The sequence below is a fragment of the Methylobacterium sp. FW102-HT35C08 genome (assembly GCF_058790235.1).
This window is the reverse complement of the sequence record NZ_JBYTCL010000002.1, coordinates 1-452,615: the sequence shown is the minus strand read 5'-3', so window position 1 is coordinate 452,615 and position 452,615 is coordinate 1. Positions and strand designations below refer to the sequence as shown.

422 protein-coding genes, 6 tRNA genes and 8 pseudogenes (1 of these 436 running past the window's edge) are annotated in these 452,615 nt (G+C 69.0%); 212 read left to right on the top strand and 224 right to left on the bottom strand.

The features are described 5' to 3' along the window. The 6 genes from AC3WSN_RS02285 to AC3WSN_RS02260 all read left to right on the top strand — a co-directional run. Positions 1-564: the 3' portion of an acetolactate synthase large subunit gene (locus AC3WSN_RS02285; RefSeq protein ID WP_091786109.1), read on the top strand. Its footprint begins 1,089 nt before the window's first position; only the last 564 of its 1,653 coding nucleotides appear in the window; the start codon falls outside the window, past its left edge; its stop codon occupies positions 562-564. Between the two features lie 43 nt (positions 565-607). Next, entirely contained in the window at positions 608-1,783 is a 1,176-nt protein-coding gene (locus AC3WSN_RS02280; RefSeq protein WP_492536064.1) for an iron-containing alcohol dehydrogenase, read from the top strand. Positions 1,784-1,934: 151 nt separating this feature from the next. Beyond that, on the top strand, positions 1,935-2,765 hold the full coding sequence (locus tag AC3WSN_RS02275) for a poly(R)-hydroxyalkanoic acid synthase subunit PhaE (RefSeq protein ID WP_492536062.1): 831 nt from the start codon (positions 1,935-1,937) through the stop codon (positions 2,763-2,765). Continuing rightward, positions 2,758-3,888 carry a class III poly(R)-hydroxyalkanoic acid synthase subunit PhaC gene (gene phaC / locus AC3WSN_RS02270; protein WP_492536061.1) on the top strand — a complete coding sequence of 377 codons (1,131 nt, stop codon included), beginning with the start codon at positions 2,758-2,760 and terminating at the stop codon, positions 3,886-3,888. The genes AC3WSN_RS02275 and phaC overlap by 8 nt, the downstream gene beginning before the upstream one ends. Positions 3,889-3,912: 24 nt before the next feature. Beyond that, the gene (locus AC3WSN_RS02265; RefSeq protein ID WP_492536059.1) at positions 3,913-5,925 is read left to right on the top strand and encodes an acyl CoA:acetate/3-ketoacid CoA transferase; all 2,013 of its coding nucleotides are present in this window, start codon (positions 3,913-3,915) and stop codon (positions 5,923-5,925) included. Continuing rightward, entirely contained in the window at positions 5,918-7,390 is a 1,473-nt protein-coding gene (locus tag AC3WSN_RS02260) for an NAD-dependent succinate-semialdehyde dehydrogenase (RefSeq protein WP_492536057.1), read from the top strand. Before AC3WSN_RS02265 ends, AC3WSN_RS02260 begins: the two co-directional genes overlap by 8 nt. 238 nt (positions 7,391-7,628) lie before the next feature. On the opposite strand, the gene AC3WSN_RS02255 is transcribed toward AC3WSN_RS02260, so the two are convergent. The 6 genes from AC3WSN_RS02255 to AC3WSN_RS02230 form a co-directional block, all read right to left on the bottom strand. After that, the gene (locus AC3WSN_RS02255; RefSeq protein ID WP_192711476.1) at positions 7,629-7,907 is read right to left on the bottom strand and encodes a hypothetical protein; all 279 of its coding nucleotides are present in this window, start codon (positions 7,905-7,907) and stop codon (positions 7,629-7,631) included. Between the two features lie 61 nt (positions 7,908-7,968). Beyond that, positions 7,969-8,895 carry an efflux RND transporter periplasmic adaptor subunit gene (locus AC3WSN_RS02250; RefSeq protein WP_492536055.1) on the bottom strand — a complete coding sequence of 309 codons (927 nt, stop codon included), beginning with the start codon at positions 8,893-8,895 and terminating at the stop codon, positions 7,969-7,971. Then, complete coding sequence (locus AC3WSN_RS02245; RefSeq protein ID WP_010683917.1) at positions 8,892-9,101, bottom strand: DUF1656 domain-containing protein; 210 nt, start codon at positions 9,099-9,101, stop codon at positions 8,892-8,894. The genes AC3WSN_RS02250 and AC3WSN_RS02245 overlap by 4 nt, the downstream gene beginning before the upstream one ends. Next, the gene (locus AC3WSN_RS02240) at positions 9,098-11,155 is read right to left on the bottom strand and encodes an FUSC family protein (RefSeq protein WP_492536053.1); all 2,058 of its coding nucleotides are present in this window, start codon (positions 11,153-11,155) and stop codon (positions 9,098-9,100) included. The genes AC3WSN_RS02245 and AC3WSN_RS02240 overlap by 4 nt, the downstream gene beginning before the upstream one ends. Then, the gene (locus AC3WSN_RS02235; protein WP_492536051.1) at positions 11,152-11,637 is read right to left on the bottom strand and encodes a MarR family winged helix-turn-helix transcriptional regulator; all 486 of its coding nucleotides are present in this window, start codon (positions 11,635-11,637) and stop codon (positions 11,152-11,154) included. The genes AC3WSN_RS02240 and AC3WSN_RS02235 overlap by 4 nt, the downstream gene beginning before the upstream one ends. 435 nt (positions 11,638-12,072) lie before the next feature. Continuing rightward, positions 12,073-12,732, bottom strand: a complete 660-nt coding sequence (locus AC3WSN_RS02230; protein ID WP_192711472.1) for a response regulator — start codon at positions 12,730-12,732, stop codon at positions 12,073-12,075. A 276-nt stretch (positions 12,733-13,008) separates the two neighbouring features. Between AC3WSN_RS02230 and AC3WSN_RS02225 the strand changes: the two are divergent. The 3 genes and pseudogenes from AC3WSN_RS02225 to AC3WSN_RS02215 form a co-directional block, all read left to right on the top strand. Further along, a pseudogene (locus AC3WSN_RS02225) lies at positions 13,009-13,493 on the top strand (4Fe-4S binding protein); the annotation flags it as partial. Continuing rightward, positions 13,490-14,495, top strand: a pseudogene (locus AC3WSN_RS02220) (FAD:protein FMN transferase). The pseudogenes AC3WSN_RS02225 and AC3WSN_RS02220, both read left to right, overlap by 4 nt. 299 nt (positions 14,496-14,794) lie before the next feature. Beyond that, entirely contained in the window at positions 14,795-15,583 is a 789-nt protein-coding gene (locus tag AC3WSN_RS02215; protein WP_492536049.1) for an SDR family NAD(P)-dependent oxidoreductase, read from the top strand. A 36-nt stretch (positions 15,584-15,619) separates the two neighbouring features. Here the strand turns inward: AC3WSN_RS02215 and AC3WSN_RS02210 are convergent, their stop codons facing one another. Beyond that, positions 15,620-17,218, bottom strand: a complete 1,599-nt coding sequence (locus AC3WSN_RS02210; RefSeq protein ID WP_492536047.1) for an ABC transporter substrate-binding protein — start codon at positions 17,216-17,218, stop codon at positions 15,620-15,622. 191 nt (positions 17,219-17,409) lie between these two features. On the opposite strand from AC3WSN_RS02210, the gene AC3WSN_RS02205 reads away from it, so the two are divergent. Then, the gene (locus AC3WSN_RS02205) at positions 17,410-18,540 is read left to right on the top strand and encodes a serine hydrolase domain-containing protein (protein ID WP_492536045.1); all 1,131 of its coding nucleotides are present in this window, start codon (positions 17,410-17,412) and stop codon (positions 18,538-18,540) included. Here the strand turns inward: AC3WSN_RS02205 and AC3WSN_RS02200 are convergent. The 4 genes from AC3WSN_RS02200 to rpoN all read right to left on the bottom strand — a co-directional run bounded on the left by AC3WSN_RS02200 (position 18,537) and on the right by rpoN (position 24,896). Continuing rightward, complete coding sequence (locus AC3WSN_RS02200; RefSeq protein WP_492536043.1) at positions 18,537-19,694, bottom strand: M20 family metallopeptidase; 1,158 nt, start codon at positions 19,692-19,694, stop codon at positions 18,537-18,539. The two genes, AC3WSN_RS02205 and AC3WSN_RS02200, sit on opposite strands and share 4 nt — an antisense overlap. A gap of 169 nt (positions 19,695-19,863) precedes the next feature. Beyond that, entirely contained in the window at positions 19,864-21,690 is a 1,827-nt protein-coding gene (gene glmS / locus AC3WSN_RS02195) for a glutamine--fructose-6-phosphate transaminase (isomerizing) (protein ID WP_492536041.1), read from the bottom strand. A 155-nt stretch (positions 21,691-21,845) separates the two neighbouring features. Beyond that, on the bottom strand, positions 21,846-23,225 hold the full coding sequence (glmU, locus tag AC3WSN_RS02190; protein WP_492536039.1) for a bifunctional UDP-N-acetylglucosamine diphosphorylase/glucosamine-1-phosphate N-acetyltransferase GlmU: 1,380 nt from the start codon (positions 23,223-23,225) through the stop codon (positions 21,846-21,848). Positions 23,226-23,321: 96 nt separating this feature from the next. After that, the gene (gene rpoN, locus AC3WSN_RS02185; protein ID WP_492536037.1) at positions 23,322-24,896 is read right to left on the bottom strand and encodes an RNA polymerase factor sigma-54; all 1,575 of its coding nucleotides are present in this window, start codon (positions 24,894-24,896) and stop codon (positions 23,322-23,324) included. A 425-nt stretch (positions 24,897-25,321) separates the two neighbouring features. On the opposite strand from rpoN, the gene AC3WSN_RS02180 reads away from it, so the two are divergent. Then, positions 25,322-26,041, top strand: a complete 720-nt coding sequence (locus tag AC3WSN_RS02180) for a Crp/Fnr family transcriptional regulator (RefSeq protein WP_492536035.1) — start codon at positions 25,322-25,324, stop codon at positions 26,039-26,041. On the opposite strand, the gene AC3WSN_RS02175 is transcribed toward AC3WSN_RS02180, so the two are convergent. Next, positions 26,023-26,190 (bottom strand): DUF6894 family protein, encoded by a 168-nt coding sequence (locus tag AC3WSN_RS02175; RefSeq protein WP_238198180.1) that lies wholly within the window; start codon positions 26,188-26,190, stop codon positions 26,023-26,025. The genes AC3WSN_RS02180 and AC3WSN_RS02175 overlap by 19 nt on opposite strands. Before the next feature lie 536 nt (positions 26,191-26,726). On the opposite strand from AC3WSN_RS02175, the gene AC3WSN_RS02170 reads away from it, so the two are divergent. Continuing rightward, positions 26,727-26,996, top strand: coding sequence for a DUF6894 family protein (locus AC3WSN_RS02170; protein WP_192707397.1), 270 nt, complete (start codon positions 26,727-26,729; stop codon positions 26,994-26,996). A gap of 9 nt (positions 26,997-27,005) precedes the next feature. On the opposite strand, the gene AC3WSN_RS02165 is transcribed toward AC3WSN_RS02170, so the two are convergent. From AC3WSN_RS02165 to AC3WSN_RS02150, 4 genes are all read right to left on the bottom strand, one after another. Further along, entirely contained in the window at positions 27,006-27,386 is a 381-nt protein-coding gene (locus tag AC3WSN_RS02165) for a hypothetical protein (RefSeq protein ID WP_492536033.1), read from the bottom strand. A 4-nt stretch (positions 27,387-27,390) separates the two neighbouring features. Next, positions 27,391-27,636 (bottom strand): hypothetical protein, encoded by a 246-nt coding sequence (locus AC3WSN_RS02160; RefSeq protein ID WP_192707291.1) that lies wholly within the window; start codon positions 27,634-27,636, stop codon positions 27,391-27,393. A gap of 97 nt (positions 27,637-27,733) precedes the next feature. Further along, positions 27,734-29,323 (bottom strand): OpgD/OpgG family glucan biosynthesis protein, encoded by a 1,590-nt coding sequence (locus tag AC3WSN_RS02155; RefSeq protein WP_492536031.1) that lies wholly within the window; start codon positions 29,321-29,323, stop codon positions 27,734-27,736. Positions 29,324-29,413: 90 nt separating this feature from the next. Next, positions 29,414-30,079 (bottom strand): SCO family protein, encoded by a 666-nt coding sequence (locus tag AC3WSN_RS02150; RefSeq protein WP_238198190.1) that lies wholly within the window; start codon positions 30,077-30,079, stop codon positions 29,414-29,416. A gap of 260 nt (positions 30,080-30,339) precedes the next feature. Here AC3WSN_RS02150 and AC3WSN_RS02145 point away from each other — a divergent pair, with 260 nt between their 5' ends. Then, the gene (locus AC3WSN_RS02145; protein WP_492536029.1) at positions 30,340-31,242 is read left to right on the top strand and encodes an MBL fold metallo-hydrolase; all 903 of its coding nucleotides are present in this window, start codon (positions 30,340-30,342) and stop codon (positions 31,240-31,242) included. A 181-nt stretch (positions 31,243-31,423) separates the two neighbouring features. Here the strand turns inward: AC3WSN_RS02145 and AC3WSN_RS02140 are convergent, their stop codons facing one another. Both AC3WSN_RS02140 and AC3WSN_RS02135 read right to left on the bottom strand, forming a co-directional pair. Continuing rightward, on the bottom strand, positions 31,424-33,004 hold the full coding sequence (locus AC3WSN_RS02140) for a putative bifunctional diguanylate cyclase/phosphodiesterase (protein WP_492536027.1): 1,581 nt from the start codon (positions 33,002-33,004) through the stop codon (positions 31,424-31,426). A 189-nt stretch (positions 33,005-33,193) separates the two neighbouring features. Further along, on the bottom strand, positions 33,194-33,466 hold the full coding sequence (locus AC3WSN_RS02135) for a hypothetical protein (protein WP_373622879.1): 273 nt from the start codon (positions 33,464-33,466) through the stop codon (positions 33,194-33,196). Between the two features lie 398 nt (positions 33,467-33,864). On the opposite strand from AC3WSN_RS02135, the gene AC3WSN_RS02130 reads away from it, so the two are divergent. Further along, on the top strand, positions 33,865-34,326 hold the full coding sequence (locus AC3WSN_RS02130; protein WP_492536026.1) for a cupredoxin domain-containing protein: 462 nt from the start codon (positions 33,865-33,867) through the stop codon (positions 34,324-34,326). Positions 34,327-34,336: 10 nt separating this feature from the next. Here AC3WSN_RS02130 and AC3WSN_RS02125 read toward each other — a convergent pair whose 3' ends face one another. The 11 genes from AC3WSN_RS02125 to AC3WSN_RS02075 all read right to left on the bottom strand — a co-directional run bounded on the left by AC3WSN_RS02125 (position 34,337) and on the right by AC3WSN_RS02075 (position 48,785). Continuing rightward, positions 34,337-35,314, bottom strand: a complete 978-nt coding sequence (locus AC3WSN_RS02125) for an NAD(P)/FAD-dependent oxidoreductase (protein WP_492536024.1) — start codon at positions 35,312-35,314, stop codon at positions 34,337-34,339. A gap of 126 nt (positions 35,315-35,440) precedes the next feature. Next, the gene (locus tag AC3WSN_RS02120; protein ID WP_492536023.1) at positions 35,441-35,980 is read right to left on the bottom strand and encodes an inorganic diphosphatase; all 540 of its coding nucleotides are present in this window, start codon (positions 35,978-35,980) and stop codon (positions 35,441-35,443) included. 100 nt (positions 35,981-36,080) lie between these two features. Beyond that, positions 36,081-37,331 (bottom strand): O-antigen ligase family protein, encoded by a 1,251-nt coding sequence (locus tag AC3WSN_RS02115; RefSeq protein WP_492536021.1) that lies wholly within the window; start codon positions 37,329-37,331, stop codon positions 36,081-36,083. Between the two features lie 145 nt (positions 37,332-37,476). Then, on the bottom strand, positions 37,477-39,000 hold the full coding sequence (locus AC3WSN_RS02110) for a lipopolysaccharide biosynthesis protein (RefSeq protein ID WP_492536019.1): 1,524 nt from the start codon (positions 38,998-39,000) through the stop codon (positions 37,477-37,479). Next, complete coding sequence (locus AC3WSN_RS02105; RefSeq protein WP_492536017.1) at positions 38,997-40,334, bottom strand: glycosyltransferase family 4 protein; 1,338 nt, start codon at positions 40,332-40,334, stop codon at positions 38,997-38,999. Before AC3WSN_RS02105 ends, AC3WSN_RS02110 begins: the two co-directional genes overlap by 4 nt. Beyond that, on the bottom strand, positions 40,331-41,581 hold the full coding sequence (locus AC3WSN_RS02100; protein ID WP_492536015.1) for a glycosyltransferase family 4 protein: 1,251 nt from the start codon (positions 41,579-41,581) through the stop codon (positions 40,331-40,333). The genes AC3WSN_RS02105 and AC3WSN_RS02100 overlap by 4 nt, the downstream gene beginning before the upstream one ends. Continuing rightward, positions 41,562-42,698, bottom strand: a complete 1,137-nt coding sequence (locus tag AC3WSN_RS02095) for a glycosyltransferase family 4 protein (protein WP_492536013.1) — start codon at positions 42,696-42,698, stop codon at positions 41,562-41,564. Before AC3WSN_RS02095 ends, AC3WSN_RS02100 begins: the two co-directional genes overlap by 20 nt. Positions 42,699-42,742: 44 nt before the next feature. Continuing rightward, positions 42,743-43,969: a glycosyltransferase gene (locus tag AC3WSN_RS02090; RefSeq protein ID WP_492536011.1), complete on the bottom strand. Its 1,227-nt coding sequence runs from the start codon at positions 43,967-43,969 to the stop codon at positions 42,743-42,745. After that, positions 43,966-46,167 carry a GumC family protein gene (locus AC3WSN_RS02085; RefSeq protein WP_492536009.1) on the bottom strand — a complete coding sequence of 734 codons (2,202 nt, stop codon included), beginning with the start codon at positions 46,165-46,167 and terminating at the stop codon, positions 43,966-43,968. Before AC3WSN_RS02085 ends, AC3WSN_RS02090 begins: the two co-directional genes overlap by 4 nt. Before the next feature lie 11 nt (positions 46,168-46,178). Then, the gene (locus tag AC3WSN_RS02080) at positions 46,179-47,348 is read right to left on the bottom strand and encodes a glycosyltransferase (protein WP_492536008.1); all 1,170 of its coding nucleotides are present in this window, start codon (positions 47,346-47,348) and stop codon (positions 46,179-46,181) included. 336 nt (positions 47,349-47,684) lie between these two features. Then, entirely contained in the window at positions 47,685-48,785 is a 1,101-nt protein-coding gene (locus tag AC3WSN_RS02075; protein WP_492536006.1) for an acyltransferase family protein, read from the bottom strand. Between the two features lie 385 nt (positions 48,786-49,170). Between AC3WSN_RS02075 and AC3WSN_RS02070 the strand changes: the two genes are divergently transcribed. The 8 genes from AC3WSN_RS02070 to AC3WSN_RS02035 all read left to right on the top strand — a co-directional run bounded on the left by AC3WSN_RS02070 (position 49,171) and on the right by AC3WSN_RS02035 (position 59,554). Next, positions 49,171-49,425 carry an acyl carrier protein gene (locus tag AC3WSN_RS02070; RefSeq protein WP_192707274.1) on the top strand — a complete coding sequence of 85 codons (255 nt, stop codon included), beginning with the start codon at positions 49,171-49,173 and terminating at the stop codon, positions 49,423-49,425. After that, positions 49,422-50,585 carry an acyl-CoA dehydrogenase family protein gene (locus AC3WSN_RS02065; RefSeq protein ID WP_492536005.1) on the top strand — a complete coding sequence of 388 codons (1,164 nt, stop codon included), beginning with the start codon at positions 49,422-49,424 and terminating at the stop codon, positions 50,583-50,585. Before AC3WSN_RS02070 ends, AC3WSN_RS02065 begins: the two co-directional genes overlap by 4 nt. Continuing rightward, on the top strand, positions 50,585-51,541 hold the full coding sequence (locus tag AC3WSN_RS02060) for an amino acid--[acyl-carrier-protein] ligase (protein WP_492536003.1): 957 nt from the start codon (positions 50,585-50,587) through the stop codon (positions 51,539-51,541). The genes AC3WSN_RS02065 and AC3WSN_RS02060 overlap by 1 nt, the downstream gene beginning before the upstream one ends. Before the next feature lie 4 nt (positions 51,542-51,545). Beyond that, positions 51,546-52,517, top strand: coding sequence for a DUF1839 family protein (locus tag AC3WSN_RS02055; protein ID WP_492536002.1), 972 nt, complete (start codon positions 51,546-51,548; stop codon positions 52,515-52,517). Positions 52,518-52,525: 8 nt separating this feature from the next. Next, positions 52,526-54,961 carry a glycosyl hydrolase 2 galactose-binding domain-containing protein gene (locus AC3WSN_RS02050; protein ID WP_492536000.1) on the top strand — a complete coding sequence of 812 codons (2,436 nt, stop codon included), beginning with the start codon at positions 52,526-52,528 and terminating at the stop codon, positions 54,959-54,961. Then, positions 54,951-56,744, top strand: a complete 1,794-nt coding sequence (locus AC3WSN_RS02045) for an alpha/beta fold hydrolase (RefSeq protein ID WP_492535998.1) — start codon at positions 54,951-54,953, stop codon at positions 56,742-56,744. The genes AC3WSN_RS02050 and AC3WSN_RS02045 overlap by 11 nt, the downstream gene beginning before the upstream one ends. A 68-nt stretch (positions 56,745-56,812) precedes the next feature. Beyond that, positions 56,813-57,637 carry an alpha/beta hydrolase gene (locus tag AC3WSN_RS02040; protein WP_492535996.1) on the top strand — a complete coding sequence of 275 codons (825 nt, stop codon included), beginning with the start codon at positions 56,813-56,815 and terminating at the stop codon, positions 57,635-57,637. 81 nt (positions 57,638-57,718) lie between these two features. Beyond that, positions 57,719-59,554 (top strand): hypothetical protein, encoded by a 1,836-nt coding sequence (locus AC3WSN_RS02035; RefSeq protein WP_492535994.1) that lies wholly within the window; start codon positions 57,719-57,721, stop codon positions 59,552-59,554. Between the two features lie 165 nt (positions 59,555-59,719). Here AC3WSN_RS02035 and AC3WSN_RS02030 read toward each other — a convergent pair whose 3' ends face one another. Beyond that, entirely contained in the window at positions 59,720-59,857 is a 138-nt protein-coding gene (locus tag AC3WSN_RS02030) for a hypothetical protein (RefSeq protein WP_192707267.1), read from the bottom strand. A gap of 427 nt (positions 59,858-60,284) precedes the next feature. Further along, positions 60,285-60,362 (bottom strand) — tRNA-Pro (locus AC3WSN_RS02025). A gap of 140 nt (positions 60,363-60,502) precedes the next feature. Between AC3WSN_RS02025 and AC3WSN_RS02020 the strand changes: the two genes are divergently transcribed. The 8 genes from AC3WSN_RS02020 (at position 60,503) to AC3WSN_RS01985 (ending at position 70,118) form a co-directional block, all read left to right on the top strand. After that, positions 60,503-61,792: a glycosyltransferase family 4 protein gene (locus AC3WSN_RS02020; protein WP_492535992.1), complete on the top strand. Its 1,290-nt coding sequence runs from the start codon at positions 60,503-60,505 to the stop codon at positions 61,790-61,792. A gap of 111 nt (positions 61,793-61,903) precedes the next feature. Next, positions 61,904-62,224 (top strand): rhodanese-like domain-containing protein, encoded by a 321-nt coding sequence (locus AC3WSN_RS02015; RefSeq protein WP_492535990.1) that lies wholly within the window; start codon positions 61,904-61,906, stop codon positions 62,222-62,224. 145 nt (positions 62,225-62,369) lie between these two features. Further along, entirely contained in the window at positions 62,370-63,524 is a 1,155-nt protein-coding gene (locus AC3WSN_RS02010; protein WP_492535989.1) for an efflux RND transporter periplasmic adaptor subunit, read from the top strand. Positions 63,525-63,631: 107 nt separating this feature from the next. Further along, positions 63,632-66,829, top strand: a complete 3,198-nt coding sequence (locus AC3WSN_RS02005; protein ID WP_192707189.1) for an efflux RND transporter permease subunit — start codon at positions 63,632-63,634, stop codon at positions 66,827-66,829. A gap of 96 nt (positions 66,830-66,925) precedes the next feature. Then, positions 66,926-67,444, top strand: coding sequence for a hypothetical protein (locus tag AC3WSN_RS02000; protein ID WP_492535986.1), 519 nt, complete (start codon positions 66,926-66,928; stop codon positions 67,442-67,444). Between the two features lie 74 nt (positions 67,445-67,518). After that, entirely contained in the window at positions 67,519-68,298 is a 780-nt protein-coding gene (locus AC3WSN_RS01995) for a lysophospholipid acyltransferase family protein (RefSeq protein WP_492535984.1), read from the top strand. Between the two features lie 125 nt (positions 68,299-68,423). After that, on the top strand, positions 68,424-68,870 hold the full coding sequence (locus AC3WSN_RS01990) for a hypothetical protein (RefSeq protein ID WP_192707186.1): 447 nt from the start codon (positions 68,424-68,426) through the stop codon (positions 68,868-68,870). Between the two features lie 141 nt (positions 68,871-69,011). After that, entirely contained in the window at positions 69,012-70,118 is a 1,107-nt protein-coding gene (locus tag AC3WSN_RS01985; RefSeq protein WP_492535982.1) for a DUF2125 domain-containing protein, read from the top strand. Positions 70,119-70,236: 118 nt separating this feature from the next. On the opposite strand, the gene AC3WSN_RS01980 is transcribed toward AC3WSN_RS01985, so the two are convergent. Further along, the gene (locus AC3WSN_RS01980) at positions 70,237-70,617 is read right to left on the bottom strand and encodes a nuclear transport factor 2 family protein (protein ID WP_492535980.1); all 381 of its coding nucleotides are present in this window, start codon (positions 70,615-70,617) and stop codon (positions 70,237-70,239) included. Positions 70,618-70,789: 172 nt separating this feature from the next. Between AC3WSN_RS01980 and AC3WSN_RS01975 the strand changes: the two genes are divergently transcribed. Continuing rightward, positions 70,790-71,452 carry a phosphoribosylanthranilate isomerase gene (locus tag AC3WSN_RS01975; RefSeq protein WP_492535978.1) on the top strand — a complete coding sequence of 221 codons (663 nt, stop codon included), beginning with the start codon at positions 70,790-70,792 and terminating at the stop codon, positions 71,450-71,452. Positions 71,453-71,522: 70 nt separating this feature from the next. Here AC3WSN_RS01975 and AC3WSN_RS01970 read toward each other — a convergent pair whose 3' ends face one another. From AC3WSN_RS01970 to rpsA, 4 genes are all read right to left on the bottom strand, one after another. Then, entirely contained in the window at positions 71,523-71,891 is a 369-nt protein-coding gene (locus tag AC3WSN_RS01970) for a LapA family protein (protein WP_192707183.1), read from the bottom strand. A gap of 18 nt (positions 71,892-71,909) precedes the next feature. Next, the gene (locus AC3WSN_RS01965; protein ID WP_091785957.1) at positions 71,910-72,221 is read right to left on the bottom strand and encodes an integration host factor subunit beta; all 312 of its coding nucleotides are present in this window, start codon (positions 72,219-72,221) and stop codon (positions 71,910-71,912) included. 50 nt (positions 72,222-72,271) lie between these two features. Next, positions 72,272-73,234, bottom strand: coding sequence for a signal peptide peptidase SppA (sppA, locus tag AC3WSN_RS01960; protein WP_192707182.1), 963 nt, complete (start codon positions 73,232-73,234; stop codon positions 72,272-72,274). Positions 73,235-73,576: 342 nt separating this feature from the next. Continuing rightward, complete coding sequence (gene rpsA, locus AC3WSN_RS01955; protein ID WP_492535975.1) at positions 73,577-75,289, bottom strand: 30S ribosomal protein S1; 1,713 nt, start codon at positions 75,287-75,289, stop codon at positions 73,577-73,579. 614 nt (positions 75,290-75,903) lie between these two features. Between rpsA and AC3WSN_RS01950 the strand changes: the two genes are divergently transcribed. Continuing rightward, positions 75,904-76,641, top strand: coding sequence for a Crp/Fnr family transcriptional regulator (locus AC3WSN_RS01950; RefSeq protein ID WP_492535973.1), 738 nt, complete (start codon positions 75,904-75,906; stop codon positions 76,639-76,641). 16 nt (positions 76,642-76,657) lie between these two features. Here the strand turns inward: AC3WSN_RS01950 and AC3WSN_RS01945 are convergent, their stop codons facing one another. After that, positions 76,658-77,506 (bottom strand): transglutaminase-like domain-containing protein, encoded by an 849-nt coding sequence (locus AC3WSN_RS01945; protein ID WP_492535972.1) that lies wholly within the window; start codon positions 77,504-77,506, stop codon positions 76,658-76,660. 321 nt (positions 77,507-77,827) lie between these two features. Here AC3WSN_RS01945 and serA point away from each other — a divergent pair, with 321 nt between their 5' ends. Then, a complete protein-coding gene (serA, locus tag AC3WSN_RS01940; RefSeq protein ID WP_492535970.1) occupies positions 77,828-79,078 on the top strand; it encodes a phosphoglycerate dehydrogenase in 1,251 nt (416 codons plus the stop codon). Between the two features lie 151 nt (positions 79,079-79,229). Beyond that, the gene (locus tag AC3WSN_RS01935) at positions 79,230-79,697 is read left to right on the top strand and encodes a hypothetical protein (protein ID WP_238198261.1); all 468 of its coding nucleotides are present in this window, start codon (positions 79,230-79,232) and stop codon (positions 79,695-79,697) included. A gap of 4 nt (positions 79,698-79,701) precedes the next feature. Here the strand turns inward: AC3WSN_RS01935 and AC3WSN_RS01930 are convergent, their stop codons facing one another. Next, entirely contained in the window at positions 79,702-79,854 is a 153-nt protein-coding gene (locus AC3WSN_RS01930; RefSeq protein ID WP_192707176.1) for a hypothetical protein, read from the bottom strand. A 315-nt stretch (positions 79,855-80,169) separates the two neighbouring features. Between AC3WSN_RS01930 and AC3WSN_RS01925 the strand changes: the two genes are divergently transcribed. Beyond that, on the top strand, positions 80,170-80,385 hold the full coding sequence (locus AC3WSN_RS01925) for a hypothetical protein (protein WP_192707175.1): 216 nt from the start codon (positions 80,170-80,172) through the stop codon (positions 80,383-80,385). Positions 80,386-80,567: 182 nt separating this feature from the next. On the opposite strand, the gene AC3WSN_RS01920 is transcribed toward AC3WSN_RS01925, so the two are convergent. The 7 genes from AC3WSN_RS01920 to AC3WSN_RS01890 form a co-directional block, all read right to left on the bottom strand. Next, positions 80,568-80,900 carry a hypothetical protein gene (locus AC3WSN_RS01920; protein ID WP_492535968.1) on the bottom strand — a complete coding sequence of 111 codons (333 nt, stop codon included), beginning with the start codon at positions 80,898-80,900 and terminating at the stop codon, positions 80,568-80,570. Between the two features lie 362 nt (positions 80,901-81,262). After that, the gene (locus AC3WSN_RS01915) at positions 81,263-81,841 is read right to left on the bottom strand and encodes an NADPH-dependent FMN reductase (protein ID WP_492535966.1); all 579 of its coding nucleotides are present in this window, start codon (positions 81,839-81,841) and stop codon (positions 81,263-81,265) included. 72 nt (positions 81,842-81,913) lie between these two features. Beyond that, positions 81,914-82,438, bottom strand: a complete 525-nt coding sequence (locus tag AC3WSN_RS01910; RefSeq protein WP_492535965.1) for a cell wall anchor protein — start codon at positions 82,436-82,438, stop codon at positions 81,914-81,916. 214 nt (positions 82,439-82,652) lie between these two features. Further along, entirely contained in the window at positions 82,653-82,871 is a 219-nt protein-coding gene (locus tag AC3WSN_RS01905; RefSeq protein ID WP_492535963.1) for a hypothetical protein, read from the bottom strand. A 185-nt stretch (positions 82,872-83,056) separates the two neighbouring features. Continuing rightward, entirely contained in the window at positions 83,057-83,407 is a 351-nt protein-coding gene (locus tag AC3WSN_RS01900; protein ID WP_192707170.1) for a hypothetical protein, read from the bottom strand. A gap of 24 nt (positions 83,408-83,431) precedes the next feature. After that, a complete protein-coding gene (locus AC3WSN_RS01895) occupies positions 83,432-83,746 on the bottom strand; it encodes a hypothetical protein (protein ID WP_492535961.1) in 315 nt (104 codons plus the stop codon). A 31-nt stretch (positions 83,747-83,777) separates the two neighbouring features. Continuing rightward, positions 83,778-84,638: an SDR family oxidoreductase gene (locus AC3WSN_RS01890; protein ID WP_492535959.1), complete on the bottom strand. Its 861-nt coding sequence runs from the start codon at positions 84,636-84,638 to the stop codon at positions 83,778-83,780. 446 nt (positions 84,639-85,084) lie between these two features. On the opposite strand from AC3WSN_RS01890, the gene AC3WSN_RS01885 reads away from it, so the two are divergent. From AC3WSN_RS01885 to AC3WSN_RS01875, 3 genes are all read left to right on the top strand, one after another. Further along, positions 85,085-85,267: a hypothetical protein gene (locus tag AC3WSN_RS01885; RefSeq protein WP_091720706.1), complete on the top strand. Its 183-nt coding sequence runs from the start codon at positions 85,085-85,087 to the stop codon at positions 85,265-85,267. Between the two features lie 68 nt (positions 85,268-85,335). Beyond that, on the top strand, positions 85,336-85,653 hold the full coding sequence (locus AC3WSN_RS01880) for a hypothetical protein (protein WP_192707167.1): 318 nt from the start codon (positions 85,336-85,338) through the stop codon (positions 85,651-85,653). A gap of 635 nt (positions 85,654-86,288) precedes the next feature. Next, positions 86,289-88,313: an FUSC family protein gene (locus AC3WSN_RS01875; RefSeq protein ID WP_492535957.1), complete on the top strand. Its 2,025-nt coding sequence runs from the start codon at positions 86,289-86,291 to the stop codon at positions 88,311-88,313. 481 nt (positions 88,314-88,794) lie between these two features. Here AC3WSN_RS01875 and AC3WSN_RS01870 read toward each other — a convergent pair whose 3' ends face one another. The 4 genes from AC3WSN_RS01870 to AC3WSN_RS01855 all read right to left on the bottom strand — a co-directional run bounded on the left by AC3WSN_RS01870 (position 88,795) and on the right by AC3WSN_RS01855 (position 93,203). Next, a complete protein-coding gene (locus tag AC3WSN_RS01870) occupies positions 88,795-89,607 on the bottom strand; it encodes a class I SAM-dependent methyltransferase (protein ID WP_492535955.1) in 813 nt (270 codons plus the stop codon). 104 nt (positions 89,608-89,711) lie between these two features. Then, complete coding sequence (locus tag AC3WSN_RS01865; RefSeq protein WP_492535953.1) at positions 89,712-90,221, bottom strand: DUF2721 domain-containing protein; 510 nt, start codon at positions 90,219-90,221, stop codon at positions 89,712-89,714. 1,204 nt (positions 90,222-91,425) lie between these two features. Beyond that, the gene (locus AC3WSN_RS01860) at positions 91,426-92,754 is read right to left on the bottom strand and encodes a Y-family DNA polymerase (RefSeq protein ID WP_492535951.1); all 1,329 of its coding nucleotides are present in this window, start codon (positions 92,752-92,754) and stop codon (positions 91,426-91,428) included. Next, complete coding sequence (locus AC3WSN_RS01855) at positions 92,751-93,203, bottom strand: LexA family protein (protein WP_492542985.1); 453 nt, start codon at positions 93,201-93,203, stop codon at positions 92,751-92,753. The genes AC3WSN_RS01860 and AC3WSN_RS01855 overlap by 4 nt, the downstream gene beginning before the upstream one ends. Before the next feature lie 209 nt (positions 93,204-93,412). Here AC3WSN_RS01855 and AC3WSN_RS01850 point away from each other — a divergent pair. The 3 genes and pseudogenes from AC3WSN_RS01850 (at position 93,413) to AC3WSN_RS01840 (ending at position 95,230) form a co-directional block, all read left to right on the top strand. Beyond that, a pseudogene (locus AC3WSN_RS01850) lies at positions 93,413-93,625 on the top strand (hypothetical protein). A gap of 399 nt (positions 93,626-94,024) precedes the next feature. Beyond that, on the top strand, positions 94,025-94,462 hold the full coding sequence (locus AC3WSN_RS01845; RefSeq protein ID WP_492535949.1) for a Ros/MucR family transcriptional regulator: 438 nt from the start codon (positions 94,025-94,027) through the stop codon (positions 94,460-94,462). Positions 94,463-95,092: 630 nt separating this feature from the next. Then, the gene (locus AC3WSN_RS01840; RefSeq protein WP_492535947.1) at positions 95,093-95,230 is read left to right on the top strand and encodes a hypothetical protein; all 138 of its coding nucleotides are present in this window, start codon (positions 95,093-95,095) and stop codon (positions 95,228-95,230) included. A 1,101-nt stretch (positions 95,231-96,331) separates the two neighbouring features. On the opposite strand, the gene AC3WSN_RS01835 is transcribed toward AC3WSN_RS01840, so the two are convergent. The 5 genes from AC3WSN_RS01835 to AC3WSN_RS01815 form a co-directional block, all read right to left on the bottom strand. Then, positions 96,332-96,517 carry a hypothetical protein gene (locus tag AC3WSN_RS01835; protein ID WP_492535946.1) on the bottom strand — a complete coding sequence of 62 codons (186 nt, stop codon included), beginning with the start codon at positions 96,515-96,517 and terminating at the stop codon, positions 96,332-96,334. Positions 96,518-96,627: 110 nt separating this feature from the next. Continuing rightward, complete coding sequence (locus AC3WSN_RS01830) at positions 96,628-97,038, bottom strand: 3TM-type holin (protein ID WP_492535945.1); 411 nt, start codon at positions 97,036-97,038, stop codon at positions 96,628-96,630. Positions 97,039-97,040: 2 nt separating this feature from the next. Then, positions 97,041-97,592, bottom strand: a complete 552-nt coding sequence (locus AC3WSN_RS01825) for a lysozyme (RefSeq protein WP_492542984.1) — start codon at positions 97,590-97,592, stop codon at positions 97,041-97,043. Further along, positions 97,513-98,316, bottom strand: a complete 804-nt coding sequence (locus AC3WSN_RS01820) for a hypothetical protein (RefSeq protein ID WP_492535943.1) — start codon at positions 98,314-98,316, stop codon at positions 97,513-97,515. Before AC3WSN_RS01820 ends, AC3WSN_RS01825 begins: the two co-directional genes overlap by 80 nt. Before the next feature lie 233 nt (positions 98,317-98,549). Continuing rightward, positions 98,550-98,625, bottom strand: a tRNA-Asn gene (locus tag AC3WSN_RS01815). Positions 98,626-98,902: 277 nt separating this feature from the next. On the opposite strand from AC3WSN_RS01815, the gene AC3WSN_RS01810 reads away from it, so the two are divergent. Then, complete coding sequence (locus tag AC3WSN_RS01810) at positions 98,903-99,154, top strand: hypothetical protein (protein ID WP_492535941.1); 252 nt, start codon at positions 98,903-98,905, stop codon at positions 99,152-99,154. A 337-nt stretch (positions 99,155-99,491) separates the two neighbouring features. Then, positions 99,492-101,171, top strand: a complete 1,680-nt coding sequence (locus AC3WSN_RS01805) for a methyl-accepting chemotaxis protein (RefSeq protein WP_492535940.1) — start codon at positions 99,492-99,494, stop codon at positions 101,169-101,171. A gap of 47 nt (positions 101,172-101,218) precedes the next feature. On the opposite strand, the gene AC3WSN_RS01800 is transcribed toward AC3WSN_RS01805, so the two are convergent. The 3 genes from AC3WSN_RS01800 to rocF form a co-directional block, all read right to left on the bottom strand. Further along, positions 101,219-101,292: transfer RNA gene (locus AC3WSN_RS01800), tRNA-Cys, on the bottom strand. A gap of 116 nt (positions 101,293-101,408) precedes the next feature. Further along, positions 101,409-102,278 carry an urease accessory protein UreD gene (locus AC3WSN_RS01795; protein WP_492535938.1) on the bottom strand — a complete coding sequence of 290 codons (870 nt, stop codon included), beginning with the start codon at positions 102,276-102,278 and terminating at the stop codon, positions 101,409-101,411. Continuing rightward, the gene (rocF, locus tag AC3WSN_RS01790) at positions 102,278-103,246 is read right to left on the bottom strand and encodes an arginase (RefSeq protein ID WP_492535937.1); all 969 of its coding nucleotides are present in this window, start codon (positions 103,244-103,246) and stop codon (positions 102,278-102,280) included. The genes AC3WSN_RS01795 and rocF overlap by 1 nt, the downstream gene beginning before the upstream one ends. Before the next feature lie 281 nt (positions 103,247-103,527). Between rocF and AC3WSN_RS01785 the strand changes: the two genes are divergently transcribed. Continuing rightward, entirely contained in the window at positions 103,528-105,684 is a 2,157-nt protein-coding gene (locus AC3WSN_RS01785) for a methyl-accepting chemotaxis protein (RefSeq protein WP_492535935.1), read from the top strand. A gap of 27 nt (positions 105,685-105,711) precedes the next feature. On the opposite strand, the gene AC3WSN_RS01780 is transcribed toward AC3WSN_RS01785, so the two are convergent. Continuing rightward, the gene (locus AC3WSN_RS01780; protein WP_492535933.1) at positions 105,712-107,121 is read right to left on the bottom strand and encodes an ATP-binding protein; all 1,410 of its coding nucleotides are present in this window, start codon (positions 107,119-107,121) and stop codon (positions 105,712-105,714) included. Beyond that, the gene (locus tag AC3WSN_RS01775) at positions 107,118-107,837 is read right to left on the bottom strand and encodes a response regulator (RefSeq protein ID WP_492535931.1); all 720 of its coding nucleotides are present in this window, start codon (positions 107,835-107,837) and stop codon (positions 107,118-107,120) included. The genes AC3WSN_RS01780 and AC3WSN_RS01775 overlap by 4 nt, the downstream gene beginning before the upstream one ends. 152 nt (positions 107,838-107,989) lie before the next feature. Here AC3WSN_RS01775 and AC3WSN_RS01770 point away from each other — a divergent pair, with 152 nt between their 5' ends. Further along, positions 107,990-109,234, top strand: a complete 1,245-nt coding sequence (locus tag AC3WSN_RS01770) for an acyl-CoA dehydrogenase family protein (protein WP_492535930.1) — start codon at positions 107,990-107,992, stop codon at positions 109,232-109,234. A 109-nt stretch (positions 109,235-109,343) separates the two neighbouring features. Continuing rightward, positions 109,344-111,209, top strand: a complete 1,866-nt coding sequence (locus AC3WSN_RS01765; protein WP_492535928.1) for a glycoside hydrolase family 15 protein — start codon at positions 109,344-109,346, stop codon at positions 111,207-111,209. A 39-nt stretch (positions 111,210-111,248) separates the two neighbouring features. Here the strand turns inward: AC3WSN_RS01765 and AC3WSN_RS01760 are convergent, their stop codons facing one another. From AC3WSN_RS01760 to AC3WSN_RS01745, 4 genes are all read right to left on the bottom strand, one after another. Continuing rightward, positions 111,249-112,763: a DUF2336 domain-containing protein gene (locus AC3WSN_RS01760; RefSeq protein WP_492535926.1), complete on the bottom strand. Its 1,515-nt coding sequence runs from the start codon at positions 112,761-112,763 to the stop codon at positions 111,249-111,251. Next, positions 112,760-113,845 (bottom strand): lytic transglycosylase domain-containing protein, encoded by a 1,086-nt coding sequence (locus tag AC3WSN_RS01755; RefSeq protein ID WP_192707144.1) that lies wholly within the window; start codon positions 113,843-113,845, stop codon positions 112,760-112,762. The genes AC3WSN_RS01760 and AC3WSN_RS01755 overlap by 4 nt, the downstream gene beginning before the upstream one ends. Before the next feature lie 90 nt (positions 113,846-113,935). Beyond that, the gene (locus AC3WSN_RS01750; protein ID WP_192707143.1) at positions 113,936-114,565 is read right to left on the bottom strand and encodes a flavin reductase family protein; all 630 of its coding nucleotides are present in this window, start codon (positions 114,563-114,565) and stop codon (positions 113,936-113,938) included. Positions 114,566-114,576: 11 nt separating this feature from the next. After that, positions 114,577-115,140: a nitroreductase family protein gene (locus AC3WSN_RS01745; protein ID WP_492535924.1), complete on the bottom strand. Its 564-nt coding sequence runs from the start codon at positions 115,138-115,140 to the stop codon at positions 114,577-114,579. Between the two features lie 198 nt (positions 115,141-115,338). On the opposite strand from AC3WSN_RS01745, the gene AC3WSN_RS01740 reads away from it, so the two are divergent. Beyond that, positions 115,339-116,262: an RgsD C-terminal domain-containing protein gene (locus AC3WSN_RS01740; protein WP_492535922.1), complete on the top strand. Its 924-nt coding sequence runs from the start codon at positions 115,339-115,341 to the stop codon at positions 116,260-116,262. A gap of 25 nt (positions 116,263-116,287) precedes the next feature. Here AC3WSN_RS01740 and AC3WSN_RS01735 read toward each other — a convergent pair whose 3' ends face one another. Then, the gene (locus AC3WSN_RS01735) at positions 116,288-117,181 is read right to left on the bottom strand and encodes a DMT family transporter (RefSeq protein ID WP_492535920.1); all 894 of its coding nucleotides are present in this window, start codon (positions 117,179-117,181) and stop codon (positions 116,288-116,290) included. A gap of 264 nt (positions 117,182-117,445) precedes the next feature. Here AC3WSN_RS01735 and AC3WSN_RS01730 point away from each other — a divergent pair, with 264 nt between their 5' ends. Next, positions 117,446-117,844, top strand: coding sequence for a PRC-barrel domain-containing protein (locus tag AC3WSN_RS01730; protein WP_492535918.1), 399 nt, complete (start codon positions 117,446-117,448; stop codon positions 117,842-117,844). 93 nt (positions 117,845-117,937) lie between these two features. On the opposite strand, the gene AC3WSN_RS01725 is transcribed toward AC3WSN_RS01730, so the two are convergent. Then, on the bottom strand, positions 117,938-118,186 hold the full coding sequence (locus AC3WSN_RS01725) for a hypothetical protein (RefSeq protein ID WP_192707138.1): 249 nt from the start codon (positions 118,184-118,186) through the stop codon (positions 117,938-117,940). A gap of 280 nt (positions 118,187-118,466) precedes the next feature. Here AC3WSN_RS01725 and AC3WSN_RS01720 point away from each other — a divergent pair, with 280 nt between their 5' ends. Beyond that, positions 118,467-118,961 carry an HD domain-containing protein gene (locus AC3WSN_RS01720; RefSeq protein ID WP_492535917.1) on the top strand — a complete coding sequence of 165 codons (495 nt, stop codon included), beginning with the start codon at positions 118,467-118,469 and terminating at the stop codon, positions 118,959-118,961. Positions 118,962-118,988: 27 nt separating this feature from the next. On the opposite strand, the gene AC3WSN_RS01715 is transcribed toward AC3WSN_RS01720, so the two are convergent. Continuing rightward, entirely contained in the window at positions 118,989-119,990 is a 1,002-nt protein-coding gene (locus AC3WSN_RS01715) for an alpha/beta hydrolase fold domain-containing protein (protein ID WP_492535915.1), read from the bottom strand. Between the two features lie 205 nt (positions 119,991-120,195). Here AC3WSN_RS01715 and AC3WSN_RS01710 point away from each other — a divergent pair, with 205 nt between their 5' ends. The 5 genes from AC3WSN_RS01710 (at position 120,196) to AC3WSN_RS01690 (ending at position 123,833) form a co-directional block, all read left to right on the top strand. Further along, entirely contained in the window at positions 120,196-120,762 is a 567-nt protein-coding gene (locus tag AC3WSN_RS01710; protein WP_492535913.1) for a DoxX family protein, read from the top strand. 236 nt (positions 120,763-120,998) lie between these two features. After that, positions 120,999-121,226 (top strand): hypothetical protein, encoded by a 228-nt coding sequence (locus AC3WSN_RS01705; protein WP_492535911.1) that lies wholly within the window; start codon positions 120,999-121,001, stop codon positions 121,224-121,226. Positions 121,227-121,863: 637 nt separating this feature from the next. Beyond that, complete coding sequence (locus AC3WSN_RS01700; protein ID WP_492535909.1) at positions 121,864-122,268, top strand: DUF2231 domain-containing protein; 405 nt, start codon at positions 121,864-121,866, stop codon at positions 122,266-122,268. Next, positions 122,265-123,605 (top strand): PQQ-dependent sugar dehydrogenase, encoded by a 1,341-nt coding sequence (locus tag AC3WSN_RS01695; RefSeq protein ID WP_492535907.1) that lies wholly within the window; start codon positions 122,265-122,267, stop codon positions 123,603-123,605. The genes AC3WSN_RS01700 and AC3WSN_RS01695 overlap by 4 nt, the downstream gene beginning before the upstream one ends. A 21-nt stretch (positions 123,606-123,626) precedes the next feature. Next, complete coding sequence (locus tag AC3WSN_RS01690) at positions 123,627-123,833, top strand: ribosome modulation factor (RefSeq protein ID WP_492535906.1); 207 nt, start codon at positions 123,627-123,629, stop codon at positions 123,831-123,833. 21 nt (positions 123,834-123,854) lie between these two features. On the opposite strand, the gene AC3WSN_RS01685 is transcribed toward AC3WSN_RS01690, so the two are convergent. Beyond that, positions 123,855-124,298: a DMT family transporter gene (locus AC3WSN_RS01685; protein ID WP_492535904.1), complete on the bottom strand. Its 444-nt coding sequence runs from the start codon at positions 124,296-124,298 to the stop codon at positions 123,855-123,857. Positions 124,299-124,420: 122 nt separating this feature from the next. Between AC3WSN_RS01685 and AC3WSN_RS01680 the strand changes: the two genes are divergently transcribed. Beyond that, positions 124,421-124,672 carry a hypothetical protein gene (locus tag AC3WSN_RS01680; protein WP_192707132.1) on the top strand — a complete coding sequence of 84 codons (252 nt, stop codon included), beginning with the start codon at positions 124,421-124,423 and terminating at the stop codon, positions 124,670-124,672. Positions 124,673-124,840: 168 nt separating this feature from the next. Beyond that, a complete protein-coding gene (locus AC3WSN_RS01675) occupies positions 124,841-124,999 on the top strand; it encodes a hypothetical protein (RefSeq protein WP_192707131.1) in 159 nt (52 codons plus the stop codon). 367 nt (positions 125,000-125,366) lie between these two features. On the opposite strand, the gene AC3WSN_RS01670 is transcribed toward AC3WSN_RS01675, so the two are convergent. Continuing rightward, positions 125,367-125,561 carry a hypothetical protein gene (locus AC3WSN_RS01670; protein ID WP_192707130.1) on the bottom strand — a complete coding sequence of 65 codons (195 nt, stop codon included), beginning with the start codon at positions 125,559-125,561 and terminating at the stop codon, positions 125,367-125,369. Positions 125,562-125,858: 297 nt separating this feature from the next. Continuing rightward, a complete protein-coding gene (locus AC3WSN_RS01665) occupies positions 125,859-127,547 on the bottom strand; it encodes a methyl-accepting chemotaxis protein (RefSeq protein ID WP_192707129.1) in 1,689 nt (562 codons plus the stop codon). 362 nt (positions 127,548-127,909) lie between these two features. Here AC3WSN_RS01665 and AC3WSN_RS01660 point away from each other — a divergent pair, with 362 nt between their 5' ends. The 4 genes from AC3WSN_RS01660 to AC3WSN_RS01645 all read left to right on the top strand — a co-directional run bounded on the left by AC3WSN_RS01660 (position 127,910) and on the right by AC3WSN_RS01645 (position 133,598). Further along, positions 127,910-128,995 (top strand): efflux RND transporter periplasmic adaptor subunit, encoded by a 1,086-nt coding sequence (locus tag AC3WSN_RS01660; protein ID WP_492535902.1) that lies wholly within the window; start codon positions 127,910-127,912, stop codon positions 128,993-128,995. Next, entirely contained in the window at positions 128,992-132,105 is a 3,114-nt protein-coding gene (locus AC3WSN_RS01655; RefSeq protein WP_492535900.1) for an efflux RND transporter permease subunit, read from the top strand. Before AC3WSN_RS01660 ends, AC3WSN_RS01655 begins: the two co-directional genes overlap by 4 nt. A 220-nt stretch (positions 132,106-132,325) precedes the next feature. Then, positions 132,326-132,865, top strand: a complete 540-nt coding sequence (locus tag AC3WSN_RS01650) for a TetR family transcriptional regulator (RefSeq protein ID WP_492535898.1) — start codon at positions 132,326-132,328, stop codon at positions 132,863-132,865. A gap of 184 nt (positions 132,866-133,049) precedes the next feature. Continuing rightward, on the top strand, positions 133,050-133,598 hold the full coding sequence (locus tag AC3WSN_RS01645; protein ID WP_492535896.1) for a PaaI family thioesterase: 549 nt from the start codon (positions 133,050-133,052) through the stop codon (positions 133,596-133,598). A gap of 228 nt (positions 133,599-133,826) precedes the next feature. On the opposite strand, the gene AC3WSN_RS01640 is transcribed toward AC3WSN_RS01645, so the two are convergent. The 6 genes from AC3WSN_RS01640 to AC3WSN_RS01615 form a co-directional block, all read right to left on the bottom strand. Beyond that, a complete protein-coding gene (locus tag AC3WSN_RS01640) occupies positions 133,827-134,099 on the bottom strand; it encodes a hypothetical protein (protein WP_492535895.1) in 273 nt (90 codons plus the stop codon). A 281-nt stretch (positions 134,100-134,380) separates the two neighbouring features. After that, complete coding sequence (locus tag AC3WSN_RS01635) at positions 134,381-134,518, bottom strand: hypothetical protein (protein WP_492535893.1); 138 nt, start codon at positions 134,516-134,518, stop codon at positions 134,381-134,383. 805 nt (positions 134,519-135,323) lie between these two features. Next, a tRNA-Lys gene (locus AC3WSN_RS01630) sits at positions 135,324-135,399 on the bottom strand. Between the two features lie 99 nt (positions 135,400-135,498). Next, the gene (locus AC3WSN_RS01625) at positions 135,499-137,067 is read right to left on the bottom strand and encodes a 2-isopropylmalate synthase (RefSeq protein WP_492535892.1); all 1,569 of its coding nucleotides are present in this window, start codon (positions 137,065-137,067) and stop codon (positions 135,499-135,501) included. A 353-nt stretch (positions 137,068-137,420) separates the two neighbouring features. Continuing rightward, complete coding sequence (locus AC3WSN_RS01620) at positions 137,421-137,783, bottom strand: helix-turn-helix domain-containing protein (protein ID WP_492535890.1); 363 nt, start codon at positions 137,781-137,783, stop codon at positions 137,421-137,423. Between the two features lie 51 nt (positions 137,784-137,834). Next, a complete protein-coding gene (locus AC3WSN_RS01615; RefSeq protein ID WP_492535888.1) occupies positions 137,835-138,167 on the bottom strand; it encodes a hypothetical protein in 333 nt (110 codons plus the stop codon). Between the two features lie 343 nt (positions 138,168-138,510). On the opposite strand from AC3WSN_RS01615, the gene AC3WSN_RS01610 reads away from it, so the two are divergent. The 4 genes from AC3WSN_RS01610 (at position 138,511) to ubiB (ending at position 142,907) form a co-directional block, all read left to right on the top strand. Beyond that, positions 138,511-139,224, top strand: a complete 714-nt coding sequence (locus tag AC3WSN_RS01610; RefSeq protein WP_492535886.1) for a carbonic anhydrase — start codon at positions 138,511-138,513, stop codon at positions 139,222-139,224. Between the two features lie 79 nt (positions 139,225-139,303). Continuing rightward, positions 139,304-140,413: a 3-isopropylmalate dehydrogenase gene (gene leuB / locus AC3WSN_RS01605; RefSeq protein WP_492535884.1), complete on the top strand. Its 1,110-nt coding sequence runs from the start codon at positions 139,304-139,306 to the stop codon at positions 140,411-140,413. A gap of 114 nt (positions 140,414-140,527) precedes the next feature. Further along, on the top strand, positions 140,528-141,313 hold the full coding sequence (gene ubiE, locus AC3WSN_RS01600; RefSeq protein ID WP_192707094.1) for a bifunctional demethylmenaquinone methyltransferase/2-methoxy-6-polyprenyl-1,4-benzoquinol methylase UbiE: 786 nt from the start codon (positions 140,528-140,530) through the stop codon (positions 141,311-141,313). 31 nt (positions 141,314-141,344) lie between these two features. Further along, on the top strand, positions 141,345-142,907 hold the full coding sequence (gene ubiB / locus AC3WSN_RS01595; RefSeq protein ID WP_492535883.1) for a 2-polyprenylphenol 6-hydroxylase: 1,563 nt from the start codon (positions 141,345-141,347) through the stop codon (positions 142,905-142,907). 88 nt (positions 142,908-142,995) lie between these two features. Here the strand turns inward: ubiB and AC3WSN_RS01590 are convergent, their stop codons facing one another. Both AC3WSN_RS01590 and zapE read right to left on the bottom strand, forming a co-directional pair. Beyond that, a complete protein-coding gene (locus tag AC3WSN_RS01590; protein WP_492535881.1) occupies positions 142,996-145,965 on the bottom strand; it encodes a response regulator in 2,970 nt (989 codons plus the stop codon). After that, complete coding sequence (zapE, locus tag AC3WSN_RS01585; RefSeq protein WP_492535879.1) at positions 145,962-147,194, bottom strand: cell division protein ZapE; 1,233 nt, start codon at positions 147,192-147,194, stop codon at positions 145,962-145,964. The genes AC3WSN_RS01590 and zapE overlap by 4 nt, the downstream gene beginning before the upstream one ends. 295 nt (positions 147,195-147,489) lie before the next feature. Here zapE and AC3WSN_RS01580 point away from each other — a divergent pair, with 295 nt between their 5' ends. Next, a complete protein-coding gene (locus tag AC3WSN_RS01580) occupies positions 147,490-148,083 on the top strand; it encodes a GNAT family N-acetyltransferase (protein WP_492535877.1) in 594 nt (197 codons plus the stop codon). A gap of 15 nt (positions 148,084-148,098) precedes the next feature. On the opposite strand, the gene AC3WSN_RS01575 is transcribed toward AC3WSN_RS01580, so the two are convergent. After that, positions 148,099-148,860 carry a ComF family protein gene (locus AC3WSN_RS01575; protein ID WP_492535875.1) on the bottom strand — a complete coding sequence of 254 codons (762 nt, stop codon included), beginning with the start codon at positions 148,858-148,860 and terminating at the stop codon, positions 148,099-148,101. Positions 148,861-148,885: 25 nt separating this feature from the next. Next, positions 148,886-149,128: a hypothetical protein gene (locus AC3WSN_RS01570; RefSeq protein ID WP_492535873.1), complete on the bottom strand. Its 243-nt coding sequence runs from the start codon at positions 149,126-149,128 to the stop codon at positions 148,886-148,888. 169 nt (positions 149,129-149,297) lie between these two features. Between AC3WSN_RS01570 and AC3WSN_RS01565 the strand changes: the two genes are divergently transcribed. After that, the gene (locus AC3WSN_RS01565) at positions 149,298-150,188 is read left to right on the top strand and encodes a class I SAM-dependent methyltransferase (protein ID WP_492535872.1); all 891 of its coding nucleotides are present in this window, start codon (positions 149,298-149,300) and stop codon (positions 150,186-150,188) included. Then, the gene (locus AC3WSN_RS01560; protein WP_492535871.1) at positions 150,185-150,547 is read left to right on the top strand and encodes a DUF427 domain-containing protein; all 363 of its coding nucleotides are present in this window, start codon (positions 150,185-150,187) and stop codon (positions 150,545-150,547) included. The genes AC3WSN_RS01565 and AC3WSN_RS01560 overlap by 4 nt, the downstream gene beginning before the upstream one ends. Before the next feature lie 18 nt (positions 150,548-150,565). Here AC3WSN_RS01560 and AC3WSN_RS01555 read toward each other — a convergent pair whose 3' ends face one another. Together AC3WSN_RS01555 and AC3WSN_RS01550 are read right to left on the bottom strand one after the other, a co-directional pair. After that, positions 150,566-152,077, bottom strand: coding sequence for a DUF6880 family protein (locus AC3WSN_RS01555; RefSeq protein WP_492535870.1), 1,512 nt, complete (start codon positions 152,075-152,077; stop codon positions 150,566-150,568). 52 nt (positions 152,078-152,129) lie between these two features. Next, complete coding sequence (locus tag AC3WSN_RS01550; RefSeq protein ID WP_192707085.1) at positions 152,130-152,369, bottom strand: hypothetical protein; 240 nt, start codon at positions 152,367-152,369, stop codon at positions 152,130-152,132. 124 nt (positions 152,370-152,493) lie between these two features. On the opposite strand from AC3WSN_RS01550, the gene AC3WSN_RS01545 reads away from it, so the two are divergent. Further along, positions 152,494-152,757: a hypothetical protein gene (locus tag AC3WSN_RS01545; RefSeq protein ID WP_373622325.1), complete on the top strand. Its 264-nt coding sequence runs from the start codon at positions 152,494-152,496 to the stop codon at positions 152,755-152,757. A 6-nt stretch (positions 152,758-152,763) separates the two neighbouring features. Here AC3WSN_RS01545 and fabI read toward each other — a convergent pair whose 3' ends face one another. The 3 genes from fabI to fabA all read right to left on the bottom strand — a co-directional run bounded on the left by fabI (position 152,764) and on the right by fabA (position 155,866). Beyond that, on the bottom strand, positions 152,764-153,594 hold the full coding sequence (gene fabI, locus AC3WSN_RS01540) for an enoyl-ACP reductase FabI (protein ID WP_192707084.1): 831 nt from the start codon (positions 153,592-153,594) through the stop codon (positions 152,764-152,766). Positions 153,595-153,963: 369 nt separating this feature from the next. Beyond that, the gene (gene fabB / locus AC3WSN_RS01535; protein ID WP_192707083.1) at positions 153,964-155,190 is read right to left on the bottom strand and encodes a beta-ketoacyl-ACP synthase I; all 1,227 of its coding nucleotides are present in this window, start codon (positions 155,188-155,190) and stop codon (positions 153,964-153,966) included. A 139-nt stretch (positions 155,191-155,329) separates the two neighbouring features. Next, entirely contained in the window at positions 155,330-155,866 is a 537-nt protein-coding gene (gene fabA, locus AC3WSN_RS01530) for a 3-hydroxyacyl-[acyl-carrier-protein] dehydratase FabA (protein ID WP_192707082.1), read from the bottom strand. 203 nt (positions 155,867-156,069) lie between these two features. Between fabA and irr the strand changes: the two genes are divergently transcribed. Then, complete coding sequence (gene irr, locus AC3WSN_RS01525; protein WP_238198595.1) at positions 156,070-156,585, top strand: Fur family transcriptional regulator Irr; 516 nt, start codon at positions 156,070-156,072, stop codon at positions 156,583-156,585. A gap of 268 nt (positions 156,586-156,853) precedes the next feature. Here irr and AC3WSN_RS01520 read toward each other — a convergent pair whose 3' ends face one another. Then, positions 156,854-157,417 (bottom strand): SH3 domain-containing protein, encoded by a 564-nt coding sequence (locus AC3WSN_RS01520; protein WP_192707081.1) that lies wholly within the window; start codon positions 157,415-157,417, stop codon positions 156,854-156,856. A 288-nt stretch (positions 157,418-157,705) separates the two neighbouring features. On the opposite strand from AC3WSN_RS01520, the gene AC3WSN_RS01515 reads away from it, so the two are divergent. Beyond that, positions 157,706-158,704, top strand: a complete 999-nt coding sequence (locus AC3WSN_RS01515; protein ID WP_192707080.1) for a 2-hydroxyacid dehydrogenase — start codon at positions 157,706-157,708, stop codon at positions 158,702-158,704. A 19-nt stretch (positions 158,705-158,723) separates the two neighbouring features. Here AC3WSN_RS01515 and AC3WSN_RS01510 read toward each other — a convergent pair whose 3' ends face one another. Then, positions 158,724-159,347, bottom strand: a complete 624-nt coding sequence (locus AC3WSN_RS01510) for a Crp/Fnr family transcriptional regulator (protein WP_192707079.1) — start codon at positions 159,345-159,347, stop codon at positions 158,724-158,726. A gap of 87 nt (positions 159,348-159,434) precedes the next feature. Beyond that, positions 159,435-160,670 carry a flavin monoamine oxidase family protein gene (locus AC3WSN_RS01505; RefSeq protein WP_492542982.1) on the bottom strand — a complete coding sequence of 412 codons (1,236 nt, stop codon included), beginning with the start codon at positions 160,668-160,670 and terminating at the stop codon, positions 159,435-159,437. Between the two features lie 227 nt (positions 160,671-160,897). On the opposite strand from AC3WSN_RS01505, the gene AC3WSN_RS01500 reads away from it, so the two are divergent. Both AC3WSN_RS01500 and AC3WSN_RS01495 read left to right on the top strand, forming a co-directional pair. Beyond that, on the top strand, positions 160,898-161,602 hold the full coding sequence (locus tag AC3WSN_RS01500) for a sulfate transporter family protein (protein WP_192707078.1): 705 nt from the start codon (positions 160,898-160,900) through the stop codon (positions 161,600-161,602). Positions 161,603-161,694: 92 nt separating this feature from the next. Further along, positions 161,695-162,969 carry an efflux RND transporter periplasmic adaptor subunit gene (locus AC3WSN_RS01495; protein ID WP_492535866.1) on the top strand — a complete coding sequence of 425 codons (1,275 nt, stop codon included), beginning with the start codon at positions 161,695-161,697 and terminating at the stop codon, positions 162,967-162,969. A 16-nt stretch (positions 162,970-162,985) separates the two neighbouring features. Here AC3WSN_RS01495 and AC3WSN_RS01490 read toward each other — a convergent pair whose 3' ends face one another. Next, positions 162,986-163,363, bottom strand: a complete 378-nt coding sequence (locus AC3WSN_RS01490) for a cupredoxin domain-containing protein (RefSeq protein WP_192707076.1) — start codon at positions 163,361-163,363, stop codon at positions 162,986-162,988. Between the two features lie 212 nt (positions 163,364-163,575). Between AC3WSN_RS01490 and AC3WSN_RS01485 the strand changes: the two genes are divergently transcribed. Continuing rightward, positions 163,576-166,458 (top strand): EAL domain-containing protein, encoded by a 2,883-nt coding sequence (locus AC3WSN_RS01485; RefSeq protein ID WP_492535863.1) that lies wholly within the window; start codon positions 163,576-163,578, stop codon positions 166,456-166,458. A 245-nt stretch (positions 166,459-166,703) separates the two neighbouring features. On the opposite strand, the gene AC3WSN_RS01480 is transcribed toward AC3WSN_RS01485, so the two are convergent. The 7 genes from AC3WSN_RS01480 to AC3WSN_RS01450 form a co-directional block, all read right to left on the bottom strand. Further along, complete coding sequence (locus tag AC3WSN_RS01480; RefSeq protein WP_192707074.1) at positions 166,704-168,086, bottom strand: class II 3-deoxy-7-phosphoheptulonate synthase; 1,383 nt, start codon at positions 168,084-168,086, stop codon at positions 166,704-166,706. A 115-nt stretch (positions 168,087-168,201) separates the two neighbouring features. After that, complete coding sequence (locus AC3WSN_RS01475; RefSeq protein ID WP_192707073.1) at positions 168,202-168,519, bottom strand: RNA polymerase sigma factor region1.1 domain-containing protein; 318 nt, start codon at positions 168,517-168,519, stop codon at positions 168,202-168,204. Positions 168,520-168,574: 55 nt separating this feature from the next. Beyond that, positions 168,575-169,957: a glutathione-disulfide reductase gene (gene gor / locus AC3WSN_RS01470; RefSeq protein ID WP_492535861.1), complete on the bottom strand. Its 1,383-nt coding sequence runs from the start codon at positions 169,955-169,957 to the stop codon at positions 168,575-168,577. Then, entirely contained in the window at positions 169,954-171,174 is a 1,221-nt protein-coding gene (locus tag AC3WSN_RS01465; RefSeq protein ID WP_492535859.1) for an O-antigen ligase family protein, read from the bottom strand. Before AC3WSN_RS01465 ends, gor begins: the two co-directional genes overlap by 4 nt. A 42-nt stretch (positions 171,175-171,216) precedes the next feature. Beyond that, the gene (locus AC3WSN_RS01460; protein ID WP_192707070.1) at positions 171,217-171,792 is read right to left on the bottom strand and encodes a DUF2059 domain-containing protein; all 576 of its coding nucleotides are present in this window, start codon (positions 171,790-171,792) and stop codon (positions 171,217-171,219) included. A 43-nt stretch (positions 171,793-171,835) separates the two neighbouring features. After that, the gene (rpiA, locus tag AC3WSN_RS01455) at positions 171,836-172,549 is read right to left on the bottom strand and encodes a ribose-5-phosphate isomerase RpiA (RefSeq protein WP_492535857.1); all 714 of its coding nucleotides are present in this window, start codon (positions 172,547-172,549) and stop codon (positions 171,836-171,838) included. Positions 172,550-172,679: 130 nt separating this feature from the next. Beyond that, positions 172,680-173,144, bottom strand: a complete 465-nt coding sequence (locus AC3WSN_RS01450; protein WP_238198618.1) for a hypothetical protein — start codon at positions 173,142-173,144, stop codon at positions 172,680-172,682. Positions 173,145-173,500: 356 nt separating this feature from the next. On the opposite strand from AC3WSN_RS01450, the gene gph reads away from it, so the two are divergent. Continuing rightward, complete coding sequence (gph, locus tag AC3WSN_RS01445; protein ID WP_492535855.1) at positions 173,501-174,196, top strand: phosphoglycolate phosphatase; 696 nt, start codon at positions 173,501-173,503, stop codon at positions 174,194-174,196. Between the two features lie 4 nt (positions 174,197-174,200). On the opposite strand, the gene AC3WSN_RS01440 is transcribed toward gph, so the two are convergent. Then, positions 174,201-175,355 (bottom strand): pyridoxal phosphate-dependent aminotransferase, encoded by a 1,155-nt coding sequence (locus tag AC3WSN_RS01440; protein ID WP_492535853.1) that lies wholly within the window; start codon positions 175,353-175,355, stop codon positions 174,201-174,203. A 398-nt stretch (positions 175,356-175,753) separates the two neighbouring features. Here AC3WSN_RS01440 and AC3WSN_RS01435 point away from each other — a divergent pair, with 398 nt between their 5' ends. The 4 genes from AC3WSN_RS01435 to aat all read left to right on the top strand — a co-directional run bounded on the left by AC3WSN_RS01435 (position 175,754) and on the right by aat (position 179,354). Next, positions 175,754-176,536, top strand: a complete 783-nt coding sequence (locus AC3WSN_RS01435; RefSeq protein WP_192707065.1) for a DsbA family protein — start codon at positions 175,754-175,756, stop codon at positions 176,534-176,536. A gap of 151 nt (positions 176,537-176,687) precedes the next feature. Next, complete coding sequence (accB, locus tag AC3WSN_RS01430) at positions 176,688-177,161, top strand: acetyl-CoA carboxylase biotin carboxyl carrier protein (RefSeq protein WP_492535851.1); 474 nt, start codon at positions 176,688-176,690, stop codon at positions 177,159-177,161. 105 nt (positions 177,162-177,266) lie between these two features. Beyond that, positions 177,267-178,619, top strand: coding sequence for an acetyl-CoA carboxylase biotin carboxylase subunit (gene accC / locus AC3WSN_RS01425; RefSeq protein WP_238198626.1), 1,353 nt, complete (start codon positions 177,267-177,269; stop codon positions 178,617-178,619). 66 nt (positions 178,620-178,685) lie between these two features. Beyond that, positions 178,686-179,354: a leucyl/phenylalanyl-tRNA--protein transferase gene (gene aat / locus AC3WSN_RS01420; RefSeq protein WP_192707062.1), complete on the top strand. Its 669-nt coding sequence runs from the start codon at positions 178,686-178,688 to the stop codon at positions 179,352-179,354. A 209-nt stretch (positions 179,355-179,563) separates the two neighbouring features. Here the strand turns inward: aat and AC3WSN_RS01415 are convergent, their stop codons facing one another. Both AC3WSN_RS01415 and AC3WSN_RS01410 read right to left on the bottom strand, forming a co-directional pair. Beyond that, a complete protein-coding gene (locus AC3WSN_RS01415) occupies positions 179,564-180,223 on the bottom strand; it encodes a DUF2155 domain-containing protein (RefSeq protein ID WP_238198630.1) in 660 nt (219 codons plus the stop codon). Between the two features lie 126 nt (positions 180,224-180,349). Beyond that, the gene (locus AC3WSN_RS01410; protein ID WP_192707060.1) at positions 180,350-180,766 is read right to left on the bottom strand and encodes an NADH:ubiquinone oxidoreductase subunit NDUFA12; all 417 of its coding nucleotides are present in this window, start codon (positions 180,764-180,766) and stop codon (positions 180,350-180,352) included. Positions 180,767-181,281: 515 nt separating this feature from the next. Here AC3WSN_RS01410 and AC3WSN_RS01405 point away from each other — a divergent pair. From AC3WSN_RS01405 to AC3WSN_RS01390, 4 genes and pseudogenes are all read left to right on the top strand, one after another. Continuing rightward, positions 181,282-185,016: a vitamin B12-dependent ribonucleotide reductase gene (locus AC3WSN_RS01405; RefSeq protein ID WP_492535849.1), complete on the top strand. Its 3,735-nt coding sequence runs from the start codon at positions 181,282-181,284 to the stop codon at positions 185,014-185,016. A 15-nt stretch (positions 185,017-185,031) separates the two neighbouring features. Continuing rightward, a pseudogene (locus AC3WSN_RS01400) lies at positions 185,032-185,478 on the top strand (ImmA/IrrE family metallo-endopeptidase); the annotation flags it as partial. A 637-nt stretch (positions 185,479-186,115) separates the two neighbouring features. Next, positions 186,116-187,189 carry an adenylate/guanylate cyclase domain-containing protein gene (locus AC3WSN_RS01395; RefSeq protein WP_492535847.1) on the top strand — a complete coding sequence of 358 codons (1,074 nt, stop codon included), beginning with the start codon at positions 186,116-186,118 and terminating at the stop codon, positions 187,187-187,189. A 503-nt stretch (positions 187,190-187,692) separates the two neighbouring features. Next, a complete protein-coding gene (locus tag AC3WSN_RS01390; RefSeq protein ID WP_492542980.1) occupies positions 187,693-188,247 on the top strand; it encodes an SAM-dependent methyltransferase in 555 nt (184 codons plus the stop codon). Positions 188,248-188,279: 32 nt separating this feature from the next. On the opposite strand, the gene AC3WSN_RS01385 is transcribed toward AC3WSN_RS01390, so the two are convergent. Further along, positions 188,280-189,605 (bottom strand): APC family permease, encoded by a 1,326-nt coding sequence (locus tag AC3WSN_RS01385; protein ID WP_492535845.1) that lies wholly within the window; start codon positions 189,603-189,605, stop codon positions 188,280-188,282. Positions 189,606-189,958: 353 nt separating this feature from the next. On the opposite strand from AC3WSN_RS01385, the gene AC3WSN_RS01380 reads away from it, so the two are divergent. Then, positions 189,959-190,597, top strand: coding sequence for a class I SAM-dependent methyltransferase (locus AC3WSN_RS01380; RefSeq protein ID WP_492535844.1), 639 nt, complete (start codon positions 189,959-189,961; stop codon positions 190,595-190,597). 102 nt (positions 190,598-190,699) lie between these two features. Here the strand turns inward: AC3WSN_RS01380 and AC3WSN_RS01375 are convergent, their stop codons facing one another. From AC3WSN_RS01375 to AC3WSN_RS01355, 5 genes and pseudogenes are all read right to left on the bottom strand, one after another. After that, a complete protein-coding gene (locus tag AC3WSN_RS01375; RefSeq protein ID WP_492535842.1) occupies positions 190,700-192,148 on the bottom strand; it encodes an 8'-apo-carotenoid 13,14-cleaving dioxygenase in 1,449 nt (482 codons plus the stop codon). A 190-nt stretch (positions 192,149-192,338) separates the two neighbouring features. Beyond that, complete coding sequence (locus AC3WSN_RS01370) at positions 192,339-192,566, bottom strand: hypothetical protein (RefSeq protein ID WP_492535840.1); 228 nt, start codon at positions 192,564-192,566, stop codon at positions 192,339-192,341. A gap of 57 nt (positions 192,567-192,623) precedes the next feature. Continuing rightward, complete coding sequence (locus AC3WSN_RS01365; protein WP_492535839.1) at positions 192,624-193,703, bottom strand: molybdopterin-dependent oxidoreductase; 1,080 nt, start codon at positions 193,701-193,703, stop codon at positions 192,624-192,626. 130 nt (positions 193,704-193,833) lie between these two features. Beyond that, on the bottom strand, positions 193,834-194,157 hold the full coding sequence (locus tag AC3WSN_RS01360; protein ID WP_192707051.1) for a hypothetical protein: 324 nt from the start codon (positions 194,155-194,157) through the stop codon (positions 193,834-193,836). Between the two features lie 539 nt (positions 194,158-194,696). Then, a pseudogene (locus AC3WSN_RS01355) lies at positions 194,697-195,350 on the bottom strand (cation efflux transmembrane domain-containing protein); the annotation flags it as partial. 116 nt (positions 195,351-195,466) lie between these two features. Here AC3WSN_RS01355 and AC3WSN_RS01350 point away from each other — a divergent pair. After that, on the top strand, positions 195,467-195,880 hold the full coding sequence (locus tag AC3WSN_RS01350; protein WP_492535837.1) for a MerR family transcriptional regulator: 414 nt from the start codon (positions 195,467-195,469) through the stop codon (positions 195,878-195,880). A 340-nt stretch (positions 195,881-196,220) separates the two neighbouring features. Here AC3WSN_RS01350 and AC3WSN_RS01345 read toward each other — a convergent pair whose 3' ends face one another. Further along, positions 196,221-196,352, bottom strand: a complete 132-nt coding sequence (locus AC3WSN_RS01345) for a hypothetical protein (protein WP_492535835.1) — start codon at positions 196,350-196,352, stop codon at positions 196,221-196,223. Positions 196,353-196,544: 192 nt separating this feature from the next. On the opposite strand from AC3WSN_RS01345, the gene AC3WSN_RS01340 reads away from it, so the two are divergent. Continuing rightward, complete coding sequence (locus AC3WSN_RS01340) at positions 196,545-197,102, top strand: hypothetical protein (RefSeq protein ID WP_492535833.1); 558 nt, start codon at positions 196,545-196,547, stop codon at positions 197,100-197,102. Between the two features lie 690 nt (positions 197,103-197,792). Here the strand turns inward: AC3WSN_RS01340 and AC3WSN_RS01335 are convergent. Beyond that, positions 197,793-198,722 (bottom strand): LysR family transcriptional regulator, encoded by a 930-nt coding sequence (locus AC3WSN_RS01335; protein ID WP_492535832.1) that lies wholly within the window; start codon positions 198,720-198,722, stop codon positions 197,793-197,795. A 109-nt stretch (positions 198,723-198,831) separates the two neighbouring features. Between AC3WSN_RS01335 and AC3WSN_RS01330 the strand changes: the two genes are divergently transcribed. The 3 genes from AC3WSN_RS01330 to AC3WSN_RS01320 are packed head-to-tail and all read left to right on the top strand — an operon-like array spanning position 198,832 to position 200,662. Beyond that, positions 198,832-199,590 (top strand): SDR family oxidoreductase, encoded by a 759-nt coding sequence (locus AC3WSN_RS01330; protein WP_492535830.1) that lies wholly within the window; start codon positions 198,832-198,834, stop codon positions 199,588-199,590. Positions 199,591-199,622: 32 nt separating this feature from the next. Next, positions 199,623-200,225, top strand: coding sequence for an NADPH-dependent F420 reductase (locus tag AC3WSN_RS01325; RefSeq protein ID WP_492535828.1), 603 nt, complete (start codon positions 199,623-199,625; stop codon positions 200,223-200,225). Between the two features lie 35 nt (positions 200,226-200,260). After that, positions 200,261-200,662, top strand: coding sequence for a nuclear transport factor 2 family protein (locus AC3WSN_RS01320; protein ID WP_192707045.1), 402 nt, complete (start codon positions 200,261-200,263; stop codon positions 200,660-200,662). A 187-nt stretch (positions 200,663-200,849) separates the two neighbouring features. Here the strand turns inward: AC3WSN_RS01320 and AC3WSN_RS01315 are convergent, their stop codons facing one another. Continuing rightward, positions 200,850-201,605 carry an SDR family NAD(P)-dependent oxidoreductase gene (locus AC3WSN_RS01315; protein ID WP_492535826.1) on the bottom strand — a complete coding sequence of 252 codons (756 nt, stop codon included), beginning with the start codon at positions 201,603-201,605 and terminating at the stop codon, positions 200,850-200,852. Positions 201,606-201,716: 111 nt separating this feature from the next. On the opposite strand from AC3WSN_RS01315, the gene AC3WSN_RS01310 reads away from it, so the two are divergent. The 7 genes from AC3WSN_RS01310 (at position 201,717) to AC3WSN_RS01280 (ending at position 209,637) form a co-directional block, all read left to right on the top strand. Then, on the top strand, positions 201,717-202,610 hold the full coding sequence (locus tag AC3WSN_RS01310; RefSeq protein ID WP_492535824.1) for a LysR family transcriptional regulator: 894 nt from the start codon (positions 201,717-201,719) through the stop codon (positions 202,608-202,610). Between the two features lie 303 nt (positions 202,611-202,913). Further along, the gene (locus tag AC3WSN_RS01305) at positions 202,914-203,264 is read left to right on the top strand and encodes a DMT family transporter (RefSeq protein ID WP_492535822.1); all 351 of its coding nucleotides are present in this window, start codon (positions 202,914-202,916) and stop codon (positions 203,262-203,264) included. Then, positions 203,261-203,824, top strand: a complete 564-nt coding sequence (locus AC3WSN_RS01300; protein WP_492535820.1) for a TetR/AcrR family transcriptional regulator — start codon at positions 203,261-203,263, stop codon at positions 203,822-203,824. Before AC3WSN_RS01305 ends, AC3WSN_RS01300 begins: the two co-directional genes overlap by 4 nt. Before the next feature lie 49 nt (positions 203,825-203,873). Continuing rightward, positions 203,874-205,046, top strand: coding sequence for an efflux RND transporter periplasmic adaptor subunit (locus AC3WSN_RS01295; RefSeq protein WP_492535818.1), 1,173 nt, complete (start codon positions 203,874-203,876; stop codon positions 205,044-205,046). Between the two features lie 23 nt (positions 205,047-205,069). Then, a complete protein-coding gene (locus AC3WSN_RS01290; protein WP_492535817.1) occupies positions 205,070-208,063 on the top strand; it encodes a multidrug efflux RND transporter permease subunit in 2,994 nt (997 codons plus the stop codon). Positions 208,064-208,478: 415 nt separating this feature from the next. Beyond that, on the top strand, positions 208,479-208,943 hold the full coding sequence (locus tag AC3WSN_RS01285) for an Rrf2 family transcriptional regulator (protein ID WP_492535815.1): 465 nt from the start codon (positions 208,479-208,481) through the stop codon (positions 208,941-208,943). Beyond that, entirely contained in the window at positions 208,933-209,637 is a 705-nt protein-coding gene (locus AC3WSN_RS01280) for a class I SAM-dependent methyltransferase (RefSeq protein ID WP_492535813.1), read from the top strand. The genes AC3WSN_RS01285 and AC3WSN_RS01280 overlap by 11 nt, the downstream gene beginning before the upstream one ends. Positions 209,638-210,093: 456 nt before the next feature. Here the strand turns inward: AC3WSN_RS01280 and AC3WSN_RS01275 are convergent, their stop codons facing one another. Together AC3WSN_RS01275 and AC3WSN_RS01270 are read right to left on the bottom strand one after the other, a co-directional pair. Beyond that, the gene (locus tag AC3WSN_RS01275; RefSeq protein WP_492535811.1) at positions 210,094-210,264 is read right to left on the bottom strand and encodes a hypothetical protein; all 171 of its coding nucleotides are present in this window, start codon (positions 210,262-210,264) and stop codon (positions 210,094-210,096) included. 113 nt (positions 210,265-210,377) lie between these two features. Then, the gene (locus tag AC3WSN_RS01270) at positions 210,378-210,797 is read right to left on the bottom strand and encodes a hypothetical protein (protein WP_492535809.1); all 420 of its coding nucleotides are present in this window, start codon (positions 210,795-210,797) and stop codon (positions 210,378-210,380) included. 59 nt (positions 210,798-210,856) lie between these two features. Between AC3WSN_RS01270 and AC3WSN_RS01265 the strand changes: the two genes are divergently transcribed. After that, positions 210,857-211,117, top strand: coding sequence for a hypothetical protein (locus AC3WSN_RS01265; protein WP_192707034.1), 261 nt, complete (start codon positions 210,857-210,859; stop codon positions 211,115-211,117). A gap of 135 nt (positions 211,118-211,252) precedes the next feature. On the opposite strand, the gene AC3WSN_RS01260 is transcribed toward AC3WSN_RS01265, so the two are convergent. From AC3WSN_RS01260 to AC3WSN_RS01220, 9 genes and pseudogenes are all read right to left on the bottom strand, one after another. Continuing rightward, positions 211,253-211,720 carry a hypothetical protein gene (locus AC3WSN_RS01260; protein WP_192707033.1) on the bottom strand — a complete coding sequence of 156 codons (468 nt, stop codon included), beginning with the start codon at positions 211,718-211,720 and terminating at the stop codon, positions 211,253-211,255. Positions 211,721-212,193: 473 nt separating this feature from the next. Further along, positions 212,194-212,445 (bottom strand): hypothetical protein, encoded by a 252-nt coding sequence (locus tag AC3WSN_RS01255; RefSeq protein ID WP_492535807.1) that lies wholly within the window; start codon positions 212,443-212,445, stop codon positions 212,194-212,196. A gap of 178 nt (positions 212,446-212,623) precedes the next feature. After that, positions 212,624-213,333 (bottom strand): annotated as a pseudogene (locus AC3WSN_RS01250) (MauE/DoxX family redox-associated membrane protein). A 69-nt stretch (positions 213,334-213,402) separates the two neighbouring features. Further along, on the bottom strand, positions 213,403-216,576 hold the full coding sequence (locus tag AC3WSN_RS01245) for an efflux RND transporter permease subunit (RefSeq protein WP_492535805.1): 3,174 nt from the start codon (positions 216,574-216,576) through the stop codon (positions 213,403-213,405). After that, the gene (locus AC3WSN_RS01240; protein ID WP_492535803.1) at positions 216,573-218,132 is read right to left on the bottom strand and encodes an efflux RND transporter periplasmic adaptor subunit; all 1,560 of its coding nucleotides are present in this window, start codon (positions 218,130-218,132) and stop codon (positions 216,573-216,575) included. Before AC3WSN_RS01240 ends, AC3WSN_RS01245 begins: the two co-directional genes overlap by 4 nt. Then, positions 218,129-218,548, bottom strand: a complete 420-nt coding sequence (locus AC3WSN_RS01235; protein ID WP_492535801.1) for a FixH family protein — start codon at positions 218,546-218,548, stop codon at positions 218,129-218,131. The genes AC3WSN_RS01240 and AC3WSN_RS01235 overlap by 4 nt, the downstream gene beginning before the upstream one ends. Positions 218,549-218,620: 72 nt before the next feature. Next, the gene (locus AC3WSN_RS01230; protein ID WP_492535799.1) at positions 218,621-219,061 is read right to left on the bottom strand and encodes a hypothetical protein; all 441 of its coding nucleotides are present in this window, start codon (positions 219,059-219,061) and stop codon (positions 218,621-218,623) included. Between the two features lie 185 nt (positions 219,062-219,246). Then, positions 219,247-219,342: a hypothetical protein gene (locus tag AC3WSN_RS01225; RefSeq protein ID WP_492535797.1), complete on the bottom strand. Its 96-nt coding sequence runs from the start codon at positions 219,340-219,342 to the stop codon at positions 219,247-219,249. Between the two features lie 537 nt (positions 219,343-219,879). After that, positions 219,880-220,242 carry a hypothetical protein gene (locus tag AC3WSN_RS01220; protein WP_492535795.1) on the bottom strand — a complete coding sequence of 121 codons (363 nt, stop codon included), beginning with the start codon at positions 220,240-220,242 and terminating at the stop codon, positions 219,880-219,882. A 445-nt stretch (positions 220,243-220,687) separates the two neighbouring features. Between AC3WSN_RS01220 and AC3WSN_RS01215 the strand changes: the two genes are divergently transcribed. Both AC3WSN_RS01215 and AC3WSN_RS01210 read left to right on the top strand, forming a co-directional pair. Next, positions 220,688-220,882, top strand: a complete 195-nt coding sequence (locus tag AC3WSN_RS01215) for a hypothetical protein (protein WP_492535793.1) — start codon at positions 220,688-220,690, stop codon at positions 220,880-220,882. A 438-nt stretch (positions 220,883-221,320) separates the two neighbouring features. Continuing rightward, positions 221,321-224,124: pseudogene (locus AC3WSN_RS01210) on the top strand (PAS domain S-box protein). Between the two features lie 64 nt (positions 224,125-224,188). Here the strand turns inward: AC3WSN_RS01210 and AC3WSN_RS01205 are convergent. Then, the gene (locus AC3WSN_RS01205) at positions 224,189-224,911 is read right to left on the bottom strand and encodes a TetR/AcrR family transcriptional regulator (RefSeq protein ID WP_492535791.1); all 723 of its coding nucleotides are present in this window, start codon (positions 224,909-224,911) and stop codon (positions 224,189-224,191) included. Positions 224,912-225,014: 103 nt separating this feature from the next. Between AC3WSN_RS01205 and AC3WSN_RS01200 the strand changes: the two genes are divergently transcribed. Beyond that, entirely contained in the window at positions 225,015-225,872 is an 858-nt protein-coding gene (locus tag AC3WSN_RS01200; RefSeq protein WP_492535789.1) for an SDR family oxidoreductase, read from the top strand. A gap of 275 nt (positions 225,873-226,147) precedes the next feature. Here the strand turns inward: AC3WSN_RS01200 and AC3WSN_RS01195 are convergent, their stop codons facing one another. After that, the gene (locus AC3WSN_RS01195; protein ID WP_492535787.1) at positions 226,148-227,077 is read right to left on the bottom strand and encodes a LysR family transcriptional regulator; all 930 of its coding nucleotides are present in this window, start codon (positions 227,075-227,077) and stop codon (positions 226,148-226,150) included. Between the two features lie 117 nt (positions 227,078-227,194). Here AC3WSN_RS01195 and AC3WSN_RS01190 point away from each other — a divergent pair, with 117 nt between their 5' ends. From AC3WSN_RS01190 to AC3WSN_RS01180, 3 genes are all read left to right on the top strand, one after another. Beyond that, entirely contained in the window at positions 227,195-228,109 is a 915-nt protein-coding gene (locus AC3WSN_RS01190) for an aromatic alcohol reductase (protein WP_492535786.1), read from the top strand. 125 nt (positions 228,110-228,234) lie between these two features. Continuing rightward, complete coding sequence (locus AC3WSN_RS01185) at positions 228,235-228,798, top strand: MarR family winged helix-turn-helix transcriptional regulator (protein WP_492535784.1); 564 nt, start codon at positions 228,235-228,237, stop codon at positions 228,796-228,798. After that, on the top strand, positions 228,795-230,468 hold the full coding sequence (locus AC3WSN_RS01180; protein WP_492535782.1) for an FAD-dependent monooxygenase: 1,674 nt from the start codon (positions 228,795-228,797) through the stop codon (positions 230,466-230,468). The genes AC3WSN_RS01185 and AC3WSN_RS01180 overlap by 4 nt, the downstream gene beginning before the upstream one ends. 114 nt (positions 230,469-230,582) lie before the next feature. On the opposite strand, the gene AC3WSN_RS01175 is transcribed toward AC3WSN_RS01180, so the two are convergent. After that, positions 230,583-232,100, bottom strand: a complete 1,518-nt coding sequence (locus AC3WSN_RS01175; RefSeq protein ID WP_492535781.1) for an FAD-dependent monooxygenase — start codon at positions 232,098-232,100, stop codon at positions 230,583-230,585. A 672-nt stretch (positions 232,101-232,772) separates the two neighbouring features. Between AC3WSN_RS01175 and AC3WSN_RS01170 the strand changes: the two genes are divergently transcribed. Further along, entirely contained in the window at positions 232,773-232,958 is a 186-nt protein-coding gene (locus AC3WSN_RS01170; RefSeq protein WP_492535779.1) for a hypothetical protein, read from the top strand. Between the two features lie 681 nt (positions 232,959-233,639). On the opposite strand, the pseudogene AC3WSN_RS01165 reads toward AC3WSN_RS01170, so the two are convergent. Beyond that, positions 233,640-234,181 (bottom strand): annotated as a pseudogene (locus tag AC3WSN_RS01165) (transposase); the annotation flags it as partial. 344 nt (positions 234,182-234,525) lie between these two features. On the opposite strand from AC3WSN_RS01165, the gene AC3WSN_RS01160 reads away from it, so the two are divergent. The 9 genes from AC3WSN_RS01160 (at position 234,526) to AC3WSN_RS01120 (ending at position 244,906) form a co-directional block, all read left to right on the top strand. After that, entirely contained in the window at positions 234,526-235,575 is a 1,050-nt protein-coding gene (locus tag AC3WSN_RS01160) for an ABC transporter substrate-binding protein (RefSeq protein ID WP_238198634.1), read from the top strand. Positions 235,576-235,908: 333 nt separating this feature from the next. Then, positions 235,909-236,013, top strand: coding sequence for a K(+)-transporting ATPase subunit F (locus AC3WSN_RS01155; RefSeq protein WP_492535777.1), 105 nt, complete (start codon positions 235,909-235,911; stop codon positions 236,011-236,013). 23 nt (positions 236,014-236,036) lie between these two features. Beyond that, a complete protein-coding gene (gene kdpA / locus AC3WSN_RS01150) occupies positions 236,037-237,752 on the top strand; it encodes a potassium-transporting ATPase subunit KdpA (RefSeq protein ID WP_492535775.1) in 1,716 nt (571 codons plus the stop codon). A gap of 1 nt (position 237,753) precedes the next feature. Then, the gene (locus tag AC3WSN_RS01145) at positions 237,754-237,945 is read left to right on the top strand and encodes a hypothetical protein (RefSeq protein ID WP_192707015.1); all 192 of its coding nucleotides are present in this window, start codon (positions 237,754-237,756) and stop codon (positions 237,943-237,945) included. A gap of 56 nt (positions 237,946-238,001) precedes the next feature. Further along, the gene (gene kdpB, locus AC3WSN_RS01140) at positions 238,002-240,092 is read left to right on the top strand and encodes a potassium-transporting ATPase subunit KdpB (RefSeq protein ID WP_492535773.1); all 2,091 of its coding nucleotides are present in this window, start codon (positions 238,002-238,004) and stop codon (positions 240,090-240,092) included. 22 nt (positions 240,093-240,114) lie between these two features. Beyond that, positions 240,115-240,720: a K(+)-transporting ATPase subunit C gene (locus tag AC3WSN_RS01135; RefSeq protein ID WP_492535772.1), complete on the top strand. Its 606-nt coding sequence runs from the start codon at positions 240,115-240,117 to the stop codon at positions 240,718-240,720. Between the two features lie 260 nt (positions 240,721-240,980). Beyond that, positions 240,981-243,698 carry an ATP-binding protein gene (locus AC3WSN_RS01130; RefSeq protein ID WP_492535770.1) on the top strand — a complete coding sequence of 906 codons (2,718 nt, stop codon included), beginning with the start codon at positions 240,981-240,983 and terminating at the stop codon, positions 243,696-243,698. After that, positions 243,695-244,414 (top strand): response regulator transcription factor, encoded by a 720-nt coding sequence (locus AC3WSN_RS01125; protein ID WP_492535768.1) that lies wholly within the window; start codon positions 243,695-243,697, stop codon positions 244,412-244,414. The genes AC3WSN_RS01130 and AC3WSN_RS01125 overlap by 4 nt, the downstream gene beginning before the upstream one ends. A gap of 45 nt (positions 244,415-244,459) precedes the next feature. Then, positions 244,460-244,906: a PTS sugar transporter subunit IIA gene (locus AC3WSN_RS01120; protein ID WP_492535766.1), complete on the top strand. Its 447-nt coding sequence runs from the start codon at positions 244,460-244,462 to the stop codon at positions 244,904-244,906. Here AC3WSN_RS01120 and guaD read toward each other — a convergent pair. Genes guaD through AC3WSN_RS01100 form a run of 4 tightly spaced genes read right to left on the bottom strand, consistent with a single transcriptional unit; the run spans position 244,882 to position 251,157 of the window. Continuing rightward, the gene (guaD, locus tag AC3WSN_RS01115) at positions 244,882-246,252 is read right to left on the bottom strand and encodes a guanine deaminase (RefSeq protein WP_492535764.1); all 1,371 of its coding nucleotides are present in this window, start codon (positions 246,250-246,252) and stop codon (positions 244,882-244,884) included. The two genes, AC3WSN_RS01120 and guaD, sit on opposite strands and share 25 nt — an antisense overlap. Continuing rightward, positions 246,252-247,598 (bottom strand): NCS2 family permease, encoded by a 1,347-nt coding sequence (locus tag AC3WSN_RS01110; RefSeq protein WP_492535762.1) that lies wholly within the window; start codon positions 247,596-247,598, stop codon positions 246,252-246,254. The genes guaD and AC3WSN_RS01110 overlap by 1 nt, the downstream gene beginning before the upstream one ends. Continuing rightward, complete coding sequence (locus tag AC3WSN_RS01105; RefSeq protein ID WP_492535760.1) at positions 247,589-250,333, bottom strand: molybdopterin-dependent oxidoreductase; 2,745 nt, start codon at positions 250,331-250,333, stop codon at positions 247,589-247,591. Before AC3WSN_RS01105 ends, AC3WSN_RS01110 begins: the two co-directional genes overlap by 10 nt. Continuing rightward, positions 250,324-251,157, bottom strand: coding sequence for an FAD binding domain-containing protein (locus AC3WSN_RS01100; RefSeq protein WP_192707007.1), 834 nt, complete (start codon positions 251,155-251,157; stop codon positions 250,324-250,326). The genes AC3WSN_RS01105 and AC3WSN_RS01100 overlap by 10 nt, the downstream gene beginning before the upstream one ends. 170 nt (positions 251,158-251,327) lie before the next feature. Between AC3WSN_RS01100 and pucL the strand changes: the two genes are divergently transcribed. Both pucL and AC3WSN_RS01090 read left to right on the top strand, forming a co-directional pair. Next, a complete protein-coding gene (gene pucL / locus AC3WSN_RS01095; protein ID WP_492535758.1) occupies positions 251,328-252,170 on the top strand; it encodes a factor-independent urate hydroxylase in 843 nt (280 codons plus the stop codon). Positions 252,171-252,699: 529 nt separating this feature from the next. After that, positions 252,700-254,184 carry a methyl-accepting chemotaxis protein gene (locus AC3WSN_RS01090; protein ID WP_192707005.1) on the top strand — a complete coding sequence of 495 codons (1,485 nt, stop codon included), beginning with the start codon at positions 252,700-252,702 and terminating at the stop codon, positions 254,182-254,184. A gap of 32 nt (positions 254,185-254,216) precedes the next feature. Here the strand turns inward: AC3WSN_RS01090 and AC3WSN_RS01085 are convergent, their stop codons facing one another. Next, the gene (locus AC3WSN_RS01085) at positions 254,217-254,936 is read right to left on the bottom strand and encodes an HWE histidine kinase domain-containing protein (RefSeq protein WP_192707004.1); all 720 of its coding nucleotides are present in this window, start codon (positions 254,934-254,936) and stop codon (positions 254,217-254,219) included. Positions 254,937-255,089: 153 nt separating this feature from the next. After that, positions 255,090-256,148, bottom strand: coding sequence for an SDR family oxidoreductase (locus AC3WSN_RS01080; protein WP_492535755.1), 1,059 nt, complete (start codon positions 256,146-256,148; stop codon positions 255,090-255,092). A gap of 463 nt (positions 256,149-256,611) precedes the next feature. On the opposite strand from AC3WSN_RS01080, the gene AC3WSN_RS01075 reads away from it, so the two are divergent. The 10 genes from AC3WSN_RS01075 to AC3WSN_RS01030 all read left to right on the top strand — a co-directional run bounded on the left by AC3WSN_RS01075 (position 256,612) and on the right by AC3WSN_RS01030 (position 270,999). Next, positions 256,612-257,781, top strand: coding sequence for a glycosyltransferase (locus AC3WSN_RS01075; protein ID WP_492535753.1), 1,170 nt, complete (start codon positions 256,612-256,614; stop codon positions 257,779-257,781). 486 nt (positions 257,782-258,267) lie between these two features. Then, on the top strand, positions 258,268-261,438 hold the full coding sequence (locus AC3WSN_RS01070; RefSeq protein ID WP_492535752.1) for an efflux RND transporter permease subunit: 3,171 nt from the start codon (positions 258,268-258,270) through the stop codon (positions 261,436-261,438). A 12-nt stretch (positions 261,439-261,450) separates the two neighbouring features. Continuing rightward, positions 261,451-262,668 (top strand): efflux RND transporter periplasmic adaptor subunit, encoded by a 1,218-nt coding sequence (locus AC3WSN_RS01065; protein WP_492535750.1) that lies wholly within the window; start codon positions 261,451-261,453, stop codon positions 262,666-262,668. Between the two features lie 333 nt (positions 262,669-263,001). Further along, positions 263,002-263,280, top strand: a complete 279-nt coding sequence (locus tag AC3WSN_RS01060) for a hypothetical protein (protein ID WP_492535748.1) — start codon at positions 263,002-263,004, stop codon at positions 263,278-263,280. Positions 263,281-264,277: 997 nt separating this feature from the next. Further along, on the top strand, positions 264,278-265,072 hold the full coding sequence (locus AC3WSN_RS01055; protein ID WP_492535747.1) for a MetQ/NlpA family ABC transporter substrate-binding protein: 795 nt from the start codon (positions 264,278-264,280) through the stop codon (positions 265,070-265,072). Between the two features lie 291 nt (positions 265,073-265,363). Continuing rightward, on the top strand, positions 265,364-266,479 hold the full coding sequence (locus tag AC3WSN_RS01050) for a methionine ABC transporter ATP-binding protein (RefSeq protein ID WP_492535745.1): 1,116 nt from the start codon (positions 265,364-265,366) through the stop codon (positions 266,477-266,479). Then, positions 266,469-267,134, top strand: a complete 666-nt coding sequence (locus AC3WSN_RS01045) for a methionine ABC transporter permease (protein WP_492535743.1) — start codon at positions 266,469-266,471, stop codon at positions 267,132-267,134. The genes AC3WSN_RS01050 and AC3WSN_RS01045 overlap by 11 nt, the downstream gene beginning before the upstream one ends. A gap of 617 nt (positions 267,135-267,751) precedes the next feature. Beyond that, a complete protein-coding gene (locus AC3WSN_RS01040) occupies positions 267,752-269,119 on the top strand; it encodes a methyl-accepting chemotaxis protein (protein WP_492535741.1) in 1,368 nt (455 codons plus the stop codon). A 36-nt stretch (positions 269,120-269,155) separates the two neighbouring features. Continuing rightward, positions 269,156-270,100, top strand: coding sequence for a substrate-binding domain-containing protein (locus AC3WSN_RS01035; RefSeq protein ID WP_492535739.1), 945 nt, complete (start codon positions 269,156-269,158; stop codon positions 270,098-270,100). 137 nt (positions 270,101-270,237) lie between these two features. Then, positions 270,238-270,999 (top strand): Crp/Fnr family transcriptional regulator, encoded by a 762-nt coding sequence (locus AC3WSN_RS01030; RefSeq protein WP_492535737.1) that lies wholly within the window; start codon positions 270,238-270,240, stop codon positions 270,997-270,999. Between the two features lie 10 nt (positions 271,000-271,009). Here the strand turns inward: AC3WSN_RS01030 and AC3WSN_RS01025 are convergent, their stop codons facing one another. Next, the gene (locus AC3WSN_RS01025) at positions 271,010-271,822 is read right to left on the bottom strand and encodes a universal stress protein (protein WP_492535735.1); all 813 of its coding nucleotides are present in this window, start codon (positions 271,820-271,822) and stop codon (positions 271,010-271,012) included. A 195-nt stretch (positions 271,823-272,017) separates the two neighbouring features. Between AC3WSN_RS01025 and AC3WSN_RS01020 the strand changes: the two genes are divergently transcribed. The 3 genes from AC3WSN_RS01020 to AC3WSN_RS01010 are packed head-to-tail and all read left to right on the top strand — an operon-like array spanning position 272,018 to position 274,619. Beyond that, positions 272,018-273,460 carry a cytochrome ubiquinol oxidase subunit I gene (locus AC3WSN_RS01020; RefSeq protein WP_192706991.1) on the top strand — a complete coding sequence of 481 codons (1,443 nt, stop codon included), beginning with the start codon at positions 272,018-272,020 and terminating at the stop codon, positions 273,458-273,460. A 5-nt stretch (positions 273,461-273,465) separates the two neighbouring features. Next, positions 273,466-274,479, top strand: coding sequence for a cytochrome d ubiquinol oxidase subunit II (gene cydB / locus AC3WSN_RS01015; RefSeq protein ID WP_492535732.1), 1,014 nt, complete (start codon positions 273,466-273,468; stop codon positions 274,477-274,479). A gap of 11 nt (positions 274,480-274,490) precedes the next feature. Beyond that, positions 274,491-274,619, top strand: coding sequence for a DUF2474 family protein (locus AC3WSN_RS01010; RefSeq protein ID WP_192706989.1), 129 nt, complete (start codon positions 274,491-274,493; stop codon positions 274,617-274,619). A gap of 46 nt (positions 274,620-274,665) precedes the next feature. Here AC3WSN_RS01010 and AC3WSN_RS01005 read toward each other — a convergent pair whose 3' ends face one another. The 8 genes from AC3WSN_RS01005 to mdcA all read right to left on the bottom strand — a co-directional run bounded on the left by AC3WSN_RS01005 (position 274,666) and on the right by mdcA (position 282,730). After that, positions 274,666-276,147, bottom strand: a complete 1,482-nt coding sequence (locus AC3WSN_RS01005; RefSeq protein WP_492535730.1) for an aldehyde dehydrogenase — start codon at positions 276,145-276,147, stop codon at positions 274,666-274,668. A 68-nt stretch (positions 276,148-276,215) separates the two neighbouring features. Continuing rightward, positions 276,216-277,199: a GDP-mannose 4,6-dehydratase gene (gene gmd / locus AC3WSN_RS01000; RefSeq protein ID WP_192706987.1), complete on the bottom strand. Its 984-nt coding sequence runs from the start codon at positions 277,197-277,199 to the stop codon at positions 276,216-276,218. Between the two features lie 175 nt (positions 277,200-277,374). Then, the gene (locus AC3WSN_RS00995; RefSeq protein ID WP_492535728.1) at positions 277,375-278,301 is read right to left on the bottom strand and encodes a malonate decarboxylase subunit epsilon; all 927 of its coding nucleotides are present in this window, start codon (positions 278,299-278,301) and stop codon (positions 277,375-277,377) included. After that, on the bottom strand, positions 278,298-278,957 hold the full coding sequence (gene mdcG, locus AC3WSN_RS00990; protein ID WP_492535726.1) for a malonate decarboxylase holo-[acyl-carrier-protein] synthase: 660 nt from the start codon (positions 278,955-278,957) through the stop codon (positions 278,298-278,300). The genes AC3WSN_RS00995 and mdcG overlap by 4 nt, the downstream gene beginning before the upstream one ends. Further along, positions 278,950-279,666 (bottom strand): biotin-independent malonate decarboxylase subunit gamma, encoded by a 717-nt coding sequence (gene mdcE / locus AC3WSN_RS00985; RefSeq protein ID WP_492535724.1) that lies wholly within the window; start codon positions 279,664-279,666, stop codon positions 278,950-278,952. Before mdcE ends, mdcG begins: the two co-directional genes overlap by 8 nt. Then, positions 279,653-280,582, bottom strand: a complete 930-nt coding sequence (locus AC3WSN_RS00980) for a biotin-independent malonate decarboxylase subunit beta (protein WP_492535722.1) — start codon at positions 280,580-280,582, stop codon at positions 279,653-279,655. Before AC3WSN_RS00980 ends, mdcE begins: the two co-directional genes overlap by 14 nt. Before the next feature lie 2 nt (positions 280,583-280,584). After that, a complete protein-coding gene (mdcC, locus tag AC3WSN_RS00975; RefSeq protein WP_192706982.1) occupies positions 280,585-280,893 on the bottom strand; it encodes a malonate decarboxylase acyl carrier protein in 309 nt (102 codons plus the stop codon). Positions 280,894-281,083: 190 nt separating this feature from the next. After that, the gene (mdcA, locus tag AC3WSN_RS00970; protein WP_492535721.1) at positions 281,084-282,730 is read right to left on the bottom strand and encodes a malonate decarboxylase subunit alpha; all 1,647 of its coding nucleotides are present in this window, start codon (positions 282,728-282,730) and stop codon (positions 281,084-281,086) included. A gap of 226 nt (positions 282,731-282,956) precedes the next feature. Here mdcA and madL point away from each other — a divergent pair, with 226 nt between their 5' ends. From madL to AC3WSN_RS00955, 3 genes are all read left to right on the top strand, one after another. Beyond that, positions 282,957-283,415: a malonate transporter subunit MadL gene (gene madL / locus AC3WSN_RS00965; protein ID WP_192706980.1), complete on the top strand. Its 459-nt coding sequence runs from the start codon at positions 282,957-282,959 to the stop codon at positions 283,413-283,415. 17 nt (positions 283,416-283,432) lie between these two features. Further along, a complete protein-coding gene (gene madM / locus AC3WSN_RS00960) occupies positions 283,433-284,197 on the top strand; it encodes a malonate transporter subunit MadM (protein ID WP_492542978.1) in 765 nt (254 codons plus the stop codon). A 123-nt stretch (positions 284,198-284,320) separates the two neighbouring features. Continuing rightward, complete coding sequence (locus AC3WSN_RS00955; protein ID WP_492535718.1) at positions 284,321-284,989, top strand: GntR family transcriptional regulator; 669 nt, start codon at positions 284,321-284,323, stop codon at positions 284,987-284,989. Between the two features lie 107 nt (positions 284,990-285,096). Here AC3WSN_RS00955 and AC3WSN_RS00950 read toward each other — a convergent pair whose 3' ends face one another. Both AC3WSN_RS00950 and AC3WSN_RS00945 read right to left on the bottom strand, forming a co-directional pair. Then, a complete protein-coding gene (locus AC3WSN_RS00950) occupies positions 285,097-285,468 on the bottom strand; it encodes a cell division protein ZapA (protein ID WP_192706978.1) in 372 nt (123 codons plus the stop codon). Between the two features lie 54 nt (positions 285,469-285,522). After that, positions 285,523-285,807: a DUF4164 family protein gene (locus AC3WSN_RS00945; RefSeq protein WP_492535717.1), complete on the bottom strand. Its 285-nt coding sequence runs from the start codon at positions 285,805-285,807 to the stop codon at positions 285,523-285,525. 440 nt (positions 285,808-286,247) lie between these two features. Between AC3WSN_RS00945 and gap the strand changes: the two genes are divergently transcribed. The 7 genes from gap to AC3WSN_RS00910 all read left to right on the top strand — a co-directional run bounded on the left by gap (position 286,248) and on the right by AC3WSN_RS00910 (position 292,330). Further along, on the top strand, positions 286,248-287,252 hold the full coding sequence (gene gap / locus AC3WSN_RS00940) for a type I glyceraldehyde-3-phosphate dehydrogenase (RefSeq protein WP_238197479.1): 1,005 nt from the start codon (positions 286,248-286,250) through the stop codon (positions 287,250-287,252). 89 nt (positions 287,253-287,341) lie between these two features. Beyond that, on the top strand, positions 287,342-287,809 hold the full coding sequence (locus AC3WSN_RS00935; RefSeq protein WP_192706975.1) for a hypothetical protein: 468 nt from the start codon (positions 287,342-287,344) through the stop codon (positions 287,807-287,809). 35 nt (positions 287,810-287,844) lie between these two features. Continuing rightward, the gene (locus tag AC3WSN_RS00930) at positions 287,845-289,047 is read left to right on the top strand and encodes a phosphoglycerate kinase (protein ID WP_492535714.1); all 1,203 of its coding nucleotides are present in this window, start codon (positions 287,845-287,847) and stop codon (positions 289,045-289,047) included. A gap of 44 nt (positions 289,048-289,091) precedes the next feature. Next, on the top strand, positions 289,092-289,391 hold the full coding sequence (locus AC3WSN_RS00925) for a hypothetical protein (RefSeq protein ID WP_492535712.1): 300 nt from the start codon (positions 289,092-289,094) through the stop codon (positions 289,389-289,391). A 152-nt stretch (positions 289,392-289,543) separates the two neighbouring features. Further along, positions 289,544-290,614 (top strand): class II fructose-bisphosphate aldolase, encoded by a 1,071-nt coding sequence (gene fba, locus AC3WSN_RS00920; protein WP_192706972.1) that lies wholly within the window; start codon positions 289,544-289,546, stop codon positions 290,612-290,614. Positions 290,615-290,633: 19 nt separating this feature from the next. Continuing rightward, positions 290,634-291,278: a thiamine phosphate synthase gene (locus tag AC3WSN_RS00915; protein ID WP_492535709.1), complete on the top strand. Its 645-nt coding sequence runs from the start codon at positions 290,634-290,636 to the stop codon at positions 291,276-291,278. After that, entirely contained in the window at positions 291,278-292,330 is a 1,053-nt protein-coding gene (locus AC3WSN_RS00910) for a tetratricopeptide repeat protein (protein WP_492535708.1), read from the top strand. Before AC3WSN_RS00915 ends, AC3WSN_RS00910 begins: the two co-directional genes overlap by 1 nt. Before the next feature lie 4 nt (positions 292,331-292,334). Here AC3WSN_RS00910 and AC3WSN_RS00905 read toward each other — a convergent pair whose 3' ends face one another. From AC3WSN_RS00905 to AC3WSN_RS00895, 3 genes are read right to left on the bottom strand one after another with little or no spacing between them, the layout of a single operon-like run. After that, positions 292,335-292,775 carry a cupin domain-containing protein gene (locus AC3WSN_RS00905; RefSeq protein ID WP_192706969.1) on the bottom strand — a complete coding sequence of 147 codons (441 nt, stop codon included), beginning with the start codon at positions 292,773-292,775 and terminating at the stop codon, positions 292,335-292,337. After that, entirely contained in the window at positions 292,772-293,185 is a 414-nt protein-coding gene (locus tag AC3WSN_RS00900) for a carboxymuconolactone decarboxylase family protein (protein WP_492535706.1), read from the bottom strand. Before AC3WSN_RS00900 ends, AC3WSN_RS00905 begins: the two co-directional genes overlap by 4 nt. A gap of 14 nt (positions 293,186-293,199) precedes the next feature. Continuing rightward, on the bottom strand, positions 293,200-293,625 hold the full coding sequence (locus AC3WSN_RS00895) for a DUF779 domain-containing protein (protein WP_492535704.1): 426 nt from the start codon (positions 293,623-293,625) through the stop codon (positions 293,200-293,202). A gap of 165 nt (positions 293,626-293,790) precedes the next feature. Between AC3WSN_RS00895 and AC3WSN_RS00890 the strand changes: the two genes are divergently transcribed. Together AC3WSN_RS00890 and AC3WSN_RS00885 are read left to right on the top strand one after the other, a co-directional pair. Next, positions 293,791-294,084 carry a hypothetical protein gene (locus AC3WSN_RS00890; protein WP_492535703.1) on the top strand — a complete coding sequence of 98 codons (294 nt, stop codon included), beginning with the start codon at positions 293,791-293,793 and terminating at the stop codon, positions 294,082-294,084. Beyond that, a complete protein-coding gene (locus AC3WSN_RS00885; protein WP_492535701.1) occupies positions 294,081-294,278 on the top strand; it encodes a hypothetical protein in 198 nt (65 codons plus the stop codon). Before AC3WSN_RS00890 ends, AC3WSN_RS00885 begins: the two co-directional genes overlap by 4 nt. Before the next feature lie 204 nt (positions 294,279-294,482). Here the strand turns inward: AC3WSN_RS00885 and adh are convergent, their stop codons facing one another. The 6 genes from adh to AC3WSN_RS00855 all read right to left on the bottom strand — a co-directional run bounded on the left by adh (position 294,483) and on the right by AC3WSN_RS00855 (position 299,947). Beyond that, the gene (gene adh / locus AC3WSN_RS00880; RefSeq protein WP_192706965.1) at positions 294,483-296,006 is read right to left on the bottom strand and encodes an aldehyde dehydrogenase; all 1,524 of its coding nucleotides are present in this window, start codon (positions 296,004-296,006) and stop codon (positions 294,483-294,485) included. Between the two features lie 338 nt (positions 296,007-296,344). Beyond that, positions 296,345-296,692, bottom strand: coding sequence for a DUF3325 domain-containing protein (locus AC3WSN_RS00875; RefSeq protein WP_492535699.1), 348 nt, complete (start codon positions 296,690-296,692; stop codon positions 296,345-296,347). Beyond that, on the bottom strand, positions 296,689-298,182 hold the full coding sequence (locus AC3WSN_RS00870; RefSeq protein WP_492542976.1) for a PepSY-associated TM helix domain-containing protein: 1,494 nt from the start codon (positions 298,180-298,182) through the stop codon (positions 296,689-296,691). The genes AC3WSN_RS00875 and AC3WSN_RS00870 overlap by 4 nt, the downstream gene beginning before the upstream one ends. 26 nt (positions 298,183-298,208) lie before the next feature. Further along, positions 298,209-298,520, bottom strand: coding sequence for an iron transporter (locus tag AC3WSN_RS00865; RefSeq protein WP_492535697.1), 312 nt, complete (start codon positions 298,518-298,520; stop codon positions 298,209-298,211). 277 nt (positions 298,521-298,797) lie between these two features. Next, positions 298,798-299,049, bottom strand: coding sequence for a hypothetical protein (locus tag AC3WSN_RS00860; protein ID WP_492535695.1), 252 nt, complete (start codon positions 299,047-299,049; stop codon positions 298,798-298,800). Between the two features lie 100 nt (positions 299,050-299,149). Next, a complete protein-coding gene (locus AC3WSN_RS00855; RefSeq protein ID WP_492535693.1) occupies positions 299,150-299,947 on the bottom strand; it encodes a cold-shock protein in 798 nt (265 codons plus the stop codon). 313 nt (positions 299,948-300,260) lie between these two features. Here AC3WSN_RS00855 and AC3WSN_RS00850 point away from each other — a divergent pair, with 313 nt between their 5' ends. From AC3WSN_RS00850 to AC3WSN_RS00835, 4 genes are all read left to right on the top strand, one after another. Continuing rightward, positions 300,261-300,734 (top strand): response regulator, encoded by a 474-nt coding sequence (locus AC3WSN_RS00850; RefSeq protein ID WP_012317168.1) that lies wholly within the window; start codon positions 300,261-300,263, stop codon positions 300,732-300,734. A gap of 109 nt (positions 300,735-300,843) precedes the next feature. Continuing rightward, entirely contained in the window at positions 300,844-301,926 is a 1,083-nt protein-coding gene (locus AC3WSN_RS00845; protein WP_238197493.1) for a Ppx/GppA phosphatase family protein, read from the top strand. 10 nt (positions 301,927-301,936) lie between these two features. Then, entirely contained in the window at positions 301,937-302,662 is a 726-nt protein-coding gene (locus tag AC3WSN_RS00840; protein ID WP_492535690.1) for an RlmE family RNA methyltransferase, read from the top strand. Positions 302,663-302,673: 11 nt separating this feature from the next. Then, the gene (locus tag AC3WSN_RS00835; protein WP_492535688.1) at positions 302,674-303,426 is read left to right on the top strand and encodes a hypothetical protein; all 753 of its coding nucleotides are present in this window, start codon (positions 302,674-302,676) and stop codon (positions 303,424-303,426) included. Between the two features lie 76 nt (positions 303,427-303,502). On the opposite strand, the gene AC3WSN_RS00830 is transcribed toward AC3WSN_RS00835, so the two are convergent. From AC3WSN_RS00830 to AC3WSN_RS00810, 5 genes are all read right to left on the bottom strand, one after another. Continuing rightward, a complete protein-coding gene (locus tag AC3WSN_RS00830) occupies positions 303,503-304,576 on the bottom strand; it encodes a DUF4167 domain-containing protein (RefSeq protein ID WP_492535686.1) in 1,074 nt (357 codons plus the stop codon). 420 nt (positions 304,577-304,996) lie between these two features. Then, positions 304,997-305,878 carry a peptide chain release factor N(5)-glutamine methyltransferase gene (gene prmC / locus AC3WSN_RS00825; protein WP_492535684.1) on the bottom strand — a complete coding sequence of 294 codons (882 nt, stop codon included), beginning with the start codon at positions 305,876-305,878 and terminating at the stop codon, positions 304,997-304,999. 32 nt (positions 305,879-305,910) lie between these two features. Further along, positions 305,911-306,996, bottom strand: a complete 1,086-nt coding sequence (gene prfA, locus AC3WSN_RS00820) for a peptide chain release factor 1 (protein ID WP_192706955.1) — start codon at positions 306,994-306,996, stop codon at positions 305,911-305,913. Between the two features lie 219 nt (positions 306,997-307,215). After that, the gene (gene ptsP / locus AC3WSN_RS00815; protein WP_492535682.1) at positions 307,216-309,477 is read right to left on the bottom strand and encodes a phosphoenolpyruvate--protein phosphotransferase; all 2,262 of its coding nucleotides are present in this window, start codon (positions 309,475-309,477) and stop codon (positions 307,216-307,218) included. A gap of 188 nt (positions 309,478-309,665) precedes the next feature. Beyond that, positions 309,666-310,901, bottom strand: coding sequence for an aspartate kinase (locus AC3WSN_RS00810; protein WP_492535680.1), 1,236 nt, complete (start codon positions 310,899-310,901; stop codon positions 309,666-309,668). 189 nt (positions 310,902-311,090) lie between these two features. Between AC3WSN_RS00810 and ubiG the strand changes: the two genes are divergently transcribed. From ubiG to AC3WSN_RS00780, 6 genes are all read left to right on the top strand, one after another. Then, on the top strand, positions 311,091-311,852 hold the full coding sequence (gene ubiG / locus AC3WSN_RS00805; protein WP_492535678.1) for a bifunctional 2-polyprenyl-6-hydroxyphenol methylase/3-demethylubiquinol 3-O-methyltransferase UbiG: 762 nt from the start codon (positions 311,091-311,093) through the stop codon (positions 311,850-311,852). Between the two features lie 46 nt (positions 311,853-311,898). Beyond that, positions 311,899-312,471 carry a YbhB/YbcL family Raf kinase inhibitor-like protein gene (locus AC3WSN_RS00800; protein ID WP_492535676.1) on the top strand — a complete coding sequence of 191 codons (573 nt, stop codon included), beginning with the start codon at positions 311,899-311,901 and terminating at the stop codon, positions 312,469-312,471. A 135-nt stretch (positions 312,472-312,606) separates the two neighbouring features. Beyond that, complete coding sequence (locus tag AC3WSN_RS00795) at positions 312,607-313,227, top strand: PAS domain-containing protein (RefSeq protein ID WP_492535674.1); 621 nt, start codon at positions 312,607-312,609, stop codon at positions 313,225-313,227. 162 nt (positions 313,228-313,389) lie between these two features. Next, entirely contained in the window at positions 313,390-313,515 is a 126-nt protein-coding gene (gene ykgO / locus AC3WSN_RS00790) for a type B 50S ribosomal protein L36 (RefSeq protein ID WP_003601867.1), read from the top strand. A 133-nt stretch (positions 313,516-313,648) separates the two neighbouring features. Then, positions 313,649-314,260: a tetratricopeptide repeat protein gene (locus tag AC3WSN_RS00785; protein WP_492535669.1), complete on the top strand. Its 612-nt coding sequence runs from the start codon at positions 313,649-313,651 to the stop codon at positions 314,258-314,260. Further along, on the top strand, positions 314,257-315,276 hold the full coding sequence (locus AC3WSN_RS00780; RefSeq protein WP_492535668.1) for an alpha/beta fold hydrolase: 1,020 nt from the start codon (positions 314,257-314,259) through the stop codon (positions 315,274-315,276). Before AC3WSN_RS00785 ends, AC3WSN_RS00780 begins: the two co-directional genes overlap by 4 nt. 219 nt (positions 315,277-315,495) lie before the next feature. Here AC3WSN_RS00780 and pyk read toward each other — a convergent pair whose 3' ends face one another. From pyk to AC3WSN_RS00765, 3 genes are all read right to left on the bottom strand, one after another. After that, complete coding sequence (gene pyk, locus AC3WSN_RS00775; RefSeq protein ID WP_492535666.1) at positions 315,496-316,932, bottom strand: pyruvate kinase; 1,437 nt, start codon at positions 316,930-316,932, stop codon at positions 315,496-315,498. A gap of 112 nt (positions 316,933-317,044) precedes the next feature. Continuing rightward, positions 317,045-317,527: a DUF1036 domain-containing protein gene (locus AC3WSN_RS00770; RefSeq protein WP_192706946.1), complete on the bottom strand. Its 483-nt coding sequence runs from the start codon at positions 317,525-317,527 to the stop codon at positions 317,045-317,047. After that, on the bottom strand, positions 317,493-318,812 hold the full coding sequence (locus AC3WSN_RS00765; RefSeq protein ID WP_492535663.1) for a glycerate kinase type-2 family protein: 1,320 nt from the start codon (positions 318,810-318,812) through the stop codon (positions 317,493-317,495). Before AC3WSN_RS00765 ends, AC3WSN_RS00770 begins: the two co-directional genes overlap by 35 nt. Before the next feature lie 178 nt (positions 318,813-318,990). Here AC3WSN_RS00765 and AC3WSN_RS00760 point away from each other — a divergent pair, with 178 nt between their 5' ends. From AC3WSN_RS00760 to AC3WSN_RS00750, 3 genes are all read left to right on the top strand, one after another. Further along, the gene (locus AC3WSN_RS00760; protein ID WP_492535661.1) at positions 318,991-319,755 is read left to right on the top strand and encodes an N-formylglutamate amidohydrolase; all 765 of its coding nucleotides are present in this window, start codon (positions 318,991-318,993) and stop codon (positions 319,753-319,755) included. A gap of 61 nt (positions 319,756-319,816) precedes the next feature. Beyond that, positions 319,817-320,125: a DUF1244 domain-containing protein gene (locus AC3WSN_RS00755; RefSeq protein WP_492535659.1), complete on the top strand. Its 309-nt coding sequence runs from the start codon at positions 319,817-319,819 to the stop codon at positions 320,123-320,125. Positions 320,126-320,248: 123 nt separating this feature from the next. Next, on the top strand, positions 320,249-320,527 hold the full coding sequence (locus AC3WSN_RS00750; protein WP_026604676.1) for a DUF2312 domain-containing protein: 279 nt from the start codon (positions 320,249-320,251) through the stop codon (positions 320,525-320,527). 228 nt (positions 320,528-320,755) lie between these two features. Here AC3WSN_RS00750 and AC3WSN_RS00745 read toward each other — a convergent pair whose 3' ends face one another. Further along, positions 320,756-322,588, bottom strand: coding sequence for an alkaline phosphatase family protein (locus tag AC3WSN_RS00745; protein ID WP_492535657.1), 1,833 nt, complete (start codon positions 322,586-322,588; stop codon positions 320,756-320,758). Positions 322,589-322,714: 126 nt separating this feature from the next. Next, complete coding sequence (locus tag AC3WSN_RS00740; RefSeq protein ID WP_492535656.1) at positions 322,715-323,752, bottom strand: aspartate-semialdehyde dehydrogenase; 1,038 nt, start codon at positions 323,750-323,752, stop codon at positions 322,715-322,717. A 346-nt stretch (positions 323,753-324,098) separates the two neighbouring features. On the opposite strand from AC3WSN_RS00740, the gene AC3WSN_RS00735 reads away from it, so the two are divergent. The 3 genes from AC3WSN_RS00735 to AC3WSN_RS00725 all read left to right on the top strand — a co-directional run bounded on the left by AC3WSN_RS00735 (position 324,099) and on the right by AC3WSN_RS00725 (position 327,228). Beyond that, positions 324,099-324,893, top strand: a complete 795-nt coding sequence (locus AC3WSN_RS00735) for a hypothetical protein (protein ID WP_492535654.1) — start codon at positions 324,099-324,101, stop codon at positions 324,891-324,893. Positions 324,894-325,029: 136 nt separating this feature from the next. Continuing rightward, positions 325,030-325,452 (top strand): hypothetical protein, encoded by a 423-nt coding sequence (locus AC3WSN_RS00730; protein ID WP_492535652.1) that lies wholly within the window; start codon positions 325,030-325,032, stop codon positions 325,450-325,452. Between the two features lie 156 nt (positions 325,453-325,608). Beyond that, complete coding sequence (locus AC3WSN_RS00725) at positions 325,609-327,228, top strand: gamma-glutamyltransferase family protein (protein WP_492535651.1); 1,620 nt, start codon at positions 325,609-325,611, stop codon at positions 327,226-327,228. Between the two features lie 4 nt (positions 327,229-327,232). On the opposite strand, the gene AC3WSN_RS00720 is transcribed toward AC3WSN_RS00725, so the two are convergent. The 8 genes from AC3WSN_RS00720 to ruvA all read right to left on the bottom strand — a co-directional run bounded on the left by AC3WSN_RS00720 (position 327,233) and on the right by ruvA (position 333,461). Continuing rightward, positions 327,233-328,201, bottom strand: a complete 969-nt coding sequence (locus tag AC3WSN_RS00720; RefSeq protein WP_492535649.1) for a hypothetical protein — start codon at positions 328,199-328,201, stop codon at positions 327,233-327,235. 75 nt (positions 328,202-328,276) lie between these two features. Further along, positions 328,277-329,578, bottom strand: a complete 1,302-nt coding sequence (locus AC3WSN_RS00715; protein ID WP_492535647.1) for a DUF817 family protein — start codon at positions 329,576-329,578, stop codon at positions 328,277-328,279. A gap of 44 nt (positions 329,579-329,622) precedes the next feature. Continuing rightward, positions 329,623-330,276, bottom strand: a complete 654-nt coding sequence (locus AC3WSN_RS00710; protein ID WP_492535646.1) for an alpha-ketoglutarate-dependent dioxygenase AlkB — start codon at positions 330,274-330,276, stop codon at positions 329,623-329,625. Further along, on the bottom strand, positions 330,277-330,915 hold the full coding sequence (locus AC3WSN_RS00705) for a 2,3-bisphosphoglycerate-dependent phosphoglycerate mutase (protein WP_492535644.1): 639 nt from the start codon (positions 330,913-330,915) through the stop codon (positions 330,277-330,279). Between the two features lie 14 nt (positions 330,916-330,929). Next, the gene (gene dapB / locus AC3WSN_RS00700) at positions 330,930-331,727 is read right to left on the bottom strand and encodes a 4-hydroxy-tetrahydrodipicolinate reductase (RefSeq protein WP_492535642.1); all 798 of its coding nucleotides are present in this window, start codon (positions 331,725-331,727) and stop codon (positions 330,930-330,932) included. 114 nt (positions 331,728-331,841) lie between these two features. Further along, entirely contained in the window at positions 331,842-332,339 is a 498-nt protein-coding gene (bfr, locus tag AC3WSN_RS00695) for a bacterioferritin (RefSeq protein ID WP_043380322.1), read from the bottom strand. A gap of 44 nt (positions 332,340-332,383) precedes the next feature. Beyond that, entirely contained in the window at positions 332,384-332,656 is a 273-nt protein-coding gene (locus AC3WSN_RS00690; protein WP_373622315.1) for a (2Fe-2S)-binding protein, read from the bottom strand. 187 nt (positions 332,657-332,843) lie between these two features. Continuing rightward, positions 332,844-333,461: a Holliday junction branch migration protein RuvA gene (gene ruvA, locus AC3WSN_RS00685; protein WP_492535639.1), complete on the bottom strand. Its 618-nt coding sequence runs from the start codon at positions 333,459-333,461 to the stop codon at positions 332,844-332,846. A gap of 133 nt (positions 333,462-333,594) precedes the next feature. Between ruvA and AC3WSN_RS00680 the strand changes: the two genes are divergently transcribed. From AC3WSN_RS00680 to obgE, 6 genes are all read left to right on the top strand, one after another. Next, positions 333,595-334,218 (top strand): YceI family protein, encoded by a 624-nt coding sequence (locus AC3WSN_RS00680; protein ID WP_492535638.1) that lies wholly within the window; start codon positions 333,595-333,597, stop codon positions 334,216-334,218. A 114-nt stretch (positions 334,219-334,332) separates the two neighbouring features. Then, a complete protein-coding gene (locus tag AC3WSN_RS00675; protein ID WP_192706931.1) occupies positions 334,333-334,737 on the top strand; it encodes a hypothetical protein in 405 nt (134 codons plus the stop codon). 189 nt (positions 334,738-334,926) lie between these two features. Next, positions 334,927-335,241, top strand: a complete 315-nt coding sequence (gene rplU, locus AC3WSN_RS00670; protein WP_192706930.1) for a 50S ribosomal protein L21 — start codon at positions 334,927-334,929, stop codon at positions 335,239-335,241. Between the two features lie 88 nt (positions 335,242-335,329). Then, positions 335,330-335,596 (top strand): 50S ribosomal protein L27, encoded by a 267-nt coding sequence (gene rpmA, locus AC3WSN_RS00665; protein ID WP_091781540.1) that lies wholly within the window; start codon positions 335,330-335,332, stop codon positions 335,594-335,596. A gap of 185 nt (positions 335,597-335,781) precedes the next feature. Next, a complete protein-coding gene (locus AC3WSN_RS00660) occupies positions 335,782-336,378 on the top strand; it encodes a GNAT family N-acetyltransferase (RefSeq protein ID WP_492535636.1) in 597 nt (198 codons plus the stop codon). A gap of 91 nt (positions 336,379-336,469) precedes the next feature. Continuing rightward, positions 336,470-337,498: a GTPase ObgE gene (gene obgE, locus AC3WSN_RS00655; protein ID WP_492535634.1), complete on the top strand. Its 1,029-nt coding sequence runs from the start codon at positions 336,470-336,472 to the stop codon at positions 337,496-337,498. A gap of 84 nt (positions 337,499-337,582) precedes the next feature. Here the strand turns inward: obgE and AC3WSN_RS00650 are convergent, their stop codons facing one another. Then, a complete protein-coding gene (locus AC3WSN_RS00650; RefSeq protein WP_192706927.1) occupies positions 337,583-338,773 on the bottom strand; it encodes a cupin domain-containing protein in 1,191 nt (396 codons plus the stop codon). Positions 338,774-339,070: 297 nt separating this feature from the next. Between AC3WSN_RS00650 and proB the strand changes: the two genes are divergently transcribed. The 10 genes from proB to AC3WSN_RS00600 all read left to right on the top strand — a co-directional run bounded on the left by proB (position 339,071) and on the right by AC3WSN_RS00600 (position 348,732). Continuing rightward, positions 339,071-340,186: a glutamate 5-kinase gene (proB, locus tag AC3WSN_RS00645; protein WP_238197526.1), complete on the top strand. Its 1,116-nt coding sequence runs from the start codon at positions 339,071-339,073 to the stop codon at positions 340,184-340,186. A 159-nt stretch (positions 340,187-340,345) separates the two neighbouring features. Further along, on the top strand, positions 340,346-341,644 hold the full coding sequence (locus AC3WSN_RS00640) for a glutamate-5-semialdehyde dehydrogenase (protein WP_492535632.1): 1,299 nt from the start codon (positions 340,346-340,348) through the stop codon (positions 341,642-341,644). Positions 341,645-341,663: 19 nt separating this feature from the next. Continuing rightward, entirely contained in the window at positions 341,664-342,338 is a 675-nt protein-coding gene (locus AC3WSN_RS00635; RefSeq protein ID WP_492535630.1) for a nicotinate-nucleotide adenylyltransferase, read from the top strand. A gap of 9 nt (positions 342,339-342,347) precedes the next feature. Further along, a complete protein-coding gene (rsfS, locus tag AC3WSN_RS00630; protein WP_192706923.1) occupies positions 342,348-342,785 on the top strand; it encodes a ribosome silencing factor in 438 nt (145 codons plus the stop codon). 13 nt (positions 342,786-342,798) lie between these two features. Then, positions 342,799-343,293 (top strand): 23S rRNA (pseudouridine(1915)-N(3))-methyltransferase RlmH, encoded by a 495-nt coding sequence (gene rlmH, locus AC3WSN_RS00625; protein ID WP_492535628.1) that lies wholly within the window; start codon positions 342,799-342,801, stop codon positions 343,291-343,293. A gap of 6 nt (positions 343,294-343,299) precedes the next feature. Then, the gene (locus AC3WSN_RS00620) at positions 343,300-344,682 is read left to right on the top strand and encodes a murein hydrolase activator EnvC family protein (protein ID WP_492535626.1); all 1,383 of its coding nucleotides are present in this window, start codon (positions 343,300-343,302) and stop codon (positions 344,680-344,682) included. Further along, a complete protein-coding gene (locus AC3WSN_RS00615) occupies positions 344,682-346,022 on the top strand; it encodes a S41 family peptidase (protein WP_192706921.1) in 1,341 nt (446 codons plus the stop codon). Before AC3WSN_RS00620 ends, AC3WSN_RS00615 begins: the two co-directional genes overlap by 1 nt. Positions 346,023-346,192: 170 nt before the next feature. Continuing rightward, positions 346,193-347,425 carry a divergent polysaccharide deacetylase family protein gene (locus tag AC3WSN_RS00610; protein ID WP_492535624.1) on the top strand — a complete coding sequence of 411 codons (1,233 nt, stop codon included), beginning with the start codon at positions 346,193-346,195 and terminating at the stop codon, positions 347,423-347,425. Positions 347,426-347,520: 95 nt separating this feature from the next. Further along, positions 347,521-348,075 (top strand): RNA pyrophosphohydrolase, encoded by a 555-nt coding sequence (locus AC3WSN_RS00605; protein ID WP_492535622.1) that lies wholly within the window; start codon positions 347,521-347,523, stop codon positions 348,073-348,075. Positions 348,076-348,099: 24 nt separating this feature from the next. Further along, the gene (locus tag AC3WSN_RS00600) at positions 348,100-348,732 is read left to right on the top strand and encodes a DUF2939 domain-containing protein (protein ID WP_492535620.1); all 633 of its coding nucleotides are present in this window, start codon (positions 348,100-348,102) and stop codon (positions 348,730-348,732) included. A 16-nt stretch (positions 348,733-348,748) separates the two neighbouring features. Here the strand turns inward: AC3WSN_RS00600 and AC3WSN_RS00595 are convergent, their stop codons facing one another. Continuing rightward, on the bottom strand, positions 348,749-349,111 hold the full coding sequence (locus AC3WSN_RS00595) for a photosystem reaction center subunit H (protein ID WP_492535618.1): 363 nt from the start codon (positions 349,109-349,111) through the stop codon (positions 348,749-348,751). Positions 349,112-349,135: 24 nt separating this feature from the next. Then, the gene (locus tag AC3WSN_RS00590) at positions 349,136-349,567 is read right to left on the bottom strand and encodes a response regulator (protein WP_492535616.1); all 432 of its coding nucleotides are present in this window, start codon (positions 349,565-349,567) and stop codon (positions 349,136-349,138) included. Positions 349,568-349,774: 207 nt separating this feature from the next. Here AC3WSN_RS00590 and AC3WSN_RS00585 point away from each other — a divergent pair, with 207 nt between their 5' ends. The 4 genes from AC3WSN_RS00585 (at position 349,775) to AC3WSN_RS00570 (ending at position 353,409) form a co-directional block, all read left to right on the top strand. After that, entirely contained in the window at positions 349,775-350,449 is a 675-nt protein-coding gene (locus AC3WSN_RS00585; RefSeq protein ID WP_492535615.1) for a YoaK family protein, read from the top strand. Then, on the top strand, positions 350,446-351,459 hold the full coding sequence (locus tag AC3WSN_RS00580; protein ID WP_492535613.1) for a WD40 repeat domain-containing protein: 1,014 nt from the start codon (positions 350,446-350,448) through the stop codon (positions 351,457-351,459). The genes AC3WSN_RS00585 and AC3WSN_RS00580 overlap by 4 nt, the downstream gene beginning before the upstream one ends. A 70-nt stretch (positions 351,460-351,529) precedes the next feature. Beyond that, positions 351,530-352,054 (top strand): DUF2937 family protein, encoded by a 525-nt coding sequence (locus tag AC3WSN_RS00575; protein WP_492535612.1) that lies wholly within the window; start codon positions 351,530-351,532, stop codon positions 352,052-352,054. A 116-nt stretch (positions 352,055-352,170) separates the two neighbouring features. Beyond that, complete coding sequence (locus AC3WSN_RS00570) at positions 352,171-353,409, top strand: peptide ABC transporter permease (RefSeq protein ID WP_492535610.1); 1,239 nt, start codon at positions 352,171-352,173, stop codon at positions 353,407-353,409. 4 nt (positions 353,410-353,413) lie between these two features. Here AC3WSN_RS00570 and AC3WSN_RS00565 read toward each other — a convergent pair whose 3' ends face one another. Both AC3WSN_RS00565 and AC3WSN_RS00560 read right to left on the bottom strand, forming a co-directional pair. Beyond that, positions 353,414-354,433, bottom strand: coding sequence for an alpha/beta hydrolase (locus AC3WSN_RS00565; RefSeq protein ID WP_492535609.1), 1,020 nt, complete (start codon positions 354,431-354,433; stop codon positions 353,414-353,416). Positions 354,434-354,535: 102 nt separating this feature from the next. Next, positions 354,536-355,894 carry an RsmB/NOP family class I SAM-dependent RNA methyltransferase gene (locus AC3WSN_RS00560; protein WP_492542973.1) on the bottom strand — a complete coding sequence of 453 codons (1,359 nt, stop codon included), beginning with the start codon at positions 355,892-355,894 and terminating at the stop codon, positions 354,536-354,538. Positions 355,895-356,047: 153 nt separating this feature from the next. Here AC3WSN_RS00560 and AC3WSN_RS00555 point away from each other — a divergent pair, with 153 nt between their 5' ends. Continuing rightward, the gene (locus AC3WSN_RS00555; protein ID WP_192706910.1) at positions 356,048-356,221 is read left to right on the top strand and encodes a hypothetical protein; all 174 of its coding nucleotides are present in this window, start codon (positions 356,048-356,050) and stop codon (positions 356,219-356,221) included. Positions 356,222-356,242: 21 nt separating this feature from the next. On the opposite strand, the gene panE is transcribed toward AC3WSN_RS00555, so the two are convergent. Beyond that, on the bottom strand, positions 356,243-357,187 hold the full coding sequence (panE, locus tag AC3WSN_RS00550; protein WP_492535607.1) for a 2-dehydropantoate 2-reductase: 945 nt from the start codon (positions 357,185-357,187) through the stop codon (positions 356,243-356,245). Between the two features lie 7 nt (positions 357,188-357,194). Then, positions 357,195-358,688 (bottom strand): IMP dehydrogenase, encoded by a 1,494-nt coding sequence (gene guaB / locus AC3WSN_RS00545; protein WP_238197542.1) that lies wholly within the window; start codon positions 358,686-358,688, stop codon positions 357,195-357,197. Positions 358,689-358,962: 274 nt separating this feature from the next. Between guaB and AC3WSN_RS00540 the strand changes: the two genes are divergently transcribed. Then, positions 358,963-360,096 (top strand): M20 family metallopeptidase, encoded by a 1,134-nt coding sequence (locus AC3WSN_RS00540; RefSeq protein WP_492535605.1) that lies wholly within the window; start codon positions 358,963-358,965, stop codon positions 360,094-360,096. 17 nt (positions 360,097-360,113) lie between these two features. On the opposite strand, the gene AC3WSN_RS00535 is transcribed toward AC3WSN_RS00540, so the two are convergent. Then, positions 360,114-361,004 (bottom strand): DUF3313 domain-containing protein, encoded by an 891-nt coding sequence (locus AC3WSN_RS00535; protein ID WP_492535604.1) that lies wholly within the window; start codon positions 361,002-361,004, stop codon positions 360,114-360,116. A 205-nt stretch (positions 361,005-361,209) separates the two neighbouring features. Between AC3WSN_RS00535 and AC3WSN_RS00530 the strand changes: the two genes are divergently transcribed. Next, positions 361,210-362,655 carry an MFS transporter gene (locus AC3WSN_RS00530; protein WP_492535602.1) on the top strand — a complete coding sequence of 482 codons (1,446 nt, stop codon included), beginning with the start codon at positions 361,210-361,212 and terminating at the stop codon, positions 362,653-362,655. Here the strand turns inward: AC3WSN_RS00530 and AC3WSN_RS00525 are convergent, their stop codons facing one another. The 4 genes from AC3WSN_RS00525 to AC3WSN_RS00510 all read right to left on the bottom strand — a co-directional run bounded on the left by AC3WSN_RS00525 (position 362,656) and on the right by AC3WSN_RS00510 (position 366,356). After that, a complete protein-coding gene (locus AC3WSN_RS00525; protein ID WP_492535600.1) occupies positions 362,656-363,180 on the bottom strand; it encodes a DoxX family protein in 525 nt (174 codons plus the stop codon). A 75-nt stretch (positions 363,181-363,255) separates the two neighbouring features. After that, entirely contained in the window at positions 363,256-364,527 is a 1,272-nt protein-coding gene (locus tag AC3WSN_RS00520) for a multidrug effflux MFS transporter (RefSeq protein ID WP_192706903.1), read from the bottom strand. An 87-nt stretch (positions 364,528-364,614) separates the two neighbouring features. Beyond that, the gene (locus AC3WSN_RS00515) at positions 364,615-365,901 is read right to left on the bottom strand and encodes an MFS transporter (protein ID WP_492535598.1); all 1,287 of its coding nucleotides are present in this window, start codon (positions 365,899-365,901) and stop codon (positions 364,615-364,617) included. Positions 365,902-365,936: 35 nt separating this feature from the next. Then, the gene (locus AC3WSN_RS00510) at positions 365,937-366,356 is read right to left on the bottom strand and encodes a MarR family winged helix-turn-helix transcriptional regulator (RefSeq protein WP_192706901.1); all 420 of its coding nucleotides are present in this window, start codon (positions 366,354-366,356) and stop codon (positions 365,937-365,939) included. Positions 366,357-366,513: 157 nt separating this feature from the next. On the opposite strand from AC3WSN_RS00510, the gene AC3WSN_RS00505 reads away from it, so the two are divergent. Continuing rightward, positions 366,514-371,358 (top strand): NAD-glutamate dehydrogenase, encoded by a 4,845-nt coding sequence (locus tag AC3WSN_RS00505; protein ID WP_492535596.1) that lies wholly within the window; start codon positions 366,514-366,516, stop codon positions 371,356-371,358. A gap of 18 nt (positions 371,359-371,376) precedes the next feature. Here the strand turns inward: AC3WSN_RS00505 and AC3WSN_RS00500 are convergent, their stop codons facing one another. Beyond that, complete coding sequence (locus AC3WSN_RS00500) at positions 371,377-372,552, bottom strand: MFS transporter (RefSeq protein WP_492535594.1); 1,176 nt, start codon at positions 372,550-372,552, stop codon at positions 371,377-371,379. A 268-nt stretch (positions 372,553-372,820) separates the two neighbouring features. Continuing rightward, positions 372,821-373,321: a Ros/MucR family transcriptional regulator gene (locus AC3WSN_RS00495; RefSeq protein WP_492535592.1), complete on the bottom strand. Its 501-nt coding sequence runs from the start codon at positions 373,319-373,321 to the stop codon at positions 372,821-372,823. Positions 373,322-373,643: 322 nt separating this feature from the next. On the opposite strand from AC3WSN_RS00495, the gene AC3WSN_RS00490 reads away from it, so the two are divergent. Then, on the top strand, positions 373,644-375,449 hold the full coding sequence (locus tag AC3WSN_RS00490) for an outer membrane beta-barrel protein (protein ID WP_492535590.1): 1,806 nt from the start codon (positions 373,644-373,646) through the stop codon (positions 375,447-375,449). 6 nt (positions 375,450-375,455) lie between these two features. Here the strand turns inward: AC3WSN_RS00490 and AC3WSN_RS00485 are convergent, their stop codons facing one another. Both AC3WSN_RS00485 and AC3WSN_RS00480 read right to left on the bottom strand, forming a co-directional pair. Next, on the bottom strand, positions 375,456-376,160 hold the full coding sequence (locus AC3WSN_RS00485) for an SDR family NAD(P)-dependent oxidoreductase (protein WP_192706896.1): 705 nt from the start codon (positions 376,158-376,160) through the stop codon (positions 375,456-375,458). A gap of 55 nt (positions 376,161-376,215) precedes the next feature. Beyond that, positions 376,216-376,674, bottom strand: a complete 459-nt coding sequence (locus AC3WSN_RS00480; RefSeq protein WP_373622314.1) for a nucleoside deaminase — start codon at positions 376,672-376,674, stop codon at positions 376,216-376,218. 174 nt (positions 376,675-376,848) lie between these two features. On the opposite strand from AC3WSN_RS00480, the gene AC3WSN_RS00475 reads away from it, so the two are divergent. The 4 genes from AC3WSN_RS00475 (at position 376,849) to rsmD (ending at position 379,825) form a co-directional block, all read left to right on the top strand. Then, the gene (locus AC3WSN_RS00475) at positions 376,849-377,040 is read left to right on the top strand and encodes a CsbD family protein (protein ID WP_492535588.1); all 192 of its coding nucleotides are present in this window, start codon (positions 376,849-376,851) and stop codon (positions 377,038-377,040) included. A gap of 78 nt (positions 377,041-377,118) precedes the next feature. Next, complete coding sequence (locus AC3WSN_RS00470; RefSeq protein ID WP_010683547.1) at positions 377,119-377,295, top strand: DUF1328 domain-containing protein; 177 nt, start codon at positions 377,119-377,121, stop codon at positions 377,293-377,295. 125 nt (positions 377,296-377,420) lie between these two features. Further along, positions 377,421-379,271 carry a pseudouridine synthase gene (locus tag AC3WSN_RS00465; protein WP_492535585.1) on the top strand — a complete coding sequence of 617 codons (1,851 nt, stop codon included), beginning with the start codon at positions 377,421-377,423 and terminating at the stop codon, positions 379,269-379,271. Next, the gene (gene rsmD, locus AC3WSN_RS00460; protein WP_492535584.1) at positions 379,268-379,825 is read left to right on the top strand and encodes a 16S rRNA (guanine(966)-N(2))-methyltransferase RsmD; all 558 of its coding nucleotides are present in this window, start codon (positions 379,268-379,270) and stop codon (positions 379,823-379,825) included. Before AC3WSN_RS00465 ends, rsmD begins: the two co-directional genes overlap by 4 nt. Before the next feature lie 7 nt (positions 379,826-379,832). Here rsmD and AC3WSN_RS00455 read toward each other — a convergent pair whose 3' ends face one another. The 4 genes from AC3WSN_RS00455 to AC3WSN_RS00440 all read right to left on the bottom strand — a co-directional run bounded on the left by AC3WSN_RS00455 (position 379,833) and on the right by AC3WSN_RS00440 (position 382,598). Then, entirely contained in the window at positions 379,833-380,189 is a 357-nt protein-coding gene (locus AC3WSN_RS00455) for a cupin domain-containing protein (RefSeq protein WP_492535582.1), read from the bottom strand. 74 nt (positions 380,190-380,263) lie between these two features. Next, positions 380,264-380,713 carry a helix-turn-helix domain-containing protein gene (locus AC3WSN_RS00450; RefSeq protein ID WP_192706890.1) on the bottom strand — a complete coding sequence of 150 codons (450 nt, stop codon included), beginning with the start codon at positions 380,711-380,713 and terminating at the stop codon, positions 380,264-380,266. Positions 380,714-381,117: 404 nt separating this feature from the next. Further along, entirely contained in the window at positions 381,118-382,056 is a 939-nt protein-coding gene (locus tag AC3WSN_RS00445) for an alpha/beta fold hydrolase (protein ID WP_373622868.1), read from the bottom strand. Positions 382,057-382,058: 2 nt separating this feature from the next. Next, a complete protein-coding gene (locus tag AC3WSN_RS00440; RefSeq protein ID WP_192706889.1) occupies positions 382,059-382,598 on the bottom strand; it encodes a phasin family protein in 540 nt (179 codons plus the stop codon). Between the two features lie 205 nt (positions 382,599-382,803). On the opposite strand from AC3WSN_RS00440, the gene AC3WSN_RS00435 reads away from it, so the two are divergent. Continuing rightward, entirely contained in the window at positions 382,804-384,456 is a 1,653-nt protein-coding gene (locus AC3WSN_RS00435; protein ID WP_492535581.1) for an AMP-binding protein, read from the top strand. A 183-nt stretch (positions 384,457-384,639) separates the two neighbouring features. Here AC3WSN_RS00435 and AC3WSN_RS00430 read toward each other — a convergent pair whose 3' ends face one another. From AC3WSN_RS00430 to AC3WSN_RS00375, 12 genes are all read right to left on the bottom strand, one after another. Then, on the bottom strand, positions 384,640-384,963 hold the full coding sequence (locus tag AC3WSN_RS00430; protein WP_492535579.1) for a DUF6285 domain-containing protein: 324 nt from the start codon (positions 384,961-384,963) through the stop codon (positions 384,640-384,642). A 2-nt stretch (positions 384,964-384,965) separates the two neighbouring features. After that, positions 384,966-385,979, bottom strand: coding sequence for a phosphotransferase family protein (locus tag AC3WSN_RS00425; protein ID WP_492535577.1), 1,014 nt, complete (start codon positions 385,977-385,979; stop codon positions 384,966-384,968). Positions 385,980-385,982: 3 nt separating this feature from the next. Beyond that, complete coding sequence (locus AC3WSN_RS00420; RefSeq protein WP_492535576.1) at positions 385,983-386,750, bottom strand: SDR family NAD(P)-dependent oxidoreductase; 768 nt, start codon at positions 386,748-386,750, stop codon at positions 385,983-385,985. A 1-nt stretch (position 386,751) separates the two neighbouring features. After that, positions 386,752-387,930 carry a beta-ketothiolase BktB gene (gene bktB, locus AC3WSN_RS00415; protein ID WP_492535574.1) on the bottom strand — a complete coding sequence of 393 codons (1,179 nt, stop codon included), beginning with the start codon at positions 387,928-387,930 and terminating at the stop codon, positions 386,752-386,754. Between the two features lie 16 nt (positions 387,931-387,946). Further along, complete coding sequence (locus tag AC3WSN_RS00410) at positions 387,947-389,152, bottom strand: acyl-CoA dehydrogenase family protein (RefSeq protein ID WP_492542971.1); 1,206 nt, start codon at positions 389,150-389,152, stop codon at positions 387,947-387,949. A gap of 163 nt (positions 389,153-389,315) precedes the next feature. Further along, a complete protein-coding gene (gene mutL / locus AC3WSN_RS00405; protein WP_492535573.1) occupies positions 389,316-391,277 on the bottom strand; it encodes a DNA mismatch repair endonuclease MutL in 1,962 nt (653 codons plus the stop codon). A 62-nt stretch (positions 391,278-391,339) separates the two neighbouring features. Then, the gene (locus tag AC3WSN_RS00400) at positions 391,340-391,696 is read right to left on the bottom strand and encodes a hypothetical protein (RefSeq protein WP_492535571.1); all 357 of its coding nucleotides are present in this window, start codon (positions 391,694-391,696) and stop codon (positions 391,340-391,342) included. 138 nt (positions 391,697-391,834) lie between these two features. Further along, the gene (locus AC3WSN_RS00395) at positions 391,835-392,821 is read right to left on the bottom strand and encodes a branched-chain amino acid ABC transporter permease (protein ID WP_192706881.1); all 987 of its coding nucleotides are present in this window, start codon (positions 392,819-392,821) and stop codon (positions 391,835-391,837) included. A gap of 21 nt (positions 392,822-392,842) precedes the next feature. After that, entirely contained in the window at positions 392,843-393,730 is an 888-nt protein-coding gene (locus tag AC3WSN_RS00390) for a branched-chain amino acid ABC transporter permease (protein ID WP_043380394.1), read from the bottom strand. Positions 393,731-393,758: 28 nt separating this feature from the next. Further along, on the bottom strand, positions 393,759-394,976 hold the full coding sequence (locus AC3WSN_RS00385) for an ABC transporter substrate-binding protein (RefSeq protein ID WP_492535568.1): 1,218 nt from the start codon (positions 394,974-394,976) through the stop codon (positions 393,759-393,761). Positions 394,977-395,269: 293 nt separating this feature from the next. Next, entirely contained in the window at positions 395,270-396,013 is a 744-nt protein-coding gene (locus AC3WSN_RS00380; protein ID WP_492535566.1) for an ABC transporter ATP-binding protein, read from the bottom strand. Then, positions 396,006-396,764: an ABC transporter ATP-binding protein gene (locus AC3WSN_RS00375; RefSeq protein ID WP_492535564.1), complete on the bottom strand. Its 759-nt coding sequence runs from the start codon at positions 396,762-396,764 to the stop codon at positions 396,006-396,008. Before AC3WSN_RS00375 ends, AC3WSN_RS00380 begins: the two co-directional genes overlap by 8 nt. A 199-nt stretch (positions 396,765-396,963) precedes the next feature. Here AC3WSN_RS00375 and AC3WSN_RS00370 point away from each other — a divergent pair, with 199 nt between their 5' ends. From AC3WSN_RS00370 to AC3WSN_RS00360, 3 genes are all read left to right on the top strand, one after another. Further along, positions 396,964-397,842, top strand: coding sequence for a 2-dehydro-3-deoxygalactonokinase (locus AC3WSN_RS00370; RefSeq protein ID WP_492535563.1), 879 nt, complete (start codon positions 396,964-396,966; stop codon positions 397,840-397,842). Continuing rightward, entirely contained in the window at positions 397,839-398,474 is a 636-nt protein-coding gene (locus AC3WSN_RS00365) for a 2-dehydro-3-deoxy-6-phosphogalactonate aldolase (protein WP_492535561.1), read from the top strand. Before AC3WSN_RS00370 ends, AC3WSN_RS00365 begins: the two co-directional genes overlap by 4 nt. Positions 398,475-398,571: 97 nt before the next feature. Next, positions 398,572-399,738 carry an alanine racemase gene (locus AC3WSN_RS00360; protein ID WP_492535559.1) on the top strand — a complete coding sequence of 389 codons (1,167 nt, stop codon included), beginning with the start codon at positions 398,572-398,574 and terminating at the stop codon, positions 399,736-399,738. Positions 399,739-399,753: 15 nt separating this feature from the next. Here the strand turns inward: AC3WSN_RS00360 and AC3WSN_RS00355 are convergent, their stop codons facing one another. The 5 genes from AC3WSN_RS00355 to AC3WSN_RS00335 form a co-directional block, all read right to left on the bottom strand. Further along, positions 399,754-399,996 (bottom strand): hypothetical protein, encoded by a 243-nt coding sequence (locus AC3WSN_RS00355; RefSeq protein WP_492535557.1) that lies wholly within the window; start codon positions 399,994-399,996, stop codon positions 399,754-399,756. A gap of 147 nt (positions 399,997-400,143) precedes the next feature. Further along, positions 400,144-400,317, bottom strand: coding sequence for a hypothetical protein (locus AC3WSN_RS00350; RefSeq protein ID WP_492535555.1), 174 nt, complete (start codon positions 400,315-400,317; stop codon positions 400,144-400,146). Positions 400,318-400,463: 146 nt separating this feature from the next. Next, positions 400,464-401,384 carry a histone deacetylase family protein gene (locus AC3WSN_RS00345; protein WP_492535553.1) on the bottom strand — a complete coding sequence of 307 codons (921 nt, stop codon included), beginning with the start codon at positions 401,382-401,384 and terminating at the stop codon, positions 400,464-400,466. Then, complete coding sequence (locus AC3WSN_RS00340; protein ID WP_492535551.1) at positions 401,381-402,322, bottom strand: NAD(P)/FAD-dependent oxidoreductase; 942 nt, start codon at positions 402,320-402,322, stop codon at positions 401,381-401,383. Before AC3WSN_RS00340 ends, AC3WSN_RS00345 begins: the two co-directional genes overlap by 4 nt. Positions 402,323-402,470: 148 nt before the next feature. Beyond that, positions 402,471-402,555, bottom strand: a tRNA-Leu gene (locus AC3WSN_RS00335). Between the two features lie 126 nt (positions 402,556-402,681). Between AC3WSN_RS00335 and AC3WSN_RS00330 the strand changes: the two genes are divergently transcribed. Both AC3WSN_RS00330 and AC3WSN_RS00325 read left to right on the top strand, forming a co-directional pair. Further along, the gene (locus AC3WSN_RS00330) at positions 402,682-403,263 is read left to right on the top strand and encodes a YqaA family protein (RefSeq protein ID WP_192706871.1); all 582 of its coding nucleotides are present in this window, start codon (positions 402,682-402,684) and stop codon (positions 403,261-403,263) included. 2 nt (positions 403,264-403,265) lie between these two features. Continuing rightward, positions 403,266-403,754 (top strand): disulfide bond formation protein B, encoded by a 489-nt coding sequence (locus AC3WSN_RS00325; protein ID WP_492535549.1) that lies wholly within the window; start codon positions 403,266-403,268, stop codon positions 403,752-403,754. Between the two features lie 87 nt (positions 403,755-403,841). Here the strand turns inward: AC3WSN_RS00325 and AC3WSN_RS00320 are convergent, their stop codons facing one another. The 4 genes from AC3WSN_RS00320 to cpdR form a co-directional block, all read right to left on the bottom strand. Then, the gene (locus AC3WSN_RS00320; RefSeq protein ID WP_492535547.1) at positions 403,842-404,297 is read right to left on the bottom strand and encodes a DUF1178 family protein; all 456 of its coding nucleotides are present in this window, start codon (positions 404,295-404,297) and stop codon (positions 403,842-403,844) included. Between the two features lie 20 nt (positions 404,298-404,317). After that, entirely contained in the window at positions 404,318-405,175 is an 858-nt protein-coding gene (locus AC3WSN_RS00315; RefSeq protein ID WP_492535545.1) for a carbon-nitrogen hydrolase family protein, read from the bottom strand. Further along, positions 405,168-405,437, bottom strand: a complete 270-nt coding sequence (grxC, locus tag AC3WSN_RS00310) for a glutaredoxin 3 (RefSeq protein ID WP_192706867.1) — start codon at positions 405,435-405,437, stop codon at positions 405,168-405,170. Before grxC ends, AC3WSN_RS00315 begins: the two co-directional genes overlap by 8 nt. 140 nt (positions 405,438-405,577) lie before the next feature. After that, entirely contained in the window at positions 405,578-405,934 is a 357-nt protein-coding gene (gene cpdR, locus AC3WSN_RS00305) for a cell cycle two-component system response regulator CpdR (protein ID WP_003603128.1), read from the bottom strand. Positions 405,935-406,140: 206 nt separating this feature from the next. On the opposite strand from cpdR, the gene AC3WSN_RS00300 reads away from it, so the two are divergent. Then, positions 406,141-407,043 carry an N-formylglutamate amidohydrolase gene (locus AC3WSN_RS00300; protein ID WP_192706866.1) on the top strand — a complete coding sequence of 301 codons (903 nt, stop codon included), beginning with the start codon at positions 406,141-406,143 and terminating at the stop codon, positions 407,041-407,043. Between the two features lie 396 nt (positions 407,044-407,439). On the opposite strand, the gene galU is transcribed toward AC3WSN_RS00300, so the two are convergent. After that, entirely contained in the window at positions 407,440-408,303 is an 864-nt protein-coding gene (gene galU / locus AC3WSN_RS00295) for a UTP--glucose-1-phosphate uridylyltransferase GalU (protein ID WP_492535543.1), read from the bottom strand. A 176-nt stretch (positions 408,304-408,479) separates the two neighbouring features. Here galU and galE point away from each other — a divergent pair, with 176 nt between their 5' ends. The 3 genes from galE (at position 408,480) to AC3WSN_RS00280 (ending at position 412,201) form a co-directional block, all read left to right on the top strand. After that, complete coding sequence (galE, locus tag AC3WSN_RS00290) at positions 408,480-409,472, top strand: UDP-glucose 4-epimerase GalE (protein ID WP_192706864.1); 993 nt, start codon at positions 408,480-408,482, stop codon at positions 409,470-409,472. A 4-nt stretch (positions 409,473-409,476) separates the two neighbouring features. Further along, a complete protein-coding gene (locus tag AC3WSN_RS00285; RefSeq protein ID WP_492535541.1) occupies positions 409,477-410,685 on the top strand; it encodes a lytic murein transglycosylase in 1,209 nt (402 codons plus the stop codon). An 85-nt stretch (positions 410,686-410,770) separates the two neighbouring features. Continuing rightward, a complete protein-coding gene (locus tag AC3WSN_RS00280) occupies positions 410,771-412,201 on the top strand; it encodes an SGNH/GDSL hydrolase family protein (RefSeq protein ID WP_492535539.1) in 1,431 nt (476 codons plus the stop codon). Positions 412,202-412,235: 34 nt separating this feature from the next. Here AC3WSN_RS00280 and AC3WSN_RS00275 read toward each other — a convergent pair whose 3' ends face one another. Both AC3WSN_RS00275 and gltB read right to left on the bottom strand, forming a co-directional pair. After that, positions 412,236-413,669, bottom strand: a complete 1,434-nt coding sequence (locus AC3WSN_RS00275; protein WP_492535537.1) for a glutamate synthase subunit beta — start codon at positions 413,667-413,669, stop codon at positions 412,236-412,238. A gap of 101 nt (positions 413,670-413,770) precedes the next feature. Continuing rightward, complete coding sequence (gene gltB, locus AC3WSN_RS00270) at positions 413,771-418,486, bottom strand: glutamate synthase large subunit (protein WP_192706860.1); 4,716 nt, start codon at positions 418,484-418,486, stop codon at positions 413,771-413,773. Between the two features lie 622 nt (positions 418,487-419,108). Here gltB and AC3WSN_RS00265 point away from each other — a divergent pair. Next, positions 419,109-419,885 (top strand): hypothetical protein, encoded by a 777-nt coding sequence (locus AC3WSN_RS00265; RefSeq protein ID WP_492535535.1) that lies wholly within the window; start codon positions 419,109-419,111, stop codon positions 419,883-419,885. Between the two features lie 4 nt (positions 419,886-419,889). On the opposite strand, the gene fdhD is transcribed toward AC3WSN_RS00265, so the two are convergent. Further along, positions 419,890-420,729, bottom strand: coding sequence for a formate dehydrogenase accessory sulfurtransferase FdhD (fdhD, locus tag AC3WSN_RS00260; RefSeq protein ID WP_492535533.1), 840 nt, complete (start codon positions 420,727-420,729; stop codon positions 419,890-419,892). A gap of 298 nt (positions 420,730-421,027) precedes the next feature. On the opposite strand from fdhD, the gene coxB reads away from it, so the two are divergent. From coxB to AC3WSN_RS00210, 10 genes are all read left to right on the top strand, one after another. After that, positions 421,028-421,867, top strand: coding sequence for a cytochrome c oxidase subunit II (gene coxB, locus AC3WSN_RS00255; protein ID WP_192706858.1), 840 nt, complete (start codon positions 421,028-421,030; stop codon positions 421,865-421,867). 55 nt (positions 421,868-421,922) lie between these two features. Further along, entirely contained in the window at positions 421,923-423,551 is a 1,629-nt protein-coding gene (gene ctaD / locus AC3WSN_RS00250) for a cytochrome c oxidase subunit I (RefSeq protein WP_238194468.1), read from the top strand. 202 nt (positions 423,552-423,753) lie between these two features. Then, positions 423,754-424,704, top strand: a complete 951-nt coding sequence (locus AC3WSN_RS00245; RefSeq protein WP_192706856.1) for a heme o synthase — start codon at positions 423,754-423,756, stop codon at positions 424,702-424,704. 5 nt (positions 424,705-424,709) lie between these two features. Next, positions 424,710-424,874, top strand: a complete 165-nt coding sequence (locus AC3WSN_RS00240) for a cytochrome c oxidase system small membrane protein (protein ID WP_192706855.1) — start codon at positions 424,710-424,712, stop codon at positions 424,872-424,874. Positions 424,875-424,884: 10 nt separating this feature from the next. Beyond that, positions 424,885-425,496 carry a cytochrome c oxidase assembly protein gene (locus AC3WSN_RS00235; RefSeq protein ID WP_492535530.1) on the top strand — a complete coding sequence of 204 codons (612 nt, stop codon included), beginning with the start codon at positions 424,885-424,887 and terminating at the stop codon, positions 425,494-425,496. Positions 425,497-425,652: 156 nt separating this feature from the next. Further along, the gene (locus AC3WSN_RS00230; protein ID WP_192706853.1) at positions 425,653-426,516 is read left to right on the top strand and encodes a cytochrome c oxidase subunit 3; all 864 of its coding nucleotides are present in this window, start codon (positions 425,653-425,655) and stop codon (positions 426,514-426,516) included. Between the two features lie 150 nt (positions 426,517-426,666). Continuing rightward, positions 426,667-427,041: a DUF983 domain-containing protein gene (locus AC3WSN_RS00225; RefSeq protein ID WP_192706852.1), complete on the top strand. Its 375-nt coding sequence runs from the start codon at positions 426,667-426,669 to the stop codon at positions 427,039-427,041. After that, entirely contained in the window at positions 427,038-427,796 is a 759-nt protein-coding gene (locus AC3WSN_RS00220; protein WP_492535528.1) for an SURF1 family protein, read from the top strand. The genes AC3WSN_RS00225 and AC3WSN_RS00220 overlap by 4 nt, the downstream gene beginning before the upstream one ends. Positions 427,797-428,008: 212 nt before the next feature. Next, the gene (gene sfnG, locus AC3WSN_RS00215) at positions 428,009-429,124 is read left to right on the top strand and encodes a dimethylsulfone monooxygenase SfnG (protein ID WP_492535526.1); all 1,116 of its coding nucleotides are present in this window, start codon (positions 428,009-428,011) and stop codon (positions 429,122-429,124) included. Between the two features lie 39 nt (positions 429,125-429,163). Continuing rightward, positions 429,164-430,417 carry an SfnB family sulfur acquisition oxidoreductase gene (locus AC3WSN_RS00210; RefSeq protein ID WP_492535525.1) on the top strand — a complete coding sequence of 418 codons (1,254 nt, stop codon included), beginning with the start codon at positions 429,164-429,166 and terminating at the stop codon, positions 430,415-430,417. A 75-nt stretch (positions 430,418-430,492) separates the two neighbouring features. Here AC3WSN_RS00210 and AC3WSN_RS00205 read toward each other — a convergent pair whose 3' ends face one another. The 4 genes from AC3WSN_RS00205 to AC3WSN_RS00190 form a co-directional block, all read right to left on the bottom strand. Next, positions 430,493-431,911, bottom strand: a complete 1,419-nt coding sequence (locus tag AC3WSN_RS00205; RefSeq protein ID WP_492535523.1) for a TadE/TadG family type IV pilus assembly protein — start codon at positions 431,909-431,911, stop codon at positions 430,493-430,495. Positions 431,912-432,215: 304 nt separating this feature from the next. Next, entirely contained in the window at positions 432,216-433,103 is an 888-nt protein-coding gene (locus AC3WSN_RS00200; RefSeq protein WP_492535521.1) for a cation diffusion facilitator family transporter, read from the bottom strand. Between the two features lie 97 nt (positions 433,104-433,200). Then, complete coding sequence (locus AC3WSN_RS00195; RefSeq protein ID WP_492535520.1) at positions 433,201-433,422, bottom strand: hypothetical protein; 222 nt, start codon at positions 433,420-433,422, stop codon at positions 433,201-433,203. A gap of 4 nt (positions 433,423-433,426) precedes the next feature. Continuing rightward, the gene (locus tag AC3WSN_RS00190) at positions 433,427-433,675 is read right to left on the bottom strand and encodes a hypothetical protein (RefSeq protein ID WP_192706845.1); all 249 of its coding nucleotides are present in this window, start codon (positions 433,673-433,675) and stop codon (positions 433,427-433,429) included. 98 nt (positions 433,676-433,773) lie between these two features. Between AC3WSN_RS00190 and queA the strand changes: the two genes are divergently transcribed. Together queA and tgt are read left to right on the top strand one after the other, a co-directional pair. Beyond that, positions 433,774-434,838, top strand: a complete 1,065-nt coding sequence (queA, locus tag AC3WSN_RS00185; protein ID WP_492535518.1) for a tRNA preQ1(34) S-adenosylmethionine ribosyltransferase-isomerase QueA — start codon at positions 433,774-433,776, stop codon at positions 434,836-434,838. Next, a complete protein-coding gene (gene tgt / locus AC3WSN_RS00180; RefSeq protein ID WP_492535517.1) occupies positions 434,835-435,971 on the top strand; it encodes a tRNA guanosine(34) transglycosylase Tgt in 1,137 nt (378 codons plus the stop codon). The genes queA and tgt overlap by 4 nt, the downstream gene beginning before the upstream one ends. A 9-nt stretch (positions 435,972-435,980) precedes the next feature. Here tgt and AC3WSN_RS00175 read toward each other — a convergent pair whose 3' ends face one another. The 3 genes from AC3WSN_RS00175 to AC3WSN_RS00165 all read right to left on the bottom strand — a co-directional run bounded on the left by AC3WSN_RS00175 (position 435,981) and on the right by AC3WSN_RS00165 (position 437,937). Beyond that, positions 435,981-437,054 carry a hypothetical protein gene (locus AC3WSN_RS00175; RefSeq protein ID WP_492535515.1) on the bottom strand — a complete coding sequence of 358 codons (1,074 nt, stop codon included), beginning with the start codon at positions 437,052-437,054 and terminating at the stop codon, positions 435,981-435,983. A gap of 23 nt (positions 437,055-437,077) precedes the next feature. Beyond that, positions 437,078-437,154: transfer RNA gene (locus AC3WSN_RS00170), tRNA-Pro, on the bottom strand. Positions 437,155-437,238: 84 nt separating this feature from the next. Continuing rightward, positions 437,239-437,937, bottom strand: a complete 699-nt coding sequence (locus AC3WSN_RS00165; protein ID WP_492535513.1) for a 4'-phosphopantetheinyl transferase family protein — start codon at positions 437,935-437,937, stop codon at positions 437,239-437,241. Positions 437,938-438,066: 129 nt separating this feature from the next. On the opposite strand from AC3WSN_RS00165, the gene AC3WSN_RS00160 reads away from it, so the two are divergent. The 3 genes from AC3WSN_RS00160 to AC3WSN_RS00150 all read left to right on the top strand — a co-directional run bounded on the left by AC3WSN_RS00160 (position 438,067) and on the right by AC3WSN_RS00150 (position 442,802). Then, positions 438,067-439,362, top strand: a complete 1,296-nt coding sequence (locus AC3WSN_RS00160; RefSeq protein WP_492535512.1) for an MFS transporter — start codon at positions 438,067-438,069, stop codon at positions 439,360-439,362. A gap of 65 nt (positions 439,363-439,427) precedes the next feature. Beyond that, entirely contained in the window at positions 439,428-441,860 is a 2,433-nt protein-coding gene (gene ligA, locus AC3WSN_RS00155) for an NAD-dependent DNA ligase LigA (protein ID WP_492535510.1), read from the top strand. A gap of 72 nt (positions 441,861-441,932) precedes the next feature. Beyond that, positions 441,933-442,802, top strand: a complete 870-nt coding sequence (locus tag AC3WSN_RS00150) for a 3'-5' exonuclease (protein ID WP_492535508.1) — start codon at positions 441,933-441,935, stop codon at positions 442,800-442,802. Between the two features lie 7 nt (positions 442,803-442,809). Here AC3WSN_RS00150 and AC3WSN_RS00145 read toward each other — a convergent pair whose 3' ends face one another. Then, positions 442,810-443,874 (bottom strand): threonine aldolase family protein, encoded by a 1,065-nt coding sequence (locus AC3WSN_RS00145; protein WP_492535506.1) that lies wholly within the window; start codon positions 443,872-443,874, stop codon positions 442,810-442,812. Positions 443,875-443,893: 19 nt separating this feature from the next. Further along, on the bottom strand, positions 443,894-444,802 hold the full coding sequence (locus AC3WSN_RS00140) for an amino acid ABC transporter substrate-binding protein (RefSeq protein ID WP_492535504.1): 909 nt from the start codon (positions 444,800-444,802) through the stop codon (positions 443,894-443,896). Positions 444,803-444,951: 149 nt separating this feature from the next. Between AC3WSN_RS00140 and AC3WSN_RS00135 the strand changes: the two genes are divergently transcribed. Further along, a complete protein-coding gene (locus AC3WSN_RS00135) occupies positions 444,952-445,896 on the top strand; it encodes a LysR substrate-binding domain-containing protein (protein ID WP_492535502.1) in 945 nt (314 codons plus the stop codon). A gap of 2 nt (positions 445,897-445,898) precedes the next feature. Here the strand turns inward: AC3WSN_RS00135 and AC3WSN_RS00130 are convergent, their stop codons facing one another. Next, entirely contained in the window at positions 445,899-448,100 is a 2,202-nt protein-coding gene (locus AC3WSN_RS00130; protein WP_492535501.1) for a 3-hydroxyacyl-CoA dehydrogenase NAD-binding domain-containing protein, read from the bottom strand. Between the two features lie 113 nt (positions 448,101-448,213). Between AC3WSN_RS00130 and AC3WSN_RS00125 the strand changes: the two genes are divergently transcribed. After that, positions 448,214-448,990 (top strand): EAL domain-containing protein, encoded by a 777-nt coding sequence (locus AC3WSN_RS00125; RefSeq protein ID WP_492535499.1) that lies wholly within the window; start codon positions 448,214-448,216, stop codon positions 448,988-448,990. A 31-nt stretch (positions 448,991-449,021) separates the two neighbouring features. Here AC3WSN_RS00125 and AC3WSN_RS00120 read toward each other — a convergent pair whose 3' ends face one another. The 3 genes from AC3WSN_RS00120 to dnaA all read right to left on the bottom strand — a co-directional run bounded on the left by AC3WSN_RS00120 (position 449,022) and on the right by dnaA (position 452,615). Beyond that, entirely contained in the window at positions 449,022-449,522 is a 501-nt protein-coding gene (locus AC3WSN_RS00120; protein WP_238194502.1) for a DUF2059 domain-containing protein, read from the bottom strand. A gap of 119 nt (positions 449,523-449,641) precedes the next feature. Next, entirely contained in the window at positions 449,642-450,850 is a 1,209-nt protein-coding gene (locus tag AC3WSN_RS00115; protein ID WP_492535497.1) for an acetyl-CoA C-acetyltransferase, read from the bottom strand. Positions 450,851-451,121: 271 nt separating this feature from the next. After that, on the bottom strand, positions 451,122-452,615 hold the full coding sequence (gene dnaA / locus AC3WSN_RS00110) for a chromosomal replication initiator protein DnaA (protein WP_192706833.1): 1,494 nt from the start codon (positions 452,613-452,615) through the stop codon (positions 451,122-451,124).

The following is a 452,615-nucleotide window of genomic DNA, read 5'->3' as shown; positions in this document are numbered from 1 at the left end:
GACGTGCGCCGGGTGATCCCCGAGGACGGAATCGTCTGCCTCGACAACGGGATGTACAAGATCTGGTTCGCCCGGAATTACCGCACCTACGTCGCCAACACGCTGCTCCTCGACAACGCGCTGGCCACGATGGGCGCGGGCCTGCCCTCGGCCATGATGGCGGCGATGCTCTACCCGAAGCGGCGCGTCATGGCGGTGTGCGGCGACGGCGGCTTCATGATGAACAGCCAGGAGATGGAGACCGCGGTCCGGCTCAAGCTCAATCTCGTGGTGCTGGTGCTCGACGACTCGGCCTACGGGATGATCCGCTGGAAGCAGGCGGTCGACAAGTTCGCCGATTACGGCATGACCTTCAACAACCCGGACTTCGTCCTCTACGCCAAGTCGTACGGGGCCACCGGCCACCGGGTCGAGTCGGTCAACGACCTCGTACCCACGCTGGATCGCGCCTTCGCGGCGGGCGGGGTGCATCTCGTGGCGGTGCCGATCGACTATTCCGAGAACACCCGCGTGCTGGTCGACGAGCTGCGCGCCAAGGTGAAGGATTTCGAGCCCGCCGAGTGAGCTCGGCGTCGCAGTTGGGTCAGGATCAAGACAGGGCAGTGCGATGAACCCGTTCACCTTCCAGACCACGCCGAACGTGCTGTTCGAGGCCGGCGCCTCCCGGAAGTTGCCGGAGATCGTTGGCAGCTTCGGGGCCAAGCGCGTCCTGCTGGTCACCGACAAGGGCGTGCGCAGCGCCGGCCTCACCAAGGCCGCCGAGGCGGCGCTCGCGGAAGCCGGCGTCACCCTCGACGTCTATGAAGATGTCGTCGCCGACCCGCCCTCGACGGTGATCGAGGCGGCGGCCAAGCGCGCCCGCGAGCTCGGGACCGATCTCGTCCTGTCGATCGGCGGCGGCTCGGCGCTCGATACCGCCAAGCTCGTGGCCTATCTCGCGAAGTCCGACGAGCCGCTCGACGCGATCTACGGCGTCGGCCTCGCCAAGGGCGACCGGCTGCCGCTGATCCTCGTGCCGACCACCGCCGGCACCGGCTCGGAGGTGACGCCGATCTCGATCGTCACGACGCCGACCACCGAGAAGAAGGGCGTCGTCGCTCCGAAGCTCCTGCCCGACTGGGCGGTGCTCGACCCGGAGCTGACGCTCGGCCTGCCGTCCCACGTGACGGCGGCGACCGGCATCGACGCCATGGTCCACGCCATCGAGGCCTTCACCAGCAAGAACAAGAAGAATCCGATCTCCGACCAGCTCGCCAAGCAGGCGCTGGCGCTGCTCTCGGCCAACATCCGCACCGCCTGCACGGACGGGAAGAACCTCGAGGCTCGCTCCGGCATGCTGCTCGGCTCGATGCTGGCCGGCATGGCCTTCGCCAACGCGCCGGTGGCGGCGGTTCACGCCCTCGCCTACCCGGTAGGCGCGATCTTCCACGTGCCGCACGGGCTCTCGAATGCCCTGGTGCTGATGGGGGTGATGCGCTTCAACCTCTCGCACGCCGAGGCGCTCTACGCCGAGCTGGCGCCGATCCTCGACCCGGCCGCCGCGGATCTGCCGCAGCCTGAGGCCGCCAAGCGCTTCGTCGAGAGCCTCGACGCGATCTGCCGCGACTGCAAGGTTCCGGCCTCGCTCGCCGAGGTCGGCGTCGCCCGGCAGGACCTGGAGCGCATGGCCACCGACGCGATGAAGCAGACGCGGCTCCTCGTGAACAACCCGCGCGAGGTCACCTACGACGACGCCTTCAAGATCTACGCCGAGGCGCTGGGAGAGGCGCGCCCGGCGGCGTGAACACGGGTCGCCGGCTCCGTCATCACGAGCGCAGCGAAGTGACCCAGGGTCGCGCGAGGTTGTCGAACGTGGCGCTGCTGGATTGCTTCGCTCCGCTCGCAAGGACGGAGGCGACGTTTTCAGCCTCGGCGCTGTGAGGAGAAACCCCAGCATGGACCAGTTCGACGCGTTCCGGGCGATGAGCGAGTTCTGGACCCGGGCCGGCGCGGGCTTCTTCACCCAGAGCGCCGGGCAGGCCGCGCCCGGCTTCGGCTGGCCGACATTCCCGGGGGGCGACCTCGCGGATCTCGCCGCCGCCCAGGCCAAGCTGACCGAGGCCTGGACGGCCGCCAGCGCCCTCTCGCAGACGCTGACCCGGTCGCTCCAGGGCGGCCCCGGCGCGCCGGACCCTACTGCCGGGGCGGTGCTCGCCAAAATCTTCGATCCGCAGGCCTGGCTCGGCGGCTCGGCCGAGTTCGACGCCGCCCTCACCCGCATGGCCGAGGGCCCGCAACTCGCCGACCTGTGGCAGACCGAGCGGCGTTACGCGGCCCTGTTCACCGCCTGGGCGACGCTCCGGCGGGCGCAGAGCGAGCACCAGGCCGTGATGCTCGACGCCTGGACCCGCGCCGCCGGGACCTTCGCCCAGGAGGCCAATGCCCGTGCCGAAAACGGCGAGAGCTTCGCCTCCGCCCGCGAGATGATGAGCCGGTGGATCGAGACCGCCAACGCGGTCCTGCTGGAGGTCCAGCGCTCGGACAAATTCCTGGCCTCCCAGCGGGCCGTGCTCCGGGCCTCGACCGATCTGCGCCTCGCCCAGCAGGACGTCGCGGCCTTCCTGTCCGAGTTCTACGGCCAGCCGACCCGGGCCGAGCTCGACGACGTGCACAAGAGCCTGACCGAGCTGCGCCGGGAGGTCCGGGCGTTGCGCCGGGAGCGCCGGCAGGCCGGCAAGGTTGCGAAGGCGGGTGGTTCACAGGTCGGGGAGGAAGCCCATGGCTGATCAGGAAAGCCCGAAGGGGCCGGCCGCGCCGCTGAATCTCACCCCCGCCGCGTTGCTGGCCGAGGTCGGCACCCTCGGCCGCCGGATCAGCGAGGGGGCCAAGCTGTTCGCCGATGTCAGCGATGCGGATGTCGAGATCGCCACCACGCCGAAGGATCTGGTCTGGAGCCAGGACAAGGTCAGCCTCTATCGCTACCGGCCGCTCGCCGAGAGCAAGGGCCTGCCGCCGGTGCTGATCGTCTACGGCCTGATCGGCCGCTACACGATGGCCGACCTGCAGGAGGACCGTTCGCTCGTCCGCAACCTCCTGAAGCTCGGCCTCGACCTCTACGTGGTCGACTGGGGCAATCCGGGCCGGGCCGACCGCTACGTCACCATCGACGATTACGTGGACGGCTACCTCGCCGAGTGCGTCGCCTTCATCCAGGAGGCGGCCGGGCGGGAGACGGTCAGCCTGCTCGGCATCTGCGAGGGCGGCGTCTTCACCACCTGCTACGCGGCGCTCTACCCCGAGACCGTCAACGCGATGGTGCTGACCATCACGCCGATCGACTTCCACGCCGACACCCGGGAGAACCGGGCCGGCCACGGCTTCATCAACGTCTGGACCCGCTCGCTCACGCCCGAGGATGTCGACCGGCTGATCGACGCGCAGGGCTCCCTGCCCGGCGCCTTCATGGGCTCGGTGTTCTCGATGATGACGCCGATGCGGACCATGACGAAGTACAACCTCGACCTGCTCGACGCCCTCGACGACAAGAAGAAGTTTTTGAACTTCCTCCGCATGGAGAAGTGGATCGCCGACCGGCCGGACCATCCCGGCGAGGCCGCCAAGCAGTGGCTGAAGGATCTCTATCAGGACAACAAGCTGGTCCAGAGCGCCTTCGAGCTCGGCGGCCGAAGAGTGGAACTGAAAGCCATCACCTGCCCGGTGCTGAACGTCTTCGCCCAGGACGACCACATCATCCCGCCGGCCACCTCGCAGGCGCTGAAGGATAAGATTGGCACCAGCGATTACACCGAGATGGGGCTGCCCGGCGGCCATGTGGGCGTGTTCGTCGGCGGCAAGGCACAGAAGCTGCTGGGCTCCGGCATCGCCGACTGGCTGGCCCAGCGGGGGTAGCGTGCAGTCTCGGGGGAGTGCCGCATGGGCAGCCTGAAGAACAAGATCGTCAGCGCCGACGAGGCCGCCGCCATCCTGCAGGACGGCGACATGGTGGCGGTGTCGGGCTTCGTCGGGATCGGCACGCCCGACGAGCTGATCCTGGCGCTCGCCCGCCGCTTCGAATCCGGCACCGGCCCGCACGGGATCGGCCTGATGTTCGCCGCCGCGCCCGGCGACGGCAAGGAGCGCGGCCTCAACAAGCTCGCGATCCCGGGCCTCGTCCGCCGCGTCGTCGGCGGCCACTGGGCGCTCGTGCCGAAGCTCGGCGCCATGGCGGTGGCGGGCGAGATCGAGGCCTACAACCTGCCGCTCGGCGTGGTCTCGCACCTCTACCGCGAGATCGCCGCCCACACCCCCGGCCACATCACCAAGGTGGGCTTACGCACCTTCGTCGACCCGCGGCTGGAGGGCGGCAAGCTCAACGCCGTCACGAAGGAAGACCTCGTCAGCGTGGTCGAGCTCGGCGGCGAATCCTGGCTCCACTACAAGGCCTTCCCGGTCAATGTCGCGCTGATCCGCGGCACCACGGCCGACCCGGCCGGTAACATCACCATGGAGCGCGAGGCGCTCACCCTCGACAACCTCGCCGCCGCCATGGCGGCAAAGAATTCCGGCGGCTTCGTCATCGCCCAGGTGGAGCGGCTGGCCGAGGCCGGCTCGCTCAACCCGCGCGAGGTGCAGGTCCCCGGCGTGCTGGTCGATTGCGTGGTCCTGAGCAGTCCCGAGAACCACCGCCAGACCTACGGCACGCCCTACAACCACGCCTTTACGGGCCGCCAGCGCGTGCCGCTCGACCGGATCGCCCCGATGGCGCTCGATACCCGCAAGGTCATCGCCCGGCGCTGCGCCTTCGAGCTGCCGCCGGGCGGCGTGGTCAACCTGGGCATCGGCATGCCCGAGGGCGTCGCGGCGGTCGCCGCCGAGGAGCGGGTGCTGAAATACCTGACGCTGACCGCCGAGCCCGGTGTGATCGGCGGCCTGCCGCAGGGCGGTCTGGATTTCGGCGCCGCCCTCAACCCGGCTGCCGTGCTGCACCAGAATCAGCAGTTCGACTTCTACGACGGCGGCGGCCTCGATCTCGCCTGCCTGGGCCTCGCCCAGTGCGACGCCGAGGGCAACGTCAACGTCAGCCGCTTCGGCACGCGGCTCGCGGGCGCGGGCGGCTTCATCAACATTTCGCAGAACGCCAAGAGCCTCGTCTTCGCCGGCACGTTCACGGCCGATGGCCTCAAGGTGGCGGTGGAGGACGGCGGCATCCGGATCCTCAGCGAGGGCCGTTCGCGAAAGTTCATCGCCGCGGTGGAGCAGGTGACCTTCTCGGGGGCCTACGCGGCCGAGCGCGGCCAGCCGGTGCTCTACGTGACCGAGCGCTGCGTGTTCCGGCGGACCCGGGCCGGCATGGAGCTGGTCGAGGTCGCGCCGGGCATCGACATCGCGCGCGACATCCTCGGACAGATGGGCTTCACCCCGATCGTGCAGGACCCGCAGCCGATGGATCCGCGCCTGTTCCGCGAGTCGGTGATGGCGCTGGAGCCCTGGCTGCTGGGCCTCTCGCTGTCGGAGCGGATCAGCTACGACCCGGAGCGCAACATCCTGTTCTCGAACCTCGAAGGTTTCCAGGTCCGGACCATCGACGACGTCGAGCTGGTGCGCCGCGAATACGAGCGCGCCTGCCAGGAGATCGGCCGCAAGGTCCACCTGATCGCCAACTACGACGGGTTCGAGATCGACCCGACGGTGAGCGACGCCTACTTCTCGGCGATCGCCTATCTCGAAAACCGCTATTACGAGACCGCGTCCCGGTATACCACGAGCGCGTTCTTGCGATTGAAACTCGGCGCCTCGTTGGCGAGCCGCGACCTGGCTCCCCATGTGTTCGAGACAAAAGCCGAGGCGCAGGCGAGGAATACGGCCCAGAGCGTGCCTCTCAAGCCGCGGCCCGGCATGTCCAAGCCCGACATGCCGCGGCCGCCGAAGGAACCGTTGGATGCCTGAGTTCGAGACCCCCTCCCTGAAGGACAGCGCCCTGCTGGTCGATGCCTGCCTGATCGGCGGCGAATGGTCGAAGGCCGGTTCCGGCAGCATCGACGTCACCAACCCGGCGACCGGGGCGCTGATCGCCAAGGTGCCGAATGCCGGCGCCGACGAGACCCGGCAGGCCATCCAGGCGGCGCACGCGGCCTACCCGGCGTGGCGCGCCAAGACCGCCAACGAGCGCGCCGTGCTGCTGCGCAAGCTCGCGGCGCTCGTGACCGAGCATCAGGAAGATCTGGCGCAGATCCTCACCGCCGAGCAGGGCAAGTCGCTGACCGAATCCCGTGGCGAGGTCGCCATGTCGGCCGCCTACGTGCTGTGGTTCGCGGAAGAAGCGCGCCGCGTCTACGGCGACGTGGTCCCCTCCCCCTGGGGCGACCGCAAGATCCTGGTCACCAAGGAGCCGGTCGGCGTGGTGGCGGCGATCACGCCGTGGAACTTCCCGTCCTCGATGATCGCCCGCAAGATCGCTCCTGCTCTGGCCGCCGGCTGCCCGATCGTGATCAAGCCCGCCTCGCAGACCCCGCTCTCGGGCCTCGCCTGGGGCGTGCTGTGCGAGCGCGCCGGCTTCCCGGCCGGCACGGTCTCGATCCTCACCGGCTCGGCCCGAGCGATCGGCGCCGAGATGACCGGCAACCCGCTCGTCAAGAAGATCACGTTCACCGGTTCCACTGAGGTCGGCAAGGTGCTGCTGGAGCAGGCCTCGCACACGGTGAAGAAGGTCTCGATGGAGCTGGGCGGCAACGCGCCGTTCATCGTGTTCGACGACGCGGACCTCGACAAGGCGGTCGCCGGCGCGATGCTCGCCAAGTACCGCAACTCCGGCCAGACCTGCATCTGCACGAACCGCTTCCTGGTGCAGGACGGGATCTACGACGCCTTCGCGGAGAAGATGGCCGAGGCGGCCAACCGCCTGAAGGTCGGCAACGGCGTCGAGGACGGCGTCGCCCAGGGGCCGCTGATCGACATGGCGGCCGTGGAGAAGACCGAGGCCCATATCCGCGACGCCGTCGAGAAGGGCGGCCGGGTGGTGGCGGGCGGTCACCGCCACGCGCTGGGCGGCCAGTTCTTCGAGCCGACGGTGATCACCGGCGCCACGCCCGCCATGGCGGTGGCCCGGGAGGAGACCTTCGGGCCGCTGGCGCCGCTGTTCCGCTTCCGCGACGAGGCGGAGGCGATCCGCATGGCCAACGACACGGAGTACGGGCTCGCTTGCTACTTCTACACCCGCGACCTCGGCCGCACGTTCCGGGTCGCGGAGGCGCTGGAATACGGCATGGTCGGCATCAACGAGGGCATCATCACCACCGAGGTGGCGCCCTTCGGCGGCGTGAAGGAATCCGGCCTCGGCCGCGAGGGCTCGTATCAGGGCATCGAGGATTACCTGAACACCAAGTACCTGTGCGTGGGCGGGCTGGGGGCGTAGGGGCCGCGTTCACGATGACCCGCCGGGGACCTAACGGGTGCTCTCACTGCGGGCAACCGGGTTCACACACCTTGGCCTGGCACTGATGCCTTGAGAGAAGGGCGCTTTTCCCTCCCCCTTGTGGGGAGGGGTCAGGGGTGGGGGTGGTGCAGACGGCACCGCACCGCTCGATCCTGCCCCACCCCCACCTCCAACTCCTCCCCACAAGGGGGAGGAGAGCGGGTGCGGTGCCTGCAGCCTACCGGCCGCTTGGCGCCGCACCGCTGCCCGTGGTCCCATTGCCCGAGCTGCTGCCGGCGGGCGCGCCGGGGGTGCTGACACGCGGGCCGCCGCTGGTGCCGGGCGCCATGCCGGTGCCGGTGGAGCCGGTGCTCTCCATCGTCCCGGTCCCGCCCACCGCGCCGGACTTGTTGACGTTGCCCTGGTTGGCGCCGCCGGTCTGCGGTGCCTGGGCCAGCGCCGCGCCGGACGTGGCGAGCACCAGGGACGTGGCGAGGGCGAGGATGGTCTTCGACATGAGGGCTCCTGAACCGTCGGAATGACGTCGTTTCAGGCCAACCCGGGGGTGCGGGGATGGTTCAGCGGGCGAGCGCCTCGCGCCACGCCGTCCAGGGCCAGCGCAGGGGCTCCCCGCCCGCGGCCGGGGCGATCGAGACCGTCGCGGTCCGACCGCTCACCAGCCGCGGATCCGCGGTGCCGCCGTCGAGGGTGATCCGCACCGGAATGCGCTGGGCGAGGCGCACCCACGAGAAGGTCGGGTTGACGTTGGCCAGAAGGTTGGTCGCGTCGCTGCGGCCGGTCTCGCCGATGCCGCCGGCGATGCTCGCCACACGGCCCATGAGCACGCCGTCCTCACCCATCAGCTGGACGCTGACCGGCGCGCCGACGCGGATGCGCGGCAGCTTGGTCTCCTCGAAATAGCCCTCGATCCGGACGGTGTCGCGGTCGATCAGCGCCATGACACCACGGCCGGTGGTGACGTAGGCGCCCGGCCGCAGCTCCATGTTGGTGATCCGGCCGTTGACCGAGGCCCGCACCGCCGAGCGCTCCAGGTTGAGCTTGGCGAGGTCGCGATCCGCCACCGCCTGCTCGTACGCGGCCTGGGCGGACAGGTCGGCGGCCTTGGCTGCCTCGACCTTCTGCTGCGACACCGCCGCGTCGCTGAGCTTGCTGTAGCGGGCATAGTCGGCCGCATTCTGCTCGGCGGTGGCCTTCCGGCCCTGGACCATCGCCTCCGCCTGCCGCAGCCCGAGGCGGAACCGGTCCGGATCGATCCGGAACAGGACGTCGCCCTTCCGCACGACCTGGTTGTCCTCCACCAGCACCTCGGTGACGAGGCCGGACACGTCCGGGGCCACCGCCACCACGTCGGCGCGCACGCGCCCGTCCCGGGTCCAGGGGGCGTCCATGTAGTAGTCCCACAGGCCGAGGCCGACGATCATCGCCGCGGCGACCATGCCGAGGGTGACCACGAGGCGGCCGAGGACGGAGAACAGGGCGGTCATTGCAGGGTCCGATGGGCGAGGGTCACGACGCCGCCGAGCAGGACGACGTAGAGGGCGAGGTCGAAGAGCGGCCGGTGCCAGACGAGGCGGTAGAAGCCGGTCGCCGCGAGGAGGCGGCGCAGCGGCAGGCTGAGCGCGAAGGCCAGGGCCATCCAGAGAGCGAGGCCCGGCACGAACACGCCGTAGAGGTCGATCTCGCCCATCATGCCGCCATCTCCCGATCGCCCGGCTGCGGCGCCGCCTCCCGATAGGCCGGCGCGTCCGGGAAGAGCCCGCGGCGCAGGCCTGTCAGGCCGATCAGGGCGGCCCTGCGCTCCGGCGAGAGAGTCGCGCCCGCGACGGCATCGAGGCTGTCGTCCAGGGCGGCCAAGAGATCGATGTCCGGCTCCCTGGCCTGCCTGCGCAGCTGGCGCGCCGCCAGAGCCAGGGCGTGATCGATCGACACGCGCGCGACGCCCGAAAGCCGCCGGCGCACCCGCCGGACCTCCACGAGGTTGATGCCTACCCGCACGTCGGCCAGGAGATCGCCCATCGCGGCCGCGGTCTCGGCGGGCAGCACCGCGAGGCGGGGGGCGATGAGGCCGATGCGGTCGAGCATCAGGGCCGCGAGCTCGAGCCCGTGCCCGGTGCCGCGCCCGTCCGCCGCCGCGGCGAGGCTGCGCCGGTTGATGCGCACGAGCCGGCGGGCGCTCCGACCGGCGCCGATCGAGCGGATCAGCCGGGTCACCACGGCGCCCACCCACATGCCGACCACCGAGGCGACCACCGAATTGGCGAAGGGCGCGAACTCGCCGCTGTAGCCGTTCTGCAGCGCCAGCATGGTCGCACCGTTGAGGGCCGCGCCCATTCCCATCGGGGTGAACCGGGGCTGCGTCATCGCCAGCCCGCACAGGATCAGCGCCGGCGCGAGCGCGAGCGCGAGCATCTCGAACGTGGTCACCAGCGGCAGGACCGCGAACAGGTAGAAGCCCGCCGCCAGGGCGCCGACGAGTGCCGAGTTGGTGAAGCCGAGGATCTGCGGGGTGGGGTCGTCCTGGGTGGCGAAGAGGCAGCAGGCGACGGCCCCCATCATCGGCGCCGCGGATCCGTCGGGCCAGCCGGTCGCGATCCAGATGGCGCAGCAGACCAGCAGGCCGACGAATACCCCGAAGGCCGAGAACGCCGCCAATCCGTGATCGCGATGGCGGATCCCGCGCACGCGGGCCGTGTAGGCGAAGGCGAGCGGCGCCGCCGGCGCCGTGCCGGCGGCGAGATGTCCGCGGAGCACGCGCAGGTCCTGGCGCAGGTCGATGATATCGCGCAGACGCACCGAAAGGCTCGCCAGCAGCAGCGTGGCCCAATCCGGGTTCTGCCCGAGTGCGGGCTCGAACTCATCGACCCGGCGACGCAGCCGCGCGGCCGTCTCCGGATCGTCGTCCTCGCCGGCCAGCCAGACGGCGAGGTCCGACAGGAAGGCGCGGACCCGGGACGGGAGCGCCCCGGCCCGCTCCAGCGTCGTGATGCGGTCGGCGACCGCGGCCACGATCGGCAAGACCATCAGCATGTGCTGCCGGAGCGGTGCGAAGGCCTGCGCCGCACGCTCCGCACCCGTGGCTTCGTTGCGGAGCGCGAGGCCGAGGGCGTCGAGCCCGATCGCGTCCGAAGCCAGCCGCAGGCGCACACCCTTGCTCTGGCCGGTGCTGCCGGCATCCGGCGCCCGGGCCGCCGCGAGAGCGCCCTGCGTCCAGGTCCGGGCCTCGGCGAGCCACAGGTTCAGCCGCTCGACGATCACCGGGGCCGCCGATTGCGGCAGCACCAGCGTGGCGACGAGGCTGGCGCACAGGATCCCCAGCGAGATCTCCTCGGCGCGCGCCACCGCGGTGTCGAAGATCGCGCCGGGATCGTCCACCGCCGGGAAGCCGATCAGCGCGGCCGTGTAGCCGGCGAGCATCGGCAGGTAGCTCGCGGGCGTGCGGTCGAGGAGCGAGACGTAGAGGCACAGTGCGACCCAGAGCGCCACCGCGAGGCTCAGCATAATCGGCTCGTTGACGAGGTTCGGCACCAGCACGACGCTCACCGCCGCGCCGAGTCCGGTGCCGCAGAGGCGGTAGACGGCCTTGGAGCGGGTCGCGCCGGAGAGAACCTGGCTGGTGATGTAGACGGTGCCGAGCGCCCAGTACGGCCGCGGCAGGTCGATCCAGAGCGCCAGGAACAGGGCGAGCATCGCCGCCGCGTAGGTCTTCAGCGCGAAGGCCCAGTCACGCCATCCGGGAAGGGTCACGAGGCCGGCTCCCATTCGGGCTCGGCGGCCGCGCGGCCGTAGCGCTGAAGCGCCGCGAACACCCGGAGGCTCGCTTCGAGATCGGCGCCATCGACCTCGGCGAAGACACGCGCGCGCAGGGTCGAGAGTTCGGCCTCGATCCGCTCGAAGACCTGCCGGCCGCGCTGGGTCAGGCCCAGCACTTTGGCGCGCCGGTCCGACGGATCCTCGCGACGCACCACCAGCCCGGCGGCGGCGAGCTGGTCGATGAGGCGGACCAGGGAGGGGCCCTCGATGCCGACGGCTTCCGCCAGGACGTTCTGGCGCGGCTCCTCGTCCATCCGGCCGATGATGATCAGCGGGTGCGCGCTCGCATCGGACAGGCCGTGCGCTTCCGCAACGGTGTTGGCCGCGCGACGCCAGTGGCGTCCGGTCGTCAGGAGGGCGTGGGTACAGGCCTGCTGCAGCTGTTCGCGCGTCTTCGGATCGTCGATGCCGGGCATTGGCCAAATCCATCGCCGCGAGGATCCGGCGAGAGGCAGGATTCATCGGCTCGCATGCTGATAGATAGCATCATATCAATTTAGACAGAGGGACAACTTGAGGCGACAGGGTTGCGGGAGACGAATGGGTTCGCCTCATCTCTCAAGGCGTAGCATCAATGGAAAGCGGAGAGCGTCTGGCACCGCACCGTCATTCCGGGGCGCCGCAAACGAGCCCGGAATCCAGAGCCGCAGGTTCCGCCAAGGTTAGCCACATCGGCGGCTCTGGATTCCGGGCTCCGCTACGCGGCCCCGGAATGACGGTGCGACGGCCGCGCACCTTCGCGAACGGTATGAACGCCTTATCCGTAAGCCGCCGATCCGTTCTCGCGGGCCTTGGCCGCTAAGGCACGGCGGACGCCCTACCCGCACCGGGACCGCGCGTCGGCCGCGGCGTCACGCCGGATGCGTGTTGTGGATCTGGTCGAAATCCAGGGACGCCGTATCGATCACGACCTGCGTCCGGCTGATCACCTCGAGCTTGCGCAGGATCTCGGAGACATGGGCCTTCACGGTCGAGTCGCCGACCTGGAGCTCGTGAGCGATCTGCTTGTTGAGCTTGCCCTGCCGGATCATCATCAGAACCCGCAGCTGCTGCGGGGTGAGCCGGGCGAGGCGCTCCGGCAGCGGTGCCTTCTTGCTCCGCGGCGCGGGCGCGCTCGCCTCGGCCAGCCCCGGTGGCAGGAACAGGGCGCCGCTCATCACCTCGGTGATCGCCCGGGTGAGCGTCGCCTTGTCCATGGCCTTCGGGACGAAGCCGGCCGCGCCGTGCTGCAGGGCCTCGCGGACGATGCGCGGATCCTCGTGGCCGGAGACGATCAGGATCGGGATGCGCGGAAAACTCGCCCGGATGGTGATCAGCCCGTCGAAGCCGGTGACGCCCCGCATCGACAGGTCGAGGAGCGTCAGGTCGATGCCGCGGTTGGCCGACAGCACCGCGCAGGCCGCCTCGATCCCGTCGGCCTCGTGCAGCACCGCGTCGGGATGCGCGAGGCGGATCGTGGCCGCCAGGGCGTCGCGGAACAGCGGGTGGTCGTCGACGATCAGGAGATGCACGGAGACCTCGGTCCTTCGCTCGAGATCCTCACGGGATCCGCCGAACACGCGGGCGGGAGGTCCGAAGGTGATCGATGCGGCCCCAGGGCGCAAGCGGGTGTTGAGACGACCGCCCTGCCCCGGAGCCTGGGCGTGCCGGCCCGTGTAGGCCGGCACGCTTCCTGTTGAGCGCCTTCAGCGCGACGCCACCGTCTTCGGCAGCTTGAACGCCCAGAAGCTGCCGCCCTGGTTGATGCCGGCGGTGGACTGGGCGACCTCGCCGCCCCAGAGTGGCACCGCGCCGCCCCAGCCGGCCGTGACGCCGACCCACTGCTCGCCGTCCTGCTCTACGATCCGCCCTCGCTGCTGCTCTGGGCCTTCACGTTCGCCGCGCTTTTGGTCTGGGGTCGCGGCACCTTCTGCGGCTGGCTCTGCCCCTTCGGCGCCCTGCAGGAATTCGTTGCCCTGCTGTCGCGGCCGCTGCGCATCCGGCCAGCTTCTGCCGCTACCTGTGCCCGCTCGGCGCCGGCCTCGCCGTGCTCGGGCGCGTGCGGATGCTCGACTGGATCCGGCGCCGAACCGAGTGCGGATCGCCCTGCCAGCTCTGCAAGGTCCGCTGCCGCTACGGCGCCATCGCGCCTTCCGGCCGCATCGATTATCCCGAGTGCTTCCAGTGCATGGACTGCGTCACGATCATCCAGGATCCCGTGCAGTGCGTGCCGCAGGTGATCGCACGCAAGCGGACGCGCCGGGCGGCCCCGCAGCCGGTTCCGGTCGCATGAGCCCGCACTTTCTGCGTGATCCGGCGCGCCGGCGCATCCTTGTCGGAGCCGCAGGCCTTGCCGGGGCCGCCGGGCTCGCGGCCTTCCGGGCCTCCGCGGCCGCCCGGGGACTGACGCTCCGGACGCGCGGGTCTCGCCTTCGGCACCACCGTGGCGCTCACCGCGGCCGGTCCGGACGCCACCATGGTCGAAGCCGCGTTGACGGATGGCTTCGCGGCCCTGCGTGCCGTTGAGCAAGCCGCCAGCCTGTTCCGCCCCGACAGCGCCCTCGCGCGGCTCAACCGCGACGGCGTCCTGACGGCGCCCGATCCGCACCTCGTCGCACTGCTGCGCTTCGCCCTCGCCCTCGGGGCCGAGACCGGCGGCGCGTTCGATCCGACGGTGCAATCCCTCTGGCCGGTCTGGGCGGGTGCGGCCGCCCGAAGCGCGAGGCCGGACGACCGGGCGGTCGAGGCCGCCCTCCAACAAGTCGGGTGGCATCGCGTCGGCCTCGAACCGGACCGGATCATCCTGGAGCCGGGCACGGCCCTGACCCTCAACGCCCTGACCCTCAACGCCCTGACCCTCAACGCCCTGATCCAGGGCTACGCCGCCGACAGGGTGATGGCGGCGCTCCGGGCGCGCGGCATCGACGACGCGTTCGTGGATACCGGCGAGTTCGGCGCCTCGGGGGCGCATCCCGACGGCACGCCGTGGCGCCTGGGCCTCGCCGATCCCCGCGATCCCGCCGCACTCGCCGCCGTGATCGCGCCGTTCGCGGGCTTCGCCGCGACCTCCGGCGACTACGACATGAGCTTCTCGGACGACCGGGCGGACCACCACATCTTCGATCCGGCCACCGGCCACTCACCGCGCTTCTTCTCGTCCGTTACCGTGACGGCGCCGACGGGGCTCCTGGCGGACGGCCGGTCGACCGCCTGCATGGTGCTCGGGCGCGAAGGCGGGACGCGGCTCGTCGGCGCTCATGCGGGCTGCGCCGTCCGCTTCACCGACAAGGCCTGACGACTCACGAGGCGCCGTCCTGCACGCACCGTCATTCCGGGGCCGCGTAGCGGAGCCCGGAATCCAGATCCGCTGACGCGCCGAGATCCTGCACGGACAGCGGATCTGGCTTCCGGGCTCGCCTGCGGCGCCCCGGAATGAGGTGGCGAGAACAGGATCCGGACGGCATCCCGCTCGACGTCCGGTCCCCATGTGCGGAACCTCACCCGTAAGAGACCCAGCCCGCTTGCTTACAATCATGATGGGCGTCATGTTTGAAATACATGATGATTATCATGTTCAGCAATCGGAGATCGACCATGTCCAGCAAGCCAGCCGTTCTCGTTACGGGCGCCTCGTCGGGGATCGGCGCCGTCTACGCCGACCGCTTCGCCCATCGCGGCCACGACCTCGTCCTCGTCGCCCGCGACGGCGAACGGCTGAACGGCCTCGCCGAGCGCCTGCGCCGCGAGGCCGGCGTGACCGTCGACGTCGTTCAGGCGGATCTGACCCGGACGGAGGATCTCGCTCGCGTCGAGGCGCGCCTGCGCGAGGACGCCCGGATCGGCGTGCTGGTGAACAATGCGGGCGCGGCGCTCGCCGGGCCCTTCGCCGAGCAGAGCCCGGATCAGACCGCCGCCCTCATCGGGCTCAACGTCACGGCCCTCACCCGGCTCGCCGGCGCGGTCGCACCGCGCTTCGTTTCCGACGGGACCGGCGCCATCATCAACATCGGCTCGGTGGTCGGCTTCGTCCCCGAATTCGGCATGGCGGTCTACGGCGCGACAAAGGCCTACGTGCAGTATCTCAGCCAGGCGCTCCACCTCGAGCTCGGGCCGAAGGGCGTCTACGTCCAGGCGGTGCTGCCCGCCGCGACGCGGACCGAGATCTGGGGCCGCACCGGCATCGACGTGAACGCCCTTCCGGCCGTCATGGAGACGGGCGATCTGGTCGACGCCGCCCTGGTCGGCTTCGACCGCCGCGAGACCGTGACAATCCCGCCGCTGCCCGATGACGGCCAGTGGCGCAGCTTCGACGCGGCGCGGGCCGCGATGATCCCGAATCTCGGCCAGACCCGTCCGGCGGAGCGCTACCGCAACGCGGCCTGATCCCCGCGAACCCGGCTTAGGATGCCCGGGCCGGGCTCAAGCTTCGCGGCGCGCGTTCCAGAACACGAACTGGTCCTGGACGATGTCGCGGATCTCGCGCCGGTACGCGGTCCGGTAGAAGTACTGGCCGAGCGGCAGGTACGGTACCTGGACCATGGCGGCGGCCTGCAGGTCGCGGGCGATCCTCTGCCGCCCGGTCTCGTCCGGCGCCTCGATCCAGGCTTCCCGCAGTGTCTCGATCTCGGGGATGTCGGGCCAGCCGAAGAAGCCCTTCTGGCCGCCGCAGCGCAGCACCTGCTCGCCGACCGGGTTGGCCATGTCGAGGCCGACCCAGGTGGTGCTGAAGATGTTCCACCCGCCCTGGTCCGGCGGCGCCTTGCTGGCCCGGCGTGTCACCAGCGTGCCCCAGTCGGAGACGACGTACTGCACGTTCATCCCGAGGCGCTGGAGCAGGTCGTGCATCACCTCGCCCAGGGCGCCGAGCACGGGGTTGTCGCTGGCCGACATCAGCACGACGCGCTCGCCCTTGTAGCCGGCGGCGATCAGGTCCGTCTTCGCGCGCGCGAGGTCGCGCTTGCGCGTCAGGATGTCGAGGCCGGCATCGCTGGCCATGGACGTTCCGGGCGTGAAGATCCCGACGCCGGTACGACGGAGCTTCTCGTCATCGCCCGCCGCGGCGGCCATGAAATCCTCCTGCGTCAGGGCTTCGAGGATGACCCGCCGGATTGCCGGCTTGTCGAAGGGCGGATGGAGGTGGTTCATCACGGCGGTGCCGAGATTGCCGAGGCGCCCGGCGAGCTGCGTCACGATCTGCGGGTTGCCCTGGAGCGTCGGCAGCAGATCGTTGATCGGGTTCTCCCACCAATCGACCTCTCCGTTCTGCAGCGCGGCCGCGGCGGTGCCGGGATCGGGCATGACCTGCCACTCGACCCGCTCGAAATGCACCCGCTTCGGCCCGGCGGCCCAGGAGATCGTGCCGCTCTCGCGCGGCCGGTAATCCGGATTGCGATCGTAGACGACCCGGGCGCCGACCAGCCGCTCCTTGGTGTTGAACCGGAACGGGCCGGATCCGATCACCTCGGGGATCTGCTGCGCCGGGTCCGTGGCGGCCAGGCGCTCGGGCATGATCACCAGAACGGGCGGCCCGAGCTTGGCCAGCGTCTCCAGCATTAGCCCGTAGGGCCGCTTCAGGCGGATGACGAAGCTGCGGTCGTCCGGCGCGCTCATGGCGTCGGTGCGGGCCATCAGCGCCTGGCCGAGGCTGTCGCGCTGCGCCCAGCGCCGGATCGACGCGATGCAGTCGCGGCCCCGAACCGGCTCGCCGTCGTGGAATTTCAGACCGTCGCGAAGACGGAAGGTCCAGAGCGTGCCGTCCGCCTCGACCGTGTGCCCCTCGACCATCTGCGGCTGCGGCTTCAGCTGCGCATCGAGGCCGTAGAGCTGGTCGAACACCATCAGCGCGTGGTGGCGGGTGATGTAGGCGGTGGTCGTGACCGGATCGACGATCGTGAGATCGGATTGCGGCACGTAGCGCAGGACGCTGGCCCGTGCATTCTGGGCGAGCGCCGGGCGCGCCGGCAGGAACGGGAGGGTTCCGGCCGCGGCGGCACCGCGGAGAAAGGAACGTCGCAGCATGGTCTCGAACTCCCGACGCGGGCCCGCGCCGCAGGAATGTCCGGGCCGAAGCGGTCGCGGCATTCCGGACGGGGTGCGGACGTGGTGATGCTGCGCGGCTGCAAGAGACACGCCCCTCCCCATGCCCGCGGCGCAGACCCTGCATTCGGAAGTCCGAGGGATTAACGCCCGTGATCGAGAGGAGAGTGCGTGTGACCGAGGCGCTGCAGCCGTATTGGCCGATGGAAGCCTGGGAAGAGGCGGATCCCGGCGCGGCCGGTTTCGACGCCGGGCGGCTCGCGGAGGCGGTCGCCTACGCCGAGGCCAACGAGAGCCAGTGGCCGCGCAGCCTGTACTATCCCGACGGCCGCTATGTCGGGATCGTGGAGTGGAACGAGCGCGGGCCGTGGAGCGACATCGCCGGTCCGGTGCGGGCCCGCGGTGGGCCCGCCGGCGTGATCCTCAAGGGCGGCCGGCGCGTCGCCGCGTGGGGCGACACGCGCCGGCCGGACATGACTTTCTCGATCGCCAAGAGCTATCTGGCCGTCCTGGCCGGGCTCGCACACGATGACGGGCTGATCCCAGACGTGGACGCGCCCGTCCGCGACAACGTGCCGGATCCGCTCCTCGACGGACCGCAGAACGGCGCGATCACGTGGCGCCACCTGCTGCAGCAATCGAGCGAGTGGGAGGGCACCCTGTTCGGCAAGTCCGACCAGGTCGACCACCATCGCCAGATCGGCCCGGGCGCCGACAACAGCCGCAAGGGCGAGAGGCGACCCCTGCGCGCGCCGGGCACGCATTACGAGTACAACGACGTGCGGGTAAACCTGCTGTCCTACTGTCTGATGCGCCGCTTCGGCCGCGCCCTGCCGGAGGTGCTCCGCACGCGGATCATGGAGCCGATCGGCGCCTCGCGGGACTGGGCTTGGCATGGCTACGACAATGCCTGGGTTGAGATCGACGGCGCCCGGGTCCAGTCCGTGCCAGGCGGCGGCCACTGGGGCGGCGGCCTGTTCATCGGCGCCGACGACCATGCCCGCTTCGGGCTGCTCATCGCCCGGGGCGGCGACTGGAACGGGCGCCGGATCCTCTCGGAGGGCTGGATTGGCGCCATGCTGACCCCCTCGCCGACCCTCGACAGCTACGGCTATCTCTGGTGGCTGAACCGCGGCGCATCCGCCAAGCCAAAACTGCCCGCCTCAGCCTTCAGTGCCCTCGGGGCCGGCAACAACGTCATCTGGTGCGATCCGGACCGCGACCTCGTCGCGGTCCTGCGCTGGATCGACAAGTCCGCCCTCGACGGCTTCCTGCTCCGCCTCGTGGCGGCGCTGCGGGATTAGGCCTGCGCCAATGCCGCGATGGTCTCGGCCATCGCGCGCGCCCGGGGGACGAGCGTCGCGACCTCCAGATACTCCTCCGGCGAGTGCGCCTTCCCGCCGACCGGTCCCACGGCGCAGAGCGTCGGACAGCCGACGCTGGCGGTGAAGCCGGAATCGGCGCAGCCGCCGGCGAACTCGCCTGCGACCGGCGTGCCCTGCCGGGCGCTGACCCGCGCGTAGGTCTCGAACAGCGCCCGCGAGGCCTCGTCCTGAACCAGCGGCAGGAACTCGCCCTTGATGGTCAGATGCGCGGTGGTGTCGGGAACGGTCGAGTCCGCCACGATTGCGGCGATCCGGTCCATGGCCGCCGCCCGGTCCGGCGGGGTCACGTAGCGCAGGTCGATCTCGCAGGTCGCCCGCGGGGCCACGGTGTTCACCGACTGCCCGCCCGCGATCAGCCCGACATTCACCGTCGTGCCGCGCTCCAGATCGGTGATCGCGTGGAAGGCCACGGTCTTGTGCGCGAGTTCCAGGATGGCGCTGCGCCCGTCGGCGTAGTTGCCGCCGGAATGGGCAGCCTTGCCGCGCACCTCGAGGACCATGAACACGCCGCCCTTGCGGCCCGTGACGACGTTCCCTGTGGGGCGGCCGGGCTCGGAATTCAGCACCGCCCGGGCGCCGCGCGCGGTCTCCTCGATGATCGGCCGGCAGGCCGGCGAGCCGATCTCCTCGTCGCTGGTGAACAGGCCGACGAGCGGCACTGGCGCGCCGGCGCGGTGGAAGGCTGCGAGTACGAAGGCGTTCATCACGAGGCCCGCCTTCATGTCGGCGACGCCCGGCCCGTAGGCGCGCCCGTCCGCGATCCGGAACGGCCGATGGGCCACCTCGCCCTTCGGGAAGACCGTGTCGCGATGGCCCATCAGCACGACCGGTCGGTTGCCGCCGCCGGACCCGGCGACATGGGCCTTCAGCGCGTCGCCGTAGCCCTCCACCGGGACCGTCGTGACCGGGATGCCGTGGCCGGCCAGGAACTCTGCGATGCGGGCGCCGACCGCATCGACGCCCGGCTTGTCGTAGGAGCCGGAATCGATGTTCACCAGCGCTTCGAGGAGGGCCAGCATGGCGTCCTCCTGCGTGTCCAGCCAGCCGAGGGCGTCGGCGTCAGGTGCGGTCATGGGGATCCTCGAATGGAGCGCGTCGGATGATGGGCTCGAGCGCCTTCGCGCGCGGAGCGAAGCAACCCAGAGACGCTACGCTTGCGGAGGTCGCGCTGCCGTGGATTGCTTCGCGCCGCTCGCAAGGACGGCGCCGTTGCGCCGTGACCCCGCACGGAAAAAGGTGCGCCTATTCCACGGTGACGGATTTGGCGAGGTTTCTGGGCTGGTCGACGTCTTTGCCCATGATCACGGCGGTGTGGTAGGCCAGCAGCTGGATCGGCACCGCGTACACGATCGGCGCCACGCTCGGCTCCAGCGCCGGCATCGTCACCGTCGCCAGCGTCTCCAGACCGTGCTCGGCCGCGCCCTTGGCATCGCCGATCAGCACGATCCGCCCGCCGCGCGCGGCCACCTCCTGCATGTTCGACACCGTCTTCTCGAACACCCCGTCATGCGGCGCGATCACGATCACCGGCACGCTCGCGTCGATCAGCGCGATCGGACCGTGCTTCAGCTCGCCCGCCGCGTAGCCCTCCGCGTGGATGTAGCTGATCTCCTTCAGCTTCAGCGCACCCTCCAGCGCCATCGGGTAGCTCGTGCCCCGGCCGAGATACAGAACGTCCCGCGCCTGCGCGACCTCGCGCGCCACAGCCTCGATCGCCCCCTCCCGGGTCAGCGCCTCCGCCATCAGACCCGGCACCCGGATCAGCGCCTCCACCAGCCGCGCCTCGCCCGACGCGTCCAGCGTGCCCCGCGCCCGCCCCGCCGCGATCGCCAGGCACAACAGAACCGTCAGCTGGCACGAGAACGCCTTCGTCGACGCCACCCCGATCTCCGGACCCGCCAGCGTCGGCATCACCACCGACGATTCCCGCGCGATCGTCGAGCTCGGCACGTTGACCACGCTCAAGGTGTGCTGGCCCTGGCTCCTGGCGTAGCGCAGCGAGGCCAGCGTGTCGGCGGTCTCGCCCGATTGCGAGATCACCAGCGTCAGCCCGTCCCGCTCCAGCGGCGCCTCGCGGTAGCGCGCCTCGGAGGCCACGTCGATCTCCACCGGCAGCCGCGCCAGCTGCTCGAACCAGTAGCGCGCCACCAGGCCGGCATAGTACGCCGTGCCGCAGGCGGTGATGTACACCCGGCTGAGCCGGGCGAAGTCGAACGGCAGCGCCTCGGGCAGCACCACCCGGCTGTTGGCCAGGTCGACGTAGTGGGCCAGCGTCCGGCCGACCACCTCGGGCTGCTCGTGGATCTCCTTGGCCATGAAGTGGCGGTAGGCGCCCTTGTCGATCCGGTAGGCCTGGGTGGCGATCGTCTGGCGCGGGCGCTGGACGACCGCCCCGGACGCGTCGCGGATCTCGGCGCCGTCGCGGGCGAGGATCGCCCAGTCGCCCTCGTCGAGATAGGTGATCGCGTCGGTGAAGGGGGCCAGCGCCAGGGCGTCGGAGCCGAGATACATCGCGCCCGCGCCGAAGCCGATCGCCAGCGGCGCGCCGTGGCGGGCGCCGATCAGCAGGTTGTCCTCACCGGCGAACAGGAAGGCGAGCGCGAAGGCGCCGCGCAGCCGCGGCAGGGCGGCTTCGACCGCCGCCACCGGCCCGAGGCCCCGGTCCATGCTGCGGCTGACCAGCTGGGCGACGACCTCGGTGTCGGTCTCGGTCTCGAACACGACGCCGTCGGCCTCGAGTTCCTGCTTCAGCGCGCGGAAGTTCTCGATGATGCCGTTGTGCACGACCGCGAGGTTGTGGGTGGCGTGGGGATGGGCGTTGGTCTCGTTGGGCCGGCCGTGGGTGGCCCAGCGGGTGTGGCCGATGCCGATCGTGCCGGTGAGCGGCTCCTGCGCGAGCCTGGCCTCGAGGTTGGCGAGCTTGCCGGCGGCGCGGCGGCGCGCCAGCCGGCCGTGCTCGAGGGTGGCCAGCCCGGCGGAGTCGTAGCCGCGGTATTCGAGCCGGCGCAGGGCCTCGATCACCTGCCCCGCCACCGCGTCGCGCCCGACGATGCCGACGATGCCGCACATGGATGTGTCTCTCGCTCTCGCGCCCGGAGCGCCGCGCTTTCGTTCCGCGCGGCGCCTGGGCCGCCCCGCTCAGCGTGGCGCCAAGCGTGACTTGTACCGGATGGGGGCGTCGCAGAGCGAGTCCCGGCTGCGCTCGGGCGTTCCGCGCCCCCGAATCAGGAGCTTTTTCCGCGCCGTGCCTTCTCGGCCTGCAAGGCGGCGCGCTTCTCCCTGGCCCAGCCGGGCTTCGTCGCCTGCCGGCCGCGCGCGACCGCCATGGCGTCCGCCGGAACGTCGTCGGTGATCACCGAACCCGAGCCGATATAGGCCCCCTCCCCCACCGTGACCGGCGCCACGAGCGCTGAGTTCGAGCCGATGAAGGCGTTCGCGCCGATGGTGGTCCGGTGCTTGAGCACGCCGTCGTAATTGCAGGTGATCGTGCCGGCTCCGATATTCGCCTTCGCGCCGATTTCGGCATCGCCGAGATAGGTGAGGTGCGCGGCCTTGGCGCCCGCGCCCATATGGGCGTTCTTCAGCTCGACGAAATTGCCGAGCTCGGCGCCGCTTTCCAGCACGGCGTGGCCGCGCAGCCGCACGAACGGTCCGATCCGGACGTCCGCCTCGAGTCGCGTATCTGTCAGATGCGCGAAGGCCCGCACGGTGCAGCCGTCCCCGACGCGCACCCCCGGCCCGAAGACCACGTTCGGCTCGACGATGACGTCGCGTCCCAGCACGGTGTCGTGGCTGAGGAAGACGGTCTCGGGTGCGATCAGGGTGGCGCCGCCCAGCATGGCGCTGCGGCGCAGCCGGGACTGGATCGCGGCCTCCGCGACGCTGAGCTGCGCCCGGTCATTGACGCCTTGAGCCTCCGCCTCGTCCACCGGCACGACGGTGACCGCGAGCCCGTCGGCGACCGCGAGCGCCACGGCGTCGGGCAGGTAGTACTCGCCGGCGGCGTTGTCGTTGCCGATGCGGGTGAGTAGCGCCAGGGCGTGGGGGCCCGACAGCGCCATCAACCCGGCATTGCAGAGCGTCACGGCCCGCTCGGCCGCGCTGGCATCCTTCTCCTCGCGGATCGCCAGGACTCGGCTGCCTTCGGTCAGCACCCGCCCGTAACCGGTGGGTGTCGCGGTCTCGAAGGCCAGCACCGCGACCGCCGCGCCATCGGCCAGCGGTGCCCGCAACCTCAGGAACGTCTCGGCGGTGATCAAAGGCGTGTCGCCGAAGGCGATGACCACGTCATCGTCCGGATCGGCGAGCACGTCCCGGGCCGCCAGCACCGCGTGGGCGGTGCCCAGCCGCTCGGCCTGCGGGAAGACCTGCGCGCCAGGGGCCTGCCGGGCGATCTCGGCGGCGACGTCGTCGCGGCCGGGCTCGGCCACCACGGCGATCCGGCCGGCGCCGGCCGCCTGCACGGCGGCCAGCACGTGCCCGAGCATGCTGCGGCCGGCGATCCGATGCAGCACCTTCGGCAGGTCCGAGCGCATGCGCGCGCCCTTCCCGGCCGCCAGCACGATGGCGGTGAGGCTGCGGGACGGTGTTCCGGTCGCGGTCATGGCAGGTCCAGGCGTCGTCATTCGGCGCCACGGATGGGCCGGACGGCGGTTTCGCGCAAGCCCGGCCGTTCGGTCAGCGCGGCGCCAAGCTTTCGCTCAGCGCAGGGCCAGGGCGGCGTGGTGGGCGGATCCGTGGGCGAAATGCTCGCGGCGGCGCTCGATCGAGCTCGGGATCCGCAACGACTCCCGGTACTTCGCCACCGTGCGCCGGGCGATGTCGACGCCCTCGCTGCGCAACTTCTGCACCAGCGCATCGTCGGAGAGCACATCGGCCGGCGTCTCGCCGTCGACGAGCTGCTTGATGCGGTGGCGCACGGCCTCCGAGGAATGCGCCGCCATGCCGGCCGCACCGGGGATCGCCGCGGTGAAGAAGTATTTCATCTCCAGGGTGCCGCGGCTCGTGCCGATCGCCTTGTTGGAGGTGACGCGCGACACCGTCGATTCGTGCATGCCGATCGCTTCCGCCACCGTCTTCAGGTTGAGCGGGCGCAGATGGGTGACGCCGTGGACGAAGAATCCGTCCTGCTGGCGCACGATCTCGGTGGCGACCTTGAGGATGGTGCGGGCGCGCTGCTCCAGGGAGCGGGTCAGCCAGTTGGCGTTCTGCAGGGCCTCCGACAGGAAGGCCTTGTCGCCCTCCGCCGACGCGCCGCGCACGACCCGGGCATAGTAGCTCTGGTTCACCAGCACCCGCGGCAGGGCCTCGCCGTTGAGCTCGACCAGCCAGGACCCGTCGGGGGCGGCACGCACGAACACGTCGGGCACCAGCACCTCGACCGCGCTCGACCCGAAGGCCCGTCCCGGCTTGGGGTCGAGTCGGCGGATCTCGCCCAGCATGTCGACGAGATCCTCGTCGTCGACGCCGCACAGGCGGCGCAGGGCCGCGAAATCGCGCTTGGCCACGAGATCGAGACGGGAGACCAGGGCCTGCATGGCCGGATCGAACCGGTCGCGCTCGCGCAGCTGGATCGCGAGGCATTCCGCGAGATCCCGGGCCGCGATTCCGGGCGGGTCGAAGGTCTGCACGAGGGACAGCACGCGCGTCACCAGAGCCGGGTCGGCCCCGAGACGCTCGGCCACGCCGTCGATGCCCTCGCGCAGGTAGCCGGCCTCATCGACGGCGTCGATCAGGAAGCCGCCGATCAGGCGCTCGGCGGGATCGCGTGTCGCCAGCTCGAGCTGGCTCGCGAGGTGGTCGCGCAGCGACGTCTCGGCCGTGAGACTGGCCTCGAAATCCGGCGCTTCGGCGTCGAAGCTGCCGCCGCCGCTGCCGTAGGGCGGCGGGGTCAGCGAGAGCATGTCGCCGCCGCCTGCCTCGCGCGCCTGGACCGGCGCCTCGTCGGGAAAGACGTTGTCGAGCCGCGTGTCGAAGTCGCCCTCGATCTCACCGCGGCTCGCATTCAGCTCGGTGGAGAGCCACGAATCGGGCTCCGGCGCCTCGAAGCCGTCGGCATGCGATTCGTCCTGGTGGGAGCCGGATTCCGAGGCGTCGCCTGCGCCCGGCAGCTCGGGCTCGGCACGCTCGAGGAGCGGGTTCCGCTCCAGCTCGGCCTCGACATAAGAGGCAAGATCGAGCTGCGACAGTTGCAGGAGCTTGATCGCTTGCAGGAGCTGCGGCGTCATCACCAGGGCCTGGCCCTGACGCACTTCCAGCCGTTGCACCAAACTCATGCGAGGCCCCGATGCCCTTCCAGCGCGATTCACCAGCCCGAGCGGCGGTGCTCACGGCATGGTTCTTGCTTGTCTTGCTGCTCCGTGTGTAGACCGATGGAGAGCGCACGTCAAAGCGCGGCGACGCGCTCGGTTGTTGGCAAGTGCAGGCCGCGCGGCGCACGTAGCAAAGCAGCCACATCGGCACGGTTGCCCGGGCCAATCTGAGGATCGGTCTTTAAGGAAGCTTTGCATTCCGCATCGAAGCCGATTCTCGTGTGTTGCCGTTCTTCCGAGATCACTGGTCTGTCCGATAGCGGACGCTTCCTGCCTAATGTGCAATATCTGCTCGCGTTCGTGCCGTGATCCGAGCAGGCTCGGCGTGACGCTTCGTCTCACCAAACTGTGTCGGCGCGTTTTCGGCTGCTTCTGCGCACCTCACGGCGATGGCTCATCAGAACAGCTTGCTGGCGTCCCTCTCCGAGGCGGACAACGCGCTGCTCGCGCCGCATCTCGAACCTGTCGAACTGCCCCTCGGGATGGTTCTGGTGGAACCGGCCAAAGTCATTGCGCATGCCGTCTTCATCGAGACCGGCCTGTGCTCGGTGGTCTCGGGCCTGGCGGAGGGCGGACGCGTCGAGGTCGGATTGTTTGGCCGCGACGGCATGGCGGTGCCGACATTGATCCTGGGTGTCGATACGATCCCCCACCAGATCTTCATGCAGGTCGCGGGCCGCGGGCAACGTATTCCCGTCGCGGACCTGCGCGCGGCCGCCGAGGCCAGCCGGTCACTGCGCGATCTGCTGCTGCGCTACGTGCAGACCTTCCTGGTGCAGGTCGCCCAGACCGCTATCGCCAACGCCGGCACGCCGGCTGAGGAGCGGCTCGCGCGCTGGTTGCTGATGTACCACGATCGCCAGGATGGGGACGATCTGTCGGTCACGCACGAGTTTCTGTCGATCATGCTCGGTGTTCGCCGCCCCACCGTCACGGTGGCGATCCATACGCTGGAAGGGGCCGGGCTGATCCGGGCCCGGCGCGGGCGCATCCGTGTGCTGAGCCGCGCGCGGCTGGAGCAGGCGGCCGGTAACACCTACGGTCCCGCGGAGGCCGAGTACGAGCGCCTGATCGGGCCGCTCAGGGCGCATCAGGGAACGCTGGCGTAGGGCACCTCCGCCACGACGGCACCGCCCTCGTCGGTGATCACGAACGTGTCGGCCCGCCAACGGCGCGGCGCGCCGTAGATGTGAGGCAGGCGCCGCATCTCGCCGACGATCTCGCGGGCGAGCGCCTGGGCGGCGGCCCCGTCGGGCAACTCGTCGCCCTCATCGTCGTGGATCAGCGTGCCGTGCCGGCGAACGTTCAGGTAGAAGCGGGGCAGGTCTTACCTCCGTGATCCTCATTCGGGATCGGCCGCCGCGCCGTCCCGGCATCCTGGCTTTCGGATCCTTCCGGCTGAGCGATCGTGCCGCCAGCGACCGAAGGCGGCGGCCCGGCGCTCGCCGCGAAACGCCGGAGGCGTAGCCTCCCCGCAGCGTCCCGTTCCATTGGACCTTCGTGCAAGTTCCTTCGAGCAAGCCTGGAGGCAGGGCTGCGCCGCGCCCAGGCTCGGAACAACGGTGCGGCCGCCTTGATGCAGGGTCAGCTTTCTCCTAGGGAGTGTGTACTTTCCGACAATCGCGAGCGGCTGCCGGAGGATTCCGTCACCTCGTGTCCGCTGGAGAGGCACCCGTGCCTGGGTGAACAGCCGGTCCTGCGGCTCGGGGCCGGTATGGTTCGACCCACACACAGGTTAGCGACAGGGGATGGGGTGCGGATCACGCTCCGTGTTTGCCCGTGAGGCTCCGCGCCGTGCGCTACTTCACCGACTTTATCGAAGGCCAGGACGTGTCCCGCGACGAGGAGGGGCTGGATTTCGCCGAGCGGCTGGAAGCCTGCCGCTCGGCGGCGGAAGCTCTGGTCGAGGCCGCGCACGACCTGCTCCGCGGCAAGCCGAAGCTTCCGCCGCCCGGCGGCGGCGCCGGTCTGCAGTTGGAGGCCCAGGTTCGGGACGAGGCCGGCAGCGTCGTCTTTCGTGCCCGCCTCGCCCTCGATCTGGAGTGGCAGCCCGCAATCGACTGATCCGGCGGGCTACCAGCCGCAATTCGGCACCGGCGGCTGCGGTTTGGCCAGGGCCGCCTTCTCGATCTTCACCAGCGGCCCCCAGGCGTATTTCTGCGCGTAGGGCGTCACGTTGGCGAACAGGCAGCCGAGCTGGAAATCGGTCGCGCCCATCTCGCCCGCGAAGCCCATGCAGTCGAGGAACGTCCAGGTCTTGGGCACCGGCGTCATCGACCGCCAGCGCGGCATCGCCACCGGCGAGCAGACCTTCACGGCTCCGGTCCCGTCATCCGCGTCGAGCGCGTCGCCGGGACGAGGCTCGACAGCCCAGGCGGAGGCCGTCGCCAGCGCCAGCAGCACCGCGAGGGCGCGGACCGGCAGTCTCGCCGGGGTGAAGCCGTATCGGATCATCGGATCAGCGCATCGTCCGCCACAGCGCCGCGAGAATCGCGAAGCCGATGAGGTTGTAGAGGATCGCCCAGAGCCAGACACCCAGGATCGCGCGGCTCGGCTGGCGCGGCCTCTGACGGCCGAGGCGCAGCCGGTTCCGATCCTCCGGCGTCGGCCAGATGGCGCTCTTGGGCGCCCGGAGCAGGCGCGTGAGCGTCTCGGGCAAGTGTGGGTCGGGCGAGTGTGGGTCGGGCGGTCGTTCGCCGTTCATGACGGGCTCGCATGCGGCGCCGGGCCGACCGGCCGTGGCGCGGTCGGGACTTTCACGCGCCGGGCGGCCCAGTCGCACACAGCCCTGAACCCGCCGGTCAGAGAACCGTTCCGGGGGCTTCCGGATAATACTGGTAGGCCCAGGTCTCGGAGAGCAACCGCCCGCCGGCCTTCAGCTGCAGCCGCATCTCGACTGGGTCCGGACCCTCGGCGTAGAGCTTGAGGAACACCCGCCAGGGGCTGGGCTTGCCGTAGGGCGCCCAGGTGGCGCCGACCTCCTCGGCATGGCCGCGCGTGAGCGTGAGGACCACCTCGGCCTTCTCGGGATCGAGGCCCGCCAGGGCCGCGCCCTCGAATTCGAGCACGAATTGCCGCACGAGGTTGGCGCGGCCGGGGCGCCGGTCGGCCTCGGCGAGCCAGGATCCCTTGGTCGCCCGCGTCGCCATGCAGCGGGCGAGATCGGTCGCGACCGGCTCCTGCACTGGCCAGCGCAGCCGGTAGGCGAAGCTGCGCGCGCTCCCGGCCTTCGGCGGGTCGTCCGGGACCCACAGGGCGACGATGTTGTCGTCGGTCTCCTGATGGGTGGGGATCTCCACCAGCTGCACGCTGCCCGCGCCCCAATCCCCCTGCGGCTCCACCCAGAGGTCCGGCCGGTTCTCCTCGAAGCCGTCGTCGATGTAGTGGTCGAAGGACCGGTCCCGCTGGAGCAGGCCGAAGCCCCGGGGCGACCGGTCCGCGAAGGCGCTGACGCTGAGCCGCGGCGGGTTGTTGAGCGGCCGCCAGATGATCTCGCCACTGCCGGTCTGCATCAGCAGGCCGTCGGAATCGTGCACCTCCGGCCGCCAGTCGCTGGCGAGGAACCGGCTCATCCCCTCCGAGTACCAGAGCATCGAGGTCAGCGGCGCCATGCCGAACCGCTCGACGGAGCGGCGCATGTAGAGCGTGCAGGCGACGTCGATGACGACGTGCGGCTCCTTGCGGGCGACGAACCGGTAGGCGCCGGTCAGGCTCGGACCTTCGAGCAGAGCCAGCACGGTGACGGCGCCCTCCGCGGCCGGGCTGACGTAGAACCGGGTGAAGACCGGGAATTCCTCCGTCTTGCCCGGTCCGGGCGCGGTGTCGATGGCGATGCCGCGGGCGGAGGCGCCGTATTGCTGCCCGTCGCCGGCGGCGCGGAAATACGACGCGCCGAGGAAGGCGAGCCAGTCGGCGTCGTCGCCGGGCTGGCCGGCCGGGGCCTTCTGGAACCGGAACCCGGCGAAGCCGGCCCCGTCTGGGACGTCCTTGGCCGGATTGCCGGCCGGGTAGGTGAACAGGTCGTGGCTGTAGAGCACTTCGCGGGCCTGTCCGCCCTCCAGGGCGAAGACCTTCACGGGGTGCCGGAAGAAGTTGCCGAGATGGAAGAAGGTCACCGGATAGGGGCTGTCGGAGAAGAGCGCCCGGCCGGGCGGGTAGCGGATCTCCTGCAGCGGCCCGTAGGTCAGGGCGTCGAGGGCCTTCGCGGCGGGCGCCTCGGGCGGCGGCGCGTAGGGCCGGTCGCGCAGGCTCCGGGCGAGGTCGTTCAGCCGGTCGAGATCCATGGGCTCGGGCGACGCGAGACGCGGCCCTCCGGCAGCGGCCCGGGCAGTGCCGGGGAACGGCGCGAGGGCCAGGAGCCCGAGGGCGGTCAGGACGCGGCGCGTGATCAAGCGGGTGCCTCGGCGATTCGACCCGGGCCTCGCGGCCCGCGTCGCGCTCTAGCCATGCGAAGGCGGCGGCGCAATTTCGTCAGGCGCCGCTCAGCTCCGCGGCCCGCACGTGCCCGTGGCACCGGTCGTCGACCACAGTTCCGCCCCGCCCCCCGGGGCGCACTGTCCGGGCAGCGCCAGCGTGATCAGCTTGGACAGCACGCGCGCCTCGTCCTCCTGGTAGCCGATCTCCCCGACCATGCGGCCGGTCTTGTCGAACAGCGCGACGGTGGCCGAATGCTCCATCGTGTAGTCGCCGTCCTGGGTCGGCACGCGCTTGTAGGCGACGTGGTAGGCATCGGCCATGCGGGCGACTTGATCCTTCGTGCCGACGAAGCCGCGGATTCGCGGATCGAACGAGGCGAGGTACTCGCGCAGGGAGTCGGGCGTGTCGCGCTCCGGGTCGAGCGTGACGAAGACCACGTTGAGACGATCCGCGTCGCGGCCCATTCGGCCGAGGGCGCCGGCCAGCGTGGCGAGCGTCGTCGGGCAGACTTCCGGGCAGTGGGTGAAGCCGAAGAACAGGGCAGTCGGCTTGCCCAGGAGATCGGCCTGGCTCACCGGCCGGCCGTCGAGATCCGCCATGGTGAAGGCGCCCCCGGTCTTACGCGGATGGCTGAAGCGCGAGCCCTGCTGCAGGACGATCGCCCCCGTGCCGGCGGCGACCATCGCGACGAGACCGGCGGAGGCGATGAGGGCGATCGGGCTCGGTGCCATGCTGTGACCTGCGACGGCGCATCGTTGCCCGCAATATGGGGTGCGTGTCGATCCCCGCGATGTTCCTGCGGCGTCCCGGCCGCTCGGCCGAAGCCGGGGAACACGCCCTGGCAAGCCCGGTTGGCAGGATACCGGCGGTGACGGGCATCCCGCGTCGAACGCTTCGGCGCCCCGACGGGACAGGTCTGTGCCCGCACGGATCCCGGCGGGGCTTGGCCCGGCCCGGCCGCACCACGAACAGCTATGGGAGCCCGGTTCAGATGGCCCAGCAGATCCCTGTCGACCCGCAGGCCCGGGCCGATGATCCGCACCGCGACGCCGAGCGGGACGACGCCACCCACGCCATCACCGACGACGTCGCGTATCAGCGTCATGTCCTCGTCAACGTGGTCTTCGTCGGCGAGCCAGGGGCGGGCGACCGCGGCTGGGTGCTGGTCGATGCCGGTGTGATGGGCTCGAAGCGGGCGATCGAGGCTGCCGCGCGGGCGCGCTTCGGCGAGGGAGCGCGACCATCCGCGATCGTGCAGACGCACGGCCATTTCGACCATGTCGGCGTGCTGGAGGATCTGGCCGCGCAGTGGGAGGTCCCGGTCTACGCGCACGCGCTGGAGCGGCCGTATCTCGATGGCAGCGCCGCCTATCCGACGCCCGATCCCAGCGTCGGTGGCGGCCTGCTCGGCCGGCTTTCGCCGCTCTTCCCAACGCAGCCGGTGGATGTGTCGAAAAACCTGAAGGACCTTCCGGAGGACGGGACGGTGCCGCCCCTGCCCGGCTGGCGCTGGATCCACACGCCGGGCCATGCGCCGGGTCACATCTCCCTGTGGCGCGAGGCTGACCGGACGCTGATCGTCGGCGATGCCTTCGTCACGACCGCGCAGAAATCGGTCTACGCGGTCGCAGTCCAGGAGCCCGAGCTGCACGGACCGCCGATGTACCTGACGATCGACTGGGACGCGGCGCGCAAATCCGTCCGGACCCTGGCGGCGCTCGATCCGGAGCGGGTCATCACCGGCCACGGGCGGCCGCTCCAGGGACCGGAGATGCGCCGCGCCCTCAAGGCGCTGGCAGACGATTTCGACCGTGTCGCGGTCCCGAAGCACGGGCGCTTCGTGGAGAAACCGCTCCGCGCCGAGGACGGCTCGGCCTACAAGCCGCCGCGGTGATGGCGGGCTTCTCTGACCGCCTTGTACTTCCGGGGCGCCGCAGACGAGCCCGGACCGGAACAGGCATGCCGGACGCGGGCAATCCGACCCGCGAGTGCTGCACTTAGGCCGCGTCGGCGGGTCCGGATCCCGCGCTCCGCTCCGCGGGCCCGGGATGGCGGCGTGATCGGCAGCTGGACGCCTATGAGGCCAGGGCGAGGCCGTCTGTCGGGCCGACCGCGTCGCCCTCCGCGCTCAGCACGACGTCCATCTCGGCCTTGGGCATGGCGTGGCCGAAGAGGTAGCCCTGCCCGAAATGGCAGCCCTGGTCCGACAGCCAGTCCAGGCTCGCATCCGTCTCGATGCCTTCGGCCGTGGTGGAGAGGCCGAGACTCGTCCCGAGCTTGATGATGGCGTCGACCAGCTTGGCGCGCTCGTCGCTCATCGTGATCGCGTCGACGTAGCTCCGGTCGATCTTCAGCTTGTCGAACTTCAGCTCGCGCAGGTGGTAGAGGCTGGAATAGCCGGTGCCGAAATCGTCGAGCGCGATGCGCACGCCGAGCTGCCGCAGCGACAGGAGGGTGGCGCGGGTCGCCTCCAGATCCTGGATCAGGGCGCTCTCGGTGATCTCCACTTCGAGACGCTGGGGCGGGAAGCCGGTCTCGGTGAGGATCGCCAGGATGCGCTGGGCCAGCCACGCGTCCTGGAACTGGTGCGGCGCGATGTTTACCGCGAGGATCAGGTGGGACGGCCACGCGCGGGCATCGAGGCAGGCGCGTCGGATCAGGCTGTAGCTGAGGTCGGCGATCATCCCGGTCTCCTCGGCCACCGGGATGAATTCGGTCGGGCCGACGAGGCCCCGGGTCGGGTGGCGCCAGCGCGCCAGCACCTCAACGCCCACGATCGTCTTCTCGGGCAGGGAGACCACCGGCTGGTAGTAGGGCTCGATCGCCCCGGTCTCGATGGCGGTGCGCAGCTCCGTCTCGATGCGGGCCCGGGCGCGCAGCTCCTCGTCCATGGTGCTCCGGAAGAAGCGGTAATTGCCGCGGCCGTCCTTCTTGCCCTGGTACATGGCGAGATCGGCCGCGTGGAGCACGGCGTCGGGATCGGCGTGGTTGGCGGCCACGACCGCGACGCCGACGGTGGCGCCGACCTTGAGGTCGTTCTGGTTCCAGGAGACCGGCTCGGAAATGCTGGCGATGACGGCTTGCGCGAGGCGCGTCAGCCCCTCGCTGCCCTGCTCCACCGGGACCAGCATGGCGAACTCGTCGCCGCCGAGCCGGGCCGCGACGCCGCCGGGCGGCAGCAGCCGCTGGAGGCGTTCGGCCACGGCACAGAGAACCGCATTGCCGGCCGCGTGGCCGTAGAGGTCGTTGACCGGCTTGAACCGGTCGAGATCGATCAGCAGGACCGCGGAGGACGGCTCCGCACCCAACGTCGCCTGGGCTCGCGCGACCGCATCGATGAAGCGGCGCCGGTTGGCCAGCCCGGTCAGGCCGTCATGCCGGGCGATGGCCTCCGCTTGCGCGGCCGCCGCGTCGCGCTGCAGCATCAGCCGGCGGAGGAGGATGGATTTGCGGACGCTGGCGCCAAACAGGGCCACGCCCATGCAGGCGGCGAGCATCAGGAGGTCGTTGAGACCGTAGGCGGACATCGCGGCGTTCAGGGAGTCGAACGTTCCGAGCGTGACGCCGACGAACCAGATTCCCGCGCCGATGACGAGCAGGCACAGGGTCTCGTATAGCTCGCCGCGTCCCCACGCAGTCGACGACTCATTCGACATGTTTTGTGCCCGTATTCCAGGTCACGGACAAAGCATGTCAAATGCTAAGAGGCTGTGAACTTCAGGATCAACAAAGTCTCTGCATCGACCGACGGCTTCGTTGTTTTGGTTGATGCGGGCTTAAGGCGATATTCTACGTCTGCCGAGCCCCGGCTTTGCGATGGTACAGGGCTCGGCCGACACGTCGGACTAGCCGCCGCCCTGGCCGGAGGTGCCGCCACCGGCGCTCCCGTTCGGCACGGACCGCTCCGGAAGGTTGGCGTTTCCGCCCGCGGCCGAGTTCGTGGTGATCGTCTCGGCGCCGGTAGCGCCGGGGGCGACGACGAGGTCGGCATCGTTCCCGGTCGTGTTCGGCTGAATCTCGGTGGTGGCGCCGGTCGTGCGCGGGCCGACGAGGCCCGGCCCGGCCGGCACGCCCGTTTGGGCAAGAGCGCTGGCTGGCAGCGTCATGGGCAGCGTCATGGGGAGGAGCACGGCCAACGCCGCGGCTGAGAAGCGCATTTGATGTCTCTGGTTGGGCAATACGCGACTGCGGCTACCGTGACGGCCCGTGAACCGACGGACAAGCAGCAGGGTATGGTTGATCAACCAGCTGAAACGGATCCGGTTTCCGTATAAATCCACACGCACGGACGTTTATTCACGGTACCGAGCCGCCATAAATATTATTTTATGTTGATTTCTAACCTGATCGACCGGAACGAAAACGCTGATCCATTGATCAATTTGGGCCTCTACGTGCCACATACCTGCGCGCGCGGCTACCGCCGCACACCGCACGAGCCGCCGGCTTGAACCACAGCTTCTCCGGTGCGGTTGAGCGAGTGCTGACATTCTCAACTGGATACCGAGAGCCCTGCATGAATTCTGGATCAGGTTGCCGCCCCGTCTTCGGATCTCCGGTCGCGCATCTCGGCGCGATCCTCACCGCAGCCCTCCTCCTGACCGGGGCCGCCCGGGCCGCCGAGACGATGCCGGCCGTCGACCTGACCATGACGGTCGAGAACGGGGTGCCGACCTGCGCGCCGGCCGAGCTGCGCCTGCCGGCCGACACGGATGTCAGCATCAAGGTGCAGAATCGCTCCACGAGCCAGTTCGTGCTCACGGCGCCGCAGATCTTCGAGAACAAGAACGTCCTCCATCACGATGGCGACGTCGTGCACGTGGCGAGCAACGACGGTTACACCGTCAAGCAGAACGGCAAGGGCGAGATCCGCGTGCGAACGATCGGTGCGGGCCAGTACCCGTTCGGCTGCACCAGCGTGAACGACAAGTCCAAGCCGTTCCGGGGAACCCTGACGCTGACCCCGGCGGCCCGGTAGCCGCGCGGCCTCAGCGCCGCCGGAGCGCGCCGTCCGGCTCCTCCTCGGTGGGCAGCTCGCAGCGATTGTGGATGTCGGTGGCGGCGACGGCCCCGTGCGCCATCGCCACCACCACCTGATCGAGCCCGCGGACCACGCCGCCGGCGGCGTACAGGCCCGGCACGCTCGTGCGGTTGTGCTCGTCGACCGTGAGCGCCCCCGTGCCGTCGTGCTCCGCGCCGAGGGCGCGCGCGAGGTCGGAGCGGAGCTTCAATCCGAGGGCCGAGTACAGCACCTCGAACCGGTGTTCCGCGCCGTCGGCGGTGCGCAGCAGGGTAATCCGGCTCTGCTCGATATCGAGGCCGACGACCGGCGCATGGACGACCGCGATGCCATGCTCGCGCGCTCGCTCGCGCGCCGCTCCGTCGAGGTGCAGATCCTGACCGAGGGTCAGCAGGGTCACGTCCTGAGCGTAGGTGCGCGCCACGAACACTGCCTCGCCGAGGCCCCGGTCGCCGTGGCCGATGACGGCGATGCGCTTGCCCCGCGCCTCGTAGCCGTCACAGATCGGGCAGTAGCGCACCAGCCCGCGCCGGATCGCGTCCGGCAGGTCGGGGAGGTCCGGCTCGACATCCTCGGCGCCGGTGGCGAGGAGAACCCGCCGGGCCTCGATCGTGCGGATGCCGGGTTCCCCGTCCGCCGTAACGGTGGCGCGCAACCCGCCCGGGTTCCGCGCCAGATCCGTGACCAGCCCCGGCAGGATCATCCCGCCATAGCGGGCGAGGTGCGCGCGCTGCCGCTCGAGGATCTCGGTGCCCGAGATCCCGTCGGCGAAGACCGGTATGTTATGGCTGACCGGGATCCACCCGGTCCGGGACCGGCCCGCATCGACCACGAGGCAGCTGCGGCCGAAACGGGCAAGGTAGAGCGCCGCGGTCAGGCCGGCCGGCCCGCCGCCGATGATGAGGCAGTCGAGCGATTGGCCCACCGAGAGCCGGTCCAGCGGCATGGCCCACCCGAACGTTGTGACGCATCTCACAAAAGGACCCGTTCGGGCGGCCCTGGGTTCCCCATTCTGCCGTCTGCGGACTCCGCGCCCAAGCGGAGGCGGTGCGGTCTTGCGGCGGACGCGCGCTCACGCCGTGCAGGCCTCCATTCCGTTTCGCACCAGCGCCCGGGCCGCCTCGGCGTCGCCCCGGCGAAGCGGCCGGAATTCCCGGCCGGACAGCGCGTTGTACTGCGCGAAGAACGCCTCCACCTCCTCCAGCATGCCCGGACGGAGGTCGCTCAGGGCGTGAACATGCGCGTGGGTCGGGGCGTGTTCCGCCACGGCGATCAACCGGTCATTGCGCTCCCAGGTCCCGTCCCGCTCGCGCTGCTCGGCCTCGATCACGCCGACGAGGCGGCCCGCGACGACGCAGCCGGCGACGGCCGGCGCGTCGAGGAGCAGCAGGACGTCGAGCGGATCGCCGTCCTCGCCCTTCGTCGAGGGGATCATCCCGAAATCGTAGGGAAACGACAGCCCCTCCGGCAGAACCTTCTTCAGCAGGAGCGCGCCGAATTCGGGTTCGAAGCTGTACTTGTTGCGGCTGCCTTTCGGAGTCTCGACGACGATGTTGAGCGCGTCGCCCGTGAAGGCGGACAGGCGGTGCAGCGGCTTAGGATGAGCGGACAACGGGACGACCTCCGGGACGGGGCCCCCGGCCGCGTCACCGGAGGGGAACCCGCCCTCCCCCGGACGGGATCCGGACGCCGAGATCCTATCGCCCGAGGCGTCAGCCCGTGCGTGGGCGCTCCGGGTCCGGATCGCTCGAGATCGCCCAGGATGCGAGCACGAACGCCATGAAGAACAGGAAGTACTGATTGACCGACAATTCCTCGAACATCATCGACGGGATGAGGAACAGGGCGCTGTAGGTCAGGAACGGACCCGAGACGGCTGGCGCCAGAAGAATGCGTACCAGCCCGGCGATGAGGAGCAGCGCCACGGCGAGGCCGGATTGCAGCGCGAGCGAGACGAAGGCGTTGTGCGGCGTCGTGAGACCGGTGAGCGCGCGCAGCTCGTCCCGCCGGGCGATCTCGCCGACCCCGAACGGGTACTCGACCACGAGCTGAAGCGCGGTGAAACCCGACAGGAACCGCTCGTCGAAATTGCCGGCGACGTTGTGGTCCTCGGTGAAGCGCCGCTCGACCGCCTGAGCCAGCGTCCCGGGCAGCGGGAGCTCGCCGGTCAGCGACCAGGCGAGGAGCAGGACGCCGAGCACGCCGAGGGCGGCCAAGACCATCGAGGGCCGAAGATTGCGCCGCATCAGCACGGCGAGGACGAAGAGCGGCATGAACAGGCCGGCGCGGTTGTTGGTCAGCGGGAAGCTCGCCAGCAGCGCGACGAAGAAGACGAGGTAGATCACCCGAAGACGGTAGCGCAGGCTCAGCAGCAGAGCGGCCGCGCCGCCGAGCGCGAAGACGTGGCCCGTCTCGTTGCCGGAGATCCAGAGGCCGCCGAGCTTGTCCTGGAAGAAGAGCTTCAACTCCTCGTCGACGCCGTCCAGCGGAACCGCGAGGCCGAAGCGCTCCAGCGACGCACCGGTCGAGGCGAGAAACAGCACCGCCAGGGATGCCAGCATGCCCGCGAGGAGGCCGATGCAGAACGCGTTCTCGATCCGGCGGTCGCGGAACAGCACCAGCAGGATGAACGCCTGCACGACGTAGAGCAGCAGCACGAGGGTCAGGTAGACGTCGCCGCCCTGCTGGTGGGCCTTCAGCACGATGGAGGCGCCAAGGAGCACGACGATGGCGCCGATCGGCGCGATGTTCCGCAAGGCTTCCGCGATTACCGCGCGGCGCAGTCCCAACCAGGGGATGAGGAGGAACGGCAGGAGGTCGGACAGGCGCTGGAACGGCAGCCCGAAGCTCGAGGTCAGCACGTTGAACTGGAGGGCAACGCCGAGCAGGAAGACGGCCGCGCGGTCGGCCGCGGCGGACAGGGCCGGCGCCTCGTCCCGGATCGGCAACGCCCGTCCCATCATCGTTTCGAACCGTCCGAACGCGCGCCGCCGAAGGCCGGCGCCGGGCAAGGCAGGCGTCTCCGCGCCCCGACCCGACGATGCCGGTCCGGCTGGACGCGGCCCTGCACGCGCAGTCTCGCCCATAAAGGTTGGCGGACCGTGCAGATCAGGCCCTGCGGCGCATGAAGATTCGCAGAGCGCTGCGAACCGTCTCCCGCATGAAGGTCTGGGCCAGCGCCGCGTAGGCCAGGACGCCGATCCCGACGGCCGCGAACAGGCCGAGCCGGTCGCCGAGGGCGGCGTGGATCGGGGTCTGGACCAGCAGGACGAAGCCGGCCATGGCCGCCGCGCAGGCCGTGACCGGCAGGAGCACCCGGGCGAGATGCCGGTTGCTCACCGGCACGAAGCGCCCGGCGCCGACCACGATGACGGGCGAGAACAGGTAGGCCCGCGCCACATGCCCGATTGCTAGCGCCGCGAGGCCGAAGGGGGCCGTCGCGACGGAGGCGAGCGCGCCGAGGCCGAACTGGGCCCCGGCGAGCCGCAGCGCCGTGCCGTTGCGCCCGAGCGCCGTGAAGATCATCCAGAGCATCGAGGTGGCGACGAATTCGGGCGCGAGCAGCGCCAGCATCCGCAGCACCGGGGCGGCCTGGTGCCACTGGTCGCCGAACAGGAACGGGATCAGCGTCGGGGCGACGGCCGCCATGCCGAACAGGGCCGGCACCGCCACGAAGGCCGAGGCCGCGGTGAAGCCGTAGAAGGCCGTCGCGAGTTCCGCCGGCTGGTCCTGGAGCCGGGCATAGGTGGTCAGGCCGACCGTGGTCAGGGGGATGACCGCAACTTGGCTGACGAGATCGATGCAGCGCCAGGCGAGGCGCAGATACCCGACATCGGTCGCCGAGAGGAAATACGCGGCGATCACCTCCTGGCTGCGGATCGAGACCACCAGCAGGAGGTAGGTGCAGAACACCCGCGAGCCGAAGGCGATCTGGGCGCGCGCGGCCGCGAGGTTCACCCGGCGCGCCGGAATCCAGCGGGACGCCGCCCAGGTCAGGAGCGTCGTCGCCGTGGCGGCTACAAGGCGCTGGACCACGAGGCTCCAGACGCCGTAGCCGGCGAAGGCCAGCGCCAGGGCGACCGCCCCCCCGAGCAGGTTGGAGCCGAGCGCCCGCAGGGCGAGCTTGCGGAAGCCGAAGCTGCGCTGCAGGCGCGCCTCGTGGATGGCGCCCGCGGCGGTGATCACGAAGCAGGCTGAGAGCGCGCACAGGACCGGGCGCAGTTCCGGCAGGTCGAAGATCCAGGCGATCGGCCCCGACAGGGCGACCAGCGCCGCCGCGCACAGGCTGCCCGCCGCGAGCATGACCCAGAAGGCCGTGGCGGCGAATTCCTCGTCGCAATCGGCCCGCTGGACCACCGCGTCCGGCAGCCCGCACCGGGCGACGATCTGCAGGATGTCGATGAAGACGGCGGCGATCGCCACCATGCCGAATTCCGCCGGCCCGATCAGGCGCGCCAGCACGAGGAACACCCCGAAGCTCAGGACGACATTGCCCACGGAGGCGAGCGCCACCCAGCGGGCGGCGTCGAAAGAGCGGCCGGTCACGTCCGCACCGGCGCCGAGCCCCGGGACGATCTCGGAGGCGTCGGCGGCCGCCGCGGCCTCGGTCAGGACCGGCGCGCCGGCGCTCACGGGTGGGCTGCCCGGCGCTCGGCGACGAGTTCGGCGTAGAGGTCGAGGTACTTCTCGGCGACGCGCTCGGAGGTCGATTCGCGGATGACGTGCTGGAACGCGCGCTCGTCCGGAAGGTCGCCGCGGCCCCGTGCGATCACCGCCTCCAAGCGCGCGGCGAGTTCGGCATCGTCGCCCGGCGCGAACAGCCACTCGGTGTTGTCCTCGCCGATCAGCTCGGGGATCCCGCCCGAGGCGGCTCCGATGACCGGGACACCCATCGTGTAGGCCTCGTAGATCGTCCGCGGGGACGGCTCGGCCCAGAACGACGGCACGGCCAGCACGTCGATCGCGCTCAGGAACTCGGCGGGCTTGGCCCAGCCGACGAACTCGATCGGCAGGCCCTCGGCCTGCGCCTTGAAGCGCTCGATTGAATCGTCCATCGCGTGGCCGGCCACGAGGCAGCGCCAATTGCCGGGCCCGATCCGGCGGAAGGCGTCGATCAGCGTGCCGACCCCTTTCTCGACGTTGATCCGGCCGAGATAGCCGAAGGTCATCGGCTGCGCCGACCGATCGATGCGGCGCCTCGCCTCGGCATCGCCGTCCGGGACCGTGCAGGAATAGAAGATCACCCGGCGGCGCTCCGGGGCGAGATGCGTGAACAGGCCGTGATTGACGTGCGTCTTCAGGATCTCGGTCCCGACGCTGACCACCGCATCGACCGAGCGGTTGGTGATCTGCTTGCCGGCATTGACCACCTTGCAGCCGAGGTGCCAGCGCTCGCAGGGCTTGCCGTTCTTGAACATCGCGGCGTTGCCGCAGATCAGGTCGTACTCGCAGACCGTGTGGACGATCGGGATTCCGCGCTTGGCGGCCTCACGCCAGACCAGGGTCGAGACGTCGAGCAGCGAGTGCGTGTTGACGATGTCGGGCCTGAAGTCGTCGAGGACCCGGCCGAACTCGGCTGCGATGGCGAAATTCCACTGCTGCTTGAGCTTCGCCCAGGCACGGCCGAACCGGGTCGCCTTGGGCCAGTCCTCCAGCCAGAAGTCGTTGTGGTGCGCCATCCGGTAGACCGTGACGCCGCCCCGCACGCTCTTGGGCTCCGGCTCCCGGGCGATGCAGGCCGCCGCCACGATGTGGCCGGCCGCTGCCAACTCCTCGGCGAGGTGTTCCACCGAGCGCTCGGCCCCGCCGACGATGTAGGGCGGGTAGAGGGCGCTCAGATGCAGGATCCGGAGCGGCCCGGTGACGGCGCGATGCGCGATGCCGTCGCGCGGTGCGCTGTCGACCGCGACGCCGCCGCTGCCGAGCAGGTTGCGCGCGTAGGCCGGGGCCAGGGTGGAGGCCGTCATAAGCGGGACTCGCTGAGTTGCGGGCGGCCGAGCGGGGCCGGGACCGTGGCGGAATGGGTGGCGGCGCGGGCGGCGGCGTAGAGGTCGAGGTAGGCGGCCGCCACTTCGGCCGGATCGGTGCCGGCGCGGATGATTGGCGCGCGCGCCAGACCGTCGGAGAGACACTCCGGCTCCGCGATGATCCGAGCCATCGCGGCCGCGAGGGCGGCGCCATCACCGGGCGGAACCAGCCATGGGCCCGGTCCGATCTGCTCGCCGATGCCGCCGATGGCCGACCCGATCACCGGGACGCCGCGCCCGTAGGCCTCCGCCACGGTGCGGCCGAAGGGCTCGGGCCAGATCGGGGGGACCACGAGGCAATCCACCCCGTCGAGGAAGGCGTCGCGCTCCGCGTGGCCTAGGAACGACACCGGCAGGCCCTCGGTCAGGGCACGGTAGCGGTCGAGGCCGTCCACGGCGCGACCGGCAACGGTGAGGCGCCAGCCCTGTGCCGGCAGCAGCCGGCGGCAGGCCTCGAAGAGAATGTCGGCGCCCTTGCTGGCCTCGATGCGCCCCAGGAAGCCGAAGGTGACCGGCGCACCGGGCGTCCGGGGTCGCCGGTTCGCGCGTGCGCCCGGCTCGATCGGGTTCCAGATCACCCGCTGGAGATCCGCCGGGACCCCGTCGAAGAAGCCGGCGGCGCGATGGCGGGCCAGCAGATCCGCGCCGACGGCCGCGACGGCCGAGACCCCGCGCTGGCACCGGCGGTGCGGCTCCGCGTAGAGCCGGCACTTGAGGTGCTGGCCCGCGCAGGCCTGGCCGTGGCGCGTCATCGCGCCGTTGGTGCAGAGGCTGGTGAAGTCGTGCAGCGTGTGCACCACCGGCACGCCGAGCCGTCGGAGCAGCGGCCAGACCGCCGGGGGCAGTTCCGAGAGCGAGTGGGTGTTCACCAGATCGGGATCGAAATCCCGCACGGCCCGGCTGAGCTGGACGAGGCTGTGCCGGTTCCATTGTACGGCAAGCTTGTAGCGGATCCGGTCGAGGCGCCCGCGCTGCGGCCAGTCGAGGATGTGGAACGGCGTTCCGTATCCCATCCGGTAGACCGCGACGCCGTCCTGATGGACCGGCGCCTCGGCCTGCCGCGACGCGCAGGCGACCGCCACGGCGTGGCCTAGACCGGCCTGCGTGCGGGCGAGCGTCTCGACCATCAGCTCGGCGCCGCCGACCTGCTCGGGCGGGTAGAGCGAGCTAAGGTGCAGGATGCGCATGCGGCACCTCCCGGGCAGGCGTCGCGCGGCCGGACTCCGCGAGGGCGTCGAGGAGCGCGGACTCGTAGCGCCGGGCGGTCTCGGCCCAGCTGTAGAGCCGGACATTGCCGTGCCCGCAGGCGATCAGCGCGTCGCGCAGGCCGGGCTCGTCGAGCAGACGGCGCAGGCATCGGGTGAGCGCCGCCGGATCGGCCGGGTCGAAGGTCAGCGCGCCCGCGCCCGCGATCTCCGGGGTCGCCGACCGGTCGGAGCAGATCACCGGGCAGCCGAGCGCCTGCGCCTCCAGGACCGGCAGACAGAACCCCTCCGCGAAGGACGGCACGCACAGGCACAGGGCGTCCCGGTAGAGGGCGGCCAGCCGGCCCTCGCCGATCCGGGACAGGCGCGTCAGCGGCACCGGGGCGCCGTCCAGCGCGGCGGCGATTGTCTCGTCCTGGTCCTCGCCGACATGGACGATGCGGATGTCCGAGCGCCCGAGCGCGGCCACGGCCCGGGCCAAGGTCGCGAAGTTCTTGTTGTAGAGCGCGTTCCCGACCGCCAGCACATATGGTCCCGCGGGAATCCCGGTGGTCGCGTCCACGTTCGCCGGATCGAGCATCGGCGCGGAGGGCACGGCGTCGGTCCGGCCGGCGAGCGACGGGTAGCAGCGCCCGAGGTCGCGCCGGGTCGTCTCCGAGACGGCGATCACCCGGGCGCTGTTGCCGAGGACGAGGCGGAAGATCGGATCGGTCGTGAGCGCCTCGCGCGAGCCGATCCGGTCGGGCATCGTGCGGAAATACAGGTCGTGGACGACGCTGACCCGCGCCCGGGCGCCGAACGCGGCCCCATAGGGATCGGCGTTGAGCACCACGTCGATGCCGTGGGCGCGGCATAGCGCCGGAACCGTGACGGCCTGCCGCAGGACGTCCAGCAGCATGATCCGCGGGCGCGGCACCGTGACGATTGCGATCCGATCCCGGATCGCCGGGGGCAGCTTGTCGCGGCTCCAGGGCGAACGGAGCACGATATCGAAGGTGCCGCGCGCGATGAGCCCGGCGATGACCCGGAAGGCGACGAGGGCGACGCCCGACGGCCGGCCGGCGAATTGGCTGGGCATGTTCACGAGGACGCGCGGCATAGCGGCTCTGGCGGCTCGATCGTGAGAGGAGGATGGCCCGACCGTCAGGGTCGGCCAGAAACCTGAAGAATCAGCTTTGCGAGATCGCGCTGCATGGCGGCGGCCCCGTAGTGGGAGAGCGCCCGCGCGCGGGCCACGTTGGTGCGCGCGACGGCGGCGTCCGGATCGGCGAACAGGTCGGCGAGGGCCGCAGCGAGGCGATCGGGCCGCCGGGGCGGGACGAGGATGCCGGCCGCGCCGCCGTCCAGGATCTCCGCGGAGGCGCCCGCCTCGGTGGCGATCACCGGCACGCCGGCGAGCATCGCCTCGACGAGGGTCCGGCCGAACGGCTCGGGATCCACCGACGGGTGCACGACCGCGTCGACCGCCTGCATCAGGCGGGGCACGTCGGCCCGCTGGCCGAGGAACAGCACGCGGTCCGAGAGGCCCCGCGCCGCGACGCGCGCGCGCAGATCCGCCGCGTAGGCGTCCTCGCCGAACAGGGCGGCGCCCACCACGATGCAGCGGACATCCGGGAGCGCCGCCAGGGCGTCGATGACGACATCCTGCCCCTTCCAGGGCGCGAGACGGCTGAACACGCCGATGAGCGGTCCGGCGGGCAGGCCGAGTTCAGCGCGCAGCACCGCCGGCATCCGCGGGTCCAGGTCGAGATCGAGGCCGTTCGGCACGATTGTGACCCGGGACGGTCGCCCGCCGGCGCGGACGAAGGCGTCCGCCGCGGCGCTGGACGGGACAACGACCCGGGCCGCGCAGGCATTGGCGAGGCGCACCTGCACGGCCCGCTGGACCCGGCCGAAATGGGCGCCGTCGAGGATGTCGTGCAGGTGCCAGATCACCGGGCGCCCGGCCAAGCGCGCGGGCAGCGCCGAGAGCAGGAAGGCCTTCTGCGAATTGGCGTAGACCACATCGCATTCGCGGGCCGCGCCGAAGATCTCGACCGCGATGGCCGCCAGCCGCTTCAGCATGGGCAGCGCCCGCATCGGGGACGCGTCGCGCCGGAGTCCCGAGAGCCCGGCCCCGCGACTTGCGACCCGCGTCTCGAGACCAAGTCCGCGCAGGGCCTCGCCCAGCGCGCCGTCCTCGAACAGGAACGCCCTGGCGTCCGTCCAGGGGCGCACGGCGTCGCGCAGGACCAGCTCCGCCCCCGACATCGTGCCGGTGTGGCTCACGAACAGGACCCGCGGGCGGGCGCTGCGTCCGGGCTCGGCGACCCGCGCGCCGGGCGCGGTGCCGTGCTCCGAGAGACCGTCCGCGGGACAGGCGTCCGTCATCGGGCGGCCCCGGCGTGGCGGGATTGCGGGAGCGGCATCGCGTCGTAGGTCATCTGCCGGCCGGAATTGACCATCGTCATGGCGATGCCGAGCACGTGCCCGCCGGCCTGGCGCAGGTTCGCCACGGTCTCGACGGTGTCGGACAGCTGCGAATGGCCGTAGCGGGTGCAGCAGAGCACGCCGTCCACGTGACGGGCCAGCATCGCGGCGTCCATCAGCAGGCTGGTCGGCGGCGTGTCGAGGAGGACGAGGTCGTAGCGACGGCTCCAGCGCAGGAAGTCGGTCATCCGGGCGCTCATCAGCAGCTCGGTCGAATCCGGTGTGGGCGTGCCGGCCGGGATGACGTCGAAGGCACCCGCCGAGACGACGGCCTCGGCCGGGCCGATCTCCCCGCGCAGGATCCCGCCCAGCCCCGGCCCGCGTCCGAGCCCAAGCGACGCCTCGAAGTTCGGCCGGCGCAGGTCGCACTCGACCACCAGCACCCGGCGCCCGCTGGTCGAGCCGATGCTCGCGAGGGCGAACGCCGTAAACGACTTGCCCTCGCGCGGCTTCGATGAGGTCACGAGGACGACCCGGGATTGGCCGCCGCCAGCCAGCATCAGGTGCGCGTGCAGATTGCGCAGGACGTTCTGCATCACCGGATCGACGCGCGCCCGGTCCAGGGCCTCGGCGAGCTGGAGTTCCCGGTGCCGGTCGGAGAACCGGCCGACGAGGCCCGGGGCTTCCAGGTACGGCAGCTGGGCGAAGACCGGGGCGCCGGTGCCGGCCAGGAGCTGGGACGGCGTGCGGACCCGCTGGTCGGTCGAGTCGCGCAGCAGCGCCGCCGCGGCCGCCAGGACGCCTGCGAGCACGATGCCGCCTGCCACGAACGGCACGGTCTTGGGCGAGGACGGCTCCTGAGGCAGTTCGGCCAGGCTGACCAGCCGCGTGCTTCCCGTGAGGATGCGCCGCTCGGTCTCCAACTCGCCCGCCCGCTTCACCAGGTCGGCGTAGCGGGTGCGCTTGATCTCGGCATTGCGCACCATGCCCTCGATCGAGGCCTCGTCGTCCATGGCGGCCGCGGCCTCGGTCTTGGCGGTCTCCAGCTGGGCGCGCAGCGATTTGGCGAGGGCGTTCGACGCTTCGTAGGACTTGCGCAGGCCCCGCGCGACGTTGGCGATCTCCTGCTCGATGCGCTCGCGCAGGCTCGTCTGCTCGGTCACGAGCGCCCGGATCGCCGGATGGTTCGCGCCGAGGAGCGTGCTCTGATTGGACAGCTGCGCGCTGACGGTGCTGAGTTGCTGCTTGAGCGCGATCACGGTCTGGCTGGCCAGGACCGCCGGGGCACTCTCGGCGCCGCGTCCCCCGCGGCTCTCGATCTCGCCGAGACGCGCGGCCGCGTCGGCCTTGGCGGCCTCGGCGGCGTTGAGCTGCTGGCTGATGCTAGTGAGCCGCTCGGCGCTGATCGGGGCGCTCGACCCCTTCAGCAGCCCCTTGCGACGCCGATAGGTCTGGATCCGGGTCTCGTCGGCGCGGATCGATTCGTCGAGCTGCGTGATCTCGGTGTGCAGCCAGTCCGAAGCGGCCTTGCGGCTCGAGGCCTGCGCCTCGCGCTGATCCTCGAGGAACGCGTTGATGAGCGCATTGGCCATCGTCTGCGCCACTTCGGGCAGGGGCGACCGGTACGCGATGGTGATGATGCGCGAGCGGCCGGAGCTTGCGACCGTGAAGCGCTTGAGCAGGTACTCGACGAGGGCGTCGTGATTGCTCGTCAGCTTCGTGCACGCGGCCTGCTTCGTCTCCGAGATCTCCTCCGGCTGACCGCGCGTGGCGGCGTAGCGGCACTCGGCCATCACCGATGCGGCCAGGCCGCTGTCGATTGCGAGCCTCAGCAGCCGGGGCGAGCGGATCACCTGGATCTGGCTCTCGATGTCGGCCGGATCGCCGAGCTTCTGGATCCAGGCCATCGAGGCGTTGTGGGCGCCGGGCTCGGCTTCCGCCACGATCACCGAGCCGGTGGCGACGTATTGCGGCTGGATGATCATCAGGGCGGTCGCCGCCAGGGCGACGACGAGGGTGAACACCGCCGCGAACAGGGTGCGGCGACGCCAGATCCGCGTCAGGGGGGCGGCGAGCGCGCCGCGGCGCTCCGGCCCGAGGGCTGTGGCGGAGGTGCGGGCCGGAACCCGATCCGCCAGATCGACAGTCAGGAACGACATCGGCGCTGCCCTCAGCCCACGGCTTCGAGGCGCGGCAGAACGCGCGGCCGCGTTTCGCAGGAGGCCCGGTGGGCCGCCATCTGCTCGTCGACGAAGGTCGAGAACCGCATCCGGAACAGATCGGCCGAGAAGAGCTCGGCCTGAGCGCGACACGCCTCGCGGCTGAAGTGGCTCTCCTGCTGGAGGAAACCGCGCACGCAATCCGCGATGGCTTGCGGTTCGGGCGTCTCGAAGAACATCCCGGTGCGGTGGGGGCCGCGCACCTGCACCGTCTCTCGGGCACCGCCGCGGCCGAGCGCGAGCACCGGCGTGCCCTCGGCCGAGGCTTCGAGCACGATAATCCCGAAATCCTCCTCCGCCGCAAAGATGAAGGCGCGGGCCGTGGCCATCAGATGGCGCAGCTCGTCGTCGGCGACGAAGCCCGAGAAGGAGACGTTGGGACCGGCGATCTCCCGCAGATGCGCAGCGTCGGGGCCGGTGCCGGCAACCACGAGCTCGAGGTCGGGCAGCATCGCGAAGGCGCGGACCACCGCCTCGACGTTCTTGTAGGGGACGAGACGGCTCGCGACGAGGAAGTGATTTCCGCGCGGCCCCTCGAAGCGCTGGCGCGACAGGGTGATGGGCGGGTGGATCACCTCGGCGGAGCGGCCGTAAACCTTCTGGATGCGTCGCGCCACGAAGGCCGAATTCGCCACGATGGCGTTCGGGCCGGCCGCCGTGCGGACGTCCCACACGCGCATCTGGTGCAGGATCAGGCGGGCGATCACGCTCTTGATGCCGGCATCGCAGCCGCTTTCCCGCAGATAGGTGTGCTGCAGGTCCCAGGCATAGCGCATCGGCGAGTGGACATAGGAGACGTGAAGCTGATCCGGCCCGGTCAGGACGCCTTTCGCCACCGCGTAGCTGCTCGAGATCACGAGGTCATAGCCGGCCAGATCGAACTGCTCGATCGCGAGCGGCATCAGCGGCAGATAGTTCCGGTGCCGGGTCCGCGCGAAGGGCATGCGCTGGATGAAGCTGGTCCGCGCCTGCTCGTAGCCGAGCCGTGCCCGATCCTCTTCCGATAGGAAATCGAACAGCGCGTAGACGTCCGCACCGGGGTAGATTTTCAGCAGTTGCTCGAGGACGCGCTCCGCGCCTCCGACGACATAGAGCCAGTCGTGAACAATCGCGACACGCATCGCAGCTTCCTCGTGGATATGCCGGACGCTGGAAGAAGCGGTTCCGTCCCGGAGTCCAAGACCGGTCGATGTCTCTGGCCGGTCTGCATAGAGAGACTAGGGATCGGGGGCTAAAAAAGAAGTCAACGGCGGCTTGAAATCTGCAGATCCATGTCAATCGGGTCAGAAAGCGCGATGGTAGTGTTAATTTAAGCGTTGGATTAAGGTTAAATTTCGGCCTTAGAGCAGTCTTGGCCGGGCGATCTGGCCCTTCTCGTCCGCGCGGGAACCGGCCTATCGCGGCGAATGTCTGCAGGACGCGAGTGAATTCGCGGCGTCCGTGACGCCGACGTCGGATCAGGTGGTGATCGTGGCGGGCAGGGATGCGGAACCGATGCGCCGCTCGTGCCAGCGCTCGTACCGCCGCCGAAGGGCCACGCTCCCGGGTGCCTCGACGAACCGAAATACCAGATCCCCGAGGAATGCCGCTGCCGCGAACGCGCTGACGAAGATCAGGGCGGCGCTGAGGATGCCCGGCGTGACGAAAGCCACAACGATCTTGGCGGCGGTATGCAGCAGCACGTTGTGGATCAGGTAGAACGCGTAGCTGGCGTTGCCCTGCGTGAACAACCAGCGCGCACGCAACACGATTCCGGCACGCTCCAGCAGGAGCATCGCGCCCACGATCAGGACCGCCGCGGATCCCCAGACCAGGGGCCTGTAGAAGCCCTGAAGCTCGGGGCTGACGCCCAGGGCGTAGGCGCCCCCCTGCCCGCCGAGAAGCAGAAGCGCGGCTGCGAGGACGGCCAGGCTGGCGACGCGCCGGACCGGGAACCCGGCGGGCAGGGAGCCGAGTCGCTGATACGCGTAGCCGAGGCCGATGCCGAACGCGAACTCGATCACGATCGGCTTCGTGTAGAACGCCCAGTAGATCCCCGGCACCGGGACGAGCCCGAGCAGAATCAGCCCGAGGAAGAGGCCGGCCGCCGCCAGGACACGGTGGGCTGACGTCCGGATGAGCAGCAGCCCCGCGAAGACTGCGTAGAAGAACATCTCGTAGTTGAGCGTCCATCCGACCGAGTTCAGCGGTTCGATGTATCCGCCCCGTGAGAAGGGCAGGAACGCCAGCGACTGCAGCAGGTATTCCGGCCGGAATTCAACGATCCCGACGGGCCTCAGGCCCACCAGTGTCATGAGCGCGAGGCCCACGGTCACCAGCCAGTAGACCGGGACGACGCGCGCCACCCGCCGCACCAGGAACGCGCCGGGGCGCTCGGCACGCCCGTGCGTGCTGACGAACATGATGAAGCCGGACAGGACGAAGAAGATGTCCACACCGGCCGCGCAGAAGGCGAGGAGATCCGGCCGCGGCAGGACCTGGCCCGCGTAGAGGCTGAAATGCAGCAGGAACACGAGGTAGGCCGCGAGGGCGCGCAGGACTTGCAGACTGTAGATCATGCGCAGCGGCCACCCGCGGGGCTCGACCCACCCGGCCCGGGCGAGACCGCAGCACCATGCCTGACCGGGGCCCGACAAGTCACGGATTCTCGGGAAACGTGCTGAACAGGCCGCCACCCTGCGTTGAAGAATTAGTCCATACAATTCATTGCAAGGCGCAAGCGCGCCCATTTCTGTGCAGAGACAATCAAAAACACGTCATCGAAAGTCATTTGAAAGGTGTCGGCGCTGAATATGGTTCGCCCGACATTGCCCCGCCCGGCAGCCTCCGGCACGGTTTCCTGCCCCGCTGAGGGGGTTCATATTTACTATTAACAAACGGCTTATTTGACGTCGATAGAATCTAATCAATAGTGTGCCCTAAATCGAAGCACGGAGATCCGCCTTGAACATCACCCAAGACATTCGCGAGATCCTCGGGTCGACCGAAGCCTTCGCCGGACGGGCCGATCAGCTCTCCGAGGACGACAGCCTGTTCGATATGGGGCTCGACTCGTTCGGCTCGGTGCAGCTGATGCTGGCCCTCGAGGAGCGGTTCGAGGTCGAGTTCCCCGACGCGCTCCTGAACCGCAAGTCGTTCTCGACGATCCGGTCGATCCGCGACGCGGTTGCCACCCTGATCAATCGGGAAGCCGCATGAGCACCCTGGCCGCGCGTGCCGAGCGGGCGGCGGCGGTGGCAGCGCGCCACGCCGACGCTGTCGATCGCGAAGGCCGCTTCCCCGCGGAGGCGGTCGCTGCCCTGAAGGCCGAGCGCCTTCTGGGTCTTCAGATTCCGGGACAGTTCGGTGGTGAAGGCGCAGGGCTCACGCAGATCGCCGAGCTCTGCAGCACGCTCGGCCAAGCCTGCAGCGCGGCCGCGATGGTCTTCGCCATGCACCACATCAAGGTGTCGAGCCTCGTCACCCACGGGCTCGACAGCGCGTGGCATTGCCGCCTGATGGAGCGGATCGCGCGCGAGCAGCTGCTCGTCGCCTCCTCGACCACCGAGGCCGGCATCGGCGGTGACCTGCGCAACAGCCTCTGTGCGGTCGAGACGACCGGCGAGGTGTTCGCGCTCGGCAAGGATGCCTCGGTCATCTCCTACGGGGCCCAGGCCGACCTGATCCTCGCCACGGCCCGGCGCAGCCCGGACGCGGCGACGTCGGATCAGGTTCTCGTGGCGCTTTTCGCCGACCAGATCGCGCTGACGCGCACCGGGGGGTGGGACACGCTCGGCATGCGCGGGACCTGCAGCGAGGGCTTCCGCCTGGAGGCCCGGGACATTCCCGTCGAGCAGATCCTGCCGAAGCCGTTCGCGGAGATCGCCGCCCAGTCGATGCTGGCCTCGTCGCACCTGCTCTGGAGCAGCGTCTGGTACGGGATCGCGACCTACGCCCTCGACCGGGCGCGCGCGTCCGTGCAGGCGGAGGCGCGGCGCCGGCCCGGCCAGGTCCCGCCGACGGCCCTGCGCCTCGCGGAAGTGTCCAACGCCCATCAGGCGATGCGCGGCACCATCGTATCGGCCCTGCGCCGGTTCGAGGACGCGCACGGCGATGCCGACACGATCGGCTCTCTCGGCTTCTGCGTCATGCTCAACAATCTGAAGGTCACCGTCTCCGACATGGCCGTCGACATCGTGCGCTGCGCGCTCGCGATCGTCGGGCTCGCCGGGTATCGGAACGACACGCCCTTCAGTCTCGGCCGCCCGCTGCGGGACGTCCTGTCCGCTCCGCTGATGATCGGCAACGACCGCATCCTCGCCAATACCGCCAAGCTTCTGCTCGTGCAGAAGGGTAGCGGCCAGCTCATGAGCGCGTGATGGAATCGTTCTCCTCTCCCCACAGCGATGTCCTGCTCGAGGACGCGCCGGCCGGCGGCCCGACCTTCCTCGACCGCCTGTTCGATCACGGCCTGCTGATCCGCACCGGGGTCGACGGGCTCTACGGCCGCAGCGGCGCCTTCGAGAGCATCGTCGAGGCGCTAGACCGGCTGATCACCCGGATCGGCGCCGCGGACGGCGCCGAGGTGATGCGTTTTCCGCCGGGCATGAGCCGGCCAGCCTTCGAGCGGAGCGGCTATCTCAAGGGTTTCCCGAACCTCGCGGGCACCGTCCACAGCTTCTGCGGCGACTCCGCGGGTCATGCCGAGATCCTCTCCTGCGTCGAGGCCGGGCAGGACTGGACGGGCCAGCAGGAGGCCACCGACGTCGTGCTGACGCCGGCCGCCTGCTACCCACTGTACCCCGTCGCCGCCGCCCGGGGACCGCTCCCGGCCGAGGGGCGCCTGTTCGACCTGCAATCCTACTGCTTCCGGCGCGAGCCCTCGCTGGAGCCGACCCGGATGCAGCTGTTCCGGATGCGCGAATACGTGCGCATGGGCAGCCCCGAGCAGGTTCTGGCCTTCCGCGAATCCTGGCTGGAGCGCGGCACCGCGATGATGCGCGACCTCGGTCTGCCGCTGGCCATCGACGCCGCCAACGATCCGTTCTTCGGCCGGGCCGGCCGGATGCTCGCCAACAACCAGCGGGCGCAGGGTCTGAAGTTCGAGCTGAACGTCCCGGTCAACAGCGTCGAGAAGCCGACCGCCTGCCTCAGCTTCAACTACCACCAGGACCATTTCGGCAGCACCTGGGAGCTGCGCCAGGCTGATGGCGGCGTCGCCCACACGGCCTGCGTCGGCTTCGGCCTGGAGCGGATCACCCTGGCGCTGCTGCGTCACCACGGCCTCGACCTCGCCGCCTGGCCCGAGCCGGTGCGCACCGCGCTGTGGGGCTGACGGCGTGACCGCCGCCCTTCGCCTGCCGTCAGGGCTCGCGCCGGCGGCGCCCTACGTGCCGCACCCGCTGCACGATTCCGGCCGGGACTGGCCCGAGACGAACTGCTACGTTGACCTCTGGATCGAGCTGCTGCACGGCCGCGGACTCGCGCCGGAGGCGATGCTGGGCTTCACCCTGCGGCAGGATTTCGAGGGCGACCAGTTCACCTTCTTCAAGCCGCCGCCCGGCGACATCGAGCGCCTGTACGGGCTCGAGGTCTTGGAACTCGCGGTCTACCGGGACCTCGAGGCCCACGCGCTGATGCAGGTGGGCGCGGGCCGGCCGGTCCTGGTCGAGGTCGACGCGATCTACTTGCCCGATACGCACGGGACGACCTACGGTCGGGACCACGGCAAGACGACGATCGGCATCCTGGCGCTCGACCCGGCCGCCGGCGAGCTGGACTACCTCCACAATGCCGGCCGGTTCCGGCTGTCGGGGGCGGATTACGCCGGGATCTTCGGTCCCGTCACGCTGCCGCCCTACGCCGAGTTCGTGAAGGCGGTCGCCGCACCCCTCAGGGCCGCCGATCTGCCGGGCGCGGCCCTCGACCTTCTCGTCCGTCACCGCGCCCGCGCACCCGAGCGGAACCCCGTCCTCGCCTTCCGCGACGCCCTCGCCGCCACGGCCGAAGGGCTGGTCTGCCGGCCGCTCAGCGTGTTCCACGCCTACGCGTTCAACACGACCCGCCAGCTCGGCGCGAATTTCGAGATGCTCGCGAGCCACCTCGCGTGGCTCGGCGAAAGCGGCGCCGGCGACTTCGCACCCGCCGCCGAGGCCGCCGCCGACCTGAGCCGCGAGGCCAAGGCGTTCCAGTTCCAGCTCGCGCGGGCCTTCCACCGCCGCAGCGCCGCAGGGCTGGCGCCGCGCCTCGATCGCCCCGCCGAGACCTACGCCCGCGTGTTCGCGCTACTCGACCGGGCGCTCGGCCGCTAGGGACGTCGATGGCCCGCATCCGCAGCGTCGACGGCCGCGTGCCCCAGGTTCCGAACGGACCCTGGCAGCTCGCCGTGACGCCGCCCGGCGCCTGCACGGACACCCGCGACCTTGGCGGCCTCACTGACTGGATCGCGGCCGAAATCCCCGGCACCGCGGCATCGGCTCTGCGCGCGGCCGGGCGCTGGACCGAGACGGCGCCGGAGCCGATCCACGACCGCGACGTCTGGTACCGGACCCGCCTTAAGGGTGTCGGCCGGTTCCGCCTCGCCTTCGAGGGTCTGGCGACGCTGGCCGAAATCTGGCTCGACGGCGTGCCGATCCTGTGCAGCCGCTCGATGTTCGAGGCGCATTCCGTCGCGATCGACCTCGACGGCGCGGCCGAGCTCGCGATCTGCTTCCGGTCGCTCCGCGCGGAGCTCGACCGCCCAGCCAAGCGCGGACGCTGGCGACCGCGGATGATCACGCCCGGATCGCTCCGCCACGTGCGCACCAGCGCGCTCGGGTTCATGCCGGGCTGGTGCCCGGAGATCGACCTCGTCGGACCCTATCGGCCGATCACTCTGGAACCGGTCCGCCCCGGTCTCGCGGAGGCCGATCTCCGTGCCGACCTCCAAGACGGGACCGGCCGCCTCGTCGCGCGCCTGCGGATCGACGGCGGCGGCGCCTCCGCAAGCCTCCTGTGCGACGGTCGCGAAGTGACGCTCGTCGAGACCGAGTCGGGCTTGTTCACCGGCGAGCTGGAGCTGCCCGGCATCGCGCCGTGGTGGCCCCACACGCATGGCACGCCGCATCTGCATCCGGTCGCGGCGCGCGTCGACGACGCGCTGTTCGATCTCGGGCGGGTCGGGTTCCGATCGCTGTCGCTGACCCGGCCTTTCGAGCAGGGCCTGTCGCTCGCGGTAAACGGCGTACCGGTCTTCTGCCGCGGCGCCACCTGGACGCCGCCGGACCTCGTCGGTCTCGGCACGGACGGAACCCGGACGCTGCTCGGGCTGGCCCGCGAGGCCGGCATGAACATGCTGCGTGTCCCCGGCACGACGCTCTATCCGTCGACCGACCTCTACGATCTCTGCGACGAGGCCGGCATCCTGGTCTGGCAGGATCTCATGCTGGCCAATTTCGACTATCCGCACGACGATCCGGACTTCGCCGCCCGTCTGACCCGGGAGGTGACGGGCTTCCTCGACCGGACCCAGACCGCGCCATCGCTCTGCGTGCTCTGCGGCGGCAGCGAGGTCTGGCAGCAGGCCGCGATGCTCGGCGCGCCGCGCGCCGTCTGGGCCGACGCGTTCTGCGAGACCACCCTGCCGGCGCTCGCGGCGGCGTCACGGCCAGACCTCGTGATCGTGCCCAATTCGCCGTCCGGCGGTGCGTTGCCGTTCCTGCCGCGCGCGGGCTGCACTCACTATTTCGGCGTCGGCGCCTATCGCCGGCCCCTGGAGGATGCCCGTCGCGCGGAGGTGGGCTTCGCCAGCGAGTGCTTGGCCTTCTCGAACCCCTCCGATCGCGAGACCCCGGGTCCGGTCGGGCCGTCCGATCCGGAATGGGCGGCCGGCATCCCCCGCGACCGCGGCGCCGACTGGGATTTCGAGACCGTGCGCGACCACTACGTCGACCGCCTCTTCGGCGTCGATCCGGCCGCGCTGCGGGCGGGCGATCCGGACCGCTACCTCGAACTCGGCCAGGCGGCCGTCGCCGAGGTGATGGAGGCGACCTTCGGGGAGTGGCGCCGGCCACGCTCGCCGACGGCGGGCGGCCTCGTCCTGTCCTTGAGCGATCTCGGACCGGGCGCGGGCTGGGGCGTCATCGACTGGGCGCGGCATCCGAAATCGGCGTGGTATGCCCTGAAGCGCGCCTTCCGGCCCGTACAGGTCTCCCTCACCGACGAGGGGCTGGACGGCCTCCACCTCCACGTCGTCAACGAGACGCCCACGGCCCGTGCGCTGACCCTGGCGCTGACCTTCTGCGACGTCGGCGGCCGCGTCGCGGCGCGGGCTCAGCGCAACCTTGCGCTGGACGGCCATGCGGCGCTGACGCTGTCGTCCGCGGACCTTCTCGGCCGCTTCTTCGACGCGACGGACAGTTATCGATTTGGACAGCGGATCCACGACCTGGCCCACGCACGGCTCAGCGAGCCTGACGGGACAATCGTGGCGGAAGGCTTCCACTTCCTCGGCCCGCGCCCGAGTACCCGCGAGGAAATCGGTCTCACGGCGGAGCCCGCGATCACAGCGGACGGTCCGGCACTGCGCATCGCGACGGCGCGTCTGGCCTTCGCGGTGCAGATCCGCGCACCCGGCGCGCGCGCCGCCGACACCGGCTTTCATCTCGCGCCGGGCACGACGCGGACCATCGCGTTTCCCGGCGTCGACCGGCTGCCGCGCGGCAGCGTCCGGGCGCTCAACAGCAACGAGATCGTGGAATTCGGCCATGACGCCTGAGATCACGACCCCTGAGTTTCGAGACGTGACCGCGCCATCCGGCCCGCGCGCGCCGCAGCCGGTGACGTTCGACGGCCTCTTCGGCTGGCTTCATCCGGCGGCCGGTCGGCGCGGCGTCGTGCTCTGCGGCGCCTACGGGTTCGAGCAGATGGCCGCCCACCGGCCCTGGCGGGTGCTTGCCGACGCGCTCGCGAGCGCGGGCTGCCCGACGCTGCGGTTCGACTACCCCGGCGAGGGCAACTCGGCCGATCAAGACGAGTCGCGTGTCGCCTCCTGCGTCGCGGCGATCCGCCAGGCCATCCGGTCTCTGCGCCGCACGACCGGGGTCACGGAGGTCGCTCTGGTCGGCCTTCGCTTCGGCGCGACCCTCGCGGCACTGGCGGCGGAAACGGAATCAGTTGAGCGGCTCGTTCTGCTGGCGCCCGTGACGACCGGGCGCGCTTACCTGCGGGAGATGCGTCTGCGCGCCCAGACGATCGGCCGCCTGCCGGACGGATCGAACCCGCCCGTGGAAGCCGACACGCTGACGATTGGCGGTTTCCGTATGGAGGCCGCATTCCTGGCCGACCTCGCCGACCTGAATCTCGCCCGGATCGACCATCCGCCGGCGCCGCGCGTGCTCCTGCTCGCTGCCGAGACGAAGGCGCTTGCGACCCGCCTCGGCGCCCTGGGTTGCGACGTCGTGACGGGTCCGTTTCCGGGGCTGGCCCAATTGGTCGGCGATCCGATCTTCGCCACCGTCCCGGCTGCCGACTTCGCGCGCGTTACGGGCTTCGCGACCGACGGGATGGCCATAGCGGCGGGCGCCGTGCCATCCCCTCCCCCGGCGCGCCTCGCGGGCTCCGCCTGGGACGAGGAGCCCATTCGGTTCGGACCGGGCCTGTTCGGCATCCGGTGCAGGCCGCGCGTGCGCGAGACGGGTGCGCCGGCGGTCCTGTTCGTCTCGACCGGCATGAGCGTCCATTCCGGTTGGGGGCGCCAGACCACGACGCTCGCCCGGAGCCTGGCCGCCGAGGGCGTCGCCTCGCTCCGCTTCGATCTGAGTGGGATCGGCGACAGCGCAGATCGTCCGGATGGACGCAATCCGCTTTTCGCCCCGGACGGGTTCGCCGACATCGCCGCGGCCGTCGACCAGATCGCCGATATTGCCGCCCCCATCGTGCTCATGGGCGGGTGCAGCGGTGCCTACGCGGCGTTCCAGGCCCTCTGCAGGAACTCGCGGATCGACGGCGCCCTCCTGATCAACCTCTACTGCTTCGACTGGGACCCGGAGCAGGATCTCGACCGCGTGATCCGCCAGACGTTCGGAAGCGCCTCCACCTATGCGGGGCTTCTGACCCAGGGCTCGACCTGGCGGCGCCTGCTCCGGGGCGAGATCCATGTCCGGCCGATCGCCGAGGCTCTGGCGCGGCGCGGGTTCGACGCGGCGCTCCGGCGGGTTCGCCGCGCCTGGCACCCGATCAATCCGGGCGGCTCCGTCGCCCGGCGCGTCGCCGCGATCCGGCGCCGGGGCGCCGAGATCCGCCTGCTCTACAGCGCGGGCGATCCCGGTCTGATCGCCGCGCGCCGCCACCTGGGACGCTTTCCCGGCCGGGCCGACCGGCGTCTCGGCGCGCCGGTGACGGTCGTGGCGGGTGCGGACCACAATCTCGGCTCGCCCGAGGCGCAGGCCCTGCTTGCGGCGCAGCTGCGCGAGTTGCTGCATGCCGTGCGGCGTGTCCCGGCGGCACGGCCGGCCACCGCCGTCTCCGAAATTCGACTCGACGCGTTGGCCCGGACATGAGCCCCGTCCTGATCGGAAGCGGGAGATCCGGCTTTGCCGCGTGACGTGCAGCAGCGGATGATCGGCCGATGTTGAGCCTCGTGTCGGAGACGGCCGTCAGCCTGACGCTGCTGATCCTGAACCTGCTCGCGCCCCTCGAGGTGCAGGTGGACAAGGGGCGCGCCTACGCGGCGGGGGCGTCCCATCAGGCCGACATCTACCGGCCGAGCGGGCCTGGCCCGCACCCGGTCGTGGTGTTCCTCTACGGAGGCGGCTGGCGGAGCGGGTCCAAGGAGGATGTCGCCTATGTCGGCGCCGCCTTCGCGCGACGCGGTTTCGTCACGGTCATTCCGGAATACCGGCATGTCCCGGCGGCGAGCCTGCCGGATATCCTGAACGACAACGCCGCCGCCGTCGCCTGGACGCTCGCGCACGCGGCGGAGTTCGCGGGTGATCCCCACCGTGTCGTCATCGTCGGTCATTCCTCCGGCGCCTGGGCCGCCGTGATGCTGGGATTGGATGCGGCGTGGCTGGAGCGGGCCGGCACCAGCCCGGACGCCCTCGCGGGCATCGTCGGGCTGTCCGGACCTTACGCGGTGGCCGCGCTGACCGACCCACAGGACAGGCAGGTCTTCGCGGGCAGCGATCAGGCCTTGCAGCCGGTCAACCACGCCGCCGGCCCGCACCCGGCCATGTTGCTGCTCACGGGAGCCGCCGATCGCGACGTGAAGCCCTCCGGAACGGTCGCGCTCGCGGAGAAGCTCCAGCGATCCGCGGGGACTCAGCAGGTGCGCATCTACCCGGGCCTCGGTCACGGCGACATGGTCGAGGCTCTCAGCCTCCCGTTCAGCCTGCACGCCTCGGTCGCGAAGGATATCTGCCGCTTCGTCGATGCCGCGCGGGCCGGGCATTAGGAGCGTCGGTCGATCCGAGCGGCCGCTTCACGCGACGGTAAGCGCATCCTGCCACTTTGCCGGGGCGTCCAGGATCCTCGCATGACCAGCCTCGTCGAAACTCTCTCGGTCCGCCGCGCGGAGGCGGGGCGCTCGCCGTTCGAGAGCCGGCTGCTGATCGGGATGCTCGTCCTCGTCGCTCTCTTCGGCCTGTACGATCCGCGCAATCTCATTCCCGTCTTCGACGGGCTGCGCCTGCCCGATACCGACGACATGATGCGCCTCGTCGGCGTGCGCGACCTTCTGGCCGGCCAGGGCTGGTTCGATCCCGTGCAGCATCGCATGCTGCCGCCGGCCGGCATCGCCTCGCACTGGTCCCGCCTGATCGATCTGCCGCTCGCCGCGCTCATCCTGGCGCTCACGCCCCTGCTCGGGCGCGAACTCGCCGAGCCGGCCGTCGCCGCACTCTGGCCGCTGATGCTCTACGCGCTCTACGGCGCGCTGGCCTATCTCGGCATGCACCGGCTGTTCGGGTGGCGCCCGGCCCTGCTGACCCTGTTCATCGCGCCGCAGACCGGCGTCTTCCTGAACACCTTCCGCTTCGGGCGGATCGATCACCACAACGCGCAGCTCTGCGCCGTGCTGGCTGTCGCCCTCGCCCTGGCGCGTTCGGACCGGCCCGTCAGACACGGCCTCGCCGCCGGTCTCGTGGCCGGCCTGTCGCTCGCGATCGGGCTCGAGACCCTGCCGGTGATCGCGGCTGCAGGGCTGTTTGTCGTCGCCGATTGGGTGCTCCACGGCGCCCGCGCGTCCGGCAGGCTTGCGGGCTTCGGGACCGGGCTCCTCGCGTCGAGCGTCCTGCTGTTCGGCGTGCAGACGGCGCCAGCATTGTGGACCGTCCCGGTCTGCGATGCGCTCTCGCCACCCTGGCTCCTGCTGGCGGCCGGAGGCGCCTTCACCGGCGTCGCCGCCCTCGCGGCGGAAAGGCTCGGCCTGAACCGGAACGGGCGTCTGATCGTCGCGGCTGTCGTGGGGGCCGCCGTGGCGGCCGGTTTCGTTCTAGTCGCGCCGGCCTGCCTCGCCGGGCCGTTTGCCGGCATGGACGCGCTCGTGCGCACGTCCTGGCTGCAGCAAGTCGACGAGATGCGTTCGTTCCTGCAGGTCCTGCGCGGCGAGCCGGACGTGGCGTTGGCCAACATCGTGCCGCTGATCGCGGCCGCGCTCTACGCAACCGTCATGGCTATCTGCGTGCAGGAGCCCGAACGGCGCCGGTTCTTCCTCGCGGTCGCGACGGTGATGTGGCCGGGCACGCTGGTCGCACTGGTCCAGGTGCGCGGCATGTATGTCGCGGGTGCCTTCGTGCCGCTGATGGCCGCGCTCGCGCTCGACCGCGCCATGCGCATCGTCCGGGAACCCGCGACCGTTCTGCGGCGGCTGATGGTCCTGGCGCTTCCCTTGACGATGATGGGCAAGGTCTGGGCGATCGGTGCCGAATTGCCGACGCGCATCGCGGCGCCTGGCGCGCAACCGGCGATCACGGGAAGTTGGACGACCTGCACCGAACCGACGGCGCTCGCCGCCCTCGGCCGGCTGCCGGCGGGGCTGGTGCTGAGCCAGATCGACCTGGGGCCGGCCATCCTCCTCAGGACCGGGCATTCGATCGTCGCCGCGCCGTACCATCGCAACCTCGTCGGGCTGCGCGCCGCGATCGAGGCGTCCGAGGGCTCGGAGGCGGTCTTGAGGAGAGTCGCCCGGGACCGTGGCGCCGACTACCTCGTCTTGTGCACGCACGCGCTCGAGTCGGGAGGTCCGGACAAGCCACAACCTTTCGCCACGGGCCTCGCCCGCGGCAGCCGGGCAACCCCGGACTGGCTCGAGCCAATCAACGATATGCCGGGCGGGTCGGCGCTGAAAGTCTGGCGCATCCGACGCGAGTGAGCGTGCGGCGGGCCACGCGCGTTCCGCTCCGCACCGTCAAGGCGCGTCCAGCCTGCCGAGCGGGCGATCCGATCGTCCGGTGAGCCTCAGGCGACGTGTGGTCGGACTCCGCCCGAGGGTTTGCAGCGCCGGGATCGCGCGATCAGCTGACCCGCCCGGCCGTATTCACTTGCTCTTGCCGCCCTTCTTCCCGAGCTCGGCCTGCGCCGATGAGGAGGTCCGCGGGTTGGACTTGCCTTCCTTTTTGGCCTTCGCGTTCGCCTTCTTGGCCGTCGCGCTGCCGTGACCCTTCTTCTCAGTCATCGTCGCCTCCGTGATCGGAGGTCGAATGCCAAGAAGGCATTCCACGTTCCGGCGAACGCGAAGTTCCCTGTGAACAGGTGGCGCCCTTCGTCGTCTTGGCCATCCGCGAGGACCTGATTGAGCCTCCCGCTGTCCTGACCCGCATCCTGACAGATCATCACATGTCAGTCGGGGTCACGCCGACGCTTCCAGGAGCCAAGCGGGATTCGTCAGACGATGGAGCGCTCAGATCCGCTCTGCAGTGGCTGGTTGCCGCGTCGTGAGGCTGGGACGGCAGCGCTTCGCTGCAAGAGTTCCGGCGGCCGTTCGAGTGCCCAACGCGGGATCGACATCGGAGAAATTTGCGCCCCGGCCGAACCCCCGCCGCCAGACATGAGAAAGGCAGCCCGAGGGCTGCCCTGTCTAGCTCATTGCCGCTGCGGAAAAATGGTCGGAGTGGCGGGATTCGAACCCACGACCCCTAGTCCCCCAGACTAGTGCGCTAACCGGGCTGCGCTACACTCCGACGCCGCGAAGGCCCGGCGCTCTTAGCCTTCACACTCGCGCGGTGCAACCCCTTCTCGGATGTCCCGCGTGCCGGAAGCTCTGGCCCTCGCCGCCCTGGGCCGGTAGGGGTTCGCCATTCCCCCTTTCTGCTCGAGGATCATGACGGACCGACCGATCGCCTTCGATCTCACGCGCCTCGTCACGCGCCTGCGTCATGCGAGCCCCTCCGGGATTGATCGCGTCGACCTTGCCTACGCACGCGCCTTTCTCGATCGGTCGGCCCACGGTTTCGGCGTCGTTTCGACGGGACTGGGACCGCGCGTCCTCGACCGTGACCAGGCGCGCGCCATCGTCGAGACCGTGGCCGCCGGCTGGGTCGAGGACCGGGATGCGGCCTCGGATCCGGTCTATCGGCGGCTGGCCGCGCGATGCGGCGATCCGGACGCGGCCTCCGGTGCGACTGCGCGGGTGTCCGGCACGCGGATCGGTGCCTCCGACCGGCGCCGCATCCAGGCGCGGACGACCGCCGACATCGCGTTGCGCAGCCGCCCGATCGCGGCCCTGCCGCGCGACACGCTCTATCTGCACACCTCCCACCTGCGCCTCGACAACCCGCGCCGGTTCGACTGGCTCTATACGCGCCCGGATATCCGGGCGGCGTTCTTCGTCCACGACCTGATCCCGATCACCCACCCGGAATACGGTCGGGCCGGCGAGGCCGACCGCCACCGGGCGCGGATGCGCACGATCGGTCGCCACGCCGCCGCGATCCTGGTGAACTCGGTGGACACCGGCGAACGCACCCTCGATTTCCTCGCGGCCGAGGGGTTCGGGCGGCCGCCCCTGGCTGTCGGCCATCTCGGGGTCGAGGCCGCCTTCGGTCGGACCGGACCGCGATTTCGGACCGATCGCCCCACCTTCGTGGTCTGCGGCACGATCGAATCGCGCAAGAACCACCTGCTCCTGTTCCAGATCTGGCGGCAGCTGGCCGAACGCCTCGGCGCCGCCACGCCCCGCCTCGTCGTGGTCGGGCGACGCGGCTGGGAGGCCGAGAGCGCCATCGACATGCTGGAGCGGTGCCCCGGCGTGCAGGCGCACACGATCGAGGTCACGGGGCTCTCGACGCACGGCCTCGCCGCGCTGATGCGCAGCTGCACCGCGCTGCTGATGCCCTCGTTCACCGAAGGCTACGGTATTCCGGTGGTCGAGGCCGCGGCCTCCGGCCTGCCGGTGATCGCGTCCGACATCCGCGTTCATCGCGAGATCGCCGAGGGCTTCGCACTGTTTCGCGACCCGCTGGACGGTCCCGGCTGGCTGGCGGCCATCGAGGCTCTGGCGCGCCCGGGCTCGGAGCTGCGGACGGAGCTGGCCGGGCGTCTCGAGGGCTACGTGCCGCCGGATTGGGCGGCCCATTTCGACGCCGTCGGACCGACTCTCGACGCCCTGTGACCGCCGCCTCGCCGCGACAGACCTCCGAGTTGCACCATCCTACCCTGACGAATAAGGAAAAGCGTCAGTCCGCAGATCACGCGGCGACCGGGCGTAACGGAGATCCTGCCGATGCAGGTGGTCGACCTCGATCGTGAAACGATCAAGCGTGGGTTGAGCGATGGCTCGATGCTGGTGATCGATGTGCGCGAGCCGCATGAATACGAGGCCGGACACATCCCGGGCGCCGTCTCGCATCCGCTCTCCAGCTTCGATCCGCAGGCCGTGGCCGCACTGATCGCCGACGATGGGCGGCGGCCCGTCTTCTCCTGCGCGTCCGGGGTACGTTCGGTTCACGCGCTCATGGCGGCGCAGAATGCCGGCGTCGCCATCACCGAACACTACAAGGGCGGCTTCAAGGACTGGTACGGCGCCGGCGAACCGATCGAATAGATCGCTGGAACAATCCGGCTCACGGCCCCGTGATGTGCGCTCGCGCACAAGCAACATCGTTTCGTGCGGGTTAGGGCGCCCCAGCGGCGGAACAATCGTCACGCTCGGCGCGACCGATGGGTCGGCCAACCGACAGCAGGACCCGATGCGCAGCCGGCTTCCCAGCCTTCTCACCGTATTGTCAGGACTGACCGCCGGATTGGCGGCAGGTCCCATCGCGACGCCTGCGCACGCACAGGCCCCGGGCGGTCCGCCGCCCAAGGTGACCGTGGCGAAGCCGGTCGTGCGGCAGATCGTCGAGCAGGATCAGTATACCGGTCGGTTCGACCCGATCGACTACGTCGAGGTTCGCGCCCGCGTCACCGGGTACCTTGAGAAGATCAACTTCACGGATGGCCAGACCGTAAAGAAGGGTGACCTGCTGTTCGTCATCGACCGGCGCCCCTACAAGGCGGCGCTGGAGCAGGCGCAGGCGGCGCTGGCCTCCGCGAAGGCCCGGCAATCCTTCTCGCAGACCGACCTGGAGCGCGCGCAGACCCTGTCGCGCAGCGGCAACATCTCCGAGCAGGTCACCGACCAGCGCCGGCAGGCCTCGCAGACCGCCCAGGCCGACGTCGACAGCGCGCAGGCCGCCCTCAACAACGCGCAGCTGAACTACGACTTCAGCGAGGTGAAGGCGCCGATCAACGGCCGGATCAGCCGCCGTCTCGTCACCGAGGGCAACATCGTCAGTGCCGACCAAACGATGCTGACCACGATCGTGTCGCTCGATCCGATCTATTTCAGCTTCACCGTCGACGAGAAATCGTTCCTCAAGTACCAGAACAGCCTCGGCATCGGCATGGGCCAGACCCAGCAGGGCAAGGGCGTGCCGATCCTGATCGCTCTCTCCGGCGAGGCGAAGCCGAGCCGCAAGGGCACCCTCGACTTCGTCGACAACCGCGTCGACACTGCCACCGGCACGATCCTGCTGCGCGCGACCGTCCCGAACGCCGACCTGTTCATCAAGCCGGGCCTGTTCGGCATCGTCTCGATGCCGGCCACCAAGCCGTTCCAGGGGATCATGCTTCCCGACGAAGCGGTGGCGGCGAACCAGGACAAGCGGATCGTCTACATCGTCGGGCCCGACAACGTGATCCAGCAGAAGGACGTGGTGCTGGGACCGAAGGTCGATGGCTACCGGGTGATCCAGTCCGGGCTGAAGGGCGACGAGACCGTGGTGGTCAACGGCCTTTCGCGGGTCCGCGCGGGCGCGAAGGTGGCGCCCGACACCATCGAGCTGCCCCCGAGCAAGACGTGAGCCTGAACGGCTCGCGACGACTGCCTTCGAGCGCGCCGCACGGCGCGCCCCGCACCGACGACGCAGGGCCCCGGCCGGGAGACCGGCGGGCCTCAGAGGTTTGACCGATGCGTTTCGCCCATTTCTTCGTCGACAGGCCGATCTTCGCGTCCGTCACGTCGATCGTGTTCCTGATCCTCGGCTTCGTGGCCTACGAGAGCCTGCCGGTCTCGCAGTATCCCGAGATCGTGCCGCCGACCGTGACCGTGCGCGCCTCCTATCCGGGCGCCAACGCCGAGACCGTTGCCGCCACGATCGCGACCCCGATCGAGCAGGAGGTCAACGGCGTCGACAACATGCTGTACATGACGTCGTTGTCGACAAACGACGGCAACATGCTGCTGACCGTCACCTTCAAGGTCGGCACCAACCTCGATATCGCCAACGTGCTGGTGCAGAACCGGCTATCGGTGGCCCAGCCGCGCCTGCCGCCGGACGTGCGCAACCTCGGCGTCACCGTGCGCAAGGCCTCGCCCGACCTGATGCTGGTCGTGCACCTGCTGTCGCCGAACAAGACCTACGACCAGAATTACCTCGCCAACTACATCTACCTGAACATCCGCGACGAGCTGCTGCGCCTCGACGGCGTCGGCGACATCACGATCTTCGGCGGTAACGAGTACGCCGAGCGGATCTGGGTCGATCCCAACAAGCTCGCCGCCTACGGCCTCTCGGTCACCGACGTCACCACGGCGCTGCAGGAGCAGAACGTGCAGGTGGCGGCCGGCCAGCTGAACGGCCCGCCCGCGGCCAAGAGCGAGGCGTTTCAGCTCGTCGTGCAATCGCAGGCGCGGTTCAAGACGCCCGAGCAGTTCGCCGAGGTGATCATCAAGGCCCAGGACGGCCGCCTCGTCCGGGTCAAGGACATCGCCCGCGTCGAGATGGGCCAGAAGGACTACACGACCAACTCCTACCTCAACGACACGCCGGCAGTGGGCATCGGTGCGTTCCAGCGCCCCGGCACCAACGCCCTCGACGCGGCGGCGTCGGTCAAGAAGGTGATGGAGGAGGTCAAGAAGCGGTTCCCGCCCGACGTCGAGTACCGCATCGCCTACAACCCGACGGAGTTCATCGAGGAATCGATCCACGAGGTCTACAAGACCCTGTTTGAGGCGGTCGGCCTCGTGGTCATCGTGGTGCTGGTCTTCCTCCAGAGCTGGCGGACCGCGCTGATCCCGGTGATCGCGATCCCGGTCTCGCTGATCGGCACCTTCGCGGCGATGGCGGCCTTCGGCTTCTCGCTGAACAACCTGACCCTGTTCGGGCTGGTGCTCGCCATCGGCATCGTGGTCGACGACGCCATCGTTGTGGTGGAGAACGTCGAGCGCAATATGGCCGAGGGCCTGTCGCCGGGCGACGCTGCGCACAAGACCATGGACGAGGTCGGCGGCGCGGTCATCGCGATCGCGCTGGTGCTCGCCGCGGTGTTCGTGCCGACGGCGTTCATCCCGGGCATCTCGGGCCAGTTCTACAAGCAGTTCGCGCTGACCATCGCGGCCTCGACCCTGATCTCGGCCTTCAACTCGCTGACCCTGTCGCCGGCGCTGTGTAAGCTGCTGCTGGTGCCGCACCACGCCCGGAAGGAGCCGAAGTTCTTCCTGACGCGGTTCATCAATTGGCTGGCGAACGGCTTCAACCGCGCCTTCGACGCGACCTCGAACGCCTACGGCCGGACGATCCGTGTCCTGACCGGCGGCATCGTGGGTCTCGGCGTGATGCTGCTGATCTACGCGGCGGTGATCGCCGGAACGCTGCACCTCGCGCAGACCACGCCCACGGGCTTCATCCCGGACCAGGACCAGGGCTACCTGATCGGCGTGGTCCAGCTGCCCTCGGGCGCGTCCCTCGACCGCACGACGGACGTGATCCTGCGCGCGGCCAAGCAGGCCCGGACGGTCGACGGCGTGGCCAACGCGGTGATCATCGCGGGCTTCGACGGCGCGACCTTCACCAACACGACCAATGCCGGCGTGATGTTCCTGACCCTGAAGGGCGCGAAGGAACGGGCGGAAGTGGGTCGCAGCGCCGCCGTGATCACCGGCGACGTGCTGAAGGCCACCTCGGACATCCAGGAAGCCCGGGTGATCGTGATCCCGCCGCCGCCGGTCCGCGGCCTCGGCAACGGCGGCGGCTTCAAGATGCAGATCGAGAGCCGGCAATCGTCGGAGATCGGCCCGCTCATGGCCGCGGCCGGTGAGGTGATCGCTCAGGCCAACCAGAGCGCGGACGTGCAGCGCGTCTTCACGACCTTCGACAACTCGACGCCGCAGCTCTTCCTCGACATCGACCGCACCATCGCGCGGATGCTGAACGTGCCACTCGCCAACGTGTTCTCGTCGGTCCAGGCGGATCTCGGCGGCACCTACGTGAACGACTTCAACACGCTCGGCCGCATCTACCAGGTGCGCTTGCAGGGCGACGCCGCCTTCCGGACGTCGATTCAGGACATCTCACAGATCAAGGTGCGCTCCTCCACCGGCGCGCTGGTGCCGATGGGAACGCTCGCCTCGGTGCGGGACGTGACCGGGCCGCAGATCGTGCAGCGCTTCAACCTGTACTACTCGGTCCCGGTGCAGGGCGTGGCCAAGCCCGGCGTCTCGACCGGTCAGGCGCTGGACGCCATGGAGCAGATCGCCAAGAAGGCCCTGCCCGACGGCTACTCGTACGACTGGACCGAGATCGCCTACCAGCAGAAGGCCGCGAGCGGCACCGCCGGCGCCGTCTTCGCACTGGGCGTGCTGCTCGTCTTCCTCGTGCTCGCCGCGCAGTACGAATCGTGGGCGCTGCCGCTGGCGATCCTGCTTGTGGTGCCGACCGGGGTGCTCGCCGCGCTCGCGGGCGTGCAGTTCCGCGGCCAGGACAACAACATCCTGACGCAGATCGGCCTGATCGTGCTCATCGGCCTGGCTGCCAAGAACGCGATCCTGATCGTCGAGTTCGCGCACGACATCGAGCAGCGGGAGCACCGCGGCCCGGTCGAGGCGGCGGTCGAAGCCTGCCGCCTGCGCTTGCGCCCGATCCTGATGACCGCGTTCGCGTTCATCCTCGGCACCCTGCCGCTGGTCATCGCCACGGGCCCGGGCGCCGAGATGCGCCAGGCGCTCGGCACCGCGGTGTTCTTCGGGATGATCGGCGCGACCTTCTTCGGCCTGTTCCTGACGCCGGTCTTCTACGTGGTAATCCGGCACTTCTCGATCTGGCTCGGCCGGTTCCGGAAGAAGCACAGCCACGGCGACCACGGCGACGCTGCACCCGCCCACGGCTGACGCGCCGCGCCGTTTCGGAAAGCCCGTCTGATCCTGCGCGGATCGGGCGGGCTTTCGCGCGACGGGAGGGTGCACCCGGTGTAGAGGCTGTCCGGCATGCACCTCCTCGGCCGCCTGATCCTCGGGGCCTTCGCCCTCCTTCTCGCCGTCCCGGCGGGCTTCGCCGTGCTGGTCCTGGCGGTGCTGGTCGATCCGGCCGCGCATGCCTGGCTGACCGGCGGGGCGCTGGCCGGCCTCGACATGGCCCTGTCGGACCTGTCGGCCGGGCTCCCGCCGGAAGGGGTGGTGCTGTTCGTCGCCGGTCTCGCCAAGGCGCTGTTCGTCCTGCTGTTCGTACCGCCGGCCCTGGTCGGTCTCGGCGGCGAAGTGCTCGGGCGACGCGGCCTCGTGTGGTACGGCGCCGGTTGCGGCCTGCTGACCGCCGCCCTCCCCTGGCTGACCCGCGGCGCCGTCCGGGCGGGGGGCGGGACGCGCGATGCCGGCCTCCTGGCCGCTGAGGCGCGCCTGACCCTGATCCTGTTCGTCGTCGGCGCGAGCGCCGGGTTGGTCTACTGGCTCGTGGCCGGCCGGCGCGCCGGCTTCACCCGCGGCCGCCGCTGGGCCGAGGACGCCTGACCGGTCCCGGCGACACCGCCCTTGGCCGCGGACGGGCGGGCGCGCTACAGGGAGTCGCCACGATACGGTTCCCGATGCTCGCCCTGCGCTCCCTCGCCTTCAACATCTGCTTTTATGCCGTCACCACGGTCCTGGCCTTTATCGGCCTGCCCATGCTGGTCTCCGGCCGGTCGGTTCTGCGGCTCGCCCGCGCCTGGGGGCGGATCACACTCTGGCTGCTGCGCGTCGTCGCCGGCACGCGGGTCGAGTTCCGCGGGCTGAACAACATCCCGCCGGGGCCGCTGCTGGTGGCGGCCAAGCACCAGTCGGCCCTGGAGACGCTGGCGCTCTGCACCGTGCTGCCGGACTTCGCTTACATCCTGAAGAAGGAGCTGCTGCTCATCCCGCTGATCGGCTGGTACCTGTCCCGCAGCGGCATGGTGGCGATCGATCGGTCCAAGGGCACCCGGGCGATGAGCCTGATGAACGCCGCCGCCGGCGAGGCGATTCGGCAGGGACGCCGGCTCATCATCTTCCCCGAGGGAACCCGCCGCCCAGTCGGGGCGCCGCCGGCCTACAAGCAAGGCCTGTCGCACCTCTACACGGCCCTGCAGGTCCCCTGCGTACCCGTGGCGCTGAACACCGGCCTGTTCTGGTCCCGTAACAGCCTCCTGCGCCGTCCAGGGACGGCTGTGATCGAGTTCCTGCCGCCGATCCCGCCGGGTCTGCCCCGGCAGGAGTTCCAGGCATTGGCGCAGGAGCGGCTCGAGACCGCGTCGAACGCCCTCGTCGACGGTGGGCTCCACGGGCTCGCCGCCGCAGGTCACGCGGAACCGGCATCCGAGGCCCCTGCGGCGGCCGCACCGCGCCGCTGATCGGCTCGCCACCCCCTGCGTCGAACCGGCCGATCCGGCTTGTGGATAGCGGGTGTAAGTCCCACATCTGTTCCTAGGAACATCGCGCTTGACGCCTGTGGATAGCGCGCGCTAGGTTAGAACAAATGGCGAACAGAAGAGCCCTGTCCTGGTCGGCCGCGCTTCGCGACCTGAAGGACGATCGCACGCGGAGGCAGGATGTGCGTGAAGAACGCCTCAAGACCACGGCGGGCCTGCGCGGCTCGCCCGCCCTTCCCCTCTCGGCCTGGCGCGGCCGCTCCGGCCGTCGCTACGTCGTGGGCGTCCATCCCGCCGGGGGCTTCGACCTCGATGAGATGGCGCAGGCCGTGGTGATCGCAGTGCGCCGCGACAATGCCGGCATCGCCGAGATGGTCTCGGTCGCCAGCTCCAGCGAGAGCCCGCGCGAGCACCTGCGGCGGACCTGGCTCGACCGGGTGCGCCGTCGGGGAGCCACCGAGATGCACGTGCACCGGCTGGCCGAGAACGAAGCCGAGCGGGTGGCGATCGTCGAGGATCTTCAGGTCGACAGCGTCGAGCCGGCGCAGGTCTGACCGGGAAAAACCGGCGCGCGGAGGCCCGATCGCCAGCCGCGGCGGTCGACCACGCTCGGCGCTGCCCCAGTTTCGCCCCTTGCGTGGCCTCAAGCCGGGGCCGCGATGTCCCTGCGGGGATCGGGTCGGGGAGCGGAACGCATGGTGCAGGATCGGACGCGGCCGGACGATATCGCTTCAACACGGCCAGCAAAGGGCGCGCGGCGTTCCCGACTCGGGCTGTTCCTCCCCTACATCCTGCTGGCCGTTGTGGCGGTCGGATGGTCTGCCGGCTGGTTCTGGATCCGCGGGCGCGCCGCCGGCGAGATCGATGCCTGGATGGTCCGCGAGGCGGCCGCGGGCCGCACCTGGACCTGTGCCGACCGCACCCTCGGCGGCTACCCGTTCCGTATCGAGCTGCGCTGCAGCGCCGTGACCCTAGAGCGCGCCGACGGGCGGTTCCGGCTCGGGCCGAGCACCGCGGTCGCGCAGATCTACCAACCCCGGCTGGTCGTGTTCGAGAGCGCCGGCCCGTTCCACGTTGAGCAGGGCGACCTGATCGGCGACGCTGCCTGGAAGGGCCTGCAGGGCAGCTTCCACGGCGCCGCGGAGGGCTTCACCCGCGCGTCGCTGGTCGTGGACAACCCCGACATCACCGTGCAGGGCGCCGAACCCGGCCCGATCGCAATCACGGGCCGGCACCTGGAGCTGCATGCCAGACCGACGCCCGGCCGCTACGAGTCCGAGGGCGCCGTTGATGTGAGCCTGCGTCTGACCCAGGCGGCCGTGCCGCAACTCGACGCCCTCACTGGCAACCGCGACCCGGCCGATCTCGCTCTGGACGCGATCCTGACGCAAGCCACGGTGCTGCGGACCGGAACGGTGGCGCGCGAGCTGGAGCGCTGGCGGCGGGCCGGGGGTACCCTGGATCTTACCGCGCTCTCGCTCGCCAAGGGTGATCAGCGCGTGCAGGCCAAGGGAACTCTCGCTCTCGACGCCGCCCATCGGCCGGCGGGCCAGATCGACCTGCGGGCCGCCGGCGTCGACGCTCTGGTCGGGAGCATCGTCGGACAGCGCTTCGGCTCCGACAGGGGCGCGCTGGTTGGGCAGCTGGTCGGCGGCCTTCTGGGCCTCGGCCGGCGGCCCGACGCGGAGGCGCCGACCGGCAGCGCGCCTCTGAAGGCGCTGCCGCCGCTCCGGCTGGTGGATGGCCGGCTCGTCTTCAGCGGCTTCCCGATCCCGAACGTCATCGTGCCGGCGCTGTATTAGAGAGACTCCCGACTGCTTCCGGCCATCACGACCGTTCGCGCCAAGCCGCACCAAAGGCAGAACCGAGTAACGAGCGTATCGAGCCCAATTCGATGTCGTTCGTGCTCGGCGACCGGGTTCAGGCCATCCGCTCAACCCATTGCGCCCGGGACGGTCCCGGCTCGAACGCCTCGCCGAAATATTGCGTTTCTCGGATAACCTGTCCGTCCTGAAACTCCATGATACTCACGGTGTAAGACGGCCGCCCATCATACGTGAGAACGTATTCGGTGATCCAGAAGCGGCCTCCGCCGACGATCCGCCGTACCGTGAAGCGTTTCCGATTCGGTTGCGCGGTGCGCGAGGCTTGGATGTTTCGCCGCCCGCGGATGCGCTCGCCTGATTGCGGGTACTCAAGGACCGCCTCGTCTCGATAAATTTCATGCTCTTGGTCGAAGTCGCTCGCATCGGATGCGGTCCAATGGCGATCCAGAGCCTTTCGAATCTCTTGATCGTTCATATCGAGCCCCTTTGAGCACGGCCGGAAACCTTGGGCCACCATACCACGCGCTTGTCGCGGAGCAGGCAGCTCGTCGAGGGAACCATGTCGGTGCGCGGCGGCTCAGTGGCGAGACGCTGCCCTGCGTCGCGAACGGCCTGATCGGCGGCGCGGGATCCGCTATAGGAGGCTCATGGCCTTTGAGACCGTCGCCCCGACCCGCGTGAAGATCTGCGGGCTCAGCAATGAAGCGACCCTGACTGCCGCCATCGAAGCCGGCGCGGATTGGATCGGGCTGGTCCACTTCGCGCGCAGCCCACGGCACGTCACCCTCGCGCAGGCTGCCGCCCTCTCCGCTCTCGCCCGCGGGCGGGCGGAGCGCGTGCTCCTGCTCGTCGATCCGGACGACGCGGAGGTGGCAGCGGCCGTGGCGGCGGCCGATCCGGATCTGATCCAACTCCACGGGCGCGAGAGCCCCGAGCGCGTCGCGGCGATCCGGGCCGCCACCGGCCGGCCGGTGATGAAGGCGCTCGGCATCGCGACACGCGCGGACCTCGCGGCCCTGCCCGCCTACGCGGCCGTGGCAGACCGGATCCTGCTCGACGCGAAGGCGCCCGCGGACGCGACCCTACCGGGCGGGAACGGCCGGCGTTTCGACTGGGAGCTTCTCCGCGGCGCCGATCTTCCGCACGGCACGATGCTTTCGGGCGGGCTCGACGCGGCCAATGTTGCCGAGGCGCTGATGCGAACCGGACTCCGCGCCGTCGATGTCTCGTCGGGCGTCGAGTCGGCGCCCGGGACCAAGGATCCGAGCAGGATCGCGGCCTTCGTGGAGGCCGCGCGGGCCGCACGCTAAATCCTCCGAAGATGCAGGCCGTCCAAGAAAAGGCCCCTTCCCGCCGCCGCCTCGCGATGGGGCTGCCGCCCTATCGCGGCGCCGGCAGGGCGGTGCGGCCCGTATTCGGGACCGTGTAGGGGCCGACGGTCTCGCTCTCCGGCGCGTAGGTCCGCAGCCGCGTTGCCTCGCGCTCGTACCGGACCGCCTCGCGGCGATGGTAGCGCGCCCGGGCGCGGGTCTTGCCCTGGCCGAGCCACGTGAAGATGCCGCCCACCACGATCCCGAGCGCCACCGCGCCGAACAGGATCGCGTAGAGCGGCAGGGCGACGCTGAAGACCGGAGCGTCGGCGTTGAACGGATCGAAGGAGAGCTGCACCGGCGCGCGGTTGGCGACCGCCAGCAGGATCACCAAGGCGGCGATCGGCAGCAGCACGAGGCTCTTCAGGAAACGGATCATCGCGCGTACAGGTCCTTCCTACTCGGCGGCCGAGGCGCTCTCGCCGATGCCCGCGGCGTTGAGGCGCTGGCGCATCTCCTTGCCGGTCTTGAACACCGGGATCGCCTTCTCGGACACGGCAACGGCGGCGCCCGTGCGCGGGTTGCGTCCCCGGCGCGCCTCGCGGCGTTTCACCGAGAAGGCACCGAAGCCGCGCAGCTCCACCCGGTCGCCGCGGGCCAGCGCGTCGGAAATGGTGTCGAGGATCGCGTTGACCAGAATCTCCACGTCGCGCTGATAGAGATGCGGGTTCTGCTCGGCGATCTTGAGGACGAGCTCCGACTTGATCATGGCGTCTTGTCTTCTCGCGGGATCGGGGCGGGCTGCGTGAGGGCAGGCAATCAGGGGGCCGGGCGCCAGAGCGCGAGCAGCCCGCCCTGGGAGGCCTGGGCCTCGGCGCCGACGGTCCGCAGCCGCGCCGCGAGGCCGTCGAGCCCGAGGAGATCGGCGCCGATGCCGGCCGCGGACCACAGGGAGAAATTGCTCTCGGTCGAGGGCTTCCAATCCTTGATCGGCAGGTCCTTCTGGACGCCGCGGGCGCTCTCCAGCCACGCCGCGGCCTGGCGCTCGCTGCCGAGCTCGTCCACCAGCTTCAGCGGCAGGCTCTGGCGGCCGCTGAAGACACGGCCGTCCGAGACGGTGGCGAGCTGGCCCGGATCCATGCCCCGCCGTTCGGCCACGAGGCCCTTGAACCACGCGTAGGTATCGCCGACGACCGCGGCGAGCGCCGCGCGCGCTTCCGGCGAGGTCGGGGTGAAGCCCGAAGGCTCGGCCTTGAGCGGCGACGACTTCACCGACTCGACCTTGACGCCGACCTTGTCGAGCAGGCCGGACACGTCCGGATACTGGAACAGCACGCCGATCGAGCCGACGAGGCTCGTCTCGCGCGCCACGATGTGGTCGGCCGCGATGGCGGTGATGTAGGCCCCGGAGGCGGCGGTGCCGTCCACGAAGGCAACGATCGGCTTCTTGGCGGCCAGCGCCCGCAGGTTGCGGAAGATCTCCTCGGAGCCCGTGGTCGTGCCGCCGGGCGAGTTGATCGAGACGATCACGCCCTTCACGGCATCCGCGTCGCCGACCCGCTTCATCAGCTTGGCGGTGGCCTCGCTGCCCGCGATGAAGCCCGAGACCGAGATGCGGGCGATCTGCGGCCGCACGGCGAAGCCGCCCTCCGCGCCGGTGCGCACGCGGTAGCCGAGCGCGCCGACCGCCACGATCAGGCCGCCGATGCCGAGCACGCGCCAGAGAGACAGCCTGCGGCGCAGGCGCCGCCGGTCGATCAGCAGTTCGGCGTCGGCTGCCATGCTGTGCCTTCCCCTGAAGCCCCCGGTCGCTCCCCTCGACGGGATGCGGGAGCCACGCCCCCGCGCCGGGCAAGTCCTTGGTTTCCTTCGGCTCGCTCGGTCCGAGCCGTGCGAGGCCGGTGTTCTAGAGCATTTACCGCGGGCGTGGATATGGGGCGGACGAAGAAAATGACGGGGTGGCCGGCCGCTGTCGCGTCGCACCGGCCCATCCGACCTGCGATCCGCCTTCGGCAACCTTGAATTGTTGAGCCAAAAAAGAACCCGCGCAGGACGTCGGTCCTGCGCGGGTCTCGGTATCGCGGATCCGCCGCCCGAACAGGCCGGGCGGCAGTGACCAGCGGCTTACTCGTCGTCGGTGCGCTTCTTGTTGAAGGCCGCGCCCAGGATATCGCCGAGCGAGGCACCCGAATCGGCGGAGCCGAACTGGGCCATGGCCTCCTTCTCCTCGGCGACCTCGAGGGCCTTGATCGAGACCTGCACGCGGCGGGCCTTCCGGTCGAACTGCACGACGCGGGCGTCGAACTTCTCGCCGGTGGCGAAGCGCTCGGGACGCTGGTCGCCGCGGTCGCGGGCCAGCTCGGCGCGACGGATGAAGGTCTGCATGTCGGTGTCGACGATCTTCACCTCGACGCCGGCATCCTTCACCTCGACCACCTCACAGGTGACGATCTGGCCCTTCTTGATCTCGCCCGCCTCGGCGAAGGGGTCACCGCCGAGCTGCTTCACGCCCAGCGAGATCCGCTCCTTCTCGACATCGACGTCGAGAACCTGGGCGCGGACCATGTCGCCCTTCTTGAACTCCTCGATGACCTGCTCGCCGGGACGGTTCCAGTCGAGATCCGACAGGTGAACCATGCCGTCGACATCGCCCTCGAGGCCGATGAACAGGCCGAACTCGGTCTTGTTCTTGACCTCGCCCTCGACCTCGGAGCCGACCGGGTGCTTCTCGGCGAAGGCCTCCCAGGGGTTCTGCAGGGTCTGCTTGAGGCCCAGCGAGATGCGACGCTTGACCGGATCGACCTCCAGGATCTGAACCTCGACCTCCTGGGAGGTGGAGACGATCTTGCCCGGATGGACGTTCTTCTTGGTCCAGCTCATCTCGGAGACGTGGATCAGGCCCTCAATCCCCGGCTCCAGCTCCACGAAGGCGCCGTAATCGGTGATGTTGGTCACGCGGCCCTTGAGCTTGGCGCCCTCCGGGTAGCGGGCGGCGATGCCCTCCCACGGATCGGCGAGAAGCTGCTTGATGCCGAGCGAGATGCGGTGCGTCTCGTGGTTGATCTTGATGATCTTGACCTTCACGGTCTGACCGATCGTGACCACTTCCGACGGGTGGTTCACGCGGCGCCACGCCATGTCGGTGACGTGCAGCAGGCCGTCGATCCCGCCGAGGTCGACGAACGCGCCGTACTCGGTGATGTTCTTGACGACGCCGTCGATGACCTGACCTTCCTCAAGGTTGGCCACCAGCTCCGAGCGCTGCTCGGCGCGGCTCTCCTCGAGGACGGTGCGGCGCGACACGACGATGTTGCCGCGGCGGCGATCCATCTTGAGGATCTGGAACGGCTGTGGGGTGCCCAGCAGCGGGGTGACGTCGCGGACCGGGCGGATGTCGACCTGCGAGCGCGGCAGGAACGCCACGGCGCCGTCGAGGTCGACGGTGTAGCCGCCCTTGACCTGGTTGAAGATCGTGCCGGTGACGCGGTCGTTGTTCTCGAACGACTTCTCGAGCTTGACCCAGCTCTCCTCGCGGCGCGCCTTGTCGCGCGAGATGACGGCCTCGCCGAGCGCGTTCTCGATCCGGTCGACGTAGACCTCGACCTCGTCGCCGACCTTCAGCTCGCCCTCGCGGCCGGGACCGGTGAATTCCTTGAGCGCGACACGGCCTTCCGTCTTGGCGCCGATGTCGATGACGGCCACGTCCTTCTCGATCGCGACGACGCGACCCTTGACGACGGAGCCTTCGGTGATCTCGTGTTCGAGGAAGCTCTCCTCGAGGAGTGCGGCGAAATCGTCGCGGCTCGGGCTGCGCCCCAGAGCGGTACCTGCGGTCATTCTGTCTCCTGAACGGCCTCCGGCGGAGGCCCGTTGCGTCGGCGGCTCGCGTTGCAGGCACCCTCGCTCGCCGCGGCCTCCCCGGACTCTTTCGGGAGAGGCGACCGGTCCCGTGGGACCCGGCTTGCCGACGCGTCGATACGGATGACGAGGGCGGTCCAGCCGGCGGCCCGGCGGGCGCAAGAGTGACGAGCGCCGAGAGCGGATCCGGGAGGACGCGCGTGCCATACAGCATCGGCCCTCTGACTTCAACCGAACGGGGGTGTCCGCGGCGCGGCGGATGGCACATCCGCGGCCTGGTGACGCTTTCGCTTGCCGCTCTTGCCCGCCGCCGTGCAGGCGCGATACCTCTGGCGGCGACACGAAGGCTTCCGGCAGCGGCGACGTGATCCTGCTCGTCTCGCAGGACCATCGCTTCGCCGATCGCGTCTGGCACCGGGTTCAAGGCCGGTGCCAGCAGGAGGGCGCCGATCGATGTCCGGTCTGGAGGAATGAACGTGCTGCGCTCTTGTCTCCACCGTCCGGCCGAAGCGGGTCAGCCGCGGTGGTCCCACCTGATCGGGCCGCGCAAGGCCTAAGCGCGGATGCCGACCGGACGACACTCACCGCTGGAGATGCTGACGCGCAAGCTCGACAGCATAACGGTCCTGGCCGAAGAGGATCGGACCGCGATCCTCGATCTGCCGTACACGGTTCGAAACCTGCCGGGCCGCCACGATATCGCCCGGTTCGGCGAACGGCCGAGCCAGTGCTGCCTCGTCCTCCAGGGCTGGGCCTCGCGCTATGCCGCGCTGTCCGAGGGCGGCCGGCAGATCCTGTCGTTCTACATCGCCGGCGACATGCCGGACCTGCAGAGCCTGCACCTGCACCGGATGGACCACAATCTCGCCACCCTGACGGCCTGCACCATCGCCTTCATCCCGCACGACGCGCTGCACCAGGTGCTCCGGCGGCACCCGGACCTTGCGAATGCCCTGTGGCGGGATACCCTGATCGACGGGGCCCATTATCGCGAGCGGATCACCAGCCTGGGCCGGCGTCAGGCGCTCGGACGCGTGGCGCACCTGTTCTGCGAATTGTATCTCCGGCAGCGCGCGGTCGGACTGACGAACGGCCTCAGCTTCTCCCTGGCCCCGAAGCAGGCGGAGCTGGCCGATGCGCTCGGCCTGACAAGCGTGCATCTGAACCGGGTTTTGCGCACCTTGCGGGCGCGCAAGCTGGTCACCCTCAGCGGCGGTGTCCTGACCATCGAGGATTGGGACGCCCTGGTCGCGCTGGCCGAGTTCGATCCGACCTTCCTCCACCAGGGCAACAACGCGCCGGCCGTCCGCGAGACGGCCGAAACCGTCTAGCAGCACCCCCCTGCCCTCAGGCTGCGCGGGCCAGAGGCGTGGCTGCGCCCGGCACTTCGTCGGTGTGGACGTCGAACCGCGCGAGGTACGCGGAGCCGAAGCTCGTCGTCAGGGCGCAGTCGGTCGCGTCACGTCCGCGGGCCATGACGATGCGGCCGATCCGCGGCCGGTTGTGGCGCGCGTCGAACGTGTACCAGCGCGGGCCCTCCGGACCGTCGAGATAGACCTCGAACCACGCCGAGAAGTCCATCGGAGCGGGGTCTTTCGACACGCCTATATCGCCGAGGTAGCCGGTGGCGTAGCGCGCCGGGATGTTCATGCAGCGGCACAGAGTGATCGCGAGATGCGCGAAGTCGCGGCACACCCCGACCCGCTGGGTGTAGCCGTCGAAGGCGGTGCGGGTCGCGTCGGCCTGCTGGTAGTCGAAGCGCAGATGCGCGTGGGCGAAGTCGACGATCGCCTGGACCCGGGCCCAGCCTTCCGGTGTGCCGCCGAACAGCGACCACGCGATACCCGAGAGCTTGTCGGTATCGCAATAGCGCGAGCCGAGCAGGTACATCAGGACATCGTCCGACAGGTCCTGCACGGCGCGCTGACGCACGCCGGGTACCCGATCGTCCGGAAGGCCGCTATCGGCGATCGTGAAATCGGCCGCCATGGTGATCCGGCCGCCCGGCGCCACGATGCGCGTGCAGACATTGCCGAAAGCATCGACGTGCTGGCGGGCGGGGATCGGCGGATCGAAGGTGATCGTCTCCGGGGTGACGAGATCGGTCCTGCGCTCCGGACGCACGTTCAGGAGCAGGTTCATTGGCGTCGGGCCGACGGTGTCGAAGGCGATCGAGAAACCGGTGCGAATATGCATCGTCGGGAACCATGTCGGAAGCCGCCACTCGGCTGGACGAGAGGCAGGTTGTGTCAGTCCAGGGCCCTAAAAAGCGATGAGCCGAAGCAGAGTTCCGCCCGGAAGCTCAGTTCTTGCGCTATCGCCTGCTCTAATATTCAGCAGCGGAGGCGCGCCGCGTTCAATGTCTTCGCGCGACTGTCCGGACGGCCTGTCTCGGCGGCGCACCTCTGCCCGCCGCCGCGCCATGTTGCATCGCACAGGGCACGCTCGTATCCCTGCCGCCTCGGGGCTCGGAGCGACCGAATCCCACCGAGACTTCCTGCCAGACGATCGATGCCGATGACGCCCGACAAGCTCTCCCTGCCCAAGGACAAGATACGGGTCCTGCTGCTCGAAGGCATCAACGACAGTGCCGTCGCGCTGATGCGGGTGGCCGGTTACACCAACCTGACGCGGCTGCCGAAGGCGCTCGACCGGGAGGCCCTGCACGAGGCGCTGCAGGGGGTGCACATGGTGGGCATCCGGTCCCGGACGCAGCTCGACGCGGCCGCCTTCGAGGCTGCGGATCGGCTGCTGGCGGTGGGCTGCTTCTCGGTGGGGACGAATCAGGTCGATCTCGAAGCGGCGCGCCACCGCGGCATCCCGGTCTTCAACGCGCCCTTCTCGAATACACGCTCGGTGGCCGAGCTGACGATCGGCGAAATCGTGATGCTGCTGCGCCGGATTGTGCCGCGCTCGGTCGGCGCCCATGCCGGCCGTTGGGACAAGTCGGCGGTCGGGTCGCTCGAGGTCCGTGGCAAGACGCTGGGCATCGTGGGCTACGGCAATATCGGAACGCAGCTATCCACCTTGGCGGAAGCCATGGGCATGCGTGTCCTGTTCTACGATCACACCGACAAGCTGCGACACGGCAATACCGAGCCCACCGAGACGCTGCACGAGCTGCTCGCCCAGAGCGATGTGGTCTCGCTCCACGTGCCGGAGACCGACTCCACGGCCAACATGATCGGCGAAGCCGAGATCCGGGCCATGAAACCCGGCGCGTTCCTGATCAACAACGCCCGGGGCACCGTGGTCGATCTGGACGCTCTCGCTGCGGCCCTGCGTGACGGCCACCTCAAGGGCGCTGCCGTCGACGTCTTCCCCGTGGAGCCGGGATCAAACGCCGAGACCTTCGTGAGCCCGCTCCAGGGGATCGAGAACGTCATCCTCACGCCGCATGTCGGCGGTTCCACGGAAGAGGCGCAGGAGCGCATCGGCGCCGAAGTGGCCCGCAAGCTCGTCGATTATTCCGATATCGGCTCGACCGTCGGCGCGGTGAATTTCCCGCAGGTGCAACTGCCCGCCCGGCCGACCGGAACGCGCTTCATCCATGTCCAGCGTAACCTGCCGGGCATGCTGGGGCGCCTCAACGACGTGTTCTCCCGGGGCCACGTCAACATCGCGGCGCAGTTCTACCAGACCGACGGCGAGGTCGGTTACGTGGTGCTGGAGACGGACGCCACCGACGCGGATGCGGAGGGGCTCCTCGACGAGATCCGCGCCATACCGGGCACCATCCGCGCCCGCCTGCTTTACGAGCGGCGTTGAGCGCTCGGCTACGCAATCCGCGACGGGCATTTACGCTGAGCGCGTGAACGCGCCCGCGCCTGCCGCGTTCGACTTGCGTGGCCAAGCCGGCCGCTGTTCAAGTGGCGTGCGACCGGTCCCGGTGGATCGGATCGGCGGCGGAGGATTGACGGTGACGAAACGTGTTGCGCGCGCCTGGGCCGGCCTGGTGCTCGGCATCGCCGGAACGGTTCCGGCCGCCTCCGATGCCTCGGCGGATTGCCTCCGCCGCGTCTACAACCGCTCGAACTTCGTGCTCGTGGTGCGGAACGAGGCCGGCCCTCCGGTGACGCTGCCGCCCGGGCGGTCCGTGCCGGTGCGACTGTCGCGACCGGGCCAGATCGACGTGTCGGCCTATTGCGGCATCCCCGGCGGCGAGCCGGTGCTGCACCGGACCTTCGACTACGAGGCCGTGCTCGACCGCTGCTTCGTGCGGTTCGGGGACGATCTGTTCGTTCCCCAACTCGGGCGCGGGTTCTTCGGAACGCAGGAGACCGCGCCGTTCACGGTCAACAATCCACGTCAGGGTGACATCGTCCTCGGGCCGGCAGCCCAGCCGGCCTGCGCGGTGCCGAGCGCTGTCCTGAGCCGCCGCGGCTGATCGCTCAGAGATAATGCCGGAAGACGACGCCCCCGTCCTCGGCCGTGTCGGGCTGACAGGGGGCGGCCGGCCCGATCAGCGGGCTGGCCAAACGCAGGGCGATCAGGCCGAGGGCTGCGAGCGTCGGAGCGACGAACCGGAACGGGCGAGCGAGCATGGGCGCCTCCGTCGCGCGATCGCCGATACAGGAACGGTCCTGTGTGCAGCCCTGGCGCGCTTGTGAAGCATCGCACCCGACGACTGAACTCGAGGTGCCCCAGCGCACATGGGTAACGTTCAGCTGGCGACGCTGCTGTCTGGTCCGTTCGGGGCATGCCGGCGTTACGGTCGGTCGATTGCGTCGACCGCGTCGCTGGCATGTATCCCGACGCGCTCCTATGCTGCCCGCGGCGGGAATTTGCCGGCTGTCGCGTCTCACGGCGTGCGGCCGCGCCGTCCCTGCCAGACCAATTGCGTGAACGAGGACGCGCGTATGCTCACTCAGACTGGCAGCTCGATCGTGCGGGGGGATCTCGGTGTCGAGGAGACCATCGAGTCTGACAACATCGTCCGCTGGGACGGCGAGCGGCTCTATGTCGAGCAGGACGTCTACCACAACGGCCAACTCGTTCACCGCAAGTATCGGCGCACCGTCACCGAGCCCGTGGCCCGCGTGCTGTGGACGATCATCAACCGCGCCAAGCAGTAAGCGGCGCTGCGGGATAACGCGGTGGCCTTCTTGGGTCGCCGCGCCCGATCCAGGCAATGGCGTCTCGGCGGCGCAGTTCCGACCGGTGATGCGCCGCGGTGTAAGCACCATTCCAAAGCTCAGGCGGGACCTCGACGCGGGCCTGTGTTCGCCACGCCGAGGGTTGCGGACCCTATCCGGCCTCAGGCGGCTACGGCGTCGGGCGTCTCGACCAATGTGAGATGCACCGGGCGGAGCGCGTCCAGGCGCGCATGCGCGGCGTCGAAGGCGGCGCGAATCGTCGTGCTTGCATCCTCGACGGCGACCAGCACCGCCAGCCTCTGCGTGCTCGCCCGCTCGGCGATGCTGCGGGCGGCGCTGACCAGGGATTGCTCCAGGTCCAGGAACTCGGTTTCGGTGTCCGTCCCGGCCTCCTGCGTGGCCGTCGCGAGACGTGCAAGCACAGCTTCCAGTGCGTGACGCAGGACAAGCGTCCGCACGCGCTCCTGAAGGAGCGCCCTCTCGTCGATCTTCATCGGAATCAGTCCGGGTTCGGGAACACGGCTAAGTTCTCATACTTCGCCGGACTGTGCAGCCACCTTTTTGCAACAGCGTAATACAGTCTCGCAGGCGGCGGCCGCGACGCGCTGAGCATCGTGCCGGCCAATATTCCTGGAAACATCCGAGCAATATTCGAATTTTTGTGGGATCGGGCCCTGACCAGCCGCTGACGGATAGAGGCCGAGACGATGAAGAGGCGGAAGAGTAATCTGTATTCGTGACCTTAGGATCCCGCGCGTAAACGTCGACCACGGGTATGGCTGACGGCCGCCGTCTCGACGGTATGAACCGGACAGTGAGGCGCCGCATTTGTCCCGACAGGGAGCCGCGGCAGAAATCAGTATGGGGTGCCCTGGGCGCGCCGGGTGCGCAGGGCCTCGGCATACCATTCCAATTCATCCATGAACCGGTTCGCGGACCGTTCGAGCCACGGCTCTGCGGGCGTTCCGTCGTCGCCGATAGCTTTCTGAAGACGGGGGATCGGCAGGAGCGAGGGAATGCTGGGCATGCCCATCTCTGCGAGCATCGCGCGCAGCGGCATGGCCGCCCGGACACCGCCGAACTGTCCTGCCGAGTAGCAGCAGATCGCCGATGGCCGCCAATAATACTCCTCGAGAAAGTGATCGAGGGTGTTCGAGAGCGCGGGCGGGACCCCGTGGTTATATTCGGCCGAGACAATCAGGAACGCGTCGGATCCACGATACAGCGCGGCGAGCCGCTCGAGCGGTTCCGGTGCCGTGCCGGCCGGATATTCCTTGTACATCCGGTCGAGCAGCGGAAGCTTCAGCTCGGCAGGATCGACGAGCGGCGCGGCGTGGCCTCGTGCCTCCAGCTTCGACGTCAGGAAGCGGGCGGCCCGAATGCCGATCCGGTCGGATCGGACGCTGCCGAGGATGACGGGCACGGTCAGGGTCATGGTGGCCTCCCAGCCGCGCGATCATGCCAGAGCCGCGCGCGCCGCTCCAGGCGCGCCGCACAACCCGTCCGGTCAGGCCTTCGCGGTGCTCGTCAACGCCGCCGCCGCGACGCCGACGGGGCCGCCGCTCGCGTAGGCGGCGATCGCCTTCGTCATCTGCTGCAGCAAGGCGTCCAGACCACTCCCGATGCTGGCGGTCGAGGACGCGTCGCCGCTCGAGGATGCACCCGTGACCGACGACGTGTCCGAGGCGCCGCTCGCCTGCCCGGCCTGCGTGCCGTCCGCAGCGTCCGACGCGAGCGGATGGTGATGATGCCCGCGATGACGCTGGACCGGGGTCGCATCGCCCGCGGCCTGGCTCGCGTCCGTCACACTGGAGGTCGCGGCGGTCCCGGAGGCATCTGCCGCGTCGGTCGGCGATGTGACGCCGTTCTGCAGGCCCATCTGGCTGAAGTCGGATTGCAGTTGCAGGAGCGAGGCCATCAGGTCGTTCGACATCGCCGGCGCGGAGGTCGCGCTGCCTGACTGAGCGGCGCTGCCCGCGCTCTGGGCCGATCCGGCATCCTGCGACGCAGGCGTGAACGTGTCGGCGTCCACCGGCCGTGCATTAGCGGCGCGCGCCTGACGCAGCGCGATGACGAGATCCTTCTGAAGGGATGCCCCTGAGACCGTGTTCACCGACATAGCCGAATCCTCTGCCGCCTTTCAGATCCGGCAGGCACGGCGCGTTCCAGAAATTCGCTTGTGATTTCAAGCACCCGTTCGGGCAAAGCACCGGCAGGTTCGACCGCGCGGCAATTTCTGCCGCGCATTACCAGGCCGACATCGCGCGGATCGCGGCCGGGCCGGGCGTGTGCGTGCCGGCGAGGAATGCGAGGAGGGTGATCGCGTTCAGTAGGGCGCAGAGCAGGAGCAAGACGCCGAGGCCCTCGGTGACGGCCTCGGCGCGCGTGCCGGCTTTCTGGATGAGGATGCAGCCGAGCGTGAACAGCGAGGCCATCGCGAGGGGCAGGCCGAGGATGGACGGCATCGCCGCTTAGGCGCTCGCGACGACGCGGGCAGCCGCCGTTTCACAGCGAGCTCGGCCGCGTCTGACTGCCCGGGTCGCCACCATCATCGATTCCCCTCGCCCGCGGAAGCATGGCTGTCGCGGCAGAGCGGCTGCGACCGGTTCGGCATCGACGCCGAGCCTTCGATCGGAATCAGCGCCCCTGTTCAGCGCCCCTGCGCGCCAGCCGGGACGTCCCGGTCGCTCACTGCAATGAGCGCGAGTTCGCTGAGGCCGAGGGCCGCGAGCAGAAGGCGATCTTCCGCCGGCTCGTCCTGCAGGAGCGCGGCCGCGCCGACGAAGCTGAGGGCGCCGACCGCGTCGCAGGCGAGATGGGCCCGCATGGACAGCGCCGGCACGAGACCGCCCTCGTAGCGCGTCAGGAGCGAGTAGGCGTAATGCCACACGGGGCCGATCCGCATGATTCGGCGCGTGGCAGGGCCACGCCCTTGCGAGAGCGCGGCGATCATCGCGGGGAAGACGTAATCGGTGACGGCGTGCACGCGGCTCGGGATCATCCCTGAGTTTCCTCGGGTCGACTGTCAGGACGATTTCGACGTGGTGCTGGCATCGCCGAGATGGCGCAGGTTCTCGGGCGGAGTCTCTGCCTCGGTTGCCTCGACGGAGGCGGTGCTGCCGCCGGCCACGGAATCCAGACGCTGGTGACCCGAGGCGATCCGTGCCGTCTCCGCCTGCCAGCTCGGATCGGATTCGAGTTCGCGCTGCAGCTGCGCCGGGCGTCCGACGTCCCGGGCCTCATCCTGACCGAAATCCTGCCCGTTGCGATCGGTGTAGGCGTCGAACTCCCGAAGGTTCGGGCGCTTCGAACGCTGCGTGTCGTCAGTCTCGTGTGCCAAGGGATGCTCCCGTTTTGCTGCGGAGGATGGATCAGATGATCGGTTTGCCGCCGGTGACCGCGACGGTCGCGCCGGAGACGTAGCTGGATTCCGGGCTCGCCAGCATGACGTAGACCGGTGCGAGTTCGCAGGGCTGGCCGGGGCGCTTCATCGGGACTTGGGAGCCGAAGCTGCGCACCTTCTCTTCCGGCATGGTGGAGGGGATGAGCGGCGTCCAGATCGGGCCGGGCGCCACGCAGTTCACGCGGATGTCGCGCTCGGCCAGCATCTGCGCCAGGCCGCCGGTGAAGTTCTGGATCGCGCCCTTGGTGGTCGCGTAGGCGAGCAGCTGCGGGCTGGGCGTATCGGCGTTCACCGAGGTCGTGTTGATGATGGCGCTTCCGCCCTTCATGTGCGGGAGCGCGGCCTTCACCAGGTAGAACATCGCGTGGATGTTGGTCGCGAACGTGACCTCCCACTCCTCGTCCGAGATGTCCTCCGGGTTGGCGAAGGTCTTCTGATGCGCGGCGTTGTTGACCAGCACGTCGACTTGCCCGAACTCGGCGACGGCCTTGTCGACGATGGCCCGGCAATGCTTCGGATCCTTGATGTCGCCGGGGAGCGGGACTGCCTTGCGCCCGGCGGACTCGACGAGGCGGCAGGTTTCCCGGGCGTCGTCGTGCTCGTCGTAATAGCTCACCAGAACGTCCGCGCCCTCGCGGGCGAAAGCCAGGGCGACCGCGCGGCCGATGCCGCTATCCGCGCCGGTGATGATCGTCTTCCGGCCGGACAGGCGCCCCGACCCCTTGTAGTGCGCCTCGCCGTAATCCGGGCGCGGGTCCATGTCGGCGTCCCGCGCCGGCGGGGTGAGCTGGCGTTGCCGGTCGAAGGGCGGCTTCGGGAAGTCGGTCATTGTGGCGCTCCTTCCAGCGCGGCGGCTGGTCACGACGTCTCATCGAGGGCCGCGACGCAGGGCGCCGCGACGATGGGAGGCAGGCTGTGCCCGAAGATCGCGTGTGGCCGCTGTCGAAGAGCGCCCCGGTTTCATGCCCCGGTGAGGCCCGCCGGATCGAAGCGAGCATCGGTTCTGTCCCGATAACCCGGCCTCCCGGCCATTGTTTCGTCGGTCGCGCAGTTCCGCCGATGCGCTCATCTGCATCGTTGTTCCCCTCAGACGCGCAGTAGATGTCGCTGCGGTTGCCCGGTCCGGGGCGCGTCAGCCGGTCCCCAAAGTGTATCTTTGTATTCCGTCATGGACACGGCGCGCGGTCTGTTCGGAAAGCTTGGCCGGATACACATCATCCGGAACGATGCGTGCGCCCCTGGGTTTGCACCACATTCGGCAACGACGGGGTACACATGACGACCAAGCCACCACCCGTTCCTCCGGCGAACCGCTCCGACAAGGGTCCCGGCAGCGCAACGGAAGCGCCGCTTTCGCAAGGCCGCGCCGGTTCTCAGACGAAGGATCCCGACAAGGTCGGGCAGGCTGGGAATTCGAAGGTGAACACCACCAATCAGGGCTACCAGCAGGACCGCTGACAGCCGCCAGCGCGGCGGCTGCGTCCGCCGTGCCGAACACAGCTTAGGTTCCGCATCGGAGAATCAACATGGCGAATGCAAGTCGGCATAAGGTCGGTCCGGGCGCCCAGGGCAAGGGTGATGGGACCGGCGCGATGTCGGAATTGCCGGATGGTGTGCTGCCGGAGAACATGGTTCTCAGCAATCGCGACAAGTCTCGTCACAGCGACGAGCGCGGCCTCGACAGCAAGAACGTTCAGACTGAGCAGTATCAGGACCACGCCGGGAATCGTCAGGTTTCCCTCGACGAGGCGGCGGATGCCAGCGGGAATACCAGCGGGCTTGCCAACCCGATGACGGACGAATCCGGTGCGCAGAGCAGCCTCAGGAAGCAGCAGCATTCGTAAGGGTCGGCGACCCGTTACCGGAGTCGCGATCCGGTCGGGAGTCGCGGCCCTCGCCGCGCCTCCCGGGCGTTCCGCAGCAGGCAGGCCTGGCTGTTCGATGCCGGGCGTCCGATCAGCCGGCCATTCTGATAATGGATGATGGCCGCCTGAATTGTCTGGAATGCAGAACCAGGATCAGGACAGGTGCGATGTCGAGATCGGTAATCCTCGCTCCGCTCCTCGCGAGCGTCACGCTCAGCTCGGCTCTCGCCCAGGCTGTCAATCCGACGCCGGGGACCGAGGCTGCGCAATCCAATGCGCTCCTCAGCACCCCGGTCTGGCTGATCCTGGGGGTTATCGTCGCCTTTGCGATATTATACGCGCTCCGCGCGCGCCGTCGACGGTAGGTCAAAGCTCAAAAACGTGGTGTTTTACCTGACGTGCTAACACACGTGAGTGTCACGTCGCCCCGATCACGCACACTACAGTCCCGTCCGGGTCCGGAGATCTGAAACATCGGCGGCGATCTTCGGTTTTGCGCGGGCGCCCATGAAGCCGGGCCACGGCTACGGGCGCGGATCCGGCGCGGACCTGCCAGGATCCAGAGTACCGCTTGATGGCGGCTGACCGGTCGGACGAGGCGAGTCAGGTGACGCGTGTCTGAAGCTCGCCTATCGCGGTTCAACCGCCTTCTCGACCGCCTGGACGCGGTCGTCCCGCAACCGCAAGCTTGGTTCTTCGCGCTCCGCATCTGGATCGCGATGATGCTCGCGCTCTACGTCGCGTTCTGGCTTCAGCTGGAGAGCGCCTCCTCTGCGGCCGTGAGCGTCGCGATCCTGGCGCAACCGAAGCGCGGACAGGCGATCTCCAAGGCGATCTACCGGTTCCTCGGGACGCTCCTCGGTGGCGTGATCTCCATCGTGTTCGCGGCGGCATTCGGCCAGGACCGGGTGCTGATGCTGGTCTGCTTCACGGCCTGGCTGAGCCTCTGCGTGTTCGTCGCACAGTACCTTCAGGACACGCGCGCCTACGGGGCGATGCTGTCGGGCTACACGGTGGCGATCATCGCGATCAGCAACATCGACACGCCGCACAACGTCTTCGACGCGGCGGTGTCGCGCGTGGCGGCGATCGCCGTCGCCATCACGGCCATCACCTTCATCAACGACGCGCTCGCCTCACCCAGCACGTGGCGCGGCCTGCTGCCGTCGATCGCGACCGCGCTCCGGTCGGCGAAGGTCTTCGCCCGCCAAGCGCTCCGCGACGGCGATCCCGGCCCCGAGAAGGCCCTCCATCTGATTCGCATGGCGGCGCCGCTGAGGGCGGATGCGAGCGCGATCGCGGGCGAACTCGACGACGGCCCCCAACGGGCCGCGGGGGCCCGCAGCGCCATCGCGGCTCTCTACGGGACGATGGCGGCGAGCCGGAACTTCGCCATCGCCGCACGGGATGCCGGCTCGGACCGTCCGGCCATCGCGGAGGCCCGCTCGATCTGCGCCCGGCTGATGGCCGACGACGGCGCATCGGTGGACAATTCGGCCTTCGCCGAAGCCCGCGGGCGGTTACGGGCGCTGATCGAAGCTGCGGTCCGTGACGGTCGTCGCAGCCTCGACGAGGTTCTCACCCTTCAACGCGCCCGCGACCTCGCGACCGCGTTGATGTTTGCGCAGGACGGACTGAATGCTCTCAGGAACGGTTTTCAGCCGTTGCGCGACGTCCGACTGCCGACCCACCGCGATTTCCCTGTGGCGTTCCGCGGTGCCGCACGCGTCGCCCTCGCCTTCGCGCTGACGGCGGCCCTGTTCGTCGGGCTCGGCTGGCCGGCGACGACCTATGCCCTCGTGCAGGTCGCCGCGATGGGCGCGATGTCGTCGGTCAATCCCGATCCGCTGAAATACGCCAACGGCGTCGTCATCGGCATCCCGCTCGCGGGCTTGGCGGCCGGCCTGATCCTGCTCCTGACGTTGCCGACGGTGAACGGCTTTCCAATCCTGGCGCTCGCGGTCGCGCCCGTCATCTTCGCCGCCTGCTTCCTGATCCTGAATCCGCCAACCGCGTCCATCGGCTTCATCCTGCTGGTCTACTTCCCGGTGCTGCTGTCGCCGGGAAACCCGCAGAGCTTCGATGCGCAGACGTTCTTCGCCAATTTCGCTCAGATGATGATCGTCGCCGTCATCCTCGCGACGACCGTGCGGGTGGTCCTGCCGATCCGGCCTGATCAGGCCCGAGCGTATGCCTTCGACTCCGCGATCCGGGATGTCCGGAGCGCCCTCGTCGGCGCAGGCGGCGACGCGGTCGACCGGACCAGCCTGAACTCCGATCGGATCTTTCAGTACGCCCAGATCAATGCCGGACCGGATATCGTCCGTGCGCGGCGCCTGAAGCTCGCTTTCGCCATCGCCCATCTGGAGGCGTCCGCTGCACGGGCGCATGACCAACTGCGCGCCTTCCACCGGGATGCCATCCTTCAAACAGCGAGCGCGCAGGCGCGCGCGGCCCTGGCGGGCGGAACCGTGGGTGACATCGAGGCCGCCGCGCAGGCGCTACTCAGGGCCGGCCGCGACGCCGACGCCTCTCAGAGCCTTCCGGTTGCCCGGGCCGTGAGCGACCTCGTGGCGGTCGCGCGCGTCATGGCGCGCCACGAACGCTTCCTTCAGACGATCGCGCATCCGGCGACGTGACGGCCGCTTCGTGTGAGCGTCGATGGTCCTCGCTGCGCCACGAAGAGACGCACGATTTTGCGCTCGTGTGGCGGCCGGAGCCGAAGAATTCGGGAGGGTTGGATGGTGGCTCCCCGAGCAATTGAGCCACAACGCAATGGCGCCAGCGGCTCGGCTCCCGCACCCGCGCGTACCGACCCTACTGATAGGCAAGTCAAATCTTCGACGCCTCCCGCACCCGTCAACGGTCCGACGGCTGCTCAAACGCCCTCCCCTGCCCTCGCAATCAGCGACGCCGAGCGAGTCCAACTAGGCGGAGGAAAGATCCGCCTTTTGCCTTGATGTGCGTCCGAGAAGGTTGGGGAACGGACTCTTCCTTTTGCCCAAAAGCGAACGTTCCGCTCCCGACCCATGTCGGGCATCCCGGAGCCGTTCAGAGCTACCTGAAAGCGGCCATACGTCGGCCGTCCGGCAGCTTCGGCCCTGGGCGGAGAACAGCCTGTCATCGCGTTGCGCAGAACACGATCGCGCGTATCCGGCCCTCAATCGGGCCCTCCCCGAAGCGCGCTGCCAGCGCCGCTGCAACGCGCTGCGTCGCCTCCTCAAGACGGGCAGCGTCCCGCGCCGCGATCTCACTTCGCAAGGGTGTGCCCTGACAGAAGGCCAAGGCTGGCTCATGAGGCGTTTCGCTCCTGCTGACGCGCTCCACTGTCTTAGAGGTGACATCGGCAAAGCCGGCGGCCTTCAGGTCCTCGATGATGCGAGCGGTGTCGCAGTAGCCGTGCGGCGTTCGCGCGAGAAAGCGAGGCGGATCGTCAGGAAAGATTTCGGCGAGAGCTCGCGTCACGGCGTCGGGGAATTCGTTCGCACCGATCTCGTCCCATACGCTGAGCAGATAGCAGCCGGAGGGTTTTAGGACGCGCCAAGCCTCCCTGAACCCTTGATGCTTATCGGTGAAAAACATGGCCCCGAACTGGCAAATCACCGCGTTGAACGTCTCGTCGGCGAAAGGCAGCGCCAAGGCGTCGGCCTGTCGCCATTCGACGGGGCTGTCGCGAGGGACGTGAGTACGCGCGACGTCGAGCATGGCCGCGTTGAGATCGGTGGCCACCAAGCGGGTCGCGGCGGGCAGCATTGTCGCGAGTGCTCGGGTGACGACGCCCGTGCCGGCGGCGGTCTCCAAGACGCTGCCGGGCTTCAACCGGCGTACCTCCTCGGCCAAGTCTTGGGCGTAAGGCTCGAAGATCAGCGGAACGAGGTGACGTTCGTACAGCTGGGGGATCGATCCCGTGAAAGCTTTGTCCGCCTCCGCCATTGGAACTCTCCCAATTATCAGGGGGAGCATGAAATGCGACTATCGTCGAAGCCTTGCAAGCAGACGTTGCAGAAGACGCTTAAACGGTGGTGATCGGCAGGCCCTCAGGGCCGATCCCGTCCGGTGCCATGCCGGTCCCTTTTCGGGTCGTTTATGGCGCCGGCTTCTTGCCCAATGCTCTCCGCGAGTTCCGGGATGTCCAGCAACTCGTTGTGTATCTGCCGATAGATTATCCCGCCTTCCACAATCACGATGACCGTACCAGCAATGACGAGCAGCATGCCGATCAGTGCGGTTCCAGCGCTTAGGAACTTGAAGATTGACAGATCCGGGAAGGTCAATGCCAAACCGCCGGCTATGAGTGTGCAGATCAACAGGATTGCAGATACCAGGCCGCAGCCTGTGGCCCTGCTCATCAGTTCGCATCGGCGCTTGTAGTGAACAATCTGATCCACCATGTTGGCTTTTCTGCTGCCGGAAAGATCGGACGTCCTATATTTCTCAATGATATCGCGGTAACGCTCGACCGCAGCATCGTATCGCGTTTGAAGAAAGCCCACGAAAATCCAGGCCGCGAAGATTAGGGAAGCTGCCGGCCCGATCACCTTCAGCACGTTTGCGAGATCTAAATTCATTGGGCTTCAGCGACTCCGGAATCGTGGGCGACGGCTGGTTGCCGTGAGAAGCGTTGAGCGCTTTTCAGAGCGGCGGACCTCAGTCCTCGACGCATCCCATCTTGTGCGGCAGGTAGCAGGGAAAATCTGGTCAACCCGCCTGCGGTTCACGACGGTCGGTTCACGATTGAGGTGAGACGCCTCGGTTCGGTTCAGCACGAACACACGCTTTCGTGCTCACGCGCGATATTCCAGGGTGCCTTGTCGGCTATCGCTGCTCGACCCTGGGTAGAACTGGTTCGGCGGCGACGCGTAGAGCCTGCGGGCTCGTAAAGGGGGCGCGCCTCAGCCTTTCCCTCGTCGCTCGCCAGAGAGGGACACCTTCAAGCGCCGAGTGATTCCTCGTTGATCAGCGCCCGCGATGACGAACGTCGAACCGATCAGGCGCGCGAAAACTAACCCTCGTTTGCGCGACAGGTTTGGATGGGCCGTAAGCTCACATCTCAAACCTCTCGCAACATGACGCTTAGCTATGAGAGCACCCCCGCCGTGGGAAGACAGCCCGCATCTCCGCGAGATGTTGAAGCTTTTTAAGCGAACCTCCCGAAGTGCCTGGGCTTCGAGAGGAAGAAGCCTTCTTCCGAAAGCTCATGGCTCTTGAGACTGCGGCAACGCTCGCGAGCGCACCGGAGTCCACGCTCGAGATGATCAGGCGGTTACGACGTATCGCCAGTCGCGCCGCGTTGTCGCTCGCGCCACTTGCGACGACGGAAGTTCGAGGGCACTGACGCCCGCCGCTTGATGTGCCTCTGAAAGTCGCAAGAGCAGCTATCGAACTGCTGTCGGTGCAGAAGATTGCCGTTCGCACACAGGCTGCGCGAGGTCTTCGACAGCATTCGGGATCAGCGAGACATGGATCGCCGCCGCACGTGAGACAGCGCCCACATTCGTGAGTGCGTCCGGATGATCCACGAGGATACGAGGAAGCGGAGCAAGTTGCTGCAGGAGATCGCCGAGGACCAGCGTCTCAAGCACGGCAGCGCGTGGCCTGCTTCGCGCAAGTGGGAGGGACTGGGGGTCGCGGAGAATTGGCCTTCGCCATCTAACGCCCATCCGCTTTTCCGGCTTCTCGGCCGAAAGCGGACCGGCGGAAATCCACCCATAACGGACCTTGCAGCTAGCGACCGCATGCGAGGTAAGGCGGTCATGCATAGGCGACCGGCAACTCGCTCACCTGCGTCGTGTAGCGGGGCGTGCGCATCTCAAACTTCGTGTTCCAGTCGCGCCGGCTCACCAGACCCGCGCGGGCCGGCACCACGGCGCCGCGGCCCCACCGGGCGTTGCAGGCATCCATCGCCGCCATCAGCGGCCCCGATCGCTCGCGATCCAGCGCGCCGATCAGCGCCCGCGGGCTGTGCGACAGCGGCACGAGATCGTTGGTGACGATCCCCGCCTTCGCGTAGCGCCAGGGCCGCTCGCCCGGCTCCCGCCAGGTCTTGGCCACCCCGTGCCACGCCGCCTTGACCAGCGCCAGTGTGTCCGAGGTGTGCTCCGGCAACTGCACCGTGGTCGAGACCGAGCGCATCGGATCATCCCGGTCGTGCTCGCTCGTGTGATAGAAGACTGTGACGTGGTTGGTCCCGAGCCCCTCCCGCCGCAGCTTCTCGCCGAGGCGCGTCGCGTGCGCGGCCACCGCCTCCTCCAGCACCGCCCGCTCGGTGATCCGGCTGGAGAACGAGCGGGTCACCGCGCAGCCCTTCCGGCGCGCCGGCACCATCTCCAGCGGCAGGCAGGCCAGCCCGCGCAGCTCGTGAATGATGCGCTCGCCTACCACCGTCAGGCCCTTGCGCACCGGTCGCGGGTCGAGGTCGCGCAGGTCCGCCACGCTCTCGACGCCCATCGCCTGGAGCTTCGCCAGCGAGGCCCGGCCGATGCCCCAGACCTCGGCGACGTCGATCCGGCACAGCCAGTGCGCGTAGGCCATTGGGTCGGTCAGGTCGCACACGCCAGCGAGATCCGGCACCGTCTTGGCGATGTGGTTGGCGAGCTTGGCGAGCGTCTTGGTCGGACCGATGCCGACGCAGGTCGGGATTCCCGTCCAGGCGCGGACCGTAGCGCGCAGGTCGCGGGCGAGTTCGACCCGGAGCGCCGGCGCCACGTCCGACAGGTTCAGGAAGCTCTCGTCGATCGAGTAGATCTCCACCTGCGGGCTGAACTGCCGGTAGACCGTGTTGGTGCGCCCAGACATGTCGCCGTAGAGCGTGTAGTTCGACGAGAACACCCGCACGCCCTGGACCCGGCACAGGTCGCGGATCTTGAAGTACGGGTCGCCCATCTGGATGCCGAGCGCCTTGGCCTCAGCGGTGCGGGCGATGGCGCAACCGTCGTTGTTCGAGAGCACGATGACCGGCACCGCGGCGAGCCTGGGGTCGAATACGCGCTCGCACGAGCAGTAGAAGCTGTTGCCGTCGATCAGCGCCACGGCGCGGCCGCCGCCGATCCGGTCGCGCAGGCGCGCCTCGGGCCCGCTCACGACAGCTGCCCGCGGGCGACGTGCCAGCGGATCGAGAAGCGGACCACGCCCCAGATCGCGCCCTCGCCGAACTCATCGACCGCGAACGCCGGCAGGTCCGGGTTGCAGAAGGCCAGCCGCGCGATGTTGCCGTCGATCACGAGGCGCTTGCAGCTCATCTGGCCGTCGATCGCCGCGACCACGACGCTGCCGTGGCCGGCCTTGAGGCTGCGGTCGACGCAGGCGAGGTCGCGGTCGTAGATGCCGGCGCCCTCCATGGACGAGCCACTGATCCGCCACAGGAAGGTGGCGGGCGGGTTCGGCACGAGCCAGCGCGGCAGCTCGAGCGCGCCTTCGAGGAAGTCGTCGGCCGGCGACGGGAAGCCGGCGCACAGGGCCTGCCCGATCACCGGCACGCGGACCGCGTCGGGGCTCTGGACCAGCAGTTCGTCGATCCGGTTGAGGTGCACCCTGCGCTCCGTCATGCTAGAACGAAGACAGAACAAATCGGAGATGCAGGGTCGGTTCAATGCGTTCGTCGCCGACGCGAAAACGCGCCGTGGACGGATGTGGACAGGGTCGAGAAAAGCAAACGGCGGCAGCGCGTTGCGCCGACCGTCAGCGAGGACGGGCGGACATGGCGATGAAGACGGCGTTCGTAGTGTAGCCGGTCAAGCCGCTGCGGAAGCGGTTGCGGCCCGCCCGGCAGGAGCCGGCGCAGACCGAGAGCGTGGCGGTGAAGAAAGCCGAGAACCTGGCCGAGCGGATGCCCAGCGCTGTGGCGCTGAAGGTGGTGGCCGACGACGAGACGGGCTAGCTGGAAGGCATCACGATCCTTGACCAGTGGGGCGAGATCCCGGACGATGTCGCCGAGAGCCTGCAGGGCGGCTGACGATCAGCGACGCGCGTCCAGCAGGCTCATGAAATAGCAACCGCCTCCTTCGACCTGCTGATCGCTACGAAGAAGCAGCACGCGGCCGAGGATGAGGCAGAGTTCCATCGCGTCGACCAAGCTGAAGATCACTGGTCGGCTTGTGGGAGGCATGCCCAAGGACGCGATTCAGCAGCGTTCGACCGAGGCTCGCGAGCGCGCAATCGTCACGGCACATGGGCGGCCGAGCCGAGTGTGTCGGGCGATCGTCCCGCTCCAAAGCAGCCAAGCAGCGTCATTATTCCCGCTTCGGCGGTGCAAAATCATTATAACCGGCCGACAGCGTAACTCAAATTTTGAGTTGCCTTCCGTTAGCGATAGTCATAGCTTGCGAGCCAGAATTCGGCGGGGTGAAGCAAAGTGACTACGGGAACACCAGACCGCACGTCGGACCTGATCGAAATAGCCGGCGGGATCGTTTCCGCATACGTCTCGCGGAATCCGGTCCCGGCGGCTGAGCTTCCGAAGCTAATTCACAGCGTTCATACCGCGATTGCGGGACTAGCCTCTGGCGGCATATCTGACGCGCCTGCCTCGACTTACGAGATCCAGAAGCCAAGCGCACTCCAGATTCGCAAGTCGGTCCGGGATGACGGCATCACGAGCTTCATCGACGGCAGGACCTATAAGACGCTCAAGCGCCATCTCTCAGCCAAGGGGCTCGACCCGCACAGCTACCGTGAACGGTTCGGACTACCCAGCGATTACCCGATGGTGGCCCCGAGCTACGCCGAGAAGCGCTCGGCCCTGGCTAGGGCGATCGGGCTTGGCGTGCCGGGTGCGCGCCGGTCAGCTTAGAAGCGCCGCGAGATCGCCGGCCCAACACAGGCGGGCCGCCGAGCCGCTGACTTCAGATCGTCACTCGTGTCACCACGACTCCAGCGTCTCGGACGAGGCGTTGGAGCGACGCGCATCGGATGGCCGAAGGTATCGGCCCAACTCAGCGGAATGATCTCGGCGCAGGGCATTTCGATAGCGGCTGCTGCGGCGGCCTTTGAGCGGCGAAGATTAGCAGCGCCGATCCAGCGGGCCACTCAGTGTTCAGGTCCGCGGCGCAAGGCCGGTGATCGTTCAGGCTTGGACCAGCGCTGTGCAGAGCGGACGTGGTCGCGCTTACCTGAAGACATGAGCGAGGCCCCCTATCGGGCTGTCGAAGACTGTTTTTAACAATGTGACCAGCTGAGTCGCATCCTCCTTTTGGGTGAGATGCCGAAGGATGCCGGGTTTGGCTGGCCAAGACGCCAGCGTCGTCCTTTGTAGCGCGATGCCTGAGAGCGAGCCTGTGCTGCCGAGGATGGCGGCCGGCGGTTACCGGGACGAGACCGAGCATGCTACGCCGGCGGCCTGCCCCGTTGGCTGCACTTCGTTCTTGGCTTCCTCACGCTGATCGCGCTCGCTGTGGCCGTTGTCCGCGCAGGACTCCGCAACATGCCGGGCGGGGATAGTGCGTGGTTCTGGCGCTGGAGCTACGAAGCCTTGGTCCTGATGCTGGCCGCCGCTTTCGTGACCTTCGTCGTTCTGCTCACCCGGAAGGGGAAGGCTGCTCGGATCGACGAGGAGCCTTGATGCCGCCGAGTCCCCGGCAGCGCCCGGGAAAGCCCGCGCCGGCGGACTTGGAAGCTCCGAGTACCAAGACCGCCAGAACAAGCGTGACTCAATGACGGATCCGCCTTGGACCGGCCGCAGTGCTAAATTTAATCTACCTTCATATAAAACTTGCAGAAAATCTGGATATCATTGACTTTAGTCACGCCCTGAAACTACACGCAGGGGTACTTGGTGCCCAAGGGGCCACCCGGCGGCGCGAATTATCAATGTATAGAAGGCGTTATCCACTCTCGATAAGCAGTCGAAGTCTTGATTAAGGCTTCGTCGTAAAATTGGGGCGGAGACGCCCGGACAATAGGTATACTTGCATTTATTGCCGGGGCTGACACGATGAGAATTTTACATGTTCCGACAAATTTGAGAATAAAATCTGGCACTCGTCCTCCGCTCCCGGTTGTCGTTGCATCCGTTGTAGCTGCGGTGGCAATTTGGGTACCGATTTACTGGCGTGCGGGGCGCATGATCTGGTTCTGGTGAATTGCGCATCTTCATCAATCTTTGTCTTGATAGCCTAAATAAGCGCCGACCAGGTACCCGGATTGATGCGCAAGCAGGTAGGCGAATGTCAAAAGAAGCTCCACTATATCGAATTGAGACATAGTTGCAAAAAATATTATCGACGAAAAAAATATAAGCGAGGACGATAGGAGCAGAGCAAATACGTTGTGCCCTAGGCCGAGAAAAATTCCAGCACCGAATAATAAAGCTGCAACTATCATCTCGCTCGCCCATCCGCACCTGGATAGATAGCATTTTACGCTTCGGCACTTTGATCGACTGCCGGGTTGTCAGCCCTATCCGCGGTCTTCGTTCCTTTGATTTTTTTGGGCAAGAAGTTACGTTGTGGAAACCATAGGCTGGGTTATCGGGCAGTTAAATTATTCCGCGCGATTTAAAGCGACGTCTTGTTTTTGTGGCTGAGCCGTGGCCGGAGGGTCCCGTCGGATCGATTGGCCTGGCTCGCCGCCCCGCCAATCCGACCTTCGCCAGCACAGTCCCCTCGAAGGCCAGCAGCGCCGCCGAGGCCAACCCCCAACCGATCTTGCGCAGGTCGCGCACCTACCCGGCGACCTCGGCGAGTCCTTTCGCGGCCTCCGCCTTCGCCCCGTCCACCGCCTTGTCGATCCGCCGCTCAATCTCGTCGCGCGCCACGAACAGCTCGATGTCGCGCCGGTAGGCCACGCCCTCCAGCTTCTCGTCCACTCGGTCGAGCTTGCCGCCGAGCGCATCAGGCGCTCGATCCACTCTGGCAGATGGTCGGCCATGGATCCGCTCCTCCGCCCGTCGCCGGCGGCCCGCATCGCCCGGGCTCGGGCCGGGATCTCGTCCGTCACGGCGCAGGTCCCGTCGGGATCTCACCCCTTCGGCCCGACCACCTGCGGCACGATCTTGTCGACCGAGCGGCCCAGCATGTAGGCGCCGATGCCCACGGTGAGCAGCGACCACAGCTCCGCCGGCACGCCCTTGAGCGCGGCCACCACCTCGGCCTGAAGCCCGGTCAGCGGTGAGACCAGTCCGACCCAGGTGATCATCGCCAGCGCCCACAGCACGGTGATCGGCCGCGCGTTGCGGGCGAGCGGGCTCTCCGAGCCGGCGTCGGCCTTCATCACCTCGGCCATGGCCCGGCCGAGGTCGCCCTGCTGCTCGATCAGCGCCTTCTGCAGCTCCAGCTGCACCCGCAGGCGCTGGCCTTCGTCCGGCAGCACACGCGCGAGGATCGGACCGACGGCGCCGAGCAGCGCGGGCAGGATGGCGAGGAACCCCATGGTCAGGCACCCTTCTGCATGTTGAGGCGGATCGCGTCGCGCAGGCGCAGCCACCAGGCTTCCGGTTCGACGTGTGCCGCGCCCGTCATCGGCGCGAGCGGGTCGGGGCGCGGCGGCGCGGTCGGCGCCGGGTCGGCCGCCGCTTGCACCGGCCTGGGATCGCCCCGGCGGGCGTAGACCGCGCCGTAGGCCGGCAGCGCCGCCTGATCGCGCTCGGCCTGCCGACGCGTGAGGATCGCGGCCGGCCGGTCCCACAGAAGGAACGCCTCGACGGCCCGCGCCACGTCGCCGGCATTGGAGAGCCGCACGATGCTGGAATGCGCGAAGTTCGCTTCGCCGATGTTGAAGCAGAGCGAGCAGCACGCGTCGAAGAACGGCACCGGCTTGGCGAGCGCGGCGCGCACGGCCGCGACGTAGGGACCGAGATCGGCGGCGAACAGCGCGTCGGCCTCGGCCTGGGTCAGGCACAGGCCCTCACGGACGGCGGGCGGCCCGGCCGCGCTGGTGTGGCCCCCGATGGTCCAGACGCCGACGCTGTCCCGATAGGCGCGCAGCCGGCAGCCTTCGCGCGCGGCCAGCGCCGCCCGCCCGAGGGGTGGGAGATCCATGGCCGGGCCTCAGGTGGCAGGGGAATGGGATCGGCCTACGGGAACAGCCGAGTCGGGCCGCGCACCAGCGGTTTGAACGCGGCCGGCACTGCGACGCGGCGAAGCTGCCGCGCACGTCGACCCAGCGCGTGTCGGCGATCCAGCCGCTCGAACCGTCCGCGTTCTGGCCGAGGACGGGAATGCCCGCCCATCCGATCAGGGTGAGCCTCTGGAAGTAGCGCGACTGGCCGTTGACCGTGCGGTTCATGCGGTAGGCGGCGCGGTCGGCCGTGACGTCGTCGGCGAGCGGCTGGCTCCAGCCGCCGATGATGGTGGTGACATCCGTCTCGGTCCGCACGTCGCCGTTGCAGCGTACGAAGCGCGGGCGCTCGAGGTGCAGGCTCGTGGAAGAGGCCTGGACGGCGTCCACCGCGTAATCCGCGGTGTCGGCGAACGCGCAGCCCAGGATGTCGAGCAGGCCGTCGTCGATGTTCGGGTTGCCGACGCATGGGCCGTGCAGGCCGCCCTGGAAGTTGAGATCGCACAGCCGCAGCCGCAGCCGCGTGAAGCCGAACTTCCCCGGATCATTGGCAGGGCGCCCGTCGAGGATCGCGATGGTCGGCTGAACCACCTCGATCGGCGTGCGCAGGCTGTAGGGTGCACGTCCGCCGGCGTGCCGGGCCCGGCGCACGGCCTGCGCGCGCCGGGCAGCCGGGAGCGGCGCGACGGAGGCTGAGTTGAACGCTTGGTGCGGATTGGCCGAGGAAAGCCGCGAGCGCGCGACTTACGTCCGCGGCGCCAATCGAACGAAGCTCGCGGAGTGTATTGCCGATCGATGGACCGGCAACGCTATTGCCGCACCTCAGCACCCGGTGGGGGAGTGGGCACAGAAAAGCTTGAACGTTCAGGACGTTGCTGGAGTGATGGCTCCCCGAGCAGGACTCGAACCTGCGACAAGGCGATTAACAGTCGCCTGCTCTACCAACTGAGCTATCGGGGATCACGGTCGCGTCTGTACACACCGGGATCGCGGGGCGCAAGGCCCTCGGCGCGCAATCTGTGCATCGCTGAAGCCTGTCGGCCGACGTTATAGGATCAAGGTGCTCGCCTGCGGCGTGACGGCAACAGACGGCGTGACCGGCACCGAACGATCGCGCACCCCGCCCTGCGGTCGGGACCGGGCGACGGCGTTCCTGCGCCGCAGGTCATCCGAGCGTCATGACCCAGGCCTACGGGACCGGCCTCGCCGGTCGAGCCGGCTTCTGCGCGCTGCACCCATGCTGACCCATCGCTGCCTCGACCCTCAGGATCCGTACGGTGAACGAGAGGTTCGCGTTGCCTTCGAGTGGGTCGCCGACGGCCCACGGCTGATCGCAGCCTTCGACGATCTGCAGGCCGACATCCTGCCCGATCTGGTCGAGGCCCAGTGCGACGACCTGCGTCGCGAGATCGTAACGGCCGTGCCCGGCCCTGAGACACGTCCGATCCGGACGGCGGAGGCGAGAATCTCGCAAGCCTGCGAGCACTGACGGGCCATCCTCGGCCGGTCGCGTCCCCGAGCCTGCACCGCGTAATGTCGACGAGCCGAGCCCGCGCCGCGCTGGCAGGCGTTCCGGCGCGACTTGAACACGGTCGGTAAATCTGCGCCCGTGAGACTGCATAGGCGCGGTGATGACTGGCAAAGACCGAACGTAAGGTGCGCGCATTTCAGTTGTTCTGAAATATATCGCAATAGTTTTTGTTCGTGAGCAAGGTAACGATGAGAGAAAAATTATCGAATTTGCCGGCTATATTTAGATGTGCGTCATGTTCGGCGGCTGTATGTCTCGCCCGCTCCGGTTCTTCTGCGAACGTGGCCTCGGATCTATGCGCATTTCTCTGGGACTCAAGCTCTCGGCCGTCATCGGCCTGCTGGCCCTCGTGGCGGTCGGCATCTCGCTCTTCGCAATCCGCCAATCAGGCCGGGAGCAGGAGCGCGCCGCCGCCACCGACAAGATCTGGAACGCGGGGCTGCAGGCTGGGGCACTTGGGCAGGCCATCGAGCATGCCGTCGTGCAGGCGACTGCGCTCTACACCGCCGAGGACAAGACGGAGGCGCGGACGCGTCTCTCCGCGCTCCACGAGGCCCTGACGGTGGTGGAGCAGGTCCGCATACCTTTTCTCGAGGCCATGACGGACCAGCTGCCCGAGGACCGGCGTCGCCGGTTCGACCTGTTCGTCAAGGAGTTCGTCGCCTACCAGAACGACACGGCCGAGTTGGGACTGACCATTTCGCCGAAGGCGGCCCTCATTCAGGCCACGGACGAGGCGACGGTCAGGAACCGCGAGCACATGATCGCCGAGATCGCTGCGCTCGGGCGCGAGGTGCTCGGCCGCCTGAACGCGCGCCGCGCCGCCGACGCGGCCGACCGCAGCCAAGCGCGGATCACCCTCATCGTCGTGCCGGCGGCGGCCCTGGCGATCGGCCTGCTTGCCGCGATCGGGATCATCGTCACGCAGGTCCGGCGGCCCCTGCACCGATTGAAGGTCTGCATGACGGCCCTTGCGGCCGATGAGCTCGACCGGACGATTCCGTTCACGAGCCGCCGCGATGAGATCGGCGAGATGGCGGACGCCATCGCGGCGTTTCGGACGGCGCTCATCGAGAAGCGGCGTCTCGACCGGGAGGCGCAGGCGCGCCGCGACCGCGACCGGATCCGGGCGCAGGCCCTGGCCCAGGCGACGCGCGCGTTCGAGATCGAGACCCGTCGCGCCGTCTTGGACCTCGCTGGCTCCGCCGAGGCGATGCAGGCGGCGGCCGACACGCTCTCGGGGAATGCCGGCGCCATGGCGGTGCAGGCAACCGTTGTGGCCGGCGCGTCCAGCCAGACTGCCGGGATCGTCGACAGCATCGCCAGCGCGGCCGAGGAACTCTCGGCCTCCGCGCGGCAGATCGAGACCCGTGTCCGCCATACCAGCGAGATCGCCTCGACGGCCCGCTCCGACACGCAGGGCCTTGCACAGACGGTGTCGAGGCTCGCGCAGGCGGCCGAGGAGATCGGTGCCGTGGTCACGCTGATCCGCGATGTTGCCGGGCAGACCAACCTGCTGGCACTCAATGCCACGATCGAGGCAGCGCGGGCGGGCGCCGCCGGCCGCGGCTTCGCCGTCGTCGCCGCCGAGGTCAAAGCGCTTGCCGGCCAGACGGCGCGCGCCACGGACCGCATCACCGGGCAGGTGGAGTCCATCCAGAACGCTGCGGATCGAACAGCCAGCGCCATTGCGGCGATCGGCGAGACGATCGCCCGGATGAGCCTGATCGCCGCGGAGGTCGCGGACGCCACCGACCAGCAGGGCCATGCCAGCCAGGAGATCGCGCGGGCGATCTTCAACGCGGCCGAGGATGCCCGGAAGGTCTCCGAGAGCGTGGCGGGTGTGCGGGCGGCCGCCGCGTCCAACGAGGCTCAGGCCGGACAGGTCCGGGGCAGCGCGTCCCGGGTGAATGCCGGCACGCACAGCCTTCAGCAGGCGATCGAGACCTTCATGGCCCAGGTCCACGGCGCCTGACTGCGGTCAGGCCCCTGGAACGCGGCAAAGATCGATGAGGGGTAAGATGGAGGCCTCGCCCGGAATCGAACCGGGGTGCAAGGATTTGCAGTCCTCTGCGTAACCACTCCGCCACGAGGCCTTCTGAACGGCGCCGAAGCGCCGTGCGGAGCTGGGCGGTCAGCTCCGGGTGCGCGTCTCTAGCAGAGGTCGGCGGCCGCAGGCAACGGCTGCGACACGCGAAGATGCAGGATCGTGTCAGCTCTGCCAGACCCGGGGCATCGGCAGGCCACGGTAGCCGGCGAGGAAGCGTGCGATCAGGCCGCGCAGCGGCCCGACGGCGCTGGACAGGGCCCGGATGGCGAGATGCCCGTTCCAGGCGCTGGCCGCCGCCTCGATCCCGGGCGCGCCGACTTCGGCCAGCCGCGCACGCACCTCGTCCAGGCGCGTCTCGGCGCCGTCCGACACATCGAGCAGGGTCGCGCAGGCGCCCGCCCCGCCGCCGATCGCGGGCCGCGCCAGGAGCTCGCTGATCGGACCCTCCAGCACGAAGCTGTCGGCGTAGACCAGACGCCCGGCCCGGCGCACCCGCCAGGCATCGGCGAACAGTCCGTCCGCGATGCGCTCGCCCCGCGCGGCGCGACCGAACGCGACGATCTCCGCGGCGACCAGCGCGGCGCCCGGCGCGAGGTCGGCCTCGAAGCGGCGCCGCACGCGGGCGCGGTCGAAGAGGATGGTTTCCTGCGGCAGCCAAGCGAGCTTTGCGCCGGCGCCCAGGGAGACATGGTTCTCGATCCGGCTCACCGGTCCGTCCGAGCGGTAGATCTTCTCCGCGGCCGTGGTGGTCAGGACGAGATCGCCCCCCGCCGCGAGGTCAACGGCGATCGCGAAATGATCGCCGCACGCGACGCCGCCGGCCGTGTTGACCAGCACGGCCTCGAGCGCGCCGTTGCCGCGCGGGAAACGCAGCCGGGACGGGCCGGACTCCGCGAGGTCGATGATGCGCGTCGCCCCTCCCGGATGCGCCGGGCCGGCCTGCAGCCGGACATGTCCGTTCGAGCGCTGACGCATGGGCGCCGCGCGGTCCACCGCGCGCAGCGCTTCGGAATCCGGGACGCGGCCGTGCATCAGGCGTGCTCAGCGGTGTCGCCCGGCACCGCCTCGATCGGCAGGGTCGGCCGGTCGAGGATGCGCCTTCCGAACAGGCTGGCGACCAGCTCGACCAGTACCCGGGCACTGCGGCCGCGCTCATCCAGAAAGGGATTGAGCTCGACCACATCAAGCGAGCGCACGAGACCGGAATCGTGCAGCATCTCCATGATCAGATGCGCCTCGCGGAACGTCGCGCCGCCCGGAACTGTCGTGCCGACCCCCGGTGCGATGGACGGGTCGAGGAAATCGATGTCGAGGCTGACATGCAGATGCGCACCGAGGGCGGAAACCCCGTCGAGCACGCGCCGCAGCGGCGCGACCACGCCGAATTCGTCGATCGTGCGCATGTCGGTCACGCCGACGCGGCGGGCCGTGACCAGCGCGCGCTCGCCCGCATCGATCGAGCGCAGGCCGAACAGGTGGACGTGGCTCGGCGCGAGCGGCGGAGGCGCCGGCTCCGCGAACAGGCGCGGGAAGCCCGGCTCACCGCAGAGCGCGGCCAGCGGCATGCCGTGGACATTGCCGGAGGGCGAGGTCTCCGGCGTGTTGAAGTCGGCATGGGCATCGAGCCAGAGCACGAAGAGCAGACGGCCCTGCGATGCGCAGTGGCGCATGACGCCATCGATGGAGCCGAGCGAGAGGCTGTGGTCGCCGCCGATCGCCAGGGGAAGCGCACCGGCCTCGAGCGCGGCCAGGACCGCCCGGGACAGGGCGCGCGACCACGCGGTGACCGCGGCGAGACCTCGCGACTCCGCCGGCTCGTCGGGAACGACGTCGCCGTGATCCGTGACCGCATGGCCGAGGTCGGAAAGTGCACGGACCAAGCCGGCGGTGCGCAGGGCCGCCGGACCCATAAGGGCGCCGGGCTCGCTGGTCCCGACCTCGATCGGGACGCCTATCAGCGCGATGCGGCACGCTGGGTCGGAAGTGGCCTCGCTCGTCATCCGATCTCCATCGGCCGCACGAATTCAGCGGCGGCTCGTGTTTCGCCGCTGCTCTAGCAGGCCTCGGGCCGCGGTTCGATCACGGCAGCTGTCGGCTTCTTCGGCCGCCGTGAGGGTTACCGCGGCGGAACGCGCCCGGATGGCCGGCCTGCTTTCGGGCCCGCCGCATGAACAGCAGATCGGCGGGACCAGCCCGACCGGGCGCCGTTTACGCGCCCTTCACGAGCGTTGCTTCTATGTTTCCGCGCAATTCTACCCCTCCAGAACGTCCAGAGCCCATCATGACCATGCTTTCGCGGCTGAGCGCGCGCCTTCCGGCGATGACCGTCGGGCTGGCGCTTCTCAGTGCCACCGCGATGGGCGGTTTCAGCTGGTACACGGCCCGGTCCGGGCTGATGGATGCGGCGCACGAGCGCCTGCAACTGGCCGCGGCGGCGCGCCGGGACGGGATCGAGCTGGTCGCCGACCGGATGCAGGCCGACTTCCTGGCCGTCGCGGCCCATCCCCAGATCGTCTCCAACTTTCCCGACCTGATCGAGACCCTCGATCCGGCAAAGCCCGAGACCGCCGCCGTCATCGAGGCCTTCCGGGCGCCGCAGACGGTCGAGGCGCGAGTGGCGCTCGACGGCGCCGGGATGGCGTCGATGTACGGGCGCCGGCACGTCAAGGTGCAGGAGGTGGCCCGCAAGCTGATCACCCAGCCGGGCTACGCCGACCTCATGTTCCTCGATGAAGGCGGCCGGATCGCCTACACCACGACCAAAGGCGCCGATTTCGCCAAGCCGATCTCGGACGACACCCTGGCGAGGACCGCCCTCGCGCGTCTGGTCGAGCGCCTCAAATCGGCGGATTCAAACGCCGTGCTGTTCGAGGATTTCGCCGCCTACCCGGTGGATGGGACTCCGGCCGCGTTCATCGGGCGGGCCATGACCAAGCGGGCGAACGTCGCCATGGGAACGGCTCAGGCGGCGGAGCGGATCGGCTTCATCGTCATGCGGGTCACGCCGACCCTGTTCGATCAGACCCTGGCCAAGCGGACCGGTCTGGGCGAGACGGGGCAGATCCTCGCGGCCGGTGCCGACGGGCTCCTGCGCAGCAATCCGCCGCTCAATCCGACGGTGAAGGCCGGGAGCGGGCTCGCGCCGCTCGGGATCGCCGCCGAGCAGCTCAAGGCGGGCGGCAGCGTCGGTTTCACTGCCGCCGACGGGCCGCACATGGCGGCCGTCTCGCCGCTCACCGTTCTGGGCGCGCCCTGGACGGTCATCGCGGAGCAGTCGCAGGCCGAGGCGATCGACGCCGTGCGCGCGCTGTCGCGGACGTTGATCCTGACCGGCCTCTTCGTCCTGCTGGGCACGGCTGTCCTGGGCCTGCTGCTCGCGCGCTCGATCGTGGCGCCGTTGGGCGCCCTCACCCGCGCCCTGAAGGCGCTCGCCGACCGGCAGAGCCTCGCCGACGTGCCCGGCAGCAAGCGGCGCGACGAGATCGGCGACATCGCCCGCGCCGTCGTGACGATCCGGGACATGTCCCTGGAGGATGCCGCGCAGCAATTGCAGACCACGGAGGCGGCGCGCCTGCGCGAGGAGCAGAGCCGTCGCGCCATGCTGAAGGAACTCGCGGACGGCTTCGAGCAGTCGGTCGGCGGCATCGTGCAGGGCCTGACCGGCGCGGTGGCGGCTTTGCAGGACGCCTCCGGCACCATGCGGGTCGCGGTCGCCGGCACCTCGCAGCGCTCGACCAGCGTCGCCGGCGCGGCCCAGCAGACGTCCGACAACGTCAACGCCGTGGCGGCGGCCGCGGAGGAGCTCGGCGCGACCGTGCAGGAGATCGGCCGCCAAGTGGAGCAGGCCGCCGGCATGTCGGCCACCGCCGTCGGCGAGGCCCGCCGGGCCGAGCAGACGATGGCCGATCTCGCTGCCGCGGCGACGCGGATCGGCGACGTGGTCGGGATGGTCTCGACGATCGCCGGGCAGACGAACCTCCTGGCTCTGAATGCCACGATCGAGGCCGCGCGCGCCGGTGAGGCCGGTCGCGGCTTCGCGGTGGTCGCCGCCGAGGTCAAGGACCTCGCCACCCAGACGGCCCGGGCGACCGAGGAGATCGGCCGGCAGGTGGAGGCGATCCAGACCGTGGCGCGCGATGCGGCCGGCGCGATCCAGGGTGTTGCCGGCCAGATCGAGGCAATGAGCCACGTCTCGACCAGCATTGCGGCGGCGGTTGATCAGCAGGGTGTCACCACCCAGGACATCGTCCGCAGCATGGGACAGGCATCGACCGGCACCGGCGTGATGACGGCCGATATCGCGGAGGTCGCCCGGGTTGCCGGCGATGCGGGCCAGGCGGCGGCTTCCGTGGCCCAGGCCTCCGACGCCCTCGCGGCGCGCTCGGAGCAGCTTCGGGCCGAGGTTGCGCAGTTCCTGCGCAACGTGCGGGCGGCGTAGACGCGCCGGTCGCCGGGGCGGACGATCTCAGGCTGCCTCTGCCGGCATCGGCGCGGGCTTCTGCTCCCGCCGGCCGGCGAAGGTCTGGGCGGCCAGGGGCAGCTCGATCGCGGCGCAGAGGCCGCCCTCGCGCCGGTTCTCGAGGGTGAGCCGCCCGTTATGGGCCTCGACGATGGCCTGGACGATCGAGAGGCCCAGGCCGAAGCCGCTCGCCTCGTTGAGGTTGCGGGCCCGGTCGCCGCGCACGAACGGCTGGAGCATGGCCTCGCGCTCGGCCTCGGGTATGCCCGGGCCCTGATCGAGCACGCAGACGCGGACACCGCGCTCGGAGGCGTCCATGTGGACCTCGGCGCGGCCGCCGTACTTGATCGCGTTGTCCACGAGGTTGGTCACCGCGCGCTGCAATTCCTCCGGGCGGCCCTGGACCAGGACGTGCCGGCTGCGGCCGACGCTCACCGGCGCACCGAAATCCGAGAAATCGTCGCAGACGGTCTGAACCACCGAGGCGAGATCCACGAGGCTGTGGCTGCCGGTATCCCGGGTCTGGCCGTCGCGGACGAAGGACAGCGCGGTCTCAACCAGACCATTCATCTGGTCCAGGTCGCGCAGGGTGGCGGCCCGGGCGGTGTCGTCCTCGATGAACTCCGCCCGAAGGCGCAGCCGCGTGATCGGCGTGCGCAGGTCGTGGCTGATCGCCGCGAGCATCTGTGTCCGGTCATCGATCAGCCGGCGCACCCGCGAGCGCATCCGGTCGAGGGCCCGGGAGACCGCCAGCACCTCGCGGGGACCCGCTTCCGGCAGGGATACGTGATCGTCGCGGGTTCCGAACGCCTCGGCCGCGCCGGCCAGCCGCTTCAGCGGGGCCGTCAGGGCGCGGGTTGCCCAGACACTGAGCAGGGCCAGGGTCAGCGCCAGGAACACGACGGTGAAGATCAGAGCGCCCTGCTTGGGAGTCCGCAGCGGGTCATTGGGCAACGTCGCCTGGAGCATCGCCCCGGCGGAGGTGACGATGCCGATATGCAGCCGTGCCGGCGAGCGGTTCTGTTCCGGGTCTCCGCCCGACAGGTCCGTGATCGTCACAGGCCGCCCGGCGCCGTTGCGCAGGCGGTGGATGACAGGAAGGTCGGGAATCGGTTTCGCGCCGGGCAGCACTGTCCCGTCCCAGCTCTCGACACGGATCAGCGGCAGGCTGTGACCGCTGGCCAGGAGTGCGGGCCGGGCCGCCGGATCCACCGCATCGAGGAGCCGCGCCAGCGTGCCGAGGCGGCTCGCCGCCACGCCCGGCAGCTCGTCGGGATTCTGCGCCTCATGCAGCAGCAGGAACGCGACGGTCGCGACGACGTGCGCGACCGCGATGCCGGCGACCACTAGCAGCGCGATCTGGCCCGCGATGGTCGTCGGTCGCAACCGGAGGCGCAGGCGTCGCAGCGGGGTCATGAGCGCGTCACCTCGGGCGTGAACAGGTAGCCGCCCGAGCGGATCGTGCGAATGAACTCGGGATTGCGGGTGTCGCGCTCGATCTTCTGCCGGATGCGGGAGATCAGCACGTCGATGCTGCGCTCGAACGGACCTGCCGTGCGCCCCTGCGTGAGATCGAGAAGCTGATCACGGGACAGGACGCGACCCGGGCGCAGGCACAGCGCGTGGAGGAGGTCGAACTCGGCGCCCGTGATGGAGATTCGCGCACCCTCCGGTGAGAGCACCTGACGCAGGGAGACGTCGAGCGTCCAGCCGGAGAAATGCAGGCGCCGGCGCTCGTCCGTATCGGGCGCCTCGGCAGCGACCCGGCGCAGAATCGCCCGGATGCGGGCGAGCAATTCCCGCGGGTTGAACGGCTTGACGAGGTAATCGTCGGCCCCGAGTTCCAGTCCGAGGATCCGGTCCACATCCTCGGACTTCGCCGTGAGGATCAGGATCGGGATCTGCGAGGAGCCGCGCAGACGCTTGCACAGGCTCAGGCCATCCTCGCCCGGGAGCATCAGGTCCAGGACGACCAGATCGATGCGGGATTCCGCAAGGGCGCGGTCCATGTCGGTCCCGTCACCCGCGAGTGTGACGCGGCAATCGTTGCCCCGCAGATAGCGCGCGATCAGGGCCGAAATCTCCCGATCGTCCTCGACCACGAGGATGTGGGGTGTTGCCGGAGCAGTCATCGCGAAGGAGTCTGTGTGCGGTTCGGCCTGCATCATCAGGCTATTATGCGCCGATCCGATGACTATTCGAAGATGGTTGGCGGAACCAATTTGTAAGCGCGTGTTTCCCGCACGCATCCTGCATTGGGCTGCGACATGACGTGGGGGAACCGATGACCGAGAATGAGGCTCGGGGCGAACGGATCGCGCCGCATCCGCCGGAACTCGCCTCGCCGTGGCGGACCGACATCCGGATGGCGCTTGAGGACGAGGCCCGGACCTTCGCCCGCGACACGGTGCTCCCGCTGGCCGATGAGCTCGACCGGCAGAAGGGCGAGATGCCCCGGACGCTGATCGACGCCATGGCCGAGAAGGGCTGGTTCGGCATCACGATTCCGGAGCAGCAGGGCGGCCTGGGCCTCGGCGTGTTCGAGTACTGCCTTGTCTCGGAGGAGCTGGCGCGAGCCTGGCTCTCCGTCGGCAGCATCCTGGCGCGCGGCCAGGGGCTTGGGACGCAGACCCTCGACCCGGAGCGCCGCGCCGACCTGCTCCGGCGCTCTGCCCGCGGACAGTGGATCGGATCGATCTCCCTGTCGGAGCCCAATGCCGGCTCGGACCTCGCCGGCGTTCAAACCCGGGCGGTGCGCGACGGCGACAGCTGGCGCCTGACGGGGACGAAGCGCTGGGCCGGGTTCGCCAAGGGCGCGGACTTCGTCGAGGTCCTGGCTCGGACCCGCGACCCCGAGCCAGGAGAATCGCGCTCGGCCGGCCTGGAGCCGTTCCTAGTGATCAAGGAGCGCGACAGCTTTCCTCCCGGCATGACCGGCCGAGTCATCGACAAGATCGGCTATCACGGCTTCGAAACCTTCGAGCTGACCCTCGAGGATGTCCGCGTGCCCGAGAGCGACCGGCTCACCGGCCTCTACGGTGACCAGGGCGCCGACGCCGATTCCGGCGGGTTCGCGGCAGTCCAGCGCGGCCTCAACATCGCCCGGGTCCACACCGCGGCGCGCGCCGTAGGCGTGGCGCGGGCGGCCGTGGAAGACAGCCAAGCCTACCTTCAGGAACGCGTCCAGTTCGGGCATCCGATCGGCGACTTCCAGGCCCTGCGCTTCGCCCTGGCCGACATGGCCGCCGAGGTCGCGCAGGCTCGGGCCTTCTGGCACCAGGTCGCGCATCTCCTCGATCAGGGTGAGCCCGCCGAGAGCGAGTCGGCCATGGTGAAGCTGCTGGCCACCGAGATGGCGGTGCGCGTCACCAACCAGGCCATGCAGCTGCACGGCGGCAACGGCTACACCACCGAGCGCCGGGTCGAGCGCTACTGGCTTGATGCGCGGCTGACCACGATCTTCGAGGGCACGAGCGAGATTCAGCGGCGCATCATCAGCGACCGGATGCTGCCCCGGGCCAAGACCTGAGCCGTCGTGCGGCGAATCGTCGAGCGGGACTCCCCGCTTGGCGTCGCCCGGCTACGTCCCTGAGACGATCCCGCCCGCCGCGGCGGACGCAGCCCTCCCCGGAAGTCACGTGTCGAAGCCCATCAGCGACTACGCCCTCATCGGCGATACCCATTCCTGCGCCCTGATCGCCCGCGACGGTTCGATCGACTGGCTGTGCTGGCCGCGCCACGACTCGCCCGCCCTGTTCCTGAAGCTCCTCGACGACGAGAAGGGCGGCGCCTGCAGTCTGGCCTTCGACGGCCTCGGCGGGACCACACGGCGTTACGTGCCGGACACGAACATCCTGGAGACCACCTTCGAGACCGCCACGGGCCGAGCCCGCCTCGTGGACGTGATGCCGGTCAACCCGCCGAGCCCGGAACCGGACGAAGGTCCCGACGGCGAGGGCGAGAGCCGGCTGATCCGGCTGCTCACCTGCGAGACCGGGCAGGTGACCGGCCGCTTCCTCGTGCGGCCGACCTTCGACTACGCACGCCGGGCCTGCACGCCGATCGTCGAGGGCGCCTCCGTGCTCTTCGAGGCCGGAGACTGGCGGCTGCGGGTCAACGCCCATCCGCGGCCGGACCTCACAGGCGACGAGGCCGAGGTCCGTTTCACCCTGAGCGCGGGCGAGACCGCCTACCTGGTACTCACCCACGGCGAGGATCAGGAGGAGGCGTGCATCGACGACTTCGCCGGCGCACAGCGCCGCATGAAGTCGACCGTCGATTACTGGCACCGCTGGTGCGCCCGCAGCACCTATCGCGGTGCCTATCGCGACGCGGTGATGCGCTCCGCGCTGTGCCTCAAGCTGCTGACCTACTCGCCCTCGGGCGGGATCCTGGCGGCGGCCACCGCCGGCCTGCCGGAAGCCGTCCCGGGCAATCGCAACTACGATTACCGCTTCACCTGGATGCGCGACGCCTCCTTCACGGTCACGGCCTTCGTGATGCTGGGCTACGTGCGCGAGGCGGCCGAATTCCTGCGCTTCCTGCGCGAGCGGGACGGGACCTACGGGCGCGAGACCCGGCTGATGTACGGCATCGCCGACGGCATGCCGCCCGAGGAGGAGCTGACGCATCTCGCCGGCTGGAATGGCGTGCGGCCCGTGGTGATCGGCAACGTCGCGGAATTCCAGGACCAGCACGACATCTACGGTGAATTGCTGCGGGCGCTGTGCATCTTCCTGGAGGCGGTGGATTACGATCCGCCCGAGAAGGTCAACGACCGCCTGCCGAAGGTCCTCGACAATCTCACGGCGCGGGCGATCCGCCACCGGCACGAGGCGGATCACGGGATCTGGGAGCTTCGGACCGAGCGGCGCCAGCAGGTTCACACCAAGGCGATGATCTGGGTCGCGCTCACCGACGCAGCGCGCATCGGGCGCAACATCGCGGGCGTGCCCGAGGACAAGATCGCCGAGTGGGAGCGCGTCGCCGCGGAGGTCCGGGCGGAGTATCTCGAGAACGGCTGGAATGCCGAGAAGCAGGCCTATGTCGGCGCCTACGGCTCGCATCACCTCGACGCGGCGGTGCTGCGCGTCGCCCTGTTCGGTGCGCTGGATCCGAAGGATCCGCGCACGCGCTCGACCCTCGCGGCCGTCGAGCGGGAGCTGGGGGACGGCGACCTGATCTATCGCTACCGCATGGATGACGGCCTCGACGGCGACGAGGGCACCTTCACGGCCTGCGCCTTCTGGCGCGTGGGCTGCCTTGCCCTCGACGGCCGCACCGCCGAGGCCAAGGCCGCGTTCGAGCGGCTGATTGCGCGCGGCAACGATGTCGGGCTGTTCGCAGAGGAGATCGATCCGGAAACCGGCGAGCAGCGCGGAAACACTCCGCAGGGCTTCTCCCACATGGCCCTGATCAACGCCGCCCTGCGGCTGGAGAGCAGCATCGAGCGCTACGGGCTCGCCGATCCGGCGGAGGCGGAAGAGCGCAGAGCGGCCGAGTAGGGACCTGCTCGGCGTCCGATCCGGTCGGCCGCTGCCTGTTCAGGCGGCGATCTTCACCACGCTGTCGGGCTCGGCGGCCTCCGCCGCCGGTGCGGCGGAGTCCTGGCTGGCGCGGAAGTGATCGAGCAGGCTCTCGCCGAGCCCGTCGAGCACCGCATCGGTGGCCGCCTGCGCCTCCGGATCCAGCTCCGGCTCGTCGGTCTTGTACCAAGCCAGGATCTGGTCCGGCAGAGCCTCGAGGATCGCTCCGACCGGATTCTGGGGTTCAGCGACCGCTGCAGTGGCCACGATCTCCGCGGCTGGGATGATCTCCGCCTCGTCCGCTGAAGGCGCGAATTCGGTCCGGCGCTGGCTGTCCAGGGCGGCGCGCCACGCGGCGTCGGCCGCCTGGGCATCGCGACGGGCGTTCTCCCGCGCGAGCGCCTCCGCGGCGATGGTTCGCGCGACCTCGCGGGCCTCGTCGCGGGCGGCCTCAGCCTCATACCGATTCAACAGCGCGCGGACCGGATGCATGTCCGGCCCGGGCAGGTCGTCGCAAGCGCTGATCGCGCATTCGATGATCTGCCGCGACAGGCCGGCACCGCGGATTGCGGCCGGGCGGCGACTGACCGCCTGCCAAGCCGAGACCGCCGCCTGCATCGCCGGCAGGAGTGCGTCGTGCAGGCCGGCCCGCGCGTGAAGGTCGGCGAAGCTGCGCGGATCGCGCATGGCCCGGGCGACCCCAGCATGATCCTGGCCGGACAGGTCGGAAAGCGCCGCCAGGGCGAAGTCGATCCGACCGGACAGGACGGCGCGCAGGATCAGCCCGGCCGTGAGCTGATGGGTGGTGCGCAGATGGGCGACGAGCCGGGCCACGGCGGCCGCTCCCGCGCCTCCGCAGGCCTCGAGCGCAACGCGCTCGCCAGCCTCGCGGCTCAAGCGGTCGCAGCGCTCGGCTCCGAGCCAGCCGCGGTGTGTGACGAAGTCGGACAGGGCGTCCGCCACCGCGAGGCCGATCGCGTGGCGGACCTCCGGCGGCAGGTCGGCCCGGGTCAGCAGAGCCTCGCGCAGGGCGGCCTCGTCGCCGTGCCGCTCCAGCATGCGCAGCATCCGGCCGGCGGTGATCTTGGCCGTGGGATTACGCGCGAGAACCACGAGGATGTTCGGTTCACCGATTTCCGCGAGCGCCCCCGAGACGGCGTGCGTCAGGTGGTGGCGGGCCGCGATCACCGCGCGCGTCGTCTCGTCGCCGAGGGCCGCGGCATCCACGAGATCCGCATCGGTCAGCACCGGCGAGCGCGCCAGCACGAGCCGCGCGACCTCGGGCACGTCGCAGGACAGCGCGACCACCAGCGGGCGCGGCGTCCGCGCGGAGGCGGCACAGGTCTCGGCCAGGGCGCGACGGACCACCGGCGACGGATCGTCCAGAATCGTCAGCAGCGCGGTCTTGGCTTCCCACGCCTCGTCGGCCGTGAGGTTGCCGTAGAGATAGGTCCGCGCCAGGACCGCCGCGGCTTCGGCGCGGTGGTTGGCCGAGCCGTTCTGGGTCCGGGTCAGGAACTCGCGGATGATCATGGACCGCTCCGGGGGGCGAACAGGCTGGTCCTGCCGCCGGTCATGGCATTGCTCGCGGCGAACTCCGCCGGGCGGCGGGGCGGCAGCGGCGGATTGGTGAGCGCGGTCCCGGGCGGCGTCGCCGCGATCGCGGGAAGCGCGCCCGTCACGTCGGGATCGGGAGCGGTGACCCGCGCAGGCGCGTCCGAGTCGGAGCGCGGGAAGTAGGTCGGCTCGGCGTGCGCGGTGGGCTGCGCGCTGTTGCGCGCCTGCCAGAGCCGCGCGGCGGCGTCCGACACGGCCCCGCGCTGATCGGTCTGGAACAGGCTGCGCAGGTCGGAGCTTCCGCCGAACGCCGTGGCGGCGCTGGCATAGGCCGAGACGGCCTGCGTGGCCGGGGCGCTGTCCTGGCGCAGCGCGGTGATATCAGTGGCCGCCGCACCCTGGGCGGCCGCCGAGAGGCTGGCGTAGAGTTCCGCCGCGCTGCGCGGTCGTCCCGCGCGGTCGTAGAACAGCGCGCGGTTGGCGGCCGCCGCGTCCGGAAGATCGAGGGCGGCGGCGCGCTCAGGAAACGCGCGGGCGGTCGAGATCAGGGCCGCCGCTCCTTTGGCGCCCAGGACGTGCGCCGCGTAGAGGTCACCCGCGGTCGGCTCCCGGCCGAGGGCGCCCGAGAGCGCTTCGGCATTCTGCTGCGTCAGGGCGCCGGCAAGCGTTGCGGAGACCTTCGGATCGCGGCGCAGATCGAGGATGGCCTGCCGCTGGCCCGCATCCGTGACCGTATAGGTGCCGTCGGCCTGGCGCGTGATGGCGTCGGCCTGCGCCTGGAGGCCGAGCCGCGGCCCGGCATTCTTCATCACGCCGAGCCAGGTCTGCTCGATGAACTGGAACAGCCCGGTGGCCGAGGATGTCCCGGCCTTCGCGGTGGGATCGAGGGACGATTCCCGCCTTGCCGTGGCGAGGAGGTAGTCGAACCCGACGCCGCTCGCCGTCGCGCCGTCGCGGATCGCCTGGACGACCGGTCCGGATGCGGCCGAGCCTGACGGCGCCCGCGCCTGGGGAGGCGGGCTTTCCGGAGGGCTGGACGGCGTGGTGAACAGGAACATCCGGGCGCGCACGGGGGCTGAAGACAGCCTGAACCTGCGCTCCGTATGGTAAATAAGTCCTCAATCCGGCTTGACGGACAGGTTCTCCTTTCAGGACCCGGCGAACTCGCCCGCGCCTTTCGGCCGGCGCATCTGGAACCGCGTATCCGCGGTCGCGTGGAAGTAGTCGAAATAGCCGCCGCGCATGATCGGATGCATGGCCGCGGTATCGACCATGCCGTCCTTCACGTAGCGCTCGTCGACATAGATCGACACGACTTGGCCGATGACGAGAAAGTTGTCCGCCTCCCCGCCCCCGAGCGGGACCAGTGGCACGGTCTGGAGCCATCGGCATTCCAGCGCCGCCGGCGAGGCCGCCACCCGGGGCGGACGCACCTTCTGCGAGGGCGCGGTCTCGAGGTTGGCGAAGGCGAATTCGCTCTGGCCGCGCGGCAGCGGCGCGGAGGAATCGTTCATCCCGTCGCGCAGGTCCCAGGTCGCGAGGCTGCAGACGAATTCGGCGCCGTCCTCGGCGAAGGTCATCGCGTCCTTGCGGCCCGAGGACGAGAACGCGACCATGTTGTCGGCCACGGCGTTGAAGAACGAGTACGGCGCGAGGTTGAGCTGGCCGGCGCGATCCATGGCGCTGATCCAGCCGATCGGCCGCGGTGCCACGATGGCCTTGAGCGGATTGTGTGGCAGCGCGCGCGCGTCGCGCGGGACCTCGAGATCGTAGTGCACGGCCAAGCCCCTCAGAAATACGTGACGATGTCGGCGAGCGCCGGTCGCGGACGATCGGACGGCACGTCGCGGGCCCGACCGATATGCACGAACCCGGCGAGCTTCTCGGTCGGCGACAAGCCCAGCGCGTCGAGCACGCGACGGTCGTAGGCGAACCACTCCGTCAACCAGGAGGTGGCGAAGCCGGCGGCGTTTGCGGCGATGACCAGGTTCATGGTGGCGGCCCCCGCGGAGAGGACCTGTTCCCATTCGGGGATCTTCACGTGCGGTCCCGCCCGCGACACGACGGCGATCGCCAGGGGCGCGTGCGTCAGGCGGCTGCGCTCCTGTGCGAGCCGCTCGGGCGCCGCCTCCGGATTGTCCGCCGCGTAGGTCTGGGCGATGATCTCGCCGAGCCGCTCACGGGCCTCGCCGGCGATCACGATGAAGCGCCAGGGCGCCAGCTTGCCGTGGTCCGGCACCCGCGAGGCCGCTGTCAGGATCGTCTCCAGCTGCGCGCTGTCCGGACCCGGGCCGTCCAGCAGCGGCGGCGGCACGGAGCGGCGGGTCTTCAGGAGGTCGAGGGTGGCGGTCATGCGCTCCGTCCCGGTATCGGGTCCCGATCGGGATGTGGCATGCGCGAGCCGCCGGTGGAAGAGCGGCCTTGCCGTCGCCATGGTCCGGATGCAGAGGCATTATCAGATGATCCGCCGACCAAGCCTCGGGGCTTTTGTGCGGATCTGCGGTGCGGCCCGGCGGCCGAGCCACGGAAAAGGTCGAAGAGGGTCCGAGCGATGTGCGTGAGGCTTGCCGCGATGGCGTTGGCCATGCTCGTCACGCTGCCCCTGATCGTTCCCGCGGCCGCGCAGCAGGACCTATTCCAGGATCGCCTCGGCGGGCCCCTGCCCTCGCCTTCGATCACGACCCCGAACCTACCACCTGCCCTTCCGTCCGCCGAGCCGGACGCGCAGCTCTCGCTGTCCGCGCTCCTGTCGGGCCCCGGGACCCCGCTTCGGCAGGGGCTCGCGTGGCGCGTCTATGAGGATCGCGGCGACGGCACCAAGCCGTCGATCGTCGCCCGCTCGGCCGAGGCGGAGCCGCATTTTACCCTCGCCCCCGGCACCTACGTGGCGACCGTGACCTACGGCTTCGCCAGCGCCTCGAAGCGCATCGTGATGGGAGGCCAACCCACCACCGAGACGCTGCGCGTCGCGGCCGGCGCGCTGAAGCTGTCGGGCGCCGTCGGTGACCAGAAAATCCCGCCGGCGCAGGTCCTGTTCTCGGTCTTCGTGCCGGTGGGGACGAATTCGGAGGGCCGCCTCGTGCGCTCCGGAATCAAGACCGGCGAGCTGCTCCGCCTGCCCGAGGGCACCTATCACGTGGTGTCCACCTACGGGGAGTCGAACGCGATCCAGCGCGCGGATCTTCGGGTCGAGAACGGCAAGGTGACGGAGGCGACCCTGAACCACCGGGCCGCCACCGTGACCCTCAAGCTCGTGGCCGCAGCCGGCGCGGAGGCGTTCGCCGGAACCGCCTTCTCGGTCCTGACGCCCGGCGGCGACACGATCCGCGAGGCCATCGGTGCCTTCCCGCAGGTCACGCTGGCCGAGGGCGACTACGTGTTGATCGCCCGCCACGACGGGCAGGTCTACACGCGCGAGTTCAAGGTCGAGAGCGGTCTCGACCGCGACATCGAGGTCGTGGCCAAGTCCGGTTGAGGGCGCCAGACGGCCGGCCGACGCCTCAGGCCAGGCGCCGCGCCAGCGCGACGCAGGCCGCGACCGCGATCGCGGCGCCGATCATCGCGGGCTCGATCCGCTCTCCGAGCACGAGGGCCGCGATGCCGAGCCCGAGGAAAGGCTGGAGCAGCTGGAGCTGACCGATGGTCGCGATGCCCCCCCGCGCCAAGGCCCGGTACCAGAACACGAAACCGATGAGCATGCTGAACAGCGCCACGTAGGCGAGGCCGGCCCAAGCCGGCATCGGGATCGCGGCCGGGTCGGCCGGGCTCAGGGCCAGCGCCAGGGGCAGGCTCAACGGCAGCGACAGCACTGTCGCCCAGGCGATCACCTGCCAGCCGCCGAGGCGGCGCGCCAGGACCCCGCCTTCCGCATAGCCGAGGCCGCAGACCAGGACCGCGGCAAGCATGAGGCTGTCGCCGGGGCCCGGCGGGCCGTTGAGCCCGCGCGCCGCGAAGCCCACCGTGATCAGCGCGCCGACCAGCGACAGAAGCCAGAAGGCCAAAGACGGACGCTCGCCCGAACGGAGGGCGCCGAAGAGCGCGGTGGCGAGCGGCAGCAGGCCGACGAAGACCGTTCCGTGCGCGGCGCCGACTGTCCGCAAGGCCAGCGCGGTCAGCAGCGGAAAGCCGACCACCACACCGCAGGCTACGATGACGAGCGACGGGACATCACGGCGGCTCGGCCGCTTCTGCTGGAAGGCGAGCAGGGCACTCGCTCCGGCAAGCCCCGCCAGAGCCGCCCGCGCTGCACTGAGAAACAGCGCGTCCATGCCGGTCAAGGCGAGGCGCGTGGCCACGAGCGATGCGCTGAAGATGGAGACGCCGATCAGGCCGTCGATCCATGCGCCCGGACTGCTCGCCGCGGACGAAGTCGCGCCCGAACTCTCGGCCACCATCGCTCTCCCGCCTCCAAACCTGCGAGCGACATGCCCCGGCTCGCGCGCGCCAGCCAGGGACGATGGCGCGGCGTGCGGCCGATCTGTCCAGGCTTTCGATCAATACGGTCGTCGGATCTGGAATGGGATCACGAACCGATTTGCCGCTGCCCATCAGGCGTGCAAAGGTTCCATGTTCCGGGCATTAACATTTCGGGTAGCAACCGGAACGATCGCACAGGCTCCCGGCTTTCCAGCCACCCATTCCGGGAACTGGAGATCGCCATGCGCCGCCTCGTCCTCGCTACCCTTGCTGTCGCCGCCCTGGCCGGACCGGCCCTTTCCGCCAACGAGGCGCCCCCGACAGTCGCGCCGAAGTTCGAGACCGTCCCGCAGGATGCCGTGCTGAGCTACAACCTGATCGGGCTCACCGTCACGGACGCGCAGAACAACACCGTCGGTGAGATCAAGGACCTCGTGATCGATCACGAGAAGCTCACCGGCTACATCGTCTCGGTCGGCGGCTTCCTCGGAATGGGCGAGCGTTATGTGGCGGTCTCGCCTGCCTCGATCGCACTCGGCTACGACGCCGATGCCAAAAAGTGGAAGGCCATCATCGGGGCCAGCAAGGACCAGCTGAAGTCCGCCCCCGAGTTCAAGTACGACGGCAAGTTCAAGCGCTGATCCGCGGACACGCTAATCCAGAGCCGGGAGCGGATCGACGCTGCGCCCGGCCGCTGCCTGGACGCCGTCAGGGCGCCGCGGCAGCCAGACCGGTCACGCTTGGACTTGTGCCTCCAGCGCCGCCCGCGTCATACGGGCGACGATGGCTTCCCGCTTGGCTTGCCGCATGATGATCCGGGCGGCCGCTCGCGCGTTCGCGGCGCGGAGTTCGGCCTGCGGGCCACCCTCGCGCAGCGCCCGCGACGCGAGGGCGCGGAACCACTTCACGTTGGCCAGCGCGGCGGCCCGACGGCTGATCGGCCCACCGACATCGAGCGGCTTCTCTACTGTAACGGACGCCATTGGCCTAATCCTGGACTGCGATTCGCCGCTTGTCCGTACTTAGGACAAGAGATGGCGATGTTTTGCGACTTGGGCAATAGTGACACCGATAATAAGTTCTGACGGATCGCCATGACCCGGCATCCTCGAAATGCGGTATGCCGCCGGTCGCCGAGTGACAGAAGGCACCGCATCCGCAGGTGCCCGTAACCTTACGGGAACGCCGGCCTGCAGAGATGACTTTTCTCCTCCGGAAACCGAAGCGACGCCGGAATTACTGGCGCATCCCGTGGAGGGGAGCGTGCCGACGATCTTCGATGCTCATACCTTTGCCCTGACCGCGCATGCGGGCCAGCTCGACAAGGGCGGCGAACCCTGCATGCGACACCTCGAACGCGTCGCGAACGCCGCCCTCGCCCGTGCCGGCCACGCCCGCTTGGTCGACGGACTGGAGATCGACCCGATGCGAGTGATGCAGGCCGCGCTGCTGCATGATGTGCTGGAGGACACGCCACGCACGCCCGCCGACCTGCGGGCCGCGGGATTCGGCTCGGATGTGATCCGGACCGTGCTGATCCTCACCAAGCCGCAGGCCCGTATCGCCTATTCCGAGCGGATCGCCAGCCTGATCGAGGCCGGCGATCTCGCGGCGCTCCTGGTGAAGATGTCGGATACCGAGGACAACCTTTGCCCGTCCCGCATCCCGCCGAATGCCACCTTCCTGCGCGAGCGCTACGCAACCGCCTTCGCGCGCCTCAAGGAGGCTGCGACGGCGGCGGGCTATACGGGACGCTAACCGAGCGGCAGTGCCGCCGGCAGCCGGTCAGGCCCGATCCTGCGATAGGCAGTCGCGGATGAAGAGGCCGGCCTGGTCGAGGGCGCGGGCCGCTTCCGGGATCGGCGCGGCGACGAAGACGTGGCACAGGTCTTTATAGCTGTGCAGCGCAACGGACGTCTCCGCACGCGCCAGACGTTCGTGCAACCGCGTAGCGTCCGGATGAAGGAGATCGCGCGTCCCCGTGAAGATCGCCACCGGCGGCAGGTCGTCGAGCGGACCGTAGAGCGGGCTGACCTGCGGATCGTTCAGCGGCGTACCGGCGGCCCACAGACGCCCCGCCGCCCGGCAGCCCGCCACTGCGAGCATCGGATCATGGGGTTCGATGGCGAGAACGCGCGGATCCGAGAAGGTCAGGTCCAGCGCGGGCGAGAACAGCAGCAGCCCCGCCGGCAGGGCGCCGCCCCGTGCCCTCAACCGTTGGGCCATTCCCACCGACAGGCAACCGCCCGCGGAATCACCCGCGATGATCAGGCGATCACGTCTTGTGATGAGATGCGAGTCGAGCAGCCGATCGAGAAAGGCATACGTTTCGCGCCACGTGCTCTCGGGAGCGAGCGGGTAGCGCGGCACGACGACTCGCGCGCCGGTGCGGTCGATGACAGCCTCGACGATCCACCAATGCGGTGCGAGCACGTCGAAAACCCAGGCGCCGCCATGCAAGTACAGGATCGTGGCATCAGACCCGCCGACGCGTGGCCGCACCTGGAAGACCTCCACGCCATCGACCATGAACGTGTCGATGGCGAACTTGCGGTGCAGGCGAGCCGAGGGACGTGCCGGCTCCACGCGCCGGTGAAGCGCGATCTGACGGCGCAAGTCGCGACCGCCGCCTGCCCTGCGCTTCATGCCGCTTAACGGCAACACGACATCGTTGATCAGCCGGGCTTGGACACTGATGCCGGAGGTGCGCGACCAGGCAAATAGTCCAACGGCGACAATCCCGGTCGCCACAGCCGCCCAGGCCGCTCGTTCCGCATTCTTCGCCACGCCACCCGTCCTGCTCCGCGGAACTCGAGCGGTTCAATGGAGACGGTCCGCAGGCGTTCCAGGTCCGTCTCGACGAATCGTGCGGCGATCGCGCGGCCCGCAGCCGGCGAATGAAACCATCCTGCCGGACCGGGCGAACCATGAGGACCCAGGGCGCCCAAGCGCGTGTGCCGTGTCGCGCCTCTGGCAACCGGAGACGCTCAAGATGGTCACGGACGGATGGATCGGCCGCGCTTGGCAGGATTCGGGCAGTCACCGGCCCGCGCTCGCGCGATGGGCGCCGCTGCCGATCCGCCTGATCGTCGGATACGGCTTCCTCGAGCATGGGCTTGCCAAGGCGGCCCGGGGATTGGACGCTTTCCCATCGATCCTGCACGCCATGGGCGTCCCGCTCCCGTACCTGATGGGTGTCCTGACGATTGCCGTGGAGATCGTTGGTGGTTTCTGTGTGCTGATCGGTGCGCTCGTGCCTCTGGCCAGTTTGCCGATGGCGGCCGTGCTTCTCACGGCGATGTTCACGGTCCACTGGCAGTTCGGCTTCAGCTCAATCAAGCTGCAGGCGATCACCCCCGCCGGAGCGCAGTTCGGACCGCCCGGCTTCGAGACCGATCTTCTCTACCTTGCCGGATTGGCATCACTGGTCCTCGGCGGATCCGGGCCCCTATCGGCAGGCCGAGGCCTGACGCGCGCGCTGGGGCGGTCGCCGTCCGATCCTGCCGCCCGAGCAGCGCGTGACGAACGCCCCGACATCCCGTCGATGCGACAGAACTGAAGTCGTCGCGTTCGTCGACCTAGTTCGGCGGGGCGGCTCCCGGTCAGGAACCCTGTAGTGGACCGTCCGGTTGGCCTAGGACGCGTCCGACGCGATGGCGCCAGGGCCTGCCCATGGAGGTCTGGACGATGTCCTTACCGCGTAGCCGGGCCTGGACCCTGCCACCTGCGTTGCAGGCTTCGAGAGGCCGGGACTGCGCAGAGGCGGGCGCGCGATCACGCAGCAGCAGGATCCCAATGAGCACATCGAAGAAGACTCCGGCGGCGGACCGTCATCACGGCGGCCCGGGCAGCAGCCATCAGGACGCCTCGAAGCCGCAAGCCGAGGAGCATCGCGGGCCGGCCCCCGGCTCTCCTACCAGCGACTCGAAATCCCACGTTTCCGGCGGGGGCGGCGAGCGGGACAGCCATCACACGCACAGCACGCACGGCCGTGCATCGGACCGAACCGACCGGTCCCACTGAGCCCGGCCCAAGGGTACGGCGGAGATCTGCCAGAGCGACCTTGCGCGCCTCGGTGCGGCGTGAGTGGTCGGCAGATCGCGCGCACCGGTGATCTCCGCGTCGGCCGTTCAGGCCGTTCCGGCGCGATTCTGAGACAGCCCCGGTATTGTGAGAAGACGCCGTGTCGACCACCGCGGAGGCGTTGTAGCGCCACATGATTGCGTCGGGTCCGCGGAAGCGTCTGCGAGCGCGCCGGTCCTCAGGCGGCCCACCGTGGCAGGCTGCTCCAGACAGTCGGGGCGGTGACGCTTCATATCCAACATTGGGTGTTCTCCGCGGGCCTCGGTGCAAGGTCAACCGCGGCCGAACTCGCGGGATCCTAGATGTTCAGTGCGTCGCATCGCCGACGCAAGCGTGGCGGTCAGGCGCCGGCCGCCAGTAGCCCGAAGTCCCGAGCCAACGGGTTCGATCCGGACCAGTCGCGGCGTGCCCAGCTGCGCCGGAAGGGACCGGCCGAACCGCCATCGACAGCCGGGAACATTAGCCCGACCGGACGGTAGATCATCTGCCCGCGACGCCTTCGCGTATCGAGGAATTCAGCTTGGTCGAGACACATCCGCGATCGACGGCCCGGATCGGGCATCATCCGATCCACGCCATGCTGGTTCCCATCCCGGTCGTGTGCTTCGTCGGGACGTTGGTGACCGACATCGCCTATTGGTACACGGCCAACATGCAATGGGCGAACTTCTCCGCCTGGCTCCTGAGTGTCGGATTGATCGTGTCCGGTCTGGCGGTCGTTGCGGGGTTGATCGACTTCTTCGGAGATCGCGGCATTCGCAGGCTTCGTCCCGCCTGGATCCATGCCGGCGGCAATGCAGTCGCGCTCGTGCTCAGCATCATCAACATCTTCGTGCACAGCCGCGACGCCTACACGTCCGTGGTGCCGACCGGATTGATCCTCTCGGCGCTCGTCGTGCTCATCCTCTTGGTGACCGGCTGGAACGGCGCGGCCCTGGTCCATCGCTACGGCGTCGGCGTCCAGTCGGGAGAGCGGGCATGACGCGCCTTCAACGGGTGCTCGCCGCGAGCGTGCTTCTGCCCCTCTCCGCCTGCGGCCCCGACCCGATCGACCCGCAAACGCAGATCGGACCGAATCCGCCGCTTCCGGAGCTCCACCAGTACCTGCTGCCGCCGATGCACGTCTCCAGCGCGGTCGGCTGGAAGGACGGCGAGAAGCCGCAGGTCGCGGCTGGCCTGCAGGTCAAGGCGCTGGCTACGGGTCTCAAGAATCCGCGCTCCATTCTCGTCCTTCCGAACGGTGACATCCTGGTGGCGGAAAGCGGCGGCCCAACCCCGCCCGTCAACCGCCCCAAGGAGATCATCATGGGGTGGCTTGAGCGGAAATCCCATTCCGCGGAGACGCCCGGGCAGCGGATCACGCTCCTGCGAGACGCCGACGGCGACGGTGTTGCGGAGCAGCGCTCCGTGCTCCTCGATAAGCAGAACTCACCCTTCGGCATGGCCTTGGTGGGCAATGATCTGTACGTCGCTGACACCGATGCCGTGATGCGCTACCCCTACAAGGAGGGCGAGACGCAGATCACCGAGTCGGGCGTCAAGCTCACCGAGCTGCCGGCGGGGCACATCAACCATCACTGGACAAAGAGCCTGACGGCAAGCCCGGACGGGAGCAAGCTCTATGCCGGCGTCGGCTCGAACAGCAACGTCTCGGAGAATGGGCTCGACGAGGAGAAGGACCGGGCGGCGATCTGGGAGATCGACCGGGCGACCGGCGCACACCGGCTCTACGCGACCGGCCTGCGCAACCCGAACGGTCTGACCTTCGAGCCGCAGACGAAGACGCTGTGGTGCGTCGTCAACGAGCGGGACGAGCTGGGGCCCGATCTCGTGCCGGACTATATGACTTCGGTGAAAGATGGCGGCTTCTACGGCTGGCCCTACAGCTATTGGGGTAGCCACGTGGATCCCCGCGTGATGCCACAGCGCCCGGAACTGGTCTCTGCTGCGATCATGCCCGACTATTCGTTGAGCTCGCACGTGGCCCCGCTCGGGATGACCTTCTATTCCGGGACCGGTCTGCCGCAGACCTATCAGGGCGGCGCCTTCGTGGGCGAGCACGGTAGCTGGAATCGGGATCCGCTGAACGGATACAAGGTGGTCTACATCCCGTTCGAGAACGGAAAGCCGGCCGGCAAGGCCCAGGATGTGGTCACCGGCTTCGTCAACGCGGACCGGCAAGCCCGCGGTCGGCCGGTTGGCCTCGCCGTCGACACGCATGGCGGCCTGCTGATCGCGGACGATGCGGGGGGCATCGTCTGGCGCGTCACAGGTGCCCAGTCCCAATCACAGGCCGGGCAAAATCCGGTCATCCGCTGACGCCTCGGGCAGGATTCCACCGTGCCGCTCTCGTCCCGCTCACCGACCGCGATCAGCGACGAGGGCCGCCACGCCCGGGACCGCGGCGATCCGATCACCGCAAATCCCTATCCCGCCGGATCGGAGGCGCACCGGACCTGGGAGCGCGGCTATCGCATGCCGGACGCACAGGCCCAGGATCCGCCGACGAAGCCCGATGAAGCGCCACAGCCGGACTCATCGTCTTAGAACGATCGGACCGCGCAGCTGTCAGGTGAGTGAGATGAGGGCGACGCCGCCGATCATCAGCACGCCGCCGAGCATACGCCAGGGGCCTGCCGTGTGCTGCACGAAGCCGAGCCAGCCGAAATGGTCGAGGACCAGGGAGGCGACGATCGCGGCTGTGACGGTCAGGCCTGTGAAGATCGCTGCGCCGAGCTTGTCGGCCAGCAGGATCATCGCCAGGACGTAGCTGCCGCCCATCGCGCCGCCGAGCCAGGCCCACCAGGGGACAGCCGCGATGCGCGACCCGCCCGGCCAGTCGAGCCCGAGGAAGGGTGCGGCGAGGAGGTAGATCAAGGCGTTCGTGAACGCCACGATCAAGGCCGCTAGGATCGGCTGATCGAGTGCCTTGTTGAGGCTCGCATTCGCGCCGGTCTGGACGGTGTTGAGGATGCCGGCCGCAATCGCGGCCAGGGCTATAAGGATCAGCATGCGAGAAGCGTGTCTCTGTCGTCCGGGTCTCGCATCAGGAACAGCCGTCCTGAATCGGTGTTCCCAGGAAGACCGACTGCGACGCTTCTCGATCAGCGGTCGGCAATACAGGGAGACACGCCATGAAGTTCATTGTGCTTGCCGTCGTCGGCCTCAGCGTTGCCGCCGCGCCCGCCCTGGCAGCCGAAAGCGGAGGCACGAGCCGATCCGGCACAGCCAACAGCACGGGCCCGAACGATGCCGGCTCCGGGTCGACGCCCGGCGCCAACGGCAGCGGCCCGTCGAGCGGCTCGCTGAGCCGCTCCGGGACCACGAACAGCACGGGTGCGAACGATGCCGGTTCCGGCTCGAAGCCGGGCGCCGGAAGCCGCTGACGCGACGAACGACCGTCTTCAGGCTCCGGTGAGCCGGGAGACGCTCCGCTCGACCCAGGCCGGGCGGAGCGCGGTCAGCGGAATGCTGGGCCAAACGCTCTGGATCCGTAACCTTTCGGACGCGTGGCAGTGTGTCCTCGCGTCGAATCTGACCGCCACGGAGGTGTCATGCCCATCAAGCGATATGTGGTCGTCCTCGCACTTCTGTGTCTCGGCGTTTCGGCGTGCGACGACAAGCAGGCCCAGAACAACGCGCCGACCAAGCCTGACTCGACCAAGATGGAGCCGCAGACCGATCAATCCGCTCCGAGCCCGCAAAAGCGCTGACCGCTCCGGCATCGGTCTTCGGCGAGGCGTCAGACATAGCCGTAGGCCGAGCCTGAGGATCGGGGCGGCCCATTGCGGTGCCCCTGTGTCCGATCAGAAACCGATTTCTGTCGAGCGCGCATCTTCTATCGTCAGACGAAGTGCATCGGCAGCGCGCGATCCAAGACCTCGACATAGGTGCCGGCGAGCACCGCGACGGTTGCCGCGGCGACAGCGGCGGCCAGGGTCAGGCGAGCGAGAGCGGTCATGGGAAGTCTCCTTCGGTTCCGCGATTGTCTTCGCGGCATGACCCCGATGTAAGCTCAAGCTTTGCGGGCCGGCGTGCTCCGGCACACCGAGTCGTCGGTGTCTTGAGCGTGTGCACGGATCATCGGCTCCGCAGCAACCGCGCGGCGACAATTCCGAGGCTCAGGCTGAAACCGAGACAGGCGACGGCAGGTCCGATGCGGTCGCCCGAGACAGATGCGTACCCCGAGACGAGCAGCAGGATTTCGCGCAGGCCGATCAGGCCGCAGGCTGCCGAGCCGAGTCCGGCGAGAAACGCCAAAGCCTTGAGCAACACCGTATCCGAACGCGTGCGGGACGAAGCGGGCGCCACTGTGCCTTTCTACTTCGAAAGGACCAGAGGTCGAATACAGGCCGGTTAAGCGGCGATGAGGCGGCTGACTAAAATAAACCTTGAAACTGCAGGTGGTTATGGATCCGAGTACGCGACGATCCTGCCTCGCGCCACCTGGGTCTTGAGCGTGACCAAAAGCTGGGGCTCGAAGCTGAGCCCGACCGCCGCGCAATCGGGCTCAGTTCACGGATGACGTCTTCGACCCGTTGGAATAGGCCGGGTGCGCTTTCGATCAGGGTCTCAGGCGGCGCGGACGGTGCCGAGGAAACGCCCGACCTCGGCGGCGAGGTGCTCGGACTGGCGCGACAGCTCGGAGGCCGCGCCGAGCACCTGGCTCGCCGCCGCCCCGGTCTCCTCCGCCGCGCCCGCCACGCCCGCGATGGTCCCGGTCACCGCGCCGGTGCCGGCCGCCGCCTGCGTGACGTTGCGCACGATCTCCTGCGTGGCCGCGCCCTGCTCCTCCACCGCCGCCGCGATGCCCGCCGCCACCCCGTTGATCTCCCGGATCCGGCCCGTGATCGCCCCGATCGCCCCTACCGCCTGACCCGTCACCCCCTGGATGCGCGCGATCTGCCCCGAGATCTCGCCGGTCGCCCGCGCGGTCTGCTCGGCCAGCGCCTTCACCTCGGAGGCCACCACCGCGAAGCCGCGTCCGGCCGCACCCGCGCGGGCTGCCTCGATCGTGGCGTTGAGCGCCAGCAGGTTGGTCTGGCCGGCGATCGAGGCGATCAGCCCGACCACGTCGCCGATCTTGGCCACGGCGGTGTTCAGCTCCTGCACCAGCGCGCCGGTCTGGTCGGCTTCCGCCGCCGCGACCCGGGCGAGTTCCGACGAGCCCTGCACCTGCCGGCCGATCTCCTGCACGGAGGAGCCGAGTTCCTCGGCCGCCGCCGCGACCGTGTTGACGTTGCTGGCGGCCTCTTCCGCGGCGGCCGCGACCGTGCCGGACTGGGCCGAGGTCTGGCCGGCGAGCGCCGACATCGCACCCGCCGTGGCCTGCAGCTCGGTGGCCGAGGCCGAGACCTGGCCGACGATGCCGCCGACCGCAGCCTCGAACCGGTCGGCCATCTCGCGCATCCCGGCCTTGCGCTGCTCCTCCGCAGCCAGTCGCGCCTGCGCGGTCTCCGCCTCCAGGGACTTCATCTGGATGAGACCGTCTTTGAACACCTGGACGGCGGTCGCGATCGTCCCGATCTCGGTCTTCGCGCCCCGATGCGGGATCTCCGCCGACAGGTCTCCGGCGATCAGGGCCTGCATCGGCCGCACGACCGAGGCGATGCCGCGGGTGACCCCGAGGACAATCACCACGCCTGAAAGGATCGAGAGGCCGAGGGCGAGGACGATCGCCACAAGGCTGACCGTCCAAGTCTCCTGGTAGACGGCCTTGCTCTGCGCCTGCGCGTCCTTGGCGCCTTCGTTGTTGATCGCGATCAGCTTCTCCAGCGCCTTGGACGCGGCGCGACGCGGGATCAGGCCCTTCGTCTCGTAGAGCTGGTAAGCCTCAGCCTTGTGGCCGCCGCGCGAGAGATCAACGACGTCGTTGCGAACGGATTTGAACATCTCGGATTCACGCGCGAACGTCTCGTAATGAGTCCGCTCGTCGGCGGAGCTCATCATCGTCCGGTAGGACGCGATCTTGTCGGACAGCTTCTTGTCGAAGCTTTCCATGTCCTTCTCGATGCTCGCCAGAAGTGTCGCGTCGGTGGCTTGTGTGTGCCGCAACAGGAGGCCACTGCTGCGGGCCGTGAGGGTGTCGATCTCACCCAGGATGCGGATGCTCGGCAGCCAATTTTCTTCGATCTGGAGAGACTGCTCGCGCAGCTTGTACGTACTGACCAGCCCAAGCACCCCGAGGCCGACCGCGAAGACGGTCAGGATCGAGAAGGCGATCACCAGCTTGGTGCGGATGGAGACAGCTTGTAGCGACACGACGCCCTCTAAGCAGCCGAATAAAAGCATTCCGTGGCCGCTTGGGTCACAAGTACGGGGGATCATTTAACAACCGATAAGCAATGCTGCCGATCGCCCCGGTGCGCTGAACGGCCGACGGCTCGCCCGCGGACTGGATCTCCGAGCTGTGTCTGGGCTGAACCGCGCCGGGCCCTGCTGCCAATTGGAACGGGTCGCCGGCTGAGGTTCTGTCCGCGGGGCGGCGTCGGCACCCTGAGCACCGCCCCCAGCCACTCTGCGAATCTTCAGTCCGCGCCGCGCAAGCCGTTGACGGCGCCGGCCTAGGCCAATAGATGATAGTCATAATTTTTAAGACCGCTCGGCAGAGACGGAGTACGTTAATGGACGCGAGATGGGTGATCGGGCTCGCCGGCTTGGCCCTGGCGGCATGCTCGCCGGCCGAGACCGCTGTCCCGCCGGAGCCACCGCTGGTTCAGACCATCGCGGTCGCGCCTGCGGAAGGGGTCGTCGCGCGCTACACCGGCGTCGTCCGGGCCCGGACCGAGAGCAACCTCGGGTTCCGCGTCGGCGGCAAGATCTTCGAGCGCTTCGTGGATCCGGGCGACCACGTGCGTCTCGGGCAGCCGCTGATGCGCCTCGATCGGACCGACTTCACCCTGGCGCTCAACGCAGCCCGCGCCTCGGTCGCGGCGGCCCGCGCGCAGATGATCAAGGCCAAAGCCGACGAGGAGCGCAGCCGGAAGCTCGTCGGCGACGGCTGGACGTCGAAGCAGACCTACGACCAGAACAAGGCCGCGGCGGATGCGGCCATTGCCCAATTTGCCAACGCCGAGGCGCAGGCGAGCCAGATCGCCAACCAAGCGGGCTACTCGGAGCTCCAGGCCGATGCCGACGGCGTGGTGATGGAGGTGCCGAGCGAGCCCGGCCAAGTCGTTGCCGCCGGTCAGACGGTCGTCAAGCTCGCCCGTGACGGCGCCCGCGAGGCGGAGGTGTTCCTGCCCGAAGGGAGCCGCGGCCTGGCGCAGGGTACGGCATCGGCAACGCTCTACGCCGAGGGCGAGACGACCTATCCGGCCAAGCTCCGGGAACTGTCGGCCACGGCAGACCCGGCGACCCGCACCTACCGGGCCCGCTACATTCTCCTCGGCGGCGGCGAGAGCGCGCCGCTCGGGGCAACCGTCACCCTCCGGCTGAAGCCGGCTCAGGCAGCGCCGACGACGTCGGTGTCGATCCCCCTCGGCGCCCTGTTCGACCAGGGCGGCGGCTCGGCCGTGTGGCGCTACGACGCCGAGACGCAAACCATCGCGGCGCAGCCGGTCGCCGTCGCGCGCCTCTCGGCGGAGAGCGCGGAGGTCGTTTCAGGTCTGAACCCGGGCGACCAGATCGTCGCGCTCGGCGCCCATTTGCTCAAGGCCGGACAGAAGGTCCGGCAGGCGGCCGTGCGCATCATCGGAGTCGATCGATGAGCGTCTCCGGCTTCAACCTTTCGGCCCTGGCGGTTCGTGAACGCGCCGTCACGCTGTTCCTCCTCCTCGCGGTCACCGCGGCCGGGTTCTTCGCCTTCGAAAAGCTCGGCCGGGCGGAGGACCCGACCTTCACGGTCAAGACGATGGCGGTCTCGGCCGCCTGGCCCGGAGCGACCACCGCCGAGATGCAGCGGCAGGTCGCCGATCCGCTGGAGAAGCGCCTGCAGGAACTTGTCTACTACGACCGCGTCGAGACGACGGTTCGTCCGGGCCTGCTGCTGATGAAGCTGTTCTTCAAGGACAGCATGCCGCCGGCGAAGCTCCCGTCGGAGTTCTACCAGGCGCGCAAGAAGCTGTCCGACCAGGCCTCCAGCCTGCCGCGCGGCGTGTTGGGGCCGCTGTTCAACGACGAGTTCTCCGACGTCTATTTCGCGCTCTACGCGCTCCAGGCGCAAGGGTTGCCGCACCGGCACCTCGTGCTCCGCGCGGAGGACCTGCGCCAGCGGCTGCTGCGCGTGTCGGGCGTCGAGAAAATCAACATCCTCGGTGAGCAGGCGCAGAAGATCTTCGTCGAGATCTCCTATCAGCGCTTGGCCACGCTCGGCATCACCGGACAGCAACTGCTGGCCGCGCTGGCGAACCAGAACGACGTAACGCCGGCCGGCTTCATCGAGACAGACGGACCGCGCGTGTACCTGCGCCTCGACGGCGCCATCGACGGTCTCGACGCGATCCGCAACCTGCCGGTGGCAGCCGGCGACCGCAGCCTCAAGCTCGGCGACATCGCCGAGGTCAAGCGCGGCTACGAGGATCCGAAAGCCTTCGCGATCCGCAACGACGGCGAGCCGGCCCTGATGCTGGGTGTCGTCATGAAGCCGGGCTTCAATGGCCTCAGCCTGGGCGAGGCGCTGAACGCCGAGGAGGTCGCGATCCATCACGAACTCCCGACCGGGATCAGCTTCATCAAGATCACCGATCAGGCGAAGGTGATCGCGGATGCCATCCACGAGTTCATGGTGAAGTTCTTCACCGCGCTCTCGGTCGTGATCTTCGTCAGCCTCGTGGCTTTGGGCTTTCGGGTCGGGATCGTGGTGGCGCTGGCGGTGCCGCTGACCCTCTCGGCCGTGTTCGTGGTGATGATGGTCACCGGCCGCGACTTCGACCGTATCTCGCTCGGCGCCCTGATCATCTCACTCGGCCTCCTCGTCGACGACGCCATCATCGCCATCGAGATGATGGTGGTGCGTATGGAGGAAGGCGCCGACCGCATCTCTGCGGCGACCTACGCGTGGAGCGCCACCGCCGCGCCGATGCTGACCGGCACGATCGTCACGATCGCGGGCTTCCTGCCGGTCGGCTTCGCCGCCTCCACGGCCGGCGAATATGCCGGCAACATCTTCTGGGTGGTGGCCTTCTCGCTGATCGTCTCGTGGATCGTGGCCGTGACCTTCACGCCATATCTTGGCGTCAAGCTCCTGCCGGACATCAAACGCGTCAAGGGCGGCCACGAGGCGATCTACGCGACGAAGAACTATCAACGTCTCCGCGGAATCGTGCGGATGTCGGTCGATCACAAGTGGATTGCGGCCGGCATCACCGTGGCGTTGTTTGCCGCGGCCGCGGTCGGCATGGGCAAGGTTGAGAAGCAGTTCTTCCCGAATTCCGAGCGGTCCGAACTGATCGTCGAGGTGACGCTGCCGACGGGGTCGGCATTCGCCGCCGCCGAGGCCAGCGTCCGGAAGGTGGAGGCGGCCGTCCGGAGCTTGCCCGAGGCGCGCGAGATCACGAGCTACATCGGCCAGGGGATGCCGCGCTTCGTACTCTCCTTCGATCCCGAACTGCCCGATCCCGCCTTTGCGCAGATCGTCGTCCAGACCGCCGACGCCCAGGCCCGCGACGTGCTGCGAGGGAAGATGCGCCAGCTCGTCGATGAGGGGCGCTTTCCCGAGGCGCGGGTGCGCGTGCTGCAGATCGTGTTCGGGCCGCCGGTCCGCTTCCCCGTGGCCTTCCGGGTGGTCGGGTCCGACCTTGACGTCATCCGCGGCATCGCCGCCGAGGTGCGCGACGTCATGATGGCCAATCCCAACATGCGCCTCGTCCACCTCGATTGGGGCGACCGGACGCCGAGTCTGCACCTCGCCCTCGACCAGGAGCGTCTGCGCCTGATCGGCCTGACGCCGAAGGAGGCCGGCCAGCAATTGCAGAGCTACCTCAACGGCACGCCGGCGACGCAGGTCCGCGAGAATCTGCGCGCCGTGGACGTGCTCCTGCGCAGCCCCGGCCCCGAACGCCGCTCCCTCGGCGACATCGGCGATCTCACGCTCGCCACGAAGGACGGGCGGCAGGTCCCGCTGTCCCAGGTTGCGCACCTGGAGAGCCGCAACGAGGATGCCGTCCTCAAGCGCTACAATCGCGAGACCTACATCCGCGTGCAGGGCGACGTGATCGACGGCAAGCAGCCGCCGGACATCCACGCGCAGATCGTCCCCGAACTCGCCGCGATCAAGGCGAAGCTGCCGCCGGGTTACCGCATCGACACGGCCGGTTCGGTGGAGGAGAGCGAGAAGGCGATGAAAGCGCTGGTGACGGTCTTCCCGCTGATGCTGATCGTGACCCTGACGGTCATCATGCTGCAGGTCCGCGCGTTCACCACAATGTTCATGGTGTTCGCGACTGCGCCGCTCGGCCTCGTCGGCGCCGTCCCGACGCTGCTCGCCTTCCACCAGCCCTTCGGCTTCAACGCGATCCTCGGACTGATCGCGCTGTCAGGCATCCTGATGCGCAACACCCTGATCCTCGTGGATCAGATCCACCACGACCGCGCGGCGGGGTTGTCGGATTACGAGGCCATCGTCGAGTCGACGGTGCGGCGGGCCCGTCCTGTGATCCTGACGGCCGCGGCCGCGATGCTGGCGTTCGTCCCGCTCACCCACTCGGTGTTCTGGGGCGCGCTGGCCTACGTGCTGATCGGCGGCGTCGGCGTCGGGACGCTTCTGACCCTACTGTTCCTGCCCGCGCTCTACGCCCTCTGGTTCCGGGTGGCGCGCAAACCGCGCGGGAAGGACGCTCCGGCCGGGCCGGAGACGATGCCGCATCGGGCCGGAGCCTGAGAGCCGCCGCAGATGGGTTCACGTCGCGATTTCGCGGCGTTCCAAGATCGCGCGCTCACCGGTGAGCGCGCGGTACGGCGACCGGCCTGCGCTTCGCCCCCTCGCGCAGGCCGGCCTGTCGCCGTCGCGGGATCGCTTCCGCCTAGAGCTGATCGGATGCTCCTTTTTTAGATGACAGCGCGCATCTATATTGGTGGCAGGAACGTCGAGGGATCAGGCCATGCCGAGAGTTTCGCAGGAACAGGCCAGGATCAACCGGCAGCGCGTCGTCGAAGTCGCCGCAGCCCTTTTCCGTGAGCGCGGACTCCACGGTATCGGGGTGGTGGACATCATGGCTGCCGCCGGGCTGACCCATGGCGGCTTCTACGGCCAGTTCGCCAACAAGGATGCTCTGGCGGCCGAGGCGTTCGATGCGGCGCTCACCGAAGACCGGGGGGGCACGGACACCATGGTCGCGAACTACCTCTCTCTCGGCCATGTCCGGACGCCGGGCAAGGGATGTCCGCTGGCGGCGCTCGCGAACGACGTTTCCCGTGAGCTCTCGGGCAGCCTCGTCCGGGGCCGGTTCACGCAAGGCGTCGAGCGACTGGCGTCCACCATCGCCGGTTTGATGCCGAAGGCATCGAAGGAGCGGCGTCGGCAACGCTCTCTCGCGACGATGTCCACGCTCGTCGGCGCCGTCGTCCTCGCGCGCGCCGTCGATGACGAAGCGCTGGCGCAGGAGCTTCTGGAGGCGGCCCAGGCCTCCGTGGCATCCTGAAACGCATGGGCTCGAGCGTCAGGCGGATCGTCCGGAGACCCTGCCTGCACAGCGCAAATGAGCTTGTATGCTGCACCATTATAGATTATGAACGACATTAAAATTAGAACCTGCGGATCGGCGACGCCGCTCGTAGGTCGTGTCTTCTGGGGCTGCTCCACCGGCAATCCCAAGAGGTCCACCGATGACCGACGAAGCGTCTTCGAAGTCGCCTGCCTCTGCACGGCGGAGAACCGTTGAGTGGGTTGATCCCCATGTGATCGCTGCGGCGGGGCACAATGTTGCGGGGCTCGACTTCCTGCGTTCGCTGTTGGCCGGAGAAATCCCACCTCCGCCCGCGATCCAGTTGCTCGGTATCGAAATCGTGTCGGTTGATCGGGGTACGGCAAGCATGCGGATGCCGGCCGCGGAGTACCTCTTCAACCCGCTGGGCTCCGTACACGGTGGCTCCCTGGCCACGCTCCTCGACAGCGTCATGGGCTGTGCCGTGCATTCCACGCTGCCGGTCGGCCGCGGTTACACGACGCTCGAGTTCAAGATGAACTTCCTGCGTGCGGCCAACGAGAGGTCCGGTGTCCTGACCGCGGTCGGACAGGTCGTCCACGGCGGCCGTCGCCAAGCCGTGGCCGAAGGTCGCCTCAGCGACTCGTCTGGCCGCCTCGTCGCGACCGCCAGCACGACCTGCCTCCTGTTCGATCTGCCCGAGGCGGTGGCGCCCGCTCCCGCCGGCTGATCGGCAGCGACACGCGCGGCTCCGACTGCCGCGCACGGCTTCGTCGATCGGTCCTGCTCAGGAGCGCGCCGCGGATGACCGGTCTGCGGCTTTGCCCGCAGCGCCCATCCGAATTCACGCAGGCGCAGGGTTTTCGGGAGCCTGGGTCAGCCTACCTTGGCACGGGTGCCGAAGGCCGATCGTCGGCCTGATCTGATGCGGTCGGCTCACGGTGTCCTACCTATCGGGTCACGCGCGCGTGGCGATCTGTGGCCGGCAGTAGCTGTCGCGCACGGCCGGGATGTCATCGTAACCGTCAACGGTGCAGAAGAACGTGCATACAAGCCAGGCGGCCAGGGCGAGGCACAGCACGCCGTTGTAGAGCCACAGGCCGATCACGCGCTTGCTGGGCAGGTTCGCCAGCCCGACGACGGAGCCCGGCACCCAATCGACCGCGAACACGATGGTGCCGAAGGCGCCCAGAACGCCGGCGATCATTACGGCGAGAGCAGTGGCAGTCATTCCGCTTCTTGCCCGAGACACCCGTCCCACGCTGGCGCCGCCGCTACGGCCACGCCGAACGCGCACAATACGCGAACGGGGGATCGCTGAACCAGCACCGGGGTGACCGATCACCCCTGCCCGGTCGATGGCCCGAAGGTCAAGGACCTCCGTCGAACCGCCATCATCGCGCCGCTGTTCACGGACCTCTAGCTCAAGGATCGCAGGTCTTCGTCGGAACGTCCGGATCGTCGTCGGCAGCGCGCGGCTGCAACCGCATGACGGGGGCTGACGCGGACGCTTCAGCCCGCGCCGCCGACCCGCCGGTAGACCGCCACAAACGCTTCAGCCGCCTCTTTTGTCAGGTCGGTGACGATCAAGCCCGGAATGGACACAGTCCAGAGGCCGTCGTCATTCTGCGAGATCCCAATCTCTGACATGAGAACCTCCGCTCCTCGACGTTTCTATGTCGCGAAAGCAGACGAAGTTCCGGATCGGCGGAACTTACGCGCGGCGCTGACTTAGGAAATGAGGATCGTAGGTCTCCCTGCCGGCCCGATCGAATATCGCCCGGCCGGACGCGGGAGAGCGGATGGGAAAGTGGGGGTCGTAGTTGTCAGGCGCCCGTTCGCGCGGCCTGATCGTGGCGGTCTGCGCGGCTGCCTTCGCGTTCGCTTTGCTCATCGCTAAAACCATCCTGCACCCCGCGTCTCGACCACCCCCGCCGGACGGGCGGATGGTCGCCGCGATGCAGCGCTCGCCGCTTCACACAGGGCGGATCGACGCTGGCCCAAGCCCACATGCCACTCCCTACGACCTGAGGCACGCTGCGGCGCCATCAAGGTCATCTCGCGCGCAATCTGCTACGACCAAGTCAGCGCGCCCTGAGCCTTCGAGGACCGATCAACGGCTCTCTGGCCGCTACGACGAGGAATTGCGGGTCGGATCGTGGTCGGGTTATCTCCCGGCTTGTCGGTGTGCAGCGCCTAGGCTGGGTGGGGGTTCGTGCGCAGCGGCTCAGCGAGAACGGACCGTTCGCGCCGCTTGCAATTCTAGAGCGAGGTCGGCAGCGCCGCTTCCCCCGCGTCGTTGATCTCGTGATCGGCGGCCTTGGCAGCCCGCAGATGGCTAAGAGCGTGGCCATGGCAAGTCTGCTGCCATGCTTCAGCAGAAGCGTTTTCAAACCAGTGATGTGAAGGATGTCTAATCAGAGCCCCATCAAGGAGCGTCGCAGCGGCTAAGTTTTGGTGGGCGCACTAGGGTTCGAACCTAGGACCCGCTGATTAAGAGTCAGCTGCTCTACCAACTGAGCTATGCGCCCGATCGCTGTTGCGATCGCCCGGCGGCCACCAAGTCCGCTGGGGTGGCGGGCTGATACCAACGCCGCCGGGGACTGTCCACCCCCGACGGCAGCTTTTTCTCATTCTGCGGCGGCATGCTGTGCATGGACGCGCACGGCATGGGCCGCGAGCTTGTTCAGCGCCGAGAGATACGCCTTCGCGGACGCGACCAGCGTGTCCGGATCGGCACCGCGGGCCGTGACGCTCCGGTCGCCGTCACGCAAGCGGACCGAGACCTCCGCCTGCGCGTCCGTGCCGCCGGTCACGGCGTGGACCTGATAGAGTTCCAGCTGCGCCTGATGGGGTACCAGGGCCGTGATCGCGTTGAACACCGCATCGACCGGACCGTTGCCCTCGGCCTCCTCGATCCGCGTGCCGGTCTCATCGGCCAGGCGCAGGGTCGCGCGCTGCGGTCCCCGCGTTCCGGCCATCACCGACAGGGAGACGAGACGGATCCGATCGTGAGCCGTGGCGAGGTTCTCGTCGACCAGCGCCTCGATGTCCTCGTCGTAGACGTGCTTCTTGCGATCCGCGAGCGCTTTGAACCGCTCGAAGGCGTCCTGGAACTGGTTGTCGGACAGGTGCAGGCCGAGATCCTCCAACTTCGAGCGGAACGCCGCCCGGCCCGAGTGCTTGCCCATCACCAGGGAGGTCTTGGTCAGGCCGACCGAGGCCGGAGTCATGATCTCGTAAGTCTCGGAATTCTTGAGCATGCCGTCCTGGTGGATGCCGCTCTCGTGCGCGAAGGCGTTGCGGCCGACGATCGCCTTGTTGAACTGCACCGGGAAGTTCGTGGCGTGGCTCACGAGCTTCGAGGCGCGCGTCAGCATCGTCGACTCGACCCCGGTCTCGTAGGGCAGCACGTCGGCGCGGGTACGCAGCGCCATGACGATCTCCTCGAGCGCGGCGTTGCCGGCCCGCTCGCCGATGCCGTTGATCGTGCACTCCACCTGCCGGGCGCCGCCCTCGATGCCCGCCAAGGAGTTGGCAATCGCGAGGCCGAGATCGTTGTGGCAGTGGACCGAGAACACGGCCTTGTCGGCATTCGGCACGCGCTCGCGGACGTTCGCGAACATGTCGCGGTACTCGGTGGGCGTGGCGTAGCCTACCGTGTCGGGCAGGTTGATCGTCGTGGCGCCGGCCTTGATCGCAGCCTCGACGCAGCGGCACAGGTAGTCGATCGGCGTGCGCGTCGCGTCCATGGCCGACCATTCCACGTCCTCGACGAGGTCGCGAGCCTGCGCCACGGTCTTCAGGATGATCTCGACGACCTCGTCCTGACTCTTGCGCATCTGATGCGCGAGGTGGATCGGCGACGTCGACACGAAGGTGTGGATCCGGGCGCGCCGGGCGTGCCGCACGGCCTCACCCGCCCGGGTGATGTCGGCGGGAATCGCGCGGGCGAGCCCCGCGATGGTCGCGCGCTTCGTGCGTCGGGCAATCTCCGACACCGCCTCGAAATCGCCGATCGAGGCGATCGGGAACCCGGCCTCGATGATGTCGACGCCCATCGTGTCGAGGAGTTCGGCCACCGCCAACTTCTCGTCGAAGGTCATGGTGGCGCCGGGGCATTGCTCGCCGTCGCGCAGCGTCGTGTCGAAGATCACGATGCGGTCGCGGGCCGAAGTGGTGCTGGTGGTCGAAGTCATGGCGTTACCCTGTCGCGGGCCGCCCGGCTCTCGGCGCGGTGCGGCGTGGTGCCCGAAGGGGCGGATTCGCGAATGGAAGATCTCCCCTGAAGGCCCAGGCGCGCGCCCGGACGGCCCTCAGGGGCGGGTAAGCAGAAGCGGAAGAGCAAGCCCGGCGCGGCACGCGCGCGACCACGGCGCCGTCGCTGCGGCGCGGGCGGTCTCGGGCGCTGAGCCGGCTCTGGCCAAGGCTCGTCTCTCCTATCGGCGGCCCACGCGGGAAGCTCTCACGGCGCGGTGCACCCCGTAGGTATCTCCGGAGCCGCCGGAACACAAGCGAGACGGGCGCGAGGCCCACCCCTGCTCGCCTCCGTTCACGCGCGCGCCGCCCCCTGCCCGTGCGCCTTGGCGCAGATGCTCGCGGCCAGATCGTCGTAGAAGACCATCTGGCAGGCAGCCCAGAGTTCGAATTCCTCCAGCAGCGAGGGATCGAGAAACGTGAGGCTGCGGCCGTCGGTCCGGATCCATCCGGCCGCTTCGGCCTTCTGCAGCAGATTGCCGACATGCGCGCGGGACACCGTTAGACGATCCGACAGCGCGCGCAGGCTCAGCGGCATCGCCGCCGGTGCGTCCGGGACCGAGGCCGCATAGTGCGCGCCGACGGCCGCAATCAGCAGGGGGTAGCCGCAGTCCCGGTTCGTGAGCCGCAAAACCCGCGGGAACGGCTCGGTCAGCATGCCGTGCCGCAGAACGTGGCAGGCCGATCGATAGATGAGTTCGCCGAGGCGTTAGGGCTCGGCCAGTGCCCCGGCAAGGGCCGGCTGCCTATCTGCAAGTCTGTCCATGGTCGTGACGAAGAGACGTCCGGACCGACCGATCTCGGCCACAAGGGGAGGAGCCGCCCGCAGACACTTCAGACGGGCGTCGTCGGGATCTGATTCGACAGTGACGAAACGGGCGGCCTTCAACGTCGCCACGAAGGCGGCGGTCTGACGGGCGCTGGATCCGACGAGGGCCTGCAGCGCGGTGAGAGTCGGAGGCGGGCCGCCGTGATGGCGCCATGCGTGATCGTTGTGGATCAGCATGAACGAGACGAGATACCGTCCGGCTTGGTTGAGCATCTTGTGTGTCGGCCACACGATCTCGGTTGGTACGATAGCATTACGTCAGTATTCAGAAATTCTAATGCGAAAATATGGCTTATTGATAAGCTCATATGCTCGGGACAAGAATGTCTCGCTGAGCATATTTGGCCTGAAGGCCTTCTTTGAGCGGGTACGGGTCGAGAAATTCGCGTGCGAATTCTCGGATATCCCTGCAAAGTTTGGAATCTGCAATTCGAGCCGGAAGACGTTACCAAGGCAACTGCTTGGATCGGTGCCGACGCGCAGGACCGCCGCTGCAGATCGATGGTGCAACTCGCACTCAGCCCGTCCGGAATCCATGTTCATCGGGAGCTAAGCCGTGTGTGACAAGCATATGTCCTTCATCTCGCGTCGCGGCCTGCTGACGGCCGCCGCCAGCACGCTCGCAGCCGCATCGGCTCTCGACATCCGCGCCGAGGCCGCCGACGCCGCCGCGCTCCCCAATGCGATCAGCCCAGACGCGGCGCTGGCGCGATTGCTTGAAGGCAACGCGCACTACGTGGCCAACGCGCCCGCCAACAAGGACTTCTCGGCCGGCCGGGCCGCGCGCTCCGCCGCGCAGTACCCGATCGCCTGCATCGTCGGATGCGCCGATGCGCGGGTCGCCCCCGATTTCGTGTTCGATCAGGGTCCGGGCGACCTGTTCGTCGTCCGCGTCGCCGGGAACTTCGTCAACACCGACAGCCTCGCGAGCCTGGAATACGGCGTGCAGGTCCTCGGTGCGCCCCTGATCCTCGTGCTCGGCCACTCGGATTGCGGGGCAGTCAAGGCGACGATCGACGTTCTGAAGACCAACGCCGCCCTCCCTGGCCATCTGCCCACGCTGATCGACGCGATCTGCCCATCGATTGATCTGGCCGAGAAGGCGCCGGCGGCGGATCCCCTCGCCGAGGCCATCGCCCAGAACGTCCGGCACAATGTCCGGCGCCTGGGAAAGGCCGTGCCCATCGTCGCTGAGCGCGTCGCGCACGGACAGGTGAAAATCGTTGGCGGCTTCTACGACATCGCTACTGGCAAGGTCGCACTCCTCTGATTGCACGGCCGCCTTGCCAACGACGGCCCGCCCTCGATAAAGCCCGCCGGCACGTCGAGACCAAACCCGCGAGACCGTCATGGCCAGCTACAAGCTCCTGCTCCTCCCCGGCGACGGGATCGGTCCGGAAGTCGCGGGCGGCATGCAGGTCGTGCTCGACGCCCTCAAGGAGACCGGCCTCGCGACCTTCGAGACCGAAACCGACCTCGTCGGCGGCTCTGCCCTCGACGCCCACGGCGTCCCGTTGGCGGACGCGACCCTGCAGCGTGCCAAGGACGCGGACGCGATCCTGCTCGGCGCCGTCGGCGGTCCGAAATGGGCCGGCGTCGCCTACGAGAACCGCCCCGAGGCCGGGTTGCTGCGTCTCCGCAAGGAGCTCGACCTGTTCGCCAACCTTCGGCCTGCGATCTGCTACCCGGCGCTTGCCGAGGCTTCGGCGCTGAAGCGCGAGCTGGTCGAGGGTCTCGACATCATGATCGTGCGCGAGCTCACCGGCGGCGTCTATTTCGGCGAGCCGAAGGAGATCACCACCCTGGAGGATGGCTCGAAGCGGGCCGTCGACACCCAGGTCTACACGACGGCGGAAATCGAGCGGATCGCCCACGTGGCGTTCGACCTGGCGGGCAAGCGCTCCGGCCGGGTCGCCTCGGCCGAGAAGCACAACGTGATGAAGTCCGGCGTCCTGTGGAAGGAGGTCGTCACCAAGGTCCATGCCGAGCATTACGCCGGTGTGCAGCTGGAGCACATCCTGGCCGACAATTGCGCGATGCAGCTCGTGCGCCGGCCCAAGCAGTTCGATGTTCTGGTGACCGACAACCTGTTCGGCGACGTCCTGTCGGACATCGCCGCGATGCTCACCGGGTCCCTCGGCATGCTGCCCTCGGCCTCCCTCGGCGCGGTCGACGCGAGCGGCCTGCGGAGCGCCCTCTACGAGCCGGTCCACGGCTCGGCCCCCGATATCGCCGGCCAGGACAAGGCCAACCCGATCGCCATGATCGGCTCGCTCGCCATGTGCCTGCGCTACTCCTTCGGCCTCAGCGACGCCGCCGATGCGCTGGACGGCGCCATCACGGACGCGCTCGCGGGCGGGGCGCGGACCGCTGACATTGCCAGCGAGGGAACGAACCCCATGGGTACCCGCGCCATGGCCGCGGCTGTGGCGGACGCGCTCCGGGCGCGGGTCGGCTGAGACACGACCTCGGCGCGTCGCAGCACCGGAGGTCGATCCCCAACCGTGTGTTTCGACGCATGGCGGACCGGCGCGACCTTCGCTATGACGCGCCCATCGAAGATTGGGAGCGTCATGAAGGCCGGAGACGGGGCGTCTGAGCGCGCGAGCGCGGATTTCGGCTTCGAGCGCGTGGCGCTCGACGAGAAGCAGGGGCGCGTCGACAGCGTCTTCCACTCGGTCGCCCGCCGCTACGACATCATGAACGATCTGATGTCGGCTGGCCTGCACCGGGCCTGGAAGGCGCAGCTCGTCTCCATGCTGCGGCCGCCGCAGAACCGCGCATTCGCGCATCTCGACGTGGCCGGCGGCACCGGCGACGTGGCGTTCCGGGTTCTGGCCGCCGGAGGTCCCCGGACACGGGTGACGGTTCTCGACATCAACGAATCCATGCTGCGGGTCGGCGCGGAGCGGGCTCGCGAGCGCAAGGTCGACGAGGCCGGTGACCGGATCGCCTTCGTGACCGGAAACGCCGAGACCCTGCCGCTCCCCGACGCAGCCTTCGACGCCTACACGATTGCGTTCGGCATCCGGAACGTGCCGCGGATCGAGACGGCCCTCGCCGAGGCGCGGCGCGTGCTGAAGCCCGGCGGTCGGTTCCTCTGCCTGGAATTCTCCGCCGTCGACATCCCCCTGCTCGATAAGATCTACGACGCCTATTCCTTCAACGTGATCCCGCGCATCGGCGCCCGGGTGGCGGGGGATGCCGAATCGTATCGCTATCTGGTCGAGTCGATCCGAAAGTTCCCGACGCGCGGCGCCTTCGCGGGCATGATCGAGCGCGCCGGCTTCCGACACGTCACCGACCGGGCGCTCACCGGCGGGATCGTGGCGATCCATTCGGGCTGGAAGGTCTCTTGACCGCCGCCGTGCGCGACGGGGGCCAGACCCGATGATCAGCGCCGCCGTCAACCTGTTCCGCGGCGCCCGGGTCGGCTTCGTGCTGGCGCGCGAAGGGGCTCTCGCTCTCGCCGATCCCACGGAGCTGCCGCCGCATCTGCGCTTCGCCCTGCGGATCGGCCGCTCCCTCGAACGGCCCGGGCTCGACGACGGCGCCGCCCGGCTGTCCGCCGCGATGACCCGGCTCGGCCCGTCTTACGTCAAGTTCGGGCAATTCCTGGCCACGCGTCCGGACATCGTCGGCATGCGGGCGGCTTTCGACCTGGAAAAGCTGCAGGACCGGGTACCGCCTTTCCCGCAGGAGGTCGCGCTCCGCACCGTCGAGATGGCGCTCGGCAAGCCGGTCAACCAGCTGTTCGTCTCGTTCAGCGAGCCGATCGCGGCTGCCTCCATCGCGCAGGTCCACAAGGCGATCGTCCAGGATCCCGACGGCACGCAGCGCGCACTCGCCGTGAAGGTGATGCGCCCCGGCGTCCGCGAGCGCTTCATGCGCGACCTGGAGGTCATGCGCTTCATGGCGCGCGTGGTGCACGCCCTGTCTCCGCAGGCGGAACGGCTACGCCCGCGCGAGGTCGTGGAGATCCTCGCCCGCTCCGTGCTGATGGAGATGGATTTCCGTCTGGAGGCTGCGGCTGCCTCCGAACTCGCGGAAAATACCAAGAACGATCCCGATTTCCGCGTGCCGAAGCCCGAATGGGAGCTGACCGCCCGCGAGGTCCTCTCCGCCGAATGGATCGACGGAACCCGGCTCCACAGCGCCGCCGACCTAACCGCCGCCGGACACGATCCGCAGACCATCGGGCGGACCGTGATCCAGAGCTTCCTCCGGCAGGCGATCCGCGACGGCTTCTTTCACGCCGACATGCATCAGGGAAACCTGCTGGTGGATGCCGAGGGGCGCCTCGTGGCGGTGGATTTCGGCATCATGGGCCGGCTAGGCCCACACGAGCGCCGGTTCCTTGCCGAGATCCTCCTGGGCTTCATCCTGCGCGACTACCACCGGGTCGCGAAGGTCCATTTCGAGGCGGGCTACGTGCCGGCCCACCATTCCGTCGAGGATTTCGCGCAGGCGATTCGGGCGATCGGCGAGCCGATCCACCAGCGCCGTGCCGACGAGATCTCGATGGCCAAGGTTTTGACGCTGCTGTTTGACGTCACGGCGCTGTTCGACATGAGCACCCGCACCGAACTGGTCATGCTCCAGAAGACCATGGTGGTGGTGGAGGGCGTGGCCCGCTCCCTGGATCCGCGGCTCGACATGTGGACCACCGCCGAGCCGGTGGTCCGCGCCTGGATCGCCCGCAACATGGGCCCGGTCGGCCGGGCGCAGAGCGGCCTCGAGGCGCTGCGGGTGGTGTCGGACGTCGTCGGCGACATCCCCGACCTCGCCATGCGTCTCAAGCGGGTGCTGGTCCGCCTCGACGAGACCGGAACCGGCGATGCGCGCCGCCTCGAGCGCTTCGCCCGCAACGAGCGGTACCGGGCGATCTGGTCGACGCTGGCCCTCTGGGGCATCGCGATCGGCGCCCTGGTGATGGCGTTCCGGGGATCCTGACCCACACCGGCTCTCGCGCGGCCGTCTGACCGCGATCCTCAGTCTCGTCACGTTGCGAAGGTGCGACTCCGCGAAACCGGGCCGCGCGTCAGTGGCCGGCCCTACCCTCGTCCGCCTCGACCAGCATCGGCATGAGGGATCGCAGTTCGCGGGCTAGCTCCCCGAGCCCGGTCGACCCTTTGGCCAGGACACGGTCGGCATGGCCGGCAAGGCGTCGGCGGTCTTCCGCCGTGATGTCCTTGGCGGTGAGCACGACGACCGGAACATCGCGCCAGTCGTGCCGCGCCCGGACCCTGCGGAGGAACGCGAACCCATCCATCTCGGGCATCATCAGATCCAGCAGGACGAGACAGGGCCGGTCCGCCTCCATCCGCTCCAGGGCGTCCACGCCATTCTCCGCCTCGACGACCGGGAAGCCCTCCCGCCGGAGATAGCTGCAGAGGTGCCCGCGTACGTCCGCCTCATCCTCGACCACCAGGATCGGCCCGTCCTCCGCGACAGACCGAAACCGGTCGACGATCTGGCGCAGATTGCCCCAATCGATCGGCTTCTGCAGATAGTCGGTCGCCCCGAGCGAGAAGGCGAGGTTCTGCTCGTCCAGCACCGTCACCATCACGATCGGCATCGCGCCGATGTCAGGATCGGCGCGAAGGGCCCGCAGCACCGCCCAGCCATCCATCTGCGGCATGGTCACATCGAGGAGCACGGCCCGCGGACGCAGGCGGCGCGCGAGTTCAAGGCCGCGCCGGCCATCCTCGGCGACCGCCACCGCGAAGCCTTCCCGCTCCAGGAAGCGGGCGAGCAGATCCCGGGTCGCGGAATCGTCGTCGACCACCAGAATCGTCTTGCGGTCGTCTGCGGTCTCCGGCGCCCCCTCGGCATGCTCGGCCGCCGCGCCTTGGAAGAGAACGGGCAGCGTCAGCGTGAAGGTGGTGCCCGCCCCGTCGCGGCTCGCCACATCGATCGAGCCGCCGAGCATCTCGGCGAAGGCGCGGGTGATTGCGAGGCCCAGACCGGTGCCGCCGAAGCGCCGCGTCGTCGAGGCGTCCGCCTGGGTGAAGCGCTCGAACAGCTTCCCGACCTGCTCCTGCGTCATACCGATCCCGGTATCGGCGACGGAGAAGCACAGCGCGTCCCCGATCCGCGCGGCGCTCAGGGTGATCCGGCCATTCTCGGTGAACTTTGCGGCGTTGCTCAGGAGATTGATCAGGCACTGGCGGAGCTTCGTCACATCGGTATGGGCCGTGCCGAGATCGTCCGCGAGATCGAGCGTGAGGCTGTTGCCCTTCTTGGCGATCAGGCCTTCGACGGTGGTGGCTACATCCCGCACCACCGCGGCGACGGCGAAGTCTTCCGCGTAGATCTCGACCCGGTCCGCCTCGATCTTGGAGATGTCGAGGACGTCGTTGATCAGCCCGAGCAGGTGCCGCGCATTGGCCTCGATCTTCTTCACGTCGGCAATGAGATCGGCTTCACCGAGGTCGTCCAGCTCCTCCTGCACCATCTCGGCATAGCCGATCACCGCCGACAGCGGGGTGCGCAGCTCGTGGCTCATGTTGGCCAGGAACTGGCTCTTGGCCGCGTTAGCGGCCTCCGCGGCTGCTCGCGCTGCCTCGATCGCGGCCTCCGCCTCCTTGCGCTCCGTGATGTCGGTGTGGGTGCCGACCCACTCGCGCAGGGCACCGTCGGGCTCGAGGATCGGCACGGCCCGCACGCTCATGTGGCGGTAGGCCCCGCTGGCGGCACGGAGCCGGTGCTCGGTGGCGTAGGGCTGCAGGGTCGCGACGGCGTCCGACCAAGCCGTGCGGGTGTGCTCGCGATCCTCGGGATGAACGACGTCCAGGAAGCCGAGCCCGGAATACGCGGCCTCGTCCTGACCGGTGAAGCGCGTCCAGGCGACCTGCCTCCGCTGCAGGTTGCCCTCGGGATTGGCCGTCCAGACGATCGCCGCGCTGGCTTCGATGAGGGAGCGGAAGCGCTCCTCGCTGCGGCGAAGCCGCGTCTCGGCCAAGTGGCGGATGGTCTCGTCGACGACCACGAGGCCGACGCCCTCGACCTCCGGACCCGTGCCGTCGGCGGCGCCGCGCAACGGATAGAAGCTCATCGAGAACTGGCGCACGCCGCCCGGGGCGGACGGCGTCGGTACAGCGACCGGCACGTTGGGCGAGACCAGGCCCTCGCGGAGTGCCGCGGCGAGCTTCGGCGCGAGCTCCGTGCGCAGCGTCGGCAGTATCGCCCAGATCGGCGCTCCGAGATCCGCTCCGAACCCCCGCTCGCTCATGGTCGCGAGCGCCCGGTTCATGTGCCGGATCTTCAGGTCGCGGTCGAGGAAACCGAGGCCCACCGGTGCATTGGCCAGGACCCCGTCGAGCAGCCGCGACATGCGCAGCGACTCCTGGCGGCGGACCAGGGCGAGCCGCGCCAGCAGGACGATCGCACCGAGCGCCGCCATCCCGGAGAGCAGGAACAGGAGCAGCCCGCGGCGGTGCTCTTGGGCCTGCAAGGTGGCGAGGCGCTGCGCGGAAGCGTCTTGCCGCGTGGCCGCCTCGACGCGGATCGCGTCCATCAGGCGCTTGCCCTCGCCGGTCCGAACCAGCTCGGTCGCCGCCTCGAAGCCCTGTTCGCGGCGCGCCGTGATGACCCGGGCCGCGAAGTCGCGCTTCTGCGCGATCAGTCCGGCCAGGGACGGGCCGCCGGCGCGGACCGGCTCCTGCGCCGCCGAGCCGAGGCTCGCCAGCTCGGTCTCGATCTTGGTCAGGGCGGCCGTATACGGAGCCAGATAATCCTCGCTGCCGACCAGCACGAAGCCGCGCTCGCCGGTCTCGAGGTCCTTCACCTCGGAGACGAGGCGCTCGACGCCGGCGATGGTGGCATTCGCCCGCGCCGTCGCGGCCCGGTCGGCCTCGCCCGCCAGATAGTTCGCCGTGCCCGTCGCGAGCGCCACGACGAGCAGCACGAAGGCGGCGGGCGACCCCATCAGCGGGCCGAGCGGGCCAGCGCCGCGCCAATTCCGGCGGCGCAGGCTGAAGATCGAACCGGCTCCCGGCTGGGCGCTCACGTCTCCACCAGCCCGGTGCTGGCGCCGGAGGCTTCAGAATCGGGCCGGCCATGCGGCAGGGCGAGGTACTCCCGGGAGCGCATCTCGATGAGGCGTGAGACGGTCCGATCGAACTCGAACGCCTCGCGGCCGGTTGCGGCGGTGTAGAGGTCCTGCGCCTCGGCCGCCGCGGAAGCCACGAGCTTCACGTGGCGGTCGTAGAGCGTGTCGATCAAGGTGATGAAGCGCTTGGCCTCGTTCCGGTCAGCCTCCTGCATCACCGGGATCCGGTCGAGGATCACCGTGTGATAGGCCCGGGCCAGTGCCATGTAGTCCGAGGCGCCGAGCGGATTCCGGCAGAGATCGTCGAATGTGAACCGCGCGACGCCGCCAGCTTGTTCGGGGATCTCGACCACGCGCCCGTGCACCGTGACGGTCGCCGGGCGGCCCTGCGCTTTCCCCGTCAATCCTTTGAAGGCCGCGTCCAGCGCTGCCCGTGCGGCCCCATCGGCCGGCACATGGTACACGGCCGCACCGCCAAGCTTCTCCAAGCGGAAGTCGGTTCGCGAGTCGAGACGCACCACCTCGACCTGCTCCTTCAAGGTCTCGATGAACGGTAGGAACAGCGCGCGGTTCAGGCCGCCTTCGTAAAGCCGATCAGGCTCGACATTGGACGTCGCCACGACAGTGACGCCGCGCCGGAACAGATGGCCGAACAGGCGCCCCAGAATCATCGCGTCTGCGATGTCGGTGACGGTGAACTCGTCGAAGCACAGCAGGGTCGCCTCGTCGGCGAGCTGGTCGGCGACCGGACCGATGGGATCGTCACCCTTCACGGTGCCGGCCTTCAGCGCCTGTCGATAGGCGTGGATGCGCTCGTGCGCATCCGCCAGGAAGCCGTGGAAGTGCACCCGCCGCTTCGGCTCCGGCGCCGCCTCGTGGAACAGGTCCATGAGCATCGTCTTGCCGCGCCCGACCGAGCCCCAGACATATAAGCCCTTAAGCGGCTCGGCTTCGTCCTTTCGCCGGAACAGCCATCCGAGGGCGCTGGTCTTGCTGGCGCGTTTGCGCCGCTGAAGGTCGACGACCAAACGATCGAGCGCGCGGACCAGCCGGGCCTGCGCCGGATCGCGCTCGATCGCCCCGGAAGCGACCATCGCCTCGTAACGTTCGTGGACGGGGCCCGGCGAGACGGCACTGGCCCGCGCCTCCGGAGACGGAGCCTGTTGCTTGCCGGATCTGTCGGTCACCGCCCCGGTCCCTCGCAGCTGACTGCGGCGCCGGATCGGCACCCCCATCCGCGTCGATCCTCACCGACCCGGGCCACTTTCCTGTGGCGTGCAAGCTCAGCCTGAATCAAGCCCGACGCCGAACAGCGACGGGTGAAGCGTCGCAACGGGCCTGTGCATGGCAGCCGCGCGAAAGCGCCCATGCACATCGTGCTGCATTGCACAAACCCCGGTGAGATGCGAGATCAGCCCCGTCTCTGGGGAGGAACGTCCGGATCAACCTGCGCACCCGCGCATGACAGACCGGAGACCCATCATGGCCGTTCAGGCGCTCAACGTGCCGGCCTACACCGTCCGGCGCCTCTGGCCGATCGATCGCGACGCGGTCCTCGATTACTTCCTGCGGCTGGACCCCGACACGCGGGCGAGCCGCTTTATGGGCAACGTCAGCGAGGCTGGCGTGCGGGCATACGCCGCGCAGGCGGTGAACTCCGAAGGCGTCATGTACGGTGCCTTCATGGAGGGTGCTCTGCGCGGCCTGGGCGAGCTTCGGCCCATGGGACCCTGCCCGTCCCGCTACACGCTGAGCCCGCGAGCCGAGGCCGCCTTCGCGGTCGAGCGCGCCTTCCGCCGCCGCGGCATCGGTGCGGCCCTGTTCACGCGGATCGCCCGATCGGCGCGCCATCGCGGCGTGATCGATCTGCACGTGCGGTGCCTGTCGGGCAACGGGCCGATGCTGCGGCTTGCGGCGAAGCACGGCGCGGCCCTCCAGCACGAAGGGACCGAGACGGATGGCGCGCTCCATCTGGCGCGTCCCACGCCCTTCTCGCTCTGGTACGAAGGCATCGCGGAAGCCTTCGACTTCACGCTGGCGGTGAGCTTCCCGAACCGGGACCGGACCTCCGCTTGATCACCAGCGTGCCGCTCAACCGGCGGCCTCGCCCACCAGCGCGAAGGTCAGGAGGTCAACCGACGTCGCCCCGGCGCGCAGAAGCGCGCGGGCGGCGGCATTGCCGGTGGCACCCGTGGTCGTGACGTCATCGACGAGCAGGATGCGGCGGCCGTCGATGCGGTGCCGCGCGTGGCGGGGTACCCGGAATGCGCCGCTGAGGTTCTCGGCCCGCGCCGCACGGCTCAGGCCGACCTGGGAGCGTGTCGCGCGCACCCTTTGCAGCGTCGCCGGCAGCAGCGGCCGCCTTGCAGAGGCGGCGATGAGTCTTGCGAGAAGTGCGGCTTGGTTGAATCGGCGCCGCCAGAGTCGTCCACGGTGGAGCGGCACCGGCACGATGCACTCGGCCTCGGCAATCAACATCCGGCCGCTGGCCGCCATCATCCGCGCCATGACCTTCGCGAGGTCGAGGCGGTCCTCGTACTTCAAGCGGTGCACGAGGCTGCGCGCGACACCCTCGTAGAGGGCAACCGCCCGTGCGCGCGCGAAGACCGGCGGTTCCGCGATGGCCCGCGGCGACAGGAGTGGTCCCACGCCGAGATCGACCGCGAAGGGCGTCCCGTAGCGCTGGCAGACCGGTTCCTCGATCAGGCGGAGGCTCGACCAGCAGGTCGCGCACAAAGCGCCGGGATCGGCGGTGGCGCCGCCGCAACCGGCGCAGGTCGGCGGGTAGACCAATGACAGAGCCCCGCGTGGCAACCCGCGCAGGGCCGTGGCGACGGCGTCGAGCGCCGTCATCCGACCAAGCGGCGTCCGACCCGGCTCAGCGAGCCGAGACGGGGCGCGCCTGCGGATCCATCGGCTGCTGATCCTGGCGGGCGCGGGCATTGGCCCGATGGCGACCGATCGCGCAGCCGGCCGCGGCGCCGACGAGGCCGTGATGGCCGGCATAATGGCCCGCGATGCCGCCGACGATGGCGCCCTTGATGCATCCCTTAGCCTCCGCGCCGCCCGCGGTTGTGAGAGTCGCGAGGACCATGACGGTCCCGACGAGCATGCGCTTCATGATCCGTGCTCCATGACAAAACTCGGCCGTTAGGCCGGTTGCAGCAGGAACAGCGACGCTGCCGAGTCGTTCCACCATCCTACAGCGGCTCACGACTCCGTGCGCGGTCTTGCGCGTTTCGTCGTTGGGGTGCTGGCAGGACTGCCCAGCAAGCGCCATCTGCTGCGCGATGGAAGCCCCGTCCGCCCTCTTCGATACCGACCTCGCCCGCCGCCGCCTCGCCCGAGCGCGGCAGAGAGCTTACGCCGGTTTCCTGCTCGATCGGCTCGTCGAGGATCTGGACGATCGTCTGGGAGCGGTGCTGCGCAGCTTCTCGAGCGTGCTCGATCTCGGGTCGCCGGCGCCGGCTGCAGCAGAGGTTCTCAGGGCGCGCTACGGCGAGGCACGGCACCTTCGCCTCGCGCCGCTGCCCGAGGACGGTGGTAATGTGATCGTGGGTGATCCCGAGATGCTGCCGCTGGCGGCCGGAAGTCTCGATCTCGCGGTCTCGCTGCTGGCGCTCCACGCCGTCAACGACTTGCCCGGGACGCTGATCCAGCTTCGCCGCGCGCTGCGTCCGGACGGCCTGTTCATCGGATGCCTTCTCGGTGGTGCCACCCTCACGGAGCTGCGCCAGAGCTTCGGCCAGGCCGAGAGCGAGATCGAGGGCGGGATCAGCCCCCGCGTCGCGCCTTTCGCCGCGGTGCGAGAGGCCGGTGCGCTCCTGCAGCGAGCGGGTTTCGCGCTTCCGGTGGCCGACACCGACACGGTGACGGTGCGGTACGCCGATCCGTTCGGGCTCATGCGCGATCTGCGGGCCATGGGCATGACCAACGTACTCACCGAGCGTCGACGGACGTCGCTGCGCCGGACGACCTTGCTGCGGGCCGCGGAGATCTACGCCGACCGCTTCTCGGATCCGGACGGCCGGGTTCGTGCGACCTTCGAAGTGCTCTGGCTGTCGGGCTGGGTCCCGCATGAGAGCCAGCAGAAGCCGCTGAAGCCGGGCACGGCCAAGTCGCGCCTGGCCGACGCGCTTGGAACCATCGAGTTGAAGCCGGAAGGCGGGAGATCGCCGTGAAGATTCCAGGGCCTGAGCACCCCATCACGATCACGCCGGAACCGCGACGCGTCCGCGTCATGGTCGATGGGGTCGCAGTTGCCGATTCACGCAAGGCCTTGCGTCTCGAGGAGGCGCGCTACCCGGCCGTCTACTACGTGCCGCGCGCGGATCTCCGTCTTGAGAGCTTCATCCCCTCCGCGCGGACGAGCCACTGCCCCTACAAGGGCGACGCGCGCTACTTCGATCTCGTCGTCGGTGAGGTCAGGCGATCCGACGCGGTCTGGAGCTACGAGGATCCCTATCCCGCTGCGGCGGCGATTCGCGACTTCGTGGCGTTCTACCCGGATCGCGTCGATGCCATCGCGGTGGAGGATTGATCGGACCGAAGGTCCGGCTCAGTCTCTGACGAGGTTCCAGAAGGCGTGCTTGCGGCCGTGCTCGCGCCGCAGTGCCTCACGGTAAGCCTGCGGGTCCGGGCTGATCGCGCCGGGCTCCAGTCGCCCGGCCAGACCGTCCAGTTCCATGAGGTAGCGTGCCCCATGGGTGTAGGCTGCGCTGCGCCCGAATTCGAGGATGCCGTCGAGGAGCCGGCGGTACAGGATCGTCGCGGGAAGCGGATGGTCCTGGGCGAGGGCGTCGGCTGCGGGCGCCAGCACGGCGTACTGGTCGCCCTGCCAAACTGTCGGTCGGTCCGTCACCAGCTTCGCGGCGCGACGCAGATCGGGCCACGCGGCCAGGAAGGCCAGCGCGCGATGGGGCTGCGGGAAGGTCTCGGCATGATCGAGGGCCCGCTGGAGCGCCTCCTCGTCGTCGAAATCCGGAAGCTTGGCCAGGAAGGTGCGTAGCATCGGCGCATCGAGATCGCGCTCGAACCGGGCCCAGCGCAGCGCCTGCGCCTCCTCGGTTCGGCCGAGCTTCTCGAGGATTTCGATCTCCAGCGCCTGCCGCTCACGCTCCGGCCCGCGCAGGTCAAAGCCCGCGATCAGGTCGGCCCGGGTGGCGACGCGGAGGCCAGGATCCTGCATCCGTCGGATCCAATCGAGCGCCTCGGCCGCGCGCCCGGCGTCGAGAAGACGGCGTGCGACCTCGACCCGGTTCTCGCGGCCCGGCAGAATCGCGGTCTCCAGGGCGATGTAGGCATCCGGATCGCGGCGACGGTCGGCGATGGCCTGGCGCAGGCGCACGATCTGAGCGCGCGCCGCCTCCCGGCGAGAGCTCGCCTCGCTGCGCGGATTGCCGGTTTTCGGAAGAGCCGCAGCCGCCTGCGCGAGGCGGGAGTCGATATCGGCGAGGGCGTCCTCGCCGAGCTTGGGCACCATGTCGGCAAGGACGGAACCCAGAGGGCCGAAAGGGTCGTCGCCGAAGGAGGCCACAAGGCTGGCGGCCACCCGGGCGGTATCCTCTGGCGGGAGTCCGGCTGCGATCTCCACGAAGGCGTCGGAGGCCCGCTCGAAGACGCCCTGGATCGTCCCGTTGCTGTCATCGACACGGTTCAGGACGGCATCGGCTCCGTCGAGGAAGCGCCTCAGCCGGTCGAGGGCGGCGGCGGGATCGAGCGGACGCAACTCGTTGAGGATCACCGTCACCGTCGCGTTGAGATCGGCCGTGAAGGTACGGCGCTTCTGCCAGTCGATATAGGACTGGGCCCCTTCGAGGGCGGTGAGCCGCCGGTCGACGATCGCCGCGACGGCGTCCGGCCCCTGCAGCGAAGCGAGAGCCGCGCTCACCAGCTTTTTGAAGGCTGCATTGCGTGCGGTCTCGCCGAGGATCAGCGCGATGAGGCGATCCGGACCGAGCGCCGCCAGCGTCTCGGGAGTTGGGGTCGTGCGACGCGCGCCCTTCGGCAGGGCGCGCGCCTTCGAAGTCTCGGCGCGCGCCGCCGGCTTCACGGCCCGGGCGCGCGCCACGTTGGTCCCCGTCGGTCAGCAGGATCGCGCATGGCCGCTCGGTTCCGCGAACTTACTCCACGACCTTGGCGCGCGGCCGGTCGTTGCCCTGCGCGGTCTCGTCGTGCCAGCCGCCGGCCTGGTCCTGGTAGCGGATGCCCTCCGTCGAGCCCGGGACCTGCTGCTCCGCCGCCGCTGCCTGAGCCGCCTGCAGCGCCTCCTCGCGGCTGGGGAAGGTTTCGGAGAAGACGTCACCAACCTTGTAGGCGAAGCCGCCGTCGTGTTCGACGATGCGATAGGTAACCTCGGACATTACGCCTCCTGTACGCGGCTGGAATTGCTGTCCGCGAACCCGCCGGAGGCGCTGGGGTTCCAGGCGGCGCGGCTTTCAGCCTCCGATCCGCCCGAAAGTGAGATTATCGACGCTGGGTCTCCGCATGCTGACGACGATGATGCCGATACGACAGATCTTCGCGCTCGCCCTCATCTTGGCCGCGCAGCCCGCCGCCGCTGAGGAGGGTTTCCTCGATAAGCTCTTCGGCGGCTCGTCGCGCGGCACCCCGCCGAACCCGTTCGCGTCGAACTATCCCTCCGCGCCGCCGTCGGCCGAGGATGTCCGCGCCGAGCGCCAGCGCCGGGTCACCCGCGGCGAACGCGGCGGACAGGCCCCCCTGCCCCCGGGGCGCATCCCGGAGGAGTGAGCGGCCTTAGGAATCGCCGACGACACCCGCCGCGTCCTGTGCCTGGAGCACGTCCGGCCGCGGCATCGAGATGATGTTGTAGCCGGCATCGACGAAATGGACTTCGCCGGTGACGCCGCCTGAGAGCGGCGAGAGCAGGTAGAGTGCCGAGCCGCCGACATCCTCCAGGCTGACCGTCCGGCGCAGAGGCGCGTGGGCCCGCTGGTGGTTGAACATCAGCCGCGCGTCGGCGATGCCCGCTCCGGCGAGCGTCCGCATCGGCCCGGCCGAGAGCGCGTTCACCCGGATCCCGTCCGGCCCGAGATCGCTCGCGAGATAGCGCACCGAGGCCTCCAGCGCCGCCTTGGCGACGCCCATGACGTTGTAGTTCGGCATGACCCGCGTGGCGCCACCATAGGTCAGGGTCAGCAGCGAGCCGCCGTTGGTCATGCGCTTGGCCGCGCGCTGGGCGATCTCCGTGAAGGAGAAGCACGAGATCGTCATCGTCCGCACGAAATTCTCGCGCGTGGTGACGTCCACGTACCGGCCCTTGAGCTGCGCCTTGTCGGAGAAGCCGATGGCATGGACCACGAAGTCGAGGCCGCCGTCGAACCGCGCGTCCAGGGCTTCGAAGGTCGCGTCCACGGAGGCCAGATCCTCCACGTCGCAGGGCAGAACGATGTCCGAATCGAGCTTCGCGGCGAGCGGCGCCACGCGCCGGCCTAGGGCGTCGCCCTGGTAGGTGAAGGCGAGCTGAGCGCCCTGGTCGTGGAGAGCCTTGGCTATGCCCCAGGCGATCGAGTGATCGTTGGCGACACCCATGATCAGGCCGCGCCTGCCCGCCATCAAACCCGTCATGCCGACTCACATCTCGAACGAGGACGCCGCCCCGACGACATCGGGGCGGGCCACGACCGGAACGACCGAACCGCGACAGCGTGCCTTAGCGCGGCTCGCCGCTCGATCCAAACCGGCCGAGCCCCGCGAGCGGCCAAAAAAAAGCCCCGCCGTTCGGGCGGGGCGTTCACGAGGTGCTGGATGGGCTCAGAAATGCCCGTCCGTTTCGGACTGCGCCTCTTCGATCAGGGCCTGCCTGGCGTAGATCGCCGCGCAACCGGCGATAACCAGCCCACCCAAAGTTCCGAAGATGAAGGTCCCCATCGCCACCATCGCCTCTCAACATCCGGTAAACGCCGCTCTCGAGCGGCGGTTCCGGATGCTGCGCTGTCAGGCGTCGACGTGCTTGAGGACCAGCGTCGCGTTGGTGCCGCCGAAGCCGAACGAGTTGGTCAGCACGTGACCAAGCTTGGCGTCGTCCCGGCGCTTGCGCAGGATCGGCATGTCGGCAAAGGCGGGATCGAGCTCGTCGATATGCGCGCTCTCGCAGATGAAGCCGTTGTTCATCATCAGCAGGCTGTAGATCGCCTCCTGCACGCCGGTGGCCCCGAGCGAATGGCCGGTCAGCGACTTCGTGGCCGAGATCGGCGGGCAGGCCTCGCCGCGCCCGAACACCTCGCGGATCGCCTCGATCTCCTTGTCGTCGCCCACGGGCGTCGAGGTGGCGTGCGGGTTGATGTAGTCGATCCGCGCGCCCTTCAGCCCGTCCAGGGCCTGACGCATGCAGCGCACCGCGCCCTCCCCTGACGGCGCGACCATGTCGTGCCCATCCGAGGTGGCGCCGTAGCCCGCCACTTCGCCGTAGATCCGCGCGCCGCGGGCCTTGGCGTGCTCCAGCTCCTCGAGCACCAGCACGCCGGCACCGCCCGCGATGACGAAGCCGTCGCGGTTGGCGTCGTAGGCGCGCGACGCCCGAGCAGGCGTGTCGTTGTACTTCGACGACATCGCGCCCATCGCGTCGAACAGTACCGATAGGGTCCAGTCGAGATCCTCGCAGCCGCCGGCGAAGATGATGTCCTGCCGGCCGCCCTGGATGATCTCGGCGGCATTGCCGATGCAGTGGTTCGAGGTCGCGCAGGCGGACGAGATCGAGTAGTTCACGCCGCGGATCTTGAACCACGTCGCCAGCGTCGCCGAAGCGGTCGACGACATCGCCTTGGGAACGGCGAACGGGCCGATGCGCTTCGGGCCCTTCTCGCGGGCCGTCGCGGCGGCCTCGACGATCACGCGGGTCGAGGGGCCGCCCGAGCCCATGATGATGCCGGTGCGCTCGTTCGAGATGTCGCCCTGATCGAGGCCCGCATCCTGGATCGCCTGATCCATGGCGACGTGATTCCAGGCGGTGCCGCCGCCGTGGAAGCGCATGGCGCGCCGGTCCACCACGCCCTCCGGATCGAGGGTTGGCGCCCCGGAGACTTGGCTCCGGAAGCCGTGCTCGGCGTAGCTGGCGTCGCGCGCGATGCCCGAGCGGGCCTCGCGCAGGGAGGCGAGCACCTCCTGCGTGTTGTTGCCGATGGACGAGACGATGCCCATCCCGGTGATGACGACGCGGCGCATGATGGTGACACTACCTCCGTCGCGGCTTCGGTTGCCCGTGCCGCGTTCCGGTCAGCTAAGGTGACGCGGACACAATCTCAACAGCCGAAAGCGTTCGGCGTTGCAGCCGAGCCGTAAACGGCAGCCTCGCGGAGCCCGCTCAGCTCTGGAACAGGCCGACCCGCATGTCCTGCACTTGGTAGACGCGCTCGCCATCGGCTTCGAGCCAGCCGTCGCCAATCCCGAGCACGAGCTTGCCCTGGCGAACGCGCTTCACGTCGACGTTGTAGACGACCTTCTTGATCGACGGCAGCACCTGCCCGGCGAGCTTGACCTCGCCCACCCCGAGGGCGCGGCCGCGGCCGGGCGAGCCGAGCCATCCGAGGTGGAAGCCTAGCATCTGCCACAGGGCGTCGAGGCCCAGGCAGCCCGGCATCACCGGATCGCCCTGGAAGTGGCAGGGGAAGAACCAGAGGTCGGGTCGGATGTCGAGCTCGGCCGTAACGTGGCCCTTGCCGTGGGCGCCGCCATCGGTCGCGATCGACGTGATCCGGTCGAACATCAGCATCGGCGGCAGCGGCAGCTGCGCGTTGCCCGGCCCGAAGAGTTCACCGCGCCCGCAGGCCAGAAGATCCTCGTAGGAATAGTGCGACCGGCGGTTCGCGCTCTGCACGGGTGTCTCGGCGTCTGGCGGCATGTAGGCGGCTGTTTCCTCGGATCTGTCGGACGATGCGCGTCCGGTCGTTCGGCGCGCGGGTTAGCACGGGGCGACGCACCGTTAAAGTCGTCAAGCGCTCCGGCAGGGGTGCGGCAACGCTCGGGTTGCGACAGCCTGACCACTTCAATATACTGAGTGGAAGTCCGTTCCTTCAGGCCCCCAGTCGAGCGTTCAGTCCAGCGATGTCCGAATCGGTGCCATTCCAGGCCGTCTTCAACGGCCGGGTCCCAGCCCCCCAGCTGGAGCCCAACGGGACTCCGCGCCGCGGCTGCCCGCTGTCCGACCTGCGCGACCGCCTGCGTCGCGCCGGCCTGCGGCCGACGCGGCAGCGTCTGTCCCTGGGCTGGCTCCTGTTCGGCCGGGGTGATCGCCACCTGACGGCTGAGATGCTCTACGACGAGGCCATGCGCGCCAAGGTGCCGGTCTCGCTGGCGACCGTCTACAACACGCTGCACCAGTTCACCGAGGCCGGGCTTCTGCGCCAGCTCGCGCTCGACGGGTCGAAGGCCTATTTCGACACGAACCCGAGCGAGCATCACCACTTCTATCTCGAGGACGAGAGCCAGGTGATCGACATGCCGGATTGCGGCATCACGGTCGATTCGCTCCCCGAGGCGCCCGAGGGCATGGAGATCGCCGGCGTCGAGGTCATCGTTCGCTTGCGCCGTAGCCGGCCGGCCGGTCGCCGCCAGAGCTGAACGTCGGTTGCACCGTTAGTCTTCGGCGCGTCCTTCTCGGGGGGCATTCGACGGCCGTTCAATCGCCGCGTCATTCCGGGTCGCCGTAGGCGAGCCCGGAATTCTGAGCCGCCGAGGCGGGCAAGACTTCGAGCGACCTGTGTCTCTGGATCCCGGGCTCCGCTGCGCGGCCCCGGGATGACGCGGTGCTATCGGGAGAGCACAGTCCGCCAAATATCGGCGATCGTCGCGGCCGGAGCTGATCCGCCCGCCTCCGCCTGACGACCCCCTACTCCACCACTTCGTTCGGGTAGACGCCCCAGAGGCGGTTCTGCCGGATGTAGCCGTCCACATCCCGCTTGTTCGGGAGGGCGACGATCAGGCGGCACCACGTCCCAGTGCAGTTCTTCACGCTGCCGATCACGCCAGTCTGAAGCCGCGCCGCGTCCTCGGCGCCGTCATCAGCGCGGGCGCGCAGCGAGACGGCCGCCTTCTCGGCCCCCTTGTCGGGTCCGGCATTGACGATGGCGGTGCGCCGTCCCGAGAGCAGCGAGTGCAGAACCCAGCCCTCGGTCCCTTCCGAATCCCGGATCCGGCGCCAGGTTTCGAATTCGCCGACGATCTCCACCGGCAATCCGGCGCGCTGGAACACCCACAGGGTGCGGTGATCCTTGGACGGACCCTCGCGGAGGTTGACGCGATCGGTCTTGAGGCTCGCGTAGCGCGGCAGCGGCAGCTTGGTGACCGGCCCGACGCCCGCCTCGGGCGGGGCGGACGGCGCGGCCACGGCGACGGTCGCGGGACTGCCCAACAGCAGCGCCGCGACGGCGAAGGTGAGGCGTGACACGCGCATGGTCCAATCCCGCTCCGGACGTGACGATGGTGGGCGCCGGCCATGCCACGTGCGGACGCGTTCGGCATGCGGGACGCGTTCGGCAAGCGGGCCGGGCCGGCTTCCGATTGTGTTCCGGCCCACCTCTGGTAGAGAGGCCGATGGGTCGAAACAGGCTCCGGGACCGGCGCCTCGTGATCGATCCTGTCTGGCCGAGTTCGGTTAACGGACGCTTGCGGGAAGCGGTCCGGGCGCGAGCCGCCGGGCACGAGCTGAAATCAGGGCCGCGGGGCCGACGGGGAGAGAGACGTGTCGAAGCGCAAGCCGCTGGTGGTCGTGACGCGGCGCCTGCCGGATGCCGTCGAGACGCGGATGCGCGAGCTGTTCGACGTCCGGCTCAATCCCGACGACGCGCCGATGACCGCGGAGGCCCTCGCGGCCGGGCTGCGCGAGGCCGACGTCCTGGTCCCCACCGTGACCGACGAGATCGATTCCGGGCTCATTGCCCAGGCCGGTCCCAACCTGCGGTTGATCGCCAATTTTGGAAACGGCGTCGATCACATCGACGTGGCGGCGGCGCTGGAGCGCGGCATCACGGTCACCAACACGCCCGGCGTGCTGACCGAGGACACCGCCGACATGACGATGGCGCTGATCCTCGCCGTGGCCCGCCGGGTCACCGAAGGCGCGCGCATCATTCCGGACGACGAGTGGACCACCGGCTGGTCGCCGACCTGGATGCTCGGCCGGCGGATCACCGGCAAACGCCTCGGCATCGTCGGGATGGGGCGGATCGGTCAGGCGCTGGCCAAGCGCGCCCGCGCCTTCGGCCTGCAGGTCCATTATCACAACCGACGCCGCGTCCCGGCGGCGATCGAGAGCGCGCTCGACGCCACCTACTGGGAATCCCTCGATCAGATGCTGGCGCGGGTCGACATCGTGTCGGTCAACTGCCCGCACACGCCGGCGACCTACCACCTCCTGTCGGCGCGGCGGCTCAAGCTGCTCAAGCCCGAGGCGGTCGTGGTCAACACCGCCCGCGGCGAGGTGATCGACGAGAACGCGCTGGCCCGCTTGATCGAGGGCGGCGAGATCTCGGCGGCCGGCCTCGACGTGTTCGAGCAGGAGCCCGCAGTCAGCCCGCGGCTCGTCAAGCTCGCCCGCCAGGGCAAGGTGGTCCTGCTGCCGCATATGGGCTCTGCGACCTACGAGAGCCGCACCGATATGGGCGAGAAGGTCATCATCAACATCAAGACCTTCATGGACGGGCACCGGCCGCCGGACCGCATCCTGCCGAGCATGCTCTGACCGGAGCGGGCCGGCGTCCCTACAAGGTGTCGGCCGCGGTCGCGGGCTCCGGCGAGCGCTGGCCGCTCTGGAACAGGCGCTCGCTGGTCAGCTTAAGGAAGTAGAAGCCGAATTCCGGGTTTTGATAATAGAGTTGCTTGACGTCGGAGTAGGACACGCACAGCGCGTGGCCGGCCTCGACGCAGACCAGGGAGGCGGTGCGGGCGTTGCCCGGCGCCAGCAGGCCCAGCTCGCCGACGATGCCGCCCTTGCGCACCTCGATGCCGACCTCCGGGATCCGGAACGCGCCGCTCTCGATGTAGTACATCTCGTCGGCGGTATCGCCCTTGCGGAACACCACTTCGCCGATCCCGAACGGGCGCCGCGAGCCGAACGGCCGCAGCCACTCGAGGGACAGGTCGCCGTCGGCGGCCGTCTCCACGTCGCGGACGAGCCGGAGCATCTGCCAGAGCCGGTACGCGTTGAACGGCATCTGGATCAGCTCGGTGAGCACGACCGGCATGCTGCCGATCAGGATCCCGTAGGTGATCACCGCGCAGCTCGCGCAGAGCGAGATGATCCGCAGCGGGATCATCGTGCTCATCGCGGTGGCCGAGATGGTCAATACGGTGCCGAGGTAGCCGATTCCCTCGATCCAATCCATGGCCGCCCCCTGAAGCGAAGTGTCCGGGGGATGCCCGTCTTGCCCGGCTGCGGCAAGCCGCGCGGCCGCCGGACGGGCGTGCGCATCTCAGGCTGTGCCCGCGCGGATACGCTCGACGACGGCCTCGGCGGCGCGGGTGCCCTCCTCGTAGGCGCCGCCCACGGTGCCCCACTGCTCGCGGGACAGCGCCTCTCCGGCGAACCAGACCGTGTCACCGAGGGGCTCGCGCAGGAAGTGCCGCGCCGGCGCGTGGCCCGGCGGGACCACAGCCCAGGATCCCCGGGACCATGGGTCGTGGCGCCACGTGCTCACCGCCGGGATCGTCAGGTCGCGTAGCCGCGCCCGGCCGAACAGGTCGGCCAGAACCGCGCGGACATGCCGGCGAACGCCGTCCGGCCCTGACCCGGCCGCATCGATGGCGGCGGCCTCGTGGAGATCGAGCTCGTAATAGTGGAACGGCGTGCCGTCGATCCGGGTGAGCAGTCCGGGCGGCGCGTGCCGCCGCCCGTGGATCGCCGCCAGCCGGTCGCGGCCCCGGAACGGGCTCGACGGCCAATGCAGCACCGCGTGCTCGTAGATGCCCGTGGTGAAGCCGTCGATGGCGGCGCGGACCGCGTTCGGCAGGGGCGGCGTGAAGCTCGGCCCGTCGCGCAGAACCATCATCGGCACGGTGACGATCACCGCACGGGCCGCATGCACGGCACCGTCCGCAGTGGTGACCCGGACGCGGCTGCCCGACCAGTCGATCCGCGTGACCGGCGTCGCGAGCGCCACCGGCAGCCCGTCGGCGAGGCGGGCGAGATAGCTGCCGTAGCCGTCGGCGAGGAAAAAGTTGTCGCTGTATTCCAGGCTCGGGAAGTCGTGGAGCGAGACCTCGTCCAGCGGCCGCCCGGAGACGAGCCCGTGCACCTGCGCCACCCGCGCGCCCCAAGGCCCGAGCCTGGACGGCAGCGCGCTGCCCGCCGGTCGGTCGGCGCCGGGCTGCGCGGCGCCGCGGGTCATGGCCTGGTCGGCCCGCGCGAAGGCCCGGGCATTGGCCCGCACCTCGTCGGCCCGCCCGCGACGGCCATCGACCCAGACATGGCTGTCCTGCGGCGCCCGGCGCAGCCGCTCCCCGCGCGCCCGGCCCAGAGCCACCAGCGGGTTGATCGGGCCCGCATGGAGCCAGTGGGCCCCGAGATCGAGGGCATGGCCGCGCAGCGACACCGTGTGGGCGCGACCGCCGACCCGGTCGCGCGCTTCCAGCACCGCAACCGGGACGCCCCGCGCGACGAGCGCCCGGGCCGCGCCGATTCCGGCCGCCCCCGCGCCGATCACCAGCACCTCCGGCGCCTCGGGCAAAGGCGCGAGCCGCGGCCGGTAGGCCGGCCCGCGTGTCGGATCCGAGCCCCGCGCGCCGGGAGCCGATGGGATCGTGACCGTCACCGCTGCATCCTGCACACGTCTTCCCCGTACCCGCTGCCTTGCGACGGCATCGACCTTGCGCCCGGTGCCGCCCCGTTTCACAACGCAGCCGCGCTGCGACCGGCGCAGGCCGGATCTATCGCCCGATGCTCGTCGAGTCCGCCGCGGCGGCTTTGCGCCAGACCTTCTCGCCACCCATGCGGGCGATCCTCTGGAAGTCCCTCGGACTGACGCTCGGCCTCCTGGCTCTGGTCTGGCTCGGGCTGACCCGGCTGATCCAGCTGTTCCAGGCGAGCCACCACATCTCAGCCCAGTACCCGATTCTCGACAGCCTCGCCTATTACCTGGCGGGTTTTGGCCTCGTGGTCGTGCTGGCCTACCTGATGCCGGCGGTCTCGATCCTTGTGGCCGGGTTCTTCCTCGACGATGCGGCCGAGATCGTCGAGCGGACCGACTTCCCCGACGATCCGCCCGGCCGGGCCATGCCCTTCGGCACCGCCATGCTCTACGCGGTGCGCTTCGCGGGCGTGACGCTCCTCGTCAACCTCGCGGCACTGGTGATCTTCTTCGTCCCGGTCATCGGCATCGCAGCCTTCTTCGGGGCGAACGCCTACCTGCTCGCCCGCGAGTATTTCGAGATGGCGGCCGCCCGGTTCCGGCCTGTCCACGAGGCGGCCGAGATGCGCCGCGTTTTCGCGGTCCGGACGCTCGGCGCCGGCTGCCTGCTCGCCGCGATGATGGTGGTGCCGATCCTCAACCTTCTGACCCCGCTGTTCGGGATCGCCCTGATGGTCCACCTGCACAAGCGGCTCAGCCGGCGCGCGCTCGCGGCGGGACCGCGGCTCACCTAGCGGGCGATGCGGCCAAAGCCCGCTCTGGCGGGGCTGCTCCGAGGCCGCTACGTTGCGAGTCCGGGCCGAGCATCCGGGCGGAGAGCCGATCGATGAAGGCGCACGATGCGGGCGAGGATGTTCCGCCCCCGCCCGGCAAGCTGCCATTCCTACTCGTCGTGCTCGCCGGAGCGGGTCTCCTCGCCTGGGGCGCCTACGGGCATTGGCAGCGGGATGCCGAGGCGACCGCGACGCTGGAGGGGATCAAGGATCTGGTCCCGCAGGTGCGCACGGTCACGGCCGAGCGGGCCGATGGTCCGATCGATCTCGTGCTGCCGGGTGAGATGCAGGCTTTCACCACGGCAGCGATCGCCGCGCGCGCCACCGGCTACATCGCCGAGCGCCGCGTCGATATCGGATCGCGGGTCAAGGCCGGCGACCTGCTCCTGCGGATCGCAGCGCCCGACCTCGACCAGCAGCTTGCTCAGGCCGAGGCTCAGGTCGGCCAGTTGAAGGCACAGCTGCTTCAGGCGCAGGCGCAGGTCGAGCAGGCGCGCGCCAACGTGAATCTCGCCAATCTCACTAACAACCGGACCACGACGCTCGCCGTCCAGGGCTGGGCGTCCCGGCAGAACGCCGACAACGCGCAGGCGGGCGTGCTGTCCCAGGCGGCGACGCTGGCCGCCGCAGAGGCCGGCGTGAAGGTCGCGACCGCCAACATCAAGGCTCAGGAGGCCGTCGTCGACCGGCTGAAGGCGCTGACGGCGTTCGAGCGAGTGATCGCGCCGTTCGACGGCGTGGTCACGGTCCGAAACGTCGATGTCGGCGATCTGGTCCGGGCCGATAACGGCGGCACGCCGCTTCTCAGCATCGACCAGGACAATACCCTGCGCATCACCGTGAATGTCCCGCAGAACGACTCGGTCGGCGTGAAGCCCGGCGTTCAGGCGGTGATCACGGTTCCCCAGATGCCGGGCAAGACCTTCGGCGGGTTCGTCGAGCGCAGCTCGGTCGCCCTGAACGCCGCCTCGCGCACCCTCACGACGCAGGTGGATGTGCCCAATCCCGACCGCCTGCTGCGGGCCGGGCTCTACGCCTACGTGACCCTGAAGATCCCGCGCAAAGCGCCCAGCGTCACGGTCCCGGCCGAGGCGACCGTGTTCAACAGCAACGGCCTGCAGGTCGCCGAGGTGGGCCCTGACGATCGGGTGAAGTGGCGGACGATCCAGGTCCAGCGCGATCTCGGGCGGACGTTGGAGCTTGAATCCGGTCTGCCGGCCGACAGCCAGATCATCTACAGCCCGGCGCCCGAACTTCGGGATGGTCAGGCGATCGAGCGGCGCAAGTCGAACCCGGAGGCGGCGCCGCTGCGCTCGGCTCAGCGCTGATCGCGGCCCTGCCGCCTCAATCCACCCGGACGACCAGCTTCATCTTGGGATGGATGCCGCAGAGCACCTGAAACGTACCGCGCTCGGTGAAAATGACCGGCGTTCGGCTGCCCGGTTCCTGGTCACCGGAATCGAAGCTGAACGTGTCGGATTCGACGAAGACATGATGCAGCAGGTCGCTGTCGTCGTTCACGAATGTCACCGTCTCGCCGCGGGCGACCGCGAGGTTGCCGGGATGGAACATCCGGCCTTTCTGGGACACAGCGATCGCCGAGGCCTGGATCTGTCCGGCCAGCAGCAGACCGCACCCCACCCCGAGGGCCAGCGCCGACACGACGGGCGCCGCTCTCCGCGAGAGCCGGGAAACGAAGAACCGGAATTGATTGGCGGACATGCTTTTCCTCGGGTTCTGAGGATCAGCCTAGCCGACTTTTCATTGAGAAATCATTTTCCGAATGCGTGATATGTCGTAGTTCGAACGTATCCGACGACCCTTTACCGAAGTTCGTGGTCGCGGATGGATCCAATTCGGAAAGGCTCGGGCTAATCGCCTCTTAACATGTAGCAATTACATGTCACCGCACGTGTGACGCGGCGGCCGGTGCGATGCGAGACCCCGAGACAGCGACTGACGATCGGACACGAGCAGGGCTGTCGTACGCGGCGCGTGGCTTCCTGGGCTTCTTCACGACGATCCGCGGCCGGATCTTCGTGGCCTTTCTGTGCATGAGCCTGCTGTCGGGCCTGCTCGGGCTCTACGCGGTGGTGGCGATCTCGCACATCGGCACGCTCATCAACCGCACCTACGACGAATCGCTGATGTCCATCAATTATGCGCGGGCGACAGCAGCGGATTTCGCCAAGATGCGGACCGTGTTCGCGCGCCGGATGCATGCGCACGATGCGGCAGAGGCCGCCAAGCTGGATGCCGAGATTGCGGAACTCTCCACCACGCTGGCCGAGGATCTGACGATCGCCGTGGAGCGCTCGCAGTCGGACCGGGCCGTACGCACCGCCGGCACGGTTCAGGCGGGCGTGGCCGCCTGGGAGGAGATGCGCCGGACTCTGAACCCCGCCACAGCCGTGTCAGCACGGTGGGACGAGCTGGATCAGCAGGCGCACGCGGTCGACAATCAGATCGATCTGCTGGTGAACTACACGGCGGGTGACGGCTTCACCTTCCGGCAGGCGGCCCGCGTTCTCGTCGCTCGGGAGATGCAGGTCAACGCGATCGCGGCGGCCCTCGCGGTCGTCATCTGCGGGATGATCGCGTGGCTGCTCAACCGCCGCATCACAGGGCCTCTGGCCGCCGCCTCCGCCGCGGCGAAGCGCATCGCCAGCGGGCGCCTCGAGGATCGGATCCTGGCCGGCGGGCGCGACGAGCTCGGCAGTCTGCTTCGCTCCATGGCGGTCATGCGCGACAACATCCAGGCGATGATGGCCCGCGAAGTCAGCCAGCGCCGAGTCGCCGAGGCGTTGGTGACGGACGCGCTCCAGACATCGCGCGAGGGTGTCGTGGTGGTCGACGCGGCCGGCCGCATCGCCCTCGCAAACAACCAGGCCCTGCGGTTCTTCGAAGGGCTCGGCGCTGCCATCGAGGCGGGAACTTCCCTGGCGCGGCTGGCCGGCGGATCGATGAGCAACGGCTCGGAGCCGCTGGAGGATTGCGTCCGGGCACTGGCCCAGGACGGTGATATCCAGCTGGCTGATGGCCGCTGGCTGCGGGTCAGCCGCAGCCCGACCCAGGAGGGCGGGTTCATCGCGGTCTGCAGCGACATCAGCCTGCTCAAGGAGCAGGAAGACCGGCTCACGCTGACGAATCTCCGCCTCGACGCGGCCCTCGACAACATGTCCCAGGGGCTCTGCCTCTACGACGCCCAGGACCGCCTGATGGTGGTCAATCGGCGCTACAGCGAGATCTACGGCCTGGCGCCGCGCGCCGTCGTGCCCGGGATGACGACGCTCGAAGTCATGAGAGCCAGCCTCGTGGCCGGCAATCATCCGGGCTGCGACCTCGACACCTTGGTCCGCCAGCAGCGTGAAGCCTTCGACAACGGCGCTTGGCGCACGCATTTCCAGGAACTCAGCAACGGCCGGATCGTCGCCATTGATCGGCGCGAGACGGCGGATGGCGGCTTCGTGGCCACCTATGAGGACGTGACCGAGCGCCGTCGCGCCGAGGCGCGCATCGCCTTCCTGGCTCATCACGACATGCTGACGGGGCTGCCGAACCGGGTGGCCCTGGGCCAGCAGATCGAGATGGCGGTCGCCCAGGCCGGGCGCGACTATGGCTTTGCGGTCTTCGCCATCGATCTCGACGATTTCCGGCCCGTCAACGAGACCCTCGGGCACGGTGTCGGAGACGAGCTGCTCGCCGCCGTGGCCAACCGGTTGACCGCCTGCGTGCGTGAGATCGATTGCGTGGCCCGGCTCGGTGCCGACGAGTTCATCGTGGTTCAGCGCGGCATCGACCGGCCCGAGGACGCCGCGGTGCTGGCGCGCCGGATCATCGAGGTGGTGGGCGCGCCCTACAGCCTGAGCAGCCACGAGGTCAGCGTCGGGCTGACCATCGGCATCACCCTCGCGCCGAGCGACGGCACGAGCTGCGACAAGCTCCTGAAGAATGCCGAGGTTGCCCTCGACCGGGGCAAGACCGAGGCGCGCGGTTCGTTCCGGTTCTTCGAGCCCGAGATGGATGCCCGTCTGCAGGCGCGCCGGCTCCTCGAGCGCGACCTGCGCGAGGCGCTGACCCGGGAGGCCTTCGAGGTCTATTACCAGCCGATCTACAGCCTCGACACCGACCGGGTCTGCGGGTTCGAGGCCCTGCTGCGCTGGAATCATCCGGTCCGCGGCTTCATCTCGCCGGCCGAGTTCATCCCGATCGCGGAGGAACTGGGACTGATCGTGCCGCTGGGCGAATGGGTCCTGCGCCGCGCCTGCGAGGTGGCCGCCCACTGGCCGGACGGGCTCAAGGTCGCCGTCAACGTCTCGGCCGTGCAGTTCACGTCGGCGAGCCTCGTCACGGCCGTCCGGGAGGCCCTTCGGCGGACCGGCCTGCCGGGCCGGCGGCTGGAGCTGGAGATCACCGAATCGGTGCTCGTCGCGAATCCCGGGTCCACGACGGCGATCCTGCACAGCCTGAAGGCGCTGGGCGTCCGCGTCGCCATGGACGATTTCGGCACCGGCTACTCGTCGCTCAGCTACCTGCGCAGCTTCCCCTTCGACAAGATCAAGATTGACCAGTCCTTCGTGCGCGACCTTTGCATCAAGGACGGGACGGACTTTATCGTCCGCGCGGTGATCGGGCTCGGCGCCAGCCTCGGCATGACGACGACCGCTGAGGGCGTGGAGACCGAGGCGCAGCTCGCCCAGCTTCGCGCGGAGGGCTGCGACGAGGTTCAGGGATACCTGTTCAGCCGCCCCGTCCCGGTCTCGGAGGTCGCCGACGTGATCCGCCGCTGGAATGGCAACAGCCGGGCCATCGCCTGACACGTTGACGGCGGTCTGGACTGGAACGAACCTGGTCGACGGGTTCAGGCAATATCGACTTCAGCCGAACCTCCCATGCCGTCTTTCCGGGGCGCCGCAGGCGAGCCCGGAAACCAGAACCGCAACCGATACCCTATCTGGCACTGCGGCGGCTGTGGATCCCGGGCTCCGCTGCGCGGCCTCGGGATGACAAGGGGCCTTCCCGAAGCCCGGTGCGAAAATCACAGGCTTCGGTGGTTGGCGCGCTACTCCGCCGCGTCGAGACGCGGGCGCTCCACGTGACTGCGCTCGGCCTTGACCAGCTCGGCCGTGCGGAACGCGACTTCCAGCGCCTGCTCGGCGTTGAGGCGCGGATCGCAGTAGGTATGGTAGCGGTCCTGCAGGTCGTCGGCCGTCAGCGCCCGGGCGCCGCCCGTGCACTCGGTGACGTCCTTGCCGGTCATCTCCAGGTGGATGCCGCCCGCGATGGTGCCCTCGGACCGATGGACGCCGAAGAAGCCCTCGATCTCCTGCATGACCCGCTCGAACGGCCGGGTCTTGTAGCGGCCCGCCGGGATCGTGTTGCCGTGCATCGGATCGCAGATCCACACCACCTTGCGGCCCTCGCGCTCGACGGCCCGGATCAGGGCCGGCAGGTGATCGCCGACCTTGTCGGCCCCGAACCGGCAGATCAGGCTCAGACGCCCGGGCTCGTTCTCCGGGTTGAGCTGATCGATCAGCCGGATGAGGCCATCCGCCTTCATGGACGGACCGCACTTCAGGCCGATCGGGTTCTTGATGCCGCGGGCGTATTCCACGTGGGCATGATCCGGCTGCCGGGTGCGGTCGCCGATCCACAGCATGTGCCCGGAGGTCGCGTACCAGTCGCCGGTGGTCGAATCGACGCGGGTCAGCGCCTCCTCGTAACCGAGCAGCAGGGCCTCGTGGCTGGTGTAAAAGTCGGTGGTCCGCACCTCCGGGTGCGTCTCCGGATTGATGCCGATCGCCCGCATGAAATCGAGGGCGTCGGTCATCCGGCCGGCGACATCCTGGTAGCGCGAGGATTGCGGCGAATCCTTCACGAAGCCCAGCATCCAGCGATGCGCGTTCTCCAGGTTGGCGTAGCCGCCGGTGGCGAAGGCGCGCAGCAGGTTGAGGGTCGCGGCCGACTGGCGGTACGCCTCGAGCTGACGGCGCGGATCCGGGATCCGCGACTCCTCGGTGAAGCCGATGCCGTTGATGATGTCGCCCCGGTAGCTCGGCAGGCTTACGCCCTCGAGGGTCTCGGTGGGCGAGGAGCGCGGCTTGGCGAACTGCCCGGCGATGCGCCCGACCTTCACCACGGGCGATCCGCCCGCGAAGGTGAGCACCATCGCCATCTGCAGGAACACCCGGAAGAAATCGCGGATGTTGTCGGCGGAGTGCTCGTCGAAGCTCTCGGCGCAGTCACCGCCCTGGAGAAGGAATGCCTGACCCTCCGAGACGCGCGCGAGCGCCGATTTCAGCTTGCGGGCCTCACCGGCAAAGACGAGCGGCGGGAAGCTCGCGATCTGAGTCTCGACCGCACCGAGGGCAGCGGCGTCCGGATAGGTGGGGACCTGCTCGATCGGCAGATGCCTCCAGCTCTTCGGTGTCCAACGCTCGCCCATGACCTCTCTCCGCGCACCCCTTCGTGCGATCGCGCCTCGTGCGCGAAGCGCGGCTTATAGAGAGGTTCCCGCGGAGTTGCGAGTGCCGGAAACCGGAGGCAGGCGCGCCCCGGCGTCAGGCCTCGCCGTCCTCGACCTCGATGCCGTGCTCGGCCAGGATCCAAAAGATCGCCTCGAGGTCTTCCGCCGAGACGTCGCGCGGCGGCAGGGCCTCTTCCAGATCGTCGTAGGTCAGGTTGCGGCTCCGCTGCGCCTCCGCCTTCGCGAGCAGCCGGTCGATGGCGCGGCGGATATCGGCCGCCAGCGCGTCGTGGCTCGGCGGGCGATGGAATGCCGGGCGCAGCGCGTCCGCGAGCAGGCCATCGATGATCGCCTGCCTGCGCGCATGCGCGTCGTCCCCGCGTCGTCCCTTGCCTGCGCCCTGCTTGCCCATGCCCCTGATATGGCTCGGTCGGGCACCGCGTCGAGGCCTGGCCGCTGCGGAGACCTCAGCCCACGCCGACCGGATGCTTGGTGACCTCCGGGACCCGCATGGTCACCAGCTCCTCGGCCGCCGTCGGGTGGACCGCGATGGTCCGGTCGAAATCGGCCTTGGTAGCGCCCATCGTCACCGCGATGCCCACCGCCTGGATCACCTCGCCGGCATCGTGGCCGAAGATGTGGACGCCGACCACACGGTCGCTGGCGCAATCGACGATCACCTTCATGAGGATCCGCTCCTCGCGGCCCGACAGCGTCGCCTTCATGGGGCGGAAGCGCGCCTTGTAGACGTCGATCTTGCCGTAGACCTCGCGGGCGGCCGCCTCGGTGTGGCCGACGACGCCGATCTCGGGGGTCGAGAACACCGCCGTCGGGATCAGGCGGTGATCGACGCAGGACGGTTTGCCGCCGAACACCGTGTCGGCGAAGGCGTGGCCCTCACGGATCGCCACCGGGGTCAGGTTGGCGCGGTTCGTAACGTCGCCGACCGCGTAGATCGACGGGACCTTGGTCTGCGAATAAGCGTCTACCGGGATCGCGCCGGCCGCATCCGTCTCGATGCCGACCCGGTCGAGGCCGAGCCCGGCGACGTTCGGCCGCCGGCCGGTGGCGACGAGGATCTGATCGGCCTCGATCGTGCTGCCGTCGTCGAGCCGGGCGCAGAGGCCGCCGGCCTGCCGCTCGATGCGGGTCAGGTTGCGCCCGAGGCGCAGGTCCATGCGACGTCCATAGGCCTCGGCGAGGGCGTCGCGGACCTCGTCGTCGAAGCCGCGCAGCAGCTTGTCGCCCCGGTGCAGCAGGGTGGTGCGGCTGCCGAGCGCCGCGAACACGCCGGCGAACTCCACCGCGATGTAGCCGCCGCCGATCACCAGGATGCGCTCCGGCAGGCGCTCCAGCTCGAACACCTCGTTGGAGGTGATCGCCAGCTCGATGCCCGGCACGGCCGGCTCCTTGAGCGGATGCGCGCCGACAGCGACCAGGATCCGCTCCGCCCGGACACGCCGGTCGGATTTCAGCAGGCGCACGGTGTGCGCGTCCTCGATCACAGCGCGTTCGGGCACGATCTCCACGCCGGCCCGGATCAGATTCGCGTCGTAGATGCCTTCGAGCCGGGTCACCTCGGCGTCGCGGCGGCTCTTGAGCACGCTCCAGTCGAAGCGCGGGCGCTCCAAAGCCCAGCCGAAGCCGGCCGCGTCCTCGAACTCGTCGGCGAAGCGTCCGGCATAGACCATCAGCTTCTTGGGGACGCAGCCGCGGATCACGCAGGTGCCGCCGACCCGGTATTCCTCGGCGAGCATCACCTTGGCCCCGTAGCCCGCCGCGATCCGCGCCGCCCGGACCCCACCCGAACCGCCGCCGATGACGAAGAGGTCGACGTCGAAATCGCTCATGCCGGACCGTCCTTCCCGGATGCCGTCTCCGCGCGCGGCCGAGCGGCCTCGCGCAGCCACGAGATGGCAGCGCCGAGCCCCGCCGTCCACCACGCGGCCCAGCCGTTATGCTCCACAAAGGCGATCGCGGCCGCGCAGGCGACGAGGCCGAGCGCCGCGGCCCGGTCCGGCTGGTCCAGCCGCGCCACCCGAGCGAGCATCAGCATCAGGGTGAGCGCGGCCAGGATCGCGCCGGGCAGGCCCAGCTCGGCCCAGACCTGCAGGAAGCTGTTGTGCGGATGCCCGACGCCGAGGAGCACCCGCATCTCGGCCGGCAGCGCCTGGGCGATGGGCGTCTCGGCGAAGCGCGCGCTCGTGCCGGTTCCGGCGCCGCGCCAGGGATCGGCGGCCACCGCCGCCCCGAAGCTGCGCGCGATGGCGACCCTCGCCCGCGACGAGGATTGCACCAGGCGCTCGTGGGCCGCCTCCGGCATCATCCGGGCGAGCAGGTCGCCTTCCACGGGCGCAAGCGCCACCGCGAGGCCGAGGCCGAGGCCGGCGAGCCCGAGGCCGATCCGCCGCGGCAGCAGCCTTGCCGCGACGAACATCGCGGCGCCCGCGAGAAGGCCGAGCTGCGCGGCCCCGCTGATCGAGCGCAGCACGCCCAGCGCCGCAAAGGCGAGCACCGCCGAGGCCCAAAAGCGGGCGCCCCTGCGCCACAGCACCAGGGCGACCGGGCCGGCCACGAGATCGAGGGTCAGCGCCGGCCTGTTGTGCACGAAGGCGGCGACGCGCCGTCCCAGGGCCCGTTCGAGGGCGAGATCCGCCGCGAGGTCCACGGCGATCAGAACGCCGCCGAGGGCGAGCGCCGCCGCCGCGAGCCGGGGCGCGAAGGCCGGGATGCGGCCGGGCGCCAGGCAGGCCAGCAGGTAGGCGGCGAGCAGGGTCGGCAGGAACTCGGCCAGGACCCGCAGGGAGACGGTCGGAAACGGGCTCCACGCGAGCGCGGCGAGCGCCCAGGCGAGGAAGGCGAGCGCGGCTCCGGCCAGGGGCGTCGCCAGTGGCGCCAGCAGATGCACCCGCAGGGCCGCGCGATCCTCGACCCATCGGCCGGCCAGGAAGGCGAGCGCCGCCAGCCCGACCACGACCGGGCTGGACCGGTTGGCGAGCACCATCGCGAGCGGCATGACGGCGAGGAGCACCCCGCCGGCCGCGTAGAGCCGGCCCGCTGCGCTCATCGGGTCGTCGTCACGGCGATCCGCCCCCGGGAGCGGCCGCCCTCACTGCATCTGGTGCCCGCGCTTGCCCATCTCGGCGCGCACGCGGACCATGACGTACTCGGAGACGTCCTGTGTCCAGTCCTGCATCTCCTGCACCATCTCGTCGAGCAGCTGCGGCTGCGCCTCGACGTAGTGCTTGCCGGCGGGCGAGCGGAAGAAGGTCGCGATCTCCTTCAGCTCGGCTTCCGAGAACTTCGCCGCGTAGGTCCGCGCCGCGATGTCGATCATCCGCTGCTTCTGAAGCTCCATCTCCGGCTGCAGCGAGGCCAGGACCTCGTCGAGATCCTTGGCGAGCTCGGGCCGGGTGACGGACTGCTTACGGATCTGGTCGGCGAAGGCGGGCAGCACCGAGTCGAACGATCGGGCGATGCCGGAGCTGAGCATCACCTCGCGGGCGAGCGCGAGGTGGCTCGGCGTGTAGGCCGGAGCGGCGGGGGTGTTGGCGGCCGGCGTGCTCGGCTGCGCAGCTGGCTTCGCCGCGCCGCCCTTGTTGGCCTGGGCAACGGCCGCGTGGGGGAGTGCCAGAAGCGCGAGGCCGAGCGCGAGGCTGGGCGCGGCGGTGAGGCGTCGGGACATGCTGGACTTTCTTGCGAGGAGGGCCTGCGAGGAGGGTGGCGCCTCAGGCGAGGCTGCCGAGAACAGTGACCTCGGCCTGTCCGTCCCGCGCGGCCGCCAGGATGGCGGCGTCGGCGATCCCAAGGAACAGGCCGTGCTCGACCACGCCCGGCACCGACCACAGCGCCGCGCCGAGCGTTTCCGGATCGGGAATCGCGCCGAGATGGGCGTCGAGGATATGATGCCCGCCGTCGGTGACCAGAGGCTTGCCGTCGGCGTGGCGGCGCAGCCGGACTTCGCCCGCGCAGCCGGCAGCCGCGACCGCCGCTTCGACCGCGCGGTGCGTGGCCGTGAGACCGAAGGGATTGACCTCGATCGGCAGCGGGAAGGCGCCGAGTCGGCTGACCCGCTTGGCGGCATCGGCGATGACGACCATGCGGCGGCTCGCGCAGGCGACGATCTTCTCGCGCAGGAGCGCCGCGCCGCCGCCCTTGATCAGCCGCAACTGGTCGTCGACTTCGTCGGCGCCGTCGATGGTCAGGTCGAGCTCGGGCATCGTGTCGAGGGTGGCAAGACGGATGCCGAGGCCCTCGGCCTGCACCCGCGTCGCCTCGGAGGTCGGCACGCCGACGATGTCGAGCCCGTCGCGGACCCGCTCGCCGAGCAGCGCCACGAAGGCGGCGGCCGTCGAGCCGGTGCCGAGCCCAAGGCGCATGCCGGGCTCGACGAGGTCGAGCGCGCGGGCCGCCGCGGCCCGGCGAAGGTCCGGCCCGCTCACCGGGTGAGCGTCCGCTTGGCGGGACAAATCGAACGATGGCGCGTCATGGGCTGAAAGTCTTTCCCCGAAGGTTCGTCGGCCCGTAACACGTGACACGGCCGACCGGAACGCCGGAGGCGACGATGACGCGTTACGGCCGGCCGCCCTGTGTCGGCGTCGCGCTGGCTCCGGCCCGGCCGGGCGCCGGCCCGGTCAGGGGGGCGTCGGACGCGCCGTCGGCGCCGGGCTTACCCTGTTGGGTGCAGACGACCTGCTCCTTCTTCACCAGCACGAAGCAGATGCTCATCTCGCCCGTCCGGTAATTCACCCGGAAGACGCCGGCCTCTCGGGTGTGCCGGCTCGCCACCAGCCCGTATTCCGACGGGGTCTGCGGACCGGCGCCCTCGCCGGCCCCGAAGCAGACCGTCTGGCCGATGCCGCCGGCCGATTCCTGGAGGCCGTACTGGCAGGAGGTCACCTCGCCGGTGACCTTGTCGACGCGGTACATCCGGTTGAGGTCGGTCTGTGGCGCGGGGACGAACTCGAAGGAGGTCGCGGCGGCCGGCACGGCGTGAAGCGCGGCGCAAATGGCCAGGATGGACAGAGACGGTTTCATCGGCGGTCCCGGGGGCTGGTCTGCCGTGCATGTCGCTGGGCTTTCGGGCGAGTCTGGGGCATGCGGCCGAGGGATGCACCGCTTCAGGTCACGCGGCCGGCCGTGTTCGGGTGATCGATCTCTGTTGTCATTCCGGGGCCGTGCAGCGGAGCCCGGAATCCAGACGCACTCCGAGTGCAAAATCCGGCTACGTCCGCGGTTCTGGATTCCGGGCTCGCCTGCGGCGACTCGGAATGACGGGTGGCTGCGACGCGTGGAGCAGGGAGCCGACGGCGCCTCTGTCATTCCGTCCGCCGGCTTGCTCGCCTCTGCAGGCCCCGTTAGCGAAGGCGCCAGCCAGCAGGAGTCCCGTCATAATGTCCGCCGAACCGACGACCCGCCCGCCGATCGCCGTGTTCGACCTGGACGGAACCCTCGCTGAAACCGCAGGCGACTTGATCGGCACGCTCAACGTGCTGATGAAGCGGGAGGGGCTGGCCGAGCTGCCGCTGTCGCAGGCGCGCGGGCTGATCGGTGCCGGCGCCAAGGCGCTGATCCGGCGCGGCTTCGAGGCGGAAGGCCGCGCGCTCTCCCCGGAAGACCACGACCGGCTGTTCGACGCCTTCATCGCCCATTACGGCGAGCACCTCGCCGACACCTCCCACCTGTACCCGGGCGTGGTCGAGGCGCTCGACGCACTAGAGGCGGTGGGCTTCCGCCTCGCGGTCTGCACCAACAAGTACGAGGGCCAGTCGGTGGAGCTCCTGCGGATCCTGGGGATCGGCGACCGGTTCGCGGCGATCTGCGGCCGCGACACCTTTCCGCAATTCAAGCCCGACCCGCGGCACCTCATCGACACGATCGCCCGCGCCGGAGGCGACCCGGCGCGGGCCGTGATGGTCGGCGATTCCCGGACCGACATCGACACCGCCAAGGCCGCCGGTATCCCGGTGGTCGCCGTGACCTTCGGCTACACCGACCGGCCGGTCACCGAACTCGGGCCCGACCGGGTGATCGAGCATTTCTCGCAGCTGCCCGAGGCGGTCGGCGCGCTCGTGCCGGTGGCCGCCTGAGCGGTCAGCGCAGCCAGGTCCGGAGTCGCGCCACCGCCTCGCGGCACTCGGCCTCCGAGCCGGCGAACGAGAACCGGACGTGGTGGTGGCCCAGCTCCGGGTCGAAATCGAGACCCGGAGTTGCCGCGACGAGGGCTTCGTCGAGCATCCGCCGGCAGAAGGTCGGGGCGTCGTTGGTCAGGCCCGATACGTCGGCGTAGAGGTAGAAGGCGCCGTCGGCCGGGTGCACGCGGCCGAGACCCAGGCCCGGCAGCGCGTCCAGCAGGATCGCGCGGTTACGTGCGTAGCCGTCGCGGACCGCGTCGAGCTCTTCCGTCGCGTCGAAGGCCGCCAGCGCACCGATCTGCGAGAGGTAGGGCGCCGAGATATAGAGATTTTGCGCCAGCCGCTCGATCGGGCGGACCAGCGCTTCCGGCACGACCATCCAGCCGACCCGCCAGCCGGTCATGCAATGGTACTTTGAGAACGAGTTGATCACCACGGCGTCGGGGTCGAAGCGCAGGGCCGTCACCGTAGGGACGCCGTAGCTGAGGCCGTGATAGATCTCGTCGGAGATCAAGGGCAGGCCCAGCGCGTGCGCGGCCGTGCAGAGATCGCGCAGGGCGGTCTCGGTGATTACGGTGCCCGAAGGGTTCGCCGGGCTCATCACCAGGGCGCCGGCCACCGGCTCCCGTGCGTGCGTCTCGCGCAGCAGCGCGGCGGTCGGTGCGAAACGGTCCTCCGCGCGCAGGACCATCGGGGCCGGCACGAGGTCGAGGGCGGCCAGAATGCTCCGATAGGCTGGGTAGCCCGGCTGCGGCACAGCCACGCGGGCACCGGCATCGAACAGGCTCATGAAGGCGAGCACGAAGCCCGCCGAGGAGCCGGTGGTGATCACCACCCGCTCCGGGCTGACCGGGACACCGTGCCGCTCGGCGTAGTCGCGGGCGATCCGCTCGCGCAGAACGGGCAGGCCGAGGGCTTCCGTGTAGGGGACGCGGCCGGTGGCGAGAGCCGCCTGAGCGGCCGCGATCACCGCGCGCGGCGCCGGCGCCGAGGGCTGGCCGACCTCCATCCGCACCAGGTCGTCGCCCGCCCGCGCCTTGGCGGCCGCGGCGGCCATGACGTCCATGGCGAGGAACGGCTGGACGGCGGCGGCTCGCCGGGAGATCGGGGTCATGGGGTTCTGCTCTGCGCCGGGCGAAGCCGGGGTCTCGGGGGTTAGACCCTCGCGGTCCCTGCCTCAAGCCGAGGCCAAGCCCGATGGCGGCGGAACCCTCCTGGGTTCAGGACCGTCTTTCCGGGGCGCCGCAGGCGAGCCCGGAAACCAGAACCACGTCGTCGGCAGGATCTGCTGTGTCGGCGGATCTGGATCCCGGGCTCCGCTCCGCGGCCCCGGGATGACGGGTCTGTGTGTGGGCACTCCGCGCCCGCTCATCCGGCCTCGCGAACCGCTGACAGCTGCCGCGCCGCTGAACGTGGCACTGGCTGGAATTGACCGAACGCCGCGAAAACGCCTAACCCAGTCCCTACCGCTCGCGCCACGCGCGGGCCGGCTTGCCGCGCAAGCGAGGATCCATGCCCTTCATCCGCCCCCTGCCCGCGCTGGCCCTGGCGCTCGGCCTCGTTGCCGTCCCGGCACTCGCCCAGAATGCGGCGCCGCCCGCCGCGCCCTTCACGGATGCGCAGCGCGCCGGCATTGAGGCGATCGTCAAGGAATACCTGATCAAGCACCCCGAGGTGCTTCAGGAGGCCCTCGCCGAGGCCGAGAAGCAGCAGGCCGAGACGCAGCGCCTCGCCCAGGCCGCCGCCCTCAAGGAGTCGCGTGACGCCCTCCTCAACGGCCCCCACGACGTGGTCGCCGGCAATCCGTCGGGCGACGTCACCATGGTCGAGTTCTTCGATTACAATTGCGGCTACTGCCGCAAGGCGCTCGGGGACGTTCAGGCGCTGATCAAGTCCGACCCGAAGCTGCGGGTGGTGATCAAGGACTTCCCGGTGCTCGGCCAGGAATCGCTCGAGGCCAGCCAGGTGGCGATCGCGGTCCGCCAGCAGCTCAAGGGCGACAAGCTGTTCGAGTTCCACCAGAAGCTCCTTGAGACCAAGGGCCGGGTGAATGGCGCCCGGGCGATCCAGGTCGCCAAGGATCTCGGCGTGGACACGACCAAGCTCCAGAAGGACATGGCCTCCCCCGAGGTAAAGACCGCGCTGAGCGAGAACCGGGGGCTCGGTGACCGTCTGGGCCTGTCCGGCACGCCGGCCTTCATCATCGGTGACGAGGTGATCCCGGGTGCCGTCGGCGTCGAGCCGATGCGCAAGACCATCGCCGACGTGCGCCAGTGCGGCCACGCTTCCTGCTGAGCTGACGATCCGGGCCGCTGAACCCTAGAAGGCGTCGCGTGCAGCCTTGTCGCGGCGGGGCGCCTTCGTCTAAGAGCCGCCAGCCGCAGGGCCGCGGTCCAGCGCCGACTCGGTTGGACGGACTGACGCGCCGCGAGACGAAGTAGGCCGGATGCCAAAGAACGACGCTATCGATCCCGAGCTCGTGCGCGAGCTCGCCAACCTCGTCACCGAGACCGGTCTGTCCGAGATCGAGGTCGAGAAGGGCGACCTGCGCATCCGCGTGGCGCGGCGGCTTGAAGCCGTGAACGTCCAGGTCGCGGCGCCCGCGCCGCTCGCTGCGGTGGCGCCCGCTCCTGCCGCTGTGTCGGCGCCATCCGCCCTCGCCCCGGCCGAGCCGGCGCGGTCCCAGCCCGGCACCGTGCCGTCGCCGATGGTCGGGACCGCCTATCTGCGCCCCTCGCCCGACGCCAAGGCGTTCGTCGATGTGGGCTCGAAGGTCGAGGCCGGCGACAAGCTGCTGCTCATCGAGGCGATGAAGACCTTCAATGAGATCGTGGCGCCTCGCGCCGGCACGGTCAGCGCCATCTTCGTCGAGGACGGCCAGCCGGTCGAGTTCGGCGAGGCCCTGCTCGTCATCAGCTAGGACGTCCGCCGGGCCGATCGACGCTCAGTCCTGGAAGACGCCGCTTAACAAGAGGATAGAGCATCCTGTGCGGTCCGGGATCGCCAGGATGCCCTAAAGGGTCCGATGTTCGACAAGATCCTGATCGCGAACCGCGGCGAGATCGCCCTGCGCATCCTGCGTGCGGCGAAGGAGCTCGGGATCGCCACCGTGGCGGTCCACTCCACGGCGGATGCTGACGCCATGCATGTGCGGCTCGCCGACGAGAGCGTCTGCATCGGGCCGCCGGCCGCCCGTGACAGCTACCTCAACATCCCGTCGATCATCGCGGCCTGCGAGATCACCGGCGCGGATGCGGTCCATCCCGGCTACGGCTTCCTGTCGGAGAACGCCCGCTTCGCCGAGGTGCTGGCCCATCACCAGATCGGCTTCATCGGCCCGAAGGCGCAGCACATCCGCACCATGGGCGACAAGATCGAGGCCAAGCGCACGGCGCTCAAGCTCGGTATCCCGTGCGTGCCGGGTTCCGAAGGCGGCGTCGAGGATGCCGACACCGCCAAGCGCGTGGCCGCTGAGATCGGTTACCCGGTCCTGGTGAAGGCGGCTGCGGGCGGCGGCGGACGCGGCATGAAGGTCGCGCGCTCCGAGGCCGAGCTGGAGCAGGCGATCGGCATGGCCAAGTCCGAGGCCAAGGCCGCGTTCGGCGACGACGCGGTCTATCTCGAGAAGTACCTCGAGAAGCCCCGCCATATCGAGGTGCAGGTGCTCGGGGACGGCCGCGGCGGTGCGGTCCACCTCGCCGAGCGCGACTGCTCGCTCCAGCGCCGCCACCAGAAGGTCTGGGAGGAAGGCGGCTCGCCGGCGCTCAATGAATCGATGCGCGCCGAGATCGGCGGAATCTGCGCCAACGCCATGAAGGAGCTCGGCTATCTCGGCGCCGGCACTGTCGAGTTCCTGTACGAGGACGGGCGGTTCTACTTCATCGAGATGAACACCCGGATCCAGGTCGAGCATCCGGTGACTGAGATGATCACCGGGATCGACCTGGTCATCGAGCAGATCCAGGTCGCCTCGGGCGGCCCGCTCTCCGTGAGCCAGGCGGACATCAAGGTCGAGGGCCACGCCATCGAGTGCCGGATCAACGCCGAGCACCCGGAGACCTTCCGTCCCTCGCCGGGCGAGATCACCCACTATCACACGCCGGGCGGCCTCGGCGTCCGGGTCGATTCGGCGGCATTCCAGGGCTACCGGATCCCGCCGAACTACGACTCGCTGATCGGCAAGCTGATCGTGCACGGCCGCACCCGCAACGAGTGTCTGATGCGCCTGCGCCGCGCGCTCGACGAGTTCGTCATCGACGGCATTGACACGACGCTGCCGCTGTTCCGGACGCTGGTCCGCAACCCGGACGTGCAGAACGGCCTTTACGACATCCACTGGCTAGAGCATTTCCTGGAAGATGGGGGCATGAAGGTCTGAGGCCGCGGGAGCCTGCGACGGCCGCGGGCTCTGGCCTTCGGGCCGGCCGCGCGCGACACTGACGCCATGCATGATCCCACCCGCGTGGACATCACCCCCGAGATTCTGCTGAAGGCCTACGCGGCGGGCATCTTCCCGATGGCCGAGGATGCTCAGGATCCGACCCTCTACTGGGTCGAGCCGAAGGCGCGCGGCGTCCTGCCCCTCAACGGTTTCCGGGTCTCGCGGCGTCTCGCCCGGACTGTCCGGTCGGACCAGTTCGAGGTCCGGTGCGACACCGACTTCGCAGGCGTCATCGACGGCTGCGCCGCCCCCCGCCGGGACAGCGAGCGCACCTGGATCAACGGGCGCATCCGCGAACTCTACGGCGCCCTCTACGATCTCGGCTATGTCCACACCGTGGAGGTTTATGCCGGCGGGCGCCTCGTCGGCGGCCTGTACGGCGTGTCGCTGGGCGCCGCCTTCTTCGGCGAGAGCATGTTTCACGAGGTGCGCGACGCCTCGAAGGTCGCCCTCGTCCACCTGATGGGACGCCTGCGCGCCGGGCATTACCGGCTTGCCGACACCCAGTTCGTCACCGAGCACCTCACGCAGTTCGGTGCCGAGGAACTCCCGCGCCACGTCTACAAGCGGCGGCTGGCCGAGGCCCTCGACCAGGCTGGCGACTGGAACGTCTGGCCCGGAGACGGTTCGGTGACGGGCGGACAGGTGCTCGACGCGCTGGGCGGCACCTAGCCTTCGAACGCAGGCGCCAAAGGCGGGACAGTGAGCTGCCGATTTGCGTCGATGGCGTCGGCTCCGCCGTCCTTGCGAGCGGAGCGAAGCAACCCAGGCAGCACTACGCTGGTCGCCGGCGCGCTGCCCTCGGTCACATCGCTGCGTTCGTGATGACGGAGCGGCGGAAGCCGCCCGCGCCCTTCAACCGGACACGCTCTGATCACGCCTCAGCGGAACAGCGCGTCGAACAAGTTCTGCGGCTGCTGCGGCGGAGGCGGCGGGGCTGCCGCGGGGCCCTCGTTCGACGGGAAGAACTTGCGCGAGGGCTTCTGGCGGGGCTGGACCGGCACGCCGCGCGGCGCCTCCACGTCCACTTGGCCGGCGGCGTTGAGCTGCTGCGCGGTCTTGGTGGCGTCCTTGCTCGGGCGCTTGGTCTTCTCGGGCTTTGCCGCCATGGCAGGAACGTCCTCCTGCTCCTTGGCCTCGGCGATCACGTCGCTGCCGCCCTTACAATCGACCAGCCATACGTCGTAGATCGGGTGCTCGATCGCGTGCAGGCCCGGGCTCGACGCGAACATCCATCCGGTGAAGATCCGGCGATATTTGTTGTCCAGGGTCACCTCGTCGACCTCCAGGAACGCCGTGGTCTTGGCGCTCTCGGTCGGCGGGCGGGTGTAGCAGACCCGCGGGGTCAGCTGCAGGGCGCCGAACTGCACCGTCTCGTCCACCGCCACCTCGAAGGAGACGATCCGGCCGGTGATCTTGTCGAGGCCGGAGAACACCGCGGTCGGGTTCTTGATCTTGTCGGCGGCGGCAGGGCCCGCGCAGAGGGCGAGCGCGAGGCTCGACATGAGCGCGCGGCGTGCGAGGGCGGTGATGCGGCTCAAGGCTCGGACCCCTAGACGAGGGTGGCCGGCCGCGCCTTCAGTTGCGCGGCGGACGATCGGGTTTGGCCCGCCATGAACACCGGAACGGTGGCGGCAAAAGGGCGCCGGAGGCCGGTGTCGCGCCCTCTACTCGCCCGGTGTCCAGGAGACGTAGTCGCCGGTGGCCGCCGGCCGCTGCCCCCAGGACAGCTGCGAACCCGCCGGCCGGTACGCGTTCGGCGTGCCGGTCTGATTCTCGATGTGCGGCTTCTGCCACGCCTTCGGCTGGTAGTTCTCCTCGCTCGGGGCGAGATCGACGTTGTGGCAGAGCCAGCCGCGCCAGCCCGGGGGCACCTTCGAGGCGTCCGCGTAGCCGTTATAGACCACCCAGCGCCGCTCGGAGCCGACCGAGCGGTCGATGAGCGCGCCTTCGGCCTTGTAGTACTTGTTCCCGAACTCGTCTTCGCCAACGAAGATGCCGGTGCGCGCGGTCTGGAGCGCGAGGGAGACGGTCTGGCCGTTCCACCACGTGAAGACGCGCAGCAAAGTGTCCTTCAGCGCCATCGCCGATCCCGAAATCGTGCCGCGCCGCGGAGGCGCTTCTCGGCGCCGTTATGGTGACCGCGCGCGCGCGAGTCCAGCGGGCTGACGGAAGTGTCGCTCCCCGGCAACGCCTTCAGGGCGCGTCGAGGGATCCCCAGAGGGTTCCCGAAAAAACGCGCGCCGACCCCTGTGAATCTAAAATTTTCCCGATCCGATTCCCGAAAGCCGGAAGTACACTTATCCGCGGCGCGGACGATATCCACAGGCTTTTGCGAGCCGGCACAACATCTAGCGGGGAACAAGCGTGCCGAACACCACTTGTTGACGTGAGAGCTAAGGCGGCGGTAATCTCCCTGCATCGGTCGCACCCCTGGATTGTGGTGCGTTGGTTAGGGGCGACCGTTCCTAGATTTCGTTCGCGAGACCGACACACGACCCCCTGCCGGGCGTGTTCGGGCGCGAATCCCACTATCGGGCACAGACCCCGCTTCGCGCGGGTACGGGACCGTCGTGTCTCGTCGGGAGAGGTGTGTTTCATGCGGTTCGAGCGTCGTTACACCACGGCCGGCCAATCGCCCTACGCCGGGATCCCCTTCCGCAAGGCGCTGAGCGAGATCCGCAACCCCGACGGGTCGGTGGTCTTCCGCCTCGACGGCATCGACGTGCCGGAGAGCTGGAGCCAGGTGGCGAGCGACGTCCTGGCGCAGAAGTACTTCCGCAAGGCGGGCGTGCCGGCCCGGCTGCGCAAGGTCGAGGAGAACGCGGTCCCGTCCTTCCTCTGGCGCTCTGTGCCGGATGAGGCGGCGTTGGCCGAACTGCCGGAGGACGAGCGCTTCGTCTCCGAATCCTCGGCCACGCAGGTCTTCGACCGGCTCGCCGGCTGCTGGACCTACTGGGGCTGGAAGGGCGGCTACTTCTCGTCGGAGGACGACGCCTCGGCGTTCATGGACGAGCTGCGCTTCATGTTCGCCCGCCAGATGGTGGCGCCGAACTCGCCGCAATGGTTCAACACCGGCCTGCACTGGGCTTACGGCATCGATGGCCCGAGCCAGGGCCACTATTACTGCGACCCGCAGACCGGCGTGCTGACCAAGTCGGCCTCGGCCTACGAGCACCCGCAGCCGCATGCCTGCTTCATCCAGTCCGTCCAGGACGACCTCGTCAACGAGGGCGGCATCATGGACCTGTGGGTGCGTGAGGCGCGCCTGTTCAAGTACGGCTCCGGCACCGGCTCCAACTTCTCGATGTTGCGCGGCGAGAACGAGAAGCTCGGCGGCGGCGGCAAGTCGTCCGGCCTGATGAGCTTCCTCAAGATCGGCGACCGGGCGGCCGGCGCGATCAAGTCGGGCGGCACCACGCGCCGCGCCGCCAAGATGGTGATCGTCGATATCGACCATCCGGATATTGAATCCTTCATCGATTGGAAGGTGAAGGAGGAGCAGAAGGTCGCCGCCCTGGTGACCGGCTCGAAGGTCGTCTCCAAGCACCTGAACCTGGTGATGAAGGCCTGCACGCAGTGCGAGGCTGAGGGCGACGCCTGCTTCGATCCCGAGCGCAACCCGGCGCTCAAGCGCGAGATCAAGGCCGCCCGCCGCGCCTCGGTGCCGGACGCCTACATCAAGCGCGTCGTGCAGTTCGCCCGCCAGGGCTTCACCAAGATCGATTTCCCCGTCTACGACACCGACTGGGATTCGGAGGCGTATCTCACGGTCGCCGGCCAGAACTCCAACAACTCGGTCTCGCTGACCGACGACTTCCTGCGCGCCGTCGAGGCGGATGCCGACTGGTCCCTCCAGGCGCGCACCACCGGCAAGGTCACCAAGACCCTGAAGGCCCGCGAGCTCTGGGAGCGGATCGGCGAGGCCGCCTGGGCCTCGGCGGATCCGGGCCTGCACTTCAACACGACGATGAACGACTGGCACACCTGCCCGGCGGGCGGGCGGATCCGGGCCTCGAACCCGTGCTCCGAGTACATGTTCCTCGACGACACCGCCTGCAATCTCGCCTCGGCGAACCTGCTGACGATGTACGACCGGGAGACCAAGCGCTTCGACGTGGAGGCGTTCGAGCATCTCAACCGCCTCTGGACGGTGGTGCTCGAGATCTCGGTGATGATGGCGCAGTTCCCGTCGAAGGAGATCGCGGAGCTGTCCTACCGGTACCGGACGCTCGGCCTCGGCTACGCCAATATCGGCGGCCTGCTGATGACCATGGGCCTGCCCTACGATTCGGACGCGGGCCGGGCGCTCGCCGGCGCGCTTACCGCGATCATGACCGGCGTCGCCTACGCCACCTCAGCCGAGATGGCCGCGGAGCTCGGCACCTTCCCGGCCTACGATGAGAACGCCGACGCGATGCTGCGGGTGATCCGCAACCATCGCCGGGCCGCGCATGGCGAGACCGGGGGCTACGAGTTCCTGAACGTGGCGCCGGTCGCCCTCGACCACGCCAACATCCCGCAGGCGGATCTGGGCGACCATGCCCGTGCCGCCTGGGACCGGGCGCTGAAGCTCGGTGAGGAGCACGGCTACCGCAACGCGCAGGCCACCGTGATCGCGCCGACCGGCACGATCGGCCTCGTGATGGATTGCGACACCACCGGCATCGAGCCCGACTTCGCGCTGGTGAAGTTCAAGAAGCTCGCCGGCGGCGGCTACTTCAAGATCATCAACCAGGCCGCCCCCGATGCCCTGCGGGCGCTCGGCTACCGTGAATCCGAGATCGCCGAGATCGAGGCCTACGCGGTCGGCCATGGCTCGATGGGCCAGGCGCCGGGCATCAACCCGACGACGCTGCGCGCCAAGGGTTTCACGGACGAGAAGATCGCGGCTGTTGAGAAGGGCCTCAAGTCGGCCTTCGACATCAAGTTCGTGTTCAACCGCTGGACGCTGGGCGACGACTTCCTGACCCAGACCCTGAAGGTCCCGGCCGAGAAGCTCGCGGATCCCACCTTCGAGCTGCTGCCGTTCCTCGGTTTCTCCAAGAAGGAGATTGAGGCCGCCAACACCCATATCTGCGGGGCGATGACCCTGGAGGGCGCGCCCTTCCTCAAGCTCGAGCACTACCCGGTCTTCGACTGCGCCAACCCGTGCGGCCGGATCGGCAAGCGCTACCTCTCGGTCGAGAGCCACATCCGCATGATGGCGGCGGCGCAGCCCTTCATCTCGGGGGCGATCTCCAAGACCATCAACATGCCGAACGACGCCACGGTCGAGGATTGCAAGGCGGCCTACCTGCTCTCGTGGCGCCTCGCCCTCAAGGCGAACGCGCTCTACCGCGACGGCTCCAAGCTTTCGCAGCCGCTCAACGCCGCCCTCATCTCGGACGAGGACGACGAGGCGGATGAGGGGATCGAGGCCCTGATCCAGGCCCCGGCCGCCGCCAAGGCCGCGGCGGTGGCGGAGAAAATCGTCGAGCGGGTGATCGAGCGCGTGGAGCGGATCCGCTCCCGCGAGAAGCTGCCGACCCGCCGGAAGGGCTATACCCAGAAGGCGGTGGTGGGCGGCCACAAGGTCTATCTGCGCACCGGCGAGTACGACGACGGCCGCCTCGGCGAGATCTTCATCGACATGCACAAGGAGGGCGCGACCTTCCGGAGCCTGATGAACAACTTCGCCATCGCGATCTCGCTCGGCCTCCAGTACGGCGTGCCGCTGGAGGAATACGTGGAGGCCTTCACCTTCACGCGGTTCGAGCCGGCCGGCTTCGTCCAGGGCAACGACGCGATCAAGAATGCGACCTCGCTCCTCGATTACGTGTTCCGCGAGCTGGCGGTCTCGTATCTCGGTCGGGCCGACCTCGCCCATGTCAGCCCCGCCGAGATCGGCGGCACGGTGATCGGCGGCGGCGAGAGCGGCGACACGACCCGCGAGGGTCCGAAGCCGGCGCCGGCCTCCTCGGTCGTCTCCCGCGGCCTGCTGCGCGGATCGGCCGATCGGCTCACCCTGATCCAGGGTGGCCCGGCCGGCGGGAGTCTGGGTGTCGGTGCGGCGAGCGCCGGCCAGTCGGCCCCGGCCGGCGGCACGGTCCACGCGATCCGCGGCAGCACGGCGCTGAAGGCGGAGCCAGAAAGTCAAAAAATCGAAGAAGTGAGCTTTGGCTTCTCACCGCCTGCTCAAGACGGTCCGAACTCCATCGCATCCAGGCGTGCAGAGGCGAAACTTAAAGGTTATGTCGGCGAGGCTTGTCCTGAGTGTGCAAACTTCACCCTCGTTCGCAATGGAACGTGTTTGAAGTGCGACACATGCGGCAGCACCACTGGGTGTTCGTGATCTAAAAGTTACAGGGTGTTCGGAGATCGGAGAGCCAAGTTTAGATCCTTCTCCGCGATTGAGGTAATCGCGGAGAAGGCTCGTAGATTTGGTGGTATCGACAATCAGATCAAACCAAATATCTTTAATTTTATCAAAAACTTTCAGCTAAAAAGATCAAATATAAGGCTTCAGCTGAATATTTATGAAAAAGAGGACTATCCTGTTGAAGCTTTTGTCAAAGCTTTAATCGGACAAGATACTATCCTGAATGTTCGTCACGATATTTGGCTTGCAGCTGAACAAGACTTCTCACACGCCAGGTTCATATTAGCTCATGAGCTCGGTCATGTCTTAATGCATTCACATGACAATATGGCGTTCTCGGAATCAGATGAATCAGTTCTGAAATTTGTCGAGCGTGAAGAAAGAACAGAACCACAAGCCAATGATTTTGCGGACTTATTCCTAGTTCCCGAGTCAATGTTGCACGGCTTAGGTTCGGCTGCTGAGATAGAGTATCTGTTTAATGTGCCGCCAGATTGCGCTGAAAGGCGTTTCGGATACTTAGCCGACAAGCGGCGTAGGTTGGACTTGGCTGATCAAGGTGGCGAGTTGTGCCCGGAATGCGCGAACTTCACGCTGGTCCGGAACGGCACCTGCCTGAAGTGCGACATCTGCGGGAGCACCACCGGCTGCTCGTAGGCCAGATATCGGTGCTGTAGCGTGAGGCAAAAGATGTTTCCTTTTGCTTCGCGGTAGGCCGCTCCTGAAAGGCATAACTTGCAGGATCGGTACCGAGGCGTGGCGAGAGCCATGATATGCTCGCAACGGCGGGAAGTTTGCCCACTAGCGGACGTATGATGTTCTTGCCGTCGTCTAGGAAAACTATGGTCGGATGTCTGCAATTGGAGAGTTATAAACTAAAATAGATATACGGAAGTAAAATACTTTTTTTATAGTCCTGCCTATAATCCGGTGATGGGCTTTGTTCCTGTCACTGGAAATGCTTCGGTGAACAAAACGGGATCAAACGAAAACTATCGGCGGCGTATTGATGGCAACGAAAACGACTTGGATCCGGGCTTTTTTGCATCGGTATTGCTCAGATCCGAGCGCCTTGATCGCAAGCTTTGAGGCGGTGCACTGGCTCGAGACCCTGCACGCCGACCAAACGCTGTGCTCGGCCAACGATGAGGCGGATTGCATCTGGATCATCGAGGATGGCCGGCTCAAGGTTCTGGCCGGCGAGTCCGTCGTCTGGCGGGGGTCTGGCGAGATAGCCGGGGAAATGGCTTTCCTGCGCGGCCGGCCCGGGGAGGCGCCGCAGCGAGGCAACAAGGTGGTCGGAGCCGACCGGACCAAGGTCTGGAAGGTCGACCGGGCGACCCTCGATGGTTTGGTACCCGGCATCCAGGCGCTCTGGTACGAGACGATCGCGGGTGTGCTCGTCGCCAAGCTCGACCAGGCGAGCGAGATGCGCGCGACCCGAGCGCGGGACCTCGCCGACGGAGACCGGATCATCGGGCGGCTCGTATGCGCCGAGGGTGTTCAGGCGACATCTGCCATCCTGTTCAACGGCGCAGATCGCATCCGCCCTGTGAAGACGAAGGCCGTGATTTGGTTCAGCGACCTATCGGGCTTCTCGGCGCATTCCGAGGGAAAGGACCCGGCCGAGGTCGGCGAGTTCCTGCGGACCCTGACAGATCCGCAGGTCGAGGAGATCCTCCGGGCAAAGGGGCAGGTCGACAAGTATATGGGGGACGCCGTAATGGCGTTCTGGCTCTGCAACGACGACGATCGGCTGAACAAGGAATTCGCGCAGGCGACGCGCGCGGCGCTGGAGGCGGCCCGCCGCGTCAGCGAGGTCGCGGATGCGTCGGGGCTGCCCATTGGCATCCGCATCGGCCTGCACGCAGGCGAGGTCTCATTCGGCGACTTCAGGGGCGGCGACCGCATCGCCTTCACCATCGTCGGCCAGCCCGTCAACGAGGCCGCACGCTACGAGCAGTGGCGGCCCGAACCCGGACAGCCGACCGGACGAGTCCGAGTCAGCGACAAAATCTTCGCCGGCCTTCCTGAGGACGTCCGCTCATCCTTCCCGCCAAAGGCTAACGAAAGACTTCCGTATAAACGGAGCGTTTTGATCGGACTGGGCGCGTTCGCTTTTTGCAGCGCGCCGACACCAAGGTGAAGATTCTGCTTCCGGCCAGACTACGGCATGCTGGATCATCATTGCGCGCAAGACCGGACGTTCGGCTTTGCGCCCAATCAGGACATTTGGCTGGCTGCTGCGGCATCTCGGAAGCGTACGCGACTGGTCAGGTCCTCTGACGCGCGATGACGCGTATGGGCGTCTCTGGCGTGAGGCATTGGGGGCTACACTCAGTCGTAACGGCATCGGAGTGGGCACAGCATCAGCGGCAAAGCGCACGCTCTCAAGACCACCAGAGGTGCCCGGAACTGTCCCGATCACGTGCGGTTCCCCAGGCGTGTGGCAAGTTGCTCCCGAGGTGTATCGTGCGTGTTCGCGAGCCCGTCTCACGCCGTCATCTGATCCAGTCCGGAGCTGTCGCCGCCACGAGTACCTTGTTCGGGATCAGAGGAGCCACAGGCTTGGAGACGACGTCCGACAGGCCCACCGACGCTCCGAGCGGCCGTCGAACGAAAACCCTCGATCGAGACTACTTCAAGGGCATGTATGCCACGGAAACGGATCCGTGGCGCTTCGCCACGAGTTCGTACGAGCGCGACAAGTACGCCGCGACGCTGGCTGCCCTGCCGCGCACCCACTACGCGTCCGCACTGGATGTCGGCTGCTCGATCGGCGTGTTCACGCATCAGCTCTGTCCCCGCTGCGACGCGTTGATCGGCCTCGACGTGGTGCCGTCCGTTCTAGAGGCGGCCCGTGCGCGATGCGCCGATTGCCCGAATGCGCACTTCCTGCTCGCTCCCGTCCCAGGTGCTTGGCCGGACGGTCGGTTCGACCTCATCGTGATCTCAGAGGTGGCGTACTATCTCGACCGCGCCGATCTCGCGCGCTTGGTCGCGCGTGTCGAAGGCGCCTTGTTACCCGAAGCCGATATCGTTCTGGTCCACTGGCTCGGCGTGACCCACTACCCGCTCTCCGGCGACGAGGCGGCCGAAGGCTTCATCGCGGGTGCTCGGACCTTCGCGACGGTTGTGAAGCAGTCAAGGACCGCCGAGTATCGGCTCGACGTGCTGCGCGCCGGAAAATCCAACGCCGGCTAGAGTTCGGCGATCCCACGGGGGGCGCAGGGCCGTCAGGCTCCGCGCCGTTTTTGCACCGTCGCGACCGCGTACAGGACGAGGCCGGCCAGCATCAAGAGCAGACCCGCCAGGGACTGGAAGGGTCTCACGGCCACGAGATAGACCATCATGAACAGGGTCACCGCGAGGAAGATCAGCGGCGTGAACGGATAGCCCCAGGTCCGGCACGGTCGTGGCAGGTCGGGCCGCGTGATCCGGAGCTTGATCAGGCCGAGCACGGTCAGGAAGGAGCAGGCGATCAGGCCGAACTGAACGAACGCGAGCACCGCCTCGAAGCTCTGCGTCAGGAGCAGGAGGCTGGCGACCCCGCCTTGAAGCAGGATTGCGGCGCTCGGTACGCCGGTGCGCGTGCGACGCGCGAACATCCGCAGGGGCGCCACGTCCTCGCCCATCGCCACCGTCACGCGGGGACCGATCCACATCATCGCGCTGATCGTCGGTATCAGGCCGGCGCAGATCAGGAGACCGACGAGGCGACCACCCGCCTCGCCGAAGACGTGACGCCCGGCGATCAGGCCGACCTCGACCTGACCGGCGAGTTCCGTCAGCGGCGTCGTGTAGAGGAACACCGCGTTCAGCGCGACGTAGAGCACCACCACGCACCCCGTCCCGGCCAGCAGGGCTCGCGGCAGGCTGCGCTGCGGATCGCGGAGTTCGCCGACGATGTAGGTCGCGGCGTTCCAGCCCGAATACGCGTACATCACGTAGACCAGGCTGACCGCGAAGCCGGCGCTGACGATCTGCGTGAGGTCCTGCGCGCCGGGGACGAAGCCGATGGGTTGGCCACCGCCCCGGGTGACCCCCACCCCGATGAACGCGACAATCAGGGCGAGCTTCAGCAGCGTGAAGCCGACCTGAAACACGCTGCTGTGCCGCAGGCCGCGCAGGTGAACGGCCGAGACGAACCCGATCACCGTCAGACCGAGCAGAAGCGCGGGTGCACCGGGCAGAGCAGCCTCGGCATACTGCCCAAACGCCATAGCTGCGAGCGCCACTGGGGCGGCGAACCCGACGGTGGCCGAGAGCCAGCCCGCCATGAACCCGACAGCCGGCCCGTACATGCGCGAGAGGAACGTGTACTCGCCGCCGGAGCGGGGAAACATCGTGGCGAGTTCGGCGTAGCAGAGCGCCCCACAAAGCGCGACGACGCCGCCGACGGCCCACAGCAGCACCAGGGCGAAGCCGGACGGAACGTCCCTGGCCTGGAAGCCGAGGCTGGTGAAGACTCCGACGCCGACCATGTCGGCCACCACGATGGCCGTCGCCGTCAGCGTCGAGACGGCCGGCAAGCTCCGGGTGGCCCTTGGTCGATCAACCATCACTGCCACCTGCCGGGGTCCGTAGCGCTCATGACAAGCCGCATGCGCGCCAGCCAATGCTGCGTCTGTAGAAAACCAGCTGAGCGGCCGCCGGGGAGCCGTCGATTAAGTCGCAGGCCACGATGGCTCGCAAACCGGGAGACTGGACTATCGTCCGGCAGCACCCGCGCGCCGATGCGTGACCGCGCTGGCCCGACGCGGATTGCAGCTCGTCGAGAGGCGAAGATGAATCGGCGCGCGCTGTCCTGGGTTGGGGGCGCCGACCACGGCGCGGAGCCCGGCGCCTCCGGGCTCGCCCCGATGCGCCGGCTTTCGAGCGCCGCAGAGCTCAATCCGATACGAAGGCGGTACCGATGACGATGCAGGATCTGCCGGACTTTCCGCCCGAGGCGTTCGCGAAGCCTGATCCTGCGCCCGACTCGCTCTTCTACGCGCAACCGCGTTTCGTCACGCATATCGACGCCGCAGCGATCGCCGCCGTCACCGATCTGTACAGAACGATCGTCCCTGAGGGCGGCATCGTCCTCGACCTGATGTCGAGCTGGGTCAGCCACCTCCCGGACGAAGCCGCCTACGCGCGCGTCATAGGCCACGGCTTGAATGCAGCGGAACTCGCCGCCAACCCGCGCCTCACCCAGCATTTCGTGCAGGATCTCAACGCGGAGACGAACCTGCCCCTCGAGACTGCGAGCGTCGACGTCGCTTTGATGTGCGTCTCGGTGCAGTACCTGCAGCGGCCCGGGGCCGTCCTGTCCGAAGTGGCGCGCGTGCTGCGTCCCGGCGCCCCGGTGGTGATCAGCTTCTCCAACCGGTGCTTCCCGACCAAGGCGGTCGCCATCTGGAATGGCCTCGACGGCGCGGGGCATGCCCAGCTCGTCGGTCTGTACCTCCAACGCGCCGGCTTCGCCCGTATCGAACGCCATGTCCTCAAGCCTGAGGGAGGTCCCGGCGACCCCATGACGGCGATGATCGGATGGACCGCTGCGGATTGATACACCCTGCACGGGTCGGTCCCGATGGACTGTCCGTGCGGTTCGTGCGCGCCGATCGCCCCGACGCCGAACCGACCGTCAGGACGCCGCGTCGGCGCCGGATCACACCGTTCCGGACGGGTCGTTCGCCGGGAACCAGTTGCCGTGAAAGCCCGGCGGGATCCGGTGCCCGAGGCGGACCGAGGCGACGGGTGGCGCTTCGAACGCGCGCGCATCGAGGACGGTGAAGTCCGTCGTGTCCCGCGCGGTGTCGATGACGAGCCCGACGAGCCAGCCTTCGTCCTCATCGGCCCCGGCATGTGCCGGCACGAAGACGAACTCCCCCGGGACGCGGTTGGGACCGAAGTCGTGCATGCGGCGCTCGCCTGTCTCGACGTCGTGCTTGTAGAGCTGCGTCGCACCGGCGAACTGCGTATTGCCGTCGGCCGGGACGCTCACCGTGTAGAGGTAGCGGTGGCGCTGCCCGAGACGTCGCTCGTCGATGCGGGGGAATTCCTGCGCCGCGGGATCGAGCACCCGCCGCGCGACGCGCGCCGTCGTGGGATCGACCGTCCAGCGTTCGAGCCGGCCCGGCTTGTCGAGCCCACCCCCAATAGCGGTGAACACCGTCGCGTAGGCGATCACGTCGAGGATCACCCGCCCGGCCGCGTCCTCGTAGGCGTTAGCGACGTGGAACACGAAGCAGGGATCGACCGCGCACCATAGGATATCGGCGCCGTCGCCCTGCCGGGAGAGGAGGCCCACCCGGGCCCTGTGGCGGGGGTTCCATCGGAACGGGAAGCGGTAACCGGCGAGCAGGGCCCGGAACGAGAACGTGACGGGCAGATCGAGCACGATCACGAAGCGCACCGTGAACGCGCAGTCATGGATGCAGGGGCCATGCGCGACCGGGATCGGCACGTCCCGCACGACCCGACCGGTCGGCGCGACGACGACGTGGCGGACGCTGTCCCAGACGCGGCCGTCATAGGCGATCGCGTGGGTCTCGCCGGTCCGCGGGTCGCGATGCGGGTGCCCGCTGAATGAACCCGTCAGGGTGCCGTCGAACGGGTTATAGCGCTGCGTCTCGAGGCTCCGCGCGAGTTCGACTGGGAAGCTGCCGGCCTCTACGACGGCGAAGATCCGGTCGCCGATCGCAACGACGTTGGTGTTGACGGTGTCGTTGCCGCCCCGCCGCGGCCCGGGCGCCGCAGGCCGCTTGAGCGCTGCCGCGGCTGTGCGTGAACCGATCCAACGGTTGCGGTACCACAGCGCCTTGCCGGCCTCGATCGCGAGGCCGTGCACCATGCCGTCGCCGAGGAACCAGTCGTGGCCCCGCGTCGCGACGCGCACGGGGTTGGCCCCCATCTTGAGGTAGAGGCCGTCGAGGCCCGGCGGGATCGAGCCGGTGACGGCCAAGTTCTCCAGCGTCAGTTCCGCACCCATTGGTTCGTGGACGCCGACCACGAAGGGGTTGGCCGTTCCTGGCAGGCGCAGCCGGTTGCAGGCCGCCCAGAAGCCGACGCCGGCCTCGGCGGCGGCGCGGAAGGCCTCCTGGATTCGGTTCGGCATCGGCAGGGGTTCTCCGATCAGGTCGCAGGAGCCACGATCCGCCGCCTCGGCGGACCGTGCGCGCGACGGCGTGCGGCCGTGAGCCCACGACAGACCGGTCTGACCGTGCGTGGCATCGCGCCCCGAGCCGATGGGTCCGCGGGGTCCCCCGGCGGATCCGGGTTCGATAGAGCGCAGGAACCGGGGTCTCTCATGGCAATTGGCTTGCCGAGCCGGCGTCCATGCCGACTGGGAGGATGACATGTCCGAGGATTCCGAAAAGCACTGGGCCTTGCTCAGTGCCCTCAGCGCCGCACAGGGGAAAGGCGACGGCTCGTTCGAGCAGGCTGTCACGAATGCCCTCGAACACGTCTTCGAACATCTCGGACGCCTGAACGATCACGTCTCCCTGGGCGGCCCAGATGGGGAAGACCGCCATCTGAGACCCAGTGAGTCGCCGACCCTGAGATAGCGACAGGTAGGTCCGTCCGGGCCGTCAGGTGACGCGCACGCGAACCCGGTGCCAGCAGGTGCAGAGGTAGCCCTTGTGGTTCCAGACGTCGTCGGGCAGCGCCGGCTGGGTCTGGCCGGCCGAGTCCCAGGCCCGGACGGCGAGGTCGTGCTCCCCCGGCGGCAGGTCGAGCTCGGCGGTCCAGAAAGTCCAGGCGAACGGCGCGTCGGGCTCGTGCTCGAGCGCCGCCTGGGTCCAGCTCCGCCCGCCATCGCCGGAGACTTCGACGCGGATGACGGCCCGGTCGCCCACGACCGCGTAACCCCGGATCCGGCACGTTCCAGCCTTGAGGCTGGCGCCGCGCGCGGGCTCGCAGATCGCCGCGTTCAGCGGCATCGCGTCAATGGTGTGTCCCCCGGCCGGATCAGCCGCCTCGGCGGTCACATCCGACGGATACAGCTTGTAGTCGCTCGCCTGGATCGGATTGTCCGAGGGATGATCCTGCACCGTGATGCGCCGCAGCCATTTGGGGCTGCGCACGCCCGCAAAGCCCGGCACCACCGCGCGCAGCGGGAAGCCGTGCTCTGGCAGCAGGGGTTCGCCGTTCATGGCGAAAGCCAGCAAGGGTTCTGATGTCAGCGCCTTGGCGAGGGGGATGGAGACCTCGTAGGAGCGGCCATCGACCACGTCGTGGCTCTCAAAGGCGACGTGGCAGTCCGGGCCCGTGCGGGCCCCAGCTGCGCGCAGGAGGTCACCGAGGCGGACGCCCGTCCAATCGGCCGTACCGATGGCGCCGCCGTCCCAGGGGTCTCCCGAAACGGGCGCGACGGCGCGCATGTCGGCGCGCCGATTGCCGGCGCACTGCAGCGTCGCCGTCACCGTGACGGTCCGGAAACGGCGACGCAGGTCATCCAGCGAGACTTCTATCGGCGTGCCGACAGCGCCATCGAGGGTGAGGCGCCATGTCGCCGCGTCGATCTCCGGCAGGTCGCCGTGGCAGCGGACGTAGAAGTCGCCGGCCGGGGTCCGGTACGCGGCTCGCAGCCGGTCCAGGGGCGGCTCGGCATTGTAGGGTCGGTCGCCGTGGACGATCAGGCGCGCCTTGCGCTCGGTCAGACTCGACATCGGGGCATCGGCTCCATGGGTCCACTGCGCGCGTTCGGTGGGCGAAATGTGCCGGAGGGCAAGCCGTCGCCGACCCAGCCGGACCGGCTTCCCGATGCGCGGCCGCCCGCTCCCGCCGCGTGCAGGCTTGCTATTCAGCCTTGCGGTGACCGCGCCCGTGCTGGTCCTTGTCGGCGCCTGCCGCCGCCGCGGCTTCCTTCTCGGCCTTTCCCGCCGTCGCGCTGCTCGTGGCAGCGTCGCTGGTCGCGCCGACCTGTGTGTTAGACGCGGCCGATTTCGGATGGCCTTTGCCCTCCGTCGGCGCCTCGGCCTTCCCGCCCTCCGTCACCACAGGATGGCCGGCATCGGCCTTGGCGCTTCCAGCCGCTTGGACCTCGGCCGCCTTCTGCTCCTGCGCGCTCCTCGTCGAGTGCTGCTGTCCGTCACCGGACTGACCCTTCGCGGGATTCGACATCGTGACCTCATCTGTGGTGGTCCCGCAGCAACGGCCCACTGCGGACACAGTTCGGATGCGGCGATAAGGTGCGACGAATGGCCGAACGCGGCGCGCGCGGCCAGCGAGGCATCCCGGTCAGCGGGCTCGACGACGTGCGCGGGCCGGGTTGCGCCAGGGCAATCACCGTCGACAATGTCGGTCATTGCCCTCCGCCCCCTCCGAGCAGGTGGACAATCGCGCAGTCATCGGTGGAGCCGACGCTGACTGGCGGTTTGGGCGCTGCAGTCTGCGCGAAGGCTTTATCGCCGGCGGACCGGGCGAACGCGTTGGATCAGGACGTCTGTCCACTTCCTAACCGCTGGTTCGGGGAACGGATGGGCCGCTTACTGTCAGCATCGGTTGCTGCTGACCGCTGGCTTGAACGTCTCAGATGGGTGGCTTTCTGCGCGTCCGCTTTGAGGGATGTCCTGAAAGAAGCGAACATTGTCGTCGCTCTCTTCCGAACCAATCAGCCTGCCCTGATCACTCAGCCGGAACTGAGACAGAGCGTTGACCCCACGATATTCGGTCCACGCCTGCCGTAGGATCTGCACGGAGGATGTCAGGAAGATGCCGGCCATGATGGCCGCCACGAGCAGGTCGGGCCACGCTGTGGCGGTGCCCCATACCGCGACGGCCGCGCCCATGACGATCACGTTGCCGATGGTGTCGTTGCGTGAGCACAGCCAGACCGAGCGGACATTGGCATCGCCGTCCTTGTAGGGCCGCAACAGCAGGACAGACGCGGCATTCACCGCCAGCGCCAGCACGCCCACAACGCCCATGACCTCGGCCTTTGGCAGGCCGAGGATGAGGGTCTGGTAGACCGTCGTGCCGAACACCCAAAGTGTCATCAGCGACAGCGATACGCCCTTGGCGAGCGCGGCCGAGGCACGGGTGCGCAGGCTCGCCCCGATCACCGCCAGCGAGAGGCCGTAGGTCACGGTATCGGCTAGGAAGTCGAGGGCGTCGGCCTTCAGCGATTGCGATCCGGCGAGTTGACCTGCCACCATCTCGCCGAGGAACATCATCCCGTTGAGGGCGATCACCGTCCAGAGGATGCGCTTGTAACGAAAGTCTACCCCGTCGAACACTGGTACCCCCTTCGGGCAGCAGGTATCGCCTCGAGTGCCATGAGCAGCGGGTACCGCCTGCGCCGACCGACCTGGCATCACGAGGGCAGGCGGTTCGCAGCAGGTGTCGTCGCTCTTGCAGCAGCTATCGGCCATAGGGTGACTCCCTTCCGGCCCTGACATAGTCTCTCTAGCCACTAGAGGTTCAAGGGGCGATGGCAGAGATTTCCATCGGCGAGTTGGCGCGGCGGTCTGGCGTGAAGGTGCCGACCATTCGCTACTACGAAGGGGCCGGGTTGCTCCCCGTCCCAACCCGCACCGAAGGTCAGCAGCGCCGATACACGGCCTCCACAGTGGCGCGGCTCAACTTCATCCGTCACGCGCGCGAGCTAGGGTTTGAGGTCGCCGCTGTTCGTGAACTGCTGGTGCTCAGCGAGCAGCCTGAGCGTCCGTGCGCAGAGGTCGATGGCATCGCCCGCCGTCACGTCGAGGATATCGACCGACGCATCGCGCAACTCGTGGCGCTCCGGCGCGAACTGCAACGCGCTCTCGACACCTGCGGTCACGGCCGGGTCGGCGATTGCCATGTCATTGAGGCTCTAGCTGATCCAGAACACGATCCGGAGTAGCGGACAGTCCGCTTCGAAGTAGTTCGACTAGCCTTCCATATGCCTGTAACGGGTCGGCACCGGAAAGGCCTCTGAGGGTGGATTTCTACCTGTCCACTTGCGAACGGCATGCATTGGAGCGGACATGGCCTTGGGGACCGCTCACAATCGGACTCGAACGTTGGCGACATCCGCCGACCGGCATCCAGGATGCTTACCCCTCGGCCGTCACTCGCGTACCGCAACATCGTCCCGCTGGAGCGGAAGCCGGAGCGCGGTCACGGAAGTCACCGCATGGACGCCGCAGAGCAGCAGGAACGCCCACGCGTAGGCACTCGACACCTGGTGATCCGCGCCGTCTCTAAGCCGTCACGCCAACGCGGCCGCGCAAAGCGTCGTCAGCGTCGGGCCGCCGCACGACGTTGAGGACGATCGTCGCCATCGGCAGGTCATGCCGGGGCACCGTGGCGTAGGTGGCCGTCGGTGACAGCAAGCCCATCCCGCTCAGACCCACCCCCTCAACAGGAGGGCGGGCAAGAACACCCGTGGCTAATCAGCGAGTTTCGTGGATCATGCAGCCTGATGAAGCACAACCAAATTATCGGTCAATCGATTTTGGTCTTACAGTCGTAACACATCTCCGACGTCTCCGTCATTCCGATGAAATACTTTTTCTATTGAATCGATGCGTCTCTACGACACTGTCCTCGACGTAAATCAGGCGGAAATGGTCAGCGCCCAGATTGTATTCCTTAAGGTCATCGTATCAAGACACAAAATAAAGGTAAACACAATGATGCACAACCAACGTGTCGGAAGCGCATTTAAAATCTATCTTCGTATGTTTCTTGCGATCATAGTGCCGTGTTTATTTACAAGCGATGTTTCCGCCGTGGAGCGAAAACTCGAGCCCGGACGAGGGTTTGATGTCAACGTGGGCGCAATTCACGGGGTGGCATACTATACGGATCAGAGAAATGGATTTCTGCTCGTCCTGACAGTTGCTGAGGAAGGGGGCGCGACAATGCGATTTGAAACACTCCTGAGCTTGCCTGACCAATCAATCCATATCTCTGTACCACGTGCAGCGGGCAAGCCAGCAATGATTGTAACTGTTACCCGTACGGGCGACGGTATTCGTGTCTATCAAGTTGACTCAGATCTTGATCAATCGATCTCGCAGGTCGATCTACTAACATCGAAAGAGGTCGGCAGCCATGCGGCCGTATACAATAAGCCGTAAGGCGCACAATTTTCAGTCTGAACTTTGGGCGGCCTCCAATCGGTAGCCACGGTTCGAAGTTGGTGCATCGTTAGCCGCGTGACGATGGGAGTGAAGCAAGCGGGGCTGAGCTGCTCGGTTCCGTTTGTCAGATAACTGATCGAGGCGCTGGCCGACGCCATGTGCCCGCAAAGCATCCCGGAGCACATCCGCGTGGATCAGCGTCGAACGATGACTCCTGCTACAGTCGGATCCGTCCTACCGGGCCAGAGCGCGGGCGATCGCCGCGAATATGGCGGCCGTGGACGATTGGGCCGAGATCGTGGGCGTGCCCGACAGCCTAGTGGTCAGCTCACAGGTCGAGCACTGACGCGAGACTTACGCGACGAAAGTGAGTGCCGGCGCCACCGAATTGGTACGGGGATGGCGTTACACCCGTCGAACGACTGGCCTGGGCACCGGAGCGAAGGACTGCTTCCGGACATGGAGCCAGTTCTCGTTTCCCACCCCGAGCCGAAGTTGCCTGAGGACTGACGAACGGCCGCTTTCGGGAAGCGCCGGCCACTTTCTGTATGCCCGGCATGGGTCGAAAGCGGGCGCCACAGGTTCTAACGAGTGAAACGCATCAAGCACGGCTTTTGCATCGCTTAACGGGCCACGACATCAGCATGTCGTGGCCCGTTAAGCGGTCCGTCGTCCGTGTCGTTCGAGCTATCCTAGGCTGCCGGCGAACCGCTCCGCCAGACGCTCCGCCTCGAAGGCCTCAACCACCCAATCGACGAAGGCTCGCGTCTTTGCCGGTAGATGGGCGCGTGAGGCGAAGTAGAGGGAGATCGCGCCGGCATCGGCGTACCAGCGCGGCAGCAGGCGCGCGAGGTCGCCGCGTTCCAGGTCGGCGCGCACGTCGGGCACCGCCATGAGCGCGACGCCCAGGCCAAGCAGCGCCGCCTCGCGCATCGCGCTGGGGTCGTTCACGACGACGCTCTCCCGCTGCCCGGCCACCATCTCGCTGCCGCCGACGTCGCGCATGGTCCAGTGCCGGATGCGGCCGGTCTGCAGCGACCGCATGACGATGCCGTCGAAGGCTTGGAGCCCCCCCGGGTCGGTGGGCGGCACCCGACCTCGCATGTAGGCCGGCGACGCCACCGCGATTATGTGGGCGGGGGCCAAGGTGCGGGCAACGATGCCGGGGGACAAGGCGAAGCCGCCGCCGATGGCGGCGTCGTACCCTTCCGCGACGAGGTCGACGTGGCGGTTCTCGAAGTGCCATTCCGGCCTGACGCGCGGATGGCGGGCCAGGAAGCCCGGCAGGAGAGGCATGACGTGGCTCATCCCAAAGGTGGGCGGCAGGCTGACCTTGAGCGTTCCGACCGGTTCGCCGGCGTCCACGGAGACGCCGGCAATCGCGGCTTGCAGCCCCTCCAGGTTCCCGGCGACCGCCTGGCGAAAACCTTCCCCGGCCTCGGTCAGGGTGAGCTTGCGGGTCGAGCGGTGGAACAGCCGCACGCCGAGGTTGCGCTCCAGCATGGCCACGTTGCGGCTGACTGCGGCCGGCGTCAGCGACAGCCGCCGGGCGGCCTCGGAGAAGCTGCCGCACTCAGCGCTGCGCACGAAGGCTTCGAGGTTGGCCAAGGTCTCCATGCCACCTCCTTCAACGATCCGTTGAAAGCATAACAAGCCATTCGCGGCTAAACCAGGAGGAGTTCCCGATCCATCCTCATCCTCATCGAACACGCGATGGAGCGATGACATGATCCAGGTATCCCACCTTCTCGCCGGCAAGGCAGCCCTCGTGACCGGCGGATCGCGCGGCATCGGGGCGGCCATCGTCCGCCGCCTCGCCCGCGACGGCGCCGACGTCGCCTTCAGTTACGCCGCCTCGCGCGAGCGGGCTGAGGACGTCGTCCGCGAGGTCGAGGCGCTCGGCCGGCGGGCGGTCGCCATCCGGGCGGACCAGGCCGACGCCGGCGAGGTCGAAGCCCTGGTGCATAGGGCCCACGCCGCGCTCGGTCGCCTCGACATCCTGGTCAACTCCGCGGGCGTGTTCGTCACCGGCATGGTCGACGACGCCAAGCCCGACCGGGCCGCGTTCGACCGGCAGCTCGACGTCAACGTCAAGGGCGTCGCCGTGGCGGTCCGCGCCGCCGTGCCGCTGATGACGGACGGCGGGCGCATCGTGTCCATCGGCACCACCGGCGCGGTCCACGTTCCGTTCGCTGGCGCCGCCGACTACGTCGCCACCAAGGCGGCGGTGGCGGCCTACACCCGCGGCTGGGCCCGCGACCTCGGGCCCCGCAACATCACGGTCAACGTGGTCCAGCCGGGTGCGATCAACACCGACATGAACCCGCAGGATGGCCCCTTCGCCGAGAGCCTGAAGGGCCTCGCCGCGCTCGGCCGCTACGGCCAGCCGGAGGACATCGCGGCGGCGGTCGCGTTCCTGGCCGGCCCGGACGCTGGATACATCACCGGGGCCACGCTGAACGTCGACGGCGGCCAGTCCGCCTGAATCCTCGGCCCCTCGTCAAAGGAGACAGAGCCATGACTTCCATCGGCATCATCGGCGCCGGACAGATCGGCAGCGCTATCGCGACGGCGCTCGCCCGCCACGCCATTCCCGCCACGCTCGCAAACAGCCGCGAGCCTGACAGCCTCGCGGAAACTGTCGCTGCGCTGGGACCGAGCATCACGGCGGGCACCCGCGAGGAGGCCGCGGCGAAGGACACCGTCTTCGTCGCCGTGAACTGGTCGAAGCTGGAGGCCGCCCTCGCGGGCCTGCCGGACTTCGGCGGCCGCATCGTCGTCGACGCCAACAATCCCATCGAGGCGCCGCTGTTCAAGCCGTTCGACCTCGGCGGCCGCTCGTCGTCCGAGGTGTTCGCCGGCTGGGCGCCAGGCGCGCGGGTCGTGAAGGCGTTCAACCACTTGCAGCCGCAGTTGGTCGCCGGCGACCCAGCCAGCGATGGCGGACGGCGCGTGCTGTTCTACTCAGGGGACGACGCCGAGGCGAAGGCGCAGGTGAGCACGCTAATCGAACGGCTTGGCTTCTTCGGCATCGATCTCGGTCCGCTCGCGCTCGGCAGCCGCCTCGTTCAGTTCCCCGGCGGTCCACTGCCGGCGCTGAACCTCGTGAAGTTCAATTGACCTTACGGCTTGACCACTTTCGAAGGAGGTCTTCCGTGGCCGACATCAGCCAGACCAGCCAAGGATCGGCAGAGCCCGATTACGACGGGTTGCTACGTGCCAACCTGGAGCGCGTCTTCAACGAGCGTAATGCCGACAGGCGCGCGGCTGCGCTGAACGAACTCTTCGTGGCCGAGCCGATCATGTACGAGCCGACCAACGTCGTTCAGGGGCGCGCAGCCATTTCCGCGGTCGCCGGCAACTTGCTGGACCAGTTCGTTCCGACGTTCCGGTTCACCCCTACAGGACGCGCAGTCGGCCATCACGGCCTGGGTTCGTTGCGGTGGGAGGCCGGTCCGGAGGAGGGAGCAGTCGCGATCACCGGGATGGACGTCGCAGAAATCGTCGGCGGCAGGATTGCGCGCCTCTGGGTGCTCCTCAACCCACCTGCCGCCTGAGCCTGCGATGTGGGTTGCCGCATAGTCAGCAGGTACGGTCGCATTGGCGACGCGCAGTCGACCCCTGGGCACCCGCCCAGGCAGCTCTCCGGTTCTCGGCACCCCATGCCACGACTGGCCACCGGATGCTCACCAACCCTCCCCGGCCGGCGGTCCACGCCGGCCGGGGAGCAGTCAGCTTACATCATCAGACCTGCGCCTGACCGCCGTCGACGAACAATTCGGCGCCGTTGACGAAGGCTGCCTCGTCGGAGGCCAGGAACAGGACCGCGTTGGCGACCTCCGTCGGCTCGCCGACGCGTCCGAGTGGGATGCGCGTCCCCAGGTAATCGAGCAGGCCCTGCTGCTTCTCGGCATCGTCGCCGGCGAGGCCGATGAGGCCCGGAGTGCGCGTCGCGCCGGGGCTGACCACGTTGACGCGGATGCGGCGGTCCTTCAGGTCGAGGATCCAAGTGCGGGCGAAGTTGCGGATGGCCGCTTTGCTGGCCGAATACACGCTGAAGGCCGGCGTCCCCTCGGTGCCGGCGGTCGAGCCGGTCAGCACCACCGCCCCGCCGTCCTTCAGGAGCGGCAGCGCCTTCTGGACGGTGAAGAGCGTGCCCTTCACGTTGGTGTCGAAGGTCGTGTCGAAGTGCTCCTCGGTAATGGCGCCGAGCGGCGCGAACTCGCCCCCACCGGCGTTGGCGAAGACGACGTCGATCTGAGCGTGCTTCTGCTGGACCGCGTCGTAGAGGCGGTCGATGTCGGCGAGGTTCGCCATGTCGCCGCGCACGCCGGTGACCCGCCCGCCGATCTCCTTAACCGCCGCGTCGAGCGCGTCCTGGCGACGGCCAGTGACGAACACCGAGGCGCCCTCCCGCGAGAAGGCTTGGGCGGTGGCGAGCCCGATGCCGCTGGTGCCCCCGGTCACCACCACCACCTTGTTCTGGAACCTGCCGGTCATCGTCGTTCTCCTCGGTTCGGCTGCGTGTCAGCCGCTGGCGAGACAGATGCGCTCGGGACGATGATGCGGACAGACCATAAATCTGGCACGTAGCGTTCCAATCAGGGAACGATGATGCGCCCAGACCTCAACAACTACGTTACCTTCGCCGAGGTCGTCGCCCATGGCGGGTTCACCGCTGCGGGCCGGGCGCTCCGCGAGCCGAAGTCGACGCTGAGCCGCCGCGTCTCGGCGCTGGAGGCGCGGCTCGGGGTCCGGCTCATCGAGCGCTCCAGCCGGCGCTTCCGCGTCACCGAGGTCGGGCAGACCTTCTACGAGCGCTGCCGCGCCATGATGCTGGAGGCAGAGCGGGCCGAGGCGCTCGTCGCGGCGGCCCAGGCCGAACCGCACGGGCGCATCCGCATGAGTTGCCCACGCAACCTCGTGAAGTTCGCGTCCGGCATCGTGCGGGGCTTCCTCGACCGCTACCCGAAGGTCCAGCTGCAGCTCGTCGCCTCGGACCGGGCCGTCGACCTGATCGAGGAGCGCGTCGACGTCGCGCTCCGCGTCCGGCACGAGCTCACCAGTGATGCGTCGCTCACGATGCGGTCGCTGGGACGTTCACGCTGGATACTCGTCGCCAGTCCGCAGGTCGCGAGCGGCCTCGGCGCCGACCTCGCCGACCTCGCCTCCGTCCCGACCATGGGCACGAGCGACGAGGCGGGCGAGATCACCTGGGTGCTGGAGCGCGCCGACGGGGAGAGGCATGAGCTGCGTCACGAGCCGCGGCTGACCTGCGGCGATTACCCGGTTCTCTGCGATGCCGCGGCCGACGGCCTGGGTGTTGCCTTCTTGCCCGATCACGCCTGCGCGGCGCACATCGCTGCCGGCAAGCTCGTTCGCGTCTTTCGGGACTGGCGGAGCCGGGACGGCATCGTCCATATCGTCTTCACGACCCGCCGCGGCCTGCCGCCCGCCGTCCGCGCCCTCATCGACCACTTGGCGAAGGAGTTTCCGGACCTGTGAGGGCGTAGAGCCTGCCGTGGACACACGGCTCTGGCGGCGTGTCGACGTCGGCCCATAGCCTTTTGAGGAGTCGGCGATAGAGGTCGGTCTGCTCCCGGCCCCCAGGGCAATCCGACCGTGAGCATGTGATGGCCCATTAAGCGACCAGGTGCCTCGGCTTTTCGCACGGGCCGCGCAACTTGTCGTTTCCTCCGATGGCGTGTGGACAACGGCTGCGGTCGGAATACGTCCCTACCGTTGCCGAAGGGGCTTGAAACATACCATTTGGTTGGTATGTTTGGGCGGTAATCCGAGCCCGTGAGCATGTCCAGTCACACCGTCGCCTATGCCGCCCTCGTCCTCGCCATAGTATGTGAGGTGGTCGGCACGACCCTCCTGCAGATGTCGCAGCAGTTCACGAGGCTCGTGCCCACCCTCGCCATGGCGGCCTTCTACGCCGCGGCGTTCTACTTCCTCACGCACGCCTTGAAGGCCATGCCGCTCGGCGTGGTCTACGCCGTCTGGAGCGGCGTCGGGGTCGTGCTGACCGCCGTAGTCGGTGCCACCCTTTTCGAGCAAACACTCGACGCGGCGGCGCTGGTCGGCATCGGCATGATCGTCGGCGGCATCGTGGTGATGCAGGCGTTCTCGACCGCGACCGGGCACCGGCCATGAAGACCATCTCCCAGCGCAAAAAGCAGCCGGAACTCGTACGCCGCCTGCTCCTGGACTGCGCCATGAAGCTGGCCCTGGAACACGGGCCTTCCGGCATCACGGTGCAGGCCGTCGCCGAGGCGGCCGGCGTCACCAAGGGCGGGCTCTTCCACCACTTCCCGAGCCGGCAGGCTTTGGTGGAGGGCCTTTTCGCCGACCTGGTCGAGAAGCTCGATGCCGACATCGACGCGAACATGGCCAAGGACCCGAGACCGCGCGGAAGCTTCACCCGTGCCTATGTCGGCGCGACCTTCGACGATCCGGTGCTGGGCGAAGGCAACCCGGGAGCGGCCCTGTACGTCTCCGCCCTCGCAGAATCGAGCGTGCGCGGGCGGTGGGCGGACTGGTTCGCGTCGCGATTAGAGCGGCACCGTGAGACCGACGACACGCCGATCCTTGAGATCGTGCGCCTGGCCGCCGAAGGGGCCTGGCTCGCCCACCTCATGCGCGAGGACGGCGGCGTCGTCCCGGACCTGCCCGCCCTTCGGGAACGCCTCATCGCGATGACGCTCGCGGACTAGGCCCGGGCCCCACTCCCTTTCAATCCCTGAAGCAAGGACTCGCTGATCCATGAGATCGCGTGAACGCAATCCCCTGGGCATCGTACCCGTATATGCCTACTGCCTGCTCAGCCTCACGTTGATGGCCTGCCAGCCGGACGCGGGCGACACCGCCGCGCATGGGGCCGAGACGCCGCCACCGCTGGTGTCGACCGCAGTTGTCGAACAAACGACCGTGCCGCGCCTGTTCGACCTACCCGGCCGCCTTGCCTCGACGCGGGCGGCCGAGGTGCGCGCGCAGGTCGGCGGCATCATCCAGGAACGCACCTTCGAGGAGGGCAGCCTCGTCAGGAAGGGCGACGTCCTCTTCCGCATCGACCCGGCCGTCTACAAGGCCGAGGTCGATGCCAAGGCGGCGGCCGTCGCGCGGGCAGAGGCGACCCGGGTACAGGCGCAACGCCAGTCCGAGCGTACCGAGACCCTGGTGGAGCGGCAGGCGGCCAGCACCGCCCAGAATGACATCGCGGTCGCGAACCTGCGCCAGGCCGAGGCCGACGTGGCGAGCGCAAAGGCGCAGCTTGCCCGGGCGAAGATCGACCTCGACTACGCCACCGTCAGGGCCCCCATCGCCGGCCGCATCGGACGCGCCCTCGTCACGGAAGGCACCCTCGTCGGCCAGGGCGAGGCGACCAAACTCGCCCTGATCCAGCAGATCGACCCGATCTACGCCGACCTCAACGCCTCGGCCTCCGACCCCGGCTTCCTCGCCGAACGCGCCGCCGGCAAGCAGGAAGCCGAGGTGCGCCTCGTCCATGCCGACGGCACCCCCCATCCCGATGCCGGCAAGCTCCTGTTCTCGGACGTGAGCGTCGACCCCGGGACTGGGCAGGTCTCCTTGCGCGCCACCTTCCCGAACCCGAAGGCCGTCCTGCTGCCGGGGACCTACGTCCGGGTCCGGGTCGCGCAGGGGATGACGCCCGGCGCAGTGATCGTTCCGGCACAGGCCATCCAGCGTTCAAGCGCCGGCGTCGCCCAGGTCTTCGTGGTCGGCGAGAACAAGACGCTGGCGCTGCGCCTCCTGCGCATCGGGGCCCTGACGGACGCCGGATGGATCGTCGAGGAGGGCTTGAAGCCCGGCGAGACCATCGTCGTCGAGGGCTTCCAGAAGATCCAGCCCGGCATGGCCGTGAACCCGGTCCCGTGGAGCGACGGTCGGACGGCCTCCGTCTCCGACCAGCACTGACCTCCGCCTTCAGGCCCGGACCCATGACCCGCTTCTTCATCGAGCGCCCGATCTTCGCCTGGGCGATCTCGCTCTTCATCATGCTGGGGGGCGCGATCTCCATCGCCTTCCTGCCGGTCTCGCAGTACCCGGACGTCGCCCCTGTCACGATCCAGGTCACCGCCGTGTACCCGGGCGCCCCGCCCGAGCGCCTCTACGACGGCGTCACCCGCATCATCGAGGAGGAGCTCAACGGCATTCCGGGGCTAATGTACTTCGAGAGCACCAGCGACACCTCCGACGCGAGCCAGATCATGGTCTCGTTCGCGCCGGGTTCGGACGCCTCGAAGGCCACCGTGGCGGTCCAGAACCGGATCAAGCGCATCGAGGCGCGCCTGCCGCGGGCCGTGACCCAGCAGGGCGTCACGGTCGAAGAGGCGAGCACCTCCTTCCTGCAGTTCGTCACCGTCTCCTCCCGCGACGGCGCGCTGAGCGAGACCGATCTCGGCGACCTCGCCGCCCGCCGCATCCTCGGGGAGCTGCGGCGCGTGCCGGGCGTGGGCCGCGCCGCCCTGTTCTCGTCCGAGAAGGCGCTGCGCATCTGGATCGACCCGATCAAGCTCGTCGGCCTCAACCTGACGCCCGAGGACGTTACGTCCGCGGTCGGGGCGCAGAACGCGCAGGTCGCGTCCGGCATCGTCGGAGCGCAGCCGGCGAAGGAAGGGCAGCGCATCGCCGCCAACGTGCTGGTGAAGGGTCAACTGACCACGGTGGCCGAGTTCGAGGAGATCGTGCTGCGCGCCAACTCGGACGGCTCTCTCGTGCGCCTGCGCGACGTCGCCACGGTCGAGCTAGCCGGGCAGTCCTACACCAATCAGACCCGTCTCGACGGGCGCCCGGCCGCCGGCATCGGCATCCAGCTTGCGCCGGGCGGAAACGCGCTCGCCGCCGCGACCGGCGTGAAGGAGGCGGTCGTCCGCCTCTCGAAGACCCTGCCGGCGAACGTCGAGGTGCTGGTGGCCTACGACACGACGCCCTTCGTCGAGGTGTCGATCCGGAAGGTGCTGACGACGTTGGCCGAGGCGATGGTCCTGGTCTTCGCGGTCATGTTCCTGTTCCTGCAGAACGTCCGCTACACCCTCATCCCGACCATCGTCGTGCCGGTCGCACTGCTCGGCACCTGCGGCGCCCTCCTAGTGGCGGGCTTCTCCATCAACGTGCTGACCATGTTCGGCATGGTGCTGGCCATCGGCATCCTCGTCGACGACGCCATCGTCGTGGTCGAGAACGTCGAGCGCATCATGGACGAGGAGGGTCTGCCGCCGAAGGAGGCGACCGCCAAGGCCATGGGCCAGATCACCGGCGCCATCATCGGCATCACGTCGGTGTTGGTGGCGGTGTTCATGCCGATGGCCTTCTTCCCGGGATCGGGCGGCGTGATCTACCGGCAGTTCTCGGCCAGCATGGCGACCTCCATCGCCTTCTCGGCCTTCCTGGCGCTCTCGTTGACGCCGGCGCTGTGCGCCAACCTGCTCAAGCCGGTTGAGGCCGGGCACACCCATTCCAAGGGCGGCTTCTTCGGCTGGTTCAACCGGGGCTTCCGGTCGGGCACGCGGGCTTACAGGTCGGGGGTCGGCGGCATCCTGCGCCGCCCCGTCCGGGCGCTCCTCGTCTACGCCGCGCTCCTCGGCGCGCTCGGCTACGGCTACGTGCTCCTGCCGTCGAGCTTCCTACCCACCGAGGACCAGGGCTACGTGATCGTCGACACCCAGACGCCTCCGGAATCCTCCGCCGGCCGCACCCTGGACGTGGCCAAGCGCATCGAGGAGCACTTCGGCGGCGAGAAGGCAGTCGCCCGGCGGGTGCAACTCCTGGGCTTCGGCTTCTCCGGGCAGGGCCAGAACACGGCGCTCTCGTTCGTCACCCTGAAGGACTGGTCGCAGCGTGGGCCGGGCGACGACGCGGAGACGATCAGCACGCGCGCCAACGCGGTTCTCGGCAACCTGCCGGACGCCATCGCCATGACGCTGTCGCCGCCCGCCATCGAGGCGCTCGGCAACTCCAGCGGCTTCAGCTTCCGCCTGCAGGACAAGGGGCAGCAGGGCTACGCCGCGCTGGCGGCCGCCCGCGACCAGTTGCTCGCCGCCGCGAGCAAGAGCCCCGTCCTGACGAGCGTCTACGTAGAGGGGCTGCCGACCGCGCCGCAGATCGAGCTCACCCTCGACCGGCAGAAGGCGAACGCGCTCGGCGTCACCTTCGCCGACATCAACGACGCCCTCTCGACCAGCCTCGGCTCGGCCTATGTCAACGACTTCCCGAACCAGTCGCGCATGCAACGGGTCATCGTGCAGGCCGAGGCCGGGCGGCGCATGAGGGCCGAGGACCTGCTCGACCTGAACGTCCGGAACGCCCAGGGCCAGATGGTGCCGCTGCAATCCTTCGCGCAGGTGCAGTGGACGATGGGCCCGTCGCAGGTGGTCGGCTACAACGGCTACCCAAGCATCAAGTTCTCGGGCTACGCCAACTGGGGCTATGCCAGCGGCGACGCCATGGCCGAGATGGAGCGGCTCGCCGCGCAGCTTCCGCCCGGCTTCGACTTCGCCTGGACCGGGCAGTCGCTGCAGGAGAAGCTCTCGGGGAGCCAGGCCGTCTACCTGCTCGCTCTGTCGGTGGTCTGCGTCTTCTTGTGCCTCGCGGCGCTCTACGAGAGCTGGTCGATCCCCCTCGCCGTGCTTCTGGTGATCCCGACCGGCATCGTCGGCGCCCTCTTCGCCGTGATCATGCGGGAGATGCCGAACGACGTGTACTTCAAGGTCGGCCTCATCACGGTGATCGGCCTGACGGCGAAGAACGCCATCCTCATCATCGAGGTGGCCAAGGAACTCGTGGCGCAAGGGCGGCCGATACACGAGGCGGCGCTGGAGGCGTGCGAACTGCGCTTCCGCCCCATCGTCATGACCTCGTTCGCCTTCATCCATGGCGCTGAACAACCCGTTGCCGCCGGCGCATATGCCCTTCCGGCGTCCAAGGCGACGTGAGGCCGGGCGACAGGTCCGTGGTACGTGGCAAAGGTCGCAGGGCGGCCCTTCTTAGGAGCCTGCGATAGCAGTCGGTCTACCTCTGGCCCCCTCGGCAGGCCGACTGTGAGCATGTCATGGCACATCAACGAGAGTGTCTCTCGGCTGGCACTAACAACCATCGGCGACAGGCGCCCGCATAGGCGGTACCGCCGAGCAAATGACATGTACCAGCCCGGCCGACGTTCCAACCGTCCGCGTCGGGGGCGTTCGTCGACATGTCTCCTTGCCTCCCGGCCGGCCAAACACGGGCATGTCCCGCGGGGCTGTGCAGGTCAGTCCCCGGGCCTGAACCGGCACGGCGGCCACCGCCCGGCCGAGCATCCCGGCCCAGCCCCTATTGACGAACATCATATCATGCAACATCATAAGTTTCATGAGACGGGATGGCAGGTTGTCGGGCGTGCTCCACGTCCTCCTCCACATGGCGGAGGCCGACGGACCGGTGACGTCTGACCGGCTGGCCCAGATGATGGGGACCAACCCGGTCGTGGTGCGCCGGACGATGGCGGGATTGCGCGACTTGGGGCTTGTCGCGTCCGGGAAGGGGCATGGCGGCGGCTGGACACTCGCCTGCGACCTCGACCGGGTGACCCTGCACGATGTTTACGTCGCGCTCGGCTCGCCGGAGGTGTTCGCGATGGGAAACCGCAGCAAGGAGCCGACGTGCCTCGTCGAGCAGGCGGTCAACTCCGCCCTCGCGGACGCATTCCGGGATGCCGAGGCCCTGCTGCTCTCGCGTTTGGGCGACGTCACGCTGGCCCGTCTCAGCACCGATTTCCATGCGCGCCTGGCCAAGCGCGGACCGTGCGGGCGGGAGGCCCAATCTGATGACGCATAGCGCGCAGCCTGAACCGACCGACTTCGTGGCCGCCTTCTCGGACCCGGAGGCCGCCGCACGGTATGCCGACGGGCCGCGACGCTTCGTGCCCGGCTTCGAGGCACTCCACAGGATGACCGGCATCCTGCTCTCCGAGCACGCGCCGGCCGACGCACGGGTCCTGGTCCTTGGGGCGGGAGGGGGACTGGAACTACTGGCGCTGGCCGAGGCGCATCCCGGCTGGACCTTCGTCGGCGTCGACCCTGCACGGGCGATGCTCCGCCAGGCCGAATGCACGCTGGGACCGCTGATGGACCGGGTGACTCTCGTCGAGGGCTACATCGACGACGCGCCCGACGGCCCCTTCGACGCGGCGACATGCCTTCTGACCCTGCACTTCCTCGACCCGGCGGCGCGCGAGGACACCGTCCGGGCCATCCATCGTCGCCTGAAGCGGGGCGCGCCTTTCGTCGCCGCCCACGGAAGCTTTCCGCAGGACGACAGTCGCTCCCAATGGATCGCACGCTACGAGGCCTACGCGGTCGCTTCCGGCGCCGACCGCGACCAGGCTGCGAAGGCCCGCAGCGCCGTGGATGCCCACCTGCAAACCCTCGCGCCGGAGACCGACATCGCGGTCCTGACGGCGGGCGGCTTTAGGGATGCTGAACTCTTCTTCGCGGCCTTCACGTGGCGCGGCTGGATCGGACGTGCCTGACTGGCATGGGCTGGGGTAGGCGGCCAGCACTACCAGCTGCGGTGTCCTGCCCGGCAAGGTCATACCGGCCCGGCTCGGTGATGAACCTGATCGGGACCTAGCCGCTGGCCCAGCACCGCGCCGCTCCGTCGTGGGTGCGAAGGGTTTCGCCTGCCGCGTTGCGGCGTTCCGGTGCGGGTGTCAGGTGGACACCGTCCAGGGCCGGGTGCCCCGTGAGCGTACCTTCCACGTCAAGACCCCTGCTCGCAATGCGAGGTTGCTCGGTTGCTCGGGCCATAGGCCGAAACCGGGACAGTTCGACGGCGCGACGACCCGGTTGCAACTCGGTGCGGCCGACCCTGGGGCGTTCTGGTTAAGGACCTTGTGTCTGAACGGGCGACGCTTGCCCAGGAAGGATCGGGCGGGTCCTGCGGACACGGGAAGCGTGCAGGACCCGCCCGGCTCAAGGCGCGTTTGCTACGGCTTGTTGGCCGGCGCCGGGTTTGTCGTCGTCGCCGGAGGCGTAGGGTTCGCCGGCGCCGCGCTGGCGGGAGGCTGGGGAGGCGCGGTGTTCTCGGCCTTCTTCTCGTCCTTGCAGGCACCGAGAGCGAGTAAGCCGACGAGCGGCAGCAGGTAGGGAATACGCATGGGCGTTCCTCCGATATGGCCGGTACGGCCGTCTAAAGTCTCGTGGGATCAGCAAGCGTCACGTCCCCGCCGCCCGCATGAGCCCGGCGGGTCGTTCCGCCGGGGCGGCGCCGTCACTGGCCGGTCGTGGTGGTCGATTTCACCGGCTTCGAGCCGGGCTCGTGCGCCATGGTCTTGGTGTGGGATTCCACCTCGCCGTCGCGGATTTTCGTCTTCGTGTGCGACTTCGAGAAGGTCCCGCCGTCGTGGGCCATCGCCTTCGACTGTCCGTTCAGGCCGCCGTTACCCGTCTCATTGACGTGCGAGCGGTCCATGGTCTTGCCGCCCGCCGCGCTGCCGCCGGTGGCAAGGGACGAGCCCGTGGAACCGTTTGCGCCTGTCGAGGTGCCCCCGGTGCCGACGGTCGAGGCCGACGTGCCGCCGGCCGCGGCCGACCCGGCCGTGCCCCCGGTGGCGCTGGATTGGGCCGACGCGACCGCCGGGGCGGCGATGAGCGCGAGGGCCGCGAGCGGAACGATGTACCTGGTCGTCATGTGATCCTCACTTCCCCTTCGGTACGGTGACGACGCAATCGCCGTCTCCGGTGGTCATCATGGTGGAGCCGCCCGAGCTCGAACTGGAGGCCGAGCTGCTGCTCGATCCGCTTCCGGACCTCGTCGTCACCGAGGGGCCGCCGGTGGTCGAGGAACTGACGCCGTTCGGGCCCGCCGTGACGGAGCTAGTCATCGTGCCGGTGTTCTTCGCGTCGTCGGAATGCACGACCTTGCACGGCTTGCCGTTCGGGCCCGTGGTGACGGTGGTGCCTCCGGAGACGCCGTTCGGGCCGGTCGTTACCGTGCTGGTCTGGGCGTGACCCGTGACCGAGCCCGCGAGGAGGAGGGCGCCACCGAGTAGCGGCATGATCAGGCGAGGCATGGTGCGGTCTCCCGTAAAACAAGGAGGGTGCGATCCTCCCGGACCGCACCCGTTGCTTTCACCCGCCGGGGGCTCAGCGCTTGTTGTGGCCCGGGGCGTTCTCGGAGTTGCCGGGGCCGCTCTTGTCGTGGCCCGGGGCGCTGCCCGACTTGCCCGCGCCGTCCGACATCCCGGACGACGAGCCGCCAGTGCCCATGGACGACGAGCTCGTGCCCTTGCCGGCCGACGAGCCGCCGGTGCCCATCGACGAGGACGAGCCCGAGCCGCTGCCGGAACCGGCCGAGGAGCCGCCCGTCCCAACCGTCGACGAGCTGGTGCCGCCGCCTGCTGAGGAGCCGCCGGTGCCCAGCGTCGAGGACGAGCCCGAACCGGTACCCGAGCCGGATGAGGAGCCGCCGGTGCCCACGGTCGAGGAGCTGGTGCCGCCGCCCGCCGAGGACCCGCCGGTGCCGACGGTCGAGGAGGACTGGGCGAGCGCCATGGCCGCGCCGCCGATGACGAAGGTGGTCGCGAGGGCGGCGACGCGCACTTGCTTCAGCATGTGTAAACTCCGATTTCCTGATCGTACGGCGCTGAAACGGGCATATTGCGCAAATCGTTCCAGAAAAAAGGCAATAAATGCGAGCTCTGACTAAGTGAACAGCAGTTAAAATCACAATTCAAATCTTGTTAAGCACGCCGAAATCCTCAGGTGGGAACGCTTACGCGCTCACTCACCTTTGCCGCGATGGCCCTCATCCCACGTAAGGGGGGCGTTCCGGTCATATCCCGACGTGACGGGCGCCCAGGAACGGCGATGCCCGGAGGACCGTTCCTCCGGCGGATCGGGTGCGATCGGTTGTGGTGTTCACGTGGCAGGCAGGCGGGATGGCGTCGGTGCCGAGACCGACGACGTGCCGATGCGGTCCGACGGCGAGGGGCGCAGGTGCGGCGAACCGTCAAGCCGAGCGAGGCCGGCGACGACCCGAAAGCGCTTCGGTCATCGCCGGCCCCAACCCTGCGTCGATTGCCGCCTCAGTAGCGGCTGTAGCCGTAGCCGCCGTAGCGGCGCCCCTCGTGCATGCGCACGTCCCTGCGACCGTAGCCGCCGAACTCGCGGTGGCGGCGGTAGCCATGGGCCGGTGCCCAGGGCGGAGGGCCGCCGTGGCGGAAGCCGCGCTCGCCCCTGGCCCACGGCGGATCGGCCAGGGCAGCTGACGAGGCGGCGACGACCGCACCCGCCATCGTCATCAACCCAAGCACGGCCAAAGTTGGTTTGCGTAGCATCGAACGCCTCCCTCTCCCCCGGACATCGCCGGTCACGGGCCAGAGACGGGGAAGGCGGCGAGACCGTTCCATGAGGGACGTCCGCCCGGAAGGATGCCCATCGGTCGGCTTGCCGCCGTCGTCGCATAGCGGAGGCCTTCACGATTCGAGTGCAGAACCCTCGCGGCCAACGTGGCCCTTAATGGTGCATCGCCAGCATCCAGACGGCCATGGCGACCATCATCACGTTCTCTGTGAGCGAGACGAAGCCGAGCGGCACCTTGCTCGACCCGCCGACGCAGGCGCACTTGATGTCCCGTTTTTCGACGTAGACCGCCTTGGACACCGAGACCGCACCGACCGTGCCGATGAACAGGGCGACGGGGATCGAGATCCAGTTCAGGGCCCCCGCCACCATCAGCACGCCGGCGATGCCCTCTAGGAACGGGTAGGCGTAGGCGTAGCGGACCCAGCGCTTCCCCAGGATGTCGTAGCCCAGGAACATGGAGGAGAGCTCTCCACGTCTTGGAGCTTGAGGAGCGCCAGCACGCACATGCTGAAGGCGATGAACCACTCGGCGGCGCGCATCGTCAGCGGCGTGCCGTACACGGCGTAGCTGGCCGCCAGCGCCATCAGCGCGGTCATCGAGAACACCGCGATGACGGGCGTGTAGGTCGTGGCGTTCGGATCGTTGGCGGCCTTGCCGAAGTGACGCTGCAGGTCGTCGAAGCCGCCGACGCGCTCGCCGTTGATGAATGTCTGCGGCGTCGACTTGACCTGGTGCTCGGCCTTGAAGCGGTCGGTCTCGGCCCGGTCGGTCAGGAGGTGATCCTCCACCTCGAAGCCCCGGCGTTCGAGGAGGTCCTTGGCCTTCAGGCCGTAGGGGCAGGTGTGTTCGGGGGTGACCATCCGATACAGGACGGCCTTGCGGGCTGGCGGCTACATGGGTTGCTCCTTCGATGCAGGTTGGGGGGCTCGCTACTCGGCGGCGGCCCGGTGGCGCGTCGGCTCCTCGACGGCCTCCGCCCGGGATTGGTTGCCCGGCGGCAGCGTCCAGCCCTTCACGAGCGCGTAGACAGCGGGGATCACCACGAGGGTCAGCGCGGTGGAGGAGACCATGCCGCCGATCATCGGCACGGCAATGCGCTGCATGACCTCGGAGCCCGAACCGGTGCTCCAGAGGATCGGGACGAGACCGGCCGTGATGGCGACGACCGTCATCATCTTGGGCCGCACCCGCTCGACCGCGCCGACCATGATGGCGCGGCGCAGGTCATCCCGCGTCTGGGAGCGGCCCTCCCGCCCGCAGGTGGCACGGACATCGTCCCAGGCATGGTCGAGGTAGACCAGCATGATCACACCGGTCTCGGCGGCGACGCCGGCCAGCGCGATGAAGCCGACGGCCACCGCGACCGACATGTTGAAGCCCATCCACCAGAGCAGCCACACCCCGCCGATCAGGGCGAAGGGCAGAGACAACATGACGATGAACGTCTCGGTGAGACGCCGGAAGTTGAGGTAGAGGAGCAGGAACACGACGAGCAGCGTCAGCGGGACCACGATCCGCAGCCGCGCCTCGGCCCGTTCGAGGTACTCGTACTGCCCGCTCCACTGGAGCATCGTGCCCTGGGGCAGCTTGACCTCGTCGGCCACGGCCTTGCGCGCCTCGGCGACGTAGCCGCCGAGGTCGCGGCCGGCGATGTCGACGAAGATGTAGACCGCAAGCTGCCCGTTCTCGGTGCGGATCGAGGTCGGCCCCCGTGTCAGTTCGACCTTGGCCACCTCGCGCAGAGGCACGGTGCCCCCGGCCGGCAAGGGCACTTGCACCTCGTCGGCGATGGCCCGCGGGTCCGAGCGGAAGGCGCGCGGGTAGCGCACGTTCACGGTGTAGCGCTCCCGGCCCTCGACGGTGTTCGTCACCGCCTGGCCGCCCAGTGCGGTCGCAATCACGTCCTGCACGTCGCCGACCATCAGTCCGTATCGGCCCAGCGCCTCGCGGTCCGGCGTGATGTCGAGGAAGTAGCCGCCGATCACCCGCTCGGCGTAGGCGCTCAACGTGCCGGACACGTTGCGGACCACCGCCTCGACCTCGTGGGCGACCCCCTCCATCTCCTTCAGGTCGGTCCCGAGGATCTTGATGCCGACGGGCGTGCGGATGCCGGTCGAGAGCATGTCGATGCGGGCGCGGATCGGCTGCGTCCAGGCGTTCGAGACACCTGGGAACTGCAGCGCGGCGTCCATCTCCGTCTTGAGGCTGGCGAGGGTCACGCCCGGCCGCCACTCCGCCTTCGGCTTCAGGGCGATGACCGTCTCGAACATCTCCATGGGCGACGGGTCGGTGGCCGTGTTGGCGCGGCCAGCCTTGCCGTAGACCGAGGCGACCTCGGGGAAGCTCTTGATGATCCGGTCCTGGGTGGCCAGCAGCTCGCCGGCCTTGGTCACCGAGATCCCCGGCAGGGTCGTCGGCATGTAGAGCAGGCTGCCCTCGTCGAGGTCGGGCATGAACTCGGAGCCGAGTTGCCGGGCCGGCCAGACGGTCGCCGCCAGCACGCCCACGGCGAGCAGGATGGTGAGCACCCGCGCCCGCAATACGCCGGCGATGAGCGGCCGGTACAGCCAGATGAGCAGGCGGTTGAGGGGGTTGCGGTGCTCCGGGACGATGCGCCCGCGCACGAACAGCACCATCAGCGCCGGGACGAACGTCACCGACAGGAGTGCGGCCGCCGCCATGGCGAAGGTCTTGGTGTAGGCGAGTGGCCCGAACAGCCGGCCCTCCTGGCTCTCCAGGGTGAAGATCGGCAGGAAGCTCACGGTGATGACGAGGAGCGAGAAGAACAGCGAGGGGCCGACCTCGCTCGCAGCCTCGACCAGGATCTCGACCCGCGGCTTGCCCTCGGACGCCCGCTCCAGGTGCTTGTGGGCGTTCTCGATCATCACGATGGCAGCGTCGATCATGGCGCCGACCGCGATAGCGATGCCGCCGAGGCTCATGATGTTGGCGCCGATTCCGAGTGCTCTCATGCCGGCGAGCGCCATCAGGATGCCGACCGGCAGCATCAGGATGGCGACCAGCGCGCTGCGGACGTGGAGGAGGAACACCATGCAGACGAGGGAGACGACGATGCTCTCCTCGACGAGCGTGTGCCGCAGGGTGTCGATGGCCGCATCGATGAGTTGTGAGCGGTCGTAGACCGGCAGGATCACGGTCCCGGCCGGCAGGCTTTTGGCGACCTCAGCGAGCTTCGCCTTGACCCCCTCGATGACGCTTAGTGCGTTCGCCCCGAAGCGTTGCAGGACGATGCCGCCGGCGACCTCGCCCTCACCGTTCATCTCGGTGATGCCGCGCCGCTCGTCCGGCCCGAGCTCGACCCGGGCTACGTCCCGCACCCGCAGCGGCGTGCCGCCGGAGGTCTTCAGCACGATATTCTCGATGTCGGCGATGCCCTTCAGGTAGCCGCGCCCGCGCACCATGAACTCGAACTCGGAGAGCTCGACGGTGCGGCCGCCGACGTCGGCGTTGCTCGACCGGATCGCGTCCCGGAGCTTGTTCAGGCTGATGCCCTGGGCGCGCAGGCGGTTTGGGTCGACCACAACGTTGTACTGCTTCACGAACCCGCCAACGCCCGCGACCTCGGCGACGCCTTCGGCGCGTGAGGCCCCGAAGCGGATCACCCAGTCCTGGATCGAGCGCAGTTCCGCGAGCGTCCGCTCCTTGGCCACCACGACGTATTGGTAGACCCAGCCCACGCCGGTCGCGTCGGGGCCGAGCGTCGGCGTCACTCCCGCCGGGAGGCGGCTCGCCGCCGCGTTGAGGTACTCCAGCACCCGGGACCGGCCCCAGTAGGGGTCGGTCCCGTCCTCGAAGATGACGTACACGAAGGACACGCCGAAGAACGAGAAGCCGCGCACCACCTTGGCCCTGGGCACCGTCAGCATGGCGGTGGTCAGCGGGTAGGTGACCTGATCCTCGACGACTTGGGGCGCCTGCCCCGGATACTCGGTGTAGACGATGGCCTGCACGTCCGAGAGGTCTGGGATGGCGTCGAGCGGCAGGGTCCTAAGCGCCAGGACGCCGGCCGCGACGGCGAACACCGTCCCGACCAGCACGAGGACGAGGTTACGAGCCGACCAGCCGATGAGGCGCGCGATCACGGAGTGTCTCCCCCATTGGCGGCCTGCCGGTCGTCCTTCGGGGCGGCCAGGGAGCGCAGCGCCGCCTTCAGGTTGCTCTCGGCGTCGATCAGGAAGTTCGCCGCCGTGACCACCCGGTCGCCCGCCGCGACGCCGGCTCGGATCTCGGTGTAGCCCTCGCCGCGGACGCCGACTTTCACCTCCTTCGGCTCGAATCGACCCTCTCCGCGGTCGAGAAGCACGACCTGGCGCTCGCCCGTGTCGATGACCGCGTCGTCGGGGACGGCGACGACCGGCTTGGCGTCGCCGGTGTCGATCTGGACGTCGGCATACATGTCGGGCAGGAGCGCGCCGTCCGGGTTCGGGAGCTCGATGCGCACCCGCGTCGCCCGGGTGTCGGGGTTCACCTGCGGGTAGATCACCGACACCTTGCCGGCGAACGCCCGGCCCGGGGCCGAGCGAAGGCGCACGGTGACGACCTGGCCCACGCGCACCGCGGCGAGGTCGCGCTCGGGCACGTCGGCCAGCACCCACATCGTCGAGATGTCGCCGATCCGGAACAGGGTGTCGCCGGCCGCCGCCTTCGTGCCCTCGATGGCGGTCCGCTGCAGGACGAGGCCGTCCCGGGGCGAGGACCACGTGATGGCCATCGGCACCTTCCGGGTGCGCTCCATCTCGTCGATGACGGCCTCGGAGACGTTGAGGTTCTGGAGCCTGCGGCGCGCCCCGTCGAAGCCCGGGTTGGCGATCAACTGGGCCGCGGCCGCGTTGATCTCGGGCGAGTAGACGTGGACCAGCGCTTGGCCCTTGCGGACGCGGTCGCCCGTGGTGACGTTCTCGACATGGTCGACGTAGGCGTCGGACCGGGTCGCGATCACGGTGACGCGCCGCTCGTCGAGGGCGACCGTGCCGGGCACGCGCACCGGCTGCGCCACGACCCGCCGGTCCACGACCTCCGTGCGCACTCCGGTGCGCTGGACCTTGCCGGGCGAGACGGTCACGACGTTCCCGCCCTCGTCCTCGCCCGCGTAGACGGGGATGTAGTCCATCCCCATCGAGTCCTTCTTGGGCGCCGGCGAGGTGTCCGGCAGGCCCATGGGGTTGCGGTAGTACAGGACGCGCCGATTGCCCCGGCGTGGCTCGGCCGCCCCGGCCGCCATCCCGCCCTTGCCCATGTCGTGGCCAGCCATGTCGTGAGCCGCCATCCCGGCGGGCATGGCCGTGGCCTCGGCGTCCTTCGCGTCGAAGCGCACGTCTTCGCTGGCGTGGACTGCGCGGAACTCCCGCCCGTCCCCCGTCACCATCGGCGCGAGCGAGTAGACCGGCTTCCCGTCCGGGTCCTGGTAGTACACGACCGGGCCTGACGGGACGGCGGGCTTTGCCGTGTCCGACCCCGGCGCGGACGGCATCAGATGCGCGAGGCCGTCCCGCGCCTTTTCCACGAGCGCGGTCGGCAGGCTCCCCGCCGCCCGGCCCGCGAGGTCGGACACAGCGGGGCCGTCGTGCCCGGCCCAATACCCGGCTGACCCCGCCGCGAGCGCGGCGAGGGCCCCGGCGAGCCATGCGGACCGGCTCATTTTGCGGCCTGGACGATCAGCTTGTCCTCGACCGTGCCGGTCTCGCCCTGGACCTTGGCGGCCAGCGACAGGCGCCAGCGGCCCTGCATGCCGAGATGGGCCTTGAACCGGTAGATGCCGGGCTCGGTCGAGGGCACCTGCTCGACCTTGGTGGCCATCTCCTCCATGGCGTCGGGGGCCATGTCGAGGCGCTTGGCGAAGACCACGGCGTCGGTCACCGGCTTGCCGCTGCGCTTGTCCACGAGCCGGACGGCGATGACGGCGTCGCCGACCTTGGCCTCCTGTTGGACGAGCTGGAACTGGTAGTCCTTGGTGTCCGCGAACGCGGACGAGGTCGGGGCCGGCACCGACAGCACGGCACCGAGCAGCGCCGCCGTGAGCGGGCGCGCGAGGGGGCTCTTCAACACGGGTGTCATCTCCTGAACGCGATGGGTGCCGGCGCGCGGGCGCGCGGCATCGTGCCGGCGTTCACGCCAGCGGCATCGGGTTCAGGCTCGGGGAGGCTCGGGTAGCGGCGTCCCGTGCACACTGGCGAAGGGGGCCGGCGCGGGCCAAGCCACGGCCGCCCGCATCCCAACGGGCGCCGGGAGGACGACCGCCGTGGGCAGGAGCGAGGCGACGGTGGCGAGGCACAGCGCCATCAACGGGCAGCCCTTGGCGCAGTCCGGCTTGGCCGCCTTCTCGTGCGGGCAGCATGGCATGTCGTCCATGGCCATGTCGCCCGCCGCCATGCCCGCCATGCCGACGTGACCCGAACCGTCGTCGGCCATGTCCATGCCGGCCATCGCGTGCCTGTGATGGCCGTGGACGGAGGCCGGCATCGCGGCGTGCATGCCCGCGGTGGCCGCGGGAGCGGTTACCGGCGTCAGGGTGAGGCTGAGGACCGCCAGGAGCGGGAGCAGCCGCCGAAGGGCGAGCCAGAGGTTCACGGAACCAGGATGCCAAATTTCGGGCCGGGGCGGAAGTCCGACCCGGTCATTCCACGAAATGTACGAGGACGGGTTCGGTTGCACCGGGGCCTGTCCGGTCGGGCATCACACCGGGACGGCCGGGAAACCGGCCTCGCCGATGGCCCGGGCGATCCGGTCGGCGGGACCCGATATCCCCGACACGGTCACGAGCTTGGCTGAAGGTCGACCTCGACCTGGGTGCCAGGCTCGACGGCCTGCACTGCGCGGGTCACGGACTTGGCGCAGCCGCCGCACCCCATCTTGTCGACATTGAAACGGACCCTGACGCTTTCCTCGGAATGGCGTCCCGACGAGATGAAAATTTCCTGCCGGGTGAACTCCCTTGGGGTTACTTTGGTATTAACTATGTTTGTCGTATTAACTATGTTTGTTCCGGTTTCGTCTCGCCTCGTGCAGGGTCATTCCGCGATTTTCAGGCACCGGTTTGACCCCGCAGAGAGCCCCACTCACCGGACTGCAGTATGGCTCAAAACTGCAGCAGCTTTGCGATTTGAGCTCGGGTCCGAGTTCGCCGGAGAGGTGATCCTCACCTGTCGTGCTTCGACGTTGTGCGTAACAGGTAACGCATAACACTATTTGTTGCGCGCGATCAGACATGCGACGTTGGCTGTTTAGCCGGTATAGAGCGTTTTCGGTCTTACTTGGATCATACCTTCATCAAGCGAAGCGCGGTCTCCCTCCCCCCTTATGGGGAGGAGGGCCCGTCGAGCCTCGTGATCCAGATCAAACCGAAACCGCTCTAGCGGGCTGCAACCGGATCGTCGCTTCGCGTACGCTCAAACCCTACTTCTTCCGCCGCCGCTCAGCGGTTGCGCCGCCTTGATCGGCGAACTGTCGAGCGAAGAAGGCCGCACCCTGGCAATCGCGACTTTAGCAGCCTCCGTCTCTGGGCCCTCACTGTATCGCCCCAGGATCAGCCCTGACCGTTCGGGGCCGACGATGAGCGCGATCAGGTTGCCGTCGACCACGGTCCAGTTCATCTTGTTGGTGAACCAGCGACGCCAAGAGCGGAAGTTTATGAGGCTGCGCCGCTTGCACTTGACCACGTCCGCGACGCCGAGGCTGCGACGGCCTGCCGCTGATGGCCGATGCCGGGCCGAGCCGGACCGCCCCGGGGGCAGCTCGATAGCATGCGGCATGACTGTTTGCTGTCGGGTCGGTTGATCTGGCGGTCGCGGCCTTCATTGACCCGGCGAACCGAACTGGGTGGAAGTTGGTGACACCCTGCCACGTGAGCCGCAGCGCCTAGGGATTGACCCCGCCGCCGCAGGCTGTTCAGGTGGGGCGGTGTCACAGGGGCACGGCACAGCGCGGGCGACGCGCCTAGGGTCTTAGCGTTCAGGATCAGCGACTTAGCGGCGAACGGGCTCCAGCTCCCTCCGTCTCCGCCATTCAGCCCATGCCGCCGTAAGTCCTTGTCACCGCTCAGCGGCGACTTGCGTCGAATGGGGCTATGACCCCGATTTGTACCCGAGAAACAGGTGTGGAAACCGTGTGCGCGGCGGCAGGAGGCATCCGCCGGAGGCCATAATAGGTGTTGTACCGCAGCTTCCAGCGGAGCGTCGGCTACTCGTCTGGCTTCAGATGGCGGTCCTCGCCGTCGGGACCTCCGAACGCGACGTGGTTGTTCAATCGACCCGAAAGCTCGAAGGCGTGCCCGAAGGCGGCGTTGACAGCCTCCTCGAAGGCGACTGTCGCTCCTGCTTTGGGCTGCCTTCTGCGGTGTGGAGTTACCAGCCCTCTTCGGTGTCGCTCGACACCGCAATCTCCGCCGCCTGACTGACGGGCCAAGCGCGACCGACCACCCCTGTACCTGATCGGGCAACTGGTCGCGCTACCCGATCAATCCAGGGCGACCGATTGAAAGCGGCTGCCATGATCGCAAGATGGGGTCGCGCGATGGGGTAACTTGAGGGTGACGGAGCCGCAGCGACTTCAAGCGTCGCCCTCTCGGTCCGACAACCAATCTTCGCCCACGCGTCTGCAGCCGTTGACGTAGGTTTCACTCGCACGGACAACCAAGCGGCTAAGGCTGGATTCGTGCACGAGTTGATGACTCAGACACCTTCGGCGCACGGTTGGGCCCCTGTCGGGGGTGGAGACCTCGGCGACCTCATCCGTAGCCACGACTGGTCGGGGACCCCGCTTGGGTCGATGGCCGCCTGGCCTAGCCCCGTCCGCACCATCGTCCAGACGCTCCTGCTCTCGCCCGTACCGATGGTGGCGATCTGGGGGCGCGAGGGTATCCTCGTCTACAACCAGGGCTACGCCGAGGTCTGCGGGCCGCGCCACCCGCGCGCTATGGGCGGACGACTGCTGGAGACCTGGCCGGAGGCCCGCGCCTTCAACGCCCACGTCATCGAGAGCGGCCTCGCCGGTCGGCCCCTCAGCTATCACGCGCAGGAACTCGAACTCTGGCGGCTGGGCCGTCCCGAGAGGGTCTGGATGGACCTGGAGTACACGCCCATTGTCGACGAGGGCGGCACGCCGATGGGCGTGCTCGCCAGCGTGATCGACATCACCGCGCGTGTGCTGGGCGAGCGTCGGATGGCCGCCAGCGAGAGCCGCCTGCTCTTCCTCGACCGCCTCGCCCAGGCTACCGCAGCCGCCCGCGACGCCGATGCCGTGCTGTCCACCACCACGCGGCTCGTCGCTGAGCACCTGGGCCTGTCCAACTGCGCCTACGCCGACATGGACCCGGACGGCGACGGCTTCACCATCCGCGGCAACTGGCACGCCCCGGACGCGCCCTCGATCCTGGGTCACTACAGCCTCGCCGCCTTCGGCAGGCTCGCGGTCGGCGAGCTCAACGCCGGGCGTCCCCTCGTCATCAACGACAACCTCGTCGAGATCGCGCCGCACGAGGCGAAGACGTTCCAGGACATCGGCATCGCCGCCACCATCTGCATGCCGCTGGTCAAGGACGGACGCCTCGCGGCGCTGATGGCCATCCACCACGCGCAGCCGCATCACTGGACGGAAGAGGAGCTCGGGCTGATCCGCGAGGTGACGGAACGCTGCTGGGCGCACATCGAGCGCGTCGGCGCCGAAGCGCGGCTGCGCGAGAGCGAGATCCGGTTTCGTGCCATGGCCGACGACGCGCCGGTGATGACCTGGATCACGGACGCCTCCGGCGCCTGCATCTACCTCAACCGCCGTTGGTACGAGTTCACCGGACAGACCGAGGCGGAGGGGCTCGTCCTCGGCTGGCTTGACGCCGTCCACCCGGACGACCGCGAACGCTCCGAGCAGGTCTTCTTGACGGCGAACGCGGGGCGGGAACCGTTCCGCCTGGAGTACCGCCTGCGCCGAAAGGACGGGGCCTACCGTTGGGCACTCGATGCCGCCTCCCCGCGGACCGGCACGCACGGCGAGCACCTGGGCTACTTCGGATCGGTCATCGATATCGACGAGCGGCGGGAGGCCGAGGCACGGCTGCGCACGCTGACCAACGTCGTGCCCGCCTTCGTCTGGTTCGCCTCACCCGACGGCCGCCTGCACTTCCTGAACGACCGCTGGTGCGCCTATACGGGCTTATCCCTGGAACTATCGCTGCCGGACGGCTGGACCGACGCGATCCACCCCGACGACCGCGCGCGCACAGCCGCGGTCTGGTCGGATGCGCGCGAGCGAGGCGTGACCTACGAGATCGAGGTGCGCTATCGCCGGCATGACGGCGCCTACCGGTGGTACGTGGCCCGGGCCGAGCCGCTGCGGGATCCCGGCGGCGTGATCACCACGTGGTTCGGGACCTCGACCGACATCCACGACCGTAAAGGCGTCGAGGAGCGTCTGCGCGAGTTGAACGAGACGTTGGAGAGCCGTGTTGCGGAGCGGACCTCCGAACTGCTCACGGCCGAGGAGGCGTTGCGCCAGTCGCAAAAGATGGAGGCGGTGGGCCAGCTCACCGGCGGCGTGGCGCACGACTTCAACAACTTGCTCACCATCATCCGTTCCTCTGTCGACTTCCTTCGCCGGCCCGAGTTGCCCGAGGCGCGCAAGGCTCGCTACCTCGACGCGGTCTCCGACACGGTCGACCGAGCCGCCAAGCTCACGGGCCAACTCCTCGCCTTCGCGCGCCGGCAGACCCTGGACCCCCAGGTCTTCAACATCGGCGAGAAGCTGCGGGCGGTAGCGGACCTGCTCGACACGGTGACCGGCGCCCGCATCCGGGTCGTCGCGGAGATCTCCGACAGCCCCTGCTTCGTGCGGGCCGACCTGAGTCAGTTCGACACGGCGCTGGTGAACATGGCGGTCAACGCCCGGGACGCCATGGACGGCGAGGGCTCGCTCACCCTTCGGTTGACCTGCGGGGGAACGCTCCCGCCGATCCGCGGCCACGCCGGGAGTACCCAGCCCTTCGCCGCCATCGCGCTCATCGACACCGGGGCGGGCATCGATCCCGAGATGCTTGAACGCATCTTCGAGCCGTTCTTCACCACGAAGGAGGTCGGCCGCGGCACGGGGCTCGGCCTGAGCCAGGTGTTCGGGTTCGCCAAGCAGTCGGGCGGCGACATCGCCGTTTCCAGCGTCGTCGGCGAGGGCACGACCTTCACGCTCTACCTGCCCGAGGTGGCGGCCGAGGCCGCGGAGTGGGAGGAAGCGGTCGAGGCCGCGGCGTCCCCGATCGGCACGGGGCAGCGGGTGCTGGTGGTGGAGGACAACGTTGAGGTCGGCACCTTCGCGACCCAGATCCTGGAGGACCTCGGCTACGAGACCACCTGGGCGGCCACCGCCGAGGAGGCGCTCGACCGGCTGGGAAGCGAAGGGGGGATTTCGACGTCGTGTTCTCGGACGTGGTGATGCCGGGCATGGGGGGCCTCGCCCTCGCCAGGGAGATGCGGCGTCGTATGCCCCACATCCCCGTGCTGTTGGCCTCCGGCTACAGCCACGTCCTCGCACAGGACGGGCATGACGGCTTCAAGCTCCTGCACAAGCCCTATTCGGCCGAACAGCTCGCGCAGCTCCTGCAGCGGGTGACGGCGCAGGTGCCGAGGCATGAGCGCAGGGAGACAGCCTGAGCCAGAGTCGGCAGGGAGGGTCGCGCCGAGGCATACCTCCGCGTGCCGGGCGGCGCGCGGATCCTCAGCCGGTGTCGGCTGGCCCCGACAGGCGGTTCAGCAACTCCCGCATGAGAAGGCGCTCGCCCGGCGTCAGCGCCTCGGCGTCATCGAGGCGGGCACCGAGACCTATCGCCAGGGATGCGAGGCTGGCTTCCTCCCGCACGGACATGTCGGTGGTGACCGCATCGAGCACCGCGTCGCGTGCCAGGGGCGAGAGCCGGGGATCTCGTTCCTCGCTCGGGACGGCGAGAAGGGTCGCCACGGTCCCGACGCCGGCGGCATGGATGAGTGCCACCGCTGACCCGACGGGTATGCGGAGCCGGCCGGCGCGTGCGATCCGCTGCACCCTCTCGCGCAGGATGGCGAGGCCCGCGAGCATGGCCGGCGACCCCGAGGCCGGCGCGCCCACCTCGTTCGTGATCGCGAACACGGCCGGATGGGACAGGCCGAAGGCGACGTAGGTGTCCCAGGCGTCCCGCAGGTCCTGCACCGGGTCGGGATGCGGCGGAAGCGCGGTCTTCCGCGCCATGAAGGCCGCCAGTCCATGCTCGGCCAACGCGTTCAGAAGGCTGCGCTTGTCGCCGAACAGGCGGTACAGGGTCGGGGCCTGGACCGATGCCGCTGCGGCCACGGCCCGGGTGGTCAGGGCCGCCACGCCACCGGTTGCGATCAGCCGGGACGCCGCCTCCAGGATCCGCGCCCTAGCATCTTCCGTCCCGATCCCGCTCGCCGGTTCGTCCGCCATGGCTTGCCGTACCACCGGGACGGCCACGTTGGTAGCGCCGTTTACATCATGCCGTTATCGATGTTAACAACCCGTTGTTTCCGCCGCTACCATGGTGCTCTCCATGATCGTTGTCACCGGAGCCAACGGCCAACTCGGCAGGGCCGTGGTCGAGGACTTGCTGCGCCGCGTGCCCGCCGAACGGGTGGTCGCCAGCGTCCGCGACGTCGGCAAGGCGGCCGGTCTCGCGGAGCGTGGCGTCGTGGTGCGGGAGGGGGATTTCGCCGACCCGGCCAGCCTGAGGAGGGCATTCGCCGGCGCCGATCAGGTCCTGATCGTCTCGGCCGACAAGCTCGGCGACGAGGCGCTCCGACTCCATCGAAACGCCATCGAGGCGGCGCGGGCCGTCGCTGTCGGCAGGGTCCTCTACACCAGCCACGCAGGGGCTCGGGTGGGATCGTCGTTCCTGCCCGCGGACCAGCATGCGGGCACTGAGGCCGACTTGGCGGACGGGGGCCCGGCGTTCACGTCGCTTCGCCATGGCTTCTACGCGGAGAGCTGCCTGCACATGATTGGCGACGCGCTGCGGACCGGCGAGTTGCGGACGCCCGAGGACGGACCCGTCGCCTGGACGGCTCGCGCCGACCTCGCGGAAGCCGATGCGGCGATCCTCGCCGGCGAGGGGCGATGGGACGGCATCACGCCCCCACTCACGGCCGGCGAGGCCGTGACCATGGCCGAGGTTGCGGCAATGGCGTCCGAGGCGATCGGTCGGGAGGTGCGCCATACGGTCGTCACCGACGAGGAATGGCGCGACGCGAGGATCGCGGGAGGGACGCCGGCCATCTATGCGGACATGCTGCTCGGGACGTTCCGCGCCGCGCGCCGTGGGGATTTCGCCATGACCGATCCGGCCTTGCGGACGCTCCTCGGCCGGGCCCCGCGGACGCTCGGGGAGGTGTTGGCGGCCGCCCATCCATGACGATCCGGGCCATCCCCCCCGTGCTGCCGGGGTCGACCGACACGACCGCGACCGTCACTAGCCCGACTCCCATGATCTCTGGCCGGCGCGCGCATGCCCACGTCGCAGGCTGGATGTAGCCCGGTCGAACCGCGTCGAACGCTGACGGTCCGTCTCTAAGGGCCGCGAACGATCGATTGCGGTCGGTCCATCCCAGGCATCAGGTCCGATAGCCCTCGAAGCCCGATACGGACCTGGATGCAGGGCCTGCACATCGTAGCGATGCATCCATCGAGCTACCGACGCCTGGGTGCTTCGACGATAGTCCGAGTGCCAAGCTCCGTGCCCGCGGCGAGGTGTTCGACGAGGGCATCGATGAAGGCCCGCACCTTGGCCGAGAGGCTTCGGTGGCTCGTGTACACGGCGTGTACGTCGAACGTGTCCCCCGTCAGCCCAGGCAGCAGCCGCACGAGTTCCCTGCGCGCGACGGCCTCGGCGGCCACGAAGTCCGGCAGTCGGCCGATCCCCGCCCCGCCGACCAAGACCTGCCTCAGCGACATGGGCTCGCAGATCGCGTTTCGCGGCCGGACCTCCAGCCTTTCGGCCTCCCCGCCCGGGGCGGTATAGGACCACGCCGCCGGGCGGGTGAGGCCTGCGATCAACGCGTGACTGGCCAGATCGGCGACCTGCCCCGGCGCTCCATGCGCGGCGAGGTAGGCGGGGCTCGCACAGGTCCACATCTCGGTGGACATCAGGCGGCGAGCGATGAGGCCGCTATCGGGCAACGGGCCCACTCGGATGGCGAGGTCCACGGCCTCGACGGGCAAATCAACTACGCGGTCCTCGACATCCAGGAGCAGCTGGACCTCCGGATGCCGCGCAAGGAAGCCGGGCGTCATGGGTGCGACCAGCGTCATGGCGAGCGTGAACGGCGCGCTGACCCGCAGCGTCCCCCGCGGCGTGCCGCCGAACCCGTCCATGGCGGTGCCCGCCTCCTCGACGTCGGCGAGGATGCGGGCGGCGTGCGGGCGGAATAGCAGACCGGCTTCCGTGAGGCGGAGATGCCGTGGTGAGCGGTCGAGCAGGATGGCGCCGACCGTCGCTTCGAGGCGGCTCAAGGAACGGCTGACCGTCGACTTGGGGACGGCGAGGGCGCGAGCCGCCTGCGACAGGCTTCCGAGATCCGCCACACGGACGAACGCCCGGATATCGGACAGCTCCATCATCGTTCCGATCTCGCAACGCCACGTTTCAGTCAGGGCATATTATGCTCCGATGCGGAACGATGTAACGCTCGATCTGTCGGCCCGGCAGGGGCCATGGTGGTGCCCGGAGGTGGATCGATGACCGGATCGGACGAACGCGACGGAAGCGCAACGACGGTCGTAGTGGCGGGCAGGAGCGGTGACCTCGGCGCACGCATCGCTTCGGGCCTCGCGCGGCGTGGGGCCAATGTGCGCGCGCTGGTGCGCCGGTCATCCTCCGCGATCCCGGCGGATACCGCCCATGGCATCACGGCGGTCGCAGTGGACTACGACGACGAAGCCTCCCTCGTCTCCGCCTGTCGCGGTGCGGCCTGCGTCGTGTCGGCGCTGAACGGGTTGGAGCCGGTGATACTCGGGGCGCAGGGGCGCCTCCTCGACGCGGCGGCCCGGGCGGGGGTACCTCGCTTCATCCCCTCGGACTTCTCCCTCGATTTCACGCGCACGCGTCCGGGCGACAACCGCAACCTCGACCTGCGCCGCGCCTTCATAGACCGGGTTGACCGCTCGCCGATGCGGGTCACGTCCGTGCTGAACGGCGGTTTCACCGAACTTCTGGCCGGTGGTGCGCCCATCGTACTGCGGGGGCCGCGCCGGATCCTGTACTGGGGGGATCCCGACCAGCCGTTCGACTTCACCACGAAGGACGACGTGGCACGCTACACCGCCGAGGTCGCGCTCGACGAGGCGGCCCCCCGCTTCCTGCGCATCGCGGGGGACGTGGTCAGCCCGAGATCCCTCGTCGGACTGATGACGAACGTGACGGGACGAGCCTACGGGCTCTGGCGCGCTGGCGACATCGACCGGCTCGGGCGGCTGATCCGGATCGCGCGCGCCCTGACACCGGGGAAGCAGACGGTCTTCCCGGCATGGCAGGGCATGCAGTACCTTCGCGACATGGCCAGCGGACGCGGCAAGCTCCATCCACTGGACAACGACCGCTACGGCCATTGGCGCTGGACCCTCGCGCGGGACGTGCTCTCCGCCCGTCCCTGACGAGGCGGATGCGATCCGGCTGCAGCGCGGGAAGTGCTTGGAACCCATCCCCATCGGGCTCGTTTAGTGGCCAAAATGACAGCCGACTGTCATTTCGGTAGCCATCTACGAACTCGGAGCGCATCATGAGCCCTGCGGCAGGAACGCCCTCGGAAGATAGCCTCCGAACACGCCGCGCGTGGTCGGGTCTCGTCATCGACGTGTTTCGCTTGAACGGCGACCTGATCGAGGCCGGCGACGCCTTGGTGCGGGACCTGGGCCTGACCAGTGCCCGCTGGCAGGTCCTGGGCGCCATCGCCCTGTCCCCGGTCCCGCTGCCGGTCGCCCACATCGCCCGCAACATGGGCCTCGCCCGCCAGTCGGTGCAGCGCGTCGTCGACGACATGCGCGAGGACGGACTGCTACGGCTCGAACTTAACCCCCACCATCGCCGCGCGCCCCTCGTCGCGATGACCCCGCGTGGCGAAGCCGCCTACGAACAGGCCACGGAGCGCAAGGACCTCTGGGCCGACGTCCTCACCGAAGGGATGTCCCCGGAAGCCATGGAGGCCGCCGGAACCTTGCTGCGAACGCTGCAGCAGCGGATCGGTGTCTCTCAAGGAGACTTCGCAACCATCGCCGCCGCCTCGCGGAAGAAGACCCAGGAACGAATCGCGCCTCCGCCACGCAGGGCTACGACGCCGACGTGATCGTCGTCGGTGCCGGGCCCATCGGCCTGACGACGGGCAACGCCCTGCGCCATCACGGCGTGTCATGCCTGATCCTCGAAGAACGGACCGACGTGAAGGCCTACTCGCGGGCCAACAACCTCTGGGCGCGCCCGCAGGAGCTGCTCGCCGGCATCGGCCTGCGCGACCTGCTGGCCGAGAACAGCTACGCGATCCACACCATCAACTTCTTCGTCAACGGCACCCCGACGACACCCATTCCCATCGCTGACGTCGCCACCCCTTACCCCAAGGTCCTCTACAGTGGGCAGGACGTGATCGAGCGAACCCTGACAGACACGTTCGAGACACGCGGCGGCCGGCTCGACCGGGGCTGCCGGGTGACCGGCGTCGAGCAGGACGAGGCGGGCGTCACGGTGGTGCTACGGCGCGGCGAAGACGGGCCGGAGGAGCGGCGCCGCTGCCGCTACCTCGTGGCGGCCGACGGTGCGAAGAGTGCGATCCGGCCGATGCTGGATCTCGACTTCGAACCGGAGCGGCTGCCGGATTGCATGAACCGGCAGGTCGACGCGAAGCTCTCCTGGCGCCGCTCGCAGGAGCCCAATCAGCTCTGGTTCTTCTACTACGAGCGCGGCTTCGCCGGCATCCTGCCGGTCTGGGGCGGATACCATCGTTTGTTCTTCCTGGCCGACGACACTGGCGTACCGGACCGCGACCCGACCCTCGACGAGATGCAGGCGGTCGCGCGCGAGGTGACGGGCGACGAGACCCTGACCCTGTCGGACCCGCAATGGCTCACCCGCAGCCGATTCCAGTACGGCGTCTCCCCGGGTTACGCCCGTGGCCGCGTCTTTCTGGCGGGCGACGCCGGACACCTGTCCCTACCCATCGGCGGGCAGGGCATGAACGCGGGCCTGCACGACGCCGTCGAGATCGCGTGGCGCCTTGCAATGACCCTGCGGGGCGAGGCTGCGCCGGTCATCCTGGACTCCTACGACGGCGAGCGGGGCGGCGAACACGCCCGCCTCAGTGCTCAGCAGGCGCGCGGCTTCCGATGGACCGTCTACCGCGGCCGGGTCACCGATACGGTCCTGGGCCTGGCCGCGAAGGCGCTCCCGAACCTCGGCTCGCTCCTGCAGGGCACGGACGACATGCAACAGATGGGTGTCGAGTACCCGAAGAGCCTCCTGAACGAGGACCGCCTGTCCGGCCTGGCGACCGTGCTGCGGCCGGGACCGAAGCCAGGCGAGCGCGCACCGGACGCAGAGGTGACGCATCGCGGCGAGACCACGAGCCTGTTCCCGTTCCTCTACAACCCGGACGGCCACACGACCGGCTGGTCGCTCCTGTGCTTCGACGGCCGGTCATCCGACGCGGGCGCCTCGCTGCTCGATGCAGCCGACGCCGTCACGCCATGGCCTTGGGTGCGGCCGCGCCTCGTCCTGGCGGGCCCGCCGGTCGACGATGCGGACGTCCCCGTCCTCTCGGACATGGACGGCAAGGCCCATGGCGCCTACGGCCTGGAGGGCCGCCCGGCGCTCGTGCTCGTTCGCCCGGATGGCCACATCGCCTTTCGCGGCGACGCCGACCGGACCGACCGGCTAGTCGCATACTGCCGAAGGGCCTTCGGTGCGGAGATCGCACGGGCAACGAGCGAACTCGCCGCCGCGCAACAGCCCGGTCACGCGTGAACGACCGCGTTGGGTCGGAACCGAGATGGCTGCTTGGGGTGGTTTCCAGCCAGACCGCTCTGGAGCGGAGACCGCCTCGGAGCGGACATCGCTGAGGCAGGTCACGTGGCTCGGTCAGTCGCCGAACCAGGGCGTCATAGCTCGGCTGACGGTCGCTTCATCAACAGCTGTCTCGCTTGCCCAAGCGACGATCCCGTCTGGCCGTACGAGGATGGCCCGCAAGCCCAGTCCATCCCGCGCGTTCGTTGCGACATAGCTGATCTTCTTGGACTTGCGGCACGCAAAGGTCTGATGCGTTGCGCCTGGATCGAATTCCAAGAGCAAGCCTTTGCCGCCGCGCAAAAGGCTGCCGACCCTCTGTCCATCGTTCAGCACGAAATCGGGAACGCTGTGTCCTACCAAAGGATGGCTGCCGCTGAGGTCGTAGCGAAGCGAGACGCCCCACACCCGCTCGGCGAAGTAGGTTGCGCCATCCGGCGTCTCGGTCAGGTCGCGGATGATGGCTTCAAGCGCGCGCGAGCTTCGGCTCGGCCTCATCAGCGCGACCTGGGCCCGCGACCAGTCAAGGATACGGGCGCCGACCGGATGCCGCTCGCGCTCATAGCTGTCGAGGAGGTCCATCGGCGCATCGCCGTGGATCGTGGCGGCGAGCTTCCAGCCCAGGTTCATCGCGTCGCCGAGCCCGAGATTGAGGCCCTGTCCGCCCAGCGGGGAATGGACGTGCGCCGCGTCACCGGCCAGCAGCACCCGACCGTTGCGATACGCGCTCGCTTGGTAGGCCCGGTCGGTCCAGGTGGTGGCAAGTTCGAGCTTCGTCACCGTAACATCGGTGCCTGAGATCCTGCGCAGGACAGCCTCGACGTGTTCGCGCGTGATCGGGGCGGAGCGATGGAATGCGCCTCCGTCGAAATCGGCCATCGCGATCGTGCCGGGCGGGGTGAACAGGTACATGCCCTGCGCGGTGTACTGGCGTCCCGGCATGAGCGCGTCCGCGCCGGCCAACTCGGCCTGGACGGAGTAGCCGGTGAACTCGGGCTCGGTGCCCGTAAAGCCGACGCCGGCCGCCTTGCGCACCGTGCTGCGGGCCCCGTCGCAGCCGACGAGCCAGCATCCTCGAAATGATTGGCCGCCTGCCTGGACGACGACGAACTCGTCCGTCTGGGTAAAGCCTTCAACACCCCTGCCCCGCAGGACCGTGACGCCCGACGCCTCCGCTCGCGCGCTCAGGACAGCTTCGATGCCTGCCATCTCCGCAGCCAAGTTGCTGACGGCGCCGGGTAGGCGATGGGTCCAGCGCGCGGTGTCGATCCGATCATGGAAGAACTGGATGCCGGCGAAGTGGCCGCCCGGACGGCGGGTTTGCTTCATCCAATGCGCCGTCCCTGGCGTAGCACGGCTGGCCGCGTGAGCTTCGATCGCGTTCAACAGGCCCCGGCGATCGAGGCTTTCGATGGTCGGAACTGAGAGGCCGCGCAGTCCGAACGGGGCGTATTTCAACGGTGAGGACGGATCACACGCCTGTTCGAGGACCAGCACGGAGCACCCGGCAAGCGACAGCTCGCAGGCGAGGAACAGGCCCACGGGACCAGCGCCGGCGATGATCGTGTCATAATGCGTCGGTGAAGTGGGCATGGTCGGGCTCCCAAGTCGATGTTCGACCGGAGCGTTTCCCGAACCCGAGACCCACGCGGACGAACGGCCGGACGCGCGAGGGCGTCGTTCGTTCGTCGTGGGGGTCCGCAGCACGGGGCCAAAGACCAGAGCTTTCGTTACCGAAAGGACTTGGGCTTACCAAACCAAGTCTGCCTTTTCCGACATCGCAACGGTAGCGCGCTGGTGAACGGGATGCAACGGCTAAGCTACGCCGGTCCAAGCATCGTGATGTCAGCAGGTCCGCTTCCGGGTATCGTGTTGCGTTCGCCCACCGTCTGACATGGGTCGGTAGGAGCTCGTCCGCTTTTCTGGCAGCTTTTCTCCGAAGCGGGCCAGCCGGTTTCGGCCAAGTTCGGCCGACGCTGATGATTCCCTGGGCGTCCGAGAGGGTGGATATCCGCCGGTCTGCTTTTGAGCAGCGGATACATCGAGGCAGACAGGGCCGCGGGGACCGCTCTCAATCTGGCTCGGACATTCAGAGATGATCCGCCGCCTCAGCCGAACTCCTTCGCGGTCGCTATCCACAGCGTCGTGGCGCCCCCACTTTGAGGCGACTGAACCTGTGAGATCTCCTGTGGGATGGCTCGGCCGTCGACGGGAGAGAAGCTCATGCCTACACCTCGACGACGCCCTTTCGCCGTTCCGAAAGCGATGAAACAGGATCGCTTCAATGTCCTCGTGCACCTCCTCGAAGCCGCATACTGGTTCGGAATAATTGCGGCGCTGATGTTGGAAGACGTAGCCCTATGGGTATGGGGCGCGACCGCCATCATCGTCGTTCCGTTTTACGCCATCGTCACGGTAGCGGTGCGCTCTCGCCTCGGTATCCTGCAGTGAACTGTCTGCTTCCCACACCAAATCGAGGTTGCCGGTTGGCCGACGAACGGCCGCTTGGGAGAGGCGTCATAATCGGTCTGGGCAGGTAGGTTGGATCGTGATCGGAACGGCGGCTTGGGGTGATCTGATGCCGGTGCGCTTCCGGACGGCGGATGTATGGGAGCGGACATAGCCGCGGGAACCGCTTAGGGCCCTACGCTGGAGCCCGAAACGTCTGATTACAGGCTACGGGGAGGCAGAGATCTCTGGCCGGGATGGGAGTCCGGCACGCCACGGGCAGGCGGCCCTGCCGCCGAAACTCCTGCACAACCAGCCTCAGCCGAGCACATCGCTAACGCGAACGTGCTGCTGTGCGGGTGTTCGGGGAGCACGCACGCAAACGGCATTAGAATGGCGTGGCGGAGTCGCACCCGCACGTACCTTGAGCCTACTAAACGGCATCCACAGCCCGTCTGGCGTCGCTTTCACGCCGACCATCGCGGTGCCGTCGCGCTGATTGTGGATCGGCGTTGAAGCGGGACCCCCGACCAAAGCCAAGGCAGCGCGTTGGTATCATTCGCAAAATCGAGGAGAAAGCGGGATTCCGGTCGGCGCCGATCGAGACCCTACCTCTCGACGAAAAACGGCTGTTTGTTGAGGACGTTACCATCCTGCAGAGAGGGGTCCCGACTCGGCGCTCATCCGCCAGATGGGCTGAACCCGGTCCTTGCCCACCCGCCAGCCGTCTGCCTGCAGCAGCGCGGTGACGCGGCGGTAGCCATAACGCCCGTACTCGGACGCCAGGGCGATGATGGCCTGGGTCAGTGCATCCTCATCGGCCGGCACGGTCGGCACGGTGCGTTGCGTGCCGCGGTGCTGACCGACGATCTGGCAGGCGTGACGTTCCGAGAGACCGTACGTCCCCCGGATGCCGACCACTGCCTGCCGGCGTCGCTCGGGGGCTACAAGGTTCCCGAGGCGACGTCCGCCAACACCTGACCCACCAAGGACAGGTCAGCTACGAGCCGGCGTAGCCGCGCGTTCTCGCGCTCCAGGTCCTTCATCTTCCTGGCTTGGTCGACCTGGAGGCCGCCGTACTCCCTGCGCCAGCGGTAATAGCTCTGCTCGGAGATCTCCGCCTCCTTGCACGCCAGCGCCAAGCTCTTGCCCTGGGCTGTCTGCACCTCGATCTGGCGCAGCTTCAGCACCACCTGCTCCGCGCTCGTCTTCTGACCTCGCCGCATGTCCGACGCCTCTGGTCCAGGCCGATCCTCTCAATCAGCCCGGTCCAAAACCAGCCGGTCAGGTCACCGTAGGCGAACCCGGAACCCAGAACCGCGACGCGTGCCCAGCTTTGCGTCGACGTGGTCACAGCCGCGCCGTCGTCGCGAGCGGACCGCGTGACGCGCGTCCAAAGGGTCCACCGGCTACCGCCTTGGGCCGCCCGGCCGCCTGCACACGCGACACCGATCCTTCTGTCATATCTGAATACAGCATCCGCCTACCCGCCGATGCCCTTATGCAGTAGCGTCAGAATGTCATTCCGCCGGCGAGACCGGCTGGATCATCCTTCCCAGACGAGGGCTGCATGCGTTCCGGCGACACCAAGACAGATCGTTGCGGCTCCACCCGGCGGACACTCCTCCGGGCCGGCCTCTCGGCCGCCGCCTTCGGAGCGCCTCTGATCCGGTCGGGCGCCGCGCGCGCCGAGGCGGGCGAGCTGCGTATCGCGAAGCAGCCCGGCCTGTCCTACCTGCCGGCCGTGATCGCCGAGAAGCTCGGCCTCGTGGAAAAGCACGCCAAGGCTGCCGGGATCGACAACCTCCGGGTGACGTGGACGCGCCTGACCAATGGCGGCGCCAGCAACGACGCGCTGCTGTCCGGCGGCGTCGACATGGTGATCAGCGGCGGACCGAACATGCTGATCATGTGGGGCAAAACGAGCGGGCGGGTGAAGGGTGTCGTGGCGACCGGCGCCCTGCCGATGAAGCTCGTCACCAACAACCCGAACGTGAAGACGCTGGCGGATTTCGGACCGGCCGACCGGATCGCGGTCCCGACCATCCGGGTCGGGACGCAGCCCGTGGTGCTGGGGATCGCCGTCGAGAAGGAATTCGGGGCCGGCGCCCTGGAGAAGTTCAACGCGATGACCGTCGGCATGGGTCATCCCGACGCGATGATCGCGCTCCAGAACAAGAACAACGGCGTCACCGCGCACTTCTCGCAGCCGCCGTATCAGGACCAGGAGCTCGCCATGTCGGGCGTCCACGAGGTCCTCGACTCGGTCGCGGTAATGGGCGGCCCCCTGACCAATGGCTGCGTCTACAGCACGACGACCTTCCACGACGCCAATCCGAAGGTCATCGCGGCGTTCGTCGGCGCGATCAAGGAGGCCATCGCCCTGATCGACACGGACAAGCCGGCCGCGGCCAGGATCTACCTGGAGGTCAACAAGGAGAGCATCTCGGCGGACGCCCTCGCGGCCCTGATCGCGCGGCCCGGCATGGTGTTCTCCGCGGCGCCGCAGAACCTGCTCCCGGCCGCCCAGTTCTTCTCGCGCGCCGGCTACATCAAGCAGAAGCCGACCAGCTGGAAAGAGTTCTTCTTTGACGAGGTTCACGATCTCCCCGGAAGCTGAGATCGTCAGAGCGCGTCAATCAGGTTTCCGCCGGAGGGCCGTTCACCGAGTCCAGCGCCGACATCACGTGCGCCGACGACGTGCTTCGCGCGGCCGGTAGGGACGGTCGGCACGGCCCAATCCTAATGCGACCCTTATAAGATCCGCCCTGTCCACGCCTCGAACCCTAACGCGGTTCGGGGCCACATTCCGGGTTGGCCGGAACCGGTCGCGGAGCCTCCGCGGTCGGTCCGCCGAACCGGACCCGACCACCATGCTCGACATCGTCTTCCTCGCGGGGGGACTCGCCTTCTTCGCCGCCGCGGCCGGCTACGCCGCGGCCTGCGAGCGGCTGTGAGCGAGGCCGCCATGAGCCTCGACCTGACCCTCGGCGCCTGCGTCACCGCCGGCCTCCTCGTCTACCTCACCTACGCCCTCGTCCGCCCCGAGCGGTTCTGAGCGGCTGCGCACGGACCCTCCCCATGAACCTCAACGGCTGGATCCAGATCGCGCTCTACTGCGCGGTCGTTCTGGCGCTCGTGAAGCCCCTTGGGTCGTACATGACCCGCGTCTTCACCGGAGAGCGCACCCTCCTCTCGCCCGTGCTCGCACCGATCGAGCGCGGGCTCTACCGGGTGTCGGGCATCGATGACCGCCAGGAGCAGCACTGGCTGGCCTATACGGGCGCGGTCATCCTGTTCCACGTGCTGGGCTTCGCGGTGCTCTACGCGATCCTGCGGCTGCAGGCGGTCCTGCCGCTCAACCCGGCCGATCAGGCCGCGGTGGCGCCGGATCTCGCGTTCAACACGTCGACCAGCTTCATCACCAACACCAACTGGCAATCCTATGGCGGCGAGACCACGCTGTCGGACCTGACCCAGATGCTGGGCCTGACGCACCAGAACTTCCTGTCGGCGGCGACCGGCATTGCGGTTGCGGTGGCGCTGATCCGGGGCTTCGCCCGAGCCTCTACCGGAACGATCGGTTCGTTCTGGGTCGATGTCACCCGCGCGACCCTCTACGTGCTGCTGCCGATCTGCATCCCCTACACGCTGTTCCTGGTCTGGCAGGGGATTCCGCAGACGCTCGGCGCCTACGCCGACGCCACCACCCTGGAGGGCGCCAAGCAGACCATCGCGCTCGGACCAGTGGCGAGCCAGGTGGCGATCAAGATGCTCGGGACCAATGGCGGCGGATTCTTCAACGCCAACGCCGCGCACCCGTTCGAGAACCCGACCGCCCTGTCGAACTTCGTCCAGATGGTCTCGATCTTCGTGATCGGCGCCGCGCTCACCAACGTCTTCGGCCGCATGGTCGGCGACGAGCGCCAGGGCTGGGCGATCCTCGGCGCCATGGGGATCCTGTTCCTCGCGGGCGTCGCCGTCACCTACTGGGCCGAGGCCAACGGCAGCGCGGTGCTCAACAGCTTCGGGCTGACCGGCGGCAACATGGAGGGCAAGGAGACCCGCTTCGGCATCGCGGCCTCGGCGCTGTTCGCGGTGATCACCACCGCGGCCTCCTGCGGCGCCGTGAACGCCATGCACGATTCGTTCACGGCACTCGGCGGGCTGATCCCGCTGCTCAACATGCAGCTCGGCGAGATCATCATCGGCGGTGTCGGCGCCGGCCTCTACGGCATGCTGATCTTCGTGATCGTGGCGATCTTCGTGGCGGGCCTGATGGTCGGCCGCACCCCCGAATACCTCGGCAAGAAGATCGAGGCGAAGGAGGTGAAGATGGCCATGCTCGGCATCCTCTGCCTGCCGCTGATGATGCTGGGCTTCACGGCGCTCGCGACCGTGCTGCCGGCGGGCCTCGCCGGCCCGGCCAATGCCGGCCCGCACGGCTTCACCGAGATCCTCTACGCCTACACCTCGGCGGCGGCCAACAACGGCTCGGCCTTCGGCGGGCTGACGGCCAACACCCTGTTCTACAACAGCACGCTCGCCATCGGCATGCTGGTGGGGCGGTTCTTCGTGAAGATCCCGGTGCTCGCCATCGCGGGCTCGCTCGCCGCGAAGAAGAGGGTTCCGGCCTCGGCGGGCACGTTCCCGACCCATGGCGGCCTGTTCGTCGGGCTCCTCGTCGGCGTGATCCTGATCATCGGCGGCCTGACCTTCTTCCCGTCCCTGGCGCTGGGCCCCGTGGTCGAGCACCTCGCGGGCGCGGCCGGCCAGACCTTCGCGACGGGGGGCTGAGATGCCGCGCGCCCTCCCCTCCCGGCGCCTGCCGCGCCATCACCTCGTGCTGCACCGGCAACCGCGGCGAAGCGACCGCGCCCAGGCGGTGCGGACCTCCGATCTCGTGCTGGCGCTCCTCGGCGTCGTCCTGCTCGGAGGCTTCGCCCTCCTGGCCGCCTACGCGCTGACGGCCGGCAGGCTGGCCCTCTGATCCCGACAGCGCCCGGCGCGCCGCGCCGGGCACCTAACCCCTTCCGGACATCTCCCATGTCGCGTCAGACATCATCCCTGTTCAGCGCCGCCCTGATCGGGCCGGCCCTCATCGGCTCCGTCCGCAAGCTCGACCCCCGCGCCATGATCCGAAACCCGGTCATGTTTGTGGTCGAGGTCGTGGCCCTCCTCACCACCGTGCTGTTTGTCCGCGACCTGATCACCGGCGGCAGCGACCTCGCCTTCTCCGGCCAGATCATTCTCTGGCTGTGGTTCACCCTGATCTTCGCCAATCTCGCCGAGGCGCTCGCGGAAGGGCGCGGCAAGGCCCAGGCCGACAGTTTGCGGCGGACCCGCACCGAGATGACGGCCAAGCGCCTCACCGGTCAGGGCCTCGCCTACGAGACGGTGCCGGGTACGACCCTGAAGGTCGGCGACGTGGTGCTGGTCGAGGCCGGTGACCTGATCCCCTCCGACGGCGAGGTGATCGAGGGCGTGGCCTCCGTCAACGAGGCCGCCATCACCGGCGAATCCGCCCCGGTAATCCGCGAATCCGGCGGCGACCGCTCGGCGGTGACCGGCGGCACGCAGGTCCTCTCCGACCAGATCAAGGTCCGCATCACGGCGGCAGCGGGCTCGACCTTCGTCGACCGCATGATCGCCCTGGTCGAGGGCGCCGCGCGCCAGAAGACGCCGAACGAGATCGCCCTCAACATCCTGCTGGCCGGGCTCACCATCGTATTCGTCTTCGCGGTGGCCTCGATCCCGAGCTTCGCGAGCTACGCGGGCGGCGCGATCCCGGTGATCGTCCTCGTGGCCCTGTTCGTCACCCTGATCCCGACGACCATCGGCGCGCTGCTCTCGGCGATCGGGATCGCCGGCATGGACCGGCTCGTCCGCTTCAACGTGCTCGCCATGTCGGGGCGCGCCGTCGAGGCGGCGGGCGACGTCGACACCCTGCTCCTCGACAAGACCGGCACGATCACGCTGGGCAACCGGCAGGCCACGGAGTTCCGCCCGGTCTCCGGCGTTTCGGAGCGGGATCTCGCCGATGCGGCGCAGCTCGCCTCCCTGGCCGACGAGACGCCGGAGGGCCGCTCGATCGTGGTGCTCGCCAAGGAGACGTACGGGCTCCGGGCCCGCGACATGGCCGCGCTGAACGCCACCTTCGTACCGTTCACCGCCCAGTCGCGCATGTCCGGCGTCGATCTGGACGGCTCGTCCATCCGCAAGGGTGCCGTGGATTCGGTCATCGCGTCCGTGTCGGCGCAGCCCATGGCCGCCCACGGCTCCAACGCTGCCCTGGCGTTCCGTCCGGAAGCCGAGAGCGGATTCGTGGCCGAGATCCGGTCCATCGCGGAGGCGATCGCCAAGGCCGGCGGCACGCCGCTCGCGGTCGCCCGCGACGGGCGGCTGCTCGGCGTGATCTACCTCAAGGACATCGTGAAGGGCGGAATCCGCGAGCGCTTCTCGGAGCTGCGCCAGATGGGCATCCGCACCGTGATGATCACGGGCGACAACCCGATGACCGCGGCGGCGATCGCCGCCGAGGCCGGCGTCGACGACTTCCTCGCCCAAGCCACCCCGGAGGACAAGCTGGCCCTGATCCGCAAGGAGCAGGCGCAGGGCAAGCTCGTCGCCATGTGCGGTGACGGCACCAACGACGCTCCGGCGCTGGCCCAAGCCGACGTCGGTGTGGCGATGAACACCGGCACGGTGGCGGCCCGCGAGGCCGGCAACATGGTCGATCTCGACAGCGACCCGACCAAGCTCATCGAGATCGTCGGCATCGGCAAGCAGCTGCTGATGACCCGCGGCGCGCTCACGACCTTCTCGATCGCCAACGACGTGGCCAAGTATTTCGCCATCATCCCGGCGATGTTCCTAGGGCTGTACCCGCAGCTCCAGGCGCTCAACGTGATGCATCTCGCCTCGCCGCAGAGCGCGATCCTGTCGGCGATCATCTTCAACGCGCTGATCATCGTGGCGCTGATCCCGCTGGCCCTGCGCGGCGTCACCTACCGGGCCGTCGGCGCGGCCGCGCTGCTGCGCCGGAACCTGCTGATCTACGGGCTCGGCGGCGTCCTCGTGCCCTTCGTCGGCATCAAGGCGATCGACCTCGCCGTCAGCGCCCTCCACCTCGCCTGATCCGGTTCCACGGAGATCCGCCATGCTCAGACAGCTTCGCCCCGCCCTGGTCCTGCTCACCGCGCTGACGGTGATCACCGGCCTCGCCTACCCCCTCGCCATGACCGGCCTCGCGGGAGTGATCTTCCCCGCCAAGGCCACCGGAAGCCTGATCGAGCGCGACGGCACGGTCATCGGCTCAAGTCTGATCGGCCAGAACTTCACCGGCGCCGGCTACTTCCACGGCCGGCCCTCGGCCACGACGGCGCCGGACCCCGCCGACGCCGCGAAGACGGTGCCGGCGCCCTACAACGCGGCGAACTCCTCCGGCTCGAATCTCGGCCCGACCAGCGCGGCCTTGGCCGAGCGGGTGAAGGGCGACGTCGAGGCGCTCAGGGCCGAGAACACGAATGCCCCGGTGCCGGTCGATCTCGTGACGACCAGCGGGTCCGGCCTCGACCCGGACATCTCGCCCGAAGCCGCCTACTTTCAGGTTCCCCGGATCGCCAAGGCCCGAAACATCCCGGAGGAGCGCGTGCGCGATCTCGTGACGTCGCGCATCGAGGGCCGCACGCTCGGCATCCTGGGTGAGCAGCGCGTCAACGTCCTGGCGCTGAACCTGGCGGTCGACGGGCTCGCCGCCCGCTGAGGCGAACGCGATATCAGCTCGGGACACACCGTCCGGTCGGATCGATGCCGATTGGCGTCACGGACAGGGCGCGTGAGGCCCGATCCCTTGGGTGGACATCGAATTGGCGTGTCGAAAATCCCGCTTCGTCTTTGAGAGCGGAGCGAAGCAATCCAGTCGCGCCATGTCCACCGGCGTCCCGATGCCCTGGGTTGCTTCGCTCCGCTCGCAATGACGCGACGATCCCGCGATATCCGCGGTGTTTTGCTAAGATGGCGATCATGCCCGAGACCGGTCGCGACCCTGCCCGCCCCTCGCCCGATGCCCTGCTCGAAGCGGTGCGCCGGGAGGAGCGGACGCGCGGCCGGCTCAAGGTCTTCCTTGGCGCCGCCCCCGGCGTCGGCAAGACCTACGAGATGCTGACCATCGGCCGGGCCCGGATGAAGGCCGGGCTCGACGTTCTGGTCGGCGTGGTCGAGACGCACGGCCGCGCCGAGACCGAGGCCCTGCTCGACGGGTTCGAGACGATCCCCCGCCGCGCCGTGCCGTATCACGGCACCGTCCTGGAGGAGATGGACCTCGACGCGCTGCTCGCCCGCCGGCCGGCTCTCGCGCTGGTCGACGAACTCGCCCACACCAACGCGCCGGGCTCGCGCCACCCGAAGCGCTTCCAGGACGTCGAGGAACTGCTCGACGCCGGCATCGACGTCCTGACGACGCTCAACATCCAGCATGTCGAGAGCCTCAACGACGTGGTCGCGTCGATCACCCGCATCCGGGTACGCGAGACGGTGCCGGACGGTGTCCTCGACCGGGCCGACGACATCGAGGTGGTCGACCTCAACCCCGACGACCTGATCCAGCGCCTGAGGGACGGCAAGGTCTACGTCCCGACCCACGCCGAGCGCGCCCTGAAGCATTACTTCTCTCGCGGCAACCTGACGGCGTTGCGCGAGCTGGCGCTCCGGCGCACCGCCGACCGCGTCGACGACGAGCTCCTCAGCCATATGCGGGCCAACGCCATCGCGGGCCCCTGGGCGGCGGGCGAGCGCGTGCTGGTCTGCGTGAACGAGGATCCTCGCTCCTCCGGCCTCGTGCGCTACGCAAAGCGCCTGGCCGACCGCCTGCACGCACCCTGGACGGCGCTCTCGATCGAGGGCGCGCGGGCGGCCGCCCTGACCGAGGCGGAGCGCGACCGGATCGCCGAGGCCCTGCGGCTCGCCGACCGGCTCGGCGGCGACGCCGTCACACTGCCGGGCGGACGCCGGATCGCCGACGACGTGCTCGACTATGCCCGCTCCGCCAACGTCAATCACATCGTCGTCGGCAAGGCGAACCGGTCGTGGCTGTTCGAGCTCGTGAACGGCTCGGTGGTGCACGATCTCGTGCGGCGCAGCGGCAATATCAGCGTGCACGTGGTCCCCGGCGAGGCCGTGCCGGACGAAACGCAGCCGCGCCGCGCCGTGGCTTTGGCCGCTCCGCGGTCCAGTTTCGAGGCGCGGCCCTATGTCATCGCCCTGGCGGCGGTCGCCGCGGGACTCGGCGCGGCGATCCTCGCCCAGCCCTATGCGGGCGTCGAGAATGCCGATCTCTTCCTGCTGACCGCTGTCGTCGCGGTCGCGGTGCGCTGGGGGCTCGGGCCGGCCCTCGCCGCCGTGGTGGCGGGCTCGCTTGCCTACAACTTCTTCTTCCTGCCGCCGGTCTACACGCTGACCATCGCCGACCCGACCAACGTCGCCGCCTTCCTGCTGTTCACGCTGGTGGCGGTGCTGGTCTCGAACCTCGCCGCCCGCGCCCGCCGGGTGGCGGTGGTCAGCCAGGGCCGCGCGCGGGCCACCGAGCGGCTGTTCGGCTTCTCGCGCAAGCTCGCCGCCTGCGGAACCCTCGACGACGTGCTCTGGGCCACCTGCGCCCAGGTCGCCGCGATGCTGAAGGTGCGTGTCGTTCTGCTCCTGCCCGATGGTCAGGCCGTCACCGTCCGGGCCGGCTACCCGCCGGAGGACATGCTCGACGAGGCCGACCTCGCGGCCGCGCATTGGGCTTTCGCCAACGACCGGCCCGCGGGCCGCGGCGCCGACACGCTGCCCGGCGCCAAGCGGCTGTTCCTGCCGATGCGGACCGGGCGCGGCACGATCGGGGTGATCGGCCTCGATTCCGACGGCACCGGGCCGATCCTGTCGCCGGAGGGCCGCCGCCTCCTCGACGCCCTGGCCGACATGGGCGCGCTCGCCATCGAGCGGGTCCGGCTCGTGGAAGATCTCGACCGGGCCGAGCGCGCCGCGGAGACGGACCGTCTGCGCCAGGCGCTGCTGACCTCGATCAGCCACGACCTGCGCACGCCCCTCGCCTCGGTTCTGGGCGCGGCGAGCACGCTGCGCGACCTCGAGGCGGCGCTGCCCGCGGACGCGAAGGCGGAGCTGCTGGCGACGATCATCGAGGAGTCGGAGCGGCTCAACCGCTTCATCGCGAACCTCCTCGACATGACCCGATTGGAGGCCGGCGCGGTGGCGCCGAACCTCTCCGCGCAGGACGTGGCCGAGACCGTCGACACCGCCCTGCGCCGGACGCAGAAGATCCTCGCCGACCACCGCGTCGCCGTGGCGGTGGATCCCGACCTGCCGGCGCTGGCGCTCGACCCGGTCCTGTTCGAGCAGGTTTTGGTCAATCTCCTCGACAACGCCGCGAAATACGCGCCCGGAGGCTCGACCGTGACGGTCCGGGCGCGGCGGGAGGACGACCGGGTCCGGATCGCCGTGCTGGACGAGGGCGAAGGCCTGCCCGAGGCGGAAGTCGAGCGGGTGTTCGACAAGTTCTACCGCGTCCGGAAGGGCGACCGGGTCCGGGCCGGAACCGGGCTGGGGCTCGCCATCTCCCGCGGCTTCGTCGAGGCGATGGGCGGGACCGTCACGGCCGCGAACCGGCGCGATCGAAGCGGCGCCTGCTTCACCATCGCTCTGCCGGTCCCCGCCCGCAGCGCGCTCAGGGACATCGCCGCATGAGTCCGAAGGTTCTGGTCGTCGACGACGAGCCACCGATCCGCAAGCTCCTGCGCATGGGCCTCGCCACACAGGGCTACGCCGTCCTGGAAGCGGCCGATGGCCGGACCGCCCTGGCGCTGCTCGGCCGCGAGGGCGTCGATCTCGTGATCCTCGACCTCGGCCTGCCCGACATGCGCGGTCACGACCTGCTGCGGACGGTCCGGGCGAGTCATCCCGACCTGCCCGTCGTCGTGCTGTCGAGTCGCGACGACGAGGGCGGGAAGGTCGAGGCGCTGGATCTCGGTGCCAACGACTACGTGACCAAGCCGTTCGGCATGGCGGAGCTTCTGGCGCGCCTGCGTGCCGCCATGCGGCACCAGCTCGCCGCCCGGGGGGAGCGACCGATCTTCCGCGTCGACAACCTCTCGGTCGATCTGATCCGGCGCATCGTCAAGATCGACGAAGCCGAGGTGAAGCTGACGCCCCGGGAATACGACTTCCTGCGCGTCCTGGTGCTGCATGCCGGCAAGGTGCTGACGCACGCCCAGCTCATGCGCTCGGTCTCGTCCTCATCGGACCCTCAATACCTGCGCGTGTACGTGCGCCAGCTCCGCCAGAAGCTGGAGGCGGATCCCGAGCGTCCCCGAATCTTGCTGACCGAGACCGGCGTCGGCTACCGCCTGCGCGCGCCCGACGACGAGCCGGCGCCGCGCGCCGACGGCGTGGCCGCGCCCTGACACCGAGGATCGGATGAAGCTTCTGAGCACCGGCTGCCCCGCGCGATGACGGTCGACGAACTCCTCGCGCCGTCCGACGTACTCGTCGGCCTGCGCGCCGCCACCAAGAACGCGTTGCTCGAAGACCTGGCCCGGCGCGCCGCGACGGCCCTCGGCATCGGCCTGGACGCGATCCTTCCGGCGCTCGCCCGGCGTGAGAATCTGGGCTCGACCGGGATCGGCGACGGCATCGCGCTGCCGCATGCCCGGCTCGAGGCCGTGTCCCGGCCGTACGGGATCCTCGCCCGCCTGCGCGAGCCGATCGATTTCGAGGCGGTCGACGACAACCGGGTCGATCTTGTCTTCCTGCTGCTCCTGCCCGTGCCCGACCGGCACGAGCCGCTCAACGCCCTCGCCTGCGTGGCGCGGCGTCTGCGCGATCCCGAGACCGCGGCGGCGCTGCGCGGCGCCAGGGACGCGGCGGCCCTCTACGCGGCGGTGACCGGCGGGTAGCGCAGCGGATCGCCGGTGCGCCGGTTGTCGTAGACGCATTCGCCGGCCACCCAGGTCGCCCGCACGGTGCGGTGGTCGCCGAGGATCATCAGGACGAAGAGCAGCTCCTCGATGTCCCGGCAGGTCCCGGTGCGGAAGCCGAGGAGCGGGGTCGCGCCGAGGTCCAGGACGCAGAGGTCGGCCTCGTAGCCCGGGGCGATGCGGCCGATCCGGTCGTCGAGGCGCAGGGCCTCCGCCCCGCCCAAGGTGGCGAGCCAGAAGGCCCGCAGCGCGTCGAGCTTGGTCCCCTGCAGGGCGGCGACCTTGTAGGCGTCGCCCAGCGTCTTCAGCAGCGACAGGGTCGTGCCGGCTCCGACATCCGTGCCGAGGCCGACCCGCACCGGCCGCCGCGGATCCTGCGCGTCGAACAGGCGGAACAGGCCGCTGCCGAGGAAGCCGTTCGAGGTCGGGCAATGGGCGAGCGCCGCCCCCGCCTGGTGACAGGTGCAAAGATCGTCCTCGCTCACATGGATCGCGTGGCCGAAGACCGAGCGTGGCCCGACCAGTCCCGCTCGGGCGTAGACGTCGAGGTAGCTCGCCCGATCGGGGAACAGGTCCATCACCCAGGCGACCTCGTCGGTGGTCTCGCACAGGTGGGTCTGCAGGAAGAGCCCATCATGCTCGGCGAGCAGCGCGCCGGCGGCGTCGAGCTGCGCCTGCGTGCAGGAGGGGGCGAACCGCGGCGTCACGGCGTAGAGCTGGCGGCCGCGCCCGTGCCAGCGCGCGATCAGGGCCCGGCTCTCGTCGTAGCTGCGCTGGGCCGTGTCGAGCAGGGCCGCGGGGGCGTTGCGGTCCATCAGCACCTTGCCGGCGACCATCCGGGTGTTGAAGCGCTCGGATTCCGCGAAGAACGCCTCCACCGAGCCGGGGTGGACCGTGCAGTAGACCGCCGCCGTGGTGGTGCCGGCGCTTAGGATCTCGCGGAAGAACAGCATGGCGACCCGCTCGGCATGGGCCTGATCGGCGAATTCCAGCTCGGCCGGGAAGGTGTACTTGTCGAGCCAGGCCAGCAGCTGCTCGCCGTATGACGCGATCATCTGAAGCTGCGGATAGTGGACGTGCGTGTCGATCAGGCCCGGCAGGATCAGGGCGTTCGCATATTCCGTCACCGGCACGCCCTCGGGCACGCGGCCGATCGTGTCGGCGTAGGGGCCGAACGCCGCGATCCGGCCGTCCTCGATCAGGATCAGCGCGTCCTCGACGTGATGCAGGCAGCCCTCGGCCCGGAACGGGTTTCCGGTGAGGCTCGCGGCGCGTCCCCGCAAAGCCGCGGACCGGGCTGGTCCGGCGGAGGCGGCACCGGCCATCAATGGGCCCCGCCGGTCTCGACGAACTTGAACAGGAACACGGCCGCGATCACCCAGACGATCGGCTTCACGTCCCGGGCGCGACCGGCGAGGAGCTTGAGCGCTGCGTAGGTGATGAAGCCGCACGAGACGCCGGTGGCGATCGAGTAGGTGAAGGGCATCAGCAGCGCGGTCACGCAGGCCGGCACGACCTCGGTGAGATCGTCCCAGTCGAGCTCCACCAGCTCGCGCAGCATCAGGCAGGCCACGTAGAACAGGGCCGGCGCCGTGGCGTAGGGCGGGACAGCGGCGGCCAGCGGGGCGAAGAACAGGCAGGCCAGGAACAGCACCGCCACCGTCGCGGCGGTCAGGCCGGTGCGGCCGCCCTCCTCCACCCCTGAGGCGCTCTCCAGGTAGGCGGTGGTGCTCGACGTGCCGAGCAGCGAGCCCGCGAAGACCGCGGCGGAATCGGCCATCAGCGCCCGGTCGAGGCGGCGCATCCGGCCCGCGGTCAGCAGCCCGGCGCGGCCCGCCACGCCCATCAGGGTGCCGGTGGCGTCGAACAGCTCGACGAGGAACAGCACCAGGATCACGTTGAGCAGCCCTGCCGAAAGGGCACCCGTGATGTCCAGGGCGAACAGCGTCGGGGCGAGTGAGGGCGGCAGCGAGACGATGCCCTGGAAGGTGTTGCCCGCGAAGACGAAGCTCAGCACCGTCACGGTGAGGATGCTGGAGAGCAGCGCCGCCCGCACCTTCCGGGCGGACAGTACGGCGACCATCAGGAAGCCGATGACCGCCAGAATGGCCTCGGGCTTGTGCAGGTCGCCCAGGGTGACGAAAGTCGCCGGGCTCGCCGCGACGAGGCCGGCGTTCTTGAGCGCGATGATCGCCAGGAACAGGCCGATCCCCACCGTGATGGCGATGCGCATCGACGGCGGGATCCCGTCGACGATGAGCGCTCGCAGGCCGGTGAGCGTGACGACCAGGAAGCACAGGCCGGAGATGAACACCGCCCCCAGTGCCGCCTGCCACGAGAAGCCCAGGCCCTGGACCACGACGTAGGTGAAGTAGGCGTTGAGCCCCATCCCCGGCGCGAGGGCGATCGGATAATTGGCGTACAGCGCCATGATCATCGAGCCGAGCGCCGCCACCAGGCAGGTGGCCACGAAGACCGCGCCTCGGGGCATGCCGGCATCCGCCAGGATGCTCGGATTGATGAAGACGATGTAGGCCATCGTCAGGAAGGTGGTCAGGCCGGCGAGCAGCTCGGTGCGCACGCTTGTGCCGTGCTCGGCGAGCCGGAAGGTGCGCTCGAGGAATCCGGAAGCGCCTACGGCCGGCGGGGCCACGTCGCGCTTCAGGTCCATTCCTGATCCCCGCTCCGTCCGGCCGCCACGGCCCAGTAGATCCTGTCGGCCGCGAAGGGCGTGGCGGTGAGCCGGATGCCGGTCGCGTCGCGGATGGCGTTGCCGAGCGCCGCTGCGACGGGATTGAAGGGCGATTCACTCATCGACTTGGCACCGAACGGGCCGACGCTGTCATGGGTTTCGGCGAACAGCACCTCGGTGTCCGGCACGTCGGCGCAGGCCGGGATGTGGTAGTCGCGGAACGCCTGTGTCACGACCTGCCCCGCCGCATCGATCCGGACATCCTCGTAGAGCGCCGCGCCAATCGCCTGCGCGACGCCGCCCTCGACCTGGCCGCGGCACTGCATCGGATTGATGACGCGGCCGGCATCGGCGGCGTGGACGCTCCTCAGGATCCGGACTTCGCCGCTGACCGGGTGGACGGCGACACGGAAGCCCTGAACGTTGAACGACACCGAGCGCGGTGTGCCGTCCGCGCGGCCCGGCGCGTCGAGCGGGCCGAGGGCCGCGAGCCGGAGCGATCCGTTCGCTGTGACCACGGTCTCGCCGGTGAGGCGGCAGGTCTCCGGGGCCGTACCCAACATGTCCGCGGCCCGCGTCCGGATCCGCGCCGCGAGCGCCTCGGCGGCACGGAGCGTCGCGAGGCCCGCCACCACCGTGCCGGTGCTGCCATAGGCACCGGTATCGTGGCCGACCGCATCGGTGTCCGCGCCGGCGACGCGCACGCGCTCCGGGGCGACGTTCAGAGCCGAGGCCGCGATCTGCCGGTGCACCGTGCTGGTGCCGTTGCCGAATTCGGCCGTGCCGACCCGGACGGTGTAGTGCCCGTCAGCGTCGAGGCTGACCCGCGCGTCGGCGTGATGGCCGCGGGGCGGGATCGTGTCGATCATCGCCATCGCCATGCCGGTCCCGCTGAGCCACCCGGACTCCGGCTCCGGCCCGGGATCGGCCCGCAGGGCGTCCTCGACCAGGGTCAGGCACTGGTCGAGGCCGTAGCTGCCGAACACCACGTCGTGCGGCTCCAGACTGTTCGAGACCATGGCGTCGCCGGTCTTCACGGCATTGATCCGGCGCAGGGCGAACGGATCGATCCCGAGTCCGCGGGCGACCTCGTCCAGCGCGGATTCGAGGGCGAAGATCGTCTGGCTGAGGCCGTAGCCCCGAAAAGCGCCGGATGGCAGCGTATGGGTGTAGACCGCGTAGCCATCGACCCGCTTGTTCGGGCAGGCGTAGGCAGCCAGAACCTCGTTGCAGCCGTGGTGGATCACGCCGCCCGCGTGATTGCCGTAGGCCCCCGTGTCGGACAGTACGTCGAGGCTGATCGCCGTGAGTGTCCCGTCCCGGCGGGCGCCGATCTTCACGGCCACGCGCATTGGGTGGCGGGTCGTGGTCGCGGTGAACTGCTCCTGGCGGGTCAGCTCCCAGCGCACCGGACGGCCGGTCCGCAGGACCGCCAGCGTGACGAGATCCTCGGTGAGCATCTCCTGCTTGCCGCCGAAGCCGCCGCCGACCCGGCCGCAGAGGACGCGCACCGCGTCCCGCTCAAGGCCGAACAGGTCGCAGAGGGCGTCGCGGGTCAGGAACGGGACCTGTGTGCTCGTCCGGAGCGTCAGGCGGCCGTCCTCGGCACGCCAGCCCAGGCAGCCATGCGTCTCAAGGGCCGCGTGCTGCAGGCGCTGCGAATGGAACGTGTCCGCGTAGACGAAATCGGCCGCGGCGAAGGCCGCCTCCACATCGCCGACCTCGCCGTGCACCTCCGCGGCGAGGTTCGGGTGAAGCCCGTGCGGCGCGGCGTCCTCGCCCGGCCGGTCGCGTGGATCGTGGACCCGCGGCGCGTCGGGCGCGAGGGCGCGATCGGGGTCGATGAGCGCCGGGCGGACCTCGTAGGTCACGCGCAGTGCCCGGCAGCCGGCTTCCGCAGCAGCCTCGGTCTCGGCGACCACGGCCGCGACCCGCTGCCCGACGAAACGCAGAATCGAATCGAGGACGCGGGTATCTGCTGCGTCGTCCCGCGGATCCTCGTGGCGGCCGGTGGAGAACCGGCCCGCCGGCGCGTCCGTATGGGTCAGCACCGCGATCACGCCCGGGACGGCGCGCGCCGCCGCGTCGTCGATGGCCACGATGCGGGCATGGGCGTGCGGCGAGCGCAGGACTTTCAGATGCAGCGCATCGGTCGGCGGCCCGTCGAGTGTGAAGCCGGCCCTCCCGGCCACCACGAGCGGCGCGGCCGGCGCGGCCACGTTCCGGCCGACCGGATCGGGGTCGGACCCCGCTGCCACCGCGTGCGCGGCGCCCGCAATGGCGTCGCGGATGGCGCGGTAGCCGGTGCAGCGGCAGAGGTTGCCCTTGAGGGCGGTGCCGAGATCCTGCCTCTGGCCCTGATCCAGGGCCGCAGCCGTCATGATCATGCCCGGGGTGCAGAACCCGCACTGGAAGCCCTGCGCCGCAAGGAAGGCCGCCTGCATCGGATGGAACGATGTCGGCTCGGTCTCCTCCGGACGGCAAGGACCCGCGAGGCCCTCGATCGTCGTTACGCTCCGCTCCTCGGCGCGGAAGGCGGGGATCAGACAGCTATGGACCGGCTCGCCATTGAGATGGACGGTGCAGGCGCCGCAATCGCCCGCGTCGCAGCCCTTCTTCACGCCGAACCAGCCCGCCTCGCGGAGATACGTGCGCAGGCATTGCCCCGGGCGGGGCTCGCGCTCCTGCGCGAGGCCGTTGACGGTCAGCCGCATCGGCCAGCGTCCGCCGCGAGCGCGTCGCGGATCTCGCCGGCGAGGTGCCGGGTGACGTGGCGGCGCCAGTCCGGCCGTCCGTGGACATCGTCATGGTAGAGAGCGTCGGGGATCGCCTGCTCGAGAGCGGTCTCGACCTCCGCGCGCTCGGGCAGTCCGGCGAAGACGAGACGTACCGGGCGCCGGACGGAGGCGGTGACGGTAAGCGCGAAGCCGCCGGCCGGATCCCGTGTCCCGATCAGCAGAGCCCCCGACCGCCCGTTCGGGCTGAGGCTGATCCGCCGGAACGCGGTCCTGCGCATCAGGGCGGCGGCCGGCATCGACAGGCTGCGCAGGATCTCGCCCGGATTCAGGGCATTGCGCTGGGCACCGAGGATGAAGTCCTCGACGGGCACGTGCCGCGCGCCTCCATCCGCGGACCAGATCGCGCAGGTCGCCTCCAGCGCGGTGGCGAGCGCGATCATGGGCCCTGCCGGCAGCGCGAGGCAAAGATTGCCGCCGACAGTGGCGGTGTTCCAGATTTTGAACGAGCCGAGCAGGGCGCGGCAGCATTGCCCCACGAGCGGTGCCGCGATCCAGGCCGGCGGCAGGTCCAGGCGGTCGAGCTGCGCGAAGGTGCAGGTTGCGGCGAGAACCAGACCGTCCGCGTCGATCGCGTGCGGCGGCCACGCGAGGCTCGCGAGGTCAACGAGGCGCCGCGTTTCATCCTGCGGCTCGGAGAACAGCCACGTCCCGCCCGCGAGGCACGCGTCGCCGGCCCGCCACGCGGGCAAGTCGGACCGGCTGCGCGGTCGGAGAACCGTCTCGATGGTGTTGAGGTCCATTCCTCTCTCGTCTGCCGGGCGACCGGAGAGCTTCAGCCTCGCAATATGGCTGCCGCTGCGCCGCCGCGGTCAAGTCATCCCAGACCTATATGCGAGCGCATGGATTTTGGACCCGCGCTCACTCCCGCCCTAAGCTAGACGGCGCCCACCGCCTCCGCCGGAGACTGCCTATGCCCCTGATCGCGTCGCGCTACGGCAAGGAACAGGTCCGGGTGATGCGTCTCACCCGCGACGGTGACCACCATACGCCGCGCGAGCTGACGCTCTCGGTGATGCTGACCGGCCGATTCGATGCCGCCTGGACCGAGGGCGACAACCGCGCCTGCATCGCCACCGACAGCATCAAGAACATCGTCAACGTCACGGCGGCCCGGAATCTTGCCCTCGACAAGGAGGCGTTCGTGGCCGCCGTCGCGCGGGTTCTGCTCGACACCTACCCGCAAATCGAGACGGTCGCGATCGAGGCCGAGGAAACGCGCTGGCTGCGCCACAGCATCGACGGTCAACCGCACGGCCATACCTTCACGCGGGACGGGAACGGCGTCGGCTTCGTCGCGCTCAAGACCGACCGGGCCGGATCGACCCTGCGTTCCGGCCTGCACGGCTACACCTTCATGAAGACCACGCAGTCGGGCTGGGCCGGCTTCGTCGACGACCAGTACCGAACGTTGCCGGACACCACCGACCGCATCGCGGCCACCAGCATGGACGCGACTTGGACGTGGGCGACCGTGCCCGCCGCGTGCGAAACCGCGAATGCACGGATCCTCGCGACGCTGCTGGCCGTCTTCGGTACTACTTACAGTCGCGGCGTGCAGGACAGTATGTACAGGATGGGCGAGGCCGCGCTCGCAGCCGTGCAAGACATCAGCGAGATCACCTTCGTGATGCCGAACAAGCACTACATTCCCATCGACCTGACAGCCTTCAGCCTGGACAATCCCGGTACCGTTTTCCTGCCGACCGACCAACCCTATGGGCGGATCGAGGCGACGGTCAGCCGCGACGGTTGATCACCGATGCGTTACTTCGAGCACACAAATAATTGATCGGCATACAATCCGTCATTCGACTCAATCTATCTCTGCTATCTTTGGTGCACTATCGGAGAGGCAAGCAACACATCGATTGTCAAATTTACTAATTTCATACGCTGGATATGGGCGAAAAACTATAAAGTGGCGACCTATTTTGGGGGGCGGTACTGGTTTCCTCAACCCACACGTAGCGCGTCCGTCCACCACCAACCCGAGGTAGTGGGTGGGACCAACCTAAGATAAGATAATGCAATCGCTGGATGAGTGACGGATTGGTCACGTTGATTTCTGGGCAAGCGGGCGGAATTACTAAAATCAAGATAGTCGAGAGTCGCTTTAACACTTAGGCAAGAAAATCGCCGTAGATCGAACTCAAGAAGAGTTTCAGTAAAGCTGATATCGAACTTGCTAACATAGATAGCTTTTTTCGAGCGGCTTACAATCATGCCGCAACCGTCAAGGTGCGCTTTCGTCGCACCAGCGGGTTGCGCACAGGGAGACCATCATGTTCGAGCGCCTCAAAGGCCGCCGGGATCAGTATGCCAAGCTGGCCGCCTTGAGCCGGTCGCTCGCCACAATCGAATTCGCGCTCGACGGAACCATCCTGGACGCCAACGCGAATTTCCTCGCCGCGATGGGCTACACCCTCGATGAGATCCGCGGCCGTCATCACAGCCTGTTCGTCGAACCCGCGCAGCGCGAGAGCGCGGCCTACCGCGCATTCTGGGAGGGTCTGCGGCGCGGCGAGTTCCAGACCGCCGAGTACAAGCGGATCGCCAAGGGGGGCCGTGAGGTCTGGATCCAGGCCACCTACAATCCCGTGCTCGATGCCGCGGGCAAGCCGGTCAAGATCGTCAAGTTCGCCACCGACATCACCGCGCATAAGCTTCGCTCCCTCGATCTCGAAGGCCAGATCATGGCGCTCCACCGCTCGCAGGCGGTGATCGCCTTCGCGCTCGACGGAACGATCCTGAGCGCCAATCAGAATTTCCTCGATGCCGTGGGCTACCGCCTGGAAGAGATCGTCGGCCGCCATCACAGCCTGTTCGTCGGCGAGGCCGAGCGAGCGGGCGAAGCCTATCGCGCCTTCTGGGCCGCGCTCGCCCGCGGGGAATTCCAATCCGGCGCGTTCAGGCGCACCGGCAAAGGCGGTCGAGAGATCTGGATCCAGGCCACCTACAACCCGATCACCGACGCGGACGGCCGGCCCGTGCGGGTCGTCAAGTTCGCCACCGACATCACCGCGCAGGTCCACGAGCGGCAGCGCCGGGCCGAAGCGCAGCGCGCGATCGGCGACGATCTCGACGCGATCGGTCGCGCCGTCGAGGATGTGACGCGGCAGACAAATCACGCCGCCGAGACGGTCGGGCGTGTCTCGAACGAGATCCGGTCGGTCACCTCGGGTGCCGAGCAGTTGTCCGTCTCCGTCGGGGAGATCAGCCAGCAGGTCAGCCACGCGGCGGAGATCGCCGGACAGGCGGTCGATCAGGCGCAGCACACGGGACGGATCGTAGCGGGGCTGAGCGAGCAGGCGACCCAGATCGGCGATGTGGTCGGCCTGATCTCTGGCATCGCCGCCCAGACCAACCTGCTGGCGCTCAACGCCACAATCGAGGCGGCCCGCGCCGGTGAGGCCGGCCGCGGTTTCGCGGTCGTGGCCAGTGAGGTGAAGACCCTCGCTGAGCAGACGGGCCGGGCGACGGATCAGATCCGCAGCCAGATTGCCTCCACCCAGTCGGCGACCCGCGAGGCCGTGGACGCGATCGGCGTCATCCAGGGCACGATCCGCACGTTGAACGAGGTCTCGTCGACCATTGCGGCGGCCGTGGAGGAGCAATCCGCGGTAACGCGTGAGATGTCCGGCAGCATGCAGACGGCGTCGCACGGCGTATCGACGATCGCATCCGGCATGGACACGATCGCCGAGGCGAGCGTTCGGGTCGACCGGGCGACGCGTCAGGTCCGGGAAGCCTCGCGGGCGATCGGCTGAGAATGCCGCGCGTGGACGGCGCGCCGGCCGTCTCAGCCCGGCTCGCCGTTCTCCTCGAAGTCGGTCTCGTCCACCACGCGTCCGACCCGTGGTGTCAGCGGGAACCGCACGGTGCACCGTAGGCCATCGGCTTCGAAGGCGAGATCGACCTTGGCGCCCAACTCATAGCTCAGCATCTCGGTCAGGACCTGCATCCCGAAGCCCTGCCGTGCCGGCGGCCCGATCCCCGCGCCGCCCGTCTCCTTCCATACGAGCGTCAGCTCCCCGCCGGATGTCGCGCCGACGCCGTCGATGGACCAGCGGACCTCGACCTCACCCTCCGCGAGGCCGAAGGCGCCATGCTCGACGGCGTTGCTGCAGAGTTCGTGGACCGCGAGCGCCACCAGCTGCGCAGCCTTCGGCCTGAGCCGGACCGCCGGCCCGTCGAGCGCCGCCTGCTCGCCCTCGCGGATGAGATGGATCATCAGCTCATCTGACATCAGGGTGTGCAGGTTGACCTCGCCGAAGGTGTCGGCGGTGACCCGGACGCGCGCGATGGCGTCGAGCCGGCCCTCGAGATGGGTCGCGTAATTCTCGACGCTGTCTGCGGTCTCGGCCGACAGGCGCAGGACTGCCCGAAGCATCGCCATCGTGTCGCGCAGGCCGTGGCGGAGCCCGTCCGGTGCACCCGCCTCATCCAACAGGCGGCGCAACCGCGTGTTGTCCGCCTCGAGCCGCACCATGCGCGCCGCGATATCGGATCCCTCTGCCATTCTGGCCTTCTCCGCGCGAAGAGCCACGAGGATGCGTTCGGCTCAAACAATGGGCGCATTGCTCACGCGAGCTTCACGCCTTGATCGGGGCCGGTCAACTGCATCGATTACGGTGCGGCCCGATGACCCGTCCCGTTTTCCGGCGACGGTGCGTCAGCGCGGCAGAACCCGCGCCGCCTGGAGGCGCCCGATTGCCGACAGCAGGGCTGCGGCGCTGTCCACGCTCTCGTCGAAGCCGGCCCGCCTGATCTTGCCCATGTCGGAGACGAGATCGAAGGCGCTGTGAAACACGAAGTCGCCGAAGCCCCAGCCGACGGCGCGCTCGTAGGGCATGGTGCTCAGGTCCTGCTCGGCGACGAGCCGATTCCAGACCGGCGCCTTGTCGGCCATATGGACCGCCAGGCGCATCGGTACCGGCGGTCCGAGGGGCAGATCCAGCGCTGCGGCGAGCTTCTCCCAGAGGCGCCGCCAGCGGAAGGGCTCGTGCACGAAGTTGAAGGCCTGATCGCGTGCGGATTCCGCGGTCGCTGCCCAGAGGCTGGCCCGCGCCAAGGCATGGGCATCCGTGACCTGCGCGAAGACACCCTCGTAGACATGGGCCGGACCGGGAAAGCGGAAGGCCGCGCCTTCCGCCCGGCACAGGGCCGCGTAGGCGCCGATCACCATGGCGATGTTCATGGCGTTGCCGGCCGCGTCGCCGATCACCACGTCCGGGCGCAGGATGGACCAGCTCGAACCGCCACGTGTCGCACGGGCCCGCAGCTCGTCTTCCTGCGTGAAGTAGAAGTTCGGGCCGATATGACGCGGATTGTCGTCCTCGTAGAAGGGCGATGGCACTGGTCCGAGATGGACTCCGTAGACCTTCGCCCCCTGATACAAGACGACGCGCCGCAACGGTGCATTCACGGCCGCTAATCCGTCGAGCAGATTGCGCAGCATCGCCCCGTTGACCCGGTCTTCCTCGGCCAAGTTCGGCTGAGGCGCCAGGGCGGCGTAGAAGAGATGCGTGGTGTCGCCGGCCGCCGCAAGGGCCGTGCGGGTCGCGCCGGCATCGGTGAGATCCGCCGCGATGGCACCAACTGTCGGGTGCGGGTGTCGCGACAGCGCGCGGGCCGTCCAATCGGAGCGGGCGCCGAGTTCTTCCATCAGCGCTTTTCCGATGATGCCGTTGGCGCCCGCGATCAAAGCTGTCCCAGATTTCTCCGTCGTCACTTCACTCTCCTCAATCATGGTACGCGAGCCGCGTGATCGCCCCTGCGCCGGATCGGATTGCTGTCCGAGGAACAGCGCCCCGTGCGATGAACCGGCGGGACCGCAGGCCGTTCGCCGCGACGGTACCTGCCGCTGCTCTGAACCGGCTCGGCGTAAGGCAGACCTGGAAGCTCAGACTGTCCCGTTAGCGGTGACGGATTCCTAACCAAGCACGCTCGAGACGTGAGGCGACAACCTTAAACAATTTAAGTCGATATATAGTTTTGCATTCTCTCCTTAACTTTACAGAAAGCGATTTAATCGCGAACATCTAATACAATAACGTCATTGAGCGGACATATCAATCCTTATTGCTGTAATAATTGAACAATGACTCCTTTGCGAGAGAGACGATTTTGGCTTAATGGCGCAGTTCGGGCGTGCCGGTAGCATTTGCGGATCTTTGCTTTAGGAGCGTATCGCCATGAATACGTCCGGTCAAACAATCTGTCTTTCCATGATCGTCAAGAATGAGGCGCATTGCATACGGCGTTGCCTCGATTCCGTCCGGCCGATCATTGATCATTGGATGATCGTGGATACGGGTTCGACCGATGGGACGCAGGATGTGATCCGCTCGGCCATGGCAGATCTGCCGGGCAGGCTAGTGGAGCGACCCTGGGTCGATTTCGCCCATAACAGGAGCGAAGCGCTCGCCTTGGCGCGCCCTCATGGCACCTACTCGCTGATCATCGACGCCGATGACGAACTGGTGATCCCGGCCGGCTATACGGTCCCGAAGCTCGATGTTCCCGGGTACACCTTCACGATTTTGGACCGCTTCACGGAGTACGCGCGCATTCAATTGGTCAGCAGCGCTCTGACCTGGTGCTATCGCGGCGTGCTGCATGAGTTTCTAGATAGCGAGGACAACTATTGGACGAAGCCGATGTCCTTGGTGATGCGGCGCGGCAATGACGGCGCGCGCCATCGCGATGCGTCAACGTATCGGCGGGACGCTGAGATCCTTGAGAAGGCGCTCGTCAACGAGAAAGATCTCTTCCTGATCGCCCGGTACACCTTCTACCTCGCGCAGAGCTATCGCGACAGCGACGAGCCCCGCAAAGCCATTAAGCATTATCTTAAGCGGTCAGAATTGGGTTTTTGGCACGAAGAAGTCTATATAAGTCTACTCAGTGCTGCATATTTGAAGGATTTTTTAAAGGACCCCGAGGATGAGATCCGGGTGCTCTTCGACCGAGCGATCTCGATCTGCCCGGAGCGGGCTGAAGCTCGTCACGGCGCAAGTCGTTTCTTTCGGCAGCGTGGTCAGCACGCCCACGCCTTCTTCTACGCGCAGGAGGCCCTGCACCTGAAGGCGCCCAGCGAGGCCTTGTTTTTGCAGAACTGGATCTATTCGTATGGCTTGCGCGATGAGTACGCGGTGAGTGCATTCAATACGGGGCAATACCGCGCCTGCTTCTCCACCTGCCTGGACATCCTTGATCAGGCGAACATCCCGCCGGACGTCCGGACGCGGATTGCCGGACTTGCGCGCGAGGCCTTGGCCAAGATGGTCGACCCCGCCTGGGGGTGTCAGCAATCGCCCTATAGCGCCGAGTTCTGGCCATGCTGGGAATTTGCCGCAGCGTGAACGCATCTTGCGGTCCGGTCCGGCTACCAGGGATCGCGTGTCGACCATGCCGATCCGAGGCGGTCGCCCGTCCTCTGGTGCCAAGCAGTGTGACGCGCCACGGTTTGCGGCGCGTCTCTGCCATCGGGATTGGCCGCGTATGTCAGGACAACGGCATCTCCCGAACACACCACGATCGCTGAGCGCTGAGGCCGACGAAAACAGATCCGTCCATCGCGTAAGTCGCTGCTTTATACAAGCTTGTAGCACGGATAGCCACATGTGCTATGGTGCATCAGCCAATTCGATCATGTAATATCGTGCGGGGTTATAATACCGCCGCATAGGTAAAGTATAGAAAATTTGTCTCGGAACGTTTCTGTCCGGATTACGCTGGGCAGGTCATCAAATTGCCCTATTGATCAGATGAATGCAAAATGCTGAATGCGGGAGGTGAGCGAAGCCCCGGCTTCATCCCCAGATCGTGACGCGGACAAGTCTCCAACGATGGCCGCAATTGTCCGACTTGCGCTTCTGCGCCCCTACACCTTCGTCGTGATGTCGATCCTGATCCTGATCTTCGGGGTCCTGTCGATCTTCCGGACGCCGACCGACATCTTCCCGAGCATCGGCATCCCGGTCATCAGCGTCGTCTGGCAATATACCGGCCTTCCGCCTGAGGACATGTCGGGTCGCATCGTCTCGGTCTTCGAGCGCTCGCTGACCACCACCGTCAACGACATCGAACACATCGAATCGCAATCGGTCCCGGGCTACGGGATCATCAAGATCTACTTTCAGCCCAGCGTCGACATCACGGCGGCCCAGGCCCAGGTCACCGCCATCTCACAGACGCAGTTGAAGCAGCTGCCGCCGGGCATCACGCCGCCCCTGATGCTGGCCTACAACGCGTCGAGCGTGCCCATCATCCAGCTCGCCCTGTCGAGCGACACGCTCTCGCAATCCGCCCTCAACGACCTCGCGATGAACTTCATCCGGCCCCAGCTCGCCACGGTGCCGGGGGCGCAGCTTCCCTACGCTTATGGCGGTGCCGCGCGGCAGGTGCAGATCGACCTCGACCAGTCGGCGCTCCACGCCCACGGGCTGTCGGCGGCCGATGTCGGCGCGGCGCTCGCCCGGCAGAACCTGATCACCCCTGTCGGCACGCAGAAGATCGGCAGCTACGAGTGGATCATCGATCTGAACGACTCGCCCAAGACCATCGAGGCGTTCAACGACCTGCCGGTTAAGGTGGTCAACGGCGCCGTGGTGTTCATGCGCGATGTCGCCCATGTTCATAACGGCTCGCCGCCTCAGACCAACGTCGTCCAGCTCGACGGCAAGAAGGGCGTGCTGATGTCGGTCCTGAAGATCGGCAACGCCTCGACCCTCGACATCATCGCCGGCGTGAAGGCGCGGCTGCCGGCCATCCAGGCGACCCTGCCCGCCGGCGTCGACCTGAAATACGTGGCCGACCAGTCGGGCTTCGTGAAGGAGTCGGTAGTAGCCGTGGTGCGCGAGGGCCTCATCGCCGCCGCGCTCACCGGTTTCATGATCCTGGTCTTCCTCGGCAGCTGGCGCTCGACCCTGATCATCACCGTATCGATCCCGCTGGCGGTGCTCTGCTCGCTGATCGCCCTGTCGGTCCTGGGCCAGACCATCAACGTCATGACTCTGGGCGGCCTCGCGCTGGCGGTGGGCATCCTGGTCGACGATGCGACGGTGACGATCGAGAACATCAACCGGCACATGGAGGAGTTCGGCGAGGACATCGTCACGGCGATCACCCGCGGCGCGCAGGAGATCATGCCGCCGGCGACCATCGCGCTGTTCTGCATCTGCATCGCCTTCGCACCGCTGCTGGCGCTCGGCGGGGTGGCCGGCTTCCTGTTCCGGCCGCTGGCCATGGCGGTCGTGTTCGCGATGATCGCGTCCTACGCGCTGACCTATACGGTGGTGCCGACCCTGGCGCGCTACCTTCTCAAGGAGCACGCCCACGGGGACGGGGCGCACGCGGAGCCGGGTTTCTTCGGACGGTTCCAGAGGGGTTTCGAGCGGCGGTTCGAGAGCCTGCGCCAGGGCTATCTCGGCCTGCTGGCGCTTGCGCTGGCGAACCGGCGCCTGTTCGCAGGCGGGTTCCTGCTCGTCGTCGGCCTGTCTTTCGGGCTGTTGCCCTATCTCGGCCGGGACTTCTTCCCGTCGATCGAATCCGACGCCCTGCGCATGCATGTCCGCGCGCCGACCGGCACCCGCATCGAGGAGATGACGGCGCTGACCGGGCGGATCGAGAACCGTGTCCGCGCGCTGCTGCCGCCCATGCGCGTCACCAGCGTCGTCAACAACATCGGCCTGCCGATCAGCGGCATCAACATCTCGTACGGCAACAGCGGCACGATCGGCACGTTCGATGCGGACATGCTGGTGACCCTGGCCGAAGGTGAGGTTCCCGCAGACGCCATCACCCGCGACCTGCGCAGCCGTCTGCCGCGGGAATTCCCCGGCGTGACCTTCTCGTTCCTGCCGGCCGACATCGTCAGCCAGATCCTCAACTTCGGCTCGCCCGCAGCCCTCGACGTGCAGATCGCCGGCCACGACATCGAGGGCAACCGTGCCTACGCGTACACGCTGCTGTCGCGGATCCGGCGGGTCGCCGGCGTCGCCGATGCGCGGATCCAGGAGCAGTCGAAAGGGCCGGCGCTCCGGGTCGATTTCAACCGCGCCCTGGCCGGCGTCGTCGGCCTGACCGAAAGCGACGCGGCCACCAGTGTCCAGGCGAGCCTCTCGGGCAGCACGCAGACGGCGCCGACCTACTGGCTCGACCCGCGCAACGGCGTCTCATACCCGGTCTCGGTCCAGACGCCGCAATATTCCATCGACACGCTCGGCGACCTCAACAACCTGCCGATCACGGCCGCCCGCTCGGAGCAGCTCCTCGGCGGCCTCTCGACCATCTCGCCCGAGCCGCTGAGCGCGGTGGTGACGCACTACAACGTCATGGGCACGGTCAACATCCTCGCCGCCGCGCAGAGCCGTGACCTCGGCGGCACGGCCGCGGATATCCAGAGGATCATCGACGAGACGAAGGGCGCCCTGCCCAAGGGCTCGACCGTGGCGGTGCGCGGCCAGGTCGTCACCATGTCGAACGCCTACCAGCAGCTGCTGATCGGCCTCGGCTTCTCGATCGTGCTCATCTACCTGCTGATCGTGATCAACTTCCAATCCTGGCTTGATCCGTTCGTCATCATCATGGCGCTGCCGGCCGCGCTCGCCGGGATCGTCTGGATGCTGTTCGTCACGCAGACGCACGTCTCCGTCCCGGCGCTGACCGGCGCGATCATGTGCATGGGTGTCGCCACCGCCAACTCGATCCTGGTGATTAGCTTCGCCCGGGAGCAGCTCGCAGAGGGCCTGAGCGCCCTCGACGCCGCCCTGGCGGCGGGCGCGACGCGGCTGCGGCCGGTGATCATGACAGCGCTCGCCATGGTGATCGGCATGCTCCCGATGGCGATCGAGCCGGGGCAGAACGCGCCGCTTGGCCGCGCCGTGATCGGTGGCCTGCTCTTTGCCACCACGGCGACGCTGTTCTTCGTCCCCGTCGTCTTCGCCATGGTGCATGGCCGCGCGCGCGGCCCGGCGGCTGCGTCGCTCCCCGGTGCTCTTCCCTCTCCGTCCGTCTGAGCTGGATCACACATGGACCCCGTCGAGACGCCAACGCCCTCCAAGCGCAAGGTCGTCGTGCTCCTGCTCGGCGTCGCGGCGGGCGCCGCGGCGCTGGCCTATACCGGCATCGCCGACCGCGCGAAGGGCATGCAGGAGGTCGAAGCCTGGACCGAGAGGCAGGCCGTCCCGACCGTCCGGGTGGTCCAGGCCCAGCGTGGCCCACGCGATCAGGAACTGTCGCTGCCCGGCACTCTGAACGCCTATTACACGGGGTCGCTCTACGCCCGCGCCAGCGGCTACGTGACGGCGTGGCACAAGGATATCGGCGCCCGTGTCCGCAAGGACGAGGTGCTGGCCGACATCTCGGCGCCGGATCTCGACCAGCAACTCGCCGAGGCCCGGGCGACGCTGGTTCAGCTCCAGGCTGCCGTCCAGCAGGCCCAGGCCAACGCGGATCTCAGCGACGCCACCAACAAGCGCACCGCCCGCCTCGTCACGCAGGGCTGGTCCAGCGAGGAGCGGGGCGATACCGACCGCTTCACCGCGGTCTCGCGGGCGGCGGCGCTGTCCGTCGCCAAGGCCAACCTCGTCGTCCAACAGGCCGTCGTGAGCCGCCTGGAGGAGCTGACGCGGTTCAAGCAGATCAAAGCGCCCTTCGACGGCGTCGTCACCGCACGCGCCGTCGATATCGGCGATCTCCTGACCGCCGGCGGCACGTCGGGGCGGCCGCTGTTCCGCGTCTCGGACATCCACCGGATGCGCGTCTACGTGAACGTGCCGCAAGGATTCCTGGCGGTCATGAAGCCGGGACTGAAGGCGTCCCTGCACGTTCCCGGGCAGGACGCCGCGTTCTCCGCCGCGGTGACGTCGACGGCCAACGCGGTGGCGGAGGATTCACGCAAGGGTCTGGTCGAGCTGCAGGCCGACAACCCCAACGGCGCGCTCTGGCCGGGAGCCTTCGTGGAGGTGCAGTTCCACGTCCCGTCGAACCCGGACACGCTGCGGATCCCCACGACGGCGCTGCTCTTCACCAAGAACGGCACCCAGGTGGCTGAAGTGCAGGACGATCATCGGGTCGCCCTGCGAACGGTCAAGCTCGGCCGCAATCTCGGCAACGACGTGGAGATCCAGAGCGGCGTGACGCTGGCACAACGTCTGATCGACAATCCGCAGGAATTCCTGAGTTCCGGCGACGTAGTCCAGATCGCCGGTGAATCCGCCTTGCCGCGGACCGCGTCAGCGGAATGAAGCCCAGCCGTTGAGAGGAGCCGAGCAGACGACGGCACCGTCTGCTTGCGCGCCGATCGACGATGCGGGATCCCACATGCGAGCTCCTGGGCCCGTCCCGTCGCTCGCCTGCCCGGAAGCCCGCTCGTTGAGGTGATGGTCTCGGCGGCGGCCCTAAGCCGCTCTGTTGCTCGATAGCGTCGGCTTAACAAAGATCAGTTTCGCCATCGCGCACCTGGTCCGCCGAAGATCTGCGAGCCGAGGTCGGTGTCTGCTCGGGAACGACATCCCGAAGCGCCGGTTTGACCGATGATCTCACCAGAGATCTTCGTTCCGTCGAATCGGGAGCACCCCATGAAAGCCGGACAGGTGTGCGCGGTCCTGGCCGCCGCCTTGCTCATCGGCGGCGCCCACACAGCCCAGGCTCAGGGCGGCGCTGCCGGCGGGGGCGCCGGCATGAGCGGCAGTCCGACCGGAGCCCAGGGGGCCGGGAGCGGCGCCGGCAGTCAGCCGAACACCGGAAGCGCAGACGACGCGAAGGGTCGGCCGCGCGAGGGCACCACTGATCCGCGCGGCACCGGCGGCTCCATGGGCGGCGGCGCCGGCAGCCCGGCCGGAACCACGGATCACTGACCAGCGGGTCCGCCGCAGCGAAAAGCTTAGCCGTAGGGCGACGGCCGGTCCCGCCCAGGGGCGATCGCATACCGCTCACGCCGGGGCTCGGACTCACCCTTGTTCCGCTCAGGCTTACCCAGCGCGCGGCTCTCACCTACCCGTAGCTGGACGTGGTTTGCGGGAGATGAATGCGTGGTGGATCAAACCGTGCGGAAGGCTGGGCGACTCAAGCGGCTCTGGCCGGGACGCGCTGCGGCGCTCCCTCCGGCACCGCGGCCGCTGCGAGCGATCGATCCAGTCCCCGTGCTGCCGCCGCGCGGCCTCACCGCCGCCGAGCTGATCGCCATGGCGCGCCAAGCCCGCGCGGTCGCGAGTCAACGGGATCCCGCTAAGTCCGCCGACGTTTCCTGAGGTCAGTCACGGTCTGCCGGGAGGTCCGCCTTGGGGCTGCTCGCCTTCATAGTCTTCGTTTGCCCGTGGATGGGCTTGGCCGGGCTTTTGTGGCTGCAGGAGCGGCGGAGCCGGCCACTCTGAGAGCGGTCCGGCCGCGCGGCGGACCTGCGGTCTGCTCATCGGCCTCAATTCTTCGGAGAGGCTGAAGCGCGCCTGATCCTCCGGCCGCCTTGCGCTGGAGCCTCCAGCCATCGGCGACCGGTTCGCACTCCAAGCCTGGCGGCTGGGAGCGAAGCTGTTCGCCGATGCGGCCTAATTTGGGAGCACATTCCCGTCCGGGCGGCCTATCGTGACCGTAATCCCATCACAGATCGGCACAAGCGCCGGTTGGAGGGTTGCGTGTCCGTTCCGACTCGTGAAGCCGCGCTCCCGCGCCTCGCTCCGGATCACCGGCCGCGAGAGCCTTTGCACGATGGCCGGCATCAATCCGCTGTCGGGCCGGATGCAACGCTGCGCCCTCACGCTTGATCATCCGATCCAGCACCGGCCGGCGATCCTGGCCGACTTGGCGGTTTGATCGCCTCCAACCCCCGACACCGCTCCCAACAAGAACGAGGTATCGATGATGACGACGCGACGCTCGGTCCTGACTGGAGCGCTGGCCCTGTCGGCGACCAAAGCTCTGGCGGCGGCTCCCTTGCGGGTGATTGCCTCCTCGGTGCCGCATGCGGAGATCCTGCAATACGTCACCGGGACGCTCGCTCCGGGCTTTCCCCTGAAGGTGATCGAGATCAGCGGCGACGTCCGGCCGAACGCGCTCCTGCGGGACGGCGATGCCGATGCCAATTTCTTCCAGCACGTCCCCTATCTCCGCGCCGAGGAGGCGGAACTGGGGGTTCAGTTCGCGGTGGTCGCCACCGTCCATGTCGAGCCGCTCGGCATCTACGCGCGGCGCGTGAAGACGCTGGCGGAAGTGGCCAAGGGTGCCCGGGTCGCCGTCGCGAACGACGTGACCAACTTCACGCGCGGGTTGAAGCTCCTCCAGGCGAACGGACTGGTCCGCCTTCGGTCCAGCGATGCGGGGGCCTTCGCCACCCTGCAGGACATCGCCGACAATCCGAAAGACCTGCGGTTTGTCGAGGTCGCGCGGTCGCAACTGCCCCGTTCCCTGGACGATGTCGCGCTCGCGGTCATCAACGGTAACGACGCGCTGGAATACGGCCTCGTCCCAGCCCGCGATTCGCTGGCGCTCGAACGCGCCGAGGGCAATCCATACGCCAACGTCCTCGTCACGACGCAGGCCCTCGCCAAGGACGAGCGGATCCAGCGCCTCGCCTCACTGCTGACGTCGGCTGAGGTCGCCCGTTTCATCCAGGATCGTTACAAGGGATCGGTGATCCCGGTCCGAGCCGCGTGACGGCAGCCCCTAGGCTCGCCGTAGCTTAATCCGCGGCTTCGGATGTTTTCGATCGTGGCACGACAGAAATCCCGATCTTTGCGCGAGATCGGATTGAGCCTCGGAAGCCGCCACGATCTTGCAGCGGGGAGATTGTTCTCCAAAGCACCGGTTGATCAGAGGGCCTGATCTCGCGTGCCGGAAAGCTTTGGCCTTTGCTCGCCTTGACCCTGGGCAAGCGGCCAACGGATAAACAAAGCCCGACCTTCCCGACGTGTCGCGGACCGGCGCGTCCCGACAAGGGAGACCCGTTTGGCCGCGTCCGTATCGCCGCCGCCCGATCGCCAGGCCGGCGCAAAGCTCATTCGATTCGAGCAGGTGTCGAAGGTCGATCCGATCCCGGGCGGTGCGGACCCGATCACGGCGCTCGCCGGCGTCGACCTCACCGTGCAGGCCGGTACCATCCACGGGATCATCGGGCGCTCCGGCGCCGGCAAGTCGACGCTGATCCGGCTCATCAACGGCCTGGAGCGTCCAAGCAGCGGACGCGTCTTCATCGGCGACGTGGAGGTCTCGCGGCTGACCGAGCGGGAGATGCGCACGGTCCGAAGCCGGGTCGGCATGATCTTCCAGCATTTCAACCTGCTCTCGTCGCGCAGCGCCGCCGACAACGTCGCCCTGCCCCTGGAACTCGCGGGTTGGAAACGCGGCGCGATCCGCGAGCGGGTCGCGGAGCTTCTCGCGCTGGTCGGCCTCGACGCGGAGGCGGCCCGCTATCCGGCCGAGCTGTCGGGCGGGCAGAAGCAGCGGGTCGGGATCGCGCGGGCGCTTGCGACCGGGCCGGAGGTTCTACTCTCGGATGAAGCCACATCGGCGCTCGATCCCGAGACAACCCGGTCGATCCTGACCTTGCTCAAGCGGATCAACGTGACCCTCGGGCTCACGATTGTGCTGATCACCCATGAGATGTCGGTGATCCGGGCGGTCGCCGATGAGGTTGCCGTGATCGAGGGAGGCGCCATCGTAGAGGCTGGTTCGGCCTTCGAGGTGTTCACCCGGCCACGATCCGACATCACCCGTCGTCTTCTGGCCACCGAGTCCGGGCTCGCCTTGCCGCCGGGCCTTGCCGCGCGGATCGGCGCCGCGCCGCGCCCCGGCGCCGCACCGGTGTTGCGGCTTCACTTCCAGGGGCCCGGCGGCGATGCGGGGCTCGTTGCGCGACTGGCCCGTGAGACCGGGATCGAGGCGGCGATCCTGGCCGGCACCGTGGACGAGATCGGCGGCCAGCCGTTCGGCACGCTCGTCGTCGCGCTGTCCCCGGGACCGGAGGTCGTCGCCCGGGCCCAGGCATTCCTCGGTGCGGCGGCGACCACGGCGGACCTCCTCGGCTACCTCGATCGGGCAGAGGAGGCAGTCCGTGTCGCCTGACTATCTCGGGCTCCTGTCCGAGGCGACGCGCGACACCCTGACGATGGTGGCGCTCTCCGCCGTCATCGGGACCCTGGTCGGGCTGCCGCTGGGCGTGTTCTTGGCCACGAGCCGGCGGGGCGAGCTCCTCTCCGCGCCGGCCCTGAACGCGGCCCTGGGGCTTGTGGTCAACGCAACGCGTTCAACGCCCTTCATCATCCTGGTCGTGGCAATCATCCCGTTCACCCGCCTCGTCGCCGGCACGTCGCTCGGAACCGGCGCCGCAGCCGTTCCGCTTACGGTCGCGGCAGCCCCCTACATCGCGCGCCTCGTGGAGGCGGCGATCCGCGAGGTCGATCACGGGCTCGTCGAGGCGGCCCGCGCCTTCGGAGCGAGCCCGGCACAGATCATCCGCAAGGTGCTGATCCCGGAGGCGCTGCCGGGCATCGTGCTCGGGCTGACCCTGGCTGTCGTCTCGCTCATCGGCTATTCCGCGATGGCTGGCGCGGTCGGGGGCGGCGGCCTCGGGGATCTCGGGATCCGCTACGGCTACCAGCGTTTCCGGCCCGAGATGATGGCCGCCGTCGTGGTCGTCCTGATTTTGCTTGTCCAGGTGGTCCAGATGGCAGGCGACCGGCTCGCCCGACGCGTCAACCGACGCATCCGTCGCACTTGACCGATCGGAGGAGCCGAGTGCCCCCGCGTCCGGCCCGTGTCGCGTGCGCAGGTCATGAGGGCGCATGGTCGATTCAGTGCCTTGAGCCCAGCCCCCTTCGAATCGTTGCGCAGCCTGCACGACTAAGCGATCTATAAGACCATACTTTTCAATATATCCTTTTGATCGCTTCAGTCACTTCGATACCTATCGCCTAGCAATGATCTATTGATAATCGGTAGGAATCTGATTTTCTGCTGTGGAACGGCTACAGAACGTAAAAATGGTCCGGAATAACTTGGATGTTGATTTCTAGATCCGGACCCGCGCGGAGATCGTCCGTCGGACTCTGGGCGATCATCATTGGGTCCGCGATAGTTCCGTTTGGTCTGTTCATGGCGATCGGAGCGTTCTCGATTGGCCGTCTCGGCTTGATCAACGACGTGAATCGCTCCGTCGCCGCAGAGATGAGAGCGGTGGCGATCCTGGGAACCATGAAACAACTGAGCCAGGAGCTGCGCGCCCTCGACGTCCTGGCCCACACCGCGTCGTCCGACGAGAGCCGCCGGACCTTCCGCGCACAGAGCGCCCGGGCACAGTAAGCCTTGTCGGAGGCCTGGAGCGCCTACGCGCCGACGGTGACCGGACCGAAGGAGCAGCGGCTCGCCCATGGTCTGCGGGAGGCTTGGCAGCATTTCCTTGCCGTTGAGGCCGAGGCAGCCGCCCTGGACCAAGCCAGTGAAATGGAACTCGCCGGCAGCGTGATCACAAACGCTCTGCAGATCGATTCGGCGGATTTCTCGAAGGCGATCGACGTTGTGCTGACCTATCGCGAGACCAGAGCCGTCGAACAGGCAGCGGAAGCGGATGCGGTGGGCATCGTTGCGCGGCTGTCGATCGCCGCGGCCATGGCTGTGGCTGCTGCCTTCACGGGTTGGATCGCCTGGTTGATCCTGCGCAGAGTGGCTGCGCCGAACGCCGCGATGATTCGCGCCATGCAGCACTTGGCGGCGAACGATCTCGCCGTGGCACTTCCGGCCGCAAAGCGGCAGGATGAACTCGGCGCGATGGCCGGTGCGCTGCGGGTATTCCAGGAGAGCGTGCTGCAAGCCCGGGCGCGCGAGGCGGAGGCCGATCGGACGCGCGTCGCGGTCGAGCAGCAGCGCCGGATCGCGATGCAGGCAGTGGCGGCGGCTTTCGAATCCGCGATGTGCGAGATCGTCGGGACGGTGGCGTTGGCTGCGGCCGAGCTGCGCGGGACGGCCGACCGGATGCAGTCTGCGGCGGGGGAGACCGTGACCCGGTCGAGCACGGTGGTGGCCGCCGAGGAGGTCGGCTCCAATGCCCGATTGATCGCGGCCGCCGCCGAGGAACTCGGCACCTCGGTTCAGGAAACGGGGCGCCAGGTCCAGATGACGGCCGCGATGGCCAGCGGTACCGCCATCGAGGCGGAGCGGATGACGACGCGCGTCCAGGCACTGAGCGGCGCCGCGGAACGGATCGGGGACGTCGTCCGGATCATCGCCAGGATCGCGGCGCAGACCAATCTCCTCGCTTTGAACGCCGCGATCGAGGCGGCCCGGGCCGGGGAGGCCGGAAGAGGCTTCGCGGTGGTGGCCGCCGAGGTCAAAGTCCTCGCAGGACAGACCAAGCAGGCGACCGACGACATCACGCGACACGTCGCCGTCATCCAGAGCTCCACCGCCGAAGCGGTCGGTGCCATGACGGACATCACCGCCCGGGTCGACGACTTGAACCGGGCCGCCGCCTTGATCGCCGCTATGGTCGAGGAGCAGGGAGCCGCGACACGGGAGATCGTGCGCGTCGCGCAGGCCGCCCAGGGCACCGGCGTGGTCGGCGCACACAGCGCCGGCCTGGCCGAGACCGCTGAAACTCTGGGCGCGGCAGCGATCGGGATGCTGGACCAGGCCAGCGCCCTGTCGCGCGACGCCGAGCGCCTGAGCGACGAGGCCGCCCGCATCCTCGACAGCATCCGGGCCGCCTGACCCGTGACGAGGCCCGGTCACGATGGAACATGCCGCATGAGTCGGACACGAACTGCCTGGCTGCTCGCCCGGTTCTTCGGAGGTGCCCTGGCGGCGCTCGCCTGCGGCGCGGGTCAGGCCCTCGCGACCACATTCGGCGTCGCGATGACCCTGCCGGTTGCGTCGACGCCGCGTCTGCACGACAGCCTTGAGGAGCACGCGAGAGCCCGGAGCCTCCTGTTACGCTTTGCCTATGCCCCCGAAGGGGCCGCCGAGCAGCAGATCGCGCAGGTCCGGAATCTCATCGCCGCGAAGGTCGACGCGCTGCTGGTCATGCCGGTCGTGCCGGCAGTGACGGTCACGATTACCCGCCTGGCCCGCGAGGCCGACATCCCGCTGGTCTACATCAACGACGGGCCGCGCGAGGATTGGTTGGCCGGGCGGATCGCTCTCGTGATCCCGAGCGACCTCGTGGCGGGCCGGCTGCAGATGCGCAAGCTCGCCCAGATGATGAACGGCAAAGGACGCCTCGCGATCCTATCAGGCCGCCCCGACGACGCGGGCTCGATCCTTCGAACGCGAGGCATCAAGGAAGTGATGGCCGCGTTTCCGGGCCTTCAACTCGTCGCCGAAGGCGCCGCCGATGGGGAGCGGAGGAAAGCCAGCACGTTGGTTTCCGGATGGCTCGCCGACGGCACCGGCATCGATGCGATCGCCGCTAGCAACGACGCGATGGCGCTCGGCGCCGCGGACGCCGTCGAGGCGTCCGGGCTCCCCGCGGGGCGGATCCTTGTCGGTGGTATCGGTGCGACCGCGGACGCCATGCAGGCCATGCAGCAGAAACGCCTGGCGGTGACCCTTCACCAGGACGCCACGCTGCAGGGCCGCCGGGCGATCGACGACGCTCTGGCGCTGATCGCGCATCGGCCCGTGCCGCAATACGATTGGGTGCCGTTCACGCTGGTGACGGACCGAATCTCGACCATGCAATTCTCGAAGTAGCCTGGCCCGAGGCTCCTGCCCCCGGACCTGTCGCGCGGGGCCTCGATCTGCTATGCAGGGCGCGTCAATCTGCGCGCGTTCTGAACGGGCGTTCGCTCGCGCCACGGCTGCGAATCCGCGGCTTGTAGGAGTTCGGAATGACCGTCCGGCCCGCGAGTCCGGAGCCCGATGCCGGCGCGGATCCGGGGCCGGGCCACGCATGCCTGCACGGTCGGTCCGAAGGCGGCTGCGCCGCCTGCGATGTCCGCATGATCAGCGTTTGCGCCGCACTCACCGGTCCGGAGCTCGAGCGCCTGGAAGCGGTCAGCCAACGGATCGCGCTCGATCCGCGGCAGATCCTGTTCGCTCAGGATGATCGGGCCGACGCCGTCTACAACGTCACCGAGGGGACCATCCGTCTGTCCCGCCTCCTCCCCGACGGGCGCCGCCACGTGATGGGCTTCGCGCTCGTCGGCGATTTCCTCGGCCTCGCCCTTCCGGAGCGTTTCACCGTCACGGCCGAGGCGCTCTCGCCCGTATCGCTATGCCGCTTCGATCGCCGCGCATTCACGGCGCTCGTCGAGGACGTGCCGCACCTGCTGCGGCGTCTTCACGAGCGTGTCGGCTATGAACTCACCCTGGCGCAAGACCACATGATGCTCCTCGGACGGCGGACCGCCGAGGAAAAGGTCGCCGCCTTCCTGCTCGGCCTGCGGGCGCGCTACGCGCGGATCGGGCTCACCTCGGTGACGCTTGAGCTGCCCATGGGCCGCCAGGACATCGCCGACCATCTGGGTCTCACCATCGAGACGGTGAGCCGGATGCTCACCCGCCTGGATCGCGAGAGGGCCATCCTGATCGTGCCGGGCGGCGTGCGGCTCGTCGACGCCGCCCGGCTGGAGCAGCTGGCCGCCAGCTGAGCGGCGCCTCTCAATGCGCCATCAAGCAGCAGATCGCGGTGCTCTGAAGGACGTCTCGGGTCGCGCCGCCGAAGGCCCATTCCCGAAGGCGGGAATGGCCGTAGGCACCCATGACGATCAGGTCGGCCTCCTGCTCGCGGGCGAACCGAAGGATCGCGTCGCCGTCGCTCACGGTCGTGGTCAGCAGGTGCGTCGTCACCGAAGCACCGTGGCGCGCCAGATGGCGGGCGACATCCTGCGCGCCCTCGAACCGGGCGCCCTCGCCTGCCGTCACCACGAAGACCTGATCGGCCGAGCGGATGAACGGCAGGGCCCCGGACACGGCCCGGCGTGCCTCCGGCGTATCCTTCCACGCCACGACGATGCGCCGTCCCGACAGGTCGGCCACCCGGGGCGGGACCACCAGGACGGGCCGGCCGGCCTCCATGAGAATGGGACCGAGCGCGAAGCCGAGCGGGCCCGGATCGAGGTCGCCCGGAGCAGCGCGTCCGACCACCAGGAGGTCGGCGGCCCGGCCCTGCTCGATGATGTGGACGAAGGGCCTTTCGGTGGCACCGCGCCAATCGGTCCGGGCGGTCTCCCCGGCACATCGGGCGAAGACGTCGCGAGCCCGTTCAAGCTCCTGCAGGATCTCCCCCCGCGCGCGGTCGAACTGGGCCTGCGCGTCGCGGATATCGTGCGCGAACAGCGGCGCCGGGACCTCCGCGGCGGCGGCCCCGGTCAAATCCGCATCGAACTGGCGCGCGAGGCCGGCCGCGAGGCGGATGCGGTCGGGTGCGGTCTCAGCGAGATCCACCGAGACGAGGATGTTGGCGTAGCTCATGGCGGCCTCCTCGAGACCTGTCGTCCGGCCCCAGGGCAGCAGTGTCGGCGCAGCCGTCGGGCGGAGCCTTGATCCAGCGCAAACGGCGAGGCCGAGCCCGCCGCCTGCCTGTGCCGGGTCAGGCTTTGCGCTGGATCAAGGAACGGCGCCCCGGAGCGCGCCAGAGGTCGCGGGTCCGTTCCTCCGGAGACCGCGATGTCCGCCCTCGAACTGCCCAGTGCAGTCAACCTCGCGCGAACTCAATTCGCGCTCACGATCGTCTGGCACTTCCTGTTCCCGGCCTTCACCATCGGGCTTGCGAGCTATCTCGCGGTGCTCGAGGGCTTCTGGCTGCGGACCGGCAAAGCCGTCTACCTCGATACCTACCGCTACTGGCTGCGGATCTTCGCCATCGCCTTCGCGATGGGCGTCGTCTCGGGTTTGGTCATGAGCTACCAGTTCGGCACGAACTGGTCGGTCTTCGCCGATCGCACCGCGCCGGTGCTCGGACCCCTTCTCGGCTACGAGGTCCTCACCGCCTTCTTCCTGGAGGCTGGCTTCCTCGGGGTCATGCTGTTCGGCCTGGAACGGGTGGGCAAGCGCCTGCACTTCCTGGCGACCTGCCTGGTGGCCGGAGGCACGCTCACCTCCGCCTTCTGGATCCTGTCGGCTAATTCCTGGATGCAGACGCCGACAGGCCACGTGGTCGGGCCGGACGGGCGCTTCGCCCCGGCCGATTGGTGGGCGATCGTCTTCAACCCGTCCTTCCCGTACCGCTTCGCCCATACGGTCACGGGCGCCTATCTCACCACCGCGATGATTATCGGAGCGGTGGGCGCGTGGCACCTGTTGCGCGACCGTGCCAATCCGCGCGCCCGGCTGATGTTCTCGATGGCCATGTGGATGGCGGCCGTCGTGGCACCGGCCCAGATGATCATCGGCGACCTGCACGGCGGCAATTCCTACCAGCATCAGCCGGCCAAGGTCGCCGCCATGGAAGGACACTTCGATTCGGAGCGGCGCGCGCCCGCGATCCTGTTCGGCTGGCCCGACGCGGAGGCCGGAATGGTGCGGGATCGCATCGGCATACCCGGCCTCGCCAGCCTCTACCTGACGCACGATCTCGACGGTGAGGTCCGCGGCCTCAACGACATGCCACGGGAGACCTGGCCGACGAACCTGCCGCTGGTGTTCTGGTCCTTCCGGGTGATGGTCGGCCTCGGCCTTCTGATGATCGCGCTCGGCCTCGCGGGGCTGTGGTTGCGCCGGCAGGGCCGGCTCTACGATACCGGGTGGCTGCACCGCTTCGCCGTGGCCATGGGGCCGTCCGGACTGATCGCGGTCACGGCCGGATGGACAGTGACCGAGGCCGGCCGGCAGCCCTTCACGGTCTACGGGGTCCTGCGCACCGCCGACAGCGTTTCGCCAGTGGCGGCCCCAGCCGTCGCCGCCTCGCTGGCCGCCTTCGCGATCGTCTACCTCGCGGTGTTCGGGGCGGGCATCTGGTACCTCCTGCACCTGTTCAACCAGGCGCCCCACGCCCACGAACCGGGGCCGCCCACCGATCAGCCGATCCGCACCGCCGGGATCACCCCCGCACCCGCGCTCATCGCCGGTGCGCAGGCGGCCGGCCGTCCCCTCGCCCAGCCCGCGGAGTAAACCCGATGTCACTCGATCTCACGCTCATCTGGGCGCTGCTCATCGCGACGGCCGTCTTCCTCTACGTGGTGATGGACGGCTTCGACCTCGGGGTCGGGATCCTGTTTCCGGCCGTCCGCGGCAAGGCGGAGCGGGATGTCATGGTCAACACGGTCGCCCCCGTCTGGGACGGCAACGAGACCTGGCTCATCCTCGGCGGGGGCGGGCTGTTCGCGGTCTTCCCGCTCGCCTACGCCACCATCCTGCCGGCGCTCTACATGCCGCTGATCCTGATGCTGCTGGCCCTTGTGTTCCGCGGCGTCGCCTTCGAGATGCGCTTCCGCGCCGCGACCGTGCGATCGCAAGCTCTGTGGGACCGGTCTTTCTCGTGGGGCAGCTACGTGGCGGCCTTCTGCCAGGGCATCTGCCTCGGTGCGCTGGTCCAGGGCATCCGGGTGGAGGGCCGCGCCTATGCGGGCGGCTGGTGGGACTGGCTGACACCGTTCTCGCTCCTGACCGGGGCCGCCCTCGTCGCCGGCTACGGCCTGCTCGGCGCGTGCTGGCTGATCTGGAAGACCGACGGGGAACTCCAGCTTCGGGCCTACCGGCTGGCGCGGCGGCTCGGATTCGTCACCCTGGCGGCGATCGTGATCGTCTCCGCCGCCATGCCGTTCCTGAGCGCGGCCTTCAGGGCCCGCTGGATCGCTTGGCCGAACCTCGTGCTCGCCGCGCCGGTCCCGATCCTGGTCGCGCTCCTAGCCTGGCGGTTCTTCGTGGCCCTCGAGCGGCGCGCCGAGGTGACGCCGTTCCTGTGCGCGCTCGGGCTGTTCTTGCTGTCGTATGTCGGGCTCGGAATCAGCCTGTGGCCGATGATCGTCCCGCCGGCGATCACGATCTGGGACGCGGCCACCCACCCGAGCAGCCAAGCCTTCCTGCTCGCCGGCGCCGTCGTGCTGGTCCCGATGGTGCTGGCCTATACCGGCTACGTGTACTGGCTGTTCCGCGGCAAGGTCGCGGCCGGCGCCCCGGGCTACCACTAGGAGAGCGGGCCATGACCTCGGAGACGAAACCCGGTTCATCCCTGCGCCGGCTGGGCTGGTTCATCGTTCTGTGGGCCGGCGGCGTCGGGGGCCTCACCGCCGTGGCGCTGCCGCTGCGGTGGCTTCTGAAGGCGGTGTGAGACCCAAGCAGACGCCGCTTCGCCTCGGGTGACGCGGCGTCTGGCGTCACCGCATCACGAACGGGTTCTCCGGCGCATCGCGGCTGGTCGAGATCCAGACGCTCTTGGTCTCCAGGAACTCGCGGATCGACTCGATGCCGCTCTCGCGGCCGATGCCGGAGCGCTTCATGCCGCCGAACGGCATCATGTAGCTTACCGCCCGGTAGGTGTTCACCCAGACGGTGCCGGCCCGCAATCCCTTCGACATGCGCATGGCCCGGCCGATATCCTGGGTCCAGACACCGGCCGCCAGACCGTAGATCACGTCGTTGCCGATTCTCAGTGCCTCCGCCTCGTCGTCGAAGCCGATGATCGACAGGACCGGGCCGAACACCTCCTCCTGGGCGATGCGCATGTCGTTGGTGACGCCGGTGAAGATCGTCGGCTCGACGAACTGCCCGCCGATCACCCCGGGTCCGGTGACCGGGTTGCCGCCGAACACGCAGCGCGCGCCCTCGCTCTTGGCCAGCGCGATGTAGTCGAGCACCTTCGCGTATTGCGGCGGCGTGGTGATCGGTCCGATGTTGGTGTCGGGCTGCATGGGATCGCCGAGCTTGGCGGTGCGGGCGAGCTCGACCAGCCGCGTGACGAATTCCTCGCGGATGCTGTTCTGCACGAGGAGCCGGGAGCCGGCGATGCAGGTCTGCCCGGTGGCGGCGAAGATCCCTGAGATCGCGCCCGCCGCGGCCGCTTTCAGGTCGGCATCGGCGAAGACGATGTTGGGCGACTTTCCGCCGAGCTCGAGGGAGACGCGCTTGATCTGGCGCGCGGCCGCCTCGTAGACCTTCGCGCCGGTGACGTCCGAGCCCGTGAAGGTGATCTTGGCGACGTCCGGGTGCTCGACGATGGCGGTCCCCGCCTCGCCGCCGTATCCGGTGACGACGTTGAACATCCCGTCCGGAAGGCCGGCCTCCTTGGTCAGGCGCGCAAATTCCAGCGTGCTGGCGGAGGCGAATTCCGAGGGCTTCACCACGACCGCGCAGCCGGCCGCGAGCGCGGGCGCGCATTTCCAGGCCACGAACAGCAGAGGCGAGTTCCAGGCGGTCAGCGCCCCGACCACACCGACGGGTTCGTGCCGGGTGAACGCGAAGGTCTCGGGCTTGTCGATCGGCACCTGGGCGCCCTCGACCTTGTCGGCGAGGCCCGCGTAGTACCACCACCATTCTGGCTGGTAGCGGGTCTGGCCGTACATCTCGGCGAAGAGCTTGCCGTTGTCGCGGACCTCGACCTCGGCCAGCGCCTTGGCCTCCCGCTCGACGAGGTCGCCGATCCGCCGCAGCACCTTGCCGCGGGCCGAAGCGGTCATGGTGGCCCAGGGCCCCTCCCACATGGCGCGCTTGGCCGCGGCCACGGCCCGGTCGACATCGGCGCGTGAGGCGCGCGGTATCCGGGCCCAGGCCTCACCGCGATAGGGATCGATCGACTCGAACCACGAGCCCTCGACCGGATCGACGTGCTCACCGTCGATGTAGAGCTGATAGGTCTTCACGGCGTGCATCTCCGGGCTGAGATGCCCGCCATATGGACCGGCAGGCGGGCGGCGGCGAGCCCGGCCGCTCAGGCGTTTGCGCTGAGGCGGCGGATGTCGGCGTCGACCATCTCGGTGATCAGCGCTTCCAGGCTGGTCTGCGCCTCCCAGCCGAAGGTCGCCTTCGCTTTGGCGGGGTTGCCCAGGAGCACCTCCACCTCCGCCGGCCGGAACAGGGCCGGGTCGATGACCAGGTGGTCGTCGATATTCAGGCCGACATGCTTGAACGCGATGGCGCACATGTCCCGAACCGTCGTGGTCCGCCCGGTGGCGATCACGTAATCGTCCGGCCGGTCCTGCTGCAGCATCAGCCACATCGCCTTCACGTAATCCCGGGCATGGCCCCAGTCGCGCTTGGCGTCGATGTTGCCGAGCCGCAGCTCCTTCTGCTTGCCGAGCTTGATCCGCGCCACCGCGTCCGTGACCTTGCGGGTCACGAACTCCACGCCGCGCAGCGGGCTCTCGTGGTTGAACAGGATGCCGTTCGAGGCGTGCAGCCCGAAGCTCTCCCGGTAGTTGATCGTCATCCAGTGTGCGTAGAGCTTGGCCACACCGTAGGGCGAGCGCGGGTAGAACGGCGTCGTCTCGCTCTGGCGTTCCTCCTGGATCAGCCCGAACATCTCCGAGGTCGAGGCCTGGTAGTAGCGCGCCTGCGGGGCCACCGAGCGCAGGCATTCCAGCATGTGCACGGCGCCGAGCCCCGTCACCTGCCCGGTCAGCAGCGGCTGCTGCCAGGAGGAGGTGACGAAGGACTGAGCGGCGAGGTTGTAGATCTCGTCGGGCTTGGCGGCCTGGACGATGCGTAGCAGGGCGGATTGGTCGAGCAGGTTGCCGTCGACCAGCTCGACCTCGTCCAGGATGCCGAGCCACTTCAACCGATGGTCGAAGACGCCGGCATGGCTGGAACGGCGCACGATGCCGGTGACCGCGTAACCCTTCTCCAGGAGCAGTTGCGCCAAATACGCGCCGTCCTGGCCCGTCACACCTGTGATCAGCGCTCGCTTGGCCGTCATGAACCCGTCTCGTTCCAAAGTTGACCGGCTGCTACGACCGCGACCGCATCCGCGTCAAGGAGCGGCCAGACCTCAACATCTTCCGAAGCTGATTGCCGCCGATCCGCGGAGGATGTCCGTTGTAAGTGTATATCGATGCTGATCGATCAATATTTTCAGTCTTGGTTCGCGTGTCTCATCCGGAAGACAGCCAGTCGACGACGCCGGAAATCGACCGGAACTCCTCCAGGGCGTGAACGCGCGCCTCCGGCAACGCCGATCGCGCCATGGTCGCCAGGGCGTGACCGGGACCGAGTTCCAGAACCCGGTCGGCGCCGTATTCGCCGCAGGCTTCCAGACAAGCGGCCCAGTCAATCGTCCGCGAGATCTGGATCGCGAGCTTTTCCAGACCCGCCTCGGCCCGGAAAACCGCGCCTCCGTCGAGACCGCTGATCAGGCGCGGCGCACCGACTGGGGGGCGCACCTGATTCGCAGCGGCCAGGATGTCCCGGAACGCGTCGGTCGCCGCCGACAGGAGCGGCGTGTGGGAGGGGGTCTGGACTGGAAGGATGACGGCCCGCTGCGCCCCCGACCCGCTCGCCTCGGAGCACAGGGCATCGAGGGCGTCCCGTCGCCCGCCGACAACGCCGCTATCCGGGGCGTTGCGGATGGCGAGGTAACATCCATGGCGGGCCGCGAGCGTGTCCAGAACATCGAGCCGGAGGCCTCGTATCCCGGCCAGCCCGAATCCCTGGCCGGTGGCGGCGTCCATGGCCTCGGCCCGTCGCGCGGCAAGCGTCAGGACGACGTCCGGTTCGAAGCGTCCGGCGACACCCCACGCGGCGAGATCGCCGATGCTGTAGCCGGCCACGATGGCGCGGGCCGGTCGTGCGGAGCCCAGGGCGCTCCAGGCGGCGAGCGCTGCCACGCAGCACAGGATTTGACCCGTGCGGTTCGCGTGCAGCTCATTGCCGCCGGTCCTGGCGATGTCGCGCGGATCCCTGCCGCCGAGGAGCGGCATGGCGGCGGCGAAGAACGCCTGAGCCTCGGGTCGGTCCGCCGTGAGGTCGAACATGCCCGGATGCTGGCCGCCTTGGCCGGAAAGCAGGATCGCCAGCGTCATCGGCGGATCGAGGCCCGCAGCGCGGCTGCCGGCATCAGAGCGACCCGGTCCAGGCTCTTGACCGCGACCGATCCGCCTTCCGGCGCGTCGCGCAGTTCCCGCCACTGCACACCGGTGCCGTCCGGCAGCAGGATCTCCCCGTCGATGCGCATGGGAGCCGAGTCCGCGACAGAGCCGATCCGGTCGAGCAGGCCGGCCGGCACGCTCGTGGGGCACGGCCAGAGCAGGTCGAGGTCGGAACTTGCGCTGAGATAGGTCAGGCCGGTCAGGGCCTGCCAGAGCAGGGCGCCGAACGGCCGCGGCACGATCGCGTGGTGGCGGCCGATCTCGACCAGGGCGCCGATGGTCGGTTGCCACGCGGCGGGAGCATGTCGCCCGGAAGCTGCGAGATCCGGTGCCACCATGGGCGACAGCATCGCTGACGGTAGGGCGAGCCCGATCCGCCGCTTACCGTCGGCGGGTGGCAGCGGCAGGCCGAGAGGAACGGCATCACTGCCCTCCCCCGGGTTCCAGCGGCGGACAATTAATGGCCGACCGGCGGCGGCCCAGCCGTTGAGATGCGGCGCACCCGCAAGGTCGGGGCGCGACGCCAGCCACGCGGCCCAGGCCGTCGGATCAGCCCGCACGAGGTCGTGGCGGCTGTAGCCCTCAGCCAAGGCGCGCCTGATCGGCCACGGCCGCCGCGACGCCGCGGGCCACCGGACGGCCGCCGCGCTCCTCGCCGAGGCGATCTCGCACGTCGCCGGGCTCCATCCCTGCGATGAGATCGCGGATCTGGCCGGCCAGCGACTTCTCCGGATTAAGGACGGCGTGCACCGCCCCCGTCGCCACCATGTTGTCGAGGCCGGGCGCGAAAACCGGTGTCGATTTCGCCATCTCCTGAAGCTTCGCGAGGGGCAGCTTCGTGACTCGGGCGACCGAGGGCAGGTCCATCACGCTCGGGTCGGCGCCCGGAAGCGCCGCCAGAACCCGGGTTGCCAGCGCGGTGGCGATGAACGCGCCTGCGGCTGAATGGCCGTAGATCAGCCCGACCGTCGGATGCCCTGACCGGTCGGCGAGGAGCAGAGCCTTGGCCAGATGCGCGAGGCATTCGTTGAGGCCCAGAAGCTCGTCCCGCCGGCTCATGCGCTGGCTGTCGGAATCGACCACGACCAGGATCGGCACCTGCTCGCCCGCCCGCACCGTGTCGAGCACGGCGCGCGACAGCGACAGCGCTCCCTCGACGCCGAGGGGCGTGTCGCCATCGACGCCCACGACCTGGATCCGGCCGCCGTCGAACGGGCCGCTGCCCAACACGAGCCCGTCGCGGACCGTCACCGCATGCTCCTCCGGGAACAGTGAGGCGAGGATCTCAGCGAGCGTCATGATCGGCCTCCCTGACTCGGGCCACGGTCTCGTCGAACGCCTTGGTGTCCATCCCGGGCACCGTCCCCGGATCGTTCACGCCGAGACGCGCCCAGACATCCGTCCCGTCGCGGCAATCGCCGAAGCGCGCGATCCGATCTTCGAGACGCGCCTGCTCGGCCTCAAGCGTGTCGAGATCGAAGGCCGGCGCGCGGCCAACGAGATCGAGGGCGGCCGCACGGAAGGCCGTGACGGAGTCGGCGCAGAAGGCGTCGGCACCCCCGATCAGACGGCGATGCTTGCCGCCCATGGTGCGCCAGACGAGCGCCCGGTCGCGGGAATCGAACTCCTCCGCGCCCTTGTTGGTCTCGATGACCTCGGGGCCGGACACCGAGATCCGCCCGCCCTCCGAGACGGCCAGCCGCGAACAGGTCCCGGCGATCAGGCCGCCGCCGCCGTAGCAGCCGGCCCGGCCGCCGATCAGCCCGATCACCGGAATCCCGGCTGCGCGGGCCTCGACGATGGCCCGCATGGTCTCCGCGATGGCGGTCTCGCCGGCATTGGCCTCCTGAAGACGGACGCCGCCAGTATCGAACAGGATCAGCACCGCCTTCGGCTTCAGCGCCAACGCCGCCCGGAGCAATCCGACCAGCTTGCCGCCGTGCACCTCGCCGAAGGCCCCGCCCATGAAGCGGCCTTCCTGAGCGGCGATCAGGATCGGGCTGCCGTCGAGCCGCGCGCGGCCCACCACGATGCCGTCATCGAAGGCGCGCGGCAGGTCGAACAGCGGCAGATGCGGGCTCATGCGCCGCTCCGTCGGCGGCAGGAACTCGTGGAAGCTGCCCGGGTCGGTGAGCGCCACCACGCGCTGACGAGCGGTCGCCTCGTACCAACTCAAGGCATCCGGATCGATGCTCGCGGTGCGGTTGCCAGCCATGGTCAGGCCTCCATCAGCCGCGCGCCCTGGAGCAGGCGGAGCGACACCGTGTCGGGACGGGCGCCGCCGTCGTTGATGCTGATGCGGAGGCCGCCCGGCTGCGCCCGGGCGATGAAATCGGCCACCACTGCCGCCCAGACGTCACCGTAGCCGGCGATCGGGGTCTCGATGGACACTTCGCAGGCGTCCGGCGGCAGGACCCGCTCCAGCAGGATCTCCAGATTGCCGGAGGCCACGACGCCGGTGATCGCGTTCGGCACCGAGCCGGGCAGCGGCTTCTTGGTGGTGTGGCGGAAGGTCAGGGATTCCATGGCCGCGTCCGTGCAAGAGGATCCTTGATCCAAACAGAACACCTCATCCTGAGGTGCCGAAGCGAAATGGAGGCCTCGAAGGAGCCCTCCCGATGCCACTGCGATCCCTGGCGCTCGCCTTCGCGTCCCGCTCACGTGGGCACTTCAGGATGAGGGGAGCGATGCGAGCAGTGAGGGTACGGTTCACCTTCTACCAGTTCCGGAACTTGGCCGGTGGCTCGTAGAGGCCGCCCGACCAGTGCACGAGATCCTTGACCGACTTCGCGGCGAGCAGCGCCCGGTCGGCGTCCAGCGGCTCGATGCCGAGATCCTCCGGACGTCGGATCACGCCCCGGGCGCGCAATTCCTCGACCTTCGCCCGGTCGCGGCCGCGTCCGACCTCGGTGTAGCCGGCCACGCCCCGGATCGCCTGCTCGCGCTCGTCGGCGTCGCGGCAGAGCAGGAGGTTGGCGATGCCCTCCTCGGTGACGATGTGGGTGACGTCGTCCGCGTAGATCATGACCGGCGCCAGCTCGAGGCCGATCTTCCTGGCCAGTTCGAGGGCGTCGAGATTCTCCACGAAGGTCGGCACCAGCTTGTCGCCGAAGGTCTCGACCAGCTGCACAACGAGCTTGCGGCCGCGCATCAGCGCGGGATCGCCGACGATCTGGCCCTCGCGGCCGGCCTTCATCCAGGCATCGGACGGATGGCGCCGGCCGTGCGGGTCCGAGCCCATGTTGGGGGCGCCGCCGAAACCCGCGACCCGCGACTGGGTGATGGTCGAGGAATGGCCCATCAGGTCGATCTGGAGCGTCGCCCCGATGAACATGTCGCACGCATAGAGGCCGGCGGTCTGGCAGAAGGCGCGGTTCGAGCGCAGGCTTCCGTCCGCACCGGTGAAGAAGATGTCGGGCCGCTCGCGGATGTAGCGATCCATCCCGACCTCCGAGCCGAAGCAGTGGACCTGCTTGACCCAGCCGGATTCGATCGCCGGGATGAGGGTCGGGTGCGGATTCAGCGCCCAATGGGTGGCGATCTTGCCCTTCAGGCCAAGTTTTTCCCCGTATGTCGGAAGCAGCAGCTCGATCGCCGCCGTGCCGAACCCGATGCCGTGGTTGAGCCGCTTGATGCCGTACTCGGCGTAGATCCCCTTGATCGCCATCATGGCGATCAGGATCTGCGTCTCGGTCATTGCCGCCGGATCGCGGGTGAACAGCGGCTCGACGTAGAACGGCGTGTCGGCCTCGACCACGAAATCGACCCGGTCGCCCGGGATGTCGACCCGCGGGACCCGGTCGACGATCTCGTTGACCTGCGCGACCACGACGCCGTTCTTGAAGGCGGTCGCCTCCACGACGGTGGGCGTGTCCTCGGTGTTCGGCCCGGTATACAGGTTGCCGTCCCGGTCCGCCGAGACGCCCGCGATCAGCGCAACGTTGGGCGTCAGGTCGACGAAATAGCGGGCGAACAGCTCCAGGTAAGTGTGGACCGCCCCGAGCTCGATCTGACCGCCGTACAGCATCTTGGCGATGCGTCCGCCCTGCGGACCGGAGTAGGAATAGTCGAGCCGCTTGGCGATGCCGGTCTCGAACACGTCGAGATGTTCCGGAAGGACGATCCCCGACTGAACCATGTGCAGGTCATGGACCTTCCCGGGATCGCAGGCGCTGAGGCCGCGGGCGAGGCAGTCGGCCTGCTTCTGGTTATCGCCTTCGAGGCAGACCCGGTCGCCAGGCCGCAGGATCGCCTCCAGCAGATCCACGACGGAACGCGCGGGAACCACCTTGCCTTGCGCATGGGCGCGACCCGCCTGGATGCGGGCATCGCGGGCCAGCTTCTCGCCGCGCCACTCGCTCATTTGCGCGCTCCAATGAGTGTACCGAACTGGACATAGCAGTCCATTCGGTATTTTCAAATCCCGCCCGATCACGGTTTCGTATACGGGATTGCGATCTTGTCAACGTTCTGCATACTGACTGCAACGGCCATCAGGCCGACTCGGGAAGGAGACGCTCCATGACGAGCGCGTCGCCGCGGCTGCCGCACGGGGCCGGATGGACGACCCTGCTGAAGGGTCAACGCCGATGATCGTCCTCGGTGTCGCCCTGCTCGCAGCCTGCACGCTGATCGGCGTATACCTCGGTGACCTTCTCGGCATTGTCCTCGGTGTGAAGGCCAATGTCGGCGGCGTCGGCATCGCCATGATCCTGCTGATCGCCGCGCGGCTCTGGCTCTCCCGCCGGGGGCGCCTGACCAAAGGCGTTCAGTTCGGCGTCGAATTCTGGGCGGGCATGTACATCCCGATCGTGGTCGCCATGGCGGCCCAGCAGAACGTAGTGGCTGCAGTCGGCGGCGGCCCGATCGTGCTGATCGCGGCGACCGGGTCGCTGGTGCTGTGCTTCGGCGCCGTGGCCCTGCTCAGCCGGATCGGCCGCCGGGATCCGGGCAGCGCCGCCGTCGCGCACGGTGGATCGGTGATCGGCGGGGATGCCGACGCTCCCGACGTCGCACGGGCTGCGCCGGTCGTCGCCAGGGAGGGCTGAACGCCATGGTTCACGAGATCTGGCACGGCATCGAGCATGTCTTCATCGAGCAGAGCCTCGTGGCCGCCTTCGCGGTTGTCGGAGCGCTGATCCTCGTCTCGAACTATGCCGCGAAGCACCTCACCAACGGCCGCGTCCACGGCTCGGCCATCGCGATCGTGCTGGGCCTGGTGCTGGCCTATGTCGGCGGGCTTTACACGGGCGGGAAGAAGGGCCTCGCCGACATCCCGGCGCTCGCCGGGATCGGCCTCATGGGTGGGGCGATGCTGCGCGACTTCGCCATCGTCGCCACGGCCTTCGAGGTGGATGTGATCGAAGCCCGGCGGGCCGGCCTGCTCGGCGTGTTGGCGCTCGCCCTCGGCACAATCCTGCCATTCATCGTCGGGACGCTGACCGCCGTGGCGTTCGGCTATCACGATGCCGTCTCGATCACGACGATCGGCGCGGGGGCGATCACCTACATCGTCGGCCCGGTCACCGGGGCGGCGATCGGCGCGGATTCCACCGTGATGGCGCTGTCCATCGCCACCGGCGTGACGAAGGCGGTGATGGTCATGGTCGGGACGCCGCTGGTGGCGCGGCTGATCGGCCTCGACAATCCGCGCTCGGCCATGGCGTATGGCGGGCTGATGGGCACGGTGAGCGGGGTGGCGGGCGGTCTCGCGGCGACCGATCCGAAGCTGGTGCCTTACGGCGCGCTCACGGCGACGTTCCACACCGGCATCGGCTGCCTCGTCGGGCCCTCGCTCCTGTTCCTGACGGTGCGCGCCCTCGTCGGTTAGGTCTGCGGCCGCGCATGGAATCGTGCCGTTCCCTGATCCGACACTGTGGATTAGGCTGCGGTCCCGCCTCGTCTGACACGAAGACTGGCAGTCGCCGCTCGCGGGATGGTCTAGGATCGGCGGATGCACGGCGATTTTCAGAAGATCGAGAGCGGGCTGCTCTCGGACCGGATCCGCGACGCGCTCACGGACGCGATCGCGTCGGGGACGATCGCGGCCGGCACGGCCCTCGACGAGCAGAACCTCGCAGATCGTTACGGCGCCTCGCGCACGCCCGTTCGCGAGGCCCTGCGTCAGCTCGCGGCCTCGGGCCTGGTGGAGATCCGGCCGCGTCGGGGCGTCGTCGTGGTGCGCCTGACGCCGCAGCGGATCGCCGACATGTTCGAGACCACCGCCGAGATCGAGGCGATGTGCGCGCGGCTGGCCACCTACCGGATGACGCCGCTCGAGCGGGGGCAGCTCATGGAGCTGCACGAGGAATCCGCCCAGGCGGTGGAGGCGGGCGACGTCGACGCCTACGACCGCTTCAACCGCACCTTCCACGAAGCGCTCTACACGGCGACCCACAACGGCTTCATGGCCGAGCAGGCGCTGGCGATCCGCGAGCGCCTCGCCGCCTTCCGGCGCACGCAGCTGCGCCACGCCGACCGGATCCGACGCTCGCGGGAGGAGCACGGCGAGATCCTGGCGGCGATCGCGGAAGGGGACGGCGAGACGGCGGCGCGCCGCATGCGCGCCCACATGCTCCGGGCTGCGGCCGCCCTCGGCCGCTACATCGCCGAGACCGGCTGAGACGCGTTGCCGGGCGTGCTTCTGCCCCAGCGCGGAACTGGGACGGCGAGACGCGGAGCCGGCCGGTCATCCGACCTCACGGATAGCGAAGCCGATCGACGTCGCGCTCAACCGCGCGCGGCGGATCCCCCCAGCGCATCCGCCAGCCGGCCGATCCGCTCGGCCGCACGGCCGATCCCCGTCGCGGCCCGCTCGGCATCCTCCGCGCGCCCGCGGTCGGCGGTCTCCGTGGCTTGGCGCAGCTCGGCCACCTGCGCCTCCAGCGTCGTGAGCCGTCCACGCAATTCGGACACTTCATCGGCCATCGTGAGGGCGGCCATCACCTGGAGGCGCATGTCGCCGATCTCGCCGAAATTCTTGCGCATCTCGCCGATGCGCGTGTCCAGGGTCTCGGCAAGGCCGGTGAGATGGTCTTCCTCGCCCGCTCCGCAGGCCATGCGGTAGCTGCGGCCGTCGATGGTCACGTTGATCTGCGGCAAGGGCTGCTCCGACGGGCTGCTCGGATGAACGCTCAGACGACCGGGCCGTCCGCCTCAGGCCCGTCCGAGCACATCCTGGACGGTCTCGATGGCGCGGTCGAGCCGGTGGCCGACCTCGCCGGTGGTGGCCGAGACCTCGGCGAGGCGGGCGCTCGCCGCGTCGAGGGCAGCGGCCAGGCGCGCCCGATCCTCGTCCATGAGGGCGAGCTCGGTGTCCCGGTCGTCGGGCTGGGCCGCCGTCTCGATCCGGCGGGCGACCACGGCGTCCAGGCGGCTCAGGGCCGCGTCGAGACGCGCGAGGGCTTCATCGATGGAATCGGGTTCGGTCGCGTCGGCCATGGTGTTGTGTCCGCCTCGACGCGAAGCTTTCCGTCGAATGCTGCTGGATTTCCAGTCCGAAATGGCGTCCCGCACCGTGATCGATCCGGGCGCGTAATGGAACGTGGCAATCCTTGTTTATTGGTCGGTGGATCGATGAGGTTTGTCATGGCCGCGCGTTTGACAGCTAGGGGCGCCATGCTAGACAGCCGCGCGCTCCCGAGAGGGTCCGCGCGAGACAGGCCGGATAGCCGATCCGTGACAGTCCCGAGGCCTCAGCCTGCGCCGTCCGCTTCGACGGTCCCTGGCGGCGGAGCGCGGCTTAACCCGGGCCGGTTCATCGCAGGTTCAAACCCGCCCGCCCAGATCCGCCCGGCACGGCGGCGGGCCGCCGAGACCGCCCCGCGGACCGCAGCCAGCGGTCCGGCGCGCGGTGCGCCGCATCAGGAAGGAGTCACGCCGTGACGAAGGTTGCCATCAACGGGTTCGGACGCATCGGCCGCAATGTCCTGCGCGCGATCGCGGAAGCCGGCCGCACCGACATCGAGGTCGTGGCGATCAACGATCTCGGCCCGGTGGAGACCAACGCCCACCTGCTCCGCTACGACTCGGTGCACGGCCGCTTCCCCGGCGAGGTCGCTGTGGACGGCGAGTTCCTGGTGGTGAACGGCAAGCGCATCAAGGTCACGGCCGTGCGCAACCCGGCCGAGCTGCCCCACCGCGATCTCGGTGTCGACATCGCGCTGGAATGCACTGGCATCTTCACCTCGAAGGACAAGGCCAAGGCCCATCTCGACGCCGGCGCCAAGCGCGTCCTCGTCTCGGCCCCGGCCGACGGCGCCGACCTGACGGTGGTCTACGGCGTCAATCACGACAAGCTGTCGCGCGAGCACCTCGTGGTCTCGAACGCGTCCTGCACCACGAACTGCCTCGCCCCGGTGGCGAAGGTGCTGGACGAGGCCGTCGGCATCGAGCGCGGCTTCATGACCACGATCCACTCCTACACCAACGACCAGCCCTCGCTGGACCAGATGCACAAGGATCTCTACCGGGCCCGCGCCGCGGCGCTCTCGATGATCCCGACCTCGACCGGCGCCGCCAAGGCGGTCGGCCTCGTGCTGCCGGAACTCAAGGGCAAGCTCGACGGGACCGCGATCCGCGTTCCGACCCCCAACGTCTCGGCGGTGGACCTCGTGTTCACGGCCAAGCGCGCGACCACGGTTCAGGAGATCAACGACGCCATCAAGGCGGCCGCTGCGGGCCCGCTCAAGGGCGTGCTCGGCGTGACCGACCGGCCGAACGTCTCGATCGACTTCAACCACGATCCGCACTCGTCGACGTTCCACCTCGACCAGACCAAGGTAATGGACGGCGTGCTGGTGCGGATCCTGACCTGGTACGACAACGAGTGGGGCTTCTCGAATCGCATGGCCGACACGGCCGTAGCGATGGCCAAACTCATCTGAACTGCCTTGCCGCGGTCGCCGCCTCGTGAGAGGCCGGCGGCCGCGCCTTCCATCGGACGGCCTTACTTCGAACCAGGGACTCTTCAGGGATGACCGACGCTTCGCAGGGCACGTCAACCGGGCCGGAACTCGTGCCGCCCGCACCGCGGCCGGCCCCGCCACCGCCCACCGCGACCGTTGCCCCGGCCAATACTACGCCGTCGCACGCGCTCCCGGCCAATCAGCTCTTCGACCAGCTCGCGCGGATCGAGGACAAGTGCTCGCGTATTGAGGACAAGTACGCCCGCTCCGAGGCGCTGCTGTCCCGCGTCGAGGACAAGGTCGAGAATGCCGCGAACCGGATGAACGAATCCGCGCGCCAATCCGACCTCGCGGCGCTCCGGACGGAAATGCGCGGTCTGGCCGAGCGCACCCGGCGCCTGCCCGGGACCGGCGCCCTGGTTCTCACCGCCGTCATCACCGCCATTCTGACAGTGGTCCTGATGGTCGCCGTCCAGCGGCTCAACCTCGACCGCCTGCTGCCGCAGCGCGCCGCCATCGGCACGACCGTCCAGTAATCCCCGTCGCCCCGCACAGGACCGCAACAGACCGCATGAGCGCCTTCCGTACCCTTGACGACGCCGGCTCCCTCACGGGCAAGCGGGTTCTCATGCGCGTCGACCTGAACGTGCCGATGGAGAACGGTCGCGTGACCGACGCGACCCGCATCGAGCGTGTCGCGCCGACGATCCGCGAGGTCGCCGAGAAGGGCGCGAAGGTGATCCTGCTCGCCCATTTCGGTCGGCCGAAGGGCAAGCGCGAGCCGAAGGACTCGCTGGAGCCGGTGGTCCCAGCCCTCGCGGCGGCACTGGGACGCGAGGTCGCCTTCGCGGCGGATTGCGTCGGCGAGGCGGCCGCGCAGGCTGTGGCAGCCCTCAAGGACGGCGATGTCCTGCTCCTCGAGAACACCCGCTACCATCCGGGCGAGGAGAAGAACGAGGCGGCCTTCGCGGACGCGCTGGCGGCGAACGGTGACGTTTACGTCAACGAGGCTTTCTCGGCGGCCCATCGGGCCCACGCCTCCACCGAGGGGCTGGCACACCGGCTGCCGGCCTATGCCGGCCGTGAGATGCAGGCCGAGCTCGAGGCCCTCACCAAGGGCCTGGAATCGCCGCAGCGCCCGGTGATCGCGCTGGTCGGCGGCGCCAAGGTATCCTCCAAGATCGATCTTCTGGAGAACCTCGTCGCCAAGGTCGACATGCTGGTGATCGGCGGCGGCATGGCCAACACCTTCCTGCACGCCCAGGGCAAGTCCGTCGGCAAGTCCCTGTGCGAGAAGGATCTCGCCGAGACCGCGACCCGGATCCTGGCGGCGGCCCAGAAGGCCGGCTGCCGGATCATCCTGCCGGTCGACGCCGTCGCCGCGACGGAGTTCAAGGCGCAAGCCCCTCACGACACCGTTTCGGTGGACACGGTGCCGGAAGCCAGCATGATCCTCGATGCCGGCCCGCGCTCGGTCGCCGAGATCAATGCCGCCATCGACGGGGCCAAGACCCTGGTCTGGAACGGCCCGCTGGGCGCGTTCGAGCTCGCGCCGTTCGACGCCGCGACGGTAGCGGCCGCCAAGCACGCAGCCACGCGGACGAAGGCCGGTCACCTCGTCTCGGTGGCGGGCGGCGGCGACACCGTGGCCGCTCTCAACCATGCGGGCGTCGCGCAGGACTTCACCTACGTCTCGACCGCCGGCGGCGCCTTTCTCGAATGGCTGGAAGGCAAGGCCCTGCCGGGCGTCGAGGCGTTGCGGGCGAAGGGCTGAGGGAGAACTTGCTCTCCTCCCCCAGCGGCGCGAACCCGTCTATTATGGCGGCGTTCATCAGCCGGGGGGCCGAGTCGCTTGGTGACACCGTGGAGAACGCGACTTTCGAGAACCTGACGGGCATCCAAGTGAGCCCTGCACAGGTGCTCGCGTGCTTCGACAAGCTCGAGACGCGCATGGGCAACTTCGAGATGCGGATGGACGGTCTCGAAACGGGCATGCGCGAGGATCGCCGCAACGCGGCCGGGATGCTCGTAATGATGCGCGCCACGGCCGGCGATTTCGACACGCGGTTCAGCGAGGTCGAGGAACGCGTCGCGGCCCTCAAGAGCAGAACGGGTTGAGGATCATTCGGGCAAGGAACGCGCAATTCGGCGTCTGAGATTGACCGAAAGCAAGGCTCTCGGCAGAGCGATACGATACAGCTCAGCTGAGCGCCGCACGGCGCCATCGGCGATCGGGCAGACGACCAAACGGAAACGGGAAGACACGCACGATGGCACGCATCACCCTCCGGCAGCTCCTCGATCATGCCGCTGAGCACGAGTACGGGGTGCCCGCGTTCAACCTGAACAATATGGAGCAGGGGCTCGCCATCATGGCGGCAGCCGACGCAACGGACTCGCCCGTGATTCTGCAGGCGAGCCGCGGCGCCCGCGCCTACGCCAACGACATCGTGCTGGCCAAGCTGATCGACGGGCTCGTCGAGATCTACCCGCATATCCCAGTCTGCATGCATCTCGACCACGGCAACAACGAAGCCACCTGCGCCACCGCCATCCAGTACGGCTTCACCTCCGTGATGATGGACGGCTCGCTCAAGGCCGACGGCAAGACCCCGGCCGACTACAATTATAACGTCGAGATCACCCGCAACGTCACCAAGATGGCCCATTGGGCCGGCGTCTCAGTCGAGGGCGAGCTGGGCGTGCTCGGCTCGCTGGAGAGCGGCCAGGGTGAGGCCGAGGACGGCCACGGCGCCGAGGGCACCCTCAGCCACGACCAGCTCCTGACCGATCCGGACGAGGCTGTGAAGTTCGTCGAGGCCACCAAGGTGGACGCGCTAGCGGTGGCGATGGGCACGAGCCACGGTGCCTACAAGTTCACCCGCAAGCCCGACGGCGAGGTGCTGGCGATGAACGTGATCGAGGAGATCCACCGCCGCCTGCCGACGACCCACCTCGTCATGCACGGCTCCTCGTCGGTTCCGCAGGACCTGCAGGACATCATCAACCAGTACGGCGGGCAGATGAAGCCGACTTGGGGCGTCCCGGTCGAGGAAATCCAGCGCGGCATCAAGCACGGCGTGCGCAAGATCAACATCGACACGGACAACCGCATGGCGATGACCGGCCAGATCCGGAAGGTCCTGACCGAGAACCCGTCCGAGTTCGATCCGCGCAAGTACCTGAAGCCCGCCATGGAGGCGATGACGAAGCTCTGCAAGCAGCGCTTCGAGGAGTTCAACACCGCCGGCAAGGGATCCAAGATCCGGCCGATCTCGGTCGCCGAGATGGCCAAGCGCTACGCCAGCGGCGCGCTCGATCCGAAGATCGGCGCACGGTGAGACCACGCAGCCCCTCGCGATGAGCAACGATGCGCGTCTCGCCCTGCTCGGGCCCCACGGCCTCGACGCCGCCGACCTCGACGGTTTTGTAGCCGCCCTGAAGGGTGCGTTCGGGAGCGGCGAAGTGGCCGCGGTGATCCTGCGGCTCGCCGCGGTCGACGAGCGCGCACTGGTCGCCCGCGTGAAGCAGGTGGCGCCGGTGGCTCAAGAGCACGGCGCCGCTCTGGTCGTGGCCTGCCCGGGCTTCGTCGGCGATCTGGCCGCGGTGGCGATCCGCGGCGGTGCCGACGGCATCCATGTCGACAAGCCACGCGACCTCAAGGATCTGCGTGGCCGGTTGAAGGAGGGCCGCATCCTCGGCGCCGGCGGCATCGAGACGAAGCACGCGGCCATGGAGGCTGGCGAAGCGGGCATCGACTACCTGATGTTCGGCGGCCTCTATCCGGACGGCATCGCCCCTGATCCCGAGGGTGTGCTGGCACGCGCCACGTGGTGGGCGGAGATTTTCGAGACTCCGTGCATCGCCGTCGCGGCGGCTGCCGACGAGATCGCGTCCTTGTACGCGACAGGTGCCGAGTTCGTCGGGCTCGAGAGCCGGCTCTGGCTGCAGGATCCGGCCGCGGTCGAGCGGGCCCATCGGACGATGCAGGAGGCGGGAGCCTGATGACGCGGCCGTCGCCGCACACCCTGGCGGTCATCGCCGCGTTCTCGGTGCTGGCCGCCCCGGCCTGGGGTGCCACTGGACCGGCGGAGCCGTCGAAGAACGCGCTGCCGTCGGCCGCCTCACCCGGCGCCGAGCCCGGCAAGAAGCAGATGCCGGAGCTGCCGAGTCCCTATACGCCGAACTATACGCGGGGGGCCGTGCCCCCGGCCAACGGTCAGCCCCCGGATCTCGCCTACGGCGCGTACCAGCGCGGCCAGTACGTCACGGCCTTCCGGGAGGCGACCAAACGCATCGAGGCCAATCCCAAAGATGCGCCGGCCATGACGCTGCTCGGCGAGCTCTACAATCAGGGCCTCGGCGTCAAGCAGAACCCGGTCAAAGCCGCCGAGTGGTACAGGCTCGCGGCGGCTCAGAACGACGCCGCCGCCATGTCGTCTCTGGGCCTCATGGCCCTCGACGGACGCGGCATGCCGAAGGATGCGAAGGCCGGCCGCCGCTGGCTGGAACAGGCCACGTCCCACGGCTCACCGACAGCCGCCTACAATCTCGGCCTGATTCTGATCGGCACCGGCGCGACTGCTGACGAGGCCGCGGCCGCCGCGCAATTCCGGAAGGCCGCGGATGCGGAAATCGGGCCGGCCCAGCACGATCTCGGCGTGCTCTACCTCCAGGGTCGCGGCGTGCCCAAGGATCCCGCCATGGCGGCGCAACTCTTCCGCCGCGGCGCCGATAACGGCGATCTCGCCAGCGAGGTCGAGTACGCGATCCTGCTGTTCAACGGCAACGGCGTGACCAAGGACGAGCGTTCCGCGGCCCGCTACTTCCTGCACGCGGCCTCGCGGGGGAACGCGATCGCGCAGAACCGAGTCGCGCGGCTCTACGCGGTCGGCCGCGGCGTGCCCAAGAACACGGTCGAGGCTGCGGCCTGGAACCTCGCCGCCGCCGGTCAGGGGCTGTCCGACGCGTGGCTCGACCAGACCCTTTCGGGGCTCTCCGCCGACGAGCGGACCCGCGCCGAGCGGCTGGCGAACGAGCGGATCGAGCAGCGCTGAAGGGCTACACCTCGGCCTTCGACCAGTCGACGCCGGCTTCCAGCTCCGGCAGCAGGACCACGCTCTCCTGCTCGTTCGGGTCGGTGCGGGCGATCACCGCCGTCACCGGCTCCGTCTGGCTGCGATTGTACGGCAGGTGCGGGACGTTGGCGGCGATGTAGACGAACTCGCCGGCCCCCGCGATGGCGTGGTTCTCGAGACGCTCGCCCCAGAAGCAGCCCGAAACGCCGGAGAGGACGTAGATCGCCGTCTCATGGGCTTCGTGCTTGTGGGCGTGGGCCCGCTCACCGGGCGGGATCTCAAGGAGCTGCATGTGCAGGGCTTTGGAATCGACCGCCTCGGCCGAGATCGCCGGACGGTAGAGGTGTCCCTGCTTGCCGCGGAATGGTGCGCTCTCGTGCACCACCAGGAAGCCTGGCTTCTGCGTTTCGGACCCGGTGCTCATGGACGTTCCTCCACCCTGAAGGCGGGATCGACGGGAATCTGCATGCCGTTGACCAGCGCGTTGGTCAGGTTCGCCATGCCGACAATCGCCAGGAATTCGCCGTGCTGCTCCGCCGTCAAGCCCTTCGCGCGCGCCGCGGCCGTGTGCGAATGGATGCAATAGGGACAGCCATTCGCAATCGAGACCGCGATGTAGACCAGTTCCTTGGTCAGCGGATCGAGTGAGCCCGGCCCCATGACGGCCTTGAGACTGGTCCAGGTCCGCTCGAGCAGGGCGGGATCGTTGGCGAGCCCGCGCCAGAAATTGATGATGAAATCGGAGCCCCGCGTCGCCCGGATGTCCGCGAACACGGCCCGCACCCGCGGCTCCGCTTCGGCCTCGGCGTCGCTCCAGAGCGTCACAGTTGCCATGGCAAGGCCTCCCTTCAGAGCTTGCAGGCACCGTCGAGGGCGCGATTCTCAGCCTCGGAAAACAGGCGCGAGCGGATGTGGAAGCGCTTCTCGCGGCCATTCTCCAGCGAGAACATGCCTCCGCGACCGGGCACGACGTCGAGGATCAGGTGCGTATGCTTCCAGACCTCGAACTGGGACCGGCTGATGTAGAAATCCGCGCCACCGACGCGGCCGAGATGCACGTCGCCGTCGCCGACAATGAAGTCGCCGACCGGGTAGCACATGGGTGAGGAGCCGTCGCAGCACCCGCCTGACTGGTGAAACATCACGGGGCCGTACTCGGCCCGCAGCTCCTCGACGAGCTCCAGCGCCTTATGCGTGGCGGTGACCCGCAGCGGCGTGCCGTCGGCACCGACCTGCTCCGCGGTCGTGGCTTCAACCGTCGCATCCGTGCTCATGCTGACCTCCCCGGGTTACCTTGGATATGCGTCCGCGCGCCGGGATTTCCACATTCCCGCGAGCGGAATGGCCAAGCTGTTGCCGATCGACCCGTCCCGCGTTGCTCGCCAAGAATGCGTCCATTTCGGGCGCAGGAGGGAGAGCCGACTGGGCTGATCGACGCCATGACCCCATCACGAGCCCTCGCCCTCGCCCTCGTGTTCGCCGGCGTTGCTGCGACACCGGCCGGCGCCAACCCGCTGACGCTCCGCGTTCAGCCGCGCACCCAGCCGCTGTTCGTTCAGCACGCCTGGCACGGGGCTGGAAATCCGAACGTCACCCCGGACAACCCGATGGGCGTTGTCGGCTGGGATGGGGCGCCCGACGATGTTCCGTCCGTCAGCGCCGAGGCCGGTCCGATGCCGCCCGGCTCGATTGCCAACGTGCCGTACGAAGGCTTCGGGTACGGTGTCTATTGAGCCGCCCGCTCGCCGCCCTGCTGTTCGCCGGACTGGCAAGCCTCCCTGCCCTGTCGCGCGAGGATGTCGACGCGCCGGCGCGGGAGGTCGAATTGCGAACATGCCTGAACCACCCCGCGCGGGTCATCCCACGCGACGCCGTGATCGCGGACCGAGCGTCGTTCTGCGGCTACTATGCCGACGGGGCGGTGTAGGCTCAGCTCTGGGATTTCGAGAAGGGAGAGGCCAACGAAGGCGGGGAGGTTCGCCGGACGGTGGCGGACCGCACCATCAGCCTGCACGACCGGACATCGGCAGCGATCGCCGCGTCCTGCCTGAAGCGCTGACCGCGAGACTGTAAAAAGCCCCGGCTCTGAGGCCGGGGCGAAGTTGTCTCGGGGGTTGACCCGGGCAGAAGCTCAGAAGAAGCCGAGCTTCTTGGCCGAGTAGCTGACCAGCATGTTCTTGGTCTGCTGGTAGTGATCGAGCATCATCTTGTGGGTCTCGCGTCCAATGCCGGACTGCTTGTAGCCGCCGAAGGCCGCGTGGGCCGGGTAGGCGTGGTAGCAGTTCGTCCAGACGCGGCCGGCCTGGATGGCCCGGCCGAAGCGGTAGGCGCGGGTCCCGTCGCGGGTCCAGACGCCGGCGCCGAGACCGTAGAGCGTGTCGTTGGCAATCGAGAGCGCCTCGGCATCGTCCTTGAAGGTCGTGACCGACAGGACCGGCCCGAAGATCTCCTCCTGGAAGATGCGCATCTTGTTGTGGCCGCGGAACACCGTCGGCTTCACATAGAAGCCCTCGGCGAACTCGCCGTCCTTGACGTTGCGCTCACCGCCGGTCAGCAGCTGCGCGCCCTCCTGCCGGCCGATGTCGATGTAGGAGAGGATCTTCTCCATCTGCTCGCCCGAGGCCTGGGCGCCGATCATCGTGGCCGGATCGAGCGGCGAGCCCTGCGTGATTGCCTCGACCCGCTTCACCGCCCGCTCCATGAAGCGGTCGTAGATCGATTCGTGCACGAGCGCGCGGCTCGGGCAGGTGCAGACCTCGCCCTGGTTGAGGGCGAACATCGTGAAGCCTTCGAGGGCCTTGTCGAAGAAGTCGTCGTCCTCGTTCGCCACGTCGGCGAAGAAGATGTTCGGCGACTTGCCACCGAGCTCCAGCGTTACCGGAATCAGGTTCTGCGACGCGTACTGCATGATGAGGCGGCCGGTGGTCGTCTCACCCGTGAAGGCGATCTTGGCGATCCGCGGCGACGAGGCGAGCGGCTTGCCCGCCTCGAGGCCGAAGCCGTTGACGATGTTGAGCACGCCCGGCGGCAGCAGGTCGCCGATGATCTCCATCAGCACCAGCACGGAGGCCGGGGTCTGCTCCGCGGGCTTCAGCACCACGCAATTGCCGGCGGCGAGCGCCGGGGCGAGCTTCCACACCGCCATCAGGATCGGGAAGTTCCACGGAATGATCTGGCCGACCACACCCAGCGGCTCATGGAAGTGATAGGCCACCGTGTCGTGGTCGATCTCGGAGATCGAGCCCTCCTGCGCCCGCACGCAGCCGGCGAAGTAGCGGAAATGGTCGATGGCGAGCGGGATGTCGGCGTGGGTCGTCTCGCGGATCGGCTTGCCGTTGTCCCAGGTCTCGGCCAGCGCGATCAGATCGAGGTTCTCCTCCATCCGGTCGGCCATCTTGAGGAGGATGCGGGCGCGCTCGGCCGGGGCAGTGCGGCCCCAGGCCTCCTTAGCCGCGTGAGCGGCGTCGAGCGCCTTCTCGACGTCCTGCGCGTCGGAGCGGGCGACCTCGCACACCACCTTGCCGGTGATCGGCGAGGTGTTCTCGAAGTAGCGGCCGGCCGCGGGCGCGACCCACTGGCCGCCGATGAAGTTCTCGTAGCGGGCCGAGAAGGGCGACTTGATCTTGGCGTCGCCGAGGAATTCCGGCTTGTTCATCGCTCTGTTTCCTCCGTAGGCCCCGGCCTCGCGAACCGCGGCTCTTGGGCGTTAGCTGGCGCCAGGGCGGCCGTTCAATCGGGCCGCATCCGGTTCCGCTGTGATCGCAGCCAATGGCTTTTGGCCGGTCGAATCAAGATGGACTTTTGGCCAGTGCGCGAGTGCGAGGATCCTACGCTCTTCCGATCGTGACCGCGAGGGGGACAATCCTCCTCGAAACCGCGAGCGCTCGAGGCCCATATTCGGGCAATCATTACGGACGGCGCGTAGACAAAAGACTGCGCTTCACGTCCGCTCGATGACGGTTGAGGCGCAGGAGATCTTCCGGCGCAGCGCACTCAATGTGGCAGCGCCAGAGGCAGCATGGCGGCGGCGAGCGGCAGCGCGACGAGGGCCGCCGTCCGCAACCAGCCGGGCCGGTAGGCGATCAGCGCCACCACCGCGAGGGCCGAGGCAGTCAGGGACCCGACCCACTGGACCGGGCCGAACGCCCATCCGGACGATCCGACGGACGCCGCGAAAGCCAGCGCGAGTCCGGACCAGCCCGCGGCGCGCAGGCCGCCGACCCGGCGCCTGGGAACCGGTGTTCGGAATGCGGCGCGGTGATGCCGGTCCAGGCTCAGCGCGAGGGCCGCAAATCCCGAGAAGGCGAGGAGCAGGGTCAGCGCGTGTGCGGCCATGGTCACGCCTGCGCCGTCCTGTGCAGGGCTGCCCCGGCGCTGCGGGGACTCAATGCGTGGCGGCGCGATGCCAGCCGAGCTGCCAGAAGCAGAAGGAGCCCCAGGGCCGACATGGCAAGGTCGAAGCCGAGGAAGCGCGCCTCGCCCACCGTCACGGCGTCGACGATCGGGATCGCGAGGAACGCGCAGCCGGCCAGACCGAGGGCGGCGGTCCAGGCCAGCGCACGCCGGTACAGGGCGGAGACGACGGCGGCGAGCAGCCAGGCTCCGAAGAAGCTTCGAACCTCCCAGTCAGCGCGGGCCTCCAGACCGAACGGCAGGAGGCGGTTAGCCAGGAAGTAGGCGGCGAGTCCGACCGGCAGCCCGCCGACGGTACCCAGATTGAGCACGCGCACGAGGCGCAGACCGATTCCTTCGGGATCGCTCCCCTTCGGCGCCCGCGCCACGGTCCAGAGCACGAGGCCGCTGGCGACCGTCGCCGCGCCCATGACGCCGCAGAGAAAGAACAGGAGACGCAGGGGCGCGGCGGCGAAATGCGCCTCGTGGAGACCGGCCATGACCGCACCCGTTCGGGTTGCAGCCCCGGCCTCGCCGACACGCCCGATCTCGGCGCCGGTATCGGCCGCATAGGCGATCTGCGGGTGCAGGTGCGCGAGGCCGTGGGGCTCCTCGAAATACGCCGTGGCCGTCGCACCGGCGTCGCCCGGCATCGACACCATGAGCACTTCCGGCATCTCGCCACGGGCCGCGACCGCCCGCGCCACGATCTCGCCGAGCGGCAGCAGGGCGCCCGGCCGTCCCTGAGGCGCCCGGCCCGGCGTCATGAGACCCGCCTCGGCATAGTACCGGAGCGCGTCCTCGCCGTAGACGGTCCTGACGCCCCAGGGCATCAGCATCGACGCCAGGGTGACCAGCCCCGTATAGACGATCATCAGATGGAACGGCAGCGCCAGCACGCCCGTCACGTTGTGGGCGTCGAGCCACCCCCGCTGAGCCGAGCGGTCGCGCCGGAAGGTGAAGAAATCCACGAAGATGCGCCGATGTGTGACGATCCCCGAGATCAGCGCGATCAGCAGGATCATCGCGCAGGCCGAGACGATCCAGCGCCCCCAGATCGGCGGCAGGTTCAATTCGAAATGGAAGCGGTAGAGGAAGTCGCCGCCGCGCGTGTCGCGCGCCCGCGACGGCTCACCCGTGGCGGGATCGAGAAGCGCGTGGTGAAAGGGGCCAACCGGGCTCTGCCACCAATAGACTTCGACGGCCGGGTTTTCGGCATTCGGCAGCCGCACGGACCAGCCCGCCGCGTCCGCCATCGTCTTCTGCAGGAACGTGCCGGCGCGCGTGGCCGCCGCAACCGGGTCCGGCGCCGCGTCGGTCAGTTCCGGACGCATCCACTGCGAGATCTCAGTGCGATAGTAGCTGGCCGTACCGGTCACGAAGATCGCGAACAGCACCCAGCCGACCACCAGGCCGGACCACGTATGCAGCCAGGCCATGGACTGCCGGACGCTTCGAACTCGGCTCACGTGGGAACTCCGGCCGAGAAGGCTCCCGCGAGCCACAGCGCACAGATCATCGCCGATGCCAGGACCGCCAGACCCAGCGCCGCTCGGGCCAGCGTCCGCGCCGCGAAGACCCAGATGATCACCGCGGCCATGATGGCGAAGCTTACGAGAGTCGCGGCGGACACAGCTTCGGCCTTCGGGCCGGGCAGGCTGACGGCGAGCAGCGCGGTCGCGAGCGCGGCGACGGCGTAGCCGCCCAAAGCCGCCAGGAGCACACGGCCTCCGACCGCGATCCGCTCGGCGAGCATCGACGTCGCGCGGGCGCTCATCGCACCACCTCTCGTTTCCGTGAGCCCATGGCGCGACCTAGCAGCGGCCGCCGCGACGGTGCAACGTCTATGTTCCGGAACGATTCTAGTGTGAGATGAGGCGCTTAAGGCGGCCGGCCGCTATGTCGCTGGCGCCGTTATCCCGCCGTCAGTCGCAACGCTTCGAGCAACGGCAAATCGGAGGCCCGAGATCGGCTGAGCGAATCTGCGAGGACGCAGAGGCTGCTTCCCGGTGCGGTCGCTGATCTCGGAACAGGATCAATGGACCAGCCTGGCCTCAGCGCTTCGACGAGCCGCCAGCATCGCGCATTCGGAGCGCCGCGGCCGCATCACGTGCGCTGGGCGGCAGCTCGGTCCCGGGAGCGGGCTTGGCCGCCTCGGATCCGGTGCTGGGTAAAGTCCCGGTCCTGTCGCGGCCGTGACCGACGGCATAGCCCGCGTTGATGCCCGCGTAGAAGCCGGAAAAGTCTTCCGCGCGCGCCGAACCCGCAAGCACGAGCAGAACGGACAACAGGACAACACGGCGCATGGCGGACCTGACATGAAGAGGGCGGCGGCTCCGCTAAAGGAGCCGCCGCCCTGAAGTCTTCGTCGTGGATCACGGCCGGAAAACGGCCGCCGCGATCCCGTCAGTCCTCGACGTTGATGCTCTGCGCTTCGCGACCCTTCTGGCCCTCGACCACGCCAAGCGTGACCTGCTGCCCCTCTGCCAGCGAGTCGAGGCCGGCCCGCGACAGGGCGGAACGGTGGACGAAAACGTCCTTGCCGCCGTCGTTGACCGAGACAAAGCCGAAGCCCTTGGCAGGGTCATACCACTTGACGGTACCGCTCATCTCGACAGAGGGGCCGCCAGCCGAGCGGCCACCGCCACCGCCGCCATAACCACCGCCGCCGCCGCCGTAGCCGCCACCACCGCCGCCATAACCGCCGCCGCCACCGCCGTAGCCGCCACCACCGCCGCCGCCGCCGAAGCCGCCGGTGCGCGGACGGAATTCGCGACGCGGCGCGGGCGCCTCGGCCGTGGAGGTGTCGACGCTCGTCACGCTGGTGACCTGCGGACCCTTCTGGCCCTGGGCCGTCGTCACCGTCAGCCGGGTACCCGGCTGCAGGTCATCGTGGCCGGCCGCCTCTACGGCGCGGATGTGGAGGAAGGCATCGCCCGAACCGTCGCCGAGTTCGACGAAGCCGAAGCCCTTCTCCTTGTTGAACCACTTAACCGTGGCATCGCGCTCCGGCCCGGACGCGACCGGTGCTGCACCACGCGACGGGCCGCGGTCGAAACCGCCCCCACCGAAACCGCCGCCGCCGCCACCGAAGCCGCCGCCGCCGTATCCGCCGCTGGGGGGAGCTTGGTCAGGCCATCTCGGCTCGCCACCCTCGTCGAAGCCGCGCTTCTGCGGCCCCCTGAAATCACGACCACGTCCCATAGAAAGCTCGCAAAGACCGTCCGCCGCCCTTGTCTCGAATACCGCGTGCGCGCCATCCCAGACAGCCCACGCCCCGCACTATCATTACCCCAGGTCGCGGTAACCAAGAATAACGCCCTAGTCCTGACGCAATCGGGCCTTGACCGCAAGGACCTTCTTGGCCCAGACGCCCTCGTTTCGTTACTTTCTTGCGGCAAACAACGCAGGCGGGCCTGCTCACGCGATGGCCTTTCTCATTCGACGGAACGCGTTAGCGAAACGCAAACGCTGACCGGGCTAGACTCGCCGCCATGTCCCGCAATGCCGGCCGGCCATGATCGCGACTCCGACCTTTCCCGATCTTTCGGCCCTCGTTGTCGACGAGAGCCTCTATATCCGCCGAATCGTCCGCGACATGCTGATGCGCGTGGGCATCAAGCGCGTGCTCGAAGCGCCGGACGGGGCCGAGGCACTCGGCGTGCTGGCGGAGAGCAAGCCCGACATCAGCATCATCGACTGGGACTTGTCGATCCTCTCGGGCGAGGAGTTCATCCGCCTCGCGCGCACGCCGACGACCTCGCCCTGCCCCACGATCCCGATCATCCTGATGCTGGCCCAGCCCCGCCGGAACGTGGTCGACCGTGCCGTGGCACTCGGGGTCAACGAGATCATCGCCAAGCCGTTTTCGCCCAAGACCCTGTGGTCGCGCCTGGACGAGGTGATCAACCGGCCGCGACCCTACTCACAGGTGAAGAGCCTCCTGCGCCCGATCCCGCGGCGCGCCAGCGCGATGAAGGCCGTCGCCTGATCGCCAATGCGATCGGACGTTGCAGTTCCCGACCGAGCCTGTAGGGTCAGACGCAACAAAGGCCGAGCGTCGCGCTCCCGGCCGACCCAAAGGATCGACGGCCGCGCCGATGAGGGACGAGTCCGCCGCGGCCGCGCCGTCCCGAATCCAGACCGGCGCCGCGCCGCTCCAGCATCCAGGCCCGCTTCCGGGCCGTGAGCGTCGTCGTGCCACCTACGCGGCGCTCGACCTCGGCACCAACAATTGCCGGCTGCTGATCGCCGAGCCGACCTTCAGCGGCTTCCGGGTGATCGACGCCTTCTCGCGTATCGTGCGCCTCGGCGAGGGCCTCGGGACCTCCGATCGGCTGAGCGAGGCTGCGATCGAGCGCACCGTCGAGGCCCTGCGCATCTGCCGGACCAAGATGCAGACCCGCGGCGTGCAGCGCGCCAAGGTGATCGCCACCGAGGCGTGCCGTCTCGCGGTGAATGGGGCGGCCTTCGTCGACCGCGTCCGCCGCGGCGTCGGCCTCGACCTCGAGATCGTCGACCGGCAGACCGAGGCCTATCTCGCCGTCACCGGCTGCGCGGCGCTCGCGGACCCGCTCGCCGAATCCGTCGTGATCTTCGATATCGGCGGCGGCTCCACCGAGATCGCGTGGCTCGACGGCGCGGCGGCCAATCCCTCCACCGACCCGACCCTGCGCATCAGGGCCTGGGATTCCTTGCCCGTCGGGGTTGTCACCCTGGCCGAGCGCCACGGCGGCGCCGAGGTCACCCGGCGCATGTTCGAGGGCATGGTCGAGGAAGTGGCCGAGAAGCTGTCGGCCTTCGCCCTGCGCGCTGCGGCCGCCGCCACGGCACCCCATTTCCACCTGCTCGGCACGTCCGGCACGGTGACGACGATCGCCGCGATGCATCTGCGGCTGGCGCGCTACGAGCGGCGGCGGGTCGATGGGCTGTGGATGCAGGACGACGAGGTCACCACCGCAATCGATGACCTGCTCGACACGCGGCTCGAACAGCGGGCCGACAACCCTTGCATCGGCCGCGACCGGGCCGATCTCGTTCTGGCGGGCTGCGCGATCCTGGAAGCGATCCGTCGGGCGTTCCCATCTGAACGCCTGCGCATCGCCGACCGAGGCCTGCGCGAAGGCTTGCTGATGAACATGATGCGGGAGGACGGGGTCTGGAACCGGAAAGCGGTGCGATGAAGGTGTCGCGATGAGCGATCGGCGCGGCGGCGCGAGTTCCGGCGGCGGCGTGCGCGGGGAGCTGAAGCAGCGGGTGAAAACCGGCCGCGGGCGAACCCTGTCGCAGAAGCGCTGGCTGGAGCGCCAGCTCAATGACCCCTACGTGGCGCGGGCCAAGCGCGAGGGCTATCGGTCGCGGGCGGCCTACAAGCTGCTGGAGATCGATGAGCGCTACAAGCTGCTCAAGCCCGGTCAGAAGATCGTCGATCTGGGCGCCGCTCCCGGCGGCTGGTCGCAGGTCGCCGCGCGGGTTGTGGGCCCGTCGGGCCGGGTCGTCGGCATCGACCTCCTGGAAATCGAGCCGATGGCCGGGGTCGAGTTCATCACCCTGGACTTTCTCGATCCCGAGGCACCGGCCAAACTCACCGACATGCTCGGCGGCCCGGCCGACGTCGTGATGTCCGACATGGCCGCCAACGCCACGGGTCACAAGAAGACCGATCACCTGCGCATCATTGGGCTGGCCGAGACCGCCGCGGAATTCGCCCGCGAGATCCTGGGGCCGGGCGGCGCTTACCTCGCGAAGGTGCTCCAGGGCGGGACCGAGGGCGCGCTGCTCACCGATTTGAAGCGCGACTTCGCCCTCGTCCGCCACGTGAAGCCGGCGGCGAGCCGTGCCGATTCGAGCGAGCTCTACGTGCTGGCGACCGGCTATCGCGGGACAGCGGCGCGGGCACCGGAACCGGACGAGTTCTGACCCGGCCGGCGATGCTGCTCGCCTGGGCGTTGTCTATTCTCAATCCCGCGCCGCTGCGCCTGCGCCGGCTCGGCTATGTCCGGCAGAGCGGCCTACTCCACGCCCGATCCCGTCGCTGCCGCGCCGCCTGGGCGCCGCATCTGGCGAACGCGCGCGGCGTCGTCGCAGCGGCTGCGGAGACGACCCGGGGGCGGCGCCATGCCGTCGTGCTTGGTTCCGGGCTCCTCGACGACATACCGCTCGCGATCCTGGCCCAATTGTTCGGGCGGATCAGCCTGGTCGACGCGGTTCATCCCTGGCCGACGCGGCTTGCCGCACGCCGCTATCGGAACGTCGCACTGAAGACCGCGGAGATCAGCGCCGGTTCGGCGGGGGACTGGGCCGAGGCCTGTGCGGATGCCGACCTGATCGTCTCGGCCAACCTGCTCTCGCAACTCCCCATCGTGCCGCTCGACGCCTACGAGGCCCGGGGTCGCGAGGCGCCGCCGCATCTCGGACGGCACATCATCGAGGCGCATCTTGCCACGCTGGACATTCTCGCCGGACAGGCCGAGTGCGTGTGCCTGATCACCGATACGGTGCAGCGCACAGAGGACCGCGCCGGCCAGATCACCAACAGCCTCGACCTGATGTTCGGCGTCGCCCTGCCCCAATACGAGGCGGCTTGGGATTGGGAAATCGCGCCCTTCGGCGAGATCGGGCAGCGGCATCGCCTGGTTCACCAAGTCCAAGCCTATCCGGACTGGCGCGCGGCGCGCGCCTGACGGCCGCGCGAAGAAAAGGCCGCCCCGGTTGCCCGGGACGGCCCTGTCAATCATGCGACGTCGATCGGCCGTGCGCCTACTCGTTCGGCACATCCTCGGCGGCCGTCCCGGCGCCACCCTCCTCCGCGGCGACGCTCTCGAAGCGCGGCCGGCGGCGGCGGCGGGGCTTGGCGGCCGGTATCTCGTCGGCGGGGACCTCCGGCTCGGCGGAGACCGGCGGCTCGGCTGCCGGGGCGGGCCGAGGCGGAGTCATCAGAAAAGCCGGCAGGCCTGCCGGATCCTCGGCGACCGCCACGGGCGCAGCCTCGCGGCGGCGCTCCCGGCGCGGCGCCGGCTCGCCCTGGCGCACGGCCTCGCCGCGAGGCGCGCGCTCAGGCCGGCCTTCCGGACGAGCCTCCTGCCGGTTGTCGGACCGGGGATTTTCGCCGCGGCCATTGTCGTAGCGGCCCTGATCGCCCCGGTTATCGGAACGATTGTCCTGCCGCGCATCGGACCGGTTCTCCTGGCGATTATCCGGCCGGTCCTGCCGATTCTCTTGGCGATTATCCTGCCGGTCCTGCCGGTCCTGCCGGTAATCGGGACGGCCGTAATCCTGGCGGTCCTGACGGTCCTGGCGGAAATCCTGCCGCGGATAATCCTGGCGCTGGTAATCCTGACGCGGCTGGTCCTGCCGCCGGAAATCCTGCCGCCCGTTGTTGTCGAACCGACGTTGGTCGCGGTTCTGGAACCGGTCCCGGCCCTGTCGACCGTCCTGGTTCAGGTCCGGACGATTCTCGTAGGGCTGCGGCTGCTGACCGGGATCGCCCTCGTCGTAGCCGTTATAGGCGTGGCCGTTCTGGGACGGGCCGTTGCCCTGACCCTCGTCGTCGCCCTCGTCCATCTCGTCGTCGTAGGGCCGGCTGGCATAGCCGCCGGTATTGGCCGGGCGGTTCTGCTCCTGAGCGCCGGACACGATCCGGAAGTAGTGCTCACCGTGCTGGAAGTAGTTCTCGGCCGCCACGGGGTCGCCCGCCGCCAGCGCGTCGCGTGCGAGCTGCGCGTACTTGTCCGCGATGTGCTGCGCGGTGCCGCGGATTTTAACGTCGGGACCGTTGGATTCGTACGAGCGCGTCAGCGGATTCGGACCCTTCGGCCGATTCCGGCCGCGCATCCGTCGATTCTGGTTTGGTCTCATCGGTCTGTAATGACCCTCGTTCACGCAAACGACTGTTTTTGGAGGCGCCCGTCTCAGGATCTCGTGACGCACTCCGGCCAAGCGCACCCGGCGGCGCCGCGCGTGCAGCCGCTTTGCGACCGGCGCGCCTGTCTGACCATCCCTCGCACCGCGCCCGGACCTGACGCCGGCAACCAGTCGATTGTCAGATTCGAATGCCGTCAAACCGCCGCGCGATCACAGGCGCGCTCTGATTCAACGTCTCTGGGGGATCAGCGAACCCGTCGGCGACACGCGGTCGCCACCAACCATATGGTCGTCCGTCTTAACGAACCGTTCGCGATCTTCAAGCCGACTCTAGCGTTCCGCGGTTGATGCAACAAGAGTTTTTTCGGTGCCGGGATCGTCCGTCGACACTTAGGCATCCCTGTGGCCTGAGAGAAGACCCTCCCGCAGGCCGAAGCTCAGAACCCTGTCGTGGCCGGCAAGATCGCGGATCAGGCCCCGTTCGCTGAAACCGCTCGCCTGCGCCAGCGCCCGCACCGTCTCGGCCTGGTCGTAGCCGATCTCGACGGCGAGCGTACCGCCCGCGGCAAGCAACACCCGCGTGCCAATCCCATCCAGGATACGCCGATAGGCTTGAAGCCCGTCCGGGCCGCCGTCGAGGGCGGCGATCGGATCGTGGTCCCGCACCTCCCGCTGGAGCGTCGCGATCACCTTCCGCCCGATATAGGGGGGATTCGACACGATGAGGTCGAAGGAGCTTTGCGCTGCGTCGCACCAATCTCCGACGAAAAAGGCAGCCCGGTCGCCGACCCCGTTCGCGGCGGCATTGTGCCGGGCCTCCGCCACCGCCGCCTCGGAGCGGTCGACGCCGATGCCGAACGCGCCGGGCAGTTCGGACAGGAGCGCCGTGAGAATACATCCTGACCCGGTGCCGAGATCGAGGCAGCGCAGGGGCGACGTTCGGTCGGCGACGGCAGCGAGGGCGACCTCCACCAAGATCTCGGTATCCGGGCGGGGCACGAGCGTCTCGGGTGCGAGCCGGAACGGCAGCCCCCAGAACTCCCAGGCGCCGAGGATGCGGGCGACGGGCTCTCCGGCGAGCCGCCGGGTCAAGGCGGCGTCGAAGGATGCCGCCTCGTCCGGGTTGACGACTTGGTCACCGTGGAGGACGAGGTCGTGGGTCTCCAGGCCCAAAACACCGAGGAGGAGGAACCGGGCATCGCCGGCCGCCTCCGCGATTCCGCCGTCGGCCAGAAGTGCCGATCCGCGCCGGAGTGCGGCGCGGCGCGACAAACCAAGGCTCGACCCGGACGTCACGGCGCCGCTCAGGCCATGCCTTCGGCGGCCAGCAGTTCCGCCTGATGTTCGGTGATCAGCGCGTCCACCACCTCGTCGAGGGCAGTCCCGGCCATCACCTCCTCGAGCTTGTAGAGGGTCAGGTTGATGCGGTGATCGGTGACCCGCCCCTGCGGGAAGTTGTAGGTGCGGATCCGCTCGCTGCGGTCGCCGGAGCCGACCTGCGCCTTGCGGTCGGCGGCGCGGGCCGAATCCTTGGCGTTGCGTTCGGCGTCGTAGAGCCGGGCGCGCAGCAGCGCCATTGCGCGGGCGCGATTCTTGTGCTGCGACCGCTCCTCCTGAACGAACACCACGATACCGGTCGGCAGGTGCGTGATGCGGATCGCCGATTCGGTCTTGTTGACGTGCTGCCCGCCGGCACCCTGCGCGCGCATCGTATCGATCTTCAGATCGGCATCGTTGACGACGATGTCGACATCCTCCGCCTCGGGCAGCACAGCCACTGTGGCGGCCGAGGTATGGATGCGCCCCTGCGTCTCGGTATCGGGTACGCGCTGCACCCGATGCGCGCCGCTCTCGAATTTCAACCGCGCGAAGACGCCCCGGCCCTTCACCTCGGCCACGACCTCGCGGAAGCCGCCGACGGTTCCCTCGCTCTCGGAGATCACCTCGACGCGCCAACCCTTCGACTCGGCGTATTTCGCGTACATGCGGAACAGGTCGCCCGCGAACAGGGCCGCCTCGTCGCCGCCCGTGCCGGCGCGAACTTCCAGGATGGCGCTCTTCTCGTCCGCCGCATCTTTCGGGAGGAGCAGGAGCTGGAGCGCGCGGTGCGCGTCCTCCAGCTGTTCCTGGGCGTCCGGCTTCTCCTCGGCCGCGAGCGCCCGCATCTCGGAATCGGTGCCGGGCTCGTCGATCAGCGCTTCGAGGCCTGCCAGATTCTCCAGGGATGCCCGATAGACGCGGATCGCCGCCACAACTGGATCGAGGTCGGACAGCTCGCGCGAGAGCTGGACCACCAGCTCGGGATCGATCTCGCCCGAGCCGAGCTGCGCGGTGACGATATCGTGCCGCGCCAGGATGGCGTCGAGGCGCTCAGTTGGAAAGGGGATCATCGCCCGTGTTTCTAAAGGTCTGCGCGCGGCGGTCAGTGCCGGACGCGGGTCATGTCTCGGGCGGGAGAGGGTGTGGCTCGGAGGGTTCTCGACCCGGCAAGACTTCCCCCTTCCCACGCCTGTTCCGTTCGAGAGCGGAAGCCGTGGCGCGTCGACCGAGATCGTCGTGGCGTTGCCGTACAACCCCGGCCGAATGTTCGGCAAGGGTCGCGTACGCGCTTAGATAGGGACGCCGTTGGCGTGTGCGAAGGCGGTGAGCGCCGGCCGCAGGGAATCGCCATCGTGCATGCGCGACATCTCCGCATCGATCAGCTCGGCCACGGCCCGCGCCTCGAGGCTGAGCACCATCGCCTTGACCGGACCGATGGCGGCCGGCGACATCGACAGGTCGCGGTAGCCGAGGCCGATCAGTGCCATGGCGTCGAGGGGTCGCCCGCCGATCTCGCCGCAGACCGTCACCGGGCAGCCGGCGGCGTTCGCCCGCTCGGCGATCAGCCGGAAGGCCCTGAGCGCCGCGACGCTGAGCGGGTCGAAGCGGTCGGCGACGCGGCGGTTCTCGCGATCCACCGCGAACAGGAACTGCATCAGGTCGTTCGAGCCCACGGAGAGGAAGTCGGCCTCGCGGGCGATCTCGTCGATCTGGAACAGGAGCGAGGGAACCTCGATCATGGCGCCGAGCCGGCACTCGGTCGGGAGCCGATAGCCGTGGCGCTTCAGATAGGCCTTCTCGCGCTCGACGATGCCTCGGGCGCGGACGAACTCGTCGACCGTCGCGACCATCGGGAACATGATCTTGAGCGGGTCGCCGTCGGCGGCCTTCAGAAGGGCGCGCAGCTGCATGCGCAGGAGGGCCGGCCGGTCGAGGCCGATCCGGATCGCCCGCCAGCCGAGCGCCGGGTTCTCCTCCTCGAGCTTGGCCATGTACGGGAGGATCTTGTCACCGCCGATATCCAGGGTGCGGACCGTGACGGATTTCCCCGCCGAGGCCGCGAAGACCTTGCGGTACAGCTCCTCCTGCTCGGCGGCCGAGGGCATGCGCTGCGCGACCATGAACTGCAGCTCGGTGCGGAAGAGGCCGACCCCCTCGGCACCGGTTTCCTGGAGGTGGCTGAAATCGACCAGCAGGCCGGCATTGAGATGCAGGCCGACGCGCACGCCGTCACGGGTCTGGGCCGGGACGTCGCGCAGCGCCCGGTACTGCTCCTGCCGACGGGCACGCAGGCGCACCATCTCGGCATAGGCGGCCTCGACCTCGGGCCCGGGCCGGACGTGGATCTCGCCGGCCACGCCGTCGACGATGATGGCATCGCCGGCATCGCACAGGGCCGTGGCGTTCTCGACCTCGCCGACCGCCGGGATGCCGAGCGCCCGCGCGACGATGGCGACGTGGCTGGTCGGACCGCCCTCCTCCAGGACGATGCCGCGCAGCGTCGAGGCCTCGTAGTCGAGGAGGGCCGCCGGCCCCATGGTGCGCGCCACCAGGATGGCGTTCTCCGGTAGCACGACCGTGCCCGCCGCCTCGGAGCCGATCAGCGTGCGCAGAAGCCGGTTGGCGAGGTCGTCGAGATCGTGCAGCCGTTCGCGCAGGTACGGATCGGATTGCCGCATCATGCGGGCGCGGTTGTCCGACTGGACCCGCTCCACGGCAGCCTCGGCGGTGAGACCCGAGGCCACGGCCTCGCGCATACGCCGGAGCCAGCCCTTGTCGTGGGCGAACATGCGGACCGTTTCGAGGACTTCCCGCGACTCGGCGGTGCCGATCCGGTCGCCGCGCTCCACCAGCGCGTCGATCGCGGAGCGGACCTCCTCGATCGCCTCGTCGAGGCGGGCGACCTCGCGATCGACGTTCTCGGCGATCAGGGTCTTCACCACGACGCGGGGCTCGTGCAGGACCACGTAGCCGAGGCCGATACCATCGGCGAGCGCGATGCCGCGCGACAGCACTGGCCGTCGGGCCGCCGTGCCGGCATCCGGCGCCAAGCCCTCCAGCTCGCCCGAGGCGATCATCTCCGAGAGCACCATGGCGGTGGTCTGGAGCGCCTCGATCTCCTCCTCGGAGTAGACCCGGTAGGTCTTGTTCTGGACCGTCAGGACGCCGAGCGTGTTGCCGGCCCGCAGAAGCGGCACGCCCAGGAAGGCGTGGTAGGCCTCTTCGCCCGTCTCCGGCCGGTACGAGAAGGCCGGGTGGTTCTGCGCGTCGGACAGGGAGAGCGGCTCGGCCGTGCGCGCGATCAGGCCGACGAGGCCCTCGTCGGTGCGCATCCGGGTCTGGTGGACCGCCTCGCGGTTCAAACCTTCGGTGGCGAACAGCTCGAGGGAGTTGTCATCCCGCAGCACGTAGACAGAGCAGACCTCGGCCACGACGTTGGCGGCGATCAGGACGACGATCCGGTCGAGGCGCGCCTGAGGGCTGACCGGCTCCGCCATCGCTTCGCGGAGGCGGCGCAGCAGCAGGCGCGGGCCTCCGGGCGCAGCGGGCATCGGTTCGTCGTTCCAGCGTTGGTGAATGGCCTTGGCGTCGACCACCCTGCAACCTTGGCGCCAAGTTCGGGACGGCCGGCGCCGGATGGACCGTGCCGCTAGGCCCAGAGGCGCTCTGGATCCCACGGACCGGCCCGTGACTGTTCAGTTCAAACCGCGCGACCCGCTCGAAACCGCGTCGTCCAGGTTCAGGCCTGATCGAGGCCGTATAGCGAGTGAAGCGTGCGAACGGCAAGCTCCGTATAGGCAGCATCGATCAGCACGGAGAACTTGATCTCCGACGTCGTGATCGCGCGGATGTTGATTCCCTTCTCGGCGAGAGCGCGGAAGGCCTTCGCGGCGACCCCCGCGTGGCTGCGCATGCCGACGCCGATCGCCGACACCTTCACGACGTCGGTGGCGCCCTCGATCTGCGCGTAGCCGATCTGCGTGCGGGCCTCGTCGAGGATCTTCCGGGCACGCTCATACTCAGCGGACGGGACGGTGAAGGTCATGTCGGTGGTCGACTGGTCGCCCGACACGGTCTGGATGATCATGTCGACGTTGATGTTGGCGTCGGCGAGCGGGCCGAAGATCGCCGCAGCCACGCCGGGGCTGTCCTTGACCTTGCGCAGGGTGATCTGCGCCTCGTCCCGGGAGAAGGCGATCCCGGTGATGATCTGCTGTTCCACGATGTCGTCCTCGTCGCAGATGAGGGTGCCCGGACGCGCGGCGTCCGGCGGATCGAAGGAGGACCGGACCGTGGTCGGTACACGGTGGACCATGGCGAGTTCCACCGAGCGGACCTGCAGCACCTTGGCCCCCAGCGAGGCCATCTCCAGCATCTCTTCGAAGGTCACCCGCTCCATGCGCCGGGCCTTCGGCACGATGCGCGGATCGGTCGTGTAGACCCCGTCGACATCGGTGTAGATGTCGCAGCGCTCGGCGCCGATCGCGGCCGCCACGGCCACCGCCGAGGTGTCCGATCCGCCGCGCCCGAGGGTGGTGACCCGGCCGGTCTCGGCGTGGATCCCCTGGAAGCCGGCGATCACCGCCACCTCGCCCTGGGCGAACCCCGCCGCGAGGTTCTTCGGGTCTATCTCGGCAATGCGCGCCGAGCCGTGCGCGTCCGAGGTGATCACGGGAATCTGCCAGCCCTGCCAGGAGCGGGCCTTGATCCCGTCCTTCTGGAGCGCGATCGCCAGGAGGCCCGCGGTGACGAGCTCACCTGAGGCGACGACGGCATCGTACTCGAGCGGATCGTAGAGCGGGTTGGCGTCCTTGACCCAGTCGACCAGCTCGTTGGTCTTGCCCGACATGGCGGACACGATCACCGCGACGTCGTAGCCGGCCGCCACCTCGCGGGCGACGTGGCGCGCCACGTTGCGGATGCGATCGACGGTGGCGACGGACGTGCCGCCGAATTTCATCACCAGACGGGGCATGGTCTCTTGATCGCGGGTTCCCGGTGGCGACTGGACGGAGCGCTTCAGCCCGGCCCGGACGGTGCCCGGCGGGTACAAGCGGCTCGGTAGAGTGTCAACAACCTGCCAAGCATGGCGCCCGCGCGCCGCGGCGACTTCCAGCGCGCCCGCGTGCTAAGGCGCGGGCAGAACCTCTCGAACGGATCACGCATGGACAGGCCAGCCACGGACCGCCCCTCGGAAGGCTTCGTCGATCGCGGCGAAGTTGCGCGCTTCGACGCCCTCGCGGCGACCTGGTGGGACGAGTCCGGTCCGATGCGGGTCCTGCACCGATTCAACCCGGTGCGGCTCGCCTATATCCGCGATGCGCTCTGCCGGCATCATGGCCGTGATCCGCAGGCGCCCTTCCCCCTCGACGGGCTCACGATCTGCGATGTCGGCTGCGGCGGCGGCGTTCTGTCGGAACCGTTGGCGCGGCTGGGCGCCACGGTGACGGGCCTCGATCCGGCGGAGCAGAACATCGCGGTGGCCCGGGCGCATGCCGAAGCGGCCGGCGTGCCGGTCGATTACCGCGGCGAGACGATCGAGGCCGTGGTCGCCGCCGGTCGCAGCTTCGATGCCGTGCTGATCATGGAGGTCGTGGAGCACGTCTCGGACATGCCCGCCTTCGTGCGCACCGCCTGTTCCGCCGTGAAGCCCGGCGGCATGCTGTTCGCCGCGACCCTCAACCGGACGATGCGCTCCTTCGCGCTGGCGATCGTCGGAGCCGAATACGTGCTCGGCTGGCTCCCCCGCGGCACGCACGATTGGGAGAAGTTCGTGACGCCGGACGAGCTCGGCCGGGCGGTCCGGGCGGGCGGCCTCGCCGTCACCGACACGGTCGGCGTGGTCTACAATCCACTCACCGACGGCTGGCGCACCGGGCGTGACACGGCGGTGAACTATATGGTCGCGGCCGCGCATCGGGGCTGAACCGGAGGAGCCGCGCGCCGTTGGGTCGGCGGCGGAGGAACCGGCGATGCTCGAGAAGATACCCAGCGTGATCGGGGAGGCCCTGTCGGGCCTGAAGGCCGGCCGGGAGAAGACGGCTTCTCACGCGGCCTTCGCCGACGTCCCGGAGACGCTCACGCTGACGAGTCCCGCCTTCGTCGACGGGGCGGACATGCCGGCCCGGTTCACCGCGGACGGCGCGGGTGTCTCCCCGCCGCTGGCCTGGACCGGCCTGCCTCCCGGCACCGCCGCCCTGGTCGTGCTTGTCGAGGATGCCGGCAGCCCGACGCCGCAGCCGCTGGTCCATCTCATCGCCTGGAATCTTCCGCCCGAGTCGGCGGGCCTCGATGAAGGCGCGCTGCCGAGTCCCGGCCGCCCGAGCAGCACACAGCGGATGGGCCGGAACAGCTTCCTGCGTCCCGAATGGCTGCCCCCGGATCCGCCGAGCGGGCACGGACGGCACGACTACGTCTTTCAGATCTATGCCCTGCGGCAGCCGCTTCATCTGGCCGACGAGCCGGGTCGCGGTGCGCTGATCGAGGCGATGCAGGGTCACATGCTCGCCAAGGGACACCTGACCGGAGGTTACGCGCGCTCCTGAGCTGCCTCGGGAACGGGCAGGATTGCCACGGACCGGCCTGCCGCGGCGTTGTGCCGTCGCCGACACGTCGGTATTGTGTCGACCAAGCTTGCCCTGTCGGGTCAGCATCTTGGACCAGGATCGGAGATCAAGCCCGTGGCCGTCGACGCACGGACGAAGCGGCGCGGCAGCGCGAGCGTGGCGCGGGCGCTGGCGGCGTCGGATGTCGGCACCTGGGAATGGCACATCGCGGACGACGTCCTGCGCTGCGACGCCGCCGCGGCGTCGATGCTGGGCGTCCCACAGGCCCGCGGTGATCGTGGCGCGACCTTCGCGCTGTTCCTGGATCGGATCCACCGGGAGGATCAGCGGCGCATCGGTACATTGGTCGATGACCTTCGCCGCAACGGCGGGCTCTACATCGCGCAGTACCGGACCGTTCCGGAGCCGGGCGACGTCCGGTGGGTTCTGGCGCGTGGCCGCTTCGGCCAGAACGGAGATGGGGTCGTGAGCGAGGCGCGCGGGATCGTCATCGACGTCACCGAGAGCAGCCGCGACGGATTCCTGGATGAGGCCGCCTTCAGCGTAACCGACGCCTCGGCGGGGGGGCTCGACCGGGTGGCCGAACTCGCGCTGGCCCTGTTCTCATCGGCGGAGGCCGGCCTGCCCCGGGTGGGCTTCGAACGGCTGAAGCCGCTGCTGGAGGCGCTGCTGCATGAGATCGGGCGGCAACTCGTGAGCGCGCCGCCGGTGCCGGACCTCGACAGCATCCACTGATCCCTCGCCCTGCGACGCCTTGCCTAGCGGGGGCGAATCCTGATAAGGCGGCGCCATTCCGCGATGCGTGTGCCGTGATCGCCGGACGCGACTGCGCGTCCTGCCTCGTGACCACGTTCCCGACACCCTACAGATGGACGGCCCTCCGGGCTCGAGAGACCCATGAAGATCCGCAACTCCCTCAAGTCCCTGCGTGGCCGCCACCGCGACAACCAACTCGTGCGCCGCAAGGGCCGGGTCTACGTGATCAACAAGACCCAGAAGCGCTTCAAGGCCCGCCAGGGCTGAGGACGACGCGGCCGGCCTGCAAGCCAGCTTCGTCGCATCGAAAGCAGCCGCGCCCAGCCGGGCCGCGGCTGCTTTCGTTTGCGCGGCACCAACGCACGTTGACGGGCACGGTGACCGCGCTCAGTCTGACGCGATGATGCCGCTCCGCCTCCGCGTCGCCCTCGTCTGTCTCTCGGCACTCGCCATGGGGGCGACGAATGCACTGGCAGCGGCGGATACGAACCGGCCCGCCCGCGCGGCGCCCGAGGCGAAGCCGGTACCGAAGCCGCCGAGCCTAGACGACCTGTTCGCCCGGCTGCGCGCCAGCGAGGATCCCGCCGAGGCCAAGGGCATCGCCCGGCTGATCGAGCGGCGGCTCGCCGGCTCCGGAAGTCCGACCGCCGACCTGCTCACCGACCGCGCCCGACAAGCCGTGACCGCCCACGACTTCGCGCTCGCCGCCGAGTTGATGGACCGGGTAACGGCCCTGGAGCCCAACTGGTCCGAGGGGTGGAACCGGCGGGCGACGGTGTTCTGGCTTCTGACCGACAAGGACGACGCCATCGCCGACCTACAGCGGGCGCTGGTGCTCGAGCCGCGCCACTTCGAGGCCTGGATGGCCCTGGGCCGGATCTACGAGGCGAACGACGACAAGGCGCGGGCGCTCGCGGCCTTCCGACGGGCGCGTGCCCTCTACCCGCAGATGGACAAGATTGGCGAGGCGATCGACCGCCTCGCCCCGGAGGTCGACGGCCGCGACCTGTGACCCGGGTGTTCGCCGTTCTCCTCACGATCCTGGCCCTGCCCTTCGCGGTCGCCGGATTGGTCCTCGCGGTCGGCGCGCTGGCGAGCCTCGCGATCAGCCTCCGGGTCGGTGCCGCCCATCCTCCGGCAGGCCCGTTCGTCGCGGTGACCGGCGGCCGCCTCGCCACGATCCAGGACGGGCCGGCAGAAGGCCCGCCGGTCGTCCTCCTGCACGGCGCCTCGGCTAATGCCTCGGACCCGATGGAGGGCATCGGCCGCCGGCTCGCCGCACAGGGCTTCCGGGTCGTCGCGTTCGACAGGCCCGGCTTCGGATGGAGCGACAGGATCGCCGGTGCCGAGGCCGCCGCCCCCTCGGTGCAGGCGCGGCTGATTGCCGAGGCCCTGGAACGCCTGGGCGTCGGCCCGGCGCTCGTGTTCGGCCATTCCTGGGCAGGCTCCCTGGCCCTGGCCCTGGCCCTCGATCACCCCGAACGGGTCTCCGCCCTGGCCCTCGCCGCACCCGTGGCAATGCCCATGCCGGACCGGATGCCGGACCTGCCCTGGTACTGGAAGCTCGCCGTGAAGCCGCCGGTGGCTTGGCTGCTCAGCCGCACGATCGGACCGCCTCTGGCGCAGCGTTTCCTGTCGGAGGCGGCGCGCCGCGTGTTCCAGCCCCAGGCGGCGAACCCGGACTACCCGCAACTGGCGCGCGCCGATCTGGTTCTGCGACCGGGGACGCTGCTCGCCAACGTGCAGGACCTGCTCGGCCTGTCGGCGGCGCTCGCGGCGCAGAGCCCGCGCTACCGCACGATCCACGTCCCGACGCTGGTGATCTCCGGCGAAGCCGACACGATCGTCCGAAGCGACATGCAGGCGGTGCCGCTGGCGCAGGCGATCCCGGGGGCGCGGCTCGTGCTGCTTCCAGGGATCGGCCACATGCTCCAGTACGTGGCCGCTGAGCGCGTGACCGACGAGATCGTTCGGCTCTCCGCCGAGGTGAAGAAATCGGTCAGTGCCATGCCGGCCGCGACCCGCTGAACCGCGGGCCGATCAGTCTCGTTTTACCCTTGCCGGCTACTGCTTTCGATCAGCTTTTTCCGTTGTCAGTCCGGGGCGCCAAAGGCGAGCCCGGACCCGGAAGAGCACGCCGGTGGCGCGCAATCCAGACGCGCTGTCGCTGCTTATACGTGGCCCATTGGCGGCTCTGGACCCCGGGTTCCGCTGCGCGGCCCCGGGATGACGGTGCGCGAGGACTCGTCAGGCTTTCTCGGCGTGCTCGCGGGTGATGAAGGCGAGACGCACGAGATTCGTCGCCCCGGGGGTACCGAACGGCAGGCCCGCCACCACGATCACCCGGTCGCCGACAGCGGCGAACTTCTCGCGCACGGCGAACTTGGCGGCGCGGAACGACATGTCGTCCACGTCGCTGGCGTCCTTGGTGACGATCGGATGCGTGCCCCAGGCGAGGGCCAGGCGCCGCGCGGTCTCGCGCCGCGGCGTCAGCGCGATCACGGTGGCGTTCGGGCGCTCTCGGGAGAGGCGCAGGGCCGTCGAGCCGGAATTGGTCCACGCCATGATCGCGTCGAGGTTCAGGGCATCGACCATCTGGTGCGCGGCGGCTGCAATGGCGTCGGCCGCGGTCTCGTCGGGCGTCGCACTCTGCGCCCGGATGATCGACCAGTAGATCTGGTCCCGCTCCACCTGCTCGGCGATGCGGTTCATGGTCTCTACGGCGCCGATCGGATGGGCGCCGGAGGCGCTCTCGGCCGAGAGCATCACGGCGTCCGCGCCCTCGTAGACCGCTGTCGCGACGTCCGAGACCTCGGCGCGCGTGGGTACGGGCGCCGTGATCATGGATTCGAGCATCTGCGTGGCCACGACGACGGGCTTGCCGTAGCGCCGCGCCCCACGGGTGATGCGCTTCTGCACGCCCGGAACCTGCTCGAGCGGCATCTCCACGCCGAGGTCGCCGCGGGCGACCATCAGCCCGTCGGAGATCTCCAGGATCTCGTCGAGCCGTGTCAGCGCCTGCGGCTTCTCAATCTTGGCCATGACCAGGGCGCGCCCGGCACAGACCTTCTTCACCTCGGCCACGTCCTCAGGCCGCTGGACGAAGGACACGGCGATCCAGTCGGCGCCAGCGTTCAGCCCGGCATCGAGGTCTGCCCGGTCCTTCTCGGTCATCGCCGGCACCGGGATCACGGTGTGCGGCAGCGACACGCCCTTCCGGTTCGAGATGCGCCCGCCGACTTCGACGCGGGTGACGGCCCGGTTCTCCGACGTCTCGACCACGGAGAGCCGCAACTTGCCGTCGTCGAGCAGGATCGCGTGGCCCGGCTCAAGCGCCTCGAGGATCTCGGGATGCGGCAGGTGGCACCGGTTGGCGTCGCCGGGCGTCGTATCGCCGTCCAGCACGAAGGTGGCCCCGGCCTCGATCATCGCGGCACCCTCCGCGAAGGTGCCGAGCCGCAGCTTCGGTCCCTGCAGATCGACCAGGATGCCGATCGGCCGCTTCGCCTCGCGTTCGATCGTGCGGATGGCCTCGACCTTCTCGGGCAGCTTTTCCCGCGGAAGATGGCTCATGTTGAGCCGGAAGACGTCGACGCCCGCGCGGAACAGCCGCTCGATCATCTCCGGCGAATCGGAGGCCGGGCCCAGGGTGGCAACGATCTTCGTGCGGCGCGAGCGTTTCAAGCGTCATCCTCCAAATGTTTTTATGGCAAGCCTTTAAGCATTGCCGAGACGTTGTTCTTAATGCGGGTGTGAGCATCCCAGACCGGACAGCGTCAAGAGCGCTGTCGTCACGTCAGGGTTTCGCGGGGGCGTCGGCCCGATTGGGGTCGGTAAGCTGAATCGTCCAGCTCTTCTGCTCGCCGGTATCGACTTCGAAGAAGCCGTTACGATCGTACCCCCGGGCCAGACAATCCTCGTTGCCGCGAATCGTGAATTCCGAATCGCGGGTACACATCAGAGAGCGCCCGCTCCACTCGCCGCCGCGCGTGTAGTCGACTGCGAAGACGTAGTAGAACCGCGCGGCCAGCGCGCCCTTGAGCAGAGTCTCGCAGGCTTTCGGTGCGAGATCCCACCAGCCCTCCGTGACCCAGCCCTGCGGGTCGCGGTAGCCCAGCGAGATCCCGACCTTGCTGCCGGTCTGATTGCACAGGCGTAGGTCCGCTCGCGCCGGTGTCGCGCAGAGAAGCGCGAGACCGCATGCCGTTAGTGCTGGAAGAACCTGAGCCGCCGGGGCGCGACGCCTAATTGACGAGAATGATGCGGCAGTCGTTGACATTGGTACGGGTCGGGCCGGGGTTCACGAGGTCGCCGAGGGCCGCGAAGAACGCGGTTGAGTCGTTCTGCTCCAGCATCGCGGCCGGGTCGAGGCCGGCGGCCTTCGCGCGCGCCAGGGTGGTGGGGTCGATCAGACCGCCCGCCGGGTCGGTGGCGAGGCCCCGGCCGCCATCGGTGCCGTCCGTGTCGGCACTGATCCCGAAAATGCCGGGCTCCCCGTCGAGCGCCACCGCGAGCGCCATCGCGTATTCCTGATTCGGACCGCCGTTGCCGTCGCCCCGGATCGTGACGGTGAGCTCCCCGCCCGAGATCAGCGCGACGCGCCGCCCGGCCGCCTTATGGCGCTTGGCCTCCACCGCGTGCTCGGCCGCGACCGCGCGGGCTTCGCCCTCAAGGTCCGCGCCCAGCATCACCGGCTCGTAGCCCGCGGCCCGGGCCGTCTCGGCGGCCGCGTTCAGGGCATCGATCGGGCGCGCGATGATCCGGTATTCGGCTCGCGCGAAGGCCGGATCGCCGGCCTTCGGCGTCTCGTTGTTCGGATCGCTCAGGAGACGCACCGCCTCCTCGGGCAGCGGGATGCCGCGCTTCTCGCAGATCGCGCGGGCGTCGGCGAGCGTTGAGGGATCCGGCACCGTCGGGCCGGAGGCGATCACCGCCGGATCGTCAAACGGGACGTCCGAGATCGCCAGCGTCAGGATCCGTCGGGCGTTGCGGGCGGCAAGGGCGAGGCGCCCGCCCTTGATGCGGGAGATGTGCTTGCGCACCGTGTTGATCTCGCCGATCGGCGCGCCCGAGCGGAGCATGGCCCGGGTGATCGCCTGCTTCTCGATCAGCGTCAGGTCGCCGGCCGGCGCGATCCAGTTGGCCGAGCCGCCGCCCGAGAGCAGCACCAGGACCTCGTCCTCCGGGCCGGCCTCCGTGGCGAGGCGGAGCGCTTCCTTGGTGGCGGCGATGCCGGCTTCGTCGGGAACGGGGTGGCCTGCCTCGACCATGTGGATTCCCGGCGCCTCCTGCCCGTAGCCGTGACGCGCCACAGCGAGGCCGACGATCCGGTCGTCGCCCAGCCCATGCTGCTGCCGATAGAACCGGCTCGCCACGGCGCTCATGCTGCCCGCGGCCTTCCCGGCGGCCAGGATGATCAGCCGGCCCGGGCTCGGCGCGGGCAGATGCGGCGGTAGGGCGAGATCGGGATGGGCGGCGCGGATGGCGGCCGTCAGGATCGTCTCGAGCAGCGCGCGCTGCGCCTGGATGGCCGGATCGGCAACGGGCGGAACGGTCTCGGTCATGGCGTCGGACGGGCTCCTCTCTCGATTATATCGCGCGATCCCCGCCCGTTTCTTCCGAGGGCGGCGGGCCCGTTTCTTGCCGTGAGCGCACGATCCTTGATAGGTGATCTGCCCGAGCGGCCGCGCCACGGCAAGCGCCATCGGCGCCCTCGCACAGAACTGAAGACCTCGGAGCCCCGTGACCCGCCCGGAGACAGAAGCGGCCCTATCGCCTGTACACCCCTGCGAAATCATCCCCGGCAATCCCGGCTGCGGCCTGGTCATTGCCTGCGATCACGCCTCGAACTACGTGCCGCCGGACATCGATCTCGGCGTGCCGGCCTCCGAGTTCGCCCGGCACATCGCGTACGATATCGGCGCGGCGGGGGTGACGCGGCGGCTGGCGGCCCTGCTCGATGCGCCCGCGATTCTCACGAACTTTTCCCGCCTGATCATCGACCCGAATCGCGGTCGCGCCGACCCGACGCTGGTGATGCGGCTCTCCGATGGCGCCGTCGTGCCGGGCAATGCCCGCATCGACGAGACCGGCAAGCAGGCGCGGATCGCCCGGTTCTACGCGCCCTTCGATGCCGCGATCGACGATGCGGTAGTCACGGCAGAGCGTGCCGGCCGGCCGCCCGCGATCCTGACCATGCACAGCTTCACGCCCTACTGGCGCGGCATCGCCCGGCCCTGGCAGGTCGGGATTCTGTACGACCGTGACGCGCGGTTTGCCCGGCCGCTGATCCAGGCGCTTGAGGCCGACCCGGCCGGTCTGACCGTCGGCGACAACCAGCCCTACGGCGGCGGCCTGCCGGGCGACACGATCGACCGCCACGCCACCGCCCGTGGCCTGCGCAACGCGCTGGTGGAGATCCGCCAGGACCTGATCGCCGGCGAGGCGGGCCAGGAGGCTTGGGCCGAGCGCTTCGCCCGCATCCTGCGCCCGCTGATCGCGCCTTGATCCGCGGGTGGATGGCCCCGAAATGCGGCTGGACAGCCAGAACCGGAAAGCACCACGACCGATGAGCGAGATCGACCCGCAGACCCAGACCGAACTCGAGGCGGCGGTGTTCCGCCGCCTCGTCGCGCACCTGCGCAACCGTACGGACGTGCAGAACATCGACCTGATGAACCTCGCCGGCTTCTGCCGGAACTGCCTGTCGAACTGGCTGAAGGATGCCGCCGACGAGAAGGGCGTCCCGCTCACCAAGGATGACAGCCGCGAGGCAGTCTACGGGATGCCCTACGACGCGTGGAAGGCCCAGCACCAGAAAGAGGCCAGTGCCGAGCAGCAGGCGGGCTTCGCCGCTCAGCAGGCGAAGGGGCACTGACGCGGCGTCGCGGTCCCCCTCGACCCGGGAATCGGCTAAGCTTCCGGTAAGGCCGGCCCGTTAACCACGGGTCAGGGCGCAACCGCGCCGTGCATTTCGGAGAGCCCCATGAACGCCCATTCGATGCCCACCGCTGCCCAGCGGCCCGGCGGCGACGTCTCCTCGGCCGAGGGCGTCGCGGCCGACGAGCTGAAGCAGTTCATCGAGCGCCTGGAGCGCCTCGAGGAGGAGAAGGCCGGCATCATGGGCGACATCAAGGAGGTGTTCGCCGAGCTGAAGGGCCGCGGCTTCGACGCGAAGGCCGTGCGGACGATCCTGCGGATCCGCAAGCAGGATCACAGCGAGCGCCAGGAGCAGGAAGCGATCCTGGAGCTGTACATGCAGGCCCTCGGTATGGCCTAGTCGGGCCGCACGGCACCGCGTCGATCCAACGCGCGGCCCTCATCCAGAGGCGCCGGAGCGCAGCGGAGACCTCGAAAGAGGCCCCCGGACAGCCGTGCGATCCCTTCACCGCCCTTGCGGCTTCCCGCTGCAGCCACGCCAAAATGAGGGCGTGGCGGGATAGCCTTCTCTGCCCTCCACCGAGTAGCCGGGACCGAAAATGGATCCCGACACCGACGGGGGTGAGGCTCAATGCGCCTCCGCGGCTGCCGTGAGCGCGGGGATGTCGAGCCCGAGGGTGCGGCCGGGATATCCGGCAGCATCGAAGTAGCGGGTCTCACCCACCGTCTGATAGGCCAGCACCGTGACGTGGCCGGCAGCATCCGGCTCCGAGCGGAGCACCGCCCTGGCGAAGGTCGGCGTGCTGCCGTTCGCAAGGGCCTCGGTCAGGACGCGCCCGACCAACTGGCCCTTTCCGGGGATCGTGAGGCCGAGGAGCTGAGCGATCGTCTTGCCGAGATCGGCGTTGCTCGCCGGCACCGGACTCGCGAGGCCCGCGCGGAAGCTCGGCCCCATCGCACCCATGACGTTGCGGGTGTCAGCTCGCGAGAAGCTGCCGTGCATGCCCTGGCCCTGCTGCAGCCCGGTATCGGAGACCTCGACACCGCAGGTCGTCGGATCTGAACAGCCCGTCGAGAAGCTCCGGAAATTGACCACGATCGCCGGCATCGGGGTCAGCGCCAAGCCGTCGAGGGCGATGGCGGAGAGCGGCAGCGTCCCGGGAATCGGCCCCAGGGCGGCACTCACGAAGAGGCCGCTCACGTAGTCCTGGCGCGCCAGGGCCTCGACCACCTTGCGGGCCAGCGCCTTGTCGCCGCCCGGCAGGTAGACCAGATCCGAGCCGCCATTGGCGGCGACGACCACGTCGGGCTTTGCCGGATTCGCGCCGATCAGGCCGTTGGCCCGGCTGGGGAAGGCGTCGGCGGCGAGACTGGCGCCCTTGGCATCGGGGTCGAACAGGCCAAGCCCGAGTTCATGTGCGAGATCAATGGCCAGAAACCCGGGCGGAATCTGACCCTTCGGGACGCCCTTGTAGGCTTGCGTCGCGGAGAAGCTGGTCGCGCTCTCCTTCGAGATGGTCGAGAAGCCGTGATCGGAGGTGAGGATCACGTCCGTGTTGTCCGATAAACCCTGTTCCTTCAGGGCAGAAAGCAGCGTGGCCAGGTTGGTGTCCGCGTTGCGGATCGCCGCGCGGCTGGTCGGACCGTTGATCCCCGGCACCAGTCGCCCAAGACTATCGCCCTGATTGTGCTGCGTCCCGTCGGGATCGCGCGACCAGAACACCAGCACGAACGGTTTCCCGCGTTCCCTGAACAGCGGCAGGACCGCCCTCGTGGCCACGTCGGCGAAGTAGTTCTGTTGCTCGACGTTCGCCGAGAGGGTTCCGCGCGTCTCCGCGGTCCCGGCCTGCCCGTTGGCACCCCGCGCGGGCGCCTGGACCGGCAGGCCGGCCGCGCCGAGACGCGTGGAGAGTTCCTCGCCCAGCGGGATGCCGCCGGGCCGGCCCGTGCTGTCATCGACCAGGATGCTGTCCTGTCCGGAACGCGCCGTGTGGTCGAAGACCAGCGACGGCCCGAGCTTGCCGATGCTGGCGGTCGAGAGGCCCTGAGCGTGGGCCGCGCGCAGGATCGTCTCCTCGTTGAGGTAGTTGCCCGCAAAGTGCGCGTCGACATCGCCGAGGACCGGGTCGCTCTCCAGGAACGGCGTCAGGCTTTCGCCGGCACCCGGGACCGGGAAAGCCGTGTAGATCGTGTTCCCGAACTGCCCGGTATCCCCGAGCATATGGCCTGTCGCCATCGCAGTGGCGTTGGGCATGGTGAAGGTCGGGAAAAGGGAGTGCGTATTGGTGAACCGCACGCCGGCCCGCATCAGGCGGTCCATGGTCGGCGCATTCGCGGCGTTCACCATGCCGTCGCGAAGCCCATCGGCGATGAACAGGACGACGTTGCGGGCTTGCGGCTGCGCCTGGGCCGATCCGGCGAGGCTCAAGCCGACAAGACAGGAAAGAATGACGCGCCGCATACCCGAATCTCCGAGTGATCCGGGCAGCGGCGTGAGCTTGAACGATGACAGGCGCGTGACGAATCCGAGGAATGCTGACCCACGAATCCGGATCCGGGACCCCTCCCGGCGGGAGGGGGAATGGCCTTACGCGGCGTGCTTGGCCCGGTTCAGCAGCTTGCGGTTGATCAGGACCTCGGCGATCTGAACCGCGTTCAGGGCGGCGCCCTTGCGCAGGTTGTCGGAGACGCACCAGAAGTTCAGGCCGTTCTCCACCGTCGCGTCCTCGCGGATGCGCGAGATGTAGGTCGCGTCCTCGCCGGCCGCCTCGTGGGGCGTCATGTAGCCGCCGTTCTCGCGCTTATCGATCACCAGCACACCGGGGGCGGCGCGCAGGATCTCGGTGGCCTTCTCGGCCGAGAGCGGCTGCTCGAACTCGACGTTCACCGCCTCGGCGTGCCCGATGAAGACCGGGACGCGGACGGCGGTGGCCGTCAGCTTGATCTTCGGGTCGAGCATCTTCTTGGTCTCGGCGACCATCTTCCACTCTTCCTTCGTGTAGCCATCCTCCATGAACACGTCGATGTGGGGGATGACGTTGAAGGCGATGCGCTTGGTGAACCTTCCGCCCTGCTTGATCTCGCCGGCGGTGAACACGGCGCGGGTCTGGTTGAACAGCTCGTCCATCGCCTCCTTGCCGGCGCCGGAGACCGACTGATAGGTCGAGACCACGACGCGCTTGATCGTGGCCGCCTCGTGAAGCGGCTTCAGCGCGACGACGAGCTGCGCGGTCGAGCAGTTCGGGTTGGCGATAATGTTGCGCTTGGTAAATCCGACTACAGCGTCGGCATTCACCTCGGGCACGATCAGCGGCACGTCGGTGTCGTAGCGGAACGCCGACGAATTATCGATCACCACGCAGCCCTGCTGGCCGATGCGGGGCGACCACTCCTTCGAGGCCTCACCGCCGGCCGACATCAGGCAGATGTCGGTGTCGGAGAAGTCGTACGTGTCGAGCGTTTTGACCTTGAGCGTCTTGTCGCCGTAGGAGACCTCCTGACCCTGGCTGCGGCGCGAGGCCAGAGCCACGACCTCGTCGGCGGGGAAAGCCCGCTCGGCCAGGATATCGAGCATTTCGCGGCCCACGTTACCCGTGGCGCCGACGACGGCGACCTTGTAACCCATCTCTCGTCTCCGCGCGGAAAACCCCGATTGATCCGGGTGCCGCGCTCCTGCCAGCGAATTCGGCCGAAGGATCGTTCGTGCCGGACGGCGCCCGTGAAACGGGCGCGGCCGCAGATCCCGTCCTCGCAGGAGGTGGGATCGACGGCCGCGTTGAGCAAGGCGCCGATGGCACGGCGGTGTCAAGGCCGCGTCCCGGTCAACGACTGATTCACCCTACAGGAACGAAGCCGGTGATGACCGGGTCGGAGGGAAAGGGAATGTAATCCTTCCCGGCCAACCTCGCTGCGGCTTGACGGAACAGCCGTCCGCACGGGGTGCCATGCTGACCAGGGCAACACGAGACGACGTGATCCGCGACGCCGGGCCGAATGCCGACCGGCCGAGGCTGTCGGTCCTGCGCGCCAGCGCGCAGCTCGCCCTCGCGGCAGCCGTGATCACGGCCTTGTCGTTCTACGCGCGGACGAACGTCGAAACCTCCGGTGCCGCACGCCCCCCGACGTCCTTCGTCCCGACGAAGCCAGCTGTTCAGGCCCCTCCCCCTGCTTCGGTCGCGCAGTTCGGATTGGCGGAACCAGGCTCCGACCCGGTTCGGGTCGCTTCCGGGCGAGTCGACACTCGGACGGGCCAGCGTGAAGATTCGCTGACACGCGGAGACTTCGACACGATGGAGGCCCCCACGTTGCGGGTCACCCTCACGCGCGGTCCGTCCGCCGAACGCTTGGCGAGCCTTTTCGTGCTCGTCGCCCGGCGCGCCGCTGCCGGTCCCGAGATCGGCCGCGCTGCCCTGTCCGTGGTTCGGACCGGCCCGTACGGCCGGATCGACACGAAGCTCGGGGCCGTGGAGCTTCTTGAGGTGACTCTCGGCGGTGCGTCGCGGCGCACGTGCACTGGCTTCGTGACCCGAGAGGCGGCTTTTCGCCTGGATGGGTGGATGTGCGCACCGCTGGGGCAACCGCCGGAGGCACAAACCGTCGCCTGCACGATCGACGCGCTCAGCCTCGTCGACCTTGCCGATCTGGACACGACCGCGGCCTTCTCGGCGGCGCCTAGAAACGCCGACGCCTGCGCTTTCGCCAAACCCACCGCGGAGGCAGCAAGCCGAACAGGATCAATCGCTCAGAGGGCGCGATCTAAGAAATGAGGCTGGAGTGTGGCAAAACACACAAGCTCGACCGTTTCGCTGGAACAACAGCCTCGCTCAAGCGTCTTCTTCTCAAAGGCGGCGAACTGTTAAGCTTCGACCGCCATATTGATGCCACTCTCAGACAAGGTTGGCCATGCGCTCGCTCAAGATCGCCCTTCTCGGCGTCATCGCCGCTGCCGGCTTCGGCGCCGCGGTCCCGGCGCCGGCCCAAGCCCAGGACGGCTTCGTTGCCGGTCCGATCTACCGGGTCAGCCGGCCCCTGCCGATCCGCGTCCGCCCGCGCAGCTGGCTTGATGCCGGCAACGTGCCGCTGACCTCGAACGTTCCGGGTGCCGGTGGTTCTCGCAATCCCGCCCTGAACCCCTACCTGATTGCGGCTTCGAACCAGCTGAACCCGCCCTACGGGCCGACCGACCGCTTCGGCCGCGGCATCCTGCCGGATCCGATCACCAACGGCCCGTTCATCGGCGCCCGTTCGTCGGCGATCCGGAACGTAGACCTCTCCTTCGTCGACCGGTTGGATCCGACCTCGCCGCTCTACGGCCGTCCCTACTAGGATCACCCGGCCTCATCGGCTGACGGTGCGGAGCGCGGGCCTTAGGGTCCGCGCTTTTCGTTTGTGATCCGGGCCCCTCTCGCCTTCATCGGCGTCGGTAATCCTGTATGCCAATCGTCGCGGCGACATCTTTGCCGCCGCGACGGGATCGATGACATGAAGCCGTTCAACTGGGTGTTCGGGTATCCGTCGCTGCGCATGCCGATGTTCGGCCGCAACTGCGTGGCGACCTCGCACGCACTGGCTGCTCAGGCCGGAATTCAGATGCTTCAGGCCGGCGGCAATGCCGTCGACGCGGCGATCGCGACGGCCGCGGCCAAGACCGTCACCGAACCCTGCAGCAACGGGCTCGGCTCGGACGCCTTCTGCATTCTGTGGGATGGGAAGGCGCTGCACGGTATCAATGCGTCCGGCGGCGCGCCGGCAGCCTGGAATCCGGACTACTTCCTGCGGAAATACGGGGCGTCCGAACGGCCGCCGATGCGCGGCTGGGATTCCGTCACTGTTCCCGGTGCAGTTGCCGCCTGGGTCGCGCTCAGCGAACGCTTCGGCCGCCTCCCCTTCGCAGACCTGATGCAACCGGCGATCCGCATCGCCGAGCGCGGCTACCTCGCCCCCGTCGTCGTGCAGCAGAAATGGGCGGCTGCCGCCGGTGTGGAGGCGATCACTCGTCAGCCGGGCTTCGCCGAGTTCTTCCTGCCGCGCGGCCGCGCCCCGAATGTCGGTGAGCTGGTGACGTTCCCGGGTGCCGAGAAGACCCTGCGGCTGATCGGCGAGACCAAGGGCGAGGCGTTCTACCGGGGTGAGATCGCCGAGGCGATCGCCGCACACGCGCGGGCTCATGGCGGGGCCATGACGGCCGCCGACCTGGCGGCCTTCCGGCCCGAATGGGTGACGCCGACCGCCAAGGATTATCGCGGCTATACGCTGCACGAGATTCCGCCGAACGGTCAGGGCATCGCGGCGCAGATCGCGCTCGGTATCCTGGAGCAGTTCGACCTCGCCGGCCTGCCGGTCGACGGTCCCGAGTCTCAGCACCTCCAGATCGAGGCCATGAAGCTCGCCTTCAGCGACACCTACCGGTACGTCGCCGACCCGCGCAGCATGGAAGTGACGCCGGAGGCGATGCTCGATCCCGCGTATCTGTCTGAACGCGCGAAGCTGATCGATCGCAATCGTGCCCAGGTGTTCGGACCCGGCAAGCCGCCCGCTGGCGGCACGATCTACCTCACCGCGGCCGACGAATCCGGCATGATGGTGAGCTTCATCCAGTCGAACTTCATGGGCTTCGGCTCCGGCGTCGTCGTCCCGGGTTGGGGGATCTCGCTGCAGAACCGCGGCTACGGCTTCGTGCTCGATCCGGCGAGCCCGAACGTGGTGGCGCCGGGCAAGCGCCCGTTCCACACGATCATCCCGGGCTTCCTCACCCAGAACGGCGCGCCGGTGATGAGCTTCGGTGTGATGGGCGGCAACATGCAGCCCCAGGGTCACGTCCAGACGCTGGTGCGGATGATCGATCACGGCCAGAATCCGCAGGCGGCCTGTGATGCGCCGCGGTGGCGTGTGAACGAGAGCCTCGACATCAACGTCGAGGCGGCGATGCCCGCCGCAACCCTCGACCGCCTGAAGGCCCTCGGCCACCATCTGGAGGTGATCGAGGACAGCTACCAGGATTTCGGAGCCGGCCAGTTCATCTGGCGGATGGGCGACCCGGCGGTGGAGGGCTACGTCGCGGCGAGCGATCCGCGTCGGGACGGCCAGGCTGTGGTGTGGTGAGGCGCTACTTCACCTGCACGCTGTCGACCACCTCGCGGAACTTGGCGAGCACACCGGTCCGCTGATCCTCGCGGACCACCCCGAGGGCGCGCAGGTAGCCGTCCGGCGCGAACCGGATGGTCTGCGAGACGACCACCGGCACGTTGGTTGGCTGGTCGATGGCGCGGGCCACGATCTCGTGCCAGTCGACGCCGTTCGAGCGGTAACTCTGCGAGCGCTCGATCACGAAATCCTTGAGGGTCTGGTTCGACGCGAGGGCGGCCCGGGCGAAGCCGTCCCGCTGCTCCGCCGTCGGCGGCTGCTGCACGGCTTGGGCCAGCACCAGGATCGGCTGCTCCAGATTCTGCATCTGGTCCTTCGGACCCTGGGTCAGCAGGACCGAGTTTCCCGCCAGAACCCGCACCGGCCTGAAGCCTGCCAGGTCGGCGATGCGGAACGGCAACGCGTCGACCTGCTGAGTCAGGCTCAGGGCCGGCCGCAGGGTCACGCCGGTCACCATCTTGCGCATCGTCGCTTCGGTCTCGGCGTCGGGCAGCGCCTGTGCGATCACGAGGCCGGTCACGCTCGGTGTGCCGACGACGAGGATCCACTTGCGGATCGCCGGCGCGGAGGCGTTCGGATCGGCAGGCTGCTCACCGGTGTAGAGCATGCCCTCGTTGTCGCCGATCTTGACCTCCTCGCGCTTCTCGACCGCGAAGCCCTGGCTCAGCAAGTTGGCGTCGGTGAAGCCGCTGACGAGTTCCGCGAAGGCGTTCGCGGGTAGTTCCACGATCGACAGCGTCGCGCCGCCCTCCTTCCGCTCGAATCCGGAGAAGCGGCGGGACAGCACCATGTCGGCGGGCGGCTCGAAGCCGAACCGCGAGCCCGGCGGGAAGACGGCGTCGGCGGCACGGGCGGCGGAGCCAAGGCTGGCCGCCAGCGCCGCGGCGCAGAGAACCCGTCCGAGACGCAGCATCAGGTTGCGCATCAGCATCGAATACCGGTTCTCCTGGTGAACCCAACTTGGGGTTAGCCCGCAGGCGATGGGTCTGCCCGGCAGTTCGATCTGTCAAGCCGGCAGCGCGGAGCGCCTGCGATCACGATGAAGGGAAACCGCCAGCAGAGCGGCCGCACCGATGCCGGCGGCGTAAGCTCCGAAGTTCCACACGGAGAAGATGTTGCCGAGCAGGAGCTGGCCGGCCACCGTTGATCGGAACGCGTCCAGGGCTGCGGTGTGGATCAGCCGGCTCGTTTCGATGAGCGCCGCACTGATCGCGGCGGCGATCACGCAGCCGCGCAGGCCCCATCGCGCCGGACGCAGGGCGGCTACGAGCAGGAACACCATCGCACCCCAAAGAATGCCGCCGCCGTAATGGTGAACCGGGAGCGGCAGATGCCAGGCCGCCACCCGCAGCAGAAGGCTCAGCCCGATCACAGCAATGGCGAGGCCGAGGTGCGTCCAACGAGCGGCCGGGAGGCGTGACAATGCCGTCATCGGGGTCGCGGCCGAACAGCAGGCGACCCCGTTCACCCGGGCGACAAGGGTGTAGGACACGATCATCAGCAGGAACCAGGAGGAGAGCTTGGCCACTGGAACCATCGACCAGTGATGCCTCTGGCTCGGATAGAGCCAAGTTCCCGAAAGAGTACCCAGGTTTTCCGCGAACCAGATGAACAGCGCAACGAGCAGAAGTCCGAGCAGCAGCGGCATCGCGCGGTGCTGTCGCCAGATCTTGAAGTACACGATCGCGGGGGCGAACGCTGCCGCGGCGATGAGAAGGAGTGGAACGCGCAGATCGTAGCCAAGATGATCGGTGAGGAAGTTGACGTAGATCGCCACCGACAGCGGCGCCAACAGGCGCAGGCTCGGATGCCGTTTGAACCGGAAGTCGAAAAGGCGCCACACGCGAGCGAGATAGCTGCCAACGGCCGCGTACATGAATCCCGTGAACAGCGGGACGCCACCCAGACGGAAGACGTTCGCTTCCGGATAGACCCAGCTTCCGATTGCCGTCTTATGGATCTCCATCGCCGTGCCGATGACGTGAAAGACCAGGATCACCCTGGCTTCGGACCACGTCTCCATCCGCAGCCGCAACAGGATGGCTTGGAGCGCCACAGCCGCGAGGAACAGCGCGTCGTACCGGGCGATTGGCGCGTGCTCCGGCCAGACCAAGCGTGTGCCGAGCATCAGCGCCAACAGCAGGCCGCCGAAAAGGCAGGCCCAGCCCTGCTTCAGCCCGAAGCGCACGAATTCATAGATCCCGGCCGTGAAGCGGCCATGCGCGACGACAGCCGCCTGCAGGCGCGCCTCAACGGCGATGAAACGCCCGATCGCCGGCCATTGCGCCGCTGCGCTGACCCCGCTCATCGGCGGAGCCGATACGTCGGACGTTTCGCGGTCAGGCTCTGACGTCAACGACCCGCCCCACCCGCTGCCGTGACCCGACGAAGGGTCAAGTTGCAGCGACCGCCCGGCGGCAAGAAGGCGAGCCCGACCTCCTCGTCGAGGAGGTCGGCGCTCGGGTAGAGCCGGTCGATCCCGTGGTAGATCAGCCGCGACGCGCCGCCGATTACCAGGGCATCTCCGGTCCGAAGGCGCATCGAGCGGGTCGGATCGGAGCGGTTCAGGCCGCCGTAGCGGAACAGCGCGGCGGCGCCGAGGGACAGCGACAGGACCGGCGCCGCGAGATCCGCCTCATCCCGATCTTGGTGGAGGCCCATGCGGGTCCCCGGCGCGTAAAGATTGATCAGGCAGGCTTCCGGTGGGACCGGATAAGCCGCCAGCGCCTCCCAGGCCGCGCGGGCGGTCGGCGGCAGAGGCGGCCAGGCGTGCCCCGTCTTGGGATGCGTCGGCTGGTAGCGGTAGCCGCTGATGTCCGAGACCCAGCCGAGGGCGCCGGCATTCGTCATCCGCACCGAGAACGGCTTGCCGGTGCGGGGCATGCGCGGCGTGACCGGCGGGGCGGCTTCGAGGATCGCGGCGATCTCGGCGGCGAGACGCGCGCGGGCTGCCGCGTCGAGGAAGCCCGGATGATGGATCAGGCCGGGCGCGAGTTCGGTCGCCACTCAGGGGCCGGCATCGCCGTCCCACGCAAGCACCGTCTTGGCGGCGACCGTGGTGTCGGCGTTGAGGCGATAGACCAGCGGGACGCCGGTCCTGATCTGGAGGTCCGTGACGGTGTCGCCGTCCAGGCGGTCGAGAACCATCACCAGGGCGCGCAGCGAGTTGCCGTGGGCCGCTACCAGGACCCGCTGGCCGGCCATGACCCGCGGCAGGATCGCGGTAATGTAGTAGGGCAGCACCCGCGCCGCCGTGTCCTTGAGGCTCTCGCCCCCAGGTGGACGCACGTCGTAGGACCGCCGCCAGGCATGGACCTGCGCGTCGCCCCAGCGGGCCCGAGCATCGTCCTTGTTGAGGCCCGAGAGCTCGCCGTAGTCGCGCTCATTGAGGGCCCGATCGCGAACAACCGCGAGATCGCCAAGGCCCATCTCCTCCAACAGCAGGGCGCAGGTCCGCTGTGCCCGCACCAACTCCGACGTGAACGCCGCGTCGAAGCTGTAGCCCTCCCGCTTCAGCCCCCGCCCGGCCGCGCGGGCCTCGGCCACGCCGCGCTCCGTCAGGTCGGGGTCGCGCCAGCCGGTGAACAGGTTCTGGAGGTTCCAGGCGCTCTGGCCGTGCCGGACGAGGACGAGGAGCCGTTCCATGTCCGCACCGCCTGTCACAGGCCGAGTACGTCCGCCATCGTGTAAAAGCCCGGCGGCTTCGGATGCGCCCAGAGCGCGGCCTTCACCGCACCGGTCGCGAACAGGCCGCGGTCGCCGGCGTGGTGGCTGATCGTGAGGCTCTCTCCGGTGCCGGCGAAGATGACGCTGTGGTCGCCCACGACGCTGCCGCCCCGGAGCGTGGCGAAACCGATGTCACCGGGCTTGCGGGCGCCGGTATGCCCGTCCCGGGTCGAGACCCGGACCGCCTTCAGATCGACGCCGCGGCCCTCCGCGGCGGCCTCGCCCAGCATCAGCGCCGTGCCGGAGGGCGCGTCCACCTTCATGCGGTGGTGCATCTCGCAGATCTCGATGTCGAACTCGTCGCCGAGCGACTTGGCCACGCGCCGCACCAGTTCGGTCATCAGGTTGATGCCGAGGGACATGTTGCCCGACTGCACGATTCGGGCGTGATAGGACGCGGCGCGCAACTTGGCGAAATCGTCCTCGGACAGGCCGGTCGTGCCGACGACGTGGACGATGCGGGCCTGGGCCGCGAGCTCGGCGAAAGCGACCGTGGCTGCGGGCGCGGTGAAATCCAGCACGCCGTCGGCCGCCGCGAAGGCTGCCAGGGGATCGTCGGTCACCGGCACGTCGAGGGGCGACAGGCCGGACAGCGTGCCCGCATCCTGCCCGAGGGCCGGAGAGCCCTCGCGCTCGATTGCCGCCGAGAGGGTGCAGCCTTCGGCCTGCGCCACAGCGCGCACCAGCATCCGCCCCATGCGCCCGTCGGCGCCGACCACTACGAGCCGCATCCGGTTTCCAACTCCGTCACAAGGTTCGCGGGGCCCGGGCCGAGGAGGCCCGCTCCGCCGCGTGCCGTCTGTCGGGCGCCCGATCCACCGCGATCATGACGGGCGCCCGCGCAGTTATTCCTTCTCCGGGGCGATCTGCTCAAGCCCGCCGATATGCTTCTGCGCGTAGAGCGGCAGGCCGATCTGCTTGATCAGCTCCAGCTGCGTCTCGAGGAAGTCGATGTGACCCTCCTCGTCCTCGGCCAAATCCTCGAACAGGCGCTTGGACACGCGGTCGTTGATCGAATCGCAGTACTTTGCGGCCTCGAGGTAGAGGCTGCGGGCCTCGTTCTCGGCGGCGAGATCGGAATCCAGGATCTCCTGGACGTTCTGACCGATGCGCAGAGGATCGAGTTCCTGCAGGTTCGGGAAGCCGTCGAGGAACAGGATCCGATCGATGAACCGGTCCGCGTGGTTCATCTCCTCGATCGATTCTTTGCGCCAGAACTTGGCCAGCTCCACGTAGCCCCAGTCATTGAGCATCCGGAAATGCAGCCAGTACTGGCTGACAGCGGTCAGCTCGCTGCGCAAACCCCGATTGAGGTACTCAATGACCTTGGTGTCGCCCTTCATGCCCCCGTACTCCTTACCGTGTTTTCAGGCGGGGGGCAGAAGCATCAGGCCGCGACTCCCTCATCCGCAGTTTGGAATTTCACCAAACTACACGCACTTGCGCAAGCGGTCGTGCAGGCATGGCTGCTCTCCGCTTGCGCAGCTTGGCCCAGGGCGGTCTCCATGATCGAGCGGATGGTCCGGGCGCAGCGGCCGCATTTCGGGCTGCAGCCCAGACACGCATAGACCTGGGCCGGGGTGCGCGGGCAACCGGGGCCGGGCGAGAGGCAACCGCGCACCGCGCCGTCCGAGATGACATTGCAAGAACAGACGATCATGCGCGCCGCAGATCCCGCCTTCTCCGAGCCAGTCGCAGCCTCACTGGGCCGAACCGGGCACATCCGCCAGTTTAGAAACTTTGAAAAGTAGCTGACTTTTCAATCATTTACTGGCCAGCGCTGCACATGACACCCGCACCCGTCCGGGTCAAGTCATCGATTCGGCACGGACGGCGTCGCGAACGGATCAGCGCGCGAGCTCCCGCAAGCCCAGGCGGATCAGCACCCTGGCCTCGGCCTCCTCCCCGGCGGTCTTGAGGGCGGCGGCGACCGCGGTGGCGGCTTGGACCTGGGGGTAACCGAGATTGACCAGAGCCGAGATCGCGTCGGCCACGGGCTGCGGGGCGGCGCCCGCGCCCACGGCGTCGGTCAGGGCGATCAGCGACGGATCCACCGGAGCGAAAGCCGGGGCCTTGTCCTTCAGTTCGGCGGCCATCCGGGCTGCGAGCCGGGGTCCGACGCCCGGTGCGCGGCTGATCGCAGTCTTGTCGCCCGTGGCGATTGCGTTGGCGAGCGCCTCCGGCTCAAGGGCCGACAGGACACCCAGGGCTACGCGGGCCCCGACCCCCTGGACGGTCTGGAGCAGACGAAACCATTCCCGTTCGGCATCGGAGCGGAAGCCGTAGAGCCGGATCATGTCCTCGCGAACATGAGTCTCGATCGACAGTTCCGCCGGCTCGCCCGCCTTCGGCATGCGCTGGAGCGTCCGCGCCGAGCAATGCGCGATGTAGCCGACGCCCGAGACGTCGAGGATGACGAAATCCTCGCCGAACGAGTCCACGATTCCCTTGAGCTTGCCGATCATGCCTTGCCTGTCCGCCAACCCGGGATGCCTACAGAAGCGCAACCGCCTCCGCCAGACGTGCTTGAGCCGGCCTGGACTTCATGAAATCAGGTTTGCTGCGCGGGCCGAGCTTGGCCGGCACGGGGGGACGACCATGCGTGTGCCATTTCTTGCCCTGATCGGGCTGCTGTGCCTGGCTCCGGCCCAGGCGGCGGACAATCCCGCACCGCCCGTGGGCCCCAGTGCCGATCCCACCCAGGTGCGACCGGGCACCTACGTGCTCGATCCCGATCACGGCAAAATCACGTGGTCGGTCTCCCATCTCGGCTACTCGACCTATTACGGCCAGTTCACCGGCCTGACCGGGACCTTGCAGCTCAATCCGAAGGCGCCGGAGAAGAGCGGCCTCGACGTCACCGTGCCGCTTGGCGGCGTCATCACCGGTAGCGCGCGGCTGAACGAGCATCTCGCGGCGCCGGATTTCTTCGATGCGGTCAAGTTCCCGAACGCCACCTTCAAGGCCACCCAGATCGAGCCGACGAGCCCCACGACGGCGCGGATCACCGGCGACCTGAATCTCCGCGGCACCGTCCGGCCGCTCGCCATCGACGCGACCTTCAATCAGGCCGGCATTCACCCGGTCGATCAGCGCTACACGGTCGGCTTCGATGGGAGGGCCGTGATCAAGCGCTCCGATTTCGGCATCAACGCGTATCTGCCGCAACTCGGCGATGAGGTGACCCTGCGGATCGAAGGGGAGTTCAAGGCCGCGCCCTGACGCGGTCGAAGGCCGGCCCGTGACGGCGCCGCGGCACGGGTGTAGTCAGCCGCCACCGCGGGTGGCTGCGGAAGGATAGCCGCGCGTGTCGGTTGCATCAGGGAGATCCGAGCGGTGCGGGGTACGAGACTCTTCGGCGTCATCCTGACTCTCACGCTCGTCGGCCCGGCCAGCGCACAGGTGCCGGCACCGCCGCCGGCTGTTCCCAGCGCGCCGGCCAGCCCGCTCTCGCCCCTCGACAATTACGCCGCCGCGGCCTCAACCACGATCATCGCCGAGCAGGCCTGTCCGGGCGTTCAGGTCAGGGCCGGGCAGCTCACGACCCTGCGCCTCGCGGCCCGGGTCAATCCCGGTCAGGAGGCTGTGCTGGAGGAGAAGCTGCGCACGCGGGCCTCGCAGGTTCGGCAGCAGCTCGCGGCCGATGGCCGGGAGGCCTGGTGCGCCGAGGCTCTGGCTGCCTTCGGCCCGCAGGGGACCATCGCCAAAGGCGTCCTGGCCACCGGCGCACCGATCCGCTGATCCGTGCTGCGAGCCGGCCGTGAGGATTGACACGACGCCGCAGCGCCCGTAGTGACCCCGTATGGCGCGCGGCCTCTCCTGAGGTCCGCGCGTTTCGCGTTGTCCGGGCTCAAGCCCGCGCAATGACTTCAAACAAGAAGCCGGTCCAGGGGCAGCCCCCCGGAGGCCGTTCGAGAACACGAGAGAACGATGTTCGCAGTCATCAAGACGGGCGGTAAGCAGTACCGCGTCGCCGCCAACGACACCATCACCATCGCGTCGCTCACGGGCGAAGCCGGCGAGGCCGTGACCTTCGGCGAGGTCCTTCTGTTCGCTGACGGCGCCGGCGCGACCCAGGTCGGCGCCCCGACCCTGTCGGGCATCAGCGTCACGGGCGAGATCGTGCGCCATGGTCGCGACAAGAAGGTCATCGCCTTCAAGAAGCGCCGCCGGCAGAACTCGCGCCGCAAGCGCGGTCACCGGCAGGACCACACGGTCGTGCGCATCACCGGCATCTCGGCCTGAGGCACGGCGCAAGCGCTGGGCGCGTCACGGTCCCTGAGGACCCGATCCGCGACCGCATCCAAGCAGATCAGAATTCGGAGCTCATCCCATGGCACACAAAAAGGCTGGCGGCTCGTCCCGCAACGGTCGCGACTCGGAAGGCCGGCGCCTCGGCGTCAAGAAGTTCGGCTCGGAAGCCGTGATTCCGGGCAACATCATCGTGCGCCAGCGCGGCACCAAATGGCATCCCGGCGCCAATGTCGGCATGGGCAAGGACCACACGCTCTTCGCGCTGGTACCGGGCCATGTCCGCTTCGAGACGCGCCGCGGGCGCGCCTTCGTAGCCGTAGCACCGCTGGCCGAGGCCGCGGAATAACAGGCGGGCGCCCGAGAGGCGAAGCTGGCGTCCCGCCCGGTGTCCCACACCGGACCGGAGACGTCGTTGCCGAGCCCCTGACGGGCCGGATCGGACGGAACACCGGGGAGGATGGGACGCCATCCTCCCCTTCGTCGTCTTGAGGCAGTGCCCCGAAGCCGGGTGCGCTGCCCAGCGAGGGCACGATGTTCCCCGATCTGACCCGTGATGACGTCTTCCGGATCGAGACCCGCCGGCTGTGGCTGCGCTGGCCGGCCGCCAAGGACCGCGACGCGATCCTGAAGCTGGCCGGGGATCCGGCCGTGTCGGAGATGCTGGCGCGGGTCCCACACCCGCTACCGGCATCCGTGGTGGATGCCTTTCTGCTGCAGGCGCGCTCGGAGAACGCGGACGGGTCGGCGCTGACTCTCGCCCTCGCGCGGCGCGCGGCCCCTGCGACCGCGATCGGCGTCGTCAGCATCGAGGTCGGGCCTGATCGGGTGCCGGAACTCGGCTACTGGCTCGGGAAGCCGTACTGGGGGGGCGGCCTGATGCGCGAGGCGGTGTCGAGCCTGTGCCACGCCTTCTTCGCCTATGCCGGAGGAACCGAGCTCGCGGCTTCGGCGCGCAGCGTCAACCCGGCGTCCCGGCGCGTCCTAGAGGCGTGCGGCTTCCAGCATGTCGGCACCGGCCTGCGGCCGTTTCCGGCTCGGGGCGCGGATCTGCCGGTCGATCGCTTCGGCCTCGACAGGCGGCGGTGGCAGATGCTGGAATCCGAGCCCGCGATGACGGAGGCTGCCTGAGGGCAGCCCCGCGGAGCCGGCGATGGCCGGCGACCGCTGACGAGGATGATGGTGCGGGTCTGGGATCCGCACCCGATTAGGGAATCGAGCCGTGAAGTTCCTCGACGAAGCCAAGGTCTATGTCCGCTCCGGGGACGGCGGTCCCGGCTGCGTCTCGTTCCGGCGGGAGAAGTTCATCGAGTTCGGCGGCCCGAACGGCGGCGATGGCGGCCGCGGCGGCGACGTCTGGGTCGAGTGCGTCGAGGGGCTCAACACCCTGATCGACTATCGATACCAGCAGCACTTCAAGGCCAAGAAGGGCGAGCACGGCATGGGCTCGAACTGCCACGGCGCGAACGGGACCGATGCCGTTCTGAAGGTCCCAGCCGGCACGCAGATCTTCGCCGAGGACGGCGAGACGCTGCTCGCCGATCTGACCGAGGTCGGCCAGAAGATCCGCCTCGCCAAGGGCGGCAACGGCGGCTTCGGTAACGCCTACTTCACCACCTCCACCAACCGCGCCCCGAAGCACGCCAATCCCGGTCAGGAAGGCCAGGAGATGTGGATCTGGCTGCGGCTGAAGCTGATCGCCGATGCCGGCCTCGTCGGCCTGCCGAACGCCGGCAAGTCGACGTTCCTCGCCAGCGTCACAGCGGCCAAGCCGAAGATCGCCGACTACCCGTTCACCACCCTGCATCCCGGCCTGGGCGTCGTCCGCTCGGACGGGCGCGAGTTCGTTCTCGCCGACATCCCGGGCCTGATCGAGGGCGCGCATGAGGGCGTCGGGCTCGGCGACAGGTTCCTGGCTCATGTGGAGCGCTGCCGCGTGCTGCTGCACCTCGTGGACGGCACGAGCGAGCATGCCGGCAAGACCTACAAGCTGGTGCGCGGCGAGATCGAGGCCTACGGCAACGGCCTTGCCAAGAAGCCCGAGGTCGTGGCGCTCTCCAAGGCCGACGCCCTCGATGCCGAGACCCTGAAGAGCCAGGTGGCCAAGCTGAAGCGCGCGGCCGGCCGCGCTCCGCTGGTCCTGTCCTCGGCGAGCCGGAAGGGCGTGCCGGAGGCGCTGCGAGCGCTTCAGGCCGAGATCGACGCCAGCGCGGAGGCGGATCGGGAACCTGAGGCTGCCTGGCAGCCGTGAGAGGTCGAAGGCTCCGGTAGCGTGAAGGCGCCGGCAGGGCCGCTCGATGCGAGCCCTGCCGGCGATCCGTTTCTGTGCGTGCGATCAGCCCTGCTTCAGCTTGGCGATCGTCTCGGCCGGTACGCCGGCAAAGTTGTTCGACACGAGATAGTTCGGGCTGGCCTTGATCCAGGCATCGAGGTCGATCTCCTCGAACTTGCCGTTGTCCCAGGTCTGGATGATCTCCAGGTCTTCGTCGCCGACATTCTTGATCGCGTGACCGAAGCCCTGGGGGATGTAGGCCACGTCGCCCGGATTGAACTCCGCGACCTTGCCGCGACCGCCCGAGCCGAACAAAGCCACCTGGCCCTTACCCTTCAGGTAGAAGTGCCACTCGTTGGCGTTCACGTTCCAGTGGAACTTGCGCATCTGGCCGGGCCGGATAGTCATGACGCCGCCCGACATCGACTTGGAGACCGGCCACTCGTCCACGGTGGCGAGGCGGAAGGTGCCGCCGTCGAACTCGCGCACGGCGCGCGGGTCCTTGAGGAGCCGGAATTTGTGAGTCGATTCCTTCGGCCAGGGCGCATCGAGCGCCTGGGAGAGCGGGATCACCGGACCGGCCTGGATATAGGCCTCGCCCTTCGGGAAGGCATTGAGCGCCTCCTTCGGCAGCCCGAAATCGGCCGCCAGCATGTCCTTCGGGGACACGTCCACCCAGTCGGTAATCGAGAAGGTGCCGTGCTCCGAGAAGGCGCCGTTGTCGAACGACAGGATGAAGTGGCACGGCTTGTCGCCGATCGTCTGGATCGAGTGGCCGTGGCCCTTCGGGAAGAACCAGAGGTCGCCCGGCTCGTAATTGTTGATCTCGCTCGCCCCCGACGGGTCGAGAACCACGGTCTGGCAGCGACCGTCGATCACGTAGGCCCACTCGGCCGCGATCGCGTGCCAGTGCAGCTCGCGCGAAGCGCCAGGGTCGAGGAACATGTGCACACCCGCGATCCCCTTGCTGATGGGGAACTGATGGACCGTGGCCTCCTTGGCCCAGCCGCCGGACGTGATCTTCGGCACGTTGCCGTCGAGCGAGAAGTGGAAGTCGGGCATGGCGCCGACATCCTTGGGATCGTGATAGGCAACCTGAGCGCCCGGGGGGAGCTGTTGAACGTCGCGGCCGAAGCCGCCGGCGCCCGGCGCGCCGTGGTCGGTAGCCGCCGCAGCGGCCTGCTGGGTGAGAGCGACGAGACCGCCGGCGCCGAGCGCGGCGGTCCCGAGAAACGCGCGTCGATTCGCGTCCATCGTATCTGTGTCCTGTCTGTCGTGAGGCCGGGCGACCCTGCGCCCGCTACGGCGCGCCACCCGTAGGGCCCGGCGCGCTGTGGCGCTGCAATATCGACATTTGGCATGCCAAATACTCACGAGGTCGTGAGGGATGATGACGCTTCGAAAAACGTGTCAGGCGTGACGGTCAACCGGAAGCGGCGAATGTCGACGGGGCCCGGCAAAGCGGGCCCGGGGCTGCACTGCGCCCCGGTGGCTGTTCAACAGCCCCGTCTTCGTCCAAACCGCGTCGGTGCAGCCGCCGCTACAAGAATCATGATCCCTGCCCTCGAAGATTTCCGCCGCATCGTCATCAAGGTCGGCTCGGCGCTTCTGGTCGATCGCGGCGCCGGCCGCCTGCGGCATGCCTGGCTTGCGGCCTTGGCCGAGGACATCGCGGAACTGCACGCCCGCGGGGTCGATGTGCTCGTCGTATCCTCGGGCAGCATCGCGCTCGGGCGGACGGTGCTCGGTCTGCCGGCCGGCGCCCTGCGGCTCGAGGAGAGCCAGGGGGCTGCCTCCGTAGGTCAGATCACCCTCGCGCGGCACTGGGCCGAGGCGCTGGGCCACCACGGCATCGTCGCCGGGCAGATCCTGGTGACGCCCCAGGATACCGAGGAGCGCCGCCGCTACTTGAACGCCCGGGCGACGGTGCTGAAGCTTTTGGAAATGCGCGCGGTGCCTGTGGTCAACGAGAACGACACGGTGGCGACCTCCGAGATCCGCTACGGCGATAACGATCGGCTCGCCGCTCGCGTCGCCACCATGATCGACGCCGACGTGCTGGTCCTGTTCTCGGATATCGACGGCCTCTACACGGCGCCGCCGAAGAGCGATCCAGACGCGCGCCACCTGCCGGTGGTGGAGCGCATCACCCCCGAGATCGAGGCGATGGCGGGGGGCCCGGCCTCGGAACTGTCGCGGGGCGGGATGCGCACCAAGGTCGAGGCGGCCAAGATTGCCGCGTCCGGCGGCACGCATCTGGTCATCGCCGACGGGCGGGGGAAGAACCCGTTGAAGGCGATGCGGGACGGGGCTCGCTGTACGTGGTTCCTGTCGGGCTCCACGCCGACCGCCGCACGCAAGACCTGGATCGCCGGTTCGCTGGAGCCGCGCGGGACGCTGACCATCGATCCCGGTGCGGTCAAAGCCCTGCGCGGTGGCGCCAGCCTGCTCCCCGTCGGCGTGCGCGCGATCGAGGGCAGCTTCTCTCGCGGCGACGCCGTGGTGATCCGTGATCCGGAGGGCCGCGTGCTCGGCCGAGGTCTTGTGGCCTACGACAGTGCCGAGGCCGGATTGATCATTGGACACCCGAGCGCCCGTATTCCGGACGTGCTCAATTATCCAGGCCGTGCCTGGATGGTGCACCGCGATGACTTGGCATTGTTCTAGTTAATTCAGTTCGCTCGCAATCTGCTTAATCTTTCCGGGATCGATTATTGAGCCGAAGGGCAAGCAAGCGCTCTTGTATGTGCGGCGTCCGGTGTGCAAATACCGTCCCTCAACCCCGTTCGGCCAGATGAGCGGCCGTCGCGTAGCGAGGACGCCGAAGTGCCCGTCCTGAACCTGAGATCGGATTTCGCCGAGGCTGACGCGCTTCCGGAGCAGATGGCCGCCATCGGCCGTCGCGCTCGGGCCGCGGCACGACGGATGGCGCTGGCTTCGGCCCGGACCAAGGATGTCGCCTTGAAGGCGATCGCGGAGCGCCTACGGGCGAGCCGGGACGAGATCCTGAACGAGAATGCCCGCGATGTCGCGGCGGCGCGCAATGCCGGCCAGAGCGCCGCGCTGATCGATCGGCTGACCCTCGATCCCGGCCGCCTCTCCGCCATGGCGGATGCCGTGGAGAAGGTCGGATCGCTGGCCGATCCGGTGGGGCGCCAGCTCGCCGCGATCGAGCGGCCGAACGGCCTGCTGATCGAGCGCATCGCGGTGCCGCTCGGAGTCGTCGGCGTGATCTTCGAGAGCCGCCCGAACGTCACCGCGGATGCCGGCGCCCTGTGCCTCAAGGCCGGCAACGCGGCGATCCTCCGGGCCGGGTCCGACTCTCATCGGACAGCCATGGCGATCGCCCGGGCGATGAGCCGCGGTCTGGCCGATGCCGGTCTACCGGAGGACGCGATCCAGCTCGTGCCGACCCGCGATCGGGCCGCCGTCGGCCTGATGCTGGCCGGCCTCGACGACTGCGTCGACGTTATCGTGCCCCGGGGCGGCCGCGGCCTCGTCGAGCGCGTTCAGGCCGAGGCTCGGGTGCCGGTCTTCGCGCATCTCGACGGTATCAACCACGTCTACGTCGCCGCCGCGGCGGACCTCGACATGGCCCGGACCGTCCTGCTGAACAGCAAGATGCGGCGGACCAGCGTCTGTGGCGCCGCCGAGACCCTGCTGGTCGATCGCGCCTGCGCGGCAACGCATCTCGCGCCCCTCGTCACCGCACTGGCCGATGCCGGCTGCGCCGTCCGGGGCGATGCCGAGACCCAGGCGATCGACCCGCGCGTGACTGCCGCCTCCGAGGAGGATTGGCACACCGAATATCTCGACGCGATCATAGCGGTCCGCGTGGTGAACGGGATCGATGCGGCCATCGAGCACATCGAGACCTACGGCTCGCACCACACCGACGCGATCATCACGCAGGATGATGCCGAGGCGACGCGCTTCCTTGCGGAGGTGGATTCCGCGATTGTGACGCACAACGCCTCGACGCAGTTCGCCGACGGCGGCGAGTTCGGTTTCGGGGCCGAGATCGGCATTGCCACCGGGCGCATGCATGCGCGCGGGCCGGTCGGAGTCGAGCAGCTGACCACCTTCAAGTATCGCGTCCACGGCAGCGGTCAGATTCGCCCGTGAGGCCAGCCCCAGGCCCGGCGTGCGGCTGAACCTGCCGCCGAGCGCGCCCGGGATGCGGATCGGTCTTTACGGCGGATCCTTCAACCCGGCCCATGCCGGCCATCGCCACGTCACCCTGATGGCCCTGCGCCGGCTCGGGCTGGACCGGGTCTGGTGGCTCGTGAGCCCAGGCAACCCGCTCAAGAGTCGGGACGCTCTGCCGCCGGTCGAGGAGCGGTGTCGCCAGGCCGAGCGGATCGCCCGGCATCCACGCATCGCGGTGACCGGCGTCGAGGCGGCGCTCGGCGTCCGCTTCACCGTGCAGACCCTGCGCGTTCTCACCCGCCGATGTCCCGGCGTGCATTTCGTCTGGATCATGGGGGCTGATTCGCTCGGGACGTTTCACCGCTGGAAGGGCTTCGCCGAGATCGCGCATCGCGTGCCGATCGCCGTCATCGACCGGCCCGGCTGGACCCTGACCCCGCTGAGCGCGCGTGCCGCGCGGCGCTTGGCGGGAACGCGTCTGCCGGAGGCGGCCGCGCCGACGCTCGCACTGCGGCCGCCCCCCGCCTGGGTCTTCCTGCACGGTCCCCGATCGCATCTCTCCTCGACCGCCATCCGCAACGGAATGCAGGGAAGTCGTGAGCGACAGGTCGCGGCGCAGTTGCAATCGGCGCCCGAAGCCGCCAATTTCATACTAACCCACGAGGCATGATGCGGCCGCGTGGCATCACGAGGAACTAGGACTCTGCCCGAGACCATCCGCACGGAGACGATCCGCACCCCCGTCCAGACACCGGAGGAATCCGGTCAGGCGCGCTCGGACGATTTGAAGGCTCTCGCCCTCGGATGCCTCGACGAGATGAAGGCCGAGGAGACGATCGCGATCGATCTGGCCGGCAAGACATCGCTCGCCGACACGATGATCATCGCGTCGGGACGTTCGCAGCGCCATGTCGGCTCGATCGCCGACAAGATCATCCAGGAGATGAAGAACCGCGGCTTCGGCAACGCCCGGGTCGAAGGTCTGCCAGCCTGCGACTGGGTCCTGATCGATGCCGGCGACGTGCTGGTTCACATCTTCCGCCCCGAGGTGCGCGGCTTCTACAATCTTGAGAAGATGTGGGGCGCGGACCGTCCGGTCGGGCTCGCGGCCGGCTAGGCGTCTCACCCGCTTGCGCCTGCTCCTCGCAGCGGTCGGGCGGCTGAAGGCCGGCCCGGAGCGGGAACTCGCGTCACGATACCGCGACCGGGCCGCTCAATTGGGCCGCGGGCTCGGCTTCCCATCCTGCGACAGCATCGAGATCCCGGAATCCCGCGCACGGAGGGCCGTCGATCGTTGTAGCGAGGAAGCTGCGGCGCTCGCCACTCTGCTGCCCTCCGGCGGCGTCCTCGTCGCGTACGACGAACGTGGTCGGGCCGATCTGCCGAGCGAGGCGCTCGCGCAGCGCGTCGCCGCGTGGCGCGATGTCGGTCGACCGGCGCTGGTCGTGGCGATCGGCGGGCCCGATGGTCTGGACGCCTCAATTCGGACGAAGGCGGAGCTGATCCTGTCGTTCGGGGCTGCAACTCTGCCCCACGGACTCGTGCGCGTGCTGGCTCTGGAACAGATCTATCGCAGCCTGACCATCCTGGCCGGCCACCCGTATCACCGGGGCGAAGCAGGCTGATCCGACGTGGCGACCGCAGACGCAGGCCCGACTGGTCACCCCAATCAAGTTCGCGCGTTCCGGACGGCCCTCGCCTCGCTCCTGGCTGTGTCGGCGTTCGTGTCGCTCGCTGTGCCGGTCTGGGCCGAAACGCCGCCGCCGAAGGACGCGGAGGCAATCCAGCGCGCGGACGAGGAGCGTGCCCGCCGGGCCGAGAACCTGAAGCGGGTGCAGGACGCGCTCGCCGCCAGCGCCGGCCAGCGGACGCAGTTCGAATCCGAGATCGCCGCGATCGGTTCCGACCGCGCCAAGCTGGACGCCGCCCTCGTCGATGCCGGACGACAGGCGCAAGCCACCGAGGAGCGGCTGAGCCGCCTCGAGGAGCGCCTGAAGGCGATGAGCGAGAGCGAAGCCGCCATCCGGCATTCGCTCCAGGCCCGGCGCGGCATCGTGGCCGAGATCCTGGCCGCGCTGCAGCGGATGGGACGCAGGCCTCCGCCCGCGGTGCTGGTCAGCCCGGAGGACATGCTGGCGGCAATTCGGACGTCGATGCTGCTCGGCGCGGTGGTCCCGGAACTGCGCGGGGAGGTCGATACCCTGGCGGCCGATCTCGCGGAGATGATCCGCCTGCGCGGCCTGATCGCGCAGGACAAGGAAGGCCTCAGCAACGACCTTGCGGGCTGGGCGCGTGAGCAGCAGCGGCTTCAGGCGCTGGTCGCAGCCCGGCGCGCCCGCCAAGCCGAGATCGAGAGCGGCCTCACCGCGGAGCGGCGCCGCGCCGCAGAGCTCGGCGTCCAGGCCAAGAACCTGAAGGATCTGCTGGACAGGACCGAGGCGGAAGTCGTAGCGGCGAAACGGTCGGCCGAGGAGGCGAAGGCCGCGGCCGAGCGCGAGATCCGGGTGACGCAGGAGCGATTTGCCGCGGCGGGCTTCCGGGATCCCGCCCGTCTGGCACCCAAGATGCATTTCGCCGACGCGCGGGGCGAAGTGCCGCGGCCGGTGAGCGGACGCATGGCCCGGGGCTTCAATCAGCCCGACGGCAACGGGGGCAGCACCCGCGGCGTGTCCTACGCGACGCGCCCGAAGGCGGTGGTGTCCTCGCCGGCGGATGGGTGGGTGCAGTTCGCGGGCCCTTTTCGGTCCTATGGCCAACTCTTGATCATCAACGCGGGCGACGGCTACTATCTTTTGCTCGCGGGGATGGATCAGATCAGCGTCGAGGTCGGCCAGTTCGTGCTCGCGGGCGAACCGGTCGGCAACATGGGCGAGAAGGGTGCGGGCCCTGGCGGGTCCGACGGCGATCCCACCCTGTACGTCGAGTTCAAGAAGGACGGCGGCTCCATCGATCCGGAGCCGTGGTGGGCGAAGAGCCCCAACAATACGGTACTTGGCGAGAAGGTTCGCGGCTGATGCGCAAGACATCCCTGATCATGCTGGGCGCCTTCTTGGGTGCCGGCACCTCCATGGTGGCCACCCAGACCGACTTCCTGTCGGGTCCGCGGGCCGTGGCCGCCTCGGCCGAGACCTATCGTCAACTCAGCCTGTTCGGCGACGTGTTCGAGAAGGTCCGCACCGACTACGTCGAGAAGCCCGACGAGTCGAAGATGATCGAGGCCGCGGTCAACGGCATGCTGACCTCGCTCGATCCGCATTCGAGCTACATGGACGCCAAGGCGTTCCGCGACATGCAGACCACCACCCGCGGCGAATTCGGCGGGCTCGGCATCGAGGTCACGATGGAGGACGGCCTGATCAAGGTCGTCACCCCGATCGACGACACTCCCGCCGCCAAGGCCGGCCTGCTCGCCAACGACGTCATCACGCAGATCGACGACGATCAGGTCCAGGGCCTCACCCTGAACCAGGCCGTCGACAAGATGCGCGGCCCGGTGAACTCGAGCGTCAAGCTCAAGATCTCCCGCAAGGAGTCCAAGGAGCCGATCGACGTCACGCTCACCCGCGACGTGATCAAGATCAAGCCGGTGCGCTCGAAGGTTGAGGGCGGCGACGTCGCCTACATCCGTCTCACCCAGTTCAACGAGCAGACCTTCGACGGTATGCGCGCCGCCATCGACAAGCTCACGAGCGATATCGGTGCCGACAAGATCAAGGGCTACGTCATCGACCTGCGCAATAACCCGGGTGGCCTGCTCGATCAGGCCGTGATGGTCTCGGACGCCTTCCTGGATCGCGGCGAGATCGTGTCGACCCGCGGCCGCAACCCGGATGAGACGCAGCGGTTCTCGGCCAAGTCCGGCGACCTGACCAAGGGCAAGCCGGTGGTGGTGCTGGTCAACGGCGGCTCGGCCTCCGCGTCCGAGATCGTCGCGGGCGCCCTCCAAGATCACAAGCGCGCGACCATCATGGGCACGCGGTCCTTCGGCAAGGGCTCGGTGCAGTCGATCATCCCGCTCGGCGGTTCCGGCGCGCTGCGGCTCACGACGGCGCGCTACTACACGCCGTCGGGCCGCTCGATCCAGGCGAAGGGCATCGAGCCCGACGTCGAGGTGCTGCAGGACGTTCCCGACGAGCTGAAGGGCAAGGACGAGACCAAGGGTGAGGCCGGCCTCAAGGGGCACCTCAAGCAGAAGGATACCGACGAGCGCGGCGGTTCGTCCGCCTACGTGCCGCCGGATCCGGCCAAGGACAAGCAGCTGATCTCGGCCGTGGACTTCCTGCACGGGATCCAGAAGGGCGCGGCCAACGGCACGCCGGCGGCGCAGCAGCAGAAGCCGAGCCTGCCGAACTGATCCTGTCTCAGACACAGGACGACCAGCGGTCCCGTCCGGCACACCAGCCGGGCGGGATCTTTGTTTTCCGGAGCTGGCATTAGCGGAACGTTAACCATGCCGGACGGGAATGGAGCGGGATCCGCGCCGCGCTCGCCGGCGCATGGACCGCGATCCCGCAAGAGATCCGCTTGACCGAGTCCACCGACGATATCCTCACGCGGCCCCTCGGGCTGCCGGAGGCGCCGGAGCCACCCGCCGGCCGGTTCGAGCGCCTCGTCGCGGTGCTGCGCCGGCCCATGGTTGCGGGCAGCGCGATCGCGATCGCCCTCGCCGGTTCAGCCGGCCTCGTCCTGCTGCTCGGCGATCCCCAGGGCGGCGAGCCGCGCGTCGAGGCGAAGATCACCCTCCGCGAACCCTCGATTCGGCCCGCTGCTCCGATTCCGACCGCCGTCGATCCGCAGGCTACAGCGCCAGCGCCCGCGGCGTCCCGGCTCCAGCGGAGCGCCGAGGAGCTGGAAACCGCGTCCGGCGTCACGGTCGTGCGTCCGGCCGGCTCCGGGCCCACCGATGCGGTGCTGATCCGGATCCCGCCGCCAACCGCGCCGCGGCTCGCCCCGGCGCCGGATCCGCGGATCAGCGAGACGGGACGCCACGGCCTTTTGCCGAAGCTCGGCGAGGGCCGCGTCCGCGCGCTCGATGTCTACGCCCGGGCCGAGGAGCCCGGCACCGGCCCGCGCATCGCCGTCGTGGTGACGGGCCTCGGCGTCGGTCAGGCCGCCACGGCGGGCGCGACGGCGCGTCTGCCGGCGGCCGTCAGCCTCGCCTTCCTGCCCTACGGCGGAGAGGCCGAGCGCGCCGCGGCCCGGGCCCGCGATGCCGGCCATGAGGTCTTCCTCCAGCTGCCCATGGAGCCGTTCGACTACCCCGACAGCGATCCCGGCCCGCAGACCCTTCTGACCGCACTCAAGGGACCGGAAAACGCCGAGCGCCTCGCCTGGGCGCTGGCGCGGTTTCCCGGCTACGTCGGGGTGGCGAACTTCATGGGCTCCAAGCTGATGGCGGACGCCGCCTTCGAGCCCGTTCTCCGCGAGATCGGCGCCCGCGGTCTCGGCTTCCTCGATGACGGGACCGGGCCGAAGCCGGTCAACCCGCCCGCCAACAAGAGCCGGACGCCGATCGCTCGTGCCGAGATCGTCCTCGATGCCACGCCGCGCGCCGAAGCCATCGATGCGGCCCTGGCCCAGGCCGAGGCGCGAGCGCGCGCCGACGGATTCGTCCTCGTCTCGACGAGCGGATCCGTCCTCAGCGTCGACCGGATCGTCCGCTGGGCCAAGGATCTCGATGCGCGCGGTCTTCGCCTCGTGCCGGCCAGCGTGGCGCTGCGCGGCGCCCGCGACAAGCGCGTCTCTACGGCTGATTGAGTGATCAGTCGGTTTTATAGCGGGCAAGTCGATCCGGGGGCCATGCCGAGATCTCGTTCGGCGATCGCCGTTGCCGCGCCGGATACGGCTGACCTATGGTCCTGGCGATGACGACGGATTCGGACCCGGGCGACGCCCTGCCCTACCGGCCCTGCGTGGGCATCGCGCTGATTGCGCCTTCGGGCGGCGTCTTCGTCGGGCGCCGGAGCAAGGATGCCGGACCCGAGCACGTGGCCGGCCCGCATATGTGGCAGATGCCGCAAGGCGGCATCGATCCGGGCGAGGATCCGGAAGTCGCGGCCCGTCGCGAGCTGTTCGAGGAGACCAATGTTCCGCCGGAAGCGGTCAAGCTGCTCGCGGAGATCCCGGATTGGCTCGCCTACGACCTGCCGCCCGCCGTCATGAAGCAGGCCTGGAAGGGCCGCTATCGCGGGCAGTCTCAGAAGTGGTTCGCCTACGGCTTCCTCGGCAGCGAGGATCTGATCGACGTGCAGCGTCCGGGCGGCGGCGCCCACAAGCCGGAATTCGACGCGTGGCGCTGGGCGCGGATGTCCGAGCTCCCCGACTTGATCGTGCCGTTCAAGCGACCCGTCTACGAGAGCGTGGCCGCGGCATTCTCCGGCCTCGAATCATGGGCGAGCCGGCCATGACGCCGCCTCCGGGAATTTGAGGCGGTGCGCTGGCTGGCGATCCCGCTCGGCATTGCCCTCGCGTGGCTCGCCTTCACGATGAGTCCGCTCTGGTCGCTCTACGATCTCGCCCAGGCGGTCCGGCGGCACGACACCGTCTATGTCGAGAACCACGTGAACTTCCGGACGCTCCGGCTGTCCCTTGTGCGCCAGATCACGGCCGCCATGCGGAGTGCTTCGGAGACCGATCCGGATCTGGAACCCCGTGATCGCCAGCGCCTCAACGATGCCGCCTACGGGCTTGCGCTGGCCCTGTCCGAGACGATGGTCACGCCTGAGACCGTCATCGATCTGCTGGCGAACGGCTGGCCGGACAAGCTCGACGTGGAGCGTCCGGCCGGCACGCGACCGGAGGGCCTCGCGATCCGCAGTGTCGGGCGGCTGATGCCGTATTATGCGGCGCTGGAGATGCGGGGCTTTCGCGCCGTCGTCATCCCGATTCCCCCCGAAGCGCCCCGCACGGAGCGGACCCGGATACGCCTGCGCCTGCGCGGTCTCACCTGGCGATTGGTCGACATCGAGATGGCCGACATGCTGCGCGAACAGATTGCCGCGAAGCTCGGTCGGGCGCTGGCGCGCGCCAAGATCGGAGCCAGCGTGGGAGAGGAGCGTCAGTGACCTGCGGGCGCCGGCGTCACTTCGCCTTGGCGCCGGACGCGTCCTTGGGCTCCCGCGCCTCGACCAGGCCCTCGGCCTTGTCCTCGTCGGTGTCGCCGCCCTGCTCGATGGTCTTGCCCGGATTGGCCAGCAACGACTTCGCGATCCCGAGCAGGACCTCGCATTCTCCGGGAAACTTGTACGTCTCGAGAACGATGGCGGCGTCGCGCAACGTGCGCAGGTCCCGCACCGTCTGAGCGTTGGCGTCCGCGCGCAGCTCGCTCTTGGCGGCGATCGCTTCCTCGATCTGCGCACCTTTCACATCGCAGGCAGCCCGCGCCGGCAGAGCGGCGGCCGCAAGGGCGAGAGCGAGGCCGGTCGCTTTTAGGGAGCGCCACATGGCGGTGATCCTCGAAGATCCAGTTCAGGCGTGGTGAAGGTGCGCGACGCGCAGGATGTCGTGGGTGAGTCCCACAAGCTGGCTGGGGCGGTAGGGCTTCGGCAGAAACACCGCATGCGTGACGGCCTCGCCGGCGGGCAGGCAGGCTCGGCCGCCCGAGGTGTAGACCACCGGAAGATCCGGGCAGAGGCTGCGCGCCCGGCGCGCGAGCGACAGGCCGTTCGTATTGCGGGCGAGGTCGATATCGGTGAAGAGCATGTCGATGCTCTCTCGGGCAAGGATCGCCTCGGCTTCCCAAGCATCCGCGGCGGTGATCACCCGATACCCCTCGTCGATGAGCACTTCGGCGGCCAGCTCGCACACGGTCGGCTCGTCCTCGACAACCAGGATCGTGGCGGCGGCCGAGTCCAGCACAGGCATGGACGGGCAGACGAAAGCGGCGGCGAACGGAACCATGACGCAACTCCCACTCACCCGGCGGGGGCACGGTGTCCCCGGACCGGATCGCAGGGGCAACGGCCCCCTCCGACGGGGTGTTCACCCTGTTACGATCAAATTGCTTGGGTTTGGTGAGCGGTGCGTTAACCCCGCCCCGGCACTCCTCAACGAAGCGGCCGGAATGGTTAACGACTGGTTACCGAGACGCGACCACGGAGCCGAAGCGTGAGCCGGTCCTGGCAGCTGGGCATCGGCCTCCTGCTGACCGGGCTTGCCGGATACGTCGACGCCCTCGGTTTCGTGCGCCTCGGCGGCCTCTACACCTCATTTATGAGCGGCAACACCACGCAGCTCGCCGTCTTCGGCGCGGCGGCCGAGCTTCACCGGATGGTGCTGCCCGCGACACTGCTCCTCGCCTTCCTCACCGGGTCCGTCCTGGGCAGCGGATTGGCGATTCTGGTGCCCCCGCGATGGACGACGCCGATCGTGCTCGCCTACGAGTCGCTGCTGATCCTCGGCGGCCTCGGGCTGGGGCTCGAATCGCCTGAGCTCGGCCTCGCGGCGTTCTTCGTCGCCGTGGCGATGGGCTCGCAGAACGCAGTCCTTGCGCAGGTGAAGGGCTTCCGCGCCGGCACGACCTTCGTCACGGGCGCGCTGTTCAGCCTGGGCCAGAAGATCGCCCAGGCGTTGACCCGCACCGGTGATCCCCTGGGCTGGGTCGGCGACGGGCTGGTCTGGCTGTCTCTGCTGTTCGGCGCGTATCTCGGGGCGCACGCCTACGGGATCTTCAGCCTCTACGCCCTGATCGCACCGGCCGCGATCTCGGGCGGTCTCGCGCTGATTACCGCCATTCTCGTCTTGCGCGCCGGTTCGCCCGCCACGAAAGTTCCTTCGCTATGAGCAGCTCCGTCAGCAATCCCTCCCTCACCGAGCACGTCACCGCCCTCGAAGCCGGCGCTCACGTCGTCGCCGCGCAGTTCCTGAAGGACATTCCGGCCCTGGCGCTCAGCGATGGCACGGTCGCCCTGTTCCGCGGCGACGCCGCCACGCGTGTTGCCGCTCATCCCGAGAGCGGGATCCTCGTTGCGGCCAGCGGCGGCGACCGCTTGGTGACCGGTGGCGACGACGGTCGCGTGGTCGCGATCCGGGCCGACGGGGCGATGGACCAGCTCGGCCTCGCCAAGGGCGGCGCCTGGATCGACGCGCTCGCAGTCCATCCGGACGGCGCGGTGGCGTGGTCGGCCGGCCGCGCCGTCGTGGCGCGCGACGCCAAGGGCCGAGAGCGCAGCTTCGAGGCGCCCTCGACGGCCCGCGGCCTCGTCTTCGCGCCCAAGGGCTACCGGCTCGGGGTCGCCCACTACAACGGCGTCAGCCTCTGGTACCCGAACCTCGAGACCCCCGCCGAGGTGATCAGCTGGAAGGGCTCGCATATCGACGTGACGTGGTCGCCGGACGGCCGCTTCGTGGTCTCGACCATGCAGGAGAACGCCCTCCACGGCTGGCGTCTTCAGCCGGATCGCGGCCACATGCGGATGTCGGGCTATCCCGGCAAGGTCCGCTCGATGTCGTGGTCGTCGGACGGGCACTGGCTTGCGACCAGCGGCGCCGAGGCGGCGATCGTCTGGCCGTTCGACTCGAAGGAGGGCCCAACCGGAAAGGCCCCGCGGGAATGCGGCGTCCGGCCGGCGCGGGTCTCCCGGGTCGCCTTCCACCCGAAGGCGCCGGTCCTGGCGATGGGCTACGAGGACGGCTGCATCCTGCTGGTACGCTTCACCGATGCCGCCGAACTTCTTGTGCGTCCCGCGGTGCCGGGCAGCGGCGTGACGGCTTTGGCCTGGGACGGCCGCGGCAGCCGGCTGCTCTTCGGCTGCAGCGACGGCAAAGCGGGGCTGCTGACCCTGCCGGGCTGAGCCGCTGCTGGAACCGGGACCGCCGGCATGCTCTTTGTCGGTGACCGATTCACCCCGCCGGAGTTTCGCCGTGTTCCGCGTCATCCGCACCTTCGGCCTCGCCCTGGGCCTGCTCGGCGGCGTTGTCGCGGCGCAGGCGCCCGAATTCGCGCAGCAATACGCGCAACGTCTCGGCGGTGCCGCCGATGAGCTGCGCCGGCAGGTGGCCGTGCTGGAATCCGACGCGCAGGCGTCCGGCACGACCCGCGACGGCGCCGTCGACCGGCTTCGGTCCAATCCGGACCAGCTCGTCGCGCGACGCGGCGAGGCAGCGCGCGACGACATCGCCCGGCTGGCCCGGCTTAGCGCTCAGCAAGCGGCCCTGGCAACGACGAGCAGCCCGCTTGGCCGTGTCGTGGCCATGCTGCGCGATCCCGACCTTCCGGTCGCTCGAGCAGCCTACCATGATTTCAGCCCGGCCGTTCCCACCACCGCCGACGGCTTGGCGGCCGGTCTGATCGGGTTCTTCGCAGTCTGGGGCGGCTGGCGCGTCGTGTCGGATGTCGGCCGGCGGGTCGTGCGCCGTCGCCCGCGCACGGCCGCGACGGTCGCCTGAGGGCCGCGCGCAACCGGAAGTGCGCAGCGCAGTGTGGCGCAACGTCTACAGCGGCTTGCGCGAGCCTTGCGTATCGAGCAGGGATCCGACCGTCCCGGTCCGGGAAAAGGCACACGATGCCGCGCGCGTCGAAATCCACGACCATCGACCCGGCGCTCGACGCCGCCGCGCTGCTGCGGCGCATCGGCTTCTTCGGCCTGTTCGTCGTGCTCCCCGTCCTCGCGCAGGTAGCGCGGCGCGCCTCCGTGATCCTGGCACCGATCGCCGTGATCCTGCTGATCATCGCCAGCGTCATCGACAGGCGGCAGCGGCCGGTGCGGCCGGCCACCTCCCGCCTGCTGACTGCCCCGGCCTTCCTGGCCGGGATGCTGGTTGTGCTGTGGTCGACCCTGTCGCTGACCTGGACGCCATTCCCCGGGGCTGCCCTCGAACGGCTGGCGAACCTCGCTGCCACGATTGGGCTGGCGCTGCTGGGCTACCTGGCGCTGCCCGACCGGATGCGCTCGGCGAACCTCTACCTGCTTCCACTCGGCGTCGTGGCAGGCGCCATCGTGGCGATCGTGCTCGGCGTCTTCGGGGCCCATATGGCGCCGTCCGGCACCGAGGATGACGGTGCCCTGGATCGCGGCCTCGTCCTGCTGATCCTCCTCGTCTGGCCGGCTCTGGCCTGGCTCCGGTCCAGGCGCCGCGACCGCGAGGCCCTCGGGCTCGCCCTCCTCGTCGCCCTCGCCCTCACGGTCCAGCCGGACGCGACCCAGATCGCCGCCCTCTCGGTCGGCGCCCTCGCCTTCGCGGTGACGAGCTACCGGCCGAAGCTCGGCGTCACCCTGACGGCGACCCTGTCGGCCCTGCTGCTGGCCGTGGCGCCGCTGCTGCCCTTCCTGGCGCGCCCAGTCGGCGCGGCCATCTTGGGACCTCTCGCCCCGGCCGTGCTGTCCCTGAAGAGCTGGCAGAAGGTGGTGACCACCGACCCGGTGCGGCTGATCACCGGCCACGGTTTCGAGACGGCCCTGCGCGGACGCTTAGTCGGTCTTCTGCCGCTGAACGCACCGACCACGGCGCTGTTTGAGTTCTGGTACGAACTCGGCATCGTCGGGGCGCTGGCGGCCGCCTTCGCGCTCTACGCCTCGATCCGGCGGGCGGGACGGGACGGTCCGGCCCTGGTCCCGGGCGCGATGGGCTGCTTCGCGGCCGCCTTCACGGTCGCGTGCCTCGGCGTCGGCCTGACGGCGATCTGGTGGCTGACGACGCTCGCCATCGCGATCGTCGTGTTCGTGTCGGTGGAGCGGGGCCAGTTCCGCACCAGCCGGCCGAAGGTCGCCAAGCTGCACCGCCTGAACACCGGCGAGAGCTGAGAGATCAGTTCCGCAGGAAACCGTGCAGCCGGATCCAGGCCAGGAACAGGCCGGGCCAGGCGGCCACCGGCGTACCGGGTGCGCCGAGACCGAACCCGTGGCCGCCGCGCTCGAACAGGTGGAGCTCGGCCGGAACCCGCGCCTTGCGCAGGGCGGAGAACATCAGCAGCGGGTGGTCGGCCACCGCCACGGGATCGTCGATCGCCTGCACCAGGAATGTCGGCGGCGTCTCCGGCCCGACCTGCAGGTCGACCGAGTAGGTCTTCATCTCTAGGGGCGTGACTTCGTCGCCCACCAGGATTCGGCGGGTGTGGGTCCGGTCGAACGGCTTGCGCATGGTGATGACCGGGTAGATCAGCCCGGCCAGGGCCGGCCGCACCGGCTGGTAATCCACCGCGTCGACGCCCGGGTAGAGGTCGAGGGCGCTGCCCACCGCCGTCTCGCCCATCAGATGTCCGCCCGCCGAGAAGCCGAGGACGCCGACCCGCGCGGGGTCCACGCCGAGCTCTGTTCCGCGCGCCCGAACCAGCCGGAGGGCGCGCTGCGCGTCCTGCCGCGGGGCGTCCGGCCCCGCCCCCCAGCCCTCGGCGGGCAAACGGTAGATCAGCAGGAAGACCGTGATGCCCGCTGCGTTGAGCACCCGACCGACCGGAACGCCCTCGTTGCCGAGCGCGATGAACTCGTATCCGCCCCCCGCCGCGACGATCACCGCCGCGCCGTTGGCATTGGCCGGCCGCATGACCAGGAGGCAGGGCCGGGCCACGCGGGTGATGTCGCCGAAGGTCCCCTCAACGTAGCGATACCCGTCGGCGTCGGGTCCGCTGCCGCCGCCCGGCGGAGCGCCGGGCCAGAGATCGATTACCTGCAGATCCGCTCCCGGCAGCGAGCGCGGCAGCGCGCGGATCGCCTCGTGCGGGGCCGCCTGGGGAGCGGCTTGCGACGTTCCCTCGCTCTCAGCCCGCGCGGAGCGCAGACCGAAGGCGCTCCCCAGTCCGGCGAGCAGCAGTCGGCGGTCGAGGCGCAAGGGCATCTCCGGGATGAGGCCGCATTCGAGGCCGCCCGTCGACGGACCCGGCTCCCGCGGGAGCCCGGGTCCAACGTCGCGGTCCCGCCGCGGTTTCGCGCCTCAGCCCCGTCGGGCGATCACAGCCACGTAGAAACCGTCTGTGCCGGTGCGCAACGGGCTCATCTGCACGCCCTGCGCGGTGATGCGCACCGCGTCCCGCAGCGAGGCCGGTCCCGCAGCCAGCACATCCTCCGCTGGAACGACGTCGAAGCGACCGCGCCACTGGGAGATCAGGCCGGCCACTGCCGCGTCGTTCTCGGACGGGAGCAGCGAGCAGGTTATGTAAATGATCCGCCCTCCGGGCTTCACCAGCCGCGCCGCCCGGTCGAGGACCTGGGCCTGCTCGGCCGTCCGCAGCGCCAGGCTGCCGGGCCGCAGGCGCCACTTGGCGTCCGGGTTGCGGCGCCACGTGCCGGAGCCGGTGCAGGGCGCGTCGACCACGACCCGGTCGACGCGGCCATCCAGATCCTCCAGGACGTCGACGCGCGCCTTGCCGGTCCGCGGCGTGCGCACCTCGGCCACGGCGCCCGAGCGGCGGAGGCGTTCATGGATCGGCGCGAGGCGGCGCGGGTCGCCGTCGGTGGCGATGAGGCGCGCGCCGTTCCGGGTCTCGGCGGCAAGGGCCAGGGTCTTGCCGCCGCCGCCGGCGCAGAGGTCGACGATGGTCTCGCCGGGCCGCGGCGCGGCCAGGAGTGCGGCGAGCTGCGATCCCTCATCCTGGATCTCGTACCAGCCGTCCAGGAACTCCGCCTCGACGTGGAGGGCAGGCCCGCGCCCATCCGCGCCGATCGGGATCCGCAGGCCCTGCGGCGCGTGGGGAGCCGGCGCCGCCTCGAAAGCCGCGAGGGCCGGCATCACGTCCTCGCGGCTGCCGCGCAGGGCGTTGACGCGGATATCCAGAGGTGCGCGTCGGGCCAGCGCCTTCAGCTCGGGAACCAGATCGTCACCGAGCGCGGCCGCCAGCTCCGGAAGCGCGAAGGCCGGCGCATCGCCCGCCACCTCGGGCGGCGCGTCCTCCAGCGTGCCGGTCTCCAGGCGGGCGCGCTCCACGTCGCTCAAGGGCTCCGGCGCGAAACGATCGCCCGAGAACAGGGATGCCACCGAGGCCGCGGCGAGCCCCTGCTGGAGCCGCAGCGCACCGATCAGGATGGCGCGCGGCGTGTCCGAGCCCATGATCCATGCGGCCGACGACCGGCGGCGGAGGGCGTCGTAGACCAAGCTCGCGATGCCGGCGCGGTCGCCCGATCCGGCGAAACGGTGCGCGAGGCCCCAATCCTTCAGCGCATCGGCGGCCGGCCGGCGGCGCTCGGCGATATCGGTGAGGACTTCGATGGCGGCGGAGCAGCGAGCGGCGGGGGTCAGGGTTCGGATCCTTTGGAATGCGTCAACGACAACGTAAAACGGCCACGCTTGGCCCACGAAGCCGCCACGATACGGCCGAGCTTCCAGCACGTTCGCGGCTCAGACCGTCGGGCGGTTGGTCCATCGCGGCCCGCCGCGTGTCCTATGGCATCCGTCTGCGGCCGACCAGCGCGGACCGCCGCCGGTCGCCTCTTAGGAGTATCTCAGCCCATGACGAGCGTTGTTCGGGTCGCCTGCGCGGCCCTGGTCGCCGCTTCCCTCGCTGCCTGCGCGAGCGCACCCGCCGCCCAGCCGGACCTGACGCCGCCCCCGCGCCGGCCGGTCGATGCCAAGACCCAGCTGGAATACGGCAACCCGCCTCCGCCGCCGCCCGGCCGGTACTGAGCGATTGCCGAGGGGTGCGGCTCAGGCCGCTTCCCGCGCCCGGCGGGCCTCGTAGGCCTTGAGGCCGGTATAGACCGCGGCCAGAACCGGGAACGACGCCTCCGGCGCCAGCCGCTGGCCACGGGCGATCAGATCGCCGATCACATGGTCCGCCTCGATCCGCCCCTTGTTCTCGATGTCGCGCAGCATCGAGGCCGTGAACGTCGACCCGGCCGCGGTCAGCTGCGCCCGGGCCCTTTCCGCCACGACGGCCCGCGGCTCGAATCCGCTCGCGGCGGCCACGGCCGTGCATTCCGCGTGGAGCGCCGCGATGAACGCGGTCCCCTCGGGGGCCGCCACGATGTCGCCGACGGCGGCGCGCATCAGGGTCGTGGCGCCCGCGAGCGTCGCAAGGAAGACCCACTTCTCCCACATCTCGAGCAGGATCACGTCGCTGAGCCGGGACTGGAACTTCAGCCCGCGCATCAGGGCGTCGACCGCCTCGATCCGGCTTGAGCGCGATCCGTCCCGCTCGCCGTAGGTGATGCTGCACAGCTCGCTCATATGCCGGATCGCGCCGTCCGGGGCGACAGTCGCGGCGATCGCGCAGGATCCGCCGAGCACCCGTGCGGCACCGAAGCGGGAATCGAGCGCGTCGAGATGCGACATGCCGTTCAACACCGGCAGGATCGCGGTCTCCGCTCCCACGGCGGGGGCGAGATCCGCGAGGGCGCTGTCGAGGTCGTAGGCCTTGCAGGACAAGAGGATCAGGTCGAAGCGCCCGGCCTCAGCCAGCCGGTCGGCCGTGACCGTCGGCGGGTTCGGAAGATGCAGGTCGCCCAGCGGGCTGCGGACGACGAGCCCGTCCGCCGCCAGCTTCGCCGCCCGTGCTGGCCGGACCAGGAAGGTCACGTCGGCACCCGACTCGGCGAGCCGGGCCCCGTAATAGCCGCCGGTCGCGCCGGCTCCGACGATCAGCGTGCGCATCGGTGCCTCAGGTCCGCGACGGGTAGTTCGGGCTCTCGCGGGTGATCGTCACGTCGTGGACGTGGCTCTCGCGCAGGCCGGCATTGGTGATGCGGATGAACCGCGCCCGCTCCTGGAACTCCGGGATCGTGGCGCCACCCACGTAGCCCATGGCGGCGCGCAGGCCGCCGGCGAGCTGGTGGAGGACGTTGCCGACCGGACCCTTGTAGGGCACCTGCCCCTCGATGCCCTCGGGCACGAGCTTGTGGGTGTCGTTCACCTCGGCCTGGAAGTAGCGGTCGGCCGAGCCGCGGGCCATCGCGCCCACCGAGCCCATGCCGCGGTACGACTTGTACGACCGGCCCTGGTAGAGGAACACCTCGCCGGGCGCCTCGTCGGTGCCGGCGAGCAGCGAGCCGAGCATCGCCACGGAGGCGCCAGCGGCGATCGCCTTGGCGAGGTCGCCGGAATACTTGATGCCGCCGTCGGCGATCACCGGGATGTCGGCGTCGGACGCGGCCTCGACCGCTTCCATCAGGGCCGTCAGCTGCGGCACGCCGACGCCGGCGACGATGCGGGTCGTGCAGATCGAGCCCGGGCCGATGCCGACCTTGATGGCGTCGGCGCCGGCGTCGATCAGCGCCTGGGCGCCCTCGCGGGTGGCGACATTGCCGGCGACCACCTGCACGGCGTTGGAGAGCTGCTTCACCCGCGCGACGGCGTCGAGCACCTTGATCGAGTGGCCGTGGGCGGTGTCGACCACGATCACGTCGCAGCCGGCGTCGATCAGGCGCTCGGCCCGCTCGAAGCCGCTGTCGCCCGTCGTGGTGGCAGCGGCGACCCGCAGGCGGCCCTGCTCGTCCTTGACGGCGTTCGGGTAGGTGACCCGCTTCTCGATATCCTTGACGGTGATCAGGCCGATGCAGCGGTAATGGTCGTCGACGACCAGCAGCTTCTCGATCCGGAACTGGTGGAGCAGGCGCTTGGCCTCGTCCTGCGTGACGCCCTCGCGGACCGTGATCAGGCGGTCCCGGGTCATCAGCTCGGCGACCGGCTGGTTGGAATTAGTGGCGAAGCGGACGTCGCGGTTGGTCAGGATGCCGACGAGCTTGCCCCGCGAGCCGTTGGGTCCCCGCTCGACCACCGGAATCCCCGAGATCCGATTGAGCTTCATCACCTCGAAGGCGTCGGCCAGCGTCTCGTCGGGGTGGATGGTGATGGGGTTCATCACCATGCCGGACTCGTATTTCTTGACGAGCCGGACCTGCTCGGCCTGCTCCGGCGGCTCCAGGTTGCGGTGGATCACGCCCATCCCGCCGGCGGCCGCCATGGCGATGGCCATCGGCGCCTCGGTGACCGTGTCCATCGCGGAGGCGAGGATCGGAAGGTTCAGGGGGATCGTGCGGGTGAGCCGGGAGGCCACGCTCACCTCGGTGGGCATTACCGAGGAGGCGGCGGGCCGCAGGAGCACGTCGTCGAAGGTCAGGCCCTCGATGATCGATGCGGTTTCTACTCGGGCCATGTGCCAACTTTCCTCGGACGGCGGCGCGTTGGGGGTCGCGCAGCGGGATCGGGTTGGCAAGTGCCAGTATCACGGGCCCCACGAAGGCGCCAATGCACGCTTGCCGCGTCGTCCTACGAAAACACGCATGGCTCGCGGCTTTTCCACGCTTGGCTGTGCAGGAAATTCACGCCGCGGCGTTGACGTAGATCCGGGTCAACTCGGGCACGGATCCTGCGGGGTCGATCCGGACCGCCCGGCGTTGTCTCAGCCGCCCGGCCGGAGGATCTCCCGCATGCCTATCGATGCCGTCACGCTGGCGCAGCAGCTCATCCGCTTCCCGTCGCTCAATCCGCCCGGCCTCGAGAAGGAGTGTGCCGCGTTCCTCGCAAAGCTGCTGTCGGAGCACGGTTTCGCGGTCGAGAGCTACGCCTTCGCGGAGGATCGCCCGACCCTCATCGCGCGCATCCCCGGAACAGGCAGCGGCAAGCCGCTCTGCTTCACCGGCCATATCGACGTCGTGCCGGTGGGCACGAACCCGTGGAGGTTTCCCCCCTTCGCGGGGATCGTGCACGAGAGCCGGCTGTACGGGCGCGGCGCGAGCGACATGAAAGCGGGCGTGGCCGCCTTCATCGCGGCCGCCTGCAACGTGCTGGCGGACGAACCTCGCTTCCACCGCGGCCTCACCCTGGTGATCACGGCCGGCGAGGAGACCGGCTGCGAGGGCGCCTTCCATGTCGGGCGGGAACAGGTCCTCGGGCCGGCAGAACTCCTGATCGTGGCGGAGCCGACCTCGAACGCCCCGATCTTCGCCCATAAGGGCTCGCTCCGCGTCGTCGTGACGGCGCGCGGTCGCACCGCGCATTCGTCCATGCCGGAGGAGGGGCAGAACGCCGTCGCCAGGGCTGCGGCCTGGATCCAGGCCCTCGGCACGCACGATTTCGGTGTCCGCCATCCGCTGCTCGGGACGACCACGGCCTGCGTCACCACGTTCCGCGGCGGCGAGAACATCAACTCCGTGCCGGATTGGGCCGAGTTCTCCGTCGACATCCGCACCCTGCCCGAGCAGGACCACGGCCAGCTGCTCGATGCGCTGAGAAAGCTGTTCGGCCCGGATGCCGAGATCCGTGTCGTCACGAGCTTCCCGGGCTTCTCGACGGCGGTCGACGATCCCGCTGCGGCACCGCTGCTCGCGCTGCTGCACGAACGGACCGGGTTGACCGCCGAGCCGGCGGGCGCGCCCTACTTCACGGACGCGTCCGCCCTGGTGCCCGCCTTCGACAATGTCGCGACCGTGGTGATCGGCCCCGGCGAAGCAGCGCAGTGCCACAAGACCGACGAGCATTGCCGCGTCGACCGGATCGAAGAGGCGCAGGCCCTCTACACGGCTCTGATCCGGCGGCTGTGCATCGACGAAGCGGGCGGCTAGCCGTGCGTGCGGCCGGCTCAGCGCATCGCCGGCGTTCTGGCGCCCTTGTCGGTGTATTCGGGCGGCAGGCCGATATAATCGCCCAGCATCCCGTCAATGCCGGGCGCCCGGCCGTACGCCTCGCAATCCGGATCCAGGGGTGCCTCGCCCAAAGTGGTGATGCGGATGCGGTCCCAGGTCGGGAGGGTGTTGGGCGCCGTGAACGGATCCTCGCCGGTCGCTAGCATGAAGCCGAAATCCTGCCCGAACTCGCCGGCGAGATCATAGGCGTCGCTCGCCCGCGAGAAGCGCGGCTGGCTGGTGAAGGAGTTCGCCGCCCCGCCCCAGACCATGGCGGCGCGCTGCTCGCGCCTGCGGTCGAGCGCCTCCGCCTCCACCGTCAGGCTGCCGAGACCGATCGGCACACGCGGGATCGGCACGCGCCCGACGCCCTCGGCTAAGCTCAGGCCGAGCTGCGACGCGACCGTGACGCCGGCCGAGCCGGCGATCGTGGCCCCGGCCCCGAGCAGATCCGTCGGGTCCACCCGGGTGACCTGCGCCCGCACGGTCAGGTCCGCATCGCGGCTCGTGACGATGTCGTACTTCAGCGACAGGTCGTAGCAGAGCGCCCGGTCGGCGGCGTTGGCGATGAGGCGCCGTTCGGCCTGGGTCAGCGGCGCGGCCCCGGCGACATCGGCGTGGAAGGCCGTCGGGATGATGCGGACGGTGCGGGCTTTCGCCAGCGCCGGCCGGTCGACGTAGATCCGCGAGGCCGACGCCACCTGATCGCTGGACTTCAGACGGTCATAGCGGGTGAGCGAGCCGCGATCGTTGAGCAGGACGGTGCCGCACGCGGCCACCATCGAGAGAAGCGCGACGCCGGCGGCGATCCGCGTCAGGGAGCGGACCTTGTCGGGGCTGGACTGCATCATTTCCTCGTGGCCCGACATCGTGCCGGCTGCAGCCACTTCACGGCCGCGTGATTAAACGTAGCCATTCGGCCGCCCGTGAAAAAGGTGGCCGACCTCTGGCGCCCGACGTCTGTTGCAAGAGAGATACAATCGCGAAACACGAGGGTGCGAGTTGGCCGCGCTGCCGTGCAACCGCCGCGGCACGACATGCGTCTGCTGTCTGATGCCCCCTACAGCCCAAAGACCGCTCTGGATCGTCCCGCTGACGGTCGCCACCGCGCTGTTCATGGAGAACACCGACTCGACGGTGATCGCCACGGCGCTCCCCAGCATCGCGGCGAGCCTGCACGAAGACCCGATCGCGCTGAAGCTCGCCCTGACCTCCTACCTGGTCAGCCTCGCGATCTTCATCCCGGTGAGCGGCTGGATGGCCGACCGCTACGGGTCGCGGACCGTCTTCCGCGTCGCCCTGGTGGTGTTCATGGCGGGCTCGCTCGCGTGCGCGGCCGCGAACGGTCTGGCCTGGTTCGTCGCGGCGCGGTTCCTCCAGGGCATGGGCGGCGCCATGATGGTGCCGGTCGGGCGCCTGGTGGTGCTGCGCAGCGTGCCGAAATCGCAGCTCGTCACCGCGCTGGCCTACCTGACCTTTCCGGCTCTGGTGGGCCCGGTTCTCGGGCCGCCGGTCGGCGGCCTGATCACCACATGGTTCGATTGGCGGTGGATCTTCTTCATCAACCTGCCGATCGGCTGCGCGGGGATCGTGCTGGCGAGCCTGTATTTCGAGGATATCCGCGAGCCGGAGCGGCCGCCCCTCGACCTGCTCGGCTTCGTGCTGCTCGGCACCGGGCTTGCCGCGCTGATGCTCGGCCTCGCATCGCTGGGCCGCCACCTCCTGCCGTCCGCAATCTCCTGGGGCTGCCTCGCGACGGGGGCGGTCCTGCTGCCGGTCTATTTCGCGCATGCCCGGCGGGTCGCCCATCCGATCGTGCGGCTCGACCTGATCCAGCGCCCGACCTTCCGGGTCGCCGTCATCGGCGGCAGCCTGTTTCGGATCGGCACCGGGGCGATCCCGTTCCTGCTGCCGCTGATGCTGCAGGTCGGCTTCGGCCTCGACGCCCTGCATTCCGGCCTGATCACCTTCGCGGCGGCCGCAGGCGCCATGTTCGTGAAGACCCTGGCGCCCAAGATCCTGCGCCGCACCGGGTTCAGGACGCTGATGGTCTGGAACGCGCTGCTCGCCTCGGTCTTCCTGGCGGTCAACGGGCTCTACACCGCCGAGACGCCCCACTGGATCATGCTGGCCCTGCTGTTCATCGGCGGCTGCTCGCGCTCGGTCCAGTTCACCTGCGTCAACGCCATCGCGTATGCCGATCTTGAATCGCGCGAGATGAGTGCGGCGACCAGTTTCGCGAGCGTCTGCCAGCAGCTCTCGCTGAGCCTCGGCGTCACCCTCGGGGCGCTGGCCCTGGAGGGGACCGCCGCCTGGCACGGGCGGACCCAGATCGAGGCCGGCGATTTCGGGCCGGCCTTCTTCGCGGTGGCGATGATCTCGGCGGCTTCCGTCCTAGGCTTCCGGCAGCTGTCGGCGGATGCCGGAGCCGAGGTCTCCGGCCGGAAGAGGGTCGCGGCGACGCCGCCGTCGGCCGAGATGACGCCGCGGCACGGCTGATCAGGCCGCGGCCCGGGCAGGCTGACGACCGGCCGTGCGCTTGCCCCCGCCGCGCGCCGCTGCACTCTTCGCCGGGGTCTTGGCGGCCGGCTTGGCGCTCGTCGCTGACGCCATCGCACCTGCGCGCCAGCCCTGCCAGCTCCAAGCGCCCGGTCCGGTGAGGGCATACATCAGGAAGCCGCCAGCGAGGCCGAGATCGGCCAGCATCAGCGTGCGCTCGGCGACAGCCGTCGGCCCGATGTAGTGCCAGAAATCGTGGATCACGAAAGCCGTCGCGGTCGCGAACACGGCGAGGGCGAGCCCGGTCAGGCGCGGCAGCACGCCGAGGATCAGCGCCAAGGGCCCGAAGACCTGGACCACCACGGCCGCGGTGGCGACGCCGTTCGGAAACGGCATGCCGTTGCCGGCCAGCGTCAGCGCGAAGCCCGAGACGTTGAGCGCCCGGGCGATCCCGGTGGGCAGCAGCGCGGCGGCGAGCAGCAGACGCGCAGCGAGGAGGGTTCCGTCCTGGGCGCGGGCGATCATGGGCGGGTCCGGTCAGCGGGGATGAGGACCGGAGCTTGACGGTTTTCCGCTGAAGACCGCGTTAAGCCCGAAGCCTCAGCCGCCGACTCCAGCGCGGAACAGCCGGCCCCGTTCCGTCCAGGCCACCACGAGTAGCGCCAGGATGCCCAGGCTCGCGTAACCGATCCCGACCGGCAGCACGGTCCCGTCGAACGCCTGACCGATCACGAAGCCGCACAGGGCGCCCAGGATCGTCGTGTAGAAGCCGAGGAACGACGAGGCGGTGCCGGCGATGGCGCCGAGCGGCTCCAACGCCAGCGCGTTGAAGTTCGGCATCGCGAAGCTCATCAGGAACTGGTTCAGTGCCAGCAGTGTGAGGAACAGCGCCAACGGCGGACGGCCCTGGTAGGCGAAGCCGACGCCGACCTGCACCAGAGCGACCAGCGTGAAGGCGATGATGCCGCCGTGGGACATCGCCCGCATCCCGACCCGCCGGACGACGCGCGCATTGATCAGCGTCGCCGCGCCCATGGCGCCCGCCACCAGCCCGAAGGCCAGGGGAAAGAGCGGGCCGAGATGGTACAGGCCGGTGTCGAACACCTGCTGGGCCGAGCCCACGTAGCCCATGATGCAGCCGGTCATCAGGCCGAGCGCGGTGGTGTAGCCGATGGCGACGCGGGTCCTGAGCGTCAGGCGGATCGCCTCCCAGGTCGCGGCCGGCGAGAGCGGCCGGCGGTATTCCGGATGCAAGGTCTCCGGCATGCGCAGGGAGAACCACAGGGTCAGCCAGAAGGCCAGGACCAGCATCGAGACGAAAACGTAGACCCAGGAGCCCAGCGCCAGCATCAGGCCGCCGATCGCCGGCGCGATCATCGGCACGATCAGGAACACCATCATGGTGAGCGACATGACGCTCGCCATCTCGCGGCCGGAGAAGCGGTCGCGCACGATCGCCACCGACAGCACGCGCCCGCCGGCCGCGCCGATCCCCTGGATGATCCGCGCGGCGAGCAGCCAGCCGAAGCTCGGCGCCACCATGGCGAGGCCGCAGCCGACCACGTAGATCGCGAGGCTCGCGAGCAGGACCGGCCGCCGGCCGAGGGCATCGGAGACCGGCCCATAGACGATCTGCGCGACGCCGAAGCCGATCATGTAGACGTAGACGAGGAGCTGCAGCCGGTTCGGATCCGGCACGCCGAACCGCGCCTCGATCGCCGGGAAGGCCGGCAGCAGGTTGTCGATCGAGATCGCGGTGACCGCCATCATCAGCGCGATGATGGCGACGAACTCGGCAAAGCCCGGCCCCGACCAGGGGCGCGGGGCGCGGACGTCCTGGACCGGCGGCACGGGCCGGATCGCGATGGTCAAGGCGGGCTCTCGGGATGCGCTGGGACGGGCCGGTAAGGGCTCGTCCTTCGCGGCACACTTGTGACAACCGCGCCCGCCCGACGCAGTTCAGGCCGGCAGCGGACGCAGGACCGGCTCGGCGGGCTTGCGCCCCACGAAGGCCGCCATGAGCGCCGCGACCAGGCAGAGCAGGCCCGCCGACACGAAGGCGCCCAGATACGTGCCGGTGTCGGTCCGCACCATGCCGGCGAGCCACGCCGCCGAGGCCGCGCCGATCTGATGGGCGGCCGCGATCCAGCCGAACATCAGCGCGGCGTTCTCCTCACCGAAGGACTTGCCCGCGAGCTGGACGGTGGGCGGCACCGTCGCGATCCAGTCGAGCCCGTAGAAGACCGCGAACAACGACAGGCCGTAGAAGCTGTAGTCGAAGGAATACGGCAGGAAGATCAGCGAGAGGCCGCGCAGCCCGTAATACCACGCCAGGAGCTTGCGCGAATCGAACCGGTCCGTGAGCCAGCCCGACGCCGTGGTGCCGATCAGGTCGCAGATCCCCATCAGCGCGAGGAGACCCGCGGCGGTCACCTCGGCAATGCCGTGATCGATGCAGGCGGGGATGAGGTGCGTGCCGATCAGACCGTTGGTCGAGGCGCCACAGATGAAGAACGTGCCGGCGAGCAGCCAGAAATCCCGGGATTGCAGCCCGATCCGCAGGCCGCGCAGCGCGCGACGCGCCGGGTTCTCCGTGAGGACGGGCGTCGGCGTAATCGCCGCCTCGCCGTAGCGGGGTAGGCCGAGATCGGCCGGACGGTCGCGCAGCAGCAAGGCAGCGAGCGGGATCAGCGCCAGCGTGGCGGCCGCCACAACCAGGGAGACCGAACGCCAGCCCTGCTCGACCGCCAGCGAGGCGAGCACCGGCAGGAAGACGAGCTGGCCGGTGGCGCTGCTCGCCGTCAGCATGCCGAGCACCAGCCCGCGCCGCTTGGCGAACCAGCGCCCCGCCACGGTGGCGCCGAGGACGTTCGCGACCATGCCCGAGCCCGAGCCGACCACGATGCCCCAGAGCAGAACCATCTGCCAGGGCGCGGTCATCAGGCTGGTGGCGGCCGTGCCGACCGCCAGGATGAAGAGGGCACCGCAGACCGAGCGGCGCAGGCCGAACCGCTCGATGATCGCCACCGCGAAGGGACCGATCATCCCGTACAGGAAGATGTTGAGCGCGATCCCGACCCCGATCGTCGCCGCCGTCCAGCCGAATTCGCGCTCCCACGGCACGATCAGCACGCTCGGCGTCGCCCGGACGCCGGCCCCGACGAGCAGGACTAGGAACGTCACCGCGGCGATGATCCAGGCGTAGTGGAGGCGCTGCGCGGGGCGCGTCTCTGAGCGAGCGGGCATGTCGGGCTCCGGTTGAAACGGCTGCTTCTGGTCGATCAGGCGGCGGAAATGAGGGCGTCCGTCAGGGCCACGACCGCCCCGGGTGCGATCCGGGCGTTGATGCGCGCCTGCGCATCCCGCCAGTAAGGCATCGCCGCCGCGATGGCTTCACGCCCCGAATCCGTGAGCGTGACGACGCGTTCGCGGGCATCCGCCGCACCCGCCGCGATCTGCACCAGACCGCGACGCTCCAGCGGATCGAGGTTGCGTCCCATCGTGGTGCGCTCGAGAGCGGCCTCGGCGGCGAGACGCGTCACCGGGCTCGGTCCGAGGCGCTCCAGCAGGCGCAGGATCGCGAATTGCGTCACCCGAAGCCCGGACGGGCGCAGCGCCGCATCGTAGGCCGTCGTCACGGCGCGGGTCGCCCGCCTCAGCGCGGAACAGGTGCAGGGTTCGACCGGCGGTTGGTCTGTCATGATGCGTGTATATGCACGTTTTCTCGGGGATACAATCGACGCCTGACGGTTCGCACCGATCGACACAAACGGGGCGGCAAACTGGTGGGGAGTGTCATCGACACCTCCGATCACGCTGCTATCGCTTAGGCGAGTGACCCGGTTCGGGAGAAGCGCGATGACACTCGAAACTGCGACGGCGTTGTCCTCATCGGAGCAGAAATCGGCCCGCACGGGGCTGATCGATGCGGCTGCCGACATCGTCACCGAGCAGGGCGGACCGGGCGGGTTCGTGCGCGACCTGTTCGGCCGGGTGACGCCCGAGGATCTGGCTCCATACCCCGCCGACGTCCTGGCAGAGCTGGCCGGCCGGGCCCGCGCCTTCCTGGCCGAGCCGCGGCGGACGCAGGATCCCGCCCGGATGCGCCTGGTCGACGCTGAGCTGTCGCGGGCCGGCCGGCGGCACGAACTGACGATCCTGGAAGTCATCAACGACAATCGTCCGTTCCTGCTCGACTCGACCCTCGCGGAGCTGACCGAGCAGGGCCTGTCGCCCCACCTCGTCGCCCACCCGATCCTCGGCGTCGAGCGCGATCCGGACGGCTCCCTGATCCGCGTGGTCGGCGAGACGACGGCGGACGCGCACGGCAGCCTCGCGCGGGAGAGCTTCCTCCACATCCACCTGGACCGGCTGGACACGGAGGCCGGGGAGCGGCTGCTGGACGCCCTCGCGCCGGTCTACCGCGATGTCGCCCTGGCGGCCGTCGACCATGACGCCATGCTGGCGCGCCTGTCGGACCTGGCGACAAATCTCGGCGGGGCACCCACACCGATGCCGCAGGAGGAGACGGCCGAGGCGCGCGCCTTCCTCGACTGGCTGACGGACGGCCAGTTCCTGATCCTCGGGATGCAGCAGCACGGGATCGACGGCGAGGCCCATCCCCTGATCGAGGGGTCGAGCCTCGGCGTCCTGCGCGATCCCGGCGCCACGCCCCTGCGCCGCGGCCGGACGCCGGTCGACTACACGCCCGAGATCCTGGCCTTCCTCGAGGAGCCGCAGCCGCTCATCATCACCAAGGCGAGCGTGCGCTCCCGCGTCCACCGGTCGGCCTATCTCGATTATGTCGGCGTGAAGCTGTTCTCCGCCCACGGCAAGCTCTCGGGCGAGATGCGGATCGTCGGGCTGTTCACCGCCTCCGCCTACACGAGTCCCACCCGCGAAGTGCCGATTCTGCGCCGGAAGGTGCAGTCTGTGGTCCAGCGCGCGGGTCTCGATCCGACGAGCCATGCCGGTCGGAGCCTGCTGGCGGTTCTGGAGAGCTACCCGCGCGACGAGCTGTTCCAGATCGACGTCGAGCGGCTCTACCGCTTCACATTGGCCATCGCCAATCTCGCCGACCGGCCGCGGATCCGGGTGCTGTCGCGGCCGGACCGGTTCGGCCGCTTCGTCTCGCTCCTCGTCTACGTCCCGAAGGACCGCTACGATTCGACGATCCGGCAGCGGATCGGCGGCTTCCTCGCCGAAGCCTACGGCGGACGGCTCAGCGTCGCCTATCCGGACTACCCGGAGGGCCCGCTCGCCCGCATCCACTACATCATCGGCCTGCCCGACCAGGGCGCGCCGGAGCAGGACCCGGCCGCCCTCGAAGCCGGGATCGGGGACTTGGTCCGGACCTGGGGCGACGCATTGCGGGCCGCCCTCGCCGAGGCGCAGGGCGGTGACCGCGCGCGGATCCTGTCCGCGCGCTACGGCGACGCGTTCTCGGCCGCCTACCGCGACAATTTCCAGCCCGAAATCGCGGTGGCGGACGTCGCCATCCTCGAAGGTCTCGGCGGGGCGCAGCCGCGCGCCGTGCATCTCGGTCGCCGGCCATCGGATTCGGATGCGCAGGTCCGCCTGAAGGTATTTTCCCGCGGCACCGCCATCGCCCTGTCCGACCGCGTTCCGGCCCTCGAGAATCTCGGCTTCCGCGTCATCAACGAGCGGACCTACCGGGTCATGCCCGTGGGCGCCGACGAGGCCGATCGTGTCTGGCTGCACGACATGCTGATCGAGCGGGCCACCGGCGCGGCGATCGACCTCGCGGCGCTGGAGCAGCCGCTCGAAGCCGCCATGCTCGCCATCGCGGACGATCTGGCGGAATCCGACGGCTACAACCGGCTCGTCCTCGAGGCCGCCCTGCCCTGGCGCGAGGCCGCCCTGCTCCGGGCGCTCGGGCGGTACCTGCGCCAGCTGCGGATCCGTTACGGTCAGGATTACCTCGCCGGCACGCTGAGCCGGCATGCCGGGATCGCCCGGGCGATCGTCGCACTGTTCCGCACCCGGTTCGACCCGACCCTGACGGGGGATCGCGACGCCCAGCAGGCGGAGGTCCGCGCCGGCATCGAGGCGGCGCTCGCCGAGGTCACCAGCCTCGACGATGACCGGATCCTGCGCCGGTTCGTCAACCTGGTCGAGGCGGCGGTCCGGACCAACTTCTTCCAGACCGGCCCGGACGGAAAGCCCCGGGAGACGATCAGCTTCAAGTTCGCCTGCTCCAAGGTCACGGCGATGCCGCTGCCGCGGCCGCTCTTCGAGATCTTCGTCTACGCGCCCCGCGTCGAGGGCGTGCATCTGCGCTTCGGCTACGTGGCCCGCGGCGGCCTGCGCTGGTCGGACCGGCCGGAGGATTTCCGCACCGAGATCCTGGGCCTCGTGAAGGCCCAGCAGGTGAAGAACGCCGTGATCGTCCCGGTCGGCGCCAAGGGCGGCTTCTTCCCGAAGCGCCTGCCGCCGGCCTCGGACCGCGCCGCCTGGATGCAGGAGGGGACCGAGAGCTACCGGATCTTCATCCGCACGCTCCTCGAACTCACTGACAACATCGTCGACGACGCCATCGTGCCGCCGCCCGACACCGTCCGGCACGACCCCGACGACGCCTATCTGGTGGTCGCCGCCGACAAGGGCACGGCCACCTTCTCGGACATCGCCAACGCCCTCTCGCTGGAGAAGGGCCACTGGCTGGGCGACGCCTTCGCGTCCGGCGGCAGCCAGGGCTACGATCACAAGGGCATGGGCATCACCGCCCGTGGCGCCTGGGAGGCGGTGCGCCGCCATTTCCGCGAGCTCGATGTCGACGTGCAGGCAGATCCGATCGTCACGGTCGGCGTCGGCGACATGTCGGGCGACGTGTTCGGCAACGGCATGCTGCTGTCCGAGAGCATCCGGCTGATCGCGGCCTTCGATCACCGGGACATCTTCCTCGACCCGAACCCCGATGCGGCCGCGAGCTTCGTCGAGCGGCGGCGGCTGTTCGATCTCGGACGCTCCTCCTGGGCCGATTACGACCGGAGCCTGATCTCGGAGGGCGGCGGCGTATTCTCGCGCAGCCTGAAGACCATCCCCCTCTCGGAGCCGGTCCGCGCCGCCCTCGGGTTCGACCGCGCCGAGGCCACGCCCACCGAGCTGATGCAGGCGATCCTGAAGGCCCCGGCCGACCTGCTCTGGTTCGGCGGCATCGGCACCTACGTCCGCGCCACCACGGAGACCGACGAGGATGCCGGCGACCGTGCCAACGATGCCGTGCGGATCACCGGGCCGGAGCTGCGCGCCAAGGTCGTCGGCGAGGGCGCCAATCTCGGCCTGACCCAGCGCGGGCGCATCGAGGCGGCGCGCGCGGGCGTCCGGCTCAACACCGACGCGATCGACAACTCGGCCGGGGTCAACACCTCGGACGTCGAGGTGAACATCAAGATCGCGCTCATGACGCCCGAGCGGGACGGCCGCCTGAGCTACGAGGCGCGCAACGCCCTGCTAGCCGCCATGACCGACGAGGTCGGGCACCTCGTCCTGCGCAACAATGAATTGCAGACCCTCGCCCTGTCGCTTGCCCAGCGCGGCGGTCTCGACGAGACCGGCTTCGCGATGCGGACCATGCAGGCACTTGAGGGCGACGGACGGCTCGACCGCGCGGTCGAGTTCCTGCCCGACGATGCCGCGCTGACCGAACGCATGCGCCGGAACGAGGGGCTGACCCGTCCGGAATACGCGGTGCTCCTGGCCTACGCCAAGCTGTCGCTGCACGATGCGATCCTCGACAGCGCCGTGCCGAACGACCCGTATTTCGACCGCGAGCTGCAGCGCTACTTCCCCAAGGCGTTGCGCGAGCAGTTCCCGGATTCGGTGCAGGGGCATCGCCTGCGGCGCGAAATCATCGCCACCGCGCTGGCGAACATCATCGTCAACCGAGGCGGCCCCTCGCTGATCACACGCCTCGTCGACGGGACGGGTGCCGATGCCGCGACCATCGCCAAGGCCTATGCGGTGACCCGCGATGCGTTCGGGCTGATGGAGCTGAACCTCGCCATCGACAGCCTTGCCGGCCGCATCTCCGGTCAGGGCCAGCTCGGTCTGTACGCGGAGGTCCAGGGTCTGCTGCTCAACCGGATCGTCTGGTTCATCCGGAATCTCGATCTGAGCGGTGGCCTCGACCCGGTGGTCGCCCGCTACCGCGACGGCATCGCCGCCGTGGAGGCGGCGCTTCCAAAAGTTCTCGGCGAGGAGGCTCTCGCGGCCATCGGAGCCCGGGAGGCGGAGCTGGCCGGGCTCGGCATGGCGCCGGCCCAGGCCCGGCGCCTCGCTTCGCTGAGCGCCCTCATCTCTGCCCCCGACATCGTCCGGGTCGCCGAGGCGAGCGGGCGGCCGGTGGAGGCGGTGGCGGCGACGCACTTCGCGCTGGAGCACGCCTTCCGGCTGGACGACCTCGCGGCCGCGGCGCGGACCGTACCGGTCGCCGACACGTTCGACCGCGTTGCGCTGGAGCGCGCGGTCGCAGGCATCGGGGCGGCGCATCGCAAGCTGACGGCCGAAGTCGTGACCGATCTGGGCGCCGGTCCGGACGCGGTCGAGGCCTGGGCGAAGGCCCGGGGTGCGCCGCTGGCGCGCATCCGCGAGGCGGTGGACGCCATCGGCGATTCCAGCCTCACGGTCTCGAAGGTCACCGTGGCGGCGAGCCTTCTCGGTGACCTCGTCCGGAGCGATTAGAGGCGGTCGCTTCCGCGATCACGGCCTCGTCGCGGACGGCGACAGCATGCGCCGGCCGGTCCGGCTGACGGCCGTGAGCACCAGTCCGAGGCCGACCAAGGATACGGCCGCGGCAATCAGGGGAAGCTGGGCGTAGCCCGCCCCCAGCGTCAGGGCCGTACCGCCGATCCAGGCGCCGGTCGCGTTGCCGAGGTTGAACGCGCCCTGGTTCAGGGTGGAGGCGAGGTTCGGGGCGTCGCTCGCGGCTTCAACCACCCAGATCTGGAGCGGGGAGACCAGCGCGAAGACCAGGGCCGACCACAGGACCAGCACCGCCAGCGTCATGCCCGGATGATGGGCGACCGCGGCGAGCAGGAGCAGCGCCGCGACGATCCCCAGGAAGCTCCCGATGATCGTCGCCATCTGCCCGCGATCGGCGAACAGACCCCCGGCGAGGTTCCCGATCGTCAGGCCCATGCCGGCGGCGAACAGCACGCCGGTCACACCCTGTGGCGAGTACCCGCTCACGCCGGTCAGGAACGGCGTGATGTAGGTGAACACCGTGAAGAAGCTCACCGAGGACAGGGTCGAGATCAGCATCGGTCGCAGCACCGGCCAGCGGCCGAGCGCGCGGAACTCGCTCACCAGCCGGCCGCGCGCGCCCGGGAGCCCGGCCGGTACGCAGAGCTGGATCGCAAGGCCGGCCGCGAGGCCGATCGCCACCACGGCCCAGAACGTCGCCCGCCACCCGACGGCCTGTCCAAGGGCGGTGCCGAGGGGCACGCCGAGCACGTTGGCGAGCGTGAGGCCCGCGAACATCAGGGAGACCGCCTGGGTGCGCTTCTCCCGGGGCACCAGATCCCGGGCGACCACGGCGCCGATGCCGAAGAACGCGCCGTGCGCGAAGGCTGTGAGGATTCGCGCCGCCATGAGCAGGCCGTAGCTCGGGGCCAGGGCGCAGCCGAGATTTCCGATCAGGAAGACGCCCATGAGGGCGAGCAGTGCGGTCTTGCGCGGCATGCCCGCGGTCGCGATCGCTACGATCGGTGCCCCGACCACGACGCCCATCGCATAGCCCGAGACGAGGTAACCGGCCTGCGGGATCGTGACGCCGAAGCTCTGCGCCACCTCCGGCAGCAGCCCCATGATGACGAATTCGGTCGTGCCGATCCCGAACGAGGCGACGGCAAGAGCGAGAATCGGCAGTGGCGGCACGCGGTCATTCTCCGGCGCAGGATCTTCGCACGATTGTGCGGAGCAACATGCGCAGGATGGCAGCGTGGGACGTTCTGCCTAGCCGAAAGGACGCGGCGCACGGTTGCGCGACGCGCACGCGCAGGCTTTTGCCGGGTTGGCCGTTAATACAGCGTCGCGCAGCCCGTCTTCGCCTGAAGCATCTGCGCCTGACACAGCCGTTTTGAACGCCCGACGCACTCTCAGAGCGAGCCGCTGCTGCCAGAAGCAGCGGCGGAGGATCGGACTTCTACTCTGCCGGCGCTTTCCGTCGGGCCCGCGCCTTCCGTGTTGCCGCCGCCGGTGCCTCTGCAGGTGCCGATGATGCACCGCGGTGCTTGCGGCGCTGCTGACCGAGCCCCAGGGCGCGAGCAAGCTCGGAACGTTGGGCCGAGTAACTCGCCGCGGTCATCGGGTAGTCGCGCGGCAGCCCCCACTTCTCCCGGTAGGCTTCGGGCGAGAGCCCGCGCAACGTCAAGTGCCGACGGAGGGTCTTGTACGGCTTGCCGTCCTCGAAGCTGACGATGTGATCGTGCGTGACCGACTTCCGAATCTGAGCCGGACTCAGCTTTTCGACGGTCGATTTGGATGTTCGTCCGGCAGTCGAGAGACTGTCTAGAGCGGCGTGGATCACGCCGATCAGGCCCGCCAACTCCGACGACGGTACCGAGTTGTTCGACACATAGGCCGCGATGATATCCACCGCGAGCTCAACGTGCTCAGCATGCCCGCTGACTGTGCTTTCGTTCACGGCCCACCTCTATCTTTGTAATGATTCGGACCAATCAATCCCTCGCGGATACGATTGAATTCTGGAAGACAATATCTGATTGTAAAACAAATCTCAATCGGCTGTGCCGTGTCGACCGAAGGTTCTGAGGCAGATTTCAAGTGCCGTCAGCCTCGGCCGTTGACGCTGCATTAACCATGAGTCCGCTAGCCTTCGTTAACCATGCCGATGACCAGTTTGGCTGCGGCGTGACCAGTGAATCCCAGCCCTCGGTGCTCGGGACTTTGGCGGGGACCGTGATCAGGTGCGGACGGCTGGGGCTGACCGGCGGAAACGACAGGAGATGCGGCTCGCTGTCGCTGCGCTGGCGCTCGCGTTCGCGGCCTCCCCTGCGCGTGCCCAGCGCTTCGACGCCACCAGCCCCGTTACGGGGCAGCCCGACAACCCGGGCGTCGGCCAGGACACCGCCCCCAACGGCTTGCCGGCGCTACGGCGGCGGATCCCGGACGGTCTCTCGCGCGACGACGGGCGCGGCTCTCCGGGCGGCGACGCGACAAGCGGCGACCAGACCGGCGGCGACAGCCTGAGCTCGCCGCTCTCGCCTCCAACGATCCCGACACAGACGCAAGGGCAGCCGGGCGTCTCGCAGCTCAACACACGCATCACCAGCGGCGGTCAGCGCACCGGCGGCAGCGGCACGACGCCAAGCAATCTGGCGCCGTCAAATCTTCTCCGGACCCGGGCGGCGCCACCGCGGCGGATCGGGTCGGCGACCCGCAGGGTCACCCAGGAAGTCACGCAGGTCCCGAGCCCGGCGTTACGGCTGACGCCGATCATTCAGCAGCCCGTGGTCGGGGTTCCCCTGCCGCCGGTGGCGGCGCCCGTCCGAACGATCCTTCCGCTCCTGGCGATCTCCCCGGCCCTCGGCCTTCTGACGCCGGGCTTCATTCTCGGCACCGACTTGGCGCGCGCGATCCCGACGGATCCCGCCTACGCGCCGATCGGCTACCAGTTCGGAAGCTTCACCATACTGCCGACCTTCGCGCAGAGCCTCGGCTACGATTCAAATCCGGACCAGACGAGCCGGCAATTCGCCAAGGGCTCGGTGGCGCTTCGTACCGACGCCTCCCTCGATTTCCAGAGCAACTGGTCCTCGAGTTCGTTTCAGGGCTCCTTGCGCGGCTCGTACCTCGAGACGCCCCAGAACGAGGCCGCGAGCCGCCCGGCCGCCGACGGAGTCGTGCGCCTGCGGATCGACGCCAACCGGGACCTGCACATCGACGCGGAGGGCCGGTTCCTCGTCGATACGCAGCGGACGGGAAACCCCAACCTGCTGGCCGCCGCCGGCAACGTCCAGATCGCGACCGCGACCAGCCGACCGCTGCTTGCCGTCTACGGCGCGTCGCTCGGGGCGACCGAGACCTTCAATCGTCTGTCGGTCACGCTGCGCGGCTCGGTCGACCGCTCGGAGTTCGACAATGCCCGCCTTTCGGACGGGACAATCATCAACCAGTCCGACCGAAACCTGAACCAGTACAGCCTGCAGCTTCGCACCGCGTTCGAAGTCAATCCAGACTTCAGCCCGTTCGTCGATATCACCGGCGATACGCGCGTCTACGATCTCCGCCGCGATACGACCGGCGTCCAGCGGGATTCCGATGGAATATCTCTGGCGGTCGGCGCGAGCTTCGGGCTCGCGCGGTCCCTGACGGGCGAGATCTCGGCCGGGATCCAGCATCGGACCTACGTCGATCCGACCCTGCGCGACATCAACGCGCCGCTGGTCAACGCGGCCCTGGTCTGGTCGGCGAGCCCGCTCACGACGGTCCGACTGACGGCCGCGACCGGTGTCACCGAAACCACGATCCCGGGCTCCAGCGGCATCTTCACGGATGTCGCGACGCTGGAGGTCCAGCACGACCTGCTGCGCAACCTGTCGCTCGTGGTCGGCGGCTCGTTCCTGCAAAACGTTTATCAAAACAGCACGATCCGGGAGAACGGCTTCTCCGCGACCGCGCGGCTCGACTACCATTTCACCCGCTGGCTGACCCTCAGGGGCACCTACATCTACCAGCAGATCAACAGTACGCAGGTGGGTTCGAGCTTCCGGGACAACACGTTCCTGCTCGGCTTGCGGGTCAACCCGTAATCCGGATCAGAACCGCTCTACCCAGGGACGCAGCTCAAGCTCCGACGTCCAAGCGCTCCGATCCTGGCGCAGCAGGTCGCGGTAGCCTCGCGCGATGGCATCCGGATCGAGGTGGCTGTCGGGAGCGTCGGCCGGCTCGCCGCCGCGGTCGGGATTCCGGATCGCGCCGTCGATGACGATGTGGGCGACGTGAATGCCCTGCGGCTGCAATTCGCGGGCGAGGCTCTGTCCCAGCCCCCGCAGGCCGAATTTGCCCATGGCGAACGGTGCCGAGCCCGCGAACCCCTTCACGCTCGCCGACGCGCCCGTGAGCAGTATCGCCCCGTGGCGGTGCGGCAGCATGCGGCGCGCCGCGGCCTGCGCCACCAGGAAACCGCCATACGCCGACACCATCAGCGACCGGGCGACCGCGTCCGGATCCAGATCCGCGATGGAGCCGCGCAGCCGCCCGCTGGCATTGTAGATCACGACGTCCGGGGCGCCCCCGAGGGCCGGCTCCAGCCGCGCGAACAGCGCCTCGACCTCGGCAGGCCGGCTCGCATCGCAGGCATGCACGGCCGCACCGGTCTCGGCGGCCAGGGCGGCGAGCTTCTCGACGTTCCGTGCCGCGAGACCGATCTTCAAGCCGTCCGCCGCCAGAAGCCTCGCGAGCGAGGCACTCAGGCCGGAGCCGGCGCCGACGATCAGGGCACGTGCATAGGTCGGGATCATCGTGCTGGCCTCCGGTACTACGAGAAGGTGGGACCTGGGCCGGCATCCGCCAGTCCTATGTCCGTTTCTCCGCGAAGAACGCGCGCAGCAGTTCGGCCGCCTCGCGCTCGCGAAATCCGCCATAGACTTCCGGCGCATGATGGCAGGTTGCCTGGTTGAAGACACGCGGACCGTGCTCGACGCCGCCGCCCTTCGGATCGGCCGCGCCGTAATAGAGCCGCCGGATCCGCGCGAAGGAGATCGCGCCCGCGCACATCGGGCAGGGCTCCAGGGTCACGTAGAGGTCACAGCCGACCAGACGCTCGTCGCCGATCGCCGCGCAGGCCGCGCGGATGGCCAGGATCTCGGCGTGCGCCGTTGGGTCCAGGAGACGCCGCGGCTGGTTGTGCGCGACGGCCAGGAGCACGCCGTCCCGCACGACCGCGGCGCCGACCGGCACCTCGCCGGCAGCGCCCGCGGCCCGCGCCGCCGCGAACGCGTGGTCGAGGGCGGTCAGCGAAGCCGATGCGTCCAACCTCGGAGCGTGGATCGGATCTGCTGCCAAGATGTTCCTATCCCATCGCCGATGCGGGCCTTCACGAATGCGGCTGCTTAACACAGGGCAATGTTAAGGCCTGGAACATTCGAGCGACCGTGACCGTTTGTTGAATGAACGCGGCGCCGCCGCAGCAACCACAAGGACATCGCCATGAGCAGCTCCACCGACAAGATCAAGGGCGCCGCCAACGAGGCTCTCGGCAAGGCCAAGCAGGGCATCGGCGACGTGTCCGGCAACGACAAGATGAAGGCCGAGGGTGCGGCTCAGGAGCTCAAGGGCAAGGCCCAGGGCACTGTCGGCGACGCGAAGAGCGCCGTGAAGTCGGCGACCGACAAGCTCTGATCATATAGCCTCAACTGGAACGGGACCCGCTCTTTACGGGTTCCAACCTTGGATCGACTTGAACAACGCGAGGATGCCATGATCGGCTGGGCAGTCACATTTCTCGTCGTCGCATTGATCGCCGCTCTGCTCGGCTTCGGCGGCATCGCGGGCACCGCCATGGAGGCGGCCAAGATCGTCTTCTTCGTGGCGATTGCCTTGTTCCTTATCTCGGCAGTGTTCGGCGTAATGCGCGGCCGCTCGCCGAGACTCTGACGCCAGCGGTCCGGCATTCGCTGCGGGGGCGGTCCATGGGCCGCCCCTTTTGCGTGCGGGCCTCGTCTCAATGCGGCTGCAGAACCCGTCTCGCCTGACAGTACGGGCTCTGGTAAGGCCCTGGTATGAACGACGTGCCGAACGACAAGACGCCGGAGGGTTCCGACCGCCCGGACCCCGAGATCTCGCGCGGTAAGGGCTGGACGCCTGCGACCGATGCGGGCAGCGAAGACCAAGACCGCGAGCGCGCCAAGGCCGCTCCGCGCAAGAGTGCGGCGGACCCGAAGACGCCCCGGCCTGAGCCCGACAGCGTGACCGTCGATGAGGCTGCGGCCTCGACCCCGCCGGGCGAGCGCATCGCGAAGGCGATGGCGCGGGCCGGCATCGCCTCGCGGCGCGACGCCGAGACGATGATCCTGGCCGGCCGGGTCAGCGTCAACGGCGAGACCCTGACCTCACCGGCGCGCAACATCACCGAAGACGACCGGATCCTGATCGACGGCGAGCCGATGCCGTTGCGGGAGCGGAGCCGCCTGTGGATCTTCCACAAGCCGCGCGGTGTCGTCACGACGGCGCGTGATCCCGAGGGTCGGCAGACGGTCTTCGACATCCTGCCCGAGGATCTGCCCCGGGTCGTCGCCATCGGGCGCCTTGACATCAACACCGAGGGGCTGCTGCTGCTGACCAATGACGGCGGTCTCGCCAAAGTGATCGCTCATCCCGACACCGGTTGGCTGCGCCGGTACCGCGTTCGCGCGCACGGGGATACCGACCAGGCCCAGCTCGACCGGCTCGCCAAGGGCGTGACCATCGAGGGCATGGAATACGGCCCGGTCGAGGCCAGCCTCGATCGCGTTCAGGGCGACAACGTCTGGCTGACGCTGGGCCTCCGCGAGGGCAAGAATCGCGAGGTCAAGCGGATCCTCGAGCATCTCGGCCTCTCGGTGAACCGTCTCATCCGGCTGTCCTTCGGGCCGTTCCAACTCGGCGACCTGGAGGTCGGCCTCGCCGAGGAGGTGCGGACCCGCGTGCTCAAGGATCAGCTCGGCAAGGCGCTGTCCGAGCAGGCCGGCGTCGATTTCGAGAGCCCGGTGCGCGAGCCCATCACGCCGTTCGGCGGACCTAAGAAGGCCGATTCCACCGCCAAGCCCGCGCAGGCATCAAGCGCCGGCCGCCGCAACGCCGCCCGTCCGGCACCGGCGCCGCGTGTTTCGACGGGCGGGTCGGGCTCCAATCCGCGCAACGCGTCGTGGCGGGATGAGGACGCCGCGAAGCCGCGCGGGACGCGCGTGCCGCGCCGGGGTGCCGACCCGCGCGCCGCGCAGGCGAGCGCCGCGGAACGGGGCCGCGAACGGGTCGGCTCGATCCGCGCCGGCGAGCGCCGGGTCGTCGTCGAGCGTCTTTCGGCGACGCCGGTCGAGGCCGCGCCCGCCATCAAGCCGCGCCGCCGCTACGCCGAGGACGGACCGTCCGAGCGACCGCCGCGCCGCGAGGGCGGACGCCCGGGACGGGATGCCGGGCCATCCGGCGAGCGAGGCTTTGCGCCCCGCGGCGAGCACCGATCGGGACCGCGTGGCGACCGCAGACCTGACTCGCGCGGCGAGCGCGGTGAGGGCGAACGTCCGCGTCGTGACATGGCGCGGTCTGCCGACGGTCCGCGCGGCCAGGTTCGACAGGACGAGCGCCGTGGTCCCAGACCGGACGGTCGGCCCGGGAAATCCTTCGGATCTGGCCCTTCCGAGGGCGGGCCGCGGGCGAAGGGTGGATTCCGGTCCGAGAGAGCGGACTCGCCGGCTAGCAAACCGCGCTTCGGTGGCCCCAAGCCGGGCGGTTCCAGGCCGGGCGGCTTCGCCGGCAAAGGCGCCGGCAAAGGGGGAGGTACGGGCGGCGGCAACGCGCGCCCCGGCGGACGGCCCGGTACGTCACGGGGCGGCGCCAAGCCCGGCGGCGGACGACCGCCGCGCGGGACACGATGAGGATTGTCGGCGGGGCGTGGCGGGGCAGACGACTCGCAACACCGCGCACCGACGCGATCCGGCCGACCTCGGACCGCCTCCGCGAGTCGCTGTTCAACGTGCTGCTGCACGCCTACGACGAAACCTTCACGGGCGCGCGGGTCCTCGACCTCTTCGCCGGCACCGGGGCGCTCGGCTTCGAGGCGCTCTCGCGTGGGGCCGCCTACGCGCTGCTGGTCGATGAAGGCGCCGAGGCCCGCGCGGTCATTCGCGCCAACATCGAGGCGCTGGGCGCTGAGGGTGTGACCCGGCTTTTCCGCCGGGACGCCACGCGTCTGGGACCTGCCGGCTCGGCCGGCCAATTCTCCCTCGTGTTCTGCGATCCGCCCTACAGCCGCGATCTGGCGCCGCGCGCGCTCGCGAGTGCAGCCGCGGGGGCATGGCTGACACACGGCGCCCTGGCGGTGGTCGAAGAGGCCGAAGGCGCGTCGGTCACGTGGCCGGAGGGGTTCACCGAACTCGAACGCCGCGTCTATGGGGAGACCGCCGTAAGCTTCGCGCGATACGCCGCATGAACGTGGTTCAGCAAGCCTCCACCAACTCGCCATCGGGTCCGATATGGATCGCGAGCCAGATCGTCGGCGACTCGGTCCGTTCCACGCGATGCCGGCGATGCGCCGCGATCAGGACGGCGTCTCCTGCAACGAGGTGTTGCGGCTCCGCCTCGTCGGCGAATCGCAGATCGGCGGAGCCCGCCAGGACCGCCACCCATTCCGCCTGCGGCTGATCATAGTAGAAGCCCGGCGGGCTCGCTTGGCCGGTGGAGACAATACGCTCCACGCGCAGCCCCGGCACGGCGAGAAGCACGGACACGACCTCCTCGGGAGAGTCGGCGGGTAGGTCCGCCAGGAGGTTGATGACGTTCGTCGGGGACTTCATCGCCCTACCCCTGCGCGACCCGGCGGTCCGGCGCGCTGGGGCTCACCCGGCGCATGCGGCTCGATCGACGGCGATCAGGCGCCTTTGGCAGCGTCGCGCGAGTCGGATTCGCGAGAGGGCGCCTCGTCGGTCGCCCGGCTCTGTCCGACCCGAGCCGCGGACTTCACCAACGACAGCACGTCGCGACGCATCTGATCGTCGGCAATCTGATTATAGGCGCGCAGAAGCTCGACGGCGCCGGAGATGCGCAGCAGAGCCGGCCCGCTGTCGCCCGCCACTTCCGGCTCGGGCTCGAAGAAGCTCGACACCGGGACACCCAGCCGCTCGGCGATCGCCTGGAGGCGGCCCGCCCCGACCCGGTTCTTGCCCGTCTCGTACTTCTGAACCTGCTGGAAGCTCACGCCCAGCGCGCTGGCCAGCGCCGACTGGCTCAGCCCGTTCGCGGCCCGCAGGAATGCGATGCGGCTGCCGACCCCGTGATCGATGGCCGTGGTCTGCTTCGGCTTGAGGGTGGGATTGGCCATGTGAGGTAGTCCGAACGTCGTGTCAGTTGAAAGGCATGCTCGGCTGGACCAATGCCGCCGACAACAACCCTCAGGTGCTTCATCGCGCGGCGGAGATCCCGGCCTGACGGCCGTTGATGCCACAGTCCCGCCGCGCACGCAACGAATGGTCACGCTCGTGAAATCTCAGGTCATCAGCATATCCGATCCGCGCATGACGTGACGGCCCGCTAGACCAATGAAATCCTTGATTCACGCCCATGGAAAACGAGCAAAAGTACGCAGAGATTGACTATCGAATATTTGATCACGCCGACGAAATTTTACGGCATCGGGGTGTGGGTCGACGGATCGATTGCGGTCGCCCGCGACGTTCTCTCGAGCAGCCAGACGAATCCGCGGGCAGGCCGCGATCGGCACCGCTCTCACGCGGCCGGACCGAGCCAGTCGGTCACGATCTTGAGTTGATCGTCATCCAGCAATGCGGGCGCGTGGCCGCAATCCGGAATCTCGACACGCTCCGTCGGCGGGCCGCGCCGCGTCATCTCGTCGGCCGTCGAAGCCAGGAGCAGGTCCGATTGCGCGCCGCGCAGCAGCAGGACAGAACAGGTGATCGCGTCCCAGTCGCGCCACATGCTGACGCTGTAGACCCGCCCGGGCCGGAAAGCGTCGCCGATGCCGGGATCGTAATGCGGGCGCCATCCGCCATGCGGTTCGCGGAAGAAGCTGTGCTTGGCGATGTGGCGCCACTGCTCGTCGGTCAGCGATCCGAACGCGGCCAGCACGGTGCGCAGGCGCGATTCGCCCGAGGCGAGGTTGTGGTGCAATCGCGGCGCGTCGCGCAGGCGCGAGCCGATGTGGCGGATCGGCGCCCAGGGCAGGAACGGGCCGATGTCGTTGATCACCATGCGGCGGATCGGCGTGTTGGCCGCCGCGGCCAGAACCATGCCGGTCAGGCCGCCCAATGAGGTCCCGACCCAATCGATCTTCCCGGGAACGCGGAGATGGGCGATCAGCGCCGCCATGTCGGCGGCGTATTGCGGCAGGGCGTAATGTTCTGGATCCTTCAGCCACCCGCTGAGGCCACGCCCGGGCAGGTCCGGGCAGACGACCCGGTAGCCCATCTTGGCCAGCCGGTAGCCCAGAGGATCGAAGTCGCGGCCCTGCCGGCTCAGGCCGTGGACGCAGACGACCACGTGCGGGCTGTCCGGATCCCCCCATTCGACATAGGCGATCCGGTGGAAGTCGTGCGGCGCGTAGGCCCAGAACTGCCCGGTCCGGAACGGCACGTCGGCACGGCTGAGATCGTCCAGACGCGGCATCGTTGCGGCCGGACCCGCCGCGACCTGCCCCCCCGAGAGCATGGTCACGGTGCTTCGGTACGGGCCGCCGCCTCTCGGGCGAGACGGCTGGTCGTCTGGTGAAGGTCGACCATCTGCTCCGTCAGCCGGCGCGACTGTTCCTGCAGGAAGGTGACGTTCAGCGCAGCGACTTCCCGGGCGTCGGCCGCCTTGGCGACGCGCTCGGCGAAATCCAGCGTGGCGCGGACGTTCGTGTCCGTGGCCACCAGCATCCGGTGACCGATCTCGCGCATCGCCGCCATGGCGTGGACGGCGTTATCCTCGAAGGCGTTGTAGAGCCGCGCGCCGGCCGCGTCCCATTGCTCCCGCATCTTGCGTGCGCCGGCCACGTTGCTGTCGGTGAGCTGGTGCGCGGTCTCGCGGCTGGACCCCATCACCGAGCGCCAGCCCTCGAAACTCTGGGCCATCGAGGCCTCGAACGCGTTGAGCGCCATCTCGCCGGCCTCCGCGAAGCGCTCGTAGGTCTCGCGCGCCCGCGCGACGCCGCCCTCCGCCATCGCGCGCCCGGCCTGGCCGGAAACCGCCGGCAGGTTGTCGTTCCCCACTGTCGTCTCCCGTTGCTCGCGAGACGCCGGCCGCCCGCAACACCGGCATCCGTCAGCGGCGTCCCGTCGTCAACCGTACCTTGTGACAGAAACGGATCCGGGCCCCGACCAGAGCGGCGTTCACGATTGACAGCGGGCTCTGCCGCGAAATCATTTCATCCCGGGAGCGAACGCCACGCCAACCGCCCGACCAGAAGGCAGAACGATGCCGGAGACCTGCCCGCCATCCCTCCGGCCAAGTGTACCCGGCCGTCATCCCTACGAGACGGGGCTGGACCGGACGCCCGCCAATTACGTGCCGCTGACCCCCGTGAGCCTTCTGGCGCGCGCCGCCGCCGCATCGGGAGCCAAGATCGCCGTCATCGACGGCAGCCGGCGCCTCACTTACGCGGACCTTTACACGCGAAGCCGCCGCCTCGCCTCCGGCCTCGCGCGTCTCGGAACCGGACGGCTCGACACCGTGGCGATCCTCGCGCCGAACGTGCCCGAGATGATCGAGGCCCATTTCGCTGTGCCGATGCTCGGCGCCGTGCTGAACCCGCTCAACACCCGCCTCGACCCGGCGACGATCGCCTTCTCCCTGGCGCATGGCGGCGCCCGGGTGGTGATCGTCGAGGCCGAGTACGGAGCGCTCGCGGCACGGGCACTGGCGGATCGGGCCGAGCCCATTCTCGTTGTGACGATCGGCGAGACCGGCATCGCCGGGGCGATCCCGTACGAAGCGCTGCTGGATTCAGGCGACGCCGACTACGCCTGGACCGGCCCGGAAGACGAATGGCAGTCGCTCTGCCTCCTGTACACGTCCGGCACGACCGGCGACCCGAAGGGGGCGGTCTACAGTCACCGTGGCGCCTATCTTCAGGCCCTCGGCAATGCCGTGACCTTCGGCCTGACCGCGGAGAGCGTGTATCTCTGGACCTTGCCGATGTTCCATTGCAGCGGCTGGTCGTATCCCTGGGCGAGCGTCGCCGCCTGCGCGACCCAGGTCTGCCTGCGCAAGGTCGAGCCGGCGGCAATCTTCCGTCTCATCGCCGAGCACGGCGTAACGCATCTCTGCGGCGCCCCGATCGTGCTCTCGATGATCGCGCACGCGCCGGAGACCGACCGCGTGGCCTTCCCGCAACGGGTGCGATGCGCGGTCGGCGGCGCGGCCCCCTCCTCGACGATCATCCGCACGATGGAAGAACTCGGCTTCCAGGTGACGCATCTCTACGGCGCCACCGAGAGCTACGGGCCGGCCACGGTCTGCCTCGCGCAGCCCGACTGGACCGCTCTGACGGACGACGACCGTTACGCCCGCATGGCGCGTCAGGGCGTGCCGCTCGCGACGCTCGAAGGCGTCTCGGTCATTGATGGAGCGAGCGGCCGGCCCGTCGCGCAGGACGGCGTGGCGGTCGGCGAGATCTGCCTGCGCGGCAACACCGTGATGAAGGGCTATCTCGGCAATCCCGACGCCACCGGACGCGCGCTGGCCGGCGGCTGGTACCGGACGGGCGACCTCGCCGTCTGGCATCCGGACGGCTCCGTCGAGATCAAGGATCGGGCCAAGGATATCATCATCTCGGGCGGCGAGAACATCTCGAGCCTGGAGGTGGAGGAGGTGCTGATGCGCCATCCGTCGGTGATGCTGGCGGCGGTCGTGGCGCGGCCGGACCCGACCTGGGGCGAGAGCCCTTGTGCGTTCCTCGAAGTGAAGCCGGGCGGCGACGCACCGACCGACCAGGAGGTGATCGCTTTCTGCCGCGAGCGCATGGCGCGGTTCAAGGTGCCGAAGACGGTCGTGTTCGGCGTGCTGCCGAGGACCTCGACCGGCAAGATCCAGAAGTTCGTGCTGCGCGAGCAGGCGCGTGCGCTTTGAGCCGCTGAAACGGACCGCCCAACACACCTCCTCATCCTGAGGTGCCAGGGCCTCGCGGAGGCCTCGAACGAGGGGTCCAGCCGGCCGCGCTATCCCTGGAACGCTCCTTCGAGGACCGCTGGCGCGGGCACCTCAGGATGAGGGCGCGGGTGAAATCTATGAACTCGGCCGCTGCCCGCCCGCTCAGCCTTTTGCGACGGCAGGCTTCCAGACCTGCGCGGCGGTTTCCGCAGCCGCCTTGAGCTCGGCGTGCAAGTCTGGATCGGCGTCGTGCGTGCCTGTGCGGATCGCCTGGACCAGCGCCTCGACCGGCGCGCCGGCCAGCACGCGCTCGGTCGCCGCCTGCAAGGCATCGGTCTCGGCGATCTCGCGGGCGGCGATCCCGATCGCGTTGGCGACCATCAGCGCGACGTAGCGCGGCCGACCGGTCAGGCCGGGGATTACCTCCTCGGTCAGTGCCCGGCGGGCCGCGTCGAGGAGGGCGGCGCCGGAAGGCTCGTCCTGCATGATCAGCTCCAGGCACCGGGGGCGGTCGCCTGCAGGATGGTCCGTTCCAGGTCGGGGACCATCCGGCCGGTCAGCGCCAGTTCGAGGGAGAATTCACGGCCGGAGACGTGGCGGGCGCCCTGCTCCAGGGCGATGACCGCCCAGCGCAGATGGGCCAGTACCTCCCAGTACGCCACGCGGCCCGGATCGATCCGACGACCGCTCGCAGCGGTGTAGCCGCGGTAGAAGGCGGTGCGGGACCCGATCCCGCCGGCCTCCAAGTCCGGTCTGCCGAACCGCCAGCAGGCGGCACAGAACCAGCCGAGATCCTGCGCAGGATCGCCCCAGCCGGCGAATTCCCAGTCGAGCACGGCGGTCAGGCCCGACCCGTTGACCATGTAGTTGCCGGTGCGGAAATCCCGATGGACCAGGGTCGGCTCCGGGCAATCGGGTGCGTGCACCTCGCCCCAGCGCAGGCCCCATTCGATCGCCGGCCGCCGCACACCGATCCCGTCGAGGCTCGCGCGGAGCCGCGCGATCTCGGCGCGGGCCGGGTCCGCCTCCGGCGCCCCGAGGAAGGCCAGTGCGGGCGGCAGCGGCTCGCGCACATCGAGCGTGTCGTGGATCTTGGCGAGTTCCCGTCCAAGATCTTCCGCGAGGCGCTCGCGGTCACCACCGAGGCTCAGATCCTTCGCGATGCGCGGACCCAGGCCGACACCCTCCACCAGGCCCATGAGCGCGAACGGCGCGCCGACCACGCCCGGGTCCGTGCAGAACCCGACCGGCTCCGGCACGCGCACACCGGCGCGCCAGACGGCCTCCAAGATACGGAACTCCTCCGCGCGCGAACGGCTCGACGCGATGGTGGCGGCGGCATCCATGCGCAGCACGTAGTTACGGACGCCATCGCCGAGGCGGCAGCGCACCAGCCTGTTCTCCTGGATCGAGCCGCCGCCGAGCGGGCGGATCTCCTCGATCGCAAGGTCCGGGCGGCCGAGATGGCCGGCCATCCAGTCGCGCAGGCGATCCGAATCCATCGGTTACAGGCCCGAAACGAGGTGGCCGCCATCCACCGCGACGACGCTTCCGGTCATGTAGGCGCCGGCATCGGAGGCGAGCAGCAGCAGCGGGCCGTCGAGTTCGGCCGCCTCGCCGAGCCGGCGCTGCGGAATGCGCCTGATCAGGGCTTTGCCGGCATCGGACTCGAAGAACGCGTCGTTCAGCTCGGTCTTGATGTAGCCCGGGGCCAGGGCGTTCACCCGGATCCCGTGGCGCGCCCATTCGAGGGCCAGGCTCTTGGTGAGCTGGACGACCCCGGCCTTCGAGGCAGCGTAGGGCGCGAGCCCGCCAGCGACCCGCAACCCTAAGATCGACGCGATGTTGACGATGCTGCCGCCGGCGCCGTGGTGGGCCATGCGCCGTCCGGCCGCTTGAGCGACCAGCCAGACGCCCTTCAGGTTCGTGTCGAGCACCGCATCCCAATCGGCCTCGTCGAGATCGAGGGCGGGCTTCGTCGCGGTGACGCCGGCATTGTTGACGAGCACCCGGACGGGACCGAACCGCGCCTCCGCGGCATCCAGCGCCTGCTCGACGCTGGCCGCGTCGGTCACGTCCATCACCACCGCGTGGGCCTGGCCGCCCTCCCCTTCGACGCGGGTGACGGTCTCGGCCAGGGCATCGGCCCGCCGCGCGCAGAGGGTCAGGTGCGCGCCGGCCCGCGCCAGCGTCCCGGCGAAGTGGCGGCCGAGGCCGCTCGACGCGCCGGTCACTAGGACGTGCCGGCCGGCGAGATCGAAGGCGTTCGCCATCTCAGTGCAGCCGCTCGACCGCCAGGGCAATCCCCTGGCCGCCGCCGATGCACATAGTCACCAAGCCGTAGCGCCCGCCGCTGCGGGCCAGCTCGTAGAGCGCTTTCACGGTGATGATCGCGCCGGTGGCACCGATCGGGTGACCCAGCGCGATGGCACCGCCATTGAGATTGACCTTGGCGGGGTCGAGGTCGAGTTCGCGCGACACCGCGCAGGCCTGGGACGCGAAGGCCTCGTTCGACTCGATCACGTCGAAATCCGCCGCGCGCAGGCCCGTGCGCTCCAGCAGCCGCCGCACGGCCGGAACCGGGCCCATGCCCATCTCGGACGGATCCACGCCCGCATGGGCGTAGCCGACGATGCGCGCGAGCGGCGTGCGGCCGTCGCGCTTCGCGCGGGCCGCGCTCGACAGGACCAACGCGGCGGCGCCGTCGTTGAGGCCCGAGGCGTTGCCGGCCGTGACGCTGCCGGTCTTGGAGAAGGCGGGGCGCAGCTTGGCGAGATCATCGGCGCTGGTCGATTTCGGGTGCTCGTCGGTGTCAAACGCCACCGTCTCGCGCTTGCGCTGGATCTCGACGGGCAGGATCTGCTCGCGGAACCGGCCCTCCTGAATCGCCCGAGCCGCACGAGCCTGGCTCTCGGCGGCGAAGGCATCCTGCGTCTCGCGGGGGATGCCGTAGCGCTCCGCGATGTTCTCGGCGGTCACGCCCATATGGCCGTTTCCGAACGGGTCGCTCAGCGCGCCGAGCATGTAGTCGACGAGCACCGCGTCGCCCATGCGCTGCCCGGTGCGCCCGTTCTTCAAGAGATGCGGCGAACGGCTCATGCTCTCGGCGCCCCCGGCCACCGCCGTGTCGGCATCGCCGAGCAGGATGGACTGCGCCGCCGAGACGATCGCCTGGAGGCCGCTGCCGCAGAGGCGGTTGACCGTCATGGCCGGCACCTCCTTGGGGATGCCGCCCTCCATGGCCGCGACGCGGGCGATGTAGGCGTCCCGCGGCTCGGTCGGGATCACGTTGCCGAGTACGACGTGGCCGACCGCCTCCGGCTGCGTGCCGGCCCGGCGCAGTGCCTCCGCGATGCATCGGGCCGCGAGTTCGGAGGGCGGGATCGCGGCCAGCGCGCCGCCGAAGGTGCCGATCGCGGTCCGCACTGCGCCTGTGATCACGACGTCGGTCATGCTCGTCATCTCTCGCTTACGCGCCCACCGGCCACGACCAGAAGGCGTCGCCCTCGGCTTCCAGGTTTCGGTTGAGCACCATCTTGTGAACCTCGTCGGCCCCGTCCACCAGCCGCGCCTGCCGGGCGTAGCGGTAGATCCATTCGAGCGGCGTGTCGGTGGAATAGCCCCGGGCGCCGTTGATCTGGATCGCCACGTCGGCGGCCGCGTGCAGCAGGTTGGCCACGTGGACCTTGGCCATCGAGACTTCCTTGCGGGCGAAGCTGCCCTGGTCGAGCGCCCAGGCGGCCTTCATGACCAGAAGGCGGCCGATCTCGATCCGCATGGCGAGGTCGCCCAGCATCAGCTGGATGCTCTCCCGGTCGGCCAGGCGGATACCGAAGCCGTGGCGCTCGGCCGCGTAGGCCCGGGCGATCTCGACGCAGCGCTTCGACAGGCCGAGCCAGCGCATGCAGTGGGTCAGCCGTGCCGGGCCGAGGCGAATCTGCGTGAGCTTCAGGCCGTCGCCCTCGTTCATCAGGATGTTCTCGGCTGGGATCTCCAGCCCCTCGAACAGCAGCTCGCAATGGCCGCCATGCTCCTCCGGTCCCATGATCGGGATGCGGCGCAGGATCCGCCAACCGGGCTGGTCCTTGTGGAACAGGAAGGCGGTCAAACCTTTCCGCGCGTCGTCGGAAGTGCGGGCCATCAGGATGAAGTGGTCGGCTTCCTCGGCGCCGGTGATGTACCATTTCCGGCCGGTGACCACGTAGGTGTCGCCCCGGCGTTCGGCCCGGGTCTGGATCATGCCGGGATCGGAGCCGCCGCCAGGATGCGGCTCGGTCATCGCGAAGGCTGAGCGGACCCGTCCGTCCACGATCGGCGCAAGCCAGCGCTCCTTCTGGGCCGGGGTTGCGACCTTCTCCAGCACCATCATGTTGCCGTCGTCCGGCGCGGCCGAGTTGAACACGACCGGCCCGAAGATCGAGCGGTTCATCGCCTCGTAGCAGACCGCCATGCCGACTTTGTCGAGCCCGGCGCCCCCGGTCTCGGGCTTCAGCTGAAGGCACCACAATCCCTGCTCGCGGGCGAGGCCGCGCAGCCGGGCCAGCTCGGCAAGGCTGATGTTGCCGTGCCCGTCATAGGCTGCCGGCTCGGATTCGAGCGGCACGATGTGGGCATCCACGAAATCGGCGATCCGGGCGCGGTACGCCTCGACGCGGGGCGAGATGGTGAAGTCCATGGTCGCGGCCTCCGGCAGATGCCCGTGCGCGGTCGGGAGGCGCCCGTCGGGCTGGGCGCACCCGCTCTCGTCCGTTCTCTCCACGATCGGGACCCGGTCAGGCAACCGCAAGGCGAAACGAAGTGCCGCGGCTGTTCGGCGCCCGCGCCGTTTGCGGCGGTGGTCAGCGTCTGCCGAACAGCCGCTCGATGTCGGACAGCTTCAGCTCGATCGATGTCGGACGCCCGTGATTGCACTGACCGGAATTGGGCGTCGCCTCCATCTCGCGAAGCAGGGCATTCATTTCCTCCGGGCGCAGACGCCGCCCGGCGCGGATCGAGCCGTGGCAGCTCATCCGCGACAGGACGGCGTCGAGGCGCCGCCCGAGCGGACCGCCCTCAGTGGCCGGAGCGCCGCCTTCCTCGTCTCCGCTGGCCTCCAGGGCGTCGAGGATGTCGGTGACCAGGTCCCGTACCGAGGCGCCGATCAGCGCCGCCGGCACCTCGCGCACCAGCACGGCGCCGGGGCCGAAGGGCTCGATCGCGAGTCCGAGGCGGTCCAGATCCGGCGCCGCGGCGACCAGCCGCTCGGCTTCCTCCGGGCTCATCTCCACCACGTCGGGGATCAGCAATCCCTGACGGGCGATGCCGCCACGCGCCCGCTCGGCCTTCATCCGTTCGTAGACGAGCCGCTCGTGCGCGGCGTGCTGATCGACGATCACGAGGCCGTCGCGGGTCTGAGCGAGGATGTAGGTCTCGTGGATCTGGGCCCGCGCCGCGCCGAGCGGGTGGTCGATGGCCTCCGCGGCCTCGGCAACGGACCGGACATCCGCCTGGGGCGGGGCCTCGATCTCCGGACGTGCGAACGGAGCTTGGGCCGCCTCGGCGAAACCGCGCTCGTCCGACAGGGCAAAGGCCGGATCCGGCGTGCGCGCCGCCTGTGCAGGCCGCCAAGCGTCCGACCGGCCGTAACCGGGAGGCGCCGCCACCGAGGGCGCATGGGCCGGAAACGGACCCGGTCGCGCGGGCTGAAACAGGCTCGGCGCGGCAATCCCGGTATGGATCGCGAGCGGCGGCCCGGCCGGCCGCAGGACATCGAGGGTCCGGGCCGCGCCGGTCGTGGCCGAGCGGGCGCCGCCACGTCGCAGCGCATCGTGGATCGCGCTCACCACAAGGGCGCGCACGAGGCCGGGCTCGCGGAACCGCACCTCCGTCTTGGCCGGATGGACGTTGACGTCGACGAGCTCCGGGTCGCACGCGATGCTCAAGCCGAGCACCGGGTGCCGGTCGGAGGCCAGTGTGTCCGCGTAGGCGCCGCGCACCGCCCCGAGCAGCAGACGGTCCCGTACCGGGCGACCGTTGACCGCGAGGTGGATGTGGGTCGCCGCGGCCCGATGATAGGTCGGCAGCCCGACATGGCCCGTGACCGCGAAGCCCTCGCGGGCAAGGGACGCCGGCAGGGCGTTGGCGGTGAAATCCGGTCCCAGCACCGCGGCGAGCCGGCGCAGATTGGCCTCCGGCCCACCTTCCGCCGGCAGAACCAGCGGCTGGCCGGCATCGGCCCGCAGGGTGAAGCGGATCCCGGGCTGGGTAACGGCGAGCCGCCGCAGGATCTCGGCGATGGCCGCGTTCTCGGCGCGATCAGACTTCAGGAACTTGAGCCGGGCCGGCGTTGCGGCGAACAGCTCGGTCACCTCGATCCGCGTGCCGCGCTGTGCCGCCGCCGGGCGCACCGGCCCCTTCAGGCCAGCCTCGATGGTGAGGCTCGCACCCGCCTCGGCATCCGGGGTCCGGCTGACGATGGCGAGCCGCGACACCGCGCCGATCGACGGCAAGGCCTCGCCGCGAAAGCCCAGCGTGTCGATCGCCGTCAGATCGCCCCCGGGCAGCTTCGAGGTGGCGTGACGCTCGACCGCGAGGTCGAGATCGTCCGGCGTCATGCCGCGTCCGTCATCGACGACGCGGATCAGCCGCCGGCCTCCGGCCTCGACCGTGACCTCGATGGTCCGCGCCCCGGCATCGATGGCGTTCTCGACGAGTTCCTTCACGGCCGAGGCCGGGCGCTCCACGACCTCGCCGGCCGCGATGCGGTCGACGAGCACGGGATCGAGGCGGCGGACGGAGGGCGCGGTGGCGGTCATGGACATCTGCCGCCAAGATAACCCCTGGGTGGTCCCGATCCAATCGGGCGCCGGCAGAGGTCCGGCGCTCAGGCGCGCCGCTTTGACCCGCCCAGGGAGATCCGGCCGGCGCTGCCGGTTCGCGTTCCGTGGTTCGGCGCCGCGTAGGGCCGGCGGGACAGGTCGTAGAGGACGTTGCCGACGAGCCCGGCCGTGCGCCGCAGCGTTGCGCCGTCGCAGGTTGCTGCGACCCGGACCCCGATCTCGTGCGTGTGGCTGCGGCCGTAGAGCCAGACGGCCAGCCGCGCTCGGGTGGCTTCCGGGATGCCGTCGAGCAAGTCGGTGGCGCCCTCGGCGTCGGATTTGATCAATTGCCCCACCGTCTCGGGCGAGACGGGGCAATCGTTGGTGGGATCGTCGACGCTGAGCACGCGGTCCTTCGTCATGGCGGCACCTGACCGTTCTGGAACTTCAGGTTGAACGTTCTTGGTTAACGAACGGTGACCACAGGCGACGGCTTGTTTTATGCTCCGACGAGAGGGACTGCTCCACCGGCTTGAGCGGCGCAGCCCGGAAGCGACATTTCAGAGCGGTCTGCGGATCAGGCGCGCGATCAGGCCGATGATGCCTTCGCGGAACAGCAGAACACAGAGAACGAAGACGCAGCCCTGGATGATCGTCACCCAGGCGCCGAACTGGGCGAGGTAGGTCTCCATGGTGACGATCACCAGCGCTCCGACGATCGGCCCGAACACCGTGCCCATGCCGCCGACCAGCGTCATCAGCACCACCTCGCCCGACATCGCCCAGTGGACGTCGGTCAGCGAGGCGAGCTGGAAGACGATCGCCTTGGTGGAGCCGGCGAGCCCCGCCAGCGTCGCCGAGAGCACGAACACCGCGAGCTTGTACTGGCTGGCCCGGTAGCCAAGCGAGATCGCCCTCGGCTCGTTGTCGCGGATCGCCTTCAGCACCTGCCCAAACGGCGAGTGGATGATCCGGTAGATCAGCAGCATCCCGGCCAGGAAGATCACGGCGACGACGGCGTACATCGCCCGATCGTCCGCGAGGCTGATCACCCCGAACAGCGCACCGCGCGGCACCGCCTGGATGCCGTCCTCGCCGCCGGTGAACTTCGCCTGCAGCGAGAAGAAGTAGGCCATCTGAGCGAGCGCCAGGGTGATCATGGAGAAGTAGATGCCCTGCCGGCGGATCGCCAGCGCGCCGAAGACCAGCCCGAGCAGGGCCGCCGTCGCCGTGCCGGTGAGGATCGCCACCTCGGGCGTGAAGCCGAGATGCTTGGCGGTGTAGGCGCAGAGATAGCTCGCCATGCCGAAATAGGCGGCGTGACCGAAGGAGAGCAGGCCGCCGTAGCCGAGCAGCAGGTTGAAGGCGAGTGCGAACAGTGCGAAGCACAGCACCTTCATCAGGTAGACGGGGTAGAGCACCAGCGGCGCCACGATCAGCAGAACGGCGATGCCGACGAAGATCAGGCGGTGGAGTGCCTTGTCGTCCCGGGTCGTCGGCAGAGCGGCGGCGATCGGGGCGGCGTCGATGGCGGCGGTGTCGGCCATGGGAGATGCCTCAGTTCGCGGTCAGGCCGTGCGCCCGAACAGGCCGGCGGGTTTGACGAGCAGCACCAGCACCATGATCACGAAGATCACAGTCGCCGAGGCTTCCGGATAGAACACCTTGGTGAGCCCCTCGACGAGGCCGAGGGCGAAGCCCGTGATCACCGAACCGATGATCGAGCCCATGCCGCCGATCACCACCACGGCGAAGACGACGATGATGATGTCGGCGCCCATGTTGGGGTTCACCGAGTAGATCGGCGCGGCCAGCACCCCGGCGAAGCCCGCGAGCGCGACGCCGAAGCCGTAGGTCAGCGTCAGGAACAGCGGCACGTTCACCCCGAAGGCCTGGACCAGGGTCGGATTCTCGGTGGCTGCCCGGAGATAGGCGCCGAGCTTGGTCTTCTCGATCACCAGCCAGGTGGCGATGCACACGGTGAGCGAGGCGACCACCACCCAGGCCCGGTAATTCGGCAGGAACATGAACGGCAGCCGCTGGCCGCCCGACAACTCGGCCGGGATCGCGTAGGGCAGGCCCGAGACGCCGTACTGGTTGCGGAACAGACCCTGGATGATCAGCGCGAGGCCGAAGGTCAGCAGCAGGCCGTAGAGATGGTCGAGCTTGTAGAGCCGGGCGATCAGCACCCGCTCCAGCACGATCCCGAAGGCCCCGACCACCAGGGGCGCCAGACCCAGCGCCCACCAGTAGCCGAGGCCGACATAGGTCAGCAGCATCCAGGCCACGAACGCGCCCATCATGTAGAGCGCGCCGTGGGCGAAGTTGATGATATTCAGGAGCCCGAAGATGATCGCCAGCCCCAGCGACAGGATCGCGTAGAACGAGCCGTTGATCAGGCCGAGCAGCAATTGCCCGAACAGGGCCTGCGTCGGCACTCCGAAGATCGTGGTCATGGCCGTTCTCCGCGCCTAGATCGCATGCTCAGCCCTTCACGAGAGGGCAGTTGCCCTCGTTGAGTGGCCGGAAGACCTGATCGCCCGGGATGGTCTCGAGCGTCTTGTACAAATCCCACTCGCCCTTCGATTCGGCGGGCTTCTTGACCTCGAACAGGTACATGTCGTGGATCTTGCGGCCGTCGGCGCGGATCGTGCCCTTGCCGAACAGCGGGTCGTCGGTCGGCGTCGCCTTCATCTTGGCGACCGTGGCGGCGCCGTCGGCGGTCGATTTCAGCTCGGCGACGGCCTTCAGGTAGTGGAGCACGTCCGAGTAGACGCCGGCATGGTTGGCGGTGGGCTTCGAGGCGTTCTTCATCTGCTTGGCGAAGCGGTCCGAGAAGGCCCGGGTCTGGTCGTTCAGGTCCCAGTAGAACGGCTCGGTCAGCACCAGACCCTGCGCGACCTTCGTGCCGAGGGAATGCACGTCCGAGGAGAAGACCAGGAGGCCGGCGAGCGCCTGCCCGCCCTCGGTGATGCCGAACTCACCCGCCTGCTTGATCGAGTTGATCGTGTCGGTGCCGGCATTGGCGAGGCCGATCACCTTAGCGCCCGATCCTTGCGCCTGGAGCAGGAAGGACGAGAAATCCGAGGTCGGGAACGGCGTCTTCACCGAGCCCACGACCTTGCCGCCGTTCTTGGTGATGACCGCGCTGGTGTCGCGCTGAAGGGTCTGGCCGAAGACGTAGTCGGCGGTGAGGAAGAACCACGTATTGCCGCCGCGCTTCACCATGGCACCGCCGGTGCCGTTGGCCAGCGCCACCGTGTCGTAGACCCAATGGATCGTGTTCGGCGTGCATTGCGGGCCGGTCAGATCGGCGGTGCCGGCGCCGGTGTCGATGAAGACCTTGTTCTTCTCCTTGGTGACCTGGCTGATGGCGAGCGCAACCGAGGAGGTCACGCCGTCGGTGATCATGTCGACGGCGTCGCGGTCGTACCATTGCCGGGCGATGGCCGCGCCGACATCCGGCTTGTTCTGGTGGTCGGCCGAGACGATCTCGACCTTCAGCCCGTGCTGCTCCGGCTTGAAATCCTCGACGGCCAGCTTGGCGGCGACCACCGAGCCCTCGCCGCTGATGTCCGAATAGGCACCCGAGCGGTCGCCCAGGATGCCGATCTTCACGTTCGTCTGCGCGGCCGCGGTGCCCATCATCAGTGCGCCCGCGAGGGCGGCGAGAGTCACGGGCCGACCAATACGTCCGAACATGTGCGTTTCCATCCTTGATCTTGTGCACCCCCTCGCGCCGACCCGGTATTCGGGCTGACAGGAAGTGGTCGAGTTGCCAAGCGTCGTCGAATTCTTGAGCTGGGATTTGTCACCGTCATTCCGGGGCCGCGCAGCCGAGCCCGGAATTCAGAGCCGCCGTCGGAGCTGATCGTTGCACGACGCTCCAAGCCCGCGGAGTTTCTGGATTCCGGGCTCCCGCTTGCGGCGAGCCCCGGTACGACGGCGTCTTGATCTGCCGCGATCCGTTGACTGGACCGATCCGAGACATGATGTCAGACGCCGAGATAGGCGTGAAGCTTGTCGATATTGGCGTCAAGCTCCGCATTGGGGATCATGTCGACCACCCGCCCCTGCTCGATCACAAAGTGCCGGTCCGCCAGCGTCTGGGCGAAGCGGAAGTTCTGCTCCACCAGCACGATGGTGTAGCCTTGAGCCTTCAATTGCTGGATCGTCTGGCCGATCTGCTGGACGATGACCGGCGCGAGACCTTCGGTCGGCTCGTCGAGCAGGATCAGCTTGGCGCCGGTGCGCAGGATCCGGCCGATCGCCAGCATCTGCTGCTCGCCGCCGGACAGCTTCGTGCCCTGGCTGCTGGCCCGCTCCTTCAGGTTCGGGAACAGCGTGTGGATCTCGGCCACCGACATGCCCCCCGGCTTCACCCGGGGCGGCAGCATCAGATTCTCGTGCACCGTCAGGCTCGCGAAGATGCCGCGCTCCTCCGGCACGTAGCCGAGCCCGAGCCGGGCGATGTTGCGCGATGCCATCCGGATAGTCTCGACGCCGTCGTAGACGATGGACCCCGAGCGTCGGCCGAGAATGCCGATGATCGCCCGGAGCGTCGTGGTCTTGCCGGCGCCGTTGCGGCCCAGAAGGGTGATCACCTCGCCGGCCCGGACGTCGATGTCGATGCCGTGGAGCACGTGGCTCTCGCCGTACCAGCCCTCCAGGCCGCGGACGGTGAGAAGCGAGCCGGTCGCGGCGGCCGGAGCCGGAGTCTTCAGGGCCGCTTCAGGCATGTCCCGCCCCGATATACGCTTCGACCACGCGCGGATCCTTGGAGACGGTGGCGTAATCGCCCTCGGCCAGCACCTGGCCGCGGGCCAGGACGGTGATGCGGTCCGATAGGGACGCCACCACCGAGAGGTTGTGCTCGACCATCAGGATGGTCCGGTCCTTCGACACCCGGCGGATCAGCTGCGCCGTACGCTCGACATCCTCGTGGCCCATGCCGGCCATGGGCTCGTCGAGGAGCAGCATCTCGGGGTCGAGGGCGAGCGTCGTAGCGATTTCCAGGGCGCGTTTGCGTCCGTAGGACAGCTCCACCGCCAGCACGTCGGCGAAGTCTGAGAGGCCCACGGCCTCCACCAGCGCCAGCGCCTCGCCGTTGAGCGCCCGCAGAACCCGCTCGGGTCTCCAGAAGTCGAACGAGTCGCCGCGCCGCCGCCGCTGCAGCGCGATGCGCACGTTCTCCATGACCGTCAGATGCGGAAACACCGCCGAGATCTGGAAGGAACGCACCAGCCCGAGCCGGGCGACATCGGCCGCCTTCACGCCGGTGATGTCGCGGTCCTTGAAGCGGATCGTCCCGGCGGTCGGGATGAGGAACTTCGTCAGGAGATTGAAGCAGGTCGTCTTGCCGGCGCCGTTCGGCCCGATCAATGCGTGGATCGTCCCACGCTCGACCTGCAAGGCTACGCCGTTGACGGCCCGGAATCCCTTGAATTCCATCGTCAGGCCGTCCGTCGCCAGGATGACGTCCCGTGCCAAGCGTGCCCCTCCCGGGTATGAATTCTTGCCCGCCATATCGCCGATGCAAGCGGGACCAGTCCATCGCAAACGCTCGATGCGGCGCGACAATCCCCCGGGAGTGATATTCAAACCTCCGCGCTGAAGCCCGTCCCGTATGCCGAGCTTGACCGTTTACCGCCACGCGGTTAACTCAGACAATATCGACCGGGAGGGCTCGATGGCCGATCCTGCGGCCTACATCGCCATCGATTGGGGCACGACCAACCGCCGAGCCTACGCGATGACGCGTGAGGGTGCGGTGCTGGACAGCCTGCACGACGATCGCGGGGTCCTCGCCGTCACGACAGATCAGTATCCGGATGAGATCGCGGCGCTGCGGGAGCGTCTGGGTACCTATCCGGTCATCGCCGTCGGAATGGTCGGCTCCAACCGAGGCTGGCTCGAGGCGCCCTACATCGCAGCTCCCGCAACGCTGGAGCGTCTCGCCGACGCCTGTGCCGAGGCCGCCCCGGGCGTGCACATCGTTCCCGGCGTCGCCCTCCGCGACGGCAAACGGCCCGACGTAATGCGGGGCGAGGAGATCCAGATCTTGGGCGCGATCCGCGCCGGCGCCGCACCGCCGACGGCGCTGTTCTGCCAGCCCGGCACACACAACAAATGGATCGAGACCGTGGACGGCGCGATCACAGATTTCACCACGGTCATGACCGGTGAGGTCTTCGCGCTTCTTCGCCATCAGGGCGTGCTGGCCGGGATGCTGGACGGCCCAGTCGCGGATGGTGCACCATTCCGGAGAGGGCTGCGTCGCGGGATCGCCTCGCACAACGTCGCCGCCAGCCTCTTCGAGGTCCGCGCCGGCATCCTGCTCGGCCGGCTGGCGCTCGACGACGCCGCGGCCTATGCCAGCGGGATCCTGATCGGTGCCGATATCGGCACCCGGGAGGATCTCGCCCGCCGTCCGGTCCACGTGGTCGGCGGCGGGTCCCTAAGCGCCCTCTACGCCGTCGCCATCAGAGAGGCCGGCGGAATGCCGGTGCTCGTGCCGGACGGCTCCACGACGGCCGGCATCCACGCCATCTGGAGTTTGCGGGCATGACCATCCGCGATTGGTTCGAGACGGCTTTCGCGGCCTGCCCGCTCGTCGCCATCCTGCGCGGGCTGACGCCCGACGCCGCGCCGGACGTGGGCGACGCGCTGGTCGAGGTCGGGTTCACGCTCATTGAGGTTCCGCTCAACTCGCCCGAGCCGCTGCGGAGCATCGGGCTTCTCGCCGAACGGCTGGCCGGACGCGCCCTCGTCGGCGCCGGCACCGTCCTGACGCCGGCGCAGGTCGGGGCGGTCGCCGACGCGGGCGGAACTCTGGTGGTATCACCCAATACCGATGCCGCCGTCATCGGCGCGACGGTCGGGGCCGGCCTCATCGCGTTGCCGGGCTATCAGACGCCGACCGAAGCCTTCGCGGCACTCGCGGCCGGAGCCACGGCACTCAAGCTGTTCCCCGCGGATGTCGCCACTCCCCTCGCCTTGAAGGCGCACCGGGCGGTGCTGCCGGCGGGCACGCGTGTGCTCGCGGTCGGCGGCGTCACGCCCGACAGCATCGCCGGTTGGCGTCAGGCCGGCGCCGACGGCTTCGGTCTCGGTTCAAACCTCTACCGACCGGGCAAGGCGGCGGCCGACGTCGCTCGCGATGCGGACGCCTTCGTGGCAGCCATCCGGCACGCCGGCTGAGGGACCCGCGCCGCCCACTCTCGTCGAGATCCCGGCTTGGACCCGGGTCCCGGGCAGCCTATCAGGCTGCTGCGTCAGCGAGGACAGGAGCGGGTCGATGATCGGTCAGAGCGGGACGGGTACGGAGCGCGACGGCCTCGGCGGCCTCGACACCCCCTGCCTCGTCCTCGACGCGGACAAGCTGCGGGCCAACATCGACCGGATGCGCCGGCATCTCGATGCGATGCACGTCACCCTGCGTCCGCATCTCAAGACCGCCAAATCCCTCGATGTCGCGCGCGCCGCCATGGCGAGTCCCGATGGTCCGGTCACCGTATCGACCCTGCGGGAGGCCGAGTATTTCGCCGAAGGCGGGGTCCGCGACATGATCTACGCGGTCGGGATCGCGCCACACAAGCTTGATCGGGTCGGTGCGATTCGCCGGCGCTGGAACACGGACCTCGCGATCATCCTCGATTCGGTTGCGCAGGCCGACGCGGTGGCGGCCTGGAGCCGTCAGAACGGCGATCCCCTGTCGGTGTTGATCGAGGTGGATGCCGACGGTCACCGCTCTGGTGTCGCGCCGCGCGATGCCGATACGCTCATCGCCATCGGCCGCGCGCTCTCCGACGGCGCCGTCCTGCGCGGCGTGCTGCTCCATGCCGGCGACAGCTACGGGCTGAGCGACCCCGCCGCGCTGCGCGCCGCCGCGGAGGCAGAGCGCAGAGCCGCCGTCGCGGCCGCCGCGATCCTACGGGACGCTGGGCTGCCCTGCCCGATCGTCAGCGTCGGCTCGACCCCGACGGCCCGCTACGCCGAGACCATGGACGGCGTCACGGAGGTGCGCGCCGGCGTGTTCATGATCGGCGACCTGTTCCAGGCCGGCGTCGGCTCCTGCGCGGTGGACGATATCGCGCTCACGATCCTCACGACGGTGATCGGGCACCAGCGCGACAGAGGATGGATCATCACGGATGCCGGCTGGATGGCGCTCTCCCGAGACAGGGGCACAGCCCGCCAAACGGTCGACCAGGGCTACGGTCTCGTCTGTGACCGGGCCGGCCTGCCCTATCCGGATCTGATCGTGTGGGACGCCAATCAGGAGCACGGCATCCTGGCCCTGCGAAAGGGCTCGTCTGCCGCACTGCCCGATCTGCCGATCGGCACGCGCCTGCGCATCCTGCCGAACCACGCCTGCGCGACCGGGGCCCAGCACGACCGCTACCACGTGATCCGCGGTGGCGCGATGACCGGCCAGGTCTGGCCGCGCATCAACGGCTGGTGAATCAGTCGCGCGGTTTCAACGGCGGGCGGCCACTGACCGCATCGGAGCGTCGGATTCCCCTATTACGATCCGGCATCCGGGGCTGAGGGTGGCGCGCCTCTCACGCAGGCAGGCCGCGATCGCTCCGGCATTCGGAATCTGGGCGGCGCATAGGCGCAGCACGTCGGGTGTGCATGCGGAGCGCTCGGCCCGCGTTTCCGCAAGTGCCGGCACCTCTGCGACAACGACCGCCAGCAGGGCGAAGGTGGCGGACTTCATCGAACCGGATCCTCTCCGGCGAAGCGGCCGGCGCGTACGCGCAGGTCGCGCGGCCGGGCAAGAGCGCCGGTAACCGCCGAGGTTTCCGTCGGATCGGTGCACAATCCGTCGCAGAACTGCGGAGAGCTTTGCGGGAGAGCCGCTGGCTTACGGGCGCCCGGCGGGCGTGATCGCGCCCGTGATGGCGGGCTCGCCCAGAGCTGCGCCAGGCACCGGCGACGTGCGCTGTCGGTCGAGCTTGTCGGCAGACACCAGTGCGGCGGCGATCAGGGCCGACACGGCGAGCGTCGCCTTCACCACGTCCCAGACCCGGGCGAGCATGGCCAAACCTCAGGGGCGTCACTGCGTCCAAGCCGCGGATTCACCTCGAAGGGCCGCGGTCCTGCCATCCTGTGAGGCAGCCCTTCCCAAAACCTTTCCCGATTCGGACGCGAGCTCTGTCGCTCGCGACCTGATGCATTCAGGCCTCACCTGTGGGGTGGGCGCGTCGCGGCCTCGGCCGCCAGGGCCTCAAACACCAGCGCGTGCCGTTGGGCCAGCGCCTCCACATCCGTCGTGTATCCGCCGCCGATCACCGCCACGAGCGGAATGCCGCGGGCTCGGGCCTGCGCGACGACGAAGCGGTCGCGGGCCAGAAGGCCCGCGTCGGAGAGGCAGAGGCGCCCGAGCCGGTCATCCCGGTGGGGATCGACTCCGGCATTGTAGAAGACCAGATCGGGCGCCAACGCATCGAGCAGCGGCGGCAGGCGCGTCCGCAACACTTCGAGGTAGCCGGCATCGTCGAGCCGGTCCGGCAGACCGATATCGAGGTCGCCGGCGATTTTCTGGGCGGGGTAGTTGTTCTCGCAGTGGACGGAAAGCGTGAACAGCTCCGGACACAGGGCGAGGCAATCCGCTGTGCCGTCGCCCTGATGGACATCCAAGTCGACCACGAGGGTACGCCGGACCAAGCCCTCGGCCTGGAGCGTGCGGGCCGCGACCGCGACGTCGTTCAGCACGCAGAAGCCGGCGCCCTGCTGCCGCCGGGCATGATGGCTGCCGCCGGCAGCGCTGCCGGCCAGCCCCTCCGACAGCGCAAGGCGCGCCGCCAGCAGGGTCCCACCCACGGACGCGCGCGAGCGCCGGACCACGGCCCGATCGACCGGCAGGCCGATCGCGCGTTCAATCTCGCGGGACACCGTGCCCGTCAGCACCGCCTCGACGTAGCGATGATCGTGCGCGCGGACGAGGATCTCGGCGGTGGCCAGCTCTGGCGTAACGAAGCCGAGCGGCGCGAGCCCTTTGGCGATCAGCGTCTCCGCCAGCAGCCCGTACTTGCGCATCGGGAAGCGGTGCCCCGCCGGCAAGCTTGCTTCGTAAGCCGGATGAAATGCGATCGGCGGAATCATGCGGCCCCGTTCAGGTCGGCCGCGATCGTCCGGGCCAGCGCCGCCCCGCTGTCGTGAGCTGCCTCGATACGCGCCCCGAGGCACCAGTCGCCGGCCGCACCGAGCCCGAGAGCCGGATCGTACAGGCTGGCCACGTCCAGGGCGGTCTCGACTTGTGCGTAGCGCCAACGATGGGCCTCCACATGGGTCGGCCGGAGCGCAACGCGAAGATGCCGCGCCGCAGCCTCGATGAGGCTGGCGGTGATCATCTCGCGCGGCTCCTCCAAATGGCGGCGCGACCAATCGGCCGTCGCGTGGATCGTCAGGCGAACGCCTTCCGGGCGGCCCGGCTTCGACGCATCGAGAGCGATGAGGCCGACCGGATCCTCCCGCGGCTCGATCAGGTCGCCGGTCGGCCCGCCTTCGGCGGCCAGCATCACCGACCAGCAGGGCGCGTACGAGGCGCGTTCAACATCGGCGAGGGCGTATCCGGATCCGTCGAGCAGAGCGGCGGTCTGCGGCGCCGGAAAGGTGATCGCCACGGCGCCGAACGGGCCGTGCACCCCACCCCCAGCGTCGTCGAGATACCAAGCGCCGTCGTCCCGTGGAATCCGCGTGATCGTGGTCGCAGATCGCACGGACAGGCCGGCCAGGAGATCGCGAATCGGCGCGGTCATGTCGGGGACGCCGACCCAGCGCTCCGCCCCGACCCAGGGGGCGACGATCCCCCGTTGCTCCCACGCCGCGAGGCGCGCCGCCAAGACGGATCCGCGCGCCCGCATGAACTGGGCACCGTGATCAAATTGCAGGGACGCGCTGCGGCGGGTCGCCATGCGGCCGCCGACCGCCCGCCCCTTATCGAAAACCTGCACGGTCAGGCCAGCATCGGCGAGCATCCGGGCGGCGGTCGCACCGGCCATGCCGGCTCCGAGGATCGCGACGGTTCGGCGCTTCTTCACACCCTCGATCCACTCCCAAGGCCGGCCCGCTCAGCCGGCCGCGTCAGAAAGTAGGAGCGTGGCCAGCAAAGTCAGGGCGAAGGCTTGTATGGTTGCGCGGAACCGTGCGTGCAGGATGCCGCAGCCGCATCCCGATCACGGGCGCGCATGGTGCGGGTAGAGGGAATCGAACCCCCACGCCTTTCGGCTGGCGATTTTGAGTCGCCCGCGTCTACCAGTTCCGCCATACCCGCGTGCCCGGCGCTCTTCGCACGAACCGGCCGCGGGGGCCAAGTATGTTTTTCGCGCTCGCGGTCGATCTGGCCAAGACCGGGCACCTATGCTCAAAGGGCGACCGGTCTTTCCATCCAGGATGTTGAATGCTCCGCCGGCTCTACGCGTGGATCCTGGCCCTCAGCGGCCGGCCCTCCGCGCCCTACGCGCTCGGCGCCGTGGCATTCGCCGAAAGCTCGTTCTTCCCGGTCCCGCCCGACGCCATGCTGGTGCCGATGGCGGTCAGCCGTCCGGACCGGGTCTGGTTCTACGCGACCATCGCCACGATCGCGTCCGTTCTCGGGGGTCTCGTCGGCTACGCGATCGGCGCGCTGCTGTTCGATTCGGTCGGCGAGTGGCTGATCCGCCTGTACGGCCTGCAGAACTCAGCCGCGACGTTCCAGGATTCGTACGCGCGTTACGGCCATTGGGTGATCCTGCTCAAAGGGCTCACGCCGATCCCGTACAAGCTCGTCACCATCACCTCGGGCTTCGCCCATTACAGCCTGTTCTGGTTCACGGTGCTGTCGATCGTGACCCGCGGCGCGCGGTTCTTCATCCTGGCCGGATTGCTCGGACGCTACGGCGTCCAGATCCGCGGCGTTCTGGATCGGCACCTCAACGCGGTGGCGGCAATCTCCGTTGCCGTCATCGTCCTCGGCTTCCTCCTCTTCAAAGTGATCCTGTAGTGATGAACACGGCGGCAGCACTGCGTGTGAAGACGGCTGGCCTGTGGCTTGCGATCTTCTCCGCCCTCACGGTGGGGACCGTTCTCGTGCTGCAATACGGATACGGTTACGCGCCCTGCAAGCTCTGTCTGACGGAGCGTCTGCCCTTCTACGCCGCCCTGCCGCTCGGGCTTGTCGCCCTGCTGGCACCGGAGCGGATCGGCCGGATTGTCCTCGGTCTCGCCGCCCTCGGCCTCCTGTATGGGGCGGGCGTCGGGGTCTATCACGCCGGCGCCGAGTGGGGGTTCTGGCCGGGACCGTCCGATTGCGGCGGCGGCACCGGCGCCAACCCTGGTCAGGTGGGCGACTTCCTCAACGCGCTGGGATCCACGAAGGTCGTGGACTGCTCCGTCGCCGCGCTTCGGGTGCTTGGCATCTCCCTCGCCGGCTGGAACGCGCTCGTCTCCTTCGCGCTGGCCTCCCTCGCTGGCACCGCGGCTGCGCGCCCCTGATCGGGCCCGTGCCTTCAGCCTGGATGATCCCGGTTTAAGGCACGCGCCTGGAGGCTTGGCCTCCGCCCTGGAGGATGAACCGCAGATTCAGTTGCGATCGTCGGGCAGGATCGGAATCGCGGCCACCTCGATGCCCTCTTCGATGAGCGCGCGCGCCTCGGCGGCGCTCGCCTCACCGTAGATCGAGCGGCCTTCCGTTTCACCGTAATGGATCTTGCGGGCCTCCTCGGGGAAGCGTTCGCCGACATGTTCCGAATGGGCCACGACGTGTTCGCGCAGCGCCCGCAGCATGGCCCGGACCTGTCGCTCCGGCTCCGCGATCAGGGTCTGCGGCTGGTCCGGTTGCGCCGGGACTGGGACAGATGAGCGCTCGCGATCCGTGCGGGCGATACGCGGCACCATCAGAGCCTTGCTGACTTTCGCGCTGTCGCAGACCGGGCAGGTCACGAGCCCGCGTGCGGCCTGTTCATCGTAGGAATCCGAGGACGGGAACCAGCTCTCGAAGCCGTGCCCGGCCTCGCAGACGAGACTGTACCGGATCATTCTCTTGCTTGCTGTTCTGTCTACTGTGCGGCCCGGATCTGAGGACCAACCCGTTCGACGGAGAAGGTGCGGCCGTGCTTCAGCGAGGGGATGCGCGCCCGGGCATCCGCGACCTGCGCGAGGTCGATCTCTGCCAGGATTACGCCAGGCTCTGAGCCGCCCGCGTCGGCGAGGACGCGGCCCCAGGGATCGACGATCAGCGAGTGGCCGAAGGTCTCGCGGCCATCCTCGTGGAGACCGCCTTGAGCCGCTGACATGACGAAGGAGCCGGTCTCGATCGCGCGCGCCCTTTGCAGGACATGCCAATGCGCCTCGCCGGTCTGGCGGGTAAAGCAGGCCGGCGCGGTCAGCACCTCCGCCCCCGCCTCGGCCAGAGCCCGGTACAGGCCGGGAAACCGGATGTCGTAGCAGATCGTGAGCCCGAGCATGGCCCACGGCGTCGCCGCGACCACCGCGCAGGCGCCGCCTGTGTAGGTGGCCGATTCCCGCCAGCGCTCGCCGCTGGGGAGGTCGACATCGAAGAGATGAAGCTTGTCGTAGGATGCGAGGATCTCGCCGTCCGAGCCGATCAGATAGGCGCGGTTGGCGATCTTGTCGCCAGACCGCACCGCGATCGAGCCGATCTGAACCACCGTTCCCGTCTCTCGTGCGGCCTCGCGCAGGGCGGACAGGGTCTGGTCCTGATCTTCGCCGGTGACCTGTGCGAAGAGACGCTCCCGATTCCGCTCGACCAGAGACGTCATCTCGGGGGTCTGGACATAATCCGCACCGCGCGACGCCGCCTCACGGACACCGGCCACAGCCGCATCGCGGTTCACGCCCGGATCGCGACCGGAGCGCATCTGAACGCAGGCGGCCGTGAAGCGTGCGTCAGGCATCGGCCGTGTCCTTCAGCAGTCGATCCAGCTTGCCCGCCCGATCAAGCGCGTAGAGATCGTCGCAGCCACCAACATGCGTGCCGCCGATGAAGATCTGCGGCACGCTCGTGCGGCCGCCTGCCTTCTCCACCATGGTGCCGCGTGCGCCCTGCACGCGCTCGACGTCGATCTCCTGGAAGGCGACGCCCTTCTCCTTCAGCAGGCTCTTGGCCGCCGAGCAATAGGGGCACCAGGCCGTGGTGTAGATGGTGACCGGCTGCATGGCGTTCATCGTCCCGCGCGTGATCTCCCGCCATATAGGAGCGCGCGATCCGAATAGCCTATGCCCGTGTGGTCACAGGAGGACTCTTCCTCCCGCTGCGGCGTGCCGAAGGCCGGCACTCCGCTCCGCCGGTCTTGCCGTCAGGCCGCCAGCAGCTTCTCGACCTCGTTGACGAGGTCGCGCAGATGGAACGGCTTGGACAGGACCTTGGCGTCCTTCGGAGCCTTGGAATCCGGGTTCAGCGCGACCGCCGCGAAACCGGTGATGAACATGACCTTGATGTCGGGGTCGAGTTCGGTGGCCCGCCGCGCGAGCTCGATGCCGTCCATCTCCGGCATCACGATGTCGGTCAGCAGCAGCTCGAACGGTTCCTCGCGCAACCGGTTGTAGGCCGAGAGGCCGTTGTCGAAGGACAGGACGTCGTATCCCGCGTTCTGCAGCGCCTTCGCTAGAAACCGGCGCATATCGTTGTCGTCTTCCGCCAGCAGGATTTTCATCGGCCGGATCCGAGCCTTCGAGTCGCGTTGTTGATCCCATAAAGGGAGGCGATGGTAAACAAGGTGTTAGGATGGAGCCCGCAGCGCACGCCGCGTGACCCTTTGGCGACGGCACCCTTGGCGGGCGCCGAGTGGACAGGCGGTCGATCGCGCCGCACAGTGCGGACCTGCCGTGCTTTCACAACCGCCGGGGTGTCCACCAGCCGATGATCGCGCCCGTACCGGTCGAGCCAGACGTCTTCGGATTTGCCCCGGCCTTCGCGGTCGACGAGCCGGCGGCGCACATCCTGCCCTTCGTCTTCAATACCGGCCATTCCGGAGCCGTCTACCCCCCCGACTTCGTCGCGGCGTCCCGGCTCGACGCGCTTACGCTGCGCCGCTCGGAAGACGCGTATGTCGATCGCCTGTTCGCATCGGTGGTCGCCCTCGGTGCGCCGCTCCTGCGGGCCAACTTTCCGCGCGCATTCCTCGACGTGAACCGCGAGCCCTTCGAACTCGATCCGCGCATGTTCGAGGGCCGGCTGCCATCGTTTGCCAACACGCGCTCGATGCGGGTCGCCGGCGGGCTGGGAACGGTTCCGCGGGTTGTTGCCGACGGGCAGGAGATCTACGCGCGCAGGTTGCCGGTGACCGAGGCGACGGCACGGATCGAGGGGCTCTACAAGCCCTATCACCGCGCGCTGCGCGGCCTCGTCCAGCGGACGGCGCGCAGCCACGGGCATTGCGTGCTCATCGATTGCCACTCGATGCCGTCCTCAAGCCTCGGGCGCGATCCGGAGATGAAGGCCGACGTGGTGCTGGGTGACCGCTACGGGACCGCCTGTGCCCCGAGCCTCATCAACGGGTTTGAGACCGCTTTTCGGGCGCGGGGTTTCCGCGTGGTTCGCAACAAGCCCTATGCGGGCGGCTTCATCACCGAGCATTACGGCGAGCCGAATCTCGGACGCCATGCCTTGCAGATCGAGGTCAGCCGCGGGCTCTACATGAACGAAGGCAGCCTGGCGATGACGGCGGGCTTCGATGATCTCGCGGAGGCGCTGACATCCATCATCGCCGAGGTCGCGTCCGATCTGGGCGATCTGACGCCCCGCCGAATGGCGGCGGAATAGAAGCGGGACACCCCGCGTTCACCAAGAGACCGCAACGCCCAAGAAAAAAGGCCACTCCCGAAGGAGCGGCCCGAAGTCTAGGGAGGAAACGCCCAAGAAGGGCTACGTGACCGCGACGCCATCGCGATCCCGCAACGCACAAAATAAAGTGCGCCGCACAAGACGCAAGGGCAATCTGAGTCCAGCCTCCGCCCCCAGTGCATACCTGAGCCGCGTGTCCGAAGCGTCCGCCGGTCTCCAGCGAACGGAGCGAGCGTGCTCACCCGAAAAAATGGCCCGGCCGCGTTTTCCGCGCCGAGCCATCTTGGCGTTATCCGGAGTGATGCCGAGAGCGTCCCGGCCTTCCCTGTCGAGATCCGCAGGCGAGAAGGCCCGGCGCGGCCCGCCGCCTGAGCTCTACTCCTTCAGGAGCTTGGCGATCTCGGACCGCAGGGGCCCTGCGAGATCGTCTCGCTCCAGGGCGTAGGCCAGGTTCGCCGTGAGGAACCCGAGCTTGGAGCCTGTGTCGTAGGTCCGGCCCTCGTAGTGCATGCCGAAGAAGTCCTGCGACTCCATCAAGTCGATCATCGCATCCGTGAGCTGGATCTCGCCGCCGGCCCCCTTCTTGCCGTGCTCGAGGATCCCGAAAATCTCGGGCTGCAGGATGTAGCGGCCGGAAATGATGAAGTTCGAGGGCGCCGTACCCTGCTTGGGCTTCTCGACCATGCCGGTGATCTGGAAGGACTGCCCGTAGGTCTCGCCGACGCTCACGATCCCGTACTGATGGGTCTCCTCGGGCGCGACCTCCTCGACGGCAATGACGTTGCCACCATGACGCTCGTAAGTTGCCAGCATCTGCTGCATGCAGCCGCGGCTCAGCATGTCCGGCAGCAGCACGGCGAAAGGCTCGTCGCCCACGATCTCGCGGGCACACCACACCGCGTGGCCGAGGCCGAGGGGCGCCTGCTGACGGGTGAAGCTGGTCTGACCAGCCTTGGGCAGATCCTTCTTCAACTCCTCGTAGGCAGCAGTCTTCCCACGCTCTTGCAAGGTGTGATCGAGTTCGAAGGCGATGTCGAAATGGTCCTCGATGACCGCCTTGCCGCGGCCCGTGACGAAGATGAAGTGCTCGATGCCGGCTTCGCGCGCTTCATCGACGACATGCTGAACGACGGGTCGGTCGACGACCGTGAGCATTTCCTTGGGGACCGCCTTGGTCGCGGGCAGGAAGCGCGTGCCCAGGCCCGCGACGGGCAGGACGGCCTTGCGGATCGGTTTCATCGAAAGGTAACCCCGGCAACGGAACGGAAGAACGTGGTCAACGGTGCGGCCTGTCAGATAGGCTATCGCGAAGCGTCGCAAGAGCGCTGCGGCAATAGTAAGAGGCAAACCGCCGTAAATATACCGTCTGCATGGGCGTGCGCGGGCGTGGCGAGAACGGCACCGGAGGGGGTGACATGGCGGTCCTTGTGACGGGAGGCGCCGGCTACATCGGCAGCCACATGGTTCTGGCGCTGCTCGATGCCGGCCATGAGGAGGTCGTCGTCCTGGACGATCTGTCGACGGGCTTCGATTGGGCCGTCCCGGAAGGCGTCAAGCTTGTGGTCGGCGACGTGGCGGACCAAGCGCTCGTCACGCAGACGATCCTGCAGCACAGGATCGATGCGCTGGCTCATTTCGCCGCCCGGATCGTGGTGCCGGACTCCGTGTCCGATCCGCTGGGCTACTACCTCGCCAACACCGTGAAGACGCGCTCCCTGATCGAGGCCTCGGTGCGTGCCGGCGTGCGGCATGTGATCTTCTCGTCGACGGCAGCCGTCTATGGGGAACCGGAGGTCGTGCCCGTCCCCGAGGATCTGCCGCTGAAGCCGATCAACCCCTACGGCCGATCGAAGCTCATGAGCGAGTGGATGATCGCCGACGCGGCGGCCGCCCACGGCTTCTCCTACGTGATTTTGCGCTACTTCAACGTGGCCGGTGCTGATCCGGCTGGCCGCTCCGGGCAGTCGACGCCCAACGCCACGCACCTGATCAAGGTCGCCACGCAGGCCGCCCTCGGGCAGCGCGAACGGCTCGACGTGTTCGGGACCGATTACGCGACGCCCGACGGCTCCTGCCTGCGCGACTACATCCAGGTCTCCGACCTTGCCGCAGCCCATAGGGTCGCGCTCGATCACCTGAGAGCCGGCGGCGAGAGCCTGACGCTGAATTGCGGTTACGGCCGCGGCTACTCGGTGCTCGAAGTCATCGATGTGGTGAAGCGATTGTCCGGCCGCGATTTCGAGGTGCGTCTCTGCCCGCGCCGGCCCGGAGATCCGGCGCAGATCGTCGCCGAGGCGGGGCTGATCCGCGATCGGCTGGGCTGGAAGCCTCGCCACGACGACCTCGACGCGATCGTCGCCCAAGCGCTCGCCTGGGAGCAGCATCTCGGCACGCGCAATCGGCTCTGACCGGATGCCGTCGCGCAGAACACTGCTGGCCGCCAGCCTGTACCTGGCCGCTGGCCCGATCCGGGCCGCCGCGGCCGCAGGCGACGACGGCGCGTTTCGGGCCTTTATCGAGGCCCTGCGCCCCGACGCCGCGTCACGCGGGGTATCCGCACAGACGTTCGACGCGGCCTTTCGCGGGATCTCTGCGCCGGACGAGGCGGTCCTGGCACGAACGCGGCGTCAGACCGAATTCGTGCGGCCAGTCTGGGACTATCTCGTCGGCGCCTCGTCGGCGGGGCGGATCAATCGGGGCCGGGCGCGAGCCGCGTCGCTCGCCACGACCCTCAGGCAGATCGAGGGTCGGTACGGTGTGCCGGGCCCGGTGATCCTGGCGTTCTGGGGCATCGAATCCGATTTCGGAGCGAGCGCGGGCAGCGTCTCGACGGTCCGGGCCCTGGCGACCCTCGCCCACGCACGGCACCGGGGCGACCTGTTCCGGGACGAGCTCCTCGCCGCGCTGACGATCCTGCAGCGCAAGGACATCAGCCCCGAGCGCATGAGCGGCAGCTGGGCAGGCGCCATGGGTCAGGTCCAGTTCCTGCCCTCCACCTATCTGGCCCACGCGGTCGATTTCGACGGCGACGGCCGCCGGGACATCTGGACGAGCGACGCGGATTCGCTGGCTTCCATCGCCGCCTATCTCAAGGACTTGGGCTGGGATCCGTCCGTGTCATGGGGCTATGCGGTGCTGCTGCCGGACGGCTTCGACCTGTCCCGCTATACGGGCGACCTGAGCGCGTTTGCGCAGAGAGGCGTTCGTCGTGCGGATGGGAAACCGCTGCCGGAGGGCGGTCGCGCCAGCCTGTTCCTGCCGGGCGGGTTGGGCGCGCCGGCCTTCCTGATCACCGACAATTTCGAGGTGATCCGCGGCTACAACACGTCGGATTCCTACGCGTTGGCCGTTGGCCACCTGGCCGAACGTCTGGATGGCGGTCCGCCGCTCGCGTTGCCGTGGCCGGCAGCGGGAGCGAGACTGGATGGCGCGGGGTTGCGGGCGCTTCAGACCGCTCTCGCGCGGGCCGGGTTCTACGACGGACCGACGGACAGCCGTGCCGGCCCGAAGTTGCGCGAGGCGGTCCGGCGTTATCAGATCAGCGTAGGCCTGCCGGCAGACGGGTACGCCACTCCGAAACTTCTCGCGCGGATTCAGGGCGACACAGAGCCCCACCAGTAAGGTCGCGCACAAGGTCTTGGCCGGGAGCCGGGCCGATTGCGCGTGAGCCGTTCCGCAATGGCGCCGTTCGGGATAAGGTCGCAGGATGCGCATGAAAGTCGCTGACCGGCGTCCCGCGATACGCCCTGTGATTCACGGCCTGGAGACCTTGCTGTGTCTGGCCTGCCTGTCGCTGCTCGGCAGCGTGCCTGCGCGGGCGCAATGGGGCGACGGCTACCAGCAGCCCGGTCCCGGTGCCACTTACGAAGCACCGCCGAGGCGGCGGTCCCGCGATGCATATTACCGGGACGACGGGACCTACGGCCGCCAGCCCCGCTACGCGCCCCAGCAGGAGGCCCCGCGACAGTTCTACTGGCCCTGGGAGGACCGGCCCCAGCCCGTCGCCCCTCAGCCCGAGCGAACCTATCGGGCGCCGCGACCCCGGCCGAACTACGCCCCGGCTGAAGCGCAGCGCCCAGCGCCCGCGATCAAGCGGCGCGTGCGTCCGGCCCGGGCGCCGACCCCGCCCAAACCCGCCATTGCGAAGAGCGAGCCGAACGTCCAGATCGCGGTGTTCGGCGATTCCTTGGCCGATCATCTGGCGAAGGGCCTCGATGACGTCTTCGAGGACAATGCCGATGTCGCGGTTCTCGATCGTGCCAAGGGCGACAGCGGCCTCATCCGCAAGGACGTCGTCGATTGGCCCAAGGTCGCGCAGGATTCCCTGCAGGGCAATCCCAAGATCCGTTACGCGCTGGTCATGCTGGGCGCGAACGACCGGCAGCCGATCCGGGACGGCGACGAGACCATCGATCCGCTCACGGATCGCTGGCGTGCCCTGTACCATGCACGCGTCGATGCCCTCATCAAGGTCTTCACCGACAAGAAGGTGCCACTGGTCTGGGTCGGCCTGCCGCCCGTCCAGAGTGAGACCCTCAGCCGGGATCTCGCCGCCATCAACGACATCATCCGCGACAGCGTGACCAAGGCCGGCGCGACCTACGTCGATATCTGGCCCGGCTTCGTCGATGACCGGGACAGGTACGCCGCCTCGGGCCCGGACCCGGAGGGCCAGATCGCCAAACTGCGCACGGCGGACGGGGTCCATTTCACGAAGGCCGGCGACCGGAAGCTGGCGCATTTCGCCGATGTCGAGCTGAAGCGGCTGATGGGCACGGCGCCGCAGCCGGCCGACCAGCCGCCGACAGCCACGATCGCGCCGAGCGCGCCGCCCGCGGCCACGGGTCCGAGCCTCGACGGGTCTCCGCAGCTTACCGACACGGCGGCGATCGATCGCCAGATCACCGCGATGCTTCCGAGCCTGCCGGAGCCTCCGGGCGTTCCGGCCTTGCCGGTGAAACCGGCGGCCGGACCGGTGGTGCCGCTCAGCCGGGCCGAGGTCTCACCCGGTGGTGCGCTGCTGAGCGGCCGGCCCCGCGATCCGGACAATCTCGGCACGATCGAGCGGACGCTCCTGCGCGGGAATGCGCCCATGCCGCAGCCCGGCCGCGCCGACGATTTCCGCTGGCCGCCCTGATGACGCCGTACGGCTCTGCGGATCGCCAATCGCCCTAGCGCGGCAGGACGCTCGAACCCATCAGCGTCTCGTCGATGGCGCGCGCCGCCTGCCGTCCCTCCCGGATGGCCCAGACCACCAGGGACTGGCCGCGCCTCATGTCGCCGGCGGCCCAGATCTTGGAATCCGAGGTCTGGTAATCGTCCTCGTTCGCTTCGACGTTGCCGCGCTTGCTGACGCCGATGCCCGACTGCTCGAGAAGCCCCTTCTGCACTGAGCCGGCGAAGCCAATCGCCATGAAGACCAGATCGGCGGGCAGCACGAATTCGGTCCCGGCGATCGGCTGGCGCTTGGCATCGACCCGGGCGCAGACCACGCCGGTCAGCTGCCCCTTCTTGTTGCCTTCGAGGCGGAGCGTCGCGGCCTGGAATTCGCGCTCGGCGCCCTCGGCCTGGCTGGAGGAGGTCCGCATCTTCGTCGGCCAGTAAGGCCACACGGTCAGCTTGTCCTCGCGCTCCGGCGGCCGCGGACGGATGTCGAGCTGCGTCACCGACAGCGCACCCTGACGGAACGCCGTGCCGACACAGTCCGAGGCTGTGTCGCCGCCACCGATCACCACAACGTTCTTGCCGCTGGCCAGGATCGGCACCTCGCCGTTGCCGCGCATCGGCTCGTTGTTCACCCGCCGGTTCGACTGGACGAGGTACGGCATGGCGTAATGGACACCCTCCAGCTCCTGTCCAGGAAGCTGCGGATTGCGGGGATCCTCGGCGCCGCCGCAGAACATCACGGCGTCAAACTCGGCCTTGAGTTCGTCCACGGACTTCGTCACGCCGATGTTCTGGTTGTAGTGGAAGACGACGCCTTCGGCCTCCATCTGGCGCACACGCCGGTCGATGTGGCGCTTCTCCATCTTGAAGTCCGGGATGCCGTAGCGCAGCAGGCCGCCGGCCTTCGGCTCGCGCTCGAACACGTGGACGTCGTGCCCGACCCGGGCGAGCTGCTGGGCGGCCGCCATGCCGGCCGGCCCCGAGCCGACGATCGCCACGCGCTTGCCGGTGCGGGTCTGCGCCGGCTCGGGCTTCACCCAGCCCATGTTCCAGGCGCGGTCGGCGATCGCCTGCTCGATCGTCTTGATCGCCACCGGCTGGTTCTCGAGATTCAGCGTGCAGGCCTCCTCGCAGGGCGCGGGGCAGATGCGGCCGGTAAACTCGGGGAAGTTGTTGGTCGAATGGAGGTTGCGTGAGGCTTCCTCCCAATCCGACTGGAAGACGAGGTCGTTCCAATCCGGAATCTGGTTGTGGACCGGGCAGCCAGTCGGACCATGGCAGAACGGGATGCCGCAATCCATGCAGCGGGCCGCCTGCTTCGTGAGGTCGTGCTCGTCCAGCGGCAGCGTGAACTCGCGGAAGTGCCGAACCCGGTCGGCGGCGAGCTGATACTTCTGCTCCTGCCGGTCGAATTCGAGGAAGCCTGTGATCTTGCCCATTGGTCAGCCCCTGGGCCGGCCAGTCTGTGACTGCGCTGCCCGCATCGTCTCGTCTCGTGTGTGCGGGGCCGGGCGGCGCACCGCCCGGCCTTGTGCGCCGGCTACTCCGCGGCCACCGGCATCCGCGCCATCTCCATCTCACGGAGCGCCCGGCGGTACTCCACCGGCATCACCTTCACGAACTTGGTGCGGTAGGCCGACCAGTTGTCGAGGATGGTCTTCGCCCGCGGGCTGCCCGTGTACTTGAGGTGATTGGTGATGAGCTGCGTCAGCCGCTCCTCGTCGTGGCCCGACATGTCGGCCAGGATGTCGACCCGGCCCTTGGTCTCCAGGTCGCCGTCCTGGTGGAAGCGGCGCATCAGATCGTCCTCTTCCTCGACGGGCTCCAGATCGACCATCGACAGGTTGCAGCGCGCCGAGAACGAGCCGTCCTCGTCGAGCACGTAGGCGATGCCGCCCGACATGCCGGCCGCGAAGTTGCGGCCGGTCTCGCCGATCGACACCACGACGCCGCCGGTCATGTACTCGCAGCCATGGTCGCCCATGCCTTCGACCACCGTGATGGCGCCCGAGTTGCGCACGGCGAAGCGCTCACCGGCCGCGCCGCGGACGTAGCACTCGCCGGCGATCGCTCCGTAAAGCACGGTGTTGCCGACCATGATGGTCCGATCCGGCGGCGATTTCAGCGCATCGCTCGGCCGAATGATCAGCTTGCCGCCCGACAGGCCCTTGCCGACATAGTCGTTGCCGTGGCCGGTCAGCTCGATGGTCACGCCCGCCGCGACCCAGGCGCCGAAGCTCTGGCCGGCGGTGCCGGCGAGTTTCACCACGATCGTGTCGTCGGGCAGGCCTTCATGGCCGTGCGCCTTTGCCACCGCGCCCGAGAGCATCGCGCCGGCCGCCCGGTCCGAGTTGCGGATCGTGTCGGTGAGGACCACCGGCTCGCCGGTCTCGATGGCGTGCTGGGCCCCAGCGATCAGGCGCCGGTCGAGGACCGTGTCGATCGGGTGGTGCTGCACGTCCACGTGGCGGATCGCTGTGCCCTCGGCCACCTTCGGCCGGTGGAACAGCTTGGTGAAGTCGAGCCCGCGCGCCTTCCAGTGGGCGATGGCTTCGACCTTGTCGAGCACGTCGGAGCGGCCGACCGCCTCCTCCAGCTTCGTGAAGCCGAGGGACGCCAGGATCTCCCGGACCTCCTCGGCCACGAAGAAGAAGTAGTTCACCACGTGCTCGGGCGTGCCCTTGAAGCGCTTGCGCAGCACCGGGTCCTGGGTGGCGACGCCGACCGGGCAGGTGTTCAGGTGGCACTTGCGCATCATGATGCAGCCGGCCGCGATCAGCGGGGCGGTCGAGAAGCCCATCTGGTCGGCGCCGAGGAGCGCCGCGATGATCACGTCGCGCCCGGTCCGGATGCCGCCGTCCGCCTGGAGGGCGACGCGCCCGCGCAGGTTGTTGAGCACCAGGGTCTGCTGGGTCTCGGCGAGACCGGTCTCCCACGGTCCGCCCGCGTGCTTCAGCGACGTGAGAGGCGCCGCGCCGGTGCCGCCGTCGAAGCCCGAGATCGTGATGTGGTCGGCCCGCGCCTTGGCGACGCCGGCCGCCACAGTGCCGACGCCGACCTCGGAGACGAGCTTCACCGACACGTCCGCCGACGGGTTCACGTTCTTCAGGTCGAAGATCAGCTGCGCCAGATCCTCGATCGAGTAGATGTCGTGGTGCGGCGGCGGCGAGATCAGACCGACGCCCGGGGTGGCGTAGCGGACCTTGGCGATCTTGGCGTCGACCTTGTGGCCGGGCAGCTGGCCGCCCTCGCCGGGCTTGGCGCCCTGCGCGACCTTGATCTGCATCATGTCGGAATTGACGAGGTATTCCGTCGTCACGCCGAAGCGGCCGGAGGCGACCTGCTTGATCGCGGACCGGCGCGAGCGCCCGTCCGGCAGCGGCTTGAACCGCTCCACCTCCTCGCCGCCCTCGCCCGAGTTCGATCGGCCGCCGAACGAGTTCAGCGCGATGGCGAGCGTCTCGTGCGCTTCCTTGGAGATGGAGCCGTACGACATGGCGCCCGTGGCGAAGCGCTTGACAATCTCGGAGGCCGGCTCGACCGACTCGAGCGGAACCGGCGCCCGGCCGATCTCGGCGGCAGACCTGAGGCGGAACAGGCCACGCAGCGTCTTCAGCTGGTGCTCCTGCTGGTTCACCAGCGCGGCGTATTCCCGGTAGCGCTCGGGCACGTTCAGGCGCACCGCGTGCTGCAGCGTCGCTACCGTGTCGGGCGTCCAGGTGTGGGTCTCGCCGCGCAGCCGGTAGGCGTATTCGCCGCCAACATCCAGCGCGTTGCGGTAGACCGGCGCGTCACCGAAGGCATCGCGATGGCGGCGGGCCGTCTCCTCGGCGATCTCGGCCATGCCGACGCCCTCGATGGTCGTCGCCGTGCCGAAGAAGTCGCGGCCCACGAAGGTCGAGTTAAGTCCGACCGCGTCGAAGATCTGCGCGCCGCAATAGGACTGGTAGGTCGAGATGCCCATCTTGGACATCACCTTCAGCAGGCCCTTATCGATCGCCTTGATGTAGCGGTAGATGATCTCGTCGTCGGTGAGGTCCGGCGGGAACTCATCCTTCATCTCGAGCAGCGTCTCGAAGGCGAGGTACGGGTTGATCGCCTCGGCGCCGTAGCCGGCCAGGCACGCGAAGTGATGCACCTCGCGCGGCTCCCCCGACTCGACCACGAGGCCGACCGAGGTCCGCAGACCCTTCCGGATCAGGTAATTGTGCACGGAGGCCGTGGCCAGCAGAGCCGGGATCGGGATCCGGTCCGGCCCGACCGCCCGGTCGGTCAGCACGATGATGTTGTAGCCGCCGCGCACCGCAGCCTCAGCACGGTCGCAGAGCCGGTCGAGCGCCCCGTCCATGGCGGCTGCGCCGGTCTCGGCCGGGTAGGTCATGTCGAGGGTCTTGGTGTCGAACCGGTCCTCGAAATGGCCGATCGAGCGGATCTTCTCGAGATCCGCGTTGGTGAGGATCGGTTGGCGAACCTCCAGGCGCTTGCGCCGGGACGCGCCCTCCATGTCGAGAAGGTTCGGCCGCGGCCCGATGAACGAAACGAGGCTCATCACGGCCTCCTCGCGAATCGGGTCGATCGGCGGGTTCGTGACCTGCGCGAAATTCTGCTTGAAGTAGGTGTAGAGCAGCTTCGACTTCTCGGAGAGGGCCGAGAGCGGCGTGTCCGTGCCCATCGAGCCGACCGCCTCCTGGCCGGTGACGGCCATGGGCTGCATCAGCAACTTGAGGTCTTCCTGCGTGTAGCCGAAGGCCTGTTGCCGATCGAGCAGGCTGACATCGCCGCGCGACTCGCGCGGCTGGACCGGACGCAGCTCTTCCAGGACGATCTGGGTGTTCTTGACCCAGTCGGCATAGGGGTGCGCGGCAGCGAGCTCGCCCTTGATCTCCTCGTCGGAGACAATGCGGCCTTTCTGCAGGTCGATCAGCAGCATGCGGCCCGGCTGGAGGCGCCAGGATTGCACGATCTTCTCGTCCGGGATCGGCAGCGTGCCCATCTCGGAGGCGAGCACCACGAGCCCGTCGTCGGTGACGATGTACCGGGCCGGGCGCAGGCCGTTGCGGTCGAGGGTCGCGCCGATCTGGCGGCCATCAGTGAACGCCACAGCGGCAGGGCCGTCCCACGGCTCCATCAGGGCGGCGTGGTACTCGTAGAAGGCGCGCCGCTCCTCGCTCATCAGCGGATTGCCCGCCCAGGCCTCCGGGATGAGCATCATCATCGCGTGCGCGAGCGGGTAGCCGCCCTGCACGAGGAACTCGAGGGCGTTGTCGAAGCAGGCGGTGTCGGACTGGCCCTCGTAGGAGATCGGCCACAGCTTCGAGATGTCGTTGCCGAACAGGTCGGAATCGACGCTCGCCTGACGGGCCGCCATCCAGTTGACGTTGCCGCGCAGCGTGTTGATCTCGCCGTTATGGGCAACCATCCGGTACGGGTGCGACAGCCGCCAGGTCGGGAAGGTATTGGTGGCGAAGCGCTGGTGGACGAGGGCGATCGCCGAGACGAAGCGGTCGTCCTTCAGGTCGAGGAAGTAGCCGCCGAGCTGCGTGACGAGCACCATGCCCTTGTAGACGATGGTCCGGGTCGACACGGAAACTGGGTAGAACTCCTTCACCCGCGGGTCGTCGAGGCCGTAGACCTTGTTGGAGATCACCTTGCGGGCGACGTAGACGCGGCGCTCGAACGCGTCCTGGTCGGCAACCGAGGCCGGACGTCCGATGAAGACCTGACGGTGATGCGGCTCGGTCGCCTTCACGGCCTCGCCGAGATCCTCCGGATCGACCGGCACGTCGCGCCAGCCGAGCAGCGGCAGACCCTCGGCGGCGAGCGCCGATTCGACGATCTCCTGAATGATCGCGCGCGGCTCCTCAGCCTTCGGCATGAAGAACTGGCCGATGGCGTAGTCGCCGGCCGGCGGAAGCTCGAAGCCGAGGCGCGAGCATTCCTCGGCGAAGAACCCGTGCGGAATCTGCGTGAGGATGCCGCAACCGTCGCCCATCTTGGGATCGGCGCCGACCGCCCCGCGATGATCGAGATTCTCGAGGATCTTCAAGCCCTGCTCGACGATGGCGTGCGTGCGCCGGTCGTGCATGTCGGCGATGAAGCCGACGCCGCAGGCATCGCGCTCGTGCGCGGGATCGTAGGCACCCTGCGCTTTCGGCAGGGCGGGATCGCGCACCGTGAGCGGCATCGCGCCACCGCGCGGAGCGGCAGCCTGGACCGTGGAAGCAGCAAACTCTTCAGCGGGTCTGCGATGTGACATGCTTCGTCTCGTCCCCAACCTCGACACCGTCCGCCGAACCTTTGGCTCACGAGCACGTTTCGTGCCCGTGAGCCGTCGGTGCCCGCCGCTCCGACCCCATGTCGCAGGCCATGCGGCCGGTCCCTCCCGGGACACGTCCGCCAACCTGCGTTCATCGAGGACCCAGACCGCTCGAGGAGCGGTGCGCTGGCGCGCCCGTATCCGTCTGCCGGATTTCTCGCCTGCGCGCGAGACGGCGACGGCCGGGATGCACGGCCGATGGGACAGTTCTGCTGTCCTAAGTCGCGAAATTGCCAGATTGAAATGTTTTCAGCAAGTGACCGCGAGACGCAGCGGACCGGCTGCTGCGGAAGGCCGGTCCGGCCCCGATCTTCCGCCTCCGCAATCTCGCCCGAATCGCACGCTCTACCCGGCTGGCCGAGCACAAGCGGCATGCGGGGCAACGACCTCGCCGGCATGGTCGTGGTCCGGATCAACCGGTCCGGGCCATGCCGGAACCGGGTACTCTGCCGGGTCTCCAAAACGGGAACGCACCAGAGTGACAATCAAGCTCAGAACGGCTTCACGCTTTCGGATCTCCGCAAGGTCGGCGGTCTGTGCCGCTCTCGTGTCGGGCGCAGGCGTGCTGGGGTTTTGTCAGAGCGCCAACGCCCAATTCGCCTTCGAGGAAGAGGTCCTGCCGCCGCGGGTCGTGGCGTGGCGCCTCGCCGACCGCGGCTTCACGGGTGTGGGCCGCCCACGCTTCGACGGCCGGGTCTACGTGGTCGATGCGGTCAGTCCGACGGGCGTGCCGGTCCGGCTGTTCGTCGATCCGGGCATGGGAGCGATCGTGGGTCGGCAGCGTCTCGGCGCGCCGGAGACCTATGCGAGGCTCGAGCGTCCGGCCCCCGGATTCGGCTGGACCGAAGAGGATGCCGGCCCCCGGCGTGTCGCGCGGCCACTTCCCCCGGAAGGTGACCCAACTCTGCGGCCTCAGCGTCGGCCTACGGGCGAGGCCATGCGTCTTGAGCCGAATCCCGATGGTGTGAACCCCGACGGCGTCGGCCGGCCGTCGCGGAAGATCGCCCGGGTGAATCCGGTCCGCCCGCCGGAAAAGGCAGCCCGCCGCGTCAGCCCCGACGCGCCGGCACCGAAGCTCGCGCCCGCCGAAGCGGCGAAGACCGAGTCGGGCCCGGACGCTAAGCCGGAGGCCAAGTCGGCCGCCATCGACAAGGCGCCGCCGGCAAGCACCGCACCCACCCCGGCGGCGAAGACCTCCGAGAGCACCCTGGCCGCAACCTCGAAGCCGCCGGCTCAGGACTGGAAGGACCCGCCGGCCGACAAGAAGCCCGTGCGGGTGATCGGGGGCGCGACCATCGTTCCCGGTACCGCGGACAAGGAACAGGGCGCGGCACAGTGATCCGTTAGGGCACGAGCAGCCGCTCCGCGCCGGTAAAGACCGTGACCGTGTCGGCGCGCGCGATGGCGCAGAGCGTCAACCCGTTCGCCCGGGCTCGTTCGAGCGCCAGCGAGGTCGGGGCCGAGATGGCGACGATGACGGCCGCGCCGAGGCGGGCCGCCTTCTCGACCATCTCGAACGAGCAGCGGCTGGTGATCACCAGGAAGCCCTGATCGACGTTCGTGCCGGACCGCATCAGGGCGCCGATCAGCTTATCTAGAGCGTTGTGCCGGCCGACATCCTCCCGGGCGACCGCCACGGAGCCGTCGAGCCGCGCCCAGGCGGCCGCGTGGACCGCCCGGGTCTCGGCTCCGAGAACCTGGGACGCGTCGAGGTTCGAGAGCGCGGCGGCAATCGCCGGCAGCGTGACCCGAACGGCCGGGGCATTCCGCAGCTGTGCATGCGGGAGCTGCGCCAGGTCCTCGATCCCGCAGACACCGCAGCCTGTGCGGCCGCTGATCGCGCGTTTGCGCGCCAGGTGTTCGCGGAGGCGGCCAGGCGCTAGTTCAACATGGAGACGCAGCCCGTCTTCGCCGACCTCGACGCGCGTGGACCGGATCTCCGACGCGCTCTCGACGATGCCCTCCGTTAGGCTGAATCCGTAGGCGAAATCCTCGAGATCGGCGGGTGTCGCCATCATGACGGCGTGTGGGACGCTGCCGTAGACCAGGTTGACCGGTGCCTCGACCGCAAGGGCCCGCGTGTCGGAGCGCGGCGGCGCGCCCGTATAGGCCACGACCTGCATCGGAATGCGCACCGAGGCGGAGGGCAGTTCAGTGGGCAGGCTCTCGGCAACCGTCGACATTCAGAGCTCCGATGGCGGACGTGAACCGTATTCATCGGCCGCTCCACGATGCAACGGCCAGGGTACGAATTGCACAAATGGCCGGTGCGACCACGCCACGCACGATCTTGAAGTGCTTGGAAAGCGCGCGATGCGACGCTTGTGCGGTTGCACCGCGTCGGCCCTTGTGGTCTGAAGCGCCGGTCGGATAATGCCGGGTGACACAACCGGTACTCCGTCACGTCGGTACAATCCCGCACGCAATCAAGACGGGAAGGTCCGGCGTCAGCCAGATTGTCAGGGGAGCCACGAGAGGCAGATGCGGACGGTGCGGACGATCAACCGGTCACTCTGGAGCCTCGCCGCCTTCGGCGCCCTGCTCTCCCCGATATCGCTTGCTCACGCTGCGGGCTTCGGTCAGCCCGTGCCGTGGGAGATGAGCCGTCAGGTTCAGGTGACCGAGAACGGTCGCGATATCCTCAGCTTCGAGATCGGCCTGCACTGGCTGTCGCTCGGCATCTCGGTGTTCGTGCTGGGCCTGATCCTGTGGTGCATCTTCCGCTTTGGCGAGAAGCGGAACCCGACGCCGTCGCGCACCACCCACAACACCGCCATCGAGGTCGCCTGGACCATCGTTCCGGTGCTGATCCTGGTCGCGGTGGCGATCCCGTCCTTCCGCCTGCTGCGCACGCAGCTCTCGGATCCGAAGGCCGACATGATCGTCAAGGTCATCGGCCACGCGTGGTACTGGTCCTACGAGTACCCGCAGACCGAGGCTGGCGGCGGCTTCACCTTTGACGCCAACCTCGACGAGGACAAGCAGCCGCGCCTGCTGCAGACCGACAACGAGATGGTCGTCCCGGTCGGCAAGATCGTGAAGATCCAGGTCACCGCCGCCGACGTGCTGCATTCCTGGGCCATGCCGGCCTTCGGCTTCAAGATCGACGCCGTGCCCGGCCGCCTCAACCAGATGTGGTTCAAGGCCGATAAGGAAGGCACCTTCCACGGCCAGTGCTCCGAGCTGTGCGGCCAGCGCCACGCCTACATGCCGATCGTGGTCCGCGTGGTCAGCGAGCAGGCCTACGCCGACTGGCTGAAGGAGGCGAAGACCAAGTACGCCCGCATCGACAACGGCACGAGCTTCGCTGAGGCGCGCTGAGCCCCGGCTGACCGGACCGAACCGAACCCATCAGATCCACAAGGCACCCGAATCCATGGCTACAGCCGCAGCCCATGCAGAGGCCCACGAGGTCCACGACCACAAGCCGTCGTTCTTCGCCCGCTGGTTCCTGTCGACGAACCACAAGGACATCGGCACCCTTTACCTGCTCTTCGCCTTCTGCGCCGGCATGATCGGCGCGTTCCTCTCCTTCGGCATCCGGATGGAGATGGAGCAGCCCGGTCTGCAGTACTTCTCGAATCCCGCGACCTACAACGTGTTCGTCACGGGCCACGGCCTCATCATGGTGTTCTTCATGGTGATGCCGGCGCTGATCGGCGGGTTCGGCAACTGGTTCGTGCCCCTCATGATCGGCGCGCCCGACATGGCGTTCCCGCGCATGAACAACATCTCGTTCTGGCTGACGGTGGCGGGCTTCTGCTCCCTGCTCTGCTCGCTGTTCGTCGAGGGCGCGCCCGGCGCGTCCGGCGCCGGCACGGGCTGGACCGTCTACCCGCCGCTCTCGACCGCCGGCCATCCCGGTCCGGCCGTCGACTTCGCGATCTTCGCCCTGCACCTTTCCGGCGCGGGCTCGATCCTCGGCGCGATCAACTTCATCACCACGATCCTGAACATGCGCGCCCCGGGCATGACGCTGCACAAGATGCCGCTCTTCGCCTGGGCCGAGCTGGTCACCGCTTTCCTGCTGCTGCTGTCGCTGCCGGTGCTCGCGGGCGCCATCACGATGCTGCTGACCGACCGCAACTTCGGCACGACGTTCTTCGATCCGGCCGGCGGCGGTGATCCGATCCTGTACCAGCACCTGTTCTGGTTCTTCGGTCACCCCGAAGTCTACATCATGATCCTGCCGGCCTTCGGCATCGTGTCGCACATCATCGCCACGTTCTCGCGGAAGCCTGTGTTCGGCTACCTCGCGATGGCCTACGCCATGGTGGCGATCGGCGTCGTCGGCTTCGTCGTGTGGGCCCACCACATGTACACGGTCGGCCTGTCGCTCCAGACGCAGTCCTACTTCGTGTTCGCCACGATGGTGATCGCGGTGCCGACCGGCGTGAAGATCTTCTCGTGGATCGCCACCATGTGGGGCGGCTCCATCCGCTTCACCGCCGCCATGCACTGGGCGGTCGGCTTCATCTTCCTGTTCACCGTCGGCGGCGTGACCGGCGTCGTGCTCGCCAACTCGGCCGTCGATAAGTACCTGCACGACACCTACTACGTGGTCGCCCACTTCCACTACGTCCTGTCGCTGGGCGCTGTGTTCATCATCTTCGCCGGTGTCTACTACTGGTTCCCGAAGATGACCGGTCACATCATCCCGGAATGGGCCGGCAAGCTGCACTTCTGGCTGGCCTTCATCGGCGCGAACGTCCTGTTCTTCCCGATGCACTTCCTCGGGCTCGCCGGCATGCCGCGTCGTTACGCCGACTATCCGGACGCCTTCGCCCAGTGGCACAAGGTCTCGACCTACGGCGGCCACATCTTCGGCCTCAGCATGTTCGTCTTCGTGATCGGCGTCGTCCTCGCCTTCCGTTCCAAGGAGCGGGCTGCGGACAACCCGTGGGGCGAAGGTGCGACGACCCTGGAGTGGACGCTCCCCTCGCCGCCCCCGTTCCACCAGTTCGAGACGTTGCCCCGCATCGTCGACGAGCCGGGCGCGCACTGATACACCGACCGCGAGGGCCGCATCGGCGGCCCTCGCCCTTCCCCGGAGGCCGGATCCCGACCTCCCGGCAAGGGCGACCGACAAGGGCGATACGCCCGGGCCGCGCTCAACGCGCGCGACCACCCTTGGAACAAGTCGATTTCGAGAGACGACTCGGCCGTGACGCGCGCGGCCGGGCGCCGGCACAGCAGCGGCAGACGCGATGACAAGCCTCACGAACAGCATCGGACCGGACGTTCCGGCCCCGGCCCTCTCGGCCGCCGGCGGCGACGTTCCGGACTATTTCGCCCTGCTGAAGCCGCGGGTGATGGTGCTGGTGATCTTCACCGCGCTCGTGGGCATGGTCGTCTCGCAGGGGCACGTGCAGCCGGCGATCGGCGCGATCTCGCTGCTCGCGATCGCGATCGGTGCCGGTGCGTCGGGCTGCCTCAACATGTGGTGGGACGCCGACATCGACGCCGTCATGACCCGCACCGCGACCCGTCCGATCCCATCGGGCCGGATCACGCCGGAGGAGGCCCTCGGCTTCGGGCTGTTCCTCTCGGTGGCCTCCGTGCTGGTGCTCGGCCTCACGGCGAACTGGCTGGCCGCAGGGCTGCTGGCCTTCACCATCGTGTTCTACGCGGTGGTGTACTCGATGTGGCTGAAGCGGGCGACGGCGCAGAACATCGTCATCGGCGGCGCTGCCGGCGCCCTGCCGCCAGTGATCGGCCAGGCGGTCGTGACCGGCTCGGTCGGCATCGAGTCGCTGATCCTCTTCGCGATCATCTTCATCTGGACGCCGCCGCACTTCTGGGCGCTGGCGCTGATCAAGGCCGACGAGTACGCCCGTGCCGGCATCCCGATGATGCCGAACGTCGCCGGCCCGGCCTCCACGCGCCGGCAGATCGTGTGGTACTCGCTGTTCCTGGCGCCGCTCGGCCTCGCGCCGGTCGCGCTCGGCTTCGGCGGCCTGCTTTACGCGGTGATCGGCCTCGTCGGTGGCCTCGGCATGGTCGCCTTCAGCATCCGCGTGCTCCGGAACCGCGAGGGCGAGGCTGAGAAGCGCGCCGCTATGGGCATGTTCGGCTTCTCGATCCTCTACCTGTTCGCGCTGTTCTCGGCGCTGCTGGCCGAGCAGAGCTTCGGCCTGTTCCGTCCGGTCCTGGGCTGATTGCCATGCCCGAGCCCGACGTCCAGTACCGCCCGCTGACCCCTGCCGAAGAGGCACGCCGCCGGAAGCGCTCGGTGGCGATCGCCCTGGCGCTCGGTGCCTGGGTTCTGCTGTTCTTCGTGCTGACGATCGTCAAGCTCGGGCCGCAGATCCTCAGCCGGCCGCTCTGAAGAGGTCGCGATGACCGCAAACCGTCCCGATCCCGCCCGCGGCGCAACACGGACCGCGCTCGCTTGCGCCGGGCTCGCGGTCGGCATGATCGGCCTCGCCTTCGCGTCGGTGCCGCTCTACGACGCCTTCTGCAAGGCCACCGGGTATGACGGCACGCCGCGCCAGGGGCCGGCGCTCGCGGCCTCGGCAGCGCGCACCGACGACAGCATGGTCGTGCATTTCGACACGAACGTCGCGCCGGGGCTGCCCTGGAAGTTCGCGCCCGAGGCGAACAGCATCGACGCGAAGCTCGGCGAGACCAAGACCGTCTTCTTCCGGGTGCAGAACACCGGCAGCAAGCCGTCCACCGGCGTGGCCACGTTCAACGTCCAGCCCGGCCTGATGGGTGGCTACTTCGTCAAGATCGCCTGCTTCTGCTTCAACGAGCAGACGCTGCAGCCGGGCGAGACGCTGGACGTGCCCGTGGTCTTCTATGTCGATCCGGCGATCCGCGACGATTCCAACACCGCGCATCTCTCGGAGATGACGCTGTCCTACACCTACTTCGCCTCGAAGAACGGTCAGCCGGTGACGGCCGCCGTTGCGAATTCCGGTTCTTCGGGCACGAAGCGGGATTTCTGATCGCGGACCCGTGACAAGACGGGCCCGCACCGACTACACGTGCGGACAAGCTTGGGTGTGGTCCGTGCCGCGCCCGGCCAACAAGTCTGCCAAGAGCAAGCGACAGGCCGGAAGCCGGGAACGGCGCAGGGCGCGAGGGTGAGGAGCGACGGGACGATGGCCGAGGCGCACGCCAAGAATCATGACTTTCACATCCTGAATCCGAGTCCGTGGCCGCTGATCGGCGCCTTCTCGGGCTTCCTGATGGCGTTCGGCGCCGTCTTCTGGATGAAGAGCCTGCAGATCGGCACCCTGACCCCGGGCCCGTACATTTTCGGCGCCGGGACGATCGGCGTCCTCTACACCATGTTCTCGTGGTGGAAGGACGTGGCGCACGAGGCCAATTCCGGCGATCACACCCGCGTCGTCCAGCTGCATCACCGCTACGGCATGATGATGTTCATCGCCTCCGAGGTGATGTTCTTCGTCGCGTGGTTCTGGGCCTATTTCGAGGCTGCACTCTACACCGCCGACCCGATCCAGGTCTCCCGCGTGGAGTTCACCGGCGGCGTCTGGCCGCCGAAGGGCATCGAGGCGTTCGATCCCTGGCATCTGCCGCTTCTCAACACGCTGATCCTGCTCACGTCCGGCACCACCGTCACCTGGGCGCACCACGCCCTGCTCCACGGCGACCGGAAGGGGCTGAAGTACGGCCTGTGGCTGACGATCATCCTCGGCGTGCTGTTCACCGCCTGCCAGGCCTACGAGTACAGCCACGCCGAGTTCGGCTTCTCGGGCAGCATCTACTCGTCGACCTTCTTCATGGCGACGGGCTTCCACGGCGCCCACGTCATCATCGGCACCATCTTCCTGGCCGTCTGCCTGTTCCGCGCCTATGCGGGCCAGTTCACCCCGCGCCAGCACCTCGGCTTCGAGTTCGCCGCTTGGTACTGGCACTTCGTCGATGTCGTGTGGCTGTTCCTGTTCGCCGCCATCTACGTGTGGGGCTCGGGCGTCTTCCACGGCGGCGGCGCCCACTGAGGCGATCCATCCCGCCGCTGCATGGCGGGTTTGCGAAGGGCGGCTCCGGCCGCCCTTTTTCGTATCCGGCCGCCGTGAATCCCCATATCGCGGTGGAGGGCTTGGACACCGCGTGATCGCGCTGTCCCCGGCCCGGTCTGGAGTGTGCACGTGGATCAACGACATTATGCGCCGCCGCCCCCGATCCCGACGGGCTTGCGGGGTCGCTGCCCACGCTGCGGCGAGGGCCACCTGTTCAAGGGCTACCTCACCCTGCGCCCGTCCTGCGAGGCGTGCGGGCTCGATTATGCGAGTTTCGATTCGGCAGACGGTCCGGCCTTCTTCGTCATGTCGATCGTCGGCCTGATCGTGGTCGGTCTCGCCCTCTGGATGGAGATCACCTACGAGCCGCCGATCTGGGTCCACGCGCTCGTGGCTGGCACGCTCTCGATCGGGCTCAGCCTGATCCTGGTCCGGCCGCTCAAGGGCATGCTGATCGCGCTCCAGTACAGCAACAAGGCTGAAGAGGGACGCTTCGAGCGGTGACCGGATCGCGTCGCGCTGCGTGGCGGGACCTCGTCGCGCCGGGGCTGGCCTCCCTGATCGCCCTGGCGATCCTCCTGGGCCTCGGAACCTGGCAGCTCGAGCGCAAGGCCTGGAAGGAGGATCTGATCGCCCGGATCCTGCAGCAGAGCCGGGCCGAGCCCGTCGCGCCGCCGGCACCGGGTGCGTGGAACGAGGCTCGTGACGAATTCCGTCACGTCCGCGTCTCGGGCCGCTTCCTCAATGATCGCGAGACGCTGGTCCACGGCCTCGCCGCGGGAGAGACCCCGGGCCGGGCCTTGCAGGGCTATTACGTGCTCACGCCGTTCGCGCGCGTCGAGGGCGGTACCGTTCTGGTGAACCGCGGCTTCGTGCCAACGGAGCTGAAGGCACAGGCCGACCGGCGCGACGGGCTGGTGGAGGGGCCGACGGTCGTCACCGGGATCCTTCGCGCCAGCGAGGCGCGCGGGATGTTCGTACCGGAGCCGGACCCGGCGCGCGGCGAGTGGTTCAACCGCGACGTTCCCGGCATCGCGACCGCCCGGAGCCTGACCGACGTCGCGCCCTACCTGATCGAGGCCGATGCGGTCCGCGGCCAGACCACGTGGCCGCGCGGCGGCCAGCTGCGGGTCGATCTGCCCAACAACCACTTGCAATACGCGTTCACGTGGTTCGGCCTGGCGGCCTGCCTGGTGGCGGTCTTCTCGGTCTTCGCGTGGCGGCGCCTGCACGAAGCCGACGGGGCGCGGACCGCATAGAACAAATCCGCGTCTGGCACCGCTCCCGAAAGAAAGCTGTCGTCAATTGGCGCGCCAAAAAAGCAGCGCATTCCTTTGACCTGAGACGATCGCGACGGAATACTTTTCGTGTTCTTGAGCGATCGACTGCCTTCTGCATAGTGTATTCAGTTGCGGCGATCATCCGAAGAGAACACGACGCGCCGACGTCGTGCAATCAGAGGTTACGCCGGATGACCAGCCATTTCGTCGACCAAGCGCCGCGGGAGCCGATCCGCTTCGCCTATTGGGTGCCCAACGTGTCGGGCGGCCTCGTGATCAGCAAGATCCCGCAGCGGACCAGCTGGGACGGCGAGTACAACCGCCGCCTCGCGCAGATCGCCGAGGAGGCCGGGTTCGATTACGGCCTGACCCAGATCCGGTTCACGGCCGGCTACGGCGCGGAGTACCAGCACGAGTTGGTGGCCTTCAGTCATGCTTTGCTGGCCGTCACGTCGAAGCTGAAGGTGATCGCCGCGATCCTGCCGGGACCCTGGAACCCGACGCTCGCCGCCAAGCAGATCGACACGATTTCGCAGCTCAGCGGGGGCCGGATCGCGGTCAACATCGTCTCGGGCTGGTTCTCGGGCGAGTTCCGGGCGATCGGCGAGCCCTGGCTCGACCATGACGAGCGCTATCGCCGCTCCGAGGAGTTCATCCGCAGCCTGCGCGGGATCTGGACCCAGGACAGCTTCACCTTCCGCGGCGATTTCTACCGATACAGCGACTACACGCTGAAGCCGAAGCCCGTGGAGCCGCTGCCCGAGATCTTCCAGGGCGGCTCGTCGCGGGCGGCGCGCGACATGACGGCCCGAGTGTCCGATTGGTATTTCACCAACGGCAACACGCCGGAGAACATCCGCGCCCAGGTGGACGACATCCGCGCCAAGGCCGCTGAGACCGGCAACCATCCGCGGATCGGCGTGAACGCCTTCGTGATCGCGCGCGATACCGAGGAAGAGGCCCGGGCGGTTCTGCAAGAGATCATCGATCACGCCGATCCGGATGCCGTGAAGGCCTTCGGCCACGAAGTGAAGAATGCCGGCAAGGCCTCGCCGGAGGGCGAGGGCAACTGGGCGAAATCCAGCTTCGAGGATCTCGTCCAGTACAACGACGGCTTCAAGACCAACCTGATCGGCACGCCCGACCAGATCGCCGAGCGGATCCTGGCTCTCAAGGATGCCGGGGCCGACCTCGCGCTGCTCGCCTTCCTGCACTTTCAGGAGGACGTGGCGTATTTCGGCGAGCACGTCATTCCACGGGTCCGCACCCTCGAAGCCGCGCGCGAGAAGCGCGCGGAGGCGGCCTGACCGGTTCGGATCGAAGCCACCTGTCTGTCGGAGTGAGCCATGAACATTGCTGTCGATGCGCGCACGCTCGAACCGCAGCGCCCGGGTGCCCCCGGCCCCGCGCGTCCGCCCTCCCCCGCCCACGTGATCCGCGACGATTCCGAGGCGCTGGCCATCGCCAGACGCCTCGCCGGCGCGTTTCGAGCCGGCGCCTCGGAGCGCGACCGGGATGCGGTCCGGCCGCTCGCCGAACTCGATGCGTTCTCCCAGAGCGGCCTGTGGTCGATCAACGTGCCGCGCGCCCATGGCGGTCCGGAAGTCTCCTACCGGACGCTCGCAGCTGTGATCGCCATCATCGCGGCGGCCGATCCGGCGATCGCGCAGATCGCCCAGAACCATCTGGGCATCGTGGCGGCGATCCGGACCGCCTCCGACGAGGCGCAGAAGCGGCTCCTGTTCGGGGAAGTGCTGCGCGGCACCCGCTTCGGAAACGCCTTCTCGGAGCGGGGCACCAAGCGGGCGGCCGATTTCGACACCCGCTTCACCGACCACGGCGACCATGTCGTGGTGCGCGGCCAAAAATTTTACGCCACAGGCGCGCTCCTCGCGCATCTCGTGCCGATCGTCGCCCTTGATGACCAGGGCCGTGCCTGGTACGCCATCGCCGCGCGGGACGCGCCGGGGCTCATCGTCATCGACGACTGGTCGAGCTTCGGCCAGCGCGGCACGGCGAGCGGCACGGTGCTGATCGAGGATGTGCGTGTGCCTAAGACCCATCTGGTCCCGGCCTGGAAGGGGTACGAAGTGCCCACTGCCGATGGTGCCGTGTTCCAGATCATCCAGGCGGCGGTCGATGCCGGGATCGGCCGCGAGGCCCTGGACGACAGCGTCCGGTTCGTCCGCGAGAAGGCGCGGCCCTGGATCGACAGCGGGCTGGAGCGCGCCTCCGACGATCCCTACACGATTCAGGCGATCGGCGACCTGACCATCCGTCAGCACGCCGCGGAGGCGCTCCTCGACCGCGCCGGTCGCGCCCTGGATGCGGCAGTGGCCCAGCCGAGCGCGGAGAGCGTCGCGGCGGCGCAGCTCGCCGTGGCCGAGGCGAAGGTGCTGACCACCGAGGTCGCGCTGGCGGCCGCCAACAAGCTGTTCGAGCTGTCCGGCACCCGCTCGACGCTGGCGGCCGAGAATCTCGACCGGCACTGGCGCAACGCCCGCACGCACACGCTGCACGATCCGGTGCGCTGGAAATACGCGATCATCGGCAACCACGCCCTGAACGGCGTGAATCCGCCGCTCCACGCCTGGAGCTGAGGGAGGCCCTTCACACGGCCACGCAGCCCGCCAGAGACTGGGATGACGACGCGGCGCGAAGGGCGCCGCGTTTCGTCACTGCGTCAGCAGGATCTTCCCGTTGACCGGCCCGACGCCCTTCGGCACCGGAACGCTGGTCGCGTCGTAATTGGCATTCAGATACAGGGTCGGCCCGTCGTAGAGGTCCAGCAGCTGCACCACGATGACGGTGTAGGCGGACTGGTCGCTGACGGCCGCGCTGCCGTCGATGATCAGCCGGCCGGACGGCAGGTAGATCGTGCCCAGCATGGTGCGGGCATTGTTGCTGATAATCCGGTACTCGCGCAGCGGTTTGGACGGCGGTCCGGGCGGTGACGGCGGCGAGCCGGCCGGCCCCGGCGGCGGTGGCACCGGCGCGGATACGCCGGGCTGCTCCGTCATCAGGAAGCCCGCGAGCGGTCCGCTGACCGGCGCCGCGAGGCTGATCGTCGTGTTGGCATCGAAGCGCAGGCCGGCGGCGTCGCCCATGAAGTAGAAGCCGACATCCTGACCGGTCATACTCGCTTGGCCGTCCACGATCAGCGGGCCATCCTTGATGATGTAGACGCCTGGCTTCAGCGTGACGTTCGCCGATCCGGAGATGTGCAGCCCGCCGCAATAGGTGCCGGGATCGAGCGTCGTGCTGGCGGTGATGGCGACGTTTCCGGCGGCCGGGCCCCCAGGGCCCTTCCCGGGGCCGGGCCCGGCCGACGCGCTCACCGTGACGCAGCTTCCGGGCACCGGCGCCTTGACGGTCACGGCCAACGGGTCGGCGATGGCCGGGCATCCCGACGTGACGGGCGGCGCAAGGTTGGCGCGGCTCGTGTTTGAGCCACCGACGCTGCAGATCGTGTCGGCTTTGGCAATGGCGTTGTCGTCGCCCTGGATGGCCTTCGGATTGTTCGAATCCGCGTAGAGCGAGCAGGACGTCGCCGACAGGTTGGCGTTCTTTTCAAGATGAAGGCTGCCGACCGCGGCCGGGTCCAGCGTGAGCAGGCACAGGCGCATCTTCCCCATGATCGTCGCGGTTGAGCGCACGGTGATCGGCACAACCTTGAGCCCGACGAAGGCGCCGAAGGCCAATTTGAATTGATCGGTTGCGGTCGCCGAGACGCTGGTCTTGTCGCTGCTGACGCTGACCACCACGGAGAGCGGTCGATCCGGCGGCGACGGCGCGTTTTCCGCGACGAGACGCTGGACAATGCTGGCCACAGCCGTGGCGTTCGAGGGGGAAAGCTTCAGCGTATTGCCTCCGCCGAGCACGGCTGCATCGACGGCATTCTGCATCTGGCTGCGGCGGTAGACCATGCGGCTGTAGTCGATGCCGCCCCCGACGAGGCCGACAAGGACGGTGCCGGCCAGTCCGAAGATGAGGGCGACGGCGCCACTACGATCGGCGGCAAGTCGTGACCAAGCGCGGCGCATTCGTTTTTTGGAGGTCACGGAGCGCTTCGGAATCCAGCGCGGCCTGGCCATACCGGCCTCATGTGCGATTGTGTTCCCCCGAACACCGTAACGACAACACGAATACGTAAAGATTATCTTCGTTCAGATTGTAAAAGCCGAATCTCGAGCTGATTTGTCGAATTGGCGGGAACATTTTGTTTCTGAGCGACCAGCTGTGGCAACACAGGCTCGGAACGCCAGCCCGATAGAGATCCCGCTGACTCGTAGACCTTCCATTCGGGCAGCGGCCCTGCGCCATTGGCGCCGAGCGCGCTGGACTGACCGCCGAGACCGGCGTGTCGCTGCCTCCAGGCTCTCGCGCCTTTCGGAACAGCTAGAGCACCGGCAGGCCCCGCGCCTTCGCTTCTTCGCCGGGCTCGACGTGGATCGTGACGACCGCCCCTGGGATCGTGGTCTCGAGCGCCGATTCCAATCGGTCGCAGATGGCGTGTGAATCCTCGACCGTCATCGCGCCCGGCACCACGAGATGGAAATCGATGAAGGTCGCCTGACCGGCCGACCGGGTCCGGACGTCGTGGGCTTCCAGCGCCCCCTCCCCGTGCCGCGAGATGAGCGCGCGGATCTCCGACACCATCTCGGCGGGAGCTGCCCGGTCCATCAGACCGTCGACCGATTCGCGCACCATACGGAAGCCCGACCACAGGATATTGAGCGCGACCAGGCCTGCCACGACCGGGTCGAGGATCGGGTAGCCGGTAACCACGACGGCACCGACGCCGACGAGAACCCCGGCGGACGTGATTACATCGGCGAAGACATGGCGCGCATCCGCGATGAGGGCCGGGGAACGCCACCGGCGTCCCCAGCGCATCAGCGCAACCGCCCAGACGGCGTTGACGATACTCGCGCCGACATTGATCGCCAGACCCACGGCCGGCGCGTCGAGGGGCTTGGGGGCGAGCAGACCGAAATACGCCTCGCGCAGGATCATGAGCGCCGCCACGACGATCAGCGCACCCTCGATCACCGCGGAGAAGAACTCGGCCTTGTGATGACCGTAGGGGTGATCCTCGTCGGCTGGACGCGCGGCGACCCGCAGGGCCACGAAGGCGCCGACCGCCGCAACCACGTTGATGATGCTCTCCAGCGCGTCCGAGTACAGCGCGAGGCTGCCGGTGAGCCACGCGGCGTAGAACTTCAGGGCCGTGACGGCAACGCCGATACCGGCACTGAGCAGGGCGGCTTTCTGGGTGCGGTCCATGGGATCTGCCGAGCAGGTGTCGACGGGCCCATACGGGAACAGCGGCGGCCAAGGCCACGGCAAAGGTTCGACGCTGCCGAATAGAAATTAGCCTCGGCTAAGCCTTTGGGTCGCGCAACGCGGGATCGCGAGCGGCCTCGCGCGCGCGACTGACCTGCGCCTTGGCGCGCGCGGCCTCGGCCTTTCGCAGATAACGACGGCGCTGCCACGCAAAGCGCGCGCTCCCGGCCAGACCGTCCAGCCGCGCAGCCTCGCGCTCCCAGTAACCAAGAAGCTGCCCGTCCAGGGTGACCCTGCGCGGCCGTTCCGCCGTCGTCATGGCCTTAGCCCCGCTCGGCGGGCGGCTCGCCCGTCTCCGACACGAGCAGCGCGTCCGGATCGTTGCGGAAGCTCCCGGCCCCGGCATCGGGCATCGGCGACGCCGGGCTTCCGAAGGGCTGGCTGGGATAGGCCGTCGTGAACTTGTCCCGGGCCTCGTCCGGATTCTCGGCCTTGAGGACGATCTCCGCCGTCCCGGGCAGAGGCCACCGAGGATCGGCTTCGTCACGGGGGCGCACGGCGAACCAGGGCATGGGGGGAGCGTCTCGCGTCTCGGTGACGCGTGAAACGGACGGGCGTCGGACCGGTTCCGCGGTTGAAACCGGGTGCCGTTCGGTGCAGGCAGCCGGCGATGCGCGTGGACCTGTTCGATTTCGACCTGCCGGAGACCAGCATCGCCCTGCGCCCGGCCGAGCCGCGGGATGCCGGGCGGATGCTGATCGTGCGTCCGGGCGAGGCGCCGGCTGACCGGTTCGTGCGCGACCTGCCCGGCGCCTTGCGGCCCGGCGATGCCCTGGTCTTCAACGACACGCGGGTGATCCCCGCCCGGCTCAACGGCGTGCGCACCCGCCCCGGCGCGCCCGGTCAGCGGACCGAGGTGCTGCTGCACCTGCGTGAGGCGCCCGACCGCTGGCGTGCCTTCGCGCGTCCGGCCAAGCGGCTGAGCCCCGGCGACGCGCTGCACTTCGGCGACCTGACGGCCACGGTGGTTGAGAAGGGCGAGGCCGGCGAGGTCGTGCTCGCCTTCGATCGGGCCGGCCCGGACCTGGACGCCGCCATCGCGGTCGCGGGAGCCCTGCCGCTCCCGCCCTACATCGCCGGCAAGCGCGCCACCGACGCGCGCGACGTCACCGACTATCAGACGGTTTACGCTCGGAATCCCGGGGCGGTGGCGGCGCCGACCGCCGGCCTCCATTTCTCGGAGGCGCTCCTGGCGGATCTCGACGCGGCCGGCCTGCGGCGCCACCACGTCACCCTGCATGTCGGCGCCGGCACCTTCCTGCCGGTCAAGGCCGACGATACCGATGGGCACCGGATGCATGCCGAAATCGGCCTGCTCGATGCGGCCACGGCCGAGGCGCTCAACGCCACCCGGGCCAACGGCGGCCGGATCGTCGCGGTCGGCACGACGGCACTGCGTCTGCTGGAAAGCGCCGCCCGGCCGGACGGCACGCTCGCGCCGTTCTCCGGTCCAACCGACATCTTCATCACGCCGGGCTACCGCTTCCGCGCGATCGATGCCCTGGTGACGAACTTCCACCTGCCGCGCTCGACCCTGTTCATGCTGGTCTCGGCCTTCTCGGGGCTGGAGACGATGCGCGCCGCCTACGCGCACGCGATCCGGGCCGGCTACCGGTTCTACTCCTACGGCGACGCCAGCCTGCTCTTCCCGAGCCCCGGCGCGGATACCCCATGACCGATCCCGTTCCCTTCGGCTTCACCCTGCTGGCGCAGGACGGCACGGCCCGCACCGGCGAGATCGCGACGCCGCGCGGCACGATCCGCACGCCGGCCTTCATGCCGGTCGGCACGGCCGCGACCGTGAAGGCGATGTATCCCGGGCAGGTCCACGAGCTCGGCGCCGACGTCGTGCTCGGCAACACCTATCACCTGATGCTCCGCCCGGGGCCCGAACGCATGGCGCGGCTCGGAGGCCTGCACCGGTTCATGAACTGGGACCGGCCGATCCTGACAGATTCCGGCGGCTTCCAGGTCATGTCGCTGTCGGCGCTGCGGAAGATCGACGAGCAGGGCGTCACCTTCCGCTCGCATATCGACGGCACCGCCCATCACATGAGCCCGGAACGCTCCATCGAGATCCAGGGCCTGCTGGGCTCCGACATCCAGATGCAGCTCGACGAGTGCGTCCGCCTGCCGGCGGATCACACGGCGATCGAGAAGGCCATGCACCTGTCGCTGCGCTGGGCCGAGCGCTGCCGCGTCGCCTTCGGCGAGCAGCCGGGCCGGGCGATGTTCGGAATCGTTCAGGGCGGCGACGTGCCGGCGCTCCGGGTCGAGAGCGCCCGCGCCCTGACCGACCTCGACCTGAAGGGCTACGCGGTCGGCGGCCTCGCGGTTGGCGAGCCGCAGGAAGTGATGTTCGCCATGATCGAGACCGTGGAGCCGCACCTGCCACAGGCCAAGCCCCGCTACCTGATGGGCGTCGGCACGCCGGACGACATCCTGGGCGCGGTCGCCCGCGGCATCGACATGTTCGACTGCGTGATGCCGACCCGCGCCGGCCGTCACGGCCTCGCCTATACCCGCCACGGCCGGGTCAACCTGCGCAACGCCCGCCACGCCGAGGACACGACGCCGCTCGACGAAGCCTCGACCTGTCCGGCGGCGCGGGACTATTCCCGGGCCTACCTGCATCACCTCGTCCGGTCGAACGAGATCCTGGGCATGATGCTGCTGACCTGGAACAACCTCGCCTATTACCAGGACCTGATGAAAGGCGCCCGGGCGGCGATCCGCGAGGGCCGGTACACGGATTACTGCGCCGCCACACGCGAGGGCTGGGCACGGGCCGAGCGCGCCGCCGCCTGAGCGCCCGCGTCAGGGATGCGCGAGCACGCGGTAGACGCCGTCCGGATCATCCGCTCCGGTCGTCGCCGCGGCCTTGAGGTCCGCGACAATCCGGGCGGCCACCGGCAGCCGGTAGTGCAGCGCGTCCCAGTAATTTGCGTCTGAGGTCGTGAGCGGCGAGACGCGGCGGAAATCCACAACCACCGCGCCGCGGCGGGCGCCGATCGCCGCGACCCGCGCCTTGCACGCCGCCTCGCGCCGGCTGGCGGGCGTTCCGGGCGCGCCCTGGGCCACCGCGTGCACCGGCATGAAGGCGAGGAGCTTCAGCGCCTCCGCCGGCACACGGCCGAGGAGCGCGTCGAGCCGTGCAAGGGCTGGCATGGGATCGTCCGGCGCGTCGGCTCTCGCTGCCGGGTCGACGGCGCCGGCGCGGATATGGACGCGGGCTCGCTCGGGATCGTAGCGGTCTTCCGGCGGCGTGAAGACCGCGTAGCCGTCTCGGCGGATGCGGGGACGCGCGAGGCCGAGACGGGCGAGGCCGGCTTGCACGGCGACCGTGGCGGAACGCAGGCTCACCTGCCGCAGCACGCCCCACGGCGCGCCCTCCGCGTAGAGCCAGTCGGGGAACGCGTTGGCGGTCCGCGCCGGCGGATCGGCGGCGCACCATGTGACGTCGAGACCGAACAGGATTGCCCGCACAGGCCGGTGCGCCAGGAACAGGTTCGCGAGGCGGATCTGCTCGTCGGGTGTCGCGGCGTTCACCGCGAGGTTGGCGAACCGCGCGTCGAACGCGGCGTCGAGGGCGGCGGGATCGAGCAGGCGCGCCGTCGATGTCCCGAAGACCACCGCGTCGAACCGGCCGCCGCGGGCAATCTGCGGATAGGAGAGCCGCTGGTTGGCGTCCATGATCGGCCCTGGCGGCCGTCCCGGCGCGGCCCGCAGGCCGTAGGGATCGAGCATGGCGATGAGGACGACCACTGCGACGCCCAGCAGGGCGGCGCAGCCGACGAGGGTGCGGGCGAAACCGGACCAGTCGGCGGGCCGAGCCGCCGCGGGGTCGCGCGCAGGCGTACCCAGCGACCCAGGAGAGCCGGTCTGATCCATCTGCTGAGGCTTGCGGGAAATCTTGGTCGGAGTGGCAGGATTTGAACCTGCGACCCCCACGTCCCGAACGTGGTGCGCTACCAGACTGCGCTACACTCCGAAGGCCGTCCTGCGTCTCCGCCAGGGCCGGCGAGCGGGTGTATAGCCGCGCCTTTCCCGGGCCGCAAGCGCACTCTTGCGGGATTCAACTCAGATCCTCCGGCCAATCCGCCGGAAGGCGGTGCGACATCACCTGTGCGTCGGCCGACCGGACCGCGACCGTCGCGGCATAGTCGGGGCCGACGTCGAGTTCCGCGAGAGTCCAGCCGCCCGCACCCGGCCAGCGCAACAGGCGTGGTGGCGCAGGCGGCAGGGTGACGCTGAAGCGGTCGAGGGGAAGCGATAGACCCGTGCCGTGCGCCTTCACGACGGCCTCCTTCCGGGTCCAGAGACCGTAGAACACGCTCTCGACCGCGTCCGGCGGCAGGGCCATCAAGGTGGCCACCTCGTCGGCGGCGAAATGCGTCCGCGCGATCTGGCCCGCATCGGGGATCGGTCGGACCAGCTCGACATCGACCCCGATCGCGGCCGCGGGCGCGAGGCCGATCAGCGCGCGCTCCCCGGAATGGGACAGATTGAAACTGAGGGCTCCCCGGGCCGATCCGGCGAGTTCCGGCTTGCCATCCGCGCCGGCCGCGAACCGGATCTCGGCCGGATCACAGTCGAGCGGTCCGGCGAGAACGAGCCGGAGCGCGGCGTGGCTCGCCGCGTAGCGCGCCCGGTCCACCGGCCGCAGGAACCGGTCCGCCCGGTCACGCTCCGGTGGATCGAGCACGGTCCAGCACAGGTCGAGCTGATCCGGAGAGACGGCGAGATCGACGATCCAGACAGCGGCCGCGCTCACGCGACGCCTCGCCGCGGCGGTGGGCAGAGGCTAACGTCGTTGCAGTGAGGCGGCACGGGGGGACGCGTCCGGTGAGAGCGGGATGAGGAGCATCGTCGTCCTACGCCGGGCCGGCAAGGGCTGCCGGACGTGAGCACCCCGACGGCCGCTCTGATCCGCAGCGCCGCCTGGACGCTGCCGAGCCTGGCGACACGCCGCGCCCGCTACGGCGTCTTCTTCGCGACCTACCTGTATCAGGGGCTGATCGCCGGCTTCTCGCTGACCGCGCTGGCCAACCACCTGGCGGCGCGCGGTGTCTCGGCGGCGGAGGTCGGCTTCCACTTCGCCCTCGCCGGCCTGCCCTGGACCCTGCAGCCAATCCTCTGGGGACCGGTGATCGACCGCGCCGGCGATTTCCGGATGGGGCGGCGGCGCACCTTCGCCGTTGTGGCGATCCTGGGCGCCCACGCGGCGCTCGCGCTTCTTCTCCTGGCGCGACCCGATCAGGTCGGCCTGCTGGGGTTGATCTTCCTGGCGCACAGCCTGTTCGCCTCGCTCCTCGATACCGCCTGTGACCGCATGATCATGGACCATGTTCCGGCTCTGGAACTCGGCCGGGTCAGCGCCTGCACGCGGGCCGGATTTGTGGCCGGCACCAGCCTCAGCGCCGCGATCTTCTCCTGGATGCTCGCCGCAGAGGGGCTCGTCGCGAGCGCGCGCTGGCTGCTCGCCGCCGCCGTCCTGGCGAGCCTGCCGATGCTGCTGATCCGCGAGGCGCCCAACGACGCGTTCGCCGCCCCGGGCCGGCGCGGGCCGCCGCCGCGGCGCCTGCCCTTCCGTCGCTTCCTGCGCCGGCTCGGCGTGGCCCTGGGGCGGCCCAGGGCCTTGCGGCTCCTCGCCCTCTGCTTCGGGCTGGACGGGGCGCTCGGCCTGTTCGAGCTGCCCTTCTCGGTCGATCTGCTCCAACGCCAGGGCTGGGATCCCGCCGCCCTCTCGCGTCTTCAGGCGGGGCTGGCGCTGGCGAGCGGCACGGCCGGCGCGCTGGCGATCGGCCTGTGGGCGGACAGGGCCGGCGCGGTGCGGCCGCTGCGCGCCCTGCTGCTCGCCAGCGCCGGAGCCTTCGCGCTGGCCGCGGCCCTGATCGGTGCGGGGCTCGACGGACCGGCCGGGCCGGTGATCCTCGCGCTCACCAACATGCTGCCGGGTCTGCTGATCGTCGCGCTGATGCCGGCCTTGCTGCAGGCCAGCCGCGGACGCGCGGGGGCGGCCACGCAGTTCGAGGTCTACATGGCGGCGATGAATCTGGGCTCGGTTGCCGGGACGGCGCTCGCCGGCTGGCTCGCCCCGGTCCTGTCGCTTTCGGCCGTGGCCGCCCTCGTGGCCGGTGTGTTCCTGGCCGCGGCCCGGATGGTCGGCCGCGGCGATCTGCTCGGCCCCCGCGGGTGAGGGAAACCGGGGATGCCGGCCCGAGACCGGCTCCCGGCCGGCTCGCGATGCGTTAGAAGCCCACCATGGCCGCCGTGAAATCCGAAACGCCCGATCTCGACCTGACCGCCGAGGAGGCGCGCGCCGAGCATGCGCGCCTGTCCGAGGCGATCCTGGAGGCCGACCGGCTCTACTATCAGGAGGACGCGCCCGAGATCTCGGACGCGGAGTACGATCGCCTGCGCCGGCGGCTGGAGGACATCGAGACCCGCTTTCCGGACCTTGCCGGGACGGGCGCGGCCAGCACCTCGGTCGGCGCCAAGCCGTCAGAGAAGTTCGCCAAGGTGCGGCACGCGGTGCCGATGCTGTCGCTGGGCAATGCCTTCGACGACGCCGAGGTGGCCGAGTTCGTCGCCCGCGTGCGCCGCTTCCTCGGCTGGCCCGACGAAACGCCCCTCGCCTTCACGGCCGAGCCCAAGATCGACGGCCTGTCCCTGTCGCTGCGCTACGTCAACGGCCGCCTCGACACGGCGGCGACCCGCGGCGACGGCGAGGTCGGCGAGAATGTCACCGCCAATGCCCGCACCGTGCAGGACATCCCGGCGGCGCTCGCCGGGTCCGGATGGCCGGAAATCTGTGAGGTGCGCGGCGAGGTCTATCTGTCCCACGCCGACTTCGCCGCCATCAACGCCCGTCAGGAGGCGGCCGGCAAGCCGCTCTTCGCCAATCCGCGCAACGCCGCCGCCGGCAGCCTGCGCCAGCTCGATCCGGGGATCACCGCGTCCCGGCCGCTCAAGTTCTTCGCCTATGCCTGGGGCGAGCTCTCGGCGCCGATCGCGGAGACGCAGTCCGGCGCCCTGCAGCGCTTCGCGTCCTGGGGCCTGCCGGTAAACCCGCTCACCGAGACCTTCACCGACACCGCGGCGATGCTCGCGCATTACCGACGGATCGAGGCGGACCGGGCCGGGCTCGGCTACGACATCGACGGCGTCGTCTACAAGGTCGACGACCTCGCGCTCCAGAAGCGGCTCGGCTTCGTCTCGCGCTCGCCGCGCTGGGCGCTTGCGCACAAATTCGCCGCACAGGAGGCGACGACCGGCGTCGAGGACATCGTCATCAATGTCGGCCGGACCGGCTCGCTGAACCCGCTGGCCAAGCTGAGGCCGGTGACCGTCGGCGGCGTGGTCGTGTCCAACGCGACCCTGCACAACGAGGGCTACGTGAAGGGCGTCGGCGCCGACGGCGAGCCGATCCGCGACGGCCGCGACATCCGGGTCGGCGACACCGTGACGGTGGTCCGCGCCGGCGACGTCATCCCGAAGGTGATGGATGTCGATCTCACCAAGCGCCCGGCGGATTCGCAGCCCTACGCCTTCCCGGAGACTTGCCCGGCCTGCGGCAGCCGCGCGGTGCGCGCGATCAACCCGCGCACCGGCCGCGCGGACGCGGTACGCCGCTGCACCGGCGGACTGATCTGCCCGGCGCAAGGGGTGGAGCGTCTGAAGCACTTCGTGTCGCGCAACGGCTTCGACATCGAGGGTTTCGGCGAGACCTATATCGAAGTCCTGTTCGAGGCGGGGCTCGTGCGCCAGCCGGCCGACCTGTTCCGGCTCGATTTCGAGAAGCTGAAGGCCGCCATCGTGGCGCGGCGCGAGGCGCTGTCGGCCGAGCGGCGGGCGGAATCCGGCACGGCCGAGCCGCCCAAGAAGGCTTCCAAGAAGAAAGGCGAGGAGGAAGACAAGGCGATCAAGAACCTGCTCGCCGGGGTCGAGGCGCGCCGCCAGGTCCCGATGAATCGCCTGCTCTTCGCCCTCGGCATCCCGCAGATCGGCGAGGCGACCGCCAAGGCTTTGGCCAAGCGCTTTTCGGACATGCCGGCGCTGATTGCGGCGATCCGCGCGGCATCGGCCGCACAGCCGGGCCCCGACTGGGTCGAGCTAACGGCCGTCCCGCGGGTCGGGGGCACGACCCGGGACCGCCTGCTCGATCTCGGCTACCCCGAGGACGGCGCGACGCCGGCCAAGGAGCGCGCCCGCCTCAGCACCGTGCAGCGCGAGAATCTGCTCGCCCATTACGGCGACGCCGACGCCGTGCGCGCGGCGATCGCCCGGGCTGCCGAGCAGCGGCCCGGGGACGCCTACAGGGTCTTCGCCGATGACGGCGAGATCGGCCCGGTCGCCACCGACGCGCTGCTCCTGTTCTTTGCCGAGCCGCACAACGCCGACGCCGTCTCGGCGCTGCTCGACGCCGTCCAGGTCGAGCCGATGGAGCAGGCCGCTTCGGCATCCGCCTTCGCGGGCAAGACCGTCGTCTTCACCGGCACGTTGGAGAAGATGACCCGCAACGAGGCCAAGGCAGTGGCCGAGCGCCTCGGCGCCAAGGTCTCCGGCTCGGTCTCGGCCAAGACCGATCTCGTCGTCGCGGGTCCGGGAGCCGGGTCGAAGCTGAAGGACGCCCAGAAGCACGGTGTGCGGGTGGTCTCGGAAGACGATTGGCTCGGGATGGTGGCGCAGGGTTGAAGCCGGAGTCTCGGCAGCCTAGACCGCTTGGGGAACACCCCGAGAACTCCTGCCCGCCATGGTTCACCCGCGATGACGGTCCTGGCCCTCGACTTCGAGACGGCCAACGAGCGGCGTGACAGCGCCTGCGCGGTCGGGCTCGCCTGGATCGCGGACGGCCGGGTGATCCGCCGCGAGAGCCACCTGATCCGCCCGCCCGAGATGCGCTTCGCGCCCGGCAACATCCGGGTCCACGGGATTTTGCCGGCGAACGTCGCCGACAAGCCGGGCTTCGGCGCCGTGATGGCGCCGTACCTCGATGACCTCGCCCGCGGGCTCATCCTCGCCCACAATGCGAGCTTCGACATTGGCGTCCTGCGCGCCGGGCTCGCCCGGGCCGGGCTGCCGGTGCCGGATCTCTCGTATCTCTGCACGGTCCAGGTCGCGCGCCGGGTCTTTCCGGCGCCGGAAGGCTGCGGCCTCGGCAAGGTGGCGCGACGCCTCGGCATCCGCTTCGAGCATCATGATGCCGGCGAGGATGCCTATGCCTGCGCGGAGATCGCCCTCGCCGCGATGCGCGAGAGGGAGGCGGCGGATGTCCACGGCCTCGCGGCCGCCATCGGCCTGCCGATCACGCGGGCGACGGGTGGCCCTGCCCGGCCCAGCCGTGACCCCGGAGGGATCAGTGGGCGGGCTATGGCGGCCTTCCCGGCAGCGTCCGCGGCGCTGAACTTCACCATGCGGGGCTCGACCGGCAACCGCTACCACGTCGCGTTCGAGGAGCGACCGGGCGGTCCGCAGCTGCGCTGCACCTGCACGGCCGGTCGCTACGGCATGCGCTGCCGCCACGTGAAGGCGCTGGAAGTCGGCGACATCACCGATCTTCTCTCCGACAACGCCTCCGACGTGGCGCTCCTGGCACGCATGCTCGGCGCGAGGGCCCGCGCCGTCGGGGTGGCCTGAAGCGCGGTCAAGCCGCCTCAAGGCAGGTTCGAAAAGCCGCGATCGCGCGTTCGATGTCGGCGGCGGTGATGTGCCGGTGCGTGACCAGCCGCAGGCGAGCCTCGCCCAGCGGCCGGGTTCGGACCCCGGCAGTCTCGAGATCGTCGACCCAACGCGCGCTGCCGCGCCCTGTCGCAGCGAGGTTGACCTGCACGATGTTGGTCTGGGGGTTGTTGGCCGACAGGAGAGGTCTCAGCGCGTTCAGACCATCGCTGAGCTGCCGCGCGCGTTCATGGTCCTCGGTGAGACGCGAGCCCATGGCGGTGAGAGCTTCGAGGCCCGCAGCCGCCACGACCCCGACCTGCCGCTGCGTGCCGCCGATCATCTTGCGGAGGCGCCGCGCCGCCGCGATCACCGGCTCGCTCCCCGCCAGGACCGCACCGACAGGCGCGCTCAATCCTTTCGAGAGGCAGAGCGAGATCGTATCGACACAGGCAGAGACTTCGGCAGGCGCGATGCCGAGATGCGCGGCGGCGTTGAACAGACGCGCCCCGTCGAGATGGACCGGGATGCCGCGCGCCCGGGCGAGGCTGGATACGGCCGCCATATGGGCAAGCGGCAGGACGGCACCGCCAGCGGCGTTGTGTGAGGTCTCCAGGGCGATCATGCCGGTCCGGAGCGGGCTCGCAGCCGGACGAAGGGCGTCCTCCAGCTGATTGAGGTCCATGGCGCCGTCCGTGCCGGCAATGCCGAGCAGGAAAGCGCCCGTAAGTGTGGCGGCGCCGCGCTCGGTGTTGATCATGTGTGCCTGCGCTTCCAGCAGGATCTGCTCGCTGCGCTGGACCTGGGCCAGGATCGCCAGCAGGTTGCCCATGGTGCAGCTCGGCACGAACAAGCCGGCCTCCTTGCCGAGAATTGCCGCGGCGGTCTCCTCCAGCGCACGCGCGGTCGGATCGCCGTCGAGTCCGTCGTCGCCCAGAGGCGCGGCGCGCATCTGCGCGTACATGGCCTCGGTCGGTCGGGTGACCGTGTCGCTGCGCAAGTCGACCGAGGCCGGCGATGCGGCGTCGCTGCTGAATTCGTCGCGCTTCATGGGTTCGCCCGTGTCGCGTCTACCGGTAAGCGGCCTCGTCGCCGGAATCGGTCGGATTGGCCAGGGCGCGCTTGAGGACGTCGCTCATCGGCAGCTCGAGATTGATGCCCCTCGGCGGGATGGGATGCTCGAAATACCGCGCGTAGAGCCGCGCCACCGTGCCGTCCTGGATCAGCTCGACCACCGCCTTGTCGACCGCCGCCTTGAAAGGCGCGTCATCCCTGGGTTCGAGGATTCCGTAGGGGGCGAATTCGAGACCCTTGGTGCCGATCTTGTAGTCTCCCGGGCGCTTGGCCCCGGCGACGGTCGCGTGGGCCAACGCGTCGTCATTGATCGCTCCGGCTGCGCGGCCGGTCTCCACCAGCAGGAACACCTCCGCGGTGTCCTTGGCGGGCATCACCTGGATGTCGAGCTTGTCGCGGACGTTGATGCGGGTCGCGACCCGCTGGGTCTCGCCACCGGCCTGCGCCGAGATCGCCTTGCGGCGGAACGTGGCGATGTCGTCGACGTCCACCGGCGCGTCCTTCTTGGCCACCAGCACCACCTGCGCCACGAACGTGGTCGGCGCGAAGGAGACCAGCTTGTGCCGCTCCGGCAGGTTGCTGGCGGTGCCGCATTCCAGATCGATCGTCCCATTGTTGATAAGCGGAATCCGCGTCGCCGACATGACCGGCACATGGCGGATGTCGATCTTGGTCAGCCCGAGAGCCGCCTTCAGCTTCTCGGCAACGTGCTCGCATATCTCCAGTGAATAACCGACCGGCTTGGCGTTCTGGTCGAGGAAGCCGAAGGGCGGAGACGCATCAGGAAAGCCGAGGCTGATCTGGCCGGTTGACCGGATCTTGTCGAGGCGCCCCTCCGCCGAGACGGGCGCGGTGATCCCGACGCAGCACAAGGCTGCGATCACGAACGAAAACGTCCTCGACATGATCCGTGCCCCCTTCGATAATCCGTCGGACCTCGGTGCTTGAGCCCCACGATGACGCGCGCCCGGCTCGAAGCTTTGCCGTGTGATCCTAAGGGCTTGGCCAAGACGGCGTCCAATTCCGATTCATCTGAGGGCCATACGGATCTGATATGGCCGAACGACGCCTGACCTTCCGGCACATCGAGGCATTCCGCGCCGTGGTGGCGTCGGGCTCGATGACCGAGGCAGCGCGGCGCCTCCACACCTCGCAGCCGCAAATCAGCCGCCTGATCGGGCAGCTGGAGGCGATCACGGCACTGCCCCTGTTCGATCGCAGCGGCGGCCGCGTCATTCCCTCTCTCGACGGAACCCGCTTCCACGCCGAGGTCGAGCGTGCCTTCGTGGGGCTGAGCAGTCTGGAGACGGCGGCGGCGCGGATCCGCGCCTTCGGCGCCGAGCGCCTGCGGGTCGCCGCGATGCCCCGCCTCGCGGGGGGCTTGCTCGCCCGTGCCGTGGTCCGGTTCAGATCGAAGCATCCGGACGTGATCGTGGCGATCCATTCCGGCGACGACGAGACCGTGAATGGCTGGATCGCAAGCGGATTCTGTGATGCCGCACTGACCATGCTGTACGGCGAAGTTACGGATGCACGGCTCGATCATGTCGAGACGCGCGCCTGCGTCGCCATTCTGCCGCAGGACCATCCGCTCGCCGCCCGCACAATGCTGGAACCGGCGGACCTTCGCGGCGTGCCGTTTGTGGCGTCTCCGCTCGGAAGCGCATTGCGGAGCAGCACCGAGGCGGTCTTCGCCCAGGCCGGCATCCCCCTGATGGTCACCGCGGAGGCGGGGCTTGGCGCCTCAATCTGCACGCTGGTCTCGGCGGGCCTCGGCTTCAGCGTGATGAATCCGCTGGCCGCCCACGAGGAGGCCAAGGTCTCGCCGATCGCGATCCGGCCCTTCCTCCCGGCACTACCGGTGCGCTTTGCCCTGCTGTTCCCACCCGACCACGCCCGTGGACGGCTCATGCGGGCCTTCGGCGCCTGCGCGCGCGGTGTCCTCTTGGAGGAGCTTGCGCATCTGCCGGACGCGCCGTCCGAGCGTCCGGCAGAGTGATCTTACGCGGCGCGCCGATCGGCTTCCGCGTAGAATGTACCGCCCCGCTCGGCCATCGCGGACAAGTTGTCCGGAACGTGGAAGCGGGGGCCGTGCTTTGCCTCGAGCTGGCGGGCGAGATCGACGAAGGCCGCCGTGCCCATGAAATCGATGTACGACAGGGCGCCCCCGGTGAACGGCGCGAAGCCGAAGCCGAGGATCGAGCCGACATCGGCCTCGCGCGGATCGGTCACCACGCCCTCACCCACCGTGCGGGCGGCTTCCAGCGCCTGCACCACCAGCAGCCGCTGCTTGAGCTCGGTTAAGTCGACCGCCTCCGGATCGAGCCGGTTGGGCTGCAGGTCCTTCAAGCCAGGCCAGAGACGCTTTGGCGCGCCCTCGGGATAGTCGTAGAAGCCCTTGCGGTTCTTCCGGCCGAGCCGGCCCTGGTGCTCGACCATCTCGGACAGGATCGCCTTCTGGGCAGGATCGACGGCGCCCTGCCCCACCTGCGCCTCGGTGGCCTTGGCGATCTTGAGGACGAGATCGAGGGCGACCTCGTCGTTGAGCGAGAGCGGACCGACCGGCATGCCGGCCTGACGCCCGGCACTCTCGATCATCGCGGGCGGCACGCCCTCGGCCAGCATCTTGTGGCCTTCGAGGATGTAGGCGCCGACGCAGCGGTTGGCGAAGAAGCCGCGGGCGTCGTTCACGACGATCGGGGTCTTCTTGATCAGGCGCACGTAGTCGAGGGCCGTGGCCAGCGCCGCGTCTCCGGTCGCCGCGCCCTTGATGATCTCGACCAGCATCATCTTCTCGACGGGCGAGAAGAAATGGATGCCGACGAACTGCGCCGGTCGCTGCGAGCTCTTGGCCAGCCCGGTGATCGGCAGGGTCGAGGTGTTGGACGCGAAGATCGCGTCGGGACGGATGACCGCCTCGACCTTCTGGATCACCTCGGCCTTGACCTTGGGATCTTCGAACACCGCCTCGACCACGAGGTCGCACTCCGCCAGCGCGTTGTAATCCGCCGTTGCAGTGATGCGGCCGAGCAGCGCGTCGCGGTCGGCGGTCTTGGCGCGGCCCTTGTTGATCTGGCCGGTGATGAGCGTGTGGGCGTAGGCCTTGCCCTTCTCGGCGGCCTCCACCGACTGATCGACCAGCACCACCTCGATGCCGGCCTGAGCCGTCACGTAGGCAACGCCCGCGCCCATGAAGCCGGCGCCGATCACGCCGACGCGGCGGAGGTTCGTGGCCGGCACGTCCTTCGGACGGCGCGCGCCCTTGTTCAGCTCGCCCATCGAGATGAACAGCGTGCGGATCATCGCCGCCGCCTCGGTCGAGCGCAGGATGTGGGCGAAGTAGCGGCTCTCGACCCGCAGGCCGAGATCCATCGGCAGCTGCAGGCCCTCGTACACGGAGGCCAGGATCGCCTTGGCGGCCGGATAATTGTCGTGCGTCTCGCGCCGGTAGATCGCGTTGGCCGGCGGCCAGATCATCATGCCGGCGGGCGAGTAGACCTTCCCGGAGGGCGCCTTGAACTTCGGCACGTCCCACGGGGCCACCGCCGAACCGCCCTCGCGGATCCATGCCTTGGCCCGCTCGACGATCTCCGCCTGCGGCGCCACGGCGTGGATCAGCCCCATGCCCTTCGCCATGGGCGCGCGGATCTGCTCGCCCTTGAACAGCATCTGCAGCGCGTCGCCGGTCTGCATGAGCCGCGCGACGCGCTGCGTGCCGCCGCCGCCCGGGAACAGGCCGACCTTGATCTCCGGCAGGCCGACCCGTGTCTTCCCGTCGTCGGAGGCGACCCGGTGGTGGCACGACAGCGCCAGCTCGAAGGCACCGCCCAGGCACAGGCCCTGGATCGCCGCCGCGAAGGGCTTGCCGCAGGTCTCGAGGCGGCGGAACAGCAGCGAGAGCCGCCGGGACGCCTCGAAGAAGTGGCGCATCGCCACCTCCTCGCCCTGCTCGGCCTTCAGCTGCTCGTAGGCCCGGCCGAGGCCCTGCAGCATGGTGAGGTCGGCGCCGCCGGAGAAATTGTCCTTGCCGGTGGCGATGACGCAGCCCTTGATCGCCGGATCGGACGCAACCTGCTCGATGATCTGCTCGAGCTGGTCCATCACCCCCTCGGTGATCACGTTCATCGAACGGCCGGGCATGTCCCAGGTCGCCAGAGCGATGCCGTCGGGATCGGTCTCGAAACGGAAATCGGTCAGCGTCACGGTGCCGTCCTCCCAGGAATGCGTCAGCGGGATACCAACGCGGCCACGTTAAGGTTGTGTAGAGCGCGCACGTCCAGAGTCAGCGGGCCGGGGAGTACCGACGGACGCCGCCTATGACGAACGATATCGGATGCCGCGCCTGCCGCGCCGGAACCAAACTCGGCTTCGACTTCACGATGGCTTTCCAGCCGATCCTCGATCTGGCGGACGGGTCGGTCTGGGCCTACGAGGCGCTGGTGCGGGGGCCGAACGGCGAGCCGGCCTACACGATCCTCGATCGCGTGACCGATGAGACCCGCTACCAGTTCGACCAGGCCGCCCGCGTCAAGGCGATCGAACTCGCCGGTCGCCTGTTCCCCCGCGATAGCGGCACGCGGCTGTCGATCAACTTCATGCCGAACGCCGTCTACGAGCCGAATGCCTGCATCCGCGCGTCCCTGGACGCCGCACGCCGGGTCGACTTCGCACACCAGCGCATCATGTTCGAGTTCACCGAGCAGGAGCGCTTCCGCGACATCGACCACGTGAAGCGCATCGTCGCCGCCTACCGGAAGCAGGGGTTTCTTACCGCGCTCGACGATTTCGGCGCCGGCTTCGCGGGTCTGAGCCTCCTGGCGAATTTCCGCCCCGACCTGATCAAGATCGACATGGACCTGCTCCGCGGCCTCGACGCCGATGCCGGCCGCCACGCGATCGTCTCCGGCGTGGTCGCGATCGCCCGGGCCCTGGGCGTGACGGTGCTGGCCGAGGGTGTCGAGACCGCGGCGGAACTCGATGCCCTGCGCGGCCTCGGGATCACGCTCGTACAAGGCTACCACTTCGCCAAGCCTCTGCTGGAGGAGCTGCCGCCGGTCGCGGGCTTCGCCCCGACGGCCGCGCGCGCGGCCTGAGGCCAACGGGGCGCGCGCGGCCGGCATTGTCTTACTTCTGAGCCGGCGCCGCGGCGGGCGGCACAGGCGGCTGACCCGGCTGCGGCGAATTGTCGGTCGCTGAGGCCACGGCCAGCATGTTGAGCAGCTTGGTGACCGAGTTCTGCGAGATCGCCGTCACCGACGAGTTCGGGTCGGCGTTCATCGTCTGGAACTTGAGATAGGTCGGGTCGGAGTAGATCTCGTCGAGATGCTTCAGCTCGGCGAGGCTGAACTTCTCGGCGTAGTCCTTCGACAGCCCCTCGATCATGATGCCGCGCTGCTTCTCGAACTCGGCCGTCAGTTCCTTGCGGACCGCCTCGGCGCGGGCTTCCGGCATCGGCGCGACGGTCTTTTCCAGGGCGACGTTGAACCCCGTCTGAAGATTCTTGATCAGGGTCTTGTTGACGAGGGTCGTGGCCGCGGCGACGCGGTCCGCGGCCTCGTCGGCGCGGGCGGCGAGCGGCAGGCTCAGTGTGACGCCCAGGCAGAGCGTCGCGATCAGGCGGTTCAAGGGCTTGTCTCCCATCGATTTATCGTCCGGCCCCGGTACGGGCCGATCGTCGCCCGCGCCTCTAGCAGCGTTCCCGGACTTTGGGGAGCGGCGGCACGCCGCTCCCATGTGGGCGTGCCTCAGACCCGCTCGATGATCGTGGCGGTGCCCATGCCGGCGCCGATGCAGAGCGTGATGAGCGCGCGTTCCTTGCCGGTCCGCTCCAGCTCATCCAAAGCCGTGCCGAGGATCATCGCTCCCGTCGCACCGAGCGGATGGCCCAGGGCGATGGCGCCGCCGTTGACGTTGACCGCCTCAGGATCGAGGTCGAACGCCTGGCAGAATCGCAGCACGACGGCGGCGAAGGCCTCGTTGACCTCGAACAGGTCGATGTCGGACAGGCTCAGCCCGGACTTCGCCAGGACCTTGCGGGTAACGTCCACCGGCCCGGTGAGCATCAGGGCCGGGTCCGAGCCGATATTGGCGAAGGCGCGAATCCGCGCGCGCGGGCGAAGGCCGGCGGCCTCGCCGGCCGCCTTCGAACCGATCAGCACGGCGGCCGCGCCGTCGACGATGCCGGAGGAATTGCCGGCGTGGTGGACGTGATCCACCGTCTCGACATCCGGATGCGCGTCGGTGGCGACGGCATCGAAGCCGCCCATCTGGCCCATCTGCACGAAGGACGCCTTCAGCGCGGCCAGCGACTGCATGTCGGTGCCGGGCCGCATGTGCTCGTCCCGGTCGAGCAGCGTGATGCCGTTCACGTCGCGCACCGGAACCACGGAACCGCCGAATAGACCCTCGGCCCAGGACTTGGCCGAGCGCGCCTGCGAGCGGACCGCATAGGCGTCGCAATCGTCGCGGGTGAAGCCATACTTGGTGGCGATCAAGTCCGCCGAGACGCCCTGCGGCATGAAGTAGGACTTGATGGCGATCGCCGGATCCACCGGCCAGGCGCCGCCCGAGGCGCCGATGCCGATGCGGCTCATCGATTCGACGCCGCCGCCGACCGCCATCTCGTGCTGGCCGCTCATGACCTGGGCGGCGGCAAAATTCACCGCGTCGAGGCCGGAGGCGCAGAAGCGGTTGATCTGCACGCCCGGAACATGCGCGCCGTAATCGGCCACCAGGGCCGCGGCGCGGGCGATGTCGCCGCCCGCCTCGCCCACAGGGTCGACGCAGCCCAGGACCACGTCGTCCACGAGGCCAGTGTCGAGCCCGTTGCGGTCCTTGAGGGCGCGCAGGGCGGTCTCCGCCAGCCGGAGGGCCGTCACCTCGTGGAGGGAGCCGTCCGCCTTGCCGCGCCCGCGCGGCGTGCGAACGTGGTCGTAGATGAAGGCGTCCGTCATCAGCTCTCCCCCGGGGCGTCGGTTCTCGCCGGTCGGCGACGCGGCCTTACAGGGCCGTCTCGGTTCACGCCAGTCTGCCACGGCGCGCGCGCCCTCGGCCAGCCCCGAAATGGTCGGAACCGGCGGAGAGCGCGTAACAACGCAGAGCGTTTGGAAGTGATCGTCCGGCCGGCGCGCCGATCAGAACCGATCGAGCGGCGCCTCGCGTGAACCTGGACGTGACCGTCGCTGGACCTGGAGAAGTATCGCTTCCAGCGACGCAGGTTCTGCTTCAGTCCTGAAGCATGCGCTTCAGGAGTTCGACCTCATCGCCCAGAACCGTATCTTCGCCGATCTGCTTCTCGATCTTGCGCACGGCGTGGAGCACCGTGGTGTGATCACGCCCGCCGAATCGGCGGCCGATCTCGGGAAGCGAGCGCAGCGTCAGTACCTTCGAGAGATACATGGCGATCTGGCGCGGCTTGACGACGGCGGCCGTCCGCCGCTCCGACAGGATGTCCGACCGCGAGACGTTGTAGCGCGAGGCGACGAGCTTCTGGATGTCCTCGATCTTGATGCGCTTCGGCTCGCGGTTCTTCACGAGGTCGCGGATCGCGCTCTCGGCGGTCTCCATCGTCACCGCGGTGCCGGTGAGCGTCGCGTGGGCCAGCAGGCGGTTGACCGCACCCTCGAGATCGCGGCCGTTGGCGGTGATCGCGCGGGCCACGTAGGAGGCCACCTGCGGCGAGACGTCGAAGCCCGGATGCGAAGCCCGCACGGCGGCCAGACGCGCCGACAGGATCGACACGCGCAGGGCCTCGTCGAGGGCGGTGATCTCGACCACGAGGCCGCCACCGAGCCGCGAGCGCACGCGCTCGTCGAGGGCTTCCAGCTCGGTCGGGGGCCGGTCAGAAGCAACCACGACCTGCCGACCGGCATCGATCAGCGCGTTGATCGTGTGGCCGAACTCGGCCTGGATCGACTTGCCCTGGATGAACTGCACGTCGTCGAGGATCAGCAGGTCGATGCCGCGCAGGCGCTCCTTGTAGGCCAGCGCCGACTGGGTCTTCAGGGCGTTGACGAAGCCGTACATGAAGCGGTCGGCCGTCAGGTAGATCACCCGCCGTCCGGCTTCGCGGGCAGCATGTCCGATGCCGTGCAGCAGGTGGGTCTTGCCCAGGCCGACACCGGCATGGAGGTAGAGCGGATTGTAGAGCGCACCCTCCCCCTGGTGGTTGGCCACGCGCTCGGCGGCGGCATGGGCCAGGGCATTGGAGCGCCCGATCACGAAGCTCGCGAAGGTCAGCCGGTTATCGAGGGGGGTGCCGCTGAGATCGCCGCCGGCTTCCGCGCTCCGAGCATCCTGTGCGGGCGCGACAGCCGCGACCGGCATCGGAGCGCCGGCGGCGTGGAGGCGCGCGAGCGGCCCGCTGGCCGGATTGGGCTTGGCGGCACCCGCGGTGACCGGCCGGACCGGGGCGCCGGTCCCGCGCACACCGACCTCGATCCGCGCGATTTCCTCGACCTCGGCCTTGAAGGTGTTCAGCACGCGATCGAGGTAGTGCGACTCGATCCAGCTCTTCAGGAAGCGGGTCGGCACGGTGAGGCGCGCCGCGCCGCCAGCGACCGACTCCAGCTCCAGGCGTGCGAACCAGCTAGCGAACACGTCCTCGCCGAGTTCCGCGCGGAGCCGGCGCTTCACCCGCGCCCAGGCAGATCCGTAATCGGTACCGCCGCCGTTGCGGCCACCCTCGTCGTCGCTCGCCACCGTTCCGTCGACACGCAT

Bases quoted from the DNA above. Each gene is read 5' to 3' on its own strand.
- AC3WSN_RS01215 (WP_492535793.1), top strand. From the start codon at position 220,688: ATGGCGGTCCTCGCCGTCGGGACCTCCGAACGCGACGTGGTTGTTCAA.
- AC3WSN_RS01370 (WP_492535840.1), bottom strand. From the start codon at position 192,566: ATGGCGGTCTTCCCCATCTGGGCCGCCCAGGGAGACGTGATCGTTCAG.
- AC3WSN_RS00275 (WP_492535537.1), bottom strand. From the start codon at position 413,669: ATGGGCAAGATCACAGGCTTCCTCGAATTCGACCGGCAGGAGCAGAAG.
- AC3WSN_RS01480 (WP_192707074.1), bottom strand. From the start codon at position 168,086: ATGGGCGAGCGTTGGACACCGAAGAGCTGGAGGCATCTGCCGATCGAG.
- AC3WSN_RS01170 (WP_492535779.1), top strand. From the start codon at position 232,773: ATGAAACAGGATCGCTTCAATGTCCTCGTGCACCTCCTCGAAGCCGCA.
- AC3WSN_RS00125 (WP_492535499.1), top strand. From the start codon at position 448,214: ATGACGAACGATATCGGATGCCGCGCCTGCCGCGCCGGAACCAAACTC.
- AC3WSN_RS01195 (WP_492535787.1), bottom strand. From the start codon at position 227,077: ATGATGGAGCTGTCCGATATCCGGGCGTTCGTCCGTGTGGCGGATCTC.
- AC3WSN_RS00390 (WP_043380394.1), bottom strand. From the start codon at position 393,730: ATGACCACGATCTTCGGAGTGCCGACGCAGGCCCTGTTCGGGCAATTG.
- mdcE (WP_492535724.1), bottom strand. From the start codon at position 279,666: ATGACGCTCGCTGAGATCCTCGCCTCACTGTTCCCGGAGGAGCATGCG.
- AC3WSN_RS00945 (WP_492535717.1), bottom strand. From the start codon at position 285,807: ATGGCCGACGCGACCGAACCCGATTCCATCGATGAAGCCCTCGCGCGT.
- AC3WSN_RS00995 (WP_492535728.1), bottom strand. From the start codon at position 278,301: ATGACGCTGGCGATCCTGCTTTCCGGCCAAGGCGGCCAGCATCCGGGC.
- AC3WSN_RS00300 (WP_192706866.1), top strand. From the start codon at position 406,141: ATGATCGCGCCCGTACCGGTCGAGCCAGACGTCTTCGGATTTGCCCCG.
- mdcA (WP_492535721.1), bottom strand. From the start codon at position 282,730: ATGAGCGAGTGGCGCGGCGAGAAGCTGGCCCGCGATGCCCGCATCCAG.
- AC3WSN_RS00755 (WP_492535659.1), top strand. From the start codon at position 319,817: ATGAGCGAGATCGACCCGCAGACCCAGACCGAACTCGAGGCGGCGGTG.
- AC3WSN_RS02140 (WP_492536027.1), bottom strand. From the start codon at position 33,004: ATGTCGAATGAGTCGTCGACTGCGTGGGGACGCGGCGAGCTATACGAG.
- AC3WSN_RS00420 (WP_492535576.1), bottom strand. From the start codon at position 386,750: ATGGCGAACGCCTTCGATCTCGCCGGCCGGCACGTCCTAGTGACCGGC.
- AC3WSN_RS00850 (WP_012317168.1), top strand. From the start codon at position 300,261: ATGATCGCGACTCCGACCTTTCCCGATCTTTCGGCCCTCGTTGTCGAC.
- AC3WSN_RS01260 (WP_192707033.1), bottom strand. From the start codon at position 211,720: ATGCTGAAGCAAGTGCGCGTCGCCGCCCTCGCGACCACCTTCGTCATC.
- AC3WSN_RS01655 (WP_492535900.1), top strand. From the start codon at position 128,992: ATGAGCGTCTCCGGCTTCAACCTTTCGGCCCTGGCGGTTCGTGAACGC.
- AC3WSN_RS01810 (WP_492535941.1), top strand. From the start codon at position 98,903: ATGCTGACCCATCGCTGCCTCGACCCTCAGGATCCGTACGGTGAACGA.
- AC3WSN_RS01925 (WP_192707175.1), top strand. From the start codon at position 80,170: ATGCTCACTCAGACTGGCAGCTCGATCGTGCGGGGGGATCTCGGTGTC.
- sfnG (WP_492535526.1), top strand. From the start codon at position 428,009: ATGACCAGCCATTTCGTCGACCAAGCGCCGCGGGAGCCGATCCGCTTC.
- panE (WP_492535607.1), bottom strand. From the start codon at position 357,187: ATGCGCACGCTGATCGTCGGAGCCGGCGCGACCGGCGGCTATTACGGG.
- AC3WSN_RS01880 (WP_192707167.1), top strand. From the start codon at position 85,336: ATGGCGAATGCAAGTCGGCATAAGGTCGGTCCGGGCGCCCAGGGCAAG.
- AC3WSN_RS02105 (WP_492536017.1), bottom strand. From the start codon at position 40,334: ATGACGGCCTCCACCCTGGCCCCGGCCTACGCGCGCAACCTGCTCGGC.
- AC3WSN_RS00915 (WP_492535709.1), top strand. From the start codon at position 290,634: ATGAGCAACGATGCGCGTCTCGCCCTGCTCGGGCCCCACGGCCTCGAC.
- galE (WP_192706864.1), top strand. From the start codon at position 408,480: ATGGCGGTCCTTGTGACGGGAGGCGCCGGCTACATCGGCAGCCACATG.
- AC3WSN_RS00525 (WP_492535600.1), bottom strand. From the start codon at position 363,180: ATGATCGCCCGCGCCCAGGACGGAACCCTCCTCGCTGCGCGTCTGCTG.
- AC3WSN_RS00360 (WP_492535559.1), top strand. From the start codon at position 398,572: ATGATCGGTCAGAGCGGGACGGGTACGGAGCGCGACGGCCTCGGCGGC.
- irr (WP_238198595.1), top strand. From the start codon at position 156,070: ATGTCCGAATCGGTGCCATTCCAGGCCGTCTTCAACGGCCGGGTCCCA.
- AC3WSN_RS01030 (WP_492535737.1), top strand. From the start codon at position 270,238: ATGACCGTCCGGCCCGCGAGTCCGGAGCCCGATGCCGGCGCGGATCCG.
- AC3WSN_RS01950 (WP_492535973.1), top strand. From the start codon at position 75,904: ATGCTGACGCGCAAGCTCGACAGCATAACGGTCCTGGCCGAAGAGGAT.
- AC3WSN_RS01730 (WP_492535918.1), top strand. From the start codon at position 117,446: ATGCGCCGCCTCGTCCTCGCTACCCTTGCTGTCGCCGCCCTGGCCGGA.
- AC3WSN_RS02210 (WP_492536047.1), bottom strand. From the start codon at position 17,218: ATGCTGCGACGTTCCTTTCTCCGCGGTGCCGCCGCGGCCGGAACCCTC.
- AC3WSN_RS00905 (WP_192706969.1), bottom strand. From the start codon at position 292,775: ATGAGCACCGGGTCCGAAACGCAGAAGCCAGGCTTCCTGGTGGTGCAC.
- rocF (WP_492535937.1), bottom strand. From the start codon at position 103,246: ATGACGAGCGAGGCCACTTCCGACCCAGCGTGCCGCATCGCGCTGATA.
- AC3WSN_RS01685 (WP_492535904.1), bottom strand. From the start codon at position 124,298: ATGCTGATCCTTATAGCCCTGGCCGCGATTGCGGCCGGCATCCTCAAC.
- AC3WSN_RS00135 (WP_492535502.1), top strand. From the start codon at position 444,952: ATGGCCGAACGACGCCTGACCTTCCGGCACATCGAGGCATTCCGCGCC.
- AC3WSN_RS02135 (WP_373622879.1), bottom strand. From the start codon at position 33,466: ATGACGCTGCCCATGACGCTGCCAGCCAGCGCTCTTGCCCAAACGGGC.
- rplU (WP_192706930.1), top strand. From the start codon at position 334,927: ATGTTCGCAGTCATCAAGACGGGCGGTAAGCAGTACCGCGTCGCCGCC.
- AC3WSN_RS02085 (WP_492536009.1), bottom strand. From the start codon at position 46,167: ATGTCGTTCCTGACTGTCGATCTGGCGGATCGGGTTCCGGCCCGCACC.
- AC3WSN_RS02000 (WP_492535986.1), top strand. From the start codon at position 66,926: ATGCACCTCCTCGGCCGCCTGATCCTCGGGGCCTTCGCCCTCCTTCTC.
- AC3WSN_RS01235 (WP_492535801.1), bottom strand. From the start codon at position 218,548: ATGACACCCGTGTTGAAGAGCCCCCTCGCGCGCCCGCTCACGGCGGCG.
- AC3WSN_RS00465 (WP_492535585.1), top strand. From the start codon at position 377,421: ATGAACGACGTGCCGAACGACAAGACGCCGGAGGGTTCCGACCGCCCG.
- AC3WSN_RS02020 (WP_492535992.1), top strand. From the start codon at position 60,503: ATGACGGACCGACCGATCGCCTTCGATCTCACGCGCCTCGTCACGCGC.
- AC3WSN_RS02275 (WP_492536062.1), top strand. From the start codon at position 1,935: ATGGACCAGTTCGACGCGTTCCGGGCGATGAGCGAGTTCTGGACCCGG.
- AC3WSN_RS01675 (WP_192707131.1), top strand. From the start codon at position 124,841: ATGCCCATCAAGCGATATGTGGTCGTCCTCGCACTTCTGTGTCTCGGC.
- AC3WSN_RS00430 (WP_492535579.1), bottom strand. From the start codon at position 384,963: ATGCAGGACGAGCCTTCCGGCGCCGCCCTCCTCGACGCGGCCCGCCGG.
- AC3WSN_RS00425 (WP_492535577.1), bottom strand. From the start codon at position 385,979: ATGGATTCGGATCGCCTGCGCGACTGGATGGCCGGCCATCTCGGCCGC.
- AC3WSN_RS00350 (WP_492535555.1), bottom strand. From the start codon at position 400,317: ATGCTCGCCCGGGTCTGGGACGTGGTGAAGGCGACGCTCGCCGTGTCG.
- AC3WSN_RS01805 (WP_492535940.1), top strand. From the start codon at position 99,492: ATGCGCATTTCTCTGGGACTCAAGCTCTCGGCCGTCATCGGCCTGCTG.
- proB (WP_238197526.1), top strand. From the start codon at position 339,071: ATGATCCCTGCCCTCGAAGATTTCCGCCGCATCGTCATCAAGGTCGGC.
- AC3WSN_RS02015 (WP_492535990.1), top strand. From the start codon at position 61,904: ATGCAGGTGGTCGACCTCGATCGTGAAACGATCAAGCGTGGGTTGAGC.
- AC3WSN_RS01725 (WP_192707138.1), bottom strand. From the start codon at position 118,186: ATGGCGTCCGTTACAGTAGAGAAGCCGCTCGATGTCGGTGGGCCGATC.
- AC3WSN_RS01160 (WP_238198634.1), top strand. From the start codon at position 234,526: ATGCGTTCCGGCGACACCAAGACAGATCGTTGCGGCTCCACCCGGCGG.
- AC3WSN_RS01760 (WP_492535926.1), bottom strand. From the start codon at position 112,763: ATGATCATCCGCGAGTTCCTGACCCGGACCCAGAACGGCTCGGCCAAC.
- AC3WSN_RS02160 (WP_192707291.1), bottom strand. From the start codon at position 27,636: ATGAACGGCGAACGACCGCCCGACCCACACTCGCCCGACCCACACTTG.
- ubiB (WP_492535883.1), top strand. From the start codon at position 141,345: ATGATCAGCGCCGCCGTCAACCTGTTCCGCGGCGCCCGGGTCGGCTTC.
- accB (WP_492535851.1), top strand. From the start codon at position 176,688: ATGCCAAAGAACGACGCTATCGATCCCGAGCTCGTGCGCGAGCTCGCC.
- AC3WSN_RS01740 (WP_492535922.1), top strand. From the start codon at position 115,339: ATGTGCGTGAGGCTTGCCGCGATGGCGTTGGCCATGCTCGTCACGCTG.
- grxC (WP_192706867.1), bottom strand. From the start codon at position 405,437: ATGCAGCCGGTCACCATCTACACCACGGCCTGGTGCCCCTATTGCTCG.
- ligA (WP_492535510.1), top strand. From the start codon at position 439,428: ATGGCCGCCGTGAAATCCGAAACGCCCGATCTCGACCTGACCGCCGAG.
- phaC (WP_492536061.1), top strand. From the start codon at position 2,758: ATGGCTGATCAGGAAAGCCCGAAGGGGCCGGCCGCGCCGCTGAATCTC.
- ruvA (WP_492535639.1), bottom strand. From the start codon at position 333,461: ATGATCGGCAAGCTCAAGGGAATCGTGGACTCGTTCGGCGAGGATTTC.
- AC3WSN_RS00115 (WP_492535497.1), bottom strand. From the start codon at position 450,850: ATGACGGACGCCTTCATCTACGACCACGTTCGCACGCCGCGCGGGCGC.
- AC3WSN_RS00530 (WP_492535602.1), top strand. From the start codon at position 361,210: ATGCCCCCTACAGCCCAAAGACCGCTCTGGATCGTCCCGCTGACGGTC.
- AC3WSN_RS00740 (WP_492535656.1), bottom strand. From the start codon at position 323,752: ATGGGTTACAAGGTCGCCGTCGTCGGCGCCACGGGTAACGTGGGCCGC.
- AC3WSN_RS01310 (WP_492535824.1), top strand. From the start codon at position 201,717: ATGATGCGCCCAGACCTCAACAACTACGTTACCTTCGCCGAGGTCGTC.
- gor (WP_492535861.1), bottom strand. From the start codon at position 169,957: ATGAGCGATTTCGACGTCGACCTCTTCGTCATCGGCGGCGGTTCGGGT.
- AC3WSN_RS01625 (WP_492535892.1), bottom strand. From the start codon at position 137,067: ATGACTTCGACCACCAGCACCACTTCGGCCCGCGACCGCATCGTGATC.
- AC3WSN_RS00770 (WP_192706946.1), bottom strand. From the start codon at position 317,527: ATGTCAACGACTGCCGCATCATTCTCGTCAATTAGGCGTCGCGCCCCG.
- AC3WSN_RS01175 (WP_492535781.1), bottom strand. From the start codon at position 232,100: ATGCCCACTTCACCGACGCATTATGACACGATCATCGCCGGCGCTGGT.
- AC3WSN_RS01770 (WP_492535930.1), top strand. From the start codon at position 107,990: ATGACCGAGAATGAGGCTCGGGGCGAACGGATCGCGCCGCATCCGCCG.
- AC3WSN_RS01085 (WP_192707004.1), bottom strand. From the start codon at position 254,936: ATGGCAGAGGGATCCGATATCGCGGCGCGCATGGTGCGGCTCGAGGCG.
- AC3WSN_RS00570 (WP_492535610.1), top strand. From the start codon at position 352,171: ATGCCGCGCGCGTCGAAATCCACGACCATCGACCCGGCGCTCGACGCC.
- AC3WSN_RS00190 (WP_192706845.1), bottom strand. From the start codon at position 433,675: ATGCCCTGGTTCGCCGTGCGCCCCCGTGACGAAGCCGATCCTCGGTGG.
- ubiG (WP_492535678.1), top strand. From the start codon at position 311,091: ATGGACAGGCCAGCCACGGACCGCCCCTCGGAAGGCTTCGTCGATCGC.
- AC3WSN_RS01060 (WP_492535748.1), top strand. From the start codon at position 263,002: ATGAAAGCCGGACAGGTGTGCGCGGTCCTGGCCGCCGCCTTGCTCATC.
- leuB (WP_492535884.1), top strand. From the start codon at position 139,304: ATGGCCAGCTACAAGCTCCTGCTCCTCCCCGGCGACGGGATCGGTCCG.
- AC3WSN_RS00865 (WP_492535697.1), bottom strand. From the start codon at position 298,520: ATGAGCGCCCGCGCGACGTCGATGCTCGCCGAGCGGATCGCGGTCGGA.
- AC3WSN_RS02045 (WP_492535998.1), top strand. From the start codon at position 54,951: ATGACGCCTGAGATCACGACCCCTGAGTTTCGAGACGTGACCGCGCCA.
- AC3WSN_RS00455 (WP_492535582.1), bottom strand. From the start codon at position 380,189: ATGAAGTCCCCGACGAACGTCATCAACCTCCTGGCGGACCTACCCGCC.
- dapB (WP_492535642.1), bottom strand. From the start codon at position 331,727: ATGCGGCTCGTAGTGGTCGGCGCCGACGGGCGCATGGGGCGGATGCTG.
- AC3WSN_RS01100 (WP_192707007.1), bottom strand. From the start codon at position 251,157: ATGGACCTCAACACCATCGAGACGGTTCTCCGACCGCGCAGCCGGTCC.
- AC3WSN_RS02090 (WP_492536011.1), bottom strand. From the start codon at position 43,969: ATGACGGACGCCTGTCCCGCGGACGGTCTCTCGGAGCACGGCACCGCG.
- AC3WSN_RS00835 (WP_492535688.1), top strand. From the start codon at position 302,674: ATGCTGCTCGCCTGGGCGTTGTCTATTCTCAATCCCGCGCCGCTGCGC.
- galU (WP_492535543.1), bottom strand. From the start codon at position 408,303: ATGAAACCGATCCGCAAGGCCGTCCTGCCCGTCGCGGGCCTGGGCACG.
- guaB (WP_238197542.1), bottom strand. From the start codon at position 358,688: ATGGCCCGAGTAGAAACCGCATCGATCATCGAGGGCCTGACCTTCGAC.
- AC3WSN_RS01025 (WP_492535735.1), bottom strand. From the start codon at position 271,822: ATGAGCTACGCCAACATCCTCGTCTCGGTGGATCTCGCTGAGACCGCA.
- AC3WSN_RS01120 (WP_492535766.1), top strand. From the start codon at position 244,460: ATGACGGTCGACGAACTCCTCGCGCCGTCCGACGTACTCGTCGGCCTG.
- AC3WSN_RS02080 (WP_492536008.1), bottom strand. From the start codon at position 47,348: ATGCGTGTCGCGATTGTTCACGACTGGCTCTATGTCGTCGGAGGCGCG.
- AC3WSN_RS00785 (WP_492535669.1), top strand. From the start codon at position 313,649: ATGATGCCGCTCCGCCTCCGCGTCGCCCTCGTCTGTCTCTCGGCACTC.
- adh (WP_192706965.1), bottom strand. From the start codon at position 296,006: ATGAACAAGCCGGAATTCCTCGGCGACGCCAAGATCAAGTCGCCCTTC.
- madL (WP_192706980.1), top strand. From the start codon at position 282,957: ATGATCGTCCTCGGTGTCGCCCTGCTCGCAGCCTGCACGCTGATCGGC.
- fdhD (WP_492535533.1), bottom strand. From the start codon at position 420,729: ATGTCGACGGTTGCCGAGAGCCTGCCCACTGAACTGCCCTCCGCCTCG.
- AC3WSN_RS01385 (WP_492535845.1), bottom strand. From the start codon at position 189,605: ATGGTTGATCGACCAAGGGCCACCCGGAGCTTGCCGGCCGTCTCGACG.
- AC3WSN_RS02075 (WP_492536006.1), bottom strand. From the start codon at position 48,785: ATGATCTACAGTCTGCAAGTCCTGCGCGCCCTCGCGGCCTACCTCGTG.
- AC3WSN_RS00385 (WP_492535568.1), bottom strand. From the start codon at position 394,976: ATGTTCGGACGTATTGGTCGGCCCGTGACTCTCGCCGCCCTCGCGGGC.
- AC3WSN_RS00205 (WP_492535523.1), bottom strand. From the start codon at position 431,911: ATGGCCAGGCCGCGCTGGATTCCGAAGCGCTCCGTGACCTCCAAAAAA.
- AC3WSN_RS02050 (WP_492536000.1), top strand. From the start codon at position 52,526: ATGGCCCGCATCCGCAGCGTCGACGGCCGCGTGCCCCAGGTTCCGAAC.
- AC3WSN_RS00810 (WP_492535680.1), bottom strand. From the start codon at position 310,901: ATGCCCCGTCTGGTGATGAAATTCGGCGGCACGTCCGTCGCCACCGTC.
- AC3WSN_RS01615 (WP_492535888.1), bottom strand. From the start codon at position 138,167: ATGCTCAACCAAGCCGGACGGTATCTCGTCTCGTTCATGCTGATCCAC.
- AC3WSN_RS00900 (WP_492535706.1), bottom strand. From the start codon at position 293,185: ATGGCAACTGTGACGCTCTGGAGCGACGCCGAGGCCGAAGCGGAGCCG.
- AC3WSN_RS01830 (WP_492535945.1), bottom strand. From the start codon at position 97,038: ATGGGGTTCCTCGCCATCCTGCCCGCGCTGCTCGGCGCCGTCGGTCCG.
- rpoN (WP_492536037.1), bottom strand. From the start codon at position 24,896: ATGAGTTTGGTGCAACGGCTGGAAGTGCGTCAGGGCCAGGCCCTGGTG.
- rpmA (WP_091781540.1), top strand. From the start codon at position 335,330: ATGGCACACAAAAAGGCTGGCGGCTCGTCCCGCAACGGTCGCGACTCG.
- AC3WSN_RS02200 (WP_492536043.1), bottom strand. From the start codon at position 19,694: ATGACCGCACCTGACGCCGACGCCCTCGGCTGGCTGGACACGCAGGAG.
- AC3WSN_RS01495 (WP_492535866.1), top strand. From the start codon at position 161,695: ATGAAGGCGCACGATGCGGGCGAGGATGTTCCGCCCCCGCCCGGCAAG.
- AC3WSN_RS00195 (WP_492535520.1), bottom strand. From the start codon at position 433,422: ATGACGACGGCGGAACGGCCGCGCAGGGTCACCCTGGACGGGCAGCTT.
- AC3WSN_RS00345 (WP_492535553.1), bottom strand. From the start codon at position 401,384: ATGATTCCGCCGATCGCATTTCATCCGGCTTACGAAGCAAGCTTGCCG.
- AC3WSN_RS01785 (WP_492535935.1), top strand. From the start codon at position 103,528: ATGACCATGCTTTCGCGGCTGAGCGCGCGCCTTCCGGCGATGACCGTC.
- prfA (WP_192706955.1), bottom strand. From the start codon at position 306,996: ATGATCCCCTTTCCAACTGAGCGCCTCGACGCCATCCTGGCGCGGCAC.
- aat (WP_192707062.1), top strand. From the start codon at position 178,686: ATGCATGATCCCACCCGCGTGGACATCACCCCCGAGATTCTGCTGAAG.
- fabI (WP_192707084.1), bottom strand. From the start codon at position 153,594: ATGACGGGTTTGATGGCGGGCAGGCGCGGCCTGATCATGGGTGTCGCC.
- AC3WSN_RS00485 (WP_192706896.1), bottom strand. From the start codon at position 376,160: ATGATCCCGACCTATGCACGTGCCCTGATCGTCGGCGCCGGCTCCGGC.
- AC3WSN_RS00660 (WP_492535636.1), top strand. From the start codon at position 335,782: ATGTTCCCCGATCTGACCCGTGATGACGTCTTCCGGATCGAGACCCGC.
- mdcC (WP_192706982.1), bottom strand. From the start codon at position 280,893: ATGGAATCCCTGACCTTCCGCCACACCACCAAGAAGCCGCTGCCCGGC.
- AC3WSN_RS01375 (WP_492535842.1), bottom strand. From the start codon at position 192,148: ATGCCGAACCGAATCCAGGAGGCCTTCCGCGCCGCCGCCGAGGCCGGC.
- fabB (WP_192707083.1), bottom strand. From the start codon at position 155,190: ATGCGCCGCGTCGTCATCACCGGGATGGGCATCGTCTCGTCCATCGGC.
- AC3WSN_RS01440 (WP_492535853.1), bottom strand. From the start codon at position 175,355: ATGACCCCGATCTCCCGGCGAGCCGCCGCCGTCCAGCCGTTCCTCGCC.
- AC3WSN_RS00800 (WP_492535676.1), top strand. From the start codon at position 311,899: ATGCTCGAGAAGATACCCAGCGTGATCGGGGAGGCCCTGTCGGGCCTG.
- AC3WSN_RS01775 (WP_492535931.1), bottom strand. From the start codon at position 107,837: ATGACTGCTCCGGCAACACCCCACATCCTCGTGGTCGAGGACGATCGG.
- AC3WSN_RS01220 (WP_492535795.1), bottom strand. From the start codon at position 220,242: ATGCCGCATGCTATCGAGCTGCCCCCGGGGCGGTCCGGCTCGGCCCGG.
- AC3WSN_RS01485 (WP_492535863.1), top strand. From the start codon at position 163,576: ATGCGAGACCCCGAGACAGCGACTGACGATCGGACACGAGCAGGGCTG.
- AC3WSN_RS01270 (WP_492535809.1), bottom strand. From the start codon at position 210,797: ATGACGACCAGGTACATCGTTCCGCTCGCGGCCCTCGCGCTCATCGCC.
- AC3WSN_RS02030 (WP_192707267.1), bottom strand. From the start codon at position 59,857: ATGACTGAGAAGAAGGGTCACGGCAGCGCGACGGCCAAGAAGGCGAAC.
- AC3WSN_RS01290 (WP_492535817.1), top strand. From the start codon at position 205,070: ATGACCCGCTTCTTCATCGAGCGCCCGATCTTCGCCTGGGCGATCTCG.
- cydB (WP_492535732.1), top strand. From the start codon at position 273,466: ATGTCACTCGATCTCACGCTCATCTGGGCGCTGCTCATCGCGACGGCC.
- AC3WSN_RS02095 (WP_492536013.1), bottom strand. From the start codon at position 42,698: ATGCCGCGCGTCCTCGTGAACATGCCCAGCCAATTCGCCGGCCGGCCG.
- AC3WSN_RS00540 (WP_492535605.1), top strand. From the start codon at position 358,963: ATGCCTATCGATGCCGTCACGCTGGCGCAGCAGCTCATCCGCTTCCCG.
- tgt (WP_492535517.1), top strand. From the start codon at position 434,835: ATGACCGATCCCGTTCCCTTCGGCTTCACCCTGCTGGCGCAGGACGGC.
- AC3WSN_RS00380 (WP_492535566.1), bottom strand. From the start codon at position 396,013: ATGCCTGAAGCGGCCCTGAAGACTCCGGCTCCGGCCGCCGCGACCGGC.
- AC3WSN_RS02150 (WP_238198190.1), bottom strand. From the start codon at position 30,079: ATGGCACCGAGCCCGATCGCCCTCATCGCCTCCGCCGGTCTCGTCGCG.
- AC3WSN_RS01660 (WP_492535902.1), top strand. From the start codon at position 127,910: ATGGACGCGAGATGGGTGATCGGGCTCGCCGGCTTGGCCCTGGCGGCA.
- AC3WSN_RS01640 (WP_492535895.1), bottom strand. From the start codon at position 134,099: ATGACTGCCACTGCTCTCGCCGTAATGATCGCCGGCGTTCTGGGCGCC.
- AC3WSN_RS01930 (WP_192707176.1), bottom strand. From the start codon at position 79,854: ATGCTCGCTCGCCCGTTCCGGTTCGTCGCTCCGACGCTCGCAGCCCTC.
- AC3WSN_RS00510 (WP_192706901.1), bottom strand. From the start codon at position 366,356: ATGACAGACCAACCGCCGGTCGAACCCTGCACCTGTTCCGCGCTGAGG.
- AC3WSN_RS01295 (WP_492535818.1), top strand. From the start codon at position 203,874: ATGAGATCGCGTGAACGCAATCCCCTGGGCATCGTACCCGTATATGCC.
- AC3WSN_RS01520 (WP_192707081.1), bottom strand. From the start codon at position 157,417: ATGCGCGTGTCACGCCTCACCTTCGCCGTCGCGGCGCTGCTGTTGGGC.
- AC3WSN_RS00490 (WP_492535590.1), top strand. From the start codon at position 373,644: ATGCGGCTCGCTGTCGCTGCGCTGGCGCTCGCGTTCGCGGCCTCCCCT.
- AC3WSN_RS00930 (WP_492535714.1), top strand. From the start codon at position 287,845: ATGAGCGCCTTCCGTACCCTTGACGACGCCGGCTCCCTCACGGGCAAG.
- AC3WSN_RS01450 (WP_238198618.1), bottom strand. From the start codon at position 173,144: ATGAAACCGTCTCTGTCCATCCTGGCCATTTGCGCCGCGCTTCACGCC.
- AC3WSN_RS01305 (WP_492535822.1), top strand. From the start codon at position 202,914: ATGTCCAGTCACACCGTCGCCTATGCCGCCCTCGTCCTCGCCATAGTA.
- bfr (WP_043380322.1), bottom strand. From the start codon at position 332,339: ATGAAGGGCGACACCAAGGTCATTGAGTACCTCAATCGGGGTTTGCGC.
- AC3WSN_RS01710 (WP_492535913.1), top strand. From the start codon at position 120,196: ATGGTCACGGACGGATGGATCGGCCGCGCTTGGCAGGATTCGGGCAGT.
- AC3WSN_RS01090 (WP_192707005.1), top strand. From the start codon at position 252,700: ATGTTCGAGCGCCTCAAAGGCCGCCGGGATCAGTATGCCAAGCTGGCC.
- AC3WSN_RS00325 (WP_492535549.1), top strand. From the start codon at position 403,266: ATGAACACGGCGGCAGCACTGCGTGTGAAGACGGCTGGCCTGTGGCTT.
- AC3WSN_RS00555 (WP_192706910.1), top strand. From the start codon at position 356,048: ATGACGAGCGTTGTTCGGGTCGCCTGCGCGGCCCTGGTCGCCGCTTCC.
- AC3WSN_RS00830 (WP_492535686.1), bottom strand. From the start codon at position 304,576: ATGCGCGGCCGGAATCGGCCGAAGGGTCCGAATCCGCTGACGCGCTCG.
- AC3WSN_RS00535 (WP_492535604.1), bottom strand. From the start codon at position 361,004: ATGCAGTCCAGCCCCGACAAGGTCCGCTCCCTGACGCGGATCGCCGCC.
- kdpA (WP_492535775.1), top strand. From the start codon at position 236,037: ATGAACCTCAACGGCTGGATCCAGATCGCGCTCTACTGCGCGGTCGTT.
- gph (WP_492535855.1), top strand. From the start codon at position 173,501: ATGTCCGCCGAACCGACGACCCGCCCGCCGATCGCCGTGTTCGACCTG.
- rsmD (WP_492535584.1), top strand. From the start codon at position 379,268: ATGAGGATTGTCGGCGGGGCGTGGCGGGGCAGACGACTCGCAACACCG.
- AC3WSN_RS00895 (WP_492535704.1), bottom strand. From the start codon at position 293,625: ATGAGCACGGATGCGACGGTTGAAGCCACGACCGCGGAGCAGGTCGGT.
- AC3WSN_RS00470 (WP_010683547.1), top strand. From the start codon at position 377,119: ATGATCGGCTGGGCAGTCACATTTCTCGTCGTCGCATTGATCGCCGCT.
- AC3WSN_RS00935 (WP_192706975.1), top strand. From the start codon at position 287,342: ATGACCGACGCTTCGCAGGGCACGTCAACCGGGCCGGAACTCGTGCCG.
- AC3WSN_RS01635 (WP_492535893.1), bottom strand. From the start codon at position 134,518: ATGTCAGAGATTGGGATCTCGCAGAATGACGACGGCCTCTGGACTGTG.
- AC3WSN_RS00690 (WP_373622315.1), bottom strand. From the start codon at position 332,656: ATGATCGTCTGTTCTTGCAATGTCATCTCGGACGGCGCGGTGCGCGGT.
- AC3WSN_RS01275 (WP_492535811.1), bottom strand. From the start codon at position 210,264: ATGCGTATTCCCTACCTGCTGCCGCTCGTCGGCTTACTCGCTCTCGGT.
- coxB (WP_192706858.1), top strand. From the start codon at position 421,028: ATGCGGACGGTGCGGACGATCAACCGGTCACTCTGGAGCCTCGCCGCC.
- AC3WSN_RS00590 (WP_492535616.1), bottom strand. From the start codon at position 349,567: ATGGTTCCGTTCGCCGCCGCTTTCGTCTGCCCGTCCATGCCTGTGCTG.
- AC3WSN_RS01300 (WP_492535820.1), top strand. From the start codon at position 203,261: ATGAAGACCATCTCCCAGCGCAAAAAGCAGCCGGAACTCGTACGCCGC.
- AC3WSN_RS01460 (WP_192707070.1), bottom strand. From the start codon at position 171,792: ATGTCCCGACGCCTCACCGCCGCGCCCAGCCTCGCGCTCGGCCTCGCG.
- AC3WSN_RS01035 (WP_492535739.1), top strand. From the start codon at position 269,156: ATGAGTCGGACACGAACTGCCTGGCTGCTCGCCCGGTTCTTCGGAGGT.
- AC3WSN_RS01990 (WP_192707186.1), top strand. From the start codon at position 68,424: ATGGCGAACAGAAGAGCCCTGTCCTGGTCGGCCGCGCTTCGCGACCTG.
- accC (WP_238198626.1), top strand. From the start codon at position 177,267: ATGTTCGACAAGATCCTGATCGCGAACCGCGGCGAGATCGCCCTGCGC.
- AC3WSN_RS01965 (WP_091785957.1), bottom strand. From the start codon at position 72,221: ATGATCAAGTCGGAGCTCGTCCTCAAGATCGCCGAGCAGAACCCGCAT.
- AC3WSN_RS00980 (WP_492535722.1), bottom strand. From the start codon at position 280,582: ATGGCTGGCAACCGCACCGCGAGCATCGATCCGGATGCCTTGAGTTGG.
- guaD (WP_492535764.1), bottom strand. From the start codon at position 246,252: ATGGCCGGTGCCGCCTCCGCCGGACCAGCCCGGTCCGCGGCTTTGCGG.
- AC3WSN_RS01580 (WP_492535877.1), top strand. From the start codon at position 147,490: ATGGCCGTTCAGGCGCTCAACGTGCCGGCCTACACCGTCCGGCGCCTC.
- AC3WSN_RS02035 (WP_492535994.1), top strand. From the start codon at position 57,719: ATGACCAGCCTCGTCGAAACTCTCTCGGTCCGCCGCGCGGAGGCGGGG.
- AC3WSN_RS01565 (WP_492535872.1), top strand. From the start codon at position 149,298: ATGGAAGCCCCGTCCGCCCTCTTCGATACCGACCTCGCCCGCCGCCGC.
- AC3WSN_RS01905 (WP_492535963.1), bottom strand. From the start codon at position 82,871: ATGCCGTCCATCCTCGGCCTGCCCCTCGCGATGGCCTCGCTGTTCACG.
- AC3WSN_RS01645 (WP_492535896.1), top strand. From the start codon at position 133,050: ATGACCGACGAAGCGTCTTCGAAGTCGCCTGCCTCTGCACGGCGGAGA.
- AC3WSN_RS00410 (WP_492542971.1), bottom strand. From the start codon at position 389,152: ATGGACTTCACCATCTCGCCCCGCGTCGAGGCGTACCGCGCCCGGATC.
- AC3WSN_RS00745 (WP_492535657.1), bottom strand. From the start codon at position 322,588: ATGCGGCGCGTCATTCTTTCCTGTCTTGTCGGCTTGAGCCTCGCCGGA.
- AC3WSN_RS01360 (WP_192707051.1), bottom strand. From the start codon at position 194,157: ATGTCGAATCCCGCGAAGGGTCAGTCCGGTGACGGACAGCAGCACTCG.
- AC3WSN_RS01890 (WP_492535959.1), bottom strand. From the start codon at position 84,638: ATGACCGACTTCCCGAAGCCGCCCTTCGACCGGCAACGCCAGCTCACC.
- gmd (WP_192706987.1), bottom strand. From the start codon at position 277,199: ATGACGGCCAAGCGAGCGCTGATCACAGGTGTGACGGGCCAGGACGGC.
- AC3WSN_RS00445 (WP_373622868.1), bottom strand. From the start codon at position 382,056: ATGCTCTCGGGGGGGCAGGTCGCGGCGGGTCCGGCCGCAACGATGCCG.
- AC3WSN_RS00370 (WP_492535563.1), top strand. From the start codon at position 396,964: ATGGCCGATCCTGCGGCCTACATCGCCATCGATTGGGGCACGACCAAC.
- AC3WSN_RS00400 (WP_492535571.1), bottom strand. From the start codon at position 391,696: ATGACGAAGGACCGCGTGCTCAGCGTCGACGATCCCACCAACGATTGC.
- AC3WSN_RS02115 (WP_492536021.1), bottom strand. From the start codon at position 37,331: ATGATGGGACGGGCGTTGCCGATCCGGGACGAGGCGCCGGCCCTGTCC.
- AC3WSN_RS01870 (WP_492535955.1), bottom strand. From the start codon at position 89,607: ATGGCGGAGGCGGACAAAGCTTTCACGGGATCGATCCCCCAGCTGTAC.
- AC3WSN_RS00730 (WP_492535652.1), top strand. From the start codon at position 325,030: ATGCGCTCGCTCAAGATCGCCCTTCTCGGCGTCATCGCCGCTGCCGGC.
- AC3WSN_RS01330 (WP_492535830.1), top strand. From the start codon at position 198,832: ATGATCCAGGTATCCCACCTTCTCGCCGGCAAGGCAGCCCTCGTGACC.
- AC3WSN_RS00725 (WP_492535651.1), top strand. From the start codon at position 325,609: ATGAAGCCGTTCAACTGGGTGTTCGGGTATCCGTCGCTGCGCATGCCG.
- AC3WSN_RS00150 (WP_492535508.1), top strand. From the start codon at position 441,933: ATGACGGTCCTGGCCCTCGACTTCGAGACGGCCAACGAGCGGCGTGAC.
- AC3WSN_RS00235 (WP_492535530.1), top strand. From the start codon at position 424,885: ATGACCGCAAACCGTCCCGATCCCGCCCGCGGCGCAACACGGACCGCG.
- AC3WSN_RS00890 (WP_492535703.1), top strand. From the start codon at position 293,791: ATGACCCCATCACGAGCCCTCGCCCTCGCCCTCGTGTTCGCCGGCGTT.
- AC3WSN_RS01285 (WP_492535815.1), top strand. From the start codon at position 208,479: ATGAGACGGGATGGCAGGTTGTCGGGCGTGCTCCACGTCCTCCTCCAC.
- bktB (WP_492535574.1), bottom strand. From the start codon at position 387,930: ATGACCGACGTCGTGATCACAGGCGCAGTGCGGACCGCGATCGGCACC.
- AC3WSN_RS00210 (WP_492535525.1), top strand. From the start codon at position 429,164: ATGAACATTGCTGTCGATGCGCGCACGCTCGAACCGCAGCGCCCGGGT.
- AC3WSN_RS01475 (WP_192707073.1), bottom strand. From the start codon at position 168,519: ATGGGCAAGCAGGGCGCAGGCAAGGGACGACGCGGGGACGACGCGCAT.
- queA (WP_492535518.1), top strand. From the start codon at position 433,774: ATGCGCGTGGACCTGTTCGATTTCGACCTGCCGGAGACCAGCATCGCC.
- AC3WSN_RS01075 (WP_492535753.1), top strand. From the start codon at position 256,612: ATGAATACGTCCGGTCAAACAATCTGTCTTTCCATGATCGTCAAGAAT.
- kdpB (WP_492535773.1), top strand. From the start codon at position 238,002: ATGTCGCGTCAGACATCATCCCTGTTCAGCGCCGCCCTGATCGGGCCG.
- ykgO (WP_003601867.1), top strand. From the start codon at position 313,390: ATGAAGATCCGCAACTCCCTCAAGTCCCTGCGTGGCCGCCACCGCGAC.
- AC3WSN_RS00450 (WP_192706890.1), bottom strand. From the start codon at position 380,713: ATGGCCAATCCCACCCTCAAGCCGAAGCAGACCACGGCCATCGATCAC.
- cpdR (WP_003603128.1), bottom strand. From the start codon at position 405,934: ATGAAAATCCTGCTGGCGGAAGACGACAACGATATGCGCCGGTTTCTA.
- mutL (WP_492535573.1), bottom strand. From the start codon at position 391,277: ATGTCCATGACCGCCACCGCGCCCTCCGTCCGCCGCCTCGATCCCGTG.
- AC3WSN_RS00840 (WP_492535690.1), top strand. From the start codon at position 301,937: ATGAGCGATCGGCGCGGCGGCGCGAGTTCCGGCGGCGGCGTGCGCGGG.
- AC3WSN_RS01255 (WP_492535807.1), bottom strand. From the start codon at position 212,445: ATGCTACGCAAACCAACTTTGGCCGTGCTTGGGTTGATGACGATGGCG.
- AC3WSN_RS01490 (WP_192707076.1), bottom strand. From the start codon at position 163,363: ATGTCCGCCAATCAATTCCGGTTCTTCGTTTCCCGGCTCTCGCGGAGA.
- AC3WSN_RS02180 (WP_492536035.1), top strand. From the start codon at position 25,322: ATGGCTCATCAGAACAGCTTGCTGGCGTCCCTCTCCGAGGCGGACAAC.
- AC3WSN_RS01130 (WP_492535770.1), top strand. From the start codon at position 240,981: ATGCCCGAGACCGGTCGCGACCCTGCCCGCCCCTCGCCCGATGCCCTG.
- AC3WSN_RS02250 (WP_492536055.1), bottom strand. From the start codon at position 8,895: ATGACCGCCCTGTTCTCCGTCCTCGGCCGCCTCGTGGTCACCCTCGGC.
- AC3WSN_RS01365 (WP_492535839.1), bottom strand. From the start codon at position 193,703: ATGTCGAGTCTGACCGAGCGCAAGGCGCGCCTGATCGTCCACGGCGAC.
- AC3WSN_RS00855 (WP_492535693.1), bottom strand. From the start codon at position 299,947: ATGGGACGTGGTCGTGATTTCAGGGGGCCGCAGAAGCGCGGCTTCGAC.
- AC3WSN_RS00765 (WP_492535663.1), bottom strand. From the start codon at position 318,812: ATGACCGAGACCGTTCCGCCCGTTGCCGATCCGGCCATCCAGGCGCAG.
- AC3WSN_RS01145 (WP_192707015.1), top strand. From the start codon at position 237,754: ATGCCGCGCGCCCTCCCCTCCCGGCGCCTGCCGCGCCATCACCTCGTG.
- AC3WSN_RS00515 (WP_492535598.1), bottom strand. From the start codon at position 365,901: ATGCCCGCTCGCTCAGAGACGCGCCCCGCGCAGCGCCTCCACTACGCC.
- AC3WSN_RS01970 (WP_192707183.1), bottom strand. From the start codon at position 71,891: ATGATCCGTTTCCTGAAGAGCCTCGTGCTGCTGCCGATCGCCGCCTTG.
- sppA (WP_192707182.1), bottom strand. From the start codon at position 73,234: ATGGCAGCCGACGCCGAACTGCTGATCGACCGGCGGCGCCTGCGCCGC.
- AC3WSN_RS00395 (WP_192706881.1), bottom strand. From the start codon at position 392,821: ATGGCCGACACCGCCGCCATCGACGCCGCCCCGATCGCCGCCGCTCTG.
- AC3WSN_RS01410 (WP_192707060.1), bottom strand. From the start codon at position 180,766: ATGGCGCTGAAGGACACTTTGCTGCGCGTCTTCACGTGGTGGAACGGC.
- AC3WSN_RS01500 (WP_192707078.1), top strand. From the start codon at position 160,898: ATGCTCGTCGAGTCCGCCGCGGCGGCTTTGCGCCAGACCTTCTCGCCA.
- AC3WSN_RS00435 (WP_492535581.1), top strand. From the start codon at position 382,804: ATGCCGGAGACCTGCCCGCCATCCCTCCGGCCAAGTGTACCCGGCCGT.
- AC3WSN_RS00910 (WP_492535708.1), top strand. From the start codon at position 291,278: ATGACGCGGCCGTCGCCGCACACCCTGGCGGTCATCGCCGCGTTCTCG.
- AC3WSN_RS01570 (WP_492535873.1), bottom strand. From the start codon at position 149,128: ATGAAGCGCATGCTCGTCGGGACCGTCATGGTCCTCGCGACTCTCACA.
- fba (WP_192706972.1), top strand. From the start codon at position 289,544: ATGGCACGCATCACCCTCCGGCAGCTCCTCGATCATGCCGCTGAGCAC.
- AC3WSN_RS01225 (WP_492535797.1), bottom strand. From the start codon at position 219,342: ATGGGGTGCGGCGGCTGCGCCAAGTCCGTGACCCGCGCAGTGCAGGCC.
- AC3WSN_RS01755 (WP_192707144.1), bottom strand. From the start codon at position 113,845: ATGTTCCTGTTCACCACGCCGTCCAGCCCTCCGGAAAGCCCGCCTCCC.
- AC3WSN_RS01745 (WP_492535924.1), bottom strand. From the start codon at position 115,140: ATGACCGCCACCCTCGACCTCCTGAAGACCCGCCGCTCCGTGCCGCCG.
- AC3WSN_RS00230 (WP_192706853.1), top strand. From the start codon at position 425,653: ATGGCCGAGGCGCACGCCAAGAATCATGACTTTCACATCCTGAATCCG.
- AC3WSN_RS01265 (WP_192707034.1), top strand. From the start codon at position 210,857: ATGGTGGAGCCGCCCGAGCTCGAACTGGAGGCCGAGCTGCTGCTCGAT.
- AC3WSN_RS01545 (WP_373622325.1), top strand. From the start codon at position 152,494: ATGCTGACGACGATGATGCCGATACGACAGATCTTCGCGCTCGCCCTC.
- fabA (WP_192707082.1), bottom strand. From the start codon at position 155,866: ATGCCGCCAGACGCCGAGACACCCGTGCAGAGCGCGAACCGCCGGTCG.
- AC3WSN_RS01315 (WP_492535826.1), bottom strand. From the start codon at position 201,605: ATGACCGGCAGGTTCCAGAACAAGGTGGTGGTGGTGACCGGGGGCACC.
- AC3WSN_RS00720 (WP_492535649.1), bottom strand. From the start codon at position 328,201: ATGCTGATGCGCAACCTGATGCTGCGTCTCGGACGGGTTCTCTGCGCC.
- AC3WSN_RS01205 (WP_492535791.1), bottom strand. From the start codon at position 224,911: ATGGCGGACGAACCGGCGAGCGGGATCGGGACGGAAGATGCTAGGGCG.
- AC3WSN_RS01135 (WP_492535772.1), top strand. From the start codon at position 240,115: ATGCTCAGACAGCTTCGCCCCGCCCTGGTCCTGCTCACCGCGCTGACG.
- AC3WSN_RS02040 (WP_492535996.1), top strand. From the start codon at position 56,813: ATGTTGAGCCTCGTGTCGGAGACGGCCGTCAGCCTGACGCTGCTGATC.
- AC3WSN_RS01550 (WP_192707085.1), bottom strand. From the start codon at position 152,369: ATGTCCGAGGTTACCTATCGCATCGTCGAACACGACGGCGGCTTCGCC.
- AC3WSN_RS00925 (WP_492535712.1), top strand. From the start codon at position 289,092: ATGGCGGCGTTCATCAGCCGGGGGGCCGAGTCGCTTGGTGACACCGTG.
- AC3WSN_RS01010 (WP_192706989.1), top strand. From the start codon at position 274,491: ATGACCTCGGAGACGAAACCCGGTTCATCCCTGCGCCGGCTGGGCTGG.
- AC3WSN_RS00240 (WP_192706855.1), top strand. From the start codon at position 424,710: ATGCCCGAGCCCGACGTCCAGTACCGCCCGCTGACCCCTGCCGAAGAG.
- AC3WSN_RS00355 (WP_492535557.1), bottom strand. From the start codon at position 399,996: ATGAAGTCCGCCACCTTCGCCCTGCTGGCGGTCGTTGTCGCAGAGGTG.
- AC3WSN_RS00175 (WP_492535515.1), bottom strand. From the start codon at position 437,054: ATGGATCAGACCGGCTCTCCTGGGTCGCTGGGTACGCCTGCGCGCGAC.
- AC3WSN_RS01110 (WP_492535762.1), bottom strand. From the start codon at position 247,598: ATGGACCTGAAGCGCGACGTGGCCCCGCCGGCCGTAGGCGCTTCCGGA.
- AC3WSN_RS02065 (WP_492536005.1), top strand. From the start codon at position 49,422: ATGAGCACCCTGGCCGCGCGTGCCGAGCGGGCGGCGGCGGTGGCAGCG.
- AC3WSN_RS00650 (WP_192706927.1), bottom strand. From the start codon at position 338,773: ATGGACGCGAATCGACGCGCGTTTCTCGGGACCGCCGCGCTCGGCGCC.
- AC3WSN_RS00140 (WP_492535504.1), bottom strand. From the start codon at position 444,802: ATGTCGAGGACGTTTTCGTTCGTGATCGCAGCCTTGTGCTGCGTCGGG.
- AC3WSN_RS01070 (WP_492535752.1), top strand. From the start codon at position 258,268: ATGGCCGCAATTGTCCGACTTGCGCTTCTGCGCCCCTACACCTTCGTC.
- AC3WSN_RS02215 (WP_492536049.1), top strand. From the start codon at position 14,795: ATGTCCAGCAAGCCAGCCGTTCTCGTTACGGGCGCCTCGTCGGGGATC.
- AC3WSN_RS02235 (WP_492536051.1), bottom strand. From the start codon at position 11,637: ATGCCCGGCATCGACGATCCGAAGACGCGCGAACAGCTGCAGCAGGCC.
- AC3WSN_RS02100 (WP_492536015.1), bottom strand. From the start codon at position 41,581: ATGCGCATCCTGCACCTTAGCTCGCTCTACCCGCCCGAGCAGGTCGGC.
- AC3WSN_RS00145 (WP_492535506.1), bottom strand. From the start codon at position 443,874: ATGAAGCGCGACGAATTCAGCAGCGACGCCGCATCGCCGGCCTCGGTC.
- AC3WSN_RS00365 (WP_492535561.1), top strand. From the start codon at position 397,839: ATGACCATCCGCGATTGGTTCGAGACGGCTTTCGCGGCCTGCCCGCTC.
- gltB (WP_192706860.1), bottom strand. From the start codon at position 418,486: ATGTCACATCGCAGACCCGCTGAAGAGTTTGCTGCTTCCACGGTCCAG.
- AC3WSN_RS00705 (WP_492535644.1), bottom strand. From the start codon at position 330,915: ATGGAACGGCTCCTCGTCCTCGTCCGGCACGGCCAGAGCGCCTGGAAC.
- AC3WSN_RS01185 (WP_492535784.1), top strand. From the start codon at position 228,235: ATGAGCCCTGCGGCAGGAACGCCCTCGGAAGATAGCCTCCGAACACGC.
- AC3WSN_RS01020 (WP_192706991.1), top strand. From the start codon at position 272,018: ATGTCCGCCCTCGAACTGCCCAGTGCAGTCAACCTCGCGCGAACTCAA.
- AC3WSN_RS00505 (WP_492535596.1), top strand. From the start codon at position 366,514: ATGACACTCGAAACTGCGACGGCGTTGTCCTCATCGGAGCAGAAATCG.
- AC3WSN_RS01055 (WP_492535747.1), top strand. From the start codon at position 264,278: ATGATGACGACGCGACGCTCGGTCCTGACTGGAGCGCTGGCCCTGTCG.
- AC3WSN_RS00320 (WP_492535547.1), bottom strand. From the start codon at position 404,297: ATGATCCGGTACAGTCTCGTCTGCGAGGCCGGGCACGGCTTCGAGAGC.
- glmS (WP_492536041.1), bottom strand. From the start codon at position 21,690: ATGTGCGGCATCGTCGGCATCGTCGGGCGCGACGCGGTGGCGGGGCAG.
- AC3WSN_RS01340 (WP_492535833.1), top strand. From the start codon at position 196,545: ATGCGTCTCTACGACACTGTCCTCGACGTAAATCAGGCGGAAATGGTC.
- AC3WSN_RS01980 (WP_492535980.1), bottom strand. From the start codon at position 70,617: ATGAACGATCAAGAGATTCGAAAGGCTCTGGATCGCCATTGGACCGCA.
- pucL (WP_492535758.1), top strand. From the start codon at position 251,328: ATGCCCCTGATCGCGTCGCGCTACGGCAAGGAACAGGTCCGGGTGATG.
- AC3WSN_RS02010 (WP_492535989.1), top strand. From the start codon at position 62,370: ATGCGCAGCCGGCTTCCCAGCCTTCTCACCGTATTGTCAGGACTGACC.
- AC3WSN_RS00715 (WP_492535647.1), bottom strand. From the start codon at position 329,578: ATGAGCGGGGTCAGCGCAGCGGCGCAATGGCCGGCGATCGGGCGTTTC.
- AC3WSN_RS01240 (WP_492535803.1), bottom strand. From the start codon at position 218,132: ATGAGCCGGTCCGCATGGCTCGCCGGGGCCCTCGCCGCGCTCGCGGCG.
- AC3WSN_RS02130 (WP_492536026.1), top strand. From the start codon at position 33,865: ATGAATTCTGGATCAGGTTGCCGCCCCGTCTTCGGATCTCCGGTCGCG.
- AC3WSN_RS00330 (WP_192706871.1), top strand. From the start codon at position 402,682: ATGCTCCGCCGGCTCTACGCGTGGATCCTGGCCCTCAGCGGCCGGCCC.
- AC3WSN_RS00955 (WP_492535718.1), top strand. From the start codon at position 284,321: ATGCACGGCGATTTTCAGAAGATCGAGAGCGGGCTGCTCTCGGACCGG.
- ptsP (WP_492535682.1), bottom strand. From the start codon at position 309,477: ATGCCCGCTGCGCCCGGAGGCCCGCGCCTGCTGCTGCGCCGCCTCCGC.
- AC3WSN_RS01695 (WP_492535907.1), top strand. From the start codon at position 122,265: ATGACGCGCCTTCAACGGGTGCTCGCCGCGAGCGTGCTTCTGCCCCTC.
- AC3WSN_RS00245 (WP_192706856.1), top strand. From the start codon at position 423,754: ATGACAAGCCTCACGAACAGCATCGGACCGGACGTTCCGGCCCCGGCC.
- AC3WSN_RS01840 (WP_492535947.1), top strand. From the start codon at position 95,093: ATGCCGGGCGGGGATAGTGCGTGGTTCTGGCGCTGGAGCTACGAAGCC.
- AC3WSN_RS00280 (WP_492535539.1), top strand. From the start codon at position 410,771: ATGCGCATGAAAGTCGCTGACCGGCGTCCCGCGATACGCCCTGTGATT.
- AC3WSN_RS01795 (WP_492535938.1), bottom strand. From the start codon at position 102,278: ATGCACGGCCGCGTCCCGGATTCCGAAGCGCTGCGCGCGGTGGACCGC.
- AC3WSN_RS00680 (WP_492535638.1), top strand. From the start codon at position 333,595: ATGCGTGTGCCATTTCTTGCCCTGATCGGGCTGCTGTGCCTGGCTCCG.
- AC3WSN_RS00285 (WP_492535541.1), top strand. From the start codon at position 409,477: ATGCCGTCGCGCAGAACACTGCTGGCCGCCAGCCTGTACCTGGCCGCT.
- AC3WSN_RS01780 (WP_492535933.1), bottom strand. From the start codon at position 107,121: ATGACCCCGCTGCGACGCCTGCGCCTCCGGTTGCGACCGACGACCATC.
- AC3WSN_RS01945 (WP_492535972.1), bottom strand. From the start codon at position 77,506: ATGCATATTCGCACCGGTTTCTCGATCGCCTTCGACACCGTCGGCCCG.
- AC3WSN_RS01435 (WP_192707065.1), top strand. From the start codon at position 175,754: ATGCCCTTCATCCGCCCCCTGCCCGCGCTGGCCCTGGCGCTCGGCCTC.
- AC3WSN_RS01995 (WP_492535984.1), top strand. From the start codon at position 67,519: ATGCTCGCCCTGCGCTCCCTCGCCTTCAACATCTGCTTTTATGCCGTC.
- AC3WSN_RS02145 (WP_492536029.1), top strand. From the start codon at position 30,340: ATGGCCCAGCAGATCCCTGTCGACCCGCAGGCCCGGGCCGATGATCCG.
- serA (WP_492535970.1), top strand. From the start codon at position 77,828: ATGACGCCCGACAAGCTCTCCCTGCCCAAGGACAAGATACGGGTCCTG.
- AC3WSN_RS00475 (WP_492535588.1), top strand. From the start codon at position 376,849: ATGAGCAGCTCCACCGACAAGATCAAGGGCGCCGCCAACGAGGCTCTC.
- rpsA (WP_492535975.1), bottom strand. From the start codon at position 75,289: ATGACCGCAGGTACCGCTCTGGGGCGCAGCCCGAGCCGCGACGATTTC.
- AC3WSN_RS01620 (WP_492535890.1), bottom strand. From the start codon at position 137,783: ATGCTGACCGAGCCGTTCCCGCGGGTTTTGCGGCTCACGAACCGGGAC.
- AC3WSN_RS01985 (WP_492535982.1), top strand. From the start codon at position 69,012: ATGGTGCAGGATCGGACGCGGCCGGACGATATCGCTTCAACACGGCCA.
- AC3WSN_RS01280 (WP_492535813.1), top strand. From the start codon at position 208,933: ATGACGCATAGCGCGCAGCCTGAACCGACCGACTTCGTGGCCGCCTTC.
- AC3WSN_RS01705 (WP_492535911.1), top strand. From the start codon at position 120,999: ATGAGCACATCGAAGAAGACTCCGGCGGCGGACCGTCATCACGGCGGC.
- AC3WSN_RS00750 (WP_026604676.1), top strand. From the start codon at position 320,249: ATGCCCACCGCTGCCCAGCGGCCCGGCGGCGACGTCTCCTCGGCCGAG.
- AC3WSN_RS01700 (WP_492535909.1), top strand. From the start codon at position 121,864: ATGCTGGTTCCCATCCCGGTCGTGTGCTTCGTCGGGACGTTGGTGACC.
- AC3WSN_RS02125 (WP_492536024.1), bottom strand. From the start codon at position 35,314: ATGCCGCTGGACCGGCTCTCGGTGGGCCAATCGCTCGACTGCCTCATC.
- AC3WSN_RS01325 (WP_492535828.1), top strand. From the start codon at position 199,623: ATGACTTCCATCGGCATCATCGGCGCCGGACAGATCGGCAGCGCTATC.
- dnaA (WP_192706833.1), bottom strand. From the start codon at position 452,615: ATGCGTGTCGACGGAACGGTGGCGAGCGACGACGAGGGTGGCCGCAAC.
- AC3WSN_RS01680 (WP_192707132.1), top strand. From the start codon at position 124,421: ATGAAGTTCATTGTGCTTGCCGTCGTCGGCCTCAGCGTTGCCGCCGCG.
- ubiE (WP_192707094.1), top strand. From the start codon at position 140,528: ATGAAGGCCGGAGACGGGGCGTCTGAGCGCGCGAGCGCGGATTTCGGC.
- AC3WSN_RS02265 (WP_492536059.1), top strand. From the start codon at position 3,913: ATGGGCAGCCTGAAGAACAAGATCGTCAGCGCCGACGAGGCCGCCGCC.
- AC3WSN_RS02255 (WP_192711476.1), bottom strand. From the start codon at position 7,907: ATGTCGAAGACCATCCTCGCCCTCGCCACGTCCCTGGTGCTCGCCACG.
- AC3WSN_RS01915 (WP_492535966.1), bottom strand. From the start codon at position 81,841: ATGACCCTGACCGTGCCCGTCATCCTCGGCAGCGTCCGATCCGACCGG.
- AC3WSN_RS01510 (WP_192707079.1), bottom strand. From the start codon at position 159,347: ATGGATTGGATCGAGGGAATCGGCTACCTCGGCACCGTATTGACCATC.
- AC3WSN_RS00595 (WP_492535618.1), bottom strand. From the start codon at position 349,111: ATGTGGCGCTCCCTAAAAGCGACCGGCCTCGCTCTCGCCCTTGCGGCC.
- AC3WSN_RS02280 (WP_492536064.1), top strand. From the start codon at position 608: ATGAACCCGTTCACCTTCCAGACCACGCCGAACGTGCTGTTCGAGGCC.
- AC3WSN_RS01405 (WP_492535849.1), top strand. From the start codon at position 181,282: ATGCGGTTCGAGCGTCGTTACACCACGGCCGGCCAATCGCCCTACGCC.
- AC3WSN_RS02005 (WP_192707189.1), top strand. From the start codon at position 63,632: ATGCGTTTCGCCCATTTCTTCGTCGACAGGCCGATCTTCGCGTCCGTC.
- AC3WSN_RS01105 (WP_492535760.1), bottom strand. From the start codon at position 250,333: ATGCGGCTGACCGTCAACGGCCTCGCGCAGGAGCGCGAGCCCCGCCCG.
- AC3WSN_RS01650 (WP_492535898.1), top strand. From the start codon at position 132,326: ATGCCGAGAGTTTCGCAGGAACAGGCCAGGATCAACCGGCAGCGCGTC.
- ctaD (WP_238194468.1), top strand. From the start codon at position 421,923: ATGGCTACAGCCGCAGCCCATGCAGAGGCCCACGAGGTCCACGACCAC.
- AC3WSN_RS00615 (WP_192706921.1), top strand. From the start codon at position 344,682: ATGCGCAAGACATCCCTGATCATGCTGGGCGCCTTCTTGGGTGCCGGC.
- AC3WSN_RS01465 (WP_492535859.1), bottom strand. From the start codon at position 171,174: ATGAGCGCAGCGGGCCGGCTCTACGCGGCCGGCGGGGTGCTCCTCGCC.
- AC3WSN_RS01125 (WP_492535768.1), top strand. From the start codon at position 243,695: ATGAGTCCGAAGGTTCTGGTCGTCGACGACGAGCCACCGATCCGCAAG.
- AC3WSN_RS02165 (WP_492536033.1), bottom strand. From the start codon at position 27,386: ATGATCCGATACGGCTTCACCCCGGCGAGACTGCCGGTCCGCGCCCTC.
- AC3WSN_RS01390 (WP_492542980.1), top strand. From the start codon at position 187,693: ATGTATGCCACGGAAACGGATCCGTGGCGCTTCGCCACGAGTTCGTAC.
- AC3WSN_RS02260 (WP_492536057.1), top strand. From the start codon at position 5,918: ATGCCTGAGTTCGAGACCCCCTCCCTGAAGGACAGCGCCCTGCTGGTC.
- AC3WSN_RS01190 (WP_492535786.1), top strand. From the start codon at position 227,195: ATGACCGGATCGGACGAACGCGACGGAAGCGCAACGACGGTCGTAGTG.
- AC3WSN_RS00860 (WP_492535695.1), bottom strand. From the start codon at position 299,049: ATGCGCCGTGTTGTCCTGTTGTCCGTTCTGCTCGTGCTTGCGGGTTCG.
- AC3WSN_RS01065 (WP_492535750.1), top strand. From the start codon at position 261,451: ATGGACCCCGTCGAGACGCCAACGCCCTCCAAGCGCAAGGTCGTCGTG.
- AC3WSN_RS01350 (WP_492535837.1), top strand. From the start codon at position 195,467: ATGGCAGAGATTTCCATCGGCGAGTTGGCGCGGCGGTCTGGCGTGAAG.
- AC3WSN_RS01335 (WP_492535832.1), bottom strand. From the start codon at position 198,722: ATGGAGACCTTGGCCAACCTCGAAGCCTTCGTGCGCAGCGCTGAGTGC.
- AC3WSN_RS02060 (WP_492536003.1), top strand. From the start codon at position 50,585: ATGGAATCGTTCTCCTCTCCCCACAGCGATGTCCTGCTCGAGGACGCG.
- AC3WSN_RS01735 (WP_492535920.1), bottom strand. From the start codon at position 117,181: ATGGTGGCCGAGAGTTCGGGCGCGACTTCGTCCGCGGCGAGCAGTCCG.
- glmU (WP_492536039.1), bottom strand. From the start codon at position 23,225: ATGACCGCGACCGGAACACCGTCCCGCAGCCTCACCGCCATCGTGCTG.
- AC3WSN_RS01885 (WP_091720706.1), top strand. From the start codon at position 85,085: ATGACGACCAAGCCACCACCCGTTCCTCCGGCGAACCGCTCCGACAAG.
- AC3WSN_RS02245 (WP_010683917.1), bottom strand. From the start codon at position 9,101: ATGATGGGCGAGATCGACCTCTACGGCGTGTTCGTGCCGGGCCTCGCT.
- AC3WSN_RS00315 (WP_492535545.1), bottom strand. From the start codon at position 405,175: ATGCCTGACGCACGCTTCACGGCCGCCTGCGTTCAGATGCGCTCCGGT.
- AC3WSN_RS00870 (WP_492542976.1), bottom strand. From the start codon at position 298,182: ATGGCCTGGCTGCATACGTGGTCCGGCCTGGTGGTCGGCTGGGTGCTG.
- AC3WSN_RS01575 (WP_492535875.1), bottom strand. From the start codon at position 148,860: ATGACGGCGCTCGACGCCGTCGCCACGGCCCTGCGCGGGTTGCCACGC.
- AC3WSN_RS01900 (WP_192707170.1), bottom strand. From the start codon at position 83,407: ATGATCCCGAGCCGCGTGCACGCCGTCACCGATTACGTCTTCCCCGCG.
- AC3WSN_RS00605 (WP_492535622.1), top strand. From the start codon at position 347,521: ATGGTCCTGGCGATGACGACGGATTCGGACCCGGGCGACGCCCTGCCC.
- AC3WSN_RS01380 (WP_492535844.1), top strand. From the start codon at position 189,959: ATGACGATGCAGGATCTGCCGGACTTTCCGCCCGAGGCGTTCGCGAAG.
- AC3WSN_RS00580 (WP_492535613.1), top strand. From the start codon at position 350,446: ATGAGCAGCTCCGTCAGCAATCCCTCCCTCACCGAGCACGTCACCGCC.
- AC3WSN_RS00845 (WP_238197493.1), top strand. From the start codon at position 300,844: ATGAGGGACGAGTCCGCCGCGGCCGCGCCGTCCCGAATCCAGACCGGC.
- AC3WSN_RS01920 (WP_492535968.1), bottom strand. From the start codon at position 80,900: ATGAAGATCGACGAGAGGGCGCTCCTTCAGGAGCGCGTGCGGACGCTT.
- AC3WSN_RS01200 (WP_492535789.1), top strand. From the start codon at position 225,015: ATGATCGTTGTCACCGGAGCCAACGGCCAACTCGGCAGGGCCGTGGTC.
- AC3WSN_RS00200 (WP_492535521.1), bottom strand. From the start codon at position 433,103: ATGGACCGCACCCAGAAAGCCGCCCTGCTCAGTGCCGGTATCGGCGTT.
- AC3WSN_RS01975 (WP_492535978.1), top strand. From the start codon at position 70,790: ATGGCCTTTGAGACCGTCGCCCCGACCCGCGTGAAGATCTGCGGGCTC.